Origin of the sequence: Pantoea nemavictus (assembly GCF_037479095.1) — a bacterium.
Taxonomy (GTDB): Bacteria; Pseudomonadota; Gammaproteobacteria; order Enterobacterales; family Enterobacteriaceae; genus Pantoea; species Pantoea nemavictus.
Window position 1 is genome coordinate 2,185,689 of sequence record NZ_JBBGZW010000001.1, and the last position, 461,373, is coordinate 2,647,061.

A 461,373-nucleotide genomic window follows, 5' to 3' on the forward strand; every position below is an offset into this window, starting at 1 on the left:
CAGCGCGCCACGTTGGCATCGCGCTGGCCGCTGCGCGTCACGCCAATCACGCGGTACCCTTGCGCGCTCAGCAAATTTGCCGCGGCCGCACCAATTCCGCCCACGCCCAGCAGCAGCACGGTTTTTCCGCGTGCGCAGCCGCCAAACGTCGGACGCCACAAACGCTGCGCCTGATCCTGCAGAAAACCGGGAATGCCAAAGTTAAACATCAGCGCCGCCATCAAAATGAACTCGGCCCCTTTATCGCCGTGCACGCCAGAAGCATTGGTGAGCGTTACGCCTTGCGGCCAGTGCGCCAGCCACTGCTCAACGCCAGCGGACATCACCTGCACCCAGCCGAGGTGCGGCGTGCTGAACTGGTCGAGCGCCAGCTTGCGGCCGCTCCACAGAATGTCGCAGCGGGCAAGGAAACTGGCGGTCTGCGCCGCATCGCTGTTTTCGCTCAACGTGAAGTGATTACGCAGTTGCGCATGCGCATTCAGCTGCTGTTGCAACTGCTCGAGCGAAAGATGGAGCGCGTGTGGGGCGCTGGCGTCGTTCTCGATATGGATATGCATCAGCGCATCGCCGTCACTTCCATCTCGACCAGCAGGTCAGGATGGTTGAGCTGAATACCCACGGTGGCGCGTGCCGGGAAGGGGAACTGAAAGAATTCACTGTAAGCAGCATTCATCTCGCTGAAGGTGCTGAGGTCAGTGAGATAGATCGTTACGCGTACCACGTTGTCGAAGGTCATTTGCGCTTCGCTCAGCAGGTCGCCGACGTTTTTCAGCACCTGGCGCGTCTGACTGGCGATGTCCTGGCCAACAATCTCGCCGCTGTAGGGATCCATCGCCACCTGGCCGGAAATAAACAGCATCGGTTCGTGCAGCACGGCGGCGGAGAGCGGCGCGGGCCCCATTGGGCGGTCGCTGGCGTTCATTCCGGGGTAACTAAGCGCAATCTTCATGGTGAAATCTCAGGTAAAACTGTTTCACCGCAATTTCGTATACGATTATACAAGTGTCAATGTGCGATTTTTAACCATTGGGTCAAAAAGGTGATGTGCATCACGTAATAGGATTTAGTGATATATCGATCAAGACATTGAATTTAATGATTTTATTGAATTTATGATAGTGAGAGTTGAGGGGTTGAATGAATCGTATACGATTTTCTTATTGCTCTATGTTAACCCGGTAACCATGGTGGTTAACGCCTCATCGCTGGCCAGGATTTCCGGCTGCACAATCCGCGGTCAAAGGGTATACTGGCGCACTCTTTTTTTAACCGATCCGTATCGCGTGCGAATTCAACATGCAAAAGTTTGATACCAAGACCTTTCAGGGCCTGATCCTGACCTTGCAGGATTACTGGGCGCGTCAAGGCTGCACCATTGTCCAACCGTTGGACATGGAAGTGGGCGCCGGCACCTCTCACCCGATGACTTGCCTGCGCGCCTTAGGCCCAGAGCCGATGGCGACCGCCTATGTGCAGCCATCTCGTCGTCCGACTGACGGACGTTACGGTGAAAACCCGAACCGTTTGCAGCACTATTACCAGTTCCAGGTGGTGATTAAGCCCAACCCGGACAATCTTCAGGAGCTGTACCTTGGGTCGCTGAAAGAGCTGGGTATGGATCCCACCATCCACGACATTCGCTTTGTCGAAGACAACTGGGAAAACCCTACGCTTGGCGCATGGGGACTCGGTTGGGAAGTGTGGCTAAACGGCATGGAAGTGACGCAGTTCACTTACTTCCAGCAGGTGGGCGGCCTTGAGTGTAAGCCGGTGACCGGCGAGATCACTTACGGCTTAGAGCGCCTGGCGATGTACATTCAGGGCGTAGACAGCGTTTACGATCTGGTGTGGAGCGACGGTCCGTTTGGTAAAACCACCTACGGCGAAGTGTTCCATCAGAACGAAGTGGAACAGTCGACCTACAACTTCGAATACGCTGACGTCGACTTCCTTTTCACCTGCTTCGAGCAGTATGAGAAAGAAGCACAGCAGCTGCTGGCGCTGGAAAAACCGCTGCCGCTGCCGGCTTATGAGCGCATTTTGAAAGCGGCGCACAGCTTTAACCTGCTGGACGCACGCAAGGCGATTTCGGTTACCGAACGCCAGCGCTATATCCTGCGTATCCGCACCCTGACGAAAGCCGTGGCGGAAGCCTATTATGCGTCCCGTGAGGCGCTTGGCTTCCCGTTGTGCAATAAAAACAAGTAAGAGGCAGCCATGACCGATAAAACTTTCCTGGTGGAAATTGGCACCGAAGAGTTGCCTCCGAAAGCGCTGCGCAGCCTGGCAGAAGCCTTTGCTGCGCACTTCACCGCTGAACTCGATAGCGCCGGTTTGACGCACGGCGAAGTCAGCTGGTTTGCTGCTCCGCGCCGTCTGGCGCTGAAAGTGGCTACCCTGGCAGCTGCGCAGCCGGATCGCGAAGTTGAAAAACGTGGCCCGGCGATTGCCGCTGCGTTTGATGCCGACGGCAATGCGACCAAAGCGGCCGAAGGCTGGGCGCGTGGCAACGGCATCACCGTTGCTCAGGCTGAACGTCTGAGCACCGATAAAGGCGAATGGCTGGTGCATCGCGCCGCGATCACCGGCGAAAGCGCGCAGGCGCTGCTGCCCGCGATGGTTGCGACTGCACTGAGCAAGCTGCCGATTCCTAAGCTGATGCGCTGGGGCGCAAGCGACGTGCAGTTTGTGCGTCCGGTGCACACCGTTACGCTGCTGCTGGGTGACGAGCTGATTCCCGCGAAGATTCTCGGTATTGAGTCCGATCGCGTGATTCGCGGTCATCGCTTTATGGGCGAGCCAGAGTTCACCATCGACAACGCCGATCAGTATCCGCAGCTGTTGCTGGAGCGCGGCAAAGTGGTGGCGGATTACGCCGCGCGTAAAGCCAAAATCAAAGCGGATGCGGAAGCAGCGGCACAGAAGATTGGCGGCATCGCCGATCTGAGCGAAAGCCTGCTGGAAGAAGTGACCTCGCTGGTGGAATTCCCGGTGGTGCTGACGGCGAAATTCGAAGAGAAGTTCCTCGCGGTGCCAGCTGAAGCGCTGGTTTACACCATGAAAGGTGACCAGAAGTACTTCCCGGTGTACGACGCGGCGGGCAAGCTGCTGCCGAATTTCATCTTCGTCACCAACATCGAATCCAAAGATCCTCAGCAGATTATCTCCGGTAACGAGAAGGTCGTGCGCCCGCGCCTGGCAGATGCGGAGTTCTTCTTTAACTCTGACCGCAAAAAGCGTCTGGAAGATAATCTGCCGCGTCTGGAAACCGTACTGTTCCAGAAAGAGCTGGGTACGCTGCGTGACAAAACGGATCGTATTCAGGCGCTGGCCGGCTGGATTGCGGCGCAGATTGGCGCCGATGTGAATCACGCGACCCGCGCTGGCTTGCTGTCGAAATGTGACCTGATGACCAACATGGTCTTCGAGTTCACCGACACGCAGGGCGTGATGGGCATGCACTACGCGCGCCACGATGGCGAAGCGGAAGATGTGGCCGTTGCGCTGAACGAGCAGTATCAGCCGCGCTTTGCCGGTGACGATCTGCCGTCTAACCCTGTGGCCTGTGCCGTGGCGATTGCCGACAAGATGGACACCCTCGCGGGCATCTTCGGTATCGGTCAGCATCCGAAAGGCGATAAAGACCCGTTCGCACTGCGTCGCGCGGCGCTGGGCGTGCTGCGCATCATCGTTGAGAAAAACCTGCCGCTCGATCTGCAAACGCTGACCGAAGAAGCGGTGCGTTTGTACGGTAGCAAGCTGAGCAACGCTAAAGTGGTCGATGAAGTGATCGACTTTATGCTGGGCCGTTTCCGTACCTGGTATCAGGAAGAGGGCCACAGCGTTGACACCATTCAGGCGGTGTTGGCGCGTCGTCCAACTCGTCCGGCAGACTTCGATGCGCGCATGAAGGCGGTTTCGCACTTCCGTACGCTCGAAGCCGCAGCCACACTGGCCGCTGCTAACAAACGCGTGTCGAATATCCTGGCGAAATCGACCGAAACCCTGAATGACAGCGTGCAGGCTTCCTTGCTGAAAGAGAACGAAGAGATCCAACTGGCGACCTTCGTGACCGCGCTGGGCGATAAGCTGCAGCCGTACTTTGCAGAAGGTCGTTATCAGGATGCGCTGGTGGAACTGGCGCAACTGCGTGAAGCGGTGGACAACTTCTTCGATAAGGTGATGGTTAACGCTGACGATCAGGCGGTGCGTATTAACCGTCTGACGCTGCTGGCACAGCTGCGCCAGCTGTTCCTGCAGGTAGCGGACATTTCGCTGCTGCAGTAATTGGCCCGGTCGCCATGAATGGCGACCCTACGTTGTAGGGTTTGCATTTATGCGCTGATTCGCAATATATGCCTATAAATCAAAGGGGAAGAGAAATCGTCCCCTTTTGTTTTAAAGCCATTGTTGATTTGTAATGTGGAATATTGCGTCCTGTGAATGATGCAAAATACGCAGAACTATCACCTTATTGGGCTCGGCTCGATAAAAAATCACGTGCTCACGATGTGGTAGTGCAAAAACTCGCTCTCCCAAATCGATACGTCTGCGACCTAATTCATGCTCAGAGAGTTGGTTGTAACGTAGATAAATTTTATGTGTATAAACCTCGGTTTTCTCAAGCCCAAAGTTGGCATATCCATATAACCAGATTGCTGCCAGATCTGTTTCAGCTTCCGGCATTACCCTTATCGTCCTTTTCATCTATGCCCACCCTGGCTCTCATTTTTTTAAGGAAAGCATCGATATCCAAGTCGATAGGATCACCACTATCTAAGCCTTCCTGTATCAGCTTCTTTAACTTTTCATGTTTGCTTGACGCCTGCTTCTCTCGTAGCAAGCGCAGCGAGTCGCGCACCACTTCGCTTTGCGTACGGTAGTCGCCGGACTCAACCAGAGATTCAACAAACTCGCGCAGTTCATCGCCTAAATCGATCGTCATGGTACGTGCCATCATCGTTATCCAATGTAAGAGTATTTCTTACATTTTGGCACTTTTTTGCACAACTGGGAATGCGCGTTGCAGCGCAGTTACAGCGAGAACTGCGAGGCAACGCGAGAGATTTTAAGCAGAAGAGGCGGGGAACAGGCGCGCGTCGCGCAGCAGATGATCGTTGCCACGACGCCGGGTGAAGCCGCTGCGGTCAAAGAATTCGAGAATTTGTACCGCCACTTTACGCCCGGTACCGAGCTGGTTGCGGAAATCGGCGGCGCTGGTGCTGCCACCTTGCGTGGCACGCTGACGAATCAGATCGGCAAAGATCTGGATCTGGTCGCTGCGATAGTAGCGATCGCGCACGATCGCCGTAATGTGCCCGAGGCGGGCAGCGGTCAGCAGCAGCGAGCGGATTGCCTGCTCATCGTGCTGTAACGTCAGCGCGATATCGCGCACCCACAACGGCTGGTCGCTAAACAGCGGGCCAACCTGCTGCCACAGTGTTGCTTCCTGCGGGTTAAAGCGCGGTTCGAAATCGGGCAGATGCAGCCAACCCTGGCGCTGTTGCAGGTCTCCTTGTGTCAGCAGCTGATCAATCAGCGCTAGCACCCATTCAGCAGGCTGGTGCGGCAGTGCCACGCGGCGCAGGCGATCGTGCCCGATGCCCGGCACTTCAGGATGCTGCTGATGAAAATGCGCCAGCGACGCCAGCAGCGTCTGCTGCCACGCTGCGGCCTGTTCGGCACTCATGAGCGCGTTGCCGAGCTGCACTGGTGCAATCTTTGCGATTAATGCGTTCAGTGCGGGAGCGGTGAGCTGGCGTGCCCAGCCTAGCTCAGCCGATTCGGTCGGTTGATACGCCAGATGCGCGCGCAGGCTGGTGCCATCATCTTCCGTTGCGGCCAGTTGTTGCAGCCAGGCAAGGTAATCCGCCTGACGTTTGCCGCGCTTTTTGCTGTTAAGCAGCACCACGCGCGCGCCGCCCAGGGTTTGCTGGGCGTTGCTGTCGCGGATAATCAGCCGATCGTTCTCCGCCAGCCACAGCGGCTCATTCAGCACCACTTCCGCTATGTCATCGGCCAGCAGCGTGACGCGTCCGGTGACATGGCTGGCGGCGTGATGGAGATGAATCGGCTGCGAGGTGTTTTTCAATGGCTGTAGCAAGCGCAGCGCCACGGTTAATCGCGTGGAGCCTGGCGGTGGTTGTTGCGCCAGCAGCCAGTCACCGCGCGCAATCTGCGCTTTCTCGACGTCACCGACGATATTCAACGCGATGCGTTCACCGGCCTGCGCCCGCGTCACCGATTGGTTCTGCGCATGCAGCGCGCGCACGCGCAGCGGCAGATTCAGGCTGCTAAGCCACAGCGTGTCACCGACGTTGACTTCCCCCGACAGCGCGGTGCCGGTCACCACTAAACCGGTGCCTTTTAATGTGAAGGCGCGATCGATAGCGAGGCGAAAACGGTAGCGGTCGTCGAACACAGGTTCAGCCAGCGTGCTGAGATGCTGGCGCAACGCGTCGATGCCCTGTTGCGTGTGGCTGCTGGTGACAAACTGCGGCACCGCGAGCCAGCCAAGCTGTTGCGTGAGCTGCGCCACCTGCTGCTGCACTTCGGCGATGCGCGCCTGATCCGCGCGATCCGCTTTGGTCAGCGCCACGCTCAGCGGCGGCTGTCCAGCCAGGCTGAGCAGTTGCAGGTGTTCACGGGTTTGCGGCATCACGCCATCGTCGCAGGCCACCACTAATAGCGCGTGATGAATGCCGCCGATGCCCGCCAGCATATTGGCGAGGAATTTTTCATGGCCCGGCACATCAATAAAGCCGAGCACGCGCCCATCCGGCTGCGGCCAATAGGCGTAGCCGAGATCGATGGTCATACCACGCCGTTTCTCTTCTGGCAGACGATCGGCATCGACGCCGGTTAGCGCCTGCAAGAGCGCGGTTTTGCCGTGATCGACATGTCCAGCGGTGGCAATAATCATGGTACTAAGGCCTGAATCAGGGCGGCTTCATCATCGAGGCAACGCAAATCGAGCCACAGTTTGCCTTCCTGAATACGACCAATCACCGGACGCGGCAGGCTGCGCCAGCGTTGTGACAAATGGGTGAGTTGGCTGCCGCGTCCCTCGCGTGGCGTAAAGGTGATGGCGAAGCTGGGGAGGCGCTCAACCGGCAGCGATCCGCTACCGATTTGTGATGAACAGGGCGCTATTGCCAGTGAAAACTGCTGGTTATAAGCGTGTTCCAGTGCTGGCATCAGGCGCTCGGCCTGCTGCAGAATATCGTGCGCAGAACGCGTCAGCAGACGCAGCGTGGGTAACGCTTCACGCAAGGTTTCCGGCTGGCGATAGAGCTGTAATGTGGCTTCCAGCGCGGCGAGCGTCATTTTGTCGACGCGCAGCGCACGTTTCAGCGGATGCGACTGTAGCTGGTCAATCAGCGCCTGTTTGCCGACGATAATCCCGGCCTGTGGACCACCCAGCAGCTTATCGCCGGAAAAACTCACCAAACTTACACCGGCAGCAATCAGTTGCTGCGGCATTGGCTCTGCGGGCAGGCCAAATTCGGTCATATCTATGAGCGAACCGCTGCCAAGATCGGTGATCACCGGCAATTGATACGCATCTCCCAGTTCAGCCAACTGCGCTTCAGTTACCGCATGAGTAAAGCCCTGAATTAGATAGTTGCTAGTATGCACCTTCATCAACAGGCCGCTATTTTCGCCGATCGCGGCGCGATAATCCTTCAGATGAGTGCGATTGGTGGTGCCCACCTCGACTAATTTGCAGCCTGCCTGGCGCATCACGTCAGGAATACGGAAGGCGCCGCCAATCTCAACGAGTTCGCCGCGCGAGACAATCACTTCACGGCCCGGCGCTAAGGCCGCCAGCATCAATAAAACCGCCGCCGCGTTGTTATTGACGATGCATGCCGCTTCCGCGCCGGTTAACTCGCACAGTAACGCGCTGACCGCACGATCGCGATGGCCGCGAGCGGCGTCATCCAGCGCATATTCCAGCGTCACCGGCTGGCGCAAGCAGTTAACCACCGCGTCGATGGCGCGATCGCTGAGTTGCGCCCGGCCGAGATTGGTGTGCAGCACGGTGCCGGTGAGATTGAACACCGGACGCAGCGCACTTTGCTGCTGGTGCTGAGAGCGCCGCAATGCTTCGTCCGGCCAGCTGGCGTGCCAGGCGGGTAACGTTTGCTGCTGCTGAATGTGTTCACGCGCTTCCTGCTGCATAGCACGCAGTTGACGGGTGGCAAAGGCAGTACCGAGATCGGCAACCAGCGGCTGCAATGCGGGATCACGCAGCAGGCTATCAATAGCAGGTAATTGACTATAAAGGTTTTTCATCAAGTGACTTAGCGAGTGGGCGGAACGGTGCGGGCAAAACTCTCCCGTTCAAACAGGGTTTGCGCCAGCTTCACCAGCGCCGGGCGATTCACGCACCAGTTTGGCAGCACGCGGCGGAAGTTGAGGTAGCCAATCATGCAGCCGGTGGCGATATCCGCCAGATTTAACGTACCGCTATTAAGCAGTTCGCCCTGTGCGGCGGCGGTTTCCAGCGCATCAAGGCCGCGCTGGATTTTGTCACGATTGCGTAGCAGTACCTCTTCCGATTGCTGATCGCCAGGACGCATTTGCTCGCGCACGATCATCACCGCTGCGTCATTGATGCCGTCGGCCAATTTTTCCAGCTGACGGATTTGTAAGGCGCGCAAGGCATCAGTGGGCAGTAACGCTGGCGCATCGCCACGCAGTTCAATCACCTGCGCAATGATGGAGGAGTCGAACCAGGTGAGCTGATTGTCATCAATCAACGCCGGGACTTTACCCAGCGGATTGTATTGCGGCACGTGACTGTCATCGGTCCACGGTGACTGGTTGATGAATTCGAAGACCAGGCCTTTTTCCAGCAAAATCACTGAAATTTTGCGCACAAAAGGGCTGGTGTAGCTGCCAATCAGTTTCATCGTTCGCCTCCGTGTTGAATGAATTCATGAGAAGGCCGCCATGAATGACGACCCTACAAACGGAACGTTTAATCGCCGGGAAACATAAACGGATTCAAACTGCTGCGTGCGAATCCTTCCTGCTCCATGCGGGCATCCAGCACCAGCGACGCCAAATCATCAGCGACCGGCTCCACGGCGGGATCCTTCTCCTGATACAGCATCTTCAGGTAGGTGCCGCAGTCGCCGCAGCTTTCTGCTTTCACCGCCGCTTTTTCACTGTCCAGCGACCAGTAATGCAGATCGCCTGTTTGTTCGCAGTTGGAGCACTTGCTGCGCACCACATACCATTCGCTTTCACACAGATTGCAGTGCAAGTAGCGCAAGCCCTGCTGGCCAACGCTCATGTGCACCACGCTGGTGACCGGTACGCTGGCGCACACCGGGCAGAACTGGCGATGCTCGCCATACTCCGCACGCGCTTTGCCGGGAATCAACGCCGCCATCTGCGCCCAGTAAATCGATAATGCCGCCCAGATAAACGGCGATTTGTCGCTGCTGACCTGCGCAAAATCGCCCTCCAGCAGCGCGTGCGCCAGACTTTCCAGTTCGCTGGTGGAGGCTTTCTCCAGATTCTCAAGCACCGCCAGCGCCTGGCCGCTCATTTCGGGCTTTAGCTCGGCAATCAGTGAATGCAGCAGACGTTGCCAGTGCGCATCGCGCGGATAGGTGTGAATATCGAGTGGCGGTTTGCCCTGTTCGGCGCTCTGCACCAGCCGCTGCTGCAGATCAAGCTGCAGCGGATGGTCATACAGCACGATCTCCTGCGCTTCGGCGATCACCGCGGCAAAGCGCAGGTAATCACCCAGCGGATTCTTCGCGGCCAAATCGCGCAAACGCGCCGCTCGGCGGCTATACAGATTTTTCAGCCGGGGGAAAAGTAACGGCGGAACCTGCTCCGCCGTGTGCTTTTCGCCTTTCTCCAGCTGGTCCTGCGGGATGATGCGAATACTCATCAGGGACGTTTTTCCTGTTGTGTTTGGCGTTGGCGCTGCTCGCGATACCAGCGTGGATGATGTTTCTTCGCCCACGCGGCCGGAACCCAGCCCTCAACCATGGCGGTAATGGTGCCTTTCACCCACAACGCAGCGTAGATGTGCACCATAATCACCATGATCAGCGCCACAGCTGAGACCGAATGCACCACTAGCGCGATGCGAATCAGCGGAATGGTAAAGGCCCCGGCAAAGTACGGGCGCCAGATAACAATTCCGCTCACCAGCAGCAAGACTAAGCTGATGATAGCAGCCCAGAACACACACTTCTGCCCGAAGTTGTATTTGCCGGTATCGCCGACCTCTTCGTTTTGTACGATTTTGTGAATGTTTTTCGCCCACACCAAGTCTTCACGATTAATCAGATTATGTTTCCAATAACGTAAGAACATGATGATAAAGGCGGCAAACATCACCACACCGACAAACGGATGCAGGATGCGCGCCAGCTGCGGCGTGCCAAGGATGTGCATCAGCCAGTTAAACGAAGGGAAGAAGAAACCCAGTCCGCTTAACGAGGCCAGGACAAAACAGAACGCCACAATCCAGTGATTGATGCGTTCCGGTGCGCTGTAGCGCACCAGACGATCGCGTTTTTTCATTATTCGCGCTCCTCTTTTTCGTGCAGGTTCTCGTCTTCATCCTCTTCCACGCGGTTTGGACCTACGCCGACGTAGTGGAACACCGAGGCAGCGAAAGTGGCGGCGAAGCCGATGGCCGCCAGCGGTTTCCAGATACCTTTCCAGAAAGTCACCGCTGGGCTGATACTCGGGTTCTCCGGCAAACCGTGATAGAGCTGCGGTTTATCGGCATGGTGCAGCACGTACATCACGTGCGTGCCGCCCACGCCTGCTGGATCGTACAAGCCCGCATTGGCATAACCGCGCGTATTAAGCTCGGCTACGCGTTCTCCCGCCAGCGCCTGCATATCGCTTTTACTGCCGAAGTGAATCGCACCGGTCGGGCAGGTTTTCACGCATGCCGGTTCCTGGCCCACATTGACGCGATCAACGCACAGCGTGCATTTATACACGCGGTTGTCGTCTTTATTCATACGTGGCACGTCGAATGGACAGCCAGCAATGCAGTAGCCGCAGCCAATGCACTGTTCCGACTGAAAATCGACGATGCCGTTGGCGTACTGAATGATCGCACCTTCAGATGGACAGGCTTTCAGGCAGCCGGGATCGGCGCAGTGCATGCAGCCATCCTTGCGGATCAGCCACTCTAACTTGCCGTTCTCCTCCACTTCTGAGAAGCGCATCACCGTCCAGGATTTGGCGGTTAAATCGGCGGGGTTGTCGTACACCCCAACGTTATGTCCCACCTCATCGCGGATGTCATTCCACTCCGAACACGCCACCTGACAGGCCTTGCAGCCGATGCAGGTGGTCACGTCGATCAGTTTCGCCACTTCCTGCTGATGGTTACGCGCCTGCGGGGCAGGCGTGAGTCCATTGGTCGCGGAGCGGCGGATAATGTCTTGAGATTGATAAGCCATATTCGTTCTCCTTACACCTTCTCGACGTTGACCAGGAACGCCTTAAATTCCGGCGTCTGCGTGTTGGCATCACCGACAAATGGCGTCAGGGTGTTGGCGATAAAGCCTTTTTTCGCCACGCCCTGATAACCCCAGTGAATCGGAATGCCGATGGTATCGACGATTTTGCCGTCAACGTTCAGTGGACGGATGCGTTTGGTGACCACCGCTTTGGCTTTGATATAGCCGCGATTGGAGCTCACTTTCACCGTATCGCCCTGCGCGATGCCGAGCTTGTTGGCCAGCTTCTCGCCGATCTCAATAAACTGTTCCGGCTGCGCGATGGCGTTGAGCCGCGCGTGTTTGGTCCAGTAATGGAAATGCTCGGTGAGACGATAGGTGGTGCCGACATACGGGAACTGCTCCGCCTGGCCCATCGACGCCAAATCGTCCTTGAACACGCGCGCCGCTGGATTGGACACCACGTTCGGGTGCAGCGGGTTGGTGCCAATCGGCGTTTCAAACGGCTCGTAGTGCTCAGGGAACGGACCTTCGGCCATTTTGTCGAGCGCAAACAGGCGGCCGAGACCTTCCGGCTGCATGATGAACGGCCCGACATCGCTGCCTGGCGCGGCGGCACTGTAATCCGGCACATCCATGCCGCCCCATTTGCTGCCATCCCACTTCAGGATCTGGCGTTTCGCATCCCACGGATTGCCTTGCGGGTCCGCCGAGGCGCGGTTGTAGAGGATGCGGCGATTGAGCGGCCACGCCCAGCTCCAGTTCAGCGTATTGCCAAGTCCGGTTGGGTCAGTGTTGTCACGGCGCGCCATTTGGTTGCCATCCGGCGTCCAGCTACCGGCGAAAATCCAGCAACCGCTGCTGGTGCTGCCGTCATCTTTCAGATGGGCAAAGGTGCTGAGCTGTTGGCCCTTCTTCACCAGCAGCGTGCCTTTGTCATCGAACACGTCGGCCAGCGCTTTGCCGTTGTTCTCCATCGCCACTTCTTCCGGCGCAGGATTGTCCGGCGTTTTGTAGTTCCAGCTCATGTTCAGCACCTGCTCTGGCAGCGCACCGCCTTCGCGCGCATACATTTCACGCAGACGCAGGTAGATCCCCGAGAGGATTTCGCCATCATTCAGCGCTTCGCCCGGCGCATCCTGGCCTTTCCAGTGCCACTGCAGCCAGCGGCCGGAGTTAACGATCGACCCGTTCTCTTCGGCGAAGCAGGTGGACGGCAGGCGGAACACTTCAGTTTGAATCTGCGACGGATCGACATCGTTGAACTCGTCGTGATTCTCCCAGAAGGTGGCGGTTTCGGTGTTGAGCGGGTCGATGGTGACCAGGAATTTCAGCTTCGATAGCGAAGCGATCACTTTGCGCTTGTTCGGGAACGACGCCACCGGGTTAAAGCCCTGGCACAGATAGCCGTTGACCTTGCCTTGCGACATCATCTCGAAGTACTGCAGCACGTCGTAACCTTTATCCCACTTCGGCAACCAGTCGAAGCCCCAGCTGTTTTCCGCCTGGGCTTTATCGCCGAAGAAGGCTTTCATCTGGCTGACAAAGAATTTCGGGTAGTTGCTCCAGTAGTTCACCTGATCCGGCAGCAGCGCTTTTGGCGTATTGGCAGCCAGATAGGTTTGCAGGTCGGCTTGTTTCTCCGACGGCAAGGTCATGTAACCCGGCAGGCTTTGCGACAGCAGGCCAAGATCGGTCAGTCCCTGAATGTTGGAGTGGCCGCGCAGCGCATTGATGCCGCCGCCAATCATGCCCATGTTGCCGAGCAGCAGCTGAATCATCGCCATGGTGCGGATGTTCTGCGCGCCTACCGAGTGTTGCGTCCAGCCGAGCGCATACAGGAACGAGGTGGTGCGGTCGCGCGCGCTGGTTTCGCCAATCAGTTCGCAAACGTGCAGGAAGTCCGCTTTTGGCGTACCGCAGATACGTTCGACAATCTCCGGCGTATAGCGGCTGACATGCTGCTTAAGCAGGTTCCACACGCAGCGTGGATGGGTGAGCGTGGTATCGCGCTTAGCGAAGCCGTCATCGCCCAGTTCGTAGTTCCAGCTGGTTTTGTCGTATTTGCGATTCTCTTCGTCGTAGCCGCTGAACAAGCCATCTTCAAAATGATAATCCTCACGCACGATCAGGCTGGCATTGGTATACGCCTGCACATATTCATGCTGGATTTTGTCATTTTGCAGCAGCCACAGCAGTACGCCCGACAGGAAGGTGATGTCGGTGCCCGAGCGAATCGGGGTATAGAAATCAGCGACCGATGCCGTACGCGTAAAGCGCGGATCGATAACGATCAGTTTGGCTTTGTTGTGAATCTTGGCTTCCATTGCCCAACGGAAACCGACAGGATGCGCTTCAGCCGCGTTCCCGCCCATCACAACGATCAGATTGGCATTACGGATGTCGACCCAGTGATTGGTCATCGCACCGCGACCAAATGTTGGAGCAAGACTTGCTACCGTTGGTCCGTGTCAAACGCGTGCCTGGTTGTCGACCGCTAACATGCCGAGCGATCGGGTAAATTTCTGGGTTAAATAGCCGGTTTCATTGCTGGATGCCGAAGCACACAACATACCGGTTGAGAGCCAACGGTTTACCGTCACGCCCGCGGCGTTCTGCGCGACAAAGTTTGCATCGCGGTCGGCTTTCATCAGTTTTGCGATGCGATCAAACGCATCGTCCCAGCTAATGCGCTGCCATTTATTTGAGCCTGGCGCGCGATATTCCGGGAATTGCAGACGGCTGTCGCTGTGGACAAAGTCGAGCAGGCCAGCGCCTTTTGGGCACAATGCGCCGCGACTCACCGGATGGTCCGGATCCCCTTCAATATGGAAAATGGTCTCTTTGGCGTTTTTCGCGCCGTCACCAAGGCTGTACATTAACAAGCCACAGCCGACTGAACAGTAAGTGCAGGTATTACGGGTTTCGCGGGCACGCAGCAGTTTGTACTGTCGTGTTTCCGCCAATGCCACTTCCGGCGCAAAGCCGAGCAGTGCTGCCGTTGTCCCTGCCATACCGCCAGCACATACTTTGAAGAATTTTCTTCGGCTGACATTCATGGATTATCATCCCTCTATATTCTTGCGATGTATGGGGCAAGAATGACCCGACTAAACTTGTGACAATAGCGGCCAAATATTACCACAGCTTTAATGTGGTTGTTGCGCGAGACGAAAAAAGTGAAAGCTAATCAGCCAGAATGTAACGAGAGTGTGAATAAGATCTCAGGTGCGGTGCAATCGCAGGTGTGGCAACGCCGTACTATCGACGACGCGGAAAGTGACTGGCTGGCGCAGGAAGTGCCGATCGCGCTGGTGTATAACGGTATCTCGCACGTGGTGATGATGGCGACGCCCAACGATCTCGAAGCGTTTGCGCTGGGGTTTTCTTTATCTGAAGGGATAATCGATAAGCCCAACGAGATTTTCGGCATGGATGTGGTGCCAGGTTGCGATGGCATTGAAGTGCAGATTGAGCTCTCCAGCCGCCGCTTTATGGCGCTGAAAGAGCAGCGCCGTGCGATGGCCGGTCGTACCGGCTGCGGCGTGTGTGGCGTGGAGCAACTCGATCAAATCGGCAAGCCGCTGCAGCCGCTGCCGTTCACGCAAACTTTTGATTTGGGCAATCTTGATAAGGGCCTGGCGCAGCTGCGCGACTATCAACCGATCGGCAACCTCACCGGCTGTACGCACGCGGCGGCATGGATGTCGCCGCAGGGTGAGCTGCAGGGCGGCTACGAAGATGTTGGCCGCCACGTGGCGCTGGATAAACTGCTCGGCAATCGTAGCCAACAGCCGTGGCAGCAGGGCGCGGTGCTGGTTTCCAGCCGCGCTAGCTATGAGATGGTGCAGAAATCCGCCATGTGCGGCGTGGAGATTCTGTTTGCGGTTTCGGCTGCGACCCAACTCGCCGTTGAGGTGGCTGAGCGTTGCAATTTAACCTTGGTTGGCTTCAGTAAACCGGGACGCGCCACGGTGTATAGCCATCCGCAGCGTCTGCGTTAAACCACCTGCACCTGCGGCAGTACCTGTTGCAGCGCTGCCAGCGCGCCGGGTTTTGCCGGGCCGCCGTCGCAAATCAGCAGATCGACCTCTGCAATCGGTGCGTACACCGAACGGCTAATCACACCGAGCTTGCTGTGATCCGCCAGTAAAAAGGTGCGGTTCGCCTGCTGCACCATGGCGCGGGCAATCGCTGCTTCGTGGGGATGAAAACTACTGGCACCGTTTTTGGCATCGATGCCGACCGGCGAAAGCAGCGCTATATCGGCGCGATAGCGATAAATCTCGCCGATGGTCATTTCTCCGCGCGTTTGCTGTGCGCCCGCCATCATCATGCCACCCAGTAAAATAACCTGATTATTCAACGTTTCATGCTCATCCGCTGCGCTGAGCGCTAAGGCAGCCTGCAGGCTGTTGGTGATGATGGTTAAACCCGACATGCTACGCAGTGCTTCCGCCAGCATGGTGGTAGTGGTGCCGGCATCCAGGAACAGCGTTTGGCCCGGTTGCAGATGTTGCGCCGCGGCGGCGGCAATCGCGCGTTTCTCTTTCGCCTGCGCGTTGCGACGTACCTGCAGCGGTGGCTCAGGCTGGCTATCGACCGCCACCAAACCGCCATGCACACGGCGGGCAAATCCTTGCGCTTCCAGTTCAATCATGTCGCGCCGTGCGGTTTCTCGCGAAATACCGAGCTCTTTGATGATGCGTTCAGTACTGACCTGATGTTGCGTGGTCAGCAGCGCGCGAATGCGGTGTAAGCGAGTTTCCTGCAGCATGACTTTTCCCTGTGGCGTGTTCAACCTGGGCCTAAGCTTACCTGAGTGTCATTACGCCGTCATGTGTATTTGGTTGTATTTGTGTATTTGGTTGCATTTGTTATTAAAGCAGGCATGATAGGGCCAAACGGCGATTTCGCATGCACCCCTTTCACCTTCGCAACGGGAGTTACCATGGCTACACGTTCTACCATCATGGACACCAACAGTTTTCGTGCTGAGCACGCCGACGGTCTGGATGCGGCGACCCGCAAGCTAACCGATAAGCGCAGTAAAGTGTTGGGCGAGTCTTATCGCCTGTTTTATCGCAAGCCGGTGCATTTAGTGCGTGGCGAAGGGCAATATCTGTGGGATGCCGCGGGCGACAAATACCTTGATGTGTACAACAACGTGGCCAGCATTGGTCACTGCCATCCGGCGGTGATTGAGGCGGTGAATCAGCAGATGAAGATGCTGAATACCCATACGCGCTATCTGCACGAACGCATTCTCGATTACTCCGAAGAGCTGCTGGCCACCACGCCAGAGGCTATCGACCGCGCGATGTACATGTGCACCGGTTCGGAAGCCAACGATTTGGCGATCCGCGTGGCGCGCGCCTTCAGCGGCGGTACCGGCATTATCGTGTCGCAAGAGGCCTATCACGGCACCAGCGATCTCACGTCGGGCGTTTCGCCGGCGCTGGGCAGCGGACAGCCATTAGCTGCGACCACGCGCCTGGTGTCGCCGCCGGATGCTTATCGCGTTAATGCACCGGATCTCGGCGAATGGTTTGCCAATGAAATCCAGCAGCAGATCGACGATATGAAAGCGCACGGCATCAAGTTTGCTGGCTTCCTCGCAGATTCCATCTTCTCTTCCGATGGCGTGCTGCCGAACCCGCGCGGTTTCCTGCAGAAAGCCGTCGATGTGGTACATGCCAACGGCGGGATTTTCATCGCCGATGAAGTGCAGCCCGGTTTTGGTCGTACTGGCGATGCGTTCTGGGGCTTTGCACGTCACGGCGTGGTGCCCGATGTGATCACCACCGGCAAACCAATGGGCAACGGCATTCCGGTGTCGGGCCTGCTGGCGAAAAGTGATGTGCTGGCCGCGTTTAGCGATGAAATTCCTTACTTCAACACCTTTGGCGGTAATCCAGTAGCGATGGCCGCAGCGCAGGCGGTGTTAACGGTGATTAAAGAAGAGGGCTTGCAGGAGCACAGCCGCGTAGTCGGGGCTAAGCTGCTGAGCGAATTACAGAAACTGATGGATCGTCATGAATCAATTGGCGACGTGCGCGGCGCCGGGCTGTTTATTGGTTTCGAACTGGTGCAAGACCGCGCCAGCAAAACGCCGGATAAAGCGCTGGCGCTGGATTTGATTGAGAAACTGCGTGAGCACCGCGTGCTGACGTCAGTTGCAGGCCCTTACGGCAACGTGCTGAAGCTGCGTCCGCCATTGGCGTTCCAGGAAGCGGATATCGACTGGCTGGTGGGTGCGCTGGATAAGTCGCTGAGTGAGCTGGGGCGATAGCTGAGCATAGATTGCGCACATTTTTGTAGCGGCGCGATTTATCGCGCAATAAATTGCGCCGCTACGTTATGTGCTTGTATTTAAGCAGCGGTTTCTGCGGCGAAAATGCTCTCCATCTTCTGCCATGCCTGCGCTACATCGTCATCCAGATTAAATAATCCAGACGTCCCCACGATAAACACATCTACGCCCGATGCCGCAATCTGCCTGAAGGTGCGCGCATTGCATGAACCATCAATTTCGGTCAGATAGTGGTAACCGTGCTCTGCACGCATCGCGATCAGCTGGCGAATTTTATTTAAGGTTTCTGGAATAAATTGCTGCCCGGCAAAACCGGGGTCCACCGACATCACCGTCACTTTATCCAGCAGATGGGCATATTCACGAATACTTTCCGCCGGCGTGGCCGGATTTAATACTACGCCGCAGCGACGACCGGCTTCTTTAATCTGCGTTAGCAGGCGAAATATTTTATTGTTGGCGGTTTCTGGATGGAAGCTGATAATGTCTGCGCCCGCCTCAATGCACATCGGAATAATATCTTCCGGATGATTCACCATTAAATGCACGTCAATCGGCACATCGGTAATTTTACGCAGGTTCTCAATGAAGAAGGGCGACAGGGTAATATTCTTGACGTAGCTGCCATCCATAATATCGACATGATAAAACGCAGCGGTGCTATTCATCGCTTCAACCTGTTCGCGGAAGCGGGTGAGATCCATACACATTAATGACGGCGAAAACTTTGCTCTCATAACTTTTCCTCATTACAAAAACAGCGCCCGCAGGCGCTGTTGATGACATCAATGGAAGAACGAAATAATGTGGCCGAGCACGATACCGACAATGCCGAAGTCCGCATCACCGAAGGTGGTAGAGGCGAAGCCGAGGTCGCCCATCAGCGGCAGCAGAATCGCTGGCAGGAAGGAGATCAGCAGGCCTTGCACAAAGGCGCCGATCACCGCACCACGACGTCCGCCGGTAATGTTGCCGTAGACGCCAGCGGTAGCACCGCAGAAGAAGTGCGGCACCAGGCCGGGAACGATCACGCTCAGACCAAACAGCGGGCACAGGAACATGCTGATCAAACCGGCGGAGAAGCTCGACAGGAATCCGATGATCACCGCGTTCGGTGCGAACGGGAACACGGTTGGGCAATCCAGCGCCGGTTTGGCGTTGGGCACCAGCTTATCGGCGATGCCTTTAAAGGCCGGCACGATTTCCGCAATCACCATGCGTACACCGGCCAGGATAATGTAAACGCCCGCCGCAAAGGTAATTGACTGGATAATGGCGAACACAATGTAGTTCTGGCCGCCACTGATGCTTTCGGTAAACGCTTTACCCGCCACCAACACCAGCGCGATGAACAGAATCATCATGGTCAGCGAAATCGCTACCGAGGAGTCGCGCAGGAAGTTGAGGGTTTTCGGCACCTTCAGCTCTTCAATCGACGGGCTGCCTTTACCGACCACTTTACCCACCAACGCGGAGAGCAGATAACCGGTGGAGCCGAAGTGGCCAAGCGCCAGATCGTCAGAGTTGGTGATTTTGCGGGTGAACGGCTGCAGAATCGCCGGGCACACCACCATCATGGTGCCGAGAATCAGTGAACCGATTACCACCAGCCAGAAGCCGTGCACGCCGCCTACCGACAGAATCACCGCCAGCATCGCCGACATATACAGCGTGTGGTGGCCGGTGAGGAAGATGTATTTCAGCGGCGTGATACGCGCCAGCAGAATATTCACCAGCATGCCGAACACCATGATCATCGCAGTTTCGGTGCCGTAGCTTTTCTGCGCCAGCGCCGCCATCGCATCGGTATTGGGCACGACACCCTGAATATTAAACGAGTGCTCAAACAGCTGGCTGAAGATGGTCAGCGTGGCCGCAATTAAATTGGCCCCGGCGATGAGAATAACAAAACCCATGATGGTTTTAAGCGTGCCGGAAATAACATCAGAGACCGGTTTCTTTTGCAGTAATAAACCAAACAGGGAAAAAAGGCCGACAAGTATAGCGGGTGTTCCAAGAACATCCTTAATTATAAATTGCAGCATAACTTACTCCGTGGTGAGCATACCCTTGATACTTCCAGCTACAGATGCGTTGGCTGCATATTTTCACCTCAGTCACTTACTTAAGTAAGCTCCCGAGGATTTACAGCCTTGCCACTTTCTGCGCCTCGAATGACTTTGGGTTTTAAATATTGTCAGCCAGAATTTCTTTGATTTTTGCGTTATCCAGCAAATTAGTCAGGCCAACCACTTTCGCACTGTGCCCGGATAATTGATCGGCAATATCTTTCGCGGCAATAATTAAATCAGCATGTTCAGATTTAGCTGAGGTTAAATCGGTGTGGCCAACTTCAGCTTCTTTACCTAATTCCGCCACAATCTTCTTCACATTCATTTCAACAATGAAGCTGCTACCTAAACCATTGCCACACACAATCAGGACTTTTTTCATCGTAGGGTTCTCTGGTGATTAACTTTGAATGACAGCTTCAATCGCTGGCAGGGTAGAAGCCGACAGCAGTTGCTGCAGGCGGGATTCGTCACTGAATACGTCCGCTAATGCGGTGATCATCTGAATATGATCGTCGCCAGATACCGCACACAGCATGATGACGACATAAACCGGGTCGTTTTCATCAGCCTGAAAACTCACGCCATTTTTCACGTGCAGCAGCGACAGGCCGTTTTTGCGCGCCCCCTGTTCCGGGCGGGCATGCGGCATTGCCAGACCCGGAGCCAGCACGTAATAAGGACCAAGCTCTGCGTGCGAGGTGAAGATGGCATCGAGGTAAGCCGGGCTAATCGCCCCTTCGGCCAGCAAGGGCTCTGCCGATAAACGCACGGCTTCCTGCCAGTCACTGACTTGCTCGACTACACGAATATGTTGTGGGGTTAGCCATTGGGTGAGCATCAGAAATTCCTATTTATTCGTCGATGGAGTGCAATGTAGGTTATTTTATCGCCCGTTTTCTGTGATGATTGTCGCAAAAGTTAGCGCTAACACGGTTATTGTTAAAAAACGTGTTATCGCTAACATTTCCTTGCTGTGCGTTTGTCTTGGTTGCAAGCAACTGACATGCTCAACCATTCTGAAAAGATCTATGGGTAGGGGATGCCCGAATCTGTGGTTTTACACATGGCGCGTTAACAGATTTGGTTTTAAGCTGCGTCCTGGCAAAAAGCATAAGTAATAAATAATGCCGTTCATACTTCGAGACGCAGCCAACGCACCTGCAGTTTGAATGATGAAGGGCAGACATAGGAGCAGGAATGGCAGAGAAGCGACGGCGCAGTACCGGCAAAAGTACCCTGGCCGATGTTGCCCGTTTGGTGGGCGTCAGCACCATGACCGCGTCGCGCGCGCTGCGCATGCCGGAGAAGGTTTCGCCTGAAATTCGCGCCAAAATTGATGCTGCGGTTATTGAGTTGTCGTATGTGCCAAACGTGCAGGCCAGTAATCTGGCGTCGGCGACATCACGCCTGATCACCATGGTGGTGCCTTCATTTGCCACGCCGGGCAGTGCGATTGTGTCGGAGGCGCTGCAAGAGGTACTGCGACCGCAGGGTTACAACATGATGCTGGCGGAAGCCAATCATTCGGCCGCCGAAGAGAGCCAGCTGATCGAAATGCTGCTTTCTTATAATCCGGCGGCGATGGTGCATTTCAATTTCGATAACGCGGCGGAAGCGCATCGTCTGCTGAGCAATTCCGGCCTGCCGGTAATGGATATTGGCGGCGTACATCAGGATTCGGCAGGCATTAGCATTGGAGTCGATTACGCCAAAGCCATCCGCCAGCTGGTGCAAAGCCTGGTAGAGCGCGGCTACCGTAATCCTGGTTTGCTGTGCACCCAAAGTAACAACACCATCTTTCGTCAGCTGCTGAATGGTTGGCACAGCGGCATGTTGGCAATGAATCAGGCGCCGCACCGCGTGGTGACGTCACCGAGGATGCCGACTTTTGCCGCAGGTCATAATCTGCTGGCGGAGATTCGCCTGACCTGGCCGGAACTGGATGTGCTGATTTGCACCAGCGATGAAGTGGCCTGCGGCGCGATCATGGCGTGCCATGCGGCGGGGATCGCCATTCCTAGCCAGTTGGCGATTGCCAGCATCGGTGGCGGCCCATTAGCCGCAGTGTGTTCACCGCCGCTGACCAGCATTGTGCTGCCGTATGAAGAGATGGGGCGCATGGCGGGCAAACGTCTGCTGGCTGCGCTCAGGGGTGATGAACCGCCGGCCATCAATGAGCTACCGGTGCAGCTCAAACTGCGCGCCAGCACCCACAAGGTGTAGCGCGATGTGCGCACCTTTTCCCAGATTCATCAAATCCTTATCAATTCTAAGGCATTGATAACCCTTTTACGGATCATGTTTTTAACTATAATGATCCGACTGCTTACGCGGCACACCCAGTGAGGTGGTGCTGCAAAACACTAAATGGAGAAGATGAACATGAGTTATTCACTGCCATCCCTGCCGTATGCATACGACGCACTGGAACCGCACTTCGACAAGCAGACGATGGAAATCCATCACACTAAACACCACCAGACCTACGTTAACAACGCTAACGCCGCGCTGGAAGGTACCGAATTCGCAAACCTGCCGGTAGAAGAGCTGATCACCAAACTGGATCAGCTGCCAGCAGACAAAAAAGGTCCACTGCGTAACAACGCAGGCGGCCACGCCAACCACAGCTTCTTCTGGAAAGGCCTGAAGCTGGGCACCTCGCTGCAGGGCGACCTGAAAGCGGCCATCGAAAAAGATTTCGGTAGCGTTGAAGCTTTCCAGGCTGAGTTTGAGAAAGCTGCCACCACTCGTTTCGGCTCTGGCTGGGCGTGGCTGGTGAAAAAAGGCGACAAACTGGCTGTGGTTTCAACCGCAAACCAGGACAGCCCGCTGATGGGTGAAGCTGTTGCAGGCGTTTCAGGCTTCCCGATTATCGGTCTGGACGTTTGGGAACACGCTTACTACCTGAAGTATCAGAACAAACGTCCTGATTACATCAAAGCTTTCTGGAACGTGGTGAACTGGGACGAAGCAGCAGCGCGTTTCGCTTCTGCTAAGTAAGCTCAGGCAAAAGTCCACAACCTGGCTAACCGGTGACTTGCTCACCGGTTTTTTTTCGCCTTTATAAACCCTGGCTAAACGACCAGAATATTTTTGGGCATGATGATTACGCAGCGAAAGCTATTAACTTTCCGTTGATAATTTGGGGCATATAGTAGCGCTAATTTGTCTCGCATAGCCTAAATAACCATGTCTACTATCACGACTTCTGTGACGAATAATGATTCGTCTGCGCCACTGTTTTTGCCATTAATAAGCGGAAAGTTCAGACCAAATAAGTTATGGAATAGCGGGAGATTTCGCGCGAAATTTGCCTTAAGGTCGCTGATATTTCCGGTTACTACCTTTAATTATCTGCAGCAGTTAGCGCAATTGTCTGCGCTGCCGCAGCTGTTAACCATTCAGGGTTTACTGCCAGCAAAACCGCATCGCCCCTACCTGCGTGCAGGCTTCAGCGTGGCACAGCGCGCGCAGGCGATCATCGATCACTACACCTTGATGGACCGGCTGGATAGTGCGGCTTTGCGCCACTTATTGCAGAGTCCGGGCGATAATCTGCTGGCTATTTTGAGCGGCAAAAATGATGAGTCATTTGTCATTCACTGCTGTCCAGGCCGTTTTGACCGTGAAGGCGAAATTACTCTGGAATTGCATTATGAAGCGCAGTTAATTGCTTCACTTTCCTTTTCGATTATTCAGGAACAGCAGAAACGCACGTTATTAATTGGTGGATTGCAGGGGCCGCGTAAACATATTTCCAACGATGTGATTCGCGATGCCACGAAAGCCGCACATGGCATATTCCCGAAACGTCTGTTAATGGAAGCGGTATTTAATCTGGCGCAACTGTGTGGCGTGGAGGCGATAACCGCCGTTGGCGATACCACGCACGTATTCCGCAGCCTGCGCTATCGTCACAGCAAAAGTGACAAGTTTTTTGCCAGCTACAGCGAATTCTGGTTGTCGTTAGGGGGCATGGCGCGTGCTGATGAGCTGTTTGCGTTGCCGTTACGCGCGGAGCGTAAAGATTTGGAAGAGATTGCCAGCAAGAAGCGCGCCGAATATCGCCGTCGCTATGCCTTGCTGGACAGTCTGAATGAACAAGTTCATCAGGCGGCGGGCATCATACGCGACGTCTCACACGCCGCGTAACCCAGGATCAGAACGGCTGCTTCGCGTAGCCGGTCATCACTTTCAGTCCCATCTCACGTCCGAGCGCGGTCATTGGGTGCACCACAACCAGGCCGCGCACGCTTTTCTTGAATGCGCCCATGTTGGCCTGTTCTTTCTTGGTAATTTCGCGGCTAAAGCCCAGCTTCTGTAACTGTTGCGCTTCTTTGCTCAGCTTTTCGGTGCGCACACCGCGCAGGCGCTCAATTTCCAGCTCCAGCTTCTCTTTTTCACGCAGCAGTTCACCGAGCTTTTCGGCATCGCCAGACGCTAATAACGGCGCTTCTTTGCGGTTGAGTGCATCTAGCTGATCGCTGAGAAGTTTGATCTCGGCTTTTTCTTGTTCTTTCATTGGGGGAAAACTCGTTAAGGAAAACAGGCAAAGGATACACAAATCTACGCCGTTTTGCAGCGTAGCGCGTCCAACAAAACCCGCTTTGGCAATCGTAGGGTGCGCATTGATGCGCACCTGGCTACCAGGACGGAGAAACTATACCGCCGGTTTTTTAAACACCTGCTTGTGCGCAATGCGGGAAATCAGTTCGGTGAGTGACAGCACCATGGTTGAGCGCACCATCTGCAGATAACGCTGCTGCTGCATTGATCTGAGTTGTTCGTCATCGCGGTTGAAATCTGGCTGCGGCGGCCAGGCAACCACACAGTGCAGTTCGCCAAAAGGCCCGAGAATTTCATCGTCGGTAAAACGATAGTCGCTGACGTCATGATTCAGCTCCTCGCGTAGCGCCAGTAGCAGTTCACAATCTTCATACTCGTGCCGATTAATGACGCCAAGGCCGTAAATCAGCTTGAGGCGTACGGAGAGTTCGCCCAGCGGGCCATCACCAAGCAGCAGCGGTTCGACCGCGTATTTGACCGCGTAATCGTCCTTGCGAAACACTTGCAGCACCAGCAGGTTAACCGCTTCGGTCAGCAATTCAACGGCGGCGATCAGGAAGCTTCTCACCGAACGACCGGCGTTCAGGCGCTCAAGCACCCGGTTTTCAAAAGCCTGCTTCTCTTCCATTATTGCCTGCATCGTTCAGCTACCGCCAACGGGCACAAAAGCGTGCCCGAGTTAACCACTAAAGGGCGCGCATTATGCCATAGCGTTGTAAGCGCTCACCACTGAGGTGACCACTTCGCTATCGGCATCCAGACCGGAAATCTCGGCCAGTGTCGCCTGCGGACCTTTTTCTGCCAGTAAAGCAACCAGCTCCTGCGCTTGCGGATCGGCTTCGCTGCGATAGTGCATCGCGGCGGCAATGCCCTGTACCAGATTGTCGTGAGGCAGCTGATATTCCAGCGTGCCCAGCGTAGGTTTGATCAGGCGATCGCCCGCACTCAGCTTACGCAGCGGCTGACGGCCAACGCGCTCGACATCATCTTTCAGGTATGGGTTTTCGAAACGGCTAAGGATCTTCTGGATATAAGCCGCATGTTTATCGGCTTCAAAACCATAGCGCTTGATCAGCACCGCGCCGCTCTCCTGCATGGCGCCTTGCACGACAGCACGGACTTTCTCATCCAGAATCGCGTCACGAATGGTCGCGTGACCGGCGAGTTGGCCGAGATAAGCGGTGATCGCGTGGCCGGTGTTGAGGGTAAACAGCTTGCGCTCAACAAATGCCATCAGGTTGTCGGTCAGCTCCATACCTGGGATATTCGGCAATTCGCCTTTGAACTGGGTTTTATCGACAATCCACTCGCTGAACGTTTCAACGGTGACTTCCAGCGGATCGGTAGTGCCGGCTTCTGATGGCGGTACGATGCGGTCTACCGCAGAATCGACGAAACCAACGTGTGCTTCAACCCACGCGTGATATTGCTCAGGCAGCGCGTTAAGTACATGCTGCTTCAGTTGGCTGGTGCCGCGCACCATATTTTCACAGGCGATGATATTCAGTGGACGGACATTACCGCTGTCGCTGCGTTTGGCCAGGCCTTTAGCCACGCCACCCGCGATGCGCTCCAGAATCTGCGGGCCTACCGCGGTAGTCACGATATCCACCTCAGCGATCAGCGTAACGATGTCATCGCTGGTGCTGTTAACGGCGCTTACGCCTGTTACGATTTCAACTTTCGCCTGCTCGCCAACTACATGAACCGGATACTCATGACGGGCGTTAAGGGCATCAAGTACCACCTGATTGACGTCAGCAAACACCAGCTCGATGCCGGCATCCGCCAGTAACTTACCGATAAAACCGCGACCGATGTTACCTGCTCCAAAATGTAACGCTTTCATAAATTTGACCCATATCAAATGACGAAAGGGCGGGCAAGTCCGCCCCGGAAGTGTGGGACGGGCTTACCCGCCCCAGGGAAGGTAAAACCTGTATTACGCTTTGACGGTACTGCCGGAAAGCAGATCCAACACGTCCTGCACGCTGGTGGTGTTTGCCAACTTCTCAATCACGCTGTCATCGTCCAGTGCGTTGGTCAGGCTGGTAATCACCTGAATGTGCTCATTGTTACGAGCGGCGATACCGATCACCAGACGCGCTACATCTTCTGGCTCATCACCAAACTGCACGCCTGCCGGATACTGACAGAACACCACGCCGGTTTTCAGCACGCGGTCTTTCGCTTCCACGGTACCGTGCGGCACAGCGATCGATTCACCCAGGTAAGTTGGGGTCAGCTTCTCGCGTTCCAGCATCGCTTCAACATATTCCGGCTGGACGTAGCCGCCTTTCACCAACTGCTCACCGGCAAAGCGAATCGCCTGCTCTTTGTGCGTGGCGCTCAGGCCGAGGAACACGTTATCTGCGCCCAGTTTGAACAGGTGCGCGTTGCCTTCGTCGTAGCTGTCCGCCAGCGTGGTCTGCACAGTTTCACGATGTGCTTCACTGCGATTGGCGGCAACCAGGCGTTCCGTCAGGTTGCTGTACAGCGCGCTATCGAGAAAGTTGTTCAGCGAAATATGCTGTGCCTGCGGTGCCTGGCGCATCGCACGTTCCGTCAGATCGCGGTGGGTAATCACCAAATCGACATCGCCCGGCAGCGAGTTAATCGCACTGTTGGTGACGGAGATATTGCTCAGACCTGCGTCCTGCACTTTCTTACGCAGCACGCCAGCACCCATCGCGCTTGAACCCATACCGGCGTCACAGGCAACGATGATTTTACGCACGTGGTTCAGATCAACGCTCATTGCATCGCCAGCCACCGGTGAACCGGCAACGGCCTGACCTTTTGACTGCGCTTTCATATCTTTCATGCGCTGGGTTGCGGCTTCGATATCGTCATCATCTTTTACTTTGCTGGTTTTCAGCAGAATTGAAGAGACCACGAAGGAGACCGCAAATGCCGCGATGATTGCCGCGATGTTAGCGAAGTAGGCACCTTTTGGTGTCATCGCCAGCACTGCCAGGATGGAACCTGGAGAAGCAGGCGAAACCAGACCGCCGTTCAGCAGCGTCAGGGTGAACACGCCAGTCATACCACCAAGAATGACCGCCAGCAGCAGACGCGGCGCCATCAGCACATATGGGAAGTAAATTTCGTGAATACCACCAAGGAAGTGGATGATCGCTGCACCGCCTGCAGATTGTTTGGCGCTACCGCGACCAAAAATCATATAGGCAACCAGCACGCCCATACCCGGACCTGGGTTAGCTTCAATCAGGAAGAAGATTGACTTGCCAGCTTCGCTCGCCTGCTGAATGCCCAGCGGTGAGAAGATACCGTGGTTGATGGCGTTATTGAGGAACAGGATTTTCGCCGGTTCAACAAAGATGGAGGTCAGCGGCAGCAGGTTGTTCTGCACCATCAGATTCACGCCAGCGGCGAGAATGTGTGATAAACCTTCAACCAGTGGACCGATCGCCAGGAACGCCAGCAGCGCCAACAGCATACCGATGATACCGGCCGAGAAGTTGTTGACCAGCATCTCGAAGCCGCTTTTGATCTTGCCGTCTACCACGCGGTCAAAGGATTTGATCGCCCAGCCGCCCAGCGGACCGGCAATCATTGAGCCGAGGAACATCGGCATATCGGCACCGACGATCACGCCCATGGTGGTGATTGCACCCACCACGCCACCGCGATCGCCGCCTACCAGACGTCCACCGGTGAAACCAATCAGCAGTGGCAGCAGGTAAGTGATCATTGGGCCGACGAGTTTCGCCAGCGTTTCGTTTGGAATCCATCCGGTTGGGATGAACAGCGCAGTGATGATACCCCAGGCGATAAACGCACCGATGTTAGGCATCACCATATTACTCAGAAAGCGACCAAAGCTCTGAACCTTGACCTTTACTGATGAGGACATAAACCCACCCCTTATTGAGACGCGCTGCAATAAGAGAGCGCGTTTGTTTTTGTTTGAACGTTACGGCGGGGGCCGTGGCATTACTGTATGCACGCGGACTCTAGCACTAGTTTATTACGCTGCGTAGAGCACCCACTAAGTGTGATGCAGATCACGCTTATTTGGGGGGTTAGGGGGGCAATAAGGTGACTCTGATCACAAAAAAGGGTTGTAAGAAAACAACGCTGATGAAATTTTAGACAAAACAAGCGGTTGAATGTGACTCAAATCACCTTTTAGGGTGAGCGCTTTGTTGTGTAAGTGTGATGAAGATCACAAACTATTTATGGTCAAAAATGCGCCAGATCACACAATGCTGCAGCAGAAAGCCCAGCTGTAAGTAAGTGACGAAATTCTGAAAAGAGGATGAACGGAAGAGGACGCTAAGAAGGGCGGTATAGTAGGGTCGCCTTGATGGCGACCACTAGCAAATGACACCGTTGTATTACAAGCCGCCTTGCACCGCATTTTGCGCTTGTGTCAGCGCCTGCGCGTTACTGGAAAGATTGCTCATCAGCGTATTGTACTGTGTTGCCTGCTCCTGAGTGGGGAACTGCACGCCGTTGTCATTAAAGCTCACGCGTGCGCCTTGTGATTGCAGATAATCACCGGTTTGTACCGCGGCCTGGCTCAACGCCTGCAGTTGCGGCAGCAACGGAATCAGCGTACTGGCTGGCTGCGTGACCACTTTGGTAAAGGCAGCATCGTAGACTTTCTTCAGATCGTCCGGCTGCTTCAGGGTGGCTTTGCTGCTATCCGCTTGCATTTTGGCGCTCTGGATTTGCTGCGTCAGCACACTCAGATTGCCGCTGGCCTGACGCAAGCTGTCGCGGCGGGTCAGATAATCCTGCGGGACACGAATCGCCGCCAGCTCATCAACCACAGGACGCATGCCTTGCTCAATCGCCTGATTAGTCTGCTGCGAGAAGCCGTAAAGAATGGCGTAGTCGCTGGCATAGTTGCCGAATGTCTGCTTCTGGTTTTCACTCAGGCTAGGCAGATGTTCGCCGCTACGCATCACGGTGTTCTGAAGAAAATCGGTGAACGCTTTACGCTGATCGCCTTCTTTGTCGCCACAGGCCGTAAGTTGCATCACGACCAATGCGCTGACCATCAGCATGCCGGTACGCATCCAGATGCGGGATAATCCTGACGCCATAATTCAACTCCTGTGATAATGGCTCTCTCCCAGCCTATTCCAGGCCACTGCTCGAAATATTCGGGATAAAAATTTTTGCGAAAATGGTCCTAAAGAATAGTGCAATGGTCTGGCGTGTACAACGGGCGCACCGGGCAAATTAAAACACCAGCGCCTGCCCATCTTTGCGGCTTTCGGTTGCGGCGATGTAGAAACCCTGCGGATCGCGCACAATCGCCTGCGCACCGCCGAAGTTATAGCCGAGCAGCGGATCCTCAAGCGTAATCTGATGCCCCATCTCGCGCAGTTTCGCCAGCACATTCCGATCGATGCCCGGCTCAACCACCACCGCACGGCCTTGTTCAACGCGCCAGCGCGGCGCATCGATCGCTGCCTGCGGGTTTTGTTTGTGCTGCATGATGCGCAGCGCCAGCTGCAAATGACCTTGTGCCTGCATCGGGCCGCCCATCACGCCAAACGACATCAGCGGCTGGCCGACGCCGTCGAGGGCAAATGCCGGGATAATAGTGTGAAAGGGCCGTTTGCCGCCCGCCACCACGTTGGGGTGTTGCGGGTCGAGTGAGAATCCGCAGCCGCGGTTTTGCAGGCTGATACCCGTTTCGGGCACCACGACGCCAGAACCGAAGCCCATAAAATTGGACTGTATAAAGGAAACCATCATGCCGCTGGCATCGGCGGTGGAGAGATATACCGTGCCACTTTGCTGCGGTGCGCCAAAGGTAAAATCGCCGGCTTTATCGGCATCGATTAACTGTGCACGTTGGTTAAGATAACTATCGCTCAACAACAGCTCAGCTGAGAATTCGAGGTGATCGTAATCGCTGACGTAGCGATCCAGATCGACCAGCGCTAGCTTCATCGCTTCAATCGAAAGATGCAGCCACGGCACCGAATCTGGCGTGTAGCGACCAATGTCCCACCGCTCCAGAATCCCCAGCGCAATCAAGGTGGCGATACCCTGGCCGTTCGGCGGTAGCTCCTGCACCGATCCGCCCGCAAACGGGCACGACAGCAGATCAACCCAATCAGCGCGATGGTTGTTGAGATCCGCCATACTGAGCGCGGCGCCATGCTGTTCGGCAAACGCCACCATCTTTTCGGCAAGCTCACCACGATAGAAGGCTTCGCCGCGCGTTTCGGCGATTTTTTGCAAGGTAGCGGCCTGCGCCGGGTTGCGGAACAGCTCACCGGCACGCGGCGGTCGGCCATTGGGCGCAAAGCACTCGACGAACCCCGGTTGCTGTTTCAGCTTGTTATAGCCGCGCTGCCATAGATGACCAATCAGCGGTGAAACCGGGAAACCATCACGTGCATACTCAATCGCCGGTTGTGCCAGCGTGGTGAGCGGCAGGGTGGCAAAGCGCTCGGCCAGCGTCACCCACGCTGATACCGCGCCCGGCACGGTGACCGCTTCCCAGCCGATTTCCGGCATCGCACTGTGCCCGGCAAAGCGATCCAGACTCCATGCGGCAGGCGAACGTCCTGAAGCATTCAATCCGTGCAGCTGCTTGCCATCCCAGACAATGGCGAAGGCATCACTGCCCAGCCCATTGCCCGTCGGCTCCAGTACCGTGAGCGCCATTGCGCTGGCAATCGCGGCATCTACTGCATTGCCACCTTGTTGCAACATGCGCATTCCCGCTTGCGCTGCCAGCGGCTGTGAAGTGGCAATGGCATTGCGTCCCATCATCGGGACGCGGTGCGAGGCATAGCTGATCGTGAAATCCAAATCGCTCATTACTGTTTCTCTCTTTGCGTCATGCTGGTGCGTGAGTGCTGCTGCATTGGGCAGTATCCGCGCTAATGAGGGCAAGAATTTAATATTAAGCCAGATATTTCATACTGATAACGAATTGGCACTTTTTTTGAATAGAGAATAGTCAACCCAGACGCGTCGACAGAGTGATTCATCGTCTTTTACGTCAGGCTGGGCAGCAAGTGCAGGTGGGTCAATCGCTTAGGGTAATCGATCTTTTTATGGCATAAGTAAGAATAAAAAATAATCAGGAATCAGGCAGCAAAGTCGGGGATCTGACCCATACTTAGAAACCCGAACTATTGTTGCATTGCGCGGACATCTTTTGCAGTGCACAACAGGCTGTGTCCCGCATCGGTTTGATAATAACTATGCTAAACCGCTTCGGGATACAGCCTGATCGTCCGGTTTCAGCGCCTGGTGGCGCTTACCTCTCTACTTTCACGTGCTTCATAGTGAGTTTTTAAGGAGTTCTCTATGGAATTTAAAGATCCAATGGTCGAGTTGCTCAGCAGCCTTGAGCAGATTGTTTTGACACGTGATGCTCAGCCTTCCGTATCAGAAATTACACTCAATCAGGCTTCAGTTCCCGAGCCGCAGCGTTTACGCGAGATGACCGGCATGCAGGTGGATGAATTCGCCCGCGTGATGGGGGTGAGCGTCTCGTCAGTTAAAAGTTGGGAGGCGCAACGTACACGTCCTTCCGCTACGGCGCGCAAACTGATGAAGCTGTTGCAGGCCAACCCCTATTTAGGGCGTCAACTGCTGGAGTGATCCCTAATTGGGAGATCGCCAACCCGCCTCTATGGCGGGTTTTTTAATTTATGCCGCCATACTTCGCCGCCTGTTTCACGAACCAACTCTCCGGCACGCTGTGTGGTGGCTGCGCTAACTGCGCAAGCCCTTGTTTAATGGTTTGATCCGCCTGCTGCCATAAATGACTATCGCCGTCGCGTAATAGCTGTATCTGAACCTGTTTTTCCACAAGGTAGACGCGCGCAAAGTCGGCATCGTACTGCACGATGGCGCGGGTGTTATCGATGATGTCGGCCAGTTTGATGGTTTGCGCTTCGGGCGAGGCATCCGCGGTATGACGAAAGTGCGCCAGCTTACGCGCTGCACGATTTTTGGCTGCAGGCTGCGCGCTGTCGGTGAGCATATCAACCAACTCCGCCACGCGCGGGCCGAAATGACGCTCAATATCGTCTATTGTGCTGGGGGTATCTTCTACCGTGTCATGCAGCCAGGCGGCGGCAATCATCTGTTCATCATCGGTGACGCTGCGCACCAGTTCGGCCACGGCTGCCGGATGCACGATATAGGGCTCGTCAGTGTATTTACGGCGCTGACCGGCAGCGGCGTGCGCCTCAGTGGCATAACGGCGCGCTTGCTCTTCCAGTGAATCTCGCATATTTCACTCTCCCAGAGAAAAGTCGCTTGCAATTATCTAGCGCGCTATTTATATTGAAACTCATGAACAGTAATCAAGATGACAAAAAAGTGAAGCAGGCGCCACTGCAGTTAGATCAGCAGCTCTGTTTCGCACTGTATTCGGCGAACCTCGCGATGCACAAAGTCTATCGCCAGCTGCTGTCAAAGCTGGAGATTACCTATCCGCAATATCTGGTGATGCTGGTGTTGTGGAATCAGGACGATGTGACGGTCTCGGAGATTGGCGAGCAGCTGTTTCTTGATTCGGCGACGCTAACGCCGCTGCTGAAACGTCTGGAGAGCGCCGGTTTACTGCGCCGTCAGCGTTCACGGCAGGATGAGCGCCAGGTGGTGGTGACGCTGACTGATGAAGGTCGCGCCTTGCGTGATAAAGCGGAAACCATTCCAGAAGCCATTCAGTGCGCAACCGCCTGTGATGATCAGGCGATGGCGCAGCTGAAAGGGCAGCTGGACGAATTGCGCGACAGCTTGTATCACGCCAACTAATTACACCAACGGGAAGTCGCTGTCTCGACATCCCTTAATGAAGTTCAGGTTTGCGCATAATAAGTAGTGCGCGATTATATAGCGAATAAATGAGGTTATTATGTCTTTAGAACAAGTTGTTTACACTGCAAAAGCTAAAGCTACCGGCGGTCGTGATGGTCGTGCGACTTCTTCTGACAACGTGCTGGATGTGAAACTGGGCGTGCCAAAAGAGATGGGCGGCGCTGGCGGCGAAGTCACCAACCCAGAGCAGCTGTTTGCGGCGGGTTACTCAGCCTGTTTCCTCGGCGCAATGAAGTTTGTGGCGGGCCGTGACAAAATTGCGATGCCAAAAGATGCGTGGATTGAAGGCGAAGTCGGTATTGGTCCAATCCCGAACGGTTTTGGTATCGAAGCCAAGCTGAATATCCACCTGCCAGCCATGGACGCTGCTGAAGCGCAAAAGCTGGTTGATGCTGCTCATATCGTTTGCCCATACTCAAACGCGACGCGCGGCAACATCGATGTCACGCTGAATATCATCAACTAATTGCGAGTGATGAGAATGCAAGGCTCCTGCGGGAGCCTTTTTTATATCTGAAGATCGGCGTTCCCGGTTCGATAAGCAAATTTCTCTGGTCTTACCATTGGTTAAATGTTCTACTGCTCGGCTTCGCGCCATCGCCATATCGCCAGTCGGAATCGTCCCGATCCTGTACGTTGCGTCACGCTTTTTCTGCGGTTTAGCGAACTCTGCTGTCTTTAAATAGTCACATTACGGTTGATACAACGACACCAGGTCGGGAATAGATATTTTCATGAATTATATTAAAAGTTTAACGCAGCAAAAGCTGTCCTTGCTGCTTGCTTTATATCTCGGTATCTTGCTGAATTTACCGATATTTTATCGCCGTTTTGACGGTTTTTTAACGAAATCAAACCTCTCTAATTGGCTCTCTGCAGCGGCAGAAGTGATGGCCGCCGTGTTGCTGACCTTCTTCCTGATGCGCTTGCTATCACTGGGTGGCAAATGGGCTTATCGCATTCTTGCCAGCCTCATCGTGATCATTTCGGTGGCAGCAGCCTATTACATGGCGTTCTTCAACGTGGTGATTGGCTACGGCATTATCGCGTCAGTGATGACCACCGATGTTGATCTCTCGAAAGAAGTGATTGGCCTGCGCTTCGTGCTGTGGATGGTGCTGGTGAGCGCACTTCCGCTGCTGCTGATTTGGCGCAATAACCTGAGTCTGACACTGTTCGAACAGCTGAAAACGCCGGGTCAGCGTCTTAAACCGACGGTGATTTTGTTGCTGAGCGTGGCGTTGGTATGGCTGCCCATTCGCTATTTTGACAAGTTGCAGAAGGTTAACGAAGAGATCACCAATATCGATTTACCGAGTTATGGTGGTGTGGTCGCACACTCGTATCTGCCATCAAACTGGATCGCCGCGCTGGGACTGTTTGCCTGGACCAAAATGGATGAAGAGTGGGATGGCAAAGAGTTGCTTGATCCGGCGAAGCAGTTTACCTACGTCGCACCGCCGGGCATCGACGATACCTATATGGTGTTTGTGATTGGCGAAACCACGCGCTGGGATCACATGGGGATGCTGGGCTACGATCGCGATACCACGCCGAAGCTGTCAAAAGAGAAAAATCTGGTCGCCTTCCGCGGCGAGTCTTGTGATACCGCCACCAAGCTGTCGCTGCGCTGTATGTTCGTGCGCGAAGGCGGCACCATGGACAATCCAGGACGTACGCTGAAAGAGCAGAATATTTTCGCCGTGCTGAAAGAACTGGGCTTTACCTCCGAACTGTTCGCCATGCAGAGCGAAGTGTGGTTCTACGATAACGCCAACACTAACAACTTCTCATTCCGCGAGCAGATTGGCTCAGAGAAGCGCAATCAGGGCAAAGCGGTAGATGACATGCTGTTAGTGCCGGAACTGCAGGCATCATTGCAGCGTTTCCCTAAAGGTAAGCACGTGGTCATCCTGCACACCAAAGGGTCGCATTATCTCTATTCGCAGCGCTACCCGCGCGACTTCGCTCGCTACAAGCCGGAGTGTATGGGAGTTGATGAAACCTGCAGCAAAGCGCAATTGATCAATGCTTATGACAACTCGGTTTTATACGTTGATACCATGCTGGATAGCGTGCTCGATCAGCTGCGTGATAAGAAGGCGATAGTGTTCTATGCCGCCGACCATGGTGAATCGATCAGTGAGAATATGCATCTGCACGGTACGCCACGTGAGATGGCGCCACCGGAGCAATTCCGCGTGCCAATGATGGTGTGGGCTTCCGATAAGTATCTGGACGATCCTACCAACCGTAGCAACTTTGAGCGCTTACAAGCGCAACAGCGCGTCGGCAAAACGCATCGTCATGTTGAGTTGTTCGACACCATTTTGGGCTGCCTGGGTTATACCTCGCCAGATGGCGGGATCAAAGCTGCCAATAACTGGTGCCAGGCACCTGCGGGCACTCCAGCTAAAACGCTGTAATATCCTGCGGTCTCCATTAATGGCGACCGCTACGCCGAACCCATTGAGCGGCAGGGCTTTTAAGGTGCTGCTTGCTTTCCAGGCGATCAGATGGGTTTTCAGCAAAAGGGATTGACGCTTTTTTAGCGGCGCAGTAATATGCGCCCCCATCGGCGAGTAGCGCAGCTTGGTAGCGCAACTGGTTTGGGACCAGTGGGTCGGAGGTTCGAATCCTCTCTCGCCGACCATCTTTGAAGAAACCTGCTTTTATAAGCAGGTTTTTTTTCGTCTGTAATTTGGCGGATCACCACATTGGACCGCTGCGCTCTGTTTAAAAGCGCAACCACACGTGCAGGCGATGGGAAGGCGGCCGAGGCTACAGGGACGTATTCACGCCGTCTTTGCGTTCGAGCCGCCTTTCCTGAGCACCGCAACGAGCAAACAGCAAAACCCGTAAATACGCCCGTTCCGCCAGTTAAACCCGAAATAATCACCATTATGTCCACTTTCATCTCTGCACCCCACGCCAAATCGAACCCGCCCGCTTAATTCGTGACACATTCTTCTTATGACCGGTTTATGCATCATGCTGATTTCTTATGCCATTTTACTAGCACATTCCGCTGCCTGAACGTCATAACGCACGAAGAATCGTTCAGATATTCAACATTTACCAATAACTTTTGTATGTTTTTTAGCGGTGATAATCACTGTCATTTGGCTACATAGCCAGATAATCACGCGGCATTGAGTGCTTTATCACCTTTTTAAATTTTGGCTCAGCGCAATAAGGGTGTTTTTTATCGTTGCTTGCACTTACTCACACTCTGTGTAAATAACCCCACACTGTATTGACGTTTATTGCAACTGTTGACAAATTGATGCGTCAATAAAATGTAGAGACGGACCTGCCTGACAATGTCCCCGGCAAAAATAACCGCTCACATTTTGCTTACGCTTAATTGACCTGCCCGAACCGCATAAAAAAATCAGAGGTCGGGCGACGCACACAACATCACATCACAATGGAGCAAAACATGATCAACTCCCTGGCTAAATCCAGGATGCTGAAGGTCGGTCTCAGCCTGATTGCTATGACCGTTGCCGCTGGTGTCCAGGCGAAAACCCTCGTTTATTGTTCAGAAGGTTCGCCTGAAGGCTTCAACCCGCAGCTCTTCACATCGGGCACCACCTACGATGCTAGCTCCGTACCGATCTACAACCGTCTGGTTGAGTTCAAAACCGGTACCACCGAGCTGCAGCCAGGTCTGGCAGAAAAATGGGATGTCAGCGCGGACGGTAAAACCTATACCTTCCATCTGCGCCAGGGCGTGAAGTGGCAATCGACCAAAGACTTCAAGCCAACCCGCACCTTCAATGCCGATGACGTCGTGTTCTCCTTCGAGCGTCAGCTCGACAAAAACAACAAATATCACGGTGTTTCTGGCGGCAGCTACGAATACTTCGAAGGCATGGACATGCCTAAGCTGATCGCCAAAATCGAAAAAGTTGACGATTACACCGTACGCTTCACCCTGACCCGTCCAGAAGCGCCGTTCATCGCTGACCTCGGTATGGACTTCGCTTCAATTCTGTCAAAAGAGTACGCCGACAACATGCTGAAAGCGGGCACGCCAGAGAAGCTGGACCTCAATCCAGTGGGCACCGGTCCATTCGTGCTGCAGCAATATCAGAAAGATTCGCGCATTCTGTATAAAGCTAACCCAGACTTCTGGGGCACCAAGCCGAAGATTGATCGCTTAGTGTTCTCCATCACGCCAGATGCTTCTGTCCGTTACGCCAAACTGCAGAAGGGTGAGTGCCAGGTTATGCCGTACCCGAATCCGGCCGACATCGCCAGCATGAAGAAAGACGACAAAATTAATCTGATGGAGCAGCCTGGTCTGAACGTCGGTTACCTGTCGTTCAACACCGAGAAAAAACCGCTGGATAACGTGAAAGTGCGTCAGGCACTGACCATGGCGGTGAACAAACAAGCCATTATTGATGCCGTTTATCAGGGCGCTGGCCAGGCCGCGAAAAACCTGATCCCACCAACCATGTGGGGCTACAACGACGACATCAAAGATTACGCCTACGATCCTGAGAAAGCTAAAGCGCTGCTGAAAGAAGCGGGCATGCCAGATGGCTTCTCAATCGACCTGTGGGCCATGCCGGTACAACGTCCATACAACCCGAACGCACGCCGTATGGCAGAAATGGTTCAGGCTGACTGGGCGAAAATTGGCGTGAAAGCCAAAATCGTTACCTTCGAATGGGGCGAGTACCTGAAACGCGCGAAAGCCGGGGAACACCAGACCGTCATGATGGGCTGGACCGGTGATAATGGGGATCCGGATAACTTCTTCGCTACGCTGTTCAGCTGTGCAGCAGCGAAAGACGGTTCGAACTACTCACGTTGGTGCTACAAGCCGTTTGAAGATCTGATTCAGCCAGCACGTGCTGAAGCCGATCACAACAAACGTATTGAACTGTACAAACAGGCTCAGGTAGTGATGCATGACCAGGCTCCGGCGCTGATCATCGCCCACTCAACCGTATATGAGCCAGTGAGCAAGAAAGTATCTGGTTATGTGGTTGATCCATTAGGTAAACATCACTTCGAAAACGTCGATATCCAGGAATAACCTTTCGGATTATCGCGGTTAGGGCCAGCATTGCTGGCCCTCGGGCGGCACCTTCGCCGCCCGTATTCCGCTCTTTTTTTCCGGCTAATTCTACTAATGAAGCGCTTCTTGCGTCGCGTCCGCCTATGGCTGGCTGCGAGTGTTGAGCAATGTTGTCCCCGGCGTTAACGCTATGGGAAATGTCAGAGAACCAGGCTTATGCTGCAATTCATACTCCGACGTTTGGGCCTTGTCATCCCAACGTTCATCGGTATCACGTTATTGACCTTCGCGTTTGTCCACTTGATCCCTGGCGATCCGGTACTGATCATGGCCGGTGAACGCGGCATCTCCCCCGAACGTCACGCTCAGCTGATGGCGCAGTTTGGCCTCGATCAGCCGATGTGGAAGCAATATCTCACCTATATCAATGGTGTACTGCACGGCGACCTTGGCATCTCGCTGAAAAGCCGCATCCCGGTCTGGGACGAATTCGTTCCTCGTTTTAAAGCCACGCTGGAACTGGGCATCTGCGCCATGTTGTTCGCGGTTGCGGTGGGTATTCCTGTCGGTGTGCTGGCAGCGGTAAAACGCGGCTCAATCTTCGATCACACCGCCGTAGGCATCTCGCTCACCGGTTACTCGATGCCGATTTTTTGGTGGGGCATCATGCTGATCATGCTGGTCTCGGTGCAGTGGAACCTCACGCCGGTCTCCGGGCGCGTCAGCGACATCATCTTCCTTGACGACAGCCATCCGCTCACCGGCTTTATGCTGATTGATACGCTGCTGTGGGGTGAACCGGGCGATTTCAAAGATGCCGTGATGCACATGATTTTACCGGCCATCGTGCTTGGCACCATTCCGCTGGCGGTGATTGTGCGTATGACGCGCTCCTCCATGCTGGAAGTGCTGGGTGAAGACTACATCCGCACCGCGCGCGCCAAAGGTTTGACGCGCATGCGCGTGATTGTGGTGCATGCGCTGCGTAACGCCATGCTGCCGGTGGTCACTGTGATTGGCTTGCAGGTCGGTACGCTGCTGGCCGGTGCGATCCTGACCGAAACCATCTTCTCGTGGCCGGGACTCGGCCGCTGGCTGATCGAAGCGCTGCAACGCCGTGACTATCCGGTGGTACAGGGCGGCGTCTTGCTGGTGGCGATTCTGATCATCGTGGTCAACCTGCTGGTTGATCTGTTGTACGGCGTGGTCAATCCACGTATCCGTCATAAGAAATAAGGGGGAATCATGTCTGCTGTTGATCCCGCAAGCGTAACTGCTGCACCCAAGCCGATGACCCCGTTACAGGAATTCTGGCACTACTTCAAACGTAATAAAGGCGCGGTTATCGGCCTGGTTTACATCGTTCTGATGCTGTTAATCGCCATCTTTGCCGATGTGCTGGCACCGCACGCACCGGCTGAACAGTTCCGCGATGCCTTGCTGCATCCACCGGTCTGGCAGGAAGGCGGCAACTGGAGCTACATCCTTGGTACCGATGACGTGGGCCGCGATGTGCTGTCGCGTCTGATGTACGGTGCTCGCCTGTCGCTGCTGGTGGGCTGCATGGTCGTCGTGCTGTCGCTGATTCTCGGCGTGATATTCGGTTTGATGGCCGGCTATCTCGGCGGCGTGGTGGACGCGATTATTATGCGCGTGGTCGACATCATGCTGGCGCTGCCAAGCCTGCTGCTGGCATTGGTGTTAGTGGCGATCTTCGGTCCGTCGATCGTCAATGCTTCGCTGGCCATCACCTTCGTGGCGCTGCCGCACTACATCCGTCTGACACGTGCTGCGGTGCTGGTTGAAGTCAACCGCGACTACGTCACCGCGTCGAGCGTGGCGGGAGCTGGCACGCTGCGTCAGATGTTTATCAATATTCTGCCTAACTGCCTGGCACCGCTGATCGTGCAGGCATCATTAGGCTTCTCCAACGCCATCCTTGATATGGCGGCGTTGGGCTTTCTCGGTATGGGGGCGCAACCGCCAACGCCGGAGTGGGGCACCATGCTCTCCGACGTGTTGCAGTATGCGCAAAGTGCCTGGTGGGTGGTGACGTTCCCTGGCGTGACCATTTTGCTGACGGTTCTGGCATTCAACCTCATGGGCGATGGTTTGCGTGATGCACTCGACCCGAAACTCAAGCAGTAAAGAGGCACCGAGATGGCGTTATTAAATGTAGATAAGTTATCGGTGCATTTCGGCGACGAAAAGACACCGTTCCGTGCAGTTGACCGCATTAGTTATCAGGTCGAGCAGGGCCAGGTGGTTGGTATTGTCGGTGAATCGGGTTCCGGTAAATCAGTCAGCTCGCTGGCGATCATGGGCCTGATTGATTATCCCGGCCGCGTGATGGCCGAAAAACTGGAATTCAACGGGCGCGACCTGCAGAAAATCTCCGAAAAAGAGCGCCGCCAACTGGTTGGTGCTGAAGTGGCGATGATCTTCCAGGACCCGATGACCAGTCTCAACCCGTGCTACACCGTAGGTTTCCAGATTATGGAAGCGCTCAAGGTGCATCAGGGCGGCAGTAAACGTACCCGTCGTCAGCGCGCGGTTGATCTGCTCGATCAGGTGGGCATTCCCGATGCGGCATCGCGTCTGGATGTCTATCCGCACCAGCTGTCTGGCGGGATGAGCCAACGCGTGATGATCGCCATGGCGATTGCCTGCAAACCGAAGCTGCTGATTGCCGATGAGCCGACTACGGCGCTCGACGTCACCATTCAGGCGCAAATCATCGAACTGCTGCTGGAGTTGCAGAAGCAGGAGAACATGGCGCTGATCCTGATTACCCACGATCTGGCGCTGGTGGCCGAAGCGGCTCAGCACATCATCGTGATGTATGCCGGTCAGGTGGTGGAAAGCGGTAAAGCGGTGGATATCTTCAAAGCACCGCGTCATCCCTACACGCAAGCGCTGCTGCGCGCGTTGCCGGAGTTTGCTGCGGACAAAGCGCGTCTGGCGTCGCTGCCGGGCGTGGTGCCGGGTAAATACGATCGCCCAACCGGCTGTCTGTTAAATCCGCGCTGCCCGTACGTGACCGATCGCTGCCGCCGCGAAGAGCCGGAGCTGCGCGACATTCCGGGCCGTCAGGCCAAATGTCACTTCCCACTGGATGATGCCGGGAGACCGACTTATGAGTCTTGATAACAACCAGCAGGATTACCTGCTGCAGGCAATTGACCTGAAAAAACACTACCCAGTGAAGAAAGGTCTGTTCGGCCAGGAACGTCTGGTAAAAGCGCTGGATGGCGTGTCGTTCAACCTCGAACGCGGCAAAACGCTGGCGGTGGTGGGTGAATCCGGCTGCGGTAAATCGACGCTAGGCCGCTTGCTGACCATGATTGAAACGCCGACCGAAGGCCAGCTCTTCTGGCACGGTCAGGATCTGTTAAAGCACGATCCGCAGGCGCAGAAACTGCGCCGTCAGAAAATCCAGATCGTGTTCCAGAACCCGTACGGCTCGCTCAATCCGCGCAAGAAAATCAGTCAGATTCTTGAAGAGCCGCTGGTGATCAACACCTCGCTGACCAAAGCGGAACGCAAAGAAAAAACGCTGGAGATGATGGCGAAAGTTGGCCTGAAAACCGAGCATTACGATCGCTATCCGCACATGTTCTCCGGTGGACAGCGCCAGCGTATCGCTATCGCCCGCGGCCTGATGCTCGATCCGGATGTGCTGATTGCCGATGAACCGGTCTCTGCACTCGACGTTTCGGTGCGCGCGCAGGTGCTCAATCTGATGATGGATTTGCAGCAGGATTTAGGTCTGTCCTACGTCTTCATCTCGCATGACCTGTCGGTGGTGGAGCACATCGCTGATGAGGTGATGGTGATGTATCTCGGTCGCTGCGTGGAGAAGGGCAGCAAAGAGGCGATCTTTAGCAATCCGCGCCACCCTTACACTCAGGCGCTGCTGTCGGCGACACCGCGTCTTAATCCAGACGACCGTCGCGAGCGTATTAAGCTGACAGGCGAACTGCCGAGCCCGCTCAATCCGCCGCCGGGCTGTGCGTTTAACGCGCGCTGCCGCCGTCGTTTTGGCACCTGTGTTCAGCTGCAGCCAAAGCTGAAGCAGTATGGCGATCAGCAAATTGCCTGCTTCGCGGTTGATCAGGATGAAAATCAGCCGGTGGGCACGCTATAAATAAACGCCAATGATGGTTGAAGGCTCCCGCGGGAGCCTTTCTTTTTGGCAAGGTAATACATCAGGGAAATTAACGGCTGAGAACCGCATCATCAAGGTGCTTTAAAAAGCATAACCTGAATGAATCAGTAATGAATTGGTCCTGATCAGGATATAAAGCGTAAAGGCAAATTCTTATTTTGGTCAGGATTGCGTGAGCTTCATCACATTGGAATAAAATCCATAACTTGCAGTGCAGTAGAGTATTTTCAGTAGCTTAGGTTAAAATCCCGCGCGTCACTATTTCTGTTAATTGATACTAATTAATCCCCGTCAATAAACAATTGCACGCTTTTTGCATTCCCAGTTTTTCAATCAGAAAGATAGAATTCTTTTATTGAATGCGACGTTTTAATAATCAGATTTGTCTCACCGTCTCTTAATGTGTGTGATATATTCGCGGAAAATTCCCTCCCGTTTTTACAGGCTCTGATCATGAAGAATTACGACGATCTGCAGCGTTTTAAAGAGAAAACGCAGACGCTTGACATCGCTTTTAAGGACATGTCCGGCCAATCGCAGGAAGCCGATCAAAGCCAGTGGGCGTTACTCCGCCAATTGGCTACCGATCAAGAGCCAGAATTAGGCAGCGGTCAGCGCATTGATATGCCGCAACCTCAGCCCATTAGCGGTGATGAATTCAGTGCACCGCCAGCGCCTGTTCAGACGGCATCAATGGCCACCTCACGCGGATCGATTCTCGATAGTGTGAGCGCGTCTGCCGCGGTCCCAGCGGCGAGCAGTTCGTCCCTGTTCCCGCCCGCCCCAGCTAAATCCGCGCCAGCATCAATGCCGCTCGCGCCGAAAGCCACGCTGGTTGAGCGCCAGGCCGCCACCTCACTGTTCCCGCCGGCTAAACCTGCTGCAGCGCCTGCGGTTCAGCCTGCCGCTGCCGCCGAACCGGCACTGATTGCTCCCGCGCCTGTCGCGCCAGCACCGCTCGCGGTCGCACCGGCATCTACCTTTGCCGCACCGGTTGAACCGGCACGTCCGGCCGCGTCTGCACCGTCCCGTTTTGGTGCTCTGTTCCGCTCGCGTCCTGCTGAGTCTGCTAACCTTGCCAAAGAAACACCGTTAAAACCGCTACTGGAGAAGATTGCGCTATGCCGTTAGTTTGTGTGTGCTCGCCAAAAGGGGGAGTAGGGAAAACCACCATGGCGGCCAACCTTGCGTGGAGTCTGGCTCGCGCTGGCAGCAAGGTATTGGCAATCGATTTTGATGTTCAGAATGCCCTGCGCCTGCATTTCGGCGTGCCGCTCAATGATGGTCGCGGTTTTGTGGCGCGTTCTGCAGATCAAGCCGACTGGAGCCAATCCATTCTGACCACCGGCGGCAATATTTTCGTTATGCCGTATGGCGATGTCACCGAAGAGCAGCGCGAACGTTTTGAAGAGAACCTGGTAAAAGATCCGCACTTCCTGCAGCGCGGTCTGGACACGGTACTGAACTATCCGGGATTGGTCATCATTGCCGATTTTCCTCCGGGCCCGGGCCCTGCGCTTAAAGCCATGACCGCGCTTGCCGATATGCATGTAGTGGTGATGCTGGCAGATACCGCATCGGTCTCTCTACTGCCGCAAATAGAAAATGACCGCATGATTGGTCAGCCCCTAAATAATAAACGGGGTCATTATTTTGTGCTTAACCAGAGCGATAACCGCCGCAATATTAGCCGTGAAGTCACGGAATTTATGCAGCAGCGTTTAGGTGAGAATTTATTAGGCGTGGTACATCGTGATGAAAGCGTCGCGGAAGCCAATGCCTCGCAACAATCCGTTTATGATTTCAGCCCGGCTTCTGCAGCTGCGTTTGATATCGAATTAGTGGCGAAACGCGTGGCTAATATCCTGAATATCACCGTGGGTAACGGCGAAGTTCAGGCCCCCATTCGCAGCCACTATTAATAATGAGGCCGGATCCGGCCACATAATAACAACACAGCTTCTTCAGGGTGAATCATGAGTAAACTCGGGTTTTACCTGCTACTGCTGGTGCTTGCACCGGTAGCAGCGGTAATCGTCATCACGCCTATGGACAGCCAAAAGCAATATATCTTTGGCTTGATCAGCATCGGGATGATGTTTTTACTGGGCTTCAGCAAAAGCCGCAAAATAACCGTTGTGATGGTTATCCTTTCCGCGCTGATGTCGACCCGATATATCTGGTGGCGCACCACGGAGACGCTGCAGTTTAATTCAGAGATTGAAGCGATCCTGGGTATCGGCTTATATCTGGCCGAACTGTACGTCTGGCTGATCTTAATTCTCGGTTTCCTGCAAACCACCTGGCCATTAAAGCGCACCATCGAGCCGCTGCCGGATGATATTAGCCTGTGGCCGACGGTGGACGTCTATGTACCGACCTACAACGAAAGTCTGGATGTAGTGCGTGATACCGTGCTGGCGGCGCAGTGTATTGATTATCCGCGCGACAAGCTGAAGGTCTATTTGCTGGATGATGGTAAGCGCAGCGAGTTTGCGGTGTTTGCGGCTGACGTTGGCGTGGGTTACATCACGCGTGACGACAACAGCCACGCCAAAGCCGGTAACCTCAACCACGCGATGAAGATCACCAAAGGTGAGCTGATCTGCATCTTCGACTGCGACCACGTCGCCACGCGCACTTTCCTGCAGGCGACGGTGGGGCCCTTCCTGAACGATCCAAAGCTGGCGCTGCTGCAGACGCCGCACTACTTCTATTCGCCGGATCCGTTCGAACGTAACCTGCGCGCAGCGCGCAGCATCCCGAACGAAGGTTCGCTGTTCTACGGCCCGGTCCAGCAGGGTAACGATAACTGGAACGCCACCTTCTTCTGCGGCTCCTGTGCGGTGATCCGCCGTAGCGCGCTGGAAGAGATTGGTGGTTTTGCGGTAGAAACCGTCACCGAAGATGCGCACACCGCGCTGAAAATGCAGCGCCTCGGTTGGGGATCTGCCTTCCTGGCGATTCCGCTGGCGGCCGGTCTGGCAACCGAGCGTCTGGGTCTGCACGTGGTGCAGCGTAACCGCTGGGCACGCGGCATGACGCAGATCTTCCGCGTCGATAATCCGCTGTTTGGTCGGGGCTTAAAGTGGCAGCAGCGTCTGTGCTACCTCAACGCCATGCTGCACTTCCAGTTCGGCTTGCCGCGCGTGGCGTTCCTGACGGCACCGCTGGCGTACCTGCTGTTTAACCTGAATATCATCCACTCGTCGGCATCGCTGATTTTTGCCTACGTCTTGCCGCATCTGGTGATGTCGCTCTACGTCAACTCGCGCATGAACGGCAAGTTCCGCTACACCTTCTGGGGCGAAATCTACGAAACCGTGATGTGCTTCCACCTCGTTATCCCCACGCTGGTGACCATGCTGGCACCGAAGCGCGGGAAATTTAACGTAACGGATAAAGGCGGTTTGCTCGATCAAGGCTTCTTCGATTTCCACATCGTGCGTCCACACGTGATTGTTGCGCTGCTGCTGTCGATTGGCATCATCGCGGGCGTGGTGCGTGCGGTGGCGCATGACTACTTTGGCGTTGATCCTTACGTTATCGCGCTCAACGTCGGCTGGGCGGTGTTCAGCCTGATCATCCTGATGGCGGCCATTGCCGTGGCGCGTGAAACCAAACAGGTGCGTAAAACCATCCGTATCGAAGTACAGATTCCGGCGGTGATTCACTATGCCAGCGGCATCTCGTCACGCACGCAAACCAGCGATTTGTCGATGGGCGGTGCGCAACTCGATGCGCCGGACAATCGTCATGAGCAGGATGAAATCGAAGAGATCGATCTGCTGTTGAAATCCGGCACCATCACCATTCCGGTAAGCAAAATCTCCGGTGATGACGAGAGCATCCGTCTGCGCTTTGGCGATATGCCGCTGTCGCGCCGCCGTGAACTGGTGCGTGTGGTGCTGGCGCGCGCCGATGCGTGGATCCAGCCCGAGTACAAGCAGGACAACCCGCTGGTTTCGCTTGGCACCATTATTCGTACCGTATTTGAGCTGTTCTGGCTGACCTGGAAAGATCGCCGTGAGAAGCGTAAGCGTGATAACCAGCCCGCCGCAAAAGAGGACAGCGCTGCATGAAGAATTTGACGCAAACGTTGCTGGCAAGCTCGCTGGCAACGGCGCTGCTGCTCGCGCCCGCGTGGGCTGAAACCCCGGCGGTCACTCAGGATAGCGGTGCGCTGTCTGAGGTTCCACCGCCGCAGGGCATGGAAAGTGCGGCCGATCAGCAGCTGCAACAGGCGGCAGGCGCGGCACCGTACGCGCCAGCGGAAACGGCACCGCTGACGGAAAACGACGCGCCCGCAGAGCCCGCGCCAGGCGAAACCGCACCCGCGCCCGAGATGGTGCTGCCAACGGTTGCGCCTACTGCACCTGCGGCCATTGCGGATAACGAAGCGGTAACGCTCAATCAGCCGATCAGTACCACCGTTTCCGTCGCGCAGATGGGCCAGCCGCGTGGCATTACGCTCACTGGCGGTCAGCTGCAATCCGGTATCGTCTTCACGCTGCCCAGCGATGAAGTGATCACCAACGCGCGCCTCAATCTGTCACTGCGCGTCTCGGCGGCACTGGCGGCGCGCAACACGTCGTTGCAGCTGATGCTGAACGGTCAGCCGCTCGGCACTCTGCCGCTCGGTTCGAGCGACAGCGACGTCAGCGACTACCAGCTGGATATTCCGGCAGCGATGGTGGTCTCCAGTAATAACCTCAGCTTCAAGATTAACGATGCCGACAAGCTGCTGTGCGAGAAAGAGAGCGCGCAGCAGTATCAGGTAGCGATTCTGCCCAAAACCACGCTGAGCCTCGAAGGCCAGCAGCTGAATATTGGCACCAGCCTGCGCAACTTCCCGCGTCCGTTTATCGATGCGCAGCGCATGACGCCAGCCAGCGTCACCTTTGGCTTTGCAGCCAATGTCGCGCCGGACAGCATCAGCGCCGCTGCGCTGGTGGCATCGTGGATGGGCATTCAGTCGGACTATCGTGGGATTCGTTTCCCGGTGGTGCGCGGCGATCTGCCTGAGCACAACGGCATTCTGGTGGGACATCCGGGCGATAAGATTGGCACCGTGACCTTGCCCGCCACCAGCGGTCCGCTGCTGCAGGTGATCGATAATCCCAACAATCCGGTCTACAAACTGCTGCTGGTAGTGGGTGCCAATGACGATCAGTTGCGTCAGGCCGCCAACCGTTTAACCACGCAGCCGCTGGCCACCGATGCCAGCAGCCTGAACGTACAACCGCAGCCGATTGGTATGCGTAAACCGTACGATGCTCCGCGCTGGATCAACACCACGCGTCCGGTGCGCCTGAGCGAACTGCTGCGTAAAGATCAGAGCCTAACCACCACCGGCATCTGGCACGATGCGCTGAGCGTCAACTTCCGCGCCGCGCCGGATCTGTTTATGTGGGATGGCGATACCATTCCAGTGGAGCTGCACTATCGCTTCCCGTCCGAAAGCTGGATTGATGAGAACAACTCGTTCCTTAACGTGATGATCAATGGCACTTTCTTGCGCAACCTGACGGTGAACAAAGTGGGCCTGCTGGAAAGCGCCTGGCATCGCCTGGGTGGCGACGCGCGTCAGGAGCATTACACCCTGAAGCTCGAGCCATACCTGATTTACGGTGACAACCAGCTGGCGCTCTACTTCAACATCAAGCCGAAAGCGGATGCACCGTGCGGCGTGCTGCTGAACAACAACATTAAGAGCCGCATTGAAGAGGATTCGTGGATCGATCTGAGCCACACGCGCCACTTCACCATGCTGCCGAACCTCTCTTACTTTGTTGGTGCCTCGTTCCCGTTCTCGCGTCTTGCGGACTTCTCGCAGACCACGCTGCTGCTGCCGCAACAGCCGAGTGATGCGGAGATCGCTACGCTGCTGGATATGGCATCACGTGCCGGTAACGCCACTGGCGTACCGCTGCTGCAGAACCAGGTGCTGTTTGGCCTGCCAAACGGCGGCACCAACATGACGCGCCTGCAGCGCAGCGATGTGTTAGCGGTGAGCACCACGCAGAACAACGACTTCAACCAGGCAATGCTGGTCAACACGCCGTATGAAACCAGCGGCAACACGCTGGGCGTGAAAGAGCCGAACACCTGGGACAAGCTGCGCGGCTGGCTGACCGGCGACTGGTATCGCCAGCAGCTGGATGCCGATCGTTACTTCTCGTCCAACGAAGCATGGCGCGGCTTTGTCAGCTATCGCTCGCCGTGGAACCGCGATCGCCTGGTGGTGATGACGGTGGCGACCAGTGATCAGCAACTGCTGCGCCTGCATGAAGACCTGAATTCGGCGCGCATCAACGCTGGAATTCGCGGCGATACCGCCATCATCACCGATGAGAACGGCATTCGCAGTTTCCGCGTGGGTCCGCAATTCCCGAGCGGTGAAATGCCGTGGTACATGATGGTGGTGTGGTATGCCAACCAGCACTCGGTGCTGATGGCGCTGGCGGCATTGCTGCTTTCAGCGCTGGTCGGCAGTGGGGCCTGGGTGATGCTGAAACGTCATGCGTGGCGTCGTCTCAACCCAAAAGTTGATAGCAAGTCCGGCAAGAAGTAAGGATAAAAATAATGAAAAAACATCTGTTAAGTGCCGGCATTCGTCATGCCCTGATTCTGGGCGGGGCGCTCACGCTCTCGCAGCCGCTGCTGGCGGCGGAGAGTAACAATCCTGCGTTACAGGCGCTGTTCGATCAAGCGGCTTACTGGCATCAGAAAGCGCATGACGATTTGGCGAAAGCCTCGCTGCAGAAAGTGCTGATGGTTGAGCCAAACAACACTCAGGCGCTCTATTTGCTGGCGCTCTATTCGCAGCAGAGCGGCGGTACAGCGGAAGCGGCGCAGTGGCGTGCGCGCCTGAGTGCGGCATCGCCAAACGATCCGCATCTCAGCGAGCTGGATAACGCACGTCAGCTGCAAACCATTCCGCAGGCGCAGCTACAACTGGCGCGCCAGCAGGCGCGCAGCGGCAATATTGCGGCTTCGCTGCAAACCTGGCGTAACACCTTCAGCGGTAACGAGCCGCCGCCGAGCGTGGCGGCAGAATACTACCTGACGATGGCGGGCGATCGCTCGCTGCTGCCGCAGGCGGTGGAAGCGCTGCGGCAGTTCTCCGCCGATCATCCGCAGGATACCGGCGCCAAACTGGCGCTGGGTAAAGCGCTAACCTATCAGGAAGCGACCCGTCGTCAGGGTATTGATGTGCTCGGCAGCCTGGCGGATGGCAACAAAGAAGCCGACCGCTCGCTGCGTCAGGCGCTGCTGTGGCTTGGCCCGCAGGCTTCTGATGCCTCGCTGTACCAAACCTGGCAGCAGCGTCATCCGCAGGATAACGCGGTGCTGGATTACTACCGTAAAAATGTCGGCGGTGCGGAGAAAGGCGCGGGATTTACCGCGCTGAACAGCGGCGACGTCAGCAATGCGCAAAACAACTTTGAGAAAGTGCTGCAAGCCAACCCGCAAGATGCGGATGCGCTGGCGGGTATGGGCTACGTCGCTCAGCGCGCCGGACGTTACGCCGAAGCGGCGGATTACCTGACGCGCGCCGCGCAGTTAGGCGGCGATCAAAGCGACACGCGCCAGAAACAGGCCGCCGATGCGCGCTTCTACGCCCAGCTGGCGACCGCGCAGCAGGCGTTAAAAAATGGCGATAGCGCACAGGCGTTGGCGCTGAGCGAACCGCTGGCGCAGGCCGACGGCGAGAAAGGTGTGTCCGCCAAACTGTTCCGCGCGGATGTGCAGCGTCGCAGCAATCAGCTCGATCAGGCGGAGCAAACCTATCGCGCCATCCTGCAAAGTGATGCCAATAACCGTAATGCCAAAGAAGGCCTGTTCTACGTGCTGCGCCAGCAGAACCGTGGCGCAGAAGCCAATACGCTGCTGGGGTCGCTGCCGGATAGCGTACGTCAAAGCGTGGCACCGCGCGGCAGCAGCACCGATCCGATTCGTGCGCAGGCCAAACGTGAGCTGGCAGCAGGCAACAACAGCGCGGCTGTCGCCACCCTGACCAGCGGCATTCAGCGCTATCCCAACGATGGCTGGCTACGTCTCGATCTGGCACGCATCTATCGCGCGCAGGGCAATAGCATGATGGCGGCCAATATCATGCAGCCCACGCTGCGCACCGGTGCCAGCACCACCGAACTCTATGCGGGCGCGTTAAACGCCAGCGAAAGCGGTGCCTGGCAGCAGGCGAGTATGCTGCTGTCACGCATTCCCAACGGCAACAAAAACAGCGATATGCGCGAGCTGGCGCAGCGCGTGAACTTCAACCTGCAGATGGCTACCGCCGATCAGTATCTGGCGCAGGGTTCGAATGCGGCGGCAGCCAACACCTTGCGTGCGCTGGCGTCAATGCCGCCGGCTAATCCGGTTGATGCCGGTAATCTGGCGCAGAAACTGGCGAAAGCGGGCGATCTCACCACGGCGGTTTCCGTGGTGCGCAGCAACATGCAGCGCGGCATCCAGGGCAACGCCGGTGATTACGCCGCGCAGGTTGCGGTGCTGAATCAGGCCGGTCTGAACACCGAAGCGCAGAGCTTCCTGAGCAGCCCGGAACTGCAGGCGCGCAGCACGCCAACCCAGCTGGCAGGTATTCGTAATGGCTATGTGATCAACGAAGTGGATCGTCTGCGCGAGCAGAAACAGTACGCCGCCGCTTACGACAAGCTGGTGGGCGCGCTGCAGCACGATCCGCAGAACCGCGATCTGATGTTTGCCATGGCGCGGCTGTATCAGTCCGGCAAGATGAACAAAGAAGCCGGCGTGGTTTACGACTATCTGATGACGCAGGAGACCGCAACGCAAGATGCGCGTACCGGCGCCATCAACGTGGCGCTGGCGCAGAACGACGTCAACAAAGCCAACACCTTGACCCGCGGCCTGAATAATGAGCAGTCACCCGATCGTCTGCTGTTGTTAGCCCGCGTAGCCGAAGCCAACGGCGAACACAGCCAGGCGATGAGTTATCTGCGTAACGCACGCGGTCAGCTGATTGGTCTGCAAGGTGCCACCAATGGCAACGTGCCGAGCGTCGGCGGCCTGGCGCTGGCCGACAATCCGTTTATCAATCGCGGCACCTCGCCGGTTGGCCGCTCGCCATCCAGCTATGGCGCGGTAATGCCGTGGCAGTCGGCGCCCGACGCCACCAGCAGCGCGGAAGGCGTGACGCTGGCGAGCAATACGCCGGCCGTGCAGCAGAGCCAGACGCTGCGCCAAATCGACAACATGATGGACGATCTGCAAGAGAAAACCGGTTCATGGGCTATCGGAGGTATCCAGATCAGGGGGCGCGATGGTGAGTCCGGTCTCAGCAAGTTAACGGAAGCGAAAGCACCTTTAACATGGACAACATCACCATTTGGCGATTCAAGGTTTGAGTTTACTGTAACGCCAGTTTCTTTGAGTGCCGGTTCTGCTGGAGGTGATTCATGGCGTCGTTTTGGTAGCAATGCAGCGTCGAATGCCGTGCAAAACTTGCTAACGACTATCAACAACGAAGGAAATGCAACAACGACTAGTTCCGCCTTGCAGAACCTACTCACGAAATACAGTGCCACCACGTCTGATTTGGCCGGGGTAAAATTCGACGATCTTAATCCTTTGACGGCTCAGGGCGCGAGTAACCTCAACTGGATTAATACTCATCAGGATGTAAAAAATTACCTCATTGCCTCATCCTTAAAACCAAGTGTGTCTCAGGCCGGTTCAAGCTCAACGGATTCTCAGACAGCTTCGGGTGTTGAATTAAGCATGGCGCTGAAAGGCGATCACTACAAAATTGACCTTGGAAGTACCCCGCTGGGGCAGGATCTCAGCACACTGGTCGGGGGCATTCAATGGTCTCCAAAACTCACCGATTATTTGACGTTGATTCTTACTGGCGAACGCCGAGCAGTAACGGATAGTTTGCTGTCTTACGTCGGTGCAAAAGATTCTTTCACCGGGCAATCCTGGGGGCGAGTCACCAAAAATGGTGGCAATGCTTTGCTAAGTTATGACAATGGGGATGCCGGTTTCTATGCAGGCGCTGGAGCATACAGCTACCTTGGTGAAAATGTGGCGAGTAACAAGAGTGTTCAAGCTAACGCTGGGGCCTACATTCGACCACTCCACTCTGATGACCGCGAATTAAAAGCTGGGATGAGTGTGTCATGGATGGATTTCTCTAAAAACCTGAGTTACTTCAGCTACGGCCAAGGTGGATACTTCAGCCCGCAAAACTATGCATCCGTTTCCTTACCTGTTGATTTTACGCGAAAGTATGATGATTTGAGCATGAAAATAGGTGGATCAGTGGGTTATCAATCTTACAGTCAGGATAAAAGTGCTTACTTCCCTAACAATCCTGAATGGCAAGCTTTCATGAATGAGATGGTAACGGATGGGTTCGCAAAAGAAGCCTATTACAGCGGCGGAAGCAAAAACGGTATTGGCTATAACATTCACGCCGGTGCGGATTATAAGATCAACAAAGATGTCACCGTCGGCGGTCAGTTGGGCTACGACACCTTTGGTGATTACAACGAAAGTACCGCCAATCTGTACTTCCGTTATCTGTTCGGAGATTACTAATGAGTGAGCAAGTGAGCGCGCGCGTCAGCCATCCGCATCAGCCGGGTTGGTTCGATCTGGTGAGCGCGATGATTGAAAGCATGCTGGACAACGCGGGCGAGGAGGCGGAAGGCTTCCTCAACGGCGTCGGCACATCGCTGGCGACCCGCTATCCTTTACCTGAAGCGCGCACCGTGCAGGATCTGGAGCGCGAAATGAATCTACAGCTGGCGCGTTTTAACTGGGGTTTTGTGCAGTTACAGCCGCAGGAAAATGCCATTCTGATTCAACACCACGCGCTGCCGCAGGGTGACAGCAATGTCGGTGTTGAACGCTGGCAGCTGGCATTAAGCGCGGTACTGGCGGGCCTGTATGCGCAGTGGCTGCAAGCCCAGGGCGGCAGCGCGGCGGTGCCGCTGACGCTTGAGCAGAACGACGGCGGCACGCTGCACTATCGATATCAATAGGATGCTGTGATGAGAGTGATGCGCTTTTGGCGTCAATGGATGCTGTGTTTCATGGTGATGTTTTTTAGCGCCCAGGCGGCCGCAGATGGCTGGAGTACTTACAAAAGCCGTTTTATGAGCAGCGACGGCCGTATCAGCGATACGGCAAACAACAACGTGAGCCATACCGAAGGCCAGGGCTACGGCATGTTGTTGGCGGTGGCGCATGACGATCGCGCGACTTTCGATCTGCTGTGGCAGTGGACGCGCAGCCATCTGCGCAATCCGCAAAACGATCTGTTCTACTGGCGCTACACGCCAGGTGCCGCCGATCCGATCGCCGATAAAAATAACGCTTCCGATGGCGATGTGCTGATTGCCTGGGCTCTGCAACGTGCGGCGCAGAAGTGGGGCGGCGACTACCAGCAGGCATCAGATCGCATTCAGCGTGCGATAGTGAAGCTCAATGTGATCAGTTATGGCGGGCATAAAGTGATGCTGCCGGGCGCGCAGGGTTTCAATAAAACCAGTTATGTGGTGCTCAATCCCTCTTATTTCCTGTTCGCTGCATGGCGTGAGTTTGCCGAGCACAGCCATCTGCGCATCTGGAATGAGTTGATGGATGACGGCATGGATCTGTTAGGCGACATGCATTTTGGTAAAACCGGCTTGCCGCTTGATTGGGTGGCGCTGAATGCTGATGGTTCGGTGGCTCCTGCCATCGGTTATTCCAACCGCTTCAGCTATGACGCCATTCGTATTCCGCTGAATATCTGGTGGTACGATCCGCAAAGCCTACGTCTGGTGCCGTTCCAGCGCGTGTGGCAGGGCTCGGCGCGCATGACCACGCCGGCCTGGTATGATGTGCTGGGAAATACGCCCGCGCCATACAATATGGAAGGCGGTCTGATTGCGGTTCGTGATTTGACCCTGAACCAAACCCAGTATCTCAATGACAAGCTGGCAGCGGATCAAAACTACTTCTCCGCCAGCCTGCAGCTGCTAACCTGGATGGCGTATCAGGAGAAGCGGTAGGTCTCATTTTCGAGCTGGTCGCAATAAATGGCGTAATGCCGATCAGTTAAGCGCTGAGCGACTTTCGTTCGCCATTAGCTGAGGCAGTTTCAGCTATGCCGTGCGGCGACCGAGAAGAGGGCGTCTGGCCACGCCCTCTTCACTCCGGGCCCTGCGCCAGCCCATCCCGCCGCTTCGCGGTGCCTTCACTCCTTCACGATTCCTGACGGACCGGCGGCGATTCGCTCCTGCTCAGCGCCGCCTCTCGCCGCATCCCTGCGGCTCGCCCTGGAATCCCTCACTCGTTCAGCGGGTTGGGATGTCGCCTCAAAACCCGCGCTGCAGCATCAATGCTTATTTCTTAGTAACCATCGCGATAACGCCTGTAGGGTCGCCATTTATGGCGACTACCTAAATTAACCTATTTAAAATCCGCATACGGCGTGAGCGGCTGCGGAGGCATGTCCATATCGCCGTTCCAGCCAGACAATGAGTAGCGCATAAAAATCAAGCCGTGGCTGGGGGTGTAATCCTTCGCCTGCTGAATATCCATCGCCAATCCCACTGACCAATGCGGCGTTATGCGGCGCTCCACCAGCGCCTGCAAGGTATAACCGAAACCCGTGCCCGAACTGCTGTCTGAAGTGGGATTCGATGCCAGCGCAAAGCCGGGATTGAGCGGATAACGCGGCTGCCCATCAGTGTGCGACTGCGACCAGGAAACCGAGCCGCCGAGATCAAACGACCAGTTTTCCGTGCGCTGGCGATACGTCACCGGCACCGACAACGAGAAGTATTGCTGCGGGCTGTAATAGCCGCCCTGGCCGAAGGTGTAGTCGCTGAGATCTTTCTGGTAATGCCACAGCATGCTGTTCAGGCCAATAGTGGCGCGGCGATTATCTTCATTGACCAGTTTGTAGTAATAGCCCGCCATCAGGCGTTCGCGGCTATTATCCGCGACGTTTTCGCCCGTCAATTGATGCGCGCTGAGATCGGCCCATACGCCATGGGCATCGCCCGTATCGTAGCTCAGGCCGAGCGAGCCGCCGGTCGCGACCACGCCGCCCCAGGTTTTGCCGCCGTGAGTCGCTGGATCACGTGCGCCTGCATACGCCAGCAGCGAGCTAGAGATCGGTCGGCGTGAGGCGTTAAACGTGAGGCCAATGTCATCGACGTCGGTTTTCCAGCTGACGCCGCCAACCCAGTTGCTGGTCGCAAAGCCGATCGGCGTAGTGCCGAGATCGGCCGACCAGCGCTGGTTATGCCAGCCCACGCCCAACGCGGTGCCTTCATCACGCTGGGTGAAATCGCGGCTGCATCCGCCGGCGTTGGCATCGTTACAGCTGCCGAATGGCTCATTGTGGCCGCCGTTTGCACTGGAGAAGGTGCCCGCCGAAACCAGCACATGATCAACGCGCACAAAGCTACGGCCGTCGGCCAGCGGCGTCTCCGCCTGCATCATCGTGGTGTGCGCGGTGAAATCGGAGGTACCACCGTTGCCTTTATTGCGCGAGTAATCCTGCTCCAGCATGAACGTGGTGTCCTGCTGGCGATAGAGATCGGCGGCGTCACTGCGGATGCTGCGTTTCAGCCACTCATCCTGCGGTTGATTGCGGGTTAGGGCGGTATAACCCTCATTATCCTGTGGCTCGTCCGGGCTGATACCGCGTGCCGCCATCGCCAGCTGATAATCTTTTTGCGCTCGTTGCGGCTGCTGTTGCTGACGTTCCAGCCGCGCCGCATCGCGATAGGCTAGCGCTTTCTCCTGTGAGGGGGCCAGTTTCGCGGCGCGGATTTTCAGCTCATCGAACAGCTGTTGGGCACGCTGCGTATCGCCGCTGTTTTGCCAGGCGAGTGCCACACGCCGCCCGCTGTAAACGCTTTGCTGCGCCACGCTTGCCGGCAAGGTTTGCAAGGCGCGATGCGCTGCCGTTGTCTGTTTCAGCGCGATCATGGCTTCGATGCGCCCCAGCGCTTCTTCGCCGCGCGCCAGCACCTTCTTCTGCTGCAGACGATCGGCCAGGTCGTGCATGTTGCTGTCCCATTGCCCAGCAGGCAGACGACGCAACATGGCCAGCGCCGCGTCATCGCGATCGCCAGAGGCCAGCCACAGCGCTGCGGCATACAGCGCCGCCGGTTGCTGTGGATGCTGTTGCACCATCGTCTCCATCACCTGCGCGCCCTGGGCTTCGCCGCCGCCATTGCGTAGCGCGCCCGCCAGCCGATAAGCCAGCCAGATATCGTCGGGGGTTGCCTGCATCGCCTGGCGATATTTGTCTGCCGCCTGATGCCACTGGCCTTGTTGCGCCAGCGCATCGGCTTCGGCCATCAGCGCATCCGTACGCAGCTGTAGCAGCCGACTTTTCGCCGTGCTGTTGCTGCGATCAAGGCGCAGCGCCTGCTGCCAGAAGTTCTCTGCCTGAGCAGTGTTTTTGCGCGCCTGCGCCACATCGCCAAGGCCAATCAACGCCCAGCTATCGCGATTATCCAACGCTTGCGCGCTGCGATAATACTGCTCAGCTGTCGCCATCTCGCCCTTTTTCAGCGCTGCATCGCCGCTGTCGATCGCCAGCCAGTAGCGGTTGGTTTGCAGCAGCGACTGCCATTTGCCGATCTGCGTGCTGGCCTGGCCAGCCTGAATCGCCTTCTCCAGCCAGCCAATTGCCGCCGTGCGATGATTGGCCCGCGCCTGCGCCTGGCCCATCGCGCCCATCAGTTCGGCATCGTGCGGATTGGCTTGCAGCGCCGCACTGAGGGCGGCAATCGCGCCCGCGCCGCCACCGGCATCGACCAGCGCCAGTCCGCGCATGCGCTGGCGATAAGCCGGATCGGCGAGCATTTTTTGCTGGCGTGCCAGCTCTTGCGCACCGCGCTGCTGGGCATCGCCTTCGGTGAAGGTTTGCAGATATTGCTGTAGGCTGGCGACGCTGCGTTGGCTCACCGGCTGATTCTGGATTTGCTGCAGCCACAGCTCGGAGGCGGCATCGCGCCCGCCGTTGCGGTTGGCAAGACGGCGCAGCTGAGTAAAAGCTGCGCCCGGCTGATTATTGTCAAATGCCATGCGCGCCAGCTGCAGCTCCACGCCGATGTTGCCGGGATAGCGCTGCTCCAGCGCCTGCAGCTGTTGATACGCTTGCGGCTGCAGGCCGGGTAGACGCGCCACCAGCCGCCAATACTCCAGCTCGGTATTCACATCCGGAAACACGCCGTGGAAGAGCGCATCCCAGGCGGCTTTGGCTTCCACGACGTGTCCGGCGGTGGCGAGCAGGCGCGCCTGCTGCAGCTGCTGGCGGCCATCTGCGGTGATCAGCCGTAAGCCCGCTTCTGATTCACGTGTGGCGGCGGCATTCGGTGCCACACGCTGCAGTTGCGCCAATAAGGTTTGCGCTTTGGCCTGATCGCCCTGGCGCAGCGCCATACGGATTTGCGCTGCCAGCACCTGCGGATTGTCGGGATCGATTTTCTCCAGCCGATAGAGCGATTGCTGTACCAAATCGAGTTTGTTGGTCGATTCCCCGGTGCGGATCTGCACCAGCAACCACTCAACCGGCGCCACCTGCGGGCCAGCTGGAGTCGCACCCGCGCCTGCCAGTAGACCCAGCGCGCTGGCGATCAGCACGCCAGGCCGCAGTTTATTCATCGTCATCCAGCTCGGCCAGACGGCGACGGCTCACCATGCGCATCAAGCGCCAGGCCATCAGCGCAAACAGCACCACGACGACGACCGCGCAAAGCGCCAGCCACACCGGATGGGTGGCGAGCAGATTCCATAAGCGCTCCCACCACGGCAGGTGACCAACGTAATACGTGTCGCCGACGCGCAGGCTGTTCACGCCCGATTCACGGATCACCGTGGCGGAACCGAACACCGCCGCGCGTTTGCCGCTGTCGAGCAGCGCGTTATTCAGCAGCTCCCAGCCGCGTGGGCTGTCGGCCAGCAGCGCGACCACGCTGCGTTGATCGTTAAACGGCGACTGGAAGCCGACAATCGCGCCCATCGGTCCGCGTGAGCTGATGGTGGTTTGGCTTTCCACGGTGCGATCGCTGTCCGATATTGGCAGGCTTGGTGTCGTCATGGCGCGTGCGGGCATGTTGATCCAGCTGCGCGCCGCGTCGGCCAACAGGTTGATCTTGCCATCGTCCTGCAGATCCGGCGGAATGTCGCCGATCATCAACACATCGGCATCGCTCTGTTGGGCTTTACGCCAGTCATCGCTCATCTGCACGCGCAGTGCGGGATAGCCGGTTTGCGCGCCGATGCTGCCCAGCGCATTCAGCAGGGTGCTGACTTCATTGTTGCTCGGCTTAGGCTGAACCAGCACCAGCGTTTGCGCCAGATCGGCGTAGCGGCTGTAAGGGAAACCGGCGTTGGCGAACGCCGCCAGCGAGGGCATTTCGATGTAGTGACGATAGCCGGAAAAATCGATGCTGGAGGTATCGTCGATCACCACATGATGTCCCACCGTAGTGACGGTTTCGCAGCGGCCATCGGCGGTGCCGCCAATAAAGGTGTTGGCGTAATCAAAGTTGAAGCGCAGCTGATTCACCACCCCGAGGCGCAGCGCCGGTATGGTTAACTGGCGATTGCTGTCCTGCAAACCCTGCATCAGCGGAATACGCATCAGCTGCTGACCGGCGCTATCTTTCGCCGTCAGCGGATAGTCCTGCATGAACTGATTGTTGAGATGCACCGCCAGCCGCGAACCATCCTGCTGAATTGGTGAGGTGTAGCGGTAGTGCAGATCCATATCGATGCCGCGTGCGCGCACCAGGAACAGATCCGGCGGCAGATTCAGCGTCAGGCTGATGGGGTTAGGCTGTAAGCCGTCGCCCTGTAGCTGGTTTTGATATTGCGTCAGCTCGGCAAAGGTGGTGCGGCGATCGGTGCGCACCCAGTTAGGCGCGTCATAGGCCTGACGCGGCGCCAGCAGCTTCACGCTGTCAATGGTCGCGGTCTCACCGCGCAGCAACAGCTGGCCCTGGGCAATACCTTCCACCGCCGTTAACAGATCGTTGTCGTCACGCCCAAGAATCAGCAGCATCTTCTCGTACGGATTGTCCGGCTGATTCACCATCGCTACCGTTGGTTTCTCTACCGGCGGCAAATCTTTCAGGAAGTCAGGACGATGATCGTTGGTGGCAAACACCACTGCGTGCTGCTGATTCGGCAACTGGTTATACAGCACCGGGAATGACTGACCACGCCACGCGGCTTTGCTGCCAAACCATGAAGCCAGAATAGCGGCGGCGCGCTGCTGCACTAGAGTTGGCTGGGCGTTGAAAACCATCGGCAGCTGCAATGGGCGGCTGTCGCGCGTATCAAAAAACGGCTCCGGGAAATGCGACAGATCGTTCTTCAGCGGTAACTTCTGCAGCGTCAGATCGAGTTTGCTGGCTTTGCCAATATCCAGCCAAATAGTGCTGTTGGCCGGATTCTCACACACGTTGGCGTAATGACCGACCAGCTCCAGACGCACGCGGTTAAAATCGCTGATGAAACGCGGATCGATGGAGATTTGCGTTTGATTCTCTTTGCCAAGCTGCTCGGCGGTCACGGTGACCAACCCGACCAGCTCATCATTGAGATAGACCTTGAGCTGCGACAGCGTGGGGATCAGCGCGGGCGAGGGACGATAGCTGAGATTGAGCAGCGCGCGTGTCACCACTTCATCGCTGCGCACGCCGAACTCAATCTGGCTGCTGGGTTCGGTGCCGCGTAGCGTCATGCTGCCTGGCGGCGGCGCGACCTGATTAAACATCAGTTGGCTATCGCGCAGCGGCGCGTTGGCATCGACCAGCACATTCACCTCCGACAGCGGCGGTGACACCGCACTGCCTGCGGCAAACGGTGCAGCAGACTGCGGCGCGGCCTGCGCCAGTGAGACGCAGCCCAGCAGCAGGGCGGTAAACCAACTCAGTTTTCTCATCATGGTCTTATCATCAACTTAAGTGAAATCGGTATTGAGCGACGCAGGCTGGCGCTCAATACGCTGCGGCAGCAGCGTCGCCAGCCAGCTCACCAGCGCGGTGAGCCCACGGAATAAACGGCGCAGCGGCGCGGGTCCATACTCGGCCAGACGCAGGTAGCCTTTAAAACCCAGCAGCATAATGTCGGCCAGACTTTGCACCGGTTTATCTTCCGGGAAGCCGTCCTGCCACAGCGCCCAGGTATCGGCACGCGCAAAGGTGCACTGAATGAATTCGATGTGTTGGCGCGTGGTGAGCTGATGCAGGCGAATGCCGGCGCGACGGCCAAACACGCGCTGCACCTGGCACGGGAAGCTGAACTCCTGCTGGCCCCGACGCAGCAGCAACCACACCGGTTCATCCTCTTTCAGCGCATCGGCTTCTCGCAGCTCAACGCCTACGCCGCCGTCGGAGTAGTCGCGCAGCGTGCACGGCACCATGTGCCCATCCTGACGTGCAATCGCCGCGGGCATGGCGATCTCGACGCGATGCGCTTCGCGGATTTGACGCGCTTCCACCGAAACCGCCACCGCGCCACCGAGGATAATCATGTTGTACAGCACCCATACCAGGCTGACCCAAATGGTGAGCATCTCGTTGGCCGGACCGTAGGCCATACGCCAGAAGGCCATGGCGATACCGGCGATATTCAGCAGCACCAGCATCATGTACGGCTTGGTGATCACCCAATCGAGATGCCGTTCGGCAACTAAACCGCCTTTAGCGGTAACGTTGAACTTGCCTTTATGCGGATTGAACAGCGCCACCGTGGTGGGGCGCGCGATGTACCACGCCAGCACGGTTTCATACACTTCACTCCAGAACGAGTGGCGCCAGCGCCCCTGAATGCGTGAGTTGGTTAAGCTGGTGTGCAGCATATGCGGCAGAACGTAGATGGCAATCGCCAGCGCCGGCGCATAGATGATGTAGGCGTGGCACAGCAGAAACGCCAGCGGCGCCAGCAGGAAGATCAGGCGCGGAATACCGGCGAGAAAGTGCAGCATGGCGTTGGCGTAACACAGGCGCTGCACCAGCTTTAAACCTTTGCCGAACAGCGGATTATCGAGGCGGAAAATCTGCACCATGCCGCGTGCCCAGCGGATACGCTGGCCAATGTGCGCGGATAAACTCTCGGTCGCCAGGCCCGCCGCCTGTGGAATGCGAATATAGGCCGAGGTGTAACCCTGGCGATGCAGGCGCAGCGAGGTGTGCGCATCTTCGGTGACGGTTTCGACCGCAATCCCGCCGATCTGATCCAGCGCGCTACGGCGCAGCACTGCGCAAGAGCCGCAGAAAAATGCCGCATCCCAGGTATCGTTGCCATCCTGCACTAAACCATAAAACAGCGACCCTTCATTCGGCGTCTGGCGGAAGCGCCCCAAATTGCGCTCGAACGGATCGGGCGAGAAGAAGTGGTGCGGCGTTTGCAGCATCGCCAGCCGATGATCTTTCAGGAACCAGCCCATGGTCAGCTGCAGGAACGAGCGGGTCGGCACATGGTCGCAGTCAAAAATAGCGACGTAATCGCTGCGACACACTGTTTTCAGCGCATGGTTGATATTGCCGGCTTTGGCGTGTTCGTGACTGGCGCGCACCACGTAATGAATGCCAACGCTGGCGGCAAACTCGCGGAACTCTTCGCGCGTGCCATCATCCAGCAGATAGATGTTGAGCTTGTCCTGCGGCCAGTCGATGCCCATCGCCGCATAGATGGTCGGCTTCACCACGCTGAGCGGCTCGTTGTAGGTTGGCACCAGGATATCGACGCTCGGCCAGGCAGTAATTTCTGGCGGCATCGAGACCGGCTGGCGATTGAGCGGCCACAGCGTCTGGAAATAACCCAGAACCAACACCGTCCACGAATAGGTTTCTGCGCCAATCAGCAGCAGGCCAAACGTCAGGCTGAGCGGATCGTCCCAGTTGAGGGTTTCGGTATAGCGCCACCAAAGATAGCGGCAGGAGATGGTGAGCGACAAGACGATCAGCATGATGGTGGGCAAACGCCCCGGCACGCGCCGCACCAGCATTGCTAATCCCCACAGCAGCAGCACGAAGACAAACTGCGTAGTGATGCCGAAAGGCTGTGAGATACAGAGCAGCGCCAGCAGGCTGGCAACCACCGCGGCCACGATAAACAGCAGCTGACGTAGCCGTGGCGGCAGCGCCTGAATGCGTTGTTCACTGCGCTGGGCGAGACGCGTTTGCTCCAGCCGGGCGGGCAGCGCGCCGAGCCATTGATACAACGGCTGACGCCAGCGCAACAGCGGCTCAGCGCTGAAACCCTTACGGGTGCGGTGTTCGCGTGGCCGCACCAGCATCAGCCACAGGCTCTGCATCGCATAGCGCAGCACATCCAGCGGACGCGGGCGCAGCGGCGAAATGTGCGGATAGTAACGCTGACGATGTTGCAGGATATGCTGCCAGCCGGGCGTTTCCAGCCGCAGCAGCGACCAGCCGAGCACGCACCACAGCAGATGCAGCGCGATGGTGCAGCGGCCCGCACCATGCTGACGCGCCACGGTGGCGCGGCGCTGTAACGCCTGCCACGCGGGTGGCATCAGCAGCCAGCGCAACGGATTCACGCTGCGCCTCCAGCCACATTCAGCAACAGCCAGTTGGCCAGCGTATTGATCTCTTCACTCGCCAGCGCATGCGGCCGGTATTCGCCCACCGGCTGTTTCATCATCAGCGCTTCCGCCAGCGCTTCATCACGGTGAATCACTTGCGGAATCAGGTTCTTCAGCGAACTGATCCACAGCTGATGCAGATCCTGCTGCAGTTGGCTGTTAGCGTTGAACTGGTTAATAAGGAACAGCGTATGCGGGGAGATGCGCGCGTGATGCAGGCGCAGCTGACAGTTGGCATCCAGCGTCAGTACCTGCAGCAGACGATCGGCGGCGGCGATAAACGATCGCTGCCACGGCAACAGATCCGCCGGGATATCGAGCACAATCCATTGATAATGTGTTTTCAGGGCCGGCAGTGCCTGCAGCAGCGGCGCGGCAAAATCGCCATCGGCCGCGCTGAGCTGTGCACTTTGTGGCGGCGTCAGTGCGCCAAACGGCAGAAAATCCAGCCCGCTTTGATAGCGCTGGGCGCATTGCTGCCACGCTTGCTGTTCAAGCAGCGCGGGCGCCCAGCCCTGCGCGGTGTTGATGGGCAGATTAAAGTGGGCGGCCAGCTGATTGACCGGTGAAAAATCGATGATCAGCACCGATTCCCCCAGCGCATTGAGCGCCCAGCCTAATGCCGCGCTGAGCGAGGTGGCGCCGCAGCCGCCACGTATACCTTGCAGTGCAATCATCGGCATTAACGATCGGGCTCCTGGGCGGCGCTTATTTCACGCAGCAGCGGCCAGCGCGCCATAATGCTATTCAGGCGCGCTTCACGGGCAATATCAATGTAGCGAAATGCCTTAAGAGAAAAGGCCGCGCTTAAGGCATTAATGTCATCATGATCTTCGCTGCCAGACGCGCTCAGCGAAAAAGCATTTTCTATTGTCATTACTTTTTTGCCACCCAAAATCGACAACGGATGAATTGTGATTCTATTTTTTGTAAAGTCTAAACCAGAATATTGCGACGAACTGTGCAGCGATGCGGTTATTTTTTATTTCACCAGTTCCAATCGTTGCCGTCTAGATTAAACTCGCTGCGAGGGTAGCGATCGCGAATAAAATATGAAAAATCACTATGCGCTTGGCCTGCAACAGATTCAGCAGGAATTAAATACCCTGCAGACGCCAGGGTTTTATTGGATTACCAGCCAGCGTCAGGAGGATGCCCGGCTGTTGCTGCGTCAGGTCATTAGCCAGCAAGATGCCGCCACGCTTATCAGCGCAGATGAGAAGCCGCAGGCGCTGTTAACGCCCGATCCGATTGGCGGTCCGGCGCGAATGCCATTATTTTCCCTGCCCGCCAATAAAACCAGCCTGCAGCAGTTTGAGAGCGATCTTTCCCGCGTGCTGAATAATCGCAGTGGCATCGTGCTGTTTTATAGTAATGCCGCCTTGTGGCGTAAATTATCGCAGGATGAGCTGACTATTTGGCTTAAGCGCATGCGTCGTTTGTTAAGTAAAAAACAAATCACGCTGTTAATGATCACCTCCGGTGCTTCAATAATTCACTTACGTAATCATCTGCAAGGTTATTTTCGCCAGCTTGATGGTCTCGCACATTTAGAGTTTCAGCAGGACAGTTGGCAATATCGAATTAACTGGTGGTACGCCGCCGACAAATTACTGGCCGACCGCGCTATCCGTTTGAGTTATGTCGACAATCAATTTATTGCCGTTAATGAAGCGGAACAAAATATTCCCTTAAGCCGCAACGATGAAAACCAATTTCTGGCGCAGGAAGGTGTGCTGGAAGGGGCGCCGCCGCTCTCGGTGCAGTGGCAGCTGTTTAGCGATAATGACCGCGTGTTTTCGCGTGCCCAGCAGGCGAACGCCGCCACGGTCATCTTTAGCCTGGTCCATAACCAGGACATCAATACGCTAGCGAATATGGTCCATAGTTTGCGCCGATCGCGCGGCAGTGCGCTGAAGATTGTGGTGCGTGAAATCAGTACCACGCTGCGCTATAGCGATGAACGTTTGTTGCTGGCCTGCGGTGTGAATGCCATCGTGCCGAACGCCGCCAGTTTGTCGCGCTTTCTGACCACGCTGGAAGGTATTCAGGGACAGCAATTCTCACGACATGTGCCCGCTAATCTCAGCGCACTGATGCAGGCGCTGCAGCCGTTGCAGCAAAAAGGCTATCTGCCGCTCGAGGCGTTTTGTGCGGCGGTGCAGCAGCTAATGAGCAACACGCTGCTTCCCGAGAACGATAAAGGCTTGATGGTGGCATTGCGTCCGGTGCCGCAGCTGAAACCCGAGCAGATTCTGACGCTGTGCAAACCCCGGCGCTTCGGCGATTTGGTCACGCTGATTAACGATCGCATCTATCTGTTCCTCTCTTCATGCCGATTCAATGACCTGGATATTGCGCTGAAATCGATCTTCTCGCTGCCGCACGATGAGCTGTTTAGCAACCGCATGGTGTGGTTTGAAGACAATCAGATTTTATCGGAGGCGCAGAAAATTCGGCAGCTGACGCCGGTGGCGCTGCGCGATGTCACCGAGCAGCCGCTAGCCGTCGCGCCGGTCAGTGCCCCTGCAGCAGCCGCCGCGCGCGCCGCACAAACGCCGCAGCCGATCACGCTCAATCTTGATGGAGCAGAGCGCCGATGATGCTGATGGATTGGGTGCAGGTGGCGATCCTGCTGTTACTGATTTTACTGTTGCTGAAATCACTGTTTGGGCGCGGAGTCGCGCGCCGCAGCATCAACCCGCTGATGCGATGGTTGCCCACCCGCGCGCTGAAATCAGAAGGCCAGTGGCAACGCAAAGCGAAGAAAACGGATAAACATGGATAACAGATTGACGTGGCGCGGCCTTGGTGGCTGGAATTTTTACTTTCTGATCAAATTTGCCCTGCTGTGGTACGGCTATCTCAATTTCCACGCGCTGAGTAATCTGGCCTTTCTGGCATGGCTGCTGTTGCCGCTGCCGGGTTTGCGTCTGCATCGCCTGCGCCAGTGGATTTCGCTGCCGATTGGCGTGGCGCTCTTCTGGCACGATACCTGGCTGCCGGGACTCAATTCGATCATGAGTCAGGGAAGCCAGCTCGCCAGCTTTTCGCCAGGTTACCTGCTGGACCTGCTCAACCGCTTTATCAACTGGGAGATGATTGGCGCGGGCTTGGTACTGCTGGTGCTGTATCTGTTTATCGCGCAGTGGATTCGCGTCACCGTGCTGGTGACGCTGATGCTGATCTGGCTGAATGTGCTGACCATCGCCGGACCAGCAGTGAATTTACTGCCGAGCCGCGCGGCAACGCCCACCGTGAAGCTCGAAAATGCGCCAGCGGCGAAAGCGCCGGATGGCCTCGATCAATCCGCGCCGCCGACCAGCGCCAATTTAACCGCATGGCTGAACCGCTTTTACGAGAGTGAGCGCCAGCGTGCGACGCACTTCCCGGAAGCGCTACCTGCCGATTCGCAGCCGTTCGATATTCTGGTCATCAACATCTGCTCGCTGTCGTGGTCTGATTTGCAGGTGACGCAGCTACGCGATCATCCGCTGTGGCAGCACTTCGATATTCTGCTCAATAACTACAACTCGGCCACCGGCTACAGCGGCCCGGCGGGGATTCGTCTGCTGCGCGCCAGCTGCGGGCAAAGCTCGCACAGCGATCTGTATAAAGCCACCGATCAGCGCTGCTATCTGTTTGATAATCTGGCGAAGCTGGGCTTTAAGCAGCAGCTGATGATGGATCACACCGGCGTGTTTGGTAACTATCTCAAAGAGCTGCGCGAAGAGGGCAATCTGCAGGCGCCATTGATGTCGCAGGCGGGTATAGCGCCAGAAGTGACCTCGTTTGACGGCTCGCCGGTGTTTAATGATGCGCAGCTGATGCAGCGCTGGCTCGACGATCGCAGTAAGAGCAGCGATGCGCGCAGCGCGACGTTCTATAACCTGATTCCGCTGCACGATGGCACGCGCGAACTGGGCAGCACGCGCAGCGCCGACTGGCAGCCGCGTGCCAAAGTGCTGTTCGACCAGCTCGATGCCTTCCTGGCTAATCTGGAGAAGTCCGGCCGTCGCGTGATGGTGCTGGTGGTGCCGGAACACGGCGCGGCGCTGCAGGGCGACAAAATGCAGATGTCGGGATTGCGTGATATCCCCAGCCCGGATATCACCCATGTGCCGGTTGGCATTAAGTTTGTCGGCATGAAGGCAGCGCATCAAGGCCAGCCACTCAGCGTTGAGACGCCAACCAGCCTGATGGCGATCTCTGAAATCGTGTCGCGCGTGGTGGATGGCCAGCTATTTAACGCGCCGAACGTCAATATGTCGCTGCTGACCGATAATCTGCCGCAGACGCCGGTGGTGTCGGAGAACGATAATGCGGTGGTGATGATGTATCAGGGCAAGCCGTGGATCCGCCTGAACGGCGGCGATTGGGTGGCGTATCCGCAGTAGTTCGGCGCGGGCATTAGTGAGGTCGCCATGAATGGCGTAATGCTCGTCAGTTAAGCAGCGTACTGGCATCGCAGGGGTTCCGCCCGCTAAGCGTATGGCAGTTTCAGAATGTGTGAAGCAGGCGGCCGGGCTAAGGTCCGAAGGCGCGGACCTTAGCAATCCGCGCCTGCGCCGTCCTCGCTGTTCCCTCGCTTATCACTCCGGCCTGACAGACCGCGCGGATTCGCCATCCCTGGCTCATGCCGCGCTTTCGCCGACGTCGTATCGGCTCATCCTGGCCGTCACTCTGCGCTCGGTCGCCGCACGGCATCGCTGAAACTGCCTCAGCCGATGGCGAACGAAAGTCGCTCAGCGCTTAACTGATCGGCATTACGCCATGAATGGCGACCCTTCAAGATGGGCATTCATTTGCAATAACACCTGCCTAATTCCGAATCACTTCATAAATAACCCAACTTGCTTACTTTTCGCCGATATCCCGGCGAAAAAAACGCATGAACTGGGATATACTCGCTGCGAATTTCATCTCATGACTCGCCTTTGATGGCCTGGAGAAGTTTTGTTGCGCGTCAGTCGTTCTCTAACGATAAAGCAGATGGCGACGGTTTCCGCCGTGGCGATGGTGACCATCTGCATTTTTATTGTCATCCAGCTCTTTCACTTTGTGCAGCAGCGCAGGATTGACTACGCCCAACAAATGGAAAATGTGGCGCATACCGTGCGTCAGCCGCTCTCAGATGCCGTGTTGAAAGCCGATATTCCCCAGGCCGAGCGCATTCTTAATACTTTGAAACCCGCCGGTATTTTATCGCGCGCTGATGTGGTGCTGCCGAACGCGTTCCAGGCGCTGCACGCCGATTTCGCGCCGGAAAAACCGGTGCCGCGCTGGGTGGCGCGCCTGTTTGAGCTGCCGGTGCAAATCACGCTGCCGCTCTATTCGGTTGAGCGCTCTGGCTTGCCAAAGCCGATTGCGTATCTGGTGCTGCAGGCCGATTCGTCGCGCGTCTATCAGTTCCTGCTCAGCACGTTATCCACCATGATCACCACCTATCTGCTGCTGGCGCTGATCCTTTCGATCTCCATCAGCTGGTGCATCAACCGCTTGATTGTGCATCCGCTGCGCGATATCTCGCGTGATTTGCAGGAGCTGCCGCCGCAGGCGATTTTGACGCACAAAATGACGCTGCCGCATAACCATCGCGATGATGAAATCGGCATGCTGATTCGCAGCTACAATCGCAATCAGCAGGTGCTGGAGTCGATTCACGACGAAATGAGCCGTATGACTACCCATTTCGCCGTGACGGATCTGCCTAATCGCGCGCTGTTCCTTGCGCTGCTCGAACAACACATGAGCCATCAACGTAACCGCCAGGCGTGGGGACTGATGGTGATTCGTATCGAGACGCTGCAGGAAGCCAACGGCGTTTTGAGCGATGAGCAGCGCGATACGCTGATGTTGACGCTAGTGGAGAAGATTCGCAGCACCGTGGACGATCACGTGCTGCTGGCGCAAACCGGGCCGAGCGACTTCGCCTTGCTGATGAAGCGCGCGCACAATCCGTTCCGCGCCATGCGCCTGGCGCGCAATCTGATGATTCGCATCAATCAGCCGGTGAACCTGCAACAGCTGCAGCTGCGGCCTAATGCCAGCATTGGTCTGGCGCTGCACGAAGAGAACAGCATTTCGGCCAGCGAGCAGCTGGATCGCGCTACATCGGCGATGATGTCGGCGCGCCATCAAGGCAAAAACCAGATTCTGTTCTTCGACCCGGCACTCACCGAGCGCGCGCAAAAGCGCTTAACGCAGGAACATGACATTCTGCAAGGTTTGCAGGAGGATCAGTTCTCCCTCTATCTGCAGCCGCAAATCAATATGGAAACCGGTGAATTGGCCGGTGCCGAAGCGCTGCTGCGCATGCGCATGCCGGATGGCAGCTATGGCTTATCGGAAGAGTTTATTGCCAGCGCTGAAGAGATTGGCGTGATTTCGGCGATTGGTCGCTGGGTGTTTGAAGAGGCCTGCCGCATTCTTGCCGGCTGGCAGAAGCAGGGCATTAACATCCCGCTCAGCGTTAACATCTCGGCGGTGCAGCTGCGCGATGCCAGCATGGTGAGTCATTTGCAGGGCTTACTGGAGCGCCATCGCATTGCGCCGGGCAACTTCGTGCTGGAAATTACCGAAACCGCACAGATTGGTGATGCCGAACAGGCGATTGCGCTGCTGCGCTCACTGCAACAAACCGGCGTGGCCGTCGCGCTTGATGATTTCGGCATGGGTTACTCCAATCTTAACTACCTGCATCAGTTTAAAGCGCTGCCGGTGAACAAGCTGAAAATGGATCGCAGCTTCGTCGCGGCACTGCCCGATGATGACACCATGGTACGCATCGTGGCGGCGATTGCCGACATCATTCACCTTGATGTGATCGCTGAAGGTGTGGAAACCGCCGAACAGCGTGACTGGCTGCTGGCGCGCGGAATTACTATAGGGCAGGGCTACTTATATGCTGAAGCGCTGCCGCTCAACGTCTTTAATCAACGCTGGCTCCAGACCCCGCAACTCCCTGAATAATCACCTTGGTTATTGATTTTCCTTATAAAATTACAGCGAAGCGCTAAGCTGAAGCGTTTCAGTTCATAGTTAGAGTTTTGTAACTTTTGTAAGGAATGTTAGGGGATATTAATCTTGTTAACAGGGTGTTATTTTCCTCGCCATCGGTAAGGTTTTACGCTTCTGGCGGCTTGCCGCATGCGTTACTCCACAACAATGGCGGTGCAAACCGTCTTACTGGACACCTGTTATGAAAATCTTAAAAAGCCTCTACTTGCAGGTCATAGTTGCCATTGGCATCGGCGTCCTGTTGGGCCACTTCTATCCTGAGTTAGGCGCACAAATGAAGCCGCTCGGAGATGGTTTCGTTAAGCTGATCAAGATGATCATCGCCCCCGTTATTTTCTGTACGGTGGTGACCGGTATTGCCGGCATGGAGAGCATGAAAGCCGTTGGACGTACTGGCGCGGTCGCGCTGCTGTACTTTGAAGTGGTCAGCACCATCGCGCTGATCATCGGTTTGGTGGTGGTCAACGTGGTGCAGCCGGGTGCGGGCATGAACGTTGATCCGGCCACGCTGGATGCCAAAGCGGTCGCGGTTTACGCCCAGCAGGCGGAGCAGCAGGGCATTGTCGCCTTCTTACTGGATGTGATCCCGAATAGCGTGGTCGGCGCCTTCGCCAGCGGCAACATTCTGCAGGTATTGCTGTTCGCTATTCTGTTCGGCTTTGCGCTGCATCGTCTGGGCAGCGCCGGCACGGTGATGTTTAACGTTATCGAAAGCTTCTCGAAAGTGATCTTCGGCGTTATCAACATGATTATGCGTCTCGCGCCAATCGGAGCCTTTGGTGCCATGGCCTTTACCATCGGGAAATATGGTGTGGGATCGTTGGTGCAGTTGGGCCAGCTGATCATCTGCTTCTATATCACCTGCGTGCTTTTCGTGGTGGTGGTGCTGGGGCTGATTGCCCGCTTCGCCGGCTTCAACATCTTTAAATTTGTCGCCTACATCAAAGAAGAGCTGCTGATCGTACTCGGCACGTCGTCTTCCGAGTCTGCGCTGCCGCGTATGCTGGATAAGATGGAGAGGCTGGGATGTAAGAAATCGGTGGTGGGCTTGGTTATCCCTACGGGTTACTCCTTCAACCTTGATGGCACCTCGATTTATCTCACCATGGCGGCGGTGTTTATTGCGCAGGCGACCAATGCGCATATGGATGTGTTCCATCAAATCACGCTGTTAGTGGTGCTGCTGCTCTCCTCTAAAGGCGCAGCGGGTGTCACCGGCAGTGGCTTTATCGTGCTGGCGGCAACCTTGTCGGCAGTGGGACATCTGCCGGTAGCCGGTTTGGCGCTGATTCTGGGTATCGACCGCTTTATGTCGGAAGCGCGTGCGCTGACCAATTTGGTCGGTAACGGCGTGGCGACCATTGTGGTAGCCAAGTGGGTTGGCCAGCTGGATGAGAAGCAAATGAACGCGGCGCTTTCTTCAGCGAAAAAGGTGAAAAACGCATCAGAAACCGCTGCGTAAAAGGCTATTTGCGTTAATTTGCCGAGAAATGCCCGCTGTCGCTTGCCCTGACAGCGGGCATTTGCATAATAAACCCCATTGATTTTTTTCCCGATTTTTTGCCTCGTTGCGCGACATCCTGACCTTCTCGTGGTCAAAGAGTCTGTTATTAAATAAACGTGGCGGCAAACTGCCGCACCGGTCACCCCAGATGTGGCCGAACATGCCGCGCTAACGAGCGTTGATCTGTTTGAGTAGGGGTTCACATGCAGGGCACCAGAATTCGGCTTTTGGTTGGCGGATTGCTACTGGCAGCATCCGGTTTTGGCGTGCAAGCCGAGACGCTCCAACCCGATCCCGCCTGGCAGGAAGGTAAACTGGACAATGGTTTTAGCTGGCAGCTGCTAACCACACCGCAACGTCCCAGCGATCGCATTGAACTGCGCCTGATTGTTAACACCGGTTCACTGGTGGAGAGCGCACAACAAACCGGCTACAGCCATCTTTTATCGCGTTTGGCGATGGTGCATAACGCCACGCTGGACACCAATCAGCAACGCGCGCTATGGCAACAGGCCATGGATCCGCAACGTCCGCTGCCGCCTGCCATCTCTTCGTACGATTACACCCAATACAATCTCAGCTTGCCAAACAACCGTCCGGATCTGTTGAAAGAAGCACTCAACTGGCTGGCGGCAACCGCCGGTAAAATGACGATTAATGAGCAAGTGGTGTCAACCGCGCTGACGGCGACCGATCCGATCGCGACCTGGCCCACGAATACTCAGGATGTGTGGTGGCGCTATCGCCTGAAAGGTTCGGCGATGCTGGCGCACGATCCCGGCGAGCAGCCGCGCGCGCCGGTGGATATCGCCCAGCTCAACAGTTTCTATCAGCAGTGGTATACGCCCGATGGCATGACGCTGTATGTGGTCGGCAATGTTGACAGCCGCAGCATGGCGGAGCAGATCAATAAAGCCTTCTCGCCGCTGAAAGGCAAGCGCGTGGCGCCTGCTGCGTTACCGACGCTCTCACCGCTGCCGCATCAGCCGGTTAATCTGGTGAATGGCGGGATGAGTCAGGATCGCCTGTCGCTGGTATGGGATACGGCGTGGCAACCCATCCGTGATTCGCAGAATTTGCAGCGCTACTGGCAGAGCGATTTGGCGCGTGAAGCGCTGTTCTGGCACGTGCAGCGCGCTCTGGCGGACAGCAAAGCGCAAAGCGTACAGGTTGGCTTTGACTGCCGTGTGCTGTATCAGCGTGCGCAGTGCTCGATCAACATGGACAGCCCGAATGCCTCGTTGCCACAGAATATGAATCAGGTGGCGAAAGAGCTGGCGGCGGTGCGTGATAAAGGATTGCCGCAGGAGGAGTTTGATGCGCTGATGGCGCAAAAGCTGCTGGAGCTCAACAAGCTGTTCGCCACTTACGCACGCACCGATACCGATATTCTGATGGGACAGCGTCTGCGCTCGCAGCAAAATGCGGTGGTGGATATTGCGCCAGAGCAGTATCAGAAACTGCGCCAGACGTTCCTCAGCGAAATGACGCGTGACCAGTTAAATCAGGAACTGCGCCAGCAACTGTCGCAGGAGCTGACCATGGTACTGATTCAGCCACAGGGTGAAGCCGAGACCAATGTGAAGATGCTGCAGGAAAGCTGGGATAAAGTGATGAAGCTGCCAGATGCGCCAGCGGCACCCGCTAGCCCGGAAGAAGTAAAACCAGACAACAGCGCCGGCGCGTCGGAACAATCTCCACCTTCCTCGTGACATCCCCAAAATAATTCGAGCCGCAGCTGCGGCTCGAATTATTCCGTAATGCCAACTTGTTACGCATAGCGAACAAATCGCACTTTCTGTAGCGGCGCGATTTATCGCGCAATAAATTGCGCCGCTACGATTTGTGCGCGCTGTGATGTTGGTTTTATCCCTTAACTGACGAGCAATGCTCGAATGATGGTTGGGATTACGTTTTGGCTCTAAGCCACTCTGTCACCAGCATCGGCCAGCTGGCGAGCGGAAGGTCCGCCACGCCACGAATACCAAATCCGTGGCCGCCTTTCTGGTAGAAGTGAATCTCCACCGGCACCTTGTGCTCCCTTAGCGCGCTGAAAAACACCATGCTGTTATTCACCGACACCGACTCATCGTCGGAGGCGTGAATCAGCAGCGTCGGTGGCGTTTGTGCATGCACACGCGTTTCCAGGGAATACGCCTCTATCATCTTTTGATCCGGCCACGCGCCGAGCAAGCGGGTGCGCGCGCCTTCGTGGGCCAGACCTTCACGCATGCTGATCACCGGATAGAGCAGCACCATCGCATCCGGGCGCGGCGAGAAGCTGTCGGCCTGATCCTGCACCGGATAGAGTTTATCGCCGAAGCGTGTGCCGAGACTGGCGGCAACGTGTCCGCCAGCCGAAAAGCCCATCATCACGATGTATTTACCGTTCATGCCGCGCTGTGCACGTTCACGTAGCACGCGCACCGCACGCTGCGCGTCGGCCAGCGGCGCGTCTGGGCCTTCATGATGTCCATCGTACGGCAGGCGGTAGGTCATCACCGCCAGCGTGTAGCCCATTGAGGTGAAGAAGGTTGCGAGCGCGCTGCCTTCACGGTCAATTAGCACGCGCTGATAACCGCCGCCTGGCGCGACTAACAGCGTGATACCGTTCGAGGTTTCCGGATGCCAGAGGGCAATTTCCGGGCAACGCACGCCGGTGGCGGCGCGGTCATAAGGTTCGTACTCTTTGGCGAGATCGACGATCTGCGGCTGAGCGCGCGAATCGCTCGCGCCTGGCGCATCACCGTGTGGCCAGATATTGATAATTTCTGTGTGCATAAGTCAGTCCTGAGCGAGTCATGTTGTCGTTATTCTTTTCGCGGCCGGAGTCACAGCGTCCTGCTGTTATTGATTAAAACATGGTCTCTTTTGCGGCTGACGTCCAGCCGAAAACCGGCGATTTCACCAGTTTCAGACTATGCCTGGCGGCCGGTTTTCGTGGCATAACACATTGAATTTAAATCACTCTGATAAGCGTATTTGAAGCGGTGCAGCGGGTAATGTTACAGAAGTGGATGAGCTAAGTGATTAGTGGAAATTAGCAGGGAAAAATACTGCGTTAAGGCAAACTTTGGGGGCGAGGTTGTTAGCGATATTTATGAATTTGGTCGTCATAAATGACGACCTTACAATCTGCGTAGGGTGCGCATTCATGCGCACCTGGATTAACGAGGCATCGCGCTCAGCGGAATAATAGCGCCGCGATGCTGGATCACCGTGCTGGCGGTGAGATGACCGCGCGCCGCGGCATCTTCGGCGCTGCCACCGGCTAAACGCACCGCCAGATAACCGGCGCTGAAGGAGTCGCCTGCGGCGGTGGTATCGACCACTTTCTCTTTCGCCAGCTTGATCGCGGCAACTTCCCGCAGCGGTTCGTCTCCGACGGCCACCAGACAGGAGTCGGCACCGCGCTTAATCGCAATCTCCTGCACGCCGGCGGCGCGCGTTCGGGCAATCACCGTTTCCAGCGGCTGCTCGCCCCATAGAAGATCTTCATCGTCGAGCGTGAGGAAGGCCATATCGGTGTGGCGCAGCATCTCGGCATACGCCTGCTGCGCGCTGGCTTTGTCGGCCCACAAACGCGGACGGTAGTTATTGTCGAAAATCACCTTGCCGCCGTTCTGACGACAGGCGCTGAGCAGCGCCATAAGTTTGTTGCGACTGGCTTCCGGCAGAATCGCCAGGCTAATGCCGCTCAGATAGAGATAATCGTAGTGTGCCAGCTGCTGGCAGATGTCATCCGCCTGCGCGCTATCCAGCCAGAAGCGGGCGGCCGCGTCGTTGCGCCAGTACCAGAAGGTACGCTCGCCATGTTCATCGGTTTCGATGAAGTACAAACCGGGCATTTTATTGTCGAGGCGCTGAATCAGTTGGGTTTGCACCTGCTCTTGCTGCCAGGCAGCGATCATCTGATCGCTAAAGCTGTCGGTACCCAGTGCGGTAACATAATCCACGCGCAGCTGCTGGTTATCTGACAGCCGGGCCAGATATACCGCTGTGTTCAGCGTATCGCCGCCAAAACCGCGTTTGATGTTCTCACCTTTTTCGGACAGTTCAATCATGCATTCGCCAATAATGGCGATTTTTTTCTGCGTCATGGTCTTCGGCCTATAGTGAATTCTGCCTTAGTCTCGCGTCTGGTATGGCAGTCGTCAATGGTTTTTAAAACGATGTTTTAATTTAACTTAAGGCAGTGAACTGCCGGTGCTACGGCGATTTAACGGCCAAAGCGCGTTTTATTTTGCCGATTAAGCGCGAAGCACGCTGTTACACTCATCTATTCATGGGACTAATGAGATCGATAAAGTTATCCCTGCGATCGCCGATACTTGCCGCTGAGATGCTATTTGCAGGCACTCGACACCAACCAGGAAAAAACCATGGTGATGAAGAATTTGAGTCATCGGCTGCCTGTTTCAAATGAACTGGAGCAACAACAGGAAACGCGTCTCTTCTGGCAGCAGTGCCAACGATTCTATACTTTCCAGCCGATTTATCAGGTCTCAGGCCGCTTGCTGGCCATTGAATTATTGACGGCGGTAGCGCATCCCTCCGCGCCAGAAAAAAGGCTGTCGCCCGAAGACTATTTTGAAGCCCTGACTATCGCGCAGCGGCTCGGTGTCGTCCAGGAGCAGCTGGAGCTGCTGATAACATGGTCACCCTTTTTCCATCAGCGTCAGCTGGTGGCTTCGGTGAATATCGATGGTCCAACGCTGATGGAAATTGAGCAGCATGAGTCGATTCGCGCGCTGATCGCGCAGTTGCCGTGGGTGCGCTTTGAACTCACCGAACATCATGCTCTGCCGCAGGAAGAGATGGTGGCGAAGATGCCGGAACTCGGCCCGCTGTGGCTGGATGATTTTGGCTCTGGCATGGCGAACTTCTCCGCGTTGACCGAACTGCGTTATGACTACATCAAACTGTCGCGCGAGCTGTTTATGCTGCTGCGCGCCAGCGATGAAGGCCGCTCCATGTTCTCTATGCTATTGGCGCTAATTAATCGCTACTGCAACGGCGTTATCGTGGAGGGCGTGGAAACTGAAGAGGAGTGGCAACAGGTGCGCAGCTCGCCGGCAATGGCGGCGCAGGGCTATTTCTTCTCGCGTCCGGTGCCGTTTAGCGAGCTGGAACGTATGGCACTTGAGCTTCCCTGATCCCGTTCTGCAGCGTCTCGACTATCCTTAGTCGAGACGTGGAAGGGCAAGGAGGAAGCAATATGTCACGTACCCGAAAGATCCTGAGCTGGGTGGTCGGGATTTTTTTATTATTGGTTGTAGTGATTGTGGTGATCATCGCCACCTTTGACTGGAACCGCCTAAAACCAACGATAAATCAGAAAGTTTCTGCTGAACTCAATCGTCCTTTCGCTATTCGCGGCGATCTTGGCGTGGCTTGGGTGCGCAATCGCGAGGAGCCCGGCTGGCGCAGTTGGGTGCCGTGGCCGCAGGTACATGCCGATGATGTGATGCTGGGCAATCCGCCGACGGTTCCTGAAGTCACCATGGTGCATTTACAGCGGGTAGAAGCGACGATCGCGCCGTTGGCGTTGCTGCATAAGCAGATCTACCTGCCGTGGATAAAGATGCAGCAGCCCGACGCGCGGCTGGTGCAAACCGCGGACAAAAAGAACAACTGGACCTTCGATTTAGCCAGCAGCGATAACAGCGAGGCGAATGCCGCGCCGTCTGCCTGGTCCTTCCGCCTCGACAACATTCTGTTCGATAAAGGGCAGGTACGTTATCGCGATGCCATCAATAAAGCCGATGTCACGGTCACCATCAACCCACTGGGCAAACCGGTACCGTATGCACAGGTGGCGGGCGGTAACGACCAGCAAAAAGGCGCGGGTGATTTTGTCTTTGGCTGGCAGGCGAACGGCACCTACAACAATGAGAAGCTGGAGGGTGACGGCAAAATTGGCGGCATGTTATCGCTGCGCAGTAAAACCACGCCGTTCCCGCTGCAGGCGGATGTGCGTAATGGCAGCACGCGCGTGCGCATTGACGGCACCTTGCAAGATCCGCTCAATCTCGGCGGGCTGGATGTGCGCCTTCGCTTCTCCGGTGACACGCTGGCGAACCTGTATGGCCTGACGGGCGTACTGCTGCCCGATACGCCGCCGTATGAAACCGACGGTCATTTGATTGCGCGTTTCAACGAGGAGAAAGGGCCGCTGTTCCGCTACGAGAAGTTTAACGGCCACATCGGCGACAGCGATATTCACGGTTCGCTCAGCTATCGTCAGGGCAAACCGCGTCCAACCTTAACCGGTGAACTCACTTCGAACCAGCTGCGCATGGCGGATTTGGGGCCGCTGATTGGCGTCGATTCAGGTAAAGGCAGCGAGAAGACGCAGCAGGCGAAAGCGCAGCGCGGTGAAGCTGCAGCGCAGCCCGCCGACCGCGTGTTGCCGCATGACAAGTTCGATACCAAAAGCTGGGACGTGATGGATGCGGACGTGAAGTTCAGCGGCAAGCGCATCGAACACAGCAGCAAGCTGCCGTTGAGCGATCTTTACACGCATGTACAGCTAAAGAATGGCGACCTGCTGCTCGATCCGCTGCGCTTCGGTATGGCGGGCGGCAGCATTAACTCCACCATTCATCTGGAAGGCGATCGCAGCCCGATGCGCGGACGCGCCGATCTGCATGCGCGTAAACTGCGTCTGCGTCAGCTGTTCCCGGATGTCACCGCGATGCAAAACAGTTTGGGTCAGCTGAATGGCGATGCCACGCTGAGCGGCACCGGCAACTCGGTGGCGGATCTGTTGGGTACCAGCAATGGCGAAATGAAACTGCTGATGAATGATGGCTTGATCAGCCGCAGCCTGATGGAGATTGCGGGCCTGAACGTTGGGAATTATGTGGTGGGGAAACTGTTTGGCGATGATGAGGTGAAGATTAACTGCGCGGCGACCGATCTGAACATTCGTCAGGGCCTGGCAACGCCGAAGCTGTTCCTGCTGGATACCGAGAATGCGGTGATCAACGTGACCGGCAACGTCAACTTCGCCAACGAACGTATGGACTTGTCGATTAATCCGGAGAGTAAAGGGATTCGCATCATCACGCTACGTTCGCCGTTATATGTGCGCGGCACCTTCAAAAATCCGGATGCCGGGGTGAAAGCCGGGCCGCTGATTGCGCGCGGTGCCGCAGCGATTGCGCTGGGTGCCGTAGTCGCACCGGCCGCAGCATTGGTTGCGCTGATTTCGCCAAGCGATACGGACGACAACCAGTGCAGTAAGGTGCTGCAGCAGATGAAGAATCAGAAGTGATCAGTTACGCCACAGCACTTTGATGATGTGGTAACCAAAGGCGGTTTTCACCGGTCCGTAAGGTTGCAGCAGCGGACAGGTGAAGACCGCCTTATCAAATGCCGGCACCATTTGCCCTTTGCGAAATTCACCTAAGTCGCCGCCGTTGCGGCCAGACGGGCAGGTAGAGTGCTTTTTCGCCAGTTGCTGAAAGTTTGCGCCTTTCTCCAGCTGGGCCAGCAAGGATTTTGCCTGCGCTTCCTCTTTCACCAGGATATGTAAAGCCGCCGCGGTTTTCGCCATCATTTTGTCTCGTTGTGTATAATCGTCGCGCGAGCATTATACCCACCTTTCTTTCGAATCAACTGAGCGAATTCCGTTATGCGTCTAAACCCCGGCCAACAACGCGCTGTCGAATTTGTCACCGGTCCTTGTCTGGTGCTGGCCGGTGCGGGTTCAGGTAAAACCCGCGTGATCACCAATAAAATCGCCCATCTGATCCGCGAGTGTGGCTATCAGGCGCGCCATATCGCCGCCGTGACCTTCACCAATAAAGCGTCGCGCGAGATGAAAGAGCGTGTGGCGCAAACGCTGGGGCGCAAAGAGGCGCGCGGCCTGATGATTTCAACGTTTCACACGCTGGGACTTGAGATCATCAAGCGCGAGTACAAAGCGCTGGGAATGAAATCCAGCTTCTCGCTATTCGACGATCAGGATCAGCTGGCGCTGCTGAAAGACCTGACTAAACAGTGGCTGGAAGAAGATAAGACGCTGTTGCAGCAGCTGATTTCTACTATCTCCAACTGGAAGAACGATCTGGTCGATCCCCAGGGCGCAGCGGGTTTGGCCAAATCGCAGCGCGACCAGATTTTTGCCCACTGTTATCAGCTGTATGACCAACATCTGAAATCCTGCAACGTGCTGGATTTCGACGATTTAATCGCGCTGCCGACGCTGCTGCTGCAGCGCAATCAGGAAGTGCGTGAACGCTGGCAGCAGCGTATTCGCTATCTGCTGGTGGACGAATATCAGGATACCAACACCAGCCAGTATGAATTGGTGAAGCTGCTGGTCGGCGCGCGGGCGCGCTTTACCGTCGTGGGCGATGACGATCAGTCAATCTACTCGTGGCGTGGTGCGCGACCGCAAAACCTGGTGCTGCTGCAAGAGGATTTCCCGGCGCTGGAAGTGGTGAAGCTGGAGCAGAATTACCGCTCGACGCAGCGCATCCTAAAATCGGCCAACATCCTTATCGCCAACAACCCGCACGTGTTTGAGAAGCGCCTGTTCTCAGAACTGGGGCAGGGCAGCGAGCTGAAGGTGCTCAGTGCCAATAATGAAGATCATGAAGCGGAACGCGTGGCCGGCGAACTGATTGCGCATCACTTCATCAACAAAACCGCCTACAAAGATTACGCCATTCTCTATCGCGGCAACCATCAGTCGCGCGTGTTTGAGAAGCAGTTGATGCAGAACCGTATTCCTTATCGCATCTCCGGCGGCACCTCGTTTTTCTCGCGTCCGGAAATCAAGGATTTACTGGCTTATCTGCGCGTGCTGACCAATCAGGAAGATGACAGTGCGTTTCTGCGCATCGTGAATACGCCGCGTCGGGAGATTGGTCCGGCAACGCTACAAAAGCTGGGCGAATGGGCCAATCTGCGCAATAAAAGCTTGTATCTCGCCAGCTTTGATATGGGCCTGGAGCAAACGCTGAGCGGGCGCGGATTGGAACATCTGCAGCGCTTCACGCACTGGCTGAATGAGATTATCCAGCTGACGGAACGCGAGCCGGTTAATGCGGTGCGCGACCTGATTCGCGGCATTGATTACGAAAGCTGGCTGTTTGAAACCTCTCCCAGCCCGAAAGCGGCTGAGATGCGCATGAAGAACGTCAACCTGCTATTTCAGTGGATGACCGAGATGCTGGAAGGGGACGAACTGAACGAACCGATGACGCTGGCGCAGGTGGTGACGCGCTTTACGCTGCGCGACATGATGGAGCGCGGTGAGAGCGACGAGGAGCTCGATCAGGTGCAGCTGATGACGTTGCACGCGTCAAAAGGGCTGGAGTTTCCGTATGTCTATCTGGTCGGCATGGAAGAGGGGTTATTGCCGCATCAGAGCAGCATCGATGAGAACAATATCGAAGAGGAGCGTCGTCTGGCGTATGTAGGCATTACGCGCGCGCAGAAAGAGCTGACCTTTACGCTGTGCCGCGAACGCCGCCAGTACGGTGAACTGATGCGCCCGGAGCCGAGCCGCTTCCTGCTGGAACTCCCGCAGGACGATGTGGTGTGGGAGCGCGAGAAAAAAGTGGTGAGTGCAGAAGAGCGTGTGAAGACCGGACAGACGCGCGTTGCCGGGTTAAGGGCGATGCTTGAGAACGCGAAGAAGGGTTGATGCAGCTTGCTGTCCCCCATCCCGGCCTTCCCCCGCCAGCGGGGGAAGGAGACGCTGCCACATGCTACTTCCCAACTCATATATGGCAGCATCTTCCTCCCCCATTTATGGGGGAGGACCGAGGAGGGGGACAGCGAGCACCTGTTAGGGAGACAGCCAGCACATACCAAATCAGGAGATGGTCAGTAACCAGTGCACATATGACTGATAATGGCTCTCCTGCTCCAGCAGCTCGGAACGCAGCGGATGCACTTCGCGCCACCCTACTGGCAGTGTCAGATGCAACGCATCATCGTCCGCCTGCAAACGCACGGCCGGTAAAGTGTCATCACGGCGACGACTCGAGAAAATAATCGCTAAACGCAGCAGACGACTTAATCGCTCCGCCATACGTGGTGGAACGGCATTTTGCTGCGTTAGTAACGCGAGATCGATGCTGCCGCTTTGATTCTGCAATAGGCAAGCCAGCATTTTTTTCTGTGCGGGAGTGAAACCAGGAAGATCAAGATGACGAATCAGATAGGCGGCGTGCTGCGGTGCCTGACGGAAATCGACGCTCAGGCCAATTTCGTGGATTGAGCAGGCGCTCAGCAACAGGTCACGACATCGGTTATCCAGCTTCCAGCTGCTGCTCACCTGACGGAAGAAACTCTCTGCTAGCTGACGTACGCGACCAGCCTGCTCAATATCAATGGCAAAACGACGTTGCACATTTTGCAGCGTGCGGCTGCGGATATCGCGATCAACCGGCAGATGCAGCATGCCATACACTAAACCTTCGCGCAGTGCGCCGCCAGCCAGCGTCATCCCTTCAATGCTGAGTTCCTGGAAGATGGCGATGAGGATTGATAATCCGCTGGGAAAGACTAATGCGCGCTCTAGCGTCAGTCCTTCAATTTCCAGCTCTTCCAGCTTGCCACATTGAATCGCGCGCTGTTTCAACTGCTGCAGCTTGCTCAGGGTGATGCGCTCATCCATGCCCTGCGCCATCATAATTTCCTGCAGCGCCTGCACGGTACCGGATGCACCCACACAGATTTGCCAGCCTTTCTCGCGTAGCGCAGCGGCTACTGGGCGGATCATCTCACGCGCCGCCGTTTCAGCCTGCTCGAAATTCTCTTTCGCCAGATGACGATCGCTAAAATAGCGTTCGAGCCAGGTTACGCAGCCCATCGATAAGCTAAAGAGCGTGGTGGCGTGCGAGCCTTCGCCGGTCACCAGTTCTGTGCTTCCGCCGCCGATATCAACCACTAAACGCTGATCGGAACCGCCAGTGGTATGCGCAACACCTTGATATATCAAGCGCGCTTCCTCTTCGCCGCTGATGACATTCACCGGGCAGCCAAGAATTTGTTCAGCGGTAACGAGAAAATCCTGCGCATTTTCTGCAATGCGCAGCGTGGCGGTTGCCACCACGCGGATCTGTTCCGGGGGAATATCCTGCAGCTGTTCGGAGAACAACTTCAGACACTGCCAGCCGCGTTGCATCGCCTCTGCAGAGAGATGATTCGCTTTGTCGAGACCGGCTGCCAGACGCACTTTGCGTTTTATCCGCGCGACGGTCTGAATACTGCCAGACACCTCGCGCACCACCAACATATGAAAGCTGTTAGAACCTAAATCAATCGCTGCATAAAGTGACGATGCGCTTAGCATGGTGTGCTTAACCTGAACGCTTACGGTTGCTATTGCGCGGCGCGCCGCTGCGACGGTTACTGTTGTTACCGCCACGGCGTGGACCGTTTCCTGTGCGGCTGCGTTGCAGGCGCTTCGGTGGTGGCAGTTCGTTTAGCAATGCATCGCTGTTGTACTTGCTGACCGGAATACCGTGGCCAATGTACTCTTCAATCGCCGGCAGGTTTAGCGCGTACTCTTCACACGCCAGGCTGATGGAGTGACCGCTTGCTCCCGCGCGGCCCGTACGGCCAATGCGGTGTACGTAGTCTTCGCGATCGTCTGGCAGATCGTAGTTGAACACATGCGTTACCGCAGGAATGTGCAGACCACGTGCGGCGACGTCGGTAGCGACCAGGATATCGACATCACCTTTGGTGAAATCGTCGAGGATGCGCAAACGTTTTTTCTGTGCAACATCACCGGTCAGCAGACCGACGCGATGACCATCGGCAGCCAAATGGCCCCAAATGTCTTCACAGCGATGTTTGGTGTTGGCGAAAATAATGGCGCGATCGGGCCACTCTTCTTCAACCAGCGTTTGCAGCAAGCGCATTTTCTCTTCGTTAGAAGGGTAGAAAAGCTCTTCTTTAATGCGATGGCCGGTTTTCTGCTCGGGTTCCACTTCCACGTATTCGGCGTTGTTCATGTGCTCAAACGCCAATTCACGCACGCGGTAAGACAAGGTGGCAGAGAACAGCATACTTAGGCGTTGGGTGGCCGGCGGCATGCGGCGGAACAGCCAACGAATGTCTTTAATAAAGCCGAGATCGAACATACGATCGGCTTCATCCAGCACAACAACCTGAATGGCGCCAAGGTTGACATGATTCTGCTTGGCATAGTCGATCAGACGTCCGGTGGTGCCCACCAGGATGTCGACGCCATCTGCCAGCACTTTCAGTTGTTTATCGTAGCCGTCGCCACCATAAGCCAGGCCCAGCTTTAAGCCAGTTACCTTCGCTAACGGTTCAGCATCGGCATGAATTTGTACGGCGAGCTCACGCGTTGGGGCCATGATCAGCGCACGTGGCTGATTGATCTGGCGACCTTCTGCGGCAGGATGAGAAAGAAGATAATGAAACGTTGACGTCAGGAACGCCATCGTTTTGCCGGTACCGGTTTGCGCCTGACCCGCGACATCACGCCCTGAAAGCGTAAAAGGCAACGCGAGCGCCTGGATAGGCGTGCAGTTAGAAAAGCCTTTGGTATCAAGGGCTTCTACCACCTGAGGGTGCAGGGCGAAGTCGGAAAACTTCTGTTCAGTTAAGTGTGTTTTGCTCATAGTGTGGTAGAATATCAGCTTACTAGCGCTTTACGAAAGCGTATCCGATGAAATAAAGTCAACCTACGTTGGTATAATTTACGCCAATTCGCCAGGCACAATCTTTTGGAGTTAAACATGAGCAGCGATAAGATCGTTCACTTGACCGATGACAGTTTCGACACAGACGTACTGAAAGCAGACGGTGTCACTCTGGTAGATTTCTGGGCTGAATGGTGTGGTCCTTGCAAAATGATCGCCCCAATCCTCGACGAAGTCGCCGAAGAGTACGAAGGTAAGCTTACCATCGCTAAGTTGAACATTGATGACAACCCGGGTACTGCGCCTAAATATGGCATCCGTGGTATCCCAACTCTGCTGCTGTTCAAGAACGGCGAAGTGGCGGCAACCAAGGTTGGCGCGCTGTCTAAAGGCCAGTTAAAAGAGTTCCTGAACGCCAACCTGGCCTAAGCCCGGCGCGGTGTTTGTTCCGCAGTGGTGAATTTTTTCGCCACTGCTGGACGTCTCACTTTAAGCGTGTTAAGTTGAGTTCACTGCATTACGCTCTTACCTTGTAGTTTGCATCTAAGTTTTCCCTTGTCAGACCCTACTCGCAATGAACGTTATCGTGGTTTGGCAATCTGATGACTAGCACATTCGGCATCATCTTTCGACCGTCTCCTCGTTTCCTATCGCCACATCTGACGATAATCGTCGAGCTGAGTTGAAAAAGAGCCATTAACAGGCATGGAATTTTTGCCATACCACTCACGACAATCATTTCGAGAATTACCCCGAGTTTAAGAACCCATCACTATGAATCTTACCGAATTAAAGAATACGCCGGTTTCTGAGCTGATTACCCTCGGCGAAAATATGGGGCTGGAAAACCAGGCGCGTATGCGCAAGCAGGATATTATTTTCTCTATCCTGAAACAGCACGCAAAAAGCGGCGAAGACATCTTTGGTGATGGTGTGCTGGAGATACTGCAGGACGGATTTGGTTTCCTCCGTTCTGGAGACAGCTCCTACCTCGCCGGTCCCGATGATATCTACGTCTCTCCTAGCCAAATCCGCCGCTTCAACCTCCGCACTGGTGACACCATTTCTGGCAAGATTCGTCCGCCAAAAGAGGGTGAACGCTACTTTGCGCTGTTGAAAGTTAACGAAGTTAACTACGACAAGCCGGAAAACGCGCGCAACAAGATTCTGTTCGAAAACCTCACGCCGTTGCATGCCAGCAAACGCATGCGTATGGAGCGCGGTAATGGCTCGACTGAAGACCTGACAGCACGCGTGCTGGATCTGGCTTCGCCGATTGGTCGTGGTCAACGTGGTCTGATCGTGGCGCCGCCGAAAGCGGGTAAAACCATGCTGCTGCAGAACATTGCGCAGAGCATTGCCTACAATTATCCAGATTGCCTGCTGATGGTGCTGCTGATTGACGAACGTCCGGAAGAAGTGACCGAGATGCAGCGTCTGGTTAAAGGTGAAGTCATCGCTTCTACCTTTGATGAGCCAGCTTCACGTCACGTGCAGGTTGCTGAGATGGTGATTGAGAAGGCCAAGCGTCTGGTTGAGCACAAAAAAGATGTCATCATCCTGCTCGACTCCATCACCCGTTTAGCGCGTGCCTATAACACCGTGGTACCTGCATCAGGCAAAGTCCTGACCGGTGGTGTGGATGCCAACGCCCTGCATCGTCCAAAGCGTTTCTTCGGCGCGGCACGTAACGTGGAAGAGGGCGGTAGCCTAACCATTATCGCCACCGCACTGGTTGATACCGGTTCGAAGATGGACGAAGTGATTTACGAAGAGTTTAAAGGTACAGGTAACATGGAATTGCACCTCTCGCGTAAAATCGCTGAGAAGCGTGTGTTCCCAGCGATTGATTACAATCGTTCCGGTACCCGTAAAGAAGAGCTGCTCACCACTCAGGAAGAGCTGCAGAAGATGTGGATCCTGCGCAAAATCATCCATCCTATGGGTGAAATCGACGCAATGGAGTTCCTCATCAATAAACTGGCTATGACCAAAACCAACGACGAATTCTTCGATATGATGAAGCGTTCATAAGTTGCATGTGTAGAGCCGCTAAGCCAAGCGGCTCTTCGCACAATTTGCCAGGAATTATTGCTAACGCCACGTCTTAACGTGGCGTTTTTTATTTATGGGCATTAGGATTAGCCCAGCAGGAAGCATTTATAATGACTGCGGCAGAAATTTGCTGATTTTTTAAGCTGTCGGATTTTTCTGCAGCAAAATTCGGAATAGGGATGAACGGCAATAGCTGGCATTTTGCATATTGTTGTCCACGATTTTAGCTGAGAGCATTAACGTGAATTTACTCACTATGAGTACAGAGCTTGGCCTAACTTTTCTTTTCTCTTTAGCCTTTATCTTTATTGCTCGCAAAGTGGCGAAAAAGATTGGGTTGGTGGATAAGCCTAATTTAAGGAAAAGACATCAAGGTGTTATTCCATTAGTTGGCGGGATTTCTGTTTATGCAGGTGTCTGTTTTGCCTTTTTGATTACCAAATCATATATGCCAAATGGATTTCTCTACCTGATCTGCGCAGGAATTTTGGTGCTGGTGGGCGCTCTGGATGATCGTTTCGATATTAGCGTCAAGTTTCGCGCTTTTGTGCAGGCGGTTATTGCTGTTGTGATGATGTTTGGCGCCAAGCTGTATCTGCTGAGCCTCGGATTTATCGTTGGCCCAGTGGAATTCATCGTTGGCCCATTTGGGTACGTCCTCACGCTTTTTGCCGTCTGGGCCGCTATAAATGCATTCAACATGGTTGACGGCATCGACGGTTTACTCGGTGGATTATCATGCGTCACCTTTGGTGCCATGGGGATCATTCTTTATTTTGATGGAATGGTTAGTCTTGCGATGTGGTGCTTCGCCATGATTGCCGCCACCATTCCTTATATCCTGCTTAATCTGGGATTCCTGGGACGGCGTTACAAAGTCTTCATGGGGGATGCTGGCAGTACCATGATCGGTTTTACGATTATCTGGATATTGTTAGAGACGACCCAGGGACTGAGCCATCCAATTACCCCTGTCACCGCACTTTGGCTGATCGCGATACCTTTAATGGACATGATTGCGATCATGTACCGTCGTTTACGCAAAGGCATGAGCCCTTTTTCTGCAGATAGACAACACATTCATCATCTCATCATGCGAGCTGGATTTTCATCCCGACAAGCTTTTTTGCTGATTACTGTCGCTGCTGCATTATTAGCCGGGATTGGCGTATTAGGTGAATATCTGGCGTTCATTCCTGAATGGGTGATGCTCGTCTTGTTCTTAATGGCATTTCTTCTTTATGGCTACTGCATTAAGCACGCCTGGCGTATGGCTCGTCGATTGCGTCGTATTAAACGTCGTTGGAACAAAGCCACTTCGGGTAAAAATTACTCCCGGTAAGCGCCCAAATAAGGATTTTTTATGAACTCTGCCATTGTGGAGAACGAACTGGATATGCGTGGCCTCGCTTGTACGCTGTGGCGTGGCAAGCGCTGGATTGTTGGCCTGGCCGTGCTGTTTGCACTGCTGGCATGGCTGGCTTCCATGTTGATGAAGCAGGCGTGGAGCACCACTGCGGTCACCGATCGTCCAACGGTGAATATGCTGGGTGATTTCTTTGTTCAGCAGCAATTCCTCAATAATCTGGATGTCCGCACCAATACGCTCAATCTCAGTTCACCCGCGCCGACCGTAATGGATGAGGTTTATCAAGAGTTCACCATGCAACTGGCATCATGGGATACGCGTCGGGATTTCTGGCAGCAGACTGAATACTTCAAAAGTCGTAAAAGCGGCAATGCGCACAATGATGCGGCGTTGCTCGATGACTTGATCACCAACATCCAGTTCACGGCGGCCGATCCGGCGCGCAATATCCTGGACAACATCAAGCTGGTCGCCGAAACCGCCGGTGATGCTAACAATCTGCTGCGTCAATATATTGCGTACGCCAGCGAGCGTGCGGCGCGTCATCTGAACGCGGAGCTGAAAGGTGCCTGGCAGGCACGCAGCGTGCAGCTGCAGTCGCAGGTTAATCGTCAGCAAGAAGTGGCGCAGGCGGTGTTTGCGCGTCAACGCCAGCGTATTGAGCAGGCATTGAAAGTGGCGAGCGAGCAGGGCATTAAAGAGAATCGCGCACCGGCAACGGGTGAAGCATTACCAGACAGCGATCGTTTCCTGTTAGGGCAGCAAATGCTGCAGGCACAACTCGATACCCTACAAGCCAGCGGACCTGCTTACGATTTAAGCTATGATCAAAATAGAGCGATGCTGAGTACGCTGCAGACCGGACCGCGACTGGATAAACAATTCCAGACTTATCGCTATCTGCGCACGCCGGAAGAGCCGGTATCGCGCGACAGTCCGCGTCGTCTGTTTATGATGATCATGTGGGGCGTCATTGGCGCGCTGGTCGGTGCGGGAGTGGCGCTGGTGCGTCGTCCGCGTTTAACGTTACCAACGAGCCACTAAGAGAAGTCATGTGAAAGTTCTGACCGTATTTGGCACGCGTCCTGAAGCGATCAAAATGGCTCCGCTGGTGCAGGCGCTGGCGCAGGATGCTGCGTTCGAGTCGCGCTTGTGCGTCACCGCTCAACATCGTGAAATGCTCGATCAGGTGCTGCGTCTGTTTCAGCTTCAGCCCGATTATGATCTGAATATCATGCGCCCCGAGCAAGGGCTGACGGAGATCACCAGCCGCATTTTGCAGGGCATGAAAACCGTATTAGCTGATTTTCAGCCAGATGTGGTGTTAGTGCACGGTGACACCACCACCACGTTTGCTGCCAGCCTGGCGGCGTTTTATCACCAAATACCCGTTGGTCATGTAGAAGCGGGCCTGCGCACGGGTAATCTGCTGTCGCCGTGGCCAGAAGAGGCCAATCGTACGCTTACCGGACATCTGGCGAGCTACCACTTCACGCCGACGGAAAATTCGCGGCAGAACCTGTTACGCGAAAATCTGCCCGATGCGCGTATCTTCGTTACCGGCAACACGGTGATTGATGCGCTGCTGTGGGTTCGCGATCGCGTGCTTGATGATGCCGATCTTAACGCTCGCCTTGCGGCGCGCTATCCGTTCCTCGACCAGGACAAAAAGCTGATTCTGGTCACCGGCCACCGCCGCGAAAGCTTTGGCGACGGATTCGAACGTATTTGCAGCGCGCTGGCGCAGATAGCGCGCCAACATCCAGAGGTGCAAATCGTTTATCCGGTACATCTCAACCCTAACGTCAGCGAGCCGGTAAACCGCATTCTGAGCGGCATTGATAATATCATCCTGATTGAACCGCAGGAGTATCTGCCGTTTGTCTGGCTGATGAACCGCTCATGGCTGATTCTCACTGATTCTGGCGGCATACAGGAAGAAGCGCCATCGCTCGGCAAGCCCGTGCTGGTGATGCGCGATACCACCGAGCGGCCAGAAGCCGTTGCAGCCGGCACGGTGAAGCTGGTGGGCACTAATATCAGTAAGATTGTCGCGGAAGTCAGCCTGCTATTACAGGATGATGAAGCCTGGCAGGCAATGAGCCGCGCGCACAACCCGTATGGCGATGGTCATGCCTGCGCGCGCATCTTGCAGGCCCTAAAACAACACAGAGTATAACCATGCGTTTTGAAACCATTTCCGTTATCGGACTGGGCTATATTGGGCTGCCAACGGCGGCCGTTTTTGCCTCACGGGGAAAAAAAGTCGTTGGCGTGGATATTAATAGCCGCGCTGTCGAAACCATTAATCGCGGCGATATCCATATCGTTGAACCTGAGCTGGGTGATGTGGTGCGCGACGCGGTGCGAGACGGATATCTGCGCGCCACTACGCAGGCAGAAGCCGCCGATGCTTTTCTGATTGCGGTACCCACGCCGTTTATCGGCGACCATCAACCGGATCTCAGTTATGTGCAGGCCGCCGCGTTGTCCATTGCGCCGGTATTAAAGGCGGGCGATCTGGTGATTCTCGAATCGACGTCGCCAGTCGGCGCAACTGAGCAAATGGCTGAGTGGCTGGCGGCGGCGCGTCCGGACCTGCGCTTTCCGCAGCACGGTGATGCATGCGACGTGTTTATCGCTTACTGTCCGGAGCGCGTATTGCCCGGCAAAGTGATGGTCGAGCTGCTGGAAAACGATCGCGTGATTGGTGGTATGACGCCAGCCTGTTCCGCACGGGCCAGTGAGCTGTACCGCATTTTCCTGCGCGGCGAATGCGTGGAAACCCATGCGCGCACCGCCGAGATGTGCAAACTGACAGAAAATAGCTTTCGCGATGTGAATATCGCGTTTGCCAATGAGCTGTCGCTGATTTGTGCAGAGCAAGGCATCAACGTGTGGGAGCTGATTGCGTTGGCGAATCGCCATCCACGCGTCAATATTCTGCAGCCTGGGCCGGGCGTGGGCGGTCACTGTATTGCCGTCGATCCCTGGTTTATCGTGGCGCAAAATCCCGAGCAGGCGCGACTGATTCGTACCGCGCGTGAAGTGAATGATGCCAAGCCCGGCTGGGTGCTGGATCAGGTAAAACAGGCGCTGGCGGAGTGCCTTACCGCCAGCGGCAAACGCGCCAGCGACGTCACCATTGCCTGCTTTGGGCTGGCCTTCAAACCGAATATTGATGATCTGCGCGAAAGTCCGGCGATGACGGTGGCTCATCTGATTGCCGAATGGCACAGCGGTCAAACCTGGGTGGTTGAACCGCACGTAACGGCCATCCCGCAGCGTCTGGCGCACGAAGCCACGTTAGTCGCAACCGAAGAGGCGCTGCAACAGGCGGATATTCTGGTGATGTTGGTCGATCACGCGCAGTTCCGCGCGGTTGAAGCTACACAGATTGCGCAGCCATGGATCGTCGATACTAAAGGTGTCTGGCGATGAAACAGTATTTGGTTACCGGTGGTGCAGGATTTATCGGTTCGGCGCTGGTACGTTTTCTGATTGAAAACACTGACCATCGCGTTGTGGTGGTCGATAAGCTGAGTTACGCAGGCAATCTGGCCTCGCTGGCGCCGGTACAGCAGGATGCGCGTTTCGCCTTCGAGCAGGTGGATATTTGCGATCGTGCCGAACTGGATCGCGTGATGACGCAGTACCAGCCGGATTGCATCATGCACCTGGCGGCGGAAAGTCATGTCGATCGTTCAATTGACGGCCCAATTGCCTTCGTCGAAACCAATATCGTTGGCACCTATCAACTGCTGGAAGCGGCGCGTCATTACTGGAATGGCATGGCGGATGAGCGCAAAAAAGGCTTTATTCTGCATCACATCTCTACCGACGAAGTGTTTGGCGACCTGCACGGCCGTGACGATTTCTTTACCGAAACGACGCCATATGCGCCAAGTAGCCCTTATTCAGCCACTAAGGCCAGCAGCGATCATCTGGTGCGTGCCTGGCTGCGCACTTATGGTTTGCCGGTGATCATCACCAACTGCTCTAACAATTATGGTCCGTATCATTTCCCGGAGAAGCTGATCCCACTCACCATCATCCATGCGCTGGCCGGTAAACCGTTGCCGGTATATGGCAATGGCAGCCAGATTCGCGACTGGCTGTATGTGGAAGACCATGCGCGAGCGCTTTATCGCGTTGTCAGCAGCGGCAAAGTAGGTGAAACCTACAATATCGGCGGCCATAATGAGCGACGCAATCTTGAGGTGGTGGAAACGCTGTGTGATTTGCTGGATGAACTGGCCTCCCAGCAGCGAGCACCACATCTCGCTCGTTATCGTGACTTAATTACCTTTGTCAGCGATCGTCCCGGACACGACTTACGTTACGCCATCGACGCCAGCAAAATTGCACGTGAGCTTGGCTGGACGCCGCAGGAAACGTTTGAAAGTGGCATTCGCAAAACGGTGCAGTGGTACCTGGCGAATCCACAATGGTGGCAGGCGATTCTTAATGGCAGCTATCGCGGTGAGCGACTGGGCCTGGCCGCACCGCGCTAAACTATCCATTCAGAAGGAGCAGCGATGAAAGGCATCATTTTAGCCGGAGGTTCGGGTACGCGTTTGCATCCGATTACTCGCGCCATCTCGAAGCAGTTGTTGCCGGTATACGACAAGCCGATGATTTACTATCCGCTGTCTGTGCTGATGTTGGCCGGAATTCGCGAAATTCTGATCATTACCACGCCGGAAGATCGCGCTCACTTTGAACGCTTGCTGGGCGATGGCAGCGAATTTGGCATCCAGCTGGCGTATGCCGAACAACCTAGCCCGGACGGGCTGGCGCAGGCATTTATCATTGGTGAATCCTTTATCGGTGACGACCCGTGCTGCCTGGTGCTGGGAGACAATCTTTATTTCGGTCAGGGCTTCAGCCCCAAACTGAAGAAGGTGGCCGCACGCAGCCGCGGCGCTACCGTGTTCGCATATCAGGTGATGGATCCCGAGCGTTTTGGCGTGGTGGAGTTTGATGATGACTTCAACGCGCTCTCAATTGAGGAAAAGCCGCAGCAGCCGAAATCGCGCTGGGCGGTAACGGGCCTCTATTTTTACGATAATCGCGTGGTGGAGTTTGCTAAACAGGTTAAACCTTCCGCGCGGGGTGAGCTGGAAATTACCGCTATCAACCAGATGTACCTCGATCAGGGTGAGCTATCTGTTGAGCTATTGGGCCGTGGTTTTGCCTGGCTGGATACCGGAACACATGACAGCCTGATTGAGGCGAGCATGTTTGTGCAGACGGTTGAAAAACGCCAGGGGTTTAAAATTGCCTGCCTGGAAGAGATTGCATGGCGCAACGGCTGGCTAAGCGACGCACAGTTGCTGGCAGCAGCACAGGCGCTCACCAAAACCGGCTACGGCCAGTACCTGCTGGATGTTCATCATGCCCGTCCGCGTCAATATTAATCCCCTTACGTGGGAAAATGACTTCTTCGGCCAGAACAGCGCTCGTTTAACGCTGGATGGCGATCTGCCGCTGGCGGAAGCGCTTGAACAGCCGTATGCGCTGTGGCAAACCAAAGTGCCTGCTGAGCGTGTTGAGGTGATCGATGCGTTGAGCCAACACGGCTTTCAGTTGGTTGAAGGTGAAGCCGACCTCGCCATCGGTATCAAACTTACCGAGCGGCAAACCGGGGTGCGCATCGCGCGGGAAGCGCAAATCCCAGCATTGCGAGCCGCCGCAGCGCAGGCGTTTAGCCAAAGCCGCTTTCGCGCGCCGTGGTTTGATGCGGCTGACAGCGGGCGTTTCTATGCGCAGTGGATTGAGAACGCCGTGCGCGGCACCTTCGATAACCAATGCCTGGTAGCCTGCAATGAGCAGGGCGCGCTGCAGGGTTTCGTTTCAATGCGCGAACTCGACGGCGATATGCGTATTGGTCTGCTAGCGGTATTGCCCGACGCGCAAGGTTGTGGCGTGGGCCAGCGTTTACTGCTCGCTGCCGCTGACTGGGGCCGCGTGCGCCAGCTTGCGCATCTGCGCGTAGCCACCCAGCTCAGCAATCTCGCGGCGATGCGCCTCTATTTACGCAGCGGTGCGCGGCTGGAAAGCACCGCTTACTGGTTCTACAGGAAAGCCACATGATCCCCTTTAATGCACCGCCGATTGTCGGCAGCGAAGTTGAATACATGCAGTCGGCGATGGCCAGCGGCAAACTGTGCGGTGACGGCGGCTTTACTCGTCGCTGTCAGCAGTGGATGGAGCAACATTTTGGCAGCAAAAAAGTGTTGCTGACGCCGTCGTGCACCGCGTCGCTGGAGATGGCCGGGCTGCTGATCGATCTGCAGCCCGGCGATGAAGTGATCATGCCGAGCTACACCTTCGTCTCCACCGCCAATGCCTTTGTGCTGCGCGGCGCGACCATTGTGTTTGTCGATGTGCGTCCCGATACGATGAATATCGACGAAACCTTGATTGAAGCAGCGATCACGCCGAAAACCCGCGCTATCGTGCCGGTACATTACGCGGGCGTGGCCTGCGAAATGGACAGCATCATGGCACTGGCAGCGAAGCATAAACTCTATGTGATCGAAGATGCCGCGCAGGGTGTGATGTCGCAGTACAAAGGACGCGCGCTCGGCACCATCGGTCATATTGGCTGCTTCAGCTTCCACGAAACCAAAAACTACACCGCGGGCGGTGAAGGCGGGGCGACGCTGATCAATGAGGCGCAGCTGGTAGAGCGTGCTGAGATCATTCGCGAAAAGGGCACCAACCGCAGCCAGTTTTTCCGTGGTCAGGTGGATAAATATACCTGGCGCGATATCGGCTCCAGCTATTTGATGGCGGATCTGCAAGCGGCCTATTTGTGGGCGCAGCTGGAAGCGGCGGAGCATATTAATCAGCAGCGCTTGCGCCTATGGCAGCGCTATTATGATGCGCTGCAACCGCTGGCAGCAGCCGGTCGTATTGAACTGCCGGTGGTGCCGGAGCATTGCCAACACAATGCGCACATGTTCTACATCAAACTGCGCGACAGCAACGATCGTCAGGCACTGATCAACTGGATGAAAGAAGCGGAAATCCTCACGGTGTTTCACTACATCCCGCTGCACTCATCGCCGGCGGGTGAACGCTTTGGCCGCTTCCACGGTGAGGATGTGTTTACCACCGCTGAAAGTGAGCGCCTGCTGCGTCTGCCCTTGTTCTATAACCTCTCAGATAATAACCAGCGCACGGTGATCAGTTCGCTGTTGAGTTTCTTTGCCTGATGTCGTTAGCCAAAGCCTCAGTCTGGACCGCCTCCTCCACGCTGATAAAAATCGTTGCCGGCTTGTTGGTGGTGAAGCTGCTAGCGGTCAGTTTTGGACCGGAAGGTATCGGGCAGGCGGGTAACTTCCGCCAGTTAATCACCGTACTCGGCGTGCTGGCAGGCGCGGGTATCTTCAACGGCGTCACCACTCTGGTGGCGCAGCATCAGCAACAGCCGCAACAATTACGTGCGGTCACCGGCACGGCGTCGGCGATGGTGCTGGGCTTTTCTACGCTGTTGGCGCTGGTTTTTTTACTGGCGGCACGGCCCATTAGCGCGGCGCTATTTGGTCATGCTGAATACGAAAATGTGGTGCGCATTGTCGCCTTTCTCCAGCTCGGCATTGCCTGGGCTAACCTGACCCTGGCGCTGCTAAAAGGTTTTCGCGATGCGCGCGGTAATGCGCTGGCGCTTATCGCTGGAAGCCTGATTGGCGTGCTTGGTTATGTATTGTGCTGGTGGCTGGGCGGTTACGCCGGTGCGCTGGTCGGTTTGGCGCTGGTACCGGCGCTGGTCGTCTTTCCTGCCCTGATCATGCTGCGACGCCATCGCGACGTATTACCGCTGAGCTGGCTTAAGCCCACATGGCAGCCCGAGCTGGCGCGTAATTTGGCGAAGTTTACGCTGATGGCGCTGATTACCTCATTCACCTTGCCGGTAGCGTGGGTGATGATGCGAAATTTGCTGGCAGAACAGCAAGGTTGGGCGCAGGTCGGCTTATGGCAGGGCGTTACCAGCATCTCCGATGCCTATTTGCAGTTTATCACCGCCACCTTTAGCGTCTGGTTGCTGCCTACGCTGGCGCGTCTGGAAACTAAGCCGCAGATAGCGCGTGAAATTGGCCGTGCGCTGCGCTTTGTTTTGCCAGCCGTCGCCGCTGCCAGTTTCTGCGTGTGGCTGCTACGCGATGTAGCTATCTGGCTGCTGTTTTCGCCGCAGTTCAGCGCCATGCGTGACCTTTTTGTCTGGCAGTTGTGTGGTGACGTCTTTAAAGTCGGCGCCTATGTTTTCGGATATCTGGTGATCGCCAAAGCGTCGCTGCGCTTTTATATTCTGACTGAAATTAGCCAGTTTGCGCTGCTAACCGGCTTCTCCCATTGGCTGATTCCGCTGCACGGTACCGCTGGAGCCGCGCAGGCTTATATGGCCACCTACGTACTCTATTTCGCCCTTTGCTGTGGCACCTTCTTGATTTATTGCCGGAAAAAATGACTTTATTTCACGTGTTGGGATCGGATATCCCGCATCACAATCATACGGTGCTGCGTTTCTTTAATGACGTGATGAGCGCCGAGATGCCTGGCGATACGCCGCGTCAATTTATGGTGGTTGCCAGCGCGCCAGAAACGCTGCATGCCTATTCGTCACTGCAGATTGAAACCTTCACCAGTAAGCGTGCATTGGCGCAGGCGGTGGTGGCGCGCGCAGCCGATCGTTCGCAGCGCTTCTTCTTTCATGGCCAGTTCAATCCGGGCATTTGGCTGGCGTTACTGAGCGGCAAACTGCGCCGTCAGCAGGCGTTCTGGCATGTGTGGGGCGCGGATCTCTATGAAGAAGGACGCGGGCTCAAGTATCAGCTGTTTTATCTGCTGCGCCGCCTGGCACAGGGGCGCGTAGCGCAAGTATTTGCTACGCGAGGTGATTTGCACCATTACCAGCAACGACATCCGCGCGTTCCGGCTTCACTGCTCTATTTCCCGACGCGCATGCCAGATATGGCAATCCCCGCGTCGCTGGAAACCTGTGATTTCACCATCCTGCTTGGTAACTCTGGCGATCGCAGTAATCACCACATTGCCGGTCTGGAGGCGATTCGTGCGCAGTTTGGCGAACGGGTAAAAATTGTGGTGCCGCTCGGCTATCCGGAAAACAATCATGGCTACATTGACGAAATTGCTGCGGCCGCACAGCGCTTGTTTCCGGCGGGGCAGGTCACTTTGCTGCGCGACAAGATCGACTTTGGTGCCTATCTGACATTGCTTAGCCGCTGCCAGCTCGGCTATTTTATGTTCGAACGTCAGCAAGGCATTGGCACACTTTGTCTGCTGATTCAGGCTGATATTCCCTTCGTGCTGAACCGCAAAAATCCGTTCTGGCGCGATCTCAGTGAACAAGGCTTGCCGGTATTGTTTAGTGAAGATGCGCTGGATGCGGCCAGTATCGCTGAAGCTCAGCGGCAACTGAAGCAGTGTGATAAATCATCGATTGCCTTCTTTGCCCCGGGTTATCTGGCAGGCTGGCGCGATGCGTTAACCCTGAGTGAAAGGAAATGAACATGAGCCTGATGCAGTTTAGTGGTCTGCTGGTGGTTTATCTGTTTTCGCTGGGTTTCATTCTGACTTTAACCTGGCGAGAATTTAAACGGGTGCGCTTCAATTTCCACCTGTTCTTTACCATTCTCTTTTTACTGACCTTCTATTTTGGCTTCCCGCTGACCAGCGTGCTGGTGTTCCGCTTTAACGTCGCGGTGGTGCCAGCGGAATATCTGCTGCAGGCGCTGCTGGCCGCCACCAGTTTTTATGCCATCTATTACGTCAGCTACAAGGTACGGCTGCGGCCGGCTAATGCGCCAGCGCGCAAACCCTGGCTGGAAATGAACCGGGTTGAAACCCATCTAACCTGCCTGCTGCTGGCGCTGGTGGCCATTGGCACCGTAACAGTGTTCTTTATGCACAATGGCTTGCTGTTGTTCAGGCTGTCGGCGTACAACCAGATTTTCTCCAGTGAAGTGTCCGGCGTGGCGCTCAAGCGCTTCTTCTATTTCTTTATTCCGGCGATGTTGATTCGTTACTTCCTCAAGCCAACGCAGCGCCAGTGGCTGTGGTTTTTGCTGGTATCGGTCGCATTTGGATTACTGACCTACGCGCTGGTGGGCGGCACGCGCGCCAATATTATTATCGCTTTTGCGCTGTTTCTGTTTATCGGTATTACGCGTGGCTGGATCACCTTGTGGATGCTGGTCGGCGCCGGCGTGATGGCGATTGGCGGCATGTTTTGGCTGGCGTTGCGTCGCTACAACCTTGATGTGGTGGGTGATGAGGCGTTTTACACCTTCCTTTATCTGACGCGCGATACCTTCTCGCCTTGGGAAAATCTGGCACTGTTACTGCAAAACTACGACAAAATCGATTTTCAAGGATTGGCGCCGATTTGGCGTGATTTCTACGTGTTCATTCCCAGCTGGATGTGGCCAGGGCGTCCATCAATGATTTTGAACAGCGCCAATTACTTTACCTGGGAAGTGTTAAACAACCATTCTGGCTTAGCTATTTCACCTACGCTGCTTGGTTCGCTGCTGGTGATGGGGGGCGTGTGGTTTATCCCGATCGGCGCGGTTGCCGTGGGCCTGCTCATGAAGGGCTTTGATAACCTTTATCTGTATGGTCGCGATACCAGTAACCGATATAGCGGGGCGATTTTGCAGAGTTTTTGCTTCGGCGCGGTATTTAACATGATCGTGCTGGCACGTGAAGGGCTGGATGCTTTTGGCTCGCGCGTGGTGTTCTTTTGTCTGATTTTTGCTGCCTGCATGTGGGTGGCTAAATTGTTGTACTGGCTGTTGGCGCGCGCGGGGCTAATTCGTCCGCGCAGCGAGCCGGTTTTACACAGCCCCTCTTAACTTCTGGGCACAACGGGAAATTCATACCATGGAAACCGATAAGCCGCGCTATAGCCTGCGCGGAGTCGATCTTCACGCCTTCAACGATATGGCGAGCTTTCTGCGCTTTCTTTTGCCTGATGGTAAGCCGCGCAGCGGCACATTGGTGGCGATAAATGCTGAGAAAATGCTGACGCTGGAAGAGGATGCGCAGTTACGCTCGTTGATTGCTGAGGCAGAATTCAAATATCCGGACGGCATCAGCATCGTCCGCTCGCTGCGCAAAAAATATCCCCAACTGCAGGTCAATCGCATCGCGGGCGCGGATCTTTGGGAAGCGCTGATGGAGCATGCTGGGCGCAGCGGCATTCCAGTCTTTCTGATTGGTGGACGTCAGGCAGTGTTGCAGGAAACCTGCGACAAGCTGCGTCGGCAGTGGAATGTGAATATCGTTGGCAGTCAGGATGGTTACTTTGCCCCTGAAGATCGCGAGGCGCTGTTTGCCCGTATTGCGGCAAGCGGCGCGCAGATTGTTACGGTAGCGCAGGGTTCGCCGCGTCAGGAGTTGCTGATGCGTGATTGCCGCGCATATTGGCCGCATGCGCTCTATATGGGCGTGGGTGGCACTTATGATGTTTTCACTGGGCACGTTCAGCGCGCGCCAATCTGGTGGCAAAAATCCGGGTTGGAATGGCTTTATCGTCTCATTCGTCAACCTTCACGCTGGCGTCGCCAATTAAAGCTGCTGAAATATTTACGCTACCATTGGCGCGGCGATCTCTGAAATTGCTGATTTTTCCAGCAGAGTTGACAGGGTAAGCGCCTCAAACTGCAGTAATTATCGATGGAATGCACAAAGCGTAATCAAACGCGTTTTTTTTATAAAAAAGGGCTGGACAGCATGAGGTCAAGCCCGTAGTATGCCCATCCGCAACGGCGCTACGCGCCCGTAGCTCAGCTGGATAGAGCGCTGCCCTCCGGAGGCAGAGGTCTCAGGTTCGAATCCTGTCGGGCGCGCCATTTAGTTTGTGCGCAAGAGCTTCGGTGGTTGGTTTAACCGCGTTATGCAGTGAATTTACGTAAGCGTGACACGTTTACGCACCAGATTTATGGTGGCTATAGCTCAGTTGGTAGAGCCCTGGATTGTGATTCCAGTTGTCGTGGGTTCGAGTCCCATTAGCCACCCCAGATTTTGCTCGGTCACGCGATGGTGGCGGAATTGGTAGACGCGCTAGCTTCAGGTGTTAGTGTTCTTACGGACGTGAGGGTTCAAGTCCCTCCCTTCGCACCAGGCAAAATTACGCAGTAGCGGTAAGAAGTAAAAAATCGGCGAGTAGCGCAGCTTGGTAGCGCAACTGGTTTGGGACCAGTGGGTCGGAGGTTCGAATCCTCTCTCGCCGACCATATTCGAAAAGCCTGCTTGAGAAAGCAGGCTTTTTTCGTTTCTTCCCGCCAAACGCGCCTCACTTCGTAATTAACGCTCCCCGAACGCACCATTCTGCGCTTTGTCGCTATTAAGCAACATCTAACCCTTTGATTTTTAATAGCATGACAATTCCTTGCATTGCTTGTCTCTCTGCAGAGACAGCTTTTAACGCTTTCGTCGTGATTTGCCGACAGTTATGCGTACACCATCGGTTTATCTTACTGATATAAAATAACTTATTATGTAATCTGCAGTTTTGGCACAGCTTGTGCAATACTATTCCTGTAGATGCTCATTCCACCTCTTATGTTTGCTGATGCTACATAAACCTGGGAATGATGCAGAGCCCCTTACGGCATCCGTTGTCCAGCCTGGCAGTATTTGCGCACGCTTTACTGCAGTAAGAAGGACATTACGTTGAGTCGGATGCCATCAGTTGTCTTAATGACCTGATCTTACACCTGCTTATGGCAGGTGTTTTTTTATCTACGTTTGCCACAGGCGAAAAAAAAGCCGGGACAAGCCCGGCGTGCACAAAAGTAACAATCGTATAATCAGGTGCTGGGATTGGTCTTCAGCGTGAGTAACAAGCCTTCCCGACGCATTTTCGCGGCGTCTTCCGGGCGATGCAGACGATCGTAAACATCCGCCAACCAGGCATAATCAAAGGCATCCGGTCGCTGCGCTAACGCTTGCTGGAATGCCTCTGCCGCCTGCTGCCATTCACCATGACGCATCAGCATCTGACCCAGCGTACTGTGCAACAGTGGCGTAGCGCCGTGCTGTTTAATCTGCTGGCGCAGTGCTTTCTCTAGCGATTGCGGATCGCCGCTTTTAATACGCGGCATCAGCAGCACCAGACGATCGTCATACTGGCGTTTCAGGCCGTCCAGCACGATGCTTTGCGCCGTATCCGGGTCGTCACACTCAATCAGATGTTCCGCCATCGCCACTTGCAGTGCGGTTTCCTGACGCGTTTTACGACTCTGGTCCTGCCACCACTTTTTCAAGCCGTCGCTACCCTGATCGGCCATCGCCTGATTCATCAGGCCCAGCCAGGCTTGCTGCTGCAATGCGTCGCGCTGTGCTTCATCGTTGATTTGCACTTTTTGCATTGCAGGCAAGATATCGAGCAGTGCACCCCACGCGCCGGTACGTACATAGGCTTGTTCTGCCAGACGAAGCACTTCCGGATGGCGAGGCGCCACTTCCAGCAGGCGGTCGACGCCGTGACGAGCAGCATGATCTTCATTACGCGCTAATTGCAGACGCACGCGGGTGATTTCAACCGGAATGGTATCGTTCACCGACAACTCGGCGGCACGCTCCAGATGCTGATTAGCGCGAATTTCATCACCACGTTGCTGTGCCGCTTCCGCAGCCAGCAAGTAGTTTGCGACCGGCTGATCGGCGTGATCGGCATTTTTCGACAGCAGTTTTTCTGCCTGCTTGAAATCGCCCTCTGCTAGCTTCATCAGCGCGCTTTGCGTGTGACGCTGCGCGCTACGACGCTTGCGGCCCGTAAACCAGCCGCGCGTGCGTGCGCCAGTGCGGAACAGGCGACGCAGAATCCACTCGACTAACAAAATTACCAGCAGGCTGAGGATCAAGATAATCGCCAGTCCCGTCACACTGGTTTCGATGTTCCAGTTGTCGGTCTGAATCAGCACATAGCCTTGATGGCCAGCAACTATCGGCCCGATTACAATGCCCGCAATCAGCAGCAGGAAAAGCACCAATACTTTAAGCATGGTTAGCCTCCCTGCTGGTCAGCGGCAACCGATGGCTGAGCCAGCAAATTACGCACACGGGTTTGCATCAGTTTTTCCAGCAGCGGCTGACTTTCCAGCGTGTCCGGCACATCCATCGAAATGCTTTGCTGGCTCAGTTCATCTAACTGAGCGAGGAAGGCTTTGGTGGCGGCATCATTGGTGTCGTACCAGGCGCGTACCCAGGTTGAGACGGCATCAATAGACTGTTTATAAATTTCGTCCTGATGACGCGGTACAGCCTGAGCAGCAATGAGCAGACGCGAACGGATGTTTTCACGCAGGTAAACGTCCTGATTGGGTGCCAGCAGCGGCTGTGCGGTGTTATCGCGACGACGGATGGTGATGAAATCATCCATAAAGTTATGCCAGCTTTTCACCAGGTTTTGTCGCCACTCGTGCAGTGAGCTAGAGAGCTCACCGCCATCGGCATCCATCGGTGAATCATCGCTGTCGTTATCGGCCAGGCGCAGATTATCAACGCCGTTCGACAGCTGATTGAGCTTGAGAATAGTGCCGTCATAATCAACCTGGCTGACTGCGGAGAGCGAGCTGATATCCTGCGTCAACGCACGACGCACGTTCATCACACTTGGATCGTTCATATCCGCCAGGCTGGTATCGGCACTTTTCAGTAACGCTGCTGCGGTAGTGACATCCTGATCGCTCCACAGTTTGCGGCCCGCCAGTTTGACGAGGTAATCCGCCTGAGCCAGCAGCCAGGTGCGGGTATCGTTACCCGAAATGGTGGCGACTTTATCACGCAGGGTTTCCAGCTCTTTAGCACTGTTGTCCTGCTGCGTGCGCGTCTCTTGTAAGGCGCTGTTGGCGCTCTCCAGTTGTTGCGTCAGCTGCTGTTTATCGCTGCCTAGTTGCTGCTGCAAGGCGCTCAGCTGCTCAGTCAGATTCTGATTAGTTTGAGCCTGTAAATCGGCCTGGTGTTTCCCATTGAGGTAAAGTCCCGCCCCAATCGCCAGCGCAATGACAATCGCCACCGCACTCAGCACCTTGCCATCGCTCTTTTTATCGCGAGGAGGCTTGGTTGCTGGAGAGGGAGAATTGTCCGCTGGGGTGGTTTCTTCAACCATGGCGGAGGAGGCTTTTTGTTCCGTCATTATGGCTCATCCCATTGTTAAGTTCAGCGTAACGCGCGCAGCAGCGCATCGTTATCGGCACCATCGGCTACATCAATGTCCTGCCAGCCTAATTCAGCGGCTTGCGTAGCCAAACGTTCACTGACGACTACAAGCCGACAGTGCAGTAACCATTCCCGTCGATCAATCGGCGGAAACAGAGAAAAGAGTTGTTGTAACATTTCACCGCTGGTGACCACCAGCGTTGTAATCCCGCGATCGCGCCAGCGGCGGCCTTCAATCGCGCCGTTATAGTGTTTTTCACAGCGCTGATAACACTCGCAATACTGCACTTCAGCACCGCGTTCAATCAGCGTTTCTGCCAGTAATTCGCGGCCTGGGCTGCCCCGCAGAATTAACGCGCGTTTGCCGTTTACCTGCTGCAAACGATTCAGACGCACCAGTTCTTCACTGGTCTCCCGCGCATGAGGATAGTCTACTTTCAGATTACTGACGGTGTGTAACGCCAACGCGGTGCTGCGACCGATAGCATAATAGTTGAGTGCTTCGGGCCATGCTGTGGTGTGGTGCTGTAAAGCGGGTTGGGCGAAGGTCACGACCTGCTGCGATAGCAAAAATACCAGATCGCCCGGCTGCAGTGCGGCAAGTTGATGCGGCAGATGTTGAAGATCGCGACCCGGCGTGAATTCAATGAGCGGAAAACTCCATGCCAGCTTCCCCAGGTTTCGCAAGCGCGAAACCAGTTCGGTAGCAGCCGGTTCCGGACGGGTCACGAGGATGGTCATGCGGGAGGTTGTCCCTGATAAACTTCACGCAAAATGTCGCGCGCGCCACCATCAAGCAGCTCTTCAGCTAACGAAATGCCCATTTGTTCGGCCTGATCGCGTGGACCACGACGCTCGCCTACCACCATCTGATTGCCGTCAGGTGAACCGACTAAACCACGCAGCCATAACTGATCGTCTTCCAGTACCGCGAAGCTACCGATCGGCACCTGACAACCGCCTTCCAGCCGCGTGTTCATCGCGCGTTCAGCGCGCACGCACACGGCGGTATCATCGTGATTCAGCGCCTGCAGCAGCGTAATCAATTGCGCATCATCAACACGGCATTCGATGCCGACAGCGCCCTGGCCAACGGCAGGCAATGAGATCTCTGCGGGCATCGCCTGGCGGATGCGATCTTCCAGGCCTAAACGCTTCAGTCCTGCCGCAGCAAGAATGATGGCGTCGTATTCCCCGGCATCGAGTTTACCGAGACGGGTTCCAACGTTGCCGCGCAGCGAACGGATGACTAAATCTGGACGACGCGCGCTAATCTGGCACTGGCGACGCAGGCTGGAGGTACCGACCACCGCGCCCTGCGGCAGTTCATCAATGCTGTGGTAACGATTAGAGACAAAAGCATCGCGTGGATCTTCACGCTCGCAAATGGTCACCAGACCGAGCCCTTGCGGAAAATCGATCGGCACATCCTTCATCGAGTGCACGGCAAGATCGGCACGGTCTTCCAGCATTGCCAACTCAAGCTCTTTGACAAAAAGCCCTTTGCCGCCCACTTTGGCCAGCGGCGTATCAAGGATGACATCACCTTTCGTGACCATCGGCAGCAGCTCTACCTGTAGCCCCGGATGGGCTGCCATCAGGCGCTGTTGGACATATTGTGCCTGCCACAGAGCGAGAGGACTTTGTCTGGTAGCAATTCTGAAAATTTTGTTTAACATGCTGTTAACCATTTTGATCGTTCATCGAATATCCTATCATTGATAGGGGAATGCTGTCAGTTTCAACGGATTGAAAAGGCCGCGATGTCAGACTCAGCCTGAAATAATCAGGATCTCAGTCTGAAGTCGAAGTCTGAAAAAAGCAGGGCTACGTTCGGAACATGCTAAACTGTTAAGTAGCGCAACTTTCTTTACGGTCAATCCTCCAGGTGTTAGATTGATCACGTTTCCAGCAATAATTTGCCCAATATCTTTATTATTAAGCGGCAAATGGCGGAAACAGGGTGCTTAACACTGGGACAATCAGGCGAAACGTCTTGTACCTCTACATTGAGACACTGAAACAGAGACTGGATGCGATTAACCAGCTGCGCGTCGATCGCGCACTGGCTGCTATGGGGCCTGCTTTCCAGCAAGTCTACAGTCTGCTGCCAACATTTTTGCACTACCACCATCCGCTGATGCCGGGCTACCTCGAAGGTAGCGTTCCGCATGGCGTTTGCCTCTTCACGCCCGATGAAAATCAACAGCAGCTGCTGCAGAGCTTAACAAGCGGTCAGCCGCTCGATCTTAGCAATGCCGTTGCTGGCGAACGCCCAATTACCGGTATTTATTCCATGGGCAGTACCTCGTCCGTTGGGCAAAACAGCATCTCCGATCTCGACATCTGGGTGTGCCATCAATCCTGGCTGGATAATGAAGAGCGCCTCAATCTGCAGCGCAAGTGTACGCTTCTGCAGAAATGGTGTGTGTCGATGGGTGTGGAAGTCAGCTTCTTCCTGATTGACGAGAACCGTTTCCGCCACAATGAAAGCGGCAGCCTCGGCGGTGAAGATTGCGGCTCTACCCAACATATTCTGCTGCTGGATGAGTTTTACCGTACCGCCGTGCGTATGGCGGGTAAACGCATCCTGTGGAACATGGTGCCTGGCGAAGAAGAGCACCATTACGACGATTACGTCATGTCACTCTATTCCCAGGGCGTGTTGACGCCAAATGAGTGGCTCGACCTTGGCGGCCTTGGCACGCTGTCGGCGGAGGAGTACTTCGGCGCCAGTTTGTGGCAGCTGTATAAAAGTATCGATTCTCCGTACAAAGCGGTGCTGAAAACCCTGCTGCTGGAAGCCTACAGCTGGGAATATCCCAATACGCAGCTCCTGTCGATGGATATCAAGCAGCGCCTGCATGATGGCGAAATTGTCTGCTTCGGACTCGATCCCTACTGCATGATGCTGGAACGCGTGACGCGCTATCTCACCAGCGTTGATGACATGGCGCGCCTCGATTTAGTGCGTCGATGTTTCTACTTAAAAGTGTGTGAAAAGCTCTCCAGCGAAGATCACCATCATCAGCGTACTGGCTGGCGTCGCGAGATTCTTTCGCAGCTGGTCAAAGAGTGGGGCTGGGATGAAGAGAAGCTGGCGGTACTGGATAACCGATCGCAGTGGAAAATAGAACGGGTACGCGAAGCGCACAATGAGCTGCTGGATGCGATGATGCAGAGTTATCGCAACCTGATCCGCTTTGCGCGTCGCAACAATTTAAGCGTCAGCGCCAGCCCGCAAGATATCGGCGTGCTGACGCGTAAACTGTATGCCGCGTTTGAGGCGCTGCCAGGTAAAGTCACGCTGGTTAACCCGCAAATTTCACCCGATCTCTCGGAAGAGAATCTCACCTTTATTCACGTCCCGGCGGGCCGCGCTAATCGCGCCGGCTGGTATCTGTACAACCAATCGCCGGACATGAGTTCAATCATCAGCCATCAGCCGCTGGAATATAACCGCTATCTGAACAAGCTGGTGGCGTGGGCGTGGTTTAACGGTTTGCTGACCAGCAAAACGCGCCTGCACATGAAAGGCAACGATCTGTGCGACCTACCGCGTCTGCAGGAACTGGTCAACGATGTATCGAGCCACTTCCCGTTGCGCGTACCGGCTCCAACGCCAAAAGCGCTGTATAGCCCGTGCGAAATACGTCATCTGGCGATTATCGTCAATCTGGAACACGATCCCACCTCGGCATTCCGCAATCAGGTGGTGCATTTTGATTTCCGTAAGCTGGATGTGTTCAGTTTCGGTCAGCAGCAGCAATGCCTGATTGGCAGTATCGATCTGCTGTATCGCAACTCCTGGAATGAAGTGCGTACGCTGCACTTCAACGGTGAGCAGGCGATGATTGAAGCGCTGAAAACCATTCTCGGCAAAATGCATCAGGATGCTGCACCGCCGGATACGGTGGAAGTGTTTTGCTACAGCCAGCATCTGCGCGGGTTGATCCGTACGCGCGTGCAGCAGCTGGTTTCGGAGTGTATTGAGCTGCGTCTGTCGAGCACGCGTCAGGAACCGGGCCGCTTCAAAGCGTTACGTATGGCGGGCCAAACCTGGGGCTTATTCTTCGAGCGCATGAGCGTGTCGGTGCAGAAGCTGGAAAACGCCGTCGAATTCTATGGCGCGATTTCCAATAACAAGCTGCACGGCTTGTCGATCAAAGTGGAGTCGAACCAAACGCCGCTGCCGCCGGTGGTTAACGGTTATGCCAGCGAAGGCATCATTCAGTTCTTCTTTGAAGACACCAATGACGATCGCGGCTTCAACATCTATATCCTCGATGAAACCAACCGCGTTGAGGTTTATCACCATTGCGAAGGCAGTAAAGAAGAGCTGGTACGTGATGTGAGTCGTTTCTACTCATCGTCACACGATCGCTTTACCTACGGCTCCAGCTTTATCAATTTCAACCTGCCGCAGTTCTACCAGATTGTGAATACAGGCGAGCGTTTCCAGGTGATTCCATTCCGCAGCCAAACGCTGACGCAGCTCTGCGCCACGCAGCCTGATAACGACAACGGCGACTTCCAGCCGCGCTACCAAATGCATTGATCCTGCCCGCGTTCGCGCGGCGGGATACGCTGTAACTCTGACCTGCTGCTGGATTTGCGGCTATTTCCTGTTGCTTTTACATCGTCAACTGCGATGATAAGCAACCATGGCTTAAGGACAGAAGAGCAGACAGAATGATACGAGTGATAAGTCAGCTGGGTATGGCGCTGGCACTGGTCAGCCTGGTAGGCTGTGGCCTAAAAGGACCGCTATATTTCCCGCCGAAAGATCAGCCTAACAAGCCTAATCAGCAGGTTACCGAGCAGCAGCAGAAAGCCGCTCAGGATGCTGATGTCGGCGGTTTGGTCACCAGCCAGCCTGGTTCGCAGGCGAACTAAACTCTATGAGTAATCCGGCGGAGCAGAAAATGCAGTTCTCAAAAATGCACGGTCTCGGCAACGACTTTATGGTTGTGGATGCTGTGACACAAAACGTCTTTTTTTCGCCGGAACTGATTCGCCGCCTGGCGGACAGAAATCTGGGGATCGGTTTTGATCAGCTGCTGATCGTCGAACCGCCTTACGATCCGGATCTCGATTTTCACTACCGCATTTTCAACGCCGATGGCAGCGAAGTCGCGCAGTGCGGCAATGGTGCGCGCTGTTTCGCACGTTTCGTGCGCCTGAAAGGATTGACCAACAAAAACGACATTCGCGTCAGTACCCAAACTGGCCGCATGGTGCTCAGCGTCACCAATGATGAGCTGGTGCGCGTCAATATGGGCCAGCCCAACTTCGAACCGCAAAGCGTACCGCTGCGGGCCAATAAAGCCGAGAACCTTTATTTGCAGCGCGTTGCCGAGCAAACCGTAATGTTTGGCGCAGTTTCGATGGGCAATCCCCATTGCGTAATTCAGGTGGAAAGCGTGAAAACCGCGCCGGTTGAAACGCTGGGTCCAGAACTGGAAAGCCACGAGCGCTTCCCGGAGCGCGTAAATGTCGGTTTTATGGAAGTGGTTAATCGTGAGCATATCCGCCTGCGCGTGTACGAACGTGGCGCGGGTGAAACGCAGGCTTGCGGTAGCGGCGCGTGTGCGGCGGTTGCCTGCGGCGTTCAGCAGGGCATTTTGGCGGAGAATGTGCGCGTCGATCTTCCCGGCGGAACGCTGCATATCACCTGGAAAGGGGAAGGGCAGCCGCTGTTTATGACCGGCCCAGCCACACACGTTTACGATGGGTTTATTCATCTATGAAAAATGTCGAAGAGCAAACCGCAAGTGAGGTTTTGCTGGACGATCAATCGGTAAGCGCATTTCTGCGTCAAAATCCCGATTTCTTTATTCGTAACGCGCGCCAGGTCGAACAGATGATGGTGCCGCATCCGGTACGCGGCAGCGTTTCGCTGGTGGAGTGGCATATGGCGCGTCAGCGCAACCACATCCAGCAGCTGGAAGAGGAGATCACGCTGCTGATGGAGCAGGCCACCGCCAACCATCAGCTGTTTGATCGCCTGCTGGCGTTGCAAGGCCATCTCGCCGCCGCTGACAGCCTGCAGGAGATGCTGACGCGTCTGCATCGCTGGGCGCGCGAACTCGGTTTGGCAGGTGCGCATGTGCGCCTGTTCAACGATAAATGGCACATCGGCGCACCCTCTGATTTCACCCAACTCGGCTTGTCTCGTCAGGCATTCGAACCGCTGCGTATTCAGCGCTTTGGCGATGAGCATCACTATCTTGGCAGTCTGAATGGCCCGGAATTGTTGCTGTTGTTACCGCAGGCTAAAGCGATTGGTTCGGTGGCGATGTCGTTGATGGGCGAGCGCGGCGAGCTGGGCATATTGATGTTCACCAGCCGCGATAATCAGCATTATCAGGCGGGCATGGGCACGCTGCTGCTGCAGCATCTGGCGCAAATGTTGCCGGATCTGCTGTCACGCTGGGTAGAGCGCGCATGAGTAGCGTCAGTACGCTGCTGCCTGCTGTGGATGACTTTCTGCGATATCTGAAGGTTGAACGCCAGCTCAGCCCGCTGACGCAAAAGAATTACCAACGGCAATTGCAGGCGATTATGGCAATGGCCGATGAAATGAAACTGGCGAGTTGGGCGCAGCTGGAGCCGGCGCAAGTGCGCACGCTGGCAGCGCGCAGCCGTCGCGGCGGTTTGGGCGCCAGCAGCCTGGCATTGCGCATGTCGGCGCTGCGCAGTTTTCTTGACTGGCAAGTCCATCAGGGCATGCTGAGCGCCAATCCCGCCAAAGGGATTTCCACGCCGCGCAATGCGCGCCACCTGCCGAAAAACATGGATGTCGACGAAGTTAACCAACTGCTGGAGATCGACCTTAACGATCCGCTGGCGGTGCGCGACCGTGCGATGCTGGAAACCATGTACGGTGGCGGATTGCGTCTCTCCGAGCTGGTCAATATGGATTGCCGCCATATAGATTTGGAAGCGGGCGAAGTGCGGGTGCTGGGTAAAGGCAGCAAAGAGCGCCGCGTACCGATTGGCGGCACGGCGGTGACGTGGATTCAGCACTGGTTACCGCTGCGCGATAGCTTCGCGCCGCAGGACGATGCGGTGTTTGTCTCCAGCCGCGGCAGCCGGATTTCAACGCGCAATGTGCAGAAGCGCTTTGCCGAATGGGGCATTAAGCAGGGCGTTGCCAGCCATATTCATCCGCATAAACTGCGCCACTCGTTTGCCACGCATTTGCTGGAATCGAGCGGCGATCTGCGCGCGGTGCAGGAACTGCTCGGCCACGCTAACCTGGCGACCACGCAAATCTACACCCATCTGGATTTCCAGCATCTGGCGACGGTTTATGATGCGGCCCATCCGCGTGCCAAACGAGGAAAGTCTTAATGAAGTTTTATCGTCCGCTCGGCCCGATCAAGGCGATCACCTTTGATCTCGACGACACGCTGTATGACAACCATCCCGTCATCCGCAAAACCACTGCCGAATCGCATGCTGCACTGCAGGCTTATCACCCGGCGCTACGTGAATTCACGCCGGCGGATTATCAGGCGTTGCGTAATGAGTTGCTGGCGCGCGAGCCGGAAATTTATCACGACGTGTCCGAATGGCGCCGCCGCTCGGTCGAGCTGGCGCTGCTCAATGTCGGCTTATCCGCAGCAGAGGCTAGCGCCGGTGCCAGCGACGTGATGAGTGTATTCCATCAGTGGCGCAGCGAAGTCACGATGCCAGATGAGACGCATCAAACGCTGACGTGGCTGGGCGAGCGCGTACCGCTGGTGGCGATCACTAACGGCAATGCCTGCCCGGAAAAGCTCGGCATCGATCACTACTTCCAGTTCGCGCTGCGAGCCGGTCCGCACGGCCGCGCCAAGCCGTGGCAGGATATGTATCACCTTGCCGCTGAGCGTTTAAACATCGCGCCCGAGCACATTCTGCACGTTGGCGACGATCTCACCACCGATGTTGCCGGTTCGCTACGTGCGGGCATGCAAGCCTGCTGGATCAATCTGCGTGAAGGCAATCTAATGAAAATTGGCGATGCGCGTCTGCTGCCGCACGTGGAAATTGATCGGTTGGCATCTTTAACCTCGCTGCTATAATAGCTGTAAATTTATCCAGTCGTATCCATCATCATTCAAGTTGGCGCTGCGTTGGCTGCGCGTGCTCACCCCGGTCACTTACTTATGTAAGCTCCCGGGGATTCACACACTTGCCGCCTTGCGGCAAGCTGAATGATTTTGGATACGTATCTTAATTCTTAAAACGGTGCTTATGGACGTTTCTGAACTGCTTGACGGCTTGAATGACAAACAGCGCGAGGCGGTCGCCGCACCGCGTAGCAATCTGCTGGTGCTGGCCGGAGCAGGCAGTGGCAAAACCCGCGTGCTGGTGCATCGTATCGCCTGGCTGTTGTCGGTAGAGAACTGCTCGCCCTATTCGATTATGGCGGTGACCTTTACCAACAAAGCAGCGGCGGAGATGCGCCACCGTATCGATCAGCTGATCGGCACCAGCCAGGGCGGCATGTGGATTGGTACCTTCCACGGCCTGGCGCACCGTTTACTGCGCGCGCATCACCTTGATGCCGGTCTGCCGCAGGATTTCCAGATTCTCGATAGCGACGATCAGTTACGTCTGCTCAAACGCCTGATCAAAGCGATGAACCTTGATGAGAAACAGTGGCCTGCGCGTCAGGGCATGTGGTACATCAACGGCAAAAAAGATGAAGGCCTGCGTCCCAAACATATCGAAAGCTACGGCAATCCGGTGGAGCAAACCTGGCTGCGCATCTATCAGGCGTATCAGGAAGCCTGCGATCGTGCCGGATTAGTCGATTTCGCCGAGCTGCTGCTGCGCGCCCATGAACTGTGGCTCAATAAGCCGCATATCCTGAACCATTACCGCGAGCGTTTCAGCAACGTGCTGGTGGATGAATTCCAGGATACCAACAACATTCAGTACGCGTGGATTCGTATGCTGGCAGGCGATACCGGCCGCGTGATCATTGTCGGCGATGACGATCAGTCGATTTACGGCTGGCGCGGTGCGCAGGTGGAGAACATCCAGCGCTTCCTGCAGGACTTCCCAGGCGCAGAAACCATTCGTTTGGAGCAGAACTATCGCTCGACCAATAACATTCTGAAAGCCGCTAACACGCTGATCGCCAACAACAATGGCCGCCTCGGTAAAGAGCTGTGGACCGACGGTAGCGACGGCGAAAAGATTTCGCTCTACTGCGCGTTCAATGAACTGGACGAAGCGCGCTTTGTGGTGAATCGCATCAAAAGCTGGCATGAGAACGGCAACGCGCTGCAGGATTGCGCCATTCTCTACCGCAGCAACGCCCAATCACGCGTGCTGGAAGAGGCGCTGCTGCAAGGCAGCATGCCGTATCGTATTTATGGCGGCATGCGCTTCTTCGAGCGTCAGGAGATCAAAGATGCGCTGGCCTATCTGCGTTTGATGGCCAATCGCAATGATGATGCGGCGTTCGAGCGAGTCGTGAATACGCCGGTGCGCGGCGTGGGCGATCGCACGCTAGACGTGGTACGCCAGACCGCGCGCGAACAGCAACTGACAATGTGGCAGGCAACGCGCGAGCTATTACAGAATAAAGCCTTGGCCGGACGCGCCGCATCGGCACTGCAACGCTTCTGCGAACTGGTGGATTCACTGGCCACAGAAACCGCCGAAATGCCGCTGCATGTGCAAACCGATCGCGTGATTAAAGACTCCGGTTTATGGATCATGTATGAGCAGGAGAAGGGCGAGAAAGGCCAGGCGCGTATCGAAAACCTTGAGGAACTGGTAACGGCAACGCGCCAGTTCAGCTATCAGGATGAAGACGAAGATCTCATGCCGCTGCAGGCCTTCCTGTCACATGCGGCGTTGGAAGCGGGCGAAGGCCAGGCCGACAAGTGGCAGGATGCGGTGCAATTGATGACCATGCACTCGGCAAAAGGGCTGGAGTTCAGTCAGGTATTTATCGTTGGCATGGAAGAGGGCATGTTCCCAAGCCAGATGTCGCTGGATGAAGGCGGGCGTCTGGAAGAGGAGCGCCGTCTGGCCTACGTTGGCGTGACGCGCGCGATGGTCAAACTGACGCTGACCTACGCCGAAACTCGCCGCCTTTATGGTAAGGAAGTGTATCACCGCCCCTCACGCTTCATCGGCGAGCTGCCGGAAGAGTGTGTGGAAGAGGTCCGTTTGCGCGCCAGCGTCAGTCGTCCGGTGAGTCATCAGCGCATGGGCACGCCGATCGCGCAAAATGACAGTGGCTTCACGCTCGGTCAGCGTGTGCGACATGCCAAGTTCGGCGAAGGCACCATTATTAACCTGGAAGGCAGCGGTGAACACAGCCGTCTGCAGGTAGCGTTTCAGGGTCAGGGAATCAAGTGGCTGGTGGCGGCTTACGCCCGTCTGGAAACGGTGTAGCGCGGTTGCGCTACCTTGACGACTTTTTCGTCTCAGCGTAACATGCGCGCACTATTATCATGAGAGGACAATGCCTTGGACGCGCCCAGTCGATGCTGGCTCAATCACCTGTTTAACAGGAACTCCTAAGGTCACCTCTTTTAGCTGGTAGCCTTAGCGGTTATCAGCGACCTCCCTTTTTACTCTCGTCGCATGAGTTAGCACTGATTTACCCTTGAAGCGAAAGTTTCCGTGTTCAGGCTTCGCCGTGCCCGCTATAAAAAAGTGGTTCACCGCCTTGTCCCATTCCAAAAAAATGGGGAGTTATTGCTATGCTGAGCGCATTTAAACTCGATCGTAATCGTCTGACGCGCATCGAGCTGGAAGAAGATAACGACAAACTCAACACCTCGGTGTGGGTCGATCTGATCGAACCCGACGACAGCGAACGCGATCGCGTGCAGTGTGAACTCGGCCAGAGTCTGGCGACGCGTCCGGAACTGGAAGACATCGAAGCCTCGGCGCGCTTCTTCGAAGACGAAGACGGCCTGCACATTCACTCCTTCTTCTTCTTTGAAGATGCCGAAGATCATGCCGGCAACTCCACCGTGGCATTTACCATTCGCGAAGATCGCCTGTACACGCTGCGTGAACGTGAACTGCCGGCGTTCCGCCTCTATCGCATGCGTGCGCGCAACCAGACGCTGACCGATGGTAACGCCTATGAACTGCTGCTCGATCTGTTCGAAACAAAAATCGAACAGCTGGCGGATGAGATCGAGAACATCTATAGCGCGCTGGAGAAACTCAGCCGGGTGATCATGGAAGGCCAGCAGGGCGAAGAGTACGACCAGGCGCTGTCGCGTTTGGCGGAGCTGGAAGATATCGGCTGGAAGGTGCGTTTGTGTCTGATGGATACGCAACGTGCGCTCAACTTCCTGGTGCGCAAGGCACGTCTGCCGAGCAATCAGCTGGAGCAGGCGCGTGAAATCCTGCGCGATATCGAATCACTGCTACCGCATAACGAATCGCTGTTCCAGAAGGTTAACTTCCTGATGCAGGCGGCGATGGGCTTCATCAACATCGAGCAGAACCGCATCATCAAGATCTTCTCGGTGGTTTCGGTGGTGTTCCTGCCGCCAACGCTGGTGGCATCAAGCTACGGTATGAACTTCGAGTTTATGCCTGAACTGAAATGGAGCTTTGGTTATCCGGGCGCAATCAGCCTGATGATCCTCGCCGGGCTGGCGCCGTACCTCTATTTCAAGCGCAAAAACTGGTTGTAACCTGCTGCACGCCTTGGTCGTCATGAATGACGACCCTACAAAATCGCTCCTGAAAACGTAGGGTCGCCATTTATGGCGACCGGAAAGCGCTTAGCAGTAGCCCATAAACTAGCGCTGTTCCCCATTTCTGCGTAACCTGTTGGTTCTGTTTTCTTTCTGATTCCACCCTATGGCGCGCTTCTCCCTGCGACTTCAGTGGACCATTCTGCTGATTGCATCGTTAGTACTGGGGATCATTCTCCAGCTGTTCCACCTTCCTGCGGCCTTGCTGCTTGGTCCGATGATCGTCGGTACCGTTATGGGCTTGTGCGGCGCTACCGTTCGCATTGATAAACGTTTCTTTGTGCTGGCACAGGCAGTGCTTGGCTGCATGATCGGCCAAAGCTTATCGCCAGGGATTCTCACGCCGCTAATCCAGGATTGGCCGGTGGTGCTGGCGGTGCTGGTGTTGACGTTAGCGGCCAGCGGCCTGTCGGGTTTTCTGCTGGTGCGCTTCAGTAATTTGCCGGGACCCACCGGCGCATGGGGATCGTCGCCCGGCGGCGCCTCAGCGATGGTGGCGATGGCCGGTGATTTCGGTGCGGATGTGCGGCTGGTCGCGTTTATGCAGTATTTGCGCGTGCTGTTTGTCGCGACGGCTGCGGCGGTGGTGGCGCGCATTGGCCTCGACTCCAGCGGTGGCGCGGCGGATCTGGTGTGGTTTCCCACACTGCAAAGTAGCTTCCTGTTAACGCTGGTGGTGATGTTTGCCGGTGCCTGGCTCGGGCAACGGTTACGCATTCCTTCGGGTGCATTGCTGCTACCGGCGCTGATTGGCGCGGTGCTGCACGGCACCGATGTGGCGACCTTGCAGGTGCCGGAATGGCTGCTGGCGCTGGCCTATGCGCTGATTGGCTGGAGCGTAGGATTGCGTTTTACCCGCCCGATCTTCCTGCTGGCGCTGCGCACCTTGCCACAAATGCTGGTGTCGATATTTGGCTTGATGCTGTTGTGCGGCGGATTAGCCTGGATGCTGACGCGCGTGCTGCATGTTGATCTGATGACCGCATATCTGGCAACCAGCCCGGGTGGGCTGGATACCGTCGCGATAATCGCTGCCGGCAGCCGGGTCGATATCGCTTTTGTCATGGCGCTACAGACACTGCGTCTGTTCACCATCTTGCTAACCGGCCCGGCGCTGGCGCGTTTTATTTCACGCTATGCGCACCCGCGAGCGAGCTGAAAACGCCACCGCATCAATAATAAACACGGCGAGTGCCAGCCAGATGAAGCCGAAGGTCACCATCTTGTCGGGTGTCAGGCTCTCGCCGTAGAAGATCACCGCCAGCAGGAACATCAGCGTCGGGCCAAGGTACTGGAAGAAACCCACGGTCGATAAGCGCAGACGCGCGCAGGCTGCCGCAAACAGCATCAGCGGAATGGTGGTAATGATTCCCGCTGCGATCAGCTTGAGATTGAGGCTCATGGCGTTAGCACTGAGATGGCTGGTGGCGCTGTCGGCGAAGCCAAACAGATAAATTGCCGCCAGCGGAAACAGCCACAGCGTCTCGATCAGCATGCCGCTCTGCGCATCCACCTGAATCTTTTTGCGTACCAAGCCGTACAAGGCAAAGCTAAATGCCAGGCCAAGACCGATAATCGGCAGCGAACCGAATTGCCACAGCTGCACCAACACGCCGGTTGTCGCCAGCAACACCGCCAGCCACTGCAAACGACGGAAGCGCTCGCGCAGAAACAGCATGCCAAACACCACGTTAATCAGCGGGTTGATAAAGTATCCAAGACTCGCCTCCAGCATATGCTGATTGTTTACCGCCCAGATAAACAGCAGCCAGTTGCCGCCAATGGTTACAGCGGTCAGCGCCAGTAGCAGCACTTTTTTCGGCTGAGCCAGCACGCTGCGCACCTGCGTCCAGCTGCGGCTTAAGGTGATCAGCAGCAGCATAAACAGCGCTGACCAAATCACGCGATGCGTCATGATTTCGGTGGCAGGAACTTCTTTAACCAGTTTGAAGTAAGCCGGTGCGATGCCCCAAATGAAGTAAGCGCCAAGCGCGTAGCCGATACCCTGGCGAGTTTGTTGCGTATCCATCATCACATCCAAAAGGTGGCAATCAGCCAATCATATAAGTCGCGGTAGCGGTAGCGATGTAATCGCCTTGCTGGTTATGTAATTCCACGCGCGCTACGGCGACTTTATTGCCGCCGCGCAGTAGGCTGCTGGTGGCGATAAAGCGCTCACCGCGGCCGGGACGCAGATAATCCACCCGCATATCAATGGTGCCCATGCGTGAAAGGCGCTGGCGCAGCTCTTCTTCGGTAATACTCTCCTGGCGCGTCAGCGCATAGCTGACGCACACCAGCCCGGCGGCTACATCCAGCACCGAGGCAATCACGCCGCCGTGCAAAATTTGCTGCGCCGCATTGCCCACCAGCATGGTTTTATTGGCAAAGCCCAGTTCGGCATAATCCGCTTCCAGTCGATCCAGCTCTAATCCGAGCGCCTGATTGAAGGGCATGTGATAAACAAAAATTTCGCCAATCAGACGGCGCGCTTCCTGCTGTGTCAGCAACGGGGATGACATAATTCCTGCCTTAAAATGTTAACGAGTTGTGTATATTATGCCGCGTTCGAGCCGCTTTCCAGTTTCGGAAATCGGCGCTGATCAACCGCTGAATTTGCGTGTAGAATGGCCTGCTTTTTGAACCGTCCTTTGACGATTACGACACGCAGTTCTCTGGAGAATTCTATGCGTAAGCATTACGCCTTGCTGGCAGCGGCACTGATCCTTCCTGCCCTGGCGCAGGCCGACGAAGCCACGATAAAAGAGGTTCATGATGCACCGGCAGTGAGGGGCAGCATTATCGCTAACCTGCTGGAGAAACACGATAACCCGTTCGTGCTTTATCCTTACGAAAATAACTACCTGCTTTATACCTACACCACAGATATGAACAAAGAGGCGATCTCTTCGTACAACTGGGCAGACAAAGCGAAAAATGATGAAGTAAAATTCCAGCTCAGCCTGGCATTTCCGCTGTGGCGCGGCATTTTAGGCGATAACTCAGTGCTGGCCGCATCCTATACTCAGCGTTCGTGGTGGCAGCTCTCAAACCGTGGCGCTTCATCGCCGTTCCGTGAAACCGATTATGAGCCGCAGATTTTCCTCGGCTGGGCGACCGATTACACCTTCGCCGGCTGGACGTTACGCGATGTGGAAACCGGCCTTGTCCATCAGTCGAACGGTCGCAGCGAACCGACCTCACGCAGCTGGAACCGTGTTTATGCCCGCTTAATGGCAGAAAACGGCAACCTTCTCGCGGAGATCAAACCCTGGTATCGTCTGCCAGAAAGTGAAAGCAATGACGATAACCCGGACATCACCAAATACATGGGTTACTACCGCGCTAAGCTTGGCTACATGATGGGCGACAGCATTTTCAGCGTGGAAGGTAACTACAACTGGAACAGCGGCTTCGGCGGTGCAACCTTCGCCTGGAGCTACCCAATCTCTGAACACGTGCGCTTTTACACGCAGGTCTTCAGCGGTTATGGTGAATCTTTGATCGACTATAACCATCGCCAGACGCGTTTCGGCGTGGGCGTAACGCTCAACGATCTGTTCTAACCCGTAAAAAAATACAGGATTACCGTGGCAACATCGGCAGTGCTCAATCAGGAAATGCTGGCGCAGCAGGTATTACAAGATACCTTCGGCTATCAGCAGTTCCGTCCCGGTCAGCAAAACATCATTGAAACTGCGCTTGCAGGGCGTGATTGTCTGGTAGTGATGCCAACCGGCGGCGGCAAATCGCTGTGCTATCAAATCCCGGCGCTGGTGCGTGAAGGGCTGACGCTGGTGGTTTCACCGCTGATTTCACTGATGAAAGATCAGGTTGATCAGCTGCTGGCCAACGGCGTCGCTGCGGCGTGCCTTAACTCGACGCAGACGCGTGAGCAGCAACAGCAGGTGTTTGCGGATTGCCGCAGCGGCAAGCTGAAGTTGCTGTATATCGCGCCTGAACGCCTGATGATGGACAACTTCCTCGACAGCCTGCACCAGTGGAATCCGGTGATGCTGGCGGTGGATGAAGCGCACTGTATTTCGCAATGGGGCCACGATTTCCGTCCGGAATATGGCTCGATCGGCCAGCTGCGTCAGCACTTCCCGCATCTGCCGGTAATGGCGTTAACCGCCACCGCCGATGAAACCACGCGTAACGATATCGCCCATCTGCTGCAGATGGACGATCCGCTGATTCAAATCAGCAGCTTTGACCGTCCGAATATTCGCTACACGCTGGTGGAGAAATTCAAACCCACCGAACAGTTACTGCGTTATGTGCAGGATCAGCGCGGCAAAAGCGGCATTATTTACTGTAACAGCCGTGCCAAAGTGGAAGACACTGCCGCGCGGCTGCAAAGTCGCGGCTTGAGTGTTGGCGCCTATCACGCCGGCATCGATAGCGCGCAGCGCGCCAGCGTGCAGGAAGCGTTTCAGCGTGATGACTTGCAAATTGTGGTCGCCACCGTGGCGTTCGGTATGGGCATCAACAAACCCAACGTGCGTTTTGTGGTGCACTTCGATATCCCGCGCAACATCGAATCCTATTATCAGGAAACCGGCCGCGCCGGACGAGATGGCCTGCCTGCCGAAGCGATGATGCTCTACGATCCGGCGGATATGGCGTGGCTGCGTAAATGTCTGGAAGAGAAAGTGCCCGGCCCGCTGCAGGATATTGAACGCCACAAGCTCAACGCGATGGGTGCATTTGCGGAAGCGCAAACCTGCCGTCGTCTGGTGCTGCTGAACTATTTCGGCGAAGGTCGCCAGCAGCAGTGCGACAACTGCGATATCTGCCTCGATCCGCCACGTCGCTACGACGGCTTGCTGGAAGCGCAAAAGGCGCTGTCGAGCATCTATCGTACCGGTCAGCGCTTTGGGATGGGCTATATTGTTGAAGTTTTGCGCGGTGCCAGTAATCAGCGTATCCGCGACAACGGCCACGATAAATTGCCAGTGTACGGTTTAGGCCGCGAACACAGCCATGAACACTGGATCAGCGTGCTGCGTCAGTTAATCCATCTCGGCATGGTGACGCAAAACATCGCCATGCACTCGGCATTGCAGTTGACTGAAGCGGCGCGTCCGATACTGCGTGCCGAGGTACCGCTGATGCTGGCAGTGCCGCGCATCGTTACGGTGAAAACACGTGGCAGCAGCTCGCCGAAAGTGCACAGCGGCAATTACGATCGTCAACTGTTTGCCAAGCTGCGTAAGCTGCGCAAAGCCATTGCCGACGAAGAGAACATTCCGCCTTACGTGGTATTTAACGATGCCACGCTGATTGAAATGGCAGAACAAATGCCGATTAGCGCGTCAGAAATGCTCAGCGTGAACGGCGTCGGTCATCGCAAACTGGAACGTTTTGGTAAACCGTTCCTGGTGATGATCAAAGAACATGTTGATGAAGGTTAAAGGAAAAAATTCATGCTGATGTTATTCGCTACCGTCGCGCTGGTGCATCTGGTTGCGCTGATGAGTCCTGGCCCGGACTTCTTCTTTGTGTCGCAAACGGCCGCGAGCCGATCGCGTAAAGAGGCGATGATGGGTGTACTGGGCATTACGTTAGGCATTGTGATTTGGGCTGGCGTCGCGCTGATGGGCCTGCATCTGATCCTCGAAAAAATGGCCTGGCTGCACGAGATTATTATGGTTGGTGGCGGATTATATCTGCTGTGGATGGGCTGGCAGCTGATGCGCTCGGCGCGTCAGCGTCATAAGCAGCCGCAAACGGAAGCGCCAGTGGTTGAGCTGCCGAAACGCGGCATGAGCTTCCTGAAAGGTTTTCTGACGAACTTGTCTAACCCTAAAGCGATCATCTACTTCGGTAGCGTGTTCTCGCTGTTCGTCGGCAACGACGTGGGCGCGATGGAGCGCTGGGGCTTATTCCTGCTGATTATTGGTGAGACGTTCGCGTGGTTTACGCTGGTGGCGGCGATTTTCGCCATGCCGTGGATGCGTGATAAGTATCAGCGGATGGCGAAGTGGGTGGATGGCATGGCGGGTGTATTGTTTGCCGGGTTTGGTATTCATCTGATTATTTCGCGATAAAGCCTGGTTTACTTGCCATTTCGGCACCGGGCAGTGCTCGCCCTCCTCACGTACTACGTGTACGCTGCGGGGTCTGCGCGCTGGCCGGCACCGAACTGGCTGCGCCACCGACGGCTTTGAGATCGGTGGCGATTTCCTCTAAGCCATTTTGCGGGCGCTGGCTAACAGCGCGCCTACCGCCATAAATAATCCACCAAAGGTACGGTTCAGCAGCTTCATCTGCTTCGGTCCTTTAATCCAACCGGCGATGCGTGTAGCCAGCGTGGCGTAACCAATCATCACGATGATATCGACCACGATGGTGGTGACGCCAAGTACCAAATACTGCATGAGCTGCGGCTGGTGCGGCTGAATAAACTGCGGGAACAGCGCGGCGAGAAACACGATGCTTTTCGGGTTGGTGAGATTCACCAGCACCGCACGCTTAAACAGGCGACGACGCGGCATCGCTTTGGCTACGGCATCAAGATCGATACCGCCCGCGGAACGCCATTGCTGAATCCCTAGCCACACCAGATAGGCTGCACCGGCCCACTTCAGCACTTCAAAGGCCAGCAGCGATTGGGAAAACAGCGCGCCCAAACCGGCGCCGACCAGCACGATATGAATGGCCAGGCCCAGCTGCAAACCGGTAATCGATGCCACCGCGCCGCGATAGCCGTGACTAATGCCGGTGCTCATGGTGTTAATCGCGCCGGAACCGGGCGAAAGGCTAAGGATGGTTGTGGTCAGCAAGTAGGTTAACCACCATTCAATGGTCATGTGTGACATTCCCTGAAGTTAGCGAAGTGTGACACAATACGACAGAAAATCGCGGCACGCTACGCAGCACTTGTGTGCCAATCACGTTTTTTTCAGGGGGACGGATGCAGCATCATAAACAGAGTTGGCTCGGGCGTGAGCGAGGCTTTTCGGCCTTTGCCACCGGTCCGCTGCTCGACTTCTGGCGTCGCCGTGAAGAGTGTGAATTCACCGGCGTCGGCAACCTGAAGATCCGCTACGTCCGTTTCACCTCACCGCAACATCGCCGTGTCATTCTGGTCGTGCCTGGCCGCATTGAAAGCTATATCAAGTATCCCGAACTGGCTTATGACCTTTTCCATTGCGGCTACGATGTGGTGATTCTCGATCATCGTGGTCAGGGACGATCCGAACGTCTGCTCGAAGATTCGCATCGCGGTCATGTGGTGGAATTTAGCGACTATGTTGACGATCTGGAAACACTGTATCTGAAAGAGATCATCAGCTCACATTATCAGCAGCGCTACGTGCTGGCCCACTCAATGGGTGGGGCGATTTTGGCACTGTTTCTGGCGCGTCAGCCGCAGGCGTTTCACGCCGCGGTATTTTCCGCACCGATGTTTGGTATTGTGCTGCCGCTGCCAGACTGGATGGCGCACCGCATTCTCGACTGGACAGAAAAACTGCCTGCGCTGCGTGAAGGTTACGCGCTGGGCACCGGCCGCTGGCGCGCGAATCCTTTTGGCATTAACCGCCTGACGCATAGTCGCGAACGCTATCGCCGCAACCTGCGTTTCTACGCCGATGACCCGGCCATTCGCGTGGGTGGACCGACCTATCATTGGGTGCGTGAAGGCGTACAGGCCGGGCGCAACATTTTTAGTCAGATAGCGAACATCACTACACCAACCTTGCTGCTGCAGGCCAGCGAAGATGATGTGGTAGATAACCGCTCACAGGATCTCTTTTGTACGGCGATGGCCGAAGCGGGGCATCCCTGCGCGGGCAACGCGCCGTATGTGATAACAGGAGCGCGTCATGAGATCTTGTTCGAAAAAGACGCGATGCGCGCCGAAGCGCTGAACGCAGTGGTGGATTTCTTCGAGCATCACGCTTAATCAATTTTATTTTCCGATATCAACACCCGAGGTTTACATGTATCACATCGTCGCATCCGACCTGGATGGCACGCTGCTCTCTCCGGAACACCGTTTAACCCCGTTCGCGCGTACTACGCTGCAGGAGCTGGTGGCGCGTGACATTCACTTTGTTTTTGCCACCGGCCGTCACTATATCGACGTCGGGCAGATGCGCGATAAGCTCGCCATTCCGGCTTACATGATCACGTCCAACGGCGCGCGCGTACACAACGCTGCTGGCGAACTGGTGTTCAGCCATAACCTTGATGCCGATATCGCCAGCGATCTGTATGGCCTGCAATATCATGATGAACACATCCTGACGCACGTCTATCGCGACGACGAATGGTTCATGAGCCGTCATCGTCCGGATGAACAGGACTATTTCCGCGAATCTGACTTCAACTATCAGGTTTACCAGCCAGGGATGCTGCCGACCGATGGCATCAGTAAAGTGTTCTTCACCTGTGAAGATCCGCAGCGTTTGATTCCGCTGGAACAGGCGATTGAAGCGCGCTGGGGCGATCGTGTGAATGTCAGCTTCTCACTGCCGACCTGTCTGGAAGTGATGGCGGGCGGCGTTTCGAAAGGTCATGCGCTGGAAGCTGTGTCTAAGCAGCTGGGTCACTCGCTGAAAGAGTGCATCGCCTTCGGCGACGGCATGAATGATGTGGAGATGCTGAGCATGTCAGGCAAAGGCTGCATCATGCGTAATGGCCAGCAGCGTCTGAAAGACACCTTGCCAACGCTGGAAGTGATTGGTAGCAATGCGGAAGATGCGGTGCCGCATACGCTGCGCAAGCTGTTCCTCGCGTAAAAAAATGGGCCGGCGATCACCGGCCCATACTCGTTATGCCATCTGTTTTTTGTGCTTATGCTCGCTCACCATGGTGAGCAGCAGCAGAATCACCGCCAGCACCGATCCGCCAATCATCACGATGAAGCCGCCATCCCAGCCGAAGTAATCGACGGTGTAGCCGACAATCGCACTCGCCGCCACCGATCCGCCAAGATAGCCAAACAGTCCGGTAAAGCCCGCCGCGGTTCCCGCCGCTTTTTTCGGTGCTAGCTCCAGCGCGTGCAAGCCAATCAACATCACCGGCCCGTAAATCAGGAAGCCGATCACAATCATGCACAGCATATCGATGCCGGGATTGCCCGGCGGGTTGAGCCAATAGACCACGGTGGCGATGGTCACCAGCGTCATAAAGAACACGCCAGTGGCGCCACGATTGCCTCGGAACACTTTGTCGGACATCCAGCCGCACAGCAGCGTGCCGGGGATGCCGGCATATTCGTAGAAGAAGTAGGCCCACGAGGACTTATCCAGCGTGAAGTGCTTCACCTCTTTCAGGTAGGTGGGCGACCAGTCGAGAATGCCGTAGCGCAGCAGGTAAACAAACACGTTGGCCAGCGCGATGTACCACAGCAGCTTATTAGGCAGAATGTACTGCATGAAAATCTGCTTCGCCGTCAGCTCCTGCTCGTGGTTCTCGTTGTAATCCGGCGGATAATCGTTCTTCCAGGCTTCAATCGGCGGTAATCCGCAGGATTGCGGCGTATCACGCATCAGGGCGAAAGCAAAGATCGCGATGATGATGGCGCCAAACGCCGGCATATACAGCGCTGCTTTCCAGTCGTTGAACCACGCCATACCGAGCAGGAACAGCAACGGTGGAATGCCGCCGCCGACGTTATGCGCGCAGTTCCACACCGAGACAATGCCGCCGCGCTCCTTCTGCGACCACCAGTGCACCATGGTGCGTCCGCAAGGCGGCCAACCCATGCCCTGGAACCAGCCGCACAGGAACAGCAGCACGAACATCACCATGATGCTCGATGTCGCCCACGGCACGAAGCCCATAAACAACATCACCGCCGCAGCGAGGATCAATCCGGCGGGCAAAAACACGCGTGGATTCGAGCGGTCCGACACTGAACCCATAATGAATTTCGAAAAGCCATACGCGATGGAAATACCCGACAACGCAAAACCGAGATCGCCGCGTGAAAAACCCTGCTCAACCAGATACGGCATGGCTAACGCAAAGTTCTTGCGCACTAAATAGTAAGCCGCATAGCCGAAGAAAATTCCCAGGAAAATTTGCCAGCGCAGACGACGATAGAGCGGATCGACACGATCATCTGCCACCTGGGGCCGATGCGGTGCAGGTTTGAAGATACTCAACATGAGTGTGGCCCTCCAGGGCGCGATATAGTTATGAGTTCCCAGCAGGTTGGGGCAATTACGGCAACGTTATAAACGGAAAGGTGATATTTCCATTTCGCGCAAAGAATAGTGATGGTCACGCACGGTTACTGTGATGTGTGACACATTTGTTACAGTTTGATGACGGTAAAGAGCGATAAAAACCAGTAAATGTTGTATTTCGCGCATTTTAGTGTGGTTAAAAAGCGAAGCGATGAGCATTAATTGACGCAATTTTGCGCTATTGTAAACCAGATAGTTCAGCTCAATAGCGACAGTTTGTTTACACTAGCGCCACTGTTCATTTTGGGATCGTTACCGTGCTGTTACTGATCGTTACCACCATTCTGTGGGCTTTTTCCTTCAGTTTAATCGGGGAATATTTGGCTGGGCAGGTGGACTCCTGGTTCTCCGTGCTGATGCGCTTAGCGCTCGCCGCTATCGTCTTCCTGCCATTCCTGCGCTGGCGTGGCTATCGTGCCTCAACCATCCTGCTGTATATGCTGGTGGGCATGCTGCAACTCGGCATCATGTATCTGCTGAGCTTTGAGGCTTACCTGTATCTGAGCGTCACGGAGTTTCTGCTGTTCACCGTCATGACGCCGCTGTATGTCACGCTGATTTACGATTTGCTCAGCCGACGTCCGCTGCGTATCGGCTATGCCTTCAGCGCTATGTTGGCAGTGATTGGCGCGGCGATTATTCGTTACGACAAAGTCAGCGATCATTTCTGGTTTGGCTTACTGTTGGTGCAGGCGGCGAATATCTGTTTTGCCATTGGTATGGTGGGCTACAAACGTCTGCAGGAAACCCGCCCAATGCCGCAGCACACCGCGTTTTCATGGTTCTATCTCGGTGCGGTGATCATCGCGGTCATTGCCTGGAGCCTGTGGGGCAATCCCAACAAACTGCCTACTACGTCGCTGCAGTGGGGCATTCTGGTGTGGTTGGGGGTTGCGGCTTCAGGTTTGGGCTACTTCATGTGGAACTACGGCGCAACGCAGGTGGATGCGGGCACCTTGGGCATTATGAACAATATGCATGTGCCGGCGGGTTTACTGGTGAACCTGGCGATTTGGCAGGAAACACCGCATTGGCCGAGTTTTATCGCCGGTGCTGCCGTAATCTTCGCCTCGCTTTATGTGCATAAACGCTGGGTGTTGGGCAAGAAAAGCGGCGCCTAAGTTAAAAGGGAAGGGATAGCGCGGCAGAGGAGCAAAGCATCCGAGCCATGGACAAAAACGCCGGGAGCGTTTTTGCACAATGCGAAGCGTTGGCCGCTTGCGGCCGAACCCCATGGATGGGGTGAGTACTCGCGAGGCTGATCCACAGGGAAGTGGTTTCCCTTTGCGATCTGCCGCGCTATCCCTGACCCGGCTAGAACCATGAAGCGATTAAGCCTTCTTAACCGGTCCCGGACGATGGATCATCGTCAAACCTTTCAGGAAATTACGCAGAATCTGGTCGCCGCATTCGCGGAAGTTCTTGTGTTCCGGGTTACGGAAAATTGCGCCCACCTCAGCCTGCGAAATCTTAAAGTTCGCTTTTAGCAACACATCCGGAATATCGGTGGTCTTCAGTGCAAAGGCGATACGCAGCTTCTTCATGAAAATATTATTATTCATGCGGCGCTCAATCGACGGTGCGGGTGCATCTTCACTCTTACCGCGACGATAAAAAATCAGACCGTTGAGGAAGTACCCCATCAACACATCCGGCAGCTTGCGAAACGCGGCATCGTCATCCTTCTTCATCCACGCCTGCACATCTTCCAGCGGCACTTCACTTCCCGCTAAGGCAAAAATCTCCACCACTTTGCTATCGCTCAAATCAAGCATATAGCGCACGCTGCGCAGAACATCGTTACTCATCATGGTGAAACTCTCTTGGTCGCGGGTTGAGGCGGCGCATTATAGAGCAGGCGGGGCAGGGATAACAGCGCGGGCGACTTTCGCCGCCCAGTAGCATCAGGAAGAGGTGCTCTGCAATGCGCCAGGACGTGCGGCATCGCGCACGAACGGCAGATGTTCACAGGCGTGTTGGCGGGCAAAACGTACGAAAGCTTCCAACACCGGCTGACGCTGCTCACCTTCGCGGACCGCGGCATACAGGCGGCTCCACAGCCCATCGCCCAGCGTCTTGGTGACCACCAAACCCTGCTGCTCAAAATTCTCTACCACCCAATGCGGTAGCGCGGCGATGCCCATGCCTGCCGACACCATCTGAATCAGCAACAGCGTATTATCTACGCTCTTCAAGGCTGGACTCACGCCCGCCGGCTGCAGGAAATGTCGCCACACATCCAAACGCTGGCGCTGCACCGGATAAATCATCAGCACCTCTTCAGCCATATCTTCCGGGGAAATATGATCAAGCTGCGCCAAAGGATGATCCGGCGCCATCACTAAACGCACTTCAAAATCGAACATCGGTGAATAGAACAACCCGCTGCGCGGCAAAATGTCGGAGGTCAACACCACATCCAGCTCGCCCTGCTGCAACGCCGGTTGGGGGTCAAAAGTCACGCCAGATTTGAAATCCATCACCACCTGCGGCCAGCTCTGACGAAAATTATTCAGCGCAGGCGTCAGCCACTGAATGCAGCTGTGACACTCGATGGCGATACGCAATGTGGTCTGATGCGGCTCATGGCACGCCTGCAAGGCTTGCTGAATCTGCGGCAAAACCTGCTCGGCCAGCTGCAACAAAATCTCTCCCTGCGGCGTAAAACGCAGCGGCTGGCTTTTACGCACAAACAGACGGAATCCCAGCCGCTGTTCCAGATCGCTGAACTGGTGGGACAACGCCGATTGCGTCTGATGAAGCTGTGAGGCGGCGGCGGCTAACGAGCCGGTATTCCGTAACGCCTGCAGCGTCCGCAGGTGTTTGAGTTCGATCATGAGAATCCTTCACATCGAGATTGAACAAATTGCGCTTGAGGAACATACAGTACCCGCAGATTATGGCGGTGTAAACATCTGGACGGCTAAACATCTCAAGCAAGCGTCGCGGCCACTTTACCTTTGTCCAGCCATACAGCTCAGCGAATGACCTCTTCTTTCGCTGGATGAACGTAAATCGGTTGTACCTAAAAGAATATCTGGAGAACAGCAAATGACCATTCTCAACCATACACTCGGTTTCCCGCGCGTCGGTCTGCGTCGTGAACTGAAAAAAGCACAGGAAAGCTATTGGGCAGATAAAAGCTCATAGGAAGAGCTGCTGGCCGTGGGTCGCGAACTGCGTGCTCGTCACTGGCAACAGCAGCAAGACGCGGGAGTGGATCTGCTGCCGGTTGGCGATTTCGCCTGGTACGATCATGTTCTGACCACCAGCCTGATGCTGGGTAATGTGCCAGCACGCCATCAAAACCATGATGGATCCGTCGATCTCGATACGCTCTTCCGCCTTGGCCGTGGCCGTGCACCTAGCGGTGAACCCGCTGCGGCGGCGGAAATGACCAAATGGTTTAACACCAATTATCACTACATGGTGCCGGAATTCACCCTCGGCCAGCGGTTCAAACTGACCTGGACCCAGCTGCTGGATGAGGTTGATGAAGCGTTGGCGCTCGGCCACAAGGTTAAACCGGTGCTGCTCGGCCCGGTAACCTATCTGTGGCTAGGTAAAGTGAAGGGCGAGCAGTTTGATCGTCTGTCACTGCTGAAAGATATTCTGCCCGTTTACCAACAGGTATTGGCTGAACTGAATAAACGCGATATCGCATGGGTACAAATCGATGAGCCAGCACTGGCGCTGGAGCTGCCAGCAACGTGGCGCGATGCCTTCAAACCGGCTTACGAGGCGCTGCAAGGTGAAAGCAAACTGCTGCTGACGACCTACTTCGACAGCATCGGCCAGAACCTTGACGTGATTAAAGCGCTGCCGGTGCAAGGTCTGCACGTCGACCTGGTTCACGGTAAAGATGATATCCAGCAGCTGAACCAGCAGATCCCGGCAGATTGGCTGCTTTCGGTGGGTGTTATCAACGGTCGCAACGTCTGGCGTGCGGATCTCAGCAGCTGGTTTGAACGGCTGCAGCCGTTGGTTGGCCAGCGTAAACAGCTGTGGATCGGTTCGTCCTGCTCACTACTGCATAGCCCAATCGATCTGAGCGTGGAAACGCGGCTGGATGAAGAGGTGAAAAGCTGGTTCGCCTTTGCCCTGCAGAAATGCACTGAGCTGTCGCTGTTGAGCAAGGCGCTAAATAACCATGATGCTGCTTCACTGGTGGAGTGGAGCGCGCCGATTCGTGCGCGTGCCAACTCAACACGCGTTCACAATCCCGTGGTCGGCGAGCGTCTGGCGAGAATCCAGGCCAAAGACATCGAGCGCGCCAGCAACTATACCGAGCGTGCGAAAGCGCAGCGTAACCGCTTTAATCTGCCGGCGTGGCCAACCACTACGATTGGTTCATTCCCGCAGACGACGGAAATTCGCGGCCTGCGCCTCGAGTTCAAAAAAGGCAACATTGATGGCGGCAACTACCGCACCGGCATCGCAGAACATATCAAACAGGCTATCGTTGAGCAGGAACGGTTGGGGCTGGACGTGCTGGTGCACGGTGAAGCTGAACGTAACGACATGGTGGAATACTTTGGCGAAAATCTCGCCGGCTTCGTATTCACCCAGAACGGCTGGGTGCAGAGCTACGGTTCTCGCTGCGTAAAACCGCCAGTTATCATCGGCGACGTCAGCCGTCCTGCCGCGATCACCGTTGAGTGGGCCAAATACGCGCAATCACTGACCGACAAACCGGTTAAAGGCATGCTGACCGGTCCGGTAACCATTCTCTGCTGGTCGTTCCCACGTGAAGATGTGAGCCGTGAAACCATTGCGAAACAGATTGCGCTGGCGCTGCGTGACGAAGTGGCAGATCTGGAAAAAGCCGGCATCGGCATCATTCAGATTGATGAACCCGCGCTGCGCGAAGGTCTGCCGCTGCATCAGTCCGATTGGGCGGCGTATCTGACATGGGCAGTTGATGCTTTCCGTCTGAATGCCGCGGTGGCGCAAGACGACACGCAAATTCACACTCATATGTGTTACTGCGAGTTCAATGACATCATGGACTCCATCGCCGCACTGGATGCCGACGTTATCACCATCGAAACCTCACGTTCCGATATGGATCTGCTGGATACGTTTAAAGAGTTCGACTATCCCAATGAGATTGGTCCGGGCGTTTACGATATCCACTCACCGAACGTACCGAGCGTGGAGTGGATGGAAGCGTTGCTGCGCAAAGCGGCGCAAAGCATCCCGGAAGAACGTCTGTGGGTTAACCCGGATTGTGGCCTGAAAACGCGTGGCTGGACGGAAACCCGTCAGGCACTGGCAAACATGGTCAAAGCGGCGCAGAACCTGCGGGGTGAAACGGCTTAGTAGCCGCAAATGTGATTGGGGCGCATACGCGCCCCTTTTTATTACGCGTTCGGTGCCACGCCATACTGCGCGAACCACGCCAGCATACGTTGCCAGCCATCTTTGGCGGAATCGGCGTGATAGCTCGCACGGTAATCCGCGTTGAAAGCGTGGCCGGCATCCGGATACACCACGATCTCCGCTTTGGCATTGGCGGCATGCAGCGCCTGACGCATCTTATCAATGCTCTCCAGTGGAATGCTGTCATCCTGACCGCCATAAAGGCCCAGCACGGGCGCATTCAGGTCCACCGCAATATCGATCGGATGTTTCTGCTGCTTCAGCGTCTTCTCACCCTCTAAGCGGCCATACCACGCCACAGCGGCTCGCACTTGAGGATTGTGCGCGGCAAACAGCCAGCTAATGCGTCCGCCCCAGCAGAAGCCGGTAATTGCCAGGCGACGCGCATCGCCACCATGACTTGCCGCCCAGTTAGCCACATGATCGAGGTCGGACAGTACCTGCGTATCCGGAACCTTGCTCACCAACTCTTTAAACAGCGTGGGAATGTCGTTGTAATCGTTGGGATCGCCTTCGCGGAAATAGAGCTCAGGGGCGATCGCCAGATAGCCTTCCAGCGCCAAACGCCGGCAAACATCGCGGATATGCTCATGCACACCGAAAATCTCCTGCACGACTAACACCACTGGCAATGTGCCTTGGTACTCTTTTGGCCGGGCATAGTAGGCGGGCAAATTTTCGCCCTGGCTTGGAACCGAGGTCTCGCCAGCATGAATCGCGTCGCTGGCGGTAATAATCGTGCTGCTTGCGGTGGGCTGAACGGCCGGTGCAAAGCCGCCGGGTGCCGTTTTTTGTGCCATATTGTCTTCGGTTTTCATGGTTCTCTCCGTGCTAGCAAATGCGCAATCACGTAACTATAGCCTGGCTGGTCAAGCAAGGCTGACGTAGGGTGCAGAGGGATTTTTTTCACGTGTGCTGCTTCTCTATTAACATTGCCATCAGTACTTACACAGCACCGCTTGTAGCAATTCAGAATTGCAGCGCACTAATGTGTGATGTAAATCACAAAATATTTTTATGATAATGTAAGTTTCATTATTGATAGTGAAATTAGTCACATAATTATGTTTCCTGCTCACGTAGAGTGGCGCGCACATCCCCTATTTATCAGGAGTCTGATATGGCCCAGTCTGACGTTTTCCATCTTGGCATCACCAAAGCTTCCCTAAAAGGAGCCACGCTGGCCATCGTTCCCGGCGATCCTGAGCGCGTGAAGAAAATCGCCGCGCTGATGGAGAATCCACAGCATCTGGCTTCGCATCGTGAATTCACCACCTATCTGGCGGAAGTCGATGGTAAACCGGTGGTGGTGTGTTCAACCGGTATCGGCGGACCTTCAACCTCGATTGCGGTAGAAGAGCTGGCGCAACTCGGTGTGCGCACCTTCCTGCGCGTTGGCACCACCGGCGCCATTCAGCCGCATATTAATGTCGGTGATGTGCTGGTCACCACGGCGTCTGTCCGCCTTGACGGTGCCAGCCTGCACTTCGCACCGATGGAGTTCCCGGCCGTGGCCGATTTCACCTGCACCACCGCGCTGGTTGCCGCAGCGGAAGCCTGCGGTGCCAAAACGCACATTGGCATTACCGCGTCCTCTGACACCTTCTATCCGGGGCAGGAACGCTATGACACCTTCTCTGGTCGCGTGGTGAAGCGCTTCCAGGGCTCAATGGATGAGTGGCAGCAAATGGGCGTCCTTAACTATGAGATGGAATCCGCTACACTGTTAACCATGTGCGCCAGTCAGGGACTGCGTGCCGGCATGGTGGCTGGCGTCATCGTGAACCGTACGCAAAAAGAGATTCCGGATGCGGTGACCATGAAGCAGACCGAAAGTGATGCGGTGAAAATTGTGGTAGAAGCCGCGCGTCGCTTAATTTAGTGCGCCATTCAAGGGATGAATTCGAGACCAGGCTTATAGGGAGCTCAGCAATTGCCTGATTAGAATGCGCGCAATTTCAGCAGCTACTGAGAAATTTCTTATGCGCAAAATGGTTTCTGTCTCACGTCCTAATTTCATGAATAATCCCGCTACTGCGCAATCACGCGTTGAGGGCGCAGCAGCGAGATTTCGTCAGGCCATGGCGGCTCATAACTATCCCCTCGCTCGTCAGTGCTGTGAAGAAGTGCTGCGCGTGTTGCCAAATCACATGCAGGTGCTCAGCGACTACGCGTTAACCTTAATGCGCGTGGGCGAGCACAAGAAATCCTACAAGATTTACCAGAAGATCTATCAGGCCCCGGCCGCGCAGCGCGCGCAGGCGTCGGAAACCTGGCTGGATGGATTGACCGAAGTCTGCGGTTGGCTTGATAAGCAGGATGAAGTGGCGCGTTACGGCCTCGAATCGCTGCAGAAATCCGATGTGATCTTCAGTAAAGGCCAGAAAGTGGCGTATCCCTCAGACGTACCGCCACCGATCAATCGCCATAACCCGACAGAAAACATCATCTCCTTCAGCCTCTACGGTGGCCAGCCACGCTACTGCGAAACGCTGATTAAGAACATCGAAGTGGCGCGCGAGTTCTATCCTGACTGGATCTGCCGCATCTATCTTGACGATAGCGTCCCGCAGCACGTGTGGCAGCGTCTGACGCAGCCGAACACCCAGCTGGTGGATATGTCCCAGGAAAAAGCTATCTTCCCCACGCTGTGGCGCTTTTTAGTGATGGACGATCCCAGCGTTAAACGTTACATCGTGCGTGACGCCGATTCATTACTCTCCGAGCGTGAAGTGGTTGCGGTTGAAGCCTGGCTGGACTCCCCATTCTGGTTCCATCACATGCGCGATTACTTCTCGCATACCGAACTGCTGCTAGCGGGTATGTGGGGCGGTTGTCATGGCGTGTTCCACAATGTTGAACAGCAGATGCGTGACTTTATCGCCCAGTACCAAGGCAGCGAACGCTTTACCGACCAGTATTTTCTTAAAGTGGCGTTGTGGCCAACGGTGCGTGAAAGCTTGCTGAGTCACGACGATATTTTTCACTTCCATCAGGCGCAGCCCTGGCCAGCGCATCAACCGATTCGCTGGCAAACCGATAGCTTCCACGTCGGCAGCAACGCCGGTTTTGCTAGCATGGCCGGTAAAGTTGAAAATGCGGAAAACGGTTGCCAGCAGGTTGAGATCACCTACGGCGGCCAAAGTTGGACCTATCCAGCAAAAATCAAGGATGAAACCGAATGGTTACTTCCGATGCCGTTCTTCCTGATTGACGCGTGGAAAGCCGGCGATTTGACCGTAAAAGCCCTGTAAATAAAATCTGGACATTCATACAGTACCCCTCTACCTTTTCCCTCAGCGAGACGATCCGCGGGGGGATTATGGATCAGCAACTTATCATTAGCGGCGCGCTGGCGCTGGCCGGTTTAGGCATTGGCTGGATCATTGCCCAGCTGCGCGCCGGTCATCAGCATGCCAGCTTCACGACCGAGCGTCGTCTGTTGGAAGAGGCGCAGCAGCGCCAACATCAGCAGATCGAACATTTACAACAGCAAATCCAGCAACGTGAGCAGGAGATGCGCCAATTGCACGGCGCGCTCAGCGGTGCGCAGGAACGTTTGCAGCAGCTCGATTACTGGCGCGGCGAGAGCGAACAGCTCAGTCGTGAATTGCGTAATCAGCTGGAAGTTAATAGCGCGCAGGAAGCGGAGTTGCGCGAAGTGACCATCCGTCTTGAAGAGACACGCTACGGCGCTGAAGAGAAACAGCGCCTGCTCACCAACAGCGAACAGCGACTCAGCGCGCAGTTTGAAAATCTGGCCAACCGCATCTTTGAAAACAGCGGGCGCCGCGTCGATGAACAAAACCGTCAAAGCCTGAACAGTCTGATTGGCCCGCTGCGTGAACAGCTGGATGGTTTCCGCCGTCAGGTGACTGACAGCTTTGGGCTGGAAGCGCGTGAACGCCACACGCTGACGCATGAAATTCGCCAGCTGCAGCAGCTCAACGCGCAGATGGCGCAGGAAGCGGTCAATCTCACCAAAGCGCTAAAAGGTGACAATAAAATCCAGGGCAACTGGGGCGAAGTGGTGCTAAGCCGCGTGCTGGAAGCCTCTGGACTGCGTGAAGGCTATGAATACCAAACGCAGGTAAGCGTTCAGCTGGAGCAGCAGGGCAGGATGCAACCAGATGTGATTGTCCGTTTGCCGCAGGGCAAAGATGTGGTGATCGACGCGAAGATGACGTTGGTCGCTTACGAGCGCTATTTCAACGCCGATGATGAAGCCACGCGCGAGCAGGCCATTCAGGAGCACGTCAACGCCATGCGTGGACACATTCGCTTGCTAAGCCGAAAAGATTACCAACAATTGCCCGGTTTACGCTCTCTGGATTATGTGTTGATGTTTATCCCGGTGGAACCGGCATTTCTGCTCGCGATCGATCGTCAGCCAGAGCTGATCAGCGAAGCGCTGCAGCAGAACATCATGCTGGTCAGCCCAACTACGCTGCTGGTGGCGCTGCGCACCATCAACAATCTCTGGCGTTATGAACATCAAAGCCGCAACGCACAGCGCATCGCCGATCGGGCAACGCGGCTGTATGACAAAATGCGGCTGTTCGTCGATGACATGAGCGGTATCGGTCACAATCTTGATAAGGCGCAGCAAAGCTATCATCAGGCGATGAAAAAGCTGTCTGAAGGACGCGGCAATCTGATTGCGCAAAGTGAAGCTTTCCGCTCGCTTGGTGTGGAGATCAAACGGCCGATCAATCCGCAGTTGGTGGAACAGGCGCAGCCGGAAGAGGCGGATGAAGATTGGGCAGACGATCCCAACGTTGATGAAAGCGTTTCAGATTCGACAACGGACTCGCTGCGCCGCATCAACGAATAGCACGGTGGTCGCGTGCTCGTGTAGCGCGACTCTGATACACTTCGGCAAGAATTGTTTGTGGAACAGGTAAAACCGATGGCAGATGAATCACAGCAGGAAACTACCCATTTTGGCTTCCAGACCGTCGCGAAAAGCGAAAAGGCCGATAAAGTCGCGGACGTGTTTCACTCCGTCGCGGCAAAATATGACCTGATGAACGATTTGATGTCGTTTGGCATCCATCGTGTCTGGAAGCGTTTTACCATTGACAGCAGCGGTGTGCGCCGCGGTCAGCGCGTGTTGGATCTGGCGGGTGGTACCGGCGATCTGACGGCTAAATTCTCTCGTCTGGTGGGCGAAACCGGCCAGGTTGTGTTGGCTGATATCAACAGCTCAATGCTGAAGATGGGCCGCGAAAAGCTGCGTAATCTCGGCGTGTCGGGTAATGTCAGCTATGTTCAGGCGAACGCCGAAGCGCTGCCGTTCCCGGATAACTATTTCGATTGCATCACCATCTCGTTCGGTTTGCGTAACGTCACCGAAAAAGAGAAAGCGCTGGCGTCGATGTTCCGCGTGCTGAAGCCGGGCGGACGCCTGCTGGTGCTGGAATTCTCCAAGCCGCTGCTGGAGCCGCTGAGCAAGGCTTACGACACCTATTCATTCCATATTCTGCCGCGTATTGGCCAGCTGGTGGCGCAAGATGCTGAAAGCTATCGTTATCTGGCAGAGTCGATTCGTATGCATCCCGATCAGGAAACCCTGAAAGCGATGATGAATGATGCCGGCTTTGAAAATACCACCTACTTCAATATGACTGGCGGTATTGTCGCGCTGCATCGCGGATTTAAATTTTAATCCATCATGACTTTAACTCCTCTCATCACCGGCGGTCTTGAGACCGCCCTGAACCGTGTTCTCTATCGCGATCGCAGCCTGAAAGCCGCGCGCCAGCGTCTGGCGGGCAAGGTGTTGCTGCTGCGTCTGCAAGAGCTCGATTTTCCTTTAGTGCTGGTGTTTAGCGAATCACAACTTGATGTACTGAGTGATTGGCAGGATAGCAGCGACTGCACAGTGAGTTTGCGTGTCAGCACCTTGCCGAAACTGCGCGATCGCCAGCAGCTCACCAGCTTGATCAGAAGCGGTGAACTGGAGGTGGACGGAGATTTGCAGGTGGTACAGCAATTCTCTGCGCTGATGGATCTCGCCGAGCTTGATCCGGCCGAATATCTCGCGCCGTGGATTGGCGACATCGCCGCGCAAGGGGTAAGCCAGGCCGCACAGCAGGCGCTGAGATTCGTGCAGCAGCAGGTTATGCGCCGCCAGGATTATCTTGGCCAGGCGCTGACGGAAGAGTGGCGCGTCGCGCCGGGTGCTCTGGAACTGGCATGGTTCTGCGAGGAAGTGGAAGCGATGGAACGTTCGCTCAATGCATATGAAACGCGTTTGGCACAGCTGGAGGCGAAATGACGCTGGGAGAAATTCGGCGCTTATATTTCATCATCAAGATCTTTCTCACTTATGGCCTTGATGAACTGATTCCCCGCATGCGCTTCACGCTGCTGTTACGCCTGTGGCGGCGCTGCATCTTCTGGATCCCTAACCAACACAAAGACGCCTCGCCTGGCGTGCGCATCCGTTTAGCCATGGAGCAGCTTGGTCCGGTGTGGATCAAGTTCGGTCAAATGCTCTCCACGCGACGCGATCTGTTCCCGCCAGCGATTGCCGATGAGCTTGCCGTGCTGCAGGACCGCGTGGCGCCGTTTGATGGCGTCAAAGCGAAGCAGCAGATTGAACAGTCGATTGGCGGCCCGGTGGAAACCTGGTTTGAAGACTTCGACATTAAACCGCTGGCCTCTGCATCTATTGCACAGGTGCACACCGCCACGTTGAAGTCCAACGGCCGCGCCGTGGTGATCAAAGTGATTCGTCCCGATATCCTGCCGGTGATCAAAGCGGACATGCGGTTGATTTATCGTCTGGCGCGTTGGGTGCCGCGTTTGCTGCCGGATGGACGTCGTCTGCGTCCGCTGGAAGTGGTACGCGATTACGAAAAAACCCTGATTGATGAGCTGAATCTGCTGCGTGAAGCGGCCAACGCCATCCAGCTGCGTCGTAACTTCGACCAAAGCCGCATGCTTTACGTACCCGAAGTGTTCTCTGATTACTGCAGTGAATCAATGATGGTAATGGAGCGCATTTACGGCATTCCGATCTCGGATATCGCCACGCTGGAGCAGCACGGCGTCAATATGAAGTTACTGGCAGAGCGCGGCGTGCAGGTGTTCTTCACCCAGGTGTTCCGCGACAGCTTCTTCCATGCCGACATGCATCCTGGCAATATCTTCGTCAGCTACGATCACCCAGAAGATCCACAGTACATCGGCATCGACTGCGGTATTGTCGGTTCACTGAATAAAGAAGATAAGCGCTATCTGGCGGAAAACTTTATCGCCTTCTTTAATCGCGATTACCGCAAAGTGGCTGAGCTGCATGTGGATTCAGGCTGGGTGCCGCTGGATACTAACGTTGAAGATTTTGAGTTTGCCATTCGTACCGTGTGTGAGCCGATTTTCGAAAAACCGCTGGCTGAGATCTCCTTCGGTCACGTGTTACTGAATCTGTTTAATACCGCGCGTCGCTTCAATATGGAAGTGCAGCCGCAGCTGGTGCTGCTGCAGAAGACGTTGCTGTATGTCGAAGGGATTGGTCGCCAGCTCTATCCTCAGCTCGACTTGTGGAAAACCGCCAAGCCGTTCCTGGAAGATTGGATCAAAGATCAGATTGGTATCCCGGCAATAATGCGTGCGGTGAAAGAGAAAGCGCCGTACTGGGCGGAAAAACTGCCGGAGTTGCCGGAGCTATTTTACGACAGTATGCGCCAGCACAAATTATTGAAGCACAGCGTCGATAAACTCGTCACCGATTTAAACGTACAGCGCACACGAAATCATCAGGCGCGCTATCTGTTTGGCGTAGGAGCTACACTGTTATTAAGTGGCACCGCCGTACTGTTAAGTCGACCGGATTGGGATTTCTTCCCGGCGCTTTTAATGGCTGCCGGCATCGTCACCTGGCTTATTGGCTGGCGCAAGACAAACTGATTGTCTGCCTGGTTCAAATCGCGTAATGTCGCAAGCTAAAGCCCGAAATCATACGGGCTTTCTGTGCGTTACAGTCAACAGTTTTTCACAGAATATTAGAGGCATATCTCATGGGCGGTATCAGTATTTGGCAATTGTTAATCATTGCCGTCATTGTTGTTCTTCTGTTCGGTACCAACAAACTTCGCAACCTGGGTTCGGATTTGGGTTCTTCTATCCGCGGCTTCAAAAAAGCCATGGGCGATGAAGACGATAAAAAGGATCAACCGAAAGAGCAGGACGCTGACTTCAACGCCAAAACTCTGGCAGACAAACAGCAAACCTCGGCGACTAAAGACGACGCCCGGAACGACAAGCAGGTATAACTGTGTTCGACATTGGTTTTAGTGAACTGGTATTGGTGTTCGTGATCGGGCTGATTGTGCTTGGCCCGCAGCGATTACCGGTTGCGGTGAAAACCGTCGTCGGCTGGATCAGAGCCATTCGCTCGCTGGCCGCGAATGTACAAAACGAACTGGCACAGGAGCTGAAACTGCAGGAATTGCAGGACAGCCTGAAAAAGGTGGAAGAGGCGGGTCGTGGCACGCTGTCACCGGAGCTGAAAGAGTCGATGGAAGAACTGCGTAAAACCGCCGACTCAATGAAGCGCTCCGTGCAGCAGAGTATCGATCTCGAAAAAGAGGAAGATGAAGCCAACACCATTCATCAGACTCCGCCAGCAGTAGCGCAGCCGGCTACTTCCCCTGCGGTCACGCCTGCTGCTGCAGAACATCAAACCAGTGCCGCAGCACAGGTTCCGCAGCCAGTTGACGTAACTTCTGCAGTGGATAATCCTCCCGTCGCCAGTGCCCCGCAAAGCACTGCGAAGATTTCTCTCGTAAAAGATGAACGATAAACATGGCCGTTGAAGATACCCAACCGCTCATTAGCCATCTGATTGAGCTGCGTAAGCGTTTGTTGAATTGCATCATCGCTGTTTTAGTCATCTTTCTGTGTCTGGTCTACTTCGCCAATGACATTTACCATCTGGTAGCGTCACCATTGATTAGCCAGATGCCGGCTGGTGCGAGCATGATCGCCACCGACGTAGCATCACCCTTCTTCACGCCAATTAAGCTCACCATTATTGTCTCGGTGTTTCTTGCCGTGCCGGTGATTTTGTATCAGGTGTGGGCGTTTGTCGCGCCAGCGCTCTATCGTCACGAGCGTAAACTGGTAATGCCGCTGCTGTTCTCCAGTACGCTGCTGTTCTACGTCGGCGTGGCGTTTGCGTATTTCATCGTGTTCCCGCTGGCGTTTGGTTTCTTCGCCAAAACGGCACCGCAAGGCGTGACCATCGCCACGGATATCACCAATTATCTCGACTTCGTCATGACCATTTTCATGGCCTTTGGCGTGGCGTTTGAGGTGCCGATTGCCATTGTGCTGCTGTGCTGGACAGGCATTACTTCACCTGACGATCTGAGAAAGAAACGTCCGTATATGCTGGTTGGCGCCTTCGTCGTTGGGATGTTGCTCACACCGCCGGATGTTTTCTCCCAAACTTTGCTCGCTATTCCGATGTACTGCCTGTTTGAAGTCGGCGTATTCTTCTCCCGCTACTATGTGGGTAAAGGGCGTCAGTCTTCGGATGAGGAACAGAATACCGAATCCTGATGTCTTTTAAGCAGGGCACCCGCCAGCAAGCGGGAAGAGAATGAATCTAAACCGCCTAACCGGGCGGTTTTTTATTGGGGAGAAAACATGTTTGATATCGGTGTAAACCTGACCAGCACGCAATTCGCAAAAGATCGCGAGCAGGTTGTGAAACGTGCGCGCGAAGCAGGCGTCACCGGCCTGTTAATTACCGGCACTAACGCGCTGGAGAGCCAGCAGGCACGTCAGCTGGCGGCATTACACGCCGGCTACTGCTGGTCGACGGCGGGCGTTCATCCGCATCATGCCAGTGAATGGTCGGTGGAAACGGCGAATACCTTGCGTCGTCTCGCGGAAAGCGCCCAGGTTGTCGCCATCGGCGAATGCGGCCTGGATTTTAACCGCAATCTTTCGGCCCACGATCAACAGGAGTACGCCTTTGATGCGCAGCTCGCACTGGCTGCAGAACTGCAGCTGCCGGTATTTCTTCATTGTCGTGAAGCGCACGATCGTTTTGTGGCGGTGCTTGAGCCGTGGCTGCCAAAACTGGTGGGCGCGGTGGTGCACTGCTTTACCGGTACGCGTGATGAGCTGCAAGCGTGCCTGGCACTCGGGTTGTCAGTAGGCATTACCGGTTGGGTGTGCGACGAACGTCGCGGTATGGAACTGCGCGAATTGCTGCCGTTGATTCCGGCTGAGCGTCTGTTACTGGAAACCGACGCACCCTATTTACTGCCGCGCGATATGCATCCACGTCCCACTTCGCGCCGCAATGAGCCGTGCTTCCTGCCGCACATTGTGCAGCAAGTGGCGAACTGGCGTGGAGAAGAGGCGGAAGCGCTGGGCGCGCAGGTCAATCGCAACGCGCGTCAACTTTTTAAGCTGGCCTAAAGCTTGCGGAACTGCTTGTTATCCACGCTGCGCATCACCTGTTTGTTCAGCATGTTCAGCAGCAGAACGGAGCGCGTTTCACCATCCGGCTCGGCAAAAATCGCGCGCAGTCCTTCGAAGGTGCCATCGGTGATGATCACTTCATCACCGCTCTGCGGCGTTTCCGGATCTAACACGATCTGCGGCGCGTCGGTTTGTAGCGCTTCGATCACATCGTGCGATACGGTAGCCGGCATGGCGCCGAAGCGCACGAAGTGGCTGACGCCGCGCGTGCTGCTGATGGTGGTGGTGTGAATCGCTTCGGGATCGAACTCGATAAACAAATAATTGGGGAACAGCGGCTCACTCACGGTGGTGCGTTTACCGCGCACAATCTTCTCCAAAGCGATCATTGGGCTCAGGCAATTCACCGCTTGCCGCTCAAGATGCTCTTTCGCGCGCAACAGTTGTCCACGTTTGCAATAGAGTAAGTACCAGGATTCCATAACTGCTCCCAAAGAATGGACGCTAAGAATATCAAACCTGCTGACAGAGTTATAGCGCATCGGCGGAGGGAAACCCTGTGCTGAAAAAAATTCACTGCGAATTTTCTGATTGATGCGGCTAATTAACGCTTTCGTGCAAGAAAATTGACGGCTGGCGACCATCTGTATCAGACTCCATCCCCATCTTTCGATTGAAAAGGAGTGGCCGATGGAACTGTTCCTGTTAAGTAACGGCAAAGTGGCCGAGGATGCGCCGCTGTTGAGTTACGCCCACCCGCAGCTACACGCGATGATCGCCCAGCGCGGCATTACGTCGGCGGTGCTGGTGCCCTACGCGATTATTCGTGGCGATCATGCGCAACGCGCGCAAGATTTGTCAGATTCATTAGGCATTGAAGTGCGCACGGTGCATGAGTTTACCTCCCCCGTCGCGGCGATTGAGCAAGCCGAGCTGATTCTGGTGAGCGGCGGAAATACCTGGTTCCTCAATCAAATGCTGCATGAACATGGCTTGATCGTCGCGATTCAACGCGCGGTGCGCGAGCGTGATGTGCCTTACGTCGGCTGGAGCGCCGGTTGCAACGTGGCAACGCCTTCTATCCGCACCACCAATGACATGCCGGTGCGCAGCAGCGTGGTGTTGCCTGCGCTGGGCTTGTTCCCGGTGCAGATCAATCCGCATTATCTTGATGCGCACGTCAGCGGCCATATGGGCGAAACGCGCGATGAGCGCCTGGCTGAGTTTTGCGCCGTTAACCCGCATGAATCGGTGATTGCGTTACGCGAAGCCAGTTTCCTACACGTGAGTGAAAATCGCCTGCGCTACTACAGCGCCCGCGGCGAAGACTTTAAAGTGTTCCGCCACGGCGAGCCGATTGCGGCGTATCACGATGTGCTGGCGATTCAGTCGCTGGTGCCGTTTTCCTGTCAGCCAGCCTGACTCAGAAACCTCAACATGCTAGCGTGAAACGCACCTATAATGGCGCTTCACTCTGGCCGGAAAGCTAAAGCCGCATGAAATATCAGGATTTACGAGACTTCCTCGCGTTACTCGAACAGCGTGGAGAGTTAAAGCGCATCACTCAGGAGATCGATCCTGAGCTGGAGATGACCGAAATTGCCGATCGCACGCTGCGTGCCGGCGGCCCAGCGCTGCTGTTTGAAAACCCGAAAGGGTACGACATGCCGGTGCTGTGTAATCTGTTCGGCACGCCAAAACGCGTGGCGATGGGCATGGGCCAGGAAGAGGTGAGTGCGCTGCGCGAAGTGGGCAAACTGCTGGCATTTTTGAAGGAACCGGAGCCGCCGAAAGGCTTCCGCGATCTGTTTGATAAAATGCCGCAGTTCAAGCAAGTGCTGAATATGCCAACCAAGCGCTTGCGCAATGCGCCTTGCCAGGAAGAGATTTTTAGCGGCGATGACGTCGATCTGTCACGCATCCCGGTGATGAAATGCTGGCCAGGCGATGCCGCGCCGCTGATCACCTGGGGATTAACCGTCACGCGTGGCCCGCATAAAGAGCGCCAGAATCTCGGCATCTATCGCCAGCAGGTGATCGGCAAAAATCGCCTGATTATGCGTTGGCTGTCGCATCGCGGCGGCGCGCTCGATTTCCAGGAGTGGTGCAAAGCGCATCCGGGCGAACGTTTTCCGGTATCTGTCGCGCTCGGGGCCGACCCGGCGACCATTCTCGGCGCGGTGACGCCGGTGCCCGACACGCTCTCTGAATATGCCTTCGCCGGTTTGCTGCGTGGCAACAAAACCGAAGTGGTAAAGTGCATCTCTAACGAGCTTGAAGTGCCGGCGAGCGCAGAGATTGTGCTGGAAGGTTACATTGAGCCGGGCGATGTGGCACCGGAAGGGCCATACGGCGATCACACGGGATACTACAATGAAGTAGACAGTTTCCCGGTGTTTACCGTGACGCACGTAACGCAACGTCGCAATCCGATTTATCATTCAACCTATACTGGGCGTCCACCGGATGAACCGGCCGTGTTGGGCGTGGCGCTGAATGAAGTGCTGGTGCCGATCCTGATCAAGCAGTTCCCGGAGATTGTTGATTTCTATCTGCCGCCGGAAGGCTGTTCTTATCGCCTCGCGGTGGTGACGATTAAGAAACAGTATGCCGGTCACGCCAAGCGCGTGATGTTTGGCGTGTGGTCGTTCCTGCGTCAGTTCATGTACACCAAGTTTGTGATTGTATGTGACGACGACGTCAACGCGCGTGACTGGAATGATGTGATTTGGGCGATTACTACGCGCATGGATCCAGCACGCGATACGGTGCTGGTTGAGAACACGCCAATCGATTATCTCGACTTTGCCTCGCCGGTTTCCGGCTTAGGTTCGAAGATGGGACTTGATGCCACCAATAAGTGGCCGGGCGAAACCACGCGCGAATGGGGCACGCCGATTGTCAAAGATCCGGCCGTTACGGCGCGCATTGACGCCATTTGGGATGAATTAGCAATCTTTGCCGAGCCGCCGCAGCGCTAAAAGCGGCAGACCAACCAGACCCGAAGAAAAAGGGAACGCATGACAACGTTAAGCTGCAAAGTGACTTCGGTTGAAGCGATTACGGATACGGTTTACCGCGTCCGTTTGATTCCGGCCGCGGATTTTAACTTCCGCGCGGGACAGTATTTGATGGTGGTGATGGATGAGCGTGATAAGCGCCCATTCTCGCTGGCGTCCACGCCAATGGAAAAGGACATCATTGAACTGCACATTGGCGCCTCGGATCTTAATCTTTACGCGATGGCGGTGATGGACCGCATCAAAAACGATCGTCAGATTACGGTAGATATGCCGCATGGCGATGCCTGGCTACGCGAAGAGAGCGATCGTCCGATCATTCTGATTGCCGGCGGCACCGGTTTCTCCTATGCGCGTTCCATTCTGCTGACCGCGCTGGCACAGAAACCCGATCGCGAAATTGCGATTTACTGGGGCGGCCGTGAGCTGATGCATCTGTACGATTTAGATGAGTTGAATGCGCTGGCGGTGAAGCACCCGAACCTGAAAGTGATTCCGGTGGTTGAGCAACCGGCAGATGACTGGACCGGACGCAGCGGCACGGTGCTGACGGCGGTGATGCAGGATTACGCTTCACTCAGTGAACACGACATCTATATTGCTGGTCGTTTTGAGATGGCGAAGATTGCACGTGAGCGTTTCTGCGCCGAGCGCGGTGCGCTGGAAGCGCAGATGTACGGCGATGCGTTTGCGTTTATCTGACAGATAAAAAGCCCGCCCGAAAGGGCGGGAACTCGTGCAGTGGTTAACGTATTAAACCCGTTCGAACACCGTGGCGATACCCTGGCCCAAGCCAATGCACATGGTCGCCAGACCAAATTGCGCATCGCGACGTTCCATTAGATTCAGCAGCGTGGTACTGATACGCGCGCCGGAACAGCCCAGCGGGTGCCCAAGCGCAATCGCGCCGCCATTCAAATTCACTTTCTCATCCAACTGTTCCAGCAAGCCCATGTCCTTGATGCACGGCAGCGCCTGCGCGGCAAAGGCCTCGTTGAACTCGAATAAGTCGATATCCTGCACGCTTAAGCCGGCGCGTTTTAGCGCTAGCTTGCTGGCGGGAACCGGGCCATAACCCATAATCGACGGATCGCAGCCAACCACCGCCATGCTGCGAATGCGCGCACGCGGCGTCAGACCCAGTTCGCGCGCGCGGCTTTCGCTCATGATCAACATCGCCGCCGCGCCATCGGAGAGCGCAGAAGACGTTCCCGCGGTGACGGTGCCGTTGACCGGATCGAACGCCGGACGCAGCGCGGCCAATCCTTCGAGGCTGGTCTCTTCGCGAATCACTTCATCGCTTTCGTAGCGTTTCAACACGCCATCGGCGTCGTGGCCATAAGTTGCAACAATCTCACGCTTAAAGTCGCCACGCTGGGTAGCTGCCCATGCGCGCTGATGTGAACGCAGGGCAAAGGCATCCTGCTGCTCGCGCGTGATGTGATGCATGCGCGCCAGCATTTCGGCGGTTAAGCCCATCATGCCGGCGGCTTTCGCTACCGTACGCCCAAGTCCTGGATGAAAATCGACACCGTGGCTCATTGGCACGTGGCCCATATGCTCTACGCCACCAATCAGGCAAGCGTGCGCATCGCCCACCATAATCGCGCGTGCCGCATCGTGCAGCGCCTGCATCGACGAACCGCACAGGCGATTGACGGTGCTGGCAGGCACGCGATGCGGGATCTCCGCCAGCAGCGCGGCATTACGTGCAATGTTAAAGCCTTGTTCCAGCGTCTGCTGTACGCAGCCCCAGATAATGTCGTCCAGCGTAGCGGGATCGACCGATGGATTACGGCTTAGCAGCTCGCGCATCAAATGCGCCGAAAGATCTTCCGCACGAACCTGACGAAACGCACCGCCCTTGGAGCGGCCCATCGGCGTGCGGACGGCATCAACAATGACTACTTTTTCCATTTTCATTACCTCAGGCACTTTGCAGCGCCGCTTCGTCAATCGGTTGCACCGCGGGATACCAGCTCTGATGCTGTTGGGCTTTTTGCAACAGCAGCGCCGGCAGCGCATACAGCGGGCCCAGCGCGGTGTAACGTTTGGCCTGATCGACCACGTTGCTGGTGCCGAGCATATCCATGTAGCGGAACGCGCCGCCGCGGAACGGCGGGAAGCCTAAGCCGTAGACCAGCGCCATGTCGGCTTCGGCCGGTGAAGCGATGATCTGCTCTTCGAGGCAGCGCACCACTTCATTGAGCATCGGCAGCATCATGCGGTTAAGAATCTCTTCATCGCTGAACACGCGCTTCGGTTGGTTGATTGGCTCCAGCAGTGCATCCACTGCGGCATCGGCTTTTTTCTGCGCTTTGCCTTTGTTGTCCAACTCCCAGCGGTAAAAACCCTGGCCGTTTTTCTGGCCGTAACGTTTAGCGTCAAACAGCACGTCGATGGCGTCGCGATAATCTTTCTGCATGCGTGACGGGAAACCTTGCGCCATCACCTGTTGGGCATGATGCGCGGTATCAATGCCGACTACATCCAGCAGCCAGGCCGGGCCCATCGGCCAGCCGAACTGTTTTTCCATCACTTTGTCGACCTGGCGGAAATCCGCGCCGTCGCGCAGCAGCAGGCTGAAGGCGGCGAAGTAGGGGAACAGCACGCGATTGACAAAGAAGCCGGGGCAATCATTCACCACAATCGGCGTTTTGCCCATTTTGCTGGCCCAGGCCACCACTTTGCTGATGGTGGCCTCTGAGGTTTGCTCACCGCGAATCACCTCAACCAGCGGCATACGCGGCACCGGATTGAAGAAGTGCATGCCACAGAAGTTTTCCGGGCGTTTTAAGGCTTTCGCCAGCTGGCTGATCGGAATGGTTGAGGTGTTGGAGGCGAGAATGGCATCTTCGCGCAGGTGCTGCTCGGTTTCTGCCAGCACTTTGGCTTTGATCTGCGGATTCTCAACCACGGCTTCCACTACCACATCGGTGCGTTCAAATCCCGCGTAATCCAGCGTGGGCTGAATGGTGGTGAGCACGCTGGCCAGCTTCGCGCCAGTAATTTTGCCGCGCTCCAGCTGCTTGTTAAGCAGCTTGCTGGCTTCGGTCATGCCAAGCGTCAGCGCTTGTGGATTGATATCTTTCATCATTACCGGCACGCCTTTCCAGGCAGATTGATAGGCGATGCCGCCGCCCATAATGCCGGCACCTAATACCGCAGCTTGCTGCGGTGCACCGGCCGCACTGCTATGTTTCTTCGCCAAGCCTTTGACGTATTGATCGTTAAGGAAGATGCCGACCAGCGCGCGGGCTACATCACTTTGCGCCAGCGGCACAAAAGCGGCGGTCTCCAGCTTCAGCGCATCATCGCGCCCCAAGGTGGCGGCAGCCTCAATGGTTTTTATCGCGGTAACGGGGGCCGGATAGTGTTTGCTGGCGGTCTGCAGCACCATGCTTTTGGCGATGGTAAAGCTCATGGCGGCTTCGATCGGGCTGAGTTTAAGCGGCGCCAGCTTCGGCGCCCGGCGGACCTGCCAGTTGCCCTGCGCGATGGCGTCCTGTAATACCGTCAGCGCTGCGGCGCGCAGTTTGTCGCTGTTGACCACTGCATCCACTAAACCGAGTTTCAGGGCGCTATTGCCATCGAGATCTTTACCCGCGGCGATGATTTCCATCGCACTGTCAGCGCCGAGCAGCCGCGGCAGACGTACGCTGCCGCCAAAGCCCGGCATGATGCCCAGTTTGGTTTCCGGCAAGCCGATACGCGCGGTGGGCGTAGCAATGCGGAAGTCAACTGCCAGCACGCATTCGCAGCCGCCACCCAGCGCATAACCATCGATGGCGGCTACGGTTGGCACCGGCAAATCTTCCAGACGATTGAAGATGCTGTTAGCAAATGCCAGCCACTGACTCAACTTCTCTTCTGGCGCGTCAAACAGCGACAGGAATTCTGTAATGTCGGCGCCGACAATAAATGCCGGTTTGGCCGAAGAGAGCAGCAGGCCGCGCAGAGCGGGTTGCTGTTCTAAGACGCTTAGCGCCTCGCCCAGGGAGGCGACGGTTTTGGTATCGAGTTTATTCACCGAACCGGGCGCATCGAATACCAGCTCGGCGATGCCATCGTCAAGCCAGTGCACTGAAAGGGTATCGCCTTGGTAGAGCATGTCCGTCTCCTGAAACCGCGAAAGGTGATCTGGTCATACCAGATGATTTGGAGTGTGAGTGTGATGTTAATTATTTGCAAACGAGAGTTTGATAATTTGATACAACGATCACAGCGCGTGCAGCACGGCATCGCCAACACGGCTGTGCTACACTGCGGCCACTTTCGCGACATTGGAGACAAGTCCATGGATTCACTGAAAACCCTGTATCACGCGCACATCAATACGCTGCAGCAGCGAGCGCAGCAGGTGCTGGCTCGCTTTAAGCTTGATGCCATGCTGATTCATTCCGGCGAGCTGCTGACCGTTTTTCTCGACGATCACGACTATCCGTTTAAGGTGAATCCTCAGTTCAAAGCGTGGGTGCCGGTGACGCAGGTGCCAAACTGCTGGTTATGGATTGATGGTGTGAATAAACCCAAGCTGTGGTTCTACTCGCCGGTGGATTACTGGCATAACGTCGAGCCACTGCCAAACAGCTTCTGGACCAACGATGTTGACGTGATTGGCCTAAAGAGTGCCGATGACATCGCGCAGTTGCTGCCTGCACAACGCGATAACGTGGCGTATATTGGTCCGGTACCGTTACGCGCTTCCCAGCTCGGCATTAACGGCGAGCAGGTGAACCCTAAGGGCGTGATCGATTACCTGCATTATCATCGCAGCATCAAAACCGATTACGAGCTGGCCTGTATGCGCGAAGCGCAGAAGCTGGCGGTGGCGGGGCATCGCGCAGCCAAAGAGGCATTCGAATCGGGTATGAGCGAGTTCGATATCAACATCGCTTACCTGACTGCGACCGGCCATCGCGATACCGATGTGCCATACGGCAATATTATCGCGCTTAATGAACATGCCGCGGTGCTGCACTACACCAAACTGGACCATCAGCCGCCGGCGAAACGGCACAGCTTCCTGATTGATGCCGGGGCGGAGTATCTCGGTTATGCCGCTGACCTGACGCGCAGCTATGCGGCGCAGAGTAAATCGCGCTATGCCGAAATGGTAGCCGCGATGAACAAGGAAGAGCTGGCGCTGATCGCCACCTTGAAAGCCGGCGTGCGCTATACCGATTATCATCTGCAGATGCATCAGCGCATTGCGCGGCTGCTGCTGAAGTTTGAGCTGGTGAAAGGTCTGACCGAAGAGACGCTGGTGGCGGAAGATTTAACCGGTCCGTTTATGCCGCACGGGCTGGGACATCCGCTGGGCCTGCAGGTGCACGATGTTGCCGGCTTTATGCAGGACGATAGCGGCACGCATCTGGCTGCGCCGTCGCAATATCCGTATCTGCGTTGCACGCGCGTGCTGGAACCTGGCATGGTGCTGACTATCGAACCCGGCTTCTATATCATCGATTCGCTGCTGGCGAAGCTGCGCGGCGGCAAGTTCAGCCAGTATTTCGACTGGGCGGCAATTGATGCACTGAAACCGTACGGCGGCATTCGTATCGAGGATAACGTGGTGATTCACGCTAATCGCGTTGAAAACATGACGCGCGATCTGCACCTTGCCTGATGAATGCTTACGACATTCCCGCTGAGGCTGTGAGTCTCAGCGAGGAAACTATCAAGAAAAGTCGTTTCATTACTCTGCTGGCGCATACTGCGGGCGTGGAAGCGGCGCGCGCGTTTGTTCAGCAGGTGAAGCAGGAGCATCCCACCGCCCGCCATCACTGCTGGGCGTGGGTGGCCGGTGCGCCGGATGATTCACAGCAGTTGGGTTTCTCTGATGATGGCGAACCGTCCGGCACGGCGGGCAAACCCATGCTGGCCCAGTTGATGGGCAGTGGCGTGGGTGAAGTGACTGCGGTGGTGGTGCGTTATTACGGCGGCATCATGCTCGGTACCGGAGGGCTGGTAAAAGCTTACGGCGGCGGCGTGCAGCAGGGGCTGAAGCAATTAGCCCGTCAGCGTAAAGTGCCGATGGAATCCTTCAGCCTGCAATGTGATTATGCCCAACTCAGCGACATTGAGCGCTTGCTGCAGCGTTTTGACGGCATTATAGAAGAGAGCCATTATCTGGATCGTATTGCGCTGCGTTTAGCATTGCCGCATGCGCAGATTGATGGCTTTCGCCAAAACCTCTCTGATTACAGCCGGGGCGCGCTGACGCTCATCCCGCTGACAAACTAAAAGCATCTGTTTAAAGGAAACGGCTGAATGCATTTTCGCGCCATTACCCGCATTGTGGGCCTGCTGGTGATTCTGTTCTCGGTGACCATGATCTTACCCGGCCTCGTCGCCTTAATTTACCGGGACGGTGCCGGGCGCGCGTTTAGTCAAACCTTTATGATGGCGATCGTCATTGGTTCGCTGCTGTGGTGGCCAAACCGCAAACAAAAATCGGAACTTAAGCCGCGTGAAGGTTTCCTCATCGTGGTGCTGTTCTGGACCGTGCTGGGCAGCGTGGGTGCGATGCCGTTTATTTTCGCCGAGCAGCCCCATCTTTCGATTACCGATGCATTCTTTGAATCTTTCTCCGGCCTTACCACAACGGGCGCTACCACGCTGGTGGGACTTGATACGCTTCCGAAAGCGATTCTGTTCTATCGTCAGATGTTGCAGTGGCTCGGCGGGATGGGAATCATTGTGCTGGCGGTAGCGATTTTGCCAATTCTGGGCGTGGGTGGCATGCAGCTATATCGCGCGGAGATGCCAGGACCGCTAAAAGATAACAAGATGCGCCCGCGTATCGCAGAAACGGCGAAAACGCTGTGGCTGATCTATGTTTTGCTCACCGTAGCCTGTGCGGTGGCGCTGTGGTTGGCGGGCATGCCAATGTTTGATGCCATCGGCCATAGTTTCTCAACTATCGCCATTGGTGGCTTCTCCACGCATGATGCCAGCATCGGTTACTTTAATAGCCCAACCATCAACACTATCGTCGCAGTGTTTTTGCTGATCTCGGGATGTAACTACGGCCTGCATTTTTCTCTATTAAGCGGCCGCAACCTGAAAGTGTATTGGCGCGATCCCGAATTCCGCATGTTTATTGGCGTACAACTCACATTAGTGCTGATCTGTACGGTGGTGTTGTATTTTCACAATGTGTACGCCAGCGGCTGGCAAACGCTCAACCAGGCGTTTTTCCAGGTGGTCTCGATGGCAACCACGGCTGGATTTACCACCGACAGCATTGCGCGCTGGCCCCTGTTTCTACCGGTATTGCTATTGTGTTCGGCCTTTATCGGCGGAATGGCGGGTTCGACCGGCGGCGGTTTGAAAGTGATTCGTATTCTGCTGCTGTTTAAACAGGGTTCGCGTGAATTGAAACGCCTGGTGCATCCGAATGCGGTTTACACCATTAAATTGGGTAACCGCGCACTACCTGAACGTATTCTTGAAGCGGTGTGGGGATTCTTCTCAGCCTATGCGCTGGTGTTCCTGCTCAGCATGCTGGCAATCATCGCGACTGGTGTGGATGACTTCTCCGCGTTTGCCGCCGTGGCGGCGACCTTGAATAATCTTGGCCCCGGTTTGGGCGTGGTGGCCGACAACTTCACTTCGATGAATGATGTGGCGAAGTGGATCTTGATTTTGACCATGCTGTTTGGGCGCCTCGAAGTGTTCACGCTGCTGGTGTTGTTCACACCGACCTTCTGGCGCGAATAATAAAATAGGATTGTGTAATGAAAGCGTTAATTCTTTATTCCAGCCGCGATGGGCAAACCCGTGAAATTGCCGCGCGCATTGCGCAGACGTTAGTTCCGCATCAGCTGTGCGACGTGCTTGATTTAGCTGAGGCGCAGAAGGTGGATTGGTCTCAGTACGATCGCGTGCTGATTGGGGCATCGATCCGCTACGGGCATTTCAATCCTGCGCTGATGAAATTTGTCACGCAGCATAAGGCACAGCTGCACCAGCGCGTAAGCGGCTTCTTTAGTGTCAACCTGACGGCGCGTAAAGCCGACAAGTGCACGCCAGCAACCAATGCTTATACGCGCAAGTTTCTGGAGCAGTCACCCTGGCAGCCAGATTGCTGTGCGGTTTTTGCCGGTGCACTGCGTTATCCGCGTTATCGCTGGTTTGATCGGATCATGATTCAATTCATTATGCGGATGACAGGTGGAGAAACGGATACATCAAAAGAAGTGGAATACACCGATTGGAATAAAGTGACGCTTTTTGCCCAGGATTTTGCACAGTTACCAGGCAAATCGTTGTGAAATACAGCGTTGTGGCGAAATTTAGGTCGAACGATCATTTTTTTGCAATAAACCCTTGTCACCTCCGAATAACTCCCTATAATGCGCCACCACTGAGACGGCAAAGCGGCAACGCAGGCGGCTCAGCAGGGAGTGAAGAAATTCATCCCGCCGGATGAAAGCGCTGAAAAAAGTGTTTGACTCTGAAGGAGGAAAGCGTAATATACGCCACCTCGCGACAGGCGGTTAACCCGCTGTTCGCAACGCTCTTTAACAATTTATCAGACAATCTGTGTGGGCACTCGCAGGATTGATATCAGCGTCTCCGGACGCAAAAAAATATCAAGTCTCACGAGTGAACACATAATGAAATTCATTATGACGTTTTACAGATGAGCACCGCTTAACTTGTTTAAGCAAATCAAACTTAAATTGAAGAGTTTGATCATGGCTCAGATTGAACGCTGGCGGCAGGCCTAACACATGCAAGTCGGACGGTAGCACAGAGGAGCTTGCTCCTTGGGTGACGAGTGGCGGACGGGTGAGTAATGTCTGGGAAACTGCCCGATGGAGGGGGATAACTACTGGAAACGGTAGCTAATACCGCATAACGTCGCAAGACCAAAGTGGGGGACCTTCGGGCCTCACACCATCGGATGTGCCCAGATGGGATTAGCTAGTAGGTGGGGTAATGGCTCACCTAGGCGACGATCCCTAGCTGGTCTGAGAGGATGACCAGCCACACTGGAACTGAGACACGGTCCAGACTCCTACGGGAGGCAGCAGTGGGGAATATTGCACAATGGGCGCAAGCCTGATGCAGCCATGCCGCGTGTATGAAGAAGGCCTTCGGGTTGTAAAGTACTTTCAGCGGGGAGGAAGGCGGTGAGGTTAATAACCTCACCGATTGACGTTACCCGCAGAAGAAGCACCGGCTAACTCCGTGCCAGCAGCCGCGGTAATACGGAGGGTGCAAGCGTTAATCGGAATTACTGGGCGTAAAGCGCACGCAGGCGGTCTGTCAAGTCGGATGTGAAATCCCCGGGCTTAACCTGGGAACTGCATTCGAAACTGGCAGGCTAGAGTCTCGTAGAGGGGGGTAGAATTCCAGGTGTAGCGGTGAAATGCGTAGAGATCTGGAGGAATACCGGTGGCGAAGGCGGCCCCCTGGACGAAGACTGACGCTCAGGTGCGAAAGCGTGGGGAGCAAACAGGATTAGATACCCTGGTAGTCCACGCCGTAAACGATGTCGACTTGGAGGTTGTTCCCTTGAGGAGTGGCTTCCGGAGCTAACGCGTTAAGTCGACCGCCTGGGGAGTACGGCCGCAAGGTTAAAACTCAAATGAATTGACGGGGGCCCGCACAAGCGGTGGAGCATGTGGTTTAATTCGATGCAACGCGAAGAACCTTACCTACTCTTGACATCCACGGAACTTGGCAGAGATGCCCTGGTGCCTTCGGGAACCGTGAGACAGGTGCTGCATGGCTGTCGTCAGCTCGTGTTGTGAAATGTTGGGTTAAGTCCCGCAACGAGCGCAACCCTTATCCTTTGTTGCCAGCGGTCCGGCCGGGAACTCAAAGGAGACTGCCAGTGATAAACTGGAGGAAGGTGGGGATGACGTCAAGTCATCATGGCCCTTACGAGTAGGGCTACACACGTGCTACAATGGCGCATACAAAGAGAAGCGACCTCGCGAGAGCAAGCGGACCTCATAAAGTGCGTCGTAGTCCGGATCGGAGTCTGCAACTCGACTCCGTGAAGTCGGAATCGCTAGTAATCGTAGATCAGAATGCTACGGTGAATACGTTCCCGGGCCTTGTACACACCGCCCGTCACACCATGGGAGTGGGTTGCAAAAGAAGTAGGTAGCTTAACCTTCGGGAGGGCGCTTACCACTTTGTGATTCATGACTGGGGTGAAGTCGTAACAAGGTAACCGTAGGGGAACCTGCGGTTGGATCACCTCCTTACCTGAAGATACCTTCCCGCGAAGTGCTCACACAGATTGTCTGATAGAAAGTAATGAGCAAGACGGCTGCGAAGTCGTGACACTATCGTGTCCCCTTCGTCTAGCGGTTAGGACTCCGCCCTTTCACGGCGGCAACAGGGGTTCGAATCCCCTAGGGGACGCCACTTGCTTGGTGACAGGTGAAAGGTGTCTCCACGACGTATCTCAAAACTGACGTAACCGTCATGTTTGAGATACTGCTCTTTAACAATCCGGAACAAGCTGAAAATTGAAACGACGTGTTGTTTTCATTCTCCGTAATAGGAATGAAATCACGATGCGTTCGAGTCTCTCAAATGCTTACAGTCCCGAGCGTTGCAAAACGCCTGTGGGTTGTGAGGTTAAGCGACTAAGCGTACACGGTGGATGCCCTGGCAGTCAGAGGCGATGAAGGACGTGCTAATCTGCGTAAAGCGTCGGTAAGGTGATATGAACCGCTACAGCCGACGATGTCCGAATGGGGAAACCCGGTGCACTCAGTGCATCATCGCAACATGAATACATAGTGTTGCGAGGCGAACCTGGGGAACTGAAACATCTAAGTACCCAGAGGAAAAGAAATCAACCGAGATTCCCCCAGTAGCGGCGAGCGAACGGGGAACAGCCCAGAACCTGAATCAGTTTGTGCGTTAGTGGAAGCGTCTGGAAAGTCGCACGATACCGGGTGATAGTCCCGTACACGAAAGTGCACAGATTGTGAGTTCGAAGAGTAGGGCGGGACACGTGGTATCCTGTCTGAATATGGGGGGACCATCCTCCAAGGCTAAATACTCCTGACTGACCGATAGTGAACCAGTACCGTGAGGGAAAGGCGAAAAGAACCCCGGCGAGGGGAGTGAAACAGAACCTGAAACCGTGTACGTACAAGCAGTGGGAGCCTCATTTATGGGGTGACTGCGTACCTTTTGTATAATGGGTCAGCGACTTATATTCTGTAGCAAGGTTAACCGTATAGGGGAGCCGCAGGGAAACCGAGTCTTAACTGGGCGTTAAGTTGCAGGGTATAGACCCGAAACCCGGTGATCTAGCCATGGGCAGGTTGAAGGTTGGGTAACACTAACTGGAGGACCGAACCGACTAATGTTGAAAAATTAGCGGATGACTTGTGGCTGGGGGTGAAAGGCCAATCAAACCGGGAGATAGCTGGTTCTCCCCGAAAGCTATTTAGGTAGCGCCTCGTGAACTCATCTCCGGGGGTAGAGCACTGTTTCGGCTAGGGGGCCATCCCGGCTTACCAACCCGATGCAAACTGCGAATACCGGAGAATGTTATCACGGGAGACACACGGCGGGTGCTAACGTCCGTCGTGAAGAGGGAAACAACCCAGACCGCCAGCTAAGGTCCCAAAGTCATGGTTAAGTGGGAAACGATGTGGGAAGGCACAGACAGCCAGGATGTTGGCTTAGAAGCAGCCATCATTTAAAGAAAGCGTAATAGCTCACTGGTCGAGTCGGCCTGCGCGGAAGATGTAACGGGGCTAAACCATGCACCGAAGCTGCGGCAGCGACGCGTATGCGTTGTTGGGTAGGGGAGCGTTCTGTAAGCCGTCGAAGGTGTGCTGTGAGGCATGCTGGAGGTATCAGAAGTGCGAATGCTGACATAAGTAACGATAAAGCGGGTGAAAAGCCCGCTCGCCGGAAGACCAAGGGTTCCTGTTCAACGTTAATCGGAGCAGGGTGAGTCGACCCCTAAGGCGAGGCTGAAAAGCGTAGTCGATGGGAAGCAGGTTAATATTCCTGCACTTGGTGTTACTGCGAAGGGGGGACGGAGAAGGCTAGGTTATCCGGGCGACGGTTGTCCCGGTTTAAGCGTGTAGGCTGACACCTTTGGTAAATCCGGGGTGTCTTAAGGCTGAGGCGTGACGACGAGCCACCACGGTGGTGAAGTAACTGATGCCCTGCTTCCAGGAAAAGCCTCTAAGCTCCAGGTAACACGAAATCGTACCCCAAACCGACACAGGTGGTCAGGTAGAGAATACCAAGGCGCTTGAGAGAACTCGGGTGAAGGAACTAGGCAAAATGGTGCCGTAACTTCGGGAGAAGGCACGCTGGCGCGTAGGTAGAGGGACTTGCTCCCCGAGCCGAAGCCAGTCGAAGATACCAGCTGGCTGCAACTGTTTATTAAAAACACAGCACTGTGCAAACACGAAAGTGGACGTATACGGTGTGACGCCTGCCCGGTGCCGGAAGGTTAATTGATGGGGTTATCCGCAAGGAGAAGCTCTTGATCGAAGCCCCGGTAAACGGCGGCCGTAACTATAACGGTCCTAAGGTAGCGAAATTCCTTGTCGGGTAAGTTCCGACCTGCACGAATGGCGTAATGATGGCCAGGCTGTCTCCACCCGAGACTCAGTGAAATTGAAATCGCTGTGAAGATGCAGTGTACCCGCGGCAAGACGGAAAGACCCCGTGAACCTTTACTATAGCTTGACACTGAACATTGAGCCTTGATGTGTAGGATAGGTGGGAGGCTTTGAAGCGTGGACGCCAGTCTGCGTGGAGCCAACCTTGAAATACCACCCTTTAATGTTTGATGTTCTAACGTAGGCCCGTAATCCGGGCTGCGGACAGTGTCTGGTGGGTAGTTTGACTGGGGCGGTCTCCTCCCAAAGAGTAACGGAGGAGCACGAAGGTTGGCTAATCCTGGTCGGACATCAGGAGGTTAGTGCAATGGCATAAGCCAGCTTGACTGCGAGAGTGACGGCTCGAGCAGGTGCGAAAGCAGGTCATAGTGATCCGGTGGTTCTGAATGGAAGGGCCATCGCTCAACGGATAAAAGGTACTCCGGGGATAACAGGCTGATACCGCCCAAGAGTTCATATCGACGGCGGTGTTTGGCACCTCGATGTCGGCTCATCACATCCTGGGGCTGAAGTAGGTCCCAAGGGTACGGCTGTTCGCCGTTTAAAGTGGTACGCGAGCTGGGTTTAGAACGTCGTGAGACAGTTCGGTCCCTATCTGCCGTGGGCGCTGGAGAATTGAGGGGGGTTGCTCCTAGTACGAGAGGACCGGAGGGAACGCACCACTGGTGTTCGGGTTGTCATGCCAATGGCACTGCCCGGTAGCTAAGTGCGGAAAAGATAAGTGCTGAAAGCATCTAAGCACGAAACTTGCCCCGAGATGAGTTCTCCCTGACTCCTTGAGAGTCCTGAAGGGACGTTGAAGACTACGACGTTGATAGGCCGGGTGTGTAAGCGCAGCGATGCGTTGAGCTAACCGGTACTAATGACCCGTGAGGCTTAACCTTACAACGCCAGAGGCGTTTTGGTCTGAGAGACCGGATTTTCAGCTTGTTCACGGACTGGTTTGCGGCGCCTGTGAGGGCTTCGCGAACGAAACAGAATTTGCCTGGCGGCTTTAGCGCGGTGGTCCCACCTGACCCCATGCCGAACTCAGAAGTGAAACGCCGTAGCGCCGATGGTAGTGTGGGGTCTCCCCATGCGAGAGTAGGGAACTGCCAGGCATTAATTAGGTGAAGAAGCCCTGAACGGAAGTTCAGGGCTTTTTTACGTCTAAACAACGCCAATTTTCCAAAGTAAACTCAGAAAACATCAAACTCGCATCATAGCGATCAGGTAAACTACGGCCAGATTAATTAGTAAAGGCCGTGAAATGTCCAGCCCCAGCACATCCCTAAAAGCTTTCAACACCCTTGGTCTTGCGGTCAGCGCACACACGCTGATCATCGCCGATACTCCGGACGCCATAACCACAGCCTGGCAGAATAGTCAGCGATCAAATCTGCCTTTTCTTGTATTGGGAGAGGGCAGCAACATGCTCTTTCTTGAGGATTTCGGCGGCACTGTTGTGGTCAACGCAATTAAAGGGATAACCATCGATGACCATGACGAAGCATGGCATTTGCATGTTGGCGCAGGTGAGAATTGGCATAATTTAGTCGAGCAAACTCTGAAGAAAGGCATTACAGGATTAGAGAACCTGGCATTAATCCCCGGTAAGGCCGGTTCAGCACCAATCCAAAATATTGGTGCATACGGAGTCGAATTTAAAGATATTTGTCATTACGTAGAGGCTTTGCATTTACCGTCACAAAAAATTGTCCGATTACATCGGGAAGAGTGCCAATTTGGTTATCGTGATAGTATTTTCAAACATGCGATGAAGAACGACTATGTCATTACAAGCGTGGGATTACGTTTGGCAAAACAGTGGCAGCCTGTTCTGAGCTATGGCGATCTGACTAAATTAAACCCTGCTACAGTCTGTGCCTGGGATGTATTCAATGCTATTTGTCATATGCGTCAAAGCAAACTGCCTGACCCAAAAATTACAGGTAATGTGGGCAGTTTCTTCAAAAATCCGCTCATCACAGGTGAGCTGGCAGTTGCGCTAATTAAGGAGTGGCCAACCATTCCTCATTATTCACAGCCAAACGGTGAAGTTAAATTAGCGGCAGGATGGTTGATAGATCAGTGCGGCCTTAAAGGCTATCGCATGGGCGGCGCCGCCGTTCACCGCCAGCAGGCACTGGTACTGATTAATGAAGATCATGCTACACCGCAGGATATTGTCGATCTAGCGCACCATGTCAGAAATAAAGTCGGTAAAAAATTCGATGTTTGGCTGGAGCCAGAAGTGCGCTTTATCGGTGCTCGTGGCGAACGTAACGCCGTTGAGGTGATTTCATGAAAGATAATAGCGTGCCACTAAAGTTAGTGGCATTGGTGGCGGATGGCGAATTTCACTCTGGTGAACAACTGGGTGAAGCTCTGGGCATGAGCCGTGCAGCAATCAATAAACATATACAGACATTAAAAAGTTGGGGGCTGGATGTATATACGGTAACGGGGAAAGGATACAGCTTGGCAGGCCCCATTCAGTTACTGGATGAAGACATCATCTTGTCACATCTTCATCAACCCAATCTGGCTGTTATCCCTGTTATTGATTCAACGAACCAATATTTGTTGGATCGAATGGATCAATTACCTTCTGGCTATGCATGCATTGCGGAGTATCAGCAAGCAGGGCGTGGACGTCGTGGTCGTAAGTGGTTTTCTCCCTTTGGTTCTAACCTCTATATGTCAATGTATTGGCGTCTGGAGGAGGGGCCAGCTGCGGCTATGGGATTAAGTTTGGTGATTGGTATTATCATGGCGGAGGTGATTCAATCGCTGGGCGCGCCTGAAGTACGCGTTAAATGGCCAAATGACCTTTATCTCAATGACCGAAAACTCGCAGGGATTTTAGTTGAATTAACGGGCAAAACCGGTGATGCCGCCCAGATTGTCATAGGGGCGGGCGTGAATTTACTGATGAGGTCTGAAGGCGCAACGGAAATTAATCAAGGTTGGATTAATTTGCAGGAAGCCGGAATTGATATTGACCGAAATGTATTAGCTGCAAAATTACTTAATAGCCTTCGTGAAGCTCTGCCAATTTTTGAACGTGATGGTTTGGCGCCATTTGTGAAACGTTGGGAAGCGCTCGATAACTTCATTAATCGTCCAGTAAAACTTCTTATTGGTGACCGTGAAGTATACGGTATTGCGCGGGGTATCGATAAGCAAGGAGGTTTATTATTGGAGCAGGATGGAGAAGTTAAATCCTGGGTTGGAGGCGAAATCTCCCTTCGTCCTGACAATTAATTCTTTATCTCTGATAATAAAAAAGCGCCCGTTTATGATGGCGGGCGTTTCATTCAAAATATTATTTTCTTAAACGAACGCTTTGTACCGCATGATCAGCAGACTTAGTCATAATCAAACTGGCCCTTTCACGCGTCGGCAGAATATTTTCCTTTAAATTAAGCCAGTTAATCTCTTTCCAAAGTCCGCGCGCAATATTGAGCGCATCCTCTTCAGGTAACTGCGAATAGTGATGGAAATATGAGTCTGGGTCGCTAAATGCACCTTCACGGAATTTTAAGAATCTATTTACATACCAATTTTCAAGTAAGGACTCAGGTGCATCAACATAAATAGAGAAATCTACAAAATCTGAGACAAATACATGGTGGGGATCGTGAGGATAGTCCATGCCACTTTGTAGTACATTCAATCCTTCAAGAATGAGAATGTCCGGTTGTTGTACTACTTTGTCACCATCAGGAATGACATCATAAATCAGATGTGAATAGACTGGCGCTGTCACCTGACTGGCTCCCGATTTCAAATCAGAAACGAAGTTCACCAGGCGATGCATATCATAAGATTGTGGGAAGCCTTTTTTCTTCATCAGACCGCGTTCTTTAAGCACCGCATTGGGATGCAAAAAGCCATCAGTAGTAATGAGTTCAACCTTACGATGTTCTGGCCAGCGACTAAGTAATGCCTGAAGCACGCGAGCCGTGGTGCTTTTACCTACAGCAACACTGCCGGCAATACTAATGATATAAGGGATTTTCTGCCCATTCGTGCCAAGAAATTGTTCCAGCACCGCCTGACGACGAAGATTAGAGCTGATATAGAAATTAAGCAGGCGCGATAGCGGCAGATAGATCTCAGCCACTTCTTCTAATGAAAGATCTTCATTAATACCACGCAACCGCTCGATTTCACCTTCAGCCAGTGTCATTGGTACGGAATCGCGTAGTGCAGCCCATTGTTGACGATTGAACTGTAAATAGGGCGTAGTAAGAGGTGTCGTTTTTTTACTCATAAGCATGCATTTGAGTGCAAATACTGATTCATCAACACCTTGTAGCATCGAGCATACAACGATGTATCAAACTCAATTGCACGTCACAGGGGTAATTAACGAGAACAATGGGCAGGAGGGTAACACCAGTATGACTTTAAAAAGAAGTAAAATGATAAACATGAGCACGCTTTCGTAAGCGCGCCCACATTTTTCTTGTCGGTCAGTAGCTTGAAACTACATTTTCTGCTGAGCCGGTACGCAGCCGTTTATAGTAAATTGCGCTGGGATGAGAATGTCCATCCGAGCATAAGGCATAGTCAGGCAATTCTCCCAAATAATGGTAGCCATGCGACCGATAGAATTCTTCTGCTGATGAACCCGCTATAACATCCAAATAAAGGAGTCCACGCTGATGGCTTTCCGCCTTTTGCTCAAGCGCTTGCATTAACCGCTGTCCAATTTTTTCATGCTGAACGCCAGAATGCACCAGCAGCTGCAAAACTTCTGCACGATTTTGCCCATCTGGGCGCTGGCAAATACCCATTTGCACACTCCCCACCAGAGACGAATCAATGATAGCAATCCACATCAGCAAATCATGACGTGCCATTTGGTCGCGCAAGCTATGAAAATAGCGCTCAGCATCCTGATGCCGTTGCATTCCCCGCGAATTTTGAAATGCAGTTGTCATATTGTTCTTTATTGCGTCAATCATCAGTGCGGCCAGCGCGTAACGATATTGAGGCAAATTTTCTGCAGTGAGCTGAACAATATTCATGCGATATCCTCCCTCAACTGATTTGATTAAAGAACTAAGCAAATTACGGGCCAGTAGAAAAATGCCGCTGAATGGATGCATATCAAAATTATTTTCATAATTTGCACTGCAAATAGGCAACGTGCCCCAAAAATGAGCGCAGTTGATGGTGAGGGTGTTAAATTATCCAGTTATCCTTGTGCTGTAAAAATGCACGCATTTTGGATGGTTTTGCTTCAGTTGAGCAGTGATTTGCGATGATTTGCACAAATAGTAAGCTAAAGAACAATTTTAGCGATTTTTTTGTTGCATCCTTCTTCGGGTCTTCCTAGAATGCGCTCCACTTGATGCCGGCTTAGCTCAGTTGGTAGAGCAACTGACTTGTAATCAGTAGGTCACCAGTTCGATTCCGGTAGCCGGCACCATCAAGTAGGTGGGATTCCCGAGCGGCCAAAGGGAGCAGACTGTAAATCTGCCGTCACAGACTTCGAAGGTTCGAATCCTTCTCCCACCACCATCTCAACCTCCTGGTTGAGCATCAGATAAAGTCCTTATCTGATGGGTGAGTTCTTCATCTCTCACCTTCGAATTTCAGATTGTGCGTTAGCACAATCAACGTCGGTCAGAAACTCTGACTGGCTCGAATGATAGAAGGTCTTCTTTTATTATTCATAAGCTACAGAAAGAACAGGTAGCCGAGTTCCAGGATGCGGGCATCGTATAATGGCTATTACCTCAGCCTTCCAAGCTGATGATGCGGGTTCGATTCCCGCTGCCCGCTCCAGATGTGCTGATATGGCTCAGTTGGTAGAGCGCACCCTTGGTAAGGGTGAGGTCCCCAGTTCGACTCTGGGTATCAGCACCACTTCCTTTATCTCTCTCCTGATTCTCTCTCTGTAAACCAAACAGTCAGGCATTGCCTGGTTGATATGACGATATCTTCGATATATCCGTGTCTTAGAGGGACTAGCGATGGCTAAAGAGCAATTTCAGCGTAACAAACTGCACGTAAACGTGGGCACCATCGGTCACGTCGACCACGGTAAAACCACCCTGACTGCAGCAATCACTACCGTTCTGGCTAAAACCTACGGTGGTAAAGCAAGCAAGTTCGATGAGATCGATAAAGCGCCAGAAGAGAAAGCGCGTGGTATCACCATCAACACTTCTCACGTTGAATATGAAACCCCGACTCGCCACTATGCGCACGTTGACTGCCCAGGCCACGCCGACTATGTGAAAAACATGATCACCGGTGCTGCGCAGATGGACGGCGCGATCCTGGTTGTTGCTGCGACTGACGGCCCAATGCCTCAGACCCGTGAGCACATCCTGCTGGGTCGTCAGGTTGGCGTTCCTTACATCATCGTGTTCCTGAACAAGTGCGACATGGTTGATGATGAAGAGCTGCTGGAACTGGTTGAGATGGAAGTACGTGACCTGCTGTCAGCATATGACTTCCCAGGCGACGACACTCCAATCGTACGCGGTTCTGCTCTGAAAGCGCTGGAAGGCGAAGCTGAGTGGGAAGCTAAGATCATTGAACTGGCTGAGCATCTGGATACCTACATCCCAGAGCCAGTACGTGCAATCGACCTGCCGTTCCTGCTGCCAATCGAAGACGTATTCTCAATCTCAGGCCGTGGTACTGTTGTTACCGGTCGTGTTGAGCGCGGTATCGTTAAAGTGGGCGACGAAGTTGAAATCGTGGGTATCAAGGCGACTGTTAAGTCTACCTGTACCGGCGTTGAAATGTTCCGCAAACTGCTGGACCAGGGTCAGGCTGGCGAGAACTGTGGCGTTCTGCTGCGTGGTATTAAGCGTGAAGATATCCAGCGTGGTCAGGTTCTGGCTAAGCCGGCTTCAATCAAGCCGCATACCAAGTTCACTTCAGAAGTGTACGTTCTGTCTAAAGATGAAGGCGGCCGTCATACTCCGTTCTTCAAAGGCTACCGTCCACAGTTCTACTTCCGTACCACTGACGTGACCGGCAACGTTGAGCTGCCAGAAGGCGTTGAGATGGTAATGCCAGGCGACAACGTTCAGATGACCGTTGAGCTGATCCACCCAATCGCGATGGATGAAGGCTTGCGCTTCGCTATCCGTGAAGGCGGCCGTACTGTTGGTGCGGGTGTTGTTGCTACAATTATCGCTTAATTGCGATAACATTTGACGCAATGCACAAGGAAAGGGCATCATTTGATGCCCTTTTTGCACGCTGTTACATAGAACCTGGCTCATCAGTGATTTTCAATCATAATCATTGTTGAGACAGGCTCTGTTTCACGGCGTTGGATACCGAGTTACGCTCAACAGCTCATTCGGTTTGGATGCCTCGCTCTGCGGGGCAGAATAGTTTCTGAATTATTGTGGCAGGTTGGTTTATGAGTGCGAATACCGAAGCTCAAGGAAGCGGGCGCGGCCTTGAAGCGATGAAATGGGTAGTTGTGGTCGCCTTGCTCCTGGTAGCAATCGTCGGCAACTATATTTATCGCGATGTAACATTGCCTCTGCGCGCGCTGGCTGTAGTTGTGCTGATTGCTGCCGCAGGCGGCATTGCATTGCTGACAATCAAAGGTAAAGCGACCGTGGCATTTGCTCGTGAAGCAAAAACCGAAATGCGTAAGGTCATTTGGCCAACTCGCCAGGAAACATTGCACACCACGTTAATCGTTGCCGCGGTAACTGCCGTGATGTCACTGATTTTGTGGGGGCTGGATGGCATTCTGGTCCGCCTGGTATCGTTTATCACTGGCCTGAGGTTCTGAGATGTCTGAAGCTCCAAAAAAACGCTGGTACGTCGTTCAGGCGTTCTCCGGTTTTGAAGCACGTGTAGCAAAGTCGCTGCACGAGCATATCAAACTGCACAACATGGAAGAGCTTTTTGGCGAAGTCATGGTGCCGACTGAAGAAGTCGTTGAAATCCGTGGCGGCCAGCGCCGCAAAAGCGAACGTAAATTCTTCCCTGGCTACGTATTGGTTCAGATGGTGATGAATGACGCCAGCTGGCACTTAGTGCGTAGCGTACCGCGTGTAATGGGCTTTATTGGTGGTACTTCTGACCGTCCAGCGCCAATCAGTGACAAAGAAGTTGACGCGATCATGAACCGTCTGCAGCAGGTTGGTGATAAACCGCGTCCAAAAACACTGTTCGAGCCAGGCGAGATGGTTCGCGTCAGCGATGGTCCGTTTGCCGACTTCAACGGTGTGGTCGAAGAAGTGGACTACGAGAAGAGCCGCTTGAAAGTGTCTGTTTCCATCTTTGGCCGCGCAACGCCAGTGGAACTCGACTTTGCTCAGGTGGAGAAAGGTTAACCCTTTTGTTCACTTTTTAGCTCTTGCGAAAGGCGCGAAATTTACCTATAATTTCGCGCCTTTTGTTTTTATGTGCCGGCAACGGCGTATAAATCGTTATCACGGGGAGCCTGTTTTTCAGGCGTTATAACCCAATTGAGGAATTATCATGGCCAAGAAAGTACAAGCCTACGTTAAGCTGCAGGTTGCAGCTGGTATGGCTAACCCAAGCCCACCTGTTGGTCCAGCTCTGGGTCAGCAGGGTGTTAACATCATGGAATTCTGCAAAGCGTTCAACGCTAAGACTGAATCCCTGGAGAAAGGCCTGCCTACTCCTGTTGTTATCACCGTATACAGCGACCGTTCTTTCACCTTCGTTACCAAAACCCCTCCGGCTGCCGTACTGCTGAAAAAAGCAGCGGGCATCAAGTCTGGTTCTGGTAAGCCGAACAAAGATAAAGTCGGTAAAGTTTCCCGTGCTCAGGTACGTGAAATCGCAGAAACTAAAGCTGCGGACATGACTGGTTCTGACGTAGAAGCGATGACTCGCTCTATCGAAGGTACTGCACGTTCCATGGGCCTGGTAGTAGAGGATTAATAAATGGCTAAGCTGACCAAGCGCATGAGCGTAATCCGTGACAAAGTTGATGCTACTAAGCAGTACGACATCAACGAAGCTGTTGCTCTGCTGAAAGAACTGGCTACTGCTAAGTTCGTAGAAAGCGTTGACGTTGCTGTTAACCTCGGCATCGATGCACGTAAATCTGATCAGAACGTGCGCGGCGCGACCGTTCTGCCGCACGGTACTGGTCGTTCAGTACGTGTTGCTGTCTTCACCCAAGGCGCAAATGCTGAAGCTGCTAAAGCAGCTGGCGCAGAGCTGGTAGGTATGGAAGATCTGGCTGAGCAGATTAAGAAAGGCGAAATGAACTTTGACGTTGTTATCGCATCTCCAGATGCAATGCGCGTTGTTGGCCAGTTGGGCCAGGTTCTGGGCCCACGCGGTCTGATGCCTAACCCGAAAGTTGGTACTGTAACTCCTAACGTTGCTGAAGCAGTTAAAAATGCTAAAGCAGGTCAGGTTCGTTATCGTAACGACAAAAACGGCATCATCCACACCACCATTGGTAAAGTGGATTTTGACACTGACAAATTGAAAGAAAACCTGGAATCTCTGCTGGTTGCGCTGAAAAAAGCGAAACCTTCACAGGCGAAAGGCGTGTACATCAAGAAAGTCAGCATCTCTACCACCATGGGCGCCGGCGTTGCCGTTGACCAGGCTGGTCTGAGCGCATCAGCAAACTAATTGCTGCTTGTAACGGGCGAAAAATTCATCTAGAATCTTACGCCCGTTGTTCTGGTTAAAAATTCAATCCAGAACCCAGATTCAAAGTGAATGATCAGCTAAGTCTAAACACCTAGCAGTTCAGTCGCTTAGGTTGGAGCCAGGCCTTATCCTGGCCTCCGTCCAAGACCGCAGGAGCAGAATATTTTCGGATATCTTGCTTAATACCCTGCGTAGACGGTGACAGAACCAAAAAGAATTTTTTCTTCACTGGATTCTGCTCACCGTGTAATAGCGCTTATCGCCCTCGGGTGAATAAGTGAAGTGAGTTCCGGGAAATTATTCCCGGTCAATCCAGGAGCAAAAGCTAATGGCATTAAATCTTCAAGGCAAACAAGCGATTGTTGCTGAAGTTAGCGAAGTAGCCAAAGGCGCGCTTTCAGCGGTTGTTGCGGATTCCCGTGGCGTGACCGTTGATAAAATGACCGAACTGCGTAAAGCAGGTCGTGAAGCTGGCGTTTACATGCGTGTTGTTCGTAACACCCTGCTGCGCCGCGTCGTTGAAGGTACTCCATTCGAGTGCCTGAAAGACACGTTTGTTGGTCCGACCCTGATTGCATACTCTTTGGAACACCCGGGCGCTGCTGCTCGTCTGTTCAAAGATTTCGCGAAAGCGAATGCAAAATTTGAGGTCAAAGCTGCAGCCTTTGAAGGTGAGCTGATCACGGCGGCCAATATTGACCGTCTGGCAACTCTGCCGACTTACGAAGAAGCACTGGCACGTCTGATGTCGACCATGAAAGAAGCCGCTGCTGGCAAACTGGTTCGTACTCTGGCTGCTGTGCGCGATGCAAAAGAAGCGGCTTAAGGCCAAATTCTTTTCCTTCGTGCTTGCTACCGTATAAACTTTTTCTGATTTTTAGGAACAATCGATATGTCTATCACTAAAGACCAAATTCTGGAAGCTGTTGCCGCTATGTCCGTAATGGAAGTAGTTGAGCTGGTTTCTGCTATGGAAGAAAAATTCGGCGTTTCTGCTGCTGCCGCTGTAGCTGTTGCTGCTGGCCCAGCTGAAGCTGTTGAAGAGAAAACTGAATTCGACGTAGTTCTGAAAGCTGTTGGCGCTAACAAAGTCGCAGTAATCAAAGCAGTACGTACTGCAACTGGCCTGGGCTTGAAAGAAGCTAAAGACCTGGTTGAAGCTACTGGTACTATCAAAGAAGGCATCAGCAAAGATGACGCAGCCGCTCTTGAAGCTGCTCTGAAAGAAGCTGGCGCTGAAGTTGAAGTTAAGTAAGACAACCCTCGGGTTGCAGCCTGAGTAACATTAGGCTGATGGCTGGTGACTGTTCAGGTCACCAGCCTTTTTGCGCTACAGGGGAATGATGGCGTTTCGCACTGTTTGTCCGTCATTCCTCTTCAATATCTTTTTCTATCGACGCCTTAATATATCGCTCTCCTGTGAAGGTTCCCTGCCTGAACAACGGCGATGAAATGATTTAAGAGTGATAGAAAGATGTATTGCATGGGGTGCTGCGCATCGCATGAAAAACAAAAAATAGTGTTGCATGAACTGTCCTTTTCAGGACGGACAGCGTGGTTCGACATGTCAGCTAGCTGAGGAACCCCATGGTTTACTCCTATACCGAGAAAAAACGTATTCGTAAGGATTTTGGTAAACGTCCACAAGTTTTGGACATTCCATATCTCCTTTCTATCCAGCTTGACTCGTTCCAGAAGTTTATCGAGCAAGATCCAGAAGGCCAGTACGGTCTGGAAGCAGCCTTCCGCTCCGTATTCCCGATCTCTAGCTACAGCGGCAACTCTGAGTTGCAGTATGTAAGCTACCGTTTGGGTGAGCCTGTCTTTGACGTAACTGAATGTCAGATCCGTGGCGTGACCTATTCGGCACCGCTGCGCGTCAAACTGCGTCTGGTGATCTACGAGCGCGAAGCGCCGGAAGGCACCGTAAAAGACATTAAAGAACAAGAAGTCTACATGGGTGAAATTCCACTCATGACTGACAACGGTACCTTTGTCATCAATGGTACTGAGCGTGTTATCGTTTCTCAGCTGCATCGTAGTCCAGGCGTGTTCTTTGACAGCGATAAGGGTAAAACGCACTCTTCCGGTAAAGTGCTGTATAACGCACGTATCATCCCTTACCGCGGTTCATGGCTCGACTTCGAGTTTGACCCGAAAGACAACCTCTTCGTCCGTATTGACCGTCGTCGTAAGCTGCCGGCCAGTATCATTCTGCGCGCGTTAAACTTCACCTCAGAACAAATCCTCGATCTGTTCTTTGACAAAGTTGTTTATGAAATCCGCGATAACAAACTGCAGATGGAACTGGTGCCTGAGCGCCTGCGTGGTGAAACCGCCTCCTTCGATATCGAAGCCAACGGCACGGTCTACGTTGAGAAAGGTCGTCGCATCACTGCGCGCCACATCCGTCAGCTGGAAAAAGACAACATTCAGCACATCGAAGTGCCAGTTGAATACATTGCTGGCAAAGTGGTTGCTAAAGACTACGTCGATCTGAACACCGGCGAACTGATCGTTCCTGCTAACATGGAATTGTCACTGGATCTGCTGGCGAAACTGAGCCAGTCAGGCCACAAGCGCATTGAAACGCTGTTCACCAACGACCTGGATCACGGTGCGTACATCTCCGAGACCTTGCGTGTTGACCCAACCAACGATCGCTTAAGCGCGCTGGTTGAGATCTACCGCATGATGCGTCCTGGTGAGCCACCGACGCGTGAAGCCGCTGAAAACCTGTTTGAGAACCTGTTCTTCTCTGAAGATCGTTACGATCTTTCTGCGGTAGGCCGCATGAAGTTCAACCGTTCTCTGCTGCGTGATGAGATCGAAGGTTCAGGCATCCTGAGCAAAGACGACATCATCGAAGTGATGAAGAAACTTATTGGTATCCGTAACGGTATCGGTGAAGTGGATGATATCGATCACCTCGGTAACCGTCGTATTCGTTCAGTCGGTGAAATGGCTGAAAACCAGTTCCGTGTAGGTCTGGTGCGTGTTGAGCGTGCAGTTAAAGAGCGTCTGTCTCTTGGCGACCTCGATACGTTGATGCCGCAGGACATGATCAACGCTAAGCCGATTTCGGCGGCGGTGAAAGAGTTCTTCGGTTCAAGCCAGCTGTCACAGTTTATGGATCAGAACAACCCGTTGTCTGAGATTACGCACAAACGTCGTATCTCTGCTCTGGGCCCAGGCGGTCTGACTCGTGAGCGCGCCGGCTTCGAAGTACGTGACGTACACCCAACTCACTACGGTCGTGTATGTCCTATCGAAACCCCGGAAGGCCCGAACATCGGTCTGATCAACTCACTTTCTGTTTACGCGCAGACTAACGAATACGGTTTCCTTGAAACCCCGTATCGTCGTGTTGTTGACGGCAAAGTGAGTGACGAAATTCATTACCTCTCTGCAATCGAAGAGGGTAACTACGTTATCGCTCAGGCAAACACCAACCTTGCAGACGATGGCAGCTTTGTTGACGATCTCGTTACCTGCCGTAGCAAGGGTGAATCAAGCCTGTTCAGTCGCGATCAAGTTGACTACATGGATGTTTCCACCCAGCAGGTGGTTTCTGTCGGTGCGTCACTGATTCCGTTCCTGGAGCACGATGATGCTAACCGCGCCTTGATGGGTGCGAACATGCAACGTCAGGCGGTTCCAACTCTGCGTGCTGATAAGCCGCTGGTTGGTACCGGTATGGAGCGTGCAGTTGCGGTTGACTCCGGTGTAACTGCCGTCGCGAAACGTGGTGGTACCGTTCAGTACGTTGATGCGTCTCGTATCGTTATTAAAGTTAACGAAGAAGAGATGTATCCGGGCGAAGCGGGCATCGATATCTACAACCTGACTAAGTACACCCGTTCTAACCAGAACACCTGCATCAACCAGATGCCATGCGTGAATCTGGGTGAGCCGATTGAGCGTGGCGACGTGCTGGCAGATGGCCCGTCTACCGATCTCGGTGAACTGGCGCTGGGTCAGAACATGCGCGTGGCGTTTATGCCATGGAACGGTTACAACTTCGAAGACTCCATCCTCGTATCCGAGCGTGTGGTTCAGGAAGACCGTTTCACTACCATTCACATTCAGGAACTGGCATGTGTGTCTCGTGACACCAAGCTGGGGCCAGAAGAGATCACCGCTGATATCCCGAACGTGGGTGAAGCGGCGCTTTCTAAGCTGGATGAATCCGGCATCGTGTATATCGGTGCGGAAGTGACTGGTGGCGATATTCTGGTTGGTAAGGTGACGCCGAAAGGTGAAACCCAGCTGACGCCAGAAGAAAAACTGCTGCGTGCGATCTTCGGTGAAAAAGCCTCTGACGTGAAAGATTCGTCACTGCGCGTTCCGAACGGCGTATCCGGTACTGTCATCGACGTGCAGGTCTTCACCCGCGATGGCGTGGAAAAAGACAAGCGCGCACTGGAAATCGAAGAGATGCAGCTGAAGCAGGTTAAGAAAGACCTGTCTGAAGAACTGCAGATCTTTGAAGCTGGCCTGTTCGGCCGTATCCAGGCAGTACTGATCTCGGGTGGCGTTGAAGCTGACAAGCTGGACAAATTGCCACGTGAGCGCTGGTTGGAGCTGGGCCTGACTGACGAAGAGAAGCAGAACTCTCTGGAGCAGCTGGCTGAGCAGTACGACGAGCTGAAGCACGAGTTTGAGAAGAAACTTGAAGCTAAGCGTCGCAAAATCACTCAAGGCGATGATCTGGCACCAGGCGTGCTGAAAATCGTTAAGGTGTATCTGGCCGTTAAACGTCAGATCCAGCCTGGTGACAAGATGGCAGGTCGTCACGGTAACAAGGGTGTTATCTCTAAGATCAACCCTATCGAAGACATGCCTTACGATGAGAACGGTACGCCGGTCGACATCGTACTGAACCCGCTGGGCGTACCATCGCGTATGAACATCGGTCAGATTCTGGAAACTCACCTTGGTATGGCGGCGAAAGGCATTGGTGAAAAAATCAATGCGATGCTGAAGAAGCAGGAAGAAGTCTCCAAACTGCGTGAGTTTATCCAGCGTGCTTACGATCTGGGCACCGATGTGCGTCAGAAAGTTGACCTGAACACCTTTACCGACGACGAAGTGCTGCGTCTGGCAGAAAACCTGAAGAAGGGTATGCCAATCGCGACTCCGGTGTTTGACGGTGCGAAAGAGAGCGAAATCAAAGAGCTGCTGCAGCTCGGCGGTCTGCCTTCTTCCGGTCAGATCACCCTGTTCGACGGCCGTACCGGTGAACAGTTTGAGCGTCAGGTAACCGTAGGTTACATGTACATGCTGAAACTGAACCACTTGGTCGACGACAAGATGCACGCACGTTCTACCGGTTCTTACAGCTTGGTTACTCAGCAGCCGCTGGGTGGTAAAGCGCAGTTCGGTGGACAGCGCTTCGGTGAGATGGAAGTGTGGGCACTGGAAGCATACGGTGCCGCGTATACCCTGCAGGAAATGCTTACCGTTAAATCTGATGACGTTAACGGCCGTACGAAGATGTATAAAAACATCGTCGACGGTAACCATCAGATGGAACCGGGCATGCCTGAATCCTTCAACGTACTGTTGAAAGAGATTCGCTCGCTGGGTATCAACATCGAGCTGGAAGACGAGTAAGTACTCGCAAGTACTGGTTACGGGACGTGCACTTCGGGTGCGCGTCCCTGAGAGTTCCACTCCGACGGGAGCTAATCCGTGAAAGACTTACTTAAGTTTCTGAAAGCGCAAACTAAGACCGAAGAGTTTGATGCGATCAAAATTGCTCTGGCCTCGCCAGACATGATCCGTTCATGGTCTTTTGGTGAAGTTAAAAAGCCGGAAACCATTAACTATCGTACCTTTAAGCCAGAGCGTGACGGCCTTTTCTGTGCCCGTATTTTCGGACCTGTAAAAGATTACGAATGCCTGTGCGGTAAGTACAAGCGTTTAAAACATCGCGGCGTGATCTGTGAGAAGTGTGGCGTTGAAGTTACACAGACCAAAGTACGTCGTGAGCGCATGGGCCACATTGAGTTGGCTTCACCTACTGCGCACATTTGGTTCCTGAAATCACTGCCTTCGCGTATCGGCTTGCTGCTGGATATGCCACTGCGTGATATTGAGCGCGTGCTGTACTTCGAATCTTATGTGGTTATCGAAGGTGGCATGACCAACCTGGAAAAACGTCAGATTCTGACGGAAGAGCAGTATCTTGACGCGCTGGAAGAGTTCGGTGACGAATTCGATGCGAAGATGGGTGCGGAAGCTATCCAGGCGCTGCTGAAAAATATGGATCTGGAGCAAGAGTGCGAGCAGCTGCGCGAAGAGCTGAACGAAACCAACTCCGAGACCAAACGTAAGAAGCTGACCAAGCGTATCAAGCTGCTGGAAGCGTTCGTTCAATCTGGTAACAAGCCAGAGTGGATGATCCTGACCGTTCTGCCGGTTCTGCCGCCAGATCTGCGTCCGCTGGTACCGCTGGATGGTGGTCGTTTCGCTACGTCGGATCTGAACGATCTTTATCGTCGCGTGATCAACCGTAACAACCGTCTGAAACGTCTGCTGGATCTGGCTGCGCCAGACATCATCGTACGTAACGAAAAACGTATGCTGCAGGAAGCGGTTGATGCACTGCTGGATAACGGCCGTCGCGGTCGCGCCATCACTGGCTCGAACAAGCGTCCGTTGAAATCTCTGGCAGACATGATCAAAGGTAAACAGGGTCGTTTCCGTCAGAACCTGTTGGGTAAACGTGTTGACTACTCTGGACGTTCAGTCATCACCGTTGGTCCATACCTGCGTCTGCATCAGTGCGGTCTGCCGAAGAAAATGGCTCTTGAGCTGTTCAAACCGTTCATTTACGGCAAGCTGGAACTGCGTGGCCTCGCCACCACCATCAAAGCCGCGAAGAAAATGGTTGAGCGCGAAGAAGCTGTCGTTTGGGATATCCTGGACGAAGTGATCCGCGAACACCCGGTACTGCTGAACCGTGCACCAACTCTGCACCGTTTGGGTATCCAGGCGTTTGAACCGGTTCTGATCGAAGGTAAAGCAATTCAGCTGCACCCGCTGGTTTGTGCGGCCTATAACGCCGACTTCGATGGTGACCAGATGGCTGTTCACGTACCGCTGACGCTGGAAGCCCAGCTGGAAGCGCGTGCGCTGATGATGTCGACCAACAATATTCTGTCACCAGCGAACGGCGAGCCAATCATCGTTCCTTCACAGGACGTTGTTCTGGGTCTGTACTACATGACCCGCGACAAAGTGAACGCCAAAGGCGAAGGCATGGTGCTGACTGGCCCGAAAGAAGCTGAGCGTGTTTATCGCGCTGGCCTGGCTGAGCTGCATGCACGCGTTAAAGTGCGTATCACTGAATACACCAAGAACGAGCAGGAAGAGTTCGTTGCGAAAACCAGCATTATCGACACCACCATTGGTCGTGCGATTCTGTGGATGATCGTACCGAAAGGCCTGCCTTACTCCATCGTCAACCAGGCGTTGGGTAAGAAAGCGATTTCCAAGATGCTGAACACCTGTTACCGCATCCTGGGCCTGAAGCCGACCGTTATCTTTGCTGACCAAACCATGTACACCGGTTTTGCTTATGCAGCCCGTTCAGGTGCCTCTGTCGGTATCGACGACATGGTGATCCCAGCGAAGAAAGCGGAAATCGTAGCGGAAGCGGAAGCGGAAGTTGCTGAGATTCAGGAACAGTTCCAGTCTGGTCTGGTAACTGCTGGCGAACGTTACAACAAAGTTATCGATATTTGGGCCGCCGCTAACGAACGCGTTTCCAAAGCGATGATGGATAACCTGCAAACTGAAACTGTGATTAACCGTCACGGCGAAGAAGAGCAGCAGGTATCGTTCAACAGCATCTACATGATGGCCGACTCCGGTGCGCGTGGTTCTGCTGCACAGATTCGTCAGCTGGCCGGTATGCGTGGTCTGATGGCTAAGCCAGATGGCTCAATCATCGAAACGCCGATCACCGCGAACTTCCGTGAAGGTCTGAACGTACTCCAGTACTTCATCTCCACGCACGGTGCGCGTAAAGGTCTTGCGGATACCGCACTGAAAACTGCTAACTCCGGTTATCTGACGCGTCGTCTGGTAGACGTAGCGCAGGATCTCGTGGTTACCGAAGATGACTGCGGCACGTTCGAAGGCATCATGATGACTCCGGTCATCGAAGGTGGCGACGTTAAAGAGCCACTGCGTGAGCGTGTACTGGGTCGTGTAACGGCTGAAGACGTTCTGAAGCCGGGCACTGCAGATATCCTGATTCCGCGTAACACCCTGATCGATGAGCACTGGTGTGATGTGATCGAACTGAATTCAGTCGATGCCATCAAAGTGCGCTCGGTTGTTGGTTGTGAAACCGACTTCGGTGTATGTGCACACTGCTACGGTCGCGATCTGGCACGTGGTCACATCATCAATAAAGGTGAGGCCATCGGCGTTATCGCAGCACAGTCCATCGGTGAGCCGGGTACTCAGCTGACGATGCGTACGTTCCACATCGGTGGTGCGGCATCTCGTGCGGCTGCTGAATCCAGCATCCAGGTGAAGAACAAAGGTACTATCAAGCTGACCAACGCGAAGTCAGTAACCAACTCCTCAGGGAAACTGGTTATCGTTTCACGTAACGTTGAGCTGAAAATGATCGACGAGTTCGGTCGTACCAAAGAGAGCTATAAAGTGCCTTACGGTGCGGTCATGGCGAAAGGTGACGGTGAGCAGGTTGCAGCGGGCGAGACCGTAGCAAACTGGGATCCGCATACCATGCCGGTCATTACTGAAGTGGGCGGTTTCATTCGCTTCACTGACATGATCGACGGCCAGACCATTACCCGTCAGACTGACGACTTAACCGGTCTGTCATCGCTGGTGGTTCTGGACTCTGCAGAACGTACTGCGGGTGGTAAAGATCTGCGTCCTGCGCTGAAAATTATTGATGCCAACGGAAATGATGTGCTGATCCCAGGTACCGATATGCCAGCTCAGTACTTCCTGCCGGGCAAAGCGATTGTTCAGCTGGAAGATGGCGTTAAGATCAGTGCCGGTGACACGCTGTCGCGTGTTCCGCAGGAATCTGGCGGTACCAAGGATATTACCGGTGGTCTGCCGCGCGTTGCTGACTTGTTCGAAGCGCGTCGTCCGAAAGAGCCAGCAATCCTGGCGGAGATCAGCGGTATCATCTCCTTCGGTAAAGAGACCAAAGGTAAGCGTCGTCTGGTGATTACGCCGGTTGATGGTAGCGATCCGTACGAAGAGATGATTCCAAAATGGCGTCAGCTTAACGTATTCGAAGGTGAGCGCGTAGAACGTGGTGACGTCGTATCTGACGGCCCAGAGTCTCCGCACGACATCCTGCGTCTGCGTGGCGTCCATGCTGTGACCCGTTACATCACTAACGAAGTGCAGGAAGTTTACCGTCTGCAAGGCGTTAAGATTAACGATAAACACATTGAAGTCATCGTTCGTCAGATGCTGCGTAAAGCAACTATCTCGAGCGTGGGAAGCACCGACTTCCTGGAAGGTGAGCAGGCTGAATACTCTCGCATCAAGATCTCTAACCGTGAACTTGAAGCGAATGGCAAAATCGGCGCGACGTTCATGCGCGATCTGCTGGGTATCACCAAAGCGTCACTGGCAACTGAATCGTTCATCTCTGCAGCATCGTTCCAGGAGACCACACGTGTCCTGACCGAAGCAGCAGTAGCAGGCAAGCGCGACGAACTGCGCGGCCTGAAAGAGAACGTGATCGTGGGTCGTCTGATCCCAGCCGGTACCGGTTATGCTTATCACCAGGATCGTATGCGTCGCCGCTCTGCGGGTGAAGCACCGGTTGCACCGCAGGTTACTGCGGATGAAGCCTCTGCTAGCCTGGCAGAATTGCTGAACGCCGGTCTGGGCGGAAGCGACGACGAGTAATTCGTCTGCTAAAGCTGACCAATAAAAAACCCTGCCTCGGCAGGGTTTTTTTTCGCCGCAATTTTGTCAGAACTTACGGCAGACGTCGTCACGTGTGAGTCCGATATCTCGAAGCTGGTTATCACTCAATTTTGACAGGATACGATGAGTGTCACGCCGTGCTTTCCAGTTTTTCACCATGCGCACTGCACCGCGGAAAATATCCAGTAAAGTTACATCAAAAGGTTTAGCTGCGCGGTTTTGATCGAATTCCATTATTCTTGCCCTCAGTAGGTTGCCTGAGATGCATTGTCCAATTCCTACGCATTATGATACAGACGCAAAAAACACTTATCTTTAACATACAGATTGCCATTCAATAGATCTGAATGGTAATAATGCTGGGTATCTGTACTGGTTTTATGTGATTACTCGCTGGTTGAGGCATACGATGACGCGTTACCAACATTTAGCATGTCTGCTCTCCGATCGGATAGAGCAAGGGCTGTACCGCAGCGGCGAACGTTTACCATCGGTACGCACGCTCAGCCTGGAACACGGTGTGAGCATCAGCACGGTGCAGCAGGCGTATCATCTGTTGGAAGAGAAACAGCTGATCGTGCCGCAGCCGCGTTCCGGTTATTTCGTTGCAACGCGTAAAGCTACGCCGCCCGTACCCGCCTTAACCCGACCTGCACAGCGTCCGGTGGAGATTACCCAGTGGGAATCGGTACTGGAGCTGCTCAGCAGCCGGACTAATAGCGATGTACTGCAACTCGGAAGCGGCATGCCCGATTTGACTCAGCCAACACTGAAACCGCTGTGGAAAATTCAAAGCCGCATGGCGCAGAAACAGGATGTTGATCAACTCAACTATGACAGCTTGCTGGGCGTTGCAGCGTTGCGCGAACAGGTCGCACGACTGACGATCGACAGTGGTTGCCAGCTTACTGCTGAAGATATCGTGATCACCACCGGCTGCCATGAAGCGTTGTCGATCTCCATTCGTGCAATATGCCAGGCGGGAGACATCATTGCTGTCGAATCGCCCACTTTTCATGGCACCATGCAAACCTTGCGTGGCTTCGGCATTCGCGCCATTGAGATTCCCACCGATTCGGTGACGGGTATCAGTCTGGAAGCGCTGGAACTCGCCTTCGAGCAGTGGCCGATCAAAGCGGTGGTGGTGGTGCCGAATTGCAATAACCCGCTGGGCTTTATCATGCCCGAATCTCGCAAACGTGCGCTGGTAACGCTGGCGCAGCGTTTCGATGCCGCGATTATTGAAGACGATGTGTATGGCGAACTGGCGTGGGAATATCCGCGCCCCGTTACCATCAAATCGCTGGATCAGGATGGCCGCGTGTTGCTGTGCAGTTCGTTCTCCAAGACGCTGGCGCCGGGATTGCGCGTGGGTTGGGTGGCGCCGGGGCGCTATCGCGATCGCGTACTGCATATGAAGTACATCAGCACCGGTTCGACGGCAACACAGCCTCAGCATGCGGTCGCCGAATTTATTCGCCTTGGTCACTATCTGCCGCACCTGCGGCGCATGCGTCAGGTGTATCAACGTAACTATGAAACCTTTAGCTGCTGGGTGCGCCACTATTTCCCGTGCGGAATATGCGTGTCGCGTCCGCAGGGCAGCTTCCTGATGTGGATTGAGTTGCCAGAGGCGTTTGACGCGGTAAGACTGAATAACGAGTTGCGTGAGCTGAACATGCAGGTCGCGGTGGGGTCGCTGTTTTCGGCCTCGGGCAAATATCGTAACTGCCTGCGTCTGAATTACGGTTTGCCAATGAATGAGCATACAGAGCAAGCGATAGCCCAACTCGGTGCAGCAGTAGAACGTGCCATGCTGGCCTGTGGTGTTGAAACTGTGCATACCGCCTCCCTGACGTAATAGAGAAAGGCAGGGCTGGGAGAGGTTAAGACCAGCCCTGGCCCGCTGCAAGCGACAGCGGGCAGGCACACTTTAGCCTTGTCAGGACAGGATGCTAGCCGTCACATCCTACTGCTGCGCGGCAGATTCAAGCATTTCATCAAAACTTACAGCGCGTTACATCGCCTCTGCGGGTTCAATTCCGTTTTCAACCAGCGTCAGCAGCTCCTGCGTTGCCGCGCGCCAGTCTGCTGCCTGAGTAATCGCACTTACCACCGCAATGCTGCCAACGCCTGTTGCCAGAACTTCAGGTACGCGTGCTAGTGAAATACCACCAATCGCCACGGTTGGCACACCCTGCAACCGCGCCAGATGACGTTTCAATTCCACCACGCCCTGCGGAGCTGATGGCATGTCTTTAGTTTGCGTGGGATAAATGTGGCCAAGTGCAATGTAAGAAGGGCGCAGCGCGAGCGCGCGGTCCAGTTCGGCATCATCATGCGTCGATAAACCCAGGCGCAATCCTGCCTCACGAATCGCCGCCAGATCGGCAACATCGAGGTCTTCCTGGCCAAGGTGCACACCATAAGCATGGTATTTGATGGCTAAGCGCCAGTAATCATTGATAAACAGGCGTGCACGATACTGCTTGCCGAGCACAATTGCCTCGCGCACCGCATCTTCAACTTCATGATCCTCGCAATCTTTGATGCGTAGCTGGAGGGTGCGCACCCCGGCTTCTAGCAGGCGCGCGATCCATTCCACGCTATCAACAACCGGATACAGCCCCAGTTTCGGGGCCGTGGCAGGAAAGGCGTCGGTCATACATTTTCCTCTTTAAGGGTATCGGCAGCGTGATAGATCTCGCCGCCACGATTGCGGAAAGTATCCGCCATTTGCGCCATGCCCATTTCAATTGGCTGAGCTTCAGCCTGTTGGCGTGCAGCAAACTCGCGTACTTCCTGGGTGATTTTCATTGAGCAGAATTTTGGGCCGCACATTGAACAAAAGTGTGCCACTTTTCCCGATTCCTGCGGCAAGGTTTCATCGTGATAGGCGCGCGCAGTGTGCGGATCGAGCGCCAGATTGAACTGATCTTCCCAACGGAATTCAAAGCGCGCTTTCGACATCGCATTGTCGCGGATCTGCGCGCCCGGGTGGCCTTTCGCCAGATCCGCCGCGTGCGCAGCGATCTTGTAGGTGATCAGTCCCTGCTTCACATCCTCTTTGTTCGGTAAGCCGAGGTGCTCTTTCGGCGTCACGTAACACAGCATGGCGCAGCCAAACCAGCCAATCATCGCGGCACCGATGCCGGAAGTGAAGTGGTCGTAACCCGGTGCGATGTCGGTGGTGAGCGGGCCGAGCGTGTAAAATGGCGCTTCGTGGCAGTGTTCCAGCTGTTCGGTCATGTTGCGGCGAATCATCTGCATCGGTACGTGCCCGGGGCCTTCAATCATCACCTGCACATCGTATTCCCAGGCGATTTTGGTCAGTTCACCCAGCGTATGCAGCTCGGCAAACTGGGCTGCATCATTGGCATCCTGAATTGAGCCGGGACGCAGGCCATCGCCGAGCGACAGGGCCACATCGTAGGCGGCGCAGATTTCACAAATCTCGCGGAAGTGCAGATAGAGAAAGCTTTCAGTGTGATGTGACAAACACCATTTCGCCATAATCGATCCGCCGCGAGACACAATGCCGGTGAGACGTTTAGCCGTCATTGGCACATAGCGCAGCAGCACACCAGCGTGGATGGTGAAGTAATCGACGCCTTGCTCCGCTTGTTCTAACAGCGTATCGCGGAAAATGTCCCAGTTGAGGTCTTCCGCAATTCCATTCACCTTTTCCAGCGCCTGATAAATTGGCACCGTACCAATCGGCACCGGGCTGTTACGCAGAATCCATTCACGCGTTTCATGGATGTAGCGGCCGGTTGAGAGATCCATCACAGTGTCTGCGCCCCATCGCGTTGACCACACCAGTTTCTCCACTTCTTCTTCAATCGATGAACTTACCGCCGAATTGCCGATATTGGCATTCACCTTCACCAGGAAGTTGCGGCCAATAATCATCGGTTCGGATTCGGGGTGGTTGATGTTGGAAGGAATAATGGCGCGACCGCTGGCCACTTCCTGGCGGACAAATTCAGCGGTGATATTTTCCGGCAGATTGGCACCAAAGCTGTGTCCGGGATGCTGTTGTAGCAGTACTTCACTGCGAATACGCTCGCGGCCCATGTTTTCACGCAGTGCGATGAACTCCATCTCCGGTGTGATGATGCCTTGGCGTGCATAGTGCAGTTGGGTAACGCAGCGTCCCGCTTTGGCACGACGCGGTTGCGGCAGATGCTCAAAACGCAAATGATCCAAGCCTTCATCCGCCAGACGCTGTTGGGTGTAACGGGAACTCAGCTGGTGGATAGTTTCACTGTCACCACGTTCGGCGATCCACTCTGCGCGTAGCCTGGCGAGCCCTTGATGGACATCAATAGTGGCTTCTGGATCACCATAAGCGCCGGCAGTGTCATATACCGGCACCGCTTCATTCTGCTCAAACTGCGGATGATCTTTGCTGCCGCCGATGTGCGTCGGGCTCAGCTGTATCTCGCGCATCGGTACGCGAATATCCGCGCGGCTGCCGATGATCCAGATGCGTTTTGAATGAGGGAAAGCGGTTCCCTGCAGGGAATCGATAAATTCCTGTGCCTGAGCACGTTGTTCACGACGAGAAGTTTTAACAGCAGACATAGCAAGTTTCCTGTGAATGTTGGAAGTTGCTTGTCCAGAGTTCGGAAGGAGTAACAGAAACGATGCTGGGCGCCAACGTGCATCGTGCTGATGATGTCTACTCTTGTTCCCTTCGCAGGTACTAACCTGATCAGGTTCCGCGGATCCCGAATTAACGGTCTCAGCCCCACTGGGCACTCCGACAAGTTGGTGTTTTACGATATAAGCTACTTTGCTTGCTATTTCACGCCTGGGCAGTGCTCGTGACCGTCACGTACTACGTGTACGCTCCGGTCCCTGCGCGCTGTCCGAGCGTGAACTCGCTGCGCACGCTACGCTTATATCGCAAAATTTGGCTCTTGATTGTCGTTAAAGAGGACAATAAAAAAGCCCATTTAGCATAAGAGGGCTTTTTTCGAATAACAAGTTTTTTACAACAGCGGGCATTCAAGCCGGGCGGGCGATGATGCTGTCATTGGCAACCGGTAGATGCGCCAGCTGATTATCCCAGGCAAGTTGTACCAGCTTATCTTCCAGCGTGAAACGTGATTCCAGCACTTCGCCGACTTCAGAGAGCGCCGTTTGAAAATCCACGCAATTATCGTCGTTGATAGCCTGCTGCAGGTGGCTGTCGTAGAGCTGCATCATGTGGTCTGTATTCGCCTCTAATGCCGGATAGATCTGCGCGGCAACCATCAGCGGGTTATCACCCTGCATCTCACTAATAATGTGTTCATACACGCTGAAATGACCGGTTGAAAGGTAGTCCACCAGATTGTGGCAAAAGGCATCGAGTGCCTGTTCATCCAGCGTGGTTAACGCATCTTTTTGTGGCTTCATGCCAATAAGCTCATAGTACGTGACGAGCAACTGTCGGCGGGCATGCAACCATGAATCAACCAATTCATTTCCGCCGCCTACACGCTCTGTCAGGTCATCTAACTGGTTAAGCATATGGGGCTCCAGGTAGGTTATAGTTGTTTATTACACACTTAATATTAGAGTTTCAGCGTGTGGTTTGACGCTAAGGACAACGATTAAGATGCAACGTGAGATCTCAAGCTTAGACGCTGGATGGTGGATTGTCAGCCATGAGCAAAAACTTTGGTTGCCGCAAGGCGAGCTGCCGCATGGCTTATCCACCGAGTTTGGACTTAGTGGCAGCCACGCGATTTTGATTGGCGAATGGCAGGGCGAAAATGTCTGGCTGGTGCGGGAAGCGCGGCCGGATAGCATGGGCTCAGTGCGCCAACTGATTGATGAAGATGTCGGCCTGTTCCAAATCGCCGGGCGCGGCGTGCAACTGGCGGAGTTCTATCGGTCGCATCGCTGGTGCGGCTATTGCGGCCATGAAATGCACATCAGCAAGCGCGAATTTGCTTGTCTGTGCAATCACTGCCGCGAGCGGTATTACCCGCAAATTGCACCGTGCATCATCGTGGCCATCCGCCGTGGTGATGAGATCCTGCTCGCCAATCATGCGCGTCATCGTAACAACATTTACACCGTGCTGGCGGGCTTTGTCGAAGTGGGTGAAACCTTAGAACAAGCGGTGGCGCGCGAAGTGATGGAGGAGAGCAACGTGCGGGTGAAAAACGTGCGCTACGTTACTTCGCAACCCTGGCCGTTCCCACATTCACTGATGATGGCGTATATGGCGGAATATGACGGCGGTGATCTGCAACACGATGGCAAAGAGTTGCTGGATGCCGGTTGGTATCGCTATGACGATTTACCGCTTCTGCCGCCGCCCGGCACCGTTGCGCGTCGCCTGATTGAAGATACCGTTGCCCTGTGTCGCGCCAGCGCGACGTGAAAATGCTACACTGCCGGCCTTAGCATGAGAGAGCCCATTATGAGTGAACTGAAGAACGATCGTTATCTGCGCGCCCTGTTACGTCAACCGGTAGATGTCACGCCGGTATGGATGATGCGACAAGCCGGGCGTTATTTGCCGGAGTACAAAGCCACGCGCGCTGAAGCCGGTGATTTTATGTCGCTGTGTAAAAATGCCGAGCTGGCATGTGAAGTTACGCTGCAGCCGCTGCGTCGCTATGCGCTGGACGCGGCGATCCTCTTCAGCGATATCCTCACCATTCCGGATGCAATGGGACTTGGGCTCTACTTTGAAACCGGTGAAGGCCCGCGTTTCTCCAATCCGATCACCTGCCGCGCGGATGTCGACAAGCTGCCGGTACCGGATCCCGAGCAAGAGCTCGGCTATGTGATGAACGCGGTGCGGACTATTCGTCACAACCTTAAGGGCGAAGTGCCGCTGATTGGCTTCTCAGGCAGTCCGTGGACGCTGGCGACCTACATGGTGGAAGGCGGCAGCAGTAAAGCCTTCACGAAAATTAAAAAGATGATGTACGCCGAGCCGCAAACTCTCCACCTGCTGCTGGATAAGCTGGCGGACAGCGTCATTCTCTACCTCAATGCGCAGATTAAAGCGGGCGCGCAGTCAGTCATGGTCTTCGATACCTGGGGCGGCGTGCTGACCGGACGCGATTATCGTGAATTCTCGCTGTACTACATGCACAAAATCGTTGATAGCGTGCTGCACGAGAACGAAGGTCGCCGCGTACCGATTACGCTGTTCACCAAAGGTGGCGGCCAGTGGCTGGAAGCGATCGCCGCAACCGGCTGTGATGCGCTGGGACTGGACTGGACAACCGATATTGCTGATGCGCGTCGTCGCGTGGGCGATAAAGTGGCACTGCAGGGCAACATGGATCCCTCCATGCTGTATGCATCGCCAGCGCGTATCGAGCAGGAAGTGGCAGGGATCCTTGAAGGGTTTGGCACGGGTGAAGGCCATGTGTTTAACCTGGGTCACGGTATCCATCCTGACGTGCCGCCAGAACATGCTGGTGCGTTTGTGGAAGCGGTACATCGTCTGTCACGTCCTTATCATCAGGGTTAATCGTGGATTTAGCCGCACTACGCCAGGAACAGATACAACGCGCTGCTGATGTGGTGCGGCAGGATGATTTTGACGTGCTGCCGCCACGCTTTATTGGTGGCGCTGACGTTGGTTTTGAGCAGGGTGGCGAGATTACGCGCGCCGCCCTGGTGATCCTTGAGTATCCTTCTTTAACGCTGGTGGAACATCGCATTGCACGCATTGCTACCACCATGCCGTATATTCCGGGCTTCTTATCCTTTCGCGAAATGCCGGCGCTGCTGGAAGCATGGCAGCAGCTCTCGCAGCGGCCCGATCTGCTGTTTGTTGATGGTCATGGTATTTCCCATCCACGTCGGCTCGGCGTGGCGGCGCATTTCGGTTCGCTGGTGGATGTGCCAACCATTGGCGTAGCGAAGAAGCGTCTGTGCGGACGTTTTGCCGAACTGGATGCCGAGCCAGGCAACCGTCAGCCGTTGATCGACAAAGGTGAGCAGATTGGCTGGGTGTGGCGCAGTAAAGCGCGCTGTAATCCGCTGTTTATCTCCACCGGCCATCGCGTTAGCCTGGACAGCGCTTTGCATTGGGTGGAAGTCTGTACCTCGGGCTATCGCCTGCCGGAACCGACGCGCTGGGCGGATGCTGTCGCCTCGGGACGCCCGGCTTTCCTGCGTTGGCAAAATGCGCGTTAACGCTGTTTGCACCCGGCTTTTGCGGTACACTGCCGCCAGCTAACCTATTGAGAGTAAGTTTGATGTTACAGAACCCCGTCCATTTGCGTCTGGCGAAGCTGGAAAGCTGGCAGCATATGACTTTCATGGCCTGTCTCTGCGAGCGCATGTTCCCCAACTATTGGGCTTTCTGCCAGCAGACCGAATTCGCCGATCCGCAACTCTATCGCCGTATCCTTGATCTGATCTGGGAAAGCCTGACGGTCAAAGACGCCAAAATCAATTTCGACGGTCAGCTGGAGAAATTTGAAGGCGCGATCCCTGACGGTGACGATTTTGACGTTTACGGCGTGCACCCGGCAATCGATGCGTGCGTGGCATTAAGTGAATTACTGCATGCGCAGCTCAGCGGTGAAACGCTGGAGCACGCGGTTGAAGTCAGCCGCACTTCGATCACCACCGTGGCGATTCTGGAAATGACCCAGGCCGGTCGCGAAATGACCGACGAAGAGCTGCGTGAAAATCAGGCTGTCATCGATGAATGGGACCTGCAGTGGGAGATTTTCCGCCTGCTGTCAGAGTGCGAGGAACGCGACCTGGAATTGATTAAAGGTCTGCGTGCAGACCTGCGCGAAGCGGGAATCAGTAACATCGGTATACTTTTTCAGCAATAAGGCAAGAAAACGTGACTTCAGGCCCGAATTACCGCGCCTGGAGGCTTCACATCGGCCCCCTGTCTGGTCTACATTTGGGGGGCTGAAAATTGTGGCTATCGGTGCGTGCCGGCTGAACAAGGCCTGAGAATGGCTTTTCCCTCGCACTCGTTGCTTAGCAAGCGATAAATACACTTTAAGGATAACTTATGAACAAGACTCAACTGATTGATGTGATCGCAGAGAAAGCTGACCTGTCTAAAACCCAGGCTAAGACTGCGCTGGAATCTACCCTGGCTGCGATCACTGAGTCTCTGAAAGAAGGTGATGCTGTACAACTGGTTGGTTTTGGTACTTTTAAAGTGAACCACCGCGCTGAGCGTACCGGTCGCAACCCGCAGACTGGCAAAGAGATCAAAATCGCTGCGGCAAACGTACCTGCGTTCGTTTCAGGCAAAGCTCTGAAAGACGCTGTTAAGTAAGTTTCCGCATTGCGGTTTAGCTTTAAAAGAGGGGGCGTTAGCGCCCCTTTTTGTTGCCGGGACCTGCCATGCTGAATCCAATTTCTCAGCGCGTCTGCGCCCTGTTATTTGGTGCGCTGCTTACGGGCTGTAGCTCCACTCCCGATCTTCCTGCCTTTACGGCGAGCGGCTATCTGGCCGATCGCGGCACCGTGCGCATCTGGCGCAAGAATAGTGACCATCAGGCTGTCCATCTCCGAACCGTCTTTACGCCGTTCAATGGTGATGCGATGGAGACCACCGATTACAACTGGCAGCAGCAGAAGCTGATTAGCGTAGAGCGGCGTGTTGCTGGCGCACAGCCGGACGACGTGACCTTACGCTTCGATCATCAAGGCAATCTCAATTTCATGCAGCGCCAGCTGGCAGGTCGACGTGAAGCGGTCAGTGCCGATAGCGTAGAGTTGTATCGCTTCGATGCGCAGCGCATGTTGGACCAAAGTAATGCCTTGCTGGAAGGGCGGGTATTGCTGCGGCAGGGCCATTGGCTGGGTGATAATCAGGTGCGAGAATGCGACGATAAAGTGGTGAACGCGGCCTTCGATCGTGACACGCTGTATACGCTCGCGCGCCAGCAGCAAGGCCATGCCGCGCCATTAATGGTGTCGTGGCTGGAAGCGCCGGAAGGGGTGCAGTTACTACGCACGACGCCGGATGACGAATGTAGCTGGCAGCCGCAAGAGAGCGATTTCTGACGGGTGAATAACAGAAGGGGCACGTGCAGTGCCCCTTCGCGTATTTATTTGCGGTTAATTGCGCGGTAACCGATATCGCGGCGACAGAAGCTGCCATCCCACGAGATATGTTGCGCCAGTGCATAAGCATTCTGCTGCGCAGCGGCGACATCGTCGCCCAGCGCGGTTACGCACAGCACACGGCCACCGTTGGTGACCACCAAATCGTCTTTCATAGTGGTACCGGCATGGAAGACTTTGCCGTCCGGCACTTCTTCCAGCGGCAGACCGTGAATCTGATCGCCGGTGCGGTAATCGCCCGGATAGCCGCCCGCCGCTAATACCACCCCCAGTGATGGACGCGGATCCCACTGTGAGGTTTGCTGATCCAGTTTGCCGTCGGTAGCTGCCAGGCACAGCTCAACCAGATCCGACTGCAGACGCAGCATGATCGGTTGGGTTTCTGGATCGCCAAAGCGGCAGTTGAATTCGATCACTTTTGGCTGGCCGGCTTTATCGATCATCAAACCGGCATACAGGAAACCGGTATAGATGTTGCCTTCTGCCTTCATGCCGTTAACGGTTGGCCAGATGATCTGATCCATCACGCGCTGGTGGATCTCATCGGTTACCACGGGTGCCGGAGAATAAGCGCCCATGCCACCGGTATTTGGGCCGGTATCGCCATCGCCGACACGTTTGTGATCCTGGCTGGTGGCCATCGGCAGCACATTGTTGCCGTCAACCATGACGATAAAGCTGGCTTCTTCGCCATCAAGGAACTCTTCAATCACAATGCGGTGACCTGCATCGCCGAACGCATTGCCGGCCAGCATGTCTTGCACTGCGGCTTCTGCTTCAGCCAGTTCCATCGCCACGATCACGCCTTTACCTGCAGCCAGACCGTCAGCTTTGATGACGATCGGTGCGCCTTTCTCACGCAGATACGCCAGCGCAGGTTCCACTTCGGTGAAATTCTGGTACTCGGCGGTTGGGATCTGCTGACGCGCGAGGAAATCTTTGGTGAAGGCCTTTGAGCCTTCCAGCTGAGCAGCGGCCTGCGTTGGGCCAAAGATCTTCAGACCTGCGGCACGGAATGCGTCAACCACGCCAATGACCAGCGGCGCTTCCGGACCGACGATAGTCAGATCGATCTTTTCCTGCTGCGCAAAAGCTAACAGTGCGGGAACGTCGGTAGCGCTGATGGCCACGTTTTGCAGCGCTGGCTCGAGTGCGGTGCCAGCATTGCCTGGTGCGACAAACACGGTTTCCGCCAGCGGCGACTGTGCTGCTTTCCACGCCAGCGCGTGTTCACGTCCGCCGTTACCAATCACTAAAATTTTCATCTGTACTGCTCCCAACAATTAATGGCGGAAATGACGCATGTCGGTGAAGATCATCGCGATACCGTGCTCATCAGCTGCGGCAATCACTTCATCATCACGGATTGAACCACCCGGTTGAATCACACAGCTGATGCCGACCGCTGCTGCGGCGTCGATACCGTCACGGAACGGGAAGAATGCGTCAGACGCCATCGCCGAACCTTTCACTTCCAGGCCTTCATCACCCGCTTTAATGCCAGCGATTTTGGCTGAATAGACACGGCTCATCTGACCGGCGCCAATGCCGATAGTCATATTGTCGCGCGCATAAACAATGGCATTGGATTTAACGAATTTCGCCACTTTCCAGCAGAACAGCGCATCACGCAGTTCCTGCTCAGTTGGCTGGCGCTTGCTAACAACGCGCAGTTGGCTGGCTTCCACCATACCTAAATCACGATCCTGCACCAGCACGCCGCCGTTTACGCGTTTGAAATCCAGCGCCGCAACGCGGCCTTGCCACTGGCCGCATACCAGAACGCGCACGTTCTGTTTAGCGGCGGTCACTTTCAATGCTGCTTCACTGGCGGACGGAGCAATGATCACTTCCACAAACTGGCGGCTGATGATGGCCTGCGCGGTGGCTTCGTCGAGTTCGCGGTTGAAGGCAATGATGCCGCCGAACGCGGAAGTCGGGTCAGTTTTGTAGGCACGTTCGTAAGCGTCGAGAATCGAACCGCCAACCGCGACACCACATGGGTTTGCGTGTTTGACGATGACACACGCCGCTTCGTCAAACTCTTTCACGCACTCAAGTGCAGCATCGGTATCGGCGATATTGTTGTAGGAGAGCGCTTTACCCTGAACCTGCTGCGCAGTAGCAACGGAAGCTTCCGCCACATTCTCTTCTATATAGAAGGCAGCATCCTGATGGCTGTTCTCGCCGTAACGCATATCCTGCTTCTTGATGAAGTTGAGATTCAGCGTACGTGGGAAGCGGCCGGCAGGTTCTTTGCTGTCGCCGTGATAAGCCGGAACCAGGCTACCGAAGTAGTTGGCAATCATGCTGTCGTAGGCGGCAGTGTGTTCGAAGGCTTTTATGGCCAGATCGAAACGCGTTTCCAGCGTAAGTGAGTTTTCATTAGCATCCAGCTCGGCAATGATCGCCTCGTAATCGCTGCTCTTCACCACAATCGCGACGTCTTTATGGTTCTTGGCTGCGGAGCGAACCATAGTTGGACCACCAATATCGATGTTCTCTACTGCGTCAGCTAACGAGCAATCAGGTTTGGCAACGGTTTGGGCGAAGGGATAAAGGTTCACAACCACCATGTCGATTGGGTTGATGGCGTGTTGTGCCATGATCGCATCATCCTGGCCGCGACGGCCTAAAATGCCACCGTGCACTTTCGGGTGCAGCGTTTTGACGCGTCCATCCATCATTTCCGGGAAACCGGTGTAGTCAGAAACTTCGGTGACGGGCAGGCCCGCATCTGCCAGCAGACGTGCAGTACCGCCTGTGGAGAGCAGCTCAACACCACGACTGGAGAGTGCCTGAGCAAATTCGAGGATACCGGCTTTATCAGAGACACTGAGCAGAGCGCGGCGTACAGGACGACGTTGTTGCATGGTGGTTTTATCCCTTGGCTTTGTTTCGCGTAAAAAAGAGCGTTACATCAAGCTTAGTGTCTTTCTTCTATATAGAAGGAAGCACTTGCCTCATGTAACGCCCCAAAAGGGGCATCCTTGACGTCGCCGGGCATTGTAGCGAAAACGTTTGCGTGATGCTCGCCTAAATTCATTTGTGCGCTTGTGTGTGGATAACTATGTGCGTAACTGCGTATAAGGCGGGGTTTTGCTGTGGAATGCAGCGAACGGTTGTTTTTGTTGAATTTAGCGGTTGCGTGCTGAGAACAACTCCCTATAATGCGCATCCATCAACACGGCACAACGGCTTACGAAATGTGGTGTTGGTGAGGAAGCTTCGAAAGAACTTCCGCCGGATGAAAGCGCTGAAAAAAGTGTTTGACTCTGAAGGAGGAAAGCGTAATATACGCCACCTCGCGACAGGCGGTTAACCCGCTGTTCGCAACGCTCTTTAACAATTTATCAGACAATCTGTGTGGGCACTCGCAGGATTGATATCAGCGTCTCCGGACGCAAAAAATATCAAGTCTCACGAGTGAACACATAATGAAATTCATTATGACGTTTTACAGATGAGCATCGCTGCACTCGTTGCAGCAAATCAAACTTAAATTGAAGAGTTTGATCATGGCTCAGATTGAACGCTGGCGGCAGGCCTAACACATGCAAGTCGGACGGTAGCACAGAGAGCTTGCTCTTGGGTGACGAGTGGCGGACGGGTGAGTAATGTCTGGGAAACTGCCCGATGGAGGGGGATAACTACTGGAAACGGTAGCTAATACCGCATAACGTCGCAAGACCAAAGTGGGGGACCTTCGGGCCTCACACCATCGGATGTGCCCAGATGGGATTAGCTAGTAGGTGGGGTAATGGCTCACCTAGGCGACGATCCCTAGCTGGTCTGAGAGGATGACCAGCCACACTGGAACTGAGACACGGTCCAGACTCCTACGGGAGGCAGCAGTGGGGAATATTGCACAATGGGCGCAAGCCTGATGCAGCCATGCCGCGTGTATGAAGAAGGCCTTCGGGTTGTAAAGTACTTTCAGCGGGGAGGAAGGCGGTGAGGTTAATAACCCCACCAATAGACGTTACCAGCGGGAGAACCCCCGGCTAACGCCCCGCCAGCGCCCGCGGTGATACGGAGGTTGCAAGCGTTAATCGGAATTACTGGGCGTCAAGCGCACGCAGGCGGTCAGTCAAGTCGGATGTGAAATCCCCGGGCTTAACCTGGGAACTGCATTCGAAACTGGCAGGCTAGAGTCTCGTAGAGGGGGGTAGAATTCCAGGTGTAGCGGTGAAATGCGTAGAGATCTGGAGGAATACCGGTGGCGAAGGCGGCCCCCTGGACGAAGACTGACGCTCAGGTGCGAAAGCGTGGGGAGCAAACAGGATTAGATACCCTGGTAGTCCACGCCGTAAACGATGTCGACTTGGAGGTTGTTCCCTTGAGGAGTGGCTTCCGGAGCTAACGCGTTAAGTCGACCGCCTGGGGAGTACGGCCGCAAGGTTAAAACTCAAATGAATTGACGGGGGCCCGCACAAGCGGTGGAGCATGTGGTTTAATTCGATGCAACGCGAAGAACCTTACCTACTCTTGACATCCACGGAACTTGGCAGAGATGCCCTGGTGCCTTCGGGAACCGTGAGACAGGTGCTGCATGGCTGTCGTCAGCTCGTGTTGTGAAATGTTGGGTTAAGTCCCGCAACGAGCGCAACCCTTATCCTTTGTTGCCAGCGGTCCGGCCGGGAACTCAAAGGAGACTGCCAGTGATAAACTGGAGGAAGGTGGGGATGACGTCAAGTCATCATGGCCCTTACGAGTAGGGCTACACACGTGCTACAATGGCGCATACAAAGAGAAGCGACCTCGCGAGAGCAAGCGGACCTCATAAAGTGCGTCGTAGTCCGGATCGGAGTCTGCAACTCGACTCCGTGAAGTCGGAATCGCTAGTAATCGTAGATCAGAATGCTACGGTGAATACGTTCCCGGGCCTTGTACACACCGCCCGTCACACCATGGGAGTGGGTTGCAAAAGAAGTAGGTAGCTTAACCTTCGGGAGGGCGCTTACCACTTTGTGATTCATGACTGGGGTGAAGTCGTAACAAGGTAACCGTAGGGGAACCTGCGGTTGGATCACCTCCTTACCTGAAGATACCTTCCCGCGAAGTGCTCACACAGATTGTCTGATAGAAAGTAATGAGCAAGACGGCTGCGAAGTCGTGACACTATCGTGTCCCCTTCGTCTAGCGGTTAGGACTCCGCCCTTTCACGGCGGCAACAGGGGTTCGAATCCCCTAGGGGACGCCACTTGCTTGGTGACAGGTGAAAGGTGTCTCCACGACGTATCTCAAAACTGACGTAACCGTCATGTTTGAGATACTGCTCTTTAACAATCCGGAACAAGCTGAAAATTGAAACGACGTGTTGTTTTCATTCTCCGTAATAGGAATGAAATCACGATGCGTTCGAGTCTCTCAAATGCTTACAGTCCCGAGCGTTGCAAAACGCCTGTGGGTTGTGAGGTTAAGCGACTAAGCGTACACGGTGGCTGCCCTGGCAGTCAGAGGCGATGAAGGACGTGCTAATCTGCGTAAAGCGTCGGTAAGGGGCAATGACCGGCTACGGCCGACGATGTCCGAATGGGGAAACCCGGTGCACTCAGTGCATCATCGCAACATGAATACATAGTGTTGCGAGGCGAACCTGGGGAACTGAAACATCTAAGTACCCAGAGGAAAAGAAATCAACCGAGATTCCCCCAGTAGCGGCGAGCGAACGGGGAACAGCCCAGAACCTGAATCAGTTTGTGCGTTAGTGGAAGCGTCTGGAAAGTCGCACGACACCGGGTGATAGTCCCGTACACGAAAGTGCACAGATTGTGAGTTCGAAGAGTAGGGCGGGACACGTGGTATCCTGTCTGAATATGGGGGGACCATCCTCCAAGGCTAAATACTCCTGACTGACCGATAGTGAACCAGTACCGTGAGGGAAAGGCGAAAAGAACCCCGGCGAGGGGAGTGAAACAGAACCTGAAACCGTGTACGTACAAGCAGTGGGAGCCTCATTTATGGGGTGACTGCGTACCTTTTGTATAATGGGTCAGCGACTTATATTCTGTAGCAAGGTTAACCGTATAGGGGAGCCGCAGGGAAACCGAGTCTTAACTGGGCGTTAAGTTGCAGGGTATAGACCCGAAACCCGGTGATCTAGCCATGGGCAGGTTGAAGGTTGGGTAACACTAACTGGAGGACCGAACCGACTAATGTTGAAAAATTAGCGGATGACTTGTGGCTGGGGGTGAAAGGCCAATCAAACCGGGAGATAGCTGGTTCTCCCCGAAAGCTATTTAGGTAGCGCCTCGTGAACTCATCTCCGGGGGTAGAGCACTGTTTCGGCTAGGGGGCCATCCCGGCTTACCAACCCGATGCAAACTGCGAATACCGGAGAATGTTATCACGGGAGACACACGGCGGGTGCTAACGTCCGTCGTGAAGAGGGAAACAACCCAGACCGCCAGCTAAGGTCCCAAAGTCATGGTTAAGTGGGAAACGATGTGGGAAGGCACAGACAGCCAGGATGTTGGCTTAGAAGCAGCCATCATTTAAAGAAAGCGTAATAGCTCACTGGTCGAGTCGGCCTGCGCGGAAGATGTAACGGGGCTAAACCATGCACCGAAGCTGCGGCAGCGACGCGTATGCGTTGTTGGGTAGGGGAGCGTTCTGTAAGCCGTCGAAGGTGTGCTGTGAGGCATGCTGGAGGTATCAGAAGTGCGAATGCTGACATAAGTAACGATAAAGCGGGTGAAAAGCCCGCTCGCCGGAAGACCAAGGGTTCCTGTTCAACGTTAATCGGAGCAGGGTGAGTCGACCCCTAAGGCGAGGCTGAAAAGCGTAGTCGATGGGAAGCAGGTTAATATTCCTGCACTTGGTGTTACTGCGAAGGGGGGACGGAGAAGGCTAGGTTATCCGGGCGACGGTTGTCCCGGTTTAAGCGTGTAGGCTGACACCTTTGGTAAATCCGGGGTGTCTTAAGGCTGAGGCGTGACGACGAGCCACCACGGTGGTGAAGTAACTGATGCCCTGCTTCCAGGAAAAGCCTCTAAGCTCCAGGTAACACGAAATCGTACCCCAAACCGACACAGGTGGTCAGGTAGAGAATACCAAGGCGCTTGAGAGAACTCGGGTGAAGGAACTAGGCAAAATGGTGCCGTAACTTCGGGAGAAGGCACGCTGGCGCGTAGGTGAAGGGACTTGCTCCCCGAGCCGAAGCCAGTCGAAGATACCAGCTGGCTGCAACTGTTTATTAAAAACACAGCACTGTGCAAACACGAAAGTGGACGTATACGGTGTGACGCCTGCCCGGTGCCGGAAGGTTAATTGATGGGGTTATCCGCAAGGAGAAGCTCTTGATCGAAGCCCCGGTAAACGGCGGCCGTAACTATAACGGTCCTAAGGTAGCGAAATTCCTTGTCGGGTAAGTTCCGACCTGCACGAATGGCGTAATGATGGCCAGGCTGTCTCCACCCGAGACTCAGTGAAATTGAAATCGCTGTGAAGATGCAGTGTACCCGCGGCAAGACGGAAAGACCCCGTGAACCTTTACTATAGCTTGACACTGAACATTGAGCCTTGATGTGTAGGATAGGTGGGAGGCTTTGAAGCGTGGACGCCAGTCTGCGTGGAGCCAACCTTGAAATACCACCCTTTAATGTTTGATGTTCTAACGTAGGCCCGTGATCCGGGCTGCGGACAGTGTCTGGTGGGTAGTTTGACTGGGGCGGTCTCCTCCCAAAGAGTAACGGAGGAGCACGAAGGTTGGCTAATCCTGGTCGGACATCAGGAGGTTAGTGCAATGGCATAAGCCAGCTTGACTGCGAGAGTGACGGCTCGAGCAGGTGCGAAAGCAGGTCATAGTGATCCGGTGGTTCTGAATGGAAGGGCCATCGCTCAACGGATAAAAGGTACTCCGGGGATAACAGGCTGATACCGCCCAAGAGTTCATATCGACGGCGGTGTTTGGCACCTCGATGTCGGCTCATCACATCCTGGGGCTGAAGTAGGTCCCAAGGGTACGGCTGTTCGCCGTTTAAAGTGGTACGCGAGCTGGGTTTAGAACGTCGTGAGACAGTTCGGTCCCTATCTGCCGTGGGCGCTGGAGAATTGAGGGGGGTTGCTCCTAGTACGAGAGGACCGGAGTGAACGCACCACTGGTGTTCGGGTTGTCATGCCAATGGCACTGCCCGGTAGCTAAGTGCGGAAAAGATAAGTGCTGAAAGCATCTAAGCACGAAACTTGCCCCGAGATGAGTTCTCCCTGACTCCTTGAGGGTCCTGAAGGGACGTTGAAGACTACGACGTTGATAGGCCGGGTGTGTAAGCGCAGCGATGCGTTGAGCTAACCGGTACTAATGACCCGTGAGGCTTAACCTTACAACGCCAGAGGCGTTTTGGTCTGAGAGACCGGATTTTCAGCTTGTTCACGGACTGGTTTGCGGCGCCTGTGAGGGCTTCGCGAACGAAACAGAATTTGCCTGGCGGCTTTAGCGCGGTGGTCCCACCTGACCCCATGCCGAACTCAGAAGTGAAACGCCGTAGCGCCGATGGTAGTGTGGGGTCTCCCCATGCGAGAGTAGGGAACTGCCAGGCATCAGTTAGGTGAAGAAGCCCTGAACGGAAGTTCAGGGCTTTTTTACGTCTATATCTCTATAAAGATGCAGTGTTTTAGTGCAATTTTCAGCGAAAATTACAGCTAAATAGTCAAAAACCAGATCAGATTCCCCCAATAACTCATCAAATATTAATAATCTTGCTGCTCTTCGTCCCAATTCCCACCTAAAGCTGAAACATTTTCATAAACCGCATGAAGACTCGACATTCACAGCATACCAGGCTAATGTCGGGCATCTGGATGTCTAAACGTTTATACGGTTGTAAGAAAGAGGTGAGCAGGTTATGCCAATCAGAATTCCCGACGAATTACCGGCAGTGAATTTTTTACGTGATGAAAATGTCTTTGTCATGACGTCATCGCGCGCCAGTGTTCAGGAAATTCGTCCACTTAAAGTGCTGATTCTTAACCTGATGCCAAAGAAGATCGAGACCGAAAACCAGTTCCTGCGGCTGTTATCAAACTCGCCGCTGCAGATTGACGTGCAGCTGCTGCGTATTGATAGCCGCGAGTCACGCAACACCCCGACCGAGCATCTGAACAACTTCTACTGCAACTTTGAAGACATCCAAAACGATAATTTCGATGGGCTAATTGTCACCGGTGCCCCGCTGGGACTGGTTGATTTCAATGATGTAGCCTACTGGCCGCAGATTCAGCGTGTGCTGCACTGGGCAAACGAACATGTCACATCGACGCTGTTTGTTTGTTGGGCGGTACAGGCGGCATTAAACATTCTGTATGGCATTCCTAAGCAGACGCGACAGAACAAATTATCCGGTGTTTATGAGCATCAGATCCTGCATCCGCATGCACTGCTAACGCGTGGTTTTGACGACACTTTCCTGGCGCCACATTCACGCTATGCGGATTTCCCCAGCCAGTTAATTCGTGACTACACCGATCTCGAGCTGTTCGCCGAAGCGGAATCTACCGGCGCCTACCTGATGGCGAGTAAAGACAAGCGTTTAGCATTTGTTACCGGCCATCCTGAGTATGATGCGCTGACGCTTTCTGGCGAATATCATCGTGATTATGATGCGGGCTTACATCCGGAAGTGCCGTTCAACTACTTCCCGCAGGACAATCCTGAACTGCCACCGCGCGCCACCTGGCGCAGCCATGGTAATCTGCTGTTCTCGAATTGGCTCAACTACTACGTTTATCAGATCACGCCGTTCGATCTGCGTCGTATGAATCCCACGCTCGAATAAATCCAACGCCTCGTTTTATCCTGCCGCGATAGTCGAAAGCTATCGCGGTTTTTTTTGCCTTCTGTATATAATGGAACCTATTGCCTTTAATTCGATGAATTAAATTATATAAATATCAATGTCATAAATGCCATTTAATATAAAAATGGAAATAGTTTTTGAAAATAAAATAAAAACCATTATGCTCTGATCTTGCAGGTTAAAAAACACCCTACATCCGGATCCTATCGTTAGACGATGGATCAACTCAGGAGGCAGCCCGCATGACAGACTCGGTTATCAGCAATACGCTAACCTTTAGCCAGCCCTTTACCCACGCGGAAAAGCAGCTGCTTACCCCGGAAGCGATCGATTTTATCCATTCACTGGTGGTGCGTTTTGCACCTGAGCGTGAGCGTCTGCTGAAAGCACGCCAGCAACGCCAGCAGCGCTACGACCAAGGCGAACTACCTGGATTTGATTCGGAAACCACTTCCATTCGTGAAAATGAGTGGCAGGTACGGCCAATCCCCCCGCTGTTGCAAGATCGTCGTGTGGAGATCACCGGTCCGCCGGATCGCAAAATGGTGATCAACGCGCTTAATGCGAACGTCAACGTCTTTATGGCCGACTTTGAAGATTCGCTGGCACCGACCTGGCAGAAGCTGATTGATGGACAATTAACGCTACGCTATGCGGTTAAGGGCACGCTGAGCTTTACCAGTGAAACCGGCAAGATCTACCAGCTGCGAGCCAACCCGGCGCTGCTGATGTGCCGTGTACGTGGTCTGCATCTGAATGAAAAGCATGTTGAGTGGCGCGATCGAGCCATTCCCGGCGGGCTGTTTGATTTCGCGCTCTACTTTTTCCACAACGTTGAAGCGCTGCGGGAGAAGGGCCATGCGCCATGGTTCTATTTGCCGAAAACCGAGCATGCGGCTGAAGTGGCATGGTGGCGTGAGATCTTCCGTTTCAGTGAAGATCGCTTCGATCTGCCACGCGGCACGATCAAAGCCACGGTATTGATCGAAACGCTGCCCGCGGTATTTCAGATGGATGAGATCCTGTGGGAACTGCGCGATCACGTGGTTGGCCTCAACTGTGGCCGCTGGGATTACATCTTCAGCTACATCAAAACGCTCGGACAACATCCCGATCGCATCCTGCCGGACCGCCAGCAAATCAGCATGGACCAACCATTCCTGGATGCCTATTCCCGCCTGCTGATCAAAACCTGTCATCGTCGCGGCGCGCTGGCGATGGGCGGCATGTCAGCGTTGATTCCGAGCAAAGATACGGAACGCAATTTATGGGTAACGCAGAAGGTGCAGGAAGACAAAACGCGTGAAGCCGGCAACGGTCACGACGGCACCTGGGTGGCACATCCCGGTCTGGCAGACATTGCGATGGAAGCATTTGACCGTCAGCTCGGCGATAAGCCCAATCAACTGCATGTTACGCGTGAGCAGGATGCGCCAATCACCGCAGAACGTTTATTGGCACCGTGTCGCGGCAAGCGCACCGAAGCGGGCATGCGCGCTAATATTCGCGTGGCGCTGCAATATCTGGAAGCCTGGATCAGCGGCAATGGCTGCGTACCGATTGATGGCCTGATGGAAGATGCCGCCACTGCTGAAATCGCACGTACTTCGATCTGGCAATGGATTCATCACAAACAGATTCTCAGCGATGGTCAGCCGGTAACGGTAGCGCTTTTCGAACGCCTGCTGGAAGAAGAGTTAGCTGCGTTGCAGCAAACCCTTGGCGCAGAACGTTGCCGCAACGGACGTTTTGAGGATGCCGCCGCGCTGATGGCGCAAATCACCACCGATAACCAACTGGTTTCTTTCCTCACTCTGCCAGGCTACCGCCTGCTGCCTTGAACCCGGAGATATGGCTATGAATCGTACGCAACAGATCAAACTGCTGGAATCGAGCTGGAACGATGCACGCTGGGAAGGCATTACTCGTCCGTACAGTGCAGAGGACGTTATCAACCTGCGCGGCTCGGTGAATCCAGCCTGCACGCTGGCGGAACGCGGCGCCACCAAACTCTGGTCGTTGCTTAATGGCGAATCCAGCAAAGGCTACATCAATAGCCTCGGTGCGCTGACCGGCGGTCAGGCGGTGCAGCAAGCAAAAGCAGGCATTGAGGCGATTTACCTCTCAGGCTGGCAGGTGGCGGCCGATGCCAACCTCGCCGGGCAGATGTATCCCGATCAGTCTCTGTATCCGGTGAATTCGGTGCCAAACGTGGTGGAACGTATCAACCAAAGCTTCCAGCGCGCCGATCAGATTCAGTGGGCCAGCGGCGTCTCGCCAGACGATGAGGACTTCATCGATTACTTCCTGCCGATTGTGGCCGATGCGGAAGCCGGTTTTGGCGGCGTGCTCAATGCTTTCGAGCTGATGAAATCGATGATTCAGGCCGGTGCCGGTGCGGTGCATTTTGAAGACCAGCTAGCGGCAGTGAAAAAGTGCGGACACATGGGCGGCAAAGTATTAGTACCGACGCAGGAAGCGATTCAGAAACTGGTGGCGGCACGTCTGGCGGCTGACGTAATGAACGTGCCGACGGTATTAATTGCGCGCACTGATGCCGATGCCGCCGATCTGATCACGTCCGACTGCGACCCGCGCGATGCGACATTCATTACCGGTGAGCGCACTGCCGAGGGCTTCTTCCGCACGCACGCAGGTATTGAGCAGGCGATCAGTCGCGGGCTGTCCTATGCACCTTATGCCGATGTGCTGTGGTGTGAAACCTCGACGCCGGATCTCGAGCTGGCGCAGCGTTTTGCCGATGCAATTCACGCGCAGTACCCCGGCAAACTGCTGGCCTATAACTGCTCGCCGTCGTTTAACTGGAAGAAGAATCTCGACGATCGCACCATCGCACGTTTCCAGCAGGCGCTGAGCGACATGGGCTATCGCTTCCAGTTTATTACGCTGGCCGGCATTCACAGCATGTGGTTCAACATGTTCGACCTTGCGCACGCCTATGCGCAGGGCGAAGGCATGCGGCATTACGTGGAAAAAGTGCAACAGCCGGAGTTTGCGGCGCGCGACAAAGGCTACACCTTCTCGTCACATCAGCAGGAAGTGGGGACCGGCTACTTCGATCGCATCACTAATGTGATTCAGGGCGGGCAATCCTCGGTGACTGCATTGACCGGTTCCACCGAAGCCTCGCAGTTCTAATCTCACACCGATACTGCCTTTGTAGGGTCGCCATTTATGGCGACCGTTTCCCCCGGAGCGTTGCCAATGACACCGAGAGAATCGTTAATCGCCCACACCATTCTGCAGGGTTTTGACGCGCAGTATGGTCGCTTTCTGGATATCACTGCTGGCGCACAGCAGCGCTTTGAACAGGCTGACTGGCACGCGGTGCAGCAGGCGATGAAAGCGCGTATTCATCTCTACGATCACCACGTTGGCTTGGTTGCCAATCAGCTGCGCATTCTCAATGATACTTCGGACTGGGATGAAGCTTTCTGGCTGCGCGTCAAAAGTCATTATGAAACCCTGCTGCCTGGCTATCCGCGCCACGAAATTGCCGAGAGCTTCTTCAATTCGGTCTATTGCCGCTTACAGGGCCACCGCCATTTGTCGCCTGAACGCTTGTTTATCTTCCCGTCGCAGCCTTACGCGCCGGCACCCGTTGCACAGCGCCCGCTGTCGCGCCTGTATCGTCCGCAGCAGAATTGGCAGGAGACATTGCGTCAGGTGCTGAATGACATGCCGCTGCGCCTAACGTGGCAGGATCAAACGCGCGATATCGGCTGGATTGTGCGTCATCTGCATGAGCAGTTTGGCGCCGCGCAGCTGGTAAACGCGACGCTGGATGTCGCTAGCGAGCTGTTTTATCGCAACAAAACCGCGTGGATTGTGGCGCGGCTGCAACTCAATGATGGCATGGTGCCCTGCTTGTTGCCGATCCAGCGTGATGATGCCGGACGCTTGTGGATCGATACCTGTCTGACCGATAGCGATGATGCCAGCATCGTGTTTGGCTTTGCGCGCGCCTACTTCATGGTTTACGCGCCGGTGCCTGCTGCGCTGGTAGCGTGGCTGCAACCGATTTTGCCGGGCAAAACTGTGGCTGAGCGCTACATGGCGATTGGCTGTCAGAAGCACGGTAAAACCGAATGTTATCGTGAATACCTGCACTATCTGGCGCACAGCGAGGAGGATTTCACCGTCGCGCCCGGCATTCGCGGTATGGTGATGATGGTGTTCACGCTGCCGGGTTTCGATCGCGTATTTAAAGTGATTAAGGACCGTTTCGCGCCGCAAAAGGAGGTCACTGATGCGCAGGTGCGTGACTGCTATCGCATGGTCAAAGAGCACGATCGCGTCGGACGCATGGCGGATACGCAAGAGTTTGAACACTTTGCATTGCCGCGTGCCCGTATTCCTGCCGAGCTGATGGCGGAGTTTGAGCGCGATATTCCGCAGAAGCTGGAAGTACGTGACGATGTGGTGATTATTCGCCACTTGTGGCTGGAGCGCCGCATGGAGCCGCTCAATCTGTGGCTGGCACAGGCGACACCGGAACAGCGGCAGCATGCGATTGGCGAGTACGGCGATGCGATTCGCCAGCTGGCGGCGGCGAATATTTTCCCCGGCGACATGCTGTTCAAAAACTTTGGTATGACGCGCCATGGCCGCGTGGTGTTTTACGACTACGACGAGATTCGCCCGATGAGTGAGTTGGTGTTCCGCGATGTACCGCAGGCGCGTTATGAAGAGGATGAACTGCAGGCCGAACCCTGGTACAGCGTCGGCCCGGATGACGTGTTCCCGGAAACCTTCCGCTATGCGCTATGCAGTGAACCGGCGACCGGTAAATTACTGCAGGCGCTGCATCCACAACTGTTTGATCCCAACTGGTGGCGCGCGCTGCAAACGCGCATCCGCGCAGGGCATATTGAAGAGGTGATTGCCTGGCGCGCGAGCCAGCGTTTCAGCGCGCGCTATGCTGCGGTGGCCGCTTAACGGCCAGAATAGGTTTGCGTCACCTGTTTGGCGGCGCGAATCACCAGCGCACCCAGTTCGGTGATGCGGTCGTCTGTCATGCGTGCAATCGGGCCGGAAATGGAGATTGCCGCGAAGGGTTCGCCATGCTCGTCATAGATCGGCGCAGCGACACAGCGCAGGCCCAGCGCGTGCTCCTCGTCATCGTGGGAGAAGCCCATCTTACGAATCAGCGCCAGATTTTCCTTCAGGCTGTGCGGCGACATCAGCGTCTTCGGCGTGTAATGGTGCAAACCTTTTTGATGCAGCAGCGCTGTTACTTGCTCATCGCTCAGATGTGCCAGAAATGCTTTGCCAGCGCCGGAGGCATGCATCGGCAGCTTGCCGCCAATGGGTGCGGACATCCGCATCAGCTGCGTGCACTGCACCTGATCGATGATCACCGCCTGATAATCGCTGAGATCCAGCACCGCCAGATTCACCGTCTCACCGGCATCTTCCATCAGCTTGCGCAACAGCGGATGCACAATCGCCAGCAGATTGCGGCTCTGCAGGAAGCTGCTGCCGACCACAAAGGCGTGCGAACCAATGGTCCATAACCCTAAGTCGCCCACCTGATGGACAAAGCCTTGTTGCTGCATGGTGGTGAGCAGGCGATGCGTGGTGGAGTTGGGTAAACCGGCCTGTTGTGCCAGTTCGGTGAGCGCCACGCTGCCGTGGGATTCGGCAATCAACTCCAGCAGACGCAGGCCGCGCGTAAGAGATTGAACTTGCCCGCCAACGGGCGCGCTGGTGGTCGTGGTGGTGGCACGCGGTTTCTTGCCGCGTTTTACGGGCGCAGGGGTTGCCATAACTTCTCCACAATCGCATTAATTATGGAAACCATTTTCGTTTTTAATGGTGCGAATGCAAACGTTCGCTTTCTGGTCGGATCTGTCAGGCATCATGGCTGAAAATGTCTCATCTGAGCTGACTTTTGCTCATCTTAAAGATATGCCAGTATGTCTGGCTGGCATATTAGCCAACGCAATGACGTGGACGGGGCAACAGTGAGCAACAAAACAGAAATGCTGCAGCAGCAGCTGGCGCAACGCATCATGATTCTGGACGGTGGCATGGGCACCATGATCCAGAGTTATAAACTGAGCGAGCAGGATTTTCGTGGCAGCCGCTTTGCCGACTGGCCGTCCGATTTGCAAGGTAACAACGATCTGTTGGTGCTCACCAGGCCGGATGTGATTCGCGAAATCCACGATGCCTATCTCGCCGCGGGCGCGGATATTCTGGAGACCAATACCTTTAACTCCACCACCATTGCGATGGCGGATTACGCGATGGAAGCGCTGTCGGCGGAGATCAACTTCGAAGCCGCCAAACTGGCACGTGCCAGCGCCGATGCCTGGACGGCAAAAACACCGCATCGTCCACGCTACGTGGCGGGCGTGTTGGGCCCGACCAACCGCACCTGTTCTATCTCACCGGATGTTAACGATCCCGCTTATCGTAACGTCACCTTCAATCAGCTGGTGGAAGCCTATCGCGAATCCACACATGCGCTGATCGCTGGCGGTTCTGATCTGATCATGATCGAAACGGTGTTCGATACGCTGAATGCCAAAGCGGCGATTTATGCGGTGCAGGCCGAGATGGAAGCAATGGGCGTTAAGCTGCCGCTGATGATCTCCGGCACCATCACCGATGCCTCCGGTCGTACGCTCTCCGGTCAAACCACCGAAGGTTTCTATAACTCGCTGCGCCACGCCGAGCCGCTGTCATTTGGTCTTAACTGTGCGCTGGGGCCGGACGAACTGCGTCAATATGTGGCGGAGCTGTCGCGCATTGCCGAAGGCTACGTCACCGCGCACCCGAATGCCGGTTTGCCCAACGCCTTTGGTGAATACGATCTTGATGCCGCCGTTATGGCCGAGCAGATTGGTGAGTGGGCACGCGCCGGATTCCTCAATATTATCGGTGGCTGCTGCGGTACCACGCCGGAACACATCGCGGCGATGGCGGCAGCGGTGGAAGGTGTTGCGCCACGCCAGCTGCCGGAGATTCCGGTGGCTTGTCGCCTGGCGGGCCTGGAACCGCTCAACATTCACGCCGACTCGCTGTTCGTTAACGTGGGCGAACGTACCAACGTCACCGGCTCGGCTAAGTTCAAACGCCTGATCAAAGAAGAGAAATATAACGAAGCGCTGGATGTAGCACGTCAGCAGGTGGAGAGCGGCGCGCAAATCATTGATATCAATATGGATGAAGGCATGCTGGATGCGGAGGCGGCGATGGTGCGCTTCCTCAATCTGATTGCCGGTGAACCCGACATCGCGCGTGTGCCGATCATGATCGACTCCTCAAAATGGGAGGTCATTGAGAAGGGCCTGCAGTGCATTCAGGGCAAAGGCATCGTTAACTCCATCTCGATGAAAGAGGGCGTTGAACCTTTCATTGAGCACGCGCGGAAAGTGCGTCGCTACGGCGCGGCGATGGTGGTGATGGCGTTTGATGAAGTCGGCCAGGCAGATACGCGCGCGCGCAAAATCGAAATCTGTCGCCGCGCCTACAAGATCCTCACCGAAGAGGTCGGTTTCCCGCCAGAAGACATCATTTTCGATCCAAATATTTTTGCCGTTGCCACCGGCATCGAAGAGCACAACAACTACGCGATGGACTTTATCGGCGCCTGTGCCGACATCAAGCGCGAATTGCCGCATGCGATGATTTCTGGCGGCGTCTCCAACGTATCGTTCTCGTTCCGCGGCAATGAACCGGTGCGTGAAGCGATTCACGCGGTGTTCCTCTATTACGCCATCCGTAACGGTATGGATATGGGCATCGTCAATGCCGGACAGCTGGCGATTTACGACGATCTGCCGGCCGAGCTGCGCGACGCTGTGGAAGACGTGGTTCTTAACCGCCGTGATGATGGCACCGAGCGCCTACTGGAGCTGGCGGAGAAATATCGCGGCAGTAAAAGTGACGGCGAGCAGGAGAAACAGCAGGCCGAATGGCGCAGCTGGGACGTGGTAAAACGTCTGGAATACTCGTTGGTGAAAGGCATCACCGAGTTTATTGAGCTGGATACCGAGGAAGCGCGTCAGGCATCTGAACGCCCGATCCAGGTGATTGAAGGCCCGCTGATGTCCGGCATGAACGTGGTTGGCGATCTGTTCGGCGAGGGCAAAATGTTCCTGCCGCAGGTAGTGAAATCGGCGCGCGTGATGAAGCAGGCGGTGGCCTATCTCGAACCTTACATTCAGGCCAGCAAAGAGGCCGGACGCAGCAACGGCAAGATCGTGCTGGCGACGGTGAAGGGCGATGTGCACGACATCGGCAAAAACATCGTTGGTGTGGTGCTGCAGTGTAATAACTACGAAATTATCGACCTCGGCGTGATGGTGCCGAGCGACAAAATCCTTAAAACCGCGATTGCCGAGAACGCCGATATTATCGGGCTTTCTGGGCTGATTACGCCGTCGCTGGATGAAATGGTTAACGTGGCGAAAGAGATGGAGCGCCAGGGATTCACTATCCCGCTGCTGATTGGCGGCGCGACCACCTCGAAGGCGCACACGGCGGTGAAGATTGAGCAGAATTACAGCGGTCCAACGGTCTATGTGCAGAACGCCTCGCGCACCGTGGGCGTGGTGTCATCGTTGCTCTCCGCTACGCTGAAAGAAGATTTCGTGGCACGCACGCGCAAAGAGTACGACACGGTGCGTATTCAGCATGCACGTAAAAAGCCGCGCACGCCGCCGGTTAGCCTGCAAACCGCGCGCGATAACGACTACTCCATTGATTGGGAAAGCTATACGCCGCCGGTGCCGCATCGTCTCGGCGTGAGCGCAGTGCAAGCCAACATTGAAACGCTGCGTAATTACATCGACTGGACGCCATTCTTTATGACCTGGTCGCTGGCGGGAAAATATCCGCGCATCCTGGAAGATGAGGTGGTGGGCGAAGAGGCCAGGCGGCTGTTTGCCGATGCCAACGCGATGCTGGATATGCTGAGCACCAGCGGCACGCTCAATCCTCGCGGCGTGGTGGGGATTTTTCCGGCTAACCGCGTCGGCGATGACATTGAAATCTATCGCAATGAGAACCGCAACGAGGTGCTGTGCGTGAGCCATCATCTGCGTCAGCAGACCGAGAAAACCGACTTTGCTAACTATTGTCTGGCCGACTTCGTGGCGCCGAAATCCAGCGGTAAAGCCGATTACCTCGGCGCGTTTGCCGTTACCGCTGGAATTGAAGAGGATGCGCTGGCCGAGGCCTATGACAAACAGCACGATGATTACAACAAAATCATGGTGAAAGCGGTGTCGGATCGTCTGGCGGAAGCCTTTGCCGAGTATCTGCACGAGCGGGTGCGCAAGGTGATTTGGGGCTTTGCCGCCCATGAAAATCTGAGCAACGAAGAGCTGATTCGCGAGAACTATCAGGGCCTTCGTCCCGCGCCGGGCTATCCCGCTTGTCCGGAACATACCGAGAAAGCGCCGATCTGGCAGCTGCTGGATGTGGAAGCCAATACCGGTATGAAACTGACCGAATCTTTCGCTATGTGGCCAGGCGCGGCGGTTTCCGGCTGGTATTTCAGTCATCCTGACAGTAAATATTTTGCCGTGGCGCAGATTCAACGCGACCAGGTAGAAGATTACGCGGCGCGTAAAGGGATGAGTGTGACCGAAGTTGAGCGCTGGCTGGCGCCGAATCTGGGTTATGACGCGGATTAATATTTGGTAACGCGCAATAAATTGCGCCGCTACGGTATGTGCATCTATCCGTAGCGGCGCGATTTATCGCGCGGGTTTAAAACCACCCGCGCTGGTGTTAGTTAAAGCGCGCATCGCGATCTGACGTTAGATCATACAGCTGATACTTACGGCCCAGCATCTGGCCGCCATCACGCGTTAACGGCACCCAGTTCACCTGCGCACGGCCACGCGTTGGCGTCACGGTAAACAGATCCATCGGTACCGAAATGTAGAAGCCTTTGGTAAAGTCGCCTTCACCATACGCTTCTGCCGACACATTGGTTTTGGTGGCGTAGAAGCCAACCATCACACCGCTGTCGAAGCGCTTCGACACATCCAACGTCACGCCTTTATCTTTTGCCAGATATTCACCGACGCTGGCTTTCACCAATACATCCTGCATAAACCACGGACGCCAGTAAGCGGTGAAATGCCCGGTTGGCGCTTTGTAGTCGGTGAACTGCATCATGTTGTCCCAATCACGCTGCTTCACGTAGTTGGCATCAACGCCGAATGCCCAGTTGCTATCAATCGGACGATACAACACCTCGCCACCGACGCCACCATACATGGTTTCCAGATAACCGCCGTAAACCTGGCCGTAGAAACCGTTGCCGAGCGACCGCATATAGTTGGCTTGCAGATCGTTGACGTAAACGTTGTTCTCAACGTAATCACGAATATGGGTACGCACGCGTGGCAGCGTGGAGTCGGCTGGCGCGCCGTTATAGTTAAACTTGTCGTAGTTATTGGCGATGTTACCGAACAGGCTGCCGCCGACTAATAGATGATCGGTGAGCCAGTAATCGGCGTTGGCCATCACGCCAATCTGATACATGTAGAAGCTTTCCGGTCCGCCGACCGACTGATTCAGCACCGGCGACAAGCTGTAGTTCAGGCGATCTTTGCGGATGAAGAAACCTTGCTCGGTGGTGCCGGGATCAACCGGATTGTCGCGCGTTTGCTGCAGCGGCTGCTCATGCCCAAGCGGATAACCGGCCAGCTCGTTGTGCAGGCTGGCGACGTTGGTGCGCGTGCTCACCTGCGGCATATTGAAGCGCGACTCGGTGACATCGATGGTATCGATACCGGCAGGCAGGTTGTTCATGATGATGCGATTGGCACGATCGACGCCTTCGCGCGTGTCGCGATATTTGGTTTGCTCGCCGGAAACGTACAGCGTGCTGCCTTTGGTCTGGATATGCGGGCCGTTCAGTCCGGCGTTGTACTTCAGATCCGTCAGCTGATTCGCCACCACCGTCGGTTGCAGCAGGTCGCCCTGCGGCTGCGGGTTGTAGGCCGGTTTCTCGCTATCAATGTGCGACTGATGCAGATCGTTGAAGTTAGTGCGCAGGGTAAAGCCGAACATAAAGGTGTTGCCGCGCTCGTAGCTGGCGTTGATATCGGCCCAATCGGTGATGCGATAAATCGCGCCGACGTTAACCTTACTGCGCTGATCCAGACGGCCAGCAAAATCATCCTGATAGTTGTTACCTTCGTACTCCACCTTCAGGCGCAGCGGCTGCCATGGCGTTTGATACTCCACGCCACCAAACAGTGCTGAAGGACCGTGGAACATTTGCGAACCGTTAATCGAACCCGCTTCGCCGTTACCGGTGCGGCTACAGAAACTGTCGCTGTAGGAGCAGAACGGGTTTTTGATGGTGCCGCTATTGCCGAGATAACCCCAGCCCAGACCTAAAGTGAAATCAAACGGTCCCCACGCTTTGCTGGCCACCAGATATTCGCTGTCGAATAAACCGGTGCCGCCTAAATCGCGCGAGCCCACGGCCACTTCCGGCAGCCAGTAGCTCTCTTGCCACAGGCGCAGCTTCACATCGAAGGCTTTATCTTTATAACTTTGATTGCCGCTGAAGCCTTCCACTGCGCTGTAGCGACGAGTTCGCACATCGGTATAACGCACGGTGGTTTCGAGCCACGGGAACAGCTGTAGTGAGGCCGAATAGTAACGATATTGATCGTTATCGCGGAAGTTAACGCTAAATTCACCCTCTTTCGCCATACGCGCAGTTGGCGTCTGCATCAGGCCTACGCCGCCAAAATCTGATTGCGAAGGGCCGACCGGTTCCGGCCAGGTCTCCGCATGCACCTGGCAGGCAGCGGAAACAGAAGCAGCCAGCAGGCTGATAATTAATTGTTTTTTCATCAGTCTGGTATCCGGTGAGTCAGAACGGAAAGCATGCGCGCATTCAAATCGCTTTGGCCCCAGGGTAGGCTCCATGAGGTGAAACCGAGCCAGATAATGCTGCCGGGCTCCACTTCGATATGGCGATGATTCCAGTAGGCAATTGGCACGTGTTGTGTGCTGCCAGACGGCGCAATCACCGTGGCAAAGCTGCGTTCCGCACCGGAAAGGCGATCGTGCCCGTCGAGGTAATCACGCACTTCACGGCCAGGCTGCCAGCTCTCTTTTCCTGGATTGCTCAGCGCACCCAGCACCAATACCTGCGTGGGCTGTGCCAGCGTGTAGAGCTCATAGCTGCCCTGCAGCGTACGGTTAGCCTGCGGACGCAGACGCACCTCATCGGGATCGAGTGAGGTGAACTGGCGGCCAGTGACTTTTATGTCGTTAAGCTGGTGGATGACAGCGCCAATGGTGGCGGCTAGCGACTCGCCGCTGTCGGCTTGCCAGGCGCCCAGATCGGCCAGCAGCTGTTTCTGCTGTTGCTGTGCTACCGCGGTTGCACCGCGTTCGGCAATCACCGTGCCCGGCCACCAACTGCGCAGTGCAGGATTTGTCAGTAATTGAGAGAGGTTTTGCGCATCATCGATTTGCAGTGCGTTTTTACCCTGCACATCGTGCACGGTGACTTGAGCCGCGGCCAGCGCATGGCCAGCCGTTAGCAGCATCAACGCTGCCAGCATTGGAGTTATTTTATTCATGATTTCGCCGGCTTCAGAATGGTGGTTTCAACAGGGAATGCATCGGCGGCCAGCATCTGGCTGGCCTGCAGCACCGTGCCGTCACGGTTATCGATCCAGAACGTATTTTGCCACTCGGTCCCCAGGCTCTCCATACGAACGGTCTCATGCCAGACGCGGCACGGCACGCGTTCGCCGGTGATATCCAGCACCGTATCGTCACCGCGCTGGAAGCGGGAAACGGCTATCGCGGCGCGCACGTTATCCTGTTCGCGCCACTGCACCACGCGCGTCCAGCTGGCACCGTTTTGCAGGTGTAACGCATCGGCGAGCGGATCCTGCGCCAGGTTGCTGACGTCAGCGAGGTTGCTCGGTAACCCGAGGGTTTTCACCAGGCGGCCATGCTGCATCACCAGCATCGCTTTATCCTGGGTGATCCACTTCTGCAGGCCGTTTTCGTTGTAACCGAGCACCACGAAGATGCGCGGACCATCATTGATGTGAGCATAGAGGCTGGCGTAGGGCAGGTTAGCAACCTGTTCATCGGTAACCGTGACATCATCCGGGCCGTTAACGGCCAGCATCACGGTTTGTTCAAGGCCTTTTTGCGTTTGTGTGCAGGCCTGCAACAACAGGCAAAGAAGTAGCAAAGAGAGTCGGCGCACTGTGTATCCCTGTCTAAATAAGCCAAGCAAAAAATAACCACACGGGTGTGTGGTTATGCTTAAAGGTGCTACATCAACGAGTGGTGCTCGTTGTGGTGGTTGTTGTTGTACCGGTATTTGCACCGTCACCGCCGCCAGAAGCAGCAATGCCGAGACCCACTAACGCACCGAGCGCGCCGATACCGACAGCGGTAGACGCACCAGCAGAGATTGCTCCCGCCTGCGCGCCTGCTGCAGCACCAGCTTCTTCCGGCGCGGCAATCGCAGCGGAAGAAACGGCAACGTAAAGTAAGGCTGCACCGGCAACCATCAGTTTTTTCATAACAACGTTTCCTGCATTTATATGAATCAATGAATGTAGGATCTACCCAGAATTCGGGCGCGTTCAGTATAGGGCAACAAATTACCAGAGTTCAGCATGAGTAAAAGAGGGCGCAAACCTAAGACATTTCTGGTGATAAATACGGCGAATTGGCGTTAGCTGCTTTTTTTAAATGCAGTTTTTTCTGAGGGTGGAATAATTATTTGATTGTCTATAGCAGGGCAGAATTTTTCACTTTTGCATTAACTATTGGTACGGAATAGGAATAATCAGAATTTCCTGAAGCAGGTTAAATAAAAATGATAAATCAATCATATGGATAGCGAGAGGCTGACCGTAAAATAGGGCCATTTTTTAATTAAAAGGGTGGCGGGTAATAGGGCAAACTTCCGATTATCCTTAGCGTATTTTAAGAATTTTCTAAGCGGAGCAGCAGACTAAAATAACCGTATTGCGCGGGTTGTTGCCTATTTGGCATAAAAAAGGCGGCAACCATGCCGCCTTATTCACTGGGTGGGTGGGAAATTAACGCCAGGATTTGTAGCGATTAATTAAGCCATTAGTGGAGCTATCGTGGCTACTAATTTCCGCGTCATTCTCCAGCTCTGGCAAGATGCGGTTTGCCAGCTGTTTGCCCAATTCAACGCCCCATTGGTCAAAGGTGAAGATGTTGAGAATTGCGCCTTGCGTGAAGATTTTGTGTTCATACAACGCAATCAGCGAACCCAGGCTGAACGGCGTAATTTCACGCAGCAGGATTGAGTTGGTTGGACGGTTACCTTCGAACACCTTGAACGGCACGATGTGTGCCACGGATGCGGCCGATTTGCCGGCATCGGTGAACTCTTTCTCTACCACATCACGCGACTTACCAAACGCCAGCGCTTCGGTCTGCGCAAAGAAGTTCGACAGCAGCTTCGGATGGTGATCGGTCAGCACGTTGTGGCTCAAGGCCGGTGCAATGAAGTCGCACGGAATCAGTTTGGTGCCCTGGTGGATCAGCTGGTAGAACGCGTGCTGGCCGTTGGTGCCTGGCTCACCCCAAATGATGGGGCCAGTCTGATAATCCACCGGGTTGCCTTCACGATCGACATATTTACCGTTGGATTCCATGTTGCCCTGCTGGAAGTAAGCAGCAAAGCGATGCATGTACTGGTCGTACGGCAGAATCGCTTCGGTTTCGGCACCAAAGAAGTTGTTGTACCAGATGCCAATCAGCGCCAGCAGCACCGGCAGGTTTTGCTCGGCAGGCGTATTAGCAAAGTGGTTATCCATCGCATGTGCGCCGCTCAGCAGCTGCTCGAAGTTCTCGAAGCCGATAGACAGAATGATCGACAAGCCGATTGCTGACCACAGTGAATAGCGGCCGCCAACCCAATCCCAGAATTCGAACATGTTGTCGGTATCGATACCGAATTCACCCACCGCTTTGCCGTTGGTCGACAGCGCTGCGAAGTGCTTCGCCACGTGCTGTTGGTCGCCCGCGGTTGTCAGGAACCAGTCACGCGCGCTGTGGGCGTTGGTCATGGTTTCCTGCGTGGTGAAGGTTTTTGATGCCACGAGGAACAGCGTGGTTTCCGGGCTGAGATCTTTCAGCGTTTCAGCGATGTGCGTGCCATCAACGTTGGATACAAAGTGCATGTTGAGGTGATTTTTGTACGGACGCAGCGCTTCGGTCACCATAAACGGGCCGAGGTCGGAACCGCCGATGCCGATGTTAACCACATCGGTGATCGCTTTACCGGTATAGCCTTTCCACTCACCGCTAATGATGCGCTCGGAGAAGCCTTTCATCTTCGCCAGTACCGCGTTGACTTCCGGCATCACATCTTTGCCGTCGACCACAATTGGGGTGTTGCTGCGATTACGCAGTGCAACGTGCAGTACCGCGCGCTCTTCAGTGCGGTTGATCTTCTCGCCAGAGAACATCGATTTGATCGCGCCAGCCAGATCGGTCTCTTTAGCCAACGCCTGTAATTTTTCGAGGGTTTCCTCGGTGATGCGGTTTTTAGAGAAATCCACCAGCATCTGGTCATCGAAAGTGGCAGAGAATTTCGCAAAACGATCGGCATCTTGCGCAAACAGATCGGCGATTTGCACCGATTTCATCTGGTCAAAATGCTGCTGCAGCGCTTTCCAGGCTGCGGTTTGGGTCGGATTGATATTTTTCATGGCAACACTCTAGTTGATATAAGAACCGTCATTCCATCCGGGGCATCCTGCTCGCCCGGCATCCTTAGCACTCTTGCACGGGGTTGAGTATGACTACAGTTACTACCTAAGGGAAAAAATTTGTGACCGTGGCCGCAGTGTTTCAGGTAAATCCGGCGGCGATTGTCAGCACAGCAGCAGGTAATTTCCCTGTGCCGCATCAGCAAAAAGCGGCATTTGTCTGATTCGGACTCTACTTTAGGTCGGTGTTGGCAACCGCGTTTGTTCAACGATGCGTTTACCGAAGTGTAAAAGTGAGAAATCCTCAAAGTGCAGGGATGGACAGGGGGGAAAATAATCAGTACTTTATGCGCGCTACTTACACCTCCGGGTGTAAGCCAGAAGAGGCGCGTCGCCCAGGCAGTGTGTTTGAGGATCCGTATCCGCAGATAACACATCAGGGGGTGTGACGCCGAGGTGGGGCAACACGCGGGGTGTTGCACTGTCGGCTGCAGGGGCTGAATCCTCTGGGTTGTCACCAGAATCGTCCACAGTCGGACGCTTCGCAAGGTGAAGCGCTTCTGGGTGACTTGTCTACTGATCTTGTCTGCCCAATTCTGCTCTTCTCTTGTGCCAAGGCTGCTACTATGTCTTCCGCCCCAAAAACGGAAGAAAGATAACCTGACACGGGGTTCGTTACATGTCTCAAAATCTGATCGTGGCTAAATTTGGCGGCACCAGCGTTGCCGATTTTGATGCTATGAACCGCAGCGCAGATGTTGTGCTGTCGGATGCCAATACCCGCTTAGTGGTGCTCTCTGCCTCCGCTGGCGTCACCAACCTGCTGGTTGCCCTTGCTGAAGGCCAGGAACAAGCGCAACGCGCTTACCTGCTGGATGAAATCCGCCGGATTCAATACGCCATCATCGATCGTCTACAGTCGCCGGATGTCATTCGCGAAGAGATTGATCGCATGCTGGAAAACATCACCATGCTGTCTGAAGCGACCTCGCTGGCCACTTCGCATGCGCTAACCGACGAACTGGTGAGCCACGGTGAGCTGATGTCGACGCTGCTGTTCGTGGAGATCCTGCGCGAGCGCCAGGTCAACAGCGAATGGTTTGACGTGCGTAAAGTGATGCGTACCAGCGACCGCTTTGGCCGCGCGGAACCCGAAGTGGCGACGGTGAAAGAGCTGGCGGCAACGCAGCTGCAGCCGCGCATTGCTGAAGCGCTGGTGGTCACTCAGGGCTTTATCGGTAGCGAAATCAAAGGCCGCACCACCACGCTGGGCCGTGGCGGCAGTGATTACACCGCCGCGCTGCTGGGCGAAGCGTTGCAGGCGGCACGCATTGATATCTGGACCGATGTCGCCGGTATCTACACCACCGATCCTCGCGTGGTCTCCACCGCAAAACGTATCGAAGAGATTACTTTCGAGGAAGCGGCGGAAATGGCCATTTTCGGCGCCAAAGTGCTGCATCCGGCCACCTTGCTGCCGGCGGTGCGCAGCGATATCCCGGTGTTCGTCGGTTCGAGTAAAGATCCGGCTGCGGGCGGTACGCGCGTGTGCAACGAAACCAAAAATCCACCGCTGTTCCGCGCGCTGGCACTGCGTCGTAAGCAGACGCTGGTAACGCTGCACAGCCTGAACATGCTGCATGCACACGGCTTCCTGGCCGAGGTGTTCAATATTCTGGCACGCCATAGCATTTCGGTTGATCTGGTCACTACCTCGGAAGTGAGCGTGGCGCTGACGCTGGATAGCACCGGCTCCACCACCACCGGCGACAGTTTGCTGACGCAGGCGCTGCTGACTGAACTCTCTTCACTGTGCCGTGTGGAGGTAGAAGAGAATCTGGCGCTGGTGGCGATCATCGGTAATAACCTGTCGAAAGCCTGCGGCGTGGGCAAAGAGGTGTTCGGCGCACTGGAGCCGTTCAATCTGCGCATGATTTGCTACGGTGCCAGCAGTTATAACCTGTGCTTCCTGGTGCCAACGCCAGATGCAGAAGAGGTGGTACGCGCACTGCACAAGAATCTTTTTGGTTCTTAAGGCAAATTTTTAGCGCAATAAATCAAGCCGGACCTGGTCCGGCTTTTTTATTGGTTAATTTTCTTAAACAATAATTTAAGCGCAGCGCTACCGTATTCTTCGTTCCAGACATTTCTGAAGATTCCTCTGATGGCGTGCAAGACACGTCTTGATTACACTAAAATTGCCTAAAAATAACACTATTCTCTCATTCAGCGGTTGCGCTTTAATCGCCAAAAACGATAATCCCGCCGCGAAAACATTAAATTATTTGAGGGAATAAAGATGAAAAGGTTAGTGGCAGAGACGCTCGGCACTTTTGTGCTGGTTTTAGGCGGTTGTGGTAGTGCGGTTTTGGCGGCGGCGTTTCCAGAGTTGGGCATCGGTTTTGCGGGTGTGGCGCTGGCATTTGGTTTGACAGTATTGGTGATGGCCTTTGCCGTTGGCCATATCTCAGGTGGCCATTTTAACCCGGCGGTCACCATCGGTCTGACCGTGGGCGGCCGTTTTCCGGTGTCACAGGTCGTGCCCTATATTATCGCGCAATTAGTTGGTGCCATCGCCGCAGCGGGCGTGTTGTATCTGATCGCCAGCGGTAAAGCCGGTTTCGATGCGGCGGCCAGCGGTTTTGCTTCTAACGGTTATGGTGAGCACTCACCAGGCGGTTTTAGCATGACTGCGGGGATGATCACCGAACTGGTGCTGACGGCGGTATTCCTGATTGTGATCATGGGCTCAACCGATAAACGTGCACCGGCCGGTTTTGCACCGATTGCTATCGGTCTGGCGCTGACGCTGATCCATCTGGTGAGCATTCCTGTAACCAATACTTCCGTGAACCCGGCGCGTAGTACCGGTGTGGCCATCTTCCAGGGTGGCTGGGCATTGGATCAGCTGTGGATGTTCTGGTTGTTACCGATTATTGGTGCCGCGATTGGTGGTGCGATCTACCGCTTTTTACTGGAAAAAGCAGAGTAACTTCGTCGTATTTCCGCGGATCGGCAGCAGCCGATCCGCATTTTCCTCTGCAAGTGACTTCCCGCCTTACGTCAAGATAACGAAATGTTATGATCCCGCGTCCGTCGCTGTGGTCGTTCCCTGCGCGACATTTCATCTGTGGCAATATTAAAAAATCCCTAAGGAAGTCTGGTTATGCTCGGCAAACTTACCCGCCTGTTCCCGCTCTGGGCCGTGCTGCTCTCGGTCGCTGCTTATTACTCGCCCTCCACCTTTCTCGGTATCGGTCCATGGGTCACCTATCTGCTAATGCTGATTATGTTCGGCATGGGCGTAACGCTCAATATTGATGATTTCAAACGCGTGCTGGTGCGTCCGGCGCCGGTAATTGCTGGCACCTTTCTGCACTATCTGGTGATGCCACTGGCTGCCTGGGGCCTGGCGAAACTGTTCCAGATGCCGCCGGACCTGGCAGCGGGCATGATTCTGGTCGGCAGCGTGGCGAGCGGCACCGCATCTAACGTGATGATCTATCTGGCGAAGGGCGATGTGGCGCTGTCAGTCACTATCTCATCGGTGTCAGCGCTGGTGGGCGTATTTGCCACGCCGCTGCTGACGCGCTTCTACGTTGATACGCACATTCAGGTTGATGTGGTTGGCATGCTGCTCAGCATCGTGAAAATCGTGGTGATTCCGATTAGCCTCGGCCTGATTGTCCACCACTCCATGAACAGCGTGGTGCGCCGCGTTGAGCCTTATCTGCCAGCGTTCTCCATGCTCTGTATTCTGCTGATCATCAGCGCGGTGGTGGCGGGTAGCCAAAGCTTTATTGGTTCGGTGGGTTTGATGGTGATTGTGGCGGTGATTCTGCACAACGCGATTGGTCTGCTGGGCGGGTATTGGGGCGGCAAACTGTTTGGCTTCGACGAATCCACCTGCCGCACGCTGGCGCTGGAAGTGGGCATGCAGAACTCCGGCCTGGCGGCGACGCTGGGCAAACTCTACTTCTCGCCGCTGGCAGCACTGCCGGGCGCGCTGTTCTCAGTGTGGCACAACCTGTCAGGTTCGCTGCTGGCTGGCTACTGGTCGGGTAAACCGATCGATAAACAGCAGAAATAATCGCGGTCGCCTTGAACAGTGGTCGCCATGAATGGCGACCCTACGATCGCACCGGTTTGTCGTAGGGTGCGCATTTATGCGCACCATTTTGCATTACAGCTTCAGATAAGTACGAATCCCATCCAGGAACATCTGCGTTGCCAGCATAATCAAAATCAAACCCATCAGGCGTTCCAGCGCGTTAACACCTTTATCGCCGAGCAGGCGTAAAAATAGCCCCGACATCAGCAAGATCGCCACCGTTACGCCCCAGGCAATCAGCAGCGCGCCAACCAGATGCGTCATCTGATTGGGATATTGATGCGACAACAGCATCAATGTCGCCAGCAGTGACGGGCCAGCCACTAAGGGAATTGCCAGCGGCACGAGGAACGGCTCTTCGCCGGCCGGCAAGCCGCTGGTGCTGGTTTCGGCGGAGGGGAAAATCATGCGGATGGCGATCAGGAACAGAATGATACCGCCGGAGATCGACACGGTTTCGGTGCGCAGGTTGAGAAACGTCAGAATGCGTTCACCGGCGAATAAAAACAGCAGCATCAGGGCCAGCGCGATCAGCATTTCACGCATCAGCACCACGCGGCGGCGCTTAGGTTCCAGATGCTTCAGTACCGACATAAAGATCGGCAGGTTGCCCAGCGGGTCCATAATTAACAGCAGCAATATGGTCGCGGATATCATCTCAGTCATGTCAGGTAAACCATCCTATCTATTTGGCCGGGGCCATTATTAGTTGTATTGCTGAAAAAGTTAGCGCAATCGAATTAATTCACTTGCCAGAAAGGCTGCATTTTGTAGAGTTGACGGTCATAGGTAAACCTGATTATTACGCAGACGGGCAGGATTATCCGGCCCGTCTTTTCCTCGCACCACTTAGGGCTTCCTTCGAGAACACCCGAGACGGACAGAAAATGAAGAATGTAGGTTTTATTGGTTGGCGTGGCATGGTCGGCTCAGTGCTGATGTCACGTATGAGCGAAGAACGTGATTTTGATGTCATCAATCCGGTCTTTTTCTCCACGTCACAGCTTGGTCAGGCGGCGCCGACGTTCGGCGGTAAGTCGACCGGTGCGCTGCAGGATGCTTTTGATATTGAGGCGCTGAAGGCGCTGGATATTATTATCACCTGCCAGGGCGGTGATTACACCAGTGAAGTCTATCCGAAGCTGCGCGAAAGCGGCTGGCAGGGTTACTGGATTGATGCGGCTTCCACGCTGCGTATGAAAGATGACGCCATCATCATTCTCGATCCGGTCAACCATAACGTGATTCGTCAGGGCCTCGACAACGGCATCAAAACCTTCGTCGGCGGTAACTGCACCGTCAGCCTGATGCTGATGTCGCTGGGCGGCCTGTTTGCCAACGATCTGGTTGAGTGGGCTTCGGTAGCCACTTATCAGGCGGCATCCGGCGGCGGCGCACGCCACATGCGTGAACTGCTGACGCAGATGGGCATGCTGCACGACCATGTTGCCACCTCGCTGCAGAACCCCGCTTCGGCGATTCTGGATATCGAGCGTAGCGTCACTGATTTCACCCGTTCAGGCACCTTGCCAACCGATAATTTCGGCGTACCGCTGGCGGGCAGCCTGATTCCATGGATCGACAAGCAGCTGGATAACGGCCAGAGCCGCGAAGAGTGGAAAGGTCAGGCGGAAACCAACAAAATCCTGCGTACCAGTAGTGTGATTCCGGTTGATGGCCTGTGCGTACGCGTTGGCGCACTGCGCTGCCACAGCCAGGCATTTACCCTGAAGCTGAGAAAAGATCTGCCGCTGAGCGAAATTGAACAGCTGCTGGCTTCCCACAACGAGTGGGTGAAAGTGGTGCCAAACGATCGCGACATCACCATGCGTGAACTGACGCCAGCTGCCGTCACCGGCACGCTGACTACGCCAGTGGGGCGCCTGCGCAAACTGAACATGGGGCCGGAATACCTTTCCGCCTTCACCGTAGGCGATCAGTTACTGTGGGGCGCGGCTGAACCGCTGCGTCGCATGCTGCGTTTGCTGATCGACTAAGCGCAGCGGCAAACCAGACAGGCCGGGGTTTCCCGGCCTTTTTTGTGTCATCCAGGCTGCAAAAAATCGTACAAATTGCGCCTGACAAGTGATCCGCTTCCCTTTTTTGCTCGCCCGACAACAATTTTTCGCAATCCTCCATGGCTTCTGCCATCCCCAAGCTATGATTTAACAGAGATGTGCCGGTTGTTAACTGTTTTCGTTTTTTCGAACTGAATGGTTTGTTGTACACGGCGATGATCTTTCCCACGGACGGTTGTGTCCTCGCGGTGTACCTATGGCTCAATGAAAAGCAGCGCACCCGAGGCGATAATCCTGCCGACTCTGGTCGCCTGCGCAAAATCATAGGAAGAAAGTCATGTCAGAGCTTCCCGATCGCCAGGCGATCAATGCCCTTTTTGCCGGGAATTATGCCGATCCCTTTTCCTTACTGGGGATGCACCAAACTGCCGCAGGCCTTGAAGTTCGCGCGCTGCTGCCCGATGCCTCCGATGTGTGGGTGATTGAAACCAATACTGGACGCAAATGCGCCCAGCTGACCTGCCTTGACTCACGCGGCTTCTTTTGTGGTGTGATTCCGCGCCGTAAAAATCTGTTTGGCTATCAGCTGGCGGTGAACTGGCACGGCCAGCAAAACCTGATTGATGATGCCTATCGCTTTGGCCCGCTGCTGGCCGAAATGGATGCGTGGCTGCTGGGCGAAGGTACGCACCTGCGTCCTTACGAAACCCTTGGCGCGCACGGCACCACCATTGATGGCGTGCACGGTACGCGCTTCGCCGTCTGGGCACCGAACGCGCGTCGTGTGTCGGTGGTGGGCGAATTCAACTTCTGGGATGGTCGACGCCATCCGATGCGTTTCCGCCGTGAACTGGGCGTCTGGGAACTGTTCGTGCCGGGCGCGGTGAATGGCCAACTGTATAAATTTGAAATCGTGGATAATTCCGGCCAGATGCGCATCAAAGCCGATCCTTTCGCCTTTGAAGCACAGATGCGCCCGCAAACCGCTTCGATGATCTGCGGCCTGCCGCCGAAAACCGAGATGCAGCCGCAGCGCAAAGCCGCAAATGGGTTCGACCAGCCGATTTCGATTTACGAAGTGCACCTCGGCTCGTGGCGACGTCATACCGATGACAACTTCTGGTTAAGTTACAAAGAGCTGGCGGAACAGCTGATTCCCTATGTCAAAGAGATGGGTTTTACTCACATCGAATTGATGCCGATTAACGAGCATCCGTTCGATGGCAGCTGGGGCTATCAACCGCTTGGCATGTATGCGCCTACACGCCGTTTCGGTACGCGCGATGAGTTTCGCCACTTTGTCGCGGCCGCGCATGATGCCGGCATCAACGTGCTGCTCGATTGGGTGCCGGGCCACTTCCCAAGCGATGACTTTGGTCTGGCGAAATTCGACGGCACCGAACTCTACGAACACAGCGATCCGCGCGAAGGTTTTCATCAGGACTGGAACACGCTGATCTACAACTTCGGGCGTCGCGAGGTGAGCAATTATCTCTCCGGTAATGCTTTGTACTGGATGGAACGCTTTGGTATTGATGGGCTGCGCGTCGATGCGGTGGCTTCGATGATCTACCGCGACTACAGCCGCGCCGAAGGTGAATGGGTACCCAACCAGTTTGGCGGCCGTGAAAACCTCGAAGCGATTTCGTTCCTGCGGCACACCAACCGCATATTGGGCCACGCCGCACCGGGCAGCGTGACGGTGGCGGAGGAATCTACCGACTATCCCGGCGTCACGCGGCCATCGGAAGATGGCGGCCTCGGTTTCTGGTTCAAATGGAACCTCGGCTGGATGCACGACACGCTGGATTACATGAAGCTCGATCCAGTGCATCGTCGCTACCATCACCAGCTGATGACCTTCGGTATGCTCTACAACTACACCGAAAACTTCGTGCTGCCGCTGTCGCACGACGAAGTGGTGCACGGCAAGCGTTCAATCCTCGATCGCATGCCGGGCGATGCCTGGCAGAAATTTGCCAACCTGCGCGCCTACTACGGCTGGATGTGGGGCTTCCCGGGTAAGAAGCTGCAATTTATGGGCAACGAATTTGCTCAGGGGCGCGAGTGGAACCACGACAGCAGCCTCGACTGGCATCTGCTGGAAGGCGAGGATAACTGGCACAACGGCGTGCAGCGTCTGGTGCGCGATCTCAACCACACCTATCGCCACTTCACGCCACTGCATCAGCTCGATTTCGATGGGCAAGGTTTTGAGTGGCTGGTAGTCGACGATCACGAGAATTCGGTGTTTGTCTTTGCGCGCCGCGATCGCGAGGGCAACGAAATCATTGTAGTGAGTAACTTCACGCCGGTGGCGCGAAACAGCTATCGCTTTGGCGTTAATCAGCGTGGCGGCTGGCGTGAAATAATGAACACCGACCAGCACGACTACCACGGCAGCGACACGCGCAATCACGGCGTGGTGCACACCGATGAGATTGAAAGCCACGGTCGGCCGCAATCGCTGAGTTTGACCTTGCCACCGCTGGCAACGCTTTGGCTGGTGCGGGAGAGCGACTGATGCTGGAGCGGGGGCAGCCGAAACCGTTAGGTGCACATTACGATGGGCAGGGCGTTAATTTCACGCTGTTTTCCCAGCACGCCGAGCAGGTCGAGCTGTGCCTGTTTGACGCGCACGGTGCTGAGCGCCGTTTTCCGCTGCCCGCGCGTAGCGGTGACATCTGGCACGGCTATTTTCCTGCGCTAAAGCCAGGCCAGCGCTATGGCTATCGCGTACACGGTCCCTGGGCACCACAGCTAGGGCATCGCTTCAATCCTGCCAAGCTGCTGGTCGATCCCTGCGCCAAAGCGGTGGCGGGCGATGTATTGGACGATGCGCGTTTTCACGGCGGCGAACGTGAGCCTGATAACCAGGATAACGCCGCTGTCGCGCCGAAATCCTTAGTGATCGCTGAAGATTTTGACTGGGAAGCGGATCAACCGTTGCGCACGCCGTGGGGCAACACGGTGATTTATGAAGCGCACGTGCGTGGCTTAACGCAGCAGCATCCGGAAATTCCGGAAAGGCTGCGCGGGACTTATGCGGCGCTAGGTCATCCTGCTATGGTGAAGTACCTGCGTCATCTGGGAATCACCGCGCTGGAGTTGTTGCCGATTGCCCAATTCACCAGCGAACCGCGCCTGCGCCGCTTAGGGTTGAGCAATTACTGGGGCTATAACCCGTTTGCTCTGTGGGCGGTGGATGCACGTTACGCATCCGGTGAGAACGGTTTATCACCGCTGCAGGAGTTTCAGCAGGCAGTGAAAGCGCTGCATGCGGCGGGCATTGAAGTGATTCTGGATGTGGTGTTTAACCATACCGCTGAACTGGAAGAGATCGGGCCGACGATTTCCCAACGCGGCGTGGATAACGCCAGCTATTACTGGCTTGATAACAACGGCAATTATCAAAACTGGACCGGCTGCGGCAACACCCTGAACCTTAGTCATCCACAGGTGATGGAGTGGGTGCTGGAAGCGCTGCGCTACTGGGTGCGCACATGCCACATTGATGGCTTCCGCTTTGACCTTGCCAGCGTGCTGGGCCGCACGCCGGCGTTTCAGCAGGATGCGCCGCTGTTTGCCGCCATCAAAGCATGTCCGCTGCTCTCGCAGGTGAAGCTAATTGCTGAGCCGTGGGATATCGGTCCCGGCGGTTATCAGGTAGGCAATTTCCCGCCGGACTTTGCCGAGTGGAACGACCATTTTCGCGATGCGGCGCGCCGTTACTGGCTGCATGGTCAGCTGAATAACGGCGATTTTGCCCGCCGTTTTGCCGCATCCAGCGACGTATTTCAGCGTGAGGCGCGTCTGCCGCATGCCAGCATCAATTTGATCACCGCGCACGACGGCTTCACGCTGCGCGATGTGGTGAGCTTCAACAACAAACACAATCAGGCCAACGGAGAAGACAATCGTGATGGCAGCAGCAGCAACTTCAGCCATAACCATGGCAAAGAGGGGCTGCAGGTCAACTTCGATATTGTCGAACGGCGGCGGCGCAGCGTGCACGGCTTGCTCACCACGCTGCTGCTGGCGCAAGGCACGCCGATGCTGCTGGCGGGCGACGAACGCGGTCACAGCCAGCACGGTAACAACAACGCCTATTGCCAGGACAATCCGCTCACCTGGCTCAACTGGCAACACGATGATTTTGGACTGGTCGACTTCACTGCTGCGTTAATCCGCCTGCGCCAGCGCATCCCTGCGCTGACGGCGGATCGCTGGTGGCAGGAGGGCGATGGCAACGTGCAGTGGTGTAATGCCAGCGGCAAACCACTGGAAAAAGAGCAGTGGGAACAGGGGACGCACAGAATGCAGATCCTGCTCTCCGGCCGCTGGTTAATAACAATAAACGCCACGGAATCGGTGAGTGATATCGCCTTACCAGACGGAGAGTGGCGTGCCATTCCTCCTTTCGCCGGGGAAGATAACCCCATCCTGACAACTGTCTGGCACGGTCCCGCACACGGTGTGTGCGTGTTCCTAAAGCAATCATAAGGAGTCAGACATGGTGAAATTAGATAGAACAGATCATCTGATGCTGGCGCGCCAGCTCCCTACACAAACGGTTGCCTTGATCCTTGCTGGCGGGCGCGGTACGCGCCTGAAAGATCTCACCGCGAAACGCGCTAAACCTGCCGTGCACTTCGGCGGCAAGTTCCGCATCATCGACTTTGCGCTGTCCAACTGCATCAACTCGGGCATCCGGCGCATCGGCGTGATCACTCAATATCAGTCACATACGCTGGTGCAGCACATCCAGCGCGGCTGGTCGCTGTTTAATGAAGAGATGAACGAATTTGTCGATCTGTTGCCCGCGCAGCAGCGTGCCGCCACCGAACATTGGTATCGCGGTACCGCCGATGCGGTGACGCAAAATCTCGACATTATTCGCCGTTACAACGCGCAGTACATCGTGATTCTCGCCGGGGATCACATCTACAAGATGGACTACTCGCGCATGCTGCTCGACCACGTCGATCGCGGTGCCAAATGCACCATCGCCTGTTTGCCGGTGCCGCTGGCCGAAGCCACGGCGTTTGGCGTGATGGCGGTCGATGCCGAGAACAACGTGATCGATTTTGTGGAAAAACCGCCGCAGCCGCCGTCAATGCCGGGTGACGACAGCCGAGCGCTGGCCAGCATGGGCATTTACGTGTTCAACGCCGATTATCTGTATCAGCTGCTGGAAGAAGACCTGCAGGTGGCCGATTCCAGCCACGATTTCGGCAAAGATCTGCTGCCAAAAATCGTGGCCAGCGGCGAGGCGTATGCGCACTCATTCACGCTCTCTTGCGTGCAGGTTGATGAAAACGCCGAGCCGTACTGGCGCGATGTCGGAACGCTGGAAGCTTACTGGCGCGCTAACCTCGACCTGGCTTCCGTTACGCCAGAACTGGATATGTACGACCACAGCTGGCCGATTCGCACCCATATGGAGCCGCTGCCACCGGCGAAGTTTGTGCAGGATCGTTCCGGTAGCCACGGTATGACGATGAACTCGCTGGTCTCTGGCGGCTGCATCATCTCCGGCTCGGTGGTGGTGAACTCCGTGCTATTCCCACGTATCCGCATTAACTCGTTTTGCAATATTGATTCAGCTGTATTGCTGCCCGATGTGGTGGTTGGCCGATCGTGTCGTCTGCGTCGCTGCGTGATCGATCGCGCCTGCGAATTGCCAGAAGGCATGGTCATTGGCGAAAACCCCGATGAAGACAGCCGACGTTTTTACCGTTCAGAAGAGGGCATCGTACTGGTGACGCGCGCCATGCTGGCCAAATTGGCCGGAGCGGTCAGTAAGTGACGAAAGAGCATAGAGATAATTGCCGCGTGGAACGCATGCGATAACAATAGGGGTTCAGGATGCTGGTTTTACATGTCTGTTCAGAGCTTTTCCCGCTGTTGAAAACGGGCGGATTGGCTGATGTGGTCGGTGCATTACCACAGGCGCAAATCGCCGAAGGAGCGGATGCGCGGGTGCTGATTCCCGCTTATCCGGATCTGCGTAAAGGGATTCCTGATACTGAAATTGTGGCGGAGCTACAAACTTTTGCCGGGCCGGTTCGTTTACTTTTTGGACAATTTAACGGCGTTGGTATTTATTTAATTGATGCGCCGGGACTGTATGAACGTCCCGGCAGTCCTTATCACGACACATCGCAATTCGCTTATGTGGATAATTACCTGCGTTTCGCGCTGCTCGGCTGGATGGGTGCGGAGATTGCCAGCGGGCTGGATATGAACTGGCAGCCCGATATCGTGCACGCGCATGACTGGCATGCGGGCTTAACCTGCGCCTATATCGCGGCGCGCGGTGGCCCGGCGAAAACGGTGTTTACCGTGCATAACCTGGCCTATCAAGGGCTGTTTTCCGCGCGCCATCTGGATGAAATACAGATTCCGCGCGCCTTCTTCGACATGCATGGGCTGGAGTTCTTTGGGCAAATTTCCTACCTCAAGGCGGGACTGTTCTATGCCGATCATATTACGGCGGTCAGCCCCACTTATGCGCTGGAAATTACCCGACCGGAGTTTGGTTACGGCATGGAGTCGCTGCTGGAACAGCGGCTGCGCGAAGGGCGGCTTAGCGGGATTCTGAACGGTGTCGATCCGGGGATTTGGGACCCGGCGCATGATTTACTGCTCACCGCGCGCTACGACAGCGAAACGCTGGAGAGTAAAGCTGAAAACAAACGCCAGCTGCAGATTGCCATGGGCTTGAAGGTCGATGATAAAGCGCCGGTGTTCTGCGTGATCAGTCGTCTGACCAAACAAAAAGGGCTGGATCTGGTGCTGGAAGCGCTGCCGGGTTTGCTGGCGCAGGGCGGGCAGCTGGTGCTGCTTGGCCAGGGCGATGCCGAGCTGCAACAAGGTTTCCTCGCCGCAGCGGCGGAACATCCGGGTCGCGTGGGCGTGCAGATTGGTTACCACGAAGCCTTCTCGCACCGCATTGTTGGCGGCGCGGATGTGATCATGGTGCCGAGCCGCTTTGAGCCGTGCGGCTTAACTCAGCTTTACGGCTTGAAATACGGCACGCTGCCGCTGGTGCGTCGTACCGGCGGGCTGGCGGATACGGTGCAAGACAGTTCACTGGAAAACCTGGCAGACGGCGTCGCCAGCGGCTTTACCTTTGAAGACAGTAATGCCTGGTCGCTGCTGCGGGCGATTCGGCGCGCATTTGTTCTGTGGTCTCGACCTGCACTCTGGCGTTACGTTCAGCGGCAGGCAATGGGGATGGATTTTAGTTGGCAGGTGGCAGCACAAGCCTACCGCGATCTTTATCAACGTTTGCTGTAATGAGAGATTGGGATACTTGATATGAATGCACCTTTCACCTATGCCTCACCCACGCTGACGGTTGACGCGCTGAAGCACTCAATCGCCTATAAGCTGATGTTTACTATTGGTAAAGATCCATCGATCGCGAATAAGCATGAGTGGCTGAATGCCGCGCTGCTGGCGGTGCGTGATCGCATGGTGGAACGCTGGCTGCGCTCCAGCCGCGCGCAGCTCTCGCAGGATGTGCGGCAGGTTTATTACCTGTCGATGGAGTTCCTGATGGGGCGTACGCTCGGCAACGCGTTGCTGGCGATGGGCATTTATGACGATCTCAATCAGGCGCTGGACGAGATGGGACTCGACCTCAGCGAGCTGATGGAAGAGGAGAACGATCCCGGCCTCGGCAACGGCGGCTTGGGACGTTTAGCGGCCTGCTTCCTCGATTCGCTCGCCACGCTCGGTTTACCGGGGCGCGGCTACGGCATTCGTTACGATTACGGTATGTTTAAGCAGAATATTGTTGACGGCCAGCAGCGCGAATCGCCGGATTACTGGCTGGAATATGGCAATCCATGGGAATTCCAGCGCTTTAACACGCGCTACAAAGTACGTTTTGGCGGCCGTTTACAACATGAAGGTGCGCGGGTGCGCTGGGTAGAAACCGAAGAGATCGTAGCGATGGCTTACGATCAAATCATCCCCGGATTTGACACTGATGCCACCAACACGCTGCGCCTGTGGGGCGCGCAGGCCAGTAACGAAATCAATCTCGGTAAGTTCAATCAGGGCGATTACTTTGCCGCAGTGGAAGATAAAAACCACTCGGAAAACGTCTCGCGCGTGCTCTATCCCGATGACTCAACCTATTCCGGTCGCGAGTTGCGCCTGCGTCAGGAGTATTTCCTCGTCTCCTCGACGGTGCAGGATATTCTCAATCGTCACTGGCAGATGCATGAAACCTGGGACAATCTGCCGGACAAAATCGCCATCCACCTCAACGATACCCATCCGGTGCTGGCGATCCCTGAACTGATGCGTCTGTTAATCGACGAACAGAAGTTCAGCTGGGACGATGCGTTTGAAGTGACTTGCCAGGTGTTCTCCTACACCAACCACACGCTGATGACCGAAGCGCTGGAAACCTGGCCGGTGGATATGATCGGCAAGATCCTGCCGCGTCATCTCAGCATTATCTTTGAAATCAATGACTACTTCCTGAAAACCATCCAGGAATACTATCCGGATGATTGGGATTTGATGTCGCGCATCTCGATCATCGACGAAAACGACGGCCGCCGCATCCGCATGGCGTGGCTGGCGGTGGTGGTGAGCCACAAGGTCAACGGCGTGTCGGAGCTGCACTCCAACTTGATGGTGCAATCGCTGTTCGCTGACTTCGCGCGGCTGTTCCCTGGCCGTTTCTGCAATAAAACCAACGGCGTGACGCCACGTCGCTGGCTGGCGCTGGCCAATCCGGCGCTGTCTGAGGTGCTGGATGAGGCGATTGGTCGCAACTGGCGTACCGATCTCGGCCAGCTCAACGAACTGACGTCGCAGGTCGACTATCCGGCCTTTATCGAGCAGATCGCCGATGCCAAATTCGCCAACAAAAAACGCCTGGCGGATTGGGTGGCGAAAAACATGGATATCGTGCTCGATCCGCATGCGCTGTTTGATGTGCAGATCAAACGTATCCACGAATATAAACGTCAGTTACTCAACGTCCTGCACGTGATTACGCGCTATAACCGCATCAAGGCCGATCCCACCGCTGAATGGGTGCCGCGTGTGAATATCTTCGCCGGCAAGGCCGCTTCGGCGTATTACGTGGCGAAGCACATCATCCACTTGATCAACGACGTCGCCAACGTGATCAACAACGATCCGCAGGTGAAGAACAAGCTGAAGGTGGTGTTCATTCCCAACTATGGCGTGAGCCTGGCGCAGATCATTATTCCTGCGGCGGATCTCTCTGAGCAGATCTCCACTGCTGGCACCGAAGCATCGGGCACCAGTAACATGAAGTTTGCGCTTAACGGCGCGTTAACAATTGGTACGCTGGATGGCGCCAACGTTGAGATGCTGGATCATGTCGGCAAGGAGAACATCTTTATCTTCGGTAACACCACGCCGCAGGTCGAGAAGCTGCGTACCGACGGCTACAACCCACGTAAGTATTACGAGGACGATCCCGAGCTGCATCAGGCGCTGACGCAAATTGCCAGCGGCGTGTTCAGTCCGCAGGAGCCAGGCCGCTACCGCAATCTGTTCGATGCGTTGGTGAACTTCGGCGATCACTATCAGCTGCTGGCGGATTATCGCAGCTATGTGGACACGCAGGACAAGGTGGACAAGCTTTATCGTCAACCGGATAAGTGGCAACGCAGCGCGGCGCTGAATATCGCCAATATGGGGTATTTCTCGTCGGACCGAACCATTCAGGAGTATGCGGATGAAATCTGGCACATTTCGCCAGTGAGGTTGTAAAGCGGGGAATTCCTGAACCAGGTCGCCATGAATGGCGACCCTACCAAACCGCACTGAACCATTGTAGGGTCGCCATTCATGGCGACCAATGTGTTCAGGTTTTAAGGATTACTTCAAAGTAATGCTCTTCACGATCTCATCAGCATCGCTCTGTGCCTGCTGCTGGTTATCCGCTGGCAAGGTAATTTGCAGCGTCAGCAGTTTGCCGTCCACTTTCGCCAGAATCACTGAAGACCATGAAGTCTGGTTGTTGGCAGCAATCACCGTATCCAGCTGCTGAGCCGGCTGATCTTTCAACGTAACCGCTTTGTTCGACACCACCTGCAGCTGCGGATCGCGGCTGCGCTGCTGCTGTTCCAGACGCTGCGCCAGCGCATCAAGCGCTTCGTTAGTTGGATCGCCTGCAATCACGATAATTGCGCGCTGCCCGGTTTCGTCGGCATAGACGTGCATGTTGGTCGATTCAGAGCCGAGTTTGCCGCTCTTGTCAGACATGCCCGCCGGCAGTGAGAAGCTCAGCTTGCCGTCCATCAGATTAACCGTCTGAGCAGACTGGCTGGCGCTGGCACCGTTACTGTTTGCTGCCGCATCATCTTTCTTCTGGTCACATGCCGCCAGGCCGATCACCAGCAGGCCAATACCCACATATTTCACTACGTTACGCATTCTTTTCCCTTTTACATGATTCCAGTCGTTTAGGTTTATAGCCTAAATAATTCAAGCGGCAGAAAGGCGGTAAGCGCGTGAACCCATGAGCTTACATGAGTAAGTGATTAGGTGAACGCGCGCAGCCAACGCATCTGCCGTTTGAAGTATGACGGCTATAAAAACGGAATCGGCGGTTAAAAGCAACCGCCGGTATGTCAGGAAATCTTAGCGTGCCATGGCGTTATGTATAAGTGCAATTAGCCGAAATTGATCTGCTGCTGCGCGGAACGCTCGGCTAATCGCTTCAGCATGGCATTCAGCAGCACGCCATAGGCCGGCAGGAAGAAGATCATGCAGATCAGCACTTTGAAGCTGTAATCCACCAGAGCGATCTCGACCCAATGCGTGGCCATAAACGGGTCTGGACTCTTGTAGAAAGCGATGAAAAAGAAGGCCAGCGTATCGCTAATATTACCGAGGAACATCGCTGCTGCCGGGGCAATCCACCACTGTGATAAACGGCGCAAACGGTTAAAAACGTGTACGTCGAGAATCTGGCCCAGCGCATAAGCCATAAAGCTGGCGCAGGCGATACGCGCGACAAACAGATTCACCTCTTCCAGTGAAGCCCAACCCTGCCATTCGCCCTGATAAAACACGCACGACACAAGATAGGAGATCACCAGCGCCGGAATCATCACCGCCAGAATAATGCGACGAGCCAGCGGCGCGCCAAAGATGCGCACGGTAAGGTCGGTAGCGAGGAAAATAAACGGAAAGCTGAACGCGCCCCAGGTGGTGTGGAAGCCGAAGATAGAAACCGGCAGCTGTACCAGATAGTTACTGGAGGTGATCACCAGCAGATGGAAAAGCGATAGCCAAAACAGCGCATGCATGCGCTGACGTGCAGAAAAAGCAATCATGTAAGACCTTTTTAATAGTGGGGTGAGGGAACCCATTGCCCGTCATACTTCAAGCCGTAGCTGCGTTGGCTGCTCGCACTTGCCGCCTTGCTACAGCTCGAATTATTTAGGGCGGAATATGGTAGCAATTTAAAAATCGGCGGCATCTTAACGCGTTGCGCAATTTATGCAATGGTTAATTTTAACGCAATCGTTATCGCCTTGCGTTGGCTAATTTGCGCGCTAGAATGTGCGCCCATCATCAACAACAGACAGAGAATCATGAGCGATCCCTTTTCTGCGCCTGACCATCAGCTTGATGCCCTTGGCCTGCGCTGCCCGGAACCGGTAATGATGGTGCGCAAAACCGTGCGCAGCATGCAGGCCGGTGAAACCTTGCTGATCATCGCCGATGATCCCGCCACCACGCGCGATATTCCCGGTTTCTGCCGTTTTATGGAACATCAGCTGCTGGCACAACAGACCGAAAGCCTGCCGTACCAGTTTCTCATCAAAAAAGGCGCTTAACGCTGACGCAGTAAGCGCAGTGCATTCGCCGTAACCAGTGCGGTGGCGCCGGAATCGGCTAGCACCGCCAACCACAAACCGGTAAAGCCGAGCAGCGTGGTGACGAGGAAAATCGCCTTCAGGCCCAGCGCCAACGCCACGTTCTGCCGGATGATGGCGCGCGTGCGCCGTGCCAGCACCACCGCGCGTGGCAAAATCGCCAGCTGATTTTGCGTCAGCGCCATATCGGCCGCTTCCAGCGCGACGTCGGTGCCGCTGCCCATGGCAATGCCCATGCTCGCGGCTTTCATGGCGGGCGCATCGTTGATGCCGTCGCCTACCATCGCCAATGATTGCTGTGCGCCCAGCTGTCGCACTGCCGCAACTTTATCGGCAGGCAGCAAACCCGCGCGATAATCAATGCGTAACTCGGCGGCAATCGCGGCGGCTGCGCGCGGGTTGTCACCGGTCAGCATCACGCTATTTATGCCAAGTTTTTGCAGCTCAGCCAGCGCGCTAATCGCCTCTTCACGCAACCGATCGCGCAGCGCTAATGCGCCGAGCACCTGTTGCTGCTGCAATAGCAGCACCACGGTTTGCCCCTGCGCCTCCAGTTCGGCCACCTGCTGCTGCTGTACCTCGTCGAGATATTTGGCTTCACGGGGCGTAAGTAACTGATACGACACGCCATCGATTTCGGCACGAATACCGCTGCCCGCCAGCGTTTGCTGCTGTGAGGCGGGCGGAATGGTGAGCTGACGACGCTCGGCTTCGCTGACAATCGCCTGAGCCAGCGGATGTGTGGAGCCTTGTTCTACCGCAGCAGCGATGCTGAGCAGGCTATTTTCCGCTGTTTCGCCAAACGATTGAATATGGGTGACTTGCGGTTTGCCCGCCGTCAGCGTGCCGGTTTTGTCGAACGCCATCAGGCTTACGCGACTGAGACGCTCCAGCGCCGCGCCGCCTTTGATCAACGCGCCCTGACGTGCGGCGGCGGCTAATCCCGAGGTAATGGCGGCCGGCGTGGAGATCACCAGCGCACACGGGCAGCCAATCAGCAGCAGCGTCAGCCCTTTATAAATCCACGGCAGCCAGTCACCGAAGCCAAGTAGCGGCGGCAGCACCATCACCAGCAGTGCCAGTAGCATAATGGCGGGCGTATAGATGCGGCTGAAGCGATCGATAAAGCGCTCAACCGGCGCGCGATGCGTTTCGGCTTCCTCAATCAGTTGCAGAATGCGGTCGATAGCACTTTGGCCGGGCTGGGAAATCACTTTCAGCGTTACCAGACGATCCAGGCTGGTGGCGCCGGCCATGATCTGTTCGCCAGGCTCATGCGCTACCGGCAATGATTCGCCAGTCAATGCGCTTTCATCAAAGCTGGCGCTGGCATGCAGTAATTCGCCATCTGCCGGTAAACGGCCACCGGCCGCCACTTCAATCACATCGCCAGGCTGCAGCGCTTCTAAGCGGACGTTTTCACGCTGCGTACCCGTAATACGCGTGGCGGTATCGGGACGCAACGCCATCAGCGCTGTGACACCGCGACGCGCGCGCGCAGCGGCGTAGGCTTCCAGGCGTTCGCCCAGCTGGAACAGCAGCAGCACCATGGCGGCTTCAGCATGCGCACCAATCACCAGCGCGCCGGCAGCGGCGATGCTCATCAACATCTCAATGCTAAAGGGCGAACCGTTGCGCAGCAGTTGCCACGCGCTGCGAGCAATAGGTGCCAAACCAACCAGCGTAGTGGCAATAAACAGACGATCGCCCCACAGCGGTGAAACCTGGCTCAGCAGCCAGCTGGCGAGCATTAGCACGCCGAGCAGCAGCAAACCGGCATTTTCCCGCCAGCGGCTTGCGGGGGACGAGATTGATTGGGGATCGTTAGCCGTCAGCGTAAAGCCGGCATTTTTCACCACCTGTTCTATGGTGGTGCGGATGTCCTGATCAGCATCGACCACCAGTTTCTCACTGGCGAAGATCACCCGTGCTTGCTGTACCTGCGGTACGCGTTGTACTGCAGTTTCGATTTTGCGTGCACAGCTGGGGCAATCCATGCCCGCTATTTGCCAGCGGAATTGGTGTGAGGTGAGGGCGGGCCTGTCGCTTTCGGCGTCGCTATCGCCGCCGGGCGAGCCGCTATCGCTGTCGCAACAGCCACAATCACCTTCAACAGTCACAGGCTGAGCGGCGGAGATTTTTAAGGTCGTGGGTTTTATGCTGCGAACGGAACACAGCGGCTGCAGCTGGCTGTGGGATTTTCCACAACGGCACGGATGAGCATGTTGATGCATATAACCTCCGGAATCAGGGGCGGGCTAATGCCCGCGCCCTAATGCTACACTCTGGAGTCCACTCCAGAGTCAAGCGGAAGGTTAGCTTTTCTTCAGTAAAGCCACAGTGAACGCGCAATCATGAAGTGACCGGCGAAGTAGCAGGCGGCAACGATGGCGCTATCGGCGCTGAAACGGCGGCGATAATGCGAAATAAACCAGACGATGTTGGCCAACAGCAGCAACGCGGCGCCGACCAGCAGCGAGAAGCTGAAGTCAGTTGGACGGAAGAAGTAGTTTTCCGCCGCCATCCAGTTCATCACCAGCGTCATACCGATCAAGGTGCAAATTGGCCAGCGCAGCTCTTCCAGTTTGGTCCACAGAATCCCGATAACGATGACGCCAATAATCAGGAAGGTGAGAGGAATCGGCCAGAAGAAGCTCATGGTCATATGCGCTGCAAAACTGATGGTGTAAAGCAGATGCGAGAGGAAGAATGCGCCCAGCGCATAGAGCATTTGCTGACGCGGCAACAGCATCAACGCATCACCCACCAGCGTGGCAACCAGGCCAGCCAGAATCAAATAATCGGTGGTGTTGAAGGTTGGCGCTTGCCATGCCCAGGCGACGAGCAACAGTAAGGTGACGGGTTTAAATAGCCAACGCTGCCATTGCGGACCGCGGTAGGATGCATCGACGTACAGCCAGCCGGAAAAAAGTACGGCAAGAAAAGACCAAAGCATGTTTTCTCCCTTTTCTGGACGAAATGTCCGCCAGTTTGATGAATTTTCCCAAAATCACTCACTCAGTGTAAGTTACCGGCGCCAAATGTGACAATCAGCCGACTCTGGTTGTATGCTTTGTCGTCTTTTCCTGTTCCGACTTAACGCAAAGCACGAGATAAATCATGAGCAAACCACCGCTAATCTTTTTCATCGTACTGGCCATTATTGCCGTATTGGCGACCCGTCAGTTTATTAAACAGCGCCGCGAAACGGCGGTGAACGATGCCTCGCCGGTGCGCTCGCTGAGCGTGGAAGTGAAAACCAAACGCGAATTCCCGTCACCCAATCGCCGTTCGCGTCAGCGCGAGGAGATTGTGGCTGAGGATATGAAATACGAAGCCTGGTTCCATCCGCTGAACGGTGCGAGTGACATTAAAGTGACGGTCAACGCCAGCGATTATCATCAGATGGATAAGGGCGTGAAGGGCGAATTGAAGATGAAAGGGACGCGGTTTGTCAGTTTTACCCCGGCCCCGTAGGGGCGCCATTAATGGCGACCTGGTCATAAACCGCACTTTCTACATCTTCGGATAATGCTTTTTCTGCCATGCCAGCAGCTCAAACACGCCAAAGAAGAAGATTTTCGCCTGGGTCACGCCGCTCAGCTTGGGGGCATCTTTCGGCTGAGTGGCGCGCAGTAACACCAGCTGCAAGCCATGCATAATCACCATAAAGAACAGTGCAACATGCACAAAATAGCGCAGCGGTGTCGGGAAGGGTTGCACCAGATTGAGTAGTAAAAAAGCCCAAACGCAAATCATCAGCAAACGTCCTAAATTAAGCCACATCGTGCGTCTCCCGTTGGCGTTGATATAAGCGATACGCAACCTGGCCGGCAATTTTCTCGCGGTACAGATCCCAATTAGCTGGCGCGACGGGCGTGCCGGTTTCCACTTCGCTCTCCACATAAATCAGCGCTTCGGCGGCCAGCCAGCCATTTTGCTCCAGCAGCGTCAATGTTTCCTGTAACAGCCCTTTACGGAACGGTGGATCGACAAAGACCACGTCAAACGGCTCGCCAGGCTGGCTCAGCCACTGCAGCGTATTGGTTTGCACCACGTTGGCTTGAGTGGCGCGCAGCGTTTGCAGGTTCTGTGACAGTTGTTGCGCTACGGAGCGCTCCAGCTCCAGCAGCGTGGCGGATGCGGCGTGACGTGACAGCGCTTCCAGCCCCAATGCGCCGCTGCCGGCGAAGCAATCAAGGCAGCGTGCTTCCTGAATATCCGGCGCTAACCAGTTAAACAGGGTTTCACGCACGCGATCGGTGGTCGGGCGCAAACCTGCGCTATCCGGCACCGGTAATTTACGGCCGCGCCATTGACCGCCAATAATGCGGATCTGGCCTGCAGCGCCGCTGCTGCGGGGGGATTTACTCATTTCGCTCACAACTCGTCATAATTTGTTGCGTAGTTTAACGGGCGTAGCGGGCAGAAGAAACGTTAAAAAAGGGTGCTGTGGTGCGCTGGCTGGAAAGTGTTAGACTACTGAGTTGGTATCGTGCGCGTAATTACCTGATTTTTACGCCGCTCACCCGCTAAAAAATGAATATTTTATCCCCTGGGAACAGCGTGCTACCGGGAATAAGCCATCGAGGAGTAGGGTCACACAATGGCAAAAGAGAAAAAACGCGGCTTTTTTTCCTGGTTAGGCTTTGGCAAAGAAGAAGAGACGCAACAGCCTGCTGAAGAGCAGCAGCAAACTGCCGAGGTGGTCCCAGAGCCCGCCGTTGAAGAGAGTGCGTTAGATCGCGCCGAAGCGCAGGCTGAAGAAACCGTTGCCGTTACCGAACAGGTTGCGGAGCAGCAGAATGAACCGGAAGTCATTGCAGAGCCGGTACTTGAGCAGCAAGAACCTGAGCCGGTTACCGCTATCGAAGAAGAGGTGCTGCCGGAAGCGATTGAACAGCCGGATGTGGCGCCGATCGAAGAAGAGCCGCAGCGGGAAGAGTTAGCCGTCGAGCCAGTCGTCGAGGCGGAACCTGAGGACGACGCGCCGTTAAGCGATGAAGAGCTGGAAGCGCTGGCTTTGGCGGAAACCTATGCTGAAGATGCTGAACTAGCAGAAGAAACTCAGGATACCGTGAGCGATTTGCCGCTGGCCGCTGCGCCAATCATTGCGCAGGAGCAGGAGCGTCCTACCAAAGAGGGCTTTTTCGCCCGCCTGAAGCGCAGCCTGGTTAAAACCCGCGAAAATCTCGGTTCTGGCTTTATCAGCCTGTTCCGCGGCAAGAAAATTGATGATGACCTGTTTGAAGAGCTGGAAGAGCAGCTGCTGATTGCTGATGTTGGTGTTGAAACCACGCGCCGTATCATCACCAATCTGACGCAACAGGCCAACCGCAAGCAGCTGCGCGATGCCGAGGCGCTGTACGGCCTGCTGAAAGCTGAAATGTCCGGCATTCTGGAAAAAGTTGATCAGCCGCTGGAAGTGGGCGGTAAAACGCCCTTTGTCATCCTGATGGTAGGCGTGAACGGTGTGGGTAAAACCACCACCATCGGTAAGCTGGCGCGTCAGTATCAGGCGCAAGGCAAATCGGTAATGCTGGCGGCGGGTGATACCTTCCGTGCCGCGGCGGTTGAACAGCTGCAGGTTTGGGGCCAGCGTAACGATATTCCGGTGGTGGCTCAGCATACTGGCGCAGATTCTGCTTCAGTGATTTTTGATGCGATTCAGGCTGCTAAATCACGCAACGTGGATGTATTGATCGCCGATACCGCTGGCCGCCTGCAGAACAAATCGCACCTGATGGAAGAACTGAAAAAAATTACCCGTGTGATGAAGAAGCTGGATGAAGAGGCGCCGCATGAAGTGATGCTGACGCTCGACGCCAGCACCGGGCAAAACGCCATCAGCCAGGCCAAACTGTTCCATGAAGCGGTGGGCCTGACGGGCATCACGCTGACCAAACTGGATGGCACCGCCAAAGGCGGCGTGATCTTCTCGGTTGCCGATCAGTTCGGCATTCCGATTCGTTATATCGGTGTTGGGGAAGGCATCGAGGATTTACGGCCGTTTAAGGCCGCAGACTTTATTGAGGCACTGTTTGCCCGAGAGGAATGATTGGGATGATTCGCTTTGAAGAGGTCAGTAAAGCTTACCTGGGAGGACGTCAGGCGCTGCAGGGAGTGGATTTCCATCTGCGTCCCGGCGAAATGGCGTTCCTGACCGGCCATTCCGGCGCGGGGAAAAGTACCTTACTGAAGCTGATTTGTGGCATTGAGCGCCCGAGCGCTGGGCAGATCTGGTTTAGCGGTCACGATATTTCGCGTTTGCGTCACAGCGAAGTGCCTTTCCTGCGGCGTCAGATCGGCATGATTTTTCAGGATCACCACTTGCTGATGGATCGTTCGGTCTATGAAAACGTGGCGATCCCGCTGATTATTTCCGGTGCCAGCGGCGAAGATATTCGCCGTCGCGTGTCGGCTGCGCTGGATAAAGTGGGCCTGCTCGACAAAGCGAAAAGCTTTCCGATTCAGCTGTCGGGCGGTGAACAGCAGCGCGTCGGCATTGCCCGCGCGGTGGTGAACAAGCCTGCGGTGCTGCTGGCGGATGAACCGACCGGTAACCTCGACAATGCGCTGTCGGAAGATATTCTGCGCCTGTTCGAAGAGTTCAACCGCGTTGGCGTCACGGTGTTGATGGCAACGCACGATGTCGGATTGATTGCACGCCGAAACTACCGCGTGATGACGCTCAATCAGGGACGTCTGCACGGAGGCCACGATGGTCAATAAACGCAATAAGCGCGCACCTGCGCCGAAAGCGAAGCAGCCTTCTAAAAGCAAAGCGCTGAAGGGCGGCTGGCAGGAGCAGTGGCGCTATGCGCTGCGCGGCACGCTGTCGGATATGTGGCGTCAGCCGCTGGCGACGCTGCTGACGGTGATGGTGATTGCCATTTCTCTGACGCTGCCGAGCGTGTGCTACATGGTGTGGAAGAACGTCAGCCAGGCGGCCACGCAGTGGTATCCCGCGCCGCAGTTGACGGTATATCTGGATAAAGCGCTGGATGATACCGCGGCGGAGAACGTCACCGCGCAGCTTAAGCAGCTGGATGGCGTGGATAACGTCAACTACCTGACGCGTGAAGAAGCGCTAAATGAGTTCCGCAACTGGTCAGGTTTTGGTGGCTCGATGGACATGCTGGAGCAGAATCCGTTGCCGGCGGTGGCTATCATCACGCCAAAACTCAACTTCCAGAATTCGGACACCATGGCGAATCTGCGCGATCGGGTAGCGAAAGTGCAGGGCGTGGACGAAGTGCGCATGGATGATAGCTGGTTCGCACGTTTAGCGGCGCTGACCGGCCTGGTGGGGCAGATCGCCTCGATGATTGGTTTGCTGATGGTCGTTGCGGTGTTCCTGGTGATTGGCAACAGCGTGCGACTGAGCATCTTTGCGCGCCGCGACACCATTAACGTGCAAAAGCTGATTGGTGCCACCGATGGCTTTATCCTGCGTCCCTTCCTGTACGGCGGAGCGCTGCTCGGTTTTGGTGGCGCCGTACTGTCGCTGATTCTTTCCGAAGTGCTGGTATTGCGCCTGCAATCGGTGGTGGCGCAAGTCGCCACGGTGTTCGGTACCACCTTTGTGTTGGAAGGCTTTTCCTGGGATGAAGGGCTGCTGTTACTGCTGATCGCGGCCATCATTGGCTGGATTGCGGCATGGCTGGCAACGGTTCAACATTTACGTCGTTTTACGCCGCAGTAACCAAAAGCAACGTTTTTTGATATACTCTTCCTCTGCTGCCGACGACCTGGGAGCAGAGGAATTCTCCTGGTTCCCCCGCCGTCATCTGTGTGTAAAATATTCACTGCTATAATTGAACTTGTGGATAACTTTGTCGTCCAAGTAGCACAGATTGCTTCTGGTTTTCTCGTGACGTTGACATAATGTAACGTCTGCGCAAGGAACTGTGCAGCAAGTCCATTGAATTTGTGAGGGTTTGAATGACCAAAGAAATGCAAACTTTAGCGATTGCTCCTCTGGGTAACCTGGAATCTTACGTCCGGGCTGCCAACAACTGGCCGGTGCTGACGGCAGAAGAGGAAAAAGCATTGGCTGAGCGGCTGCATTACCAGGGCGATCTGGATGCAGCTAAGACGCTGATCCTGTCTCACCTGCGCTTTGTTGTTCATATTGCTCGTAACTACTCCGGTTACGGCTTGCCGCAGGCGGACCTGATTCAGGAAGGTAATATCGGCCTGATGAAGGCGGTGCGTCGCTTCAATCCAGAAGTGGGCGTGCGCCTGGTGTCGTTTGCCGTGCACTGGATTAAGGCAGAGATTCACGAATACGTGCTGCGTAACTGGCGTATCGTGAAAGTCGCGACCACCAAAGCTCAGCGTAAGCTGTTCTTTAACCTGCGTAAAAGCAAACAGCGTCTCGGTTGGTTCAACCAGGACGAAGTGGAAATGGTCGCGCGTGAGCTGGGCGTGAGCAGCAAAGACGTGCTGGAAATGGAATCGCGCATGGCCGCGCAGGATATGACTTTCGACATGTCGTCTGATGACGAAGCGGGCGAAGGCAAACCGATGGCGCCAGTGCTGTATCTGCAGGATAAAACCTCTGACTTTGCCGATGGCATCGAAGAGGACAACTGGGATGCACATGCGGCTGACAAGCTGAGCGATGCGATGCTGAGCCTTGATGAGCGTAGCCAGGACATTATCCGTGCCCGTTGGCTGGACGATGACAACAAAACCACGTTGCAGGAGCTGGCCGATAAATACGGCGTCTCAGCGGAGCGCGTGCGTCAGTTGGAAAAGAACGCCATGAAGAAATTGCGTGTGGCGATTGAAGCCTGATAATTATCAGGCGGAAAAACGGGGCGACTTGATAGTCGCCCTTTTTATTGCCTGAAACACCTTAATTTCATTAGGCAATGACCCGTAGCGGCGCGATTTATCGCGCTGTTTTTATTGCCCATTCCCGACAATGCGCAATAAATTGCGCCGCTACTGATTGAGATTGGCTGGACTTATTTCACCCAACCATCAACCTGCGCGCGAAAACCACAGGCCTGCATAAAAGCAGCCCGCACGCCTTGATCGGCCTCGCCATCATCGGCAATCCACCAATCCGTTAACGCACCATTCTGCGCAATTGTCTCTTCCAGCAAATATTGCCCCACGCCGCGCCGCTGCGTGACTTCACGCACGTTGAGATGGGTGATCTTCCCCTGCGTGCCGCTAAGCGTTAACTGCAATGCCGCCAGCAGCCGATCGTTAAAACGCGCGGCATACAGATGCTGCGTGTCGCTGAGTTGTGCTTCGAGTTGCACAATATCGATTCCGGGCCAGACTTTAGCTAAATCGATGCGATCCTGGGCGGTTAACGATGCTAAGCGCTGGATTGTCAGCTTCATACCTAATACCTGTACTAGTGCAAAGGCGATAGTGTAGCGAATTTAGACAGTCAGAGCGCTGTCACTTTTTTGCGATGAAAATAGGTCAAATGCCAGCCGGTTTGCCAGGATTGTGGAGTAAGCCAGCAACGATCGTTGAAAAACCCAGCATAACGCGCTGCTATCCTGCTGAAAATTCGGCCATAACAACCAGACGATTCTGCTGATCCACTCAGTCAATTCTGAATATGTCAGTTGATTTACAGAAGAAAGTTCCTGTTTAATAACCTGAAAAATAAAGCCTTATTACCAATAAATGCCAGAAAAGCGTGCTAACCCATTATTGCAGAATGAGTTTTCCTCTTTGACTGGCAGAAAATAAAGCAATCACAACACACGACACAACAGATGGGGAAGTTCGCATGAAAATGAGTAAAGGACGCGCATTACTGGCGGGCTGCGTAGCGTTGGCATTGAGCCATGCTGCGCTGGCGAAAGACATCAAAATTGCCATCGTTGGCGCATCAACGGGTCCAGTCGCGCAGTACGGTGACATGCAGTTTACCGGTGCAGCGCAAGCCATTAAGGACATCAACGCCAAAGGCGGCGTGAACGGTGACAAACTGGTTGGCGTGGAATATGACGACGCCTGTGACCCGAAACAAGCGGTTGCGGTTGCCAACAAAGTGGTTAACGATGGCATCAAATACGTTATCGGCCATTTATGCTCCTCTTCTACTCAGCCCGCTTCAGACATCTATAACGACGAAGGCGTACTGATGATCACGCCAGCCGCTACCGCACCCGAGCTGACTGCGCGTGGCTATGCTGACGTGCTGCGCACCACTGGACTGGACTCCGATCAGGGTCCTACAGCGGCGACGTACATCCTCGATCACATCAAACCAAAACGTATCGCTGTGGTGCATGACAAGCAGCAATATGGCCAGGGCCTGGCGGAATCCGTGCAGAAAACCCTGAAAGCCAAAGGCGGCAACGTGGTGCTGTTTGAAGGTATCACCGCCGGTGATAAAGACTTCTCCACGCTGATTGCGCGTCTGAAGAAAGAGAACGTCGATTTCGTTTACTACGGGGGTTACTACCCGGAGCTGGGCCAGATTCTGCGTCAGGCAAAATCTGCTGGCCTGAATGCCGGCTTCATGGGCCCGGAAGGGGTGGGCAACGCCTCACTGTCTAACATCGCGGGTGATGCGTCTGAAGGCCTGTTCGTGACGCTGCCGAAGCGCTATGACCAGCTGCCAGAGAACAAGGCAATCGTTGATGCGATTAAAGCCAACACCGCGTCTAACCGCAAAGATCCAACCGGTCCGTTCGTCTGGACCACCTACGCCGCGATTCAGTCGCTGGTAGCGGGTATCGAGCGCAGCAAGAGCGATGAGCCTGATGCGATTGCGAAGAACCTAAAAGAGGGCGCTGCCGTCCCAACCGTGATGGGCAACCTGAACTGGGATGAGAAAGGCGATCTGAAGGGCTTCGAATTTGGTGTCTTCAAATGGCACAAAGACGGCTCTTCTACCGCAGTTAAGTAATCCCCCCAAATTCCCTCTCACGCACGCGGGGGAGGGAATTATTCAGCTCCAGAGCAGGTCCTCACTATGTCCGAGCAGTTTCTCTATTTCATTCAGCAGATGTTCAACGGGGTTACCCTCGGGAGCACCTACGCGCTGATCGCCATTGGTTACACCATGGTCTACGGCATTATCGGCATGATCAACTTCGCCCACGGCGAGGTGTACATGATCGGTAGCTATGTCTCCTTTATCGTGATTGCCGCCCTGATGATGATGGGCATCGATACCTCGTGGCTGATGATTGCCGCTGGTTTCGTGATGGCGGTAATTATCTCTAGCGCCTATGGCTGGAGCATCGAACGCGTGGCATACAAGCCGGTGCGATCGTCGAAGCGCCTGATCGCGCTGATCTCGGCCATCGGTATGTCGATCTTCCTGCAGAACTACGTCAGCCTGACGCAAGGTTCGCGCGATCTCGCGCTGCCAAGCTTGATCACCGGGCAATGGACGCTGGGCGAAAGCAACGGCTTTGCCGCCACGCTCTCTACTATGCAGCTGGTGATTTGGGTGGTGACCTTCCTGTCGATGCTGGCGCTGACGCTATTCATTCGTTATTCGCGCATGGGCCGCGCCTGTCGCGCCTGTGCGGAAGACCTGAAAATGGCCAGCCTGCTGGGCATCAACACCGACCGCGTTATCTCCCTCACCTTCATCATTGGTGCGGCGATGGCGGCGGTTGCGGGCGTGTTACTCGGTCAATTCTACGGCTCTATCAACCCGTTTATCGGCTTTATGGCCGGGATGAAAGCCTTCACCGCGGCGGTATTGGGCGGCATCGGCAGCATTCCTGGCGCGATGATTGGCGGCCTGGTGCTGGGTATTGCGGAAGCGCTGACTTCGGCCTATCTGTCGACCGAATATAAAGACGTGGTCTCCTTCGCGCTGCTGATTGTGGTGCTGCTGGTGATGCCAACCGGGATTCTCGGCCGTCCGGAGGTGGAGAAAGTATGAAACGCCTCGGTTTGGTTAACGCCGTCATCTCCACGGTGATGTTGCTGGTGCTTGCCACGTTTTTCATGGGCGTACGGCTCGATCTGGATGGCACCAAACTGGTGGTCGCCAACGCGGGCGCGGTACGCTGGAACTGGATCTTCATTGGCTGTGCGGTGGTGTTTGTCTTCCAGCTGCTGCGTCCGCTGGTCCAGGGCAAACTCAAACGCAGCGGCAAAGGTTTTGTGCTGCCGGGTTTTGATGGATCGACGCCGAAGCAGAAGTTGTTGATGGCACTGGTGATTGCAGCGGCAGTGATTTGGCCGTTTCTGGTGTCGCGCGGCAGCGTTGATATCGCCACGCTGACGCTGATCTACGTAATGCTCGGGCTCGGGCTTAACGTGGTGGTGGGATTATCAGGATTGCTGGTGCTGGGCTACGGCGGTTTCTACGCCATCGGCGCTTACACTTTTGCGTTGCTCAACCACTATTACGGCTTTGGCTTCTGGGAAAGCCTGCCGCTGGCCGGTTTGGTGGCGGGAGCCTTTGGTTTGCTGCTTGGCTTCCCGGTGCTGCGCCTGCGCGGCGACTATCTGGCGATTGTGACGCTCGGCTTCGGCGAAATCGTGCGTATTCTGCTGCTGAATAACACGGCGATCACCGGCGGCCCGAACGGTATCGCGCAGATTCCTAAGCCCAGCCTGTTTGGTCTGGAGTTTGGCCGCCGGGTTAGCGAAGGCGGCTGGAGCACCTTCCATGACTTCTTCGGCTTGAAATACGATCCCAGCGACCGCGTGATTTTCCTCTATCTGGTGGCGCTGCTGCTGGTGGTGCTGACGCTGTTTGTCATCAACCGTTTACTGCGCATGCCGCTGGGCCGTGCGTGGGAAGCGCTGCGTGAAGATGAGATCGCCTGCCGTTCGCTTGGTCTGAGCCCAACGCGCATCAAATTGACCGCCTTCACCATCAGCGCCGTGTTTGCAGGCTTTGCGGGTACGCTGTTCGCCGCACGTCAGGGTTTCGTTAGCCCGGAATCCTTTACCTTCGTCGAATCGGCCTTTGTGCTGGCGATTGTGGTGCTGGGCGGCATGGGCTCGCAGCTGGCAGTGATCCTCGCAGCCATTCTGCTGGTGGTCTCGCGCGAGCTGATGCGTGATTTGAATGAGTACAGCATGCTGGTGCTCGGTGGTTTGATGGTGCTGATGATGATCTGGCGTCCGCAAGGTCTGCTGCCGATGAAGCGTCCGCATCTGAAGTTGAAAAGCAGTAAACAAGGAGAGCAGGCATGAGTCAGCCTTTGTTAGCCGTTGAAGGCCTGATGATGCGCTTCGGCGGCCTGTTAGCCGTCAACAACGTGGCGCTGGAGCTGCATCCACAGGAAATCGTTTCGCTGATTGGCCCGAACGGCGCCGGTAAAACCACGGTGTTCAACTGCCTGACCGGTTTTTATAAACCGACCGGCGGCACCATCAAACTACGCGATCAGCAGCTGCAGGGTTTGCCGGGCCAGAAGATTGCGCGTATGGGCATTGTGCGCACCTTCCAGCACGTACGTCTGTTCCGCGAAATGACGGTGATTGAAAACCTGCTGGTGGCACAGCATCAGCACCTGAAAAGCGGCGTGTTTTCCGGCTTGTTCAAAACCCCGGCTTTTCGTCGCGGCGAGAGCGAAGCGCTGGATCGCGCAGCGACCTGGCTGGATCGCATCGGCTTGCTGGATCTCGCCAACCGCCAGGCGGGCAACCTTGCCTATGGTCAGCAGCGTCGTCTGGAAATCGCGCGCTGCATGGTGACGCGTCCTGAGATTCTGATGCTGGATGAACCGGCTGCCGGCCTCAACCCGCGTGAAACCCACGAGCTGGATGAACTGATCGCCGAGCTGCGCGGTGAGCACAAGGTTTCCGTGCTGCTAATCGAACATGATATGAAGCTGGTGATGGGTATCTCTGACCGCATTTATGTGGTGAATCAGGGAACGCCGCTGGCCAACGGTACGCCGGAAGAGGTGCGTAACAATCCGGATGTAATCCGTGCATATTTAGGTGAGGCGTAACATGGCAAACCCGATTTTAACCTTGCAGAGTGTCAGCGCCCATTACGGTCCGATCCAGGCGCTGCACAACATTAATCTGCACATCAACCAGGGTGAAATCGTTACCCTGATCGGTGCCAACGGCGCGGGTAAAACTACGCTGCTCGGCACCTTGTGCGGTGAACCGCGCGCTACCAGCGGCAACATTACCTTTGATGGCAAAGAGATTACCGACTGGCAAACGGCGAAAATCATGCGTGAAGCAATTGCCATCGTGCCGGAAGGCCGTCGGGTATTTTCGCGTATGACGGTAGAAGAGAACCTGGCGATGGGCGGCTTCTTCGCTACGCGGCAGCAGTATCTGGAGCGTATCGATCGCGTCTATCAGCTGTTTTCACGCCTGGCAGAGCGTAAAGCACAGCGTGCGGGCACCATGTCCGGCGGTGAGCAGCAGATGCTGGCGATTGGCCGTGCGCTGATGAGCCAGCCGCGTCTGCTGCTGCTGGATGAGCCTTCGCTGGGGCTGGCGCCAATTATCATTCAGCAGATCTTCGACACCATTGAGCAGCTGCGTAAAGAAGGCATGACCATCTTCCTCGTCGAGCAGAATGCCAACCAGGCGCTGAAGCTGGCCGATCGCGGCTATGTGCTGGAGAATGGCCACGTGGTGCTGGAGGATAGCGGCGAAGCGTTGTTGTCAAACGAAGCGGTACGCAGTGCGTATTTAGGCGCGTAGTTGGTGCTCGCTGTCCTCTGAATTGGGGCTCGCTGTCCCCCTCCTCGGTCCTCCCCCATAAATGGGGGAGGAAGACGCTGCCATATGTGAGTTGGGAGTTGCATGTGGCAGCGTCTCCTTCCCCCGCTAGCGGGGGAAGGCCGGGATGGGGGACAGCTAGCACGGACGAATGTTTAAACCCGCATTATCCCATCCCCTCTGTCACATCCCCGTCATAAACCTGTTATTAATCCGTCATTTCCCCGTGTCATGTTACGTCGCGAACAAAAAAATGCGCGAATTCGCGCGTAGCTAACAGCACAGGAAAACCTTATGTCCGCTTTTACGCTTCGTCCCCGCCTGATGAGTGTCGTGCTCGGTCTGGCGCTCAGCGGTAATGCGCTGGCTGCAACTGAGATCCCTTTCTGGCACTCAATGGAAGGCGAGTTAGGCAAAGAAGTTGATTCTCTGGCACAACGTTTTAACCAGGCTCATCCCGATTACAAAATCGTCCCGACTTATAAAGGTAACTACGAGCAGAGCCTGGCGGCGGGTATTGCCGCTGTGCGCTCTGGCAAAGCGCCCGCGCTGCTGCAGGTGTATGAAGTCGGTACCGCGACCATGATGGCGTCAAAAGCGATCGTGCCGGTCAATGAAGTGTTTAAAAACGCTGGCGTGCAGATGGATCCGCAGCAGTTCGTGCCAGCCGTTGCCGGTTACTACAGTGATAGCAAAGGCCAGCTGATTTCTCAGCCGTTCAACAGCTCAACGCCGGTGCTGTACTACAACAAAGATGCCTTTAAAAAAGCCGGTCTTAACCCGGACCAGCCACCGAAAACCTGGCAGGAGCTGGCGAAAGACGCCGAAGCGCTGCGCAAAGCCGGCCTGACCTGTGGTTACGCCAGTGGCTGGCAGGGCTGGATTCAGATTGAAAACTTCAGCGCCTGGCATGCGCTGCCGGTGGCCACCAAAAACAACGGCTTTGACGGCACCGATGCAGTGCTGGAATTCAACCAGCCGGTGCAGGTGCGCCACATCGAAATGCTGGAAGCGATGAACAAGAAAGGGGATTTCACCTACTTCGGTCGCAAGGATGAATCCACCGCCAAGTTCTACAACGGCGATTGCGGCATCACCACCGCCTCTTCCGGTTCGCTGGCCGACATCAAACACTACGCCAAATTTAACTTCGGCGTCGGCATGATGCCGTACGATGAAACCGTACCGAACGCACCGCAGAACGCCATTATTGGCGGCGCGAGCCTGTGGGTGATGAAAGGCAAAGATGCCAACACCTACAAAGGCGCGGCGGAGTTTATGAAGTTCCTCGCACAGCCGGAAATCGCCGCTGAATGGCACCAGAAAACCGGTTATCTGCCGATCACCACCGCAGCCTATGAGCTGACTAAACAGCAGGGCTTCTACGACAAGAACCCAGGCGCAGACATCGCCACGCGTCAGATGCTGAACAAAGATCCGCTGCCGTTCACCAAAGGTATGCGTCTTGGCAACATGCCGCAGATTCGCACCATCGTGGACGAAGAGCTGGAAGGCGTGTGGACCGGCAAACAGGCACCACAAGCCGCGCTGGATAACGCGGTGAAACGCGGTAATGAACTGCTGCGCCGTTTTGAGCAGCAAGTGAAGTAAATGCTGTTATCTCGGGGCCGACGCCTGGCGTTCGCCCCGATTTCTCTCTTTGATTGAGCCTGCTATGTCCTCATCGCGCCCCGTATTTCGCTCCCGTTTTCTGCCCTATTTGCTGGTGCTACCGCAACTGGTGATTACCGCCATTTTCTTCCTGTGGCCCGCCGGTGAAGCTCTGTGGTATTCGCTGCAAAGCATTGATCCTTTTGGCATCTCCAGCACCTTCGTGGGTTTGGCAAACTTTAAGCGTTTGTTCAATGACGAATACTATCTGGCGTCCTTCTGGACCACCATTGAGTTCAGTGCGCTGGTGACGATTTGCGGCATGACGTTTTCCCTGCTGCTGGCGGCGCTGGTGGATTACGTCATTCGCCTGCGCAAGCTGTATCAAACGTTGCTGCTGCTGCCGTACGCGGTCGCGCCGGTGGTAGCGGCGGTGCTGTGGATGTTCTTATTCAATCCGGGCCTCGGTTTATTCAGCCACCTGCTGAACCAAATGGGCTACAACTGGAACTATGCGCAAAACAGCGGTCAGGCGATGTTCCTGATTGTATTGGCGTCGATCTGGCAACAAATGAGCTACAACTTCCTGTTTTTCTTCGCGGCGTTACAGTCGATTCCCAAATCGCTGGTGGAAGCCGCTGCGATTGACGGCGCGGGTCCGGTGCGCCGCTTCTTCAATTTGTCGCTGCCGCTGATTACGCCGGTGAGCTTTTTCCTGCTGGTGGTCAATCTGGTTTACGCCTTCTTCGATACCTTCCCGGTGATTGATGCCGCCACCGGCGGTGGTCCGGTACAGGCCACCACTACGCTTATCTACAAAATCTATCGCGAAGGCTTCACCGGGCTGGATCTCTCCTCCTCCGCCGCGCAGTCGGTGGTGCTGATGCTGCTGGTGATTGGCCTGACCATCCTGCAATTCCGCTTTGTCGAGCGTAAGGTGCAATACCAATGATTGAGAATCGACGCGGGCTGGATATCTTCAGCCATACCTTGCTGGTGCTGGGCGTGCTGACCATTCTGTTCCCGCTTTATATCGCCTTTGTGGCGGCGACGCTGGATAACGAGGCGGTGTATCAGGTGCCGATGACCTTAGTCCCTGGCTCGCATCTGTGGGAGAACATCTCGCGCATCTGGACGCACGGCGTCAACGGCAACGGCCCGGCATTTGGCATGATGATGTTTAATAGCCTGCTGATGGCGCTCGGTATTACCGTCGGCAAAATCACCGTCTCGATGCTCTCCGCTTTCGCGCTGGTGTGGTTCCGTTTCCCGCTGCGCTCGCTGTTCTTCTGGCTGATTTTCATCACCCTGATGCTGCCGGTCGAAGTGCGTATTTTCCCGACGGTGGAGGTGATTTCGACGCTAAACATGCTCGACAGCTACAGCGGCTTAACGCTGCCGCTGATGGCGTCCGCTACCGCCACTTTCCTGTTCCGCCAGTTCTTTATGTCTTTGCCGGACGAGCTGATAGAGGCGGCGCGTATCGACGGCGCCAGCCCGATGCGTTTCTTCTGGGACATCGTACTGCCGCTATCAAAAACTAATCTCGCCGCGCTGTTCGTGATCACCTTCATCTATGGCTGGAACCAGTATCTGTGGCCGCTGCTGATCATCAATGATGCCAGCCTCAGCACCGCTGTGGCGGGGGTGAAAAGTATGATCAACACCAGCGGCGGCCCAACGCAGTGGAATGAAGTGATGGCGGCAATGTTATTAACCCTGATTCCACCGGTGGTGGTGGTACTTGTGATGCAACGTGCCTTTGTGCGTGGCCTGGTGGAGAGTGATAAATAAATGGCAGGCGTAACCCTTCAGACCGTTACCAAGTCGTATGACGGCAAAAATCAGATCATTCAGCCACTGAATATCACCATCAACGATGGCGAATTTATGGTGATGGTCGGCCCTTCCGGCTGCGGCAAATCAACACTGCTGCGCATGGTGGCAGGCCTCGAGCGCGTATCGTCTGGCGATATCTATATCGACGACAAACGCGTCACCAATATGGAGCCGAAAGATCGCGGTATCGCCATGGTGTTCCAGAACTACGCGCTCTATCCGCACATGACGGTGGGCGAAAACATGGCGTATGGCCTGAAAATTCGCGGCATGGGTAAAGTGCAGATCGAGCAGCGCGTGATGGAAGCGGCGCGCAGCCTGGAGCTGGATCATCTGCTGCATCGCCGTCCGCGCGAATTGTCTGGCGGACAACGTCAGCGTGTGGCGATGGGCCGCGCCATCGTGCGTGAACCGGCTGTGTTCCTGTTTGATGAGCCGCTCTCCAACCTCGACGCGCGTCTGCGCGTGCAGATGCGTCTTGAGCTGCAACAGCTGCATCGCCGCCTAAAAACTACCAGCCTCTACGTCACGCACGATCAGGTAGAAGCCATGACGCTGGCGCAGCGCGTGATGGTGATGAACAAAGGCGTAGTGGAGCAGGTGGGTACGCCGGTGGAAGTGTATGAACGTCCGGCCAGCCAGTTCGTTGCCTCCTTTATCGGCGCGCCGGCCATGAACCTGCTGCCGGGACAAATCAGCAGCGACGGCACGCGTTTTACTCTGGATGCACTTAACAGCTTGCTGCTGGGTGAAAGTAAAGCCAAATGGGCCAACCGTCCGCTGACGCTGGGTATTCGTCCCGAGCATATTCAGCTCAGCAGCCGCGAGGCCGGCGGCATTCCGCTGGTGGTGGAGACGCTGGAGATGCTCGGCGCCGATAATCTGGCGCATGGCCGCATCGGCAACGCGCGCATGGTGGTGCGTTTGCCCCACAGTGAGCGCCCGCAGGCGGGCAGCACCTTGTGGCTGCATCTGCCGTCAGATGCGTTACACTTCTTCGATTCAACCTATGGAAAGCGTCTGGAATGAGTCAACACAACTGGCCTTATCCGCATATTGTCGCGCATCGCGGCGGCGGCAAACTGGCCCCGGAAAATACCCTCGCGGCGATTGATGTCGGCGCGCAGCACGGCCACACCATGATTGAGTTTGATGCCAAGCTCTCGGAAGATAAGCAGATTTTCCTGCTGCACGATGACACGCTCGATCGCACCAGCAACGGCTGGGGCGTGGCGGGTGCGCTGTCGTGGCATAAGCTGTCTCAGCTGGATGCGGGCGGTTGGTTTAGCCGCGATTACGAAGGCGAACCGCTGGCGCTGCTGAGTGAAGTGGCAGAACGTTGCCGCCAGCATCAGATGATGGCCAATATCGAGATCAAACCGACGACCGGTCAGGATGTGGAAACCGGGCGCAATGTGGCTCTCGCGGCACGCGAACTGTGGCAAGGACAAACCGCGCCGTTGCTCTCATCCTTCTCTTATGCCGCGCTGGAAGCGGCGATGCAGGCGGCGCCCGAGCTGCCGCGCGGCTTACTGCTGGATGAGTGGCACGACGACTGGCAGGCGCTGACGGCGCGTCTGGATTGCGTATCGATTCATCTGAATCACAGATTACTCGATGCTGAACGTACCGCGCTGCTGAAAGCGGCCGGTCTGCGGATTCTGGTGTATACCGTGAATCAGCCCGCGCGCGCGCGCGAGCTGCTAAGTTGGGGCGTCGACGCCATCTGCACCGATCGTATCGACACTATCGGTGCGGACTTCCGCTAGTTCTGCTGCTTAAGCTGGCCCGGCTGCGATTGAATCACCTGCTGCTGGGCACTGTTACGCTGTTCCTGCACCTTGCGCTGTACATCCTGGCTTTGCTGCTGCTGATCCTGCTGCAGTTTACGCTTTTGCTGTTGCTGCTGATTCTGCATTTGCGACTGCATCCGCTGCTGGCTCGGGTTATAGCCGGGTTGGTTCGGATCGTTGGTGCTATTCAACATATTCGCCATGCTGCTTAACGGCAGCAAAGCGGCGATCACAATTAGCCATTTGTTTTTGTTCATGGTGTTTCCTCCATCAATGCAGCCTGCTGTGTGGTGTTGTTGCGCAACAGGCAACAACGGCTACTGACATAAGTTTATGCTATATCTCAAACCCCTCATCCAGGAGTGCACCTAATTTAACTTTACTGCTACGCTTTTTACTGTATTTGCAAACACTTGCATCAATTAATAACAAATGTAAATAACGTTAAAAGGGTGGTGACAGGATGAGGATACAAGGCAACGTGCGTCAGTTCGGCTGGGCATTGCTGATGAGTTTTACCGTGGTGCAGGGCGCGAACGCCGCGCCGACCAGTGCACCGCCGGTTTCCTATGGAGTCGATAGCGACACTTTTCACCCGGTTAAGGCCAAACATGGCATGGTGGCATCGGTTGATGCGCTGGCTACTGAAGTGGGTGTCGATATCCTTAAGCAGGGCGGTAACGCCGTCGATGCGGCAGTGGCGGTTGGCTTCGCGCTGGCGGTGACGCATCCGCAGGCCGGTAATCTCGGCGGCGGTGGCTTTATGCTGCTGCGCACCGCATCCGGCCGCACTACCGCTATCGACTTCCGTGAAATGGCGCCGGCGCGCGCATCACGCGATATGTTCCTCGACAAGCAGGGCAACGCTGACAGTAAGTTGTCACTTACTTCTCACTTAGCCTCAGGCACGCCGGGCACCGTGGCCGGTTTTGCGCTGGCCGCAAAGAAATATGGCACCTTGCCGCTCAGCACCTTGCTGGCGCCGGCTATCAAACTGGCGCGTAACGGCATCGTAGTGAACGATGCGCTGGCCGACGATCTCGCCACCTACGGCAAAGAGACGCTAATCAATCACGACAATAGCCGCGCGATTTTCTACAAGGCCGACGGCAAGCCATATCAGAAGGGCGAACGTCTGGTGCAAAAGAACCTCGCACATAGCCTGCAGCTGATTGCCCAGCAAGGTCCGGATGCGTTCTATAAAGGCAAAATCGCCGATGAGATTGCCGGTGAAATGGCACAGCATGGTGGGTTGATCGGCAAGCCGGATCTGGCGGCCTACCGCGCCGTGGAGCGTAAACCGGTGAGCGGCACCTATCGCGGCTATGAAGTCTTCTCCATGCCGCCGCCGTCGTCCGGCGGGATTCACATCGTGCAGATCCTCAATATCCTGGAAAACTTCGATCTGGCGAAGTGGGGCTTTGGCAGCGCCGATGCGATGCAGGTCATGGCAGAGGCGGAAAAGTACGCCTATGCCGACCGTTCGGAGTACCTGGGCGATCCTGACTTCGTCAACGTGCCGCAGCAGGCGCTTACCAGCAAAGCCTACGCCAAAACGCTGGCGCAGCAGATTGACGTCAACAAAGCGCGTCCATCCAGCGAGATCAAACCGGGTAAACTGGCACCGTATGAAAGTAATCAAACCACGCACTTCTCGGTAGTCGATAAAGAGGGCAACGCGGTAGCGGTGACTTACACGCTGAATACCTACTTCGGCAGCGGCATCGTGGCCGGCCAAAGCGGCATCCTGATGAACAATGAAATGGATGACTTCTCAGCTAAACCGGGCACGCCAAACGTCTATGGCTTAGTCGGCGGGGAGGCAAATGCGGTGCAACCGGCCAAACGTCCGCTGTCATCGATGTCGCCCACCATCGTGGCGAAAGACGGTAAAACCTGGCTGGTTACCGGCAGCCCGGGCGGCAGCCGCATTATCACCACTGTGCTGCAAATGGTGGTCAACAGCATCGATTTTGGGATGAACGTGGCTGAAGCAACCAACGCACCACGCTTCCATCATCAATGGTTGCCGGATCAACTGCGGGTCGAGAAAGGCTTTAGCCCGGATACGCTGCGCCTGCTGGAAACCAAAGGCCAGCATGTGAAAGTGATGCCTGCGATGGGCAGTACGCAGAGCATCATGATTGGGCCGGACGGCACGCGCTATGGCGCATCCGATCCGCGTTCGGTGAATGATTTAAGCGCGGGATACTAATCACCCTGCTTTGTAGGGTCGCCACTCATGGCGACCAGATTTGCAGGTGCGCATCAATGCGCACCCGACATTGATAATCAGCAAAATGGTGAAAATCCCCTTTAACATCAAGGGATTCAATCTTGCCATCAATGCAAAAAAATTCGCTAAAAGGGTTTGCAGACGCGAATGATAATGATTATTATTGTCATGCGAGCTCGGAAACGTCTCCTGACATCTGGGTAAGCACGACATTGCTCACATTGCTTCCAAGTATTATTTAGCCAGCTCGGGTGCTGGCTTTTTTTTTGCTTTTACATGGTGTACCAGGTTGCCGCGCCGGGCCCAACCGGCAGATTGAACACGAACACCCACAGCACAAACAGCAGCGTCCAGCCAATCATAAACACCACCGAATACGGCAACATCATGGCCACCAGCGTACCGATGCCCATGTCACGACGATAGCGCGCCGCCACCGCCATAATCAGGCCAAAATAACTCATCATCGGCGTTATCACGTTGGTCACAGAATCGCCAATGCGGTAAGCCGCTTGAATCACTTCTGGCGCAAAGCCCACCAGCATCAGCATCGGCACAAAGATCGGTGCGGTAACCGCCCATTGCGCCGAGGCGGAGCCAATCATCAAATTGATAAAGCCGCAGATCATGATGAAGCAAACAAACAGTAGCGGTGCGCCCATATCCAGTGATGCCAGCAGATTGGCGCCTTTCACCGCCACCACGGTGCCGAAGTTGCTCCAGTTAAAGAACGCCACGAACTGCGCAGCAAAGAATACCAGTACGATGTACATGCCCATGCTGCTCATGCTGGCAGACATGGCGTTGATCACATCACGATCGTTGCGCATATTGCCGATGAGTCGGCCATACACCATGCCTGGAATAGCGAAGAAGACAAAGATAAACACCACAATGCCTTTCAGGAAAGGCGAGCCCGCCAGCGTGCCGGTTTTCGGATTGAGCAACACGCCGTAACCCGGAATGACGGTTAGTATCAGCAGCATTGTGACGCCCAGTACCGCCCAGCCGGCACCTTTCAGCGCCCGACGTTCAGTTGCTGTGAGCGCGCCCATATCGCCACGCACCGCATCGCCCTCGCTATCCTGATATTTGCCCAATTTCGGTTCGACGATGCTGTTGGTAATCCATGTACCCAGAATGGAAATCACGAAAGTGCTGACAAACATGAAGTACCAATTCACTTCCGGGCCAACATGGTAGTTCGGATCGATAATCTGTGCGGCGCTTTGGGTAATACCCGACAGCAGCGGATCGATGGTGCCGAGCAATAAATTCGCACTGTAGCCGCCTGAAACCCCAGCAAACGCTGCAGCCAGGCCCGCCAATGGATGACGGCCCAGCGAGTGGAAAATCATGGCCGCCAGTGGAATCAGCACCACATATCCCAGCTCCGAAGCCGTATTGGAGATAATACCGGCGAAGACGACAGTGAAGGTGATGAGCTTTTTCGGTGCGTTAAACACCAGTGCGCGCATTGCTGCCGAGAGCAGCCCCGAATGTTCGGCAATGCCCACGCCGAGCAAGGCAACTAGCACGGTGCCGAGTGGTGCGAAGCCGGTGAAGTTGGTAACCAGATTGCTGACAATACGCTGCAGACCTTCGGCACTCATTAGGCTAACCACGTGAATCACCCCATCCGGCGCGCGGCCCGCCGCCCCAATAGGGCGCGGATCCATGACGCTGACACCGAAGGCCGCGGCAACGGCTGATGCGACAATAATAAAGAGCGCAAAGATCGCGAACAGCGTTATTGGATGGGGCAGCAGGTTGCCGAGCCACTCAACGGTATTCAGAAAGCGTTCAATAGGACGCCTGGTGGATGCAGAAGTTTGGTCCGTCATGATTGTCCTTGTTATGTCTTTAGGTGCTAATTTGCAGGACTGCCGATGCTCTTTGTTCTCACTCTGATTAGCTACAAGACCCTTCTCGTTAGTTCAGCCGTAAGGTTTCCCACAAAACCTGAACCTGACAAAAAATGATAAACTCGGGTTACCTTTGATCTCAGGCGCACACGATGAAGAAGAAAAGACCGGTATTACAGGACGTTGCCGATCGCGTCGGCATCACAAAAATGACCGTCAGCCGCTACCTGCGCAATCCCGATCAGGTCTCAGCGGCGCTGCGCGACAAAATCGCTGTGGCGCTGGATGAGCTCGGTTATATCCCCAATCGCGCCCCCGACATGCTCTCTAACGCCACCAGTCGCGCTATCGGCGTGCTGCTGCCTTCGCTGACCAACCAGGTTTTTGCAGACGTGCTGCGCGGGATTGAAGCCGTCACCGATGAAGCAGGTTATCAAACGCTGGTGGCGCACTTTGGTTACAACGCGCAGAAAGAGGAGCTCCAGCTGCGTTCGTTGCTCGGCTGGAACATCGACGGCGTGATTCTCACCGAGCGCACTCACACGGCAGGCACGCTGCGCATGCTGGAAGTGGCGGGCATTCCGGTGATTGAGATGATGGATTCGGTAACGCCGTGCCTCGATATGGCGGTGGGCTTTGATAACGTCGAGGCGGCACGTCAGATGACGCATGCTATCCTGAAAAAAGGGCATCGCCACACCGTTTATCTCGGCGCACGCCTTGATGAACGTACCCTACAGAAACAGCAAGGTTATGAAAAAGCGATGCGCGAAGCCGGGCTGACGCCGCACAGCGTGATGATGGAAGATGCTTCTTCATTCAGCGCCGGCGCGCAGCTGCTGTGCGAAGCGCAGAAGCGTTATCCTGAGACCGATAGCCTGTTCTGTACCAACGATGACCTGGCGGTTGGCGCGATGTTTGAGTGCCAACGCCAGGGATTGCGCGTGCCGCAGCAGATGGCGATTGCCGGTTTTCACGGTCACGACATTACGCAAGTGGTGAATCCGCGCCTCGCCACGGTGTTAACGCCGCGTGAGCGCATGGGTCGTGAATCGGCGGCGATGCTGCTGGCGCGCATTGGCGGCGATCGCAGCGCCACGCAACCATTGGATGTCGGTTTCGAAATTGCCGAAGGTGACAGCATCTGATTTTGGCGAATTTATGAGTCAGTTCACACTTTCGTGCTTTTCCGCCTAACAAGGGTTGCCAGCCTTTGAGTGGGCTCCGACAATGATGACTGAATTTGTTATCGGTAACATTGGGCAGAAATCACTGCCGGAGCGCAAAACAATGACTACGCCATCTCCATCGCACCACGTCTTTATCCTGATGGGCGTTTCCGGCAGCGGAAAATCTGCCGTCGCCAATCAGGTCTCTCACCAGTTAAACACTGCGTTTCTCGATGGCGATTTCCTCCATCCGCGCAGCAACATCATGAAAATGGCCGATGGTCATCCGCTGGACGACAACGATCGCCAGCCGTGGCTGCAGGCGCTGAATGATGCGGCGTTTGCCATGCAGCGCACCCAGGAAATCTCGATTATCGTCTGCTCGGCGCTAAAAAAGTCCTATCGCGACATCCTGCGTCAGGGCAACGAGAACCTGAAGTTTATCTATCTGCAGGGCGATTTCGAGACCATCGAATCCCGTTTGAAGGCGCGTAAAGGTCATTTTTTCAAACCGCAGATGCTGGTGACGCAGTTCGCTACGCTGCAGGAACCCGGCGCGGATGAGCCCGATGTACTGGTGGTTGATATCAATCATTCACTGGATGAGGTAGTTGCGGCCACGGTTGCGACCATTGAGGGTGCAATCAACAAGGGTTAGTCATGAGTACCGCAACGCTAGTATTAACCGCAGCAGGCTCTGTCCTGCTGTTGCTGTTTTTGGTGATGAAAGCGCGTATGCACGCCTTTGTTGCCCTGATGTTAGTCTCCATTGGTGCCGGTCTGTTTTCCGGCATGCCGCTCGATAAAATCGCCGAAACCATGGAAAAAGGCATGGGCGGAACGCTCGGCTTTCTCGCTATTGTGGTGGCGTTGGGCGCGATGTTCGGCAAAATCCTGCATGAAACCGGCGCGGTCGATCAAATTGCCATCCGCATGTTGAAAACCTTTGGTGAAAGCCGCGCGCACTATGCGATGGGCGTCGCCGGGTTAATCTGCGCGCTGCCGCTATTTTTCGAAGTGGCGGTGGTGTTGCTAATTAGCATTGCGTTCGCGGTGGCGCGTCGCACCAAAGGCAATTTAGTCAAGCTGGTGATTCCGCTCTTTGCCGGGGTGGCGGCGGCGGCGGCGTTTCTGTTGCCGGGACCGGCGCCAATGCTGCTGGCTTCGCAAATGCACGCCGATTTTGGCTGGATGATCCTGCTGGGCCTGTGCGCGGCAATCCCGGGCATGCTGATTGCCGGTCCGCTGTTTGGTAACTTTATCGCGCGTCACGTCAGCTTTAGCGCCCCGCCGGAAGATCACCAACCGGAAGTGGAAGAGGGCAAACTACCGTCGTTTGGCTTTAGCCTGGCGCTGATTCTGTTCCCGCTGCTGTTGGTCGGTCTGAAAACCATCGGCGCGCGCTTCACCACGCCGGGTACCCATTTGTATGAGTGGCTGGAGTTTATCGGCCATCCGTTCACGGCGATTCTGCTGGCCTGTCTGGTGGCGATTTATGGCCTGGCGTACCGTCAGGGCATGGATAAAGAGAAGGTGATGCAGGTGTGCGGCAGCGCGCTGCAGCCGGCGGGCATTATTCTGCTGGTGATCGGTGCGGGCGGCGTGTTTAAGCAGGTGCTGGTGGATTCGGGTGTGGGCCCGGTGCTGGGACACGCGTTGATTGGCGCAGGTATGCCGATTGCGCTGGCGTGCTTCATTCTCTCCGGTGCGATCCGCGTGATTCAGGGCTCGGCTACCGTGGCGTGTTTAACCACCGTGGGTTTGGTGATGCCGGTGATTGAGCCGCTGCACTACAGCGGTGCGCAGCTGGCGGCGCTGTCGATCTGTATCGGCGGCGGCTCGATTATTATCAGTCACGTGAATGATGCCGGCTTCTGGCTGTTTGGCCGCTTTACCGGCGCCACCGAAGCCGAAACGTTGAAGACCTGGACGCTAATGGAAACCATCCTCGGTACCACTGGCGCGATTGTCGGAATGATTGCGTTTAGTTTGCTGTCGTGATGTAAAACCCGCGCAATAAATTGCGCCGCTACGGAATGCAAATGTTTGTAGCGGCGCGATTTATCGCGCGTTTTTGAACTTATCAATCCTCATCCCGCTCGTCATCCGGCTGATCTAACACCGTGTACGCCACGGCGCAGAACAGCGAATTCAAACGTTTCATATCGCCCAATAATCCAAGATGCAGCGAGCTGGTTTCAATGCTTTGCACATTTTGCAGATGTAAACGCTCGACGTGCGCGTGGGAGAAGCGGCGAATCAGAATGCGGAAACGATGCTTGGAGCGGCGCAGGCGTTTGGCACTGGTGACATCGTGCGACAGAAACACCGACAAACTCAGGCGCAGGTTATACAGCACCTGCTCCTGCAAGGTTTGCAGCTCCTCCAATCCTTCCGCCGAGAAGGCGCGGCGCGCGGTCAGCGACTTATCCGCTACGTCGGCGCACATGCGTTCAATAATATCGCCCGCCTGTTCCAGATTGAGCGCCATCTCAATGATCTCCGCCCAGCGGCGGGAATCATCCTCCGGCAAATCCTCTTTCGGCATGCGCGCCAGATAGAGTTTGATCGCGGTGTAGAGCACATCCACATCATCATCCAGCCGCCGCACCGCGCGCTCTTCTCGCAGGTCGCCGTGCACCACTTTATTGAATGACTCAATCATCTGCTCGACCACGTCGCCAATACGCAGCGTTTCGCGCGAGGCATTTGCCAGTGCTAACGCCGGCGTATCCAGCGCGCTACTGTCGAGATGTTTGGGTTTCAGATGGGTTTCATTCTCCGCATCGTCATCAATCATGCGGCGGCACAGACGCGCCATCGGCTCGGCAAACGGCACCATCACTAAGCAGCGAATCAGGTTGTAGAACACGTGGAAGAATATCACCAGCTCCTCATCATTGACCGGTAATTTGTCGAGGATGTCGGCGACGAAATTGACGAACGGCAAAATGGCGATGCTGCCAATCAGCTTGAACAGCAGGCTGCCGAGTGCAACACGTTTACCGGCGGCGTTGGAGCCGCTGGCGTTGATCATTGCCAGTAAGCCGCTGCCGAGGTTGGCGCCTATCACCAGACAAAGCGCGACTTTAAACGAGATGACGCCGGTTGCCGTCAGCGTAGCGGTAATCAGCACCGCCGCGAGGCTGGAGTAACTGATGATGGCAAACACCGCGCCAATCAACGCATCGAGCATCACGTCGCCAGTTAGCGTCGAGAACAGCACCTGCACGCCTGCCGCCTGGGTAATCGGTTTGGCGGCGGCGACAATCAGCTGCAACGCCAGCAAAATCAGCCCCAAACCTATGCTGGCGCGGCCCAGCTGACCGCCGCGCGTCTGCTTGCGGCTGAGGAAAAACACTACGCCAAAGAAGATAAACAGCGGCGAAAGCCACGTCAGATCAAAGGTCAGGATGCGCGCCATGATGGCGGTACCGACATCGGCACCCAGCACCACGACCAGCGCGGGCGTGAGGCTCACCAGATTCTGCGCGACAAAAGAGGTGACGAGCAGCGTGGTGGCGTTACTGCTTTGCACCAGCGCTGTGACGCCAATCCCGGCGAGAAACGCCATCGGTTTTTTTTCGACGCTGCGGCTGAGTACACGACGCAGATCGGCACCGTACACGCGCATGATACCGGTACGCACGATATGCGTGCCCCACACCAGCAGCGCAACGGCAGAGAGTAGATTAAGCAGAGTTAACACGGTTAAAGGCTCCTCATCCGTCAGGCGCAAACAACACCGATTGCCAGCCTGACGGTGAGCGCAACCGGTAAAACCTTCGCCGCGTTGCGTTGCCCATTTTTTCGTTTAAATTAAGCGACCTGGCGCAACGTCGACATCTCTAACTGTAGCCCAATCTGCATGCCAGCGGGGTGCAAATCTGCCACGCTACGGTTGAGGACATCAATCGATAGCTCGATGTTTTGTGCGCGCACGCGATAGCGGATCACGTTGCCGAGCAAGCTATGGCTGAGGATGGTGGCGGGAATGCCATCCTGTGGCGCACATAGCCGAATTGACTCGGGACGAATCGCCACCTGGCCGCTAAATGTTTGGCCGGTAAGCTGCAATGCCTGCTCGGCGCTCAGCAGGTTGTAGTTGCCAATAAATCCGGCGGCGAACAGATCGGCTGGCTCGGTATATAGCCTCTCAGCGTTGCCGTTCTGCACGATCTTGCCACGATTCATCAACACGATGCGATCGGACATCGTCAACGCTTCTTCCTGATCGTGGGTGACGAACAGGGTGGTGAGTTTTAGCTCTTTTTGAATATTACGGATCTGTTCGCGCAGATGACGGCGAATACGCGCATCCAGCGCCGACAACGGTTCGTCCAGCAGCAGCAAGCGTGGACGCGTCACCAGCGAACGTGCCAGCGCCACGCGCTGACACTGTCCGCCCGAAAGCTGATGCGGATAGCGGCGCGCGAAATCGGTGAGTTCGACCAGCGCCAGCACCTCCATCACGCGTTTTTGAATATCGCCGCTGGCCAGCTTCTGCATCTTCAGACCAAACGCCACATTCTTCTCAACCGTCATATTCGGAAACAGCGCGTAGCTCTGGAACACCATGCCAATGGTGCGCTTCTGCGGCGGCAGCGGCACGATATCCTGACCTTGCAGCAGCACTTTACCGCTATCAACGTCAGTCAATCCGGCGATGCAGCGCAGCAGCGTGGATTTGCCGCAGCCGCTTGGGCCGAGCAGGGTGACAAACTCGCCCTCTTCGGCGCTAAAATCGATGTTTTCAAAAATGGCGGTCGGGCCGTAGCTTTTATTCAACTGAGTGACGTTCAGATAACTCATGGTCAGCCTCGTTCAGGATTGAGGGCATTCGCCAGCCATGTGACCAGCAGAACGACGGCAAAATAGGAGATCACCAGCGCACTGGTGAAGTGGCCGCTGCCGTTGCGCATGTTAAACAGATAAACCTGCAAGGTTTCATAGCGGGTGCCGACCAGCATGTTAGCGAAGACGAATTCACCAATCAGGAAGGAGAAGGAGAGCAGCACCGCGATAAACACCCCTTTACGCAGGTTTGGCAGCACCACAAACAGCGCAGCCTGCCAGGTGCTGGCGCCGAGCAGCTGGGCGGCATCAATCAGCTCTTTTAGGTTGATCGCCTGCATGTTGTTGGAGATGGCGCGGTAGATAAATGGCAAAGCGATGGTGAAGTAGCAGCCGATCAAAATCCACGGCGTGCCGGTCAGCATCAAGGGTGACGACGAATAGAGCTGCAGCAGGCCGACCGATGACACCACCGGCGGCACGGCGAACGGCATCAGAATCAGCACATTCATTACCGCATCCAGTTTCGGATAGTAGTAAGCGATCACAAACATGGCGGGCAGCACCAGCACCAGCGAGAACAGCAGCGCACCGAAGCAAACCAGCAGCGAATGTCCCAGCGCCGTCAGGAAACGTGGATCGCTCCACAGCGCAGTCAGCCATTTAAGCGTAAAGCCCTGCGGCAGAATAGTGTCGCTCCAGCTGGTGGAAATGCCGTACAGCAGCGTCGCCAGCAGCGGCGCGGCCAGGATGCACAGCAGCAGCCAGACAATCAGGCGATGGTAAAATTTTTCCGCGCGAGACACGTGTGGCTCCTTAAGACGCTTTGGCGTTGAGATAGCTGCGGCGCACCAGATATTGCTGCACCACGGTAATCAGCGCCATGATCAGCACCAGCAGCATCGCCAGGGCACCGCCGGTATTGGGATCGAGTGAGATATCGCCGGATACCAGCGCCGCGATGCGCACCGGCACCACGTTAAAGTTGCCGGTTGTCAGCGCGTAAATGGTGGCGTAAGCACCGAGCGCGTTAGCCAGCAAAATCACGAAGGTGCCGAGTAGCGCCGGGAACAGAATCGGTAAACCGATATGCCACCAATAGCGCCCGCGCCCCGCGCCCAGCAGCGCGGCGGACTCCTGCCAATCCTGCCGCAAGCCATCAAACGCCGGATAGAGCAGCAAAATGCCAAGCGGGATTTGGAACCAGGTGTAAACCAGCACCATGCCGTCGCGCGAGAACAGCTTAAAGCCCTCCAGCACGCCGTAATGGCGCAGCAGCAGCGTCAGGCAGCCGTTCAGGCCAAGCAGGATGACAAAGGCAAACGCCAGCGGCACGCCGGCGAAGTTGCTGGTCATGTTGGTAAATGACATTAAAAAGCGCTGAAAACGCCCGCTGCCGAGTTGATGTAACGAATATCCAGCAATCAGCGAGATCAGCAGACCATAAATGCTTGACCAGATGGAGATATCCAGCGACAGGCGAAAGGCCTGTAAATAGAATGGCGAAGTGAGAATATCGCTATAGTTATCAATGCCCCAACGCTCATTCATGTCGCTCCAGAAGCTGTTGATAGCAATCCACAGCAGCGGTGCGAGCTGAAACGCCACCCAGAACAGGGCAAAAGGCAGCAGCAGCAGGGAAGCGAGCGTTTTTCCTTTCATTACTGCGGCTCCGCCAGTAACGCGCGGCAAACTGGCTTATCATGCTCAACGCCGAGTAACTGGCAGACGATACCGCATAGCTCGGTCTGCTGGGGTTTGAGATCCGGCTGCAGTGAAAAACCGGCGCCAAACACAAACAGCGGCACCTGCGTCTCTTCGGGCAAAATGCCGCCGTGCGAGCGGTCATCGTTCATGCCGTGATCGGCGGTGACAATCACCTGATATCCGGCTGCCAGCCAACCGGGCATCCACTGCGACAGGTAACCATCGGCCATGCGCGCGCGGTTGCGATATTGCGGCGATGACAAACTGTGTTTGTGCCCGGCATCGTCAATGTTCATCGGGTGGATTAGCAGGAAGTCCGGATCGTGGCGCAGGCGCAGGCTTTCCGCGTCCTCAAACAGATGGGAATCCGGATAGCCGTCGTCCCAGTAAAAGTGCCCATACTGAATCGGCAGGTCGGGTGCGATCGTATGCCGGTCGCGCGCTGCATTGAACGGGGAGTGATTGTAGAGTTCACTCACCCAGTGATAGGCGGCCGCAGCGGTGGTGAGACCGGCTGCACGCGCATAATGGAAGATGCTGCGCTGATTACTCAAGCGGCTGACGCCATTATGAATAATGCCGCTGCGCACCGGTGGAATGCCGGTGAGAATGCATTCATACAGCGGACGCGACAGCGAAGGCAGCTCGCAGGTCAGCGTGTAATACTGGCCGTTGCCCTGCGCGCATTCGGCAAACAGATAGCCCATCGCGTGCTGCGCTACCTGATTGCTCAGGCCATCCAACACTACCAGGATTGTTTTCATCCCTTCTCCTTTATGGCAATCGTTAATCCAGGTGCGCATAAATGCGCACCCTACAAAACAACGTTACTGTTTCATATTGATGATGACGTTCTCCTGCCACAGGCGCGGCAGCATTTTCGACGTCTTATCCCATGCCGCTTGGTCTTTGATTGGACGGGCATTTTTATACTCAGACTGCGGTAACAGTTTGGCCTGCACGTCAGCCGGCAGGGTTAAATGCTCAGCACGAATCGGACGCGCATAGCCTTTCGCCAGGTTGATCTGGCCTTCATCAGACAAGATGTATTCACGCGCCAGCTTGGCGGCATTTGGGTGTTTAGCGTACTTGTTGATGATGGTGCTGTAGCCTGAGGTGACGGAACCATCGGAGGGGATCACCACTTCGTAGCGATTTTTGTCGATTTGATCGCGATAGTTCAGACCGTTGAAGTCCCACACCACGGCAACTTGAATTTCGCCTTTCTCGATGTTGGCAATCACCGGATCGGTTACGCCAAGACGGCCCTCTTTCGCCAGGTCACCGAAGAAGCTCAGCGCCGGTTTAACGTTCTTCTCGTCACCGCCCATGGCGTAGCTGGCCGCCAGAACACCGTTGGCCGCTTGAGCTGCAGTACCGACGTCGCCGATAGTGACCACATACTTACCTTTCTTTAAATCGGCCCAGCTGTGTGGCACATCTTTCACCTGCTGCTTATCGACCAGGAAGGCGATGGTGCCGGTGTAGGCCAGCATCCAGTTGCCATCCTGATCTTTCGCCCAGCTCGGAATTTGATCCCAATGCGTTGGCTTATAAGGTTGTGCTACGCCTTTCGCGACGGCAATCGGACCGAAAGCGGCGCCCACATCACCGATATCGGCGCTGGCGTTCTCCTTCTCTGCAGCAAATTTTGCCAGCTCTTGCGCAGAAGACATGTCAGTGTCGCTGTGCTTCAGACCATATTTGCTGCTGAGATCACTCCAGGTATCTTTCCAGTTGGCCCAGCTATCTGGCATGCCGACGCTGTTAACCTGGCCTTCAGCGCGCGCGGCTTTTTCTAACGCGGCGAGGTCATTATCTGCAGCTTGCGCGGCAGGCAGCGCAAGCAGTACGGCACTGGCTACTACAGAGGCGATAAACGCTTTCATCTCGATTGCTCCCGGTATATGTTGTGGGACTTCTTGGTCTAGTCCAGCAAGAACCGAGCCAATGTAGCCCGAGTAGATGAAGGTTTTATGACCATGGTGGTGAAATGTGGTGTGGCGCGACGATCCACATGCGGTTAAAGCGCGCTAAAGCGTGGGTTGACTCTTGTCACAGTGTAGTCATCGAACTGTCATAGTGCAGATTTGCCCCAAAATGAGGCTGAAAAATGTTGTCAAAAACGGCGGATATGATTGCGGCAGGCGTGCGGGAACGCATTGAAAACGGTGAATTTGCCAGCGGTCGTTTGCCTGCGGAGCGCGCGTTAAGCGAACACTATTCCACCACGCGCATCACGCTGCGTGAGGCGTTGGGTTTGCTGGAAGCGCAGGGCATAATTTATCGCGAATTGCGCCGTGGCTGGTTTCTCGCACCGCCGCGCCTGGTTTATAACCCTTCGCATCACAGCCATTTTCATGCGATGGCGGCCGAGCAAGGTCGCGTTGCCAGCACCGAAGTGCTTGAAGCGCGTGAAGTGCCAGCCCAGTTGGCGATTGCGCATCATCTGCAGCTGCTGGAGGGCGACAAGGTGTACCGCATTCGCCGTTTGCGCCGCATTGACGGCCGCGCGGTGTTGTATGTTGAGCATTACCTTAATCCAGCCTATTTCCCGGGCTTGCTGGATGAAGATCTCACGCGTTCACTCACCGATCTCTATGACCAGCGCTACGGCATCCGCTACGGTGGCGCGCGCTTTACTATTTTGCCGGGGCCACTTCCGGTGCGTGCTGCGCCTGCGCTCAATGTCGCCAGCGGTACGCCGGGCTTACTGATTACCCGCATCAACCGCGATCAGCACAAGCGAGTGATTGATTGTGACTGCGAGTTCTGGCGCTACGACGCACTGTGCGTGGATGTTGAAGTATAAATATTGTGATTTTGATCACGCTACAGCATGATAGCGTCAGAAAGTTCTTGAGAGACTAAGGCGCGAAAAAATGACAATAAAAACAGGGGTTGGGCAGTACATTTCATTAGCATTGCAGTGGGTGCTCAACATTGGCCTGATTATTCTGGCCATTATTCTGGTGGTGTTTCTCGGTAAGGAAACCATTCATCTGGCCAATGTGTTGTTCAGCACCGGTGAGCAGACCTCTTCTTATCTGCTGATTGAAGGCATCGTGATCTATTTCCTCTATTTCGAATTTATCGCGTTGATTGTGAAGTACTTTCAGTCGGGCTATCACTTTCCGCTGCGCTATTTTATCTACATCGGTATCACCGCCATTATTCGCCTGATCATCGTCGACCATAAAAACCCGTTTGATACGCTCTATTATTCAGCGGCGATTTTGATTCTGGTAGTGACGCTGTGGCTGGCAAACAGTAACCGCCTGAAGCGCGAGTAATTACTCTTCTTTATCTGCCGTGGCACAACGAGCCGTGCCACGCATTCTCCTCTGCGTTAAACTAGGGCAACTTTTTTTCCGGAGATGTCCTGATGTCGCATGACGCGCTGCGCCAGTTACGCGCACTGCACTGGCTGCCAGCCTCTTCCCCACGGCTTTCTGCCCCTTTACTCGACTGGTTACTCGAAGAAGATTCCATGACGCGTCGCTTTGAGCAGCATTGCCAGCAAGTGACGGTAGAACTCATTCGTGAAGCGTTTATTGGTGCCGATGAGGTAACGGATGAAGCTGAATTTCTGCCGGCTGATCAACGCTTTTGGCTACGCGAAATTGTACTGTGCGGCGATGGCGAACCCTGGCTGATTGGCCGCACCGTGGTGCCGGAAAGTACCCTTCACGGCCCGGAGCAGATGCTGCAACAGCTGGGTACGCGCCCGCTTGGTCGCTATCTGTTTTCTTCATCGACTCTAAGTCGCGATTTTATCGATCCTGGCCAGGTAGACGATTTGTGGGGACGTCGTTCCCGCCTGCGTTTATCAGGCAAACCGCTACTGCTAACCGAACTGTTTTTACCGGCGTCGCCGCTGTATCGCGCGCTGGAGCAAGGATAAAACCACTGTGCAAAACACCTTACCCATGACCAAATGGCAGGCTTACTGCCGCCTGATGCGTATCGATAAACCGATCGGCACCGTTCTACTGTTGTGGCCGACGATGTGGGCGCTGTGGCTCTCGGGCATGGCGATTCCGCCGCTACCGGTGCTGCTGGTGTTTGTGCTCGGCGTCATCGTGATGCGTGCTGCAGGCTGCGTCATCAATGACTATGCTGACCGAAAAATCGATGGCCACGTCAAGCGTACCGCATCACGTCCGCTGGCCAGCGGCGCGGTAACGGAGAAGGAAGCCAAACTGCTGTTTGCCGGGCTGGGAATAGTAGCCTTTATGCTGGTACTGACCATGAACACCATGACCATTTTGCTGTCGTTTGGCGGTCTGGCGCTGGCATGGGTCTATCCGTTTATGAAACGCTACACGCATCTGCCGCAGGTAGTTCTGGGGGCGGCATTTGGCTGGGCTATTCCGATGGGGTGGGCGGCAGTTAGTGAGTCCTTACCTTTGGTGTGTTGGTTGGTATTCATCGCTAACATCTGCTGGACGGTGGCCTATGATACGCAATATGCGATGGTGGACCGCGATGATGATCTGAAGATTGGCGTGAAATCCACAGCGATCCTGTTTGGTCGTTATGACAAACTGATTATCGGTTTACTGCAGCTGGCGACGCTTGGCCTGATGGTACTGGTGGGCATGATGCTCAATCTGAATGGGGCATTTTACTGGGCGCTACTGCTGGCGGCAGGCTTATTTGTGCATCAGCAGAAACTGATTGCTCAGCGCGAGCGCGATGCTTGCTTCCAGGCGTTTCTGAATAACAACTATGTGGGCATGGTGCTATTTATCGGCATTTTGCTCAGCACCGTACCGTTCGCCGATTTGCTGTAAACAAAAAAGGCGCACCGAAGTGCGCCTTTTTATCGCTGGTCGCCAGGTTAATCGTGCGCGACCGCGCTCTCAATCGTCAGACGCACATCGCTGGTCACTAACTCCGCCAGCATTTGCCACATCATATGACTCCGTTCTGCATCAGCATCGCCTTTATCACTGATGTAACCTTCATCACGCAGCGTTAGCACCAGCGCAGTAAATACCGCTTTATCAAAGAACTCTGGCGCGTTAATGCCGTGCAGCACTGACAGGCGTTGAGCCAACGTGCGGCTCTCCTTCTCCAGCGTGCCGCGGTTAATGGCCGGTTTTGCGCTGAGAATGGCGAAGGTAATCGCAAAGCGCTGTAGCGTTTCACGAATACCTGCCGCCAGCAGCTGCAGCGAACGGTGACGCGCCGGTGTCATTTTCAGCATGCCGTCTTGCAGTGTGATCAGCCCCTGGCGCGCCATCTCGGCGCACAGAGCGTTGAGCACCGCAGGCAATTCCGCTTTATCCCAACGCAGGAACAGCTCGCTCTTCAACATCGGATACACCAGGCTAACCTGGCGCAGCAGCTCAACATCGCTGATTTCGCGATGCTGCTGCACAATGGCGGCAATCAGCGACGGCATCACCAGCATGTGATGGATGTTGTTGCGATAGTAGGTCATCAGCACCGCCTGCTCGCGCGGCAGAATGATGATGTCGCCAATGTTGTCTTGCTCAGTCTCGAACTTGTTCATGCCCATGGCGTGATCAAGTAGCGCTTCGGCGCTCATATCCGGTACCGTTGCTTCCGGTGAATACGGCACGTTGCGCAGCAGTTGGGTGTAGCACTCAAGCTGCTCAATCAGTTGTTCGCGCGTCAATGAGCGCTGACGTGAGGCCAGCAGCGCGGTGACGCACAGGTTCATGGCGTTCGCCGCACCCGCTTCGTTGATGCGTACCATCAGCTTCGCCGCAATATCATTCACGGCTGGCGTCATCCAGGCAGGACGTTGTGGTTCGATCGGATCGATCGCGTCACGCCATTCCGGCACGTTTTTGTTGAGGTAATTCATCAACGGCAGCGGTTCGCCAAAGTTGACATAGCCCTGACCAAGATTGCGCAACTTACGTAAGCCGCGCACCATCTGCAGGAAACTCTCTTTCTCTTTGGCGGCGCCACGCAACTCTTTAGCGTAAGTACCCACTTCCATTACGTGCTCATAACCAATGTAAATCGGCACGAAAGTGATGGGACGACTGCCGCCACGCAGCATCGCCTGCAGCGTCATCGATAAGGTGCCGGTTTTCGGGTCCAGCAAACGTCCAGTGCGTGAGCGTCCGCCCTCAACAAAGTACTCAACCGAATAACCACGGCTAAACAGCTCGCCAAGGTATTCGCGGAACACCGTGGAGTAGAGCTTGTTGCCCTTGAAGGTACGACGAATAAAGAACGCGCCCAGACGACGGAAAATCGGGCCTGCTGGCCAGAAATTCAGATTGATACCTGCGGCAATGTGCGGCGGCACCAGGCCCTGGTGATAGAGCACATAAGAGAGCAGCAGGTAGTCCATATGGCTGCGATGGCAGGGCACATAGACAATCTCATGGCCATCCTGCGCCAGCTGACGCACGCGCTCGCCACCGTGGACGGTGATGCCCTGATAAAGGCGGCTCCACAGCCAGCCCATTACGCGGTCGGTCACTTTAATCGCTTCGTAAGAGAAGTTTGCCGCCACTTCTTCCATCATTTCGATGGCATTCTGCTGAGCTTTCTCATGCGAAATCTTTTTACTACGCGCTTCATCTTCGACTGCTTTTTCAATCGCTTTGGATTGCAACAGCTTATTGAAGAGGTCCTGACGCGCGGGCAGACGCGGTCCGACAGCGGCCAGGCGCTGGCGGGCAAAGTGAATGCGCGCGACACGTGCCAGTTTCTGCGCAATCGACTTGTCGGTGCCGTGTTCGGTCGCCATCTGGCGCAGCGATACGGTTTGCGAGAAGCGAACGAAGCTATCGCGGCCGTGCCACAAAATGGCGAAGAACTTCTGCACGCCATTCAGAATACGCAGATGCGGTGTCGCTTCTCCCTGAATTTCACGTCCCGGCGCACGACCAAACATCACCGCAACGGGTAACATCTGGACATCGAGCTGTGGGTTGCTGCGGTGCAAATCGAGATAGTCGTGGAATAGCTTTACTGATTCCGGATTCGCCACGAAATAGGGAATAACGCGCGGGCCATCGTGAATAAACACGTGGCGCGGTAGCAAGGTGCCATCGATCTCCAGTGGAGCCAGCGGATCGGGCAGATCATGTTTCAGACATTGCGCCCGTAGCGTGAGAAGGTCAGCCTTTGAATCATAAGGCAAAACATACATCACTGGACGTGTCGGATCGATCCCGTGTTCAGAGACGGGATCGGTCGGAATGACCTTACTTTTTACCAAAATAGAGAGTGGTAAATTCAATAATTTGTAATAGAGTTTACGCCAACCTGACATAGACAACTTAAAGCCTCTTGTTAGCAAAGCGCGGCAAGCATACCAGAAAGCGCAGCGAAGATCTGTGGCTCTGCCACCTCCCACTGCCACACATTGACGTCAAAATAGTTCAAGGGTTCCATAAACATGGCAAATAACGTCACCGGTCTAGTAAGAATAGTGAAAGCAGCCGGTTATTCCTGGCAGGGCTTGCGTGCCGCATGGCAGCATGAAGCCGCATTTCGCCAGGAGGCGATTGCCGCGCTGGTGGCTATTATCGTGGCCTGTTGGCTGGATGTTGATGCCATTTCCCGCGTGTTAATGATTGGTTCGGTGGTACTTATCATCATTGTTGAAATCCTTAATAGCGCCATCGAAGCGGTGGTAGACCGCATCGGTCAGGAGCAGCATCCGTTAGCCGGGCGTGCCAAAGATATGGGATCGGCTGCCGTGTTGCTGACTATCTTACTGGCTCTGTTTGTCTGGATCGCGCTGCTCTGGACGCATTTGAGATAGGGATTCCAGATTCATCAATGCGCTGATTTTTCCCTCTGTTACGGTTTTCATTTCGCGAATACCTGTATATACTCACAGCGACTGTATAAACAACCAGGGGGCGGGATGAAAGCGCTAACTGCAAGGCAGCAACAGGTCTATGACCTGATTCGCGACCATATTAACCAGACGGGCATGCCGCCAACGCGTGCGGAAATTGCTGCGCAACTGGGTTTTCGCTCGCCCAATGCTGCTGAAGAGCATCTGAAAGCGCTGGCGCGAAAAGGCGTTATTGAAATTGTTTCCGGCGCATCGCGCGGGATACGCCTGCTGATGGAAGAAGAGCCGAGCGAAGGTTTGCCATTAATTGGCCGCGTCGCTGCTGGCGAGCCGCTGCTGGCACAAGAGCACATTGAAGCGCACTATCAGGTTGATGCCAACCTGTTCAAACCCAGCGCCGATTTCCTGCTACGCGTTAGCGGTATGTCGATGAAAGATATCGGCATTATGGATGGCGATCTGTTAGCGGTGCATAAAACTCAGGAAGTGCGTAACGGCCAGGTTGTGGTGGCGCGCATTGATGATGAAGTCACCGTGAAACGCTGGAAAAAGCAGGGCGCGATTGTCCATCTTCTGCCGGAAAATAACGATTTCCAGCCGATTATCGTTGATACCCGCGAGCAGTCACTGACCGTTGAAGGTTTGGCTGTGGGAATTGTGCGCAACGGCGAATGGCTCTGATCAATTTCTGATCCTCCCCAACTGCGGCGGCGTATGCTGCGCTGACCGCAGTCTGCTATTTTATTTCTCTGTGACATTTTCTGCGGCACTGTCGGGCGCATTATCACGCTGATACCGCAAACAACGGAATGCGCTGATGCAGCTGTTTTCCCCTTCAGATAAAGCACTCTGGCGGCTGGCGCTGCCAATGATCCTCTCCAACATCACCGTTCCGCTGCTGGGCGTGGTGGATACTGCAGTCATTGGTCATCTTGATAGCCCCATTTATCTCGCTGGCGTCGCCGTGGGTACCACGGCAACCAGTTTCATCTTCATGCTTCTGCTGTTTTTGCGAATGAGCACCACCGGACTGACCGCGCAGGCTTTTGGTGCGAATGATAAAAGCGCACTGGCGCGCGCCTTGACGCAACCGCTGCTCATCGCTTTAGTCTTCGGACTCTTGTTTATGCTGTTGCGCACGCCAGTAAGCAGTTTGGCGGCAGCACTGATGGGCGGCAGTCCGGAAGTGCAGCAGCAGGCGAAAATATTTATTGAGATTCGCTGGCTGAGTGCGCCGGCCACCTTGGCTAATTTGGTGATTCTTGGCTGGCTGCTGGGCGTGCAGTATGCGCGTGCGCCGATGGTGTTATTGATCGTCGGTAATCTGGTGAACATCCTGCTCGACCTGCTGTTTGTCCTCAAGCTGCACTGGGGCGTGGCGGGAGCGGCGGCGGCTACGGCGTTGGCCGAATATGTCACGCTGGGTGTGGGTTTGTGGATGGTAGCGCGGGTACTTAAATTGCGCGGTATCCACTTCACGCTGCTAAAAAATAGCTGGCGCGGTGATGCGGCGCGGTTGTTTCGCCTCAATCGCGACATTATGTTGCGTTCCCTTATGCTGCAAATCTGCTTCGCGTCGCTCACCATTCTCGGTGCGCGCATTGGCCCGGATGTCGTGGCGGTCAATGCGGTGCTGCTAATGTTCCTTACCTTTACTGCCTACGCATTAGATGGCTTTGCCTATGCGGTTGAAGCCTGTTCCGGTGAAGCGGTCGGCGCTAAAGATCGCAGCCGGTTATTGCTGATCTGGCACGCTGCTTGTCGACAAGCCTGTTTTGTGGCGGTGCTATTTGCGCTGATTTATGCCTTCACTGGCCCGCAGATTGTAGCGATGCTGACTTCACTGGAAGCACTACGCGACATGGCCGATCGCTACCTCATCTGGCAGGTGATACTGCCGCTGATTGGCGTCTGGTGTTATCTGCTGGATGGCATGTTTATCGGCGCGACGCGCGGACGAGAGATGCGAAACAGCATGGTAATAGCGGCTATTGGTTATGGCGTAGCGCTGTTGACGCTGCCGTGGCTCGGTAACCACGGTTTATGGTTGGCAGTAACGGTATTCCTGGCGTTACGTGGGCTAACACTGTGGCTAATCTGGCGGGGTCACTGGCAACGTGATAGCTGGTTTAACGCCTGATTAAGCGAAGCGTAACCTACAGATTAATCTGTAATTCTCTGCAAACTTCGAAGCGGCTACTACAATTACCTTATACGGCGCACATGAGTAGCGCGTTGTCTGGGTATATTGCCATATAGACAGGCGATATATCTATCTCACTCAGGATGAAGTGGAGGATTATATGAACAAAGACGAAGCGAGCGGAAACTGGAAGCAGTTTAAAGGGAAAATGAAGGAAAAGTGGGGCAAGCTTACGGATGATGATATGACCGTGATCGAAGGTAAACGCGATCAGCTTATCGGTAAAATCCAGGAACGCTACGGCTATGCGAAAGATCAGGCAGAGACCGAAGTGAAAGACTGGGAAAGCCACAACAAAGATTACCGCTGGTAGTCGACGACCCCTATTAAGGATGATGCTCCTACCCACCGGTCATTATGATCGGGTCGGCACAAGGATGTGCCCATTACGCTTTTCTCACCCGCTTTTTCCCCTCAACCTGGTGGTCATGTTCGCAGCTTTCGTGATGCGTACAAGCCGCAACCTCAGCACAATTCTCACACAAGCCATGTGCTTCAATCACCGTATGACGCAGTGAAAATCCCGCTTGGTCTGCCAGTGCCGCGATAGTTTTTTCTACGCCATGAGCATGCTTTTCGCTGACCGCTGCACAACCATCACACACCAGCATCACCGAAGTGTGTGCCGGCTCATCGAAATGGTGGCAAACCACATAACTGTTGTTCGACTCCACGCGATGAATAAATCCCTGTTCCAGCAAAAAATCCAGTGCACGATAGATGGTGGGCGGTTTGGCTTGCGGCTCGCTCACGCGCAGCTGATCCAGCAAATCGTAAGCGCTTATCGAACCGTTTTGCTCTGCCATTAAGCGCAGCACTTCGGCGCGTTGAGTGGTGAGACGCACGCCGCGGTCGAGGCAAAGTGATTCTGCCTGAGTAAGCAGTTGTTCGGGCGTGAGGTTTGACATAAGCATTCTCCAGGTTGCAGGTGATGTTATTTTATCACACAAATTTTTACCCTGCTGTGATTGCTTATTCCCCTTAAAAATGGCCAGAAAACTCTCGCCAATCAATAAATTATCCTAAGAATCCTCCCCACGATTTTTCTGCAATGATTTTACCTGATAAATGCGGACCGCCAGACAGCGCAACGGCGCGCGGGTTTTTGCTTTGCAACTCACCGGGTTAGCGTCTATGGTTCAAAAGGTCTTAAGTAATTTCTGGTATCAATTTACTCACTGTTAATTTTTCTGCATAAAAACACAGCGGAATGGCGCTTATGCATCCAATTCTGCGAATAGCAGTGCTATTTCCTTTTAATTCACAGCAATGAAGCGTTAGCCAGGGTTCAGAATAGCGGCTAACTAAACTGTTCCGTCGGTGAGTGGCTCAGCGACATTTTAAAGGTGATGGCAGACTCATGGTGAAGACATTATTCAGGCACAAAAAAGTAGCTTATCTTGTTGGTTTGAATGCGGTATTTCTCTCCTCGTCGGCTCTGGCAGCAGGAACATGGTATGACGCGCGTAATGATGCGATGGGCGGTACGGGGGTAGCTTCTTCTACCTGGAGTTCAGCGGTGCTGGCGAACCCAGCATTGATGACCAAAGCGCAGCCTGAAGATAACGTCAGCATTATTATCCCTTCAGCAGGGGCGCAGGTGACTGACAAAGACAAATTACTGGATCGCGTTGATGACATCACCGATACCGTCGATCGTTATCAGAATGTCATCGATAACCTGACCTTTGCAGATTACCTTAATGGTTATCCACAACTTAAAGCGGCAGCGGGCGATGTGGCTAATCAGCTCAGCGATCTACGCGGCAATAAAGCGAATGCCACCGCGGGTGTGGCGCTGGCAGTCACCGTGCCAAATGAAACGTTGCCCTTTGCTTTTATCACCAAAGCATACGGAACGGCGCATGTGCGAGCCAACGTAGCTGATAGCGATATTGCCTACCTACGCGGTGTTGCTAATGGCACCATCATTCCCGTACCGGGAGATGAAGATAATCTGCGTTCCAGCGCCAACGGCCTGGCCGCGTTAGTCACGGATTATGGTGTTGCAGTTGCGCATGAATTCTCGATTGCTGGCCATCCGGTTTCAGTCGGCGTGACGCCAAAACTGCAGAAAACCTGGTTGTATAACTACACCGCCAGTATTTATAACTACGACAAGAGCGACATCAACAGCAGCCGCTATCGCAGCAGCGATACCGGTTTCAACGTGGATGCCGGCGTGGCCACTGATTTTGGTGACAACTGGACCTTTGGCGTGACCGGTCAAAACCTGATTTCGCGCGATATCGACACCAAAGAGGTCAACGGCTACCGCGATACCTATCAAATTCGTCCGCTGGTGACTACCGGGCTCTCCTGGAATAACGGACCGTTCACGTTGGCGGGTGATGTTGATCTGACCGAAACCAAGCGCTTCAAATCGGAAGAGTCCAGCCAATATGCGGGCGTGGGCGCAGAGTATCGTGTGCTGGATTGGCTGGCGCTGCGCGCCGGTTATCGCGCCGATCTGAAATCGAATGATACCGATGTCTTTACCGCTGGTTTGGGCGTGTCACCGTTCAACAATACGGTCCATCTGGATCTGGCCGGTTCGGTCGGCAAAGACAATACCGTGGGTGCGATGTTGCAACTCGGATTTAACTTCTAACCCCAGCAAGGTTTTAATCCTGCAAACGGGCGGCTGTGTCGCCCGTTTTGCTGTGGTATCATTGCGCAGTTTCTCATCACTTAACTCACTGCGGATTTACTGCGTTTCATGACCGATACTTTCTCCTCGCAACGTTTTTCTATCGCCCCCATGCTCGACTGGACCGATCGCCACTGTCGCTATTTCCACCGCAAGTTGAGCGGCGATACGCTGCTGTACACCGAAATGGTGACGACTGGCGCAATCATTCACGGTAAGGGCGACTATCTGGCCTATAGCGAGGATGAACATCCGCTGGCGCTGCAACTCGGCGGTAGCGATCCCGCTGCGCTGGCGCAGTGCGCCAAACTGGCTGAAGAGCGTGGCTACGATGAGATCAACCTGAATGTAGGTTGTCCTTCCGACCGCGTTCAGAACGGCCGTTTTGGCGCCTGCCTGATGGCTGATGCCGCGCTGGTTGCCGATTGCATTAAAGCCATGCGCGACGTCGTGAGCATCCCGGTCACGGTAAAAACCCGTATCGGCATTGACGAGCAGGATAGCTATGAATTTTTGTGTGATTTTATTGGCACCGTGGCGCAACAGGGCGGCTGCGATACCTTTATTATCCACGCGCGCAAAGCCTGGTTGTCAGGTTTAAGCCCGAAAGAGAACCGTGAAATTCCGCCGCTGGATTATCCACGCGTCTATCAGCTGAAGCGCGATTTTCCAGCACTGACCATGGCGATAAACGGCGGTATTAAGACGCTGGAAGAGGCCAAACTGCATCTGCAGCATATGGATGGCGTGATGATGGGGCGTGAAGCCTATCAAAATCCTGGCATTCTGGCGCAAGTGGATCGCGAACTGTTTGGACGCGATACGCCAACTGTCGATCCTGTGGCAGTGGTGCGCTCGATGTATCCCTATATCGAAGCGGAGTTATCGAAAGGCATGTATCTCGGCCACGTTACGCGTCATATGCTTGGCCTGTTCCAGGGAATTCCCGGTGCTCGCCAGTGGCGCCGCTACTTGAGTGAGAATGCCCACAAGCCCGGCGCAGATGTGCGCGTGGTAGAAGCGGCGCTGGCGCTGGTTGCGGATAAAATCCCGCAGGAAGCGCTGTAATTATTGTTGTAAGGTCGCGATGGATGGCGATCCTAAGCAAGCCAGTTGTAGGGTGCGCATTGATGCGCACCGGAACCACAGCACAATAATCCCTTACAGTTGGTTTTTTCTGCGCCACAAGTTAGCAATTTCCACCACGTCTCAGGCATCGCCATTCTGGCGCTATCAATTATTTCAACGTGTTAGCTGAAGTTCTTACCTGGCACGCATCTTGTAATACTCCTGATGTTACTTACACAGGAGAACCTTCGTGGAAATTCTATTTGTTCTCGGCTTTTTTCTCATGCTGCTGTTTACCGGCGTTTCGCTGCTGGGAGTTATCGCGGCATTGGTCGTTGCCACTGCTTTGATGTTCTTCGGCGGGTTACTGGCAATTGTTATCAAAGTGTTGCCATGGCTGGTATTGGCGGTCATTGCCGTGTGGCTTTATCGTGCATTTACTACGCCATCAGGCGAGGCAAAGTTACGCAGGCTGAAAAGAAAAATCAGTGACTTAGAGAGAAAGAGCTGGCGCTAAATGCGGTGACGATCACAGACTCGAAAATTGCTTAGATCAATTCCGCAATTAAACATATTTTTTACTTATGTTTTCTGTCAGGATGATTGGCGTTGTTACAAACGAATTCATCGCCGCTGTCCCTACACCAGCGCGAACTATAAAAAAGAAAGAAAAAGGGGCTTCCTAATAGGAAGCCCCGTTTGCTTTTAGGCGATCAGGGAATCAGCAGGCTCGAACCTTGCGTTGCCCGGCTCTCCAGCACCTGATGCGCGCGCACCGCATCGCTCAAGGCAAATTTCTGCTGCTCCGGCACATTTAGCTGAATCGCCCGGCTGGCAATCAGTGAGAACAACTCGTTGCTGGCGGCATCCAGTTCTTCACGATTGGTGATGTAGCCAAACAGTGAAGGTCGGGTGACAAACAGCGAGCCTTTCTTATTCAGAATACCCAGGTCGATGCCCGTTACCGGGCCCGATGCATTGCCAAAGCTCACCATTAATCCGTGACGACGTAGGCTATCCAGCGAAGGTTCCCAGGTATCTTTCCCCACCGAGTCATACACAACTGCGACTTTCTCACCGTTGGTCAACTCGCTTACGCGCTTAGCGATATCCTCTTCGCGATAGTTAATCGTCGCCCATGCACCCGCATCTTTGGCGATTTGCGCTTTTTCCGCGCTCCCCACGGTACCAATCAGATGCGCGCCCAGCGCCTTGGCCCATTGGCAGGCAATCAAACCGACGCCACCGGCAGCGGCATGGAACAGGAAGATTTCATCGGCTTTCACTTTATAGGTTTGGCGCAGCAGATACTGCACGGTTAAACCCTTAAGGAACGAGGCTGCACCTTGCTCAAAGCTGATGCTATCCGGCAGGATCACTAATCGATCTTCGGCCACATTATGCGCTTCGCTATAAGCTCCCAGCGCGGCCTGGCAATACACCACGCGATCGCCCGTTTTAAAGCGCGTCACTGCCGATCCCACACGCTTAACCACGCCGGCCGCTTCCGTCCCCAAACCTGATGGGAATGAGCCTACTGGATATAAGCCGCTGCGCACGTAGGTATCAATGTAGTTAATACCAATCGCTCTATTCTCCACCTGTACTTCGTGTTCGGCAGGATCGGCTAACTCGAAATCGGCCCATTGCAGTACTTCGGGGCCGCCGTGTTGGTTGAACTGAATACGCTTTGCCATTCTGACTCCTGTGATTGTTCATCCTGGGACGGTATACTTGCGCGTCCCTTTCACGATCGGTAATGCATTCACTATGGCAGGAAATAAACCCACCAACAAATCGAACGAACCCCGCGATCGGCAGCTGGAAGGCGTGAAAATGCCGCCGCATTCCATAGAAGCGGAGCAGTCGGTGCTCGGTGGGTTAATGCTGGATAACCAGCGCTGGGACAACGTCTCTGAACGCGTCGTCGCCAACGATTTCTTCAACCGCTCGCACCGCATGATTTTCACAGAGATGCAGCGTTTGCTGGAGGCGGGCCAACCGATCGACCTGATAACGCTGTCTGAATCACTGGAAACGCTGGGTGAATTAGAGATGGCGGGCGGCTTCGCCTATCTGGCCGAACTGGCGAAAAACACCCCAAGTGCGGCGAATATCGGTGCCTATGCCGATATCGTGCGTGAACGTGCGGTCGTGCGCGAAATGATCTCGGTGGCGAACCAAATCGCCGATGCGGGTTACGATCCGCAGGGACGCAGCAGCGAAGACCTGCTCGATTTCGCCGAATCTAACGTCTTCAAAATCGCTGAGCAGCGCGCCAATAAAGATCAGGGGCCGCAGAACATCGAGCAGATTCTGGAAGCCACGGTATCGCGCATTGAGGCGTTGGTCTCCACGCCGCACGATGGCGTCACCGGCGTCGATACCGGTTATCAGGATTTGAACAAAAAAACTGCCGGATTACAGGGCTCAGATCTGATTATCGTCGCGGCGCGTCCGTCGATGGGTAAAACCACGTTCGCCATGAACCTGTGTGAAAACGCCGCCATGTTGCAGGATAAGCCAGTACTGATTTTCAGTCTGGAGATGCCCAGCGAACAGCTGATGATGCGTATGCTGGCGTCGCTGTCGCGCGTGGACCAGACGCGTATTCGTACCGGTCAGTTGGAAGATGAGGATTGGGCGCGCATCTCTGCCACCATGGGGATTTTGCTTGAGAAGAAGAACATGTTTATTGATGACTCTTCTGGCCTGACGCCAACCGAAGTGCGTTCGCGCGCGCGACGCATCTTCCGAGAAAACGGTGGATTGAGCTTAATCATGATCGACTACCTGCAACTGATGCGTGTACCGGCGCTGTCGGATAACCGTACGTTAGAGATCGCCGAGATCTCGCGCTCGCTCAAAGCGCTGGCCAAAGAGTTGAATGTGCCGGTCGTCGCACTGTCGCAGCTGAACCGCTCGCTGGAGCAGCGCGCCGATAAGCGCCCGGTCAACTCGGATCTGCGTGAATCCGGCTCGATCGAGCAGGACGCCGACTTGATCATGTTCATCTATCGTGACGAGGTGTATCACGAAAACAGCGATCTGAAAGGCATCGCCGAGATCATCCTCGGTAAGCAGCGTAACGGCCCGATCGGTACGGTACGTTTGACCTTTAATGGTCAATGGTCGCGTTTTGATAACTATGCTGGCCCGCAATACGACGACGAATAATCCTTTCTCCGCAGATGCATGCACGATTTGTGCATGCATTTCACGTCATCAGAAAATAGTGTTGGACAACCCCGGCGTTAATCAGGTTATCTGTAACAAAGCGCACTCAATAACGCTGTGGAAACAGAATGACTCAGGTAGACGATCACGACCTTAAGATATTGACTCTATTACAATCTAATGGACGCCTCACCAATCAAGAACTCAGCGATTTAGTCGGACTTTCGGCGTCACAATGTTCACGTCGCCGCATCAATCTTGAGCAGGCAAATCTCATTCTTGGCTATCACGCTCGCCTGTCGCCAGACGCGGTTGGCTTGGGCATGGTGGGATTAATTGAAGTGAGATTGAAAAACCATACGCCGGATTATGAAGAGAGCTTCCATCGCATGGTGGAAGAGGAAGCGGCGATTGTTGATGCTTTCAAAACGACCGGCGATGCCGATTATCTTCTGAAGGTGGCGGTCGCCGATTTAGCCTCACTCAGCGCGTTGATCAGCCAGTTAGTGGCCGGCCATCAGAGTGTCGCCCACGTAAAAACCTCCGTGGTTTTAAGCCGTCTCAAAGAGAACGGTTTGATGATGATTCCCCAGCACAAAACGCGCCAAAAAAGTGCATGATGTGCTAATCTGGTGCAATAATTGCCGTATTAATGCAAAAAACGCGCACCAGAAAATGGATTTGTGCATAAGTTGATGGTTTGAGTCCTGATTGATGCACAAAAACCTGCAATAAAGCGCCTTAGTTATCAATTGGATAATCACTGGCACCCATCGGCGGCTAACATAGGTCGCCGATGTGGTGCGTTTTTTGCATTTGAAGGGCATCATTTGCAATGAGATTAACCCATGGATAACGTTGTTCAACCCACTAAAGTTCCTCACTCACTCGTTGAAGATGCGCTGGCGATCGTGCTCGGCACGCTGATGGTGTCTTTTGGTGTCATCATGCTGAAACAAGCCGGCGCGTTGACCGGCAGCTCGGCGGGTATTGCCTTTTTGATCAGCTATTTGTCGCCGCTCTCCTTTGGTAGCGCGTTCTTCCTGATCAACCTGCCATTTTACTGGCTGGCGGTACGCCGCATGGGCTGGGAATTCACCCTGAAAACCTTCTGCGCGGTGGGTTTGGTTTCGCTGTTTACCCATCTGCACCCGCTGTTTGTGCATTTTTCTGCGCTAAATCCGTTTTATGCGACACTGTTCGGTAACGTGGTGATGGGCGTTGGGTTTATAGTGTTGTTCCGTCACAAAGCCAGCCTCGGCGGCATCAATATTCTGGCGCTCTGGTTGCAGGACCGCATCGGTCTGCGTGCCGGAAAACTGCAGATGGCGGTCGATACCTGCGTGGTGTTAGCCTCGCTGTTTGTGGTGTCGTTACCCATGCTGTTGGCCTCAATTGCGGGCGCGGTGATCCTTAATCTCATCATCGCAATGAATCATCGTCCCGGCCGTTACCTGGTTTAATGACGCCTCTTTACCTCTTATTTATGACCAATCATGGAGATCTGCACCGTGTTTCAAAACGTTGATGCTTATGCCGGCGATCCGATTCTGTCGCTGATGGAAACTTTCAAACAAGATCCGCGCGATAACAAAGTAAACCTAAGCATTGGTCTCTATTACAACGAAGCGGGCATTATTCCTCAGCTGCAGGCCGTTGCCGCAGCGGAAGAGCGTCTGCAGGCGCAGCCGCATCAGGCGTCACTGTATCTGCCGATGGAAGGTTTGAACGCTTACCGTAACGCGATTGCACCGCTGCTGTTTGGTAAACAACATCCGATGCTGCAAGCGGGTCGCATTGCATCCATCCAGACGCTGGGTGGTTCGGGCGCACTGAAAGTCGGTGCCGATTTCCTGAAGCGCTACTTCCCTGCTTCAAACGTGTGGGTGAGCGATCCAACGTGGGAAAACCACATCGCGATCTTCAACGGTGCGGGTTTCGACGTGGATACCTATCCGTGGTACGACGCTGAGACCAACGGCGTGAAGTTTGATGCGTTCATTGCCAAACTGAAAACGTTGCCGAAGCAATCCATCGTGCTGCTGCATCCGTGCTGCCACAACCCAACCGGCGCCGATCTGACTAACGCGCAGTGGGATGAAACCACCGAAGTCCTGAAAGCGCAGGAGCTGATTCCGTTCCTCGATATCGCCTATCAGGGCTTTGGGGCGGGCATGGAAGAAGATGCTTATGCGATTCGCGCGATTGCGGCAGCCGGTTTGCCTGCGCTGGTCAGCAACTCATTCTCTAAAATCTTCTCGCTATACGGCGAGCGCGTCGGCGGACTTTCTATCGTGTGCGACAGTGCAGAAGAGTCGGCGCGTGTCCTCGGCCAGTTGAAAGCTACCGTACGTCGTAACTACTCCAGCCCGCCAAACTTTGGTGCTCAGGTTGTTTCCTGCGTGCTGAATGACGAGGCGTTGCTGAACAACTGGCTGGCCGAAGTGGAAGCCATGCGTCTGCGTATTATTGAGATGCGCCAGGCGCTGGTGAAGGTGTTGAGCACTAAGCTGCCAGGGCAAAACTTTGATTACCTGCTGAAGCAGCGCGGTATGTTCAGCTACACCGGTTTGAGCGCACAGCAGGTTGATCGCCTGCGCGATGAGTTCGGCGTGTACCTGATCGCCAGCGGCCGTATGTGCGTAGCTGGCCTGAACAGCCGTAACGTTAATCAGGTTGCTGAGGCGTTTGCTGCGGTGATGTAACTCTTTTTGCGCGCCGCTGTTTAACTGAACCACCCAGCTTTAACGCGGGTGGTTTTTTTATGCGTATGATTAAGACGGTTCTTGTGGGGAGCGGTGGGATGCGACGTTAGTTTTGGCGGGCTTTTATCTGGTCGGAAGCCGCCAGAAACCAGGAAGTCTAACAATAAGGAATCGCCCCATGAACCATTTCTCTACCGCACTGAAACCCCTCTGTTATGCCATGACATTGGCCCTCTCGCTGCCTACCTTTGCGACTGAATTGACGCGTGACAATGGCGCACCGGTCGGTGATAACCAGAATTCGCAAACCGCGGGTGAGCACGGCGCCGTGTTGCTGCAGGATGTGCAGCTGATTCAAAAGCTGCAGCGTTTTGACCGTGAACGTATTCCGGAGCGCGTAGTGCACGCGCGCGGCACCGGCGCACACGGTGAGTTCCGCGCCAGCAAAGACATCAGTGATTTGACGATGGCAGACGTGTTCAAGCCAGGCAGCGTGACGCCGGTGTTTGTGCGCTTCTCGTCGGTGGTGCACAGCAAACATTCGCCGGAGACGCTGCGAGATCCGCGCGGTTTCGCCACCAAATTTTACACCAGCCAGGGCAACTGGGATTTAGTCGGTAACAACCTGCCGGTGTTCTTCATCCGCGATGCGATCAAATTCCCGGACATGGTGCATGCCTTTAAGCCCGATCCGCGCACCAACCTGGGCAATGATGCCCGCACCTTTGATTTCTTCTCACACGTGCCAGAAGCCACGCACGGTCTGACCATGCTGTTCTCCAACATGGGCACACCCGCTAACTATCGCCAGATGGATGGCAACAGCGTGCACGCCTACAAATTCGTTAACGCGAAAGGCGAAGTGCACTACGTGAAGTTCCACTGGAAAACGCTGCAGGGCGAGAAAAATCTCGATCCTGCTGAAGTCGCAGCGATTCAAAGCGGCACCTTTAGTCATATGACCGAAGATTTGGTGGCGGCGATCAACAATAAAGCCTATCCGAAATGGGATCTCTACATTCAAACCATCAAAGCCAGCGATATCGATAAGTTCGATTTCAATCCACTGGATGCGACCAAAATCTGGCCGGGCATTGCTGAAGTGAAAGTGGGGCAGATGGAGCTCAACCGCAACGTCGATAACTTCTTCCAGGAGACCGAGCAGGTAGCGATGGCGCCATCGAATCTGGTGCCGGGCATTGAGGCATCGGAAGATCGTCTGCTGCAAGGGCGTTTGTTCTCGTACGCTGATACCCAGATGTATCGCATCGGCGCTAATGGGCTAAGTTTGCCGGTCAACGCGCCGCGCGTGCTGGTCAGCAACGGCAATCAGGATGGCGCCATGAACAGCGGTAAGGCCGACGATCATGGCGTGAACTATCAGCCTAGCCGCATCTATCCACGTGAAGAACTGCAAAGTGCGCGTTATAGCCACAGTCCGCTGAGCGGTGTGACGCAGCAGGCCACCCTCGCCAAAACGCAGAACTTCAAGCAGGCTGGCGAGCTGTATCGTTCCTTTAACGATAAAGAGAAAAGCGATCTGATTACCTCGCTGGGCGGGGCGCTGAAAGGTGTCGATGTGCAAAGCCGCGCCATCATGCTGTCGTATTTCTATAAAGCCGATAAAGAGTATGGCGAGCGTCTGGCCGCGATGACTAAAGATGATGTGGGCAGCATCAAAGCGATGGCCGCTAAGCTGAACGACTAACCTTCAGGCGGCAGACTTCACGCTCTGCCGCTTTTTCCTTGTCATAGGGTTTACCTTTCGCTGACATGCTGCACACTTAAACGGTGTGTTTCATTTTAGGATTCTGGCATGTGGCATCAACAAACTCTGACGCTGAGCGCCAAAGCGCGCGGTTTTCATCTCATCACCGACGAGATTGTCGGCCAGCTTAACGGCTTAACCGATGTGCGCATTGGTCAGCTGCATCTCTTGCTACAGCACACTTCGGCGTCACTGACGCTGAATGAAAATTGTGATCCCACGGTGCGCAGCGATATGGAGCAGCACTTCTTACGTCATGTTCCGGAAAATGCACCTTATCAGCACGATTACGAAGGGGCCGATGACATGCCCGCTCACATCAAATCATCGTTACTGGGTGTTTCACTCCTGATTCCGGTAAGTCGCGGGCGCTTGTTACTGGGCACGTGGCAGGGAATCTGGCTGGGTGAGCATCGCGTACATGGCGGCGCGCGGCGCATTGTTGCGACCTTACAAGGGGAATAAAACATGAACACTTCGGATTTACTGACTTACTGCATGGGCAAGCCAGGCGCAGAGCAGAGCTACAAAGACGTGTGGCAAGCGACGCAAATTAAAAGCGAAGGCGTGCTGTTTGCCATGCTATATGAGGTGAAAGGGCGGCCAGCATTATCGCTGAAAGCGTCACCCGCACTGGCGGATTTACTGCGAGAGGAACATAGCGATGTGTTTCCCAGTGAGCATTTAAATAAGTCGCACTGGAGCACGCTGTGGCTGGATGGTTCACTGAAGGATTCGCAGATTTACTATCTGGTGGATGCCTCCTGGCAACAGGCTGACGCCACGCGCGCGGCGGGCGTCAACCATGATGAGAACTGAGGCCGGTTAAGCCGCAGACTCTTCGCGCAGGGTGTTGATATCAATCACGAAACGATATTTTACGTCGCTTTTCAGCATACGTTCGTAGGCTTCGTTGATTTGGTTCATCGCGATCAGCTCGATATCCGAGGTGATGCCGTGCTTGCCACAGAAATCCAGCATCTCCTGGGTTTCTGCAATGCCGCCAATCAGTGAACCGGCGACGCTACGACGTTTAAAGATCAGGTTAAATACCTGCGGTGCCGGGTGATCGTGCTCCGGTGCGCCAACCAGCGTCATGTTGCCGTCGCGCTTCAGCAGGGTGATGAACGGGTTGAGATCGTGCTGCGCCGCAACGGTATTCAGTATGAAGTCAAAGCTATTGGTATGCTGTGCCATCTGATCGGCATCTTTCGAGATCACCACTTCATCTGCGCCGAGGCGCTTACCGTCTTCAATTTTGGACGGTGACGTGGTGAACAGCACCACATGCGCACCCATAGCATGGGTCAGCTTCACGCCCATGTGGCCCAGACCGCCGAGGCCGACGATACCCACTTTTTTACCCGGACCCACGTTCCAGTGGCGCAGCGGTGAGTAAGTGGTGATACCGGCACACAGCAGAGGTGCAACACCTGCCAGATCGAGATTTTCCGGCACGCGCAGTACGAAGCTTTCATCTACCACCATGTTGGTGGCGTAGCCGCCGTAGGTGATGGCGCCGGTTTCGCGGTCTTCACCGTTATAGGTGCCGACAAAACCATTTTCGCAATACTGCTCCAGTCCTTCCTGGCAGCTAGGACAGCTGCGGCAGGAATCAACCATACAACCAACGCCGACCAGGTCACCCACTTTATAGTTGTGTGTGTGAGCGCCAACGGCAGTCACGCGGCCCACGATTTCATGGCCAGGTACCACTGGGAAAATGGTGTTGCGCCATTCATTGCGCGCGGTATGCAAGTCTGAGTGGCAAACGCCACAGTACAACACTTCAATCTGCACATCATGAGCGCGCAGTTCGCGTGGCTTAAAGTCGAACGGGGCGAGTTTTGCTTTCGCGTCCTGTGCGGCATAGGCATGCGTAATATTCATGGTGTCTCCAGTCGGATGTGTCGTGAGTTTTATGCGGGATCCCGTTCAGCGGACTGAAGGGATAAAGGGCGTATGGACGCCAAAAGGAACGCTGTAAGGATAGTCAGCAGGATGAAATGCGTATATGCCTGAAGTTGTCTGATTCTTGCCTGTTCCTGCATTTCGCTGTGGGAATTGGCAGCAAAAATAAGGCCCGCATTAGCGGGCCTGAGAGAAAATCACTTTTTCAACATTGGCTTAAGGAAACGTGCCGTGTGTGATTTTTCACACTCTGCCACCGTTTCTGGCGTGCCGGAAATCAGGATTTCCCCGCCGCCGCTGCCACCTTCCGGACCAAGATCGACAATCCAGTCAGCGGTTTTGACCACGTCGAGATTGTGCTCAATCACCACGATGGTGTTGCCCTGATCGCGCAGCTGATGCAGCACTTCCAGCAGTTGCTGAATATCCGCAAAGTGCAGACCGGTGGTCGGCTCATCAAGGATATACAACGTCTGGCCTGTACCGCGTTTTGACAGCTCACGCGCCAGCTTAACGCGCTGGGCTTCACCGCCTGACAGCGTCGTCGCCGACTGGCCGAGGCGGATATACGACAGGCCAACATCGATCAGCGTTTGCAGCTTACGCGCCAGCGCTGGAACGGCATCAAAGAACTCACGCGCCTCTTCGATAGTCATATCCAGCACTTCGTGGATGCTCTTGCCTTTGTATTTAATCTCCAGCGTTTCGCGGTTATAGCGTTTGCCTTTGCACTGGTCGCACGGCACGTAGATGTCAGGCAGGAAGTGCATCTCTACCTTGATCACGCCATCGCCCTGACAGGCTTCACAGCGTCCGCCGCGTACGTTAAAGCTGAAGCGGCCAGGATTGTATCCACGTGAACGCGCTTCCGGCACACCGGCGAACAGCTCGCGCACCGGCGTGAAAATGCCGGTATAGGTCGCGGGGTTAGAGCGCGGGGTACGGCCAATCGGGCTCTGATCGATATCGATCACTTTATCGAAGTGTTCGAGACCGGCGATCTCACGATAAGGCGCGGCTTCGATGGTGGTAGCCCCGTTGAGCTGGCGCTGCGCAATCGGGAACAGCGTATCGTTAATCAGCGTCGATTTACCCGAGCCGGACACGCCGGTAATACAGGTAAATAAGCCGACCGGAATCGTCAGCGTGACGTCTTTGAGGTTGTTACCGCGCGCACCCGTCAGTTTCAGTACTTTGGCGGGATCGCCTTTGACGCGCTCTTTTGGAATCGCGATCTCACGCTTGCCGCTAAGGAACTGGCCGGTGAGTGAATTTTCATTCGCCATGATCGCGTGCACATCGCCTTCCGCCACCACCTGACCACCATGCACGCCAGCGCCTGGCCCGATATCGATCACATGGTCAGCCGCGCGAATCGCATCTTCATCGTGCTCTACCACAATCACCGTATTACCGAGATCGCGCAGGTGAATCAGCGTACCTAACAGGCGTTCGTTATCGCGCTGATGCAGACCGATGGAGGGTTCATCCAGTACATACATAACGCCCACCAAGCCAGCACCAATCTGGCTGGCCAGACGAATACGCTGCGCTTCACCGCCGGAGAGCGTTTCTGCCGAGCGTGACATCGACAGGTAGTTCAAGCCGACGTTGACCAGGAAGCTCAGGCGATCGCCGATCTCTTTCAGGACTTTCTCGGCGATCTGCGCGCGTTGGCCGCTCAGCTTCATATTGGCGAAGAACTCCATCGCATGCCCGATGCTCATCTCAGAGATGGTCGGCAGGTTGGTGTTTTCGACAAAGACATGACGCGCTTCACGACGCAAACGGGTGCCTTCACAGCTGGCACAAGCGCGGTTGCTGATAAATTTCGCCAGCTCTTCGCGTACCGCGTTGGATTCCGTCTCTTTATAACGGCGCTCCATGTTGTGCAGCACGCCTTCAAACGGATGGCGGCGCACCGAAGTATCACCCCGATCGTTGATGTATTTGAATTCGATATTCTCTTTGCCGGAACCGTACAGAATCACATTGCGCGCATTGTCGCTCAGGCTATTAAACGGAGCTTCGACATCGAATTGCAGATGCTCTGCCAGCGAGCGCAGCATCTGGAAATAGTAGAAATTACGGCGATCCCAGCCGCGGATGGCGCCACCGGCCAGCGACAGCTCGGGATTCTGCACCACGCGATCGGGGTCGAAATATTGCTGCACGCCCAAGCCATCGCAGGTCGGGCAAGCGCCGGCTGGGTTGTTGAACGAGAACAGGCGCGGTTCGAGCTCGCGCATGCTATAGCCACAAATTGGGCAGGCAAAGTTCGCCGAGAACAGCATCTCTTCGGCGCTGGTATCGTCCATATCGGCGACGATCGCCGTACCACCGCTGAGTTCCAGCGTGGTTTCAAAAGATTCCGCCAGACGCGTTGCTAGGTCCTCGCGCACGCGGAAGCGGTCAATCACCACTTCGATGGTGTGTTTCTTCTGTAATTCCAGCTTCGGCGGATCCGACAGGTCGCACACTTCGCCGTCGATACGCGCACGGATATAACCCTGTGCGGCGAGATTTTCCAGCGTTTTGGTGTGTTCGCCTTTACGATCTTTCACCACTGGCGCCAGCAGCATCAGGCGACGGCCCTCTTCCTGCGACAATACCTGATCGACCATCTGGCTAACGGTTTGCGCGGCCAGCGGAACGTCATGATCCGGACAGCGCGGCTCGCCGACGCGTGCAAACAGCAGGCGCAAGTAGTCGTGAATTTCGGTTATGGTGCCGACGGTGGAACGCGGGTTATGCGAAGTCGATTTCTGCTCAATGGAGATGGCGGGCGAAAGACCTTCAATGTGGTCAACGTCCGGTTTCTCCATTAATGAAAGAAACTGGCGCGCATAGGCCGAAAGCGATTCGACATAGCGACGCTGGCCTTCAGCATACAGCGTATCAAACGCCAGCGAAGACTTACCGGAACCTGACAGACCGGTGACCACAATGAGCTTATCGCGAGGGATGATCAGGTTGATGTTCTTCAAATTATGGGTGCGAGCACCGCGGACTTCGATCTTATCCATTCACCTTTCCCGGATTGAACAACACTCGCCATGCCTTGCCAGCACGACCAGCAGAAACGCTCCATTATGGCACAAAAAATAACCTGAATAAATATCCAGTGTTTTTTGCTATTCTACTTGCTGGAAAAAAATTGGAATCCCGCTCTAAAGTGGGCACACGCCAATGTGACGTGATACAATTTTTCGCTTAGACTTTTAGCATCAACTCATCGGGAGACAGCAACATGGCCAGTCGTGGCGTAAACAAAGTGATTCTAGTCGGGAATCTGGGTCAGGATCCGGAAGTGCGCTACATGCCAAATGGTGGCGCGGTAGCCAACATTACGCTGGCCACGTCAGAAAGCTGGCGCGATAAAGCCACCGGTGAAAACAAAGAGATCACGGAATGGCATCGTGTTGTGCTGTTCGGCAAACTGGCGGAAGTGGCGGGTGAATACCTGCGTAAAGGTTCCCAGGTTTACATCGAAGGCCAGCTGCGCACCCGTAAATGGACCGACCAGAGCGGCCAGGAAAAATACACCACTGAAGTGGTTGTGAACGTTGGCGGCACCATGCAGATGCTGGGTGGACGTCAGCAGGGCGCGAACGCAGGTGGCGCACCGGCGGGCGGTCAGGGCGGCGGCAATAACAACGGTTGGGGCCAGCCACAGCAGCCACAACAGCAGCCGCAAGGCGGTGGCAACCAGTTCAGCGGCGGCGCGCAGCAGCGTCCACAGCAGCAGAGCGCACCGGCGAACAACGAACCGCCAATGGATTTTGACGACGATATTCCGTTCTGATTATTCGCCTGAACACTCGGGCGCATTGTCAATGAATCCAGAGCTGCCATTCCGTGAGGAGTGGCAGTTTTTTTTCGACTGGAGCTGAACCTATTCCTGCATTAATGCGGTCGCCATTCCCGCAGCAATGCTTCCGTTTCGCGAACCAACACCGGATTGCCCGGCATAATCAAATCTGCCCATACTTCGTTATGCTGATTGATCTGCTGCTGTGCCGAAGCATAAGTACGGTCTGCGGTGGTATGCGCATCGGCGGCGACCGTGATGTGATAGCCGAGGCTGGCGCCGACTTTAATCGTGGTATCGACACAGTAATCGGTCGCGCAGCCACAAATCACAAAGCTTTTAATCTCGAGATGATCGAGGTGGGCGGCGAGATCGGTTTGCCAGAAGCTGTCGCAGGCGGTTTTGTTGACGAAGATGGCGTTGGCTGGCTGGTGTAATTCGGGCACGATTGCCCAGCCTGCGGAGTTAGCCTCTAAACCGGGACCAACGTGCTGGATGAAGATCACCTGATCGGCTGCGGCGGTTAACTGATTGATTCGCTCACAACGTCCGGCGCCATCAAAACGCGGCGTTGCTAGCACGCCATTTTGCATATCCACTACCACAACCACGCGATTGGCCATATTTATCTCCTTTTTAAGTCGTTTTAGTGTCCGGTGAATACGCGATGAGGTAAAGCAAATCCGCTTTGCATTTATCGCTACTGCCGCGCATGCTTACAGAGGTTTTAATCCGGAGGTGTGTGGTGAAGGTGGTTCCTGAAGTCTTTCCTTGCGAGCAAGATCGTGCGCAGTTTCAGCATTTCGCTGAGCTGCCGGGCATTGAGCTTTACCAGGCGCACATCTCCCGCTACGCCTTTGAACCGCATACGCATGAAGCCTTTGGTATCGGGACGATTGAATCCGGTGCTCAGCGTTTTCGCTATCGTGGTGCCAACTACACCGCGCCTCAGCATTCGCTGGTGATGATGAATCCTGACGAACTGCATACCGGCGAATCGGCCTGCGACGAAGGCTGGCGCTATCGCATGATCTATATTGATCCGCACGAAATGGATCGTCTGACGGGCGATCGTCATTGGTGGTTCAATGATGCACTGCGCACCGATGCGCGTCTGGCGCAGCCGTTTTCTCAACTGCTGGCGCAGATGTGGCAGGCGCAAACTGCGCTGGAGCGCGAAAGCATTCTGCTTGAACTGCTGGAGTTAATGCGGCCGCTGGCACGGCAGGGACAGCAACGACCGATCGAAGGCGCACACCGCTTCGATGCGGTAAGAGACTATTTACGGGAAAACCTCGCCGAACCGGTGCGCCTCGAAGAGCTTGCTGCGCTGGCGTCACTGTCGCCATGGCATTTCCTGCGCAGCTTCAAACAACACTTCCACGTTACCCCGCATCAAATGCTGATGGCGTTTCGCTTGTTTGCCGCCAAACAACTGCTGGCGCGTGGTGCGAGTGCCGCCACGGTTGCAGCTTCGGTCGGCCTGACCGATCAGGCGCATCTCACGCGCGCCTTCGCGCATCGCTACGGCATCACACCCGGCCGCTATCAAAAACAAGTCTTCCCACTGCGCTAACCGCAATCTGCTACAAGCCTTTAACGCCAGGCTGCGTCACACTGCAGCGGAATGCCTATAAAGGAAGAGTTTATGTTTGCTGGAATACTGTTTGCCCTCGCTGCGGGGCTGATGTGGGGATTGATCTTTGTCGGCCCGCTGCTAATACCGGATTATCCGGGCACCTTACAATCGGCCGGGCGCTATGTGGCCTTTGGTTTAGTGGTGTTACCGCTCGCCTGGCTGGATCGCCGTCGTTTACGACAGCTAACGCGTAAAGATTGGTTTGAAGCGCTGAAACTGTCGCTAATCGGTAATCTGCTGTATTACGCCTTACTCGCCAGTGCGATTCAACGCACCGGCGCACCGATTTCAACGATGATTATCGGCACCTTGCCGGTGGTGATCACCGTGACCGCGAATCTCTGCTATGGCCACCTCGAAGGACGCTTGCCGTGGCGCAAGCTGACGCCCGCTCTGCTGATTATTGCCGTAGGGCTGGCTTGTGTGAATGCCGCGGAGTTGCAAACCCAGGGGCCGGATTTTGATTGGTCGCGTTATTTAACCGGTTTGCTTTTAGCCGTGCTGGCGGTGGCATGCTGGACATGGTATCCGCTGCGCAACGGTTTGTGGATGCGTGCCCATCCCCAACACAAACCCTCAAGCTGGGCGACGGCGCAAGGGTTAGTGACATTGCCGCTGGCGCTGGTGTTCTATCTATTAGTTTGCGGGCAGCTTTACTGGCAGCAACCTGGATTTGATCTGCCGTTCGGACCGCAGCCGCAACGCTTTCTATTAATGATGTTAGCAATTGGGCTGATTTGTTCCTGGTTGGGCACGCTGTGCTGGAATGCCGCCAGTCAGCGCGTGCCAACGGTGATCATGGGACCGTTAATCGTGTTTGAAACCTTAGCGGGTTTGCTGTGGACCTTCCTCTGGCGACAAAGCTGGCCGCCGCTGTTAACCGCGGTGGGTATTGGCTGTCTGATTATTGGTGTGATCAACGCGATGCGTATCAAACCGCAGCCGCAAATCACAGCGGTATAAATCAGCAAAATAACGCTGCTGAAGAATCATTTCGGCAGCGTATTCCCCTGTATTTTAAGAATTTGACCAACCCGATCTGCGGACGCTATTGCCATTTCTACCCCTCATCTGAACCTCGATATAACATTCCTGCCGAATTTAGACGCTATTTTAGTGCTCATTTGTCATAAGCCATCGTGCTCTGGCAGCGCTGTGGCGCTTAAAGGTTAGCCTTAAGGTGACCTAAACCTTCAATAAGCGGCTGTGATTCCTGCTAGCGGGGGACCTAAAGCGGCAAAAGCGCACGCAGATAACGCGAAAAACATGCATCTAACCTACCGTTTATTGCCCTTTGGCACTGAATAAAACGGCTATAAAGCCACTTTTTGCTTAAGGAGATAGTGTGGTGTTAAGAATCATTCGATGTGATGCGGATAAAAAACCATTAAGCGCAGCGATGATTAATCCCCGACTATTTATCTTTTCTAGCGCTTTTTTGCAGTTATTGTTTAGGGGAGATAACGTTTCTTATCCGGACTATTCCTGGCAGCGCGCAACGAATTTTAGTCTACGTGCATCAGCATTATGACAAATGAATGCCGGAACAGATCCACTCTAAAACAGAGTGAGTGTGTGAGCGGTTACATGCAGTTGTTCATTAATGCTTAACAGAAATGTCTGCATTCAGGTCAGATGATTAATGTTGATAAAGTAATAATCGAAGCGCCAATCTCACCGTAATGAGATTGGACTTCGTTTAAATGGCTTGAATAGAGAGACTTTTGCTGATGTGAATCTATTTTACCGCAAAAAAGGAAGCAATTCCGCGATGGAATTCATCAGGAAAAATTGGTTCGAATTGTTATGTTGTGAACGCCGAATTAAATGATCTTCATATCTTCTTGTAAGAACAAATCTCAGCATTAAGTCAAATAACATCGGCCTTAATGGTGTTAGCGATTATCTGTACCTGCAGGATAATGATAAACGCTACGGCTAATATCCAGTAAACGGCAGCTACGACGGGTACCTATGTCGAATGTGGTTTGCAGGAAGTTAACCGCCTGGCGCTTTTCATTGGTGGTGAAGAAGTTTTTCAATACGCTTTGCAGCATCTCTTTATCGGAACTCAGTGATTGCAGCTCACGCGTGAGGTTAAGAAGCTGGTCTTCTAGCTCCTTGATTTTTCTGCCTTCTTCGGAAGATAGCCCAGAAAACTTCTTCTTCCAGCTATAGAAAGTGGCCTCGGAAATGCCAAGCTCCTCACAAATTTCCCTGACTTTCACTCCCGTTTCAGAAGCTTTAATGGCATTTGTGATTTGCTCTTCGCTATATCGTGACTTTCTCATAAATGCTATTACCTTTCTTATCAATTAGTGGATGAGAATTACTGTATTAATATCTGGCACTGCAAAAACACTATTAATGCAGTATTAAAGTGCGCGATTTGAATTGCGAGGGTTAAATTAAGATATTTATAAGAAATATCATCATGGGATAAATCTTATTTTATTATGAATGCCAATGAACGCCTTCCGGGCGTTAGGTTTTTGATATAAATTCTCTCCATCCCAAATGCAGAAAAATACTACATTCCATGGAAAACGGCATAAACCCCTTACAGAAATATCGGGCTATGCCAGTAAACCTTTGCTTAGAATTTAGGCTGAAATCGTTTACATCCACTGAGTTTCGCGCCGGATTTAATCAGAATTTTCCTGAATATATTCTCTAATTATCGACGCGAGTCTCATTTTTCGGACCAGTTTGGTTTGAAGTTCTTAAAATAAGTCAGGCCCACTGAGCGCTTGTTAATTCATTTCAAGGATGTTGTACCGAAAGTTGTTGTAGTTCGTAATACTAAGGATCAGTCAATGAAATTGAGCGTAATGTCTAATGCCGCCTGGATGATGTCTGAAAAGATTGTCTCCGTGTTCGGCGTCATATTTGTGACCTCCTACGTGGCAAAATCCTTTGGCCCAACCATCTTTGGCCAAATGGCGTTTTCCGCCTCGCTATTCTCCATGGTGCAAACTGTGGCGATTTTCGGGACAGAAACCATTTTGTTTAAGCGCATCAGTAAAAGTGCGCCGAAAGGTCTGCGCCTGATGACCGTAGCGCGCAACATGCGCATGGTGTTACTGCTGCTCACTTCGCTGCCGGTGTTGATTTGGGTCTGGTACAACATGCAGGAAAATTTCCTTGCCTTTGCTCTGGCCTCGTTTATTTCTTCGGTTTTCGTCACGCAGGACACTTTCAGCGTTTATAACAACGCGCGTTTGGCTTCGCGGCTAAATACCATCGCCAACTCTGTCGGTTTGCTGCTGGGTTTCACCCTGAGTTTTGCCATCGCCTGGCTGCACCTCAATCCGCTGTGGCTGACCGTTTCGATTGTCGCCGTCACGCTGGTGCCGTACGTGATTAAGCGCTTTAACTTTTATCGCGAGAATCAGGATGTGGCGCCGCCACAAGAGAAGCGCGGTACCTATCTGCGCTATCTGCTGTACGCCGGACTGCCGCTGGCTATCTCCAGCATCTTTATCTCGGTGCAGGTGAAAGCGGCACAGATGTTCCTGGCGGGTATCGCCTCTGCGCGCGACCTCGGCCTGTTCGCTGCCGCCAATACTATTTCGGCTTCATGGATTTTTATCCCGGTCGCCATCATCACTTCCTGTTTCTCGGAAATTTTCCGTGAGCGTGGAGAAGCCGCCATCAAGCTGACAGCACGGCTTAATGGTTATGTCATGGGTGTTTCATTGTTGTTGTTAGCGGTGATCGCGATGTACGGCGAAAAAATCATCATCGCTTTGTATGGTCACGAGTACACACAGTCAGGAAGTCTCATTACGTTGTTGTCGTTAGCAACCTGCTTTTCGGCGATGGGGACCGTGGCGTATCGCTACATGGTCAAAGAAGGCGGGTTTAATTATCTGTTGAAGAAAATTGTTTGCCTGATGGTTATCAGCTTGCCGCTGTCGTGGTGGCTGATCCAAAGCTACGGCATCATGGGTGCCGCCTGGAGCGTTTTCATCTCAGAATTGCTGTCCCTTACCGTAATGAATTACTTCTTCAAAAACGGCGTCATCCAAAAAATCCAGGTTTCCTCACTCAACTACAAAACCTACAAATGAGGTCAGATATGCTCAAGTTGAAAGAAGAACTCAGAAGAAGCGTGCAGTACTTCATTAAGAAGATGCCCTGGGCTACCCAGGATCGTATCTACTACTTTCACAAGTTCCGCAGGCTGCCCAATCTGCGTGAGCCGAAAGTCTTTAACGAGAAGGTGCTGTACCGCAAATTTGTCCACGGTGATTATCAGATCTATGGCCGTCTGTCGGACAAATATTCGGTGCGCGAATACATCGCCGAGAAAGTGGGCAGCGAATACCTGATCCCACTGGTGTATGAAACCAGCGATCCAAGCTCGCTGCATACGCTGCCGAGCTGGAAAAACACGGTTATTAAGCCGAATCACGCGTCTAATATGGTCGAAATCCTGCTGGAAGAGCCGGATGCACTGAAGAAGCAGCAGATCATTAGCGACTGCCACCGCTGGCTGAAGACCGACTTTGCTAACGAAGCGCGTGAGATTCATTACCGCTACATTAAGCCGCGCATCCTGGTCGAGCAGTATATTGGCGATGGTAAAACGGCGCCGATCGATTACAAATTCCACATGTTCAATAAGCGCGATGGCAGCTTTGAATATGTGCTGCAGGTGATCTACAACCGCTGTAATCCGCTGTTGTCGATGAATTTTTACGTTAACAATCTTAACGAGGCGTATCACAAGATTCGTGATACTGGCCTGGACGTTACGCCGCAGATGGCCTCGTTACAGCACGCCCTGGCGCTGAGTAAAAAGCTGGCGAGTGATTTCGATTATGTGCGCGTGGATTGGTACATCGATAACGACCAGATCTACTTCGGCGAATTAACCTTCACGCCGGGCGCTGGCTTGGTTACCGGTCTGGATCGCGGGCTAAATCAAATGATGGGTGATATGTGGATTCAGGATCGTCGCGGTACGAAGATACCGGGCGTCACGGTGGCGGAAGTGACTATTCCGGCCGTATTGAAGAAAATTTAAGAATCACACAGCAAAATAAAAAACCCCGCGTAAGCGGGGTTTTTTATGGGCAGCGATTAAGGCATTGGCCAGTCGGTCGGCGTTTGGCTCATCACTTCGATAAAGGCGTTCTTCGAGATTTCCATAAAGTTGTGCAGATTCTCCATGCTCAGCGTAATGCCAAGCAGGCCGGTAACAAACCAGCAGGACATGCCAACCCCAATTCCCCCGCACAGCAGCGCCATTACGTGATGACTGTTTTGACGCAAACGAATTTTCATGGTGCTGGCGAAGAACATCATTACCGCGCTCAGGAGTTCCCAGCGCATAACGATCAAACTGGTGGTTAACGTAGCCATCTGTAGCAAACCTCTTAGGATCAGTGATATCCCCGACATTCGATCGACATCACGGGCGGCAAAGAAGGAAGGTCAGGGAAGCCCTTCTGGCCGTCTTACTGCAAACATGAAAGTGTGACTTGGCTCACATTATATCACTCGATTTTAAATTTTGAACAAAATTTATACCTTGTATGGTAGAAAAATTTTTATCGAAAATTGGGGGAGGAGACAGGCAGGAAAGGGGAGGTGCGCCCGCACGGGGCGCGCTGAAAAGGTTAGCTTACCGGGCAGCACTCGCCGGTAGTACGCTGGGCAAAGCTGTTCATGCTGCTATCCACACAGTCAAAGCTGAGCAAGCGCGGACGCTGAATCATCGCCTGACGGCGCATGGTATGACGATAAGCGGTCGGCGTTTGCGAGAACTGGCGGCGGAACACGCGCGAGAAAGTCTGCTGCGAGTCGTAACCGTACTGCATGGCGATATCAAATACCGGACGCTGAGTTTGACGCAGTGCTTCTGCGGCCAGCGTCAGGCGACGTTCGCGAATATAGCCACCCAGCGTTTGTTTCGTGACGGCACGGAACATACGCTGCAGATGCCATTTTGAGTAACCTGATTTTGCTGCGACTTCATCAATTGATAGCGCTTTATCCAGATTCTGATCGATCCAGTGGGTCAGCGAATGAATGATTTCCTGTTGCATCATAGCCTCATCCTTCTGATGGTTATTACCTGGTTAGAAATTCGAAGTTTTGCTGGGGTGCGAGTATAATTCCTCAAGTTAACTTGAGGTAAAGGCCCTAAATGAAAAAAGAACGCAATTACCCGAAGCCGGTGCTGACGCCGGGCGAAGTCGCCAAACGTAGCGGCGTAGCGGTCTCCGCGCTGCACTTTTATGAAACCAAAGGATTGATTTTCAGCTCGCGCAACGGCGGCAATCAACGTCGCTATAGCCGCGACGTATTGCGCCGCGTGGCGATTATTAAAATTGCGCAACGCATCGGCATTCCACTCGCCACGGTGAGCGATAGTTTGAACCATGTGCCGGCTAACAAGCGTATGTCGACGCAGGAGTGGGATGCGCTAACCCAACATTGGCGTGAAGAGCTGGATAAACGCATCGAAACGCTCACCCGCTTGCGTAACGATCTTGATGGCTGCATTGGTTGCGGCTGTTTATCGATGCGTGACTGCCCGCTGCGCAATCCGGGTGACCGCCTGGGCGAACAAGGTTCGGGTGCGGTGTTACTCGATCCCGAGCAAGACGAGCAGAAGCGTTAATCCGCTATACTTGCCAGCACACTTACCGGCAAGGAAAACCGCATGATCACCGTTCACCATCTGGAAAATTCCCGCTCGCATCGCGTGTTATGGCTGCTGGAAGAGCTGGCGGTGCCTTACCAAATTAAACGTTACCAGCGCGAGAATAGCTTGCTGGCGCCCGACTCGTTAAAGAAAGTGCATCCGCTGGGAAAATCGCCGGTTATTACCGATGGCAATCGTGTGGTTGCTGAGTCAGGCGCCATCCTTGAGTACCTGCAGCAGAAATATGACAGCGAGCATCAGCTGATGTTAAGCGATGAAGAGGAGCAGATTCAGGCGCGTTACTGGCTGCACTACGCTGAAGGATCGCTGATGCCGCTGCTGGTGATGAAGCTGGTGTTTGCGCAGCTGGGCAAAAAGCCGGTGCCGTGGCTGTTGCGTCCGGCGGGTATTGCGCTGAGCAAAGGGATTCAAAAGGCCTGGCTGAACAAACAGCTGGCGTTGCACGGCAGCGTGATCGAACAACATCTCTCGCAACATCCCTTTTTTGCCGGTTCACGATTTAGCATCGCCGATGTGCAGATGAGCTTCCCGCTGCTGGCACTGCAAATGCGCGGTTCCCTGCGTGATATGCCCGCCACCGCGCGCTGGCTGGAAACCATGCAGCAGCGCGCCGCCTGGCAGCGCGCGTTAGAGCAGGGTGGCCCGATTCAACTGCAGAGTTGATTGCGGCCAGGTCGTCATGAATGACGCCCCGACAAAGCCCATGATCGTAGGGTCGCCATTCATGGCGAGCTGGGAAACCCATTGGCTGGATTTATCCTGTATTACCCGCGATTAGTAGTTGAAAACGCCATGCCAAAGGCCAGATAATCGTTTGCCTTTTTTCCGTGTCCCCTTTTACGACCTGGAATACGCGGCGACGTAAACGTTTGCCTGATTTTCTTCAGGAAAAGCTTCATCAGGGAGCGGCAAACGTGCGCCGTGCGGCGACTCACATCACAAAAATATTGAGGAATGATTATGTCTGGCGAATCGCGCCCGGCCAGTGGAAAACTGGACGCCTGGTTCAACATTTCTGCACGCGGCAGCAGCGTGCGTCAGGAAGTATTGGCGGGTCTCACCACGTTTCTGGCGATGGTGTACTCGGTTATCGTGGTGCCCGGCATGTTGGGAAAAGCGGGCTTCTCGCCAACGGCGGTGTTCGTTGCTACCTGCCTGGTGGCAAGCATCGGTTCGATCGTCATGGGCCTGTGGGCCAACCTGCCAATGGCGATTGGCTGTGCTATCTCGCTGACCGCCTTCACCGCTTTTAGCCTGGTGCTCGGCCAGCACATTAGTGTACCGGTGGCGCTGGGCGCCGTTTTCCTGATGGGCTTACTGTTTACGCTAATTTCGGTAACCGGTATTCGCGCGTGGATCCTGCGTAACTTACCGATGGGCGTCGCGCACGGCACCGGCGTCGGCATCGGTCTGTTCCTGCTGCTGATCGCCGCTGACGGCATTGGTTTGGTGGTGAAGAACCCGGCTGCAGGTTTGCCGGTGGCATTGGGCCACTTCGCCTCGTTTCCGGTGATCATGGCGCTGGTCGGCCTGGCGGCGATTTTCGGCCTGGAGAAACGGCGCGTGCCGGGCGGCATTCTGCTGACCATCATCGCCATCTCGATTATTGGTCTGATTTTCGATCCAGCGGTGACCTATCAAGGTCTGTTTGCCATGCCAAGCCTGAAGGATGCTAACGGTCAATCGGCGATGTTTAGCCTGGATATCATGGGTGCGCTGCAACCGGTGGTGCTGCCAAGCGTTCTGGCGCTGGTGATGACGGCGGTGTTTGATGCCACCGGTACCATCCGCGCGGTAGCGGGGCAGGCCAATCTGCTGGATAAAGAGGGGCAGATTATCAACGGCGGCCGCGCGTTAACCACCGATTCACTCAGCAGCGTGTTTGCAGGTCTGGTCGGCGCATCGCCGGCTGCGGTCTATATCGAATCGGCGGCGGGCACCGCAGCCGGCGGGAAAACCGGTCTGACGGCGATTGTGGTCGGTTTGCTGTTCCTGATGATTCTGTTCATGTCGCCGCTGGCGTATCTGGTTCCGGCTTACGCAACTGCTCCGGCGCTGATGTACGTGGGCCTGCTGATGCTGAGCAACGTGGCCAAAATCGACTTCAACGATTTCGTTGATGCGATGTCTGGCTTGCTGACCGCGGTGTTCATCGTACTCACTTGCAACATTGTGACCGGCATTATGCTCGGCTTCGCTTCACTGGTGATTGGTCGCCTGTTTGCCGGCGAGTGGCGCAAACTCAACGTCGGCACCGTGGTGATTGCTGTCGCTCTGGTGGCGTTCTATGCCGGTGGCTGGGCCATCTGACTCTAAAGCGAATAAATTTCAAGATTATTCTCTTTCTGCTCCACGCCGCACATCGGGTTGCCCCGCTGTGCGGCGTTTTGTTTTACACTTTCCCACGCAACAACATCGCTTTAATGAAATTGATTCGCCTAAGGACAGCATGGAAATCTTCTTTACTATTCTCATCATGACGCTGGTGGTTTCACTCTCCAGCGTGGCGGCACGCATTCTGCCGTTCCAAATTCCGCTGCCGCTGGTGCAAATTGCCGCCGGTGCATTACTCGCTTTTCCCGTCTTCGGCCTGCATGTCGATTTTGATCCGGAACTGTTCCTCGTGCTGTTTATTCCGCCGCTGCTGTTTGCAGATGGCTGGAAAACGCCGATTAACGAGTTTCTCCATCATGGTCGTGAAATCATGGGGTTGGCGCTGGTTCTGGTGCTGATTACCGTGGTCGGGATTGGCTACCTGATTTACTGGCTGGTGCCGGGGATTCCGCTGATTCCCGCCTTTGCGCTGGCGGCGGTGCTCTCGCCAACCGATGCCGTGGCGCTGTCCGGCATTGTGGGTGAAGGGCGTATCCCGAAAAAAATCATGTCGATTGTGCAGGGCGAAGCCCTAATGAATGACGCATCTGGCCTGGTGTCGCTGAAGTTTGCCGTTGCGGTGGCGATGGGCACCATGGTGTTTACCTGGGGCGGCGCCAGCGTCGAGTTCCTCAAAGTGGCGGTGGGCGGTTTGGTTGCCGGCGTGGTGATCTGCTGGCTGTATGGCCGCTCGCTGCGTCTGCTGAGCCGCTGGAGTGGGGACGATCCGGCCACCCAAACCGTGCTGCTGCTGCTGTTACCGTTCGCCTCCTACCTGATTGCGGAACACCTTGGCGTCTCGGGTATCCTCGCTGCCGTGGCGGCGGGTATGACCATCACGCGCTCCGGCATTATCCGTCAGGCGCCGCTCGCCATGCGCCTGCGCGCCAATAGCGTGTGGCAGATGTTGGAATTCGTCTTCAACGGCATGGTGTTCTTGATGCTCGGTCTGCAGCTGCCAGACATCCTGGCCACCTCCATTGCGCAGGCCAACGCCGATCCAAACGTCGAACTGTGGATGCTGTTCACTGACGTCTTCCTGGTTTATGCCGCGCTGATGGTCGTGCGTTTTGGTTGGTTGTGGATCATGAAGCGCACCAGCATGCGCCTGCTGAAGAAGAAGCCGCTGGAGTTTACCAACTACTCGCTGCGCGAACTGCTGATTGCCTCGTTTGCCGGGGTGCGCGGTGCCATCACGCTGGCGGGTGTGCTGTCGATTCCACTGTTCCTCAGCAACGGCGATCCATTCCCGGCGCGCTACGAGTTGGTGTTCATCGCCACCGGCGTGATTCTGATTTCGCTGCTGGTTGGCGTGGTACTGCTGCCGATTCTGCTGCGCGATGTGGAGAGCATCGATAAGGTAGGTCATCGTCGTGAGATTCAATTCGCGCGTGCGGCCATGGCGGGCGTGGCGATTGAAAGCCTGCACAAAATGGAGCAGCGTCTGGAGACCGACACCGAAGAGAACATCGATCCGGAGCTGCTGAAGGAAGTGAGTTTGCGGGTGATCGGTAATCTGCGTCGCCGCGCCGAGGGTAAAAACGATATCGAGCAGGCGCAGTTTGCCGAAAACCTTGAGCGTCGTTTCCGCCTCAACGCGCTGCGTGCCGAGCGCGCCGAGGTGTATCACCTGCGTGCCACCCAGGAAATTTCCAACGAGACGATGCAGAAACTGCTGCACGATCTCGATCTGCTGGAAGCGCTGCTAATAGAGAAAGAGGAGTAGCAGTCGCTGTGTCATCCAGGTGCGCATGAATGCGCACCCTACGAAAACCCAGCCAAATAACGTAGGGTCGCCATTTATGGCGACCGATTCAGAATTTACACCGACAGCCGCGGCGCCGTATCCGGCCAGTGTTCACGGCAGCAATCAATCCACGCCTGAGCGCTGCGCGACAAGTAGCTGCCTTCCCGCCAAATCAAACCTAAACTCCACTGCAGCTCCGACTCCAGCGGCAGCCACAGTAGCGATTGCTTATCCAGCCGCTGACAGATCGGCTCCGGCAGAATCGCCAAGCCCATGCCCGCTTGCACCATCGCCGCAAGAAAATCCCACTGCGCGCTGCGCAGCGCAATATTCGGCGTCAGATTAAGGCGCTGAAACGCTTTTCTGATCTGGCGATTGAGCGCGAACTCTTCGTTGAGGATCAGCAGCGGATGTTTAGCTAACTCTTTTAGTCCGACTTGGGTGTGGTTGAGCCAGATGTCGCTACGCGGTAAAAGCACGCACAGCGGATGATGCATCAACTCCAGCGTGTTGAGCGGCAGCTCGGCATCGATCGGCAGCGCGGTGAGGGCGATATCCAGCGCGCCACTCAGCACCGCTTGCTGCGCCGTCAGGCCGCCAAATTCGGCAATTTTCAATTCAACACCCGGATAACGGCGACGAAAGGCGGAGATTGATCCGGCCATCTGCATGCCGACCATCGGAGGAATTCCCAGGCGCAGCTCGCCGGTTTTCAGCTGGTTGATGTCGCCCAGCTGCGCCTCAAGCTGATGAAACTCCTGCAGAATCGCCAGTCCGCGCTGATAAACTGCCTGGCCGCTGTCGGTAAGATGCAGTTTGCGTCCTTCGCGCAGCAGCAGGGTGCAGCCCAGCTCCTCTTCCAGCTGGCGCAGCATTTTGCTGATGGTGGGCTGCGTCACGTAGAGCTTCTCGGCGGCGCGGGTAAAGCTTTGCTGGCGGACCACTTCGGTAAAGTAGCGCAGCGCTCGCACGTCCATAAGCATTCCTTTTTGGCATAGTTTTAATGATTTTAATTCATTTCTTTCACAGTTTGCGGCGGATTTATACTAGCCCCTGAGTTTTTCATTGGGGAAAAGGAAATGATGGCATTAAGTCCGCGCAGAACGGATCTCCTGCAACACGCTTTTGTTCCGCTGCAGCTGGGGCTGTATGTGGGTTTGTTTATCTTTAGCGACCGGCTGGTGAGCTGGCTGCATTTGCCGTTGCCCGCAAACGTGGTCGGCATGGTGCTGCTGTTAGGGTTGATCATGACGCGCATTGTGCCGCTGCGCTGGGTGAAAGCGGGCGCTAACTGGCTGCTGGCGGAAATGCTGCTGTTCTTTATTCCTGCGGTCGTGGCGGTGGTGAACTACAGCGACTTGCTGCGCAGCGAAGGCTGGCGCATCTGCGTGGTGATTGGCGTGAGCACTTTACTGGTGCTGGCTTCCACTTCTCTGGTGGTCGATCGTTTATATCGCTACGAACTGGCGCGTGCCGCGCGTAAGCAGGCGCACCATGAATGATCTGCTGATAAGCCTGCTGTGTCTGGCGTTCACGCTGCTGGTCTATTACATCAACAAAATGCTCTATCGTCGCTGGCGCACGCTATTGCTGATGCCGTTGGTGCTAACGCCGCTGGTGCTGGTGGCGCTGCTGCTGCTCACCCATGTGAGCTGGAAAAATTACATTGCCGAAAGTCACTGGCTGATTTGGTTGCTGGGTCCGGCAACGCTGGCGTTCGCCGTGCCGGTGTATGAGAACCTCGAGATCATCAAACGTCACTGGCTGTCGCTGAGTGTCGGCGTACTTACCGCCACGCTGGTGGCGGTCTGCAGCTCGGTGTGGCTGGCGCGTCTGCTGACGCTGCCGGAAACCATCCAGCGCAGTCTGGCGGTGCGCTCGATTACCACGCCGTTCGCGCTGGCGGCGGCGCAACCTATTGGCGGCCAGCCCGATCTGGTGGCGCTATTTGTGGTGATCACCGGCGTGTTCGGCATGGCGGTGGGGGATATGCTGTTTCTGCGTATCGCCATCAAGCAAGGCGTGGCGAAGGGCGCAGGTTTTGGTGCGGCATCACATGGCGCGGGTACCGCGCGTGCTTATCAACTCGGCCAGCAGGAGGGCGTGGTATCCAGCCTGGTGATGATGCTGTCGGGCGTGGTGACGGTGATTCTGGCTCCGCTGCTGAGCCATCTGCTGTGGTCAGCATAAGCGTACATTTTTGAGCCAGGGCTCGTATGCTCTTTTTTTCGCTTTGTTTAGTGTTTGTGCGCGCAAACAACAAGGAAGCGAAAATGAAAAAGCACTATTTAGTATTGGGCCTGACAATGGCCTCCACCGGGATCAGCGCCGCTGAAATGGGCGTTAAAGGCGGCAGCGATTTTTTTGCTGCCGCGATCAACAGTGAAAAGACCACGTCAGGCCTGCAATATGGCGCTGAGTATATCAATGGTCATCGTCAGACGCAGTTAGTTGAGGCGAATCTTGGCTACGGATTTAAGCTTGGTGAACTTCAGGTTGCACCGCGTGTGGGCATGTTCTGGGCTGACCTCGATACCGGTAAATCCAGCAGTCAGGGAGCGAATGCCGGCATCCGCCTGATGGCGCCGCTGCCTTATGCCGGGCAAACCTGGCTATACCTCGATTACAGTCTTGCCCCGGATATCACCACGCGTAATTTGCATCATTTGCATCAGCTAGAGGCGGGAATCTATTACCAACCGGCTAGCTGGCTAACGCTGAGCAGCGGTTATCGTTATCTGTCGAGCGACGGTAAATATGGTGAAAAGGACCAGCGGTTGATCGACGGATTATTTATTGGTGCCGCCTACCGTTTCTGATTTATCCAAACGGCCTTAACCGGCCGTTTTCCCCGCTGTAATCCATTTTTACGTAAAGCTTTCCAAATAAAGTTGTCTCCTGCTATCAGGCTGTTACCCTTGCCGCCGAATTAAATGTCCTTCATGGAGTGGAATCACATGTTTAAGCAACTTGTTACTGGAAGCGTTTTAGGTCTGGCACTGCTGAGCAGCGGCGCGCAGGCAATTGAGGGCAGTGTTGACGTGGGTGAGCACAGCACCAACCTGAACCTTGGTCTCGGCACCACTTCACCAGGCCTGTTCCTGAAAGGCAACTGGCTGCGTAGCGATCACGATGGCAGCACTTACGGCGCAGGCCTGGGCTATAACATCGACGTGGGCGATTTCCGCATCGCGCCAACCGCGAAAGCCCTGTTCACCCATCCGGAAGATGGCCGTGATGGCTTCACCGTCGCAGTCGGTGGCGCAGCGCAATACAGCTTCAACAGCATGTGGGGCCTGTACGGCGAATATTACTATGCGCCGGAAGCGTTCTCCGATCGTCTTGATAGCTACCAGGAAGCCTCTGGCGGCCTGAGCTTCACGCCAATTTCTCTGCTGAACCTGCGCGTGGGTTATCAGTACATCGAGCTGAACAACAAAGGCAGCCGTAAAGACAACGTACTGGTCGATGGCCCATACGTTGGCGCGTCACTGCGTTTCTGATTTCAGGATCGGATAAGAAAGGGCGACCCATTGGGTCGCCCTTTTGCGTTAGGGTGCGCGCTGGCCCTCACCCCGGCCCTCTTCCACAGGTGGGAGAGGGAGAAAAACGCGCCGATCGGTTCCCTCTCCAGCGTGCGGGAGAGGGTTAGGGTGAGGGGAACAACGCACAAAACTAATGCGATTTACCCTGCGAAATCCCTATCCCCGTCTGCGAACGAATAAACTGTCCACGGAAGCGAGCACGTTCCTGGGCGCCGCGCGCCGAATGGTCGGTGATCGAGAACAGCCAGATGCCGATAAACGCCGCCAGCATGGAGAACAGCGCCGGATACTCATACGGATATATCGGCTTGTCATGCCCCAGCACCTGTACCCAAATCGTCGGTCCGAGAATCATCAGCAGCACCGCAGTGATCAGTCCCAGCCAGCCGCCCACCATCGCGCCGCGCGTGGTCAGTTTCGACCAGTACATCGACAACAGAATAATTGGGAAGTTACAGCTGGCAGCAATCGAGAACGCCAGGCCGACCATAAAGGCAATGTTCTGCTTCTCAAACAGAATCCCCAGTGCAATCGCTACCACACCTAATACCAACACGGTGATTTTCGAGATGCGCAGCTCATCGCGTTCCGTCGCCTTACCTTCGCGGATCACGCTGGCATAGAGATCGTGTGACACCGCTGAAGCGCCCGCCAATGTCAGACCTGCCACTACCGCCAGAATGGTGGCGAAAGCCACCGCCGAAATAAAGCCGAGGAACAGGCTGCCGCCGACCGCGTTCGCCAGATGTACCGCGGCCATATTGGTGCCGCCGAGCAGGGCGCCGCTGGCATCTTTGAAGGCCGGATTCGATCCCACCAGTAAAATCGCGCCGAAGCCGATAATAAAGGTCAGGAAGTAGAAGTAGCCCATAAAGCCGGTGGCCCAAAACACGCTTTTACGTGCCTCACGCGCATCGGCGACGGTGAAGAAGCGCATCAGAATATGCGGCAAACCGGCGGTACCAAACATCAAGCCCAGGCCGAGTGACAGCGCCGATATCGGGTCTTTCACCAATCCGCCAGGCTGCATAATCGCCGCGCCTTTGGGGTGTACCGCCATGGCTTCGGTAAACAGCGTGTTGAAGCTGAAACCGGTGGCCTTCATTACCATAATCGCCATAAAGCTGGCGCCAAACAGCAGCAGTACCGCTTTGATAATCTGCACCCAGGTGGTGGCTAACATGCCGCCGAACAGCACGTACAACACCATCAAAATACCGACCATCACCACCGCAATGTGGTAATCCAAACCGAACAGCAGCTGAATCAACTTACCGGCACCGACCATCTGTGCAATCAGGTACAGCGCCACCACCACCAGCGAACCGCAGGCCGACAGCGTACGAATCGGTTTTTGCGCCAGGCGATAGGATGCGACATCAGCGAAGGTGTAACGACCAAGATTACGCAGGCGTTCGGCGATCAAAAACAGGATCATCGGCCAGCCGACAAGGAAACCGAGCGAGTAGATCAGCCCGTCGTAGCCCGACGTGTAAACCAGGGCAGAAATACCGAGGAACGAGGCGGCAGACATAAAGTCGCCGGCGATGGCCAGGCCATTTTGGAAACCGGTGATATTACCGCCGGCGGTGTAGTAATCGCTGCGCGAGCGGGTACGTTTCGAGGCCCAATAGGTGATGCCGAGCGTCGCCGCGACAAACACCACGAACATGATGATGGCTTCATAGTTGGTGGCCTGGCGCTGCACCGCGCCGGTTATGGCATCGGCGGCAAATACGCTGGCAGGCACGATAGCCAAAAACAACGAGAGCAAGCGCTTCATGATTTCACCTCGCTCAGGATCTGTTTGGTCAGGCGGTCAAACTCGCCGTTAGCGCGCCACACGTAGACGCCGGTCAGCACGAACGACATCACGATCAGTCCGATGCCAATCGGAATCCCTCGCGTCACGTTGGTGCCTGCATGTAAGGGCGTACCGAGCCAGCCGGGCGCAAAGGCGATCAGCAGAATAAAGCCGACGTAGAGCACCAGCATGATAATGCTGAGCAACAGTGCGAATGCCTGCCGCTTATGCACCAGTTCGTGATAGCGCGGATTACTTTCGACTTGTTGCCAGATTGCTTCCTGTTCAGGGGTTTCGTTCATCACATTTTCTCCAGAGGCAAGGCAGACGGAAATCTCACAATAAAGTGATTTAACTGGCTGAATATTCTAGTTATATATACCCTTCATACTTCAAGCTACAGGTGCGTTGGCTGCGTATGCTCATCCCAGTCACTTACTTCAGTAAGCTCCTGGAATTCTCATCTTTGCCGCCTTCCTGCAGCTCGAATTATTTTGGGTATGGGTTGTGCGATGTTGAAAGGCATACGGCGTAAGGTCAGGGTGACGGAGAGGAACCTGCCGTGGACAGGCTGACACTCTCCGTCGGGTCGATGCCGCTTACGGCATGGTGATGGACTGTTTCTCCTCCAGCAATTTCTCTACCACGCCCGGATCGGCCAGCGTAGAGGTATCGCCGAGATTGCTGGTATCGCCCGCGGCGATTTTGCGCAGAATGCGACGCATAATCTTGCCGGAGCGGGTTTTCGGCAGCGAGTCGGTCCAGTGCAGCACATCCGGCGTGGCAATCGGGCCGATCTCTTTACGCACCCAGTTACGCACTTCGGTATACAGCTCGGGCGACGGCTCTTCGCCGTGGTTTAACGTGATATACGCGTAGATCGCCTGACCTTTGATGCTGTGAGGAATGCCCACCACCGCAGCTTCCGCAATCTTCGGATGTGACACCAGCGCCGATTCAATCTCGGCGGTGCCCAGGCGGTGACCGGAGACGTTGAGCACGTCATCCACGCGGCCGGTGATCCAGTAATAGCCATCTTCATCACGGCGCGCACCGTCACCGCTGAAGTAGCGATTTTTGAAGGTGGAGAAGTAGGTCTGCTCGAAACGATCGTGATCGCCATACAGCGTACGTGCCTGGCCTGGCCAGGAATCGACGATCACCAGGTTGCCTTCGGTAGCGCCCTCCAGCGGATTGCCTTCGTTATCGACCAGTGCGGGCTGTACGCCGAAGAAAGGTTTAGTGGCGGAACCGGCTTTCAGTTCGGTGGCACCCGGCAGCGGCGTGATCATAAAGCCGCCGGTTTCGGTCTGCCACCAGGTATCGACGATCGGGCAACGGCTGTCGCCAATCTTTTTGTAGTACCACTCCCAGGCTTCCGGGTTGATCGGTTCACCCACCGAACCCATGATGCGCAGACTGCTGCGATCGGTGCCTTCAATCGCTTTATCGCCTTCGGCCATCAGGGCGCGAATCGCGGTTGGCGCGGTGTACAGCAACGTTACTTTATGTTTATCCACCACTTCTGCCATACGACTTGGCTTCGGCCAGTTCGGCACGCCTTCAAACATCAGCGTGGTGGCACCGCATGCCAGCGGACCGTAAATCAGATAGCTATGACCGGTGATCCAGCCGACGTCGGCGGTACACCAATAGACATCATCAGGATGGTAATCAAACACATACTTAAAGGTGCTGGCGGCATACACCAGATAACCGCCGGTGGTATGCAGCACGCCTTTTGGCTTGCCGGTGGAACCGGAGGTGTACAGGATAAACAGTGGATGTTCGGCATCGACGGCGACAGGCTCATGTTGATCGCTGGCCTTCGCCATTAGATCGTGCCACCATAAATCGCGACCTTCGCGCCAGCCGGACTCTTTGCCAGTGCGCTTGAACACCACCACATTTTTCACCGTGGTGACGTTCGGATTGTTCAGGGCATCATCGACGTTTTTCTTCAGTGGAATGCTGCGACCGGCGCGCACGCCTTCGTCGGCGGTGATGATCAGTTTGGCGTTGGAATCGACCACACGTCCCGCCACCGCTTCCGGTGAGAAGCCGCCAAAAATCACCGAGTGCACCGCGCCAATGCGCGCGCAGGCCAGCATCGCCACGGCCGCTTCCGGCACCATTGGCATATAAATCGCGACCACGTCGCCTTTCTTCACGCCGAGGCTGGTGAGCACATTGGCAAAGCGACAGACATCGCCGTGCAGCTCGCGGAAAGTGATGGTTTTGCTTTCGCTGGCGTCGTCGCCTTCCCAGATGATGGCGGGATGATCGCCGCGGGTGGCCAGATGGCGATCGAGGCAGTTAGCCGCAAGGTTAAGTGCGCCGTCTTCGTACCAGCGAATTGAAATATTGCCGGGGGCAAAGGAGGTATTTTTCACTTTGCTGTAAGGCTTAATCCAGTCGAGAATTTTGCCTTGTTCACCCCAAAAGGTGTCGGGATCGTCAACCGATTGTTGATACAGCGCCGCATACTGATCGGCATTAATGAGAGCATTCGCTGCGATGGCAGCGGGTACGGGATGCTTATGTATTTGGCTCATGGCTGACCTCCTTGAAGATGTTAATCATATGTCAATCAAAGGTTAATTGAAGACCGTGTCAGGGCTTTGTTTCTGTTTTGTAGTCTGGATCACGACCTTTTAGCCCCCTTAAATGACACGCGTTCGCTGCGCTAAAACCCGGCGTGAAATGCCCCATCATCTGCTGTAAGCCTACGAGATCTCTGCCGCTGCTGTGCAAATAATCGGCAAACGAGCCGGGCCGCTTTTTGCACAATAGTGCATAGCTATGCTGAAACTTATCGAATTAACACTTTTCATAACAGCGAGTTATAGCCGTTAACCATTGTCAGCATTTTATGCTACTAACCTGAATAAGATTTGCGCTATCGCGCCGGGGGTTGCATTTACCGTAGTGAAAATGGTACTTATCTCGGCCCTGTTCAGCAGGTATCAACTCAGACTGCATCACTTCGCCGGCGCAAAATGCCTGCACAGCTGTAACCGACGTAGTCATAAATAACCCTCTATTTTATCGGGCTTTTGCTCACTTCCCTGTGTGACATTTCTCCTGCACCTTCGCAGCAGAGCAAAGGGGTTTTTAACTGAGGAAATAACGCGTTATGAAAGGTTTTAAGTTCACCCTTGCATGGCAGATTTTAGTTGCGCTGATTCTGGGCGTGATTGTGGGAACCGTGCTGCATAATCAGCCTGACGATCGTGAATGGTTAATCACTAACATTCTGACGCCAGCTGGTGACATCTTTATTCATCTGATCAAGATGATTGTGGTGCCGATTGTGATTTCCTCACTGATTGTCGGCATTGCGGGCGTTGGCGATGCGAAAAAGCTCGGACGTATTGGTGTCAAAACCATCATCTATTTTGAAGTGATCACCACCCTTGCCATTGTGGTCGGCATTACGCTGGCCAACGTATTCCAACCCGGCAGCGGCATTGATATGTCAACGCTGGCAACGGTGGACATCTCTAAATACGAAGCCACAACCGAAGCCGTGCAGGGCGCACCGCATGGATTGGTGACCACCATTCTGTCGCTGATCCCGCAGAACATCTTTGCCTCATTGGTGAAGGGCGACATGCTGCCGATTATCTTCTTCTCGGTGCTGTTTGGTATGGGGCTGTCGGCGCTGCCATCGGAACATCGCGATCCGCTGGTGACGGTATTCCGTTCTATTTCCGAAACCATGTTTAAAGTGACACACATGATCATGCGCTATGCGCCGGTCGGCGTGTTTGCGTTGATTGCCGTCACCATCGCCAACTTCGGTTTTGCCTCGCTCTATCCGCTGGCCAAGCTGGTGCTGCTGGTGTACGTGGCGATTCTGTTCTTTGCTTTCGTGGTGCTGGGCACGGTGGCGCGCTTCTGTAAGTTGCGCATTACTACTCTGATGCGCATTCTGAAAGACGAGCTGATTCTTGCTTATTCCACCTCGAGTTCAGAAACCGTGCTGCCGCGCATTATGCAAAAGATGGAAGCCTACGGCGCGCCGAAGGCCATCACCAGCTTCGTGGTGCCGACCGGCTACTCGTTCAACCTCGACGGTTCAACGCTGTACCAGAGCATCGCGGCGATCTTTATCGCGCAGCTGTATGGCATCGACCTGTCGCTGACTGACGAGATCATTCTGGTGCTGACGCTGATGGTGACCTCGAAAGGAATCGCTGGCGTGCCGGGCGTCTCCTTCGTGGTGCTGCTGGCGACGCTGGGCAGTGTCGGTATTCCGCTGGAAGGTCTGGCGTTTATCGCCGGTGTGGATCGCATCATGGACATGGCGCGTACCGCGCTGAACGTGATCGGTAACGCGCTGGCGGTGCTGGTGATTGCGCGCTGGGAAGACCAGTTCGACACCAAACAAGCCGCCGCCTACGAGCAACAGCTGCGTACGCAAAGCGCCAGCTAATTTGCCCGGTGCGCATGAATGCGCACCCTACGAAAACCTCGACAAACAATTGTAGGGTCGCCATTCATGGCGACCGGTATCCCCAGAAACCCGCCATCGGCGGGTTTTTTTATGCCTGCTACAGACATGTCTCATAACCTCTAATCACGTACCTGTTAAAATCAATACCCACTATAACCATAAATATTGTTGTGCATGGTTATAGTGGGTATAATAACTGCATGCCAGGGCTCAGGGAGGCTGGATTGACCAGTGGCGAATTAATTAAGCTGTTAGAGCGAAATGGGTGGGTACAAAAAAGGGTGAAAGGAAGTCATCACATTTTCAAAAAGGACGGAGTTAGGTATGCAATTGCAGTCCCTCACCCGACAAAAGATATTTCAACGGGCACGTTGAACACCATACTTAAACAGATGTGAAAACAGGCGCGCGCTGCGCGCCAAATTTCGGCAATAAATTATTCCAGTGCTTTGCACGTTATAGCAAGCCAGACAAAGCTGGTGGGGGTTGCAAATGAGATATCCAATTTACATCCACAAGACAGAAGGTGGCACTTACTCAGGGTTTGTACCCGATGTGACCGGATGCTATTTCGCAGGTGATACCTTTGAGAACACAATAAAAGATGCAGCAGAAGCGATAGACGCGCACGTAGAGTTTACTGTCGAGGACGGCGGTTCAATTCCCGAGGCGAAAACCTTTGATGCACATCTTGAAAATGAAGATTGCCAAGGCGGTACTTGGGCTTATGTGGATGTCGATTTAAGCAAATATGATGGCAAGGCAATTAAGTTAAACATCACCATTGCACAAAACTTGTTAGCGCGTATCGATCGTTACGTTGAGGATCATCGGGAGTATGGTTCAAGAAGTGGATTCTTAGCGGAGTTAGCTCGTAGAGAGTTGGCCAAGACATAAACACTTTAGCCGCAATTTTGAATCATCAATTCAGCCTGCTTATGCAGGCTTTTTTGTTTGTGCCTGGCATCCAGGTCATTGAACAAAAAATCACAGCCAGTTAAGGAATTAACAATTCGTTTTGATATATAGTTTGTAGAATAAATTATTCACTTACAGGAGCATGTTATGCAGATCGATCTCAGCCAGATGATCACCGAAGGGCGTAACCCAGCCAGCCAAAACATCGATGAACTGTCGACCGAAGCCATGCTGCGCGTGATTAATGATGAAGATAAAAAAGTGGCGCTGGCGGTAGAAGCCATCGTGCCGCAGATTGCGCAGGTAGTGGATGCGATTACCGCCGCGTTCAGCAAAGGCGGACGCCTTATCTATTGTGGCGCGGGGACATCGGGTCGTTTGGGCATTCTGGATGCCAGCGAATGCCCGCCAACCTTTGGCACGCCGCGCAGCCAGGTGGTGGGATTGATTGCCGGCGGGCACACCGCGATTCTGCAAGCGGTTGAAAACGCTGAAGACAACGTTGAGCAGGGCGCACAGGATCTGCGTGATATCGCCTTTACGGCTAACGACGTTTTGGTCGGCATTGCTGCCAGCGGTCGCACGCCGTATGTGCTCGGCGCACTGGCCTATGCAAAACAGCAGGGCGCATTGACGGCGGCGTTAACCTGCAATCCCAACAGCCCGATGTCGCACGCCGCTGACGTAGCGCTGACGCCAGTGGTTGGCCCCGAAGTGGTGACCGGCTCTTCGCGTATGAAGGCGGGCACCGCGCAGAAGCTGGTGCTGAATATGCTCACCACCGGCGCTATGATTCGCAGCGGCAAAGTGTATGGCAACCTGATGGTTGATGTTGAAGCCACCAACCAGAAGCTGGTGCAGCGGCAGGTGAATATCGTCAAGCAAGCCACTGACTGCGACGATGCCACGGCGCAGCAGGCGCTGGCTGCCTGTCAGGGCCACTGCAAAACCGCGATTGTGATGGTGCTGGCCGGACTCACTGCTGAAGAGGCGACATCGCTGCTCAGCCAGAATCAGGGCTTTATCCGCCAGGCCTTGCGCGACGCGGGAGCACAATGATGGCCGCCATTACGGAAGGGCTGCTGCGTGACATCCTGCACGCGGTGGGCGGAGCGAATAACGTGGTGCAGTGCGGCAATTGCATGACACGCCTGCGCCTGACGTTGGCCGATGCCGCGCAGGTGGATAGCGCCAAACTGAAAACGCTGCCGGGCGTGCTGGGCGTGATCGAGAGCGATGCGCAGTTACAGATCGTCCTGGGTCCGGGCAAAGCGCAAACCGCAGCGGAGAAGATGCAGGCGCTGCTCAATCATGCCAGCGCGGCGGATGCACCCAGCGATCTGCACAGCATCGCCAGCGCGCAAAAGCAGCAGATGAAGGCGAAACAGACCAGCGCGCTGCACCGCTTTCTCTCCTGCTTTGCCACCATTTTCACCCCGCTGATTCCTGGCTTTATTGGTGCCGGTTTACTGTTGGGCTTTGCTACGCTGATTGAGCAGATCTTTCACCTCAATCAGCCGGGCGATCATGCGCGTTGGCTGCTGGATACCGTGGCGTACATGAAGGTGTTCGGCAAAGGGCTGTTCACCTTCCTGAGTATTTTGATCGGCTACAACGCACAGAAAGCGTTTGGCGGAACGGGCGTCAACGGGGCGATTATCGCTTCATTGTTTGTGCTTGGATATGCGCCAAAAGCCACGGTCGGTTATTACAGCGGCATGGAAGATTTCTTCGGGATGGTAATCGATCCGCGTGGCAACATTATTGGCGTGCTGCTGGCGGCCATATTTGGTGCCTGGGTTGAGAAACAGCTGCGCAAAATCATTCCCGATAATCTCGATATGATTTTAACGTCATTACTGACGCTGTTAATTACCGGTGCCGTCACTTTCCTGGTGATTATGCCGATTGGCGGCGAACTGTTTAAAGGCATGTCCTGGCTGTTTATTCATCTGAATAATAATCCGTTTGGTTGTGCCCTGCTCGCCGGACTGTTTTTAATCGCCGTGATGTTCGGTATTCATCAGGGCTTTATTCCGGTCTATTTCGCGCTAATGGAAACCCAGGGTTTTAATTCGCTGTTCCCGATTCTGGCCATGGCGGGCGCCGGGCAGGTTGGCGCTTCGCTGGCGTTATGGTGCAAAGCGGATAAGCATTCGCTGCTGCGTAAGCAGATTAAAGGCGCGATTGTGCCAGGCTTGCTCGGCGTCGGTGAGCCGCTGATTTATGGCGTAACGCTACCGCGTCTCAAGCCGTTTATCACCGCCTGTTGCGGTGGCGCATTGGGTGGCTTCTTTATTGGGCTGGTGGCGTGGCTGGGATTGCCGGTGGGAATGAACACGGTGTTCGGCCCATCGGGTTTGGTAACGCTGCCGCTGATGACTTCATCGCAGGGGATTTTTGCCGGTATGGCGGTCTATCTCGCGGGGTTGATCGTGGCGTGGATCGGTGGATTCGCGTTCACCTGGTGGGGCGGAACCCGTAATGTCGATTTAAGTTAAGTTGGATTTTGCGCAATGCACAGTTTTGTAGCGGCGCGATTTATCGCGCTCATATAGCCGTGACATCGTTTGAAAACAGCGCGATAAATCGCGCCGCTACGGTTTGTGCACTGTTGAATCATTGGGTAAATGTGATTCCTGTCACACTTTTACACTCCCTCGTATCGCTTATCCTGGCAAAGGGGATTTCACCACATAAGGGCCATGTGTAAGTAAAATGTCAGGAAAAAATTAAGGATTTATTAAAGGGATAGAAAGCTAGACCTTAAATAATAATTGGCCTTAATTTATTTGGATTATCTCGCCTGCCTCGCAATTATTTATCCATTATCACAATAAGTTACCCGAAATTGCTTTTTGCATCAGCAAGCAAAAAAGTCTATACATTAAGCCATTAAATCTATGCCCGTCAGACTTCAAATTGCAGATGCCCTGGCAGCGTTAGCCAGTCTCCTGCGATGAGAATGGCTGAGGGTAAATAACGATAGCTTCATTCCTTTTTCGCTGCGCTCTATTTTCTTCACACAGTGGTTCTCAAATTAAATGTCGACACGGGGTTGGTATTAACCTGCCGTTTTATCCCCCTCAAGATGAATTTAACGCTGTTGCAATAACAGCGTGGACGCTGCACGCCCACTGGAGGAAGTATGAGGTTCAAATTAAATCCGATTGCGATAGGGATGATGGCGGCGCAACTGCTGTTCTATCCAGCGATTCAAAGTCAGGCGGTTACGTTAGGCGCATATACGCCGCAAGTTAATGATAATCAGGTTGGCAAGCTGGTGGTCAGCAGTGGCAGTGAAACGCTGACCGGTAACCAGGCATTTACCGCAGGCACTGACGGTGCGGTCTCCACCACGCTAGGACAAGTGGCCATTACCTCCGGCTCACAATTCATCAATCAGGATCGCCTTGATCCCGGCCCGCAAAACTTTGCCATTACTACGCCTGATGCCGCGACCGGCACCAATACCACCTTCCAGGTTTACAACTCTGCCAGTCTGGTAGCGCTGGCTCCGGTGAGCAGCACCACCAGCGTGCCGGATGTGCAAAATGTGAATAACGGGCAATACATCAATGCGCGCGTGGCGGATGTGACGGGCGGAACGCTGGATGTCAATATTGGCCAGCCCAATGCCGCCAGCAGCAGCGCGACCAACAGCTGGACCATGGCAGCAAAACAGACGCAGCTGTTTGACGTTAGCGGTACCGGCACGGTGAACTGGAACAGCAATAACCGCATTAGCTTTTTTGGCGCAACCGCCACGCCTGATGGCAGCGGTGCGGCGACCAGCTCTTACGCCGTGCAGAACCTCGCCACCTACAACGGCGCCTTCAGCGTACAGACGTTGGACGGCAGCAGCACCAGCTTTACCGTCACTAACGCCAGCCAGCTGCAGAGTTATAACAACTGGCTGATTAGTCAGCTGCAGCGCGGCAACCTCGATAAAACCCGCTATCTCACCGAATTTAATAAAGCCGTGACCTTCAGCAGCGGCAATATTGTTTACAACGTTAGCGCGACGCCGCCGGACGAGGTGACGCAGCCCATCGGCAATCGTATTGTGATCAACGCCAGCGGCCCTGATGCGAAAGTAAATCTGGCCGCAGGTAAAACCCTTGAAGTGGTTGGTGCTACCGGTGGGGCGATTAAAGCCTCCAACGGTGCGCAAGCGGTGATTGATGGCAAGCTGGCGAGTCGCGGCAGCATCACCAATAACGGCACCGCGCTGGTATTAACCGACGGCAGCAACGGCCTGAATAACGGTGTGATTAACGGCGGATTCCTCAATCGCCAGGATGGCACCGGCGTGGGTTCAACCGGCTACGGTGCCAACGCGGTGAATGTACAAAGTGGCAGCACCTTCAACAACAGTGTCAGCGGTATCGTTAACCTCGCTACTACCGGCAGCAATTCACAGTATGGCGTGGCGGGTATCAATCTGGGTGCGTCGTCCACCGCCAATAACAGCGGCAATATTAACGTTGGGGTGAACGGCTCCAGCGCTCGCGGCACGGCTTCCGGGGTGCTGCTCACCGATGACACCTCACGCTTTACCAATACCAGCACCGGCAATATTTACATCGGGCGCGGACCACAAAACAGTGTGAATGATGTGGTTGCCGATACGGCGATGAACCAGAGCGGCTTGACCAGCGGCATTGCCGTGGTGGCTAACGGTAACGCGGTTAACGACGGCGCGATCACCATCGGCAGCAAAACGCAAAATGCGGCGGGGATGTCCGCTACGGGCGCCAGCAATGCCACCATGATCAACAACGGCACCATTAATGTGAATGGCGCGGCCGCCACGATCCCTCGTGAAAACGTTGGCATGCTGGTGACCAACAGTGCTGGCACCATCAATAACGCCGGCACCATTAATCTCAACGGCGTGAACGGTACTGGCCTGAAAGTGCTGGCGACCAATGGCCGCAGCGCGAGCGCCACGTCAACCGGCACCATCAATGTGGCGGGTGCTGCCGATCCGGCCAGCGGCACGCGTAACTATGGTGTTTGGGTTGAGGGACAGGGCACTGGCACAGCACAGTCGACAGTCGATGGGCCAATCAATCTCCGGGGTAATGGCGCCATTGGCGTGCATGCGCGCGGTAACGCCACCGTAACGGTTGATCCGGCTGCGGTACCGACTTTCGCCACCGGCAGTAATCAGATTGCCTTTTTCGCCTACGGCCCCAATGCGTTAATCAGAGTGTTAGGGAATAATCCGTTTGATGTCACCACCCAGAACTCCACGCTGTTCCGTGTTGAGCAGGGGGCGGATTTTAACGGAGATTCCCTGGCGCTAACGGCATCGGGTGCCGGTTCTACGGCGGTACTTGGCAGCGGCGTGGGCACCGATGTGAACACCGATGCGGCGGTGATTAACGTGAGCGGCACCGGCGCCAACGGCATTACCGTTGAAGGCGGCGCAAAGGGCGTAATCGATACCACCACCACCATGAACCTCACCGGAAGTAACGCGATTGGGGCAATTGTTGATGGTCAAAAGCATGATATCAATGGCAAAAATAGCGGCTCTCCGGTTGCCAGCACCACGCTCAACTCCGCCGCAACCCTTAACGCCTCGCAGAGCGGATTAACCGGCTATCTGGCGCGTAACCGTGCGCAGTTAACCAACACCGGGGATATTAACTTCACCGGCGCTAACGCCACCGGCATCCGCGTGGAGAGTGGCGCAACCGGTAACAACAGCGGCAATATTGCGATCAACGATGGCGGCACCGGTATTTCGGTCAACAGCAGCGGTACCACCACCACGGCGAACAATAGCGGCGTGATCAACGTCAATGGCGGCACAACCAGCGCGCGCACGCGCGGCGTGAGTGCCAGCGGCAGCGGCGCGGTGGCGAATCTCAACAGCGGCGCACTCAATCTCAACGGCGTCGGTGCGATTGGCGCGGAAGCCTTGAACGGTGCCAGAGTCAATGTTTCGGCGGCTTCAACGCCGATATTCAACAATACCGATCAACTCGCCTATCACGCGGCGGGTGCAGGATCGCTGATCAACAGCGCGGCCAACGCACTGAACATCAATACCAACGGATCAACCGGTTACCGCATTGATGATGGCGCCACGCTGGCGCTGAGTAACGGCAGCGCTATCACCAGCAGCGCGGCCAATAGCACCGGCGTGATTGTTTCGGGCAGCGGCAGTACGCTGAACAGCGGCAACGGCCAGCTCACCGCAAGCGGCAATGGCAGTACGGGCGTGCGGGTGGAGGGCGGAGCGCAGGCCACATTGGCGGCGGGCAACAGCGTCAATGCCAGCGGCACCAATAGCGTTGGCGTGCTGGTAAATAACCTGCGGACCGATCTTAGCAATGCGCTGAACGGTAGCGCTGCGCCTACGTTGGTTACTAACAATGGTGCGGTGAGCGGCGCAGGCACCAACGCGGTGGGTATTGATGTCACCAACGGCGCTGAACTGGTTAACAACGGCAACCTCAACTTCACCGGCAGTAATAACATCGGTATCCGCTCACGTGCGGGCAGCACCATCACCAACAACGGCGTGGTGAACGTCGCGAACGGCACCGGGCTGGATGTCTCCGGCAGCGGCAGCACCCTGGCGAAAGGCGGTACCATCAATGTCGATAACGGCATTGCAGGTGTACGCATCAGCGATGGCGCTCAGCTGGCGCTAACCGGCAGCGACACGGTGATCACCACGCGCGGCAATGCGCACGGCATCTTGCTGGATAGCGGAGCGACCGCACTCAGCGCCAGCGATGCCACGGTGAACGTGCTGGGCAGCGGCAACGGCATTGAAAACCGCGCCGAACTCAGCAACGTCGGTTTGAGTAATCTCACCATCAACGTCGGTGACGGTAACGGCATTCGTACGGCGGTGCCGTTCGATCCGGCCTCAACCGTCACCACCAATGTCTCAGGCAGCGGTACCGGCCTGAATATTGTCAATGCCGATGGTTCAACCACCAGCGGCGATTTAACGCTCGGTTCAGGTTATCAGTTCAACGTCACCGGCGCTGGCGGCACCGGCATCCGTGCTAATACCACCGGTAATGTGACCACCGCCGCTAACGTCAATATCGACAATGCGGCGGGCGGATCGGCGCTGATTTCCAGCACCGCGGGCACCATCGTCAATACCGGCAATCTCAGTTCGAACAGCCTGACTTCGCCAGTGGTCGATCTGCGCGGCGGTAAAACGGTGTTCGAGAACCTCGGCAACATCATCACCGCCAATCCACAAACCGTGGCGGTGGCGGGCAGCAACGCCAATGACGAAATTCTCTTAACGGAAGGTGAAGTCAGAGGGGATATCAACCCTGGCGGCGGCTCGGATTTGTTCCGCTGGACCGGCGGCACGCTTAACGGCAGCCTGACCATGGGGAACGATAACAACAACAGTGCTCAAGTCAGCAATGTTGATCTCGGCACCACTTACCATCTCACCAGCGGTACCGGCACCGGTAACACCCTGACCTTTAACAATATTGAATCACGCGGTGGCTCATTTAGCGCCGACGATCTGACTAAAGGGGTCAACCTGGGCAGCGGATGGAGCACCATCAACTTCAACGATTCCCAGTGGACCTTAACCGATAACCTCAAACTGGCGCACAGCGATATCAACATCGGCAGTGGTTCAACGCTGTATGCCGGTAACAGTGTCAATCCAACGTTGGCCGGTGGCAGTGATAACTCGCTGGTGGTGAACAACGCCGGGATTATCGACTTAACCAACGGCAGCGGTTCACCGGGTAATCGCTTAACCATCGATGGCTCGCTGGCATCGACGGGCGGACAGGCAAATCTGGTCACCAACCTTAATGAGGGCGGGGCGCTGAGCAATCAGTTCACCGACCACATCAATGTGACTGGCGATGCCAGCGGCATCACGCTGCTGAATGTACGACTCGATGCCGCCAGCACGGGCGCGCTGACCGATGTAAACCGTTCCGGTGCTATCGATGCCTATGAAGGTATTTCACTGGCGCAGGTCGCCGGCAACGCCAGCGGCAGCAGCTTCGGCTTACAAGGCGGTTATCTGTCAGCGGGACCCTGGCAGTACCAGCTTTATAGCTTCGCGCCGGGCAGCAGCGATCCAAGCCAGCGTTTAGTTAGCGGCACAGGCAACAACTACTGGGATTATCGTCTGGCGAACGCTTACGTTTGCCAGGGCGAAACCAGCTGTTCACCGTTGGTCATTACGCCGTTTAGCCCGGAACCCCGCGTGAATGAAAATGCGCGTCCGGCGGTGGTGCCGCAGGTGCCTTCCTATGTTTCAGCACCGGTTGGCCTCGCCTACTACACGGCGGCGATCATTGACGATTTACATAAGCGTCTTGGTGAACTGCGTCACGAACAAACCCGCCCGGACGGCAACGGAGGCGAGATGTTTGTGCGCTATATCGGCTCAAACCTGAAGTACAAGAGTGACCAAAGCTTCCGCAACTATGGCTACGATTTTGACCTCGATTACAGCGCGGTGCAGATCGGCGGCAACCTGTTACGTCTGGATGGGGATAAAGACAGCCTGCGCGGTGGGGTAGCGTATACGCGCGGCAACACGCGTATCCGTCCGCATGCCGCCGATGGTTATAGCAGCACCACCTTTGACAGCGACAGCCTGGCGCTGTACGGTACCTGGCAGCGTCAAACCGGCTTCTATCTTGATGGCGTGTTGTCGTTCGACTGGCATCGTGGCGAAACGGATATCGCGCGTCAGCAGGAGGTCGCGAAGCTGAAAGGTCACGGCTGGACGGCGTCACTGGAGAGCGGTTATCCGTTTGAACTGGGTGATGGCTATAAGCTGGAGCCGCAGGCGCAACTGATGTACATGAAGCTGAATATGAACGACTTTGTGGATGAAGATGGCAACAAGGTGCGTTACGGCAACTACAACCAAACTATTGGCCGCCTCGGCGCGCGTCTGGATCGCACCTGGACCGACGACAGCAACCGCCAGTACACGCCCTATCTGCGCGCCAACTACTACAAAGGTTGGGGCGGAACGGCGAAAACGTCGGTCTCCTCGGTGGACAATCCCGCCTTTGGTGCCAGCTTCGACAGCGGCAACTTCGGCCAAATGTGGGAAGTCGGCGCAGGCGGCACCGCAACAGTGCAGAAGGATGTATCGCTCTACGCTGAAGCGGATTATCGCAAAGAGATCGATGGCAACGGCGCCAAAGGGTGGCGGTATAACGTTGGCGTTCGCTGGCAGTTCTGATTTCCCGTCGCACTTCGCGCTGCAAGTGCGTTGGCTGCGCTTCCTCACCCCGGTTACTTAGTGAACTATGCTCCCGGGGCTGAGTCAGCTTTTCCCGTCGCACTTCGCGCTGCAAGTGCGTTGGCTGCACTTCCTCACCCCGGTCGCATAGTGAACTATGCTCCCGGGGCTGAGTCAGCTTGCCGCCTTCTTGCAACACGAATTGCTTTGGGAAAATTTCCCGGCGCACTTGCAGCGCAAATTGCTTTGGGGAAATTTCCCGGCGCACTTGCAACGCAAATTGCTTTGGGAAATCTCGTGCAGCGTTCTAAAATCAAAAGATGAGTTTGGTATATTCTAAAACCACGTTAATTGATTCTGTAAGTCTGAAAAATGTGAAAGCCGCTGCAAAGCGGCTTTTTTATTGCGGTTAATTTGAAACTGACGCTAAAGCCAGAGCCTTGCAGTGCCGAAAAGGTAAAAAAGTGTAATCGATTTTTCTTTTAGCCTGCGTCTTGCAAGGACACACACATGCGTAACAACCAGCCCGTCACTCAGCGCGAATTCGCTTTTGCGGATGACGCCACACTGATGTCGACTACCGATCTCAACAGCTACATCACCTATGCGAACGACGCTTTTATAGAAGTGAGCGGCTTCAGCCCGGAGGAGGTGAATGGCCAGCCGCATAACATGGTGCGCCATCCCGATATGCCGCCTGAAGCCTTTGCGGATATGTGGTCGACGCTGAAGCAGGGCGAGCCGTGGACGGCGCTGGTAAAAAACCGTCGTAAGAATGGCGATCACTACTGGGTGCGCGCTAATGCTATTCCAGTGGTGCGCGAGGGCAAAGTGCAGGGCTTTATGTCGGTGCGCACCAAGCCGTCAGCCGAGGAAGTGCGTGAGACCGAAAAGCGCTATCGTGATTTTCGTGAAGGTCGCGCCAAAGGGCGTCGCTTCCATAAAGGTTTGATTGTCGGCACTGGCTGGCGCCGCCTCGGTTCCATCCTGAAAACGCTGCCGCTACGCTGGCGGATTCGCTCAACGTTGCTCACGCTGCTGCCGCTCTCGGTGTTGGGCGTCTGGCTGCTGGGCCTGGCACCGCTGGCGATTGGCGGCTTTGCGGGCGGCATGGCGGGCATTTTGCTGTTAGCGAGCCTGTGGCTGGAACAGCAAATTTCACGTCCAATGGAGCGCATGTGCCGCCAGGCGTTGAGCGTGGCAACCGGTGCCAGCCATAAAGTGGAACAGATCGATCGCGTGGATGAGATCGGCGTAACGCTGCGCGCTATCGGCCAGCTTGGTCTGATGTTCCGCTGGCTGGTGGATGATGTCAGCGGCCAGGCAATCAATGTGTTAAGCGCCAGCGATGCCATCGCACGCAGCAACGATGAGCTGAGCCGCCGCACTGAACAAGCCGCCGCCAACGTGCAGCAAACCGCCGCCACCATGAATGAAATGACCGCCACGGTAAAGAGCAACACCGATACCGCCAAAGAGGTGAATGGCCTGTCGGAAAACACCAGCTTTGCCGCGATTAAAGGGGGCGAAGTGATGCAGGAAATGGTGGGCATGATGGCGGAGATCGCTGACAGCTCTAAGCGCATCGCCAACATCACCAGCGTGATTGATGGCATCGCCTTCCAGACCAACATCCTGGCGCTGAACGCCGCAGTAGAAGCGGCACGTGCCGGAGAGCAGGGCAAAGGATTCGCGGTGGTGGCGGGTGAAGTGCGCAGCCTCGCGCAGCGTAGCGCCAAAGCGGCCAGTGAAATTAAACATCTGGTGGAAACCAGCGCCAGCCGCGTGCAGTTGGGGAGCGATCACGCTGATGCAGCCGGTCACACCATGCAGGAGATTGTCGATCGGGTGCAGAATGTCACCGCGCTGATTGCGCAAATCAGCGGCGCCACCGCCGAGCAGGCCATTGCGCTGACGCAGGTCAGCACTGCGGTGGAAGATCTCGACGATATCACCCACCAAAACGCCGCGCGCGTGGCCGAAAGCGCCGAAGCATCGGGCCGCATGACGCATCAGGCCAATCGGCTGGTGGAAGCGATCAGCGTGTTCCGCTGATCCTCAGCGCATTTCCCGTTCGGCGCGCAGTGCGCCGGGTGGCGTGCCGACAATGCGTTTAAACGCGCGGCTAAACGCCGCCAGTGAACCATAGCCGAGGTGGAAGGCGACGCTTTCCACCGCTTCGCCCTCATTGACAATACGCTCCACCGCCAGCCGCATGCGCAGCTCGGTAAGATAGCGCAGCGGCGTCATGCCGGTTGCCGTTTGAAAGCGGGCGGCAAACACCGAACGCGAACTGCCGGATTCGCGCGCCAGCCGTTCCACCGTCCAGTTTTCGCCTGGCGCGCGGTGCATCGCCGCCATCGCCTGGCTGAGACGCGGATCGCGCAGCGCCTGTACCAGCCCGCTGCCTTTGCCACAGCCGTTTTCCACCCAGCCACGGACGATCTGAGCCGCCACCACATCCGCCAGCCGCGATAAAATCCCGGCAAAACCGGCTTTGCGCTCACGCGTTTCACGCTCCATCGCATCAAGAATCGGCTGGATTTCTGGATACTGCGCCAACAGCGTGCTGACCAGCATCACATCCGGCATGGTGTGCACCAGCGGCTGCATGCCGCCCAGTTCAAACGCCATACAGGCACTGAACAGAATCACATCGCTGTTATCCGGGCACAGCTCGCTGCTGTCATCGATGGCGCAGACGCTGCCGCAAATCGGTCGGCTATTAAAGGTTGAGATGGGTTCGCAGGTCGCCTCTTCGCTGGAGATCAGCGCGTGCGGTTTGCCGTGCGGAATTAGCAGCGCATCGCCCGCCTGCAGCGGGTAGATTACCCCAGACGCCGAGCGGATCAGCAACGATCCCCGCCCAACAAAATGCAGCTGTGCGCGGCCTGGCGCATCGTCAAACTGCAGGCCAAAGGGCGCGTGCAGCGCAATGCGCTGATATTTGACGCCGTACAGGCGCATACCCATCAACAGTTCACTGGTCAGATCTTCATAGCGGCTCATACGGATCCAGACGAATAATCAAAAAACAAAGTTTCTGCATCATAGATCGTCTGATGAACAGTCACTATGCTTAACGCTAAATATTTTGTGATGGGGATCACAGATGAGCCTGGATACTGAAATAGTCGAAACACCGCTAGAAGTGGACAAACCGGCATGGGGCGCGGTGTTTGCCATGGCGTTTGGCGTGTTCGGCCTGATTACTGCTGAATTCTTACCGGTAAGCCTGCTAACGCCAATCGCCGCCTCGTTGCAGATCAGTGAAGGCCAGGCGGGTCAAACCGTGACCGTCACCGCGCTGGTGGCACTGCTCACCAGTCTGGTGATCGGCAACGTGACGCGTCAGCTCGATCGCCGTTTGGTGATGCTGACCTTTACGCTGCTGCTGATTGCCTCCGCGTTGCTGGTGGCGTTTGCAGAGAATCTGCCGATGATTCTGCTGGCGCGCGTGCTGCTTGGCATCGCCATTGGTGGCTTCTGGACGCTTTCTACCGCGATTACCATGCGTCTGGTACCGAGCGATCAGGTGCCGCGCGCGCTCTCTATCGTCTTCAGCGGTATCTCGCTAGCGACCATTATTGCGGCACCGCTGGGGAGCTATCTGGGCGGCATTATCGGCTGGCGTAACATCTTTATACTGACGGCTGCGTTGGGCGTGCTGGCCCTGTTTTGGCAGTTCTTCACCTTGCCCGCGATGCCGCCTGTGAATAAAGCACGCAGCGGTGGCGTGCTGGATCTGCTGCGTAAAAGCGTGATGCGCTGGGGCATGCTGGCGGTGATCATGATGTTCACCGGTCACTTCGCCTTCTTCACCTATCTGCGTCCGTTCCTTGAAGGCAGCGCGCAGCTTAATGTGAATCAGCTGTCGCTGGTGCTGCTGGCGTTTGGCGTGGCCAACTTCTTTGGTACCTCGCTGGCCGGTTATCTGGTGACACGCAGCGTGTCGCTGACGCTGACGGCAATGGCGTTGGTGATGAGCGTGACTGCGCTGGTGCTGGTGAGCTTTGGCGAGGTGTCATGGTTGGTGGCGGCGGGCGTCGCGCTGTGGGGCCTGGCGTTTGGTTCCATGCCAACCGGCTGGTCAACGTGGATTTCCCGTGCGGTGCCGGATGATGCCGAGTCGGGCGGTGGTTTGCTGGTCGCCACCATTCAGCTGGCGATCACCGCCGGTGCGGCAGCCGGTGGCTGGATGTTTGATCTGCAAGGGGCTGGCGGCGTGTTTCTTGCCAGCGGCGTGCTCATGCTGTTAGCCGCTATCACCATTTTCACCCGCGTTCGTCATCACGGTTAATCACTACCAGGTCGCCATAAATGGCGACCTGGTTGATAACCGCATGGATTCTCACAAATACCTATCACAGCCATTTATTCTGCCTTTTAACTAAATGTCAGATTTTTAACCGTTTGCATCAGGGTTATCCCAAACGTGCTTTTTATGTTCAAAATAATCGAACAACTACGGCAAATCTCTCCGCTTTTTACTGATCAATTCTGCGCCTATTATATCTCTCAACAAGGCGATGACGCCCTACTCAATCAAACGTTTATTAAGGAATTGACCATGAAATCTATCAAAACTTTTGCTGCTGTTGTTGCTCTTACCGTTCTGCCATTCGCTAGCTTCGCTCAAAGCATCACTGCAACCGCTTCAACGCTGGATGGTGCAGAAGCGCAAATCGCTGCTCAGGCGCACGAAGCTGGTGCTTCCTATAAAGTGACCGAAGCAAACTTCAACAACGGCGTGCACATGACGGCCGAACTGACCAAATAAGTTGCGTTAACGTTCTGTGCTGACAGGGTGCCTCCGGGCGCCCTGGCGGCGTTGCTAACCTGATAAAATCCTGTCACTTTCCCTCCGAAATGATTACTATTCTCAAAAAGTAACATCCTTCGTCGGCTCGCCTCGGGCTGTCTTTTTAACATTGGTTGTAATGTCGAGCTTTCACTTCACTGCCATCAGGCGGTGTTTTTGCTATGGAGAAGTTATGAAGGCGAATAAAAAATCGTGGGCGCTGCGTCCTCTGTTGCTGGCAACGGCGCTGTTCTCTACCTCTGCGGCGATCGCGGCGGAAACTCAGCCATTGAATCAGGTGATTTCAAAAGGCGCTTATGAGCTGGCGTTTAGCAATAGCGATAACGCGCTGTTCCTGGCGACCGCGCAAAGCACAACCGACAAAAAAGGCGGCACCGTTTATCGTCTTGATCCGCAGGATCTGGCGGTGAAGCAAACCATCAACACCGATCTGCCGACCTTTGGCGCGGCGCTCAATCAGAAAACCAATATTCTCTATTTGGGTAACACGCGTGATGCTGCACTGACCGCAGTGGATGCCACCAGCGGCAAAGTGATCAATACGCTGGTGCTGGATGGGCGTAAGCGCAGCGAAACCGTGCGTCCGCTGCAGCCGCGTCAGCTGGCGGTCGATGCGGCTACCGATCGCGTTTACATCACCGGCCTGGGTGAGCAGAGCGTGGTGTGGGTGGTGGATGGCAAAACCCTGCAACTGATCAGCACCGTGCCGAACACCGGCAAAATGGGTACCGGTCTGGCGATCGATTCTGCCGCGCAAAAGCTGTACGTCACCAATGCGGATAACGAGCTGGTGACCATCAATACGCGCCTGAATGCGATTGAAAAGCGTCAGAAAATTGAGGGCGACAAAGATCATTTCTTCCTCAACATCTCGCTGGATACCCAAGGCCATCGCGCTTTCCTCAGTGACTCTAAGCAGTCGCAGGTGCTGGTACTGGACACCCGCACGCAGCAAGTGATTCACAAGATCGATGTGCCGGAATCGCTGGCGGTGTTGTTCAATGCCGATCGTGATGAACTGTACGTCACCCACCGTAAAGCGGGTGAAATCAGCATCATCGACGCCAGCAGCTACAAGGTGAAACGCACGGTGAAAGCGCCGGGCCTGCCAAACAGCCTGGCGCTCTCAGCCGATGGCAAAACGCTGTTTGTCAGCATCAAACAGCCAGGTTCACGCAAAGAGCCACCGAAGAATCCGGACAGCGTGTTACGCATCGCCCTTTAATCCCCGTCATACTTCAAGCCGCAGGTGCGTTGGCTGCGTGTGCTCGCCCCGGTCACTTACTTTAGTAAGCTCCCGGGGACTCACACCCTTGCCGCCTTCCTGCAACTTGAATTATTTAGGGGATATCTGGTTTTACTGGGCGGCCTGTGCCGCCCTTTGCATTTCTGGCATTCGCTGCGTTTTTATCGCCACAGATACGCTACCTTGTAGGACGACAACACCATAAGAGAGGACGCTATGAGCCAGTTTTTTATGCATGAGAAAAACGATCTGGTAAACGAAGCCATCGAAGGGGTTTTACTCAGTACGCCGTGGCATAACCTTAGTCGCCTCGATCTTGGCGATGAGATCCGTGTGGTGGTGCGTTCGGACTGGGATAAGAGCAAAGTGGCGCTGATTTCGGGTGGCGGTTCCGGTCATGAACCGGCGCATGCCGGATTCGTCGGTAAAGGCATGCTGACGGCGGCGGTGTGTGGCGACATTTTCGCCTCGCCGAGCGTCGATGCGGTGCTGAACGCCATCGTGAACGTCACCGGCGACGCCGGTTGTCTGCTGATTGTGAAGAACTATACCGGCGACCGCCTCAACTTTGGTCTGGCGGCCGAGAAAGCCAAAAATCTGGGCTACAAGGTCGAGCTGGTGATGGTGCAGGATGATATCGCGCTGCCGGAAAATCCGCAGCCGCGCGGCATTGCGGGCACGGTGCTGGTGCATAAAATCGCTGGCTATGCGGCGGAGCAGGGACAATCACTCGATGAGGTCAAAGCGCTGGCGCAGCGCGCGATTGATGCCACCTCGTCGATTGGTCTGGCTTTTGCCACCTGTCATGTGCCGGGCGAAAAGCGCGATGAACGCGTCGAGCCAGGCCACAGCGAGCTCGGCATGGGTATTCACGGCGAGCCAGGTGTGGTGACGCTCGATACGCAAAACAGCCGTAAAATCAGCAGCATCATGACTGATAAACTGGCGCAGGCGTTGCCGGACGGCAAGCAGGCGTTACTGCTGATCAACAATCTCGGCGGCTTCTCGCAGCTGGAGCTGGCGCTGTTAACGCGTGAAGTGCTGCAGTCGCCGCTGGCGGCGCGCATCACCCATCTGATTGGTCCGGCGACGCTGGTGAGTGCGCTGGATATGAAAGGCTTCTCATTGTCTTTGCTGGCGCTGGAAGAGCCGTTTCTGGCAGCATTAAGCGCGCCGGTTCAGGTGCTGGGCTGGGTGCCGGTGTATGACTTTGCGCCGATCAGCCTGCAACGTGCGGAGAAAATCGGCAGCGTGCTGGATTTTGATGCGTCTGAGAATGCCGAAGTGGCGAAGATTGTTGCAGGCGTCACGCAGACGTTGATCGATCTGGAGAGCGAGCTAAATGCGCTGGATGCCAAAGTTGGCGACGGCGATACCGGTTCAACCTTTGCCGCCGGCGCGAAGAAGATTCAGCGCGGCCTGAAGGACAAGCAGCTGCCACTGAATGAGCTGCCCACCTTGCTGGCGCTGATTGGTGAGCAACTGGCAACGGTGATGGGCGGATCGAGCGGCGTATTGATGTCGATTCTGTTCACCAGCGCCGGCCAGCAGCTGGAAGAGGGCAGCGCGCTACCGCAGGCGTTGATGCACGGTCTGGAACGCATGAAGCATTATGGCGGCGCACAGCCGGGCCATCGTACGTTAGTCGATGCGCTGCAACCGGCGCTGGAAGCGTTAGTGGCGGGCGAGTCGCTGGCGGCGGCCGCTAAAGCCGCTCAGCAAGGCGCGGATGCGACAGCGCAGATGCAGAGCGCCAAAGCGGGACGATCGGCCTATCTGAATCAGCAAAGTCTGGATGGGGTGAAAGATCCGGGCGCGTATGCGATTGAGAAGGTGTTTGCGGTGTTAGCGCGGTAGATTGTGCGGGCTGATGCCCTCACCCCGGCCCTCTCCCACGGGAGAGGGAGATGCTGCAACATGCTCGATCAGTTCCCTCTCCCGCTTGCGGGAGAGGGTTAGGGGGAGGGCATCAGCCGCACCAAACCGCACCTTACTCTGCCGCTTCGCGCATCATCTCATCATGCGGAATATCATCCAGAATCTGTTCGAAACTGCGCAGACGTTTGTAGATCGACATCAGCGTAATCAGCGTTGACCACGAGGTGATCAAATACTGGAACGATGACCGCACCTGATCAAACACGTTGGTGATCTGGTTCAGCAGACCCAGCGTGATGGTGCCCGCCACAATCGACGGAAACAGCACAAACAGCCCGAACACGTTATCCACCTGCAGATACATAATGCGCGTGATGTTGAAGTACAAATAGTGGAAATAGAGGCGGAAATAGTTCTGACGCACGCGGCTAAACAGCTCATGCACCGTAGGCGGTGAGGCGCGCTGTGGATCGTCTTCGCCGTACACCAACTCCTTACGATAGGCCGCTTCCACACGCTGATTGCGGAACTCCAGCCCCGGCAGTTTTATCCCCACCATCGCCAGCAGCGCGGTACCAAACAGCGACCACAGCAGCGCGGCAATCACCAGCGCATAAGGAATGCTGCCGAGAATCGGCACCTCTTTCACATGGTGCGACAGCGTCACCAGCACCGGCAAGAACGCCACCAGCGTCATAATCGCCTGAATAAAGTTAATGCCCCAATCCTGCAGCGTACCGGCGAAGCGCATGGTGTCTTCCTGCACACGTTGCGCTGCACCCTCAACCAGACGCAGACGCTGCCAGTTATGCATGTAGTAATTATTCATCGCGGTACGCCAGCGGAACACCCAGTGGCTGACGAAGAACGAGTTCATCACGCCAATCACCACCGCAATCAGCGCGATGCCGAGAAACGCCAACACTTGCACATAGAACTGATGGATGGCGACGGAACCGGCTTTGGTCAGCGCCTGTTGAATCATGTCGTAGAACGGGCCGTACCAGGCGTTGACGCCCACGCCAACCTGCACGCCAAACCAGGTGACAAAGATGATCAGTATCGAACCCCACACCGACCAGCGCTGCCACGGATGGTTATCAATCACGCGCCACGCAAGGCCAAAAATCCCGGCGACAATCCAGTAATAGGCATAAAACCACAGCTGGCTGGCATGAATAAAACGGCTGGCGTTGGTTGGCAAAGGTTGTTGCATCGCCGCCTGAAACGCAGGCCAGCGCGCGGGGAGATCATTGAAAAAGCCAAACCAGGCAAAAATTGCTATCAAACTCCAAATCGCAGCTGAGCTGAAAAACAGCGTTGGCCGCGGAAAAAAGGACTTAAACATAGGCACTCCGCTGTTGTGTGTACTCTTTTATACCGCTTTAGACATCTCTCTGTCTGTTGTCGGTTGTATCTGACGATGACAGCCTGGCCGCTGCGATGTAAAGCGACAGCGACAATTGTTAAGTAATTAGTGCGAATTTGTTTCTAAGAACTAATTAATCCACAGCAATGGTGTTACAATATTTGCACTGTTACCGGTAACAGTGCTGCTGTATCCCTTAAGCTATCAATAAAAAAACAATACAACGCAACTACTTAACTTTCATGCCGCATTATATGTGGTACTGAGGCAATGTCATGTCAGAACAAAAAAATGGTCATTCTCGCCGGGATTTTCTGCTGAGAACCATCACCCTGGCGCCGGCAATGGCGGTGGGCAGTACGGCGATGGGCGCTTTGGTGGTGCCGATGGCCGCCGGGGCCGCCGGGGCAGCCGAGCAACATTCATCACCGCAACAGGCGCGTAGCTACCAGCCAACCTGGTTCACCGCCGAAGAGTTTGCCTTCATTACTGCAGCGGTGGCGCGCCTGATCCCCAGCGATGATCGCGGTCCTGGCGCACTCGAAGCCGGTGTACCGGAGTTTATCGATCGCCAAATGAACACGCCTTATGCCACCGGTAACAACTGGTACATGCAAGGCCCATTCAATCCCGACCTGCCGAAAGAGCTGGGCTATCAGCTGCCGCTGGTGCCGCAGCAGATCTATCGTCTCGGCCTCGCCGATGCCGATGGCTGGAGCAAAAAACAGCACGGCAAAGTGTTCGCTGAGCTAACCGGTGAACAGCAAGATGCGCTGCTGACCGCGTTTGAAAGCGGCCACGCGGTATTCCCGCAGCTGCCCGCTAAAACCTTCTTCTCCTTCCTGCTGCAAAACACCCGCGAGGGTTACTTCAGCGATCCGATCCACGGCGGCAATCAAGGCATGGTGGGCTGGAAGCTGATTGGCTTCCCAGGCGCACGCGCTGACTTTATGGATTGGGTGGAACGCGGCGAACGTTATCCGTTCCCGTCAGTGGATATTCGCGGGGAGAGGACCTAAGCGTGGCAAATGAATTGAAAAAAGTGGATGCGGTCGTGGTCGGTTTCGGCTGGGCGGGCGCGATTATGGCGAAAGAGCTGACCGAAGCGGGCCTGAATGTGGTGGCGCTGGAGCGCGGTCCGCATCGCGATACCTATCCGGATGGATCCTATCCGCAGTCGATCGATGAATTGACCTACAACATCCGTAAAAAGCTGTTCCAGGATCTGTCGAAAAGCACCGTGACCATCCGTCACGATGCATCGCAGACTGCTGTGCCGTATCGTCAGCTGGCGGCATTTCTGCCGGGCACCGGCACCGGCGGCGCCGGCCTGCACTGGTCGGGCGTGCATTTCCGCGTCGATCCGGTCGAGCTCAACCTGCGAAGCCACTATGAGCAGCGCTATGGTAAAAAATTCATCCCGGAAGGCATGACGATTCAGGATTTCGGCGTCAATTATGACGAACTGGAACCCTTCTTCGATCAGGCCGAGAAAGTGTTCGGCACCTCGGGCAGCGCCTGGTCGATCAAAGGCAAGCTGCTGGGCAAAGAGAAGGGCGGCAACCCGTATGCGCCCGACCGCTCCAGCGACTTCCCGCTGCCAGCGCAGAAGCGCACCTACTCGGCGCAGCTGTTTGCGCAGGCGGCGGAATCGGTGGGATATCATCCGTATGATATGCCGTCGGCCAACACCTCTGGCCCGTACACCAACACTTACGGCGCACAGATGGGCCCGTGCAACTTCTGCGGTTTCTGCAGCGGTTACGCCTGCTATATGTATTCCAAAGCGTCGCCAAACGTTAACATCCTGCCGGCGCTGCGTCAGGAGCCGAAATTCGAGCTGCGCAACAACTCTTACGTGCTGCGCGTTAATCTGACTGACGATAAAAAGCGCGCCACCGGCGTGACTTATCTCGATGGTCAGGGCCGCGAAGTGGTGCAGCCGGCGGATCTGGTGATCCTGTCTGCATTCCAGTTCCACAACGTGCACCTGATGCTGCTCTCCGGCATCGGTCAGCCGTATAACCCGATTTCCAACGAAGGTGTGGTGGGCCGTAACTTTGCCTACCAGAACATCTCGACGCTGAAAGCGCTGTTCGACAAAAACACCACCACCAACCCGTTTATCGGTGCCGGTGGCGCGGGTGTGGCGGTGGATGATTTCAACGCCGATAACTTCGATCACGGCCCACATGGCTTCGTCGGCGGTTCGCCGTTCTGGGTTAACCAGGCCGGTACCAAGCCGATCTCCGGTTTACCGACACCAAAAGGCACGCCGAACTGGGGCAGCCAGTGGAAATCGGCGGTGGCCGATACCTACAACCATCACATTTCGATGGATGCGCACGGCGCGCACCAGTCGTACCGCGCCAACTATCTCGATCTCGATCCGAACTACAAAGATGCCTACGGCCAGCCGCTGCTGCGTATGACCTTTGACTGGCAGGACAACGACATCAAGATGGCGCAGTTCATGATTGAGAAGATGCGCAAAATCACCGAAGCGATGAACCCGAAAATGATCATCGGCGGCGCGAAAGGTCCAGGCACCCACTTCGATACCACCGTATATCAAACCACGCACATGAGCGGCGGGGCGATTATGGGTGAAGATCCGAAAACCAGCGCGGTTAACCGCTATCTGCAGAGCTGGGATGTGCCAAACGTGTTTGTGCCAGGCGCCTCAGCGTTCCCGCAAGGACTTGGCTACAACCCAACCGGCATGGTGGCGGCGTTGACTTACTGGTCAGCCAAAGCCATTCGTGAACAGTATCTGAAAAACCCCGGCCCGCTGGTACAGGCATAAGGAACACGGCGATGATTAAAAGCATTTTAGCCCTGTTTCTGGGCACGATGACGTTCGCCGCTGTGGCGGACGATAGCGCTGCGGACGCATTGGTGAAACGCGGCGAGTATCTGGCGCGCGCCGGCGACTGCGTAGCGTGTCACAGCGCGCAGGGCGGTCAGGCGTTTGCCGGTGGACTGCCTATGGCGACGCCGATCGGCACCATTTATTCCACCAACATCACGCCGGATAAAGCCACCGGCATTGGCGACTACAGCTATGACGATTTCCAGAAAGCGGTGCGTCACGGCGTAGCGAAAAACGGCGATACGCTGTATCCGGCGATGCCGTATCCGTCGTATGCGGTGGTCAGCGATGACGACATGAAGGCGCTGTATGCCTACTTCATGCACGGTGTGCAGCCGGTGGCGCAGGCCAACAAAGAGAGCGACATTCCATGGCCGCTGTCGATGCGTTGGCCGCTCTCGATCTGGCGCGGCATCTTTGCGCCGGACGTGAAAGCGTTCCAACCAGCGGCTCAGGAAGATCCGCACTTGGCTCGCGGTCGCTATCTGGTGGAAGGTCTTGGCCACTGTGGTGCCTGCCACACGCCACGCAGTATCACCATGCAGGAAAAAGCGCTTAACAACGACGAAGGCCATAACTATCTCGCCGGCAGCAGCGCACCGATTGACGGCTGGACCGCCAGCAACCTGCGTGGCGACAACCGCGATGGTTTAGGTCGCTGGAGCGAAGACGATCTCAAGCAGTTCCTGCGTTTTGGCCGCAACGATCACACCGCCGTGTTTGGTGGCATGACCGACGTGGTGCAGCACAGCCTGCAATATCTGAGCGACGAGGATATCAGCGCGATTGCAAAATATCTGAAATCACTCGGCGCAAAAGATCCGAATCAGGCGGTGTTTAAGCAGGATGACGCGGTCGCCAAGGCGTTGTGGAAAGGTGACGATAGCCAGCCAGGCGCATCGACCTATGTCGATAGCTGTGCGGCGTGCCACAAAACCGACGGCAGCGGCTATCAACGCTTCTATCCGGCGTTGCGCGGTAATCCGGTGGTGATGGCTGACGATCCAACCTCGCTGATCCACATTGTGCTGGTGGGCGGTACTTTGCCTGGCGTGCAAGGTGCACCAACGGCAATCACCATGCCGGCATTCGGCTGGCGCATGAACGACCAGCAGGTGGCGGATGTGGTGAACTTTATCCGTGGCAGCTGGGGCAATGGCGTGAAGTCGAGCGTATCGGCGAAGGATGTGGCGGCGCTACGTAAAGACGAAACCGTGCAGTCAAAACAGGGCAGTGCGGATATTAAGGTGCTGGAAGGGCAGTAGCTTTTGCTCGCTGTACTTAATAGCGTGCTCGCTGTCCCCCATCCCGGCCTTCCCCCACAAGTGGGGGAAGGAGACGCTGCCATATGCAGCATCAAAACTAACATATGGCATCATCTTCCTCCCCCACTTGTGGGGGAGGACCGAGGAGGGGGACAGCCAGCACGATCTGGGACAGCCAGCACGATCTGATGCCATCTTCAAATATTCTCCAAATCCATGCCACGGGTTTTCGGCCCGTAAATTCCTACCGATAGCATCACTATCAACATGCTCAGCACGATAAAGGCGATCACGCCCTGGCTGCCGGCATACTGCAAAATAATGCCAATCAAAATACTGCTGAACACCGTGGACAGGCGGCTAAACGAATAGCAGAAACCCACCGCGCGGGCGCGAATGTGCGTCGGGAAAATCTCCGTCTGATAAGCGTGATAGCTAAACGTCAGCCATGCGTTGCTGTAAGTAATCAGGAAACCGCAGATGATCATCAGCACCGGATTGGTCATAAAGGCGAACAGCGTGCCGAACACCACCGTCATCAGCGACGAAAAAACAATCTGCCATTTGTTCTCGAGCTTATCGGCGTAGCGGCTGCAAATCAGCGAGCCGAGCGGGTAAGCCAGGGTAATGAAAAAGGCATACAGCAGGCTGTGCGTGACGGTCGCGCCTTTGCCTGACAGCAGCGCCGGCAGCCAGTTGCCGAAGCCAAAGAAGCCAATCGCCTGGAAGAAGTTCATCACCACCAGCATCAGCGTGCGCTTGCGATAGGCCGGTGCCCAAATCTCACTAAAACGCCCGTGTTTCGGTTGATTCGTTGCCTGCTGTCCCCGATCCCGGTCTTCCCCCACAAGTGGGGGAAGGGGAGAAGAGATGCCACAGCGTTGCTCCATCGCACTCAGCACCTGATGCGCCTCCTGATGGCGCCCTTGTTGCGCCAGCCAGCGCGCAGATTCCGGCAGGTTTTTACGGATCAGCCAGATCACCAGCGAGCAAACGGCACCGGCAATCACCACCCAGCGCCAGCCTTCGAGGCTGAGAATGGTTTGCGGCACCAGCCACCATGACATCAGCGCCACCGCCGGTACCGACAGAAACTGAATAAAGAATGAGAAGGCGAACGCGCGGCTACGCAGATGGGCTGGCACCCATTCGGAGAGATAGGTGTCGATGGTCACCAGCTCCACACCGAGACCAATGCCAACCAGGAAGCGGAACAGGATAATCATCTCCGCGCTCTGCTGGAACGCCATCAGTAAAGAAAACACGCCGTACCACGCCAGCGCGCACATAAAGGTGAGGCGACGGCCAAAGCGATCGGCATAGGGCGCGAGCAGGCTGGCACCGACGAAAAGACCAAGGAAAGTGGCGGAAGCAAACGCCGCCTGATCGGCGATGCCGAACACGCCCGCAGAACCGGTATGAAACACGCCCGCGGCGACCAGCCCGGAGCTAATGTAGCCGGTTTCAAACAGATCGTAGAGTTCGAAGAAGCCGCCGAGCGCCAGCAGCGTGATAAAGCGCCACAAACCTGCGGAAGAGGGCAGCGCATCAATGCGCCCGGCTAAGGTGCGGCGATCCGCTGCGATGTGATCGTTCGCCATCCCTGTCGACGTGATTGTTGTCATTGTTGTGTAAACCTCGGTGTTTGCAGAACCCGCTGACGGCTGAGATGAGTTTTAAAAATAATTAACCGTTAGCAAGCGAAGGAATAGCAGGATAATAAATTCGTAACGGGTTGCCGAGAGGCGCCACGGTGACATTTTGGCAACATGCGTTGCAGTTCACAGAAGTGTGATCGCCATCCATGGCGCAGGGTTAGTGCAGGCTGGGATAAACGCCCGGACCAATCGGTAAACCTAACGCGTACCACGCCAGCAGTAGCACAATCCAGGCGCTGAAGAACACCAGCGGATAGGGGAAGATCAGCACGTAATAGGTGCCGAGCTGCGCATCTTTTTGGTAGCGCTGCAGGAAGCCGAGGAACAGCGGCAGGAAGGGCGACATCGGTGCCAGCGGCAACACCGCGGAATCGGCGATGCGGAAAATCATCTGCGCGAAGGCCGGATGGAAGCCCAGCAGCATAAACATCGGCACAAATACCGGTGCCAGGATCGACCAGATGGCCGATCCGCTGGCGATGAACATGCACAGGAATGCCGACAGGAACATCAGGCCAAGAAAGGCCGGGGCACCGCTAATCCCGGCGCTCTCCAGCACATCGGTTAAGCCGATGGCCATGAACTTGCCCATGTTGCTCCAGTTAAAGAAGGCAACAAACTGCGACAGCGGAAACACCATCACAATAAAGCCTGCCATGCTCTTCATCGGATCCACCAGCAGCTGCGGAATATCATCCGGGCGGCGGATCTGCTTCGTCACCGCACCGTAGGCAATGGCTACCACGAAGAAGAACAGGATGATGATCGGCACAATCCCCTGAATAAATGGCGAGGGAATGATGCCGCCACTTTTGGGATCGCGCAGCGGCGCGTGTTCCGGCACCACCAGCAGCGCCATTAGCGCGATAAACGCCAGCGCAGCGATACCTGCGGCCTTCAGGCCGCGATTCTCTAGCGCGGTGAGCGGCGGCAGGCGATCGTTATTGCCGCCGTTCCATGCTGGCAGACGCGGTTCGACGAATTTATCCGTCAACAGCGCGCCAGCGATGGTCAGCACAATCACCGAACTGGCCATAAAGAACCAGTTGTCGATAACGCTGACGTGCACGGTATCGCTCACCGCTTTGGCGGCTTCGGTACTGATGCCAGACAGCAGCACATCGGTGGTCACAATCAGCAGGTTGGCGGTAAAGCCGGATGCTACGCCGGCAATCGCCGCCAGCAGACCCGCCACCGGATGCCGTCCCACGGCGAGGAAAATCAGCGCGCCGAGCGGCGGCATCACCACCAGCGCTGCATCGGATGAGATGTGGCTGAAGAAGGCGATAAACAGCACCATGTAGCTGGCGTAACGACGGCTGACGCGCGAGGCCATTTTCACCATGAGCGACTGCAGCAGGCCGACTTTTTCCGCTAATCCCGCGCCAATCACCAGCGCCAGAATCGATCCCAGCGGCGTAAATCCGCTGAAGTTTTTGATGATGTTGGGCAGGATCCACTGAATCCCGGCGACGCTCAGCAGGTTGTTCACCCGCACCAGTTCGCCGTTAGTGGGATTCTTCACCGCCACGTCGAGGCTGCTGATAATCGCCGTGGCGACCATCAGCACCACAATCAAATAGACGAACAGTAAGAAGGGGTTCGGCACTTTATTGCCGACGCGCTCAATCCAGCTAAACAGCTTTCCGGGGCTGCGGTTCTCCGTGGTGGCTTCCATAGGTCAATCCTCGTCAGTCGTCTTGTTATGTTTGCATGCCCGCTTGGGGGCTATATTTTTTTGTTTTAAGGTGGTTTTTACTGCTCGTACATATCGTAGCGGCGCAATTTATTGCGCAATATCTGGATGGGCACGGAGTCGCCATTCAAATGCGCGATGAATCGCGCCGCTACGGATGGTGCTTATTACTGCTTAGGAAGCTAATTTCGACGGTGTTACGTCAGCAGGAATCGGACAAACGTATGCCTGCTCGCGGCGCACGCGTTGGAACTCCTCGCGGCAGCGCGCCAGCGCCTCGTCATCCTGCAGCAAGGTCAGCGCGGTTGCGGCCATCACTTTTGCTGCCAGACACATGCCTTTATGGGCGATTGACGTGCGGCCCTGCGCCACCAGTTGCCAGGTGTGCAGCGGCGTACCAAAGGCGAAGCAGGGCGCGAAACACTGCGCGGTCGGCGTTACCCAACTGACATCGCCGACGTCGGTTGAGCCGTAAAGCAGCTCGCGCGTCACTGCATAAGGCGCCACCTCATCCATCAGAATCTTATCGCCTAGCGCCTCGCTCCAGGCGACGCCCGCTTCACCGCCGGTGCGTGCCGCATTGAGGCGCGCGTTGCGCAGATCGTCTTTGCTCAGCGTGGCACGAATCTCGGCGGCGAACGCCTGCTCCGCTTCGCTGTAGTCAGGCAAACCAAACTGATGCAAATAGCGCTCCATCACGCCTTCCAGCGCGCGATTCGGCACGTAATTGGAGCAGGCTTTATCGAAGCGTACCGTCATCTGCGTGTCGGTCATCAGCGCCGCGCCTTTAGCGATGTTAATCACGCGCTGATAAATATCCTGCGCCTGATCGAGCTGCGGCGCGCGAATCAGGTACAGCACTTCGGCGTCGGCTTGCACCACATTGGGCGAAACGCCGCCCGCGTTGGTCACCGCATAGTGCAGCCGCGCTTCCTGCACGATGTGCTCGCGCAGGAAGTTGGCGCCGGTGTTCATCAGCGTCACCGCATCCAACGCGCTGCGTCCCAGATGCGGAGAGTTTGCCGCATGCGCCGCGACACCTTTAAAGCGGAAAGCCGCCTGAATATTGGCCAGCGTGCTGAGGTTGAACATGCCGCTAAAGCCTTCAGGATGCCAGGTGACTGCCGCATCAACGTCATCGAACAGACCTTCGCGCACCATAAAGGTTTTGCCGGAGCCGCCTTCTTCACCCGGACAGCCGTAAAAGCGCAGCGTGCCGCGCTGGCCGTGCTCTGCCCACCAGGCTTTGATGGCGAAGGCGGCGGCCAAACCGGCGGTGCCGAGCAGATTGTGGCCGCAGCCGTGACCGTTGCCGTTCTCCACCAGCGGCTGCGGCGTGGCGCAGCCCGATTGCTGGCTTAAACCCGCCAGCGCATCGAACTCGCCCAGAATGGCGATCACCGGTTTACCGCTGCCGATGCTGGCAATAAACGCGGTGTCGATATTGCCGACGCCGCGCTCCACGACAAAACCTTCCTGCTCCAGCGCATCGGCCAGCAGCGCGGCCGATTGTGTCTCCTCAAACCGGGTTTCCGGCACGTCCCAGATGGCGTCGCTAAGAGCGCTAAAGCGCGGCTGGTTTTGGTTGATGTAGTGATTAATAAATTCGCTGTGGCTCATCGTTGGCCTCCAAACTGGGCTTGATTGAGTGCCAGCGTCGCCAGCGTCTGTACCGCGGTGGCCATGATCGCCTCGTCGAAATCGAACTTCGCGTTATGGTGGCCCGCCGCCAGCTCGCAGCCGAAAATCACGTAGGAGGATTGGCCGCCGCGCTGCTGCACGCGCTCCAGCATGTAGGTGGCGTCTTCAGAGCCTGCCGCCTGCTGTTTGGTATCGACCACTGAAGTGAAAATGCCCAGCGCCTCGGCCTGCTGGTGGATGAATGCCACCCACGGCTGGCTTGGCGTGCAGCTACGGGCGCCGCCCATCAGCTTCACATCGTATTCAACGCCGTACATCGCCGCCGCACCGGCGATCACACGCAGCGCCTGCTGATAGATATCGTCATTGACGTCATTGCTCGCGCCGCGCGTCTCCACCTTCATGAGCGCGTAGTCGGGTACCACGTTGCGTCCGGAGCCAGCCTGTAATACGCCGACGTTAACGCGCGCTACGCCGCCGCTGTGCTGCGGCAAATTATGCAGTGCCAGCGTGGCCTGCGCCGCCGCCAGCAAGGCGTTGCGCCCCTCTTCCGGTTTGCCGCCGGCGTGCGCGCCGACTCCGGTGAAATTCACATCCAGCTTGGTGGTGGCGAGGAAGCTGTCGCTGCCGCAGACGATTTCACCGGCAGGCACGCCGGTGCCGAGGTGAATGGCGGTGAACAGATCGACATCATCCACCACGCCCGCTGCGACCATCGCTTTGGCGCCGCGGACGCCTTCTTCCGCCGGTTGGAAGATGATTTTAAGCGTGCCGCTCAGCTGATCTTTCATCTCCATCAGCACGCCCGCCAGCGCCAGGCCGATGGTGGTGTGGCCGTCGTGACCGCAGGCGTGCATCATGCCGGCATTACAGGAGGCAAAACCTTCGCGCGTCGGCAGATGATTGCTCGCGCGGCTTTCGTTTTGATCGAGTGCATCCATATCAACGCGAAAACCCATTACCGGGCCCGGACGACCGGTTTCCAGCGTCGCCACCACGCCACAAAATCCGCCGGAGAAGTGCTTGATCCACTGCGGTAGCGCACCTTGCTCCAGTGCGCGCGCTTCCTGTTGCGCCAGCACCTCATCGGAGGGCAATCCCATGCGCGAGTCAGCATCGATTACCTCGCGGCCCAGCTTGAGTTGATAACCAAGACGATGCAGCTCTTCCGCCACCAGCGTGGCGGTACGGAACTCGAGCCAGCCCGATTCGGCAAAATGGTGCAGATCGCGACGCCAGGCTTGCATCTGTGGCACGCGGGCGTGAACGAGGTCAGAGAGGGTTTTCATCGGCATTTCCTTTGTGTTGATTTTTTATGCATTCACTCGAATCTACACAATGGTTTTGGTGCGCATAAGATGCGAATATCTTGCTACTGATAAACAACGGTTATCATCAAAACTATGTCGGCTAATCTTAAACTTCATCAGTTGCGCGCCTTTGTTGACGTGGCGCGGCAGGGCAGTATTCGCGCCGCCAGCCGCTTGTCCGGGCTCTCGCAGCCTGCGCTCACCAAGGCGATTCAGGAACTGGAGCTGGCGCTGGGCGCACGACTCTTTGAACGGCGCCAGCAGGGCGTCACGTTAACCGACATCGGTGATAACTTTTTTCAGCATGCCAGCCTGGTGCTGGAAGAGTTGCGGGTGGCGCAGGAGGATATTCAGCAGCGGCTAGGCTTGGCCGGCGGGCGCGTGAATATCGGCGTGGGTGGCAGCATTGCGCGCACCATCATGCCGCAGGTGATCACGCAGTTTCATCGTGAGTATCCGCTGGTAAAGGTGCGGATTGTCGAAGGCCAGCTGGTGTCGATGGTGCATGAACTGCGCCAGGGCGAGCTGGATTTCACCATCAACACTTACGATCAAAACCATCTTGATCAGGAACTGGTGTTTGAACGGCTGATGGAGCGGGATTATCAGGTGGTGATGCGCAAAGGGCATCCGATGGCGCACGCGCGCACGCTGGCAGAGCTGCAGCACTGCGACTGGACGATGCCGACGCCGCAGGGCAGCTACTATCGGTTGCTACACGATATGTTTGGCGAACGCGGCATGGCGCCCAAAATTGTGGTGACCTGCGAGACCTTTATGGCCTGCACCAGCCTGGTGGCGCAGAGCGACTTCGTCAGCATTATCTCGCGCGATGTGATTGAAGACCCGACACACGGCGGTCAGCTAATTGCACTTGATCTCGACGAACCGCTGCCGAAGGCCACTTTCTATCTTATCCAGCGCAAAGATACCGCGCTGACGCCGATGAGCGCCTATATGGCTCAACTGTTCCGCCGCCAATGTCAGCAAAGGTAAGAGTGCGGCCTGGCTCGCAGTTGTATAAATAATGCGCACTACACTTGCAGGGGACGTTCCCTTTTTGGAGTACAGACCATGCAAGTTACCCCGTATGTGTTCTACAACGGTCGCTGTGAAGAGGCGATTGCGTTCTACCTGGCGGCCACCGACGGCGAGCTGCTGTTTAAGATGACCTATGGCGATATGCCGGATGAAACGCCGGTGGAGGATGAGGGCTGCACCTCAGGCGTGAGCTTTTCACCGGAGCAGATTATGCATGCGCATGTGCGCATCGGGCAGGGTGAAATTATGCTGAGTGATGGCGCGCCGCAGGCGGAGTATGGCGGTTTTGCCGTGAGTTTATCCACGCCGGATGAAGCGCAAGGCAAGCGTTGGTTTGATGCGTTGTCGGCGGGCGGTAACATCACCAAAAGCTGGGCTCCAACGTTCTGGGCCAACGGTTTTGGCATGTTGATCGATAAGTTCGGCGTGCCGTGGATGGTGAATGCGTATAAGCCGCAGATTTAAGGTGGATGCGGTTTGTAACCAGGTGCGCATAAATGCGCACCCTACAACGTAGGGTCGCCATTAATGGCGACCGTGTCGATTAGAAGTTGTAACCCACCACCAGGTAGTAACCCCAGCCGGTTGATTTCACTTCAAACGGACCGTTACCGAAATTCAGCTCCTGGCCGTCAGCCCACTGGCCGCCGTTGTGGAAATAACGCGCCACGGTAGAAACGTGCCAGTGATCGTAGTTCAGCGACAGAATGTGGCTGGAGGCGATGGAGTTGCTGGTGCGTGAACGATCGGACTCATCACGCAGATCTGAACCCCAGTCGAAGTTGGTGAAGCCGATGTAGCTCAGCTTGCCGCCCCACAGATCGGTAATCGGTACAAAGTATTTCACCTTGAAGCGATAACCATCCCAGCTGTTCTCATTCGCCGCACCGTAGTTTTCCCACTGATACTTGGCGTACACGTTGAGCGACAGGCCGATATCGCTGTGCGTATCGATGTCGGTGCCGAGACCCATATACCAGGTGTTCTGACGGTTATCGCTGTTGCGACCCATGTCATAGATGTAGTTGTTGGCGAAGTACCACTCTTTGAACGGGCCAAAGGACAGATCGGTGCCGGTCAGTTTATCAATCGAGAAACGTGGCTCAATTTCCATGAACATCGGCGAACCGTGGTCGAACACGCCGTTAGCGTTGCTGTTGCCGACGCCAAAGAAGTTGGTCAGATCGAGGTAACCATAAAAATCGAACCAATCCTTTTTGGCAAAGGCTTCGTATTCGAGATACACGTCGTTATTGAACTGCGGTCCAAAACGAGTGTGGTAGCTGCCCACCACGTTAACGCTCTGATGCCACCAATCCGAAACGTACTGCGGATCGCTGTCTGCTGCTTGTGCCGCACCAGTCCAGCTGCTGGCCAATAAGGCCCCTGCTATCAACGCTTTATATTTCATTATGTTAACCACATGCTTGTGATCGCCGGGCTGATGCCGCGATCGGGTGAAATTGATCCCAGGGGATGGGCAGTGTGTTGTCATATCCGGTCTGAAGCGCCAGATTTTCAAGTTTGCGTAATGTGCCTGTAACAGACGCATAGAAAATAGATTTTGGTCACGTTTGTCAAAAAGTGTTGCAGTTTGATTCACTGGAAATGTGATCGTTATCACATAAAAGCCTGGTGGCGAACGGAACCCCGCAACCGTTTACGTGTCGCGTACAGCAGGAAACGTGTTTGATGAAGAGAAAGGATGTAGCGGCGCGATTTATCGCGCGTGTTTTGGAGCGGGCACCGTGCTCGCAGCGATAATGCGCAATAAATTGCGCCGCTACGGCACGGTGTGCGTTATGGCAAGGTAATGCGCACCTGCAGGCCAGCAATCTGGCCCTGCGCATCATGACGATTCGACAGCGCCACCTGCATTTGATGCTTCTGCGCCACGCTGCGCACGATTGAAAGGCCTAAGCCGCTGCCCTGGGCTTGTACATCGGGCGAACGGGTAAAGCGGTCAAAAGCGCGATCGATGAAAGATTCCGCCATGCCGGGCCCGTTATCCACAATATCCACCACGGTGTGATTGCCGACACGATGCAGCAGCACGTCCACCAGGCTGCCCTCCGGCGTGTGCAGCATGGCGTTGCCGATCAGGTTATCGAACAGGCTGCGTAAATCGGAGCGGCTGGCCTGCAGACGATAGTGCGCGCTGCCGTTGAAACCGATATCAATGCCGCGCTTATCCGCTACCACCATCAGCTGTTCAATGCTCTCTTTCAGCAGGTCGTCCAGCTCGATGGTTTCCACCGTGGCGACCACCGATTGATCTTCCTGACGCGAGATATTCAGCAGCTGTGTGACCAGATGGCGCGTACGGGTGACGCCGGCTTCCAGCTGATCGAACTGACGACTGGCTTCGCCTGGCTGAATGTGTTGCCTTAGGTTTTCCAGCTGCAACGTCACCGCAGTAACTGGCGTACGCAGCTCATGTGCCGCATCTTCGAGGAACTGGCGCTGTGACGACCAGGCGGCGCGCAGCTTATCGAGCAACGAGTTGTAGGCCGCCACCAGCGGCAGCACTTCATCCGGCAAGCCATCGGGAGAAAGCGTATGCGGATGCAGGGTTTCCTGGGCGGCAATCTGGCGCGACGCGACACGTAAATCGCGCGTAATAGCACGCACCACTAGCCAGATGACCAGCAGCGAGAGCGGCATCATTAATACCAGCGGGATGATGGCCGATAGCGCCCGTTTTAACATCAGACTCTTCATATAGCCGATATTGTGCAGCACCTGAATATTGCCGATTTCACTGCCGAGTTCGCCGGGTCGCGTATAGACGCGCCATTCACAGTCATCGCCGCAGTCACCCACTTTGAGATCGTGCCAGCCTTTTTTGCTTTGCAGCGGCGCATGTAAATCGGGCCACGAACTGGCGCGCAGCCGATTACGGGTGTCCCACAGCTGGACGATATAGGTGCTTTTCAGCTTCTCGGCATGCATCACCATCGGCATTAACGCAGGCATACGCTGGCTGGTGGCCCACGCATCGGCGATCTTGGCGAGCTGATCGTCCTTCATGGTGCCCATCATGTCGCCGTAGCAGTGATAGAAATACCAGGTAACGCCGCCGATCATCGCCAGGTGCAGAATCACCAGCGTGGCGAGCAGTTTGTTGCGCAGCGAGCGCATAAAAGTGAAAGGTTTCATATTGCCGGTACCCGCCAGCCGAGTCCGCGCACGTTGCGGATCACTTCGTTATCGAGCTTGCGGCGCATGCCGTGAATCAGGACATCAACGGCGTTGCTGCTGACCTCTTCGCCCCAGCCGTAAATGCGGTTTTCTAACTGTTCGCGCGACAGAATGGCGCCCGGCCGTTCCAGTAAGGCGTAGAGCAGGGCATATTCGCGAGCGGTGAGCTGTTCGCGCTGGCCTTTGTACAACACTTCGCGCGTCATGATGTCAATCTGCACATCGCCGCTGCCCAGCAGCGAATCTGCCGCACCGTGGCGACGTCGGGTAATGGCACGCATGCGCGCCAGCACCTCTTGCAGGTCAAAGGGTTTCAGCAGGTAGTCATCCGCGCCGCTGTCCAATCCCTGAATGCGTTGCTGCACGGTATCGCGCGCGGTGAGCACCAGCACTGGCGTCATATCGCCGCGCGTGCGGGCCCGACGCAGCACCTGCAGGCCATCTTCACGCGGCAATCCGAGATCCAGCAACACGCAGGTATAGCCGCCTTCGGACCAGGCATTGCTGGCAAATACGCCATCACGTACCCAATCCACCGACCAACCCGCCGCTTCCAGCGCTTGCTGCAGATTGGCGCCAATCATTTCATCATCTTCTACCAGCAGCACACGCATGATGCCCTCCAACTTAACTGAGCGCAGTTTATCTCTCTATTCTTAGCGCAGAATTACCCTCCGTCACACTTGCCGCCTTTCTGCAGCTGGAAGTATTTAGGAGGGCCGATTTTCCCGCTTGCTAATTCTGCGCTAATTTTCCGCTAATTAAGGGATAAATTTAACGCGCTACAGTAGCTGCACTGGACATATCGTCAAAGCAGGAGAATCCCATGAATCAGCGCGAATTTATCCGTAGTTTGCTGGACTGGATAGAGAATAATTTAGGACACGATCTGCATCTGGATGAAGTTGCACGCCGCTCGGGATACTCCCGCTGGCATCTGCAACGTCTGTTTCGTCAGCACACCGGTTTCTCTCTGGCCGAATACATTCGCCAGCGCCGCTTAACCGAATCCGCGCTGACGCTGATTAACAGTGACGAAGCGATTTTGCAGGTGGCGATGAGCTACGGTTTCGATACTCAGCAGGCTTACACCCGCACCTTCAAAAACTATTTCCTCGTGACGCCGGGTCAGCTGCGTCGCCAACGTCGCGTTGAGCCGGATCGGCTACTGTTCCCGCTGGCGATGGCGAGTTGAGATATGGGCACCGATATTCCCTTGGGTGCGTTTCGTAGCGGCGCAATTTATTGCGCAATATCTGGATGGGCAAGCTGCCGCCATTGATACGCGCGATAAATCGCGCCGCTACGGAATGTGCGATGATGGACTTATTGCAGGCTTAGCTTTTAATCTACGGTTCTCACTTATCTAGCCCGTCAGAGAACATGGACAACAGCGACAATCTCAGCGCCATGATGCTGTTTGCACGCGTAGTAGAACGGCAAAGCTTTAGCGAAGCCGCACGCACGTTAGGCGTCTCCAAATCTCACGTCAGCCGCGAAGTGGCCCGGCTGGAAGTGCGGCTCGGTATCAAGCTGCTGCAGCGCACCACGCGCAAAGTGGTGCTAACGGAGCTTGGCCAGGCTTACTATCCGTTTTGTGTGCGCATGCTGGAAGAGATGCATCGCGCCGATGCCTTTGTGCAACAGGTGCATCAATTGCCCGCGGGCAATGTGCGGCTGCAGGCGCCGATCACCTATGGCTGCCAATGCGTGGTGCCGACGCTCAATGCCTTTATCCGCCGTCATATTCATATCAATGTCGATCTTGATCTCACCACCAGCGATGACCCGCAGCCCAGCGCTGATGTCGCGATTGTCATCCGCGCGCGTGCGCCAGATGGCGCCAACTACCGCGAGCTGAGCAGCATTGATTGGGGCTTGTACGCCACGCCGGATTATCTGGCGGCGCATGCACCGATCGATCATCCCGAACGTCTCACGCGTCATGACCTGCTGCTGTTTCACGGCCCGGCGCACACGGCTGCGCTACCGTTCCGCCGTGATAAACAGCGTCTGGCGCTCGATGTGCATAGCCGTTTCCGTGCCAATAACAGCATGGCGTTGCTGAATGCCGCGCTGGCAGGCACTGGCATCGCTTATCTGCCGGCGTATATGACGCAGGAAGCCTTAACGCGCGGCGAAATCCAGCAGGTGTTGCCGGAATGGCAAATGGATCGCCTGCACAGCTACTTATTGCTAAAAGAGCAGCCGCAGGCTTCCTCGCCGGTAACCTTGCTGTGCGATGCGCTGATCAACGCGCTCAGCACGGCGTGATTGTTGTTATCTGGCAACAATAATGCGCCGCCTGGTAATTATCACTGCAAGGCTGTCTTCTCTTATAGGTCACTGTTAGCCTGCTAAAAAAGCAAAAACAGGGATATCACCATGCAGCAACCTCCAATCGCGTTAGCGCCCGAACAGCAACACTGGAAGCGAAATTTATTTGTCTGCGTGCTGGGCTCGTTCAGCACTATCGTGGCGATGACGCTGCTCTTGCCGTTTCTGCCGCTCTATGTGCAACAGCTTGGCGTGCAGGAACCGGCGGCGATTGCACGCTGGTCGGGCGCGGCTTATGGCGCCACCTTCCTCAGCGCCGCATTGACCGCGCCGCTGTGGGGCAAACTGGCCGATCGTTACGGCCGTAAATTGATGTTGATCCGCGCCAGCCTGGGCATGGCGATTGCCATGTCGCTGATTGGTATGGCCACCGCGCCGTGGCAATTGGTGGCGCTGCGTCTGCTGGCGGGTTTACTCGGCGGCTATGCGTCGGGATCGACCATTCTGGTGGCGGCGCAAACGCCAAAAGAGCAAACCGGCTGGGCGCTTGGCGTGTTGTCGTCCGGCATCATGGCCGGTAACGTGGTTGGGCCGCTGCTGGGCGGAGTATTACCGCCGCTGATAGGTATTCGCCACACCTTCTGGCTGACTGGCGCAGTGATCTTTCTCGCGTTCCTGGCGACCACCTTTTTACTGAAAGAGGTGCCGCGTTCTGCCGGCAAAAAAACGCAGCAGAGCGCAGCCGACGATGAAAAGTCGCTGAATCTGCCGGTGGTGCGTCTGATGTGGTTGTCGGGGATGTTGCTGATTTTCGCCAATATGTCGATTGAGCCGATTATCACGCTGTACATTGGCCAGTTTGTCAGCGGCGATCACGCGGTAACGGTCACTGCAGGATTGGTGATGGCGGCAGCGGCGCTCGGCAGCATCATATCCGCGCCGCGTCTGGGACGTTTAGCCGACCGCGTGGGACATGGCCGCGTGCTGGTGTATGGATTAATAGCGTGCGCGCTGCTGCTGATCCCGCAGGCATTTATCAATGAAGCCTGGCAACTGGTGGTGTTGCGTTTTCTGATGGGCATGGCGCTGGGTGGCTTAATGCCGTGCGTCACGGCGCTGATTCGTCACAGCGTGCCGCAGTCGCAGGTGGGGAAGATGCTGGGGTATTCCACTTCGGCGCAGTACGTCGGCCAGGTTTCTGGTCCGCTGTTTGGCGGTTTTATCGGCGGCGCGTTTGGCATGCGCCCGGTGTTTCTGGCGACCTGCGTGATTATGGCGCTGTGTGCGCTGCTAAACGCACGCGTGCTGCGTAAACGCTAATCGTTGGTTCGCCATTCATGGCGACCCTGGCATTAACCGCACAATACCTTCCTGTGCGTATTTCATGACGGTCACCATAAATGGCGACCCTACAAAAAAAAGCGGGCTAAAAAGCCCGCTTTTTTACCTCAACGCGAAAACTTACTTCGCATCAGGCAGTGCGTAGGCAATCACATAATCACCCAGCTTGGTACCAAACGAACCGTGACCACCTGCAGCGATAACAACGTACTGCTTGCCATCCACTTCATAGGTCATCGGCGTTGCCTGGCCGCCCGCTGGCAGACGTGCCTGCCACAGCATTTCACCGGTGTTGGTGTCGAATGCACGCAGGTAGTTATCTGCGGTAGCACCAATGAAGAACACGTTACCCGCGGTGGTAATTGGGCCGCCCAGCATTGGCATACCCATTTTGAACGGAACGGGTACTGGCGCGCTATCGCGAACTGTACCAATGCGTTTTTTCCACACGGTTTCGTTAGTCTTCAGGTCAACTGCAGAGACATAGCCCCAAGCCGGTTGCTTACACGGCAAGCCAAACGGTGACAGGAACGGATTCAGCTCCACGCCGTACGGTACGCCGTACTGTGGCTGGATGCCGGTTTCAGTACCTGAACCGCCTTTGTCGTCAGCCGGTGGCTCGATCGGGTTGCCCGGACCGCGCGGAATCAGCTTCGACACAAACGGCAGCGCCATTGGGTTAGCAATCGCAATCTGACGATGTGGATCAACCGCGATACCGCCCCATTCGAACATGCCCAGGTTGCCTGGGAACACCAGAGTACCTTGCTCAGACGGCGGGGTGAACGGACCTTCGTAGCGCAGACGCTTGAAGATCACGCGGCACACCAGCTGGTCATACAGGGTCGCGCCCCACATGTCCTTGTCCGTCAGATTATTTTTCGGACGGAAGGTCAGTTCGGAGTACGGCTGAGTTGGTGCAACGTGGTCGCCTTTAGCGGCGCCCTGTGGAACCGGGGTTTCCGGTGCAGGAACAACCGGCTCACCGGTGCGACGATCCAGTACAAAGATGTTACCGGTTTTCGCCGGTGCATAAATCACCGGTACCGTTTTGCCATCTTTATCGGTGATATCGGCCAGCGTCGGCTGAGACGGCAGGTCCATATCCCACAGATCGTGATGCACGGTCTGATACGACCACACCAGCTTACCGGTGGTGGCGTTCAGTGCCAGTACGCTGCTCGCATAACGCTCCTGTTCTGGTGTGCGGTTACCGCCCCAGATATCTGGCGTTGACACACCCATTGGCAGGTAAACGATATCCAGTTTCGGATCGTATACCGCCGGCGCCCACGAGTTCGGCGAGTTCATGGTGAAGGTGTGTTCATCAGCTGGAATCGCGTTAGGATCTTTCGCGCCCGGATCGAATACCCACAGCAGTTTACCGGTGTTAACGTCAAAACCACGAATGGCGCCAGACGGCTCACGGGTTGAGTAGTTATCGGTCACCGCACCGGCCACCACGATGGTGGTATCGGTGATGACCGGCGGCGACGTCGGCTCGTACTGACCTGGGGTCAATACTGGCTGCTTGTGCTGCAGATCCAGTTCGCCGTTGTTGCCAAAGGCCGCGCAACGTTCACCGGTTTCGGCATCCAGCGCGAACATACGACCATCATTTACCGGCAGGTAAATACGGCGTGAGCACAGCGCAGGTTGGGTGTTGGCAGCATCAGCGGCAGCAGGCACTTCGTGGTAGGAAACGCCACGGCAGGTAACGTGCTGGAAGGTTGGATTCGGCTTCAGGCCCGGATCAAATTTCCACTTCTGCTTACCGGTTTTCGCATCCAGCGCAAACAGAATCTGGTGCGGTGAGCAGAGATAAAGCGTGTCGCGGATTTTAATCGGCGTCACTTCATCGGTGATTTCACCTGGATCGTTTGGCGTCTTCATGTCGCCAGTCTGGAACTGCCAGGCAACCTGCAGCTCTTTAACGTTACCGTTATTGATCTGTTTCAGCGGGGAGAAGCGGGTACCTTGCTGGTCACGCGCATACGCGGGCCAGTCAGCATCGTCGATGTTGCTTAACGGCTGCGCCTGTGGGGCATTTGACGCCGCAGCAGGAATTTCACCGTTCAGCTCTTGTGGATCGTGGAACACTGCCCATGCCAGCACCAGCGCACTGGCAACCAGCGCGACCGCCAGCAGACCAAGCGCGCCTTTGCCGGCATTATTCAGACCGCGATACACAAACGGCAGAATCAGCCAGACGCCGAAGATTACCAGCACATCGGTACGCGGTGCCAGCGCCCAGAAGTCGAAACCGACTTCCCATACGCCCCACACCAGCGTTGCCAACAGCAGCAATGCGTACAGCAGTAACGCTGAGCCGCTACGGCGCCACAGCAGAATAGCGGTGATCAACATGACCACACCGCCAATAACGTAGTACCAGGAACCACCAATGGCGGCTAACCAAACGCCACCAACCAGCATAAACGCGCCCGTCAGCAGTGCAAAAAGCACTGTGAGAAAACGGATTACGCCAAAAGATGAGGAAGCTTTCCCCATAATATTGACCTCTTTCTTTGCCATTAAAAACTAAAAAGGAAACAACGCGTTGGGTTGCTTCCCGACATAGAGTACGAAATAACGAAAACTGTTCGATCGGCGCTTTCCGTGCGGCGAGTTGATCCCTTTGCGTTAAATTTTATCTTAAAAACGTTAAAGGGTTTGATATTTTTAGTGCTTTGCACTCGAAGAGAGGAAGTAGTACGAAATTTTATGAGGGAATTAAGGCGTTATGTCCGGTTACATCGGGCCATAACACCCAGGAGCAACATATTGTGTAAACGTTTACCCTTCAAACAATGTGCTGCTGGTACGTTGTTCTTGCCAGCCGCTCAAATTAAGTTGCGCATACTGTGCCGCGGGCAGCGTTAACTGTGGCGTACGTAATATTACCTCTGCTTCTCTTTCCCTGCACGACGCCAGCAGAAAGGGAAAGCTGAACTTGAGATAATTATCGTTAAAAAATTCCTCGGTCAGCACTATTCCTTTAAAAGGGAATGACGCGATATTCTGCCAGCAGGTTCCGGGCGCGGCCAAATCATAAAGCCAGAAAGAGAAACGTTCAGCCGCCTGGCGTAGCGCACTATCTCTCTGAACTAAATCGGCATAATTGATTGCCAGATGCACATTCTCATTTTGCAGGCCGAAATAATTTTCCGGTGCCTGTAAAAAATGTAGCAGGTTATTTCCCGAGAGCGGGATAATTATTAATTCAGGTGATTCCAGCAACTGATTATGCAGCGAAATTATGTTGCGTCCATTAAGTAATACCGTGCCTTCCTGCTCACAATGCATAAAGGGTGCTGAATAACACACACCGGTTAGCGTGCCGTCGAAGCGACGGATGCGCTCAGTAACATAAGGATTATAAGAACTGTTTTCCATTTATCTCTGTGAATAAATTAATTGGCTGGAACGTCTTAATTATTATAAGGACGGGCGATTAATGAAGTCTTAACACGGCCAATATAAACCGATTAGTTTATAAAGTTCAGCTTTTTTAACTGTTTCTGATAAAGAGATAGGCTGCACTGCGCAGTTGATAATTTAATAGCGAAGAAACTATCTGGAAAGATTGGGATATTTTCAGCTGAAAATCATCAGCCTGCTAATATTGTGAGCTCAATGCTTAGCAAAAATTTAGATAAGCTTCTGTTTTTAAACAGCACGGCTAGCCATTGTCTGGCTCAGTAAGATGCCGCACTCTGTGGCGTGAAAAATAAAGCGGAAGCCATTAAATGGCTTTTCACCAGGTTGGTGCAACGACGCTAACTGACATAATCATTTAGGATGGGATAACAACTATGGGTTCACCGGTATCCGCAGCAGAGGATTCGTTGCTGCGGCACAGGTCGTTTGTCGCCTTTTGGCTGGCACGCACCTGTTCATCGTTTGGCTTTCAAATGTTCTCGGTCGCGGTTAGCTGGCAGATCTATGCGCTAACCCACAGCGCGATGGCGCTGGGTATGATCGGCCTGATGCAATTTCTTCCTTCAGTGCTGTTGGCGTTGCCTGCCGGGCACCTGGCGGATCAACACGATCGCCGGCGCATCGTGCTGCTCGGACAGCTTATTGAGTGGCTGGCACTGCTGGGGTTGGTGGCGCTAACGCTCGTCAACTGGGCGGGCAAGTTTGAAATTTGGGGGCTGGTGTTCCTGATCTCGGTAGCCAAGGCGCTCGAGTGGCCGGCGATTACCTCAATGCTGCCGGCGCTGGTGCCGCCGCCGATTCTGGCGCGCGCCATGGCGGCCAGCTCGGTGGGCGGACAGGCGGCGGTGATTATCGGCCCGACGCTGGGCGGCTTTCTATATGTGGCGGGGCCGGATGTGGTATATGGCGTCTCGGCGCTGTTCTATCTGTTCTCCATCGTGCTGGTGAGCCGACTGCGCTACGAGCGACCACCGCAGGCGCGTCTGCCGATGAACCTGCCGAATCTGTTTGCCGGCGTGCGCTTTATCCGCGATCGCAAAGATGTGCTCGGGGTGATTTCACTCGATCTGTTTGCGGTACTGCTGGGCGGCGCCACCGCGCTGCTGCCGATCTTCGCACAGGACATTCTGCACACCGGACCGTGGGGCTTGGGTATCCTGCGCGGTGCACCGTCGGTCGGTGCGCTGATAGTCGGCGTGTGGCTCAGCCGTCATAAGCTGGAGAAGAATGTCGGCATGATTATGTTCGGTTCGGTGGCCGGATTTGGCGTGGCCACGCTGGTGTTCGCGCTCTCCACCCAACTATGGCTATCGGTGGTGGCGCTGGCAGCGCTGGGCGGCTTCGATATGGTGAGCATGGTGATCCGTGGTGCGCTGGTGCAGCTGGATACGCCAGATGATATGCGCGGCCGCGTTAACGCGGTCAACGCCATCTTCATTAATACCTCGAATCAGCTCGGCGAATTTGAGTCCGGTCTGCTGGCGGCCTTTATGGGTGCAGTGCCAGCCGCGGCAATTGGCGGCATCGGCACGCTGGTAGTGGTGGGCGTATGGATGACGATTTTCCCGCACCTGCGTAAACGGCAGAAGCTGGAAAACGAAACGGTGGTTTGAGGTGGTTTCGTGCAGTCTGTAAAACGGTGCGCATAAATGCGCACCCTGCGCCGTAGGGTCGTCATTCATGGCGACCGTCAAGATGGACGCACCAAACCTAACGCCACACTTTGTCCATCAGCAAAAGGTTTAGTCGCGCGGCGCGTGCTGCAATAGCGCATCGCCGCTATTCAGGAGAACCACATGCACCTCTCACTGGCTGATTTCTATCCCGTCGCCGATGGCGAAACTCTTGATACTTCCTGCTTCCAGCGCGCATTAGATCATCTTGCGGCGCGCGGCGGTGGCACGCTGTCGGTGCCGCCGGGGCGCTATCACCTCGGTACGTTGTCGCTAGGCTCCAACATCCATCTGCATCTCGAGGCGGGCGCCACGCTGCTCGCCAGCGCGCGCGTTGAGGATTATCAGCAGCAGCTGGCGCAGAGCCAGGCTGAGCTGTCGCAGCATGTGCTGCTGTACGCCGTCGGTCAGCGCAATATCACCGTCAGTGGCAAAGGGACGATCGACGGCAATGGCGAAGCCTGGTTTGCCACAGAAAAGGATCAGCAAGGCTATCGCCTGCCGCGTGCGCAGCGCCCACGCATGCTGGTGTTTGAAGATTGCGAGCAGGTGACGCTGGAAGATTTCAGTATTCTTCAGGCGCCGATGTGGACGGTGCATCTGGTGAGTTGTCGCCATGTGCATATTGATCATCTCACCATCGATAACAGCATGAGCATGCCGAATACCGATGCGCTGAATATCGACAGCTGTGAAGCGGTGTTCGTGAGCAATAGCTATCTCAGCGCTGCGGATGACGCCATTTGCATCAAAACCTCGCAAAAACCAGCGCATCTGCGGCGAGCCGCACGACAAATTATGATCAGCAACTGCCTGCTGCGTTCTTACAGCTGCGCGTTCAAAATCGGCACCGAAACTTTCGACGACGTGGAAGATGTCACGGTGTCCGGCTGTACTATTTTCGATTCCAACCGCGCCATCGGCGTGCTATCGCGCGATGGCGGCCACTTCCGCCGTTTGCTGTTCAGCAATATCACGCTGGCCTGTCGCCACGCGCCGCCGTGCCATTGGGGCAAAGCTGATGCGCTGTTTGTTTCCGCGCGCGCGCGCGATCCGGCGATTGCGCCAGGCAGCATCGAACAGCTGCAGTTCAGCAACGTCAGCGGCGTGATGGAAGGCGCAATCAATCTGCATGCCGAACGGCCAGGGCAAATTCGAGATGTGATGCTGGCGAATCTGCAGCTGCGACAAGTGGTGACGCAAGGTGTGGAGCAGGGGCATTACGATGTGCGTCCGCCGTGCAATCCCGCTTCGCCGACCGGCATGGGATTGGACAATGCGTACAAGCTGGATAGCGCATCCGGCTTAGCGTATGGCGTGGCGGCCTATCCGGACGGCCTGCCGGGCGTGTTTGCCCGCGGTGTGGAGAATCTCCAGCTGCACAACGTGCTGATTACGCGCCCGCAACCGCTGCCGCACGGCTGGCATGCGGAAACAGTGCAGATTTTGTAAGCTGTGCGAGAAAATCCAGGTCGCCATTAATGGCGACCCTACGCCGAATGGTAGAGTTATTTGTAGGGTGCGCATTCATGCGCACCTGGAAATATCAGTCGTTATAAATGGTGACGCTACAATGCTGAGGCGATAGCCGCGCCCAACTCTTCGGTGCTTGCGCTGCCGCCGAGGTCGCGCGTCAGGCTGTTACCTGCCGCCAGCGTACGCTCGATGGCATCCAGCACCGCTGCGCCTGCTTCGGCGTAACCGAGGTGCTCCAGCATCATCGCGCCACACCAAATTTGCCCAATCGGATTGGCAACGCCTTTGCCGGCAATATCCGGCGCGGAGCCGTGCACCGGCTCAAACAGACTCGGGAATTTGCCTTCCGGATTAATGTTGGCGGACGGCGCGATGCCGATGGTGCCGGTACAGGCTGGGCCGAGATCTGACAGGATGTCGCCAAACAGGTTACTGGCGACCACCACATCGAACCAATCCGGATGCAGGACGAAGTTGGCAGTCAGAATATCAATATGATATTTATCGACTTTTACCTCGGGATAGCTCGGCGCCATCGCTTCCACGCGGCTGTCCCAGTACGGCATAGTAATGGCGATACCGTTGGATTTGGTGGCGGACGTCAGGTGTTTTTTCGGGCGCTTTTGCGCCAGATCGTAGGCGAATTTCAGAATGCGATCGACGCCAACGCGCGTCATCACCGTTTCCTGAATTACCACTTCGCGCTCGGTACCGGGGAACATGGTGCCGCCTACCGACGAATATTCGCCCTCAGTATTTTCACGCACTACGTAGAAATCGATATCGCCCGGCTGACGATTCGCCAGCGGGGCTTTCACTCCCGGCATTAAGCGCACGGGGCGCAGGTTGACGTACTGATCAAATTCACGACGGAACTGCAGCAGCGATCCCCACAGCGATACGTGATCCGGCACCACGTCTGGCCAGCCAACCGCGCCGAAGTAGATGGCATCAAACTGACTCAGCGTGGCGAACCAGTCATCCGGCAGCATTTTGCCGTGCTGCTGCCAATATTCGGCGCTGGCGAAATCAAACCATTGCCACTCCAGCGCGATATCAAATTTCTTCGCCGCTGCATCCAGCACGCGGATGCCTTCCGGCATTACTTCTTTGCCAATGCCATCGCCAGGGATGACGGCGATTTTATAGGTTTTGCCGCTCATAGGGTTTCTCGCAGGTTGCTGTTGATGTTCTGTACGCAGTATAACCATGCATCTGAAGGAAATAATTAGCCTGAGCGATAAGCCAATGTTGAATAAAAGTAGAGAATCGCGCACCTCCACCGACGATCTGGCCTTCTTTGTGCGCGTGGCTGCGCTGGAGAGCTTAACCGCCGCCGCGCGCGAGCTTGGTTTATCGTTACCGGCGGTGAGTAAGCGCCTGAGCCAGCTTGAGCTGCGGTTGGGCGTGCAGTTACTCAAGCGCACCACGCGGCGGCTGGAGCTGACGGCGGAGGGCAGGCGTTATCTCGATGGCGCACGTCCGCTGCTCGACCAGCTGGCGGAGCTGGAAGAGTCGGTTAGCAGCCAAACCTCGGTGCTGCGGGGTTCGCTTAACCTCAATGCATCCTTTGGCTTTGGGCGTCGTCACGTTGCACCTTGCGTGTCGCGCTTTGCCGCGCTGCATCCCGAGCTGGCCATCAGCCTGCAGCTCAGCAGCCAGCCCCTGAATTTTCTTGATGCGCGCGTGGATATTGATATTCGCGTCGGTGAACCGCCAGATGCGCGGCTGATGGCACGTAAGCTACGAACCAATCCGCGCGTGCTGTGCTGCTCGCCGGATTACGCTGCGCGCCATGGCATGCCTGAGAGCATCGCCGCGCTGGCACAACATAATTGTATTTTGCTGCGTCAGTTCGACAGTGATTTTGCGCTGTGGCGCTTGAGTGATGGCACACAGCAGCTTACGCAGAAGGTGCGCGGTCGCTTAATTACCAACGATGGTGAAGTGGCGATGCAAATGGCGCTGGATGGTCACGGCATTCTGCTGCGTTCGTGGTGGGATGCGCAGCACAGCATTGAGTGCGGCGATCTGCTGCCGGTGTTGCCGCAGTGGACGGCGCCAGACGGTGATATTTATGCTGTCTGGCAGCCGCAGCGTCAGCTGCCCATCCGCATTACGGCCTTTGTGGATTTTTTGCAGTCCGTCTTATAACTGTTAAGTTAAATTTGATTATTTATAATCATAATTGACTGTTTGTGAGCAACTTCAAACAAATTAAGCCGCTTTTATCCTATAAATTGCCCTGCTTATGCGTGAGTTCATTCTTATTTGAGTGAAATAAATCATCAAGGCATAAGTGGGGTGGTCATCAGTGCTCAGACACGTCAATAACAATATTGACCACCTCATCAACGGTGCGCGTGAAGCCCAGCGCGTGCCACGACCCTACGTTATCGATGAGGCTGAAATGAAACAATTCTCTACAGAAGGGATGGTGATTATCATCGGGATTGTCATTACGTACATCCTGTTCACCACTTGGCTGACCTGGCGGCTGCGCAGTAAAAACAGCGGCGACTTTATGGCTGGCTCCAATGTGATGCCCGCTTTTGTGGTGGGCGTGATGCTGATGTCGGAATACATCGGCGCCAAATCCACCATCGGCACTGCCCAGGCGGCCTTTGAAGATGGCTTCGCCGCATCCTGGTCGGTGATTGGGGCCGCCATCGGTTTCCCACTGTTTGGCTTCTTGCTGGTGAAGCGCATCTATAACACCGGCAAAATCACCATCTCTGCAGCGATCGCGGAACGCTACGGCAACTCAACCAAAAACATTATCTCGTTAATCATGATCTACGCGCTGCTGCTGGTGAACGTCGGAAACTACGTCAGCGGCGCAGCGGCGATCTCGACGGTGCTCAATCTCGATCTTACTACCGCAGCGGTGATCACGGCGATCGTCAGCACTTTCTACTTTATGTTTGGCGGCATGAAAGGCATTGCCTGGGTCACGCTGCTGCATAGCGGGCTGAAATATATTGGTATTTTGATCATCCTCGGCGTGGCGCTGCACATGACCGGCGGCGTCAGCCCGATGATCAAAGAGATGCCGCATTTCTACTGGACGTGGGACGGCAATGTCGGCGGCAGCACCATCTTTGCCTGGATGATTGGCACCATCGGCTCGATCTTCTGCACTCAGTTCGTGATTCAGGCGATTGCTTCGACCAAAAGCGCGGCCTCTGCCAAGCGTGCGACCTGGGTCGCGTTCTTCTTCTGCATGCCGATCGCCATCGCCATCGCGCTGATTGGCGTGGCGGCGAAATACCTGCATCCCGATATCAAAAGTTTGTACGCGCTGCCGGTATTCCTGCAGGACATGAGTCCGTGGCTGGCCGGCATCGTTACAACCTCATTGGTGGCGTCGATCTTTGTCAGCGTCAGCACCGTGGCGCTGGCGATTGCCTCGCTGGTGGTAAAGGATTTCTACGTGCCGTATCGCAATCCGACGCCAGAACGCGAGTTCCAGATGACGCGTTGGCTGTCGCTGCTGATTGGCTTCCTGCCGCTGATCTTCGTGCTGTTCGTGCCAGAAGTGTTGAAGCTGTCGTTCTTCACCCGCGCCATTCGTCTGTCAATTTCGGTGGTGGCGATCATCGCCTTCTACCTGCCGTTCTACAAAAGCACGCGCGGTGCTAACGCCGGGCTGATTGGCGCCTGCGTGGTGACCTCGGTGTGGTATCTGCTGGGCGATCCTTTTGGTATCAATAACATGTATGTCGCGCTGTTTACGCCAGCGGTGATCATGGTGATTGATCGCCTGATCCCGACGCGTCAGACGCAGACCAAAAAAGCCCCCAAATCCTCAATGCAAAACAGTGGAGCCTGACATGAGCGACTTAACTCTTAGCGTGGAACGCAACGGTAACCTTCATCCGCACGCGCAGGATGCGCAGCAGCTCACGGCGATGCTGCCTTCGGTCTGTCCGCAGAACCATGCGGCGAATCTGCTGCCGCTGCCGAACGGCGACGTGTTGTGCGTGTGGTTTGGCGGTACCCAGGAAGGGATCGCCGATATTTCCGTGTGGTGCTCGCGGCTGGAAAGCGGCAGCACGCAGTGGAGCGAGGCGCAAAAACTCTCCGACGATCCAACACGATCCGAGCAAAATCCGCTGCTGTTTCTCGATCCTGACCAGGTCTTGTGGCTGCTGTGGACGGCGCAGAAATCGGGTAATCAGGACACCGCGATTGTGCGTTATCGCCAGTCGCACGATTTGGGTCGCAGTTGGGGTGCCATCGACACGCTGCTCGACCAGCCCGGCACCTTTATTCGCCAGCCGATGGTGGTGCTGCCAAACGGTAACTGGCTGCTACCGGTGTTTTACTGCCGCACGCAGCCGGGGGTGAAATGGGTCGGTAACGACGATATCAGCGCAGTAAAAATCTCCAGCGATCGCGGAAAAAGCTGGCGTGATGTGGTTGTGCCGGACAGCCTCGGCTGCGTACATATGAACATCACGCTGCTGCAGGATGGCAGTTTGCTGGCGCTGTATCGCAGCCGCTGGGCAGATTTCATCTACCAAAGCCGCTCGACCGACGGCGGTGAAAGCTGGAGTGCGCCGCGGGCGACTGAGCTGCCGAATAACAATTCGTCGATTCAGGTCACCACGCTGCACAACGGCCATCTGGCGCTGGTGTTCAACGCCATGAGCGCCAAAGATGCCCGCGAGCGCCGCGTGTCGCTGTATGACGAAATTGAAGATGAAGAGGATGACGGCGATGTTGCGGTGGCGGCTGAACCGCAGGTGCACAGCGGACGCAGCGCCTTTTGGGGCGCTCCGCGCGCGCCGATGACGCTGGCGATCTCGGCCGACGGCGGCAAAAGCTGGCCGTGGCAGCGCAATCTTGATGAGGGCGATGGCTACTGCATGACCAACAATTCGCAGCAAAAACTCAACCGCGAGTTCTCCTATCCGAGCATTAAACAGAGCGAGGATGGCGCGCTGCATGTCGCCTACACCTATTTCCGCCAGGCGATTAAATACGTGCGCGTCGATGAAACCTGGGTGACCGGATGAGCAGGCCACGGCACGCGTTGGTGACCGGCGTGAGCTCCGGCATTGGTGCGGCGATTGCCGAACACCTGCTGCAGCAAGGCTGGCAGGTGACCGGTTTTAGCCGCACGCAGGTGAGGAAAGATCATCCGGCTTTTACCTCGGTAAGCGTCGACCTGTTCGATGCCCGCTTGCTGAAACAAGCGCTGGCAGCGCTACCGAAGGTGGATGCGCTGGTACACGCGGCGGGCATGATGGCGGCGGCACCGCTGGGGGATTTGGATGAGGAGCAGGGCACGCGTCTGTGGTACTTGCACGTGCAGGTGGCGCAGATTATGGCCAATGCCCTACAGCCGCAGATGGAGCAGGGCGATCGCATTTTGCTGATTGGCAGCCGCACCTCACGCGGCGCGGCGCATCGCAGCCAATATGTCAGCACCAAAGCGGCGATGGTGGGTATGGCGCGCAGCTGGGCGGCGGAATTGGCAGCCAGGGGCATTACCGTGAATGTGATTGCGCCGGGCGCCACGGAAACGCCGATGCTGCTGCAGCCCGGCCGCGCCAGCTCACCGCCGCAGTTGCCGCCGATCGGGCGCTATATCAAGCCGGAGGAAGTGGCGGCGCTGGCAGGATTTGTACTGTCGCCGGCAGCCGCTGCGATTACCGGGCAGGAGCTGGTGATCTGTGGTGGGGCGTCTTTGTAAGTAGTGCTGCTGAACCCCCTGGTCGCCATGAATGGCGACCCTACAACAACCGGTTCTTTTGTAGGGTCACCATTCATGGTGACCTCATCATCCCCGCCGCAACCCTGCCACATCCACCTGCCACTGATTCAGCTTGTTATACAGCGCAGTGCGTGAAATCCCCAGCATCTGGGCCGACTGGCGCAGGTTGCCTTTCTGCTCACGTACCACTTGCAACACATGCTGGCGCTCATTCGCCTGCAGCGAGGTCAATTCACTCCGCTGCGGAACTGCGCGCTGCACCATCTCCTCCGGCAGATCGTGACGATCAATCTGCAACCCTTCACACAAGTTCACCATGCGCTCCACCAGATTCTCCAGCTCACGCACGTTGCCTGGCCAGTGCCACGCCTGTAAACAGGCCATCGCCTCGGCGGAGAGCTGTGGCGCAATGCGCTTTAGCCGGGTACAGAGCGCCTGAATAAAAGTGTTCACCAGGCCAGGAATATCCTCCTGACGCTCGCGCAGCGGCGGGATCTCCAGCGAAATCACATTCAGGCGATAGTAGAGATCGCGGCGGAATGCGCCTTTTTCCACTGCATCCAGCAGATTGCAGTGGGTGGCGGCGATGATGCGTACGTTAACCTTGAGCGGATGTGCCGCCCCGATGCGCACCACTTCACTCTCCTGCAACACACGCAGCAGGCTGGTTTGCGCTTCCAGCGGCATCTCGCCAATCTCATCCAGAAACAGGGTGCCGCCATCCGCCAGCTCAAATTTGCCCGCCGAACCACCGCGACGCGATCCGGTAAATGCGCCATCGACATAGCCGAACAGCTCGCTCTGGACCAAATCGCGCGGCAACGCGCCGCAGTTCAGCGCGATAAAGGCTTCCTGTTGGCGCGGACTGGCATTATGAATCGCCTGAGCAAACAGCTCTTTGCCGGTACCGCTCTCGCCGGTCAGCAACACGGTGCTGTCGGTGCGGCTGCTGGCACGCGCTTTGTGAATCGCCTGCTGCACGCGCGGCGCATGGCCGCGAATCATCTCGAAGGTATAGCTGGCGCTCACGCCCATCACGCGACGCGTAATGGCGCGAATACGTTGATTCTCACGCAGCGACAACACGCGGCCGCTGTCCGGCGCGGGCATCAGCGAGATCAGGCAGGAGATCGGATTGGTGCCGTCCGGCATAAATTGCAGCTCGCGGTCATTGCAGAACGGCATGGTCAGCAGCGATCCCCCTTGCGGCTGCAGCAGCTCATCAATGGTACCTGCTTGCGGATCGAGGCTGCTGAAGATCTGTCGCGCATAGCGATTCAGGGTTTTAATACGACCGTGACGATCGCAGACGATCACCCCTTCATTCAGGGTTTCGAGGATCGACTGCTGCTCGGCCAGTAAACGGCGCAGCGTCAGCTGCTGGCCAACCGCTTCCGCCGCCGCCTGCACCGTGCCGAGCGTGTGGGCATTAAAGTTATCGGGCGTGGCGGTCAACGTTAAAACGCCCAGCAGCTGGCCGCTGGCATCGCGCACCGGCGCGGCGGCACATTGGCGATGGCGTTTACGCAGGTCAAGTTTCCAGTTCTCGCCGCTCAGCACATACACTAGCCGCTGCTCGATCAGGCAGCGCGCGGTGCAGTTGGTGCCGAGCACCTCTTCGCGCAGGATGCTGCCGACCGGCGTGAGATCCGCGCCGCAGAAATGCAGCGTCACACCCTGCGCATCGGTCAGATTGATGTGGCCATCCGGGTTATACGCCAGCAAGTTCTCCATGATGCTGCGCGCCGCGCGGATCAGTTCCGCATTGTGTTCGAGGATCGCCGCCAGCTCGGCGGCAGGCGGTGAGATATAAGCAAAGGTCGCGGGATCGATCGCACGCTGACGCGATCGCTGCCATGACTGCAAAATACTGTGCCGCATCCAGCCTGGCTGCTCACCGCGTTCAAAGCTGTGCCAGCCCTGCCACAACAAGGTATCCCATTCGCCCACCTCCGCGCTGTCCGGCAAGCTGAAGATAGGATCGCTTTCATCTTTGAACGGCAAACGCTCTATGACACGCATGCGACACTCCTGATTAGGTTGGAATGTCCATTTTATTGACATGTGAAGTTGACATGTAAATTTTGTTGTCAGTTTGTGAGCCATATCTGTGTTACGCCTCACATAAAGCGGCTGGCTGCAGTTGGCATCGCCTTTGCACTGCAGATGGTACATCCCTGTACTCGAACGAGCACATCCAAAACAATAAGGAATAGGTCATGAGATTTCACCTTAAGCCAGTACGCGTCGGCCTGATTGGCGCAGGACGCATGGGCAGCTTCCACGCAGAAAACCTTGCCTGGCGCGTGCCCGGGGCGACGCTTGCCGCGGTGGCCGATCCGCAGCCGGGCGTGGCAGACGCGCTGACCAACAAACTTGGCGTGGCGAAAGCTTACAGCGATCTGCATGCGCTGCTGGGGGATCCAGAGATTGAGGCGGTGGCGATTGCCGCCCCGGCGCGTACCCACGCTGAATGGGTGATCGCCGCAGCCCAAGCCGGTAAACACGTGTTCTGCGAGAAGCCGATGGCGGTGACGCTGGATGAGGCCGATCGCGCGATTGCTGCGGCAAAAAGTGCCGGCGTGGTATTGCAGGTCGGCTTTAACCGCCGCTTTGACTCGGGCTTTGCCGCGGCGATCGCGGCGGTGAAGGCCGGCGAAAATGGCACTACGCAACTGAGTCGATCGCTGACGCGCGATCCGGGCCTGCACGATCCTGCCCGCATCCCGCAGTGGACGATCTTCCTGGAAACCCTGATCCACGACTTCGACACGCTGCTGCACTTCAATCCCGGCGCGAAGCCGGTGGAAGTGTATGCGCTGGCGGATGCGCTGGTGCGTCCGGATTTCAAAGATAAAGGCTTGCTGGACACCTCGGTGGTCACCATTCGCTTCGATAATGGCGCGATTGCCACCGCTGAAGCCAACTTCCAGGCGGTGTACGGCTACGACGTTCGCGGTGAAGTGTTTGGCAGTAAAGGTATGCTGCAGGCGGGACATATCAACGCCAATCACTGCGTGCGCTATCACCAGGATGGCATCGCGATTGAAACTTCGCGCATGGACTCGGATCTGCTGCGCGAAGCCTATGTCGCAGAGATGGCTGAGTTTGCCCGCTGCATCCGCAGGGGTGAAACGCCGCGCGCCACCGGCGAAGATGCGCGCAATGCGCTGGCGATCGCGCTGGCCTGTATCGACTCGGTGCAGCAGCAGCAACCTATCAAACTGGGAGGTCGCTAATGGCCGGTTATCAGCTGTCGGTATGTGCCGAAATGGTGTTTCTCGATCTGCCGTTCGTCGAGCGCGTAAAACGCATTCACGAACTGGGTTTTGGCGTTGAGATTTGGGGCTGGGCGAACAAAGACATTGATGCGCTAGCGGCAACCGGTGCGCGCTTCACCTCTATGACCGGCTACCTCAGCGGCAACCTGACTGACGATGACGAAATCCAGCAGCTGCTGCAAAGTGCTGAAGCATCGCTGGCGGTGGCAGCCCGCCTGAACTGTCCGGCGTTGAATCTGCACGGCACCGGACTGGATGACAAAGGTTTGCCCGTCAAACCGGTTGAGGTGGTCACCGGCGCGATGTGGCTGAAAGCCGCTGACACGCTGCGCAAAGTGGCGCAATTAGGCGAGCGTGCCGGACGCGTGTTCACGCTGGAGAATCTCAACTTGCTGGTTGATCATCCCGGCACGCCGTTCGCGCTGGCCGCCGATACGCTGGCGCTGGTGGAGGCAGTCAACAGCCCGGCGCTGAAGATGAATCTCGACCTGTATCACGCGCAGATTGGCGAAGGCAATTTGATCGAACTGATCCGCCGTTGTGGTTCTGCGATTGGTGAGATTCAGGTGGCGGATGTGCCGGGACGTCAGCAGCCGGGAACCGGTGAGATCAACTATCGCGCCATCGCCCGTGCGCTGCAGGATGTGGGTTATCGCGGCACCGTGGCGCTGGAGGGCTGGGCCAGCGGTGACAGCACCACCGCGCTGCAGCAGTTCCGCGATCATTTCACCCTTTAAGCGTTCCATCGCCGGGTATTTGCCTGTTGCCCGGCGTTAACTCGATGAAATTAAAATAATATCTCAACCCTACAGGACTCACTCATGAAGATAAGAAATGTGATGTTGTGCCTCTGCTCGCTGCTGCTCAGCCTGAGCGTGAGTGCTAAAACCTTCACCGTCGGCGTGGCGCTGGCAAACTTCGATCTCAACTTCGTCTCGATTCTGCGCACCCAGATGCAGGCGGAGCTGAAGGCCAGTCAGCTCAATAGTCAGTTTGTAGATGCCAAGGGCGATGTCGCGCTGCAAGTGCAGCAAGTGGATGATTTTATTAACCAGGGCGTAGATGCCATCATCCTTAATCCGGTGGATACCCAAGGCGTGTTGCCGATGATTACCGCCGCGAAAAATGCCGGCATCCCGTTGATTTTCGTCAACCGTAAGCCGGAGGTGAAGCTGCCAGCCGACATGGCATATGTCGGTTCAGACTCGGCGCTGGGCGGCGAAATGCAGATGGAAGCGTTAGCGAAGAAGATGAACTATAAAGGCAACGTGGCGATTCTGATGGGCGCGCTGTCGAACGAGGAAGCACGCGAGCGCACTCGCGCCGTGGAAGCGGTGATCGCCAAATATAAAGATATGAAGGTGATTGAGAAGCAGAGCGCCAAATGGCAGCGCAATGAGGCGGTGGATGTGGTTTCCAGCTGGCTGCTGAATCAGCGTCCGATTGATGCCATTGCCGCCAATAATGATGAGATGGCGATTGGCGCCATCATGGCGCTGAATCAGGCGAAGAATGAGAAAATTTTGGTCGCCGGCATTGATGGCACGCCGGATGGGCAGCAGTTTGTGAAGAACGGCAAAATGACGCTGACCATTTTCCAGGACGCCAAAGGCCAGGCCACGGGCGCGGTGCAGGTTGCTAAAGCGCTGCTGGAGAAGCAGAAAGTGCAGGAGTTTAACTGGATTCCGTATCAGACCATCACGTCAGAGAATTATGCGCAGTTTGCGGCGAAGTAGGTTTTCCCCTCAAAATCTCTCCTGATGGCAGGAGAGATTTACTGTCTAATCGTTATTCATTCACCGGCCGGGGTGCTTTATTTGCCTAACCCTGACTGGTAAACTCCGGCTGCAACCAAAATTGTCTCAGGTTGATAATTGCTTAGGCATAATGCATTTACAGAACGCATGCGTTCTTCCGGAGAAATTGCAGGATGGATAGAGACGTTATTAAAGCTATAAATTCCCAGCTGCTTTTTCCCTCTCAATGCGATCGGCATATAGTTTTTGGCGTTGATGGAAAATTCATTGCACATTCGCTGATCACTATTATGTCGATTATGAAGCATGCTGGCAGCGGATTTTATCATTTCCACCTGATCTCTTCAGAATTAACGCCAATTGACATTAAAAGGCTCGATACGATATTTTCGGGCTCGTCACATGGTTTAACTTTGCATCATATTAATGATGAACTTTTTAAAGCATTCCCTACCACTGAGCTTTTTACCCGCGCCACCTATTATCGTTTTCTGTCTCCACTTTTAGTGCATGATGCTGAAAAAATTCTCTATCTCGATGCTGATATTGTGTGCCTAAATCCTATAGATGAATTATGGAAAATGGCAATGGAGCAAGAGACTATCGCTTTGGTTGTGGGTGAAATCGAAGCCTTACAACACCAACTGGCTGAAAATGTCGGGCTGCACGGGCATCGCTATTTTAACGCCGGAGTATTACTGATTGACAGACATAAATGGAATCGGGAACAGATTAGCGAACGCGCTTATCATTTGCTTGTTGAAAAGGGAAAATATTTTAAATACCTTGATCAAGATGCATTAAATATTTTGCTTGAAGATCGTGTGAATTTCATTGAGTCTCGTTTCAATACTATCACTATGCTAGCACATGATGACAAAGGCTATAGCCTCGATGTGCCGGAAAATACCTGTTTGCTGCATTATGCGGGTGCTGATAAGCCTTGGCAGGAATGGAATCAACAACATGTTTGCCATTATTATCGCGACCTTCGTGAATTATCGCCATTAGCCAATCTACCTTATGAAATCCCTAGAAATGCTCAGCAAGCTAGAAGAATGTATAAGCTTTATTTTCGTCATCATCATTTAGTCTCAGGAATAATTTGGCGTGTTAAGTATTTTAAAATGAGGTATTTATAAGTGCGAAGTTTAGAATTAAAGAGATTAGTGACGAGCGAAAATATTTATCACTTATGCTTTTTTTTACTCAGCGTAGTGTTAGCCAGCTCGTTAGTGGTTTCCGCTTACCCAAAGAAAATATTCTATATCGTAGGCTATGTGACGTTATTGTTCCTCTTGGTTCAGGGTGTTAAAAAGAACTTTATCTGGGATAAGAGCGCTTTTACCGTTGCGACTCCAATCTTATTACTGGGGCTGGTGAGAGTCATTTGGGCGAAGATGCATGTCGATGCCCATTTTACCGATGTGGTTGATAACTATTTTCAGGGTGGGAAGTTATTTATCATATCTGCTTTTATTAGCTATTTTTTTATAGCATGGCGACATTTTCTCTCCTTCAGAATGTTACGCATCACCATTCTGGTGCTGGTTATCGGACTGCTATTCACGCTTGGAGCCAGTATCCATGAGAACGCTCAGACGCATCGACGTGTAAAGTTGCTAACCGACTCTGCAGGCACGGTTTCTTACCTTATTACGGCATTGGCGCTCACTGCATTATTTGTTGTTAACAAGGTAGTCGTTCGGCGCGCCTACCAGATAGTAATGTTCATCGCTATTTTTATAGTAAACATGCTGTTGATGTTTTATACCGAATCTCGTGCGGCCATATTAGCTTTACCAGTTTTATACTTTTTATGTTTTTATTTAACTCATCGTTGGGCAGGAAAATATGTTCTGGCATTAAGTGTATTATTAATTGCTGGTGGTTTATTCTTCATGCCGAGTTCAGTTATGCACCGCTTAGACAACATTCAGAGTGAGATTGATAGTTATCATCGTAATAATGATACTTCAATTGGCGCGAGATTCTCTATTTGGAAGGGGGGATTTAACAGTATTTCCTGGACTTTCTTAGGTCAGAGTCCAGATGAGAGAACCAATAAGGCTCGGGAATATATCAAAGAGAGTGAGCGCGGGAATCCTGAAGCTTACAAAAATGTAATGTATCACTTACACGATGATTTTCTGGAAACTCTCTCGCTACAAGGTATAGCGGGTGCAGTTACATTGATTCTCTTTTATCTTGGTTTAATAGTTGTAGCATTAGGTTTTAGAGCATTCGATATTACTCTATTGCCCATTTCAATTTTTATATTTGGTCTGACAGATACCGTCTGGATTCAGAGTGGTTCAGTTTTTATTCTGATGGCTGCTACTGTTATTAGCTATTCTCTAATTCAGTTAAAACCTAAAACGTAATATTTATTTCGTTGCATAAATTATAAGGTCGCCATTTGTGGCGACCTGCTTCTTTTGATCGTTTAGGAAACACCACGCAATTTCATTTTGATATATTTCATCTTTAGACTGAATCTGACTTTTCTATCGAGTAAGAAAGAAGCTAAAGGGAAATTATTTAAAGCACACTTGACCATATCTTTATCATGTTCGTCGCTTATCAGCGGATAAAATTTATGAACCAGATTGATCCAGTGGCATGAGAGTAAATTACGATACTTTTCACCTAATACTACATCCATCTGTTGGGTTGCTTTAATCAGCATTGATATTTTGTAGGCATCAAGTGCGCTAGAGAGGCTGTTGCCTCGCTTGAAGTAAAGATAAGGGCCTTGCTTAGATAAAAATATCTTTTGACTGGCTTTCAGAATTGAGGGAAATAAATATGCATCCTCGTAGCAGGTGAAGTCAGGAAAATGGTTATCCTCCAGCAATGACTTTTTTATGAACTGACCAATAAAGTGCGCCTGGATTTCTCGGTGAATCAGAAATTTTTCAATCACCTGGTGCTGACTTAGGGAAATAACTTGTAAACTGTTCCACTGTTGTGGTTTGGGCTTACCTTCATAAATTTCATTAAGTGGCGTTAGTAGAATATCGGGTTGCTCTGCTTTTAAAAAAGTCACAATATCGGAAAAGGCGTGCGTTAAAATCTGGTCGTCGCCATCAAGCATTGTGACGTAGTGGCCGCTACATTTACTGACGCCAAAATTTCTGACCTTGCCAATGTTACGGAACATTACCTCAAAAATTTTCAGCTGGCGAAACTCGGTGGCAAAGGTATGCAGTAACTCGCTGGTATTATCTGAAGACGAGTCATTCACTAATATAATTTCGACCACATCCTCAACGCCAGCACAGGCATTTTTTAAACTGGTTAGCGTCTCGAGAATAAATTTTTCGCTATTATGCGCGGTGACCAGGACGCTGAGAGTGTAAGGTGAATCCATAATTAGTATCTATCCGTTGATATTTCAGGGTTCATTGGTGATGAACAAGTCTATCGCTTTCTGCCCTCAAGTGAATGAAATTATGTTGCACGTCATAAGTGATCATTCTCACAACTTCACGTGTAATTAATCACCGCAACTAAACTTTCCTCTCTCCACGCCGATAATTTTCCCACTGAGTCCGTGCGCTTTGCCCCACGATTTTGGGGCTCTACGATCACCTTCTGGTATGGAAAACTTTCATGATCGCAACGCCCTTGTCAGGCCCGGACGCCGTGCCGGTGGAGATGGTCTCTCTCAAACGTATTGCCCAGCGGGCCGATAGCCTGGCGGTGATCCTCAGTTGGGCACTGTGGCCGATTGCACTTGGCGTTGGCTGGCTCAATGACAGCACAAGGGTGGCGCTGATTGCCGGCTTAGTTCTGGCGCTGCTGGCGACCTTTTTCGGCACCGCGCTACGCGGTACGCTGACCTCGCGCTTGGTGCTCTCCGCGCTGCTCATTGGCTGGGCAGGTTTGTTGATTCAGCTGGGTGGCGGCGAAACCGAATACCACTTCTCTGTGTTTGTGCTGATGTCGGCGCTGCTGGCGTGGCGCGATATGCGGCCGTTATTAATGGGTGCGGCGGCGGCGGCCACCCATCACGTGCTGTTCAATTATCTGCAGGATAATGATCTGTTTGGCGTGATTGTTTTCCACCATCCTGGCTGGGATATGGTGCTGTTCCACGCACTGTTTGTGGTGGCGCAAACCGCCATGTTACTGGTGATTGCGCGCCAGATGGCCGCCGATGCGCGTTCGGCCAGCGAAGTGGCGGAGTTGGCGGCTCAGATCAATCAGCAGGCGGGTTATCTGACGCTGAACGCCGATATGCAGCAGAGTGCAACGCCGTTCGCCCGTACCTTTAGTACCACGCTTGGCACCATGCACGGCACTTTGCATCAGGTCAGCGAGGGCGTGGGACTGCTGCTGGCGGAGTCTGACAGTATTCTTGAACGTAACGCCGCGCTTTCAACGCGCACCGATGAGCAGGCGCAGGCGCTGGAAGTGGCGGCGAGTGCCATGACTGAAATCAGCATCGCCGCCAGCCTGACCCGCGATAAAGCGCTGAGCGCGCGCCAGTTGGCGAGTGAAACCCGCACGGTGGCCACGCGCGGCGAAGAGAATATTCAGTCGGCGATTCACTCGATGGAGAAAATTAGTGAGGAGTCGAGAAGGGTAAAAATCATTCTGGAGCTGATTGACGGCATTGCTTTTCAGACCAACATTCTGTCGCTGAATGCCTCGGTGGAGGCCGCGCGTGCCGGTAATCAGGGACGCGGTTTTGCCGTGGTCGCCAGCGAAGTGCGTAACCTGGCGATGCGCAGTGAGAGCGCTGCGCGTGAGATTCGTCAGCTGATGGATGCCAGCTCGACCAGCACCGAGCACGGCACCGTGCAGGTAGAACATGCGGCGCAAACCATGCGCGAGATTCATAGTAGCATCAGTGGCTTATCGCAGCTGGTAACAGAGTTGTCGGAGATGAGTGAGCAGCAGAACCTGAGCATTGAACAGATTCAGCAGAGCATCAACAGTATTGATCACAGCGTACATCACAACGTGCAGCACGTGGCCGAAACGCTGCAGGTGGCGCAACAGCAGCAGCAGCAGGCGAATGCGCTAAAGCAGGCGATTTCGTTGTTCAGATTGGGGTAAATACCCATATTTTCTGCGTATCGTAGCGGCGCAATTCATTGCGCATTCTGGCGCGCCAAAACCATGCGCAATGAATTGCGCCGCTTGTATCTTGAATGTGTTGCTGGTTAGCTACCAGCAACATGAAACGGAGGCAGCTTTTTGCGCCGCTTAAGACCCGATCTTGCTTCGTAGCTTTAAGCCCTCCGTTTCTCCTTTCACGCCAGCAACTACTCTGAACGGTAACCAGAAGCTCTGACTTCGTATGTACAAGGCTAGATGGCGTGATGGTTTAAGTGAAAGGGAGATATCCGATGTTCTGTCTTGGTATTGATGTAAGCAAACACAAACTCGACCTCTGCCTGTTCCCCGGCAACGGCAAAAAGAAAACGAAATCCATCAAAAATCAGGTCGGCGTAGAACGTGACATCTGCGACTGGCTCCAGAAGCAGAAGTGCCCGCCAGAGCAGGTGATGGTGGTGATGGAAGCGACCAGCGTCTATCACGAAAACGTCGCTTACGGGCTGCACGGGAACACGCCCGTGACGGTCTGTATCGGCAATCCGCAACGGGTCAGGGAGTTTGCCCGCGGAATGGGTATCCTGACCAAAAATGACGCGGTCGACGCCTGGGTGCTGGCCCGTTACGGCGAGCTGAAACAGCCCGATGCCTGGGTTCCGCCGCCACCGGAAGTCCGCAAGCTGAAAGACCTGCTGCGTCTGCGTGACGCCATCGTTGAAGATGTGCAGCGCGCGACGAACAGGCTCGAGAAGGCGAACTCAACCCAGACGGCGGGCGAGGTGACCGACTCGCTTGAAAGAACAAAAAAATCGCATGAAAAGGAGCTGAAGCGAATAAACGCGCTGATTGACGACCACATGGATAAGAATGATGGTCTGAAAGATGATCTTAAGCTGCTGGAGTCGATAAAAGGTATCGGCGGCGTAGTGGGAACGACCATGCTGTCGGTGCTGCGTACGTGCCAGTTCCGCAATGCGGGTCAGGTAGCGGCGTGGCTGGGCGTGGTGCCGGTCGAGAAGACGTCAGGCAGTTCGGTGAGAGGGCTGGCCCGGATGTCGAAAACCGGTCCCGCCGACGTGAGAGCGAAGCTGTATATGGCCGCGATAGTAGCGGCAAGGTGGAATCGCCCCGTAAGAGCGCTGTATGAAAGGCTGATGGCGAAGGGCAAGCCAGCCAAAGTGGCGCTGGGAGCGGTGATGCGCAAACTGGTCCATCTCTGCTTCGGTGTGCTTAAAACACGAGAGCCGTGGAACGAAAACTACGTAGCTACCGCTTGACGTTCAAGACGGTAGCTACGGTATTTGCGTTTTATTCCACGCCTTTAACCAGCAGCACGCGGTACTTTGCACCTTTCAGACGATGCGCTTTAGCTTCCTGATACGCCGGGCTGAAATACCAGCCTTTTGCCGCTTCAACATCCGGGAACTCCAGCACCACTACGCCTTCAGCGGGCGGACCTTCCAGCGTTTCCAGCTCGCCGTAAAACGCCAGCGGGGTGATCGGATGGTCGCCGCGCGCCTGGCCCGCTTTTTCGGCGTAGGTTGCCAGTTCGTCCTTGTCTAAGGTTTCGTCCTTAATAAACACCACATATGCCGCCATTATTTCTCGCCTCGCGCCTGACGTTTGTCTTCAGTGTTGTTATCAAAATCTGATGCATCATGACGTTCCAGCAGCTGATCCTGCGGTTCGGCACCAAATGCACGATTCACCTTACGGCCACGGATTACCGCCGGACGTTCAGCAATCTCTTTCGCCCAGCGCACCACGTGTTTGTACGACTGCACATCGAGGAACTCGCTGCCGCCATATTGGTTATTCAGCACCAGGTTGCCGTACCACGGCCAGGTGGCGATATCGGCGATGGTGTATTCATCACCGGCGAGGAAGCGATGGTTGGCCAGCTGACGATCCAGCACGTCGAACTGACGTTTGGCTTCCAGCGTAAAGCGGTTGATGGCGTATTCGATCTTCTCTGGCGCGTAATGATAGAAGTGACCAAAGCCGCCGCCGAGGTAGGGCGCAGAACCTTGCAGCCAGAACAGCCAGTTCAGGGTTTCGGTGCGGCCTGCCAGTGAGGTCGGCAGGAAGTGGCCGAACTTCTCTGCCAGATACAGCAGGATGTTGCCAGATTCAAATACGCGCTGCGGTGGGGTAACCGAGTGATCGCTCAGCGCCGGAATTTTTGAGTTTGGGTTCACATCAACAAAACCGCTGGAGAATTGATCGCCATCGCCGATACGAATCAGCCAGGCATCGTACTCGGCGTCTTTGGCCCCGACGGCAAGCAACTCTTCCAGCAGGATGGTAATTTTCTGGCCGTTTGGCGTGCCGAGCGAATAGAGCTGCAGCGGATGTTTGCCGACCGGCAGCGTTTTCTCATGCGTCGGTCCGGCGGTTGGACGGTTAGTTTTTGCGCCGTTACCTTTGGCTTCCGGGTCCCAGGTCCAGACTTTCGCGGGCTGATACTGATGTTCCGACATAGTGGTTCGCCTTGTTGTGTTTGGTTTTTTGCTGCTACTGAGTGTAGCAGCGCGTGATACAGGCGATTTAACCGCGCTGGCGGTGGGATACAAAGTCTGATTATGTAAAGTTCTCTTGCGTAAAGAGCATAAAGTCGACTTTGCCGGGCTGGTAGATGTCGGGGATGTCGCCCTCTTCCAGATGGCGCAACAGCAGCGTCAAGGCCAGCTGAGCATGGCGCAGGGTGTTTTGATCGATCGTTAAGGTGAGCACGCGATCCTGTAACAGTTGGCGCGTAGTGCTATACAACTCGTGCGTGACGTACACCACTTTACCGTCGAGCCGATGGCGCGACAGGGCTTCGTAAATCTGGGTGTTGCCGATGCCGGTATTGTAGAGCCCCACAATCGGCGGCGAGGCGGCCAGCGTTTTTTCCAGCAGGCGACTGATACGCGCGCGCTCGTCCTGACCGGCGAGAATCTCGCGCAGACGCAGCTGCGGAAAGCGTTCGGCCAGCACCGCCTGGAAACCTTCAATGCGCAGGCGGTGCGCAGCATAATCGGCGCGCCCGCTCATCAGCACCACTTCACCCGGCTGCGACAGCATGCTGCCCAACATTAAACCGGCGGTGCGTCCGGCTTTGTATTGATCGATGCCTACGTGGCAGAGCCGCGCGGCATCCGGGAGATCGGCGACCAGCGTGATGACCGGTACGCCGCGCGCTTTACAGTCGGCCAGCGCAGCGTAAATCAGCGGATTTTCGTGGGCGAAAACGATCAGCGCATCACGCTTTTTACTGCTGGCAGTGATATGTGCCGCCAACTTTTCTGGCGCATTTTCCGGGATTAGCGTGCGGTGCAGACGCAAGCGGCGATAGCCGAGTTCGTCTGCAAGTGTGGCGAAGTCTTGTGCTAATTGCTGAAAGAAGAAGGAGGCGTTGCCGCTAAGCAGTACTTCAATCTGCCACGGATGGCGATGCTCTTCAGGCAGAATGCGTTTTAAACCGGCATCACGCGCTGCCTGCAGAATTTTTTTGCTCATGGCGGGCGACACGCCGCCGCGATCGTTTAATACCCGGTCAACGGTGGCGACACCGACGCCCACTTGTTTTGCCAGCTCGGCCAGCGTCACTGCTTTCATGGTGTAGGTTCCATTAGGGCGGGCCCTCATCCTAACCTTCTCCCGCCAGCGGGAGAAGGGACCGATCGAGCTCGCTTTGAGCTCTCCCCCTGTGTGAGAGAGCAATCACGCCGCACTTTCCAGTTCCCTCTCCCTATGGGAGAGGGTTAGGGTGAGGGCATCAGCGCGCATTTACCCTAACAGCTCGCGCTCAATCAGCTCGCGCGTTTCAACCGCTTGATACTTCATCTTTTCCGGGTAGCCGAACAGCGCCGCCGAGATAATTGACTCGCCGCCGACTTTAAACGTGCGGTTCGCAAAATTCATCTCGCGCAGCGCTTCAAACAGCGCATCGAAATTGACTTCGCCTTCACCGACCGCCACGTGCTGGTGGATAGTGGCATCCACGCCCGGCGGGTTAACGATGTAACGACAGTGCTTGGTGTGGTTCATGGTATCGGCGATCAGCATATGTGACAGATCGTCACCGGCGTAATGCAGCATGTTCTTCACATCGCCGACGCCTTTGTCGTAATAGAAGGTGTGCGGTGCGCTGTAGATATACTTCACGTTTTCGCTGCGGAATGACTTCACAATGTCCGCGGTTTCGTTACTTTGCTCGCAGAAATCCCACGGGTGGGCCTGAATCTCGACGCGAATGCCTTCACGTTCGATGATCGGCAGCAGCTCTTCCATCGAGCGATAGAACATCTCTTCACAAATTTCCGGTTCGTTGGGATTGCCCGACAGCTCGGTGTTGATCACCTGCACGCCCATTTCGACGGCTATCTCGATCATGCGTTTCCAGTTTTTCACCGCCGCCTGACGACGCAGCTCATCCGGGCCTGACCAGCGATACACCGTAATGAAAGAGGAGATCTCCAGCCCGGTAGCGTTCAGCGCGTTTTTGTACTCGCGCATGATTTCACGGCTGGCTTTCGGGTGTTTATAGAACGGGTTGATTTGCGGATGCGGCGACTGCTCGATGTACTTGTAGCCCCATTCAGCCACCTGATGCACCATGCGCGTGATGCCGAGATCGCGGATTACATCCACATCAAATGCGATTTTCATTGTTTTCTCCTGAGCGTTAAGCGGTGCGCTCTTCGTTAAAGACCACGCCGATCTATTGCCTGACGTCATCCATCAGCTCAAATCGCCGCTATTGGGTAAATAAATATCAAACATTTATTCTGGGTGACATGAAAATGAAATAAATGATTTCATTTTTGCGATGGCGATCAAAATAGTGAGAGATTATCTATCACTTAAAGCAATTTGATGATGATTTGAGCGCAGAGCTATTGGCGATTTAAGGCAGGTTAGGGCATTATTTTTGATAATTTATTATCATTTAAGTGTGGAAAATAACCCATGAGCAAAATCACCATGAACGCCATTGCCGCCGCCGCAGGCGTGGGCGTGGCCACCGTCGATCGTGTGATCAATCGTCGTGCGCCGGTGCGTGCTGCCACCGAGCAGAAGGTGCTGGAAGCGGCGAATCGTCTGGGATATCGCATTGGCCATGCGCCGCTGCTGAATAGCACCTTGCCGGCAGCCAGCGTCACGGTGCGCATGGGCTTTATCCTGCTATCAAAATCCTACTCGTTCTATCATTCCCTCACCGATGCGCTACGCCAGCACACACAACCCTTCCATCCGCTGGGCAGCGAACCGCTGTTCACCTGGCACGATATTGATGATGTTGAGGCGGTGGTAGCCTCGCTGTATGCGCTCGCTGAGCAGGTGGATGCCATCGGTTTGGTGGCGCTGGATCACCCGCTCATTCGCCACGCGATTGCAAGCGTGTCGCGCAGGGGCGTGCGGGTGTATGCGCTATTTTCCAACTTCTCACCCTGCGGTCACGCCGGTTATTTCGGTCTGGATAACCAGAAAGCCGGGCGCACTGCCGCCTGGATCGCCACGCATCTGCTGCATCAGCCGGGTTCAGTGGGGGTGCTGGTGGGCGACCATCGCTTTATCTGCCAGGAGAGTAATGAGATCAGCTTCCGTTCGTATCTGCGCGAACAGGACAGCGCACGGCGGGTGCTAGAGCCGTTAAAGACCAATGAGTCGATTGATGGCGGCTACCGTGCGACGCGTCAACTGCTGGATGAACATGCTGATTTGGCGCTGATCTTCGCGCCGTGCGGCGGTATTGAGGGGGTGATTCACGCGCTGCGCCAGCAGCCACAGCGCAAGGTGGCGTTGATTTGCCATGGTCCGGTGAAGGAGGGCGAGCTGGCGCTGATTGACGGCACCATTACGGTGATGATCCGCAATCGCATTGATGAGATGGCGATGCGTTTGGCGCAAACGGTGCTGCAGCATCATGCTGAACCCGGCGAGCATTTTACGCAGGTCACCCTGCCGTTCGATATCGTCACGCGTGAAAACCTGTAAACCGCGCCATTGCTGAATTTGATGTATTTTCTATCATTTTAATGATGCGAAATAGTATGATCGCTATCAAAAAATGAATGTTTCATGGTTGTTGGTGATGAAATATTTATTTGATACTTGCGCCATCCATTACCGCAAGGAACGATCATGACTATTCATATTGCGAACGCGCCCTGTAGCTGGGGCGTTGATGACCCGAAAAACCCTTTCCTGCCGCCATGGCAGAAGGTGCTGAGTGAGGCGTCGCAGGCCGGTTATAAAAGCATTGAGCTCGGCCCGTGGAGCTATCTGCCGGTGGATGCTGCCGAGCTGCGCCAGCAGCTGGAAGCGCACGATCTGTCGCTGGTGGCAGGCACGATTTTTGATGATTTGGTGAGTGAAGCCAACTTCCCGGCGATGGTTGAACTGACGCATAACATTTGCCGCAATCTGTCGCGAGTCCCCACCGCAACCAAAACCCACGCCGATAACAAACCTGCACCCTACCTGGTGATTATCGACTTCGGCAATCCAGAGCGCGCCAAATACGCGGGTCAATCTGACAAGGCGCCGCGCCTGTCAGACGCCGACTGGCAGCGCATGATGCAGCACATCACCACTCTGAGCCAGATTGCCTGGAATGAGTATGGCGTACGCGCGGTGATCCATCCGCATGCCGGGGGTTGCATAGAGTTCGCCGACGAGCTGCAGCAGCTGGTGGAGGACATTCCGCACGAGGTGGCGGGTTTATGCCTCGACACCGGTCATTTGTACTACTCCGGCATGGACCCGATTCCCTACCTCAGCCGCTATTGGCAGCGCATCGATTACCTGCACTTCAAAGACGTCAACGAGGCGGTATGGCGCGACGTGATTGCCCGCGGTGTGGATTTCTTTGCCGCCTGCGCGGAAGGCGTCATGTGCCCGATTGGTAAAGGGGCGATTGATTATCCGGCGGTGCGCGCCTTCCTGGCGGAGCGCAATTATCAGGGCTGGATCACCGTTGAACAGGAGCGCGATCCGCGAGATGCGGAGACCAGCCTGCGTGACGTCACCGCCAGCCTGCACTATTTGCAATCCGTCGGATTCTGAGGAGAACACCATGATTAACGGCATTAAAGCGCTGAATCGCTCCCTGCGCTGGGGCATGGTCGGCGGCGGTGGTACCAGCCAGATTGGCTACATCCACCGTTCGGCGGCGACGCGTGATAACAACTTTACGCTGCTGGCGGGCGCCTTCGATATCAACGCTGAACGCGGCCGCGCGTTTGGCACTTCGCTGGGTATCGATGCCGAGCGCTGCTATGCAGATTACGAAACCATGTTTGCTGCGGAAGCGGCACGTGCGGACGGCATCGAAGCGGTGTCGATTGCTACGCCTAACAACACCCACTTCACCATCTGCCGTGCGGCGCTGAATGCGGGGTTGCACGTGGTGTGCGAGAAGCCGCTGTGCTTCACCGCCGCCGAAGCCGATGAGCTGGAACAGCTGTGCAGCGAGAAGAAGAAAATTATCGGTGTGACCTACGGCTATGCCGGGCATCAGCTGATTCATCAGGCGCGCGAGATGATCGCCGCAGGCTTGCTGGGCGAAATTCGCATCATCAATATGCAGTTCGCCCACGGTTTCCATAATGAAGCAGTTGAGCTGCAGAACGAAAGCACCAAATGGCGCGTGGATCCGCGTTTTGTCGGCCCCAGCTACGTGCTGGGCGATTTAGCGACGCATCCGCTGTTTATTGCCGAAATCATGGTGCCGCATCTGCAGGTAAAACGCCTGCTGTGCAGCCGCCAGAGCTTTGTTAAAACCCGCGCGCCGCTGGAAGATAACGCCTTCGTGATGATGGAGTACGATAACGGCGCGGTCGGTACCATGTGGGCTTCTGCGGTGAACTGCGGTTCGATGCACGGTCAGAAAGTGCGGGTGATTGGTGAGAAAGCCAGTCTTGAGTGGTGGGACGAGCAGCCGAATCAGCTGCGCTATGAAGTGCAGGGCGAGCCGGTGCAGATTCTCGAGCGCGGCATGGGTTATCTGCATCAGAGCGCGCTGGCTGACGACCGTATTGGCGGCGGCCATCCGGAAGGGCTGTTTGAAGCCTGGTCGAATCTCTATCGCCGCTTCGCGCTGGCGATGGATGCCACCGATCGCGGCGATGCCGCCTTCCTGCAGGCGTTCTGGTATCCCGGCGCGCATGCTGGCTTGATGGGCGTACGTTGGGTGGAGCAGTGCGTGAAATCCGCCGACGCGGGCGCGGTATGGGTGGATTGTTGAATCCAGTGCGGTGATGGACCTGGTCGGCATTCATGCCGACCAGCAACTCAATGCGACCGCAAATCACTCAAAAACCGCTGCGCGCGCGGGTGCTGCGGCTGGGTGAAGAACTGTTCCGGCTTGGATTTCTCCAGAATCTGTCCCTGATCCATAAACCAGATGGTATCCGCCACTTCACGCGCAAAGTTCATCTCGTGGGTGACGCACATCATCGTCATCCCTTCCTGCGCCAGACTGCGCATCACCGACAGCACTTCGCCCACCATTTCCGGATCGAGCGCCGAGGTGGGTTCATCAAACAGCATCACCGGCGGTTTCATCGCCAGCGCACGGGCAATCGCCACGCGCTGCTGCTGACCGCCGGAAAGCTGCGCCGGATAGGCATCGGCTTTATGCGATAACCCTACACGCTCCAGCAATTCACCTGCCTGGCGACGTGCCTCCGAACGCTTCACGCCCAGCACTTTCATCGGCGACATCATAATGTTCTCGGCCACCGAGACATGCGGGAACAGGTTAAAGCTCTGAAACACAAAGCCAATGCGCGTGCGCAGTTGGTTAAGGCGGGTGCTGCTGCCGTGAATATCAATGCCATCAAACACGATCTGGCCATCATCGATCGGCTCCAGGCGGTTAACGGTACGGATCAGCGTCGATTTGCCCGAGCCGGAAGGGCCGCATACCACCACCACTTCGCCGCTATTAATCTCGGCGCTCAGGTTGGTCAGCGCCTGGTACGCGCCGTACCATTTGTTGACCTGATTAAACATGATCATCGGTCCCATGGTGCTTCCTTATTGCGAAGAGGTTTTAGTCAGCATTACCGCCGGCGCCACGCTGCTGGCAAGCTGCGGCGGTTGGCGACGTTTCTGCGCTATGTGCGCTTCGAGTTTATTGGCAAGCCAGGTGAGGCTAAAGCAGATGAGGTAGTAGCTCAGCGCCACAATGGCGAACACCTGGAACGGTTTGGTCAGCAGCTGATTGCTCACCTGATTGGCGGCAAACGTCAGCTCCGGCACGTTTATCACATAGCCCAGCGTGCTGTCTTTGATGATTGAGACCAGCTGGCTGACCAAGCTGGGCAGCGTGTTGAACAGCGCCTGCGGCAGAATCACCAGACGCAGGGTTTTCAGATGGCTCATGCCCAGCGCGCGTGACGCTTCATATTGCCCGTGCGGCAGCGACTGAATGCCGCCGCGCACGATCTCGGCGATATAGGCGCTCTCGTAGATCACCAACGTACACAGCATGGTGGCGAATCCGCTGATGTTGTGGCCAATCAGTAGCGGTACGCAGAAGTAGGTCCAGAACACCACCATCATCAGCGGAATACCGCGCAGCAGGTAAACCCAGCCGGTGGCGGGCCAGCTCAGCCAGCGCCATGGCGATAGACGCGCCAGGCCCAGCAGCACACCGATCGGAAACGCCAGCAGCACCGCCAGCACTGAGATCAGCAGCGTACAGAGCACGCCGCCAATCGGCCCATTCGGGTATTGGCCCATTAACAGCAGCATGCCGTTGTCATGCAAAATGGTGAAAATCTCAAACATCGCCATTACCTCGCATAGACGCGCTGGAAGCGGCGGGCTAGCAGCGCGCCCAGGCCCATCAGCAGCAGGGAGAAGAACAGATAGCCCAGGGTCGCCACGATGTAAGATTCGAAAGTGCGGAACGTCTGGTTCTCAATATCGCGCGTGACGTAGGTGAGGTCCGCCACGCCAATCACCATCGCCAGGCTGGTGTTTTTAAACAGCAGCACCGTGTGGTTGATCATCGCTGGCAGCGCATTGCGGATACCCTGCGGCAGAATCACCGCATGCATGGCGCGCACATAGCTCATCCCAAGCGCACGCGCCGCTTCATTTTGCCCGTCAGGAATGGCGCGCAGGCCGCTGCGGATATCTTCCGAGAAGTACGCCGCCTGACACAGGCCCAGCGCGGTAAGGGAGAACAGGAATTCGGCGTTGTAGTTGTTGATCCACATCTGCAGCGCTTCCGGCAGCAGGGTAGGAATAGCGAAATACCACATCATCAACTGGATCAGCGTCGGCACGTTGCGGTGATAGGAGACATAGGCTTTAACCAGCCCGACAGCCAGTCGATTTTCTGTCAGGCGGATCACCACCAGCAGCAATGCCAGCACCATCGCCAGCAGCCAGGCACCCAACGCCAGTTCAAGGGTGATCACCGTTCCGTCAACGATCATCTGGCCGTAATGGCCGGTTATCACACTGCTGAAATCGAGAGCCATACTGTTACCTCATGATCGCATGCTACGCGCTGTGGTCGCCCGGTCGCATGGTGGAAAGGCCGCCCGGCACCTGCAGCGTTGGGGTGATTTCGATGTTGCCGATATTCACCGCCAGCGGTGCGGCGAGCGCGAAGGCGACGCAGTCGGCGATATCTTTCGCCTGCGGCAGCTCGAAGCCATCAATGAAGCGGCGACGCGCCTCTTCATGATCGCCCGAGACGTTGCCGAAAATATCGGTGGCAACGCGGCCCGGACAGATTTCGGTGATGCGCACGCGTGCGCCATAGCAATCCACGCGCAGCTGGCGCGAAAGGGCGTGCACCCCGGCTTTGGTGGCGTGATAAACCGAGTTACCGTTGAAGTTGTAGATGGCGGCAATCGAAGTGATGTTGAAGACGTGGCCACGATCGCGCGCCACCATGCCCGGCACCAGCAGACGGCACAGATGCAGCACCGCGCGCAAATTGACGTCGACCTGGGTTTCAACCACGTTCTCGTCGGCTTCAAGGATTGAACCGGGATGCGACACGCCGGCGTTGTTGACCAGGATGTCGATTTCGAGGTCTTTGCACAGCGCGGTCAGCGCGTTGACGTCGCTGACATCCACCGCGTGTGGAATGCAGCCGGTACGATCGGCGAGTGCCGCCAGCTGCTCTTTACGCCGCGCGACCGCATGCACGGTGATACCTTGCTGGCACAAGCGCTCCACAATCGCTTCGCCCATTCCCGCCGATGCACCGGTCACCAGTGCGGTTTTGTAATCTGAAAATGGCATGTGCCTCTCCTCGTTGTTGCGTCTTTTGACTGTATGCAGTTATGCCACAAGGGCATAAGACATAAAAATTTTGAGGCGATAAGCGCCCCTTATAACGCTTGTCTGCGGCACTTCGCCCGTTCCAACATTGCGCAATAAATTGCGCCGCTACGCTATGAGCGGTGATTGATCGACCTACAAAATGCACGTATTGGTAGCGGCGCGATTTATCGCGCGGTGTTGACCTTATCCGCCAACGGCGCAAATGTCAGAATCTCCTCGTCGTACTCCACTGGCGAAAGATGCTGCGGCGTGAGCGCCTGCACCGTGCCGCTGGCGGAACTGCGCACCGGCACATACAGCGGGCCCACCTGCACCAGCGCCACCACGTCGCCAGCCTGCACGTGTTGGCCAGGCGCAACAAAATCCTGCTGATTATGCGGATGGCGGCGCAGCAGCGTGCCGGGCATCGGTGCGCCGATACGTTGTGTTATGGGGGGAATTTCCGGGGCGGGAACCCTCGCGGATACGGGCGGTGGCGTGGATGGCGTGACGGCAAAAGTTAACCGTATCGACCAGTGCTTGCCATCCAGCGCCAGGCTGCTCAGCCCCGCACTTTGCATCTTGCGCGCCAGGGCACGCAGCGTTGGCAGCGGTATTGCGGTTTTTTCCATAACATTCCCGTCAAAGCGAAGCACGCCCGCCGAAGCGGGCAAAATCGTAATCTAGCGCGTTCGTAAGACGGGCAGTAAGAGGGTTTCGCTTTGCGGTAATAAGCGGGTCTTATCCCACCAGCGTTAGCGGATGGTTCTCGACATTGCGGCGTGACATCAGCGACAGCAGAATCGATTTCACCGCTTCAGCCGGTTGGGACAGCGGCAGGTGATCGGACATGCAGAACGACAGCGACACCTGCACATCCGGATCGACAATCTTCGCCATCCACGCATCGCCGCTTTTCAGCATCGCGCGCGCCGCAGACTCCGGCATGATGGTGGTGCCGAGACCGGCGCTCAGTGCGGCATTCAGCGTGGTTTGTGATTCGATTTCGCATTTCACGCGGTACTGCAGATTGTTATGCACGAAGGCATCGTCGAGCACTTTGCGCATGATGTTATAGACGCGCGGCAGGAACAGATCGTACTGCGCCACCTGCGCCAGCGGGATCTCTTTCACCGGCTGGGCGAGGCTGAACGGGCAGACGAAGTAGAGATCCTCTTTCATTAGCGGCATAAAACGCAGGCCGTGAATGGTGCGATGATCGTAAATCACCGCCATATCCATGCGGCCATTCATGATCAGCTCGCTTAGCGTGGTGCCAAAGTTCTCATTGAAGTAGAGCACGATGCCAGGGTGCTGCTGCTGCACTTCCATCATCAGCGGTAACGCGAGGTTTTGCGCGGCGGTGCCCGGCGCTAAGCCGACCGAAACGCTGCCGCTCAGCGAGGCGCCCACCAGCTCAATGGCGCTTTGTGCCTGCTCGCACTGGCGCAAAATCGCCTGCGCGTGGGAATAAAGCGTTTTACCGGCTTCGGTCGGCGTCACGCCGCGCTTGGTACGAATGAGCAGTTGCTGATTCACTTCCCCTTCCAGCGTGGCCAGCTGTTGGCTCAGCGCAGGCTGGGCAATATGCAAAATATCGGCCGCCTGGGTCAGGCTGCCTACATCAACAATTTTAACAAAGTACTTAAGGCGACGAAGATTCATGGACACTTCCTCCAACAGAACGCATGTCTGTTACTAAGCAAAGTTGATGCCAAAATAAGCTTTCGCTATTGAACTCAGACAGGAGGGTAGAGCCACAGTGCCTCCTAAGGCTGGTGCTGAGTTGGTGAGTTGCCGTGACGGCACGTGCTAGATCGCCACCTTTGCACTGGTATGGTGCGTGTCACTCATTAGATTTGGCGATGATGGGAGTGAGTAGAGTGCCGGTGCGCGGTGTCATCCGGCACTAAAAGTAACACTCTATTAACATCGCGTCAGGCGGTGGCGCGTGACCTGCCGCGCATTTCCACATCAGGCTCGCCACCTTTATGACGAAAGTGTGCGGTCGGTTCAGTCATCGCTTTGTGTTATATCACCACAACAAAGCACTATTAACCGCCGCTTCGGGCAAAAACCTATTCTCTGGTAAACGTGGTGTTTGCAGCTTGCTGCGAGCCGTTCATGCTGACACAGAGCCAGGATTAACCCATGCCCGAGATAGCCGATCGATTAAACAATGTTACCGTTTCAGCCTCCGTTGCCATGACCCAAAAGGCGCGCGATCTCGCGGCGCAGGGGATTGATGTGGTGGCGCTCTCCACTGGCGAGCCCGATTTCCCCACGCCGCCGCATGCGATTGAAGCCGCCTACGCTGCCGCGCGCGGCGGTGATACGCGTTATCCGCCCACCGACGGCACGCCTGCGCTGCGCAAGGCGATCCAGCTGAAATTCAAACGCGACAATCAGCTGGATTATGACGTCAGCCAGATCCTCACCGCGGGTGGCGCCAAGCAGATCATCTTTAACGCCATCATGGCGACCATCAATCCGGGCGACGAAGTGGTGATCCCCACGCCGTCGTGGATCAGCTATGCCGATATCGTCAAATTCGCCGGTGGGATTCCGGTGGCGCTGCCGTGTGCGCAGGAGAACGGCTTTAAACCGCTGCCTGCCGATCTCGATGCCGCCATCACTGACAAGACCAAATGGCTGCTGCTCAACTATCCGAGCAACCCAACCGGTTCGGTGGCGACCAAAGCGGAATTGCTGGCACTGGGCGAGGTGCTGTTGCGCCATCCGCAGGTGTGGATCATGACCGACGATATCTATGAGCACCTGATTTATGACGAGGTACGCTTCTACACGCTGGCGCAGGTTGAGCCGCGCCTGTTTGATCGCGTACTGACGGTGAACGGCGTGTCGAAAGCCTATTCGATGACCGGCTGGCGCCTGGGCTTCTGCGGCGGCCCGGCGCCGTTGATTAACGCGATGAGCAACGTTAATACCCAGAACAGCGGCGGCGTCTGTACCTTAACGCAGGCGGCCGCGGTGGCGGTGCTGGAAGGTCCACAGGATCTGTTGCAGGAGCGGGCGCGCATCTACCGCGAACGCCGCGATTACGTGCTGGAGCGCCTGACCTCGATTGATGGCCTGCGCTGCCACAAACCCCAGGGCGCGTTTTATCTGTTTGTGAATATCGCCGGCTATATTGGCAAAACCAGCGCCGGTGGTCGGTTGATCGCCAATGATGCTGATTTTGTGCTGGCGTTGATTGAGGAGCAGCACGTGGTGACAGTACAGGGCGCGGCGTACGGGATGAGTCCGTTTATTCGGTTGTCGTATGCGACGAGCATGGAGCGGTTAGAGACTGGATGCGATCGCATTGCGGCGTTTTGCGACAGCTGCGTTTAATGTCCTGATCGCCATGCATAACGACAACTACCTATCACCTCGTAGGGTCGCCATTCATGGCGACCAGGTGCGCATAAATGCGCACCCTACGAAATACCAGGTACAAATTTCGGGTTATTGCGCTAACACTTCCGCGGCCGGGGCGACCTGATGGCCGCTGGCTTCGATTTCGCTGCGTACAATATTGGCGAGCGCCAGTGAACCGGGCGTGTCGCTGTGAACCAGAATCGAACGCGCGCGCACCCTGATCTCCTCGCCTTCAATCGTCGTGACCGTGCCGTGCTGCAAAAACTGACGCACGCGGGCGCGCAGTGCGTTCTCTTCTTTGATCACCGAACCGGCGATGCCGCGCGGCACCAGGCGACCTTGCGCGTCATAGGCGCGGTCGGCCAGGAACAGCGTGAGCGTTTTCAGGCCTGCAGCCTGCGCGGCGGCTTCGATGAGCGTATCGGGCTGGGCGAAGATGATCAGATTGTTATTGATGCGCGCCACTAATTCCATCACCTGTTTTGCCAGCGCGGCATCGCGATTGACGATGTTGCCCATCGCGGCGTGGAAGCTGAAGTGCGACACCTGCGTACCTTCTGCAACGGCAATCGCCATCAGCGCACCGAGTTGATACGCCACCTGCTGGCAAATCTCTTCGGCGCTAAACGGCAGCTCGCGACGGCCAAAACCCTGGCGATCGGGCAAGCCGGGATGCGCACCAATGCCCACGCCATGCTCTTTCGCCAGCCGCACCATGTTGGTCATGATCGCCGGATCGCCCGCGTGGAAACCGCAGGCGATATTGGCCGACGACACCACTTTCATTAGGGCGGCGTCATCGCACAGCTGATAAACGCCGAAGCCTTCGCCCATATCGGAATTCACATCAATCTTCATGGCTGGGTTCCTGTTACGGATTAAACGGTAAGGGCTTTACGCAGTGGCTGGCAGCTGAGGCGCAGCCGATTCAGCCAGCGCGCAACTTCCTGTTCGATGGCGATGGCTTCGCGCGCATCGCTCTGGATCAGCTGGATCGACTGACCCGGCAGCACCTGCCCAAGTCGCCACAGATCCTGCTCGATCACCCCGGCGATCTTCGGATATCCGCCGGCGGTATTGGCATCGCTGAGCTGGATAATCGGTTCGCCACCCGGCGGCACCTGCACAATGCCGGGGATCAAACCGTAGGATCGCATCTCAACGCTTTCGGATGGGAAAATGGGATCGCCCGCCAGTCGATAGCCGGTGCGATTGCTTTGATTGGAGACTTGCCACGACTGCTGCCAGAAACGTGCGGCATCGGCGGCAAACAGCGGATATTCGCCCGACGGTATGGCGCGCAGCTGTATTTCACCGGCGTTGTTACGCGGAAACCAGCTCTGCAAGGCGCTGTCCGGCGGTTCAATACCGATGCCGCTTACCGGCAGCGGCGGCACGCGGCTTTCGCCCAGCGCCAGCCGATCGCCACGCTGAAGCGGGCGTCCATCAACACCACCGAAACCGCCGCGCAGCGCGGTACTGCGCGAACCGAGCACCAGCGGCACATCAATCCCGCCGGCGACACACACGTAGCCACGCGCGCCGCTGCGCGGGTAACGCAGCTCCAGCAGTTGCCCGGCGCGCACGCCGCAGCCCCACCATGGCGGCAGCGGCGTGCCATCCAGCGTGGGTCGACAATCGGCACCGGTCACCGCGATGCTGCTGTCCTGCAGAAAACGCATGCGAAACGGGAACAGCTGCACTTCAAGTGCCGCCGCGTTTTCATCATTGCCCAGCAGCAAATTACCAGCACGCAGCGCCAGCGCATCCATCGCGCCGCTCACCGATACGCCCATGTGGCGGAAGTTGAAACGTCCTAAATCCTGTACCGTATTCAGCGCACCGCTCTGTTCGATCTCAATCACAGCTCAATCCTCTGCGGAAGAAAACGGATGCGATCGCCCGGCGCCATCAGCGCAGGGGATTCCGCCAGCGGGTCAAACACCGCCAGTTCGGCAAAGCCAATAGCATTCCAGCCGTTTGGACCGGTCAGCGCCGAGACGCCCGCCTGCGCGCCGCCGATGGTGACGGTGCCTTTCAGCATGCTGAGCGACGGCACTTTCTTACGCGGCGTCGCTAGCTGCGGATCTAAACCATGCAGATAGCCGAAGCCCGGCGCGCTGCCTAAGGCAAACACCGTGTATTCGCTTTGATGATGCAGACGTACCACCTCACGCGGGCTCAGACCGGTATGACGACACACGGCTTCGAGATCGGTGGCGTGTTCGCCGCCATAATGCACGGGAATTTCAATCAGTTTGCCCTGCGGGCTGATCGCCTGCGCCTGATCCCAGGCGGCGTGCAACTGCATGCGCACGGCGGTTTCATCGGCTGGAATATGGCGGAACAGCACCAGCAGGTTGGTGACACCGGGAATCAGCGCTTCAATCGCTTCGTCGGCATGCAGCAGGCACGCCAGCGACCAGATGCGGCGCTGTGCCGGGAGATCGAAACCGCCCGGCGCTTCCACCAGCCACGCACGTGCACCAATGGTGGAGAGTTTGATATCAGAGGAGCAAGCCAGCGCGGGGGCGCTGGCGGGCTGGAGAGCAGAGTGCGACGTCACGGGCATGGTTATTCCAGCGGTTCAAATTTCAGACTGGAGAGCGGCTGCACGCGCTCTTCGCGCACCATTTTGTATTCGGTATTTGGTCCAATCCAGGTGTCCCAGATTTTGTCGATAGTGCCATCATCATCCATCGCCTTCAGGCTGCTGTTGACGCTGGCCAGCAGTGCCGGCTCGTCACGCTTCATGCCGACACCAATCGGCTCCAGCGCCATGGGCTCTTTAATCATCGCCAGATTGATGCCGTCTTTTTTCGCCTGCGAGATGGTTTTGATGCCGGTCATGGTGTTGGTGACGAAGCCCACTGACTTGTTCTGCTGCAGCGCGAGGAACGCGGAGGCTGAATCCTGGAAAGTCACCGCTTTGCCGCCTTTGATGTGGATCGACTGCTCAGAGGTGGTGCCTTTAGTGGCGCTGATGCGTTTCCCCTGGAAGTAGCTCAGCGGCTTATCGGCCAGCGGTGCTTTCACCAGCAGCATCTCTTTGGCGACGTAATAGGGATCGCTGAACTGAATCTGGTTGCCGCGGGTTTTGGTGTAGGCAAGGTTGGCGATAAGCACGTCGGCGCGCCCGGTGGCGATTACCGCAATGCGCGCTTCAACCGAAGTCGGCACCAGCGTCAGCTTGACGTTCATCTGCTTCGCCAGCGCGTTACACAGATCGATATCCATCCCCGCCAGCTGGCGTGTTTTTGGGTCCGGAGAGGAGAAGGGCGGGACGTCCGAATAGACCGCACACTTCAGCTCGCCGCTGGATTTGATGTTCGCCATCATGTCTGCATGCGCAGCCGAAATAGCCAGTAGCGGCAGCAGTGCCAGCCCGATGGTGGTAGGTCTTTTCATGGTCATGTGAACGTCCTCAATGATGAATACCACGGCGTCACCGGGTCGGAGCGCCAGCGTTCTCGCTTTTCTGGACTATATCGGCTTTGTTTTCAGACTAAAAAGAGGGAAACCCTGTTGTGCAATAGCGAAAAAATATGACCAGCGGGGCATAAGTTCTTTCTATTCGGGCAGAGCGAAAAAGTGTTATCCAGCGCACACTTTTCTCGCCAGGCTGCACGCATGTCCTCTCGGCAGTCCCGCCGATTGCAAGTGGTAGAGAGAATAGAAACCGCATGAATGCCCGATTAGGCGTGTTACTGAAGATTTTGGCCGCGCTATGCGCCACGTTGATGCTGGCGTGCGTGAAGGGGCTGAACGGTGCGATTCCCACCGGCGAAGTGATTTTTTTCCGCAGTTTTATCGCCCTGTTTCCGCTGTTGATATGGCTAAAAGTGCAGGGCAACGTGCTGGAAAACCTTAAAACGCGCAACCTGTTTGGCCACTTCATTCGTGGTTTTTCCGGCACCGGCGGCATGTATTTTAACTATCTGGCGCTGGTGTACATCTCGCTGGCCGATGCGACGGCGCTGAGCTACGCGGCACCGCTGTTTACCGTCATTTTGGCGGCGATGCTGCTTAAAGAGCGGGTGCGCATGTCGCGCTGGGTAGCGGTGGTGGTGGGGTTATCCGGCATTTTGATTATGCTTTCCTCCAGTCTGAACGCCAGCGGCGCGCTATTTTCCAGCCAGGCCAGCAACGCGACGACCAGCCTCGGCGTGGCGTTTGCGTTGATTGCGGCGCTCTGTTCGGCGACCTCGAACGTGCAAATCCGCTTTCTTAACGGCATCGAGAAGCCGGGCGCGATTGTGTTCTATTTCTCGCTGATGACCACCCTTATCGGCCTGGCAACTGCGCTGTTTGGCTGGACCCAACCCAACGCGTTGCAGCTGTTACTGCTGGTGGGCTGCGGCTTGTTTGGCGGGCTGGCGCAGATTTTAGTGACGCTAAGCCTGCGTTACGCCGATGCCTCGCTGCTGGCGCCGTTCGATTACACCACGCTGGTGTGGTCGATGCTGATTGGGTATCTGTTTCTGCATAGTTTGCCGGGCAGCACCACTTTACTGGGGGCATCAGTTGTGGCGCTGGCCGGCATTTTCACGGTGTGGCGTGAGAATCGACAGCGTAAACTGGCGATGGTGAGCAGTACGCCTTAGCAAGGTGCGCAGGAATGCGCACCCTACAACGGTGAAACATGGACATTGCGTTAACGAAACACATCATCAATGATTTCAACCTGCTTGCTGCGCAGCGTCTCATCCAGCCAGCTGCGCTCCAGCGAGCCGGTTTTTGCCAGCTCGAAGTTGCGTTCATCAACAATCAAATAGGCCTGTGCCGCTTCGAGAATACGCGCCGCATCCTGGCGTGGAATGACAATCACGCCATCCGCATCGCCCAACACGATATCGCCCGGTGAGACGTGGATTTTGCCGCAGGCAATCGGCACATTGATTTCACCCGGACCATCCTTAAATGGGCCGCCCGGCGTGTGACCGGCGGCGTACAGGGGGAAGTCCATGCGCGACAAACCGTCGATATCACGTACCGGCCCATCCAGCACAATGCCTTCCATGCCGCGCTGTTTGGCGTAAGTCGCCATCACTTCGCCCATCAATGACTGACTGCGATCGCCTTCGTTCGACAGGATGATCACATCGTTACGGCCCGCCATGTCTAACGCTTTATGTAGCATCAGGTTGTCGCCAGAGCGGGCTTTGACCGTAACGGCCAGGCCGCACATTATCGGCTGGCGCGGCGCGGTTTTCAGGCTGATCTCCGACGACAACGCGGGCAAGCGGCTCATGCAATCGGCTACCACCGCAGCCGGCAAACAGCGAAAGGCTTCCAGCAGCGGTTCGGCATCGGCCGGACGACGTAAATAGATTCGGTTTCCTGCGCTCATCGTTATTTTCCTGTAAGGGATGTTTTGATAATCGGATAGTGATATTTAATCGTTAATTAAATGGGTAAAAATAATTGTTTTATTTTATGACTGTTTAATGCGTCAGCTTATTAAGCATGCACTCAAGTAAACTCTTTAATAATCAGCTGTGTTTAAAGCTTACGCGATTGCATCGGTGTTACGTATCGGATGTTACGGCTAACGGAAACAGGATCACGAAATAATATTGTGCCGTTATTTAACTCGCTGATAATTAATTTTATTGGATTTTATTATGGGGGGATAAATTTAAAGTATTAGCTGGCGGGAGCTCTATTGGCATGTATCAGTGCAGGATCATTTTGAGAGATGAAAGCACATGGGTTGGGATTCACAAAAGCGGAACAGCAAAAACCTAGCCATAAGCTGAATTTCTAAATGTGGGTGCCCGGACGCGGAATTGAACCACGGATACGGTGATTTTCAATTCTCATGTATAGATTTAAGGATTGATTTTGTCATGGAAAGTTATGTAGTTAACGGGCGTTGACGGAGTTATGCAGATGTACACCCGAACTAATTTCGGATGTGCTTGATGAAAAAAGTTCCCGTAATTTCCACCAAAGGTGGAGAACGCAAATCAACGCAAGCCATTAAGCTGGCGGGTACCAGTCTCAGAACGTATCTGAACGCTGGCGACCAATGCTACCACTCACTGAATGATCTGAGTAATGTCATTCTAAACAAACTGTATATTCTGTTAATGCCCTATAGATATTTATTATTTTTACTATCGCCTTTATCGTAAATTTGCATAAACGCGATTTAATTTTTAAGGCGCTCATACATGTTTAAAAAAAGTGGATTATTAACGGTTGGCTGCATGATGGCTTTCAGCGCAGACGCCAGTACAGCATTAACTTTACCCGCTAAGGATTTCAACCTAATCGGTGTCACTTTGGAAGAAGGCAATTTTAAAGGAAGTGAAGCCTTACGCATGTCGATGCCTTCTCGTCAGTGGCAGGACCCTGATAAAGAGACGCTAACCGATCGCAATTTTATGGCGTGGCTACCGATTAACTTCCATAGCGGCATCATTGAAGTCGATCTTGCCAGTACGCTGGCGGCAGGAGCGCCGGGTTACGCAAGGGGTTTTGCGGGCGTATCATTTCGCATTCAGCCAGATGGCAGCTTCGAAAACATCTACCTACGTCCAACTAATAGTCAGTCGCAGGATCAAGTACGTCGTAATCACAGCGTTCAATATTTTGCTTATCCAAATTTTCGATTCGACAGGCTGCGTAAAGAAGCGCCTGAGCGTTATGAGACCTACGCGGACATTAAACTCAATGAATGGACTCATGTGAAAATCGTAGTTTCAAGTCAGCATGCCACGCTGTATTTGAATAATAATCCAACACCGGCCTTCATGGTCAACGATCTTAAATTGGGTAGCAAAGCTCAGGGCGGTGTCGGTATTTGGATTGAGTCAGGTACCAATGCCTGGTTCAAAAATTTAAAAATCACGGCAGAGAGCAAATAATAAAAAAGCGGCTCGTCATGGGCCGCCGAACATGAAATTTAATTATCGCTGACGCTGTAATCGTTGGTTAATGAACACCACATCATCACGGTCTACAACCGGCTGCATTTTTCTTTCTACAGCAATATGCATCTCTTGCGGCGAGGCGGGATCATATTTTTGCCATGGCTGGTTTTCAGACGGGACATTCGGATTGCCATGCTTAATAAAATTAATCCACGCCACCTGCATTTCATTGGCAACATTCTTCGCCTCTTCATTCCAGGTATCAGCATCGATAAGATTATTGAAAATAAACTTTAGCTCCGAGCCATGAATAACGCCCAATCCAGTCGTAGCGAGATCCGGATCGACATAATCGAAGTGATAGACATAGACTTCGCGATGACGTGCCAGCGCATCGGCATACAGATAAACACCACTGCGCAGTAATCCCAGCGTAATAAGCTGGTTCATGCGCGCTGCAGCGCTGTATTCCATGTTGACCGGAAAACGTTGCAAAACCTCAGCGGCATTGTCACCAAAGGCACTCTCGATGAGTGATACATAGTGCTGTTCAGTTGCCTCTGCGGGTACGAAAAGACTCCCTTCATCGGTATTAAACCCTGCAAGCAACCTGACCGGATTTATCTCACCTTTTGCGACAGTTTCCATGGGGTCTGCATGATAAACGTGTCCGTCAGGCACGGGCCAGAAGCCGGCGACTTGCGGTGGCTGCAGAGTAGACTCAGCTGAAACGGCCAACAATTTATAGACAGGCAGTTCCCTTAAAGCGGCCAGACCTTTTGCATCATCCTTCAATCCCAACTTATCAAAAAAATGCGCTGCCTTATCGTGGGCCTGTGCAAGAGAGAGAACATTTTCTGGTGCAACCGCCGTGGCGTTAGGCAGGCTTCCGCTTTGCATAATCGCCTGATCAAATAAGCCCCTGGCAAGCGGAGAAACAATCAGCGTACTGACCGCGTAAGAGCCAGCGGATTCTCCACCCACCGTGACGCGCGAGGGATCACCACCAAATGCCCGGATATTTTCCTGTACCCATTTGAGAGCAGCAACCATATCGAGCAGTCCCCAGTTGCCCGTGGTGCCATGTTCTTCATACGCAGCAGCCGAGGGCAGAAAGCCCAGCGTGCCCAGACGGTAGTTCAGAGTGACAACCACGATACCCTGCTGAGCCAGATGTTTTCCTTCGTAAAGCGGTTGAGAGCCGCTTCCCAGAACGTAGCCGCCACCGTGAATGAAAACGTAAACCGGAAGCGCCGCTGTGCTGCTGGCCTCCGGGCTCCAGATATTCAGATACAGACAGTCTTCGGAGAAATTACCCTTACCATCCTGATAGCTCATCGGCCCAAACTGCGTCGCATCCTTGACGCCTTTCCAGGGTTGAACCGGAACGGGAGGTGCAAAACGGCGCTTTCCTACAGGCGGCTGCGCATAAGGAATGCCACGATAAATATTTACGCCGTCGTACGAGCTGCCGCGCAGCTTACCCCGTGGTAAGTCAACTTCATGTGGAATTTCGTCTGGCCATTGCGGGGCACTGACTGGCGCCAGAAAATCTGACAACCAGCGGTTTAGGCCCGTTAGCTTATTACCTTCCATCGTATTAACCTCAGTATGAAGAAAGCTCAATGCTGGATTGGAGCGTGAATGCTTCACACCTTAGATTTGGAACAAAATGAAATAAATGACAAATTCATACATGCTTTATATATGATTTGTTTTTAATGAAGGGTAACGATAAACCCGAGGGGTTATGGAAAGAATTGAATGTGACCGCATGTTCATCGCGGTAATGGAAACCGGTAGTTTTACGGCGGCAGCGCAACGGCTTGATGTCAGCCATGGACAGGCATCAAAACTGATCTCACGTCTTGAGCGTGAACTGGGCGTGACGTTGCTGCGACGCAGCACCCGTTCGTTGACGCCTACCGAAGTGGGGCGCGCTTATTACGAACAGATTCGTCAGCTCATCGCCAACTATGATGCCCTCAATGACTCGGTCCGAAACTCCTCGAACACCCCTTCAGGCATATTGCGTATATCAGCGCCGGTGACCTTCGGCACACTGCAAATGCCGGATTTGTTGATCGAGTTCGCGCATCGCTATCCTGATATCGAACTCGACGTGCGTTTTGCTGACCGCCTGGTAAACGTTATCGATGAAGGATTTGATCTGGCCTTACGTATTGGCAAGTTGGATGACAGCAGCTTAATTGCCAGAAGACTCTGTGATATCAGGATTGTCCTTGTCGCTTCGCCTGACTACCTCTCAGCACGGGGAACGCCCAGCCATTGGGAGCAACTCACTGAACATGACTGCGTAGTGGACACGAATTTTCGAGAACCTTACCTGTGGCCATTTATTGATGAAAATCAGCAGCTCATCACGCAGGCAGTGAATGGCAGAATGAAATTTTCCAATGCAGAAGTGTGTTTAAATGCCGCCATTGCAGGGTTAGGCATATCCCGCCTGCCTGGGTTTGTGGTCAGCGAGGCGTTGAAAACGGGTAAGCTTCAGACCGTACTTCCCTCGTCGGAAGCACCGCCAATGGGGCTGTATGCCGTCTATCCGCCGGCAAAATATATTGCGCATAAATCCCGTGCACTCATCGATTTCCTGGTTGAAGCCTTTGCCGGCACACCGCGGTGGGAATAATTTCTGTTTTGGAAATAAAGTCACCTTTTTTAACCGGATAATCTCCATAAAGGAATAAGTGTAGAGTTCTCTCATCAACTTAATGAGAGGAAAACACCATGTTCGATACCCGTACAACACCTTATGCAGCTCTGGTCATGCGCCTGTCTTTAGGCATACTTTTTCTTGCGCACTTCGGGCTGAAGTTTTTTGTCTTCACACCGGCAGGTACCGCTAAATTCTTTGCATCGCTGGGTTTGCCGGGTGGTCTGGCTTACCTCACCATGGCAGTAGAGTTAATTGGCGCGATTGCACTGATTCTGGGTATCTACACCCGTATTGTTGCTGTGGTGCTGATCCCGGTTTTACTGGGCGCCATTGTCACTGTGCATGGACCTGCAGGCTTCTTCTTTACTAACCCGAATGGTGGCTGGGAATTCCCTGCATTCTGGATTGTGGGTCTGATTGTTCTGGCATTGACCGGCGACGGCAAGTTTGCCCTCAAACCTACCACAGTAAAAAAATAAGATTGCTAAAGATGGCGAACAGATTGTTCGCCATCTTCATATTTTCCGCATCGAACTCGTTTCCCTTCCATCTGATTGATCCCTCACGTGCGCTGTTTTGCGTTTAGAGTTTACGCTAAAGTAACCCTCTGATTTTCATCCAGGCGCTCACGATGCCAACAGTGATTTCTACCGAATCTTTCAGCAGTATCGTCCACTTTGTGACGGCGGCTAACGCCAGTAGCTTTACTGAAGCTGCTGAACAGTTGGGCGTGTCGAAATCGGCCATTGGTAAAAGTATTCAGCGACTTGAGCATAATCTCGGCATTCCACTGTTTCATCGCACTACACGTAAAATCAGCCTGACCACGGAAGGCGAAGCGTATCTGGCAAGCTGCCAGAGTGCGCTGGAAACCCTGCAAATGGCCGAGATGGCGCTGCGTTCAAAGCTAACGGAACCCACTGGCACAGTGAGGATTGATTTGCCAGCCGCCTTTGGCCGCTCGGTGATGATGCCGGTACTGATGGACATGACTAAGCGCTATCCGCATCTGAAGCTAACCATCACGTTTAACGATCGCATCATTGATCCGCTGGATATTGGTTTTGACCTCGCCATCCGCTTTGGTCCAGTTAAAGACACCACCGACCTCATCGCGCGTAAGCTGAACGACCAGCATTTGATTATCTGCGCGTCACCCGCCTATATTTCGACGTACGGAAAACCTGAGACACTGACCGAATTGGCCGATCACCGCTGTATTCTGGCCTGGCGCGGTGGCGCGCCGCTTAGCTGGCTCATCCGTGACGAGAGCGGCAGGGACATCAGACTTAAACCCACACCTTTTCATCAAATCAGTGATGGCGATGCCATGATCGATGCCTGTATTGCCGGGGCCGGCTTGATTCAGTTTCCTGAAGCGCTTTTGCGACCCCATATCCAGGCTGGAAAACTGGTGCCACTGCTTGCCGCCTGCAATCCAGCGCCCACCGAGCTAAATGTTATATGGCCCCGCGCCCGTCATTTACTCCCCGGTGTACGTTTTATCATTGATGAGTTGATCGAATTAGCGGCACAAAAAGCATTCGAGTGATTGTAGATATCAGTTCTACACTCTGTCCCCTTTGAGCCTGTTTATCCACTTCAGCTATCAGCGTAGGATTTCTTCATCGTCAGGTTGTCTGACAGTTCGTCCACTCATGAAGGGGTTCTACCATGCCAGTAGTTAATATCCAGATGTTCGATGGTCGTGATGATGCTAAACCTGCTATCGCTAAAGCAGTGACTGAAGCTATTGCCACCCACGCTAAAGTTGACCCGCAGTATGTCTATGTCATTTTCAACGATGTAACCACCAGCAACTGGGCTATCTCAGGTGAGATTTTTGCTGAGACGCTGAAAAAGTCGAGCTGACCCGCAGCGCACCTCCGTCAGATTCGCCGTTATGCCCCAGCGCATAACGGCATATTCCTCTTGCGGAGAGTCTCTCCCTCTCTTCTTTGCACGTTCGCCTGCTCCCACAGTTCTGGAGATTACGATGAAAAATGAAATTACCTGCGTGTTTAACCTGGCCGTCAATGACGGACAATTTCCTGCGTTTAAAGCATTGGTATCACGCGTAGTCGAAGCCACCAGTAAAGAACCCGGCACGCTGAGTTACGTCTACAGCGTCAGCGACGATCAGAAAACAGCGCACATCGTTGAGCGTTATCGTCAGCAAGACCTGGTGAGCCATGTTGATCACACATTCGCACCTTTCGCTGAAACCTTTCTCTCCTTAGTCACTATCACTGGCCTGACGGTTTACGGCGAACCCGATGATGAAATTCGTAAGCGTTTAGATCCCTTTGGTGCCGTGTATATGACGCCTTTTGATGGATTTACCCGTTAATTTTGTAGATTAAAAACGATGAAAGACTCCGCTATGAAACTTTATGTGTACGACCACTGCCCATTCTGCGTGCGCTCACGCATGATTTTTGGCTTGAAAGATGTTGCGTGCGAGATCATTACGCTGCCGAATGATGACGAAGCAACACCAACTCGTCTTATCGGCAAAAAAATGCTGCCGGTTCTGGTCACTGAAAGCAATGAAGCGATTGGTGAAAGCCTGGACATCGTCAAATACATTGATGAAAACTACGGTTCGGCGGTGGTGACGGTGCCTGATAATTCAGCTATCGAAACCTGGATGGAAGAGGCGACAAAACTGATTTATCCGCTGGCGATTCCGCGCTGGGCAAGCGCTGATTTTGACGAGTTTCGTCAGGATGCTGCGAGACACTATTTTGTCAGTAAGAAAGAAGCCGTTTTCGGTCCCTTCGCTCGTTTGATGGAACAAACCGACAGCCTGGTGGCGGAGATAAATGCCAAACTCGAGGTTCTTGAGCTGTTGCTCTCGCAGCAAGAGCGGGATAGCGGGCATTTCTCGTTGACGGATATCCGTCTTTTCCCACTGCTGCGCTCGTTATCCATTGTTAAAGGGATAACGTGGCCAGCCGGGGTAGATGAATGGCGCAGAGAGATGGCCGTAAAATCCCATGTTAATCTCAATGACGACGTCGCTATCTGAGCTGATGTTGACGGGCGGCAGAGAGTTAAAGCCGCCCGGAACCAAACTGGTCTGAGGCAAAATCAAGGAAGCTGCGTACCTTCGGCGTCAGGCGGCGATCGGGGGCGTGGAGAATATGCAAAGGACGTGTGGGAATGTTAAACGCGCCTAATACCTGCACCAGGCTGCCTTCGTCAATCAGAGGTTTAACCAGTTCAGCCGGCTGTAGCGCTACGCCCTGTCCAGCGCGGGCAGCATTAATGAGCGCTTCTCCGCTGTCCAGCATCAACCTTCCTTCGACGGCAACACGTAGCATCCCTTCAGCGCTTTCAAACTCCCAATGTGTTCTCAATGAGGTATGGCTGAAAATCAGGCACTCATGTTGGCTCAGATCGCTAGGATGAACCAATGGCGGTGCATCATCCAGGTAAGCTTGTGAAGCACAGGCAATCAGCTGGTAAGGGTGTAACGCGCGGGCGACCAAACCACTGTCCGGCAGATGCCCAACCCGAAAAACGATGTCAAAACCTTCATCAATCAGGTCTACCATTCTATTTGCCAGCATCATTTCAACCGTAACGTCTGGGTTCTGCTTGAGGTATATCGGAAGTAAGGGGGCAAGCGCATGAACGCCGAAGGTGACCGGAGCGTTGATGCGGATGCGGCCTCGCGGTGTCGCTCGCGTCTCTGCTGCAAAGGATTCTGCCGCTTCAAGTTCAGCGAGAATAATTTTTGCCCGCTCATAGAAGTCGCGACCCGCTTCAGTCACGCTGTGCTGTCGGGTGGTGCGGTTTATCAGGCGAACACCCAGATGTTGTTCAAGGAAGGAAACGTTTTTTCCAACCAGCTGTGGCGACATATCCAGCGCTTCAGCGGCAGCGGTAAATGAGCCCAGTTCTACGGAGCGCGTAAAAACCGTCATACTGGTAAGACGATCCATTAGAAACACCTTGTTGTAGATGAGCCAATAAGTGGCATTTATGATGTCATCTATTTTTAACGCGTTCAACGTCAGCCAGACGCTTAACGTTCTTCCCTGGCAGCTAGAGAGTGTGAAATGATAAACGCTGAATTTTCCCTATTACGTGAAAGTACGCATTTTTTCTGGCCAGAATCGGCCAAAAGAATTGATGTCGCTAAAGGAGTGGATTACATCCTGTCAGGAATTACGGCTCAGACATCGCTTACCGCCTGGCACCTTGAGATGATGATTTATCGCACCGAGGAGATTATTGAATCCGATTCGACAATCACCCCGATCCATGGTGAGGCAATCAGTCAAGATCCGTTGTTAAAGGCCGTATGTGCGAGCTATTTAGACGGTGCATCTTTAGCCACACCCGAGCATATTGAGGACGCTTTCAATAGACTGGCGGATGATATTTCCTACCATCCACTCTCTTTATCGGAAGAGGCGCTGCAGGAGCTCGCAGGATTTGTGTTTGTTCGCGAGATAACCCATCACCTTGGCATCACGGCGATTCACTCTGCATGATTTCAGGCACAAAAAAGCCGGTTACTGCAAGGCGAGTAACCGGCAAAGCGTCATTGCCTATCATTGTTTTAGTGAATAAAGTTACTGACAGACACTCACTACGAGACGATTATTCCTGCCAGGTTCCAGCCTGTTTGGCGCTGTGAGCTGCCAGCATGTCCATCAGTTCTGGTGACAGACAATCGTATGGCGTCAACGCCAGGTCAGATAAGCGCTCACGGACGTCGGCCATTTTAGAAACAGGCGCGCCGCTTTCAATAATCGACGAAACGAACGCTGCAAACCCTGGCGCAGACCAGCCTTCGGCATCAGACAGTTCAGTGTGAACAAAATCCAGACCATAAAAGGCATGTTGCGCGTTCTCAATGCGGCCATACATGTGGACACCACAGTGAGTACAGGCATGACGTCTGATCAGGGCATTTTCATCAACGACTTTCAATTTATCTGCGTTTGCAATGACAGAAACGTTGTCTTTGGGAACAACTGCAACCAGTGAGAATAGTGCACCTGAAGGTTTCCAGCATTTCGTACAACCACAGGCGTGGTTAAACATTGTCTGGCTATCGAGCTTTACTTCAACCTGATTCTCCGTGCAGTGGCAACGCAACACGCCACCAGAAAAATGCTCATGTGCAGCTTTGATGCCGGCGTCTACCGCTGGATGTATTTTCTGAACGTTCATGAATTAATCCTTGATTAAACAGGTGCGACAAGCGCGCCGCACCCGATGCGTTGAGAGATCAGTAGTGGATAACGGTGCGAATAGATTTGCCTTCATGCATCAGGTCAAATGCATCATTAATGTCATCAAGTGCCATGGTGTGAGTCACAAATGGTTTCAGCTCAATTTCACCCTTCATGGCATCTTCAACCATTCCCGGCAGCTGACTACGGCCTTTAACGCCACCAAATGCAGAGCCTTTCCACTGACGGCCCGTAACCAGCTGGAACGGACGTGTGGAAATCTCTTTGCCCGCACCGGCTACGCCAATAATGACCGACTGACCCCAGCCACGGTGAGCAGACTCTAATGCTGCACGCATCACGTTCACATTGCCGATACATTCGAAGGAGTGATCGACACCCCAGCCAGTCATTTCAACAATGACGTCCTGAATCGGTTTGTCGTAATCGTTTGGATTGATGCAGTCAGTCGCGCCGAACTGCTTAGCCAGCTCGAACTTGGAAGGGTTGGTATCAATAGCAATGATGCGGCCCGCTTTTGCCTGACGCGCGCCCTGAATGGCTGCAAGGCCGATGCCGCCTAAGCCGAAAATGGCCACTGAATCACCAGGCTGCACTTTTGCCGTATTGTGAACAGCGCCGATACCGGTGGTTACACCACAGCCGAGCAGGCAAACATGCTCGTGATTGGCTTCTGGATTTATTTTCGCCAGAGAGACTTCAGCCACCACGGTGTACTCACTAAATGTTGAGCAACCCATGTAGTGGTAGATCGGCTGACCGTTGTATGAGAAGCGCGTTGTGCCATCCGGCATCAGGCCTTTACCTTGGGTGGCACGAACTGCGGTGCACAGGTTGGTCTTGCCGGATTTGCAGAACAGGCATTCGCCACATTCAGCGGTGTAAAGAGGAATGACATGATCGCCAGGTTTTACGCTGGTAACGCCTTCGCCAACCTCAACGACTACGCCAGCACCTTCATGACCAAGAACTGCAGGGAAAACGCCTTCAGGATCATCACCTGACAAGGTAAAGGCGTCAGTGTGGCAGACGCCCGTGTGACTGATTTTTACTAACACTTCACCCGCGCGTGGCGGCTCAACGTCAATTTCAACAATTTTTAAAGGTTGGCCTGGGCCAAATGCAACAGCAGCGCGTGATTTCATAATGGCACTCCACTTAATTGAGGGTTCGGATTGAGCGGAGTGGTTGTTGGCAAAATGCTAATCACGCCGCTCTGGAGAGGTGGTAAAGGTTTATCGAGTAGGGGGAGTATAAATCGTATACCCTATGGGGGTATACATGATTTTTGGTATTCATAATAAAAACAATATATCTGTTTGTTTTATAATGAAATTAAAAATAAGGGTAATTATTGGTAGTGCCCAGAACCTCTCTAAACGCTCGCTTTATGATAAGCAATGAGAGCTGTGATCGCTGTTAGGCTATCGCTACCACAGAAGATGAGAGAAGGTTAATGAGCCGTATCCCTACCCTGGAAGAAAGGATAGCTCTGAAACATTTCTGACCTCATGTTTTCAACATATGCGGGTTCGCCACAATAGGCCTTGCGGATGCTCCCTGGCGGTTCATTAACATAATGACGATAGACGCGTGTGAAGGTTTGCTGACTGCTAAAACCATTATCCATTGCGATCGACATAATATTTTTGTCGGTAGTGATGAGCGCACTGGTGGCGTTTATTACACGACAAATGCGAATGTAATCAGCTATTGATATCCCGGTAATGTCCTTGAATCTCCGCTGAAAGTACCAGTGGGTATAACCGCTTCTTCTGGTAATAACGTCAACTCTAAGATTTACATCAAGATTGTCATCAATCCACTTGATAATGTCTCTGACAACAGCGTGCAAGACAAGCTCTCTGCTATTGCATTCATCTGTTTTAACTGAATAATTTATCATGCCTAGGCTGATTTTTTGGTTGCTTGAAATAGTCATATTGATCATCCGTAAAATTCTGCACAAACTTTAGCACATAGAGTTACGGCCACTCGTTCAAATAATTTAACGATGATAATTTAATAGACTGAGCTTGTTAATTTAGACATAAAAAAAGCAGCACCCAAAGACGCTGCTTTTCAATGGAACGGAAAGAGTAACCGTCGATTCAATTACTTAAAATAAGAGCGAACTAATTTAACCAGCTCACCGATTTCCTGTTCACTGCCGCTATCAGAGTTTAACTTCCCCGCGAACTCTTCTTTTATGTAGCTTTCCAGGACCTCGGTCATCAGACCATTTATTGCGCCTCTGACAGCAGCCATTTGCATCAATACAGGCGCACAATCTACGCCAGCTTCCAGCGATCGCTGAATGCCTTCGCATTGCCCCTGTATCCTTTTAATTCTGTTAAGCGCTCGCTTTTTATCTTCAGGAGAGTGTGGCATACATCCTCACATACTGTACCGGGGTATATCATAACATGAAGGCGCTATCTTCATTAGCGATGACTGCTATAACTGGTTATCGCTTAAAAATAGGCTTGTTAGCCTGCAGCTATGAGCGTTGCCGGACAGTTTGCCAGATGGGAACTGAGACTCCAATACCCCCTGATAGTGCTAATTCACAGTGTAAATTTGATCATGCCCCATGATAAAGGGGCAGTTCATTTCGAGTTAACAAACACCACGTTTGCAATGGTTCTGTTCAGTGCCGACATCCATCTTGATAGTAAGAGCTATATTTCGACGGCTTCGCGCGTGCGTCTCGTCATCACGAGATTTATCACTATGCACAACAGTAAAGCCAGGGCAGATAGCAGCATCGCTTTAGCCATACCGTGCGAAAATGTTGCAGTATCGGTATGGGTTATTAGCGCCCCAAAGATGGCGACGCCCACGACCCCACCTAACTGTCTTGCTGACGCCATCAAACCCGAGGATATGCCGGCATCGTGCTGTGAGACGGAAGCAAGCAGGGTATTGGTGACTGAGGGGACTGACATCGCGCTGCCCATTCCGACCAACATGAGTGCGCCATTCAACAGCCATAAAGATGCGTTAACAGATAATTGGGATAACACTAAAAACCCAATAATTTGCACGCTAAATCCAGTGGTGATGATACGTATCGCACTTACGCGACGTGCAACTCGTGAAGATATCATCGTTGATACGGTCAGAACGGCGGTCAAAGGAATGAAAGCGATGCCAGTCTGGAATGCACCATAGCCTTTAACGGTCTGGAAAAAGAGGCTAAGGACAAAAACGGTGCCGTAAAAAACCAGATTGATGACGGCGCCACTGAGGCACATTGCAATCAGCATCTTATTTTTGACTAAATGAGGAGGCAGCATAGGAGACGCAACATGCCTTTCCGTGACGGTAAATATTAAGGCTGAGAGGATTGCCAGACATAACGCGATAAGAGGCAGCATTGTCCAGCCCCGATCGCTCGATTCTGTCAGGGCATACGTCAGGGAGGCGATGGCGACAGCGCTGGCTATCTGACCCGGCACATCGACTTTCTTGTCTACACGTGGAGAGGCTGGAGCAAAACGCAGGATGAGGATAATCGCGATAAGGCCAATCGGAACATTAATTAAAAATACGCTTCGCCAGCCCAAATATTGAATGAGAATCCCGCCCAGTACCGGCCCGGCAGCTAGAGCGATACCGCCACAGGCACCCCACATAGCCACTGCGGTACGACGGGTGTTTGCATCCTGGAAAGTCAGTCTGATTAACGTTAAGGAGGTGGGTACCAATAGCGCAGCGCCCATTCCCTGAAGACCACGCAGCGTAATCAACATTGCCATACCGTCAGCTAACCCGCAGCCGATCGATCCCAACGTAAAGACGCCAAACCCCCAGGCAAAGACACTTTTAGCGCCGAACTTATCCCCTAATGCGCCGCCAAGAATCAGCAGTGCTGAAAACACCAAGGCATAGCTATTGATGACCCATTGCAGGCCAGTAAGGTCGGTTTTAAACGCCTCTCTCAATGCGCTCAATCCAACATTCACCACGCTGACATCGAGTTGAACGACCAGAAAGCCCAGGCAGGATGAGATGAGTATTGCCGCTAAGGTGGGCGTTATTTTCGACATTACTAACTAAGCCAAAGTGAGTTAACCATGACTAAAGGATAAGAATTGACACGGTATGCGTAAATATTAGAATTTGCACACCATCCATGCAAAAACGCATACATCATGAATTGGGAAGATCTTCGCTTTTTTCTGGCCATTGCCAGGGCCGGTACGATTTCAGGTGCTGCAAAAGGTTTGAAAGTTGATCAAGCCACAGTGAGTCGCCGACTGGCGTCGCTTGAAGCAGAATTGGGCATTCAGCTGTTCATCCGCCTGCCTCGTGAGTCGCGCCTGACAGCGATAGGTGAAAAAATTTTAGACGAGGCAAAGGAGATTGAGGCCAAAGTTTATTCCGTTGCGCGGCTCTCCTCCTCAGTTAAAACATCTACCCGTTCACGGGTGGCGATCTCGGCTCCACCCATACTCGCCCGACATTTTTTTGCTCCCGCTATTTTTGAAATGACGCAGCAAAATCCTGACATCCAGCTCTCTATCCAGAGTGAACCACAATTTGTGTCTCTTTCAAAAATGGAAGCTGATTTATCCCTGCGCCTCTCTCCACCAATAGAAGATACCGATATTATAAAAAAAGCAGGGCGAATGAATTTTGGTTTATATGCCGCACCTCATTACAGGAATATAAAAAATTCATCTGTGTGGGATTTCATTGCCTATTCCCAAAAGGAACCCAGTTTTGAGCATAAAAGATGGCTTTATGACGTTATAGGGGAGAGGCGGGTTTGTTGTGAAGTCAGCGATTTAAGTAATCAATATGAGGCAGCTTGTTCGGGAATTGGCGTTGCGGGTTTACCCTGTTTTTTAGCGGATATAGAATCCCGGCTGATAAAATTATCCACTGAACAACCGATGCTAACGCTGGATATCTGGTTAGCAAAACACCCGGACCTGCGTGACGATGCACAGATACGAAAAGTCGCACAGACAATCACTGAATGTTTAGATAAGAAAGGATTAGGTTTGAATCAGTAAGACGTTAACTATGTCGGTCTCATACAGGCTATGCACATAAATGGATGTGGATTTCTCCACATCCTTTCATTATAAAAATCAATCAGTAATAGGCGCTGAATGTCTTAGTACTCAGACTCTTCTCCAGGTAGTGGTACGGAGAGTTCCTCACCCTTAGCGCCTGCGTAGAAAATGATGACGTCAGTGCTTTCCTCTGTAGTGAATCCTCGGTGTGCAATATCGATGGACTCATTGAAAGCTTCACCAGCGTGAAAAGTTTTCGTTTCTCCGCTCTCTTTATCTTCAATGGTCAGAGAACCGGACAGGATGTATGCCGTATTAGGAATGGGATGAGTATGCCATGGGAGTTCTGAATGAGCGGGGATGGTCATTTTCATAACGGTGATCTCGAGTTCACCAGAAGGATTGCTCTCTAAACGTTGTCCATTCCAGGCAAGCCCACTTTTAAGCAAGGTCTCTGATTCATTTTTATGTTCATCGGTATTCTTTTTCATCATTTCCCCTGTGATTATTAAATTCAACATCATGATAAATGAATGATTTGGCAGCTAACGTTGCTCCTCTCTTTACTACTAAGCTTGAGCAGACCCTATTAATTAATCGTATCTACAGGAAAAGCTGTCAAGAAATGCAGTAAAAATTTAAAGCTATAAAGCATGTATTGATAAAATGATCACCAAATCATGGGGCAAAAATATCGGCAGATATATATCACAGCATAGAATAATAAAAATATGAAGCTAATGACGATTACAATTCATTCAACCCTGGTGTGAAAGGGAAGAATGAAAATATTTACTCCACATTTTCGAGCCCAAATGATTTGGGCTTTTTTTTATTTAAAATAAAGTATTAATTAATGCCATTTTTAGCTGGATAGCCATGAGTGTGCTTTGAACAAATCGACAGGAATGGAGAGATTCTGAGTGTACTTCATTGCGAAGCATCAAGCTCAGGCAGTGACGGGCTGAAGGGTGTTGTCATCATTTGAGGTAACGAAAAAAGGGTACTAGCGCTAACTAGTACCCTTTCTTGAAGATTTCTATGTTCAATCTTAGATGATGCACTTGCAAATGCAGTCACCGTTGCTGTGAACACCATCTTCATTTAGACACCCGTTAGACCTCTAAGATCTAACCAGTGTGCTTCGATGTATGGTGCCCGGACGCGGAATCGAACCACGGACACGGGGATTTTCAATCCCCTTGCACAAATTTAAGGTTTGATTTTTCTATGGGGAATTGAGCAAAAACGGCGTAGTGCAATGAGGTGTAGGTGTACCTCCGAATAACTTTCGGATGTGCATGATGAAAATACTTCCCGTGATTTCCACCAAAGGTGGAGCAGGCAAATCTACGCAAGCCGCAAACCTCTGTGGCTTCCTCGCTGACGCAGGATTGAAGACGCTTTTGATTGATGGCGACTTCGGCCAACCTACCGCCAGCAGCATCTATCAACTCACCTATCAAGCGCCGAGCGGCATATACGAACTGCTGATGCAGTCGGTAGATCTCGGCGATGCCAGCAACATAATCTCCAACAGCTTTATCCCTAATCTCGACGTAATCATCTCCAACGACCCGCAAGCCCACTTGCTGACTGCCATGCTGCACGCGCCGGATGGTCGGTTGCGTATGCACAACGTGCTGCAGCACCCGCTGTTCAACGAGTACAATGTCATCATCATTGATTCCCAGGGCGCGCGTTCGGTGATGTTGGAGCTCATTGCACTCGCCGCCACTGACACCACTATCGGCATAGTGAAGCCGGTACTGCCAGACATCCGCGAGTTTCTGCGAGGTGCTATCGCTATGTTCGCACAGCTGCGCTCACTCTCCTCCTACGGCATCGCGCTTCCGGCGATTCGTATTCTGGTGAATTGCATGGATTACACCTCACTGGCCAAAACTACGCTGGCTCAACTGGAGACTATTGTCAGCGAAGGGAAATATAGTCCCCACGCCGACGAGATCCTCGTGTCATTATTGAACACTCAAATCTACGATCTCGACATCTTTAAGGCAGGCCACTTCGCTGGCGAACCTGTGCACCGGCTTGAAACGCATACGCGCCGCAAAAGCGATTCGGCACTGCAAACCATGCACAACCTGGCGTGTGAATTGTTCCCGGAATGGCGCGATCAGTTTGAAGCGCTTCTTTCACGTTCGGTGAAGGAGGTAAATCATGTCTAAGTCCAGTAACTACCCAATCGAAATGCCGCATTCCATTGATGCTGAACAGGCAGTGCTGGGCGCACTGATGCTGGATAACGATCGCTGGGATGATGTGGTGACGCTGATTCGTGTGACTTTTCTGGTGCTATCAATACCGCTGTTCCTAATGGCGGTGCTGGTCGCGGTGGTTGATGGTCTGGGACGGCGAGATCTACGGCGTTATGGCGCGGCATGTGAATCCAGCTTTGTTTATCACCATGCTAAACGCTTCGTTAGACCCGCGTTCTATGTGCCCTACATGGTTTATCTGTCATGGCCATCTGCTGTGTACCCAAATCTGTTGATGCTGCCTGCGGCGCTGATGTTAGGAATAGCGCTGGCGGTGCTGACGGCTTCATTCATTCTGATAGAACAATCTCAACATGGCGATAGAAGCATCTAAGTTAATGCAGCCGACTTGAATGACTGCTATGAGCGAGGAGCGGACGTCAAAAACATGGCGACTGAGTAGCTCTACCACATCAAACATAACAACCCTGCTAAAAATCAGCAAAAGCCAGCTCCGCCAGCCTCTTGAGCGCAGAACGGGGATCTGACGAGCAATATTCCATGACGCCTAACCAGACAATTTTTTGTTTGTCGAAACCCTGATGGTAAAACTGATAACGAAGTCCCGGGGCGCAGACGAGAAGTACAGGGTAGCGCGTTATCAAAACCTCAATATCGGACTCTGTATCGTCAGCAATAACCCTGCAGTTTATGTCGAGCCTATCCAGCTCTTGTTGAAGCGACTCGATATACTTTTTTGTAAGCGCGTAAGGAAAATATCCCTTTTGCAGCGGTGATCGTCCCAACGTGGGGCTGGGACTGTGCACGACGTAGATAATTTTTCCTGTCATAACTCTCCCTGTTTTTGTCAGTTAACCAGACTACAGGCCTCAGTTGTACGGCTCCGCTTTCCAGCAAGGATACATGTCATATAAGCTTTCTACTGCTACTACACACTACGCCTTAGCACCATTTTAAGGTGGGATAGCCTTTTCTGGCATCTTTAATGCCCATCATGTTTAAAAACATACCCGATTATTTTTGTGCACATGCATGAATATGCAAATAGCTCTGCTCTCCTTAGATTAGTACATGCAGATATTAGAAACGTCCGTTGATGGCACGAAGCGGGCATGCACGCGTAGCAAGGTCTGCTATGAGCGAAAAGCGGACCTTAATAATGTTTATTTTGGAGTAGTGAGCCCGCTAATTAGCGGGCTTAAGGCCATTATTTTTTTAACATGTATATGCAGGAATTGACGGTATCCCCATCATCCGTAGTAACTGCGACGGGCACTCGCTCGTATTGACTACCTTCAAATTCGTCAAGTACATCCCAGTGACGCTGCAAATTCTCTGACGTAAAAAGAAATCCTTGCACGCGATTGCCTGAGTTATCCAAAATAATACCGGGATAGCCCATTTCGGCTCCCCATCCCTCATTGATAAGAGAGCCTGCGACATGCCCTTCGCGCCATGCACCACCTATCTTTTCGAGAATATGATCGTTAGGACGGCCTGGTCCCAACGTTCCGTAAACAAACAGACTTTCCATGCATCCTCCTTTTAAAAGTAATAATCAGAATATCTTACTATCAACTTTTTCTTCCAGAGTAGATGCGTGGCAAATCCATCAACGTCCGCTTCTGGCATGGAGCGGACTTGCTCGCTGCATGGTCCGTAAAGAGCGAGCTGCGGACATTGCTAATATAGCGGTATGTTAATCATCGGGGAGCAGGTAAATTTTAATATTTAAGGTGTATAAAAAAACAAATAGTTAATTTACTAAATTAATAGTTTTAGGTGCAGCTATAGCGATAGCTTATATAATAGTCCGGGAGTAACTCCAAACATACTTTTAAAATTGCGCGTGAAATGAGCTTGATCGGTAAAACCTAATTGGGCAGAAATCTCTGATATAGGTTTACCTTGTATAATCATGTTTTTACCTTGACGTAGTCGCTCTCCTTTTATCCATGCAAAAGGAGGAAGCCCCTTAATACTAGTAAACATTCTTACAAGTTTAACGGGAGATAGTCCTGTTTCATGGGCAAGTGTCTGCAAAGAAGGAGGAAAATGAAAATCATCCATAAGTCTCGTGACCACATAGTCAACTATAGCTTTGTCTGTAGTTCTAATATCGATTAGTGGATGTATGCCTGAGCGGGAAAGGACTGATTGCAAAACACCAGCGACTCGTTCGTTGATTTCGGCATCTAAACTGTGACGTTCGAGTGCGAATGCAGCAACCTGACGAATCTCCTTTGCCACGTCAGGAGCTGCAAAAATGTTCTTTTTAAAATGGTCCTCTGCGTCTAATCCAGTGAACTCAATCATAGACTCTGGTGAGACATAAAAGCTGTAATAGCACCAATCATAGGGCGTGGGTTCGGCAGCTTGAATCTGTCCTGGATTATAAATGGTTATCTCGTCAACACTTGCCTCAGAATTTTTACCATCTAGCCAGATTTTCTCCCTTCCTGAGACATTGGCCCCTATATAGAACTCATCGTGAGAGTGCTTTGGGAAAATATGATTAGTACTATCTGATAATGTGATCTCAATTCCGGCGATCTTCCGGTATGCCGTGATACCCATCTGCTTCACCCCGTCCTTTCGGTTTTATGCCCCATAGCTCTGATGCAAGGGAAAAAAAACAGATTAACAGAATTGCAACAAGTGATGAAAGTGTGGGCGATAATCTCGGGTCAAAAAACTGAAAAACGAAAGTAAAAATCGGATTTACTGAAATGAAAACCATTACTCTGGCTGGAGACAAAGATTTTATGCCATGTTGTAGGCACCATAACGGAATAACCACGCCGAATATTGCGAGAATAGCTATTCCTGGAGATAGGATCTCAATGACACCTTTATACCCAGATGAGTCTAAACTATAACTCATAGTTATAAGAACTATTATGTAAAAACGATGCGCCATAATTGAAGAAGGCAGGCAGCCTCTATCACTCAATCTTCTACTGAAAATATTGGAGAAGATACTAAAGACAGAGCAAATAACTGCCATCAAAACCCCAATTAAAATTTCTGAAGAAGAGTAGTTATAAGTTAGGCTACCTTCACGCAAGCTAATTGCGGCTAACCATAACGAACAGAATGTGATACAAAAAATAAATATAGTTTTATATTGATGAGACTCATTTTTAAAAAAAACGGGTGCGATATAAATAATGAGCAATGGAGCCACGCCAGTTATAATCGCAGACGCTACTGCAGGCTCCAGATATTGCATGCAATAGAAAAAACTTATCCATGATCCTGCAGTAGTTATATTTAAAATCAAGACCTGAGTGAAGGACCTCATGGTCGAGAGGTAATTTTGACGCGAAAAAGACACTCCGTACAATTGGAAGAAAACCATCGCAATAGAAAAAACAATAAATGTAATACTCAATGGATGATTTTCCTGAACAAGAAAGCCGGAATAAACCTCCTTTCCGGCATCAAGAAAATTATAAAGAAGGACCATTAACAGCCCAAATAAATAACTTTTATTATTCATATTTTTCTCAAGCTAACTCAAAAAGTTTGCCTTGCTTTTCATAACGCCTAATTGTTGTGTGATCAACATCAATTTGTTTTTGATCTTGATGACACAAATAAATAATTCCTGGATTAGTAAACAGATCCGTTGTTCTGTAGATATTGTCTCCCGCTTTAGGCGTGTGCATCATACCGAAGTATGATGGGAGTGACTTTAAAAGTTCATCACAATTATTTACTTTAACAACACCTTCAAATTCTGATGCTAATGTAATGCACTGCAGTTGAGTTTTAAGCATGTACTTCTTGCCAAGTCTTGAAACAAACTGTTCTGGTTTCGTATAGCGTTCAGCCGTAAGCGTAACATGACTATATCCTAATGCAGATACAACGGCGTGGTGCATAATAGTCCCTTGCATTCTGGCGGCTGTTTCAATAAGTACAGGCCCAGAATCAGTCATCATTAATTCACTATGGGATGGACCATTTTCAATACCGAGAATAGTAAGAGATTTTTCCATATACTCAACAAGCTGGTCTTGAACATCCCCCAAGTAAGGTAAAAGAATTTCTCTTTCACAGATTAGCGATGCATTCTCAACTTCTTTTTTGTCGTCCGACCATATTTCTGTAATTAGATGTTGCCCATTGATACTAACTGCATTGACAATATATTGCTGCCCATTAAGACGTTCTTGCAAAAGAACATTCTTATTTGTTAAACCCAACTTGTTTTTTTTGCCATATATTTTATTAAAAGCATCTTCGACTTCATCAATAGTATTGCAAAAACGAACGCTATCAGCTCCAGCACTGTCTACAGGCTTAACTACTACAGGCCACTTTCCTAACTCACTAGCCCATTTTTTTGCTTGCTCTACAGATTCGGCCAAAAACTGAGGGATAGAATTTATCCCAGCTTTTTTTAGAGCCTCTTGCATTGAATATTTGTTACGGCGAAGAGCACTAGTATTTATTGAGTTTCCTGTTGTGCCTACTAATGAAGAGAGAAGGTCCGCAACATAAATACCCGTTTCAGTGCCCGGAATAATATATTCTGGAAATAGTGCTTTCAACTCTTCAGCTATTTTTAAAAACTCATCCTTAGATTCATTTTTTGGAGAGATTAAAAAATCAAATGTTTCATGCTTAAACGTTGACTGGTATTCCTGCGGAATTTCTGAAGATGACTGTATGTGAATACAAGACCAACCATTTTTTTTAAAAATAGGTGCTAATTCTGCTCCAGTTGAATACGCATCAACAATACATATGAATTTTTTCATTTTTATCCTTTCCGAGCAATAATGACTAGGTTGTCGTCTTTCTCTTTCTTCTTTAGAGAGAAATCGCCATAAAGTGAAACAGTTGAGAATCCTGCCTTTAATAACTCATCTTTGAGCGTCTCTTTTTCATAAAGCCTTGTAAGACAACTCCAGTGTTGCGATTCTCGATGATAATCGACTTTTAACAGCCTCTTATCCCAGTCCATATAAAGATATTCTGTGATGCCATTCTCTTCTCGTATCAGAGAACCTTGTTCATTAATTCTATTTCTTGCTCTTTCCATATCAGCGAGCTCCATGAGTAGAACTCCCCCCGGACGTAACAAGCCATACCAATAATTAAAAAGTGCTAGATCCTCTTCCTCGGTAGAGTAATATCCGAAGCTAGTATATACATTAATTAACAAATCAAAATTATCTCCGGGAATTTTTTTCATATCAGCTTGATGATAAATTGGACCAGGAGCATTCTTTCTTGCTATTTCTAGCTGTTCAGAAGATAAATCTACAGCTGTAACCTTATATCCCTGATAAAACAAAGCCAGACTCATTTTCCCTATACCACAGCATATATCTAATACTGATGGGTATTCAGATGGAGGGAACAAATCAACAAATTTTTCTGATGCGAGATTATAGTCTTCATAGCGACCAAGATTATTTGAAACTTCTGTAAAAAACACAGGAAATCCCGTCTTATCATTCATACCACCTGCTGACATTGTACCCTCCAATTTTTTTTATTGCGCTGTATCTTGTGGATAAATATCTTCCATCGAATCATGCGTCAACGATGTGTCCTTGAAATCCAAGTCATTTGCATAGGTGAAAACGATCACTGTGCGACGGGATTCCTGAGTTAACGGCGCTATACGATGAAGAGCATCCCTTGCCCGAAGCAAGTAACATTGGCCACGAGCAACATGGCGGCTAATTACCGGATATTCAGCCAAGGTCTTCTTAATCCATTCTCGAGTATTCTCTTTCTTCCAGGGAACGTGTGGAATAAATTCGACTCGAGCACCAGAAAGCACATCAGGTTCATCAATTACCCATACCAATGCGTAAGAATAGTCGTCCCAATGCCAACCATGAGTGTCGCCGCTTTTATTTTGGGAATTGATAATAAATTCTTCAGGTTCATAAGGTACGCGATAAAGCGTTTCACCTGTAATGCGTGAAAGAAACTTCAGGACACTTTGACTATCGAAAAAAGCAGGGATATATTTGCCTTCTTCACGAATAGCATTGCGGCCAACGCTATCGTATGCTCTTGGTGTGCTACCACTCTGCTTTATAATTACTTCGCGCCTAAGAGCATTTTTCTCAAGTAACGCGCGCGCTTCATCTTCCATCTTCCATTTTCTGTTGTAAATCTAAGGGAAGAAGATCCTCAATAACCACCATTAAATCGTCTTCATAGTCATTTCTGAGATAATTGACCAGCGACTCTGGAAACCCACTAATGTGCTGAGAAATTTGTGTTTCAACGTTTTCCACAATTAACTCCCTTATATTTAAATACCCTGTCATACCTTGTCTCAGGCGTTTTAATAATGCCTTAGCATCATGCCGAGATCTTGTATCTGATTTCACAAATCGAACAAAAAACACGCAGTAAAACATATGCCTGGCACCTATGTATTTAAGCCTCTATAGTTGTCTACTGCATTGGTGCCTGGATTAGCACTGCCTATTCTGACTGTTTTAATCAATGGGTAATTTTAAGTTGGACGGTAGCGTGCAAAACTCATCTTTGTGCGCTGTCATAAGCAGCCAGCCGCCTAGCGGTGGTAAGCGCGTCAGACTTTATGTGCACTATAATTATTTGTTGTCTTTCTTAGAATTAGCAATACTACTTTTTTAAAGCGTTATCACATAGTATTGATTGATACCATTAGCCGAATTTCATTCGACTAATTTTTCATATCAAAATTTTTGATGAATGTTTCCAGCCCAATCCAATATGCGCTGAGATTAATCATCAATTATTCTTTTTCCTGATGAGACCTATGAACAAACTCATCGTTTCATTTGCTCCTTTAAGTTTAAAAAATTGAAATTGCATTTGTCGCCCGCGGGTAAATTCAAACAGCATGTATATTCACAGGCTAAAACTATTTTTCAAAGCAGGCACTTTCCCATTTTATTAAACTGCAAGGAAAGTTATTAATTTCGAGTGATTATTCGGGTGGTAGTTCCAAACCATAAGATTGAAATAATAATAAGATGATATTGCAGTTGCGAAGTGGCTGGTAGGATTACGAATCGAAGAGGTCAATTATCTAAACAATTTCCTGGTCATGATGTGTCGAGAAAATTTAGACCTCGAACTAAATAACTTCACCCGCCTGATAGGATGGTGAAGTTAGAAAATTTTAAGTCTAAGCAATTTTCAAAATTGATTTATAACTCTGGCACTCATCGGTTATTTTTATTCAGCACCATCGTGTTCATTCAGCGTAACAATGTTCAGCAGCAGGAAACGTTTTGGTTTTAACCGCAGCAACATAGCTCTGAATAGCATGCTGAATGCTGTCATGGCCCGTCATAAAGTTGCGGACAAACTTAGGCGCGCGCCCTGTGATACTCAATCCCAGCATGTCGTGTAAAACCAGCACCTGACCATCAGTATCTACCCCGGCTCCAATACCGATTACCGGGACGGTAACCGCTTCACTGAGTGCTTTGCCTACGGAAGAAGGAACCGCTTCAACCAAAATCATTGCTGCACCGGCGGCTTCAAGCTTAATGGCTGCATCGATAAGTCCTTTGGCCTGTTCTGGTCCACGACCCTGAACTTTAAACCCGCCAAACACATTGACCGATTGCGGCGTTAAACCAATATGTGCGCAGACAGGAATGCCATTGCGGGTTAACTGACGCACCGATTCACACAACCATTCGCCACCTTCCAGTTTCACCATTTGCGCCCCCGCCTGCATCAGACGGCCTGAACTTTGCAAAGCCTGATCTGGGGTGGCGTAGGTCATAAAGGAGAGGTCGGCGATGATAAAGCTGTCGGTGTTACCGCGTTTTACGCTGGCAGTGTGATAAACCATGTCTTCAAGGGTGACAGGAAGAGTACTGTCGTGGCCCTGCAGAATCATTCCGAGCGTATCGCCGATAAGCAGCATATCGACGCCAGCCTGGCTGGACTCATGGGCAAAAGTCGCATCGTAGCAGGTCAACATGGCAATTTTTTCGCCGTTTTTCTTCATCTTCTGCAGATGGGTCAGGGTGATCTCGGGCATCTCAATGTCTCATCTAAATGATTCTGTCAGTAATAGCGCTGCGATGATGATCATCAGAGCGCCGGAAATTTGGCTAACCAGGCGTGCAGCCCTTGGCCGGGTTTGTAACACGGCTTTCGATCCGAAGCCGACTATCAGGTAAACCACAGCACAGCTTACGACATGCACCATACCCAATGCGGCCATTTGTAAGGAGAGCGGCCATGTGCCATGCGGATCGGTGAATTGTGGCAACAACGCCAAAAACAGCAGAAATACCTTCGGATTTAGCCCACTTATGCAAAGCCCTTTTACAGCCCAACGCAGCGCATTACCTTCGAGCTGTCTTTCATCTGCAGTGGGAACGGCAGGATGACGCAACATGCCTATTCCCAGCCAGATCAAATAGCAGGCGCCAGCTACGGTTAATCCTTTCATGAGCGTGGGCAGGTCCGCGACCACGGCTCCTACACCTGCGGCAACAATTAACGTTGCAATCAAGTGACCAGAGAGCAATCCGCAGACTGCAGGAATAACCCGGCCTCCGCGAATGCCTGCGGAGATGGCATAGGCCCAGTCTGCTCCAGGAGTAATGACAAATAGCACTGAAACGGCCCAAAACGCAGCAAAAAAACTCAGCGCCATCGTTATCCCCCACTCAATGTATTAGACATGCTGAGCACAGCATCTTCGGGATGACTTAAAAAAATGATATTGCACACGATCTTCTACCTGATTAACGAAATAAACAGAATCTATTGCCAGATGCTGGGCGGCGTCGCACAGCATTAGCAGGTAGAAAGAATATCCTCAGCTGGTTAAAATGTGCTTTCAATATTAATGCGTAATAACGCTGATACGGGAATAATCTTGCCAATGGACCGAATCGACCGCAATATTCTTGCTGAGCTACAAGCTGATGGCCGTTTATCCGTAACTGAGCTTGCGGAGCGAGTAGGATTAAGCCTGTCACCTTGCCATCGCAGGGTAAAAGCGCTGGAGCAGAGTGGCGTCATTCAGGGGTATCGTGCTCAGCTTGATCCAGCCTTCCTGGGATATAACTTCTCGGCGATTGTATTCGTGACGTTGCGTGATGGCGACCGTAAGGCCGTCAATGCGTTTGAAGAGGCGGTGAAAGAACTTTCGCAAATTACGCTGGCACAACGCTTATTTGGCGATCCAGATTATCTTCTGCATATCACAACGCGTGATCTGCCCGCTTTTCAGCTGTTATATGATGAGAAACTTTCCGCTATGCCCGGCGTACAAAGGCTAACGTCGACCCTGGTGATGAAAACCGTCATTCAGGATCGGCCGTTGCCGCTGTAGGTCGGCTGCTAACTCGTTGTTTTGAGCATGACAATGCTATTTATGTGTAACCGGATGCAGCTTTAGCGGATCCATTCGTCTGCTCAAAATCACCTCCGACGAAGGCAGGTCAGTAATGACCATGTCCATGTCGGTCAGTGAGAACATCTTGTACAGCGCGTTGCTGCCGTAAGTGTTGTTATCTGCCAGCATGATACATTTTCGCGCTGCGTTGATGATTGCATCATAGTAAGCCGCTCTGTACTCATCATGATGAAAAATGCCTTTATCACTCCATGATTCCGGTGCGATAAACGCCTTTTCAAAATTGAGACTCTTTAAGGTTTCAAGCGCAACGCGTTGATGAAAAGTATTGTCATGACGGCTGAGTTTGCCACCAATAAAAAACAGGGCGGCACTAGAGTGAGTCATAACATGCTGCGCAATGGCAAAGTCATTAGTGACAATGGTCATCTCATCGCTGTAAGGAAAAAACGTGGCCAACTCAAACGTCAATTTTCCGCCATCAAGATAAACCACTTTGCTATCACCTAAATAACGTAGCGCAGCACGGACCAGAGAATGAGCCCCGGGGCGCTCAACGGGCATACGTAGCGGGGTTTCACGTGATTTCACACCACCGCGCGTAGACATGATGACGCCACGCGCGCTGAGCTGTTCAATATCCCGCCGTATAGTCATCACCGTGACATCCAGCATATCTGCCAGCTCCCGCAGGCTGACAAAATGTTTGATGGATACCACCTCGAGTATCCGTTGATGACGCTCAGCGGGGATCATATCGCTCCTCATCAGACAGGAATAATGCCAAGAACGACAGCGGCCAACAGAGCACAGACACTCATGATCCAGATTTTCACCATGGAGTGACGGATATGCTCACCGACCTGAAGATTAAGCAGTCCTAACCCCAGATGCGTTGCAGGAATAACCGGACTAAGCAGCAAACCTATTTGTTCGGTAATGAGCATGGCGATGGTGACGTGCAGCGGGGAAACGTCAAAACTTTGCCCAAGGCCTACCGCGAGAGGAAGGAGTGCAAAATAGAACGCATCGGATCCAATCAAAATAACGATCGGTACGCTGAAAGCAGCCAGAATTATATAAAGATAAGGTCCTAAACTGGAAGGAAGTACCGCAGCGAGTTCATTTACTAATACTTTAATAATGCCAGTATTTTGCAATATGCCCACAAATACGCCAATCGTTAAGAAGATCACGATTACCGGGAAGATGGTTAACGCGTAATCTTTAATTTTCTGTTGTGCTTTTTTGGCATCCGGATAATTGATCATGACTGCCAGCGAGAATGCGATCATAAACAGGAAGTTACCCGCGACTAATCCAGAAACCAGAATCACAATGGTTGCAATCACCAACACAAAGTTAGCGCGCAGCAGCCATGGATTATGGTCACCTTTGCTGGTTAGCATCTCCTCACGCATCACCAGGAAGGCCTCTTTGCTAATGCCAGAACCACTTTTATTTTCTACTCTGGCCATGTACCAACAGAGAATAACGCCGAGAACAAACAGCACGACCTGCAGAGGAATGAGTTTGTAGTAGACGTCAAGAATATCAAGATGGGTCACCGCAATGGCTCGGTTCAGTGAGCCTCCCCATGGGGTAATACCCGTTACGCCGACTCCAACGGTAACCAGCATCAGCAACGTTTTACGGCTGATGTTCATCTTTTCATACAGCGGTAACAATGCCGGAACGGTTACCAGCAGGGTTGCGTACGCATTACCATCGAGGCTACAGACTGAGGCTATAACCAATGTCGCAAGTAGAACAGAAAAGGTCGATTGTGTGACGAAACGCAGGATGAAACGCACAATCACGTCAAACACACCGGCTTCTTTCATCAGGGTAAAAAACATGGCGCTAAATGCGACTAGCGTAGCGGTGCCAACTACCGATTTCAGTCCTGAAGCGACATATTCGCCCAGTTCTTTAAAGCCAAATCCACAGACTAAAGCAGCTACCGTAGGTAAGATAATAAACAGCACACTGGGAGGGAACTTATTTTTCAATAAGCACCATGTCAGAATAACAAACATGACAATCCCGGTGATAAGCATCAAAGGCATGACTTATCCTTTTAATTTTCAGAGTAGAAGATGTAAAAAAACGCTGCGCAGATAAATCTGCACAGCTTTACCATGGCAATATTTATTTCATATTGAAAAGCGTATTGAGCTCATCAATATTTTCATTAGTTAATGTTTTCATGCCATAGGGTTTGAGTACGAAATAGAGTTTTGCCGTTTCCTCTAACTCTTCTGCATTAAAAACCGCTTCACGGATATTTTTACCCGAAATAATGGGGCCATGGTTGGCGAGAAGAATTGAATTATGATCCTTAGCCAGTTTTTCAACATGCACAGCAATTTCTGGCGAGCCCGGCCGAATATAAGGCACCACCGGCAGTTTACCCACACGCATCACGTAGTAAGGAGTTATCGCCGGCAGTGCATTTTCATAGTCGAGATCGGGTAAGCAAGATAATGCGGTCAGCCAGGGGGAGTGCAAATGTACGATGCCGCCACAAGCAGGACGCTGACGGTACATTGCCAGGTGCATCAGCACTTCTTTAGACGCCTTATGACCCGAAACCAGCTCACCGGTCATCGTGACTTTACTCAATTCATCAGCATCCAGGTCGCCAAAACTGGAGTTCGTCGGTGTGGCGAGGATATGGCCATCAGGCAGTTTCAGGCTGATATTTCCAGCGCCACCACTGCTGTAACCACGTTCAAACAGGGAGCGTGCGTAGCGCACTAAATCCTGACGATATTGGACTTCGCTCATTTCACACTCTCCTGCGCTTTTAAGAAGAAATCACTGTTACCAAAGTTGCCTGACTTGAGGATTACCCACTTTTCTTCATCTAATACCTGTGTCCAGGGTACACCAGGCGCGACAGCATCGCCGATCACCATGCCTTTGATATTGAGGCCCTGTGATACCGCACCCGACGTTTCACCGCCAGCGACGATAAATTTGTTGAAACCTTCCTTGCTTAAATTGTGGGCAAGTGTGGCGAAGAAGCTTTCAATCTTCTCACTGACAAATTCTGCACCGTAGTTCTTCTGAATAATCTCGATAATCTGAGGCGGTTGCGTGGCATAGACCATCGGAGCCAACGCATCATTCTTTTGGGTCACCACCCAGCCCGTCACCGTCTGCAGGTACGTTGGTTCGTGAAGGATTTTTTCCACATCCAGTGCCAGTGAGGAGGCGCGCTGCTGATAAAAGTTCACCTGCTGGTTGGTCATGGAAGAGCAGCTGCCTGACAGGACAATGCTTGCCCCCTCTTTGCTGATAGCAAACGCAGGCTTATCAGCAGATTTATGCATCGTATCCAGTGCCGCAATGGCATAACCAATACCTGCTGCACCGGTGATAAGGACATAATCTGCGGTTTCACGCGCGACGGTTAACAGATCGTTGTTATCCAGTACGTCACAGATAACATATTTGATCTTTTCCTCTGCCAGTTTGGCTAGGGCATCAGGAATGTCTTCTACATGATTTTTGATGGTGTCGAGATCGATGACTTCACAGCGGCCGGTGGATTGCGCCTCCATCAATTTTTTTAGTGAAGACTCTCTCATCGGTGTGACTGGATGATGTTCCATCCCGCTTTGATTCAATAACTGCCCTTTCACAAACAGATGGCCTTGCAAAATGGTCCGTCCATTATCAGGTACTGCCGGGCAAATCAACGTGATTGGCGCATCCAGATTCTTCATCAGGGCATCGGTAACCGGACCAATATTCCCCTCTTTTGTCGAGTCAAAGGTTGAGCAATATTTGAATAGCTGACGCTTACAGCCCTGTGACTTAAGCCAGTTTGATGCAGACAATGATTGTTCCACCGCCGTCTTGGTCAGAATCGAACGGCTTTTAAGGGCGATAACCACCGCATCGATGCCTTCCTGATCAAATGCCTCAGCAGGAACGCCATTGAACAGCACCACTTTCCAGCCCGCATTCACCATGAAACTTGCAATGTCGGTGGCACCCGTAAAGTCATCCGCGATGACGCCCAACTTAATCATATGTGTTCCTCTAAAGCGGTAACAAATTGAGCTCATATTGCTTTTATGTAAATACAAGTGCAATCGGGCTTGATGTTAATTTGTGCTTTAGATCACAAAATAAGGGATTATGGTTAACAAATGGGTGTGAGTGGAATCTTTGAAGCGGCTGTTACAACGGGTAATAATCCTAAAGCTCGCAGGGCTTAGCCATAACTTACTGAAAAGACGGAGGAATGTTGTAATGTGTTTTTTTTGTATCAGAAATGTGATCTCAATCACCTTGCCTTCAGTGCATTTATTGGTATAAAAATGCAATCGAAAACTGACCAACCATCTGGAGTATTTATGCGTATTTTGGTTCTGCCTTGTGACGGTATCGGCCCTGAGATCACTTCTGCTGCGGTAACTGTGCTGGAGTCACTGGATAAAGCGTATGGCCTGAACTTTGAGTTCGACTACGAAGACGTAGGTTTTAAAAGCCTGGAGTTACACGGCACTACGCTGCGCCAGGAATCACTCGACCGTGCCAAAACGTATGACGGCATTATTCTGGGTACCCAGTCCCACGCGGATTATCCAGCACCGGAAAAAGGCGGCCGTAACGTTTCTGCTGGCTTCCGCATTGGTCTGGATCTCTATGCTAACGTCCGTCCTGCGCGCACTCGTCCTTTCCTGACGTCTAATATGAAGGAAGGCAAATCCATGGATTTGGTGATCATGCGTGAAGCGACGGAAGGGTTCTATCCAGACCGCAACATGACTCGCGGCTGGGGTGAAGTGATGCCAAGCCCGGATATGGCGCTGTCTACCCGTAAAATTACCCGTCATTGCTCTGAGCGTATTGCTCGCAAAGCCTTCGAGCTGGCGATGCAGCGTCGTAAAAAAGTGACCGCAATTCATAAAGCTAACAGCTTCCATATGACGGATGGCCTGTTCCTTGAAGCCGTGCGTCACGTGGCAAAAGAGTTCCCTGAAGTTGAGCTGGACGATCTGTTAGTTGATGCGTCAACCGCTCACCTGGTGCGTAACCCAGAGCGTTTCGACGTACTGGTTGCCACTAACTTCTATGGTGACATCATCAGCGACCTGGCGAGTGAATTGTCAGGCAGCCTTGGCCTGGCCGGTTCAATTATGGCCAGTGATACTCATTGCTGCGCGCAGGCTCAGCATGGATCAGCTCCGGATATTCAGAATCAGGACAAGGCGAACCCGGTGTCGATGATTCTGTCGGTTGCCATGATGCTGCAATGGTACGCAGAGAAGCACAACCAGCCAAAATTCCTGAAAGCGGCGGAAGAGATCAGCCGTGCCGTTGATGAAGTGCTGGAAAATCCAGAAACCCGTACGCCGGACCTGGGTGGCAAATGTGGTACTAAAGCCTTTGCTGACAAAGTGGCTGCTTCTATTCGCGCCTGATTAAACGTCATGAGGTTGCCGCACTTCAGCGGCAGCCTGCTTTCATGGAGCCGAAGATGAATCAACGTATTGTTTTAATCCACGCGACTCCACTGGCGGTTGAGCCGATAAACCAGGCTTTTGCCGATCAGTGGCCAGAGGCTGAAATCAGTAACTTGCTGGATGACGCGTTAAGTGTGGATCGTCGTAAGGTGACGATTTTGACCGATCGTCTGTTTCAGCGGATCGATTCACTGGTGAACTATGCTGCCAACATTGATGCTGGTGCAGTGTTGTTTACCTGCTCTGCATTTGGTGAAGCGATTGACGCCAGCGCAGCGAAAAATACCATGCCGGTGCTTAAGCCAAACGAAGCCATGTTTGAAGCGGCTTTAGCTAAGGGTAAACATATCGTCATGCTGGCAACGTTTGCTCCCGCCGTCGCCGGGATGGAAGCGGAATTTCATGAACTGGTACGTAAAGGTTATCGTGACGCCACGTTAACCAGCGTTCTGGTTGAAGGGGCGCGTGATGCTCTCGAGCAAGGTGATGCCGAGCGCCACAACCAGCTCATTGTTCAGGCTGCACGTGAACATACTGAGGCTGATGCCATCCTTCTTGCGCACTTCTCGATGGCCATTGCCTGGGAGCAGGCTCAGTCAGCAGTGAACTGTCCGGTACTGAGCAGTCCGCATGCAGCCGTTTCAAAACTGAAAACATTAATGGCTCATTAATTTAGTCAGTCGATTTCTTTTAAAAAGGCATCAACGTGGAAAGCCGAGATATATTGGCGGATGTGAAATATAGCCATATTTCACACTCGCCTGAGATCGTATTGCCTGAACATAGCTGTGACTGTCATCATCATATTTTTGACAGGCGTTATCCCTATGCTGCGGATGATACGCGTAATTTACCAAACGCGACCGTCAACGATTACAACCAGTTTAAAAAATGGTTGGGACACTCTCGTCATATTCTGGTGCAGCCCTCTTCTTATGGAACGGATAATCGTTGTCTGACAGATGCATTACGTGCTTTTGGCACTCATGCACGTGGTGAAGCCGTGGTGGACGACACTGTTAGTGATGCCGAAATGGATACGCTGCAGCAAGCTGGCGTAACGGGGGTTCGATTCAATCTTGGTGCGGGCAATGCAACGACACCTGAAATGCTGCTTCCCGTAGCGCAACGCGTGGCGGAACGTGGCTGGCATGTGCAGGTCCACGCCACTGCGGATCAATTGTGGCAGTTGCGATCAACGCTACTTCAGATACCGGGAAATCTGGTCATCGACCACTACTTTCGTTTACCGCAGCCTGAGCCGATGGCCCATCCAGTTTGGAAGCTGGCTTGGGAGCTGATTGAAAAGGGTCAATGTTGGGTAAAGCTCTCCGCGCTTTATCATCAGTCACAATGTGATGATGTGTCTGATATGGCAGCTCTGGTTACCCGCTTTCTTCACGATGCAACTGAACGTGTTTTATGGGGAAGTGACTGGCCACATCCCAATTTAATAAGTGCCAATAAAAATATGCCAGATGATGCATTGATACTATCGAAAATATACCACTGGGCGCATAACGATCAGGTTAGACACAAATTATTTGTGGAAAACCCGGCTGAACTTTACCGATTTAATTAATCGTATGCCAGACAAGGCCGAATATTATGATTACTCTGAACTCCACTGCTAAAAAGAACAGACCTACGCATTATCGTTATATGATTTTGCTGATGGTATTTCTCAGTATTGCTTTAAATCATGGTGATAGAGCGACCTTCTCAATTGCCGGTACGGATATGGTGAAATCTGCCGGGCTGGATATTGTGGCGCTCGGTTATCTGATCTCAACCTTCACCTGGGCCTATGTTCTGGGGCAATATCCGGGTGGTTGGTTACTGGATCGTTACGGCTCAAAAAAAGTGTTGGTAACCGGGGTTTTCACCTGGTCACTGTTCGTCTTTTTGGTGGGTTTCAGCACCTCTTTTGACAATATTTGGGTGACACGCGTATTGATGTTTGGCTTCATCTTTATGATGGGGTTGATTGAAGCACCAACGCTACCCGCTAACTCTCGATTCCTTGCGGCATGGTTCCCGGCGAAAGAGCGTGGTAAAGCTTCCGGATTCACTACTGCAGCACAGTATTTTGCATTAGTGGTCTTCTTACCGTTGATGGGCTGGTTCTCCTATTCGTTTGGTTGGGAGTCGGTGTTCTGGTTTATGGGCGCAGTCGGTATTCTGGTCTCGCTGTTGATGACGCGGGTACTCACCGATACGCCTAAAGTTCACCCGTTGGTCAACGATGCTGAGCTTGAATATATCCAGTCCGGCGGCGGTCTGACCAACATGAAAGCCAGTAAAAAAGGCGATAACGTCGGCAAAGGATATACCCGTAAATTACTGACCAGCCGATTGGCGCTGGGTGTCTATATGGGGCAGTTCTTCTTTACGGTGCTTTCCTACTTTTTCCTGACGTGGTTCCCGGTTTATCTGGTGCACGATCGTGGTATGACCATTCTCAAGGCGGGATTTATCGCGTCACTGCCGGCGTTATGTGGATGTGCCGGCGCGTTGCTGGGCGGCGTGTTATCCGATTACATGCTGGCGCGTGGTTTCAGTCTGTCAGCCGCACGTAAAACACCGATCGTTATCGGCATGCTGTTAGCCGTGAGTATGGTTATTTGCAATTACGTCGATTCCGCATGGGTTGTGGTGGCTATTATGTCGCTGGCCTTCTTTGGCAAGGGATTTGGTGCGATGGGATGGTGCGTAGTCTCAGACTTCTCACCGAAAGAGGCGGTCGGCCTGAGTGGCGGATTGTTCAATATGATTGGCAATATTTCGGGAATCTTTACGCCAATTATTATTGCCTACATCATAAAAGATACCGGTTCATTCAATGGTGCTTTGATTTTTGTCGGCGTCTGCGCTTTCCTCAATCTGTGCTGTTATCTGTTTGTGGCTGGAAAAATTCAACGTCTGAATTTTGAAACGCCGAAACAGGATCACGATGATGACTTTTCTGGAGAGCCGCATGTCAGCCACCGATAACGCAACCCCACTACGTTTTGCTATCAATTTAGGTAACGCCGTATTGGCCAAAACGCTGCCCGATGGGCAGCCGGGCGGGATTACTGTGGAGATCGCCCAAAAAATTGCGGCTGAACAGGGAAGAGTCGCGCAATTTATTATGTATCCCACAGCAGGCAAGGTGGTCGATGATGCCACTCACGATCGCTGGGACGTCGCCTTTTTGGCGATAGACCCGAAGCGTGAAGAGGTGCTGCGATTTACGCAGTCTTATATCACTATCGAAGGTACCGTGATGGTGAGAGAGAGCAGCAACTGGCAAAGCGTGACCGAGATGGATAAACCTGATGTGGTCATCAATGTCGGTAAAGGAGCAGCCTACGATCTGTTTCTGAGCCGCGAATTAAAACATGCTGCGCTCAATCGACTCGCTTCATCACAGGCCGCGATCGATGCGTTTCTCGATGGAGAAGGCGACATGGCAGCAGGAATCCGTCAACCTTTAGAAAGTGCAGTCAGTAACAATCGCGGTTTTCGCGTTCTGCCCGATAATTTCGGTCAGATTTTCCAGGCTATTTGTTTGCCGCATGCGCAGGACCAGCTTTATGGTGAAATTAGTCATTACCTGAATAAATGGCAGGAAAATGGCGCTATCAGCGAGATTATTAATCGGAATCTTGCCGAGTCTTAAACTTAATGCAGCGTTCTCATTTGGAGAACGCTGCATTGGCTAATGTTCAATTTTCATTCATTAATGGGCATGAGACGTTATCCAGCGACGAACATAACAAGATTGCTGTGACGGAAGGTTTTTATGACATCGCCCTTAACGCTGGAACGCTCGCCGCTGGTTATTCATAACCGCCTGTATCATTTTATTGACCTCACCCAGATCGTCCCGCTGGAGCAACTGCAGACATTGCCTTACAGCATTCGCATTCTGCTAGAGAACGTTGCGCGATGCTCACCGCAAACGCTGCCTAAATTTCTCAACTATCTGTCTGCAAAGTCCTCCCCTGGTGAGGTTGAGTTTTATCCCGACCGCCTCATGTTCCATGACACCACCTGTTTACCGGCTTTGGCTGACTTTGCTGCCATGCGCGATCTTACTGCTGAGTTAGGTGGCGATCCGCGCGCTATCAATCCACACATTCCTGCTGTGCTAACCATCGATCATTCGGTCATTGTTGAAAGTTACGCGAATGCCGATGCGCTGGAAGATAACCTCAAGTTTGATTTTCGCCGTAACGCTGAACGCTATCGCTTCATTCGCTGGGCAGAAAAAAGCCTGGATAACTTCCGCGTCATTCCACCCGGCACCGGCATTATTCATTTAATGAACCTTGAAACCATTGCTGAAGTGGTCACGGTAGATGAGCGTGAAGCCATACCGTTGCTGCACGCCGATTGCATGATTGCAACCGACAGCCATACGCCGATGATAAATGCACTTGGTGTGTTGGGGTGGGGCGTAGGTGGTCTGGAAGGTCAGGCCGCATTGGTTGGCGAGCCAGTCACGTTACGCTTCCCGGACGTGGTCGGAATTTGTGTTTCCGGTGAACTGCCGCCGGATGTTAGCGACAGCGATCTGGCTCTGCACATCACGCGCCTGTTGCGTGAAAGCGGTGTGGTCGGCAAATTTGTAGAGTTCACCGGTCCTGCACTCCACAGCATGCCGCTCGAATCGCGCGCCACCATTGCCAATATGGCCCCGGAATACGGTGCCACCGTGGTGTTCTTCCCGTTTGATCAGCGCAGCGCAGAGTACGTCAACCTGACCGGGCGCAGTGAAGAGAAACAGGAAATTATTCGCAGTTATATGCAACATCAGCACCTTTGGCGTCATCCGGAGGATCGTCAGCCTGACTTCACACAACGCATTGAGCTGGATTTAAGTAGCATCGAACCCAGCGTGGCGGGGCCTTATAATCCTCATCAACAAATTCCGCTCAGTGATTCGCCGAAAAGTTTTATGGAGACATTGAAAGCCGGCGAGCGCGCTATGAAATGGCAGCATGATGATTACCCACAACCGATTCAACAAGGCGCCGTGGCTATCGCGGCCATAACCAGCTGCACCACAACCGCCAACCCCTGGCTGGTAATTCAGGCGGCATTGTTTGCCAGGAATGCGGCAAAGTACGGACTGCAACCCAAGCCTTGGGTTAAAACCTCCTTTTCACCCGGATCTCGGGCGGTTACCGATTATCTTGGAGAATCAGGCCTGCTTAGCGAATTGGAAAAGGTGGGGTTCGATGTGGCAGGTTATGGCTGTATGACCTGCATTGGCAGTTCGGGCGCATTACAACCGGCCATGGAAAGTCTGGTGAGTGATGGCCTTCAGGCCGTGTGTGTGCTTTCCGGTAACCGTAACTTTCCCCGTCGCGTTAATCCCAGCCTCGGTCATGGTTATCTCACCTCGCCAGCATTGGTGATTGCCTGGGCTATTGCCGGAAATATGCAGCATGACATGTTGAACGACCCGCTTGGCTACGATGAGCATCTACAGCCGGTTTTCATGCGCGACTTAATGCCAGCGCGTGAAGAAGTTGAACGCTGGGTAACAAGAGTGATGAAGCGTGAACATTACATCCAGCGTCGCGATCTTATCTGGCAGGGAACCCCACACTGGCAGCAAATTGAAGCTCCGGGTAGCGTGCATTATCCATGGGAATCGACCTCAACCTATCTGCGTCGGCCGGGCTATCTGGAACGTTTACCTCGAGACCCTGCCGAACCGCTGTCGCTCAATAACGCCCGACCTTTCCTCTGGTTTGGCGATGACGTCACCACCGATCATATTTCGCCTGCAGGTGCGATTTCCGCAGGCAGCCTTGCCGGTCAATGGTTGCTGGAACATCATGAAGATCCGCAGGACCTGAATCTCTACTCTACGCGACGCAGTAATCATGAGGTGATGGTACGCGGTGCTTTTACGAATAAAGCGCTATCCAACCGTTTGTTACCGGCGGATAAGCGCGGAGGTGGCGGTTATGCCTGGGATGCGTCTCATCAGCAAATTCTTCCGGCTTTTGAGGCAGCGCAAACATGGCATGCAACAGATACGCCGCTGGTAGTGCTGGCGGGCGAGCGCTATGGCGCGGGATCGAGTCGTGACTGGGCTGCTAAAGCGCAGGCACTGATGGGGGTTAAAGCCGTCATTGCTAATAGTTTCGAACGTATCCACCGCACGAATTTGATCGGAATGGGCATTCTTCCGCTGCATTTCATTGCCGATGAAGCGGACAGATTACCTGAGATGGATGGAAGCGAGGTCCTGGATATTACAGGCCTGGAAATGATCGCGCCGGGTACGACGCCGCTGATGCTCTTCATCCGCCGTGGAGGCAGGCAGATTGCTGCACTGAATCTTGAGGCAGTGATAGACTCCCAGCAAGAACTACGCTATCTGCGCTATGGCGGTATTTTGCCCTTTGTTATTCAGCAAACACTTAAAGAGTAGGGAAGTTCATGCGCTACGACCTGGTCTCACTTTCGCTGTTTGTCGCTGTGGCTGAAGAGCAGAATCTTACGCGTGCCGCACGCCGTAAGCATCTGGCCGTCTCAGCCGTGAGTAAGCGCATAACAGAACTAGAACAGCAAATTGGCACGCCACTGATGCTACGCTTGCCGCGCGGCATCGAGTTGACGCCTGCGGGGCACTCGCTGCTGTTTCACGCGCGCCAGGTGTTCCGCAATCTCGACCAAATGGAAGAGGAGCTCAGTGATTACGTGGCTGGCGTACGAGGCCACATTCGCATTTTTACGATCTCTGCGGCGTTGATGCATTATTTGCCGCGTGCCATTAGTCAGTTCCTAACTCATTACCCGCAGACAGATATCGATATTGAAGAACACACCGGCATTGGCGTCGTGCAGGGCTTGCTGCAGGGGGACGCGGATGTCGGTTTCTTTTCCAGTTGGACACCTGCTTCCGGCATTGAGGTCTGGCCATGGCAGCAAGACCAGTTGTCCGTTTTGGTGTGGCAGGGGCATCCGTTGGCGGAGCGCGCGACCTTGCAATTAGTGGATTGCATCGATGAGAAAATGATTGGGCCACATCGGGAAAGCGCAGTGAGCCACATTCTGGAGCGTGAAGCGAGAAAGCTGGGTACAACGCTGAATATAGGCTTACGGGTCAGCAGTTTCGTCTCTATGGCCGAACTGGTTGCGCAACAGTTGGGAATAGCCATCTTGCCAGTTAATGAAATCGCTCAGGTGGCTAATCATGATGCTGTGCGCTGTATTCCCCTCGTCGAGCCATGGGCGAAACGTGAATTGTATGTTGGCGTGAAGGGATATGCCCTATCTTCACCCTCGGTGAAAGCGTTTATCGAAAATGTCACGCCATTGAAACGTGCAACGGGTGCTGAAGAGGGGGCGCTGCTTGAGGCCAGTCTCATTAATGCTGACCTCAAGCGCTGAGTTAATCGGAAAATACAATGCAGGTAGGGCTGGCAGTGAATACCTCTTTACCTGTGTCTTTAAGCATACCCGAGTCCTGATCAACGCTGAAAATGCGAATAGAATCTGAGTCCTCGTTAGCGCTGTAAAAATAGAGCCCATCTGCAGAGAGCGTTGTAAAACGCGGCGTCTTACCACCGCAAAACACCCATCCCACAGGCTTTAAGCAGCCATCATCAGGATTTATGCGCATAACCGCAATACTGTTATGACCACGATTGGCGGCATATAAGAAGCGCCCAGACGGATGCACTTCGATTTCACTGGCGTCGTTACGTGTTTCAAATCCTTCCGGTAGGCTGCTCAGCGTTTGCTTGAGCGCAATGTTTCCCGTCTCTTGTTCAAAATCGTAAACGGTAATCGTATTCCCGAGCTCACTCAGGCCATAAAGCCACTGGCCCTGTGGATGGAAATCAACATGACGCGGCCAGCTCCCAGACGGCAACAGCACTTCATCATTGAGTAGTGATTGTCCATCTCGCCAGTGATAAATACGCACCATATCAATGCCGTTTCCGGCCTGTCTGCCCTGGATGGGCAGAGCGTAGTAATCGCTATCTGGTGCAAAAATAATTTCATGCGGACGTGACAAGCTGGCCGCAGCGCCATCCTCATCAGCGTGGCCTTCCACCATCGCCAGGTGGTGAGGAGGCAGTAGCGCGTCATCATCAGCGAACGCTAATGCTGCTACGTTGCCGCCTTCATGGTTAGCAATCAGCAGATGGCGGCCATCAGGTGAGAGAGCAGCATGCACCGGGTTATTGCGCCGCAGTGGATCAAGATCGGGATGTGGATTCTGTGGGCCCGTTGTTTGTTCAGATAACAAAGTCAGCATGCCAGAGATAGGATCACGCGCAAAAATAGCTACCTGATTGCCATCCCCATGCAGCACGTACAGCCGATTTCTTTTTTCATCCAGTGTGAGCCAGGACGGATTTTCCTGAACAGAGGTAACACGTTGTACGTGATGCCAGTTCCCTGACTCATCAATGCGAAATACTTCAATTCCTTTTCCACGTGCGCCACGCCACTCGGACGTACGGCAACCCACATAGGCAAACTTATTCATTTACAACCCCGCCATACCAATATGCATTTATTTAAACACAAGTGCATATATTGACTTGTGACTGATATCACGCTTTTGTGGTTACCAATCTTTGAAACTAACTAATAAGGGGTTTTTACGTTATGCGTCGGTGTTTTTAGGCTGCTTAAAACTGCACTGCAATTTTATGCTATTGCATTTGAGTGGGTTTAAATGCAGAAAATTGACGATCGTGGTCACAATTTCAACGGCTCGCGATTGCTAAAAAAAACCGCAGATAGCTTACTGTTAACAAGTCGTGAAAACTGTTACATAAATGCATCTGGGAGAAGGGTTATGACCCAACGTATTGCGTATGTTACATCCGGGATGGGAAGCCTCGGAACCGCTATTTGCCGTCGACTGGCGAAGGATGGTTTTAAAGTGATTGCAGGATGCGGCCCCAATTCTCAACGTAAAACCGCCTGGCTTGATGACAATAAAAAGATGGGATTTGATTTTATCGCATCAGAAGGAAACGTGGCTGATTGGGAATCAACGGTTAAAGCGTTTGCCAAAATAAAAGCTGAAATCGGTGAGATAGACGTGCTGGTTAATAATGCCGGTACGGCACGGAATGTATTATTTCGTGATATGCAGCCACAGGAGTGGCAGGCCGTTATTAACACCAATATGAACTCATTATTCAACGTCACTAAACAAGTCGTGGATGGCATGATGTCGCGTGGATGGGGACGTATTATCAATATTTCTTCAGTCAACGCGCAAATTGGTCAAACAGGTCAGGTTAACTACTCTACGGCAAAATCTGCCGTGCGGGGTTTTACTCGCGCCCTGGCACGTGAAGTTTCGGCACGCGGAGTAACAGTTAACACGGTATCGCCGGGCTATCTGGCTACGTCAAAACTGAAAACAGTCACGCCGGTGCAGGTTATTGATAAGATTGTTCAGGAAATTCCAGTGCGTCGTCTGGGCTCTCCGCAGGAAATCGCCTCTATATGCTCATGGCTGGCATCTGACGAATCAGGATTTGCCACGGGTGCTGATTTCTCTGTTAACGGCGGCCTGCATATGGGCTAATAAATTAACAGAACGTCCTGCTCAAAATTTCCGTCAAATTAATTATCGCGCATATTAGAAATAATATGCGTTGGAGGCTCTTATGCTCTCGCTTCTGGGATATGGCATGATTGTGGTCTTTATGATCCTAATCATGACCAAAAAACTTTCTGCACTCGTCGCACTGATCATTATTCCAATAATATTTGCTCTGATTGCCGGATTCGGCGGAGAGATGGGCGAGATGATGATTGAGGGGCTTAAAAAAGTCGCTCCGACTGCCATCATGGTTATTTTTGCCATTCTCTACTTCAGCACCATGTTTGATACCGGTTTATTTGATCCGATTATTCGCTTCTTTTTACGGATTATTAATGGTGACCCGGTTAAAGCGGTTATGTGCAGCGCGATTCTGGCGGCGATGGTGTCACTTGATGGTGATGGATCAACGACCTATATGATCTGCGTAACGGCAATGCTGCCATTGTTTAAACGTATTCGTCTGGATCCACTGGCGCTGACTTGCGTAGTCTTCCTCTCCGGAAGTATTACTAACTTGCTGCCATGGGGCGGTCCACTGGCTCGCGTTGCGGCATCCTTGAAAGTTGAATCCAGCGATCTGTTTATTCCGCTGATTCCAACTATGGTTTGCGGTTTTGTCGGAGTATTGGTGCTGTCCTGGTATATCGGTATTCGTGAACGCCGTCGTTTAGGCAAGCTAAGTATCAATACCAATGGTTATGGATCAGTCACTGAAGACGATGCAGAAAGCTATCTGCCGGCAATCAATGAAGTCAATGAAGAGCTGCGTCGTCCAAAACTGTTCTGGCTTAACGCGGGTCTGACCTTGTTACTGATGGGATCGCTGGTGATGGAGTTGCTGCCACTATCGGTGCTGTTCATGGTGGCATTTGCTCTGGCGTTGCTGATCAACTATCCGCACATTGATGCCCAGCGTCAGCGTATTGCAGCGCATGCACCTGCTGCGCTGAACCAGACATCTATCTTCCTGGCTGCGGGTATTTTCGCCGGTATTCTATCGGGTACTGGAATGGTCACCGCAATGTCGGCATCTCTGCTGGATGTGTTACCCGATTCATGGGGCCCTTATCTGGCACCGATTACGGCACTGATCAGCTTGCCTGGCACCTTCTTTATGTCGAATGATGCCTTCTATTATGGTGTACTGCCGGTTCTGGCAGAAGCAGCGAAAGTGTATGGCATTGATCCGGTCGAAATTGGTCGTGCATCATTGGTTGGGCAGCCAATCCACTTACTGAGTCCGTTAGTGGCATCAACCTATCTGTTGGTGGGATTAGCCGGAGTTGAATTCAGCGACCATCAGAAATACACCTTCAAATGGGCTTTCCTGCTCTGCATGATCTTCCTGGCATCGGGTTTGCTATTGGGTCTTTATCCCCTCTACTCGCCTGGCGGTTAAAGGCGGTGATGAAAAAATGGCCCATTTGGGCCATTTTTTTATACTCCGATACTACGTTGTTTTTTGTTATCTAGCGCGACAGCGAGGTGCTGCTTCATCATGTATGATGCTTCGATCAGCTGCCCTGCCTCAATTAATGACAGCAAGTGCATATGATCTTTAACTTCAGCGTAGTAGCGGCTGCGGTCATCCATAATGCGGTAATCCATTAAACGGCGCATGCGGTTGACGTTGCGCAGTGATATCTCAAAAAACGGGTTGTTTGAAAAACTGATGACAGTCTCATGAAAGCGGTAACCCGCTAACTGGAGCTGAGTAGGCGATAAACGCTGAATGCCACTCTCTAGAAGCATCTCCAGCTCGCGCTTAATCTCATCAATTTTGCTCTGTGGGGCTTTGAAGGTGGATTCCAAAATTGCCATTGGTTCAATAACCATGCGGAAGCTGAAAATATGCTCAAGCGCGGCTTTGGTCTTGGCAACGGGCAGAAAACGCCAGCCATAACCTTGTTTACGTTCAACCCATCCCTCACTGATACCGCGCGCCAGAATGGTCGTGAGCTGAGTCTTCGAAAGGTTATAACGCTTGAGTAAATAAAGTTCGTTAACTTCAGATTCGATTTTGTCCTGCAGCCAGTCTTCCGCTAATTGATAGTATTCAGGAAGATCGTTATCCACTTCACTTTCATGTGAGCTCTGAGTCTGAGGCGCATAATCCTGCTTAACAAAGAAACCACGGTTGTGCTGCTGCTGTAGAATGCCTTTGTGTTCAAGGTAAACCAGGGCCTCACGCACGGGGGAACGTGAAACATCAAATGATTCTGCCAACTTAGGTACACTTAGGTGTGCACCCGGCGACAATCCTCCACTGTCGATCATCGTGATTATTTTTTGCGAAAGCCTTTCCGTAAGAGCGCTTATTTTCATGAAGAAAGCCCTAAAAAATGCAGGAATAAGTACAAAATTTAACAATATTATTGCATTTTAATTGTATGAAATGCAATTATAAAATGCAGTTTTAAGCTCGGTTAACCACATGTTTATATTGATGATTTTCTATCATTTTATATTTTATCAATCCACGCGGCTTAAAGGCCACCCGCCAAAAGCTGCATGATTAATTGATTCCTCTCATTTTCACGCCTTCATCTGCAAAAGCTCCCTTCTACACCTTCAAATTCGTTAAATCGTAGTTAAACCACTTTTACAATTACATACATAAAAAAACTACTAATCTGCATTTGAGTAAACAAAAATGCAAACATTCCAGCCTCACCATTTATTTTTACTTCATCACTGAGATGTGAGATTCATTCAATGTCAGATCAAAAAAAAGGACTGAGCAGAAGACGTTTCCTCGGCGCAGGATCGCTTATTGCACTCAGTTCCCCCCTAGCTACAGCAGCAACGATCAGCGGTGGTACAGGTACACCATGGACAGCGGATGAGGCATCGCCACCGCCAAAAATAGACCCGCTACAGTGGGAGTTTTTTACGCCAAAAGAGAGGGTTATTGTTGATGCGTTGGTCGAAACGCTGATCCCAGCCGATGAGCTGAGTCCAAGCGGTAAAGAGGCGGGATGTACGCTGTTTATTGACCGCCAAATGGCAGGGCGATTTGGTCAGGGTTCTCGTCTTTATATGAATGGACCTTATGGTGCATCACCTCTTGCATCTCAAGGCAGGCAATCGCCTCTAACGCCCGCTGAGGAGTTTCGCCGCGGTCTGACAGCATTCAATAACTTTTGCATTAAAGAATACAAAAAAGCATTCAACGAGCTGACTGAAGATGCACGTGAGGCTGCTCTTCATTTGCTTGAGGCTGGAAAGATCGTTCTGCTGGGCGAAGTCAGTAGCAAAGATTTCTTCAAAACCTTGCTGGCACGCACCATGGAAGGCTTTTTTGCCGATCCCGTCTATGGCGGCAACCGCGACATGGTGGGATGGAAAATGATTGGTTATCCCGGCGCGAAATACGACTACCTCGATTGGATCGAACGCCATAACGAAACCTATCCACATCCTCCCGTTAGCATCTACGGTTACACGCCCGAGTCCTAAATGAATACTGAAATCAAAAAGCTACCTAAAAAAGATATTGCCATTGTAGGTCTTGGCTGGGCGGGTTCGATCATGGCAATCGAACTTGCCAAAACAGGATTGGATGTCATTGCGTTTGAACGTGGTCCCTGGCGTGATACCGCTGATGACTTTAACGTTGGCTACGTACAGGACGAACTGCGTTATGTAGTGCAGCAAGAGCTGATGATCACTGCTGCAGAAGATACTTATACCTTCCGCAATGCGTCTCACCAGACTGCGCTCCCCATACGCGAATATGGCTCCTTCTTGCTGGGCACAGGTCTAGGTGGCTCGGGAGCGCACTGGAGCGGTTTGACCTGGCGCTATAACCCGACTGACTTTGAATTACGATCTCATTTAACCCGTCGTTATGGTGAAAAGGCGATTCCAGATGACCTTTTGATTAAGGATTGGGGTATTACCTATGACGAATTGGAACCTTACTACACCAAATTTGAGCGCATGGCTGGCATTGGTGGTAAAGGCGGCGTCATAAACGGACAGGTTCAGGAAGGTGGGAACCCTTTTGAAGGTAATCGCTCAGAAGATTTTCCTTTACCGCCAATGAAGATGACCTTTGCGGCAAAGCTGTTTGCTGAGTCAGCCAGAAAAATAGGTATGAAGCCTTTCCCGACGCCAAGCGCGAATGCGTCGGGTGTTTACACCAATACCTATGGTGTAACGATGGCACCTTGCACTTACTGTGGATACTGCTCGCGTTGCGGATGTGCCAATTACTCCAAATCAACCCCGCAAACCAATATCATCCCTGCGCTTATGCGTTACTCCAACTTTACGGCTCAGGTTCAATCTGAAGTTCTGCATGTTGTGATGGATGAAAGCGGAAAAGTTGCTACTGGCGTGGTTTATATTGATGCCAGTGGGCAACGCTACGAGCAGCCAGCTGACCTGGTGATTCTGACCGCGTTTACCATACCAAATGTACGCTTGCTGTTTGCCTCTGGGATTGGCGAACCTTACGATCCAAAAACCGGTAAAGGGCTGATTGGTAAAAATTACGCCTACCAAACCAACTCCAGTATTCAGCTATTTTTTGAAGATAAAAACTTCAATCCGTTTATTTCCGGTGGTGGTGTTGGTCAGGGTGTCGATGAATACAACGGTGACAACTTTGACCATAAGGAATTGGGCTTTTTTGGTGGCGCTTGCATCATGTCGAATGTCACCAGTGGATGGCCAATTACCAATCGTATGACGCCGCCAGGTACGCCCAAATGGGGCCGTGAATGGAAAAAAGCGACCAAACAACACTACCTGAGTACGACGGTGGTCAGGACGCAGGGAAGTTCTTACCCCACGCGGTCAAACTACCTCGATCTCGATCCTACTTATAAAGACCGTCATGGCCGTAGCATGATGCGCCTGACGTTCGACTTCCCAGAAAATGACTTGAAGATGTCTGCTTACGTTACCAATAAGGCGCTGGATGTCGCGAAAGCCATGGGTGCCAGCCAAACCGTTATGCACGTGCCACAAGGGCCTTACAATATTGTTCCTTTCCAAAGTACGCATAATACGGGCGGAGCGATTATGGGAGAGTCGCCCAAAGACAGCGTCGTGAATAAATACCTGCAATCCTGGGATGTGCCCAATTTGTTTGTCATTGGTGGATCAGCGTTTCCGCAAAACGCGGGATATAACCCAACCGCAACTGTTGGCGCACTGGCCTATTGGGCCGCAGATGCCATCGTCAAACAGTATCTCAAGCAACCCGGTCCATTGGTGCAGGCATAATGAAAACCGTTAAACCGATAATAACTGCCACTCTACTTGCTGTTTTGAGTGGGATGAACGTCAGCTATGCGGCCAATACCTTCTTCCCAGACATTGAAAAGGGGCGCTATCTCGCCACGGTTGGCGATTGTACGGCGTGTCATACGCCAGAAGGGGCTAAACCGATGTCAGGGGGAAAGGCGATTGAAACCCCATTTGGCAATCTCATTGCACCCAATCTAACGCCAGATCGTGAAACCGGCATTGGCGCCTGGACAGATGACCAGTTCCTGCGTGCGATGCAGGAAGGGATTGGGCATAACGGTGAATACCTTTACGGTGCATTTCCTTACACGGCCTACACCAAAGTTTCAAAGCCCGACCTGCTGGCAATCAGAGCGTATCTCAATACTTTAGAACCGGTGCACAACAAGGTTGAGTCAAATCAGCTGCCATTCCCGTTCAATATTCGGGAAAGCCTGATGGGCTGGAACTTGCTCTTCTTCAAGAAAGGAGAGTTTAAACCGGATCCAACTCAGAGTGCGGAATGGAATCGTGGAGCGTATCTAGCTGAAGGTCTGGCGCACTGCTCGACATGCCATAACAGCAAGAACTTCCTGGGTGGAGATACCAGTGATGGACATCTTCGGGGTTACACCCTTCAGGGATGGGTTGCGCCAACCATCACAGGCGATAAATATCAGGGCCTCGGCAACTGGAAGGCGGAAGACATCGTCGAATATCTCAGAACCGGCAGGAACCAGTTTGCAGCAGCGTCAGGTCCTATGGCCGAAGTAATAACTAATTCAACGCAGCATATGCAAAGCGATGATTTACGTGCGATAGCCATCTATTTGCTCAGTCAAAAAGCCGATATCAAACCGCCTAAGCCGGTGAGTCCAGATGATGAAGCGATGAAGCTTGGCCAGCAGGTATACGCCGTCAACTGCTCAGCGTGTCACATGGCAAATGGTGAAGGTGTAGCAAAAATGTTCCCTTCATTAAAGGGCAGCGGTTCTGTTCTGGCCGATGATCCTGCCACATTGACGCGCGTTATTTTACGCGGCGCGAAAGCTGTCTCAACCGATGCGGCACCTACAGGCCCAGCAATGCCTGCATTTGCCTGGCGTTTAAGTGACAAAGATGCGGCTGCAGTAATGACATTCGTCCGCAACAGTTGGGGAAATGCCGCTCCGCCAGTGTCATCCAGCGTGGTGACTAAAGCGCGTCAAGAGGCTCAGGCCAATCCGTAATAATTTGAGAGACTGAAAGGAACTCACCGTAATGAATCACAGCTGCCATAGCGGCAACCCAACTTCTGGTAATGGCGTCTGGCTGGCGTTATTGGTGGCTGTCACATTTTTTATGGAGAATCTCGACGCCACGGTTATTGCAACCGCGATCCCCCAAATGGCCAAAGATTTTAGCGTTAGCCCGGTTGAACTGAATATCGGCATTAGCGCCTATCTTCTCGCCGTGGCCATCTTTATCCCCATCAGTGGTTGGCTGGCTGGTCGCATTGGTGCCCGATACGTTTTCGCTGGTGCGATTCTGCTATTTACGCTTGCTTCAATAATGTGTGGTCTGAGTAACGATTTAGCGATGTTCACTTTAAGCCGGGTGCTGCAAGGTGTTGGTGGCGCGCTAATGGTACCGGTTGGTCGAATGGTGGTACTCAGGATGACGGCCAAAAAAGACATGGTGAAAACCATCGCGTTTATATCATGGCCTGGATTGATTGCTCCTGTGCTGGGACCGCCGTTTGGTGGCCTAATCGTGACTTACAGCCATTGGTCATGGATATTCTGGCTGAATATCCCTTTAGGTCTTATCGCCCTCGTCGCGACATTTTTCCTCGTGCCGCAAACCAAAGATGTTATCAAGCGTCACTTTGACGTGAAGGGCTTTATTTACACGGCAGCGGCGTGCGTGATGCTGATCGTTGGATTGGAGTTTCTTGGTCACAGCAAAGTTGAAAGCGGCTTTATGTTGATCGCTGGCGGCATCTTATTTGGTCTACTTACTTTCCGTCACAGCCTGAACCATAGACATCCGCTATTGCCTTTTAATGTCATGACGATTACCACATTCAGAAGCGCAGTAATAGGCGGTTCATTCTTCCGGGCATCCATTAATGCCATTCCGTTTTTGTTACCCTTGTTGTTTCAGATCAGTTTTGGCTGGAGCGCGGTAGAGGCAGGCTCAATGGTGCTATGGGTCTTTGCGGGGAATCTTGCAATGAAGCCTGCGACTACCTGGCTAATGAAACGGTGGGGCTTTAGACGCTTACTGTTAGGGAATGGAGTTATAAGTCTATTCGCTATTTTGAGTTGCGCGATGCTGGATCCGGGCATGGGCTATTTCACTATTGCTTTAATATTATTTGTCGGGGGACTTACGCGCTCCCTCCAGTTCAGTTGCTATAACAGTCTTGGCTTCGCGGATATACCTCAGGAAAAGATGAGTGATGCATCCGTAATTTTTAGTATTTTCTTCCAGTTCGCAATGAGCGCAGGCATAGCTATCTCAGCACTGGCGCTGCGAATGTCGATGCTGTGGAATCACCATCACTCACCACTGCAAGCGGATGTTAAGTTGGCTTTTATCGGGGTATCACTCCTGGTGATATTTTCCATGATTGATGTCTATCGGCTTGAGAGAAACGCAGGTGAGCAGGTGCTTAATTAATTGAGAACGGAGAGGGAGTTGAATGGCCATTGCAAAAAAACACGTATTCATTGCTCATTCGAGCAGAAGCGAAACAGCAATCACCGAAGTTTGACAAAACCTGAGGTTTGGTTGACAGATGTCATAATGATTGCAATTATTTACGCCAACGAGAAAAGGGCATCAGCGCTAACTGATACCCTTTCTTGAAGATTTTTATGTTCAATCTTGGATGTTGCATCTACACATGCAGCCATCGTTGCTTTGAACACCATCTTCGTTTAGACACCCGTTAGAGATCTCACTTCTAACCAGTGTGCTTCGATGTATGGTGCCCGGACGCGGAATCGAACCACGGACACGGGGATTTTCAATCCCCTGCTCTACCGACTGAGCTATCCGGGCAACGGGGCGCATTAAACCTTAATGGCTCTCAGTCGTCAACGGCTTTCGTCAAAAAAGCGTAGCAATCGTGATTGATTGCTTGCTTTTCAGACAAGATGGATAAAAAGGCTACGCCAGTGCGCCGTTCTGACGACACAGCGCAATGCCGAGCACATCTTCCGCTAAGCGGCGCGCCGTTTCCACATCCTGTACATTGCGTTTCACCAGCAGCTTGCTCAGACAACCTTCCAGAATCAGCTCCATCTGATCGGCCACCATGGTGGGATTATCCAGCGCTAAATCGACCAGGATTTCGTGGGTAAACTGCCATGAGCTGCGTTTTTGCTGTTCAGCTAACTGATGCACAGGGTGATCGGGCTGGGGATAGAAGCTGCACGCGGCGATGAACAGGCAGCCGGGAAAGCGGCTTTTGCTAACGTATTCACTTAATACCTGGTAGCGTGCCAGCAGCTTTTGTTCGGCGCTGAGATGTTCATTAAGCTGCACCTGGCGGCGCCAGCTATCGATTTGCTGGCCATGATAGCGCAGCGCATCGTACAGCAGGGCATCACGATCGGGCCAGAAGCGCGTTAACTGCTCTGCTTCCAGACCGCTTTCACCCGCCAGCTGCGTTAAAGACGTGGTGGCGGCCAGGCCGCTCTGTTCGAGCACATTCAGCGCATGCTCGAGTATTTGTTCACGTTGCAAGTGACTCTCCTCTGGAATGCGGGCCCGCTCGCGGACAAACGGGCAGTGTCCTGCAGACAGTGTCGTTTAACGCGACACATTGTGCAAATGCGCGCGGAAATCGGCGGCGTTGAGGAAGCCGGTGACACGCGAATCGGGAATCTCTTTGCCTTGCGCATCGAAGAACAGAATGGTCGGCAAGCCTAAAACCTGCAGATGCTGCAACAGCGCGTTATCCTGCGCGTTGTTGGCGGTAACGTTGGCTTGTAGCAGCTGCACCTGGCTCAACGCGCTGCGCACGCCATCATCGCTGAAGGTATATTTCTCGAACTCTTTGCAGGCGACGCACCAGTCGGCATACAAATCGACCATGGTGATACGGCCTTGCGCCTGCTGCAGCGCGTTATCGAGCTGCTCGCTGCTGGTAATGGTCTGGAACGGCAAATGCGCCACGGTTTGCACACTGCTGCTGCCGAATGCCCAATCCTGTAAGGGGCGAGCACTCACCAGCGCGGCGGCCAGCATGATGATTTGCAGCACGCGCCATTTGCCGGTCGCCCGCAGGCTGAGGCTGAATGCCCAGGCAAAAAACGCCACGCCGAGCAGACTCCACAGACGCAAGCCCCAAACGTCGCCAATCACCCGCTCCAGCAGGAACACCGGCAGCGCCAGAATCACAAAGCCAAAGCCCTCTTTGACCGTTTGCATCCACGGCCCGCTTTTCGGCAGCAGCTTATTACCAAACATCGTCACGGCAATCAGCGGCAGGCCCATCCCGAAGGCATACAGCCACAGCGTGCCGGCCCCGGCCCATAGATTTCCGCTCTGTGCGATATACAGCAGAATGGCGCTGAGCGGTGCGGTGGTGCAGGGGGAACAAATCAGCCCAGCCAGCGCGCCCATCATAAAGACGCCCGGCAGCGATCCGCCTTGCTGACGATTGCTCCACAAGGTGAGGCGGGTTTGCAGGCCAGAGGGCAACTGCAGCGAGAACAAGCCAAACATCGACAGCGCCAGCACGATGAACAGCGCCGATAGGCCAATCAGCACGTAAGGATGCTGTAGCGCCGCCTGGAAGCGTAGTCCTGCTGCCGCAACGACCATGCCGAGCACGGTGTAAGTCAGCGCCATGCCCTGCACATAGACCATTGCCAGCGCGAACAGACGGCCCATCGAATAGCGGCGCGGGCCACCCAAAATGATGCTGGAGATCAGCGGATACATCGGCAGTACGCACGGCGTGAAGGCCACGCCGATACCAATCAGCAGTGCCCACAGCGGAGAAAACGGCAGCGGCGTACTTTGATGGGTTGGCTGCGCGCGGGCAGCGGGCGCATCCTGATTGGCGGCCACCGCGCTGAGCGGCACACTGCGGGTTTCGGGCGGATAGCAGAATCCGGCGGCGGCGCAGCCCTGATACGTCACGGTGACGGTCGCGCCGGCATCGGCCTGGCGTAGGGTGACCGGCAGCTGCAGATCCTGCGGATAGATTTCACTTTTCCCGTAAAACTCATCTTCATGCGGCTGGCCCGGCGGCAAGCTCAGCGGAGCAATCTGCGCTTTTTGCGGCGTGACGTGAATTTGCTGGCGATAGAGATAGTAGCCATCTTTCACTTTCCAGCTCAGCGTCAGCTGATTTCCCTGCTGGCTGAAATCGAAGCCAAATGCCTGATCAACCGGCACAAAGCGGCTGTTGTTATTGGGAGAGAAAAGTGAGGCTTGTGCCGAAAGGCAAAAGGTCAGTGCCAGGCAAAAGCCGGCAAGGCGTAAAAGTCGAGCAGCCATAACGAATGAATTAGCTCCGGTGGCGAATAGGCCGCGATGATAGCACGGCCGCCTCGCCACGAGGTTTTCAGGATGTAACGGCGCTACAAAATCAGGCTACCAAACAGGAAACCAAACGCCACCGAGAAGGCAATCGCCAACACGCCGGGGATAATAAAGGAGTGGTTAAACACAAACTTACCGATACGGGTTGAGCCGGTATCATCCATTTCCACCGCAGCCAGCAGCGTTGGATAGGTTGGCAGCACGAACAGCGCGGAAACGGCGGCAAAAGATGCTACCGCCGCCAGCGGCGATACACCGAGCATCAGCGCGGCGGGCATTAGCGCTTTGGTGGTAGCGGCCTGCGAATAGAGCAGCGTGGCGGCGAAGAACAGCACCAGCGCTAGCATCCATGGATAACCTTGCAGCATGTCACCAGCCAGGTTTTGAATATCGGCCAGGTGCGCTTTGACGAAGGTATCACCCAGCCAGGCTACGCCCATCACGCAGATACAGGCGCTCATGCCTGATTTGAAGGTACTGGCGCTGAGAATCTCACCGGTATCGACTTTGCAGGTCAGGCAAATCAGCGTGGCAACGGTTAGCATAAACACCACGATGGCTTCGTTGCGCGGCAGCACCGGATTGCTGATGAGGCCCACGCTGTCGCTGATGGCGGTGGCGTAGAGCACCACGGCGGCGATACCGATCAGGAACAGCAGCACCGCGCGTTTCGCGCCCGGTTTGATGTCATACACCTGCTCGCCGCGCAGTTTCACTTCGCCTTTGGCTACACGCGCCTGGTAAACCTCATCATCCTTTAACTCCTTGCCGAGGAAACTGGTGATGATGGCAGCACAGAAGATCGCCGCCATGGTGGAGGGCAGCGCCACGCCGAGCAGCGCCAGATAACTCACCCCGTGCGGCTCGAGAATCGAGGCGAAGAACACCACCGCTGCCGAGAGCGGCGAAGCGGTGATGGCGATCTGCGAGGCGACAACTGCTATCGACAGCGGGCGCGAAGGGCGCACGCCTTGCTCTTTCGCCACTTCGGCAATCACCGGCAAGGTAGAGAATGCGGTGTGACCGGTACCGGCCAGCAGCGTCATGACGTAAGTGACCAGCGGTGCGAGGAAGGTGACGTAGCGGGGATGGCGGCGCAGCAGGCGCTCTGCTAATCCCACCAGATAATCAAGACCGCCGGCGATCTGCATCGCGGCAATCGCGGCAATCACCGCCATGATAATTTCGATCACATCGAAAGGAATGGCACCGGGCTTTAAACCGCAAAACAGCGTCAGCGCCAGCACACCTAAACCGCCCGCGAAACCAATGCCGATGCCGCCAAGACGTGCACCGAGCCAGATCGCCAGCAGGACAATAACCAACTCCACTACTACCATTCGTTCCACTCCCTGAGCCGTGGAAAAATCCCGACTCTTAAAGTTGTAGCCGCCAAAATGAAAAAAGCACGCCGCATTGTATCGGGGCGTGCTTTTGGCAACTTGATCCGGAGCGGATTACTGTTCGTTTTCGTCGGTATAGCGTTTGGCTTTGTAGGTTGGATGCATCAGGTTTTGGATGGAGAAGATATCGTCCAGCTCGGCTTCCGTCAGTAAACCGCGCTCCAGCACCACTTCACGCACGCTCTTGCCGGTTTCAGCACAAATCTTACCGACGATATCGCCGTTGTGATGGCCAATATACGGGTTGAGGTAAGTGACGATACCAATCGAGTTAAACACGTAGGCTTCACACACCGCTTTGTTGGCGGTAATGCCGTTGACGCATTTTTCCAGCAGATTAAAGCAGGCGTTTGTCAGAATGCTGATTGACTCAAACAGCGCCTGGCCAATCACCGGCTCCATCACGTTAAGCTGCAACTGGCCCGCTTCAGACGCCATGGTGACGGTGATGTCGTTGCCGATCACTTTGAAGCACACCTGATTCACCACTTCCGGCACCACCGGGTTCACTTTGGCCGGCATGATAGATGAACCGGCCTGCAGTTCTGGCAGGTTGATTTCATTCAGGCCAGCGCGTGGACCGGAGGAGAGCAGGCGCAAATCGTTACAGATTTTCGACAGTTTCACCGCCAGACGTTTCAGCGCGGAGTGCACCATCACGTAGGCACCGCAGTCGGAGGTGGCTTCAATCAGATCTTCTGCTGGCACCACCGGCAGATTACTCACTTCTGCCAGACGCTGTACCGCCAGCTGTTGATAGCCATCAGGTGTGTTAAGACGCGTACCGATGGCCGTGGCGCCGAGGTTCACTTCCAGCAGCAGTTCGGCGGTGCGCAGAATACTGCGGGTCTCTTCATTCAGCAGCACGTTAAACGCGTGGAACTCCTGGCCAAGCGTCATTGGCACCGCATCCTGCAACTGGGTACGGCCCATTTTCAGGATATTTTCGAACTCGACGGCTTTGCGCTGGAAGCCTTCGCTGAGCTGGCTGATGCCGTCTAGCAGTTTCAGGATTGAGGCATAAACCGCGATGCGGAAACCGGTTGGATAAGCATCGTTGGTCGACTGACACTTATTCACGTGATCGTTGGGATTGAGGTACTGGTATTCCCCTTTCTGGTGGCCCATCAGCTCCAGGCCGATGTTTGCCAGCACTTCATTGGTGTTCATGTTGACCGAGGTGCCCGCGCCGCCCTGATAGACGTCCACCGGGAACTGATCCATGCATTTGCCGTTATTGAGCACCTCATCACAGGCCTGAATAATGGTGTTTGCGATGTTGCGGGGAATGGTTTGCAGCTCTTTGTTGGCGAGCGCGGCTGCTTTCTTCACCATCACCATACCGCGGACAAACTCAGGTATGTCACTGATTTTGTTATTACTAATATAGAAGTTTTCAATCGCACGCAGAGTATGAACACCGTAATAAGCATCTGCTGGAACTTCGCGCATGCCTAAAAGGTCTTCTTCGATACGAATGTTGTTCGCCATGATTACCTTCTTATTATTGCTGCCTTGTTACTACCGGGCGTCCGAAGGGACGGGCGGCAATTAACGTGCAGGTGAAGCGATTATATTGTCGTGGAATGTCAGCGCCGACATATTATCCATCTTCACGCTGACGGGCACGATCATATTCTGATGTTACAGAATTGTTTGTGCACAGATCACTTTACGGGCATTTGCAGGCCCAGCGGTAATAACGATATGTGATGTACTTCGCAATTTTAAGTCAGTGGGAAAAAAATGGCAGGATCGGTTGAAATCGGCGCCGCAAATGCCCATCTCTATCAGTACGGTCATGCAGACCCTCCCTTTCTGCTGTCTGGCAATTTGCGAGGCAGCTCCAACTCACAGGAGAATTCGGTGCGCTGGTTACCGTTAGTGATTTTTTTTGTATTGGCCTGGATTGAAATCTCAATCTTCATCCAGGTTGCGCATGCGCTGGGCGTGCTGCTCACCATGCTGTTGGTGATCTTCACCTCATGTATTGGTGTGTCGCTGGTGAAAAATCAGGGCATGAAGAACTTCCGACTGATGCAGGAGAAGCTGGCGCGCAATGAGAGCCCGGCGGCAGAGATGACCAAGAGCGTTTCGCTGATCATCTCCGGTTTCCTGCTGCTGTTGCCGGGTTTCTTTACCGACTTCCTCGGCCTGCTGCTGCTATTGCCGCCGGTGCAGAAGCATTTGACGCTAAAGCTGATGCCGCATCTGCGCGTGTGGCGCGGACCGGGCGCGGGCCCCGACGCGGGCTTCACCATGGACGGTGAGTATGAGCGCAAGGATCAGGACAAGATTGGCCACGATAAAGACCAATAAACATGACAAGGCGGCGCAAGCCGCCTTTTTGCTGCATTTTTCGCCATCTGTTGCAGAAACGAAAATATTTATATTTTTTACCCTTGAAAGCCCACTTATTGCCCCTATCTCTTCCAGCACGAGGCCGGAAGCCATGCAGTCCGGTTCTAACCCAAAAAATGAATGATTGGACTTCTCAAAGGAGAGCTATCAAATGAAAATTCGTCCATTGCACGATCGCGTCATCGTCAAGCGTAAAGAAGTTGAAGCTAAATCAGCGGGCGGCATCGTGCTGACCGGTTCAGCTGCCGGTAAATCTACCCGCGGTGAAGTCCTGGCTGTTGGCAAAGGCCGCATCCTGGAAAACGGTGAAGTTAAGCCACTGGACGTAAAAGTGGGTGATCTGGTGATTTTCAGCGAAGGCTACGGTGCTAAGACCGAGAAAATCGACAACGAAGAAGTTCTGATCATCTCCGAAAGCGACATCCTTGCAGTTGTTGAAGCGTAATTTACGCGTAATTCACTGAACGAAACGAATTTAAGGGATATTTGAAATGGCAGCTAAAGACGTAAAATTCGGTAATGACGCACGCGTGAAAATGCTGCGTGGCGTAAACGTACTGGCAGATGCAGTAAAAGTTACCCTGGGCCCGAAAGGCCGTAACGTGGTTCTGGATAAATCTTTTGGTGCACCGACCATCACTAAAGATGGTGTTTCTGTTGCGCGTGAAATCGAGCTGGAAGATAAGTTCGAAAACATGGGCGCACAGATGGTGAAAGAAGTGGCCTCTAAAGCGAACGACGCAGCAGGCGACGGCACCACCACTGCAACCGTACTGGCTCAGGCGATCATCACCGAAGGCCTGAAAGCCGTTGCAGCGGGCATGAACCCGATGGATCTGAAGCGCGGTATCGATAAAGCCGTTATCGCCGCTGTTGAAGAGTTGAAAACCCTGTCTGTGCCTTGCCAGGATTCACGCGCAATTGCCCAGGTGGGTACCATCTCTGCTAACTCTGACGAAACCGTCGGCACCCTGATTGCTGATGCAATGGACAAAGTGGGCAAAGAAGGCGTTATCACCGTTGAAGAAGGCACCGGCTTGCAAGACGAGCTGGACGTGGTTGAAGGTATGCAGTTCGACCGTGGCTACCTGTCGCCGTACTTCATCAACAAGCCAGAAACTGGCGCAGTTGAGCTGGAAACCCCGTTCATCCTGCTGGCTGACAAGAAAATCTCTAACATCCGCGAAATGCTGCCTGTGCTGGAAGCAGTTGCTAAAGCCGGTAAGCCGCTGCTGATCGTTGCAGAAGACGTGGAAGGTGAAGCGCTGGCAACGCTGGTGGTTAACACCATGCGCGGTATCGTGAAAGTGGCTGCGGTTAAAGCGCCGGGCTTCGGCGACCGTCGTAAAGCGATGCTGCAGGATATTGCTATCCTGACCGGCGGTACCGTTATCTCTGAAGAGATCGGTATGGAGCTGGAGAAAGCGACGCTGGAAGATCTGGGTCAGGCAAAACGCGTTGTGATCAACAAAGATACCACCACCATCATCGATGGCGTGGGCGATCAAGGTGCTATCTCTGGTCGCGTAACGCAGATTCGTCAGCAGATCGAAGAAGCGACCTCTGATTACGACAAAGAGAAACTGCAGGAGCGCGTAGCGAAACTGGCAGGCGGCGTTGCCGTACTGAAAGTGGGCGCAGCAACTGAAGTTGAAATGAAAGAGAAGAAAGCACGCGTTGAAGATGCCCTGCACGCGACCCGTGCTGCGGTTGAAGAAGGTGTGGTTGCGGGTGGTGGTGTGGCGCTGGTTCGCGTTGCAGCGAAAATCGCCGCATCTGGCCTGAAAGGCGATAACGAAGACCAGAACGTGGGTATCAAAGTTGCGCTGCGCGCAATGGAAGCGCCACTGCGTCAGATCGTGTCTAACGCCGGCGAAGAGCCATCTGTCGTTGCCAACAACGTGAAAGCGGGCGACGGTAACTACGGTTACAACGCGCAGACCGAAGAGTACGGCAACATGATCGACTTCGGTATCCTGGATCCAACCAAAGTGACGCGTTCTGCACTGCAATACGCTTCATCTGTGGCTGGCCTGATGATCACCACCGAAGCAATGGTCACTGACCTGCCAAAAAGCGACGCACCTGATTTAGGCGGCGCTGGCGGTATGGGTGGCATGGGCGGAATGGGCGGCATGATGTAATTGCCCCTGACTGCTTAAGTCATCTGGAAAACCCTCGATCGGAAACGGTCGGGGGTTTTTCTTTTGCGGGGGAACAAGGTATAAGTAAGGGCGCAATACTTCGGCTTTACGGGTTTAGGGCAATGAATGTTCAGAAAAAAAGTGCGCTTTTCTGCTACGCTGCCGCCCGACACTGATGATAATAAATGGGGATTACAATGCGGATTAACCTCTTGCTCGGACTGGCAGTGGGAACTTTACTGCTGGCGGGCTGTAGCAGCTCCAATCAACTGAGTGCTGGCGGCGAACGTGTGACCTTCGTCGACCAACAACCAGCCAGTCAATGTCAGCTGCTGGGAACGCTTACCGGCTCACAGAGCAACTGGCTAACCGGTTCAGGCGGTGAAGGCAGTTCACTGCGTGGCGCGGCTAACGACCTGCGCAACCGCGCGGCAGAGATGGGCGGCAACGTGATTTATGGTGCCACCAGCCCGACGCAGAATCTGCTGTCTGCTTTTGCCCCGCTGGACAGCAAAATGTCTGGCCAGGTGTATAAGTGCCCGTAAGCTGTCGTCGTAAAAAAAAGCCGCTGATGCGGCTTTTTTTATTCCTGGCGCAACTGTAAATCCAGCGGCGTCTTGCTTGGCTCTCCACCAATCTCACGTGCCAGTTTAGGCACCATGTAGCCTGAAACCATTGCCAGCAGCTGACGCATCAGTCCGCGCGCTTCTTCATCCGCAACATAGAAGTGCGCCGCGCCTTGCACCTTATCCAGCACGTGCAGGTAGTAGGGCAGAATGCCGGCATCAAACAGCGCATTGCTCAAGTTTGCCAGCGCCTGCGCATCGTCATTCACACCACGCAGCAGCACGCTCTGGTTGAGTAATGTTACGCCCGCACGCTTTAGCATCTGCATGCCGTAACGCAGTTCGTCGTCAATCTCTTGCGCATGGTTAATGTGGCTTACCATCAACACCTGCAGACGTGTGTCTGCCAGAATCTGACACAAACCTTCGGTGATACGTGCCGGAATCACCACCGGTAAGCGGCTGTGAATGCGCAGGCGTTTGAGGTGGGGGATTTTTTCCAGCGCGGCAACCAGCCAGGCCAGCTCATGATCTTTTGCCATCAGCGGGTCGCCGCCGGAGAAAATTATCTCATCCAGTTCAGGATGGGTGGCGATGTAATCAATCGCGGCTTGCCAGTTACGCTTGTTGCCCTGGTTATCCTGGTAGGGGAAATGCCGGCGGAAACAGTAGCGGCAATTGACGGCGCAACCGCCTTTTACCAGCAGCAGCGCACGATTTCTATACTTATGCAGTAAACCAGGTACCACGCTGCTTTGTTCATCGAGCGGATCGGTGCTATAACCTGGCGCATCAATAAATTCCTGACGGCTGGTGATGACTTGCAGTAGCAACGGGTCCATTGCATCGCCTTTTTTCATGCGTGCGATGAAGGCGCGCGGTACGCGCAGGGCGAAAAGCTTGCGTGCATCAGCGCCTGCAGCCAGATCTGTATGTTGATCCAGAGCTAAAAGTTGCAGTAATTCAGCAGGTTCGGTCACAACATCAGCGAGTTGCTGCAACCAATCTTCTCTGACGGGGGGATTTAGGGTTACAATGTGTGCCATTTTTTTGGCTATTTACCAGTTCAATATTTACAGAGGGCCTTTATGGCGACTTATCTTAGCAACGATTTCCGTCCCGGTCTTAAAATCATGTTCGAAGGCGAACCTTATGCCATCGAAGCCAGTGAGTTTGTTAAGCCGGGTAAAGGCCAGGCATTTGCACGCGTAAAAATGCGTCGTCTGCTGACCGGTTCTCGCGTTGAGAAAACCTTCAAATCTACTGACTCTGCCGAAGGCGCAGACGTTCGTGATATGACGCTGCAATACTCTTACAACGACGGCGACTTCTACTACTTCATGCACCCGGAATCTTTCGAGCAGTATCAGATCGAATCTAAAGTGCTGGATGATGTGACCAAGTGGCTGCAGGACAACGCTGATTGTATCGTTACCCTGTGGAACGATAAAGCGATCGCCGTTCAGCCGCCGAACTTCATCGAAGCTGAAGTGGTCGAAACCGATCCAGGCCTGAAAGGTGACACCGCGGGTACTGGCGGTAAGCCAGCAACGCTGTCTACCGGCGCGGTTATCAAAGTGCCACTGTTTGTGCAGATTGGCGAAGTAGTAAAAGTAGATACCCGTTCTGGCGAATACGTTTCACGCGTAAAATAATCGTCAAATCAGGCGCATCGGTGATGCGCCTTTTTTCTCTCTCAGAGTTCAGAAAAATGAAAAAGATGGCAAAGTTTGCTGTTTTTGCGTTGCTGGTCGCCTCCGCTTTGAGCGCCTGCAACACTTTTCATGGCTTTGGTGAAGATGTCTCGCATTTAGGCGGCGCCATCTCACACGCAGCTGAGAAATAATTCGCTGCCACTTCTCTTTTTTACTCCGCCCATCCGCAGTTTTACAGATCGAGACTATGCTTTAAGAGCTGTACTTTTACTGCAACCAAAAAGGATATGGCTATGTTAAAGAAAAGTATTGTTGCGATTTTTTCCGTGCTGGTGCTCTCATCCGTTCTGACCGCTTGCAACACCACACGTGGTGTTGGCGAAGATGTTTCGGCGGGCGGCAAGGCAATTCAGCGCAGCGCACAGTAAGATATTCCGGTGCGAAAGCTGCTTTCGCACCGGTTCTCATCTCTATTTCTGCTCAACCCAAATCAGCTCATCAACCGGGAATCCGGCACTTCTGGCCTGTTCAACCAAACGCTGTTTAATGCTTTCATCCAATTGAGGCGTGCGCGACAGAATCCATAGGTAACTGCGATTGGGTCCACAGACCAGTGCATAGCGATAGTCTGGATCTAGCGCAATCACGTTGTAACCGCCGTAGAACGGACCAAAGAATGACACTTTAAGCGAGGCGCGCTGTTTATCGCCGGTGAAATAGGCTTTGCCGACGCTCTCCTGCCAGCGTTGCTTGGGTTGATTGAAGCCGCGGTTTACCACTTTTAAGCCGCCATCTTCGCGCGGGCTATAATTGGCCGTGACCTGCTGTAAACCGCGTTCAAAGCGGTGATCAAGGCGGGCGATTTCATACCATTGACCGAGATAACGTTGGCTATCAAAGCCCTCTACCACCGTGACGCCCTTGGGCGGTGTGGTCGAGCAGGCCACAGAGAGAAAAGCGCTGAGGCTGGCGAGCAGGGTTTTCCATGGGGACATTGTGGGATTCCTTTACGATTTTAATGAGTTAAGTATAGCCGCCCGTGACCAAAATGTTGGCTGTGCCAGCCGCCTTTGCTGCGTCGTTGTTTGCCATCGTCAATGCGGGTAGACTTCCACCCCTTATCTGTATGAGGAGTCATCAACATGAGCGAAACGGCAAGCTGGCAGCCGAGCGCATCTATTGCCAATTTGTTGAAACGCGCCGCTATTATGGCGGAAATACGGCGTTTCTTTGCCGATCGCGGCGTGCTGGAGGTCGATACCCCGGCGATGAGTCAGGCGACCATTACGGACATTCATCTGGTACCCTTCCAGACGCGTTTCGTTGGGCCGGGCGCTGCTGAAGGGCGCGATCTCTGGCTGATGACCAGTCCGGAATACCACATGAAGCGCCTGCTGGCAGCGGGTAGCGGACCGATTTATCAAATGGGCCGTAGCTTCCGTAATGAAGAAGCGGGGCGTCACCACAACCCAGAGTTCACTATGCTGGAGTGGTATCGTCCGCATTACGATATGTACCGCCTGATGAACGAGGTGGACGATCTCATGCAGCAGGTGCTGGAGTGTGACAGCGCCGAATCCCTGTCGTATCAACAGGCGTTTATTCGTCATCTGGAGATCGATCCGCTGTCTGCTGATAAAGCGCAGCTGCGCGAAGTGGCGGAGAAGCTGGGCGAGGGCGAGTTAGCGAACCGTGAAGAAGACCGCGATACGCTGCTGCAGCTACTATTTATGCTGGGCGTTGAGCCAAAAATCGGGATTGATAAGCCGTGCTTCGTCTATCACTTCCCGGCCACGCAGGCGGCGCTGGCTGAGATCAGTACTGAAGATCACCGCGTCGCTGAGCGCTTTGAGGTTTACTACAAAGGTATTGAGCTGGCGAACGGTTTCCGTGAGTTAACTGATAGCCGTGAACAGCGTCAGCGCTTTGAGCAGGACAATCGTCGTCGTGCCACGCGGGGCCTGCCGCAACATCCTATCGATACCAACTTGCTGGATGCACTGGCGCACGGTATGCCGGCTTGTTCCGGCGTGGCGTTGGGGGTCGATCGTTTGATTATGCTGGCGCTGAAAGCCAGTTCATTAAGCGAAGTGATCGCCTTCCCGGTCGATCGCAGTTAAACCCTATGGGCGCGTAAGCGCCCTTATGGTGTCGTGGTGGTGGGCGCGGTTACTTCCGGGAACTCCTGAATGGTTACCGGCAACGTCATTTTCTTTTCATTGCGCAATATCTGCACGTCAATCACCGAACCTGGGCGAATTTCTGCCACCTGATCCATGGTTTCCTGCGCTGAGAGCGCGGTTTTGCCATTCACCTCAAGCAGCACGTCATTAGCCTGAATCCCGGCGCTATCGGCGGGGCCACCTGGCGTAACATCGCTGACAATGATGCCCTGAACGCGATCGAGGTTATTCCCCTGGCCGTGCAGCGGCGGCAGTTCGCGACCGGTGATGCCAATGTATCCGCGAATCACCCGACCATCACGAATCAGCTTATCCATGATTTTGCTCGCCAACGCGGTAGGAATGGCGAAACCAATCCCTTCTGGCGTCTCGCCATCGCTGCTTTTATCAAACGTCAGCGTGTTAATGCCCATCAATTCGCCGAGCGAGTTAATCAACGCGCCGCCTGAATTGCCTTGATTGATGGAAGCATCGGTTTGCAGGAAGTTTTGTCGGCCAGATGAGCTCAGGCCAACGCGTCCGGTGGCACTGATAATGCCTTGCGTCACGGTTTGGCCGAGATTGTACGGATTGCCGATGGCCATCACCACGTCGCCGATGTGTGCGATACGTTTGGCGTTAATTGGGATCACCGGCAGGTTTGACGCGCTGATTTTCAGCACCGCTAAATCGGTCATGGCATCAGAGCCCACTAACGTGGCTTCGAAGAAACGGCCATCCTGCAGCGCGACGATGATCTGATCGGCGTTGTTAATGACGTGTTTGTTGGTCAGGATATAACCTTTGCCGTTCATGATCACGCCAGAACCGAGCGTGGTGATACCGCGATTGTTGTTGCCGTGGGCGCTGCGGTTATAGACATTGACGACCGCGGGCACGGCACGTCGCACACCCTGATTGAAACTGACGGGTGCTTCATCATCGCTATTGTCATGCTCAAAGGTGATATTGCTGCCCATACGCAGCGCAGGGATCGCGACGAGCAGTAAGCCAGCCACGATCAGGCCCATCACCACAGAACGCAAAAGTTTAAGAAACATGGTGTTATTTCAAGCCAGGTGAGATCGCAGGGCAGAATAGCATGAGAAAGGCGGACAAACACCTGCTTGTCCGCCTGATGCGAGGATTATCGCAGAAGCAGGTAAATACTTTCGTCGCCGCGCACCACGTTCAGTGCCAGCACCGGTGGTTTGCCTTCCAGCACTTTGCGCATTTCGGCAATCGATGCCACGCGATTGCGGTTCACACCGATGATCACATCGTCTTTCTGCAAACCAACTTGCTCCGCTGGCGTGCCTTTTTCGATGGCATCGACTTTCACGCCTTTATCACCGGTTTTAGTCGCGCCGTCGCTCAGCGTTGCGCCTTGCAGTGCTGGAGACATCAGCTGCGCGCTGGCGGTAGTCTGCGCGCTTTGTTCCAGCGTGACGGTGACATTTACCGGTTTGCCTTCACGCAGCAGGCCGATCTTCACGTCCTGGCCCGGCGGTGTTGTACCCACTTTGACACGCAGCTCGGCAAAGCTGGTAATCGGCTTATCATTGATGGAGGTAATAATATCGCCGGCTTTAATGCCCGCTTTCTCGGCGGCAGATTTCGGCAGCACTTCCGAAACAAAGGCACCGCGTTGCGCATCAACGTTAAACGCTTTGGCGATATCGGCGGTCATTTCCGTGCCTTTAATGCCCAGCTGGCCGCGCTTCACTTCGCCGAACTGGATAAGTTGCTGCGCGAGATTCATCGCCATATTGGCTGGGATCGCGAAGCCAATACCGATGTTGCCGCCGCTGGAAGCCAGAATCGCGGTGTTAATACCAATCAGCTCGCCATTCAGGTTAACCAATGCACCGCCGGAGTTGCCGCGGTTAATTGCGGCATCGGTCTGGATAAAGTTCTCCAGCCCTTCCAGATTCAGGCCGCTACGACCCAGCGCAGAGATGATGCCGGAGGTGGCCGTCTGACCAAGGCCAAAGGGATTACCGATAGCCACCGCAAAATCACCCACTTTCAGCGAGTCTGAATCGGCGATTTTCACCTGGGTAAGGTTTTTTGCGCCCTCAATTTGAATCAAAGCGATATCGGTCTGCTCATCATGACCAATCAGCTTGGCATCGTATTCGTTGCCGTCGCTCAACTGCACATTGATTTTGTCTGCGCCGTTCACCACGTGATTGTTGGTAAGGACGTAACCTTTCGCGGCATCGATAATCACACCGGAACCCAGCCCTTCAAACGGCTGCGGTTGGGATTGTCCCGGCGCCTGGCCAAAGAAGCGTTTCAGCGGCTCGGGGATATCTTGCGCCTGCTGGCCGGAATCGGTGCCCTCAACATGCACACTGACTACCGCAGGCAGAACTTTCTCCAGCATCGGTGCCAGGCTTGGCAATGCTTGTCCCTGAATCTGGGCGGGTAGCGTGGCCAGCGCGCTCGGTGCCGCGGCCAGACTCATGCCAATGCTCAAGGCTAATGCGCTCAACAGTCGTGCTTGTTTTTTCATTGCTACAACGCTCTCGCTGCGAAAAGAAAAGGGGATAAAAAAGTGTGACAGTCTTTTGGGGCAAGGGTTCGACAAACAAAAAGGGCACAGCCAAGCTGTGCCCCAAAAGGATTAATTACGCGGTGTGCGATCGCTACCCCGTAACAGGCCGGATGCGCCTTCAGAGTAATCGCGCGGCATTTGTACCGGCGCCTGATCGTTATCCGCTTCGGCTTCCGTTAACTGGTAGGCAAACGGATTTTTCTCGCCTGGCAGATTTGGCAGCAGGTCGTTTGACCCTTTCGCCATGTGCTGATACAGCTGGCGATAATCATGCGCCATGTTGTCCAGCAGCTCGGCACTGCGTGCAAAGTGGTTGGTGAGCTCCTCGCGGTAATCCGCCAGCTCAGCCTTCGATTTTTCCAGCTCATACTGCATGCTACGCTGCTCACGCAGCTTCTTGTTGCCAAAACGCATCACTACCGCGCCGACAATAATGCCAATCACTAAACCAATCAGCCCGTATTCCCAGGTCATAATGACTCCCGTGTAATTTCCGTTGTTTCGTAGGGCATTGCTTCTGCTGCAACATCAACTTCAATAGCAGCCACTATACCCAATAATCTATTGGAAGTGGAACTATCGGGCTGCATAGCATAGTGTAGAGCGGCCTAATTTTCGTCAACCGACCCGTGAATCGGACTTTTTCAGGGATTCTGAGAGAACCATGCAAACCTCATCTCCGCTTGCCCGCTATGAGCAGGCGCTGTCGCAGGGCGAATTCCGCCCGGATGACGTACAACGAGAAGCGATTACCCGCTTAGATGCCATCCAGCAAGGATTGATTGCCCGTCAGCAACACGTTGAACCGGAAGCAAAAGGTCTGTTTGGCCGCTTATCTAAGATGATCAATAAAGAGAAAAGCACCCGCGATGCGCCGGTGCGCGGCCTCTATATGTGGGGTGGCGTTGGGCGCGGTAAAACCTGGGTGATGGACCTGTTTTTTCAGTCAATTCCTGGCGATCGTAAGCTGCGTCTGCATTTCCACCGCTTTATGCTGCGTGTCCATCAGGAGCTGACGCAACTGCAAGGCCACAGCGATCCGCTGCTGATTGTCGCCGATCGCTTTAAAGCGGAAACCGACATTCTCTGTTTTGATGAATTTTTTGTCTCGGACATCACCGATGCCATGCTGCTCGGCACGCTAATGGAAGCGCTGTTTGCGCGCGGTATTTCGCTGGTCGCGACCTCAAATATTCCGCCGGATGAACTCTACCGCAACGGCTTGCAGCGTGCGCGTTTCCTGCCTGCCATCGAACAAATCAAACGTCATTGCGAAGTGATGAACGTTGACGCCGGTATCGACTACCGCTTACGTACCTTAACGTCGGCACATTTGTGGAATTTCCCGCTGAACGATGCCACGCATAGCGAAATGGAGCGCATGTTCCGCGCGCTGTCAGGCAAAGCACGTGAAGATGCGCCGGTGCTGGAAATTAACCATCGGCAGATGCCGACGCTCGGCGTGCATGAAGGCGTGTTGGCGATTGATTTCCTGACGCTATGCGGCGAAGGGCGCAGCCAGCATGACTATATTGAGCTATCACGCCGTTTTCATAGCGTCTTGCTGTATGATGTGCCGGTGATGATTTATAAGACCGAAGATCAGGCGCGTCGCTTCCTTGCGCTGGTCGATGAATTCTACGAACGCCACGTGAAACTGGTGGTGGCGGCAGAAACGTCACTGTTTGAAATTTATCAGGGCACACGCTTGAAGTTTGAGTATCAACGCTGCTTGTCGCGTTTGCAGGAGATGCAAAGCGAAGAGTATTTGCGTCTGCCGCATCTGCCCTGATGACGTGGCAGAAATCGCAGGATTTAGATGCAAAAAGGTTCGATCTTTGAGTTCGACTTCTCTATAATCTTGCGACCCCACGTTACAGCATCGGTTTTCTTTCCCAAGAACTCGATGTGATCCGGTAACTCACTTGAAGGGGTGGCTTGCTGGGCAAAATGGTCGTGTGAGCCTCAATCGTTTACTTAGCGTTTGGGATTTCACCAACGTGTAACTTTTTATTTGGGTAAGCTTTTCAATGAAAACTTTTACAGCTAAACCAGAAACCGTACAGCGTGACTGGTATGTTGTTGACGCAACGGGCAAAACCTTGGGTCGCCTGGCGACTGAACTGGCGCGCCGTCTGCGTGGTAAGCACAAAGCGGAATACACTCCGCACGTTGATACCGGTGATTACATCATCGTTCTGAACGCAGAAAAAGTTGCTGTAACCGGCAACAAGCGTACTGACAAGATTTACTATCACCACACTGGCCACATCGGTGGTATCAAGCAAGCGACCTTTGCAGAGATGATCGAGCGCCGTCCTGAGCGTGTGATTGAAATCGCGGTTAAAGGCATGCTGCCGAAAGGCCCACTGGGTCGTGCTATGTACCGTAAACTGAAAGTTTACGCAGGCAACGAGCACAACCACGCGGCGCAGCAACCGCAAGTTCTTGACATTTAATCGGGATTATAGGCAATGGCTGAAACTCAAAACTACGGCACTGGTCGCCGCAAAAGCTCTGCCGCTCGCGTCTTCATCAAGCCGGGTAGCGGTAACATCGTAATTAACCAGCGCTCTTTGGAGCAGTATTTCGGTCGCGAGACTGCACGCATGGTCGTGCGTCAGCCGCTGGAACTGGTTGATATGGTTGGTAAATTTGACCTGTACATCACCGTTAAAGGTGGTGGTATTTCTGGTCAGGCTGGTGCGATCCGTCACGGTATCACACGCGCTCTGATGGAGTACGACGAGTCTCTGCGTTCTGAACTGCGTAAAGCGGGCTTCGTTACCCGTGATGCGCGTGAAGTTGAACGTAAGAAAGTCGGCCTGCGTAAAGCACGTCGTCGTCCGCAGTTCTCCAAGCGTTAATTGTATGCTGCTTCGGCAGCGGCAGTTGGCTCAAAAAACCCGCTTCGGCGGGTTTTTTATTATCTGTATTTATGATTTTTTCCCACGAAAAACGCGAGCTTTACCCGCATTTTGCCCGCAAATCATCATGCCCGCCCCACAAGCTGCTTAAAATCTGGTAAACTCACTGTCACTTTGCGCCTGCGAGACGCAGCGTTGTGCTTGTCGTTCCTGTCCGGAAGACCGGGCGATGCTTCTAACGCTGACGGTAGGCGAATCTGATGAGCCGGTGAGTCGCCGCGTGGTTGGCTATTCGCAGTATCTTTTTGTGAACAAACTTGGAGGTTTTCATGGCTGTCGCTGCCAACAAACGTTCGGTAATGACGCTGTTTTCTGGTCCGACTGACATTTTCAGCCATCAGGTACGTATTGTACTGGCTGAGAAGGGCGTCAGCGTGGAGATCGAGCAGGTTGAAACGGATAACCTGCCGCAGGATCTGATTGACCTCAACCCGTATCGCACCGTACCTACGCTGGTCGACCGTGAACTGACGCTGTACGAATCACGCATCATCATGGAATACCTCGATGAGCGTTTCCCGCATCCTCCGCTGATGCCGGTTTACCCGGTGGCACGTGGTGAAAGCCGTCTGATGATGCATCGCATCGAGCAGGATTGGTATAGCCTGATGCGCACCATCGAAACCACCAACGGTGCAGAAGCCGATGCAGCGCGTAAGCAACTGCGTGAAGAGCTGCTGGCCATTGCGCCACTGTTCGCACGCACGCCGTTCTTCATGAGTGAAGAGTTCAGTCTGGTGGATTGCTATCTGGCACCGCTGTTATGGCGTCTGCCGCAGATGGGTGTTGATCTGTCTGGCGCGGGTTCTAAAGAGCTGAAAGGCTACATGACACGTGTGTTTGAGCGTGACTCTTTCCTTGCGTCACTGACGGAAGCAGAACGTGAAATGCGCCTGCAAGCTCGGGGCTAACGTATGGAAATGTCGCAACTAACGGCGCGTCGTCCCTATCTGCTGCGAGCGTTCTATGACTGGTTGCTTGATAACCAGCTGACGCCGCACCTGGTGGTCGACATCAATCTGCCTGGTGTGCAGGTGCCGCTGGAGTATGCGCGTGATGGACAGATCGTTTTGAACATCGCGCCGCGTGCGGTTGGCAATCTTGACCTCGCCAATGATGAAGTGCGTTTTAATGCGCGTTTCGGCGGTGTACCGCGTCAGGTTTCTGTGCCGATGGCTGCGGTTCTGGCCATTTATGCCCGTGAAAACGGCGCTGGTACCATGTTTGAACCGGAACCGGCCTATGAGCTGGCGACGGACGAACAAGAAGCTGGCGGTCAGGAAGAGACGATGATGTCTGTGATTGATGGCGATCGTCCGGACGATGCGACTGACGACGATCACTCGCCAGATGATGAGCCGCCACCGCGTGGCGGACGACCTTCACTACGTGTAGTGAAGTAATACGTCTGAGAGTGAGAAATAAAAAACGGGCCGATTGGCCCGTTTTTTTATGTCTGCGCGTCTTAGTAGACGTCGCGCAGATAGCGTTTATCTTTCTTGAGTTGATCGATGTAAGCCGCAGCACGTTCGCTGGACAAGCCACCGAACTGACGAACCACTTCATACAGCGCAGCATCCACATCTTTCGCCATACGCGAGGCATCGCCACATACGTAGAAGTAGGCGCCATCCTGAAGCCAGGCATACAGCTCCGCGCCTTTCTCTAGCATGCGGTTCTGCACGTAAATCTTCTCTTCCTGATCGCGCGAGAAGGCCAGATCGAGATTAGTCAGCAGACCTTTCTCCTGCCATGCCTGCAACTCATCTTCATAGATATAATCATGTGCCTGATGCTGGTCACCGAAGAACAGCCAGTTTTTGCCTTCAGCACCGGTTGCCTGGCGCTCCTGCAGGAAGGCGCGGAACGGAGCGATACCCGTTCCCGGGCCAACCATGATGAGCGGCGCATTGCCGTTTGCTGGCACGCGGAACGCTTTGTTAGGCGAAATGAAGATCGCTGGCTTTTCGCCACGACGTACACGTTCAGCCAGGTAGGTTGAACACACGCCTTTACGCTCGCGGCCGCCGCTGTGATAGCGCACGGAAGCGATGGTCAGATGCACCTGATTAGGGTGCGCTTTCGAGCTCGACGAGATGGAGTACGCGCGGTGCTGCAATGGACGCAGCATGGCAACCAATTCCGGCACTGACAGGCTGCGCGTCAGCTCAAGCTGCAGCAGATCCAGCGTATCTTTGCCCCACAGCCAAACGGCAAGGGTATCTTTATCGTCGTGCTGCAATACGTGACGCAGTTCCTGGTTGGTGGTGTGCTGTCCAACCCACTCAATCAGTTTGCGTGATGGCTCAGAGATTTCGAACTGATACGTCAGCAGATCGCCGAGGTTACGGTCAAAGCCTGGCACCGGCGTCTCATAGTCCGCTTTCAGTTCGGCCAGCAGCAGTGACACCAACGCTGCGTCATTCACGGGGATCACACCCAGCGCGTCGCCCGCTTCATATTTCAGACCGCTGTCGCTGAGATCGAATTCAAAGTGGCGAATATCTTTTGCCGACTCTTCTGCTGAGAGACGCTTGTTCGTTGCCAGCGCAGCTGCATAGGGATTTTGCTTATTGCTGCCCGGAATCACCGGCGCTTCTGGCGCACTTTCCAGCGCGGTACCGCTGCTGCCAGCGCTGGCAGCAAACTGTGGCATTGCCGTGCCGATCCACTCGCTGGATGGCTCTTCAAAGTCGATATCGCAGTCGATACGATCGGCAACACGTTTCGCGCCGAGCTGCTCGAGACGCATATCAATGAATTTACCTGCCTGGCAGAAACCGTCGTAGCCGGTGTCGCCAATTGCCAGGACCGCAAAGTGCATCTGCTCCAGACGTGGCGCGGTGCTGGCTGAAATCGCCTGCCAAAACAGCTGGGCGTTATCCGGCATTTCGCCTTCGCCGTAGGTTGAGGTAACGATCAGCACGTGACGCATAGTGGCGAACACATCCAGATCCACCTCACCCAGCGCCTGTACCACCGGCACCAGACCTTTGGCACGAGCGGCTTTGGCAGCCGTTTGTGACAGCGCTTCAGCATTACCGGTCTGTGAACCGAACAGGATATGCAGTTGCGTATTGGC

Annotated in this window: 389 protein-coding genes, 12 tRNA genes, 6 rRNA genes, 1 pseudogene and 2 riboswitches (2 of these 410 running past the window's edge); of the genes and pseudogenes, 254 read left to right on the forward strand and 154 right to left on the reverse strand. The window is 54.4% G+C overall.

The window, feature by feature from the left end; genetic code table 11:
- Both WH298_RS10035 and WH298_RS10040 read right to left on the reverse strand, forming a co-directional pair.
- Window positions 1–557: the 5' portion of a D-2-hydroxyacid dehydrogenase gene (locus WH298_RS10035; RefSeq protein ID WP_180822777.1), read on the reverse strand. Its footprint begins 415 nt before the window's first position; 557 of the gene's 972 nt are visible here — the first part of the coding sequence; it begins with the start codon at window positions 555–557; its stop codon lies off the left edge, out of view.
- Window positions 557–949, reverse strand: coding sequence for a RidA family protein (locus WH298_RS10040; protein WP_180822778.1), 393 nt, complete (start codon window positions 947–949; stop codon window positions 557–559). The genes WH298_RS10035 and WH298_RS10040 overlap by 1 nt, the downstream gene beginning before the upstream one ends.
- Window positions 950–1,296: 347 nt before the next feature.
- Between WH298_RS10040 and glyQ the strand changes: the two genes are divergently transcribed.
- Window positions 1,297–2,208: a glycine--tRNA ligase subunit alpha gene (glyQ, locus tag WH298_RS10045; RefSeq protein ID WP_007893431.1), complete on the forward strand. Its 912-nt coding sequence runs from the start codon at window positions 1,297–1,299 to the stop codon at window positions 2,206–2,208.
- Between the two features lie 9 nt (window positions 2,209–2,217).
- Window positions 2,218–4,287, forward strand: a complete 2,070-nt coding sequence (glyS, locus tag WH298_RS10050) for a glycine--tRNA ligase subunit beta (protein WP_049852355.1) — start codon at window positions 2,218–2,220, stop codon at window positions 4,285–4,287.
- 111 nt (window positions 4,288–4,398) lie between these two features.
- On the opposite strand, the gene WH298_RS10055 is transcribed toward glyS, so the two are convergent.
- The 9 genes from WH298_RS10055 to fdnG form a co-directional block, all read right to left on the reverse strand.
- On the reverse strand, window positions 4,399–4,686 hold the full coding sequence (locus tag WH298_RS10055; RefSeq protein WP_238344426.1) for a type II toxin-antitoxin system RelE/ParE family toxin: 288 nt from the start codon (window positions 4,684–4,686) through the stop codon (window positions 4,399–4,401).
- A complete protein-coding gene (locus WH298_RS10060; RefSeq protein WP_180822780.1) occupies window positions 4,673–4,957 on the reverse strand; it encodes a type II toxin-antitoxin system ParD family antitoxin in 285 nt (94 codons plus the stop codon). The genes WH298_RS10055 and WH298_RS10060 overlap by 14 nt, the downstream gene beginning before the upstream one ends.
- 111 nt (window positions 4,958–5,068) lie before the next feature.
- Window positions 5,069–6,922 (reverse strand): selenocysteine-specific translation elongation factor, encoded by a 1,854-nt coding sequence (selB, locus tag WH298_RS10065; RefSeq protein ID WP_180822781.1) that lies wholly within the window; start codon window positions 6,920–6,922, stop codon window positions 5,069–5,071.
- The gene (gene selA / locus WH298_RS10070; protein WP_180822782.1) at window positions 6,919–8,298 is read right to left on the reverse strand and encodes an L-seryl-tRNA(Sec) selenium transferase; all 1,380 of its coding nucleotides are present in this window, start codon (window positions 8,296–8,298) and stop codon (window positions 6,919–6,921) included. Before selA ends, selB begins: the two co-directional genes overlap by 4 nt.
- Before the next feature lie 8 nt (window positions 8,299–8,306).
- Complete coding sequence (locus tag WH298_RS10075; protein WP_007893420.1) at window positions 8,307–8,918, reverse strand: glutathione S-transferase; 612 nt, start codon at window positions 8,916–8,918, stop codon at window positions 8,307–8,309.
- Window positions 8,919–8,986: 68 nt separating this feature from the next.
- Entirely contained in the window at window positions 8,987–9,913 is a 927-nt protein-coding gene (fdhE, locus tag WH298_RS10080; protein WP_007893419.1) for a formate dehydrogenase accessory protein FdhE, read from the reverse strand.
- On the reverse strand, window positions 9,913–10,554 hold the full coding sequence (gene fdoI / locus WH298_RS10085) for a formate dehydrogenase cytochrome b556 subunit (RefSeq protein ID WP_180822783.1): 642 nt from the start codon (window positions 10,552–10,554) through the stop codon (window positions 9,913–9,915). Before fdoI ends, fdhE begins: the two co-directional genes overlap by 1 nt.
- Window positions 10,554–11,453 carry a formate dehydrogenase subunit beta gene (fdxH, locus tag WH298_RS10090; RefSeq protein ID WP_007893414.1) on the reverse strand — a complete coding sequence of 300 codons (900 nt, stop codon included), beginning with the start codon at window positions 11,451–11,453 and terminating at the stop codon, window positions 10,554–10,556. The genes fdoI and fdxH overlap by 1 nt, the downstream gene beginning before the upstream one ends.
- An 11-nt stretch (window positions 11,454–11,464) precedes the next feature.
- Window positions 11,465–14,512 carry a formate dehydrogenase-N subunit alpha gene (gene fdnG, locus WH298_RS10095; RefSeq protein ID WP_152929137.1) on the reverse strand — a complete coding sequence of 1,016 codons (3,048 nt, stop codon included), beginning with the start codon at window positions 14,510–14,512 and terminating at the stop codon, window positions 11,465–11,467.
- A gap of 120 nt (window positions 14,513–14,632) precedes the next feature.
- Between fdnG and fdhD the strand changes: the two genes are divergently transcribed.
- Window positions 14,633–15,457 (forward strand): formate dehydrogenase accessory sulfurtransferase FdhD, encoded by an 825-nt coding sequence (gene fdhD, locus WH298_RS10100; protein WP_422616039.1) that lies wholly within the window; start codon window positions 14,633–14,635, stop codon window positions 15,455–15,457.
- On the opposite strand, the gene WH298_RS10105 is transcribed toward fdhD, so the two are convergent.
- Window positions 15,454–16,230, reverse strand: a complete 777-nt coding sequence (locus tag WH298_RS10105; protein WP_180822785.1) for a DeoR/GlpR family DNA-binding transcription regulator — start codon at window positions 16,228–16,230, stop codon at window positions 15,454–15,456. The two genes, fdhD and WH298_RS10105, sit on opposite strands and share 4 nt — an antisense overlap.
- Before the next feature lie 174 nt (window positions 16,231–16,404).
- Between WH298_RS10105 and WH298_RS10110 the strand changes: the two genes are divergently transcribed.
- Complete coding sequence (locus tag WH298_RS10110; protein ID WP_180822786.1) at window positions 16,405–17,745, forward strand: aspartate aminotransferase family protein; 1,341 nt, start codon at window positions 16,405–16,407, stop codon at window positions 17,743–17,745.
- A gap of 80 nt (window positions 17,746–17,825) precedes the next feature.
- Here the strand turns inward: WH298_RS10110 and alsE are convergent, their stop codons facing one another.
- The 4 genes from alsE to WH298_RS10130 form a co-directional block, all read right to left on the reverse strand.
- Entirely contained in the window at window positions 17,826–18,503 is a 678-nt protein-coding gene (gene alsE / locus WH298_RS10115; RefSeq protein ID WP_180822787.1) for a D-allulose 6-phosphate 3-epimerase, read from the reverse strand.
- A gap of 48 nt (window positions 18,504–18,551) precedes the next feature.
- Window positions 18,552–19,811 carry a PTS ascorbate transporter subunit IIC gene (locus WH298_RS10120; protein ID WP_007893395.1) on the reverse strand — a complete coding sequence of 420 codons (1,260 nt, stop codon included), beginning with the start codon at window positions 19,809–19,811 and terminating at the stop codon, window positions 18,552–18,554.
- A 142-nt stretch (window positions 19,812–19,953) separates the two neighbouring features.
- On the reverse strand, window positions 19,954–20,220 hold the full coding sequence (locus tag WH298_RS10125) for a PTS sugar transporter subunit IIB (protein ID WP_007893392.1): 267 nt from the start codon (window positions 20,218–20,220) through the stop codon (window positions 19,954–19,956).
- Window positions 20,221–20,238: 18 nt separating this feature from the next.
- Complete coding sequence (locus tag WH298_RS10130) at window positions 20,239–20,679, reverse strand: PTS sugar transporter subunit IIA (RefSeq protein WP_180822788.1); 441 nt, start codon at window positions 20,677–20,679, stop codon at window positions 20,239–20,241.
- A gap of 359 nt (window positions 20,680–21,038) precedes the next feature.
- Between WH298_RS10130 and WH298_RS10135 the strand changes: the two genes are divergently transcribed.
- The 3 genes from WH298_RS10135 to WH298_RS10145 all read left to right on the forward strand — a co-directional run bounded on the left by WH298_RS10135 (window position 21,039) and on the right by WH298_RS10145 (window position 23,993).
- Window positions 21,039–22,064 (forward strand): LacI family DNA-binding transcriptional regulator, encoded by a 1,026-nt coding sequence (locus WH298_RS10135; RefSeq protein ID WP_007893387.1) that lies wholly within the window; start codon window positions 21,039–21,041, stop codon window positions 22,062–22,064.
- A gap of 159 nt (window positions 22,065–22,223) precedes the next feature.
- Window positions 22,224–22,841 carry a superoxide dismutase [Mn] gene (sodA, locus tag WH298_RS10140; RefSeq protein ID WP_007893384.1) on the forward strand — a complete coding sequence of 206 codons (618 nt, stop codon included), beginning with the start codon at window positions 22,224–22,226 and terminating at the stop codon, window positions 22,839–22,841.
- 189 nt (window positions 22,842–23,030) lie between these two features.
- Entirely contained in the window at window positions 23,031–23,993 is a 963-nt protein-coding gene (locus tag WH298_RS10145) for a VirK/YbjX family protein (protein ID WP_180822789.1), read from the forward strand.
- Window positions 23,994–24,000: 7 nt separating this feature from the next.
- On the opposite strand, the gene WH298_RS10150 is transcribed toward WH298_RS10145, so the two are convergent.
- The 6 genes from WH298_RS10150 to WH298_RS10175 all read right to left on the reverse strand — a co-directional run bounded on the left by WH298_RS10150 (window position 24,001) and on the right by WH298_RS10175 (window position 31,220).
- Window positions 24,001–24,363, reverse strand: coding sequence for a YibL family ribosome-associated protein (locus WH298_RS10150; RefSeq protein WP_007893377.1), 363 nt, complete (start codon window positions 24,361–24,363; stop codon window positions 24,001–24,003).
- 138 nt (window positions 24,364–24,501) lie between these two features.
- Window positions 24,502–25,047 carry a mannitol operon repressor MtlR gene (gene mtlR / locus WH298_RS10155; protein WP_180822790.1) on the reverse strand — a complete coding sequence of 182 codons (546 nt, stop codon included), beginning with the start codon at window positions 25,045–25,047 and terminating at the stop codon, window positions 24,502–24,504.
- A 60-nt stretch (window positions 25,048–25,107) separates the two neighbouring features.
- Window positions 25,108–26,256 (reverse strand): mannitol-1-phosphate 5-dehydrogenase, encoded by a 1,149-nt coding sequence (mtlD, locus tag WH298_RS10160; RefSeq protein WP_180822791.1) that lies wholly within the window; start codon window positions 26,254–26,256, stop codon window positions 25,108–25,110.
- Between the two features lie 93 nt (window positions 26,257–26,349).
- Window positions 26,350–28,284 (reverse strand): PTS mannitol transporter subunit IICBA, encoded by a 1,935-nt coding sequence (locus tag WH298_RS10165; protein WP_180822792.1) that lies wholly within the window; start codon window positions 28,282–28,284, stop codon window positions 26,350–26,352.
- A 484-nt stretch (window positions 28,285–28,768) separates the two neighbouring features.
- Window positions 28,769–29,482: a DUF3053 domain-containing protein gene (locus tag WH298_RS10170; RefSeq protein ID WP_007893367.1), complete on the reverse strand. Its 714-nt coding sequence runs from the start codon at window positions 29,480–29,482 to the stop codon at window positions 28,769–28,771.
- A 139-nt stretch (window positions 29,483–29,621) separates the two neighbouring features.
- On the reverse strand, window positions 29,622–31,220 hold the full coding sequence (locus WH298_RS10175) for a gamma-glutamyltransferase family protein (RefSeq protein ID WP_180822793.1): 1,599 nt from the start codon (window positions 31,218–31,220) through the stop codon (window positions 29,622–29,624).
- 495 nt (window positions 31,221–31,715) lie between these two features.
- On the opposite strand from WH298_RS10175, the gene WH298_RS10180 reads away from it, so the two are divergent.
- Window positions 31,716–32,012, forward strand: a complete 297-nt coding sequence (locus WH298_RS10180) for an HTH-type transcriptional regulator (RefSeq protein WP_007893362.1) — start codon at window positions 31,716–31,718, stop codon at window positions 32,010–32,012.
- Between the two features lie 43 nt (window positions 32,013–32,055).
- On the opposite strand, the gene WH298_RS10185 is transcribed toward WH298_RS10180, so the two are convergent.
- Window positions 32,056–32,649, reverse strand: coding sequence for an HD domain-containing protein (locus tag WH298_RS10185; protein ID WP_180822794.1), 594 nt, complete (start codon window positions 32,647–32,649; stop codon window positions 32,056–32,058).
- Between the two features lie 62 nt (window positions 32,650–32,711).
- Here WH298_RS10185 and WH298_RS10190 point away from each other — a divergent pair, with 62 nt between their 5' ends.
- From WH298_RS10190 to WH298_RS10265, 16 genes are all read left to right on the forward strand, one after another.
- Complete coding sequence (locus WH298_RS10190) at window positions 32,712–33,176, forward strand: MarR family winged helix-turn-helix transcriptional regulator (protein ID WP_007890808.1); 465 nt, start codon at window positions 32,712–32,714, stop codon at window positions 33,174–33,176.
- A gap of 100 nt (window positions 33,177–33,276) precedes the next feature.
- Window positions 33,277–33,705 (forward strand): organic hydroperoxide resistance protein, encoded by a 429-nt coding sequence (locus WH298_RS10195; protein ID WP_007890809.1) that lies wholly within the window; start codon window positions 33,277–33,279, stop codon window positions 33,703–33,705.
- A 268-nt stretch (window positions 33,706–33,973) separates the two neighbouring features.
- The gene (gene eptB / locus WH298_RS10200) at window positions 33,974–35,665 is read left to right on the forward strand and encodes a kdo(2)-lipid A phosphoethanolamine 7''-transferase (protein WP_049852295.1); all 1,692 of its coding nucleotides are present in this window, start codon (window positions 33,974–33,976) and stop codon (window positions 35,663–35,665) included.
- A 150-nt stretch (window positions 35,666–35,815) separates the two neighbouring features.
- A tRNA-Pro gene (locus tag WH298_RS10205) sits at window positions 35,816–35,892 on the forward strand.
- Window positions 35,893–36,681: 789 nt separating this feature from the next.
- On the forward strand, window positions 36,682–38,292 hold the full coding sequence (dppA, locus tag WH298_RS10210; RefSeq protein ID WP_007890813.1) for a dipeptide ABC transporter periplasmic-binding protein DppA: 1,611 nt from the start codon (window positions 36,682–36,684) through the stop codon (window positions 38,290–38,292).
- Window positions 38,293–38,490: 198 nt separating this feature from the next.
- Window positions 38,491–39,510, forward strand: coding sequence for a dipeptide ABC transporter permease DppB (gene dppB / locus WH298_RS10215; RefSeq protein WP_007890814.1), 1,020 nt, complete (start codon window positions 38,491–38,493; stop codon window positions 39,508–39,510).
- A 9-nt stretch (window positions 39,511–39,519) separates the two neighbouring features.
- Entirely contained in the window at window positions 39,520–40,422 is a 903-nt protein-coding gene (gene dppC, locus WH298_RS10220; protein ID WP_049852294.1) for a dipeptide ABC transporter permease DppC, read from the forward strand.
- A gap of 12 nt (window positions 40,423–40,434) precedes the next feature.
- Window positions 40,435–41,421, forward strand: a complete 987-nt coding sequence (gene dppD, locus WH298_RS10225) for a dipeptide ABC transporter ATP-binding protein (protein WP_049852293.1) — start codon at window positions 40,435–40,437, stop codon at window positions 41,419–41,421.
- Entirely contained in the window at window positions 41,411–42,421 is a 1,011-nt protein-coding gene (gene dppF / locus WH298_RS10230; protein WP_007890819.1) for a dipeptide ABC transporter ATP-binding subunit DppF, read from the forward strand. The genes dppD and dppF overlap by 11 nt, the downstream gene beginning before the upstream one ends.
- A 474-nt stretch (window positions 42,422–42,895) precedes the next feature.
- A complete protein-coding gene (gene bcsO, locus WH298_RS10235; protein WP_180822795.1) occupies window positions 42,896–43,573 on the forward strand; it encodes a cellulose biosynthesis protein BcsO in 678 nt (225 codons plus the stop codon).
- Window positions 43,564–44,364, forward strand: coding sequence for a cellulose biosynthesis protein BcsQ (bcsQ, locus tag WH298_RS10240; protein ID WP_007890821.1), 801 nt, complete (start codon window positions 43,564–43,566; stop codon window positions 44,362–44,364). The genes bcsO and bcsQ (WH298_RS10240) overlap by 10 nt, the downstream gene beginning before the upstream one ends.
- Window positions 44,365–44,418: 54 nt before the next feature.
- On the forward strand, window positions 44,419–46,524 hold the full coding sequence (bcsA, locus tag WH298_RS10245) for a UDP-forming cellulose synthase catalytic subunit (RefSeq protein WP_007890822.1): 2,106 nt from the start codon (window positions 44,419–44,421) through the stop codon (window positions 46,522–46,524).
- Entirely contained in the window at window positions 46,521–49,016 is a 2,496-nt protein-coding gene (bcsB, locus tag WH298_RS10250) for a cellulose biosynthesis cyclic di-GMP-binding regulatory protein BcsB (RefSeq protein WP_180822796.1), read from the forward strand. Before bcsA (WH298_RS10245) ends, bcsB (WH298_RS10250) begins: the two co-directional genes overlap by 4 nt.
- A gap of 11 nt (window positions 49,017–49,027) precedes the next feature.
- The gene (locus WH298_RS10255; RefSeq protein WP_180822797.1) at window positions 49,028–53,029 is read left to right on the forward strand and encodes a cellulose biosynthesis protein BcsC; all 4,002 of its coding nucleotides are present in this window, start codon (window positions 49,028–49,030) and stop codon (window positions 53,027–53,029) included.
- The gene (gene bcsD, locus WH298_RS10260; RefSeq protein WP_007890826.1) at window positions 53,029–53,475 is read left to right on the forward strand and encodes a cellulose biosynthesis protein BcsD; all 447 of its coding nucleotides are present in this window, start codon (window positions 53,029–53,031) and stop codon (window positions 53,473–53,475) included. The genes WH298_RS10255 and bcsD overlap by 1 nt, the downstream gene beginning before the upstream one ends.
- A gap of 9 nt (window positions 53,476–53,484) precedes the next feature.
- Window positions 53,485–54,489: a family 8 glycosyl hydrolase gene (locus tag WH298_RS10265; RefSeq protein ID WP_007890828.1), complete on the forward strand. Its 1,005-nt coding sequence runs from the start codon at window positions 53,485–53,487 to the stop codon at window positions 54,487–54,489.
- Window positions 54,490–54,889: 400 nt separating this feature from the next.
- Here the strand turns inward: WH298_RS10265 and WH298_RS10270 are convergent, their stop codons facing one another.
- The 5 genes from WH298_RS10270 to bcsR are packed head-to-tail and all read right to left on the reverse strand — an operon-like array spanning window position 54,890 to window position 63,939.
- Complete coding sequence (locus WH298_RS10270) at window positions 54,890–58,108, reverse strand: cellulose synthase subunit BcsC-related outer membrane protein (RefSeq protein ID WP_180822798.1); 3,219 nt, start codon at window positions 58,106–58,108, stop codon at window positions 54,890–54,892.
- A complete protein-coding gene (gene bcsB / locus WH298_RS10275) occupies window positions 58,101–60,398 on the reverse strand; it encodes a cellulose biosynthesis cyclic di-GMP-binding regulatory protein BcsB (protein ID WP_180822799.1) in 2,298 nt (765 codons plus the stop codon). The genes WH298_RS10270 and bcsB (WH298_RS10275) overlap by 8 nt, the downstream gene beginning before the upstream one ends.
- 15 nt (window positions 60,399–60,413) lie before the next feature.
- Window positions 60,414–63,017, reverse strand: a complete 2,604-nt coding sequence (bcsA, locus tag WH298_RS10280; RefSeq protein WP_180822800.1) for a UDP-forming cellulose synthase catalytic subunit — start codon at window positions 63,015–63,017, stop codon at window positions 60,414–60,416.
- Window positions 63,014–63,745 carry a cellulose biosynthesis protein BcsQ gene (gene bcsQ, locus WH298_RS10285; protein WP_180822801.1) on the reverse strand — a complete coding sequence of 244 codons (732 nt, stop codon included), beginning with the start codon at window positions 63,743–63,745 and terminating at the stop codon, window positions 63,014–63,016. Before bcsQ (WH298_RS10285) ends, bcsA (WH298_RS10280) begins: the two co-directional genes overlap by 4 nt.
- Window positions 63,745–63,939 carry a cellulose biosynthesis protein BcsR gene (gene bcsR / locus WH298_RS10290; RefSeq protein ID WP_180822802.1) on the reverse strand — a complete coding sequence of 65 codons (195 nt, stop codon included), beginning with the start codon at window positions 63,937–63,939 and terminating at the stop codon, window positions 63,745–63,747. The genes bcsQ (WH298_RS10285) and bcsR overlap by 1 nt, the downstream gene beginning before the upstream one ends.
- Before the next feature lie 175 nt (window positions 63,940–64,114).
- Here bcsR and bcsE point away from each other — a divergent pair, with 175 nt between their 5' ends.
- The 6 genes from bcsE to WH298_RS10320 all read left to right on the forward strand — a co-directional run bounded on the left by bcsE (window position 64,115) and on the right by WH298_RS10320 (window position 73,298).
- Entirely contained in the window at window positions 64,115–65,665 is a 1,551-nt protein-coding gene (gene bcsE / locus WH298_RS10295) for a cellulose biosynthesis protein BcsE (protein WP_180822803.1), read from the forward strand.
- Entirely contained in the window at window positions 65,662–65,850 is a 189-nt protein-coding gene (locus WH298_RS10300; protein WP_009127772.1) for a cellulose biosynthesis protein BcsF, read from the forward strand. The genes bcsE and WH298_RS10300 overlap by 4 nt, the downstream gene beginning before the upstream one ends.
- The gene (gene bcsG / locus WH298_RS10305) at window positions 65,843–67,459 is read left to right on the forward strand and encodes a cellulose biosynthesis protein BcsG (RefSeq protein ID WP_180822804.1); all 1,617 of its coding nucleotides are present in this window, start codon (window positions 65,843–65,845) and stop codon (window positions 67,457–67,459) included. Before WH298_RS10300 ends, bcsG begins: the two co-directional genes overlap by 8 nt.
- 562 nt (window positions 67,460–68,021) lie before the next feature.
- Window positions 68,022–70,034, forward strand: coding sequence for a biofilm formation regulator HmsP (gene hmsP / locus WH298_RS10310; protein ID WP_180823714.1), 2,013 nt, complete (start codon window positions 68,022–68,024; stop codon window positions 70,032–70,034).
- 229 nt (window positions 70,035–70,263) lie between these two features.
- A complete protein-coding gene (locus WH298_RS10315; protein ID WP_180822805.1) occupies window positions 70,264–71,544 on the forward strand; it encodes a dicarboxylate/amino acid:cation symporter in 1,281 nt (426 codons plus the stop codon).
- Window positions 71,545–71,789: 245 nt separating this feature from the next.
- Window positions 71,790–73,298 (forward strand): M16 family metallopeptidase, encoded by a 1,509-nt coding sequence (locus WH298_RS10320; RefSeq protein WP_180822806.1) that lies wholly within the window; start codon window positions 71,790–71,792, stop codon window positions 73,296–73,298.
- Window positions 73,299–73,494: 196 nt separating this feature from the next.
- Here WH298_RS10320 and WH298_RS10325 read toward each other — a convergent pair whose 3' ends face one another.
- Window positions 73,495–74,367: an alpha/beta hydrolase gene (locus tag WH298_RS10325; protein WP_009127782.1), complete on the reverse strand. Its 873-nt coding sequence runs from the start codon at window positions 74,365–74,367 to the stop codon at window positions 73,495–73,497.
- 386 nt (window positions 74,368–74,753) lie between these two features.
- Window positions 74,754–75,686 (reverse strand): 2-dehydro-3-deoxygluconokinase, encoded by a 933-nt coding sequence (gene kdgK / locus WH298_RS10330; protein ID WP_180822807.1) that lies wholly within the window; start codon window positions 75,684–75,686, stop codon window positions 74,754–74,756.
- A 282-nt stretch (window positions 75,687–75,968) separates the two neighbouring features.
- Here kdgK and pdeH point away from each other — a divergent pair, with 282 nt between their 5' ends.
- On the forward strand, window positions 75,969–76,742 hold the full coding sequence (gene pdeH / locus WH298_RS10335; protein WP_009127785.1) for a cyclic-guanylate-specific phosphodiesterase: 774 nt from the start codon (window positions 75,969–75,971) through the stop codon (window positions 76,740–76,742).
- A gap of 62 nt (window positions 76,743–76,804) precedes the next feature.
- Window positions 76,805–78,865 (forward strand): AsmA family protein, encoded by a 2,061-nt coding sequence (locus tag WH298_RS10340; RefSeq protein ID WP_180822808.1) that lies wholly within the window; start codon window positions 76,805–76,807, stop codon window positions 78,863–78,865.
- Here the strand turns inward: WH298_RS10340 and ppiC are convergent, their stop codons facing one another.
- Entirely contained in the window at window positions 78,866–79,147 is a 282-nt protein-coding gene (ppiC, locus tag WH298_RS10345; protein WP_036621218.1) for a peptidylprolyl isomerase PpiC, read from the reverse strand.
- 78 nt (window positions 79,148–79,225) lie between these two features.
- Here ppiC and rep point away from each other — a divergent pair, with 78 nt between their 5' ends.
- Window positions 79,226–81,247: a DNA helicase Rep gene (gene rep / locus WH298_RS10350; protein WP_180822809.1), complete on the forward strand. Its 2,022-nt coding sequence runs from the start codon at window positions 79,226–79,228 to the stop codon at window positions 81,245–81,247.
- A 171-nt stretch (window positions 81,248–81,418) separates the two neighbouring features.
- Here rep and ppx read toward each other — a convergent pair whose 3' ends face one another.
- Together ppx and rhlB are read right to left on the reverse strand one after the other, a co-directional pair.
- Window positions 81,419–82,903, reverse strand: a complete 1,485-nt coding sequence (ppx, locus tag WH298_RS10355; protein WP_180823715.1) for an exopolyphosphatase — start codon at window positions 82,901–82,903, stop codon at window positions 81,419–81,421.
- 7 nt (window positions 82,904–82,910) lie between these two features.
- On the reverse strand, window positions 82,911–84,206 hold the full coding sequence (rhlB, locus tag WH298_RS10360; RefSeq protein WP_009127796.1) for an ATP-dependent RNA helicase RhlB: 1,296 nt from the start codon (window positions 84,204–84,206) through the stop codon (window positions 82,911–82,913).
- Between the two features lie 117 nt (window positions 84,207–84,323).
- Between rhlB and trxA the strand changes: the two genes are divergently transcribed.
- The 18 genes from trxA (at window position 84,324) to WH298_RS10450 (ending at window position 99,917) form a co-directional block, all read left to right on the forward strand.
- A complete protein-coding gene (gene trxA / locus WH298_RS10365) occupies window positions 84,324–84,656 on the forward strand; it encodes a thioredoxin TrxA (protein WP_008105741.1) in 333 nt (110 codons plus the stop codon).
- 345 nt (window positions 84,657–85,001) lie between these two features.
- Window positions 85,002–86,261 (forward strand): transcription termination factor Rho, encoded by a 1,260-nt coding sequence (gene rho, locus WH298_RS10370; RefSeq protein ID WP_008105744.1) that lies wholly within the window; start codon window positions 85,002–85,004, stop codon window positions 86,259–86,261.
- Window positions 86,262–86,538: 277 nt separating this feature from the next.
- The gene (wecA, locus tag WH298_RS10375; RefSeq protein ID WP_009127802.1) at window positions 86,539–87,624 is read left to right on the forward strand and encodes a UDP-N-acetylglucosamine--undecaprenyl-phosphate N-acetylglucosaminephosphotransferase; all 1,086 of its coding nucleotides are present in this window, start codon (window positions 86,539–86,541) and stop codon (window positions 87,622–87,624) included.
- Between the two features lie 21 nt (window positions 87,625–87,645).
- Window positions 87,646–88,695: an ECA polysaccharide chain length modulation protein gene (gene wzzE, locus WH298_RS10380; protein ID WP_180822810.1), complete on the forward strand. Its 1,050-nt coding sequence runs from the start codon at window positions 87,646–87,648 to the stop codon at window positions 88,693–88,695.
- Between the two features lie 10 nt (window positions 88,696–88,705).
- The gene (gene wecB, locus WH298_RS10385; RefSeq protein ID WP_009127806.1) at window positions 88,706–89,830 is read left to right on the forward strand and encodes a non-hydrolyzing UDP-N-acetylglucosamine 2-epimerase; all 1,125 of its coding nucleotides are present in this window, start codon (window positions 88,706–88,708) and stop codon (window positions 89,828–89,830) included.
- Between the two features lie 2 nt (window positions 89,831–89,832).
- On the forward strand, window positions 89,833–91,092 hold the full coding sequence (gene wecC, locus WH298_RS10390; protein ID WP_049852306.1) for a UDP-N-acetyl-D-mannosamine dehydrogenase: 1,260 nt from the start codon (window positions 89,833–89,835) through the stop codon (window positions 91,090–91,092).
- Complete coding sequence (rffG, locus tag WH298_RS10395; protein ID WP_180822811.1) at window positions 91,089–92,165, forward strand: dTDP-glucose 4,6-dehydratase; 1,077 nt, start codon at window positions 91,089–91,091, stop codon at window positions 92,163–92,165. Before wecC ends, rffG begins: the two co-directional genes overlap by 4 nt.
- A gap of 24 nt (window positions 92,166–92,189) precedes the next feature.
- Window positions 92,190–93,071 (forward strand): glucose-1-phosphate thymidylyltransferase RfbA, encoded by an 882-nt coding sequence (rfbA, locus tag WH298_RS10400; RefSeq protein ID WP_180822812.1) that lies wholly within the window; start codon window positions 92,190–92,192, stop codon window positions 93,069–93,071.
- On the forward strand, window positions 93,049–93,747 hold the full coding sequence (gene rffC, locus WH298_RS10405) for a dTDP-4-amino-4,6-dideoxy-D-galactose acyltransferase (RefSeq protein WP_180822813.1): 699 nt from the start codon (window positions 93,049–93,051) through the stop codon (window positions 93,745–93,747). Before rfbA ends, rffC begins: the two co-directional genes overlap by 23 nt.
- Window positions 93,744–94,874: a dTDP-4-amino-4,6-dideoxygalactose transaminase gene (rffA, locus tag WH298_RS10410; RefSeq protein ID WP_180822814.1), complete on the forward strand. Its 1,131-nt coding sequence runs from the start codon at window positions 93,744–93,746 to the stop codon at window positions 94,872–94,874. The genes rffC and rffA overlap by 4 nt, the downstream gene beginning before the upstream one ends.
- Window positions 94,874–96,127 (forward strand): lipid III flippase WzxE, encoded by a 1,254-nt coding sequence (wzxE, locus tag WH298_RS10415; protein WP_180822815.1) that lies wholly within the window; start codon window positions 94,874–94,876, stop codon window positions 96,125–96,127. The genes rffA and wzxE overlap by 1 nt, the downstream gene beginning before the upstream one ends.
- A complete protein-coding gene (gene wecF / locus WH298_RS10420; RefSeq protein WP_180822816.1) occupies window positions 96,124–97,188 on the forward strand; it encodes a TDP-N-acetylfucosamine:lipid II N-acetylfucosaminyltransferase in 1,065 nt (354 codons plus the stop codon). Before wzxE ends, wecF begins: the two co-directional genes overlap by 4 nt.
- A gap of 2 nt (window positions 97,189–97,190) precedes the next feature.
- The gene (gene wzyE, locus WH298_RS10425; RefSeq protein WP_009127825.1) at window positions 97,191–98,534 is read left to right on the forward strand and encodes an ECA oligosaccharide polymerase; all 1,344 of its coding nucleotides are present in this window, start codon (window positions 97,191–97,193) and stop codon (window positions 98,532–98,534) included.
- Between the two features lie 28 nt (window positions 98,535–98,562).
- A complete protein-coding gene (wecG, locus tag WH298_RS10430; protein WP_180822817.1) occupies window positions 98,563–99,297 on the forward strand; it encodes a lipopolysaccharide N-acetylmannosaminouronosyltransferase in 735 nt (244 codons plus the stop codon).
- Between the two features lie 159 nt (window positions 99,298–99,456).
- Window positions 99,457–99,533 (forward strand) — tRNA-Arg (locus WH298_RS10435).
- A 92-nt stretch (window positions 99,534–99,625) separates the two neighbouring features.
- Window positions 99,626–99,701 (forward strand) — tRNA-His (locus WH298_RS10440).
- Between the two features lie 16 nt (window positions 99,702–99,717).
- Window positions 99,718–99,804: transfer RNA gene (locus tag WH298_RS10445), tRNA-Leu, on the forward strand.
- A 36-nt stretch (window positions 99,805–99,840) separates the two neighbouring features.
- Window positions 99,841–99,917 (forward strand) — tRNA-Pro (locus WH298_RS10450).
- 576 nt (window positions 99,918–100,493) lie between these two features.
- On the opposite strand, the gene hemY is transcribed toward WH298_RS10450, so the two are convergent.
- The 4 genes from hemY to hemC are packed head-to-tail and all read right to left on the reverse strand — an operon-like array spanning window position 100,494 to window position 104,525.
- Window positions 100,494–101,690 carry a protoheme IX biogenesis protein HemY gene (hemY, locus tag WH298_RS10455; RefSeq protein WP_180822818.1) on the reverse strand — a complete coding sequence of 399 codons (1,197 nt, stop codon included), beginning with the start codon at window positions 101,688–101,690 and terminating at the stop codon, window positions 100,494–100,496.
- Window positions 101,691–101,692: 2 nt separating this feature from the next.
- Window positions 101,693–102,823, reverse strand: coding sequence for a uroporphyrinogen-III C-methyltransferase (gene hemX, locus WH298_RS10460; RefSeq protein WP_009127830.1), 1,131 nt, complete (start codon window positions 102,821–102,823; stop codon window positions 101,693–101,695).
- A 23-nt stretch (window positions 102,824–102,846) separates the two neighbouring features.
- Entirely contained in the window at window positions 102,847–103,587 is a 741-nt protein-coding gene (gene hemD, locus WH298_RS10465; protein ID WP_180822819.1) for a uroporphyrinogen-III synthase, read from the reverse strand.
- The gene (gene hemC / locus WH298_RS10470) at window positions 103,584–104,525 is read right to left on the reverse strand and encodes a hydroxymethylbilane synthase (RefSeq protein WP_180822820.1); all 942 of its coding nucleotides are present in this window, start codon (window positions 104,523–104,525) and stop codon (window positions 103,584–103,586) included. The genes hemD and hemC overlap by 4 nt, the downstream gene beginning before the upstream one ends.
- Window positions 104,526–104,842: 317 nt before the next feature.
- Here hemC and WH298_RS10475 point away from each other — a divergent pair, with 317 nt between their 5' ends.
- The 9 genes from WH298_RS10475 (at window position 104,843) to WH298_RS10515 (ending at window position 115,740) form a co-directional block, all read left to right on the forward strand.
- Window positions 104,843–107,404 carry a class I adenylate cyclase gene (locus tag WH298_RS10475; protein ID WP_036621210.1) on the forward strand — a complete coding sequence of 854 codons (2,562 nt, stop codon included), beginning with the start codon at window positions 104,843–104,845 and terminating at the stop codon, window positions 107,402–107,404.
- A gap of 134 nt (window positions 107,405–107,538) precedes the next feature.
- On the forward strand, window positions 107,539–107,742 hold the full coding sequence (gene lptM, locus WH298_RS10480) for an LPS translocon maturation chaperone LptM (RefSeq protein WP_009127837.1): 204 nt from the start codon (window positions 107,539–107,541) through the stop codon (window positions 107,740–107,742).
- A 29-nt stretch (window positions 107,743–107,771) separates the two neighbouring features.
- Window positions 107,772–108,596 (forward strand): diaminopimelate epimerase, encoded by an 825-nt coding sequence (dapF, locus tag WH298_RS10485; protein WP_180822821.1) that lies wholly within the window; start codon window positions 107,772–107,774, stop codon window positions 108,594–108,596.
- Window positions 108,593–109,297 carry a DUF484 domain-containing protein gene (locus WH298_RS10490; protein ID WP_009127841.1) on the forward strand — a complete coding sequence of 235 codons (705 nt, stop codon included), beginning with the start codon at window positions 108,593–108,595 and terminating at the stop codon, window positions 109,295–109,297. Before dapF ends, WH298_RS10490 begins: the two co-directional genes overlap by 4 nt.
- Window positions 109,294–110,202 (forward strand): tyrosine recombinase XerC, encoded by a 909-nt coding sequence (xerC, locus tag WH298_RS10495; protein ID WP_180822822.1) that lies wholly within the window; start codon window positions 109,294–109,296, stop codon window positions 110,200–110,202. Before WH298_RS10490 ends, xerC begins: the two co-directional genes overlap by 4 nt.
- On the forward strand, window positions 110,202–110,918 hold the full coding sequence (gene yigB, locus WH298_RS10500; RefSeq protein WP_009127845.1) for a 5-amino-6-(5-phospho-D-ribitylamino)uracil phosphatase YigB: 717 nt from the start codon (window positions 110,202–110,204) through the stop codon (window positions 110,916–110,918). The genes xerC and yigB overlap by 1 nt, the downstream gene beginning before the upstream one ends.
- A 172-nt stretch (window positions 110,919–111,090) precedes the next feature.
- Window positions 111,091–113,253 carry a DNA helicase II gene (uvrD, locus tag WH298_RS10505; protein ID WP_049852314.1) on the forward strand — a complete coding sequence of 721 codons (2,163 nt, stop codon included), beginning with the start codon at window positions 111,091–111,093 and terminating at the stop codon, window positions 113,251–113,253.
- Between the two features lie 311 nt (window positions 113,254–113,564).
- Window positions 113,565–114,518 (forward strand): magnesium/cobalt transporter CorA, encoded by a 954-nt coding sequence (gene corA, locus WH298_RS10510; RefSeq protein ID WP_009127850.1) that lies wholly within the window; start codon window positions 113,565–113,567, stop codon window positions 114,516–114,518.
- Window positions 114,519–114,687: 169 nt separating this feature from the next.
- Window positions 114,688–115,740, forward strand: a complete 1,053-nt coding sequence (locus WH298_RS10515) for an AbrB family transcriptional regulator (protein ID WP_180822823.1) — start codon at window positions 114,688–114,690, stop codon at window positions 115,738–115,740.
- Here the strand turns inward: WH298_RS10515 and rarD are convergent.
- Both rarD and WH298_RS10525 read right to left on the reverse strand, forming a co-directional pair.
- Window positions 115,711–116,610, reverse strand: a complete 900-nt coding sequence (rarD, locus tag WH298_RS10520) for an EamA family transporter RarD (RefSeq protein WP_049852315.1) — start codon at window positions 116,608–116,610, stop codon at window positions 115,711–115,713. The genes WH298_RS10515 and rarD overlap by 30 nt on opposite strands.
- 22 nt (window positions 116,611–116,632) lie before the next feature.
- A complete protein-coding gene (locus tag WH298_RS10525) occupies window positions 116,633–117,103 on the reverse strand; it encodes a thioesterase family protein (protein WP_008105780.1) in 471 nt (156 codons plus the stop codon).
- A gap of 165 nt (window positions 117,104–117,268) precedes the next feature.
- On the opposite strand from WH298_RS10525, the gene pldA reads away from it, so the two are divergent.
- The 3 genes from pldA to rhtC are packed head-to-tail and all read left to right on the forward strand — an operon-like array spanning window position 117,269 to window position 120,634.
- Window positions 117,269–118,147 carry a phospholipase A gene (gene pldA / locus WH298_RS10530; RefSeq protein WP_009127855.1) on the forward strand — a complete coding sequence of 293 codons (879 nt, stop codon included), beginning with the start codon at window positions 117,269–117,271 and terminating at the stop codon, window positions 118,145–118,147.
- Window positions 118,148–118,171: 24 nt separating this feature from the next.
- The gene (gene recQ, locus WH298_RS10535) at window positions 118,172–119,998 is read left to right on the forward strand and encodes an ATP-dependent DNA helicase RecQ (protein WP_180822824.1); all 1,827 of its coding nucleotides are present in this window, start codon (window positions 118,172–118,174) and stop codon (window positions 119,996–119,998) included.
- A 12-nt stretch (window positions 119,999–120,010) separates the two neighbouring features.
- On the forward strand, window positions 120,011–120,634 hold the full coding sequence (rhtC, locus tag WH298_RS10540) for a threonine export protein RhtC (RefSeq protein WP_049852317.1): 624 nt from the start codon (window positions 120,011–120,013) through the stop codon (window positions 120,632–120,634).
- Between the two features lie 138 nt (window positions 120,635–120,772).
- Here the strand turns inward: rhtC and rhtB are convergent, their stop codons facing one another.
- Window positions 120,773–121,396 carry a homoserine/homoserine lactone efflux protein gene (gene rhtB / locus WH298_RS10545; RefSeq protein WP_009127860.1) on the reverse strand — a complete coding sequence of 208 codons (624 nt, stop codon included), beginning with the start codon at window positions 121,394–121,396 and terminating at the stop codon, window positions 120,773–120,775.
- A 104-nt stretch (window positions 121,397–121,500) separates the two neighbouring features.
- Between rhtB and pldB the strand changes: the two genes are divergently transcribed.
- Both pldB and yigL read left to right on the forward strand, forming a co-directional pair.
- On the forward strand, window positions 121,501–122,493 hold the full coding sequence (gene pldB / locus WH298_RS10550; protein ID WP_009127862.1) for a lysophospholipase L2: 993 nt from the start codon (window positions 121,501–121,503) through the stop codon (window positions 122,491–122,493).
- A 37-nt stretch (window positions 122,494–122,530) separates the two neighbouring features.
- Window positions 122,531–123,331, forward strand: a complete 801-nt coding sequence (gene yigL, locus WH298_RS10555; protein WP_009127864.1) for a sugar/pyridoxal phosphate phosphatase YigL — start codon at window positions 122,531–122,533, stop codon at window positions 123,329–123,331.
- Between the two features lie 33 nt (window positions 123,332–123,364).
- Here yigL and glpT read toward each other — a convergent pair whose 3' ends face one another.
- Complete coding sequence (glpT, locus tag WH298_RS10560) at window positions 123,365–124,705, reverse strand: glycerol-3-phosphate transporter (RefSeq protein ID WP_049852319.1); 1,341 nt, start codon at window positions 124,703–124,705, stop codon at window positions 123,365–123,367.
- A gap of 338 nt (window positions 124,706–125,043) precedes the next feature.
- On the opposite strand from glpT, the gene WH298_RS10565 reads away from it, so the two are divergent.
- The gene (locus WH298_RS10565; protein ID WP_009127869.1) at window positions 125,044–125,907 is read left to right on the forward strand and encodes a carboxylate/amino acid/amine transporter; all 864 of its coding nucleotides are present in this window, start codon (window positions 125,044–125,046) and stop codon (window positions 125,905–125,907) included.
- Between the two features lie 210 nt (window positions 125,908–126,117).
- Here the strand turns inward: WH298_RS10565 and WH298_RS10570 are convergent, their stop codons facing one another.
- Both WH298_RS10570 and metR read right to left on the reverse strand, forming a co-directional pair.
- Entirely contained in the window at window positions 126,118–126,597 is a 480-nt protein-coding gene (locus tag WH298_RS10570; RefSeq protein WP_009127872.1) for a YehS family protein, read from the reverse strand.
- 93 nt (window positions 126,598–126,690) lie between these two features.
- Entirely contained in the window at window positions 126,691–127,623 is a 933-nt protein-coding gene (gene metR, locus WH298_RS10575; RefSeq protein ID WP_180822825.1) for an HTH-type transcriptional regulator MetR, read from the reverse strand.
- A gap of 214 nt (window positions 127,624–127,837) precedes the next feature.
- Between metR and metE the strand changes: the two are divergent.
- Window positions 127,838–130,108: pseudogene (gene metE, locus WH298_RS10580) on the forward strand (5-methyltetrahydropteroyltriglutamate--homocysteine S-methyltransferase).
- Window positions 130,109–130,149: 41 nt separating this feature from the next.
- Here the strand turns inward: metE and WH298_RS10585 are convergent.
- Window positions 130,150–130,986, reverse strand: a complete 837-nt coding sequence (locus WH298_RS10585; protein WP_049852321.1) for a dienelactone hydrolase family protein — start codon at window positions 130,984–130,986, stop codon at window positions 130,150–130,152.
- A 302-nt stretch (window positions 130,987–131,288) separates the two neighbouring features.
- On the opposite strand from WH298_RS10585, the gene udp reads away from it, so the two are divergent.
- The 10 genes from udp (at window position 131,289) to tatD (ending at window position 140,608) form a co-directional block, all read left to right on the forward strand.
- A complete protein-coding gene (udp, locus tag WH298_RS10590) occupies window positions 131,289–132,050 on the forward strand; it encodes a uridine phosphorylase (protein ID WP_180822826.1) in 762 nt (253 codons plus the stop codon).
- A 100-nt stretch (window positions 132,051–132,150) separates the two neighbouring features.
- The gene (locus WH298_RS10595; RefSeq protein WP_180822827.1) at window positions 132,151–133,422 is read left to right on the forward strand and encodes a tetratricopeptide repeat protein; all 1,272 of its coding nucleotides are present in this window, start codon (window positions 132,151–132,153) and stop codon (window positions 133,420–133,422) included.
- 68 nt (window positions 133,423–133,490) lie between these two features.
- Complete coding sequence (gene rmuC / locus WH298_RS10600) at window positions 133,491–135,002, forward strand: DNA recombination protein RmuC (protein WP_049852323.1); 1,512 nt, start codon at window positions 133,491–133,493, stop codon at window positions 135,000–135,002.
- Between the two features lie 75 nt (window positions 135,003–135,077).
- A complete protein-coding gene (gene ubiE / locus WH298_RS10605; RefSeq protein WP_008105805.1) occupies window positions 135,078–135,836 on the forward strand; it encodes a bifunctional demethylmenaquinone methyltransferase/2-methoxy-6-polyprenyl-1,4-benzoquinol methylase UbiE in 759 nt (252 codons plus the stop codon).
- Window positions 135,837–135,842: 6 nt separating this feature from the next.
- Window positions 135,843–136,448: a ubiquinone biosynthesis protein UbiJ gene (gene ubiJ / locus WH298_RS10610; RefSeq protein WP_180822828.1), complete on the forward strand. Its 606-nt coding sequence runs from the start codon at window positions 135,843–135,845 to the stop codon at window positions 136,446–136,448.
- On the forward strand, window positions 136,445–138,082 hold the full coding sequence (ubiB, locus tag WH298_RS10615) for a ubiquinone biosynthesis regulatory protein kinase UbiB (RefSeq protein WP_009127891.1): 1,638 nt from the start codon (window positions 136,445–136,447) through the stop codon (window positions 138,080–138,082). Before ubiJ ends, ubiB begins: the two co-directional genes overlap by 4 nt.
- 110 nt (window positions 138,083–138,192) lie before the next feature.
- Entirely contained in the window at window positions 138,193–138,447 is a 255-nt protein-coding gene (tatA, locus tag WH298_RS10620; protein WP_009127893.1) for a Sec-independent protein translocase subunit TatA, read from the forward strand.
- A gap of 2 nt (window positions 138,448–138,449) precedes the next feature.
- Window positions 138,450–138,977 (forward strand): Sec-independent protein translocase protein TatB, encoded by a 528-nt coding sequence (gene tatB / locus WH298_RS10625; protein WP_180822829.1) that lies wholly within the window; start codon window positions 138,450–138,452, stop codon window positions 138,975–138,977.
- 2 nt (window positions 138,978–138,979) lie between these two features.
- A complete protein-coding gene (gene tatC, locus WH298_RS10630; RefSeq protein WP_009127897.1) occupies window positions 138,980–139,738 on the forward strand; it encodes a Sec-independent protein translocase subunit TatC in 759 nt (252 codons plus the stop codon).
- Window positions 139,739–139,825: 87 nt separating this feature from the next.
- Window positions 139,826–140,608, forward strand: coding sequence for a 3'-5' ssDNA/RNA exonuclease TatD (tatD, locus tag WH298_RS10635; protein ID WP_180822830.1), 783 nt, complete (start codon window positions 139,826–139,828; stop codon window positions 140,606–140,608).
- Here the strand turns inward: tatD and rfaH are convergent.
- Complete coding sequence (gene rfaH / locus WH298_RS10640; protein WP_036621224.1) at window positions 140,605–141,093, reverse strand: transcription/translation regulatory transformer protein RfaH; 489 nt, start codon at window positions 141,091–141,093, stop codon at window positions 140,605–140,607. The two genes, tatD and rfaH, sit on opposite strands and share 4 nt — an antisense overlap.
- Window positions 141,094–141,301: 208 nt before the next feature.
- Between rfaH and pepE the strand changes: the two genes are divergently transcribed.
- The 3 genes from pepE (at window position 141,302) to fre (ending at window position 144,333) form a co-directional block, all read left to right on the forward strand.
- Complete coding sequence (gene pepE / locus WH298_RS10645; protein WP_009127903.1) at window positions 141,302–142,033, forward strand: dipeptidase PepE; 732 nt, start codon at window positions 141,302–141,304, stop codon at window positions 142,031–142,033.
- A 74-nt stretch (window positions 142,034–142,107) separates the two neighbouring features.
- The gene (gene ubiD / locus WH298_RS10650) at window positions 142,108–143,592 is read left to right on the forward strand and encodes a 4-hydroxy-3-polyprenylbenzoate decarboxylase (protein ID WP_009127904.1); all 1,485 of its coding nucleotides are present in this window, start codon (window positions 142,108–142,110) and stop codon (window positions 143,590–143,592) included.
- Between the two features lie 39 nt (window positions 143,593–143,631).
- Complete coding sequence (fre, locus tag WH298_RS10655; protein ID WP_049852327.1) at window positions 143,632–144,333, forward strand: NAD(P)H-flavin reductase; 702 nt, start codon at window positions 143,632–143,634, stop codon at window positions 144,331–144,333.
- A gap of 51 nt (window positions 144,334–144,384) precedes the next feature.
- Here the strand turns inward: fre and fadA are convergent, their stop codons facing one another.
- The gene (fadA, locus tag WH298_RS10660) at window positions 144,385–145,548 is read right to left on the reverse strand and encodes an acetyl-CoA C-acyltransferase FadA (RefSeq protein WP_049852328.1); all 1,164 of its coding nucleotides are present in this window, start codon (window positions 145,546–145,548) and stop codon (window positions 144,385–144,387) included.
- A gap of 10 nt (window positions 145,549–145,558) precedes the next feature.
- Entirely contained in the window at window positions 145,559–147,742 is a 2,184-nt protein-coding gene (fadB, locus tag WH298_RS10665; RefSeq protein WP_180822831.1) for a fatty acid oxidation complex subunit alpha FadB, read from the reverse strand.
- A gap of 186 nt (window positions 147,743–147,928) precedes the next feature.
- On the opposite strand from fadB, the gene pepQ reads away from it, so the two are divergent.
- From pepQ to birA, 10 genes are all read left to right on the forward strand, one after another.
- Entirely contained in the window at window positions 147,929–149,260 is a 1,332-nt protein-coding gene (pepQ, locus tag WH298_RS10670) for a Xaa-Pro dipeptidase (protein ID WP_180822832.1), read from the forward strand.
- Window positions 149,260–149,877 (forward strand): IMPACT family protein, encoded by a 618-nt coding sequence (locus WH298_RS10675; protein WP_180822833.1) that lies wholly within the window; start codon window positions 149,260–149,262, stop codon window positions 149,875–149,877. The genes pepQ and WH298_RS10675 overlap by 1 nt, the downstream gene beginning before the upstream one ends.
- A gap of 27 nt (window positions 149,878–149,904) precedes the next feature.
- The gene (trkH, locus tag WH298_RS10680) at window positions 149,905–151,356 is read left to right on the forward strand and encodes a Trk system potassium transporter TrkH (protein WP_009127916.1); all 1,452 of its coding nucleotides are present in this window, start codon (window positions 149,905–149,907) and stop codon (window positions 151,354–151,356) included.
- 17 nt (window positions 151,357–151,373) lie between these two features.
- Complete coding sequence (gene hemG, locus WH298_RS10685; protein ID WP_180822834.1) at window positions 151,374–151,910, forward strand: menaquinone-dependent protoporphyrinogen IX dehydrogenase; 537 nt, start codon at window positions 151,374–151,376, stop codon at window positions 151,908–151,910.
- Window positions 151,911–152,318: 408 nt separating this feature from the next.
- A 16S ribosomal RNA gene (locus WH298_RS10690) occupies window positions 152,319–153,860 on the forward strand.
- 88 nt (window positions 153,861–153,948) lie between these two features.
- Window positions 153,949–154,023 (forward strand) — tRNA-Glu (locus tag WH298_RS10695).
- Window positions 154,024–154,237: 214 nt separating this feature from the next.
- Window positions 154,238–157,144, forward strand: a 23S ribosomal RNA gene (locus WH298_RS10700).
- A 100-nt stretch (window positions 157,145–157,244) separates the two neighbouring features.
- Window positions 157,245–157,360: ribosomal RNA gene (rrf, locus tag WH298_RS10705) — 5S ribosomal RNA — on the forward strand.
- Together the 16S, 23S and 5S rRNA genes with 1 tRNA gene alongside form the textbook arrangement of a ribosomal RNA operon.
- 149 nt (window positions 157,361–157,509) lie before the next feature.
- A complete protein-coding gene (gene murB, locus WH298_RS10710; RefSeq protein ID WP_180822835.1) occupies window positions 157,510–158,547 on the forward strand; it encodes a UDP-N-acetylmuramate dehydrogenase in 1,038 nt (345 codons plus the stop codon).
- A complete protein-coding gene (gene birA / locus WH298_RS10715; protein ID WP_180822836.1) occupies window positions 158,544–159,506 on the forward strand; it encodes a bifunctional biotin--[acetyl-CoA-carboxylase] ligase/biotin operon repressor BirA in 963 nt (320 codons plus the stop codon). The genes murB and birA overlap by 4 nt, the downstream gene beginning before the upstream one ends.
- Window positions 159,507–159,567: 61 nt before the next feature.
- Here the strand turns inward: birA and coaA are convergent, their stop codons facing one another.
- On the reverse strand, window positions 159,568–160,518 hold the full coding sequence (gene coaA / locus WH298_RS10720) for a type I pantothenate kinase (RefSeq protein ID WP_180822837.1): 951 nt from the start codon (window positions 160,516–160,518) through the stop codon (window positions 159,568–159,570).
- A gap of 202 nt (window positions 160,519–160,720) precedes the next feature.
- The gene (locus tag WH298_RS10725) at window positions 160,721–161,278 is read right to left on the reverse strand and encodes a GNAT family N-acetyltransferase (RefSeq protein WP_180822838.1); all 558 of its coding nucleotides are present in this window, start codon (window positions 161,276–161,278) and stop codon (window positions 160,721–160,723) included.
- A gap of 328 nt (window positions 161,279–161,606) precedes the next feature.
- Between WH298_RS10725 and WH298_RS10730 the strand changes: the two genes are divergently transcribed.
- The 13 genes from WH298_RS10730 (at window position 161,607) to rpoC (ending at window position 175,796) form a co-directional block, all read left to right on the forward strand.
- Window positions 161,607–161,682 (forward strand) — tRNA-Thr (locus tag WH298_RS10730).
- A gap of 7 nt (window positions 161,683–161,689) precedes the next feature.
- Window positions 161,690–161,774 (forward strand) — tRNA-Tyr (locus WH298_RS10735).
- Window positions 161,775–161,966: 192 nt separating this feature from the next.
- Window positions 161,967–162,041: transfer RNA gene (locus WH298_RS10740), tRNA-Gly, on the forward strand.
- Window positions 162,042–162,046: 5 nt separating this feature from the next.
- Window positions 162,047–162,122 (forward strand) — tRNA-Thr (locus WH298_RS10745).
- 107 nt (window positions 162,123–162,229) lie between these two features.
- A complete protein-coding gene (gene tuf / locus WH298_RS10750; protein ID WP_180822597.1) occupies window positions 162,230–163,414 on the forward strand; it encodes an elongation factor Tu in 1,185 nt (394 codons plus the stop codon).
- A 227-nt stretch (window positions 163,415–163,641) separates the two neighbouring features.
- Window positions 163,642–164,025, forward strand: coding sequence for a preprotein translocase subunit SecE (gene secE / locus WH298_RS10755; protein ID WP_007886301.1), 384 nt, complete (start codon window positions 163,642–163,644; stop codon window positions 164,023–164,025).
- A 1-nt stretch (window position 164,026) separates the two neighbouring features.
- Entirely contained in the window at window positions 164,027–164,572 is a 546-nt protein-coding gene (gene nusG / locus WH298_RS10760; protein ID WP_007886300.1) for a transcription termination/antitermination protein NusG, read from the forward strand.
- A gap of 148 nt (window positions 164,573–164,720) precedes the next feature.
- Complete coding sequence (rplK, locus tag WH298_RS10765) at window positions 164,721–165,149, forward strand: 50S ribosomal protein L11 (protein WP_007886298.1); 429 nt, start codon at window positions 164,721–164,723, stop codon at window positions 165,147–165,149.
- A 3-nt stretch (window positions 165,150–165,152) separates the two neighbouring features.
- Window positions 165,153–165,857, forward strand: a complete 705-nt coding sequence (gene rplA / locus WH298_RS10770; RefSeq protein ID WP_007886296.1) for a 50S ribosomal protein L1 — start codon at window positions 165,153–165,155, stop codon at window positions 165,855–165,857.
- Between the two features lie 349 nt (window positions 165,858–166,206).
- Complete coding sequence (rplJ, locus tag WH298_RS10775; RefSeq protein WP_007886294.1) at window positions 166,207–166,704, forward strand: 50S ribosomal protein L10; 498 nt, start codon at window positions 166,207–166,209, stop codon at window positions 166,702–166,704.
- Between the two features lie 66 nt (window positions 166,705–166,770).
- Window positions 166,771–167,133: a 50S ribosomal protein L7/L12 gene (gene rplL / locus WH298_RS10780; RefSeq protein WP_007886292.1), complete on the forward strand. Its 363-nt coding sequence runs from the start codon at window positions 166,771–166,773 to the stop codon at window positions 167,131–167,133.
- A 332-nt stretch (window positions 167,134–167,465) separates the two neighbouring features.
- A complete protein-coding gene (gene rpoB / locus WH298_RS10785) occupies window positions 167,466–171,494 on the forward strand; it encodes a DNA-directed RNA polymerase subunit beta (RefSeq protein WP_007886290.1) in 4,029 nt (1,342 codons plus the stop codon).
- Window positions 171,495–171,572: 78 nt separating this feature from the next.
- Complete coding sequence (rpoC, locus tag WH298_RS10790; RefSeq protein ID WP_007886289.1) at window positions 171,573–175,796, forward strand: DNA-directed RNA polymerase subunit beta'; 4,224 nt, start codon at window positions 171,573–171,575, stop codon at window positions 175,794–175,796.
- A gap of 66 nt (window positions 175,797–175,862) precedes the next feature.
- On the opposite strand, the gene WH298_RS10795 is transcribed toward rpoC, so the two are convergent.
- Window positions 175,863–176,051 (reverse strand): DUF1127 domain-containing protein, encoded by a 189-nt coding sequence (locus WH298_RS10795; RefSeq protein WP_007886288.1) that lies wholly within the window; start codon window positions 176,049–176,051, stop codon window positions 175,863–175,865.
- Window positions 176,052–176,226: 175 nt separating this feature from the next.
- Here WH298_RS10795 and WH298_RS10800 point away from each other — a divergent pair, with 175 nt between their 5' ends.
- Complete coding sequence (locus WH298_RS10800; RefSeq protein WP_049853487.1) at window positions 176,227–177,678, forward strand: aminotransferase-like domain-containing protein; 1,452 nt, start codon at window positions 176,227–176,229, stop codon at window positions 177,676–177,678.
- A 156-nt stretch (window positions 177,679–177,834) separates the two neighbouring features.
- Here WH298_RS10800 and thiE read toward each other — a convergent pair whose 3' ends face one another.
- The 3 genes from thiE to WH298_RS10815 all read right to left on the reverse strand — a co-directional run bounded on the left by thiE (window position 177,835) and on the right by WH298_RS10815 (window position 181,337).
- Complete coding sequence (gene thiE / locus WH298_RS10805; RefSeq protein WP_180822839.1) at window positions 177,835–178,482, reverse strand: thiamine phosphate synthase; 648 nt, start codon at window positions 178,480–178,482, stop codon at window positions 177,835–177,837.
- Window positions 178,479–180,404 (reverse strand): phosphomethylpyrimidine synthase ThiC, encoded by a 1,926-nt coding sequence (gene thiC, locus WH298_RS10810; protein WP_180822840.1) that lies wholly within the window; start codon window positions 180,402–180,404, stop codon window positions 178,479–178,481. Before thiC ends, thiE begins: the two co-directional genes overlap by 4 nt.
- A gap of 90 nt (window positions 180,405–180,494) precedes the next feature.
- Window positions 180,495–180,595: riboswitch (TPP riboswitch) on the reverse strand.
- A 235-nt stretch (window positions 180,596–180,830) separates the two neighbouring features.
- Window positions 180,831–181,337 carry an Rsd/AlgQ family anti-sigma factor gene (locus tag WH298_RS10815; protein ID WP_049853484.1) on the reverse strand — a complete coding sequence of 169 codons (507 nt, stop codon included), beginning with the start codon at window positions 181,335–181,337 and terminating at the stop codon, window positions 180,831–180,833.
- Window positions 181,338–181,425: 88 nt separating this feature from the next.
- Here WH298_RS10815 and nudC point away from each other — a divergent pair, with 88 nt between their 5' ends.
- From nudC to WH298_RS10845, 6 genes are all read left to right on the forward strand, one after another.
- A complete protein-coding gene (gene nudC / locus WH298_RS10820; protein ID WP_007886283.1) occupies window positions 181,426–182,199 on the forward strand; it encodes an NAD(+) diphosphatase in 774 nt (257 codons plus the stop codon).
- A 39-nt stretch (window positions 182,200–182,238) separates the two neighbouring features.
- A complete protein-coding gene (gene hemE, locus WH298_RS10825; protein ID WP_180822841.1) occupies window positions 182,239–183,306 on the forward strand; it encodes a uroporphyrinogen decarboxylase in 1,068 nt (355 codons plus the stop codon).
- 2 nt (window positions 183,307–183,308) lie between these two features.
- Window positions 183,309–183,977: a deoxyribonuclease V gene (gene nfi, locus WH298_RS10830; RefSeq protein ID WP_180822842.1), complete on the forward strand. Its 669-nt coding sequence runs from the start codon at window positions 183,309–183,311 to the stop codon at window positions 183,975–183,977.
- 62 nt (window positions 183,978–184,039) lie between these two features.
- A complete protein-coding gene (locus tag WH298_RS10835; RefSeq protein ID WP_180822843.1) occupies window positions 184,040–184,630 on the forward strand; it encodes a YjaG family protein in 591 nt (196 codons plus the stop codon).
- 188 nt (window positions 184,631–184,818) lie between these two features.
- Window positions 184,819–185,091 carry a nucleoid-associated protein HU-alpha gene (gene hupA / locus WH298_RS10840; protein ID WP_007886275.1) on the forward strand — a complete coding sequence of 91 codons (273 nt, stop codon included), beginning with the start codon at window positions 184,819–184,821 and terminating at the stop codon, window positions 185,089–185,091.
- 68 nt (window positions 185,092–185,159) lie between these two features.
- The gene (locus WH298_RS10845) at window positions 185,160–185,825 is read left to right on the forward strand and encodes a DUF1481 domain-containing protein (RefSeq protein ID WP_049853481.1); all 666 of its coding nucleotides are present in this window, start codon (window positions 185,160–185,162) and stop codon (window positions 185,823–185,825) included.
- Between the two features lie 44 nt (window positions 185,826–185,869).
- On the opposite strand, the gene purD is transcribed toward WH298_RS10845, so the two are convergent.
- Window positions 185,870–187,150, reverse strand: a complete 1,281-nt coding sequence (purD, locus tag WH298_RS10850; protein ID WP_049853480.1) for a phosphoribosylamine--glycine ligase — start codon at window positions 187,148–187,150, stop codon at window positions 185,870–185,872.
- Window positions 187,151–187,168: 18 nt separating this feature from the next.
- The gene (gene purH, locus WH298_RS10855) at window positions 187,169–188,758 is read right to left on the reverse strand and encodes a bifunctional phosphoribosylaminoimidazolecarboxamide formyltransferase/IMP cyclohydrolase (RefSeq protein ID WP_049853479.1); all 1,590 of its coding nucleotides are present in this window, start codon (window positions 188,756–188,758) and stop codon (window positions 187,169–187,171) included.
- Between the two features lie 627 nt (window positions 188,759–189,385).
- On the opposite strand from purH, the gene WH298_RS10860 reads away from it, so the two are divergent.
- The 8 genes from WH298_RS10860 to aceK all read left to right on the forward strand — a co-directional run bounded on the left by WH298_RS10860 (window position 189,386) and on the right by aceK (window position 200,641).
- A 16S ribosomal RNA gene (locus WH298_RS10860) occupies window positions 189,386–190,925 on the forward strand.
- Between the two features lie 88 nt (window positions 190,926–191,013).
- Window positions 191,014–191,088 (forward strand) — tRNA-Glu (locus WH298_RS10865).
- A gap of 214 nt (window positions 191,089–191,302) precedes the next feature.
- Window positions 191,303–194,209, forward strand: a 23S ribosomal RNA gene (locus WH298_RS10870).
- Between the two features lie 100 nt (window positions 194,210–194,309).
- Window positions 194,310–194,425: ribosomal RNA gene (gene rrf, locus WH298_RS10875) — 5S ribosomal RNA — on the forward strand.
- A 306-nt stretch (window positions 194,426–194,731) separates the two neighbouring features.
- A complete protein-coding gene (metA, locus tag WH298_RS10880) occupies window positions 194,732–195,661 on the forward strand; it encodes a homoserine O-acetyltransferase MetA (protein ID WP_007891827.1) in 930 nt (309 codons plus the stop codon).
- A 263-nt stretch (window positions 195,662–195,924) separates the two neighbouring features.
- A complete protein-coding gene (aceB, locus tag WH298_RS10885) occupies window positions 195,925–197,523 on the forward strand; it encodes a malate synthase A (protein WP_180822844.1) in 1,599 nt (532 codons plus the stop codon).
- A 16-nt stretch (window positions 197,524–197,539) separates the two neighbouring features.
- The gene (aceA, locus tag WH298_RS10890; RefSeq protein WP_007891833.1) at window positions 197,540–198,841 is read left to right on the forward strand and encodes an isocitrate lyase; all 1,302 of its coding nucleotides are present in this window, start codon (window positions 197,540–197,542) and stop codon (window positions 198,839–198,841) included.
- Between the two features lie 66 nt (window positions 198,842–198,907).
- A complete protein-coding gene (aceK, locus tag WH298_RS10895; protein ID WP_180822845.1) occupies window positions 198,908–200,641 on the forward strand; it encodes a bifunctional isocitrate dehydrogenase kinase/phosphatase in 1,734 nt (577 codons plus the stop codon).
- Here aceK and iclR read toward each other — a convergent pair.
- A complete protein-coding gene (gene iclR, locus WH298_RS10900; RefSeq protein ID WP_180822846.1) occupies window positions 200,638–201,471 on the reverse strand; it encodes a glyoxylate bypass operon transcriptional repressor IclR in 834 nt (277 codons plus the stop codon). The genes aceK and iclR overlap by 4 nt on opposite strands.
- A 198-nt stretch (window positions 201,472–201,669) precedes the next feature.
- Between iclR and metH the strand changes: the two genes are divergently transcribed.
- Complete coding sequence (gene metH, locus WH298_RS10905) at window positions 201,670–205,353, forward strand: methionine synthase (RefSeq protein WP_180822847.1); 3,684 nt, start codon at window positions 201,670–201,672, stop codon at window positions 205,351–205,353.
- A gap of 97 nt (window positions 205,354–205,450) precedes the next feature.
- Here the strand turns inward: metH and WH298_RS10910 are convergent, their stop codons facing one another.
- The 5 genes from WH298_RS10910 to pgi all read right to left on the reverse strand — a co-directional run bounded on the left by WH298_RS10910 (window position 205,451) and on the right by pgi (window position 211,416).
- Window positions 205,451–207,541 carry a YjbH domain-containing protein gene (locus tag WH298_RS10910; protein ID WP_007891329.1) on the reverse strand — a complete coding sequence of 697 codons (2,091 nt, stop codon included), beginning with the start codon at window positions 207,539–207,541 and terminating at the stop codon, window positions 205,451–205,453.
- Complete coding sequence (locus tag WH298_RS10915; RefSeq protein ID WP_180822848.1) at window positions 207,541–208,278, reverse strand: capsule biosynthesis GfcC D2 domain-containing protein; 738 nt, start codon at window positions 208,276–208,278, stop codon at window positions 207,541–207,543. Before WH298_RS10915 ends, WH298_RS10910 begins: the two co-directional genes overlap by 1 nt.
- Entirely contained in the window at window positions 208,275–208,922 is a 648-nt protein-coding gene (locus tag WH298_RS10920; protein WP_180822849.1) for a YjbF family lipoprotein, read from the reverse strand. The genes WH298_RS10915 and WH298_RS10920 overlap by 4 nt, the downstream gene beginning before the upstream one ends.
- Before the next feature lie 73 nt (window positions 208,923–208,995).
- Entirely contained in the window at window positions 208,996–209,244 is a 249-nt protein-coding gene (gene yjbE / locus WH298_RS10925; protein WP_007891326.1) for an exopolysaccharide production protein YjbE, read from the reverse strand.
- A gap of 525 nt (window positions 209,245–209,769) precedes the next feature.
- Window positions 209,770–211,416, reverse strand: a complete 1,647-nt coding sequence (gene pgi / locus WH298_RS10930) for a glucose-6-phosphate isomerase (RefSeq protein ID WP_180822850.1) — start codon at window positions 211,414–211,416, stop codon at window positions 209,770–209,772.
- Between the two features lie 373 nt (window positions 211,417–211,789).
- A riboswitch (Lysine riboswitch) is annotated at window positions 211,790–211,984 on the forward strand.
- 111 nt (window positions 211,985–212,095) lie between these two features.
- Here pgi and lysC point away from each other — a divergent pair.
- The 3 genes from lysC (at window position 212,096) to panS (ending at window position 215,506) form a co-directional block, all read left to right on the forward strand.
- Window positions 212,096–213,451 carry a lysine-sensitive aspartokinase 3 gene (gene lysC / locus WH298_RS10935; protein WP_049852340.1) on the forward strand — a complete coding sequence of 452 codons (1,356 nt, stop codon included), beginning with the start codon at window positions 212,096–212,098 and terminating at the stop codon, window positions 213,449–213,451.
- Between the two features lie 264 nt (window positions 213,452–213,715).
- Complete coding sequence (gene aqpZ / locus WH298_RS10940; protein WP_180822851.1) at window positions 213,716–214,408, forward strand: aquaporin Z; 693 nt, start codon at window positions 213,716–213,718, stop codon at window positions 214,406–214,408.
- 174 nt (window positions 214,409–214,582) lie between these two features.
- On the forward strand, window positions 214,583–215,506 hold the full coding sequence (panS, locus tag WH298_RS10945; RefSeq protein ID WP_007891320.1) for a ketopantoate/pantoate/pantothenate transporter PanS: 924 nt from the start codon (window positions 214,583–214,585) through the stop codon (window positions 215,504–215,506).
- Between the two features lie 93 nt (window positions 215,507–215,599).
- Here the strand turns inward: panS and WH298_RS10950 are convergent, their stop codons facing one another.
- Complete coding sequence (locus tag WH298_RS10950) at window positions 215,600–216,193, reverse strand: YhgN family NAAT transporter (RefSeq protein ID WP_007891319.1); 594 nt, start codon at window positions 216,191–216,193, stop codon at window positions 215,600–215,602.
- A 221-nt stretch (window positions 216,194–216,414) separates the two neighbouring features.
- Here WH298_RS10950 and asd point away from each other — a divergent pair, with 221 nt between their 5' ends.
- From asd to glgP, 6 genes are all read left to right on the forward strand, one after another.
- The gene (gene asd / locus WH298_RS10955; protein WP_180822852.1) at window positions 216,415–217,524 is read left to right on the forward strand and encodes an aspartate-semialdehyde dehydrogenase; all 1,110 of its coding nucleotides are present in this window, start codon (window positions 216,415–216,417) and stop codon (window positions 217,522–217,524) included.
- A gap of 358 nt (window positions 217,525–217,882) precedes the next feature.
- Window positions 217,883–220,069, forward strand: a complete 2,187-nt coding sequence (glgB, locus tag WH298_RS10960; RefSeq protein ID WP_049852343.1) for a 1,4-alpha-glucan branching enzyme — start codon at window positions 217,883–217,885, stop codon at window positions 220,067–220,069.
- Window positions 220,069–222,048 (forward strand): glycogen debranching protein GlgX, encoded by a 1,980-nt coding sequence (glgX, locus tag WH298_RS10965; RefSeq protein WP_180822853.1) that lies wholly within the window; start codon window positions 220,069–220,071, stop codon window positions 222,046–222,048. Before glgB ends, glgX begins: the two co-directional genes overlap by 1 nt.
- A 10-nt stretch (window positions 222,049–222,058) precedes the next feature.
- Window positions 222,059–223,354: a glucose-1-phosphate adenylyltransferase gene (gene glgC, locus WH298_RS10970; protein ID WP_049852345.1), complete on the forward strand. Its 1,296-nt coding sequence runs from the start codon at window positions 222,059–222,061 to the stop codon at window positions 223,352–223,354.
- A 59-nt stretch (window positions 223,355–223,413) separates the two neighbouring features.
- Entirely contained in the window at window positions 223,414–224,847 is a 1,434-nt protein-coding gene (gene glgA / locus WH298_RS10975) for a glycogen synthase GlgA (RefSeq protein WP_007891308.1), read from the forward strand.
- 21 nt (window positions 224,848–224,868) lie between these two features.
- Entirely contained in the window at window positions 224,869–227,316 is a 2,448-nt protein-coding gene (gene glgP, locus WH298_RS10980; RefSeq protein WP_007891307.1) for a glycogen phosphorylase, read from the forward strand.
- 108 nt (window positions 227,317–227,424) lie between these two features.
- On the opposite strand, the gene WH298_RS10985 is transcribed toward glgP, so the two are convergent.
- Together WH298_RS10985 and WH298_RS10990 are read right to left on the reverse strand one after the other, a co-directional pair.
- Complete coding sequence (locus WH298_RS10985) at window positions 227,425–227,982, reverse strand: DcrB family lipoprotein (RefSeq protein ID WP_180822854.1); 558 nt, start codon at window positions 227,980–227,982, stop codon at window positions 227,425–227,427.
- Between the two features lie 239 nt (window positions 227,983–228,221).
- A complete protein-coding gene (locus WH298_RS10990; protein WP_007891302.1) occupies window positions 228,222–228,887 on the reverse strand; it encodes a 7-cyano-7-deazaguanine/7-aminomethyl-7-deazaguanine transporter in 666 nt (221 codons plus the stop codon).
- Between the two features lie 261 nt (window positions 228,888–229,148).
- On the opposite strand from WH298_RS10990, the gene tusA reads away from it, so the two are divergent.
- On the forward strand, window positions 229,149–229,394 hold the full coding sequence (gene tusA / locus WH298_RS10995; protein ID WP_007891299.1) for a sulfurtransferase TusA: 246 nt from the start codon (window positions 229,149–229,151) through the stop codon (window positions 229,392–229,394).
- Here the strand turns inward: tusA and WH298_RS11000 are convergent.
- Window positions 229,391–231,667 carry a zinc/cadmium/mercury/lead-transporting ATPase gene (locus tag WH298_RS11000; protein WP_180822855.1) on the reverse strand — a complete coding sequence of 759 codons (2,277 nt, stop codon included), beginning with the start codon at window positions 231,665–231,667 and terminating at the stop codon, window positions 229,391–229,393. The two genes, tusA and WH298_RS11000, sit on opposite strands and share 4 nt — an antisense overlap.
- Window positions 231,668–231,759: 92 nt before the next feature.
- Entirely contained in the window at window positions 231,760–232,389 is a 630-nt protein-coding gene (locus WH298_RS11005) for a lysoplasmalogenase (protein WP_007891292.1), read from the reverse strand.
- A 164-nt stretch (window positions 232,390–232,553) separates the two neighbouring features.
- On the opposite strand from WH298_RS11005, the gene WH298_RS11010 reads away from it, so the two are divergent.
- Window positions 232,554–232,910, forward strand: coding sequence for a DUF2500 domain-containing protein (locus WH298_RS11010; protein WP_007891289.1), 357 nt, complete (start codon window positions 232,554–232,556; stop codon window positions 232,908–232,910).
- A 39-nt stretch (window positions 232,911–232,949) separates the two neighbouring features.
- Here the strand turns inward: WH298_RS11010 and WH298_RS11015 are convergent, their stop codons facing one another.
- Together WH298_RS11015 and rsmD are read right to left on the reverse strand one after the other, a co-directional pair.
- The gene (locus tag WH298_RS11015; protein ID WP_008109883.1) at window positions 232,950–233,219 is read right to left on the reverse strand and encodes a DUF1145 family protein; all 270 of its coding nucleotides are present in this window, start codon (window positions 233,217–233,219) and stop codon (window positions 232,950–232,952) included.
- Window positions 233,209–233,808 (reverse strand): 16S rRNA (guanine(966)-N(2))-methyltransferase, encoded by a 600-nt coding sequence (gene rsmD, locus WH298_RS11020; protein ID WP_009128516.1) that lies wholly within the window; start codon window positions 233,806–233,808, stop codon window positions 233,209–233,211. The genes WH298_RS11015 and rsmD overlap by 11 nt, the downstream gene beginning before the upstream one ends.
- A gap of 231 nt (window positions 233,809–234,039) precedes the next feature.
- On the opposite strand from rsmD, the gene ftsY reads away from it, so the two are divergent.
- From ftsY to rpoH, 4 genes are all read left to right on the forward strand, one after another.
- Window positions 234,040–235,491 carry a signal recognition particle-docking protein FtsY gene (ftsY, locus tag WH298_RS11025; RefSeq protein ID WP_180822856.1) on the forward strand — a complete coding sequence of 484 codons (1,452 nt, stop codon included), beginning with the start codon at window positions 234,040–234,042 and terminating at the stop codon, window positions 235,489–235,491.
- A 5-nt stretch (window positions 235,492–235,496) separates the two neighbouring features.
- Window positions 235,497–236,165: a cell division ATP-binding protein FtsE gene (gene ftsE, locus WH298_RS11030; RefSeq protein WP_009128521.1), complete on the forward strand. Its 669-nt coding sequence runs from the start codon at window positions 235,497–235,499 to the stop codon at window positions 236,163–236,165.
- Complete coding sequence (gene ftsX, locus WH298_RS11035) at window positions 236,155–237,138, forward strand: permease-like cell division protein FtsX (protein WP_009128523.1); 984 nt, start codon at window positions 236,155–236,157, stop codon at window positions 237,136–237,138. The genes ftsE and ftsX overlap by 11 nt, the downstream gene beginning before the upstream one ends.
- Before the next feature lie 239 nt (window positions 237,139–237,377).
- A complete protein-coding gene (gene rpoH / locus WH298_RS11040) occupies window positions 237,378–238,235 on the forward strand; it encodes an RNA polymerase sigma factor RpoH (protein WP_009128524.1) in 858 nt (285 codons plus the stop codon).
- 173 nt (window positions 238,236–238,408) lie between these two features.
- Here rpoH and panM read toward each other — a convergent pair whose 3' ends face one another.
- Window positions 238,409–238,795: an aspartate 1-decarboxylase autocleavage activator PanM gene (panM, locus tag WH298_RS11045; RefSeq protein ID WP_049851260.1), complete on the reverse strand. Its 387-nt coding sequence runs from the start codon at window positions 238,793–238,795 to the stop codon at window positions 238,409–238,411.
- Between the two features lie 401 nt (window positions 238,796–239,196).
- On the opposite strand from panM, the gene WH298_RS11050 reads away from it, so the two are divergent.
- From WH298_RS11050 to ugpQ, 10 genes are all read left to right on the forward strand, one after another.
- Window positions 239,197–240,324 (forward strand): branched-chain amino acid ABC transporter substrate-binding protein, encoded by a 1,128-nt coding sequence (locus WH298_RS11050; protein ID WP_049851261.1) that lies wholly within the window; start codon window positions 239,197–239,199, stop codon window positions 240,322–240,324.
- A gap of 66 nt (window positions 240,325–240,390) precedes the next feature.
- Window positions 240,391–241,317: a high-affinity branched-chain amino acid ABC transporter permease LivH gene (livH, locus tag WH298_RS11055; protein WP_008109897.1), complete on the forward strand. Its 927-nt coding sequence runs from the start codon at window positions 240,391–240,393 to the stop codon at window positions 241,315–241,317.
- Window positions 241,314–242,585 carry a high-affinity branched-chain amino acid ABC transporter permease LivM gene (locus tag WH298_RS11060; protein ID WP_180822857.1) on the forward strand — a complete coding sequence of 424 codons (1,272 nt, stop codon included), beginning with the start codon at window positions 241,314–241,316 and terminating at the stop codon, window positions 242,583–242,585. The genes livH and WH298_RS11060 overlap by 4 nt, the downstream gene beginning before the upstream one ends.
- The gene (gene livG / locus WH298_RS11065) at window positions 242,582–243,349 is read left to right on the forward strand and encodes a high-affinity branched-chain amino acid ABC transporter ATP-binding protein LivG (RefSeq protein WP_009128534.1); all 768 of its coding nucleotides are present in this window, start codon (window positions 242,582–242,584) and stop codon (window positions 243,347–243,349) included. The genes WH298_RS11060 and livG overlap by 4 nt, the downstream gene beginning before the upstream one ends.
- 1 nt (window position 243,350) lies before the next feature.
- Window positions 243,351–244,064, forward strand: a complete 714-nt coding sequence (gene livF, locus WH298_RS11070) for a high-affinity branched-chain amino acid ABC transporter ATP-binding protein LivF (RefSeq protein ID WP_009128538.1) — start codon at window positions 243,351–243,353, stop codon at window positions 244,062–244,064.
- 312 nt (window positions 244,065–244,376) lie between these two features.
- Entirely contained in the window at window positions 244,377–245,693 is a 1,317-nt protein-coding gene (gene ugpB, locus WH298_RS11075) for a sn-glycerol-3-phosphate ABC transporter substrate-binding protein UgpB (protein ID WP_049851263.1), read from the forward strand.
- A 64-nt stretch (window positions 245,694–245,757) separates the two neighbouring features.
- The gene (ugpA, locus tag WH298_RS11080; RefSeq protein WP_049851264.1) at window positions 245,758–246,645 is read left to right on the forward strand and encodes a sn-glycerol-3-phosphate ABC transporter permease UgpA; all 888 of its coding nucleotides are present in this window, start codon (window positions 245,758–245,760) and stop codon (window positions 246,643–246,645) included.
- Entirely contained in the window at window positions 246,642–247,487 is an 846-nt protein-coding gene (gene ugpE, locus WH298_RS11085; RefSeq protein WP_009128544.1) for a sn-glycerol-3-phosphate ABC transporter permease UgpE, read from the forward strand. The genes ugpA and ugpE overlap by 4 nt, the downstream gene beginning before the upstream one ends.
- The gene (locus WH298_RS11090; RefSeq protein WP_049851265.1) at window positions 247,488–248,561 is read left to right on the forward strand and encodes a sn-glycerol-3-phosphate import ATP-binding protein UgpC; all 1,074 of its coding nucleotides are present in this window, start codon (window positions 247,488–247,490) and stop codon (window positions 248,559–248,561) included.
- Window positions 248,558–249,301, forward strand: a complete 744-nt coding sequence (gene ugpQ, locus WH298_RS11095) for a glycerophosphodiester phosphodiesterase (protein ID WP_180822858.1) — start codon at window positions 248,558–248,560, stop codon at window positions 249,299–249,301. The genes WH298_RS11090 and ugpQ overlap by 4 nt, the downstream gene beginning before the upstream one ends.
- Here ugpQ and WH298_RS11100 read toward each other — a convergent pair.
- Window positions 249,298–249,582 carry a DUF2756 domain-containing protein gene (locus WH298_RS11100; protein WP_009128550.1) on the reverse strand — a complete coding sequence of 95 codons (285 nt, stop codon included), beginning with the start codon at window positions 249,580–249,582 and terminating at the stop codon, window positions 249,298–249,300. The genes ugpQ and WH298_RS11100 overlap by 4 nt on opposite strands.
- A gap of 206 nt (window positions 249,583–249,788) precedes the next feature.
- Here WH298_RS11100 and ggt point away from each other — a divergent pair, with 206 nt between their 5' ends.
- The gene (gene ggt, locus WH298_RS11105) at window positions 249,789–251,540 is read left to right on the forward strand and encodes a gamma-glutamyltransferase (RefSeq protein WP_180822859.1); all 1,752 of its coding nucleotides are present in this window, start codon (window positions 249,789–249,791) and stop codon (window positions 251,538–251,540) included.
- Window positions 251,541–251,833: 293 nt separating this feature from the next.
- Here the strand turns inward: ggt and WH298_RS11110 are convergent, their stop codons facing one another.
- A complete protein-coding gene (locus WH298_RS11110; RefSeq protein ID WP_009128555.1) occupies window positions 251,834–253,405 on the reverse strand; it encodes an AbgT family transporter in 1,572 nt (523 codons plus the stop codon).
- Window positions 253,406–253,578: 173 nt separating this feature from the next.
- Here WH298_RS11110 and gntR point away from each other — a divergent pair, with 173 nt between their 5' ends.
- The 3 genes from gntR (at window position 253,579) to gntU (ending at window position 256,596) form a co-directional block, all read left to right on the forward strand.
- Window positions 253,579–254,574, forward strand: a complete 996-nt coding sequence (gntR, locus tag WH298_RS11115; protein ID WP_180822860.1) for a gluconate operon transcriptional repressor GntR — start codon at window positions 253,579–253,581, stop codon at window positions 254,572–254,574.
- Between the two features lie 142 nt (window positions 254,575–254,716).
- Window positions 254,717–255,253, forward strand: coding sequence for a gluconokinase (gene gntK, locus WH298_RS11120; protein ID WP_036621490.1), 537 nt, complete (start codon window positions 254,717–254,719; stop codon window positions 255,251–255,253).
- A 2-nt stretch (window positions 255,254–255,255) separates the two neighbouring features.
- Window positions 255,256–256,596, forward strand: a complete 1,341-nt coding sequence (gene gntU, locus WH298_RS11125) for a gluconate transporter (RefSeq protein WP_180822861.1) — start codon at window positions 255,256–255,258, stop codon at window positions 256,594–256,596.
- An 82-nt stretch (window positions 256,597–256,678) separates the two neighbouring features.
- Here gntU and WH298_RS11130 read toward each other — a convergent pair whose 3' ends face one another.
- The 6 genes from WH298_RS11130 to WH298_RS11155 all read right to left on the reverse strand — a co-directional run bounded on the left by WH298_RS11130 (window position 256,679) and on the right by WH298_RS11155 (window position 262,985).
- Window positions 256,679–258,304 (reverse strand): Na/Pi cotransporter family protein, encoded by a 1,626-nt coding sequence (locus WH298_RS11130; protein ID WP_049851269.1) that lies wholly within the window; start codon window positions 258,302–258,304, stop codon window positions 256,679–256,681.
- 110 nt (window positions 258,305–258,414) lie between these two features.
- A complete protein-coding gene (locus WH298_RS11135) occupies window positions 258,415–259,407 on the reverse strand; it encodes an ABC transporter ATP-binding protein (RefSeq protein WP_180822862.1) in 993 nt (330 codons plus the stop codon).
- A gap of 2 nt (window positions 259,408–259,409) precedes the next feature.
- A complete protein-coding gene (locus WH298_RS11140; RefSeq protein ID WP_009128570.1) occupies window positions 259,410–260,195 on the reverse strand; it encodes an ABC transporter permease in 786 nt (261 codons plus the stop codon).
- A gap of 10 nt (window positions 260,196–260,205) precedes the next feature.
- A complete protein-coding gene (locus WH298_RS11145; RefSeq protein WP_009128572.1) occupies window positions 260,206–261,051 on the reverse strand; it encodes an ABC transporter permease in 846 nt (281 codons plus the stop codon).
- On the reverse strand, window positions 261,051–261,860 hold the full coding sequence (locus tag WH298_RS11150) for an alkaline phosphatase family protein (protein ID WP_180822863.1): 810 nt from the start codon (window positions 261,858–261,860) through the stop codon (window positions 261,051–261,053). Before WH298_RS11150 ends, WH298_RS11145 begins: the two co-directional genes overlap by 1 nt.
- 63 nt (window positions 261,861–261,923) lie before the next feature.
- On the reverse strand, window positions 261,924–262,985 hold the full coding sequence (locus WH298_RS11155) for an ABC transporter substrate-binding protein (RefSeq protein ID WP_009128577.1): 1,062 nt from the start codon (window positions 262,983–262,985) through the stop codon (window positions 261,924–261,926).
- Window positions 262,986–263,209: 224 nt separating this feature from the next.
- Between WH298_RS11155 and WH298_RS11160 the strand changes: the two genes are divergently transcribed.
- The 4 genes from WH298_RS11160 to ubiA all read left to right on the forward strand — a co-directional run bounded on the left by WH298_RS11160 (window position 263,210) and on the right by ubiA (window position 265,892).
- Complete coding sequence (locus tag WH298_RS11160) at window positions 263,210–263,908, forward strand: UTRA domain-containing protein (protein ID WP_009128579.1); 699 nt, start codon at window positions 263,210–263,212, stop codon at window positions 263,906–263,908.
- 70 nt (window positions 263,909–263,978) lie between these two features.
- Entirely contained in the window at window positions 263,979–264,389 is a 411-nt protein-coding gene (gene psiE / locus WH298_RS11165) for a phosphate-starvation-inducible protein PsiE (protein ID WP_008109934.1), read from the forward strand.
- Window positions 264,390–264,481: 92 nt separating this feature from the next.
- Window positions 264,482–265,000 (forward strand): chorismate lyase, encoded by a 519-nt coding sequence (gene ubiC / locus WH298_RS11170; protein ID WP_180822864.1) that lies wholly within the window; start codon window positions 264,482–264,484, stop codon window positions 264,998–265,000.
- A 7-nt stretch (window positions 265,001–265,007) separates the two neighbouring features.
- Window positions 265,008–265,892, forward strand: coding sequence for a 4-hydroxybenzoate octaprenyltransferase (gene ubiA / locus WH298_RS11175; protein ID WP_009128586.1), 885 nt, complete (start codon window positions 265,008–265,010; stop codon window positions 265,890–265,892).
- A gap of 47 nt (window positions 265,893–265,939) precedes the next feature.
- Here ubiA and plsB read toward each other — a convergent pair whose 3' ends face one another.
- The gene (gene plsB, locus WH298_RS11180) at window positions 265,940–268,363 is read right to left on the reverse strand and encodes a glycerol-3-phosphate 1-O-acyltransferase PlsB (RefSeq protein WP_009128588.1); all 2,424 of its coding nucleotides are present in this window, start codon (window positions 268,361–268,363) and stop codon (window positions 265,940–265,942) included.
- Window positions 268,364–268,489: 126 nt separating this feature from the next.
- Between plsB and WH298_RS11185 the strand changes: the two genes are divergently transcribed.
- From WH298_RS11185 to WH298_RS11200, 4 genes are all read left to right on the forward strand, one after another.
- Window positions 268,490–268,858: a diacylglycerol kinase gene (locus WH298_RS11185; RefSeq protein WP_180822865.1), complete on the forward strand. Its 369-nt coding sequence runs from the start codon at window positions 268,490–268,492 to the stop codon at window positions 268,856–268,858.
- 105 nt (window positions 268,859–268,963) lie between these two features.
- Entirely contained in the window at window positions 268,964–269,578 is a 615-nt protein-coding gene (gene lexA / locus WH298_RS11190; RefSeq protein WP_009128593.1) for a transcriptional repressor LexA, read from the forward strand.
- 136 nt (window positions 269,579–269,714) lie between these two features.
- Complete coding sequence (gene dinF / locus WH298_RS11195; protein WP_049851545.1) at window positions 269,715–271,037, forward strand: MATE family efflux transporter DinF; 1,323 nt, start codon at window positions 269,715–269,717, stop codon at window positions 271,035–271,037.
- 163 nt (window positions 271,038–271,200) lie between these two features.
- Window positions 271,201–271,413, forward strand: coding sequence for a CsbD family protein (locus WH298_RS11200; RefSeq protein ID WP_180822866.1), 213 nt, complete (start codon window positions 271,201–271,203; stop codon window positions 271,411–271,413).
- A gap of 73 nt (window positions 271,414–271,486) precedes the next feature.
- Here the strand turns inward: WH298_RS11200 and zur are convergent, their stop codons facing one another.
- On the reverse strand, window positions 271,487–272,008 hold the full coding sequence (gene zur / locus WH298_RS11205; protein WP_009128600.1) for a zinc uptake transcriptional repressor Zur: 522 nt from the start codon (window positions 272,006–272,008) through the stop codon (window positions 271,487–271,489).
- Between the two features lie 452 nt (window positions 272,009–272,460).
- Between zur and WH298_RS11210 the strand changes: the two genes are divergently transcribed.
- The 3 genes from WH298_RS11210 (at window position 272,461) to pspG (ending at window position 275,335) form a co-directional block, all read left to right on the forward strand.
- Complete coding sequence (locus tag WH298_RS11210; RefSeq protein WP_009128602.1) at window positions 272,461–273,711, forward strand: conjugal transfer protein TraF; 1,251 nt, start codon at window positions 272,461–272,463, stop codon at window positions 273,709–273,711.
- Window positions 273,712–273,819: 108 nt separating this feature from the next.
- On the forward strand, window positions 273,820–274,818 hold the full coding sequence (dusA, locus tag WH298_RS11215) for a tRNA dihydrouridine(20/20a) synthase DusA (RefSeq protein WP_180822867.1): 999 nt from the start codon (window positions 273,820–273,822) through the stop codon (window positions 274,816–274,818).
- Between the two features lie 250 nt (window positions 274,819–275,068).
- On the forward strand, window positions 275,069–275,335 hold the full coding sequence (pspG, locus tag WH298_RS11220; protein ID WP_009128606.1) for an envelope stress response protein PspG: 267 nt from the start codon (window positions 275,069–275,071) through the stop codon (window positions 275,333–275,335).
- A 196-nt stretch (window positions 275,336–275,531) separates the two neighbouring features.
- On the opposite strand, the gene WH298_RS11225 is transcribed toward pspG, so the two are convergent.
- Window positions 275,532–276,515, reverse strand: a complete 984-nt coding sequence (locus WH298_RS11225; RefSeq protein ID WP_180822868.1) for a quinone oxidoreductase — start codon at window positions 276,513–276,515, stop codon at window positions 275,532–275,534.
- Window positions 276,516–276,588: 73 nt separating this feature from the next.
- Between WH298_RS11225 and dnaB the strand changes: the two genes are divergently transcribed.
- From dnaB to WH298_RS11260, 7 genes are all read left to right on the forward strand, one after another.
- Window positions 276,589–277,995, forward strand: coding sequence for a replicative DNA helicase (dnaB, locus tag WH298_RS11230; protein ID WP_036621482.1), 1,407 nt, complete (start codon window positions 276,589–276,591; stop codon window positions 277,993–277,995).
- Between the two features lie 128 nt (window positions 277,996–278,123).
- The gene (locus WH298_RS11235) at window positions 278,124–278,615 is read left to right on the forward strand and encodes an Lrp/AsnC family transcriptional regulator (RefSeq protein ID WP_008109951.1); all 492 of its coding nucleotides are present in this window, start codon (window positions 278,124–278,126) and stop codon (window positions 278,613–278,615) included.
- Between the two features lie 228 nt (window positions 278,616–278,843).
- Window positions 278,844–279,458: a YitT family protein gene (locus WH298_RS11240; protein ID WP_009128614.1), complete on the forward strand. Its 615-nt coding sequence runs from the start codon at window positions 278,844–278,846 to the stop codon at window positions 279,456–279,458.
- Window positions 279,459–279,506: 48 nt separating this feature from the next.
- Window positions 279,507–280,700 (forward strand): amino acid aminotransferase, encoded by a 1,194-nt coding sequence (locus tag WH298_RS11245; RefSeq protein WP_152929118.1) that lies wholly within the window; start codon window positions 279,507–279,509, stop codon window positions 280,698–280,700.
- Between the two features lie 220 nt (window positions 280,701–280,920).
- A complete protein-coding gene (locus WH298_RS11250; protein ID WP_180823716.1) occupies window positions 280,921–282,408 on the forward strand; it encodes a catalase in 1,488 nt (495 codons plus the stop codon).
- Between the two features lie 108 nt (window positions 282,409–282,516).
- Window positions 282,517–282,933, forward strand: coding sequence for a secondary thiamine-phosphate synthase enzyme YjbQ (locus WH298_RS11255; RefSeq protein WP_049851282.1), 417 nt, complete (start codon window positions 282,517–282,519; stop codon window positions 282,931–282,933).
- A 3-nt stretch (window positions 282,934–282,936) separates the two neighbouring features.
- Window positions 282,937–283,287, forward strand: a complete 351-nt coding sequence (locus tag WH298_RS11260) for an MmcQ/YjbR family DNA-binding protein (RefSeq protein ID WP_009128623.1) — start codon at window positions 282,937–282,939, stop codon at window positions 283,285–283,287.
- A 6-nt stretch (window positions 283,288–283,293) separates the two neighbouring features.
- On the opposite strand, the gene WH298_RS11265 is transcribed toward WH298_RS11260, so the two are convergent.
- Window positions 283,294–284,358 carry an NAD(P)-dependent alcohol dehydrogenase gene (locus WH298_RS11265; protein ID WP_180822869.1) on the reverse strand — a complete coding sequence of 355 codons (1,065 nt, stop codon included), beginning with the start codon at window positions 284,356–284,358 and terminating at the stop codon, window positions 283,294–283,296.
- Between the two features lie 218 nt (window positions 284,359–284,576).
- Window positions 284,577–287,405 (reverse strand): excinuclease ABC subunit UvrA, encoded by a 2,829-nt coding sequence (uvrA, locus tag WH298_RS11270; RefSeq protein ID WP_180822870.1) that lies wholly within the window; start codon window positions 287,403–287,405, stop codon window positions 284,577–284,579.
- Window positions 287,406–287,629: 224 nt separating this feature from the next.
- On the opposite strand from uvrA, the gene ssb1 reads away from it, so the two are divergent.
- A complete protein-coding gene (gene ssb1 / locus WH298_RS11275) occupies window positions 287,630–288,184 on the forward strand; it encodes a single-stranded DNA-binding protein SSB1 (protein ID WP_009128630.1) in 555 nt (184 codons plus the stop codon).
- 101 nt (window positions 288,185–288,285) lie between these two features.
- On the opposite strand, the gene WH298_RS11280 is transcribed toward ssb1, so the two are convergent.
- Entirely contained in the window at window positions 288,286–288,813 is a 528-nt protein-coding gene (locus WH298_RS11280; RefSeq protein ID WP_180822871.1) for an isochorismatase family protein, read from the reverse strand.
- Between the two features lie 122 nt (window positions 288,814–288,935).
- Here WH298_RS11280 and WH298_RS11285 point away from each other — a divergent pair, with 122 nt between their 5' ends.
- Entirely contained in the window at window positions 288,936–289,766 is an 831-nt protein-coding gene (locus tag WH298_RS11285; protein ID WP_180822872.1) for an AraC family ligand binding domain-containing protein, read from the forward strand.
- 72 nt (window positions 289,767–289,838) lie between these two features.
- The gene (locus WH298_RS11290; protein ID WP_180822873.1) at window positions 289,839–290,792 is read left to right on the forward strand and encodes a DMT family transporter; all 954 of its coding nucleotides are present in this window, start codon (window positions 289,839–289,841) and stop codon (window positions 290,790–290,792) included.
- Window positions 290,793–291,724: 932 nt separating this feature from the next.
- On the opposite strand, the gene WH298_RS11295 is transcribed toward WH298_RS11290, so the two are convergent.
- Complete coding sequence (locus tag WH298_RS11295) at window positions 291,725–292,120, reverse strand: IS3 family transposase (RefSeq protein WP_008109970.1); 396 nt, start codon at window positions 292,118–292,120, stop codon at window positions 291,725–291,727.
- Window positions 292,121–292,645: 525 nt separating this feature from the next.
- Here WH298_RS11295 and WH298_RS11300 point away from each other — a divergent pair.
- Together WH298_RS11300 and WH298_RS11305 are read left to right on the forward strand one after the other, a co-directional pair.
- The gene (locus tag WH298_RS11300) at window positions 292,646–293,902 is read left to right on the forward strand and encodes an MATE family efflux transporter (protein WP_009128638.1); all 1,257 of its coding nucleotides are present in this window, start codon (window positions 292,646–292,648) and stop codon (window positions 293,900–293,902) included.
- Between the two features lie 8 nt (window positions 293,903–293,910).
- Window positions 293,911–294,861, forward strand: coding sequence for an ATP-grasp fold amidoligase family protein (locus tag WH298_RS11305; RefSeq protein ID WP_009128641.1), 951 nt, complete (start codon window positions 293,911–293,913; stop codon window positions 294,859–294,861).
- A gap of 56 nt (window positions 294,862–294,917) precedes the next feature.
- Here WH298_RS11305 and WH298_RS11310 read toward each other — a convergent pair whose 3' ends face one another.
- Complete coding sequence (locus WH298_RS11310) at window positions 294,918–295,199, reverse strand: YjcB family protein (RefSeq protein ID WP_008109973.1); 282 nt, start codon at window positions 295,197–295,199, stop codon at window positions 294,918–294,920.
- Window positions 295,200–295,456: 257 nt separating this feature from the next.
- Window positions 295,457–295,888, reverse strand: coding sequence for a superoxide response transcriptional regulator SoxS (gene soxS / locus WH298_RS11315; RefSeq protein WP_036621487.1), 432 nt, complete (start codon window positions 295,886–295,888; stop codon window positions 295,457–295,459).
- A 98-nt stretch (window positions 295,889–295,986) separates the two neighbouring features.
- Here soxS and soxR point away from each other — a divergent pair, with 98 nt between their 5' ends.
- The 4 genes from soxR to WH298_RS11335 all read left to right on the forward strand — a co-directional run bounded on the left by soxR (window position 295,987) and on the right by WH298_RS11335 (window position 300,607).
- On the forward strand, window positions 295,987–296,463 hold the full coding sequence (gene soxR / locus WH298_RS11320) for a redox-sensitive transcriptional activator SoxR (RefSeq protein WP_009128647.1): 477 nt from the start codon (window positions 295,987–295,989) through the stop codon (window positions 296,461–296,463).
- Window positions 296,464–296,505: 42 nt separating this feature from the next.
- A complete protein-coding gene (locus tag WH298_RS11325) occupies window positions 296,506–297,171 on the forward strand; it encodes a glutathione S-transferase family protein (RefSeq protein ID WP_009128649.1) in 666 nt (221 codons plus the stop codon).
- A 297-nt stretch (window positions 297,172–297,468) separates the two neighbouring features.
- Complete coding sequence (locus WH298_RS11330) at window positions 297,469–298,818, forward strand: NCS2 family permease (RefSeq protein ID WP_049851286.1); 1,350 nt, start codon at window positions 297,469–297,471, stop codon at window positions 298,816–298,818.
- A 139-nt stretch (window positions 298,819–298,957) separates the two neighbouring features.
- Window positions 298,958–300,607: a Na+/H+ antiporter gene (locus tag WH298_RS11335; protein WP_009128655.1), complete on the forward strand. Its 1,650-nt coding sequence runs from the start codon at window positions 298,958–298,960 to the stop codon at window positions 300,605–300,607.
- Between the two features lie 95 nt (window positions 300,608–300,702).
- Here the strand turns inward: WH298_RS11335 and WH298_RS11340 are convergent, their stop codons facing one another.
- Window positions 300,703–301,605, reverse strand: coding sequence for a LysR family transcriptional regulator (locus tag WH298_RS11340; RefSeq protein WP_180822874.1), 903 nt, complete (start codon window positions 301,603–301,605; stop codon window positions 300,703–300,705).
- 102 nt (window positions 301,606–301,707) lie between these two features.
- On the opposite strand from WH298_RS11340, the gene WH298_RS11345 reads away from it, so the two are divergent.
- From WH298_RS11345 to WH298_RS11360, 4 genes are all read left to right on the forward strand, one after another.
- The gene (locus tag WH298_RS11345; RefSeq protein ID WP_180822875.1) at window positions 301,708–302,130 is read left to right on the forward strand and encodes a CidA/LrgA family protein; all 423 of its coding nucleotides are present in this window, start codon (window positions 301,708–301,710) and stop codon (window positions 302,128–302,130) included.
- A complete protein-coding gene (locus WH298_RS11350) occupies window positions 302,123–302,818 on the forward strand; it encodes an LrgB family protein (protein ID WP_180822876.1) in 696 nt (231 codons plus the stop codon). Before WH298_RS11345 ends, WH298_RS11350 begins: the two co-directional genes overlap by 8 nt.
- A gap of 83 nt (window positions 302,819–302,901) precedes the next feature.
- Entirely contained in the window at window positions 302,902–303,447 is a 546-nt protein-coding gene (locus WH298_RS11355; protein WP_157178877.1) for a YfaZ family outer membrane protein, read from the forward strand.
- A gap of 138 nt (window positions 303,448–303,585) precedes the next feature.
- Window positions 303,586–304,131, forward strand: coding sequence for a YfaZ family outer membrane protein (locus WH298_RS11360; RefSeq protein ID WP_007888570.1), 546 nt, complete (start codon window positions 303,586–303,588; stop codon window positions 304,129–304,131).
- Window positions 304,132–304,303: 172 nt separating this feature from the next.
- Here the strand turns inward: WH298_RS11360 and actP are convergent, their stop codons facing one another.
- From actP to acs, 3 genes are all read right to left on the reverse strand, one after another.
- Complete coding sequence (actP, locus tag WH298_RS11365; protein ID WP_180822877.1) at window positions 304,304–305,956, reverse strand: cation/acetate symporter ActP; 1,653 nt, start codon at window positions 305,954–305,956, stop codon at window positions 304,304–304,306.
- Window positions 305,953–306,279, reverse strand: coding sequence for a DUF485 domain-containing protein (locus WH298_RS11370; protein WP_180822878.1), 327 nt, complete (start codon window positions 306,277–306,279; stop codon window positions 305,953–305,955). Before WH298_RS11370 ends, actP begins: the two co-directional genes overlap by 4 nt.
- 297 nt (window positions 306,280–306,576) lie before the next feature.
- On the reverse strand, window positions 306,577–308,532 hold the full coding sequence (gene acs, locus WH298_RS11375) for an acetate--CoA ligase (protein WP_049851292.1): 1,956 nt from the start codon (window positions 308,530–308,532) through the stop codon (window positions 306,577–306,579).
- Between the two features lie 581 nt (window positions 308,533–309,113).
- Between acs and gltP the strand changes: the two genes are divergently transcribed.
- The 7 genes from gltP to WH298_RS11410 all read left to right on the forward strand — a co-directional run bounded on the left by gltP (window position 309,114) and on the right by WH298_RS11410 (window position 322,629).
- Window positions 309,114–310,415: a glutamate/aspartate:proton symporter GltP gene (gltP, locus tag WH298_RS11380; RefSeq protein WP_007888562.1), complete on the forward strand. Its 1,302-nt coding sequence runs from the start codon at window positions 309,114–309,116 to the stop codon at window positions 310,413–310,415.
- 221 nt (window positions 310,416–310,636) lie between these two features.
- Complete coding sequence (locus WH298_RS11385) at window positions 310,637–310,834, forward strand: type II toxin-antitoxin system HicA family toxin (protein WP_422616030.1); 198 nt, start codon at window positions 310,637–310,639, stop codon at window positions 310,832–310,834.
- A gap of 94 nt (window positions 310,835–310,928) precedes the next feature.
- The gene (locus WH298_RS11390; RefSeq protein WP_180822879.1) at window positions 310,929–311,333 is read left to right on the forward strand and encodes a type II toxin-antitoxin system HicB family antitoxin; all 405 of its coding nucleotides are present in this window, start codon (window positions 310,929–310,931) and stop codon (window positions 311,331–311,333) included.
- A gap of 168 nt (window positions 311,334–311,501) precedes the next feature.
- The gene (gene murQ, locus WH298_RS11395) at window positions 311,502–312,413 is read left to right on the forward strand and encodes an N-acetylmuramic acid 6-phosphate etherase (protein ID WP_180822880.1); all 912 of its coding nucleotides are present in this window, start codon (window positions 311,502–311,504) and stop codon (window positions 312,411–312,413) included.
- The gene (gene murP / locus WH298_RS11400) at window positions 312,413–313,855 is read left to right on the forward strand and encodes a PTS N-acetylmuramic acid transporter subunit IIBC (RefSeq protein ID WP_049851293.1); all 1,443 of its coding nucleotides are present in this window, start codon (window positions 312,413–312,415) and stop codon (window positions 313,853–313,855) included. The genes murQ and murP overlap by 1 nt, the downstream gene beginning before the upstream one ends.
- A gap of 647 nt (window positions 313,856–314,502) precedes the next feature.
- Window positions 314,503–320,574 (forward strand): autotransporter outer membrane beta-barrel domain-containing protein, encoded by a 6,072-nt coding sequence (locus tag WH298_RS11405; protein WP_180822881.1) that lies wholly within the window; start codon window positions 314,503–314,505, stop codon window positions 320,572–320,574.
- A gap of 510 nt (window positions 320,575–321,084) precedes the next feature.
- Window positions 321,085–322,629 (forward strand): methyl-accepting chemotaxis protein, encoded by a 1,545-nt coding sequence (locus WH298_RS11410; RefSeq protein WP_180822882.1) that lies wholly within the window; start codon window positions 321,085–321,087, stop codon window positions 322,627–322,629.
- 3 nt (window positions 322,630–322,632) lie between these two features.
- Here the strand turns inward: WH298_RS11410 and WH298_RS11415 are convergent, their stop codons facing one another.
- Window positions 322,633–323,583 carry an AraC family transcriptional regulator gene (locus WH298_RS11415; RefSeq protein ID WP_049851295.1) on the reverse strand — a complete coding sequence of 317 codons (951 nt, stop codon included), beginning with the start codon at window positions 323,581–323,583 and terminating at the stop codon, window positions 322,633–322,635.
- Window positions 323,584–323,686: 103 nt separating this feature from the next.
- Here WH298_RS11415 and WH298_RS11420 point away from each other — a divergent pair, with 103 nt between their 5' ends.
- From WH298_RS11420 to WH298_RS11435, 4 genes are all read left to right on the forward strand, one after another.
- A complete protein-coding gene (locus WH298_RS11420) occupies window positions 323,687–324,874 on the forward strand; it encodes an MFS transporter (protein ID WP_180822883.1) in 1,188 nt (395 codons plus the stop codon).
- A gap of 270 nt (window positions 324,875–325,144) precedes the next feature.
- Window positions 325,145–325,354: a YdgH/BhsA/McbA family protein gene (locus WH298_RS11425; protein WP_007888545.1), complete on the forward strand. Its 210-nt coding sequence runs from the start codon at window positions 325,145–325,147 to the stop codon at window positions 325,352–325,354.
- 214 nt (window positions 325,355–325,568) lie between these two features.
- Window positions 325,569–326,621, forward strand: a complete 1,053-nt coding sequence (gene yncE / locus WH298_RS11430; RefSeq protein WP_180822884.1) for a 7-bladed beta-propeller protein YncE — start codon at window positions 325,569–325,571, stop codon at window positions 326,619–326,621.
- 237 nt (window positions 326,622–326,858) lie between these two features.
- Entirely contained in the window at window positions 326,859–328,499 is a 1,641-nt protein-coding gene (locus WH298_RS11435; protein ID WP_180822885.1) for a dihydroxyacetone kinase subunit DhaK, read from the forward strand.
- A 133-nt stretch (window positions 328,500–328,632) separates the two neighbouring features.
- On the opposite strand, the gene sbmA is transcribed toward WH298_RS11435, so the two are convergent.
- Window positions 328,633–329,868 (reverse strand): peptide antibiotic transporter SbmA, encoded by a 1,236-nt coding sequence (gene sbmA / locus WH298_RS11440; protein WP_007888542.1) that lies wholly within the window; start codon window positions 329,866–329,868, stop codon window positions 328,633–328,635.
- Window positions 329,869–330,164: 296 nt separating this feature from the next.
- On the opposite strand from sbmA, the gene WH298_RS11445 reads away from it, so the two are divergent.
- The 3 genes from WH298_RS11445 to WH298_RS11455 are packed head-to-tail and all read left to right on the forward strand — an operon-like array spanning window position 330,165 to window position 334,026.
- A complete protein-coding gene (locus WH298_RS11445) occupies window positions 330,165–330,908 on the forward strand; it encodes a gluconate 2-dehydrogenase subunit 3 family protein (RefSeq protein ID WP_180822886.1) in 744 nt (247 codons plus the stop codon).
- Window positions 330,909–330,910: 2 nt separating this feature from the next.
- Entirely contained in the window at window positions 330,911–332,695 is a 1,785-nt protein-coding gene (locus WH298_RS11450; protein WP_180822887.1) for a GMC oxidoreductase, read from the forward strand.
- Window positions 332,696–332,706: 11 nt separating this feature from the next.
- The gene (locus WH298_RS11455; RefSeq protein ID WP_180822888.1) at window positions 332,707–334,026 is read left to right on the forward strand and encodes a c-type cytochrome; all 1,320 of its coding nucleotides are present in this window, start codon (window positions 332,707–332,709) and stop codon (window positions 334,024–334,026) included.
- Between the two features lie 197 nt (window positions 334,027–334,223).
- Here the strand turns inward: WH298_RS11455 and WH298_RS11460 are convergent, their stop codons facing one another.
- The 4 genes from WH298_RS11460 to WH298_RS11475 all read right to left on the reverse strand — a co-directional run bounded on the left by WH298_RS11460 (window position 334,224) and on the right by WH298_RS11475 (window position 340,310).
- Entirely contained in the window at window positions 334,224–335,651 is a 1,428-nt protein-coding gene (locus WH298_RS11460; protein ID WP_180822889.1) for an MFS transporter, read from the reverse strand.
- A gap of 190 nt (window positions 335,652–335,841) precedes the next feature.
- Window positions 335,842–337,362, reverse strand: a complete 1,521-nt coding sequence (gene abgT, locus WH298_RS11465; RefSeq protein ID WP_049851300.1) for a p-aminobenzoyl-glutamate transporter — start codon at window positions 337,360–337,362, stop codon at window positions 335,842–335,844.
- A gap of 192 nt (window positions 337,363–337,554) precedes the next feature.
- The gene (locus WH298_RS11470) at window positions 337,555–339,000 is read right to left on the reverse strand and encodes a M20 family metallopeptidase (protein WP_180822890.1); all 1,446 of its coding nucleotides are present in this window, start codon (window positions 338,998–339,000) and stop codon (window positions 337,555–337,557) included.
- A complete protein-coding gene (locus WH298_RS11475; protein ID WP_180822891.1) occupies window positions 338,997–340,310 on the reverse strand; it encodes an amidohydrolase in 1,314 nt (437 codons plus the stop codon). Before WH298_RS11475 ends, WH298_RS11470 begins: the two co-directional genes overlap by 4 nt.
- 114 nt (window positions 340,311–340,424) lie before the next feature.
- On the opposite strand from WH298_RS11475, the gene WH298_RS11480 reads away from it, so the two are divergent.
- Window positions 340,425–341,327: a LysR family transcriptional regulator gene (locus WH298_RS11480; protein ID WP_049851303.1), complete on the forward strand. Its 903-nt coding sequence runs from the start codon at window positions 340,425–340,427 to the stop codon at window positions 341,325–341,327.
- A gap of 78 nt (window positions 341,328–341,405) precedes the next feature.
- Window positions 341,406–341,837, forward strand: a complete 432-nt coding sequence (gene yjdN, locus WH298_RS11485) for a VOC family metalloprotein YjdN (RefSeq protein ID WP_007888515.1) — start codon at window positions 341,406–341,408, stop codon at window positions 341,835–341,837.
- Window positions 341,838–341,916: 79 nt separating this feature from the next.
- On the opposite strand, the gene WH298_RS11490 is transcribed toward yjdN, so the two are convergent.
- The 3 genes from WH298_RS11490 to WH298_RS11500 all read right to left on the reverse strand — a co-directional run bounded on the left by WH298_RS11490 (window position 341,917) and on the right by WH298_RS11500 (window position 345,187).
- Window positions 341,917–342,783 carry a nucleoside-specific channel-forming protein Tsx gene (locus WH298_RS11490; protein ID WP_036620733.1) on the reverse strand — a complete coding sequence of 289 codons (867 nt, stop codon included), beginning with the start codon at window positions 342,781–342,783 and terminating at the stop codon, window positions 341,917–341,919.
- Window positions 342,784–343,172: 389 nt separating this feature from the next.
- Complete coding sequence (locus WH298_RS11495; RefSeq protein WP_007888513.1) at window positions 343,173–344,531, reverse strand: sensor histidine kinase; 1,359 nt, start codon at window positions 344,529–344,531, stop codon at window positions 343,173–343,175.
- Entirely contained in the window at window positions 344,528–345,187 is a 660-nt protein-coding gene (locus WH298_RS11500; protein ID WP_180822892.1) for a response regulator, read from the reverse strand. The genes WH298_RS11495 and WH298_RS11500 overlap by 4 nt, the downstream gene beginning before the upstream one ends.
- 212 nt (window positions 345,188–345,399) lie before the next feature.
- On the opposite strand from WH298_RS11500, the gene WH298_RS11505 reads away from it, so the two are divergent.
- The 3 genes from WH298_RS11505 (at window position 345,400) to WH298_RS11515 (ending at window position 348,170) form a co-directional block, all read left to right on the forward strand.
- A complete protein-coding gene (locus WH298_RS11505) occupies window positions 345,400–345,768 on the forward strand; it encodes a helix-turn-helix domain-containing protein (protein WP_007888509.1) in 369 nt (122 codons plus the stop codon).
- Between the two features lie 188 nt (window positions 345,769–345,956).
- The gene (locus WH298_RS11510) at window positions 345,957–346,847 is read left to right on the forward strand and encodes a LysR family transcriptional regulator (protein ID WP_007888507.1); all 891 of its coding nucleotides are present in this window, start codon (window positions 345,957–345,959) and stop codon (window positions 346,845–346,847) included.
- A 111-nt stretch (window positions 346,848–346,958) separates the two neighbouring features.
- Window positions 346,959–348,170 (forward strand): MFS transporter, encoded by a 1,212-nt coding sequence (locus WH298_RS11515; protein ID WP_007888505.1) that lies wholly within the window; start codon window positions 346,959–346,961, stop codon window positions 348,168–348,170.
- Between the two features lie 141 nt (window positions 348,171–348,311).
- Here WH298_RS11515 and WH298_RS11520 read toward each other — a convergent pair whose 3' ends face one another.
- Window positions 348,312–350,702, reverse strand: coding sequence for a glucose/quinate/shikimate family membrane-bound PQQ-dependent dehydrogenase (locus tag WH298_RS11520; protein WP_007888498.1), 2,391 nt, complete (start codon window positions 350,700–350,702; stop codon window positions 348,312–348,314).
- Between the two features lie 285 nt (window positions 350,703–350,987).
- Window positions 350,988–351,587: a hypothetical protein gene (locus WH298_RS11525; RefSeq protein WP_180822893.1), complete on the reverse strand. Its 600-nt coding sequence runs from the start codon at window positions 351,585–351,587 to the stop codon at window positions 350,988–350,990.
- Between the two features lie 419 nt (window positions 351,588–352,006).
- Here WH298_RS11525 and WH298_RS11530 point away from each other — a divergent pair, with 419 nt between their 5' ends.
- Entirely contained in the window at window positions 352,007–353,245 is a 1,239-nt protein-coding gene (locus WH298_RS11530; protein ID WP_180822894.1) for an MFS transporter, read from the forward strand.
- A 183-nt stretch (window positions 353,246–353,428) separates the two neighbouring features.
- The gene (locus WH298_RS11535; protein WP_180822895.1) at window positions 353,429–354,757 is read left to right on the forward strand and encodes a glycoside hydrolase family 28 protein; all 1,329 of its coding nucleotides are present in this window, start codon (window positions 353,429–353,431) and stop codon (window positions 354,755–354,757) included.
- Window positions 354,758–354,873: 116 nt separating this feature from the next.
- Here WH298_RS11535 and WH298_RS11540 read toward each other — a convergent pair whose 3' ends face one another.
- Window positions 354,874–355,944, reverse strand: coding sequence for a tartrate dehydrogenase (locus WH298_RS11540; RefSeq protein ID WP_180822896.1), 1,071 nt, complete (start codon window positions 355,942–355,944; stop codon window positions 354,874–354,876).
- 85 nt (window positions 355,945–356,029) lie between these two features.
- Here WH298_RS11540 and WH298_RS11545 point away from each other — a divergent pair, with 85 nt between their 5' ends.
- The 4 genes from WH298_RS11545 to WH298_RS11560 all read left to right on the forward strand — a co-directional run bounded on the left by WH298_RS11545 (window position 356,030) and on the right by WH298_RS11560 (window position 360,482).
- Window positions 356,030–356,935, forward strand: a complete 906-nt coding sequence (locus tag WH298_RS11545) for a LysR family transcriptional regulator (protein WP_180823717.1) — start codon at window positions 356,030–356,032, stop codon at window positions 356,933–356,935.
- Window positions 356,936–357,191: 256 nt separating this feature from the next.
- Window positions 357,192–358,613 (forward strand): sodium:solute symporter family protein, encoded by a 1,422-nt coding sequence (locus WH298_RS11550; protein ID WP_036620746.1) that lies wholly within the window; start codon window positions 357,192–357,194, stop codon window positions 358,611–358,613.
- Window position 358,614: 1 nt separating this feature from the next.
- Window positions 358,615–359,802, forward strand: coding sequence for a sialidase family protein (locus WH298_RS11555; protein WP_180822897.1), 1,188 nt, complete (start codon window positions 358,615–358,617; stop codon window positions 359,800–359,802).
- Window positions 359,799–360,482, forward strand: coding sequence for an SDR family NAD(P)-dependent oxidoreductase (locus WH298_RS11560; protein ID WP_180822898.1), 684 nt, complete (start codon window positions 359,799–359,801; stop codon window positions 360,480–360,482). The genes WH298_RS11555 and WH298_RS11560 overlap by 4 nt, the downstream gene beginning before the upstream one ends.
- 87 nt (window positions 360,483–360,569) lie before the next feature.
- Here the strand turns inward: WH298_RS11560 and WH298_RS11565 are convergent, their stop codons facing one another.
- Window positions 360,570–362,525: a sigma-54-dependent Fis family transcriptional regulator gene (locus WH298_RS11565; protein ID WP_180822899.1), complete on the reverse strand. Its 1,956-nt coding sequence runs from the start codon at window positions 362,523–362,525 to the stop codon at window positions 360,570–360,572.
- Window positions 362,526–362,722: 197 nt separating this feature from the next.
- Between WH298_RS11565 and WH298_RS11570 the strand changes: the two genes are divergently transcribed.
- The 5 genes from WH298_RS11570 (at window position 362,723) to WH298_RS11590 (ending at window position 367,925) form a co-directional block, all read left to right on the forward strand.
- Window positions 362,723–363,742 carry a Gfo/Idh/MocA family oxidoreductase gene (locus tag WH298_RS11570; RefSeq protein WP_180822900.1) on the forward strand — a complete coding sequence of 340 codons (1,020 nt, stop codon included), beginning with the start codon at window positions 362,723–362,725 and terminating at the stop codon, window positions 363,740–363,742.
- Complete coding sequence (locus WH298_RS11575) at window positions 363,742–364,521, forward strand: TIM barrel protein (RefSeq protein ID WP_180822901.1); 780 nt, start codon at window positions 363,742–363,744, stop codon at window positions 364,519–364,521. The genes WH298_RS11570 and WH298_RS11575 overlap by 1 nt, the downstream gene beginning before the upstream one ends.
- Before the next feature lie 84 nt (window positions 364,522–364,605).
- Window positions 364,606–365,520 (forward strand): substrate-binding domain-containing protein, encoded by a 915-nt coding sequence (locus WH298_RS11580; RefSeq protein WP_180822902.1) that lies wholly within the window; start codon window positions 364,606–364,608, stop codon window positions 365,518–365,520.
- Window positions 365,521–365,714: 194 nt separating this feature from the next.
- Complete coding sequence (locus tag WH298_RS11585) at window positions 365,715–366,683, forward strand: glycosyltransferase family 8 protein (protein WP_180822903.1); 969 nt, start codon at window positions 365,715–365,717, stop codon at window positions 366,681–366,683.
- A 27-nt stretch (window positions 366,684–366,710) separates the two neighbouring features.
- On the forward strand, window positions 366,711–367,925 hold the full coding sequence (locus WH298_RS11590; protein ID WP_339541475.1) for an O-antigen ligase family protein: 1,215 nt from the start codon (window positions 366,711–366,713) through the stop codon (window positions 367,923–367,925).
- 62 nt (window positions 367,926–367,987) lie between these two features.
- On the opposite strand, the gene WH298_RS11595 is transcribed toward WH298_RS11590, so the two are convergent.
- On the reverse strand, window positions 367,988–368,914 hold the full coding sequence (locus tag WH298_RS11595; RefSeq protein ID WP_180822905.1) for a glycosyltransferase family 2 protein: 927 nt from the start codon (window positions 368,912–368,914) through the stop codon (window positions 367,988–367,990).
- Between the two features lie 242 nt (window positions 368,915–369,156).
- On the opposite strand from WH298_RS11595, the gene WH298_RS11600 reads away from it, so the two are divergent.
- Complete coding sequence (locus tag WH298_RS11600; RefSeq protein WP_180822906.1) at window positions 369,157–370,608, forward strand: methyl-accepting chemotaxis protein; 1,452 nt, start codon at window positions 369,157–369,159, stop codon at window positions 370,606–370,608.
- Window positions 370,609–370,901: 293 nt separating this feature from the next.
- Complete coding sequence (locus WH298_RS11605) at window positions 370,902–371,885, forward strand: IS110 family RNA-guided transposase (protein ID WP_180822907.1); 984 nt, start codon at window positions 370,902–370,904, stop codon at window positions 371,883–371,885.
- 31 nt (window positions 371,886–371,916) lie between these two features.
- Here WH298_RS11605 and WH298_RS11610 read toward each other — a convergent pair whose 3' ends face one another.
- The 4 genes from WH298_RS11610 to WH298_RS11625 all read right to left on the reverse strand — a co-directional run bounded on the left by WH298_RS11610 (window position 371,917) and on the right by WH298_RS11625 (window position 375,261).
- A complete protein-coding gene (locus WH298_RS11610) occupies window positions 371,917–372,207 on the reverse strand; it encodes a DUF1330 domain-containing protein (protein WP_007888459.1) in 291 nt (96 codons plus the stop codon).
- A complete protein-coding gene (gene yghU / locus WH298_RS11615; protein WP_049851325.1) occupies window positions 372,207–373,088 on the reverse strand; it encodes a glutathione-dependent disulfide-bond oxidoreductase in 882 nt (293 codons plus the stop codon). Before yghU ends, WH298_RS11610 begins: the two co-directional genes overlap by 1 nt.
- A 100-nt stretch (window positions 373,089–373,188) precedes the next feature.
- Window positions 373,189–374,208, reverse strand: coding sequence for a LacI family DNA-binding transcriptional regulator (locus WH298_RS11620; protein ID WP_180822908.1), 1,020 nt, complete (start codon window positions 374,206–374,208; stop codon window positions 373,189–373,191).
- Between the two features lie 171 nt (window positions 374,209–374,379).
- Window positions 374,380–375,261, reverse strand: a complete 882-nt coding sequence (locus tag WH298_RS11625; RefSeq protein ID WP_007888450.1) for a sugar phosphate isomerase/epimerase family protein — start codon at window positions 375,259–375,261, stop codon at window positions 374,380–374,382.
- A 300-nt stretch (window positions 375,262–375,561) separates the two neighbouring features.
- Here WH298_RS11625 and WH298_RS11630 point away from each other — a divergent pair, with 300 nt between their 5' ends.
- The 3 genes from WH298_RS11630 (at window position 375,562) to WH298_RS11640 (ending at window position 378,841) form a co-directional block, all read left to right on the forward strand.
- Window positions 375,562–376,590, forward strand: a complete 1,029-nt coding sequence (locus WH298_RS11630) for a LacI family DNA-binding transcriptional regulator (RefSeq protein WP_180822909.1) — start codon at window positions 375,562–375,564, stop codon at window positions 376,588–376,590.
- 147 nt (window positions 376,591–376,737) lie between these two features.
- A complete protein-coding gene (locus WH298_RS11635) occupies window positions 376,738–377,661 on the forward strand; it encodes a TIM barrel protein (RefSeq protein WP_007888441.1) in 924 nt (307 codons plus the stop codon).
- A 10-nt stretch (window positions 377,662–377,671) separates the two neighbouring features.
- Window positions 377,672–378,841 carry a Gfo/Idh/MocA family protein gene (locus tag WH298_RS11640; RefSeq protein WP_180822910.1) on the forward strand — a complete coding sequence of 390 codons (1,170 nt, stop codon included), beginning with the start codon at window positions 377,672–377,674 and terminating at the stop codon, window positions 378,839–378,841.
- 47 nt (window positions 378,842–378,888) lie between these two features.
- Here WH298_RS11640 and WH298_RS11645 read toward each other — a convergent pair whose 3' ends face one another.
- The 6 genes from WH298_RS11645 to nac all read right to left on the reverse strand — a co-directional run bounded on the left by WH298_RS11645 (window position 378,889) and on the right by nac (window position 383,553).
- Window positions 378,889–379,626 (reverse strand): amino acid ABC transporter ATP-binding protein, encoded by a 738-nt coding sequence (locus WH298_RS11645; protein ID WP_007888432.1) that lies wholly within the window; start codon window positions 379,624–379,626, stop codon window positions 378,889–378,891.
- A gap of 9 nt (window positions 379,627–379,635) precedes the next feature.
- Complete coding sequence (locus WH298_RS11650; RefSeq protein WP_180822911.1) at window positions 379,636–380,391, reverse strand: amino acid ABC transporter permease; 756 nt, start codon at window positions 380,389–380,391, stop codon at window positions 379,636–379,638.
- Between the two features lie 5 nt (window positions 380,392–380,396).
- Window positions 380,397–381,092 (reverse strand): amino acid ABC transporter permease, encoded by a 696-nt coding sequence (locus WH298_RS11655; RefSeq protein WP_007888428.1) that lies wholly within the window; start codon window positions 381,090–381,092, stop codon window positions 380,397–380,399.
- Window positions 381,093–381,114: 22 nt separating this feature from the next.
- The gene (locus WH298_RS11660; protein WP_049851331.1) at window positions 381,115–381,867 is read right to left on the reverse strand and encodes an SDR family oxidoreductase; all 753 of its coding nucleotides are present in this window, start codon (window positions 381,865–381,867) and stop codon (window positions 381,115–381,117) included.
- A gap of 206 nt (window positions 381,868–382,073) precedes the next feature.
- Complete coding sequence (locus WH298_RS11665; protein WP_180822912.1) at window positions 382,074–382,520, reverse strand: acetyl-CoA carboxylase biotin carboxyl carrier protein; 447 nt, start codon at window positions 382,518–382,520, stop codon at window positions 382,074–382,076.
- A 109-nt stretch (window positions 382,521–382,629) separates the two neighbouring features.
- Window positions 382,630–383,553: a nitrogen assimilation transcriptional regulator NAC gene (gene nac / locus WH298_RS11670; RefSeq protein ID WP_049851333.1), complete on the reverse strand. Its 924-nt coding sequence runs from the start codon at window positions 383,551–383,553 to the stop codon at window positions 382,630–382,632.
- Between the two features lie 486 nt (window positions 383,554–384,039).
- Between nac and WH298_RS11675 the strand changes: the two genes are divergently transcribed.
- A complete protein-coding gene (locus WH298_RS11675) occupies window positions 384,040–385,242 on the forward strand; it encodes a pyridoxal phosphate-dependent aminotransferase (protein WP_180822913.1) in 1,203 nt (400 codons plus the stop codon).
- Between the two features lie 114 nt (window positions 385,243–385,356).
- On the opposite strand, the gene WH298_RS11680 is transcribed toward WH298_RS11675, so the two are convergent.
- From WH298_RS11680 to WH298_RS11695, 4 genes are read right to left on the reverse strand one after another with little or no spacing between them, the layout of a single operon-like run.
- On the reverse strand, window positions 385,357–386,127 hold the full coding sequence (locus WH298_RS11680; RefSeq protein WP_180822914.1) for a 5-oxoprolinase subunit PxpA: 771 nt from the start codon (window positions 386,125–386,127) through the stop codon (window positions 385,357–385,359).
- Between the two features lie 20 nt (window positions 386,128–386,147).
- On the reverse strand, window positions 386,148–387,134 hold the full coding sequence (locus tag WH298_RS11685; protein WP_180822915.1) for a 5-oxoprolinase/urea amidolyase family protein: 987 nt from the start codon (window positions 387,132–387,134) through the stop codon (window positions 386,148–386,150).
- Complete coding sequence (gene pxpB, locus WH298_RS11690) at window positions 387,131–387,841, reverse strand: 5-oxoprolinase subunit PxpB (protein WP_180822916.1); 711 nt, start codon at window positions 387,839–387,841, stop codon at window positions 387,131–387,133. The genes WH298_RS11685 and pxpB overlap by 4 nt, the downstream gene beginning before the upstream one ends.
- Before the next feature lie 2 nt (window positions 387,842–387,843).
- Window positions 387,844–388,683, reverse strand: a complete 840-nt coding sequence (locus tag WH298_RS11695) for a transporter substrate-binding domain-containing protein (RefSeq protein ID WP_049851337.1) — start codon at window positions 388,681–388,683, stop codon at window positions 387,844–387,846.
- Between the two features lie 269 nt (window positions 388,684–388,952).
- Between WH298_RS11695 and WH298_RS11700 the strand changes: the two genes are divergently transcribed.
- Complete coding sequence (locus tag WH298_RS11700; protein WP_180822917.1) at window positions 388,953–389,873, forward strand: DMT family transporter; 921 nt, start codon at window positions 388,953–388,955, stop codon at window positions 389,871–389,873.
- Window positions 389,874–389,923: 50 nt separating this feature from the next.
- On the opposite strand, the gene WH298_RS11705 is transcribed toward WH298_RS11700, so the two are convergent.
- Window positions 389,924–390,619, reverse strand: a complete 696-nt coding sequence (locus WH298_RS11705; RefSeq protein WP_007886505.1) for an RraA family protein — start codon at window positions 390,617–390,619, stop codon at window positions 389,924–389,926.
- Window positions 390,620–391,445: 826 nt separating this feature from the next.
- On the opposite strand from WH298_RS11705, the gene WH298_RS11710 reads away from it, so the two are divergent.
- Window positions 391,446–392,141, forward strand: a complete 696-nt coding sequence (locus WH298_RS11710; RefSeq protein WP_180822918.1) for a 3-keto-alpha-glucoside-1,2-lyase-like domain-containing protein — start codon at window positions 391,446–391,448, stop codon at window positions 392,139–392,141.
- Between the two features lie 42 nt (window positions 392,142–392,183).
- Here WH298_RS11710 and WH298_RS11715 read toward each other — a convergent pair whose 3' ends face one another.
- Window positions 392,184–393,743 carry a carboxylesterase/lipase family protein gene (locus WH298_RS11715; protein WP_180822919.1) on the reverse strand — a complete coding sequence of 520 codons (1,560 nt, stop codon included), beginning with the start codon at window positions 393,741–393,743 and terminating at the stop codon, window positions 392,184–392,186.
- 154 nt (window positions 393,744–393,897) lie between these two features.
- Here WH298_RS11715 and WH298_RS11720 point away from each other — a divergent pair, with 154 nt between their 5' ends.
- From WH298_RS11720 to grxB, 6 genes are all read left to right on the forward strand, one after another.
- Window positions 393,898–394,800, forward strand: a complete 903-nt coding sequence (locus WH298_RS11720; RefSeq protein ID WP_007886513.1) for a LysR family transcriptional regulator — start codon at window positions 393,898–393,900, stop codon at window positions 394,798–394,800.
- Between the two features lie 98 nt (window positions 394,801–394,898).
- Window positions 394,899–395,306, forward strand: a complete 408-nt coding sequence (locus WH298_RS11725; RefSeq protein WP_007886514.1) for a DoxX family protein — start codon at window positions 394,899–394,901, stop codon at window positions 395,304–395,306.
- Between the two features lie 152 nt (window positions 395,307–395,458).
- A complete protein-coding gene (locus tag WH298_RS11730; RefSeq protein ID WP_007886516.1) occupies window positions 395,459–396,379 on the forward strand; it encodes a LysR family transcriptional regulator in 921 nt (306 codons plus the stop codon).
- A gap of 122 nt (window positions 396,380–396,501) precedes the next feature.
- Window positions 396,502–396,699 carry a tautomerase family protein gene (locus tag WH298_RS11735; protein WP_007886517.1) on the forward strand — a complete coding sequence of 66 codons (198 nt, stop codon included), beginning with the start codon at window positions 396,502–396,504 and terminating at the stop codon, window positions 396,697–396,699.
- Window positions 396,700–396,823: 124 nt separating this feature from the next.
- A complete protein-coding gene (locus WH298_RS11740; protein WP_007886518.1) occupies window positions 396,824–397,177 on the forward strand; it encodes a putative quinol monooxygenase in 354 nt (117 codons plus the stop codon).
- A 33-nt stretch (window positions 397,178–397,210) separates the two neighbouring features.
- On the forward strand, window positions 397,211–397,858 hold the full coding sequence (gene grxB / locus WH298_RS11745; protein WP_180822920.1) for a glutaredoxin 2: 648 nt from the start codon (window positions 397,211–397,213) through the stop codon (window positions 397,856–397,858).
- A gap of 25 nt (window positions 397,859–397,883) precedes the next feature.
- Here the strand turns inward: grxB and WH298_RS11750 are convergent, their stop codons facing one another.
- Window positions 397,884–398,777: a LysR family transcriptional regulator gene (locus WH298_RS11750; protein WP_180822921.1), complete on the reverse strand. Its 894-nt coding sequence runs from the start codon at window positions 398,775–398,777 to the stop codon at window positions 397,884–397,886.
- A gap of 117 nt (window positions 398,778–398,894) precedes the next feature.
- Here WH298_RS11750 and WH298_RS11755 point away from each other — a divergent pair, with 117 nt between their 5' ends.
- Window positions 398,895–399,332, forward strand: a complete 438-nt coding sequence (locus tag WH298_RS11755) for a hypothetical protein (protein WP_180822922.1) — start codon at window positions 398,895–398,897, stop codon at window positions 399,330–399,332.
- A 109-nt stretch (window positions 399,333–399,441) separates the two neighbouring features.
- On the opposite strand, the gene gfa is transcribed toward WH298_RS11755, so the two are convergent.
- From gfa to WH298_RS11780, 5 genes are all read right to left on the reverse strand, one after another.
- Entirely contained in the window at window positions 399,442–400,017 is a 576-nt protein-coding gene (gene gfa, locus WH298_RS11760; protein ID WP_180822923.1) for an S-(hydroxymethyl)glutathione synthase, read from the reverse strand.
- Window positions 400,018–400,075: 58 nt separating this feature from the next.
- Window positions 400,076–401,185: an S-(hydroxymethyl)glutathione dehydrogenase/class III alcohol dehydrogenase gene (locus tag WH298_RS11765; RefSeq protein WP_180822924.1), complete on the reverse strand. Its 1,110-nt coding sequence runs from the start codon at window positions 401,183–401,185 to the stop codon at window positions 400,076–400,078.
- Between the two features lie 308 nt (window positions 401,186–401,493).
- Window positions 401,494–401,982, reverse strand: a complete 489-nt coding sequence (locus WH298_RS11770; RefSeq protein WP_180822925.1) for a helix-turn-helix domain-containing protein — start codon at window positions 401,980–401,982, stop codon at window positions 401,494–401,496.
- 173 nt (window positions 401,983–402,155) lie between these two features.
- The gene (locus WH298_RS11775) at window positions 402,156–402,431 is read right to left on the reverse strand and encodes a metal/formaldehyde-sensitive transcriptional repressor (RefSeq protein WP_007886526.1); all 276 of its coding nucleotides are present in this window, start codon (window positions 402,429–402,431) and stop codon (window positions 402,156–402,158) included.
- A gap of 290 nt (window positions 402,432–402,721) precedes the next feature.
- Window positions 402,722–404,092, reverse strand: a complete 1,371-nt coding sequence (locus WH298_RS11780; RefSeq protein ID WP_180822926.1) for an MFS transporter — start codon at window positions 404,090–404,092, stop codon at window positions 402,722–402,724.
- A 105-nt stretch (window positions 404,093–404,197) separates the two neighbouring features.
- Here WH298_RS11780 and WH298_RS11785 point away from each other — a divergent pair, with 105 nt between their 5' ends.
- Entirely contained in the window at window positions 404,198–405,064 is an 867-nt protein-coding gene (locus WH298_RS11785; protein WP_180822927.1) for a LysR family transcriptional regulator, read from the forward strand.
- 104 nt (window positions 405,065–405,168) lie between these two features.
- Here the strand turns inward: WH298_RS11785 and WH298_RS11790 are convergent, their stop codons facing one another.
- Window positions 405,169–405,558 (reverse strand): cupin domain-containing protein, encoded by a 390-nt coding sequence (locus WH298_RS11790; protein WP_180822928.1) that lies wholly within the window; start codon window positions 405,556–405,558, stop codon window positions 405,169–405,171.
- A gap of 813 nt (window positions 405,559–406,371) precedes the next feature.
- On the opposite strand from WH298_RS11790, the gene WH298_RS11795 reads away from it, so the two are divergent.
- Complete coding sequence (locus WH298_RS11795) at window positions 406,372–407,256, forward strand: ParA family protein (protein WP_180822929.1); 885 nt, start codon at window positions 406,372–406,374, stop codon at window positions 407,254–407,256.
- A 22-nt stretch (window positions 407,257–407,278) separates the two neighbouring features.
- A complete protein-coding gene (locus tag WH298_RS11800) occupies window positions 407,279–407,680 on the forward strand; it encodes a TIGR03747 family integrating conjugative element membrane protein (protein ID WP_422616040.1) in 402 nt (133 codons plus the stop codon).
- Window positions 407,681–407,777: 97 nt separating this feature from the next.
- Here the strand turns inward: WH298_RS11800 and WH298_RS11805 are convergent, their stop codons facing one another.
- From WH298_RS11805 to WH298_RS11850, 10 genes are all read right to left on the reverse strand, one after another.
- Window positions 407,778–408,137, reverse strand: a complete 360-nt coding sequence (locus WH298_RS11805) for a hypothetical protein (RefSeq protein ID WP_007886533.1) — start codon at window positions 408,135–408,137, stop codon at window positions 407,778–407,780.
- A 377-nt stretch (window positions 408,138–408,514) separates the two neighbouring features.
- On the reverse strand, window positions 408,515–408,841 hold the full coding sequence (locus WH298_RS11810; RefSeq protein ID WP_180822931.1) for a gamma-glutamylcyclotransferase family protein: 327 nt from the start codon (window positions 408,839–408,841) through the stop codon (window positions 408,515–408,517).
- 254 nt (window positions 408,842–409,095) lie between these two features.
- Window positions 409,096–409,884 carry an AraC family transcriptional regulator gene (locus tag WH298_RS11815; RefSeq protein ID WP_180822932.1) on the reverse strand — a complete coding sequence of 263 codons (789 nt, stop codon included), beginning with the start codon at window positions 409,882–409,884 and terminating at the stop codon, window positions 409,096–409,098.
- Window positions 409,847–410,809, reverse strand: coding sequence for a DMT family transporter (locus WH298_RS11820; protein ID WP_180822933.1), 963 nt, complete (start codon window positions 410,807–410,809; stop codon window positions 409,847–409,849). Before WH298_RS11820 ends, WH298_RS11815 begins: the two co-directional genes overlap by 38 nt.
- 7 nt (window positions 410,810–410,816) lie before the next feature.
- Window positions 410,817–412,076 (reverse strand): ATP-grasp domain-containing protein, encoded by a 1,260-nt coding sequence (locus tag WH298_RS11825; protein WP_180822934.1) that lies wholly within the window; start codon window positions 412,074–412,076, stop codon window positions 410,817–410,819.
- A 2-nt stretch (window positions 412,077–412,078) separates the two neighbouring features.
- On the reverse strand, window positions 412,079–412,798 hold the full coding sequence (locus WH298_RS11830) for a class I SAM-dependent methyltransferase (protein ID WP_180822935.1): 720 nt from the start codon (window positions 412,796–412,798) through the stop codon (window positions 412,079–412,081).
- An 18-nt stretch (window positions 412,799–412,816) separates the two neighbouring features.
- Window positions 412,817–413,431 carry a HalD/BesD family halogenase gene (locus WH298_RS11835; protein ID WP_238344427.1) on the reverse strand — a complete coding sequence of 205 codons (615 nt, stop codon included), beginning with the start codon at window positions 413,429–413,431 and terminating at the stop codon, window positions 412,817–412,819.
- On the reverse strand, window positions 413,421–413,576 hold the full coding sequence (locus WH298_RS11840) for a hypothetical protein (protein ID WP_238344428.1): 156 nt from the start codon (window positions 413,574–413,576) through the stop codon (window positions 413,421–413,423). The genes WH298_RS11835 and WH298_RS11840 overlap by 11 nt, the downstream gene beginning before the upstream one ends.
- Window positions 413,577–414,529: 953 nt before the next feature.
- Window positions 414,530–415,330, reverse strand: a complete 801-nt coding sequence (gene panB, locus WH298_RS11845) for a 3-methyl-2-oxobutanoate hydroxymethyltransferase (RefSeq protein WP_180822936.1) — start codon at window positions 415,328–415,330, stop codon at window positions 414,530–414,532.
- A gap of 9 nt (window positions 415,331–415,339) precedes the next feature.
- On the reverse strand, window positions 415,340–415,954 hold the full coding sequence (locus tag WH298_RS11850) for a LysE family translocator (protein ID WP_180822937.1): 615 nt from the start codon (window positions 415,952–415,954) through the stop codon (window positions 415,340–415,342).
- Window positions 415,955–416,185: 231 nt separating this feature from the next.
- Here WH298_RS11850 and WH298_RS11855 point away from each other — a divergent pair, with 231 nt between their 5' ends.
- Window positions 416,186–416,638, forward strand: a complete 453-nt coding sequence (locus tag WH298_RS11855) for an Lrp/AsnC family transcriptional regulator (RefSeq protein ID WP_180822938.1) — start codon at window positions 416,186–416,188, stop codon at window positions 416,636–416,638.
- 36 nt (window positions 416,639–416,674) lie between these two features.
- Here the strand turns inward: WH298_RS11855 and WH298_RS11860 are convergent, their stop codons facing one another.
- The 4 genes from WH298_RS11860 to otnK form a co-directional block, all read right to left on the reverse strand.
- A complete protein-coding gene (locus tag WH298_RS11860; RefSeq protein WP_180822939.1) occupies window positions 416,675–417,418 on the reverse strand; it encodes a DeoR/GlpR family DNA-binding transcription regulator in 744 nt (247 codons plus the stop codon).
- A gap of 11 nt (window positions 417,419–417,429) precedes the next feature.
- Entirely contained in the window at window positions 417,430–418,731 is a 1,302-nt protein-coding gene (locus WH298_RS11865) for an SLC13 family permease (protein WP_180822940.1), read from the reverse strand.
- 82 nt (window positions 418,732–418,813) lie between these two features.
- Complete coding sequence (gene otnC / locus WH298_RS11870) at window positions 418,814–419,452, reverse strand: 3-oxo-tetronate 4-phosphate decarboxylase (RefSeq protein ID WP_180822941.1); 639 nt, start codon at window positions 419,450–419,452, stop codon at window positions 418,814–418,816.
- Entirely contained in the window at window positions 419,449–420,705 is a 1,257-nt protein-coding gene (gene otnK, locus WH298_RS11875) for a 3-oxo-tetronate kinase (RefSeq protein WP_091003534.1), read from the reverse strand. Before otnK ends, otnC begins: the two co-directional genes overlap by 4 nt.
- 327 nt (window positions 420,706–421,032) lie before the next feature.
- On the opposite strand from otnK, the gene WH298_RS11880 reads away from it, so the two are divergent.
- The 7 genes from WH298_RS11880 (at window position 421,033) to WH298_RS11910 (ending at window position 429,543) form a co-directional block, all read left to right on the forward strand.
- The gene (locus WH298_RS11880) at window positions 421,033–422,103 is read left to right on the forward strand and encodes an isocitrate/isopropylmalate dehydrogenase family protein (RefSeq protein WP_007886555.1); all 1,071 of its coding nucleotides are present in this window, start codon (window positions 421,033–421,035) and stop codon (window positions 422,101–422,103) included.
- Window positions 422,104–422,159: 56 nt separating this feature from the next.
- On the forward strand, window positions 422,160–422,816 hold the full coding sequence (locus tag WH298_RS11885) for an aspartate/glutamate racemase family protein (RefSeq protein WP_180822942.1): 657 nt from the start codon (window positions 422,160–422,162) through the stop codon (window positions 422,814–422,816).
- A gap of 35 nt (window positions 422,817–422,851) precedes the next feature.
- Window positions 422,852–423,727 (forward strand): amidohydrolase family protein, encoded by an 876-nt coding sequence (locus WH298_RS11890; RefSeq protein WP_180822943.1) that lies wholly within the window; start codon window positions 422,852–422,854, stop codon window positions 423,725–423,727.
- 26 nt (window positions 423,728–423,753) lie between these two features.
- Window positions 423,754–425,139, forward strand: coding sequence for an MFS transporter (locus WH298_RS11895; protein ID WP_007886558.1), 1,386 nt, complete (start codon window positions 423,754–423,756; stop codon window positions 425,137–425,139).
- Window positions 425,099–425,809, forward strand: coding sequence for a transporter substrate-binding domain-containing protein (locus tag WH298_RS11900; RefSeq protein WP_180823719.1), 711 nt, complete (start codon window positions 425,099–425,101; stop codon window positions 425,807–425,809). The genes WH298_RS11895 and WH298_RS11900 overlap by 41 nt, the downstream gene beginning before the upstream one ends.
- Before the next feature lie 123 nt (window positions 425,810–425,932).
- Window positions 425,933–428,581 carry an aconitate hydratase gene (acnA, locus tag WH298_RS11905; protein WP_180822944.1) on the forward strand — a complete coding sequence of 883 codons (2,649 nt, stop codon included), beginning with the start codon at window positions 425,933–425,935 and terminating at the stop codon, window positions 428,579–428,581.
- 8 nt (window positions 428,582–428,589) lie between these two features.
- Window positions 428,590–429,543, forward strand: coding sequence for a LysR family transcriptional regulator (locus WH298_RS11910; protein ID WP_180822945.1), 954 nt, complete (start codon window positions 428,590–428,592; stop codon window positions 429,541–429,543).
- A 1-nt stretch (window position 429,544) separates the two neighbouring features.
- Here WH298_RS11910 and WH298_RS11915 read toward each other — a convergent pair whose 3' ends face one another.
- Window positions 429,545–430,651: a lactonase family protein gene (locus tag WH298_RS11915; RefSeq protein ID WP_180822946.1), complete on the reverse strand. Its 1,107-nt coding sequence runs from the start codon at window positions 430,649–430,651 to the stop codon at window positions 429,545–429,547.
- A gap of 315 nt (window positions 430,652–430,966) precedes the next feature.
- Between WH298_RS11915 and phbB the strand changes: the two genes are divergently transcribed.
- Window positions 430,967–431,710 (forward strand): acetoacetyl-CoA reductase, encoded by a 744-nt coding sequence (gene phbB / locus WH298_RS11920; protein ID WP_007886565.1) that lies wholly within the window; start codon window positions 430,967–430,969, stop codon window positions 431,708–431,710.
- A gap of 82 nt (window positions 431,711–431,792) precedes the next feature.
- On the forward strand, window positions 431,793–433,130 hold the full coding sequence (locus WH298_RS11925; RefSeq protein WP_007886567.1) for a CitMHS family transporter: 1,338 nt from the start codon (window positions 431,793–431,795) through the stop codon (window positions 433,128–433,130).
- Window positions 433,131–433,168: 38 nt separating this feature from the next.
- Here the strand turns inward: WH298_RS11925 and WH298_RS11930 are convergent, their stop codons facing one another.
- Window positions 433,169–434,056, reverse strand: coding sequence for a GntR family transcriptional regulator (locus tag WH298_RS11930; RefSeq protein ID WP_180822947.1), 888 nt, complete (start codon window positions 434,054–434,056; stop codon window positions 433,169–433,171).
- 390 nt (window positions 434,057–434,446) lie between these two features.
- Between WH298_RS11930 and WH298_RS11935 the strand changes: the two genes are divergently transcribed.
- Genes WH298_RS11935 through WH298_RS11950 form a run of 4 tightly spaced genes read left to right on the forward strand, consistent with a single transcriptional unit; the run spans window position 434,447 to window position 439,633 of the window.
- Window positions 434,447–435,190, forward strand: coding sequence for a gluconate 2-dehydrogenase subunit 3 family protein (locus WH298_RS11935; protein WP_008104441.1), 744 nt, complete (start codon window positions 434,447–434,449; stop codon window positions 435,188–435,190).
- Window positions 435,191–436,966: a GMC family oxidoreductase gene (locus WH298_RS11940; protein WP_180822948.1), complete on the forward strand. Its 1,776-nt coding sequence runs from the start codon at window positions 435,191–435,193 to the stop codon at window positions 436,964–436,966.
- Window positions 436,966–438,198: a c-type cytochrome gene (locus WH298_RS11945; protein ID WP_091003508.1), complete on the forward strand. Its 1,233-nt coding sequence runs from the start codon at window positions 436,966–436,968 to the stop codon at window positions 438,196–438,198. The genes WH298_RS11940 and WH298_RS11945 overlap by 1 nt, the downstream gene beginning before the upstream one ends.
- Before the next feature lie 31 nt (window positions 438,199–438,229).
- Window positions 438,230–439,633: an MFS transporter gene (locus WH298_RS11950; protein ID WP_180822949.1), complete on the forward strand. Its 1,404-nt coding sequence runs from the start codon at window positions 438,230–438,232 to the stop codon at window positions 439,631–439,633.
- 308 nt (window positions 439,634–439,941) lie between these two features.
- Here the strand turns inward: WH298_RS11950 and WH298_RS11955 are convergent.
- The 5 genes from WH298_RS11955 to aspA all read right to left on the reverse strand — a co-directional run bounded on the left by WH298_RS11955 (window position 439,942) and on the right by aspA (window position 445,407).
- Window positions 439,942–440,017 (reverse strand) — tRNA-Phe (locus tag WH298_RS11955).
- Window positions 440,018–440,125: 108 nt separating this feature from the next.
- Window positions 440,126–440,704, reverse strand: a complete 579-nt coding sequence (dicD, locus tag WH298_RS11960) for a division control transcriptional repressor DicD (RefSeq protein ID WP_007886581.1) — start codon at window positions 440,702–440,704, stop codon at window positions 440,126–440,128.
- 66 nt (window positions 440,705–440,770) lie between these two features.
- Window positions 440,771–442,468, reverse strand: coding sequence for a protein-disulfide reductase DsbD (locus WH298_RS11965; protein ID WP_180822950.1), 1,698 nt, complete (start codon window positions 442,466–442,468; stop codon window positions 440,771–440,773).
- An 83-nt stretch (window positions 442,469–442,551) separates the two neighbouring features.
- Window positions 442,552–443,853, reverse strand: coding sequence for an anaerobic C4-dicarboxylate transporter (locus tag WH298_RS11970; RefSeq protein WP_180823720.1), 1,302 nt, complete (start codon window positions 443,851–443,853; stop codon window positions 442,552–442,554).
- A 117-nt stretch (window positions 443,854–443,970) separates the two neighbouring features.
- Window positions 443,971–445,407 carry an aspartate ammonia-lyase gene (gene aspA / locus WH298_RS11975; protein WP_007886584.1) on the reverse strand — a complete coding sequence of 479 codons (1,437 nt, stop codon included), beginning with the start codon at window positions 445,405–445,407 and terminating at the stop codon, window positions 443,971–443,973.
- 375 nt (window positions 445,408–445,782) lie between these two features.
- On the opposite strand from aspA, the gene WH298_RS11980 reads away from it, so the two are divergent.
- From WH298_RS11980 to WH298_RS11995, 4 genes are all read left to right on the forward strand, one after another.
- A complete protein-coding gene (locus WH298_RS11980; RefSeq protein WP_036620254.1) occupies window positions 445,783–446,235 on the forward strand; it encodes an FxsA family protein in 453 nt (150 codons plus the stop codon).
- A gap of 193 nt (window positions 446,236–446,428) precedes the next feature.
- Window positions 446,429–446,722 carry a co-chaperone GroES gene (locus tag WH298_RS11985; RefSeq protein ID WP_008104420.1) on the forward strand — a complete coding sequence of 98 codons (294 nt, stop codon included), beginning with the start codon at window positions 446,429–446,431 and terminating at the stop codon, window positions 446,720–446,722.
- A gap of 46 nt (window positions 446,723–446,768) precedes the next feature.
- Window positions 446,769–448,421 (forward strand): chaperonin GroEL, encoded by a 1,653-nt coding sequence (gene groL / locus WH298_RS11990; RefSeq protein ID WP_007886587.1) that lies wholly within the window; start codon window positions 446,769–446,771, stop codon window positions 448,419–448,421.
- 197 nt (window positions 448,422–448,618) lie between these two features.
- Window positions 448,619–448,966 (forward strand): DUF4156 domain-containing protein, encoded by a 348-nt coding sequence (locus tag WH298_RS11995; protein ID WP_007886588.1) that lies wholly within the window; start codon window positions 448,619–448,621, stop codon window positions 448,964–448,966.
- A gap of 38 nt (window positions 448,967–449,004) precedes the next feature.
- On the opposite strand, the gene epmB is transcribed toward WH298_RS11995, so the two are convergent.
- Window positions 449,005–450,033, reverse strand: coding sequence for an EF-P beta-lysylation protein EpmB (gene epmB / locus WH298_RS12000; protein WP_049851343.1), 1,029 nt, complete (start codon window positions 450,031–450,033; stop codon window positions 449,005–449,007).
- Between the two features lie 42 nt (window positions 450,034–450,075).
- Here epmB and efp point away from each other — a divergent pair, with 42 nt between their 5' ends.
- The 3 genes from efp (at window position 450,076) to WH298_RS12015 (ending at window position 451,070) form a co-directional block, all read left to right on the forward strand.
- The gene (gene efp, locus WH298_RS12005) at window positions 450,076–450,642 is read left to right on the forward strand and encodes an elongation factor P (protein ID WP_007886590.1); all 567 of its coding nucleotides are present in this window, start codon (window positions 450,076–450,078) and stop codon (window positions 450,640–450,642) included.
- 56 nt (window positions 450,643–450,698) lie between these two features.
- On the forward strand, window positions 450,699–450,833 hold the full coding sequence (locus WH298_RS12010) for an entericidin A/B family lipoprotein (RefSeq protein ID WP_180823721.1): 135 nt from the start codon (window positions 450,699–450,701) through the stop codon (window positions 450,831–450,833).
- A gap of 102 nt (window positions 450,834–450,935) precedes the next feature.
- The gene (locus WH298_RS12015; RefSeq protein ID WP_007886592.1) at window positions 450,936–451,070 is read left to right on the forward strand and encodes an entericidin A/B family lipoprotein; all 135 of its coding nucleotides are present in this window, start codon (window positions 450,936–450,938) and stop codon (window positions 451,068–451,070) included.
- Between the two features lie 42 nt (window positions 451,071–451,112).
- Here WH298_RS12015 and WH298_RS12020 read toward each other — a convergent pair whose 3' ends face one another.
- On the reverse strand, window positions 451,113–451,637 hold the full coding sequence (locus WH298_RS12020; RefSeq protein ID WP_007886593.1) for a lipocalin family protein: 525 nt from the start codon (window positions 451,635–451,637) through the stop codon (window positions 451,113–451,115).
- 147 nt (window positions 451,638–451,784) lie between these two features.
- On the opposite strand from WH298_RS12020, the gene epmA reads away from it, so the two are divergent.
- On the forward strand, window positions 451,785–452,762 hold the full coding sequence (gene epmA / locus WH298_RS12025; RefSeq protein ID WP_180822951.1) for an elongation factor P--(R)-beta-lysine ligase: 978 nt from the start codon (window positions 451,785–451,787) through the stop codon (window positions 452,760–452,762).
- Between the two features lie 23 nt (window positions 452,763–452,785).
- Here the strand turns inward: epmA and degS are convergent, their stop codons facing one another.
- The 3 genes from degS to zapG form a co-directional block, all read right to left on the reverse strand.
- Window positions 452,786–453,865, reverse strand: a complete 1,080-nt coding sequence (gene degS, locus WH298_RS12030; protein ID WP_180822952.1) for an outer membrane-stress sensor serine endopeptidase DegS — start codon at window positions 453,863–453,865, stop codon at window positions 452,786–452,788.
- An 86-nt stretch (window positions 453,866–453,951) separates the two neighbouring features.
- Window positions 453,952–455,322 carry a serine endoprotease DegQ gene (gene degQ / locus WH298_RS12035; RefSeq protein ID WP_007886596.1) on the reverse strand — a complete coding sequence of 457 codons (1,371 nt, stop codon included), beginning with the start codon at window positions 455,320–455,322 and terminating at the stop codon, window positions 453,952–453,954.
- A gap of 111 nt (window positions 455,323–455,433) precedes the next feature.
- Window positions 455,434–455,838: a Z-ring associated protein ZapG gene (gene zapG, locus WH298_RS12040; protein ID WP_007886597.1), complete on the reverse strand. Its 405-nt coding sequence runs from the start codon at window positions 455,836–455,838 to the stop codon at window positions 455,434–455,436.
- A 190-nt stretch (window positions 455,839–456,028) separates the two neighbouring features.
- Between zapG and zapE the strand changes: the two genes are divergently transcribed.
- The 5 genes from zapE to sspB all read left to right on the forward strand — a co-directional run bounded on the left by zapE (window position 456,029) and on the right by sspB (window position 459,694).
- Complete coding sequence (gene zapE / locus WH298_RS12045; protein ID WP_180822953.1) at window positions 456,029–457,156, forward strand: cell division protein ZapE; 1,128 nt, start codon at window positions 456,029–456,031, stop codon at window positions 457,154–457,156.
- 238 nt (window positions 457,157–457,394) lie between these two features.
- Entirely contained in the window at window positions 457,395–457,823 is a 429-nt protein-coding gene (gene rplM / locus WH298_RS12050) for a 50S ribosomal protein L13 (protein WP_007886599.1), read from the forward strand.
- 15 nt (window positions 457,824–457,838) lie between these two features.
- Entirely contained in the window at window positions 457,839–458,231 is a 393-nt protein-coding gene (gene rpsI, locus WH298_RS12055; RefSeq protein WP_007886600.1) for a 30S ribosomal protein S9, read from the forward strand.
- A 329-nt stretch (window positions 458,232–458,560) separates the two neighbouring features.
- Window positions 458,561–459,202 (forward strand): stringent starvation protein SspA, encoded by a 642-nt coding sequence (gene sspA / locus WH298_RS12060; RefSeq protein ID WP_007886602.1) that lies wholly within the window; start codon window positions 458,561–458,563, stop codon window positions 459,200–459,202.
- A gap of 3 nt (window positions 459,203–459,205) precedes the next feature.
- Window positions 459,206–459,694: a ClpXP protease specificity-enhancing factor gene (gene sspB, locus WH298_RS12065; RefSeq protein WP_049851347.1), complete on the forward strand. Its 489-nt coding sequence runs from the start codon at window positions 459,206–459,208 to the stop codon at window positions 459,692–459,694.
- 62 nt (window positions 459,695–459,756) lie between these two features.
- Here sspB and WH298_RS12070 read toward each other — a convergent pair whose 3' ends face one another.
- Window positions 459,757–461,373: the 3' portion of a sulfite reductase subunit alpha gene (locus WH298_RS12070; RefSeq protein WP_007886604.1), read on the reverse strand. 132 nt of this gene lie beyond the right edge of the window; 1,617 of the gene's 1,749 nt are visible here — the last part of the coding sequence; the start codon falls outside the window, past its right edge; its stop codon occupies window positions 459,757–459,759.

What these genes read in the sequence shown, in the direction of transcription:
- WH298_RS10040 (WP_180822778.1), bottom strand. Translation starts at nt 949, where the DNA reads ATGAAGATTGCGCTTAGTTACCCCGGAATGAACGCCAGCGACCGCCCA.
- glyQ (WP_007893431.1), top strand. Translation starts at nt 1,297, where the DNA reads ATGCAAAAGTTTGATACCAAGACCTTTCAGGGCCTGATCCTGACCTTG.
- glyS (WP_049852355.1), top strand. Translation starts at nt 2,218, where the DNA reads ATGACCGATAAAACTTTCCTGGTGGAAATTGGCACCGAAGAGTTGCCT.
- WH298_RS10055 (WP_238344426.1), bottom strand. Translation starts at nt 4,686, where the DNA reads ATGCCGGAAGCTGAAACAGATCTGGCAGCAATCTGGTTATATGGATAT.
- WH298_RS10060 (WP_180822780.1), bottom strand. Translation starts at nt 4,957, where the DNA reads ATGGCACGTACCATGACGATCGATTTAGGCGATGAACTGCGCGAGTTT.
- selB (WP_180822781.1), bottom strand. Translation starts at nt 6,922, where the DNA reads ATGATTATTGCCACCGCTGGACATGTCGATCACGGCAAAACCGCGCTC.
- selA (WP_180822782.1), bottom strand. Translation starts at nt 8,298, where the DNA reads ATGAAAAACCTTTATAGTCAATTACCTGCTATTGATAGCCTGCTGCGT.
- WH298_RS10075 (WP_007893420.1), bottom strand. Translation starts at nt 8,918, where the DNA reads ATGAAACTGATTGGCAGCTACACCAGCCCTTTTGTGCGCAAAATTTCA.
- fdhE (WP_007893419.1), bottom strand. Translation starts at nt 9,913, where the DNA reads ATGAGTATTCGCATCATCCCGCAGGACCAGCTGGAGAAAGGCGAAAAG.
- fdoI (WP_180822783.1), bottom strand. Translation starts at nt 10,554, where the DNA reads ATGAAAAAACGCGATCGTCTGGTGCGCTACAGCGCACCGGAACGCATC.
- fdxH (WP_007893414.1), bottom strand. Translation starts at nt 11,453, where the DNA reads ATGGCTTATCAATCTCAAGACATTATCCGCCGCTCCGCGACCAATGGA.
- WH298_RS10105 (WP_180822785.1), bottom strand. Translation starts at nt 16,230, where the DNA reads ATGCTGCAGGAAACTCGCTTACACCGCATTCGCGCGCTGCTGACCACG.
- WH298_RS10110 (WP_180822786.1), top strand. Translation starts at nt 16,405, where the DNA reads ATGGCTACACGTTCTACCATCATGGACACCAACAGTTTTCGTGCTGAG.
- alsE (WP_180822787.1), bottom strand. Translation starts at nt 18,503, where the DNA reads ATGAGAGCAAAGTTTTCGCCGTCATTAATGTGTATGGATCTCACCCGC.
- WH298_RS10120 (WP_007893395.1), bottom strand. Translation starts at nt 19,811, where the DNA reads ATGCTGCAATTTATAATTAAGGATGTTCTTGGAACACCCGCTATACTT.
- WH298_RS10125 (WP_007893392.1), bottom strand. Translation starts at nt 20,220, where the DNA reads ATGAAAAAAGTCCTGATTGTGTGTGGCAATGGTTTAGGTAGCAGCTTC.
- WH298_RS10130 (WP_180822788.1), bottom strand. Translation starts at nt 20,679, where the DNA reads ATGCTCACCCAATGGCTAACCCCACAACATATTCGTGTAGTCGAGCAA.
- WH298_RS10135 (WP_007893387.1), top strand. Translation starts at nt 21,039, where the DNA reads ATGGCAGAGAAGCGACGGCGCAGTACCGGCAAAAGTACCCTGGCCGAT.
- sodA (WP_007893384.1), top strand. Translation starts at nt 22,224, where the DNA reads ATGAGTTATTCACTGCCATCCCTGCCGTATGCATACGACGCACTGGAA.
- WH298_RS10145 (WP_180822789.1), top strand. Translation starts at nt 23,031, where the DNA reads ATGTCTACTATCACGACTTCTGTGACGAATAATGATTCGTCTGCGCCA.
- WH298_RS10150 (WP_007893377.1), bottom strand. Translation starts at nt 24,363, where the DNA reads ATGAAAGAACAAGAAAAAGCCGAGATCAAACTTCTCAGCGATCAGCTA.
- mtlR (WP_180822790.1), bottom strand. Translation starts at nt 25,047, where the DNA reads ATGCAGGCAATAATGGAAGAGAAGCAGGCTTTTGAAAACCGGGTGCTT.
- mtlD (WP_180822791.1), bottom strand. Translation starts at nt 26,256, where the DNA reads ATGAAAGCGTTACATTTTGGAGCAGGTAACATCGGTCGCGGTTTTATC.
- WH298_RS10165 (WP_180822792.1), bottom strand. Translation starts at nt 28,284, where the DNA reads ATGTCCTCATCAGTAAAGGTCAAGGTTCAGAGCTTTGGTCGCTTTCTG.
- WH298_RS10170 (WP_007893367.1), bottom strand. Translation starts at nt 29,482, where the DNA reads ATGGCGTCAGGATTATCCCGCATCTGGATGCGTACCGGCATGCTGATG.
- WH298_RS10175 (WP_180822793.1), bottom strand. Translation starts at nt 31,220, where the DNA reads ATGAGCGATTTGGATTTCACGATCAGCTATGCCTCGCACCGCGTCCCG.
- WH298_RS10180 (WP_007893362.1), top strand. Translation starts at nt 31,716, where the DNA reads ATGGAATTTAAAGATCCAATGGTCGAGTTGCTCAGCAGCCTTGAGCAG.
- WH298_RS10185 (WP_180822794.1), bottom strand. Translation starts at nt 32,649, where the DNA reads ATGCGAGATTCACTGGAAGAGCAAGCGCGCCGTTATGCCACTGAGGCG.
- WH298_RS10190 (WP_007890808.1), top strand. Translation starts at nt 32,712, where the DNA reads ATGAACAGTAATCAAGATGACAAAAAAGTGAAGCAGGCGCCACTGCAG.
- WH298_RS10195 (WP_007890809.1), top strand. Translation starts at nt 33,277, where the DNA reads ATGTCTTTAGAACAAGTTGTTTACACTGCAAAAGCTAAAGCTACCGGC.
- eptB (WP_049852295.1), top strand. Translation starts at nt 33,974, where the DNA reads ATGAATTATATTAAAAGTTTAACGCAGCAAAAGCTGTCCTTGCTGCTT.
- dppA (WP_007890813.1), top strand. Translation starts at nt 36,682, where the DNA reads ATGATCAACTCCCTGGCTAAATCCAGGATGCTGAAGGTCGGTCTCAGC.
- dppB (WP_007890814.1), top strand. Translation starts at nt 38,491, where the DNA reads ATGCTGCAATTCATACTCCGACGTTTGGGCCTTGTCATCCCAACGTTC.
- dppC (WP_049852294.1), top strand. Translation starts at nt 39,520, where the DNA reads ATGTCTGCTGTTGATCCCGCAAGCGTAACTGCTGCACCCAAGCCGATG.
- dppD (WP_049852293.1), top strand. Translation starts at nt 40,435, where the DNA reads ATGGCGTTATTAAATGTAGATAAGTTATCGGTGCATTTCGGCGACGAA.
- dppF (WP_007890819.1), top strand. Translation starts at nt 41,411, where the DNA reads ATGAGTCTTGATAACAACCAGCAGGATTACCTGCTGCAGGCAATTGAC.
- bcsO (WP_180822795.1), top strand. Translation starts at nt 42,896, where the DNA reads ATGAAGAATTACGACGATCTGCAGCGTTTTAAAGAGAAAACGCAGACG.
- bcsQ (WP_007890821.1), top strand. Translation starts at nt 43,564, where the DNA reads ATGCCGTTAGTTTGTGTGTGCTCGCCAAAAGGGGGAGTAGGGAAAACC.
- bcsA (WP_007890822.1), top strand. Translation starts at nt 44,419, where the DNA reads ATGAGTAAACTCGGGTTTTACCTGCTACTGCTGGTGCTTGCACCGGTA.
- bcsB (WP_180822796.1), top strand. Translation starts at nt 46,521, where the DNA reads ATGAAGAATTTGACGCAAACGTTGCTGGCAAGCTCGCTGGCAACGGCG.
- WH298_RS10255 (WP_180822797.1), top strand. Translation starts at nt 49,028, where the DNA reads ATGAAAAAACATCTGTTAAGTGCCGGCATTCGTCATGCCCTGATTCTG.
- bcsD (WP_007890826.1), top strand. Translation starts at nt 53,029, where the DNA reads ATGAGTGAGCAAGTGAGCGCGCGCGTCAGCCATCCGCATCAGCCGGGT.
- WH298_RS10265 (WP_007890828.1), top strand. Translation starts at nt 53,485, where the DNA reads ATGAGAGTGATGCGCTTTTGGCGTCAATGGATGCTGTGTTTCATGGTG.
- WH298_RS10270 (WP_180822798.1), bottom strand. Translation starts at nt 58,108, where the DNA reads ATGAATAAACTGCGGCCTGGCGTGCTGATCGCCAGCGCGCTGGGTCTA.
- bcsB (WP_180822799.1), bottom strand. Translation starts at nt 60,398, where the DNA reads ATGATGAGAAAACTGAGTTGGTTTACCGCCCTGCTGCTGGGCTGCGTC.
- bcsQ (WP_180822801.1), bottom strand. Translation starts at nt 63,745, where the DNA reads ATGCCGATGATTGCACTGCAAGGTATACGTGGCGGCTGCGGCGCCACC.
- bcsR (WP_180822802.1), bottom strand. Translation starts at nt 63,939, where the DNA reads ATGACAATAGAAAATGCTTTTTCGCTGAGCGCGTCTGGCAGCGAAGAT.
- bcsE (WP_180822803.1), top strand. Translation starts at nt 64,115, where the DNA reads ATGAAAAATCACTATGCGCTTGGCCTGCAACAGATTCAGCAGGAATTA.
- WH298_RS10300 (WP_009127772.1), top strand. Translation starts at nt 65,662, where the DNA reads ATGATGCTGATGGATTGGGTGCAGGTGGCGATCCTGCTGTTACTGATT.
- bcsG (WP_180822804.1), top strand. Translation starts at nt 65,843, where the DNA reads ATGGATAACAGATTGACGTGGCGCGGCCTTGGTGGCTGGAATTTTTAC.
- WH298_RS10315 (WP_180822805.1), top strand. Translation starts at nt 70,264, where the DNA reads ATGAAAATCTTAAAAAGCCTCTACTTGCAGGTCATAGTTGCCATTGGC.
- WH298_RS10320 (WP_180822806.1), top strand. Translation starts at nt 71,790, where the DNA reads ATGCAGGGCACCAGAATTCGGCTTTTGGTTGGCGGATTGCTACTGGCA.
- WH298_RS10325 (WP_009127782.1), bottom strand. Translation starts at nt 74,367, where the DNA reads ATGCACACAGAAATTATCAATATCTGGCCACACGGTGATGCGCCAGGC.
- kdgK (WP_180822807.1), bottom strand. Translation starts at nt 75,686, where the DNA reads ATGACGCAGAAAAAAATCGCCATTATTGGCGAATGCATGATTGAACTG.
- pdeH (WP_009127785.1), top strand. Translation starts at nt 75,969, where the DNA reads ATGGTGATGAAGAATTTGAGTCATCGGCTGCCTGTTTCAAATGAACTG.
- WH298_RS10340 (WP_180822808.1), top strand. Translation starts at nt 76,805, where the DNA reads ATGTCACGTACCCGAAAGATCCTGAGCTGGGTGGTCGGGATTTTTTTA.
- ppiC (WP_036621218.1), bottom strand. Translation starts at nt 79,147, where the DNA reads ATGGCGAAAACCGCGGCGGCTTTACATATCCTGGTGAAAGAGGAAGCG.
- rep (WP_180822809.1), top strand. Translation starts at nt 79,226, where the DNA reads ATGCGTCTAAACCCCGGCCAACAACGCGCTGTCGAATTTGTCACCGGT.
- ppx (WP_180823715.1), bottom strand. Translation starts at nt 82,903, where the DNA reads ATGCTAAGCGCATCGTCACTTTATGCAGCGATTGATTTAGGTTCTAAC.
- rhlB (WP_009127796.1), bottom strand. Translation starts at nt 84,206, where the DNA reads ATGAGCAAAACACACTTAACTGAACAGAAGTTTTCCGACTTCGCCCTG.
- trxA (WP_008105741.1), top strand. Translation starts at nt 84,324, where the DNA reads ATGAGCAGCGATAAGATCGTTCACTTGACCGATGACAGTTTCGACACA.
- rho (WP_008105744.1), top strand. Translation starts at nt 85,002, where the DNA reads ATGAATCTTACCGAATTAAAGAATACGCCGGTTTCTGAGCTGATTACC.
- wecA (WP_009127802.1), top strand. Translation starts at nt 86,539, where the DNA reads ATGAGTACAGAGCTTGGCCTAACTTTTCTTTTCTCTTTAGCCTTTATC.
- wzzE (WP_180822810.1), top strand. Translation starts at nt 87,646, where the DNA reads ATGAACTCTGCCATTGTGGAGAACGAACTGGATATGCGTGGCCTCGCT.
- wecC (WP_049852306.1), top strand. Translation starts at nt 89,833, where the DNA reads ATGCGTTTTGAAACCATTTCCGTTATCGGACTGGGCTATATTGGGCTG.
- rffG (WP_180822811.1), top strand. Translation starts at nt 91,089, where the DNA reads ATGAAACAGTATTTGGTTACCGGTGGTGCAGGATTTATCGGTTCGGCG.
- rfbA (WP_180822812.1), top strand. Translation starts at nt 92,190, where the DNA reads ATGAAAGGCATCATTTTAGCCGGAGGTTCGGGTACGCGTTTGCATCCG.
- rffC (WP_180822813.1), top strand. Translation starts at nt 93,049, where the DNA reads ATGCCCGTCCGCGTCAATATTAATCCCCTTACGTGGGAAAATGACTTC.
- rffA (WP_180822814.1), top strand. Translation starts at nt 93,744, where the DNA reads ATGATCCCCTTTAATGCACCGCCGATTGTCGGCAGCGAAGTTGAATAC.
- wzxE (WP_180822815.1), top strand. Translation starts at nt 94,874, where the DNA reads ATGTCGTTAGCCAAAGCCTCAGTCTGGACCGCCTCCTCCACGCTGATA.
- wecF (WP_180822816.1), top strand. Translation starts at nt 96,124, where the DNA reads ATGACTTTATTTCACGTGTTGGGATCGGATATCCCGCATCACAATCAT.
- wzyE (WP_009127825.1), top strand. Translation starts at nt 97,191, where the DNA reads ATGAGCCTGATGCAGTTTAGTGGTCTGCTGGTGGTTTATCTGTTTTCG.
- wecG (WP_180822817.1), top strand. Translation starts at nt 98,563, where the DNA reads ATGGAAACCGATAAGCCGCGCTATAGCCTGCGCGGAGTCGATCTTCAC.
- hemY (WP_180822818.1), bottom strand. Translation starts at nt 101,690, where the DNA reads ATGCTTAAAGTATTGGTGCTTTTCCTGCTGCTGATTGCGGGCATTGTA.
- hemX (WP_009127830.1), bottom strand. Translation starts at nt 102,823, where the DNA reads ATGACGGAACAAAAAGCCTCCTCCGCCATGGTTGAAGAAACCACCCCA.
- hemD (WP_180822819.1), bottom strand. Translation starts at nt 103,587, where the DNA reads ATGACCATCCTCGTGACCCGTCCGGAACCGGCTGCTACCGAACTGGTT.
- hemC (WP_180822820.1), bottom strand. Translation starts at nt 104,525, where the DNA reads ATGTTAAACAAAATTTTCAGAATTGCTACCAGACAAAGTCCTCTCGCT.
- lptM (WP_009127837.1), top strand. Translation starts at nt 107,539, where the DNA reads ATGATACGAGTGATAAGTCAGCTGGGTATGGCGCTGGCACTGGTCAGC.
- dapF (WP_180822821.1), top strand. Translation starts at nt 107,772, where the DNA reads ATGCAGTTCTCAAAAATGCACGGTCTCGGCAACGACTTTATGGTTGTG.
- WH298_RS10490 (WP_009127841.1), top strand. Translation starts at nt 108,593, where the DNA reads ATGAAAAATGTCGAAGAGCAAACCGCAAGTGAGGTTTTGCTGGACGAT.
- xerC (WP_180822822.1), top strand. Translation starts at nt 109,294, where the DNA reads ATGAGTAGCGTCAGTACGCTGCTGCCTGCTGTGGATGACTTTCTGCGA.
- yigB (WP_009127845.1), top strand. Translation starts at nt 110,202, where the DNA reads ATGAAGTTTTATCGTCCGCTCGGCCCGATCAAGGCGATCACCTTTGAT.
- uvrD (WP_049852314.1), top strand. Translation starts at nt 111,091, where the DNA reads ATGGACGTTTCTGAACTGCTTGACGGCTTGAATGACAAACAGCGCGAG.
- corA (WP_009127850.1), top strand. Translation starts at nt 113,565, where the DNA reads ATGCTGAGCGCATTTAAACTCGATCGTAATCGTCTGACGCGCATCGAG.
- WH298_RS10515 (WP_180822823.1), top strand. Translation starts at nt 114,688, where the DNA reads ATGGCGCGCTTCTCCCTGCGACTTCAGTGGACCATTCTGCTGATTGCA.
- rarD (WP_049852315.1), bottom strand. Translation starts at nt 116,610, where the DNA reads ATGGATACGCAACAAACTCGCCAGGGTATCGGCTACGCGCTTGGCGCT.
- WH298_RS10525 (WP_008105780.1), bottom strand. Translation starts at nt 117,103, where the DNA reads ATGTCATCCCCGTTGCTGACACAGCAGGAAGCGCGCCGTCTGATTGGC.
- pldA (WP_009127855.1), top strand. Translation starts at nt 117,269, where the DNA reads ATGCGTAAGCATTACGCCTTGCTGGCAGCGGCACTGATCCTTCCTGCC.
- rhtC (WP_049852317.1), top strand. Translation starts at nt 120,011, where the DNA reads ATGCTGATGTTATTCGCTACCGTCGCGCTGGTGCATCTGGTTGCGCTG.
- rhtB (WP_009127860.1), bottom strand. Translation starts at nt 121,396, where the DNA reads ATGACCATTGAATGGTGGTTAACCTACTTGCTGACCACAACCATCCTT.
- pldB (WP_009127862.1), top strand. Translation starts at nt 121,501, where the DNA reads ATGCAGCATCATAAACAGAGTTGGCTCGGGCGTGAGCGAGGCTTTTCG.
- yigL (WP_009127864.1), top strand. Translation starts at nt 122,531, where the DNA reads ATGTATCACATCGTCGCATCCGACCTGGATGGCACGCTGCTCTCTCCG.
- glpT (WP_049852319.1), bottom strand. Translation starts at nt 124,705, where the DNA reads ATGTTGAGTATCTTCAAACCTGCACCGCATCGGCCCCAGGTGGCAGAT.
- WH298_RS10570 (WP_009127872.1), bottom strand. Translation starts at nt 126,597, where the DNA reads ATGATGAGTAACGATGTTCTGCGCAGCGTGCGCTATATGCTTGATTTG.
- metR (WP_180822825.1), bottom strand. Translation starts at nt 127,623, where the DNA reads ATGATCGAACTCAAACACCTGCGGACGCTGCAGGCGTTACGGAATACC.
- WH298_RS10585 (WP_049852321.1), bottom strand. Translation starts at nt 130,986, where the DNA reads ATGAAAACCGAAGACAATATGGCACAAAAAACGGCACCCGGCGGCTTT.
- udp (WP_180822826.1), top strand. Translation starts at nt 131,289, where the DNA reads ATGGCCCAGTCTGACGTTTTCCATCTTGGCATCACCAAAGCTTCCCTA.
- WH298_RS10595 (WP_180822827.1), top strand. Translation starts at nt 132,151, where the DNA reads ATGCGCAAAATGGTTTCTGTCTCACGTCCTAATTTCATGAATAATCCC.
- rmuC (WP_049852323.1), top strand. Translation starts at nt 133,491, where the DNA reads ATGGATCAGCAACTTATCATTAGCGGCGCGCTGGCGCTGGCCGGTTTA.
- ubiE (WP_008105805.1), top strand. Translation starts at nt 135,078, where the DNA reads ATGGCAGATGAATCACAGCAGGAAACTACCCATTTTGGCTTCCAGACC.
- ubiJ (WP_180822828.1), top strand. Translation starts at nt 135,843, where the DNA reads ATGACTTTAACTCCTCTCATCACCGGCGGTCTTGAGACCGCCCTGAAC.
- ubiB (WP_009127891.1), top strand. Translation starts at nt 136,445, where the DNA reads ATGACGCTGGGAGAAATTCGGCGCTTATATTTCATCATCAAGATCTTT.
- tatA (WP_009127893.1), top strand. Translation starts at nt 138,193, where the DNA reads ATGGGCGGTATCAGTATTTGGCAATTGTTAATCATTGCCGTCATTGTT.
- tatC (WP_009127897.1), top strand. Translation starts at nt 138,980, where the DNA reads ATGGCCGTTGAAGATACCCAACCGCTCATTAGCCATCTGATTGAGCTG.
- tatD (WP_180822830.1), top strand. Translation starts at nt 139,826, where the DNA reads ATGTTTGATATCGGTGTAAACCTGACCAGCACGCAATTCGCAAAAGAT.
- rfaH (WP_036621224.1), bottom strand. Translation starts at nt 141,093, where the DNA reads ATGGAATCCTGGTACTTACTCTATTGCAAACGTGGACAACTGTTGCGC.
- pepE (WP_009127903.1), top strand. Translation starts at nt 141,302, where the DNA reads ATGGAACTGTTCCTGTTAAGTAACGGCAAAGTGGCCGAGGATGCGCCG.
- ubiD (WP_009127904.1), top strand. Translation starts at nt 142,108, where the DNA reads ATGAAATATCAGGATTTACGAGACTTCCTCGCGTTACTCGAACAGCGT.
- fre (WP_049852327.1), top strand. Translation starts at nt 143,632, where the DNA reads ATGACAACGTTAAGCTGCAAAGTGACTTCGGTTGAAGCGATTACGGAT.
- fadA (WP_049852328.1), bottom strand. Translation starts at nt 145,548, where the DNA reads ATGGAAAAAGTAGTCATTGTTGATGCCGTCCGCACGCCGATGGGCCGC.
- fadB (WP_180822831.1), bottom strand. Translation starts at nt 147,742, where the DNA reads ATGCTCTACCAAGGCGATACCCTTTCAGTGCACTGGCTTGACGATGGC.
- pepQ (WP_180822832.1), top strand. Translation starts at nt 147,929, where the DNA reads ATGGATTCACTGAAAACCCTGTATCACGCGCACATCAATACGCTGCAG.
- WH298_RS10675 (WP_180822833.1), top strand. Translation starts at nt 149,260, where the DNA reads ATGAATGCTTACGACATTCCCGCTGAGGCTGTGAGTCTCAGCGAGGAA.
- trkH (WP_009127916.1), top strand. Translation starts at nt 149,905, where the DNA reads ATGCATTTTCGCGCCATTACCCGCATTGTGGGCCTGCTGGTGATTCTG.
- hemG (WP_180822834.1), top strand. Translation starts at nt 151,374, where the DNA reads ATGAAAGCGTTAATTCTTTATTCCAGCCGCGATGGGCAAACCCGTGAA.
- murB (WP_180822835.1), top strand. Translation starts at nt 157,510, where the DNA reads ATGTCCAGCCCCAGCACATCCCTAAAAGCTTTCAACACCCTTGGTCTT.
- birA (WP_180822836.1), top strand. Translation starts at nt 158,544, where the DNA reads ATGAAAGATAATAGCGTGCCACTAAAGTTAGTGGCATTGGTGGCGGAT.
- coaA (WP_180822837.1), bottom strand. Translation starts at nt 160,518, where the DNA reads ATGAGTAAAAAAACGACACCTCTTACTACGCCCTATTTACAGTTCAAT.
- WH298_RS10725 (WP_180822838.1), bottom strand. Translation starts at nt 161,278, where the DNA reads ATGAATATTGTTCAGCTCACTGCAGAAAATTTGCCTCAATATCGTTAC.
- tuf (WP_180822597.1), top strand. Translation starts at nt 162,230, where the DNA reads ATGGCTAAAGAGCAATTTCAGCGTAACAAACTGCACGTAAACGTGGGC.
- secE (WP_007886301.1), top strand. Translation starts at nt 163,642, where the DNA reads ATGAGTGCGAATACCGAAGCTCAAGGAAGCGGGCGCGGCCTTGAAGCG.
- nusG (WP_007886300.1), top strand. Translation starts at nt 164,027, where the DNA reads ATGTCTGAAGCTCCAAAAAAACGCTGGTACGTCGTTCAGGCGTTCTCC.
- rplK (WP_007886298.1), top strand. Translation starts at nt 164,721, where the DNA reads ATGGCCAAGAAAGTACAAGCCTACGTTAAGCTGCAGGTTGCAGCTGGT.
- rplA (WP_007886296.1), top strand. Translation starts at nt 165,153, where the DNA reads ATGGCTAAGCTGACCAAGCGCATGAGCGTAATCCGTGACAAAGTTGAT.
- rplJ (WP_007886294.1), top strand. Translation starts at nt 166,207, where the DNA reads ATGGCATTAAATCTTCAAGGCAAACAAGCGATTGTTGCTGAAGTTAGC.
- rplL (WP_007886292.1), top strand. Translation starts at nt 166,771, where the DNA reads ATGTCTATCACTAAAGACCAAATTCTGGAAGCTGTTGCCGCTATGTCC.
- rpoB (WP_007886290.1), top strand. Translation starts at nt 167,466, where the DNA reads ATGGTTTACTCCTATACCGAGAAAAAACGTATTCGTAAGGATTTTGGT.
- WH298_RS10795 (WP_007886288.1), bottom strand. Translation starts at nt 176,051, where the DNA reads ATGGAATTCGATCAAAACCGCGCAGCTAAACCTTTTGATGTAACTTTA.
- WH298_RS10800 (WP_049853487.1), top strand. Translation starts at nt 176,227, where the DNA reads ATGACGCGTTACCAACATTTAGCATGTCTGCTCTCCGATCGGATAGAG.
- thiE (WP_180822839.1), bottom strand. Translation starts at nt 178,482, where the DNA reads ATGACCGACGCCTTTCCTGCCACGGCCCCGAAACTGGGGCTGTATCCG.
- thiC (WP_180822840.1), bottom strand. Translation starts at nt 180,404, where the DNA reads ATGTCTGCTGTTAAAACTTCTCGTCGTGAACAACGTGCTCAGGCACAG.
- WH298_RS10815 (WP_049853484.1), bottom strand. Translation starts at nt 181,337, where the DNA reads ATGCTTAACCAGTTAGATGACCTGACAGAGCGTGTAGGCGGCGGAAAT.
- nudC (WP_007886283.1), top strand. Translation starts at nt 181,426, where the DNA reads ATGCAACGTGAGATCTCAAGCTTAGACGCTGGATGGTGGATTGTCAGC.
- hemE (WP_180822841.1), top strand. Translation starts at nt 182,239, where the DNA reads ATGAGTGAACTGAAGAACGATCGTTATCTGCGCGCCCTGTTACGTCAA.
- WH298_RS10835 (WP_180822843.1), top strand. Translation starts at nt 184,040, where the DNA reads ATGTTACAGAACCCCGTCCATTTGCGTCTGGCGAAGCTGGAAAGCTGG.
- hupA (WP_007886275.1), top strand. Translation starts at nt 184,819, where the DNA reads ATGAACAAGACTCAACTGATTGATGTGATCGCAGAGAAAGCTGACCTG.
- WH298_RS10845 (WP_049853481.1), top strand. Translation starts at nt 185,160, where the DNA reads ATGCTGAATCCAATTTCTCAGCGCGTCTGCGCCCTGTTATTTGGTGCG.
- purD (WP_049853480.1), bottom strand. Translation starts at nt 187,150, where the DNA reads ATGAAAATTTTAGTGATTGGTAACGGCGGACGTGAACACGCGCTGGCG.
- purH (WP_049853479.1), bottom strand. Translation starts at nt 188,758, where the DNA reads ATGCAACAACGTCGTCCTGTACGCCGCGCTCTGCTCAGTGTCTCTGAT.
- metA (WP_007891827.1), top strand. Translation starts at nt 194,732, where the DNA reads ATGCCAATCAGAATTCCCGACGAATTACCGGCAGTGAATTTTTTACGT.
- aceB (WP_180822844.1), top strand. Translation starts at nt 195,925, where the DNA reads ATGACAGACTCGGTTATCAGCAATACGCTAACCTTTAGCCAGCCCTTT.
- aceA (WP_007891833.1), top strand. Translation starts at nt 197,540, where the DNA reads ATGAATCGTACGCAACAGATCAAACTGCTGGAATCGAGCTGGAACGAT.
- aceK (WP_180822845.1), top strand. Translation starts at nt 198,908, where the DNA reads ATGACACCGAGAGAATCGTTAATCGCCCACACCATTCTGCAGGGTTTT.
- iclR (WP_180822846.1), bottom strand. Translation starts at nt 201,471, where the DNA reads ATGGCAACCCCTGCGCCCGTAAAACGCGGCAAGAAACCGCGTGCCACC.
- WH298_RS10910 (WP_007891329.1), bottom strand. Translation starts at nt 207,541, where the DNA reads ATGAAAAAACAATTAATTATCAGCCTGCTGGCTGCTTCTGTTTCCGCT.
- WH298_RS10915 (WP_180822848.1), bottom strand. Translation starts at nt 208,278, where the DNA reads ATGAATAAAATAACTCCAATGCTGGCAGCGTTGATGCTGCTAACGGCT.
- yjbE (WP_007891326.1), bottom strand. Translation starts at nt 209,244, where the DNA reads ATGAAAAAACTGATGGTTGCCGGTGCAGCCTTACTTTACGTTGCCGTT.
- pgi (WP_180822850.1), bottom strand. Translation starts at nt 211,416, where the DNA reads ATGAAAAATATCAATCCGACCCAAACCGCAGCCTGGAAAGCGCTGCAG.
- lysC (WP_049852340.1), top strand. Translation starts at nt 212,096, where the DNA reads ATGTCTCAAAATCTGATCGTGGCTAAATTTGGCGGCACCAGCGTTGCC.
- aqpZ (WP_180822851.1), top strand. Translation starts at nt 213,716, where the DNA reads ATGAAAAGGTTAGTGGCAGAGACGCTCGGCACTTTTGTGCTGGTTTTA.
- panS (WP_007891320.1), top strand. Translation starts at nt 214,583, where the DNA reads ATGCTCGGCAAACTTACCCGCCTGTTCCCGCTCTGGGCCGTGCTGCTC.
- WH298_RS10950 (WP_007891319.1), bottom strand. Translation starts at nt 216,193, where the DNA reads ATGACTGAGATGATATCCGCGACCATATTGCTGCTGTTAATTATGGAC.
- asd (WP_180822852.1), top strand. Translation starts at nt 216,415, where the DNA reads ATGAAGAATGTAGGTTTTATTGGTTGGCGTGGCATGGTCGGCTCAGTG.
- glgB (WP_049852343.1), top strand. Translation starts at nt 217,883, where the DNA reads ATGTCAGAGCTTCCCGATCGCCAGGCGATCAATGCCCTTTTTGCCGGG.
- glgX (WP_180822853.1), top strand. Translation starts at nt 220,069, where the DNA reads ATGCTGGAGCGGGGGCAGCCGAAACCGTTAGGTGCACATTACGATGGG.
- glgC (WP_049852345.1), top strand. Translation starts at nt 222,059, where the DNA reads ATGGTGAAATTAGATAGAACAGATCATCTGATGCTGGCGCGCCAGCTC.
- glgA (WP_007891308.1), top strand. Translation starts at nt 223,414, where the DNA reads ATGCTGGTTTTACATGTCTGTTCAGAGCTTTTCCCGCTGTTGAAAACG.
- glgP (WP_007891307.1), top strand. Translation starts at nt 224,869, where the DNA reads ATGAATGCACCTTTCACCTATGCCTCACCCACGCTGACGGTTGACGCG.
- WH298_RS10985 (WP_180822854.1), bottom strand. Translation starts at nt 227,982, where the DNA reads ATGCGTAACGTAGTGAAATATGTGGGTATTGGCCTGCTGGTGATCGGC.
- WH298_RS10990 (WP_007891302.1), bottom strand. Translation starts at nt 228,887, where the DNA reads ATGATTGCTTTTTCTGCACGTCAGCGCATGCATGCGCTGTTTTGGCTA.
- tusA (WP_007891299.1), top strand. Translation starts at nt 229,149, where the DNA reads ATGAGCGATCCCTTTTCTGCGCCTGACCATCAGCTTGATGCCCTTGGC.
- WH298_RS11000 (WP_180822855.1), bottom strand. Translation starts at nt 231,667, where the DNA reads ATGCATCAACATGCTCATCCGTGCCGTTGTGGAAAATCCCACAGCCAG.
- WH298_RS11005 (WP_007891292.1), bottom strand. Translation starts at nt 232,389, where the DNA reads ATGCTTTGGTCTTTTCTTGCCGTACTTTTTTCCGGCTGGCTGTACGTC.
- WH298_RS11010 (WP_007891289.1), top strand. Translation starts at nt 232,554, where the DNA reads ATGAGCAAACCACCGCTAATCTTTTTCATCGTACTGGCCATTATTGCC.
- WH298_RS11015 (WP_008109883.1), bottom strand. Translation starts at nt 233,219, where the DNA reads ATGTGGCTTAATTTAGGACGTTTGCTGATGATTTGCGTTTGGGCTTTT.
- rsmD (WP_009128516.1), bottom strand. Translation starts at nt 233,808, where the DNA reads ATGAGTAAATCCCCCCGCAGCAGCGGCGCTGCAGGCCAGATCCGCATT.
- ftsY (WP_180822856.1), top strand. Translation starts at nt 234,040, where the DNA reads ATGGCAAAAGAGAAAAAACGCGGCTTTTTTTCCTGGTTAGGCTTTGGC.
- ftsE (WP_009128521.1), top strand. Translation starts at nt 235,497, where the DNA reads ATGATTCGCTTTGAAGAGGTCAGTAAAGCTTACCTGGGAGGACGTCAG.
- ftsX (WP_009128523.1), top strand. Translation starts at nt 236,155, where the DNA reads ATGGTCAATAAACGCAATAAGCGCGCACCTGCGCCGAAAGCGAAGCAG.
- rpoH (WP_009128524.1), top strand. Translation starts at nt 237,378, where the DNA reads ATGACCAAAGAAATGCAAACTTTAGCGATTGCTCCTCTGGGTAACCTG.
- panM (WP_049851260.1), bottom strand. Translation starts at nt 238,795, where the DNA reads ATGAAGCTGACAATCCAGCGCTTAGCATCGTTAACCGCCCAGGATCGC.
- WH298_RS11050 (WP_049851261.1), top strand. Translation starts at nt 239,197, where the DNA reads ATGAAAATGAGTAAAGGACGCGCATTACTGGCGGGCTGCGTAGCGTTG.
- livH (WP_008109897.1), top strand. Translation starts at nt 240,391, where the DNA reads ATGTCCGAGCAGTTTCTCTATTTCATTCAGCAGATGTTCAACGGGGTT.
- WH298_RS11060 (WP_180822857.1), top strand. Translation starts at nt 241,314, where the DNA reads ATGAAACGCCTCGGTTTGGTTAACGCCGTCATCTCCACGGTGATGTTG.
- livG (WP_009128534.1), top strand. Translation starts at nt 242,582, where the DNA reads ATGAGTCAGCCTTTGTTAGCCGTTGAAGGCCTGATGATGCGCTTCGGC.
- livF (WP_009128538.1), top strand. Translation starts at nt 243,351, where the DNA reads ATGGCAAACCCGATTTTAACCTTGCAGAGTGTCAGCGCCCATTACGGT.
- ugpB (WP_049851263.1), top strand. Translation starts at nt 244,377, where the DNA reads ATGTCCGCTTTTACGCTTCGTCCCCGCCTGATGAGTGTCGTGCTCGGT.
- ugpA (WP_049851264.1), top strand. Translation starts at nt 245,758, where the DNA reads ATGTCCTCATCGCGCCCCGTATTTCGCTCCCGTTTTCTGCCCTATTTG.
- ugpE (WP_009128544.1), top strand. Translation starts at nt 246,642, where the DNA reads ATGATTGAGAATCGACGCGGGCTGGATATCTTCAGCCATACCTTGCTG.
- WH298_RS11090 (WP_049851265.1), top strand. Translation starts at nt 247,488, where the DNA reads ATGGCAGGCGTAACCCTTCAGACCGTTACCAAGTCGTATGACGGCAAA.
- ugpQ (WP_180822858.1), top strand. Translation starts at nt 248,558, where the DNA reads ATGAGTCAACACAACTGGCCTTATCCGCATATTGTCGCGCATCGCGGC.
- WH298_RS11100 (WP_009128550.1), bottom strand. Translation starts at nt 249,582, where the DNA reads ATGAACAAAAACAAATGGCTAATTGTGATCGCCGCTTTGCTGCCGTTA.
- ggt (WP_180822859.1), top strand. Translation starts at nt 249,789, where the DNA reads ATGAGGATACAAGGCAACGTGCGTCAGTTCGGCTGGGCATTGCTGATG.
- WH298_RS11110 (WP_009128555.1), bottom strand. Translation starts at nt 253,405, where the DNA reads ATGACGGACCAAACTTCTGCATCCACCAGGCGTCCTATTGAACGCTTT.
- gntR (WP_180822860.1), top strand. Translation starts at nt 253,579, where the DNA reads ATGAAGAAGAAAAGACCGGTATTACAGGACGTTGCCGATCGCGTCGGC.
- gntK (WP_036621490.1), top strand. Translation starts at nt 254,717, where the DNA reads ATGACTACGCCATCTCCATCGCACCACGTCTTTATCCTGATGGGCGTT.
- gntU (WP_180822861.1), top strand. Translation starts at nt 255,256, where the DNA reads ATGAGTACCGCAACGCTAGTATTAACCGCAGCAGGCTCTGTCCTGCTG.
- WH298_RS11135 (WP_180822862.1), bottom strand. Translation starts at nt 259,407, where the DNA reads ATGAGTTATCTGAACGTCACTCAGTTGAATAAAAGCTACGGCCCGACC.
- WH298_RS11145 (WP_009128572.1), bottom strand. Translation starts at nt 261,051, where the DNA reads ATGAAAGGAAAAACGCTCGCTTCCCTGCTGCTGCTGCCTTTTGCCCTG.
- WH298_RS11150 (WP_180822863.1), bottom strand. Translation starts at nt 261,860, where the DNA reads ATGAAAACAATCCTGGTAGTGTTGGATGGCCTGAGCAATCAGGTAGCG.
- WH298_RS11155 (WP_009128577.1), bottom strand. Translation starts at nt 262,985, where the DNA reads ATGAAAGCGTTTATCGCCTCTGTAGTAGCCAGTGCCGTACTGCTTGCG.
- WH298_RS11160 (WP_009128579.1), top strand. Translation starts at nt 263,210, where the DNA reads ATGTTGTCAAAAACGGCGGATATGATTGCGGCAGGCGTGCGGGAACGC.
- psiE (WP_008109934.1), top strand. Translation starts at nt 263,979, where the DNA reads ATGACAATAAAAACAGGGGTTGGGCAGTACATTTCATTAGCATTGCAG.
- ubiC (WP_180822864.1), top strand. Translation starts at nt 264,482, where the DNA reads ATGTCGCATGACGCGCTGCGCCAGTTACGCGCACTGCACTGGCTGCCA.
- plsB (WP_009128588.1), bottom strand. Translation starts at nt 268,363, where the DNA reads ATGTCAGGTTGGCGTAAACTCTATTACAAATTATTGAATTTACCACTC.
- WH298_RS11185 (WP_180822865.1), top strand. Translation starts at nt 268,490, where the DNA reads ATGGCAAATAACGTCACCGGTCTAGTAAGAATAGTGAAAGCAGCCGGT.
- lexA (WP_009128593.1), top strand. Translation starts at nt 268,964, where the DNA reads ATGAAAGCGCTAACTGCAAGGCAGCAACAGGTCTATGACCTGATTCGC.
- dinF (WP_049851545.1), top strand. Translation starts at nt 269,715, where the DNA reads ATGCAGCTGTTTTCCCCTTCAGATAAAGCACTCTGGCGGCTGGCGCTG.
- WH298_RS11200 (WP_180822866.1), top strand. Translation starts at nt 271,201, where the DNA reads ATGAACAAAGACGAAGCGAGCGGAAACTGGAAGCAGTTTAAAGGGAAA.
- zur (WP_009128600.1), bottom strand. Translation starts at nt 272,008, where the DNA reads ATGTCAAACCTCACGCCCGAACAACTGCTTACTCAGGCAGAATCACTT.
- WH298_RS11210 (WP_009128602.1), top strand. Translation starts at nt 272,461, where the DNA reads ATGGTGAAGACATTATTCAGGCACAAAAAAGTAGCTTATCTTGTTGGT.
- dusA (WP_180822867.1), top strand. Translation starts at nt 273,820, where the DNA reads ATGACCGATACTTTCTCCTCGCAACGTTTTTCTATCGCCCCCATGCTC.
- WH298_RS11225 (WP_180822868.1), bottom strand. Translation starts at nt 276,515, where the DNA reads ATGGCAAAGCGTATTCAGTTCAACCAACACGGCGGCCCCGAAGTACTG.
- dnaB (WP_036621482.1), top strand. Translation starts at nt 276,589, where the DNA reads ATGGCAGGAAATAAACCCACCAACAAATCGAACGAACCCCGCGATCGG.
- WH298_RS11235 (WP_008109951.1), top strand. Translation starts at nt 278,124, where the DNA reads ATGACTCAGGTAGACGATCACGACCTTAAGATATTGACTCTATTACAA.
- WH298_RS11240 (WP_009128614.1), top strand. Translation starts at nt 278,844, where the DNA reads ATGGATAACGTTGTTCAACCCACTAAAGTTCCTCACTCACTCGTTGAA.
- WH298_RS11250 (WP_180823716.1), top strand. Translation starts at nt 280,921, where the DNA reads ATGACATTGGCCCTCTCGCTGCCTACCTTTGCGACTGAATTGACGCGT.
- WH298_RS11255 (WP_049851282.1), top strand. Translation starts at nt 282,517, where the DNA reads ATGTGGCATCAACAAACTCTGACGCTGAGCGCCAAAGCGCGCGGTTTT.
- WH298_RS11260 (WP_009128623.1), top strand. Translation starts at nt 282,937, where the DNA reads ATGAACACTTCGGATTTACTGACTTACTGCATGGGCAAGCCAGGCGCA.
- WH298_RS11265 (WP_180822869.1), bottom strand. Translation starts at nt 284,358, where the DNA reads ATGAATATTACGCATGCCTATGCCGCACAGGACGCGAAAGCAAAACTC.
- uvrA (WP_180822870.1), bottom strand. Translation starts at nt 287,405, where the DNA reads ATGGATAAGATCGAAGTCCGCGGTGCTCGCACCCATAATTTGAAGAAC.
- ssb1 (WP_009128630.1), top strand. Translation starts at nt 287,630, where the DNA reads ATGGCCAGTCGTGGCGTAAACAAAGTGATTCTAGTCGGGAATCTGGGT.
- WH298_RS11280 (WP_180822871.1), bottom strand. Translation starts at nt 288,813, where the DNA reads ATGGCCAATCGCGTGGTTGTGGTAGTGGATATGCAAAATGGCGTGCTA.
- WH298_RS11290 (WP_180822873.1), top strand. Translation starts at nt 289,839, where the DNA reads ATGTTTGCTGGAATACTGTTTGCCCTCGCTGCGGGGCTGATGTGGGGA.
- WH298_RS11295 (WP_008109970.1), bottom strand. Translation starts at nt 292,120, where the DNA reads ATGAGAAAGTCACGATATAGCGAAGAGCAAATCACAAATGCCATTAAA.
- WH298_RS11300 (WP_009128638.1), top strand. Translation starts at nt 292,646, where the DNA reads ATGAAATTGAGCGTAATGTCTAATGCCGCCTGGATGATGTCTGAAAAG.
- WH298_RS11305 (WP_009128641.1), top strand. Translation starts at nt 293,911, where the DNA reads ATGCTCAAGTTGAAAGAAGAACTCAGAAGAAGCGTGCAGTACTTCATT.
- WH298_RS11310 (WP_008109973.1), bottom strand. Translation starts at nt 295,199, where the DNA reads ATGGCTACGTTAACCACCAGTTTGATCGTTATGCGCTGGGAACTCCTG.
- soxS (WP_036621487.1), bottom strand. Translation starts at nt 295,888, where the DNA reads ATGATGCAACAGGAAATCATTCATTCGCTGACCCACTGGATCGATCAG.
- soxR (WP_009128647.1), top strand. Translation starts at nt 295,987, where the DNA reads ATGAAAAAAGAACGCAATTACCCGAAGCCGGTGCTGACGCCGGGCGAA.
- WH298_RS11325 (WP_009128649.1), top strand. Translation starts at nt 296,506, where the DNA reads ATGATCACCGTTCACCATCTGGAAAATTCCCGCTCGCATCGCGTGTTA.
- WH298_RS11330 (WP_049851286.1), top strand. Translation starts at nt 297,469, where the DNA reads ATGTCTGGCGAATCGCGCCCGGCCAGTGGAAAACTGGACGCCTGGTTC.
- WH298_RS11335 (WP_009128655.1), top strand. Translation starts at nt 298,958, where the DNA reads ATGGAAATCTTCTTTACTATTCTCATCATGACGCTGGTGGTTTCACTC.
- WH298_RS11340 (WP_180822874.1), bottom strand. Translation starts at nt 301,605, where the DNA reads ATGGACGTGCGAGCGCTGCGCTACTTTACCGAAGTGGTCCGCCAGCAA.
- WH298_RS11345 (WP_180822875.1), top strand. Translation starts at nt 301,708, where the DNA reads ATGATGGCATTAAGTCCGCGCAGAACGGATCTCCTGCAACACGCTTTT.
- WH298_RS11350 (WP_180822876.1), top strand. Translation starts at nt 302,123, where the DNA reads ATGAATGATCTGCTGATAAGCCTGCTGTGTCTGGCGTTCACGCTGCTG.
- WH298_RS11355 (WP_157178877.1), top strand. Translation starts at nt 302,902, where the DNA reads ATGAAAAAGCACTATTTAGTATTGGGCCTGACAATGGCCTCCACCGGG.
- WH298_RS11360 (WP_007888570.1), top strand. Translation starts at nt 303,586, where the DNA reads ATGTTTAAGCAACTTGTTACTGGAAGCGTTTTAGGTCTGGCACTGCTG.
- actP (WP_180822877.1), bottom strand. Translation starts at nt 305,956, where the DNA reads ATGAAGCGCTTGCTCTCGTTGTTTTTGGCTATCGTGCCTGCCAGCGTA.
- WH298_RS11370 (WP_180822878.1), bottom strand. Translation starts at nt 306,279, where the DNA reads ATGAACGAAACCCCTGAACAGGAAGCAATCTGGCAACAAGTCGAAAGT.
- acs (WP_049851292.1), bottom strand. Translation starts at nt 308,532, where the DNA reads ATGAGCCAAATACATAAGCATCCCGTACCCGCTGCCATCGCAGCGAAT.
- gltP (WP_007888562.1), top strand. Translation starts at nt 309,114, where the DNA reads ATGAAAGGTTTTAAGTTCACCCTTGCATGGCAGATTTTAGTTGCGCTG.
- WH298_RS11385 (WP_422616030.1), top strand. Translation starts at nt 310,637, where the DNA reads ATGCCAGGGCTCAGGGAGGCTGGATTGACCAGTGGCGAATTAATTAAG.
- WH298_RS11390 (WP_180822879.1), top strand. Translation starts at nt 310,929, where the DNA reads ATGAGATATCCAATTTACATCCACAAGACAGAAGGTGGCACTTACTCA.
- murQ (WP_180822880.1), top strand. Translation starts at nt 311,502, where the DNA reads ATGCAGATCGATCTCAGCCAGATGATCACCGAAGGGCGTAACCCAGCC.
- murP (WP_049851293.1), top strand. Translation starts at nt 312,413, where the DNA reads ATGGCCGCCATTACGGAAGGGCTGCTGCGTGACATCCTGCACGCGGTG.
- WH298_RS11405 (WP_180822881.1), top strand. Translation starts at nt 314,503, where the DNA reads ATGAGGTTCAAATTAAATCCGATTGCGATAGGGATGATGGCGGCGCAA.
- WH298_RS11410 (WP_180822882.1), top strand. Translation starts at nt 321,085, where the DNA reads ATGCGTAACAACCAGCCCGTCACTCAGCGCGAATTCGCTTTTGCGGAT.
- WH298_RS11415 (WP_049851295.1), bottom strand. Translation starts at nt 323,583, where the DNA reads ATGAGCCGCTATGAAGATCTGACCAGTGAACTGTTGATGGGTATGCGC.
- WH298_RS11420 (WP_180822883.1), top strand. Translation starts at nt 323,687, where the DNA reads ATGAGCCTGGATACTGAAATAGTCGAAACACCGCTAGAAGTGGACAAA.
- WH298_RS11425 (WP_007888545.1), top strand. Translation starts at nt 325,145, where the DNA reads ATGAAATCTATCAAAACTTTTGCTGCTGTTGTTGCTCTTACCGTTCTG.
- yncE (WP_180822884.1), top strand. Translation starts at nt 325,569, where the DNA reads ATGAAGGCGAATAAAAAATCGTGGGCGCTGCGTCCTCTGTTGCTGGCA.
- WH298_RS11435 (WP_180822885.1), top strand. Translation starts at nt 326,859, where the DNA reads ATGAGCCAGTTTTTTATGCATGAGAAAAACGATCTGGTAAACGAAGCC.
- sbmA (WP_007888542.1), bottom strand. Translation starts at nt 329,868, where the DNA reads ATGTTTAAGTCCTTTTTTCCGCGGCCAACGCTGTTTTTCAGCTCAGCT.
- WH298_RS11445 (WP_180822886.1), top strand. Translation starts at nt 330,165, where the DNA reads ATGTCAGAACAAAAAAATGGTCATTCTCGCCGGGATTTTCTGCTGAGA.
- WH298_RS11455 (WP_180822888.1), top strand. Translation starts at nt 332,707, where the DNA reads ATGATTAAAAGCATTTTAGCCCTGTTTCTGGGCACGATGACGTTCGCC.
- WH298_RS11460 (WP_180822889.1), bottom strand. Translation starts at nt 335,651, where the DNA reads ATGACAACAATCACGTCGACAGGGATGGCGAACGATCACATCGCAGCG.
- abgT (WP_049851300.1), bottom strand. Translation starts at nt 337,362, where the DNA reads ATGGAAGCCACCACGGAGAACCGCAGCCCCGGAAAGCTGTTTAGCTGG.
- WH298_RS11470 (WP_180822890.1), bottom strand. Translation starts at nt 339,000, where the DNA reads ATGAGCCACAGCGAATTTATTAATCACTACATCAACCAAAACCAGCCG.
- WH298_RS11475 (WP_180822891.1), bottom strand. Translation starts at nt 340,310, where the DNA reads ATGAAAACCCTCTCTGACCTCGTTCACGCCCGCGTGCCACAGATGCAA.
- WH298_RS11480 (WP_049851303.1), top strand. Translation starts at nt 340,425, where the DNA reads ATGTCGGCTAATCTTAAACTTCATCAGTTGCGCGCCTTTGTTGACGTG.
- yjdN (WP_007888515.1), top strand. Translation starts at nt 341,406, where the DNA reads ATGCAAGTTACCCCGTATGTGTTCTACAACGGTCGCTGTGAAGAGGCG.
- WH298_RS11490 (WP_036620733.1), bottom strand. Translation starts at nt 342,783, where the DNA reads ATGAAATATAAAGCGTTGATAGCAGGGGCCTTATTGGCCAGCAGCTGG.
- WH298_RS11495 (WP_007888513.1), bottom strand. Translation starts at nt 344,531, where the DNA reads ATGAAACCTTTCACTTTTATGCGCTCGCTGCGCAACAAACTGCTCGCC.
- WH298_RS11500 (WP_180822892.1), bottom strand. Translation starts at nt 345,187, where the DNA reads ATGCGTGTGCTGCTGGTAGAAGATGATGAAATGATTGGCGCCAATCTG.
- WH298_RS11505 (WP_007888509.1), top strand. Translation starts at nt 345,400, where the DNA reads ATGAATCAGCGCGAATTTATCCGTAGTTTGCTGGACTGGATAGAGAAT.
- WH298_RS11510 (WP_007888507.1), top strand. Translation starts at nt 345,957, where the DNA reads ATGGACAACAGCGACAATCTCAGCGCCATGATGCTGTTTGCACGCGTA.
- WH298_RS11515 (WP_007888505.1), top strand. Translation starts at nt 346,959, where the DNA reads ATGCAGCAACCTCCAATCGCGTTAGCGCCCGAACAGCAACACTGGAAG.
- WH298_RS11520 (WP_007888498.1), bottom strand. Translation starts at nt 350,702, where the DNA reads ATGGGGAAAGCTTCCTCATCTTTTGGCGTAATCCGTTTTCTCACAGTG.
- WH298_RS11525 (WP_180822893.1), bottom strand. Translation starts at nt 351,587, where the DNA reads ATGGAAAACAGTTCTTATAATCCTTATGTTACTGAGCGCATCCGTCGC.
- WH298_RS11530 (WP_180822894.1), top strand. Translation starts at nt 352,007, where the DNA reads ATGGGTTCACCGGTATCCGCAGCAGAGGATTCGTTGCTGCGGCACAGG.
- WH298_RS11535 (WP_180822895.1), top strand. Translation starts at nt 353,429, where the DNA reads ATGCACCTCTCACTGGCTGATTTCTATCCCGTCGCCGATGGCGAAACT.
- WH298_RS11540 (WP_180822896.1), bottom strand. Translation starts at nt 355,944, where the DNA reads ATGAGCGGCAAAACCTATAAAATCGCCGTCATCCCTGGCGATGGCATT.
- WH298_RS11545 (WP_180823717.1), top strand. Translation starts at nt 356,030, where the DNA reads ATGTTGAATAAAAGTAGAGAATCGCGCACCTCCACCGACGATCTGGCC.
- WH298_RS11550 (WP_036620746.1), top strand. Translation starts at nt 357,192, where the DNA reads ATGAAACAATTCTCTACAGAAGGGATGGTGATTATCATCGGGATTGTC.
- WH298_RS11555 (WP_180822897.1), top strand. Translation starts at nt 358,615, where the DNA reads ATGAGCGACTTAACTCTTAGCGTGGAACGCAACGGTAACCTTCATCCG.
- WH298_RS11560 (WP_180822898.1), top strand. Translation starts at nt 359,799, where the DNA reads ATGAGCAGGCCACGGCACGCGTTGGTGACCGGCGTGAGCTCCGGCATT.
- WH298_RS11565 (WP_180822899.1), bottom strand. Translation starts at nt 362,525, where the DNA reads ATGCGTGTCATAGAGCGTTTGCCGTTCAAAGATGAAAGCGATCCTATC.
- WH298_RS11570 (WP_180822900.1), top strand. Translation starts at nt 362,723, where the DNA reads ATGAGATTTCACCTTAAGCCAGTACGCGTCGGCCTGATTGGCGCAGGA.
- WH298_RS11575 (WP_180822901.1), top strand. Translation starts at nt 363,742, where the DNA reads ATGGCCGGTTATCAGCTGTCGGTATGTGCCGAAATGGTGTTTCTCGAT.
- WH298_RS11580 (WP_180822902.1), top strand. Translation starts at nt 364,606, where the DNA reads ATGAAGATAAGAAATGTGATGTTGTGCCTCTGCTCGCTGCTGCTCAGC.
- WH298_RS11585 (WP_180822903.1), top strand. Translation starts at nt 365,715, where the DNA reads ATGGATAGAGACGTTATTAAAGCTATAAATTCCCAGCTGCTTTTTCCC.
- WH298_RS11595 (WP_180822905.1), bottom strand. Translation starts at nt 368,914, where the DNA reads ATGGATTCACCTTACACTCTCAGCGTCCTGGTCACCGCGCATAATAGC.
- WH298_RS11600 (WP_180822906.1), top strand. Translation starts at nt 369,157, where the DNA reads ATGATCGCAACGCCCTTGTCAGGCCCGGACGCCGTGCCGGTGGAGATG.
- WH298_RS11605 (WP_180822907.1), top strand. Translation starts at nt 370,902, where the DNA reads ATGTTCTGTCTTGGTATTGATGTAAGCAAACACAAACTCGACCTCTGC.
- WH298_RS11610 (WP_007888459.1), bottom strand. Translation starts at nt 372,207, where the DNA reads ATGGCGGCATATGTGGTGTTTATTAAGGACGAAACCTTAGACAAGGAC.
- yghU (WP_049851325.1), bottom strand. Translation starts at nt 373,088, where the DNA reads ATGTCGGAACATCAGTATCAGCCCGCGAAAGTCTGGACCTGGGACCCG.
- WH298_RS11620 (WP_180822908.1), bottom strand. Translation starts at nt 374,208, where the DNA reads ATGAAAGCAGTGACGCTGGCCGAGCTGGCAAAACAAGTGGGCGTCGGT.
- WH298_RS11625 (WP_007888450.1), bottom strand. Translation starts at nt 375,261, where the DNA reads ATGAAAATCGCATTTGATGTGGATGTAATCCGCGATCTCGGCATCACG.
- WH298_RS11630 (WP_180822909.1), top strand. Translation starts at nt 375,562, where the DNA reads ATGAGCAAAATCACCATGAACGCCATTGCCGCCGCCGCAGGCGTGGGC.
- WH298_RS11635 (WP_007888441.1), top strand. Translation starts at nt 376,738, where the DNA reads ATGACTATTCATATTGCGAACGCGCCCTGTAGCTGGGGCGTTGATGAC.
- WH298_RS11640 (WP_180822910.1), top strand. Translation starts at nt 377,672, where the DNA reads ATGATTAACGGCATTAAAGCGCTGAATCGCTCCCTGCGCTGGGGCATG.
- WH298_RS11645 (WP_007888432.1), bottom strand. Translation starts at nt 379,626, where the DNA reads ATGGGACCGATGATCATGTTTAATCAGGTCAACAAATGGTACGGCGCG.
- WH298_RS11650 (WP_180822911.1), bottom strand. Translation starts at nt 380,391, where the DNA reads ATGTTTGAGATTTTCACCATTTTGCATGACAACGGCATGCTGCTGTTA.
- WH298_RS11655 (WP_007888428.1), bottom strand. Translation starts at nt 381,092, where the DNA reads ATGGCTCTCGATTTCAGCAGTGTGATAACCGGCCATTACGGCCAGATG.
- WH298_RS11660 (WP_049851331.1), bottom strand. Translation starts at nt 381,867, where the DNA reads ATGCCATTTTCAGATTACAAAACCGCACTGGTGACCGGTGCATCGGCG.
- WH298_RS11665 (WP_180822912.1), bottom strand. Translation starts at nt 382,520, where the DNA reads ATGGAAAAAACCGCAATACCGCTGCCAACGCTGCGTGCCCTGGCGCGC.
- nac (WP_049851333.1), bottom strand. Translation starts at nt 383,553, where the DNA reads ATGAATCTTCGTCGCCTTAAGTACTTTGTTAAAATTGTTGATGTAGGC.
- WH298_RS11675 (WP_180822913.1), top strand. Translation starts at nt 384,040, where the DNA reads ATGCCCGAGATAGCCGATCGATTAAACAATGTTACCGTTTCAGCCTCC.
- WH298_RS11680 (WP_180822914.1), bottom strand. Translation starts at nt 386,127, where the DNA reads ATGAAGATTGATGTGAATTCCGATATGGGCGAAGGCTTCGGCGTTTAT.
- pxpB (WP_180822916.1), bottom strand. Translation starts at nt 387,841, where the DNA reads ATGCCCGTGACGTCGCACTCTGCTCTCCAGCCCGCCAGCGCCCCCGCG.
- WH298_RS11695 (WP_049851337.1), bottom strand. Translation starts at nt 388,683, where the DNA reads ATGACCATGAAAAGACCTACCACCATCGGGCTGGCACTGCTGCCGCTA.
- WH298_RS11700 (WP_180822917.1), top strand. Translation starts at nt 388,953, where the DNA reads ATGAATGCCCGATTAGGCGTGTTACTGAAGATTTTGGCCGCGCTATGC.
- WH298_RS11705 (WP_007886505.1), bottom strand. Translation starts at nt 390,619, where the DNA reads ATGAGCGCAGGAAACCGAATCTATTTACGTCGTCCGGCCGATGCCGAA.
- WH298_RS11710 (WP_180822918.1), top strand. Translation starts at nt 391,446, where the DNA reads ATGTTTAAAAAAAGTGGATTATTAACGGTTGGCTGCATGATGGCTTTC.
- WH298_RS11715 (WP_180822919.1), bottom strand. Translation starts at nt 393,743, where the DNA reads ATGGAAGGTAATAAGCTAACGGGCCTAAACCGCTGGTTGTCAGATTTT.
- WH298_RS11720 (WP_007886513.1), top strand. Translation starts at nt 393,898, where the DNA reads ATGGAAAGAATTGAATGTGACCGCATGTTCATCGCGGTAATGGAAACC.
- WH298_RS11725 (WP_007886514.1), top strand. Translation starts at nt 394,899, where the DNA reads ATGTTCGATACCCGTACAACACCTTATGCAGCTCTGGTCATGCGCCTG.
- WH298_RS11730 (WP_007886516.1), top strand. Translation starts at nt 395,459, where the DNA reads ATGCCAACAGTGATTTCTACCGAATCTTTCAGCAGTATCGTCCACTTT.
- WH298_RS11735 (WP_007886517.1), top strand. Translation starts at nt 396,502, where the DNA reads ATGCCAGTAGTTAATATCCAGATGTTCGATGGTCGTGATGATGCTAAA.
- WH298_RS11740 (WP_007886518.1), top strand. Translation starts at nt 396,824, where the DNA reads ATGAAAAATGAAATTACCTGCGTGTTTAACCTGGCCGTCAATGACGGA.
- grxB (WP_180822920.1), top strand. Translation starts at nt 397,211, where the DNA reads ATGAAACTTTATGTGTACGACCACTGCCCATTCTGCGTGCGCTCACGC.
- WH298_RS11750 (WP_180822921.1), bottom strand. Translation starts at nt 398,777, where the DNA reads ATGGATCGTCTTACCAGTATGACGGTTTTTACGCGCTCCGTAGAACTG.
- WH298_RS11755 (WP_180822922.1), top strand. Translation starts at nt 398,895, where the DNA reads ATGATAAACGCTGAATTTTCCCTATTACGTGAAAGTACGCATTTTTTC.
- gfa (WP_180822923.1), bottom strand. Translation starts at nt 400,017, where the DNA reads ATGAACGTTCAGAAAATACATCCAGCGGTAGACGCCGGCATCAAAGCT.
- WH298_RS11765 (WP_180822924.1), bottom strand. Translation starts at nt 401,185, where the DNA reads ATGAAATCACGCGCTGCTGTTGCATTTGGCCCAGGCCAACCTTTAAAA.
- WH298_RS11770 (WP_180822925.1), bottom strand. Translation starts at nt 401,982, where the DNA reads ATGACTATTTCAAGCAACCAAAAAATCAGCCTAGGCATGATAAATTAT.
- WH298_RS11775 (WP_007886526.1), bottom strand. Translation starts at nt 402,431, where the DNA reads ATGCCACACTCTCCTGAAGATAAAAAGCGAGCGCTTAACAGAATTAAA.
- WH298_RS11780 (WP_180822926.1), bottom strand. Translation starts at nt 404,092, where the DNA reads ATGTCGAAAATAACGCCCACCTTAGCGGCAATACTCATCTCATCCTGC.
- WH298_RS11785 (WP_180822927.1), top strand. Translation starts at nt 404,198, where the DNA reads ATGAATTGGGAAGATCTTCGCTTTTTTCTGGCCATTGCCAGGGCCGGT.
- WH298_RS11790 (WP_180822928.1), bottom strand. Translation starts at nt 405,558, where the DNA reads ATGAAAAAGAATACCGATGAACATAAAAATGAATCAGAGACCTTGCTT.
- WH298_RS11795 (WP_180822929.1), top strand. Translation starts at nt 406,372, where the DNA reads ATGAAAATACTTCCCGTGATTTCCACCAAAGGTGGAGCAGGCAAATCT.
- WH298_RS11800 (WP_422616040.1), top strand. Translation starts at nt 407,279, where the DNA reads ATGCCGCATTCCATTGATGCTGAACAGGCAGTGCTGGGCGCACTGATG.
- WH298_RS11805 (WP_007886533.1), bottom strand. Translation starts at nt 408,137, where the DNA reads ATGACAGGAAAAATTATCTACGTCGTGCACAGTCCCAGCCCCACGTTG.
- WH298_RS11810 (WP_180822931.1), bottom strand. Translation starts at nt 408,841, where the DNA reads ATGGAAAGTCTGTTTGTTTACGGAACGTTGGGACCAGGCCGTCCTAAC.
- WH298_RS11815 (WP_180822932.1), bottom strand. Translation starts at nt 409,884, where the DNA reads ATGGGTATCACGGCATACCGGAAGATCGCCGGAATTGAGATCACATTA.
- WH298_RS11820 (WP_180822933.1), bottom strand. Translation starts at nt 410,809, where the DNA reads ATGAATAATAAAAGTTATTTATTTGGGCTGTTAATGGTCCTTCTTTAT.
- WH298_RS11825 (WP_180822934.1), bottom strand. Translation starts at nt 412,076, where the DNA reads ATGAAAAAATTCATATGTATTGTTGATGCGTATTCAACTGGAGCAGAA.
- WH298_RS11830 (WP_180822935.1), bottom strand. Translation starts at nt 412,798, where the DNA reads ATGTCAGCAGGTGGTATGAATGATAAGACGGGATTTCCTGTGTTTTTT.
- WH298_RS11835 (WP_238344427.1), bottom strand. Translation starts at nt 413,431, where the DNA reads ATGGAAGATGAAGCGCGCGCGTTACTTGAGAAAAATGCTCTTAGGCGC.
- panB (WP_180822936.1), bottom strand. Translation starts at nt 415,330, where the DNA reads ATGCCCGAGATCACCCTGACCCATCTGCAGAAGATGAAGAAAAACGGC.
- WH298_RS11850 (WP_180822937.1), bottom strand. Translation starts at nt 415,954, where the DNA reads ATGGCGCTGAGTTTTTTTGCTGCGTTTTGGGCCGTTTCAGTGCTATTT.
- WH298_RS11855 (WP_180822938.1), top strand. Translation starts at nt 416,186, where the DNA reads ATGGACCGAATCGACCGCAATATTCTTGCTGAGCTACAAGCTGATGGC.
- WH298_RS11860 (WP_180822939.1), bottom strand. Translation starts at nt 417,418, where the DNA reads ATGATCCCCGCTGAGCGTCATCAACGGATACTCGAGGTGGTATCCATC.
- WH298_RS11865 (WP_180822940.1), bottom strand. Translation starts at nt 418,731, where the DNA reads ATGCCTTTGATGCTTATCACCGGGATTGTCATGTTTGTTATTCTGACA.
- otnC (WP_180822941.1), bottom strand. Translation starts at nt 419,452, where the DNA reads ATGAGCGAAGTCCAATATCGTCAGGATTTAGTGCGCTACGCACGCTCC.
- otnK (WP_091003534.1), bottom strand. Translation starts at nt 420,705, where the DNA reads ATGATTAAGTTGGGCGTCATCGCGGATGACTTTACGGGTGCCACCGAC.
- WH298_RS11880 (WP_007886555.1), top strand. Translation starts at nt 421,033, where the DNA reads ATGCGTATTTTGGTTCTGCCTTGTGACGGTATCGGCCCTGAGATCACT.
- WH298_RS11885 (WP_180822942.1), top strand. Translation starts at nt 422,160, where the DNA reads ATGAATCAACGTATTGTTTTAATCCACGCGACTCCACTGGCGGTTGAG.
- WH298_RS11895 (WP_007886558.1), top strand. Translation starts at nt 423,754, where the DNA reads ATGATTACTCTGAACTCCACTGCTAAAAAGAACAGACCTACGCATTAT.
- WH298_RS11900 (WP_180823719.1), top strand. Translation starts at nt 425,099, where the DNA reads ATGATGACTTTTCTGGAGAGCCGCATGTCAGCCACCGATAACGCAACC.
- acnA (WP_180822944.1), top strand. Translation starts at nt 425,933, where the DNA reads ATGACATCGCCCTTAACGCTGGAACGCTCGCCGCTGGTTATTCATAAC.
- WH298_RS11910 (WP_180822945.1), top strand. Translation starts at nt 428,590, where the DNA reads ATGCGCTACGACCTGGTCTCACTTTCGCTGTTTGTCGCTGTGGCTGAA.
- WH298_RS11915 (WP_180822946.1), bottom strand. Translation starts at nt 430,651, where the DNA reads ATGAATAAGTTTGCCTATGTGGGTTGCCGTACGTCCGAGTGGCGTGGC.
- phbB (WP_007886565.1), top strand. Translation starts at nt 430,967, where the DNA reads ATGACCCAACGTATTGCGTATGTTACATCCGGGATGGGAAGCCTCGGA.
- WH298_RS11925 (WP_007886567.1), top strand. Translation starts at nt 431,793, where the DNA reads ATGCTCTCGCTTCTGGGATATGGCATGATTGTGGTCTTTATGATCCTA.
- WH298_RS11930 (WP_180822947.1), bottom strand. Translation starts at nt 434,056, where the DNA reads ATGAAAATAAGCGCTCTTACGGAAAGGCTTTCGCAAAAAATAATCACG.
- WH298_RS11935 (WP_008104441.1), top strand. Translation starts at nt 434,447, where the DNA reads ATGTCAGATCAAAAAAAAGGACTGAGCAGAAGACGTTTCCTCGGCGCA.
- WH298_RS11940 (WP_180822948.1), top strand. Translation starts at nt 435,191, where the DNA reads ATGAATACTGAAATCAAAAAGCTACCTAAAAAAGATATTGCCATTGTA.
- WH298_RS11945 (WP_091003508.1), top strand. Translation starts at nt 436,966, where the DNA reads ATGAAAACCGTTAAACCGATAATAACTGCCACTCTACTTGCTGTTTTG.
- WH298_RS11950 (WP_180822949.1), top strand. Translation starts at nt 438,230, where the DNA reads ATGAATCACAGCTGCCATAGCGGCAACCCAACTTCTGGTAATGGCGTC.
- WH298_RS11965 (WP_180822950.1), bottom strand. Translation starts at nt 442,468, where the DNA reads ATGGCTGCTCGACTTTTACGCCTTGCCGGCTTTTGCCTGGCACTGACC.
- WH298_RS11970 (WP_180823720.1), bottom strand. Translation starts at nt 443,853, where the DNA reads ATGGTAGTAGTGGAGTTGGTTATTGTCCTGCTGGCGATCTGGCTCGGT.
- aspA (WP_007886584.1), bottom strand. Translation starts at nt 445,407, where the DNA reads ATGGCGAACAACATTCGTATCGAAGAAGACCTTTTAGGCATGCGCGAA.
- WH298_RS11985 (WP_008104420.1), top strand. Translation starts at nt 446,429, where the DNA reads ATGAAAATTCGTCCATTGCACGATCGCGTCATCGTCAAGCGTAAAGAA.
- groL (WP_007886587.1), top strand. Translation starts at nt 446,769, where the DNA reads ATGGCAGCTAAAGACGTAAAATTCGGTAATGACGCACGCGTGAAAATG.
- WH298_RS11995 (WP_007886588.1), top strand. Translation starts at nt 448,619, where the DNA reads ATGCGGATTAACCTCTTGCTCGGACTGGCAGTGGGAACTTTACTGCTG.
- epmB (WP_049851343.1), bottom strand. Translation starts at nt 450,033, where the DNA reads ATGGCACACATTGTAACCCTAAATCCCCCCGTCAGAGAAGATTGGTTG.
- efp (WP_007886590.1), top strand. Translation starts at nt 450,076, where the DNA reads ATGGCGACTTATCTTAGCAACGATTTCCGTCCCGGTCTTAAAATCATG.
- WH298_RS12010 (WP_180823721.1), top strand. Translation starts at nt 450,699, where the DNA reads ATGAAAAAGATGGCAAAGTTTGCTGTTTTTGCGTTGCTGGTCGCCTCC.
- WH298_RS12015 (WP_007886592.1), top strand. Translation starts at nt 450,936, where the DNA reads ATGTTAAAGAAAAGTATTGTTGCGATTTTTTCCGTGCTGGTGCTCTCA.
- WH298_RS12020 (WP_007886593.1), bottom strand. Translation starts at nt 451,637, where the DNA reads ATGTCCCCATGGAAAACCCTGCTCGCCAGCCTCAGCGCTTTTCTCTCT.
- epmA (WP_180822951.1), top strand. Translation starts at nt 451,785, where the DNA reads ATGAGCGAAACGGCAAGCTGGCAGCCGAGCGCATCTATTGCCAATTTG.
- degS (WP_180822952.1), bottom strand. Translation starts at nt 453,865, where the DNA reads ATGTTTCTTAAACTTTTGCGTTCTGTGGTGATGGGCCTGATCGTGGCT.
- degQ (WP_007886596.1), bottom strand. Translation starts at nt 455,322, where the DNA reads ATGAAAAAACAAGCACGACTGTTGAGCGCATTAGCCTTGAGCATTGGC.
- zapG (WP_007886597.1), bottom strand. Translation starts at nt 455,838, where the DNA reads ATGACCTGGGAATACGGGCTGATTGGTTTAGTGATTGGCATTATTGTC.
- zapE (WP_180822953.1), top strand. Translation starts at nt 456,029, where the DNA reads ATGCAAACCTCATCTCCGCTTGCCCGCTATGAGCAGGCGCTGTCGCAG.
- rplM (WP_007886599.1), top strand. Translation starts at nt 457,395, where the DNA reads ATGAAAACTTTTACAGCTAAACCAGAAACCGTACAGCGTGACTGGTAT.
- rpsI (WP_007886600.1), top strand. Translation starts at nt 457,839, where the DNA reads ATGGCTGAAACTCAAAACTACGGCACTGGTCGCCGCAAAAGCTCTGCC.
- sspA (WP_007886602.1), top strand. Translation starts at nt 458,561, where the DNA reads ATGGCTGTCGCTGCCAACAAACGTTCGGTAATGACGCTGTTTTCTGGT.
- sspB (WP_049851347.1), top strand. Translation starts at nt 459,206, where the DNA reads ATGGAAATGTCGCAACTAACGGCGCGTCGTCCCTATCTGCTGCGAGCG.